Genomic DNA, 446,531 nt, shown 5'->3' with positions numbered 1-446,531 from the left:
GGCCTAACAGCCATGCTGCTCGACCGGCGCACGCTCCAGGGCATCGCCGAGGGCAGCATTACCAGCGTCCTGCGGCGCTGGCGCCGGCCGAGCGTCAAAAGCGGCGGCACGCTGCTGACGGCGATCGGCCAGCTCGCCATCGAGGCGGTCGAGCCCATATCCGAGGCCGAAATCGACACTGACACCGCGAAAGCAGCGGGTTTCAGGTCGCGGGAAGATGCACTCGCTGCTTTGGCCGGACGCGAAGGCGAGCTCTACCGCATCCGCATTCGCTTGATCGGCCCCGATCCGCGCGCGGCCTTGCGCGAATCCGACGAACTGACAGACGCCGAAGCTCGGGAGCTGGTCGGGCGCCTTGACCGGCTCGACGCGCGCCGGCCCTGGACACGCACCACGCTCGAGCTGATCGCGGCGCACCCCGGGCAACGCGCTGCCGAACTCGCTGAGTTGCTCGGGCGCGAGATGCTGCCGTTCAAGCAGGATGTCCGCAAGCTCAAGGCGCTGGGGCTGACCGAAAGCCTTGATGTCGGCTACCGGCTCTCTCCACGTGGAGAGGCTCTGCTGTCGCGTTTTGGGCCGGAAGCCTGACCCATGCTCAACCCCGCCTCGCCGCTCGCACGCCTGACCGAAGCTCCCATGCGGCCGGGCCGCATCGTTTGGATCGGCCTCAGACCGGCACGACGCGCCGTCGTGACAGCCGTCGAGTTGGCGACGCTCGACGAGCGGCAAGGCCTGGTCGGCGATCACTACAGCAGCCGCACCGGCGGAACGCGCCATGTAACGCTGATCCAGCAGGAGCATCTTGCCGCCATCGCCAGCCATCTCGGCATTGCCACTGTCGAGCCGGGTCTGCTCCGGCGCAACATCGTGGTGGCAGGCATCAATCTGCTCGCCCTGAAGAACCACCGCTTCTCGCTTGGCGAGGCCGTGCTGGAATGGACCGGCGAATGCCATCCCTGCTCACGGATGGAGGAGGTTCTCGGCCAGGGTGGTTACAACGCCGTGCGCGGCCATGGCGGCATCACGGCGCGGGTCATCGCAAGCGGGACCGTCGCAATCGACGACAGGCTGGAGCGGCTCCCTGCAACCAGCCTGTAGCCGGCGACGTCAGGCCGTCTGAGCGCCGGCGTCGATCGCCTCGATGTCACCGGCGCGGTCATACTGCGCCTGGTCGAGCATGCCCTGGCGCTTGGCGACGATCGTCGGCACCAGCGCCTGGCCGGCGACGTTCACCGCGGTGCGGCCCATATCGAGGATCGGGTCGATGGCGAGCAGCAGCCCCACGCCGGCGAGCGGCAGGCCGAGCGTCGACAGGGTCAGCGTCAGCATCACGGTCGCACCGGTGAGCCCGGCGGTCGCGGCCGAGCCGATCACCGAGACGAAGGCGATCAGCACATATTCCTGGATGCCGAGCGGGACGCCATAGAACTGCGCGACGAAGATCGCCGAGATCGCCGGGTAGATCGCAGCGCAGCCATCCATCTTGGTGGTGGCGCCGAGCGGCACGGCGAAGGCGGCATATTCGCGAGGCACGCCGAGGCTCTTCTCGGTCACGGCCTCGGTCACCGGCAAGGTGCCGACCGAGGAGCGCGAGACGAAGGCGAGCTGGATTGCCGGCCAGGCTCCGGCGAAGAAGCGCAGCGGCGAGAGCCCGTGCAGGATGAGCAGGGCCGGGTAGACGATCAGCAGCACGATGGCGAGGCCGAGATAGATCGCAAAGGCGTACCAGGAGAGCTGCTGCAGGGTCTGCCAGCCATATTGCGCGACGGCATTGCCGAGCAGGCCGATGGTGCCGATCGGCGTCAGCCGGATCACCCACCACAGGATCTTGCGCGTGATCGCCAGCAGCGACTCGTTGAAGGCGAGGAAGCTGTTGGCGCGCTCGCCGACCTTCAGCGCGGCGACGCCGACGACGATCGAGATCACCAGCAGCTGCAGCACGTTGAAGCCGAGCCGGGTCGTCGCCGCACCGCCATCGACCCTCGTCGTGGCCTGCAGGCCGAAGACGTTGGCGGGGACCAAGCCCTTGAGGAAGTCGAGCCAGGAGCCGACCGTGCCGGGCGCCTTGGCGCTGGCGGCGATCGCGCCGGAATTGATGCCGGGCTGGATGATCAGGCCGAGCGCGATGCCGATCAGCACCGCGATGAAGGCGGTGAGAGCGAACCAGAGCAGCGTCTGCCAGACCAGCGCCGCCGCATTGGAAAGCTGCCTGAGATTGCTGATCGAGGCGACGATCGCGGTGAAGATCAGCGGTGGCACCAGGGCCTGCAATAGCTGCACGAAGATCGAGCCGGTCGTCGCCAGCGTCGTCGTCAGCCCGTTCGGCTGGCCAGCCGCATCCGGGCCGATATTGCGCGCGATCCAGCCGAGCACGAGCCCGACCACCATGGCCGCCAGAACCTGGAAGCCGAAGTTTGCGTAAAATGGCTTTGCGCCGGCGGTCGCCGCGCCGGCTCGGGACGTCACAGTGGTCATGGCAGGAACTCGTCAATCGCCGCAGTGCGGCTGAACATATCTGCCGCTTATATAGGCGTCGCGGCAACTTGCGGGAAGCCAAGCGCGTCCATTTTGCGCCATTCCGACAGCGGTAATCTTCTCCACGGAAACGCTTCGTGGAGAATTATTTTCTCCGGTTGGACATCCGCAGGCGCCTTGAGCTCAGCGCAGCGGCCAGACGAAGAGGATCAACGGCACGGCGAGCAGGATGACCAGCAGCGACAATGGTGCCCCGAGCCGGGCATAGTCGCCGAAGCGATAGCCGCCCGGGCCCATCACCAGCGTGTTGCACTGGTGGCCGATCGGGGTGAGGAAGTCGCAGGCCGCGCCGATCGCCACAGCCATGAGGAAGGCGTCGGGATTGTAGCCGAGCGTCTTGGCGAAGCCGGCGCCGATCGGCGCCATCACCAGCACGGTCGCGGCATTGTTGAGGAAAGGCGTCACCGCCATGGCGGCTACAAGCATCAGCCCGACCGCGCCCCAGCCCGGCAGGCCGGCGCCGACCTGCGCCAGGAGCCCGGCGAAGACATCGGTCGCGCCGGTGACGCGCAGGCTGTCGCTGACCGGGATCAGCGCCGCCAGCATCACCAGGATCGGAGCCTCGACCGACTCATAGGCATCGCGCAGGGTCAGCGCCCGCGTCGCCAGCAGCGCCACGGCGGCGGCGAAGAAGGCGATCGCCACCGGCAGCAGGCCGAGCGCGACGACAATGACAGTCGCGGCGACGATCGAGCCGGTGACGAAGCGGCGGCGCGTGCTGCCCAAAGCGAGGCTGCGCGCCGCCAGCGGCAGCAGGCCGAGCTCGCGCAGGCGCTCTGGCAGCAGGTCCTCGTCGCCCTGCAGCAGGACGACGTCGCCGGCGCGCAGGTGGATGTCGCGCAGCCGCTCGGTGAAGCGCTCGCCGGCGCGGCTGATGCCGAGCAGGTTGATGTGGAAGCGCGCATGCAGGTCGATCTCGGCAGCGCTGAGACCTTCAAGCAGCGAGCCCTGCGTGACGATCGCCTCGCCGGTGCGGGCCGGATCGAGCGAGCCCTCGCGTTGTGTCGATCGGTGCTGGCCAACGAGTTCGAGCCCGCCCTCGGCGACGACGCGTTCGAGCGCTTTCGGTTCGCCGCGCAGGAGCAGGATATCACCAGCGCGCAGGCTGGCATCGGGCAATGGTGCGCGGCGGCGTTCGCCATCGCGCAGGATCGCGACCACCTCGACCTCGCCATCGCCGGGCTTCCTGAGATCGGCCACGGTCCTGCCCGTGAGCGGCCCCTTCTCGGGGATGCGCGCCTCGGTGACGTAGTCCTTGATGTCGAGTGCCTGGTCGAGCGAGCGCGAGCCTTGCCGATCCTTTGGCAGCAGCCGGTAGGCGACGCTGAGGAAGGCACAGCCGGCGAGCGCGATACCGATGCCGACCGGGGTGAAGTCGAACATGGCGAAGGGCTCGCCACCGAGCTCCTGCCTGACGCGCGCGACGATGACGTTGGGCGAGGTACCGACCAGGGTGACGATGCCGCCGAGCAGCGAGGCGAAGGCCATCGGCATCAGGAAGACCGAAGGCGATTTCCCGTCCTTGCGGGCGAGCTGATAGGCTATCGGCAACATCATCGCGAGCGCGCCGATGTTCTTGATGATCGCCGACATGCCGGCAACGACGAAGACGAGGACGGCGACCTGCGCCTGCGTCGAGCGCAGCGCCGGGGAGATGCGGGCGAGCGCGGTCTCGACCAGTCCCGAGCGCGCGACCGCGGCGCTGACGATCAGCGCGCTGGCGACGATGATGACGATATCGTCGGAGAAGCCCTTGAAGGCCTCCTTCGTCGGCACGACGCCGAGCGCGACGCCCGCAAGCAGGGCCAGGAGCGCAATCACGTCATAGCGCAGCTTGCCCCAGACAAAGGCCGCCATCATCGCGGCGACCAGGGAACAGGAGAGAATCTGCGGCAGCGTCATCCGGTCAGGCTAGCGGAAGGCAGGCCGCCTCGGCACGGTCAAAGCCACTTTTTCCAGCGGAAGAAGAGGTACGGCAGGATCGCCGCGACCACCATGATGGCGAGCGACATCGGATAGCCGAGCTCCCATTTCAACTCGGGCATCTTCTCGAAATTCATGCCGTAGATCGAGGCGACCAGCGTCGGCGGCATGAACACCACCGCGACGACCGAGAACAGCTTGATGATCTTGTTCTGCTCGATGCTGACCAGGCCGAGCGTCGCGTTCAGCATGAACTGGAGCTTGTTCGACAGGAAGGTGGCGTGTTCCTCGATCGCCTGGACGTCGCGGATCGCGGCGCGCCATTCCGGAGTGAAGCCGCTCGCCGCCTTCTTGGTGCGCTTGAAATTGGCCGAGAGGTAAAGCAGCACCCGCTCGACCGAGACCATGCTCTCGCGCACATTCGAGATGATGTGCTCGTATTGGCCGATCTTGCGGACGACCGCCTGATAGACGCGCCCCTGCTCGACGCTGGCGCTGTTGCCATCGAAGATCTGCCGCGAGCGCAGGTCGATGCGGTCGCCGACGCCACGCAGCACCTCGGCGGCACGATCGACGATCGCCTCGATCAGCCCCTCGATCACGCCGGCGGGCTCGAGTTCGCAACCACCGGGCTTGGTGACGCGGTTAAGGAAGATGTTGAAAGCGCCCGGCTCGTCATAGCGCACCGTGACCAGCGCCTTCTCGGTCAGGATGAAGGTGACGTCGGCGAGGCGCGGAACATTGGTCTCGGACTGGCAGATGACGCGCAGCGTCATGTAATGCGCGCCATCCTCGGCATAGATCGTCTCGGACGGCTCGAGATCATGCATCTCCTCCCGCGTCGGGATGGAGATGCCGAGATGCTGCTCGACTTTGGAATCTTCCGGTGCCGTCGGGTTGAACAGGTCGATCCAGATCGAGCCTGGCGGGATCTCCTCCTCGACGGCCAGGGTTCGATGCGCGAGCTTGTCGCCGTGCGTCTGGCAGATGCCGTGGATCAGGAGCATGGCTGGTCATCCGAAGGCGGGCGCCACGAGGCGCGGATTTGCACTGCACCAACTCCAAACGTTCGGCAGTGTCAAACCGATGACGCGACCACGGCGATGGTGGCCTCCGGCGCAATATTGGCTCGCCGCCGGCAGGCGCTCCCCGGGGCGAAGCGCGTGGTTAGCATAAAATAAATCGCCGGATGAGACACTTAACGGATCAATTGCTCCTCCGGGTTTGCCATGCTCAACGCCGCGAAAAACCTCAGCATCAAGACCATGCTCCTGACCGTCCTCGGTCTGGCCAGCGCGGCGATCGTAACGCTCTCGACGCAATCGCTCTGGCAGGCCTGGACGCGCTACAACACGGCTGTCGAGGTGTCTGTTCTCGCCGATCTGAACAAGGCCTATTTCGCGGCGCTGCAGAATCTCCGTTACGAACGCGGCAACGGCGCGAGCGCGCTGGCGATGCCCACCGACAAGAACGGCGGGATGATCGAAGACGTGCTGACGCGGCGCAAGCGGCTGGACGATGCGATCGCCACGGCGCAGGCGATCGTCCAGAAGAACGGCTACGGCACCGCAACGACCGTCTCGAACGAGATCGACGGCCATGTCGCGGCCCTCAAGCCCTTGCGGGCGAAGATCGACGCCAACTGGAAACTCCCGGTGGACTCGCGCGAGAGAGAACTGGTCGGAGCCAGCATGGCCCAGACCGGCAAGTTCCTGACCGCGCTGGAAAATGCGTCGGCGACACTCGAAGAACGCATCCTCGTCCTCGACGCCAACTTCGCCAACCTCACCTCCATCCGCTCGATGGCCTGGGCAGCGCGCTCGCTCAGCGGCTCATCGACGATCGTTCTCAACAACGCCGTCGCCCAGGACCGGCCGCTGGACGCCAAGGAGAGCAATGCGGTCCTCGTCAACGATGCGCGCATGGACTTCGCCTGGGGCGTGGTGAAGCAGCTCATCGGCCAGGCCAACACCCCGCAAGCGCTGAAGGAGGCGCTCACCACCGCCGAGAGCACCTATTTCGGCGGTACCTTCAAGGCGACGCGCGCCGATCTGGTCGCCAATGCGACCGGCGGACGCAAGCCCTCGATCAACCCTGACCAGTGGCGCGACCAGATCGTCGCGGCGTCCGAGACCGTCGGCGCCGTGGCAAGCCGCGCCATCGATGTCGTGTCGGATGTCGCCGACGCGAAGGCTGACGCCGCGATGCGCTCGCTCGTCCTGTATGGCCTCGTCCTCGTGGCCGCGCTGGCGCTCGCGCTCGTCGGGCTCTGGCTGGTGCAGCGCCGCGTGACGCGTCCGATCACCACGCTGACCGCCTCGATGAAGCAGCTGGCGCAGGGCGACTTCACTGCAGAGGTCATGGACAGCGGCCGGAACGACGAGATCGGCGGCATGGCGGCCGCCGTCCGGGTGTTCAAGGAGAATGGGCTGCGCGTGCAGGCGCTGGAAGCGCAGGAGCGCGCCGCTGCCGCCGAGCGGGCCGCGCGGACGGAATCGATGATCGCCGTGGTCAGCGATGTCGGCACTGTCGTAGCGGCCGCGGCTGCTGGCGACTTCAGTGCACGCCTGCGCCTGGAGAGCGCCGACGCGCAGATGCAGCAGCTGGTCGACGGCATCAACCAGATCAACGCCGTGGTCGATGGCGCGACGACCGAGTTCGCAGACATCCTAGCATCGGTCTCGCAGGGCGACCTGACCCGCCGGATCGCGACCAGCTATCAGGGCCGCTTCGCCGAGCTGAAGCACTCGGTCAACGAGACGGTCGAGCGCCTCTCGGAGACGATCGGCGGCATTCAGGCGACGACCTCCCAGGTCTCCGCCTCGGCCCGCGAGATCAAGGCCGGCGCCGACGATCTCGCCAAGCGGACCGAGGAGCAGGCCGCCTCGCTGGAGGAGACCGCGGCCACGACCGAGGAGCTCGCGGCCTCGGTCAAGGCGAGTGCGGGTTCTTCGAAGGCGGCGGCATCGGCCTCCGACGAGGCCACGAACGTGGCGCAGCAGGGCGGCGCCATCGTGCAGGACGCGGTCGCGGCGATGGAGCGGATCGAGGCGGCCTCGCGCAAGATCACCGACATCACCTCGGTGATCGACGGCATCGCCTTCCAGACCAACCTGCTGGCGCTGAACGCCGCGGTGGAAGCCGCCCGCGCCGGCGATGCCGGCAAGGGCTTCGCCGTGGTCGCCTCGGAAGTGCGGACACTGGCCCAGCGCTCGGGCGAGGCCTCGAAGGACATCACCACCCTGATCCAGTCCTCGACCAGCGAGATCGAAGAGGGCGTCAAGCTGGTCCGCTCGGCCGGCGCCGTTCTCGACCAAATCGTCTCGGCCTCCCGTCAGGTGGCTGCGACCGTCGTCGAGATCTCGGCAGCGGCGGGCGAGCAGGCCAACGGTATCGACGAGATGAGCCAGACCGTCGCCCATATGGACGAGATGACCCAGGCGAACGCGGCACTGGCGGAGGAGAGCGCCGCTTCGGCAGCCTCGCTGGCCGACCAGATCCACAGCCTGGATCAGCTCGTCGCAGCGTTCCGCATCGCTGGCGGCGCGCGATCAGTCAGCGAGCCAGAGCGCCTGCGCAATCTCGCCGCAGCAGCCATGTCGGAAACCCGTTCGGCACCGCGTGCCCCGGCGCGGAAGACGCATGCGCCGACATCCCACGCCGCCCCGATGCCCGCCCGCAAGGTCGCGGGCGGCGGAGCGCGCGAGCGCGAATGGGAGGAGTTCTGAGCCTGCCAGGGTTCAGACGCCGCCCTTCACGCCCTCAGGCGGCTTGATCTCCTCGGGCACGAAGAAATCAGGCATCAGCGGCACCGACGGATCGACGCGATAGGGCGTAAAGTCGGTGACGCCCTCGCCGGCCATGAAGTTGTCGTCGATCAGGAAATTGCCCGAGAAGCTGCGCGAGGGCTTGTTGAAGACCATGTAGGCGGCGTCGGCCAGCATCTCGGGCGTGCGGCTAGCCTGCACCATCTTGTCGCCGCCGAGCAGGTTCTTGACCGCCGCCGTCGCAACCGTGGTGCGCGGCCAGAGCGCGTTGACGGCGATGCCCTTCGGCGCAAGCTCGCCGGCAAGGCCGAGCACGCACATGCTCATGCCGTATTTCGCCATGGTGTAGGCGAGGTGCGGGGCGAACCAGCGCATCTTCATGTCGAGCGGCGGCGACAGCATCAAGATGTGCGGGTTCTCCGCCTTCTCCAGATGCGGAATGGCGTATTTCGAGACCATGAAGGTGCCGCGCGTGTTGATCTGGTGCATCAGATCGTAGCGCTTCATGTCGGTCATCTGGGTGTTGGTCAGCGAGATCGCGCTGGCATTGTTCACGACGATGTCGATGCCGCCGAAAGTCCCGGCCGTCTTCGCGATCGCCTCGGCGACGCTCTGCTCGTCGCGGACGTCGACCATCAGCGGCAGGCACTTGCCGCCGGCCGCCTCGATCTCGGCGGCAGCGGTGTAAATCGTGCCCTCGAGCTTGGGATGCGGCTCTGCCGTCTTGGCGGCGATGGTGACATTGGCACCGTCGCGCGCAGCCTTGATGGCGATGGCGAGCCCGATGCCGCGCGATCCGCCGGTGATGAAGAGCGTCTTGCCCTTGAGCGACATGGTGTCCTCCCTCGTTAAGTCTGCAAGTTGAACCGGTCCGGCTGGCTGCCGTCCGCATCGGTGAAGCCATAGCTGCGCGCCAGATCGGCGACATGCATCACCTGCCCGGCGTGGCGGCCGACATCCGGATCGGCCGCCAATGCAGCAACCGCGCGCCCGGCATAGAGCGGCGTCTCGGTGGTCTCGGCAGCCATGCCGGCGTCGCGCACGCGCTCGGTCAGGACGTGGCCGGGCGACAGGCCGAGCGCGGTGACGCCGAAAGGCTTCAGCTCCTGCGCCATTGCCAGCGTCAGCCGGTTCATCACCGCCTTGGACAGGTCGTAGAAGACATCGCCGAGATAGCCGCCAGCGGTGTCGAAGCTGACCGTTACGATCAGACCCTGGCGCATCTGGACCATGGCGGGCGCGACGGCGCGCCCCAGCAGCAGCTGAGCGTAGACGCCACTCTCGAAGCTCTCACCGAGCCTCGCCACCGGGCGGCGCCAGAACGGCGCGCCGAAAGCCGAGCCATCCGGATAGCGCTCGCCGTCATAGCCCTCATTGCCGCCCCAGACCGCGTCGACGACGCAATCGAGCCGGCCGAAGCGGCGAAGCGACCAGGCGACGAGCTGGTCGACCTCGCGCTCATTGGTGTGATCGCAGCGATAGGGCTCGCCGCGCCCGCCGGCAGCCTCGACCTCGCGGGCCGTGTCCTCGAAGGTCTCCGAGCGCTGATCGGTGCGCGGGCCGGCCTCGCTGGACCGGCCGGTGACGATCACGGTAGCCCCCGCCTGCCCGAGTGCCCGGGCGATGCCGCGCCCGAGCCCGCGCGAGGCGCCAGCGACGAGGCAGACCTTGCTGGTGAGCGAAGCTGCGTTCATCGGAGCCACCCCGTCTTTCCGGGGCAGGCCGCAGGCCTGAGCCCGGAACCCAGAACCGATGTCAGTTGGCATGAAGGCGCGGTTGCCGATCGATAGAGCCTGATGCCACATCGGTTCTGGGTTCCAGGCTCGCCGCTTCGCGGCGCCCCGGAATGACGGCGCAGTTCCATGCGAGCGCGAGCTGAGCTAGAAGCCCCCTCCCCCGAACGGCGAGGACGATCATGGAAGCGAGCGAGGTCGCGGCCTGCTGGGAGGCCAATGCCGAAACCTGGACCCGGCATGCGCGCGCCGGCTACGATCTCTACCGGGACGCCCAAAACACCCCGGCTTTCCTGGCGAACCTGCCTACCATCGCCGGTCTCACCGGCCTCGACATCGGCTGTGGCGAGGGCTCGAACACGCGCAAGCTCGCCGAGGCCGGCGGGCGCATCACCGCGATCGACATCGCCCCGACCTTCATCCGACACGCGCAGGAGGCTGAGGCTGCCAGCCCGCTCGGGATCACCTATCGCGTCGCCGACGGCATGGCCCTGCCCTTCGCCGATGCCTCCTTCGATTTCGCCACCGCCTTCATGTCGCTGATGGACATGCCGCATCAGGATCGCGTGCTCGCCGAGGCCAAGCGCGTGCTGAAGCCCAGCGGCTTCCTGCAGTTCTCGATCCTGCACCCCTGCTTCGCGACGCCCGGCCGCAAGGTGATGCGGGACGAGGCCGGAAACGTGCTCGGCATCGAGGTGCGCGAGTATTTCCGCGTCAGCGACGGCGAGATCGAGAGCTGGCGCTTCGGCGCCGCGCCGGCCGAGGAGAAGGCCAAGGTCGAACCGTTCCGGGTGCCGCGCTTCCATCGCACGCTCAGCGACTGGATCAACCTCCTGATCGCGACCGGCTTCCAGCTCGAGCATATGCACGAGCCGGGCGTCGATGAAGAGATGGCCAAGGCCGTGCCCTATCTCGCCGACACCTACATCGCGCCGCTGTTCCTGCACATGCGCGTGCGCAAGCCAGCCTGACGTGACTGGTGCGGCGAGCACATTCACGCCGCGAAGACCGCAGCCGAATCTTCGACGGCGCCGGCGCCCTCGGTCACCGCGAGCTCAAGCGCCGTCGCCTCGCCGACATGATGCTCGGCATAGAAGCGGGCGGTAGCGAGCGCCGCGGCGCCCTGATCCTCGCCTTGCAGCGCCAGCGCCTTCTTCGCCAGGCCCGTGCCGCCCTGGGCGAGCGCGAACAGCTTGAGATAGGGCGTCGCTCCCGCGAGCGCGCTCGCCTGGTCGATGCCCATCGTCGCCAGCATCCATTCGGTGGCGCGCTCGAGCGAGTCGACGGCGGCCCCAAGCCGCGCCGCGCTGTGACCGAAGCCCGGCGTATTGGCCTCGCGCACCTGCGCGACGACGCCGCGCATCTCGCCGATCAGCGCCTTGACGGCATCGCCATTCGAGAGCGGCAGCTTGCGCAGCACGAGGTCGATCGCCTGGATGCCGTTGGTGCCTTCGTAGATCGTGGCGATGCGGGCATCGCGCAGATGCTGGGCAGCGCCGGTCTCCTCGACATAGCCCATGCCGCCATGGACCTGGACGCCGGTGGAAGCGACCTCGACACCGATATCGGTGGCGTAGGCCTTGGCGACGGGTGTGATGATCGCCGCCCGCTCGGCCGCGGCCTTGCGCTTCGCTTCGTCGGGCTCGCGATGCGAGCGGTCGAGCAAGGCTGCCAGGAGCAGCGAGAGCGTGCGCGCGGCCTGCGTCTTGGCGCGCATTTCCATCAGCATGCGGCGGATATCGGGATGGACGATGATCGGGCTCATCGGGGCGCCCTTGGGCGCATCGAGCGCCGTGCCCTGCTTGCGCTCCTGCGCGAAGGCAAGCGCCTGCTGATAGGCGCGCTCGGCGATGGCGACGCCCTGCACCGCGACATTGAGGCGGGCATTGTTCATCATCGTGAACATGCAGGCGAGGCCGCGATTTTCCTCGCCGATCAGCCAGCCGATCGCACCGCCTTCGTCGCCATAGCTCATCGCGCAGGTCGGTGAGGCATGGATGCCGAGCTTGTGCTCGACGCCGGTGCAGCGGACATCGTTGCGCTGACCAAGCGAGCCGTCGGCGTTGACCAGGAATTTCGGCACGAGGAAGAGCGAGATGCCGCGCGTGCCGGGAGGTGCGTCGGGCAGGCGGGCGAGGACGAGGTGGACGATGTTCTCCGTCATCTCGTGATCGCCATAGGTGATGAAGATCTTCTGGCCGCTGATGCGGTAGGTGCCGTCGCCGGCGCGCTCGGCCTTGGAGCGCAGCGCGTTGAGGTCCGAGCCGGCCTGCGGCTCGGTCAGGTTCATCGTGCCCATCCACTCGCCGGAGACGAGCTTGGCGAGATAGGTCTCCTTCAGATAGTCGGAGCCATGGGCGTGCAGCGCCTCGATCGCGCCGACCGTCAGCAGCGGGCCGAGTGCGAAGGCGAAGGCGGCCGAATTCCACATCTCGGTGCAGGCCGACTGCACCAAAGTCGGCAAGGCCTGGCCGCCATAGGCCTCCGGCCCTGGCAGCGCGTTCCAGCCACCCTGCGCCCAGGCGTGATAGGCTTCCTTCCAGCCCGGCGGGGTGACGACCGTGCCGTCCTTGAGCTTGGAGCCGATGCGGTCGCCGACGACATTCAGGGGTGCGAGGACATCGCCGGCGAACTTCGCGGCTTCCTCGAGCACCGCCTCGGTGACGCCATCCGCGAGTTCCGGTGCCAGCCCCTCGCTGATCAGGGCGTCGAGCCCGGCGACATGGCGCATCGTCGCCAGGATATCCTCGACCGGAGCACGGTACGACATCGCTTACCTCCCTCGGCGCCCGCGCAGCATGGCTGGGCATTCGTCTCATTGCGTTGACGGCGATGCTAGCCGCGAACTATGCGCTTGCCCACGCGCCAGATGGCGCGGTCTCGCACATGCCATCCCGGCATTGTTATAGTTTACATATGAACTTTCAAGAGCGGCCGTGACAGCATCTCGCCAGACCCAGCGTCTTTCCGCCGACGAGGCCGGCATCGCCGCCGCGGCGGAGCTGCTGCACGCCGGCAAGCTGGTCGCGCTGCCGACCGAGACGGTCTACGGCCTCGCCGCCGACGCCAGCGACGATCGCGCCGTCGCGTCGATCTATGCCGCCAAGGAACGCCCGAGCTTCAATCCGCTGATCTCGCATCTGCCGGATGTCGATGCTGCCAGGCGCCAGGGCCTGTTCGACGCGCCGGCGCTGGCGCTGGCGAAGGCGTTCTGGCCGGGGCCGCTGACGCTGGTCGTGCCGGCTTCGAGCTCGTGCACAGTCTGCAGCCTTGCCCGCGCCGGGCTCGACAGCGTCGCGCTGCGGGTGCCGTCGCATCCGGTGGCACGCGCCGTGCTGCAAGCGGCGGGCCGGCCGATCGCCGCGCCCTCGGCCAATCGTTCGGGGCGAGTCAGCCCGACGCAGGCCGACCACGTCCTCGCCGATCTCGACGGCCGCATCGACGCCGTGCTCGATGCCGGGCCGACGGCGGTCGGGGTCGAATCCAGCATCGTCGCCTGCCTCGGCGGCACCCCGCGCCTGCTGCGGCCCGGCGGCGTGCCACGCGCGGCCCTAGAAGCCGCGATCGGGCAAGCGCTCGTCATCGTCGAAGAAGGTGGCACGGCGCCGATCGCCCCCGGGCTGCTCGCCTCGCACTACGCGCCGAGAGCCGCCGTCAGGCTCGACGCAGAGGCGCCGCGCCCCGGCGAGGCCTGGCTCGGCTTCGGGCCGGAAGCGAATGGAGCCGCCCTACCCGCGCTCGCCTTCAACCTGAGCCCGACCGGCGACCTGACCGAGGCCGCCGCCAATCTCTTCGCGGCGATGCGTTGGCTCGACGATCAGAGCCCAGCGACAATCGCGGTCGCGCCGATCCCGATGCACGGCCTCGGCGAAGCGATCAACGACCGGCTGCGCCGCGCCGCCGCCCCGCGCTGATACCCGGCCGCATCGCCTATACCCGCTTGCAATTCCGCAAGATCCGGCAATGCTGCGCGCGGGTTTGCCGGAGAGTGGCCGTTGTCGACGTCGAAGCTCGCCTGGGATGATTTCCGCCTGATCAAGGCGATCGCCGATGCCGGCGGGCTGACCGGCGCGGCCGCCGCGCTCAACGTCAACCATTCCACCGTATTCCGCCGCCTCGGGCAGATCGAGGAGCAGCTCGGCCACGCCCTCTTCGAACGGCGCAAGACCGGCTATGTCGCAACCTCGGCCGGCGAGGAGATGACGACGCTGGCCTCGCGCATCGATGACGACGTCACCGCTTTCGGGCGAAGACTCGCGGGGCGCGACCTCGCCCCTTCCGGCGATTTGCGGGTCACCACTACCGATACGCTCTATCTGCATGTGCTGCTGCCGATCTTCGCGGCGTTCCGGGCAGCGCATCCGCTGATCCGGCTCGACGTCGTCATGGCCAGCCAGACGCTCAACCTGTCGCGCCGCGATGCCGACGTCGCCATCCGCGCCAGCGATTCACCGGGGGAGACGCTGGTCGGCCGCCGACTCGCCAATCTGAACTGGGCGGTCTATGCCCGTTCTGATGCGCCGACCACGGAGGCCGAGGCACACGAGCCGAAGCTGCTGTTCCGGCGCGACTGGGTCGCGCTCGGCGACCCGCTCGGCTACGTCAAGGCCGCCCGCTATGTCCGCGACCATGTCCCGGCCGAGCGGATCGCGCTGCGCTCCTCGGCCGTGCTCGGGCTGACGGAAGCCGTCGAGCAGGGCATCGGCATCGGGCCCCTGCCCTGCTTCATCGCCGACCAGCGGCCGGGACTCGTCCGCCTGCTGCCGCCAGACCCGGATTTCTCCACCGGCCTGTGGATCCTGACCCATCCCGATATCAGGCACGCGCCGCGGGTGCGCGCCTTCATGGATTTCGTCGGCGGCGAACTGGCGAAGCGCAAGGCGCAGCTCGAAGGGGCGGGGTAGAAACATGCGTCATGCTCGGCCTTGAGCCGAGCATCTCTTGCAGGAGATTCTCGGGTCTCCGCTGCGCTCCGCCCGAGAATGACGACCCGGTCTCTCAGCCGATCTCGACGACGACCCGGCCGCGCACCTTGCCGTCGAGCAGAGCGCGACCAGTCTCGACGACATCCTCCAGCGGGATCGTCGTGGTGATCACTGCGAGCTTGTCGCGGTCGAGATCGCGCGCGAGACGGGCCCACGCTTCAAGCCGGCGCTGCTTCGGGCACATCACCGAATCGATGCCGAGCAGCGCGACGCCGCGCAGGATGAAGGGCGCGACCGAGGCCGGCAGGTCCATGCCCTGCGCCAGCCCACAGGCGGCGACGGCACCGCCGTACTTCGTCATCGAGAGCACGTTGGCGAGCGTGTGCGAGCCGACGGCATCGACGCCGGCGATCCAGCGCTCTTTGCCGAGCGGGCGGCCAGGGCCGGAGAGTTCGTTCCGATCGATGATCTCGGCAGCACCGAGGCCCTTCAGGTAATCCGCCTCCTCCGGCCGACCGGTCGAGGCGATCACATGCCAGCCGGCCTTGGCGAGCAGCGCGGTCGCGACCGAGCCGACGCCGCCGGCCGCGCCAGTGACGACGACCGGCCCATCAGCGGGCTTCACGCCATGGCGCTCCAGCGCGAGCAGGCTGAGCATGGCGGTGTAGCCGGCGGTGCCGATCGCCATCGCTTCGGCCGGCGTCATGCCTTCCGGCAGCGGCACCAGCCAGTCGCCCTTGACCCGGCTCTTCTGGGCATAGGCGCCGAGATGCGTCTCGCCCGTCCCCCAGCCATTGAGGATGACGAGGTCGCCGGGCTTGAACTCGGGATGATCGGACGTCTCGACCCGGCCGGCGAAGTCGATGCCGGGAATCATCGGCCAGCGCCGCACCACCGGGGCGCGGCCGGTGATGGCGAGGCCGTCCTTGTAGTTCAGCGTCGAATGGGTGACGCGGACGGTGACGTCGCCTTCCATCAGGTCCGCTTCGGCGAACTCGCCGAAGGCGACATTGGTGCTAGCTTCGCCCTTGCTGGCGATCAGGGCCTTGAAGGTCGACATGAACTCACTCCCGGGAAGCGATCGAACCTCCCCTAGGAGTGACCCGCCCGGCCGCCGCCCGCAAGCGGCAAGCTGGTGCGGGTTTGGTCAGGCCGGCTGCGGCACGGCGCGCGCCACCGGCTTCTCGACGATCGGCAGGTTGATCAGCGCCGAGGCGACGCCGAGCGCAACCGAGAGCCACCAGACGATGTTGTAGGAGCCGAACTGCTCGTAGAGGATGCCGCCGAGCAGCACGCCGAGGAAGCCGCCGACCTGGTGCGAGAAGAAGGCGAAGCCGTAGAGCATCGCCATGTATTTGGTGCCGAACATCAGCATGACCAGCGCCGAGGTCGGCGGCACGGTCGAGAGCCAGAACACGCCGATGACGATGCCGAAGGCGATCGCGGTCATCGGGCTCGGTGGCAGCAGGATGAAGGCAGCGATGGCGACGGCTCGGCCGAGATAGATCCAAGCGAGCAGATGGCGCTTGGGCATGCGCGCCGTCAGCCAGCCGGAGCCGAGCGAGCCGACCGCGTTGGCGAGACCGATCGCCGCCAGCGTCCAGCCACCGACCCAGGCCGGCATTCCAGTGTCCTTGAGATAGGCCGGCATGTGCACGGTGATGAAGGCGAGCTGGAAGCCGCAAGTGAAGAACCCCAGCACGAGCAGGACATATGACCGATGCTTGAAGGCCTCGGCCAGTGCCTGCGCAATGCTCTGATTGGGGGCAGCGACAGCGCCAGGCGCCGTAGCGGACTGCTTAGTGCCCCGCATCGCCAGCATCACCGAAAGCGGCAGCACCGGCAGCAAGGTGAAGGCGAAGACGATCAGCGCCTGCTGCCAGCCCAATGTCTCGATCAGGATGTTGCCGATCGGCGGGAACAGGAACTGGCCGAAGGAGCCGGCCGCAGTGCCGGCGCCGAAGGCGAGCGGGCGCCATTGCTCGGGCAGGAGTTTGCCGAAGGCGGCGAGGATCAGGTTGAACGAGCAGGCTGAGAGGCCGAAGCCGATCAGCACGCCGGCGCCGAGATGCAACTGCAGCGGCGTTCCGGCATAGGCCATCGTCACCAGACCAGCAGCATAGAGCAGCGCGCCGGCGCAGAGCACCCGCACCATGCCGAAGCGGTCAGCGATCGCGCCGGCGAAAGGTGCACCAAGACCCCAGAGCAGGTTCTGGATCGCGAGCGCCAGGCTGAACGTGTCGCGGCCCCAGCCGAACTCGGATGTCATCGGGATCTGGAACAGGCCGGCACTAGCACGCGGACCGAAGCTGATCAGCGCGATCAGGCAGCCGGCGGCGACGATGATCTCCGGCGCGTAGCCGCGCTTGGTGGTGGCGGTCATGACGGGCTCCGGAGCAGGAAACGTGTGTCTGCACGATAGGGCGTGCAGCCTGAGCATGCCAACGCGATTTCGTTACGTTGCGCATCACAGGATTGCATGCCCCCCTCCACTGCGGTCACAGGCTGACCACGCCCCTGCGCCATAAAGAACCGAGCAGACCGATCACAAGGAGCAAAGCTATGCCCGCAGCGAGCAATGATCGCCGCATCGATTATGTCGAGTTCGTCGTCGCCGACATCCTGCGTGCCCGCAGCTTCTATGAGAAGGCCTTCGGCTGGACGATGACGGATTACGGCCCGGAGTACTGCGCCTTCGCCGACGGCAGGCTGGAGGGCGGCTTCACCACGATCGGCACGATGAGGCCCGGCGGCCCGCTGGTGATCCTCTATGCTGATGATCTCGCGGCCGTACAGGAGAGCATCGAGGCGGCCGGCGGCCGGATCGTCAAACCGGCCTTCGATTTCCCCGGCGGCCGGCGCTTCCATTTCGCCGACCCGGACGGCTACGAGCTGGCGGTCTGGACGAAGGCCTGACCCAAAGAATTCGCCGGCAAACGGCAGGTTTTCATGCTAGGATCGTCTCCGCAATCGTGGAGGCGTCTTATGCGTGCCGTCATCGAGTTGCTGTCCGCCTACTCTTCCTGGCTGTCCCGGATGCTTCTGGTGACGCCGGAGTTCATCACCAAAGATCGACGCGGCAACATGCCGCCGCCATCCGGCGGCATCGGCGCCTATTGATCCGACGCTGCCCGCCTTAGCGACGGGCAGCGCGAAACCGCTGGGTCATTTGTCCCAGCGCAGCGCCAGCGGATCGAGTTCGCGTGCGAGCTCGAGCAGGCCTTCGCGCGTCTTGGGATGCAGCGGCGTCAGCGGATGGCGGACGGCGTCCGACTTGATCACTCCGCCTGCCTTCATCACTGCCTTGGCCGAGCGCAGGCCGCATTGCCGGTTCTCGTAGTTGATGATCGGCAGCACGCGGGCATAGAGCGCCGCTGCCTCTCTGCGGTCGCCGGCCGCATGGGCGGCGAGGATCGGCTTGATCAGGTCGGGAATCATCGCCGAGGTCATCGTGCCGGTCGCGCCGGCGTCGAGATCGGCCATCAGCGTGATCGCTTCTTCACCATCGAACGGGCCGACGATGGCGTCGCCACCCGCCTCGATCAGAGAGCGCAGCTTGCCCGCCGTGCCGGGCACCTCGATCTTGAAGTAGCGGACGAGCGGCACCTCCTTGTTGAGCCTGACCATGAAGGGCACGGTCATGGTCACGCCCGAGAGCGGCGCATCCTGCAGGATGATGGGCAAGCCGCAGGCGTCGGCGACGATCTTGAAATGCTCGATCATGCCCTGCTCGTCGGCCTTGAGCAGCGCGCCGTGATAGGGCGGCATCATCATCAGCATCTTGGCACCGGCATCGGCCGCGGCCTTGGCGCGCTGGGCTGCGATGCGGGTCGAGAAATGCGAGGTGGTGACGCAGACCGGCACCCGGCCGCCGACCTGCTCGATCGAGAGCCGCATGACCTCGTCGCGCTCGGCGTCGGTCAAGAGGAACTGCTCGGAGAAATTGGCGAGGATGCAGATGCCGTCGACGCCCTGGTCGACCATCAAGTCCATGACCCGGCGATTGCCGTCATGGTCGAGGTCGCCGTTCTCGTGGAAGATCGTCGGCGCGATCGGGATGATGCCCTTATAGGGTTCGCTCATGGCAAGGCCTCGGCTGTTCGTTGATGGAGCGGGTGAAATTCATTGCGCCTGCCCGTCACCGGTTTCGGCGAGCTCGCGCTGGTAGATGGCGAGGTCCTCGGGCGAGAAGCAGCAGAAGGTGACCTCGTTGAAGGCCGTATTGGCCTTCAGGGCGGCGGCGACCGTCGTCACGGCGATCTTCGCCGCGGGCGCGATCGGATAACCGTAGACGCCGGTGCTGATGCTCGGGAAGGCGATGGCTCGCGCGCCTGCACCGGCCGCCACCGCGAGGGAGCGGCGATAGCAGGACGCCAGTAGTTCCGCCTCGCTCTGGCCGCCGCCTTGCCAGACCGGCCCGACCGTGTGGATGACGAAACGCGCCGGCAGGCGATAGCCCTGGGTTAGCTTGGCGTCGCCTGTCTGGCAGCCGCCGAGCTTGCGGCACTCCTGCAGCAGCTCCGGCCCCGCCGCGCGATGGATCGCACCGTCGACGCCGCCCCCGCCCAGCAGCGAGTTGTTCGCCGCATTGACGATGGCGTCGACGGCAAGCGTCGTGATATCTGCCTGGATGGCGCGCAGCCTTGCATCCGTCATCGGCGCTCCGCCTTCGGCTCAGTTCTGGATGGGTCACCATAGCGTCAGCATCCAGCCTCCGGCAGTGCGTCTGGATCAGGCCTTGGCTGCGCGGGCCGTCACCAATTTGCGGATCCCGCGCCGCGTCGAGCCGATCAGCGGGAAGAGCAGGAGCGCAAGGCCGATCGCCATCAAGCTCGCCACCAGCGGGTTCGACCAGAAAATTGAAAGCGAGCCCTGGCTGAAGATCATCGACTGGCGGAAAGCGTCCTCCGCCTTGTCGCCGATGACCATGGCGAGCACCAAAGGTGCGATCGGATAGTCGAGCTTCTTGAAGAGATAGCCGACGATGCCGAAGGCCAGCGCCAGCCAGATGTCGAACTGCTTGTTGCCGACGGTATAGGCGCCGATGAAGCAGACCACGACGATCACCGGGCCGATGATCGAAAACGGGATGCGCAAGATCGAGGCGAAGAGCGGCACCGTCGCCAGCACGACGATGACGGCGACGACGTTGCCGAGATACATCGAGGCGATCAGGCCCCAGACGAAATCGGGCCGCTCGACGAAGAGCATCGGGCCGGGGTTGAGGCCCCAGATCATCAGGCCGCCCATCATCACGGCGGCGGTCGCGGAACCGGGAATGCCGAGCGCCAGCATCGGCAGCATGGCCGAGGAGCCGGCAGCGTGGTCGGCCGTCTCGGGCGAAATCACGCCTTCGGGCTCGCCCTTGCCGAACTTCTCCGGATTGCGCGAGGAGCGCTTGGCCATGGCGTAGCTCATGAAGGACGCCGCAGTCGGGCCGCCCGGCGTAATGCCCATCCAGATGCCGATAATGCTGGAGCGCAGCAGCGCCAGCCAATAGCGCGGCAGCTTCAGCGCCGTGGCGAGCACGTCGCGCGGGCTGACCTTGGCCTTTACCCCCTCGAAGCGCAGGCCCTCCTCCATCGTCTGCAGCAGCTCGCCGATGCCGAACAGGCCGATCACTGCGATCAGGAAGCTGACGCCGGCGAGCAGCACGTCGAACTCGTAGGTCAGGCGGACATTGCCCGAGACCGAATCCATGCCGATCGAGGCGAAGGCGAAGCCCATCGCCATCGAGACGATCGTCTTGAACGGCGAGGCGCCGCCAAGGCCGACGAAGCTGGCGAAAGTCATGAAATAGACCGCGAAATACTCCGGCGAGGAGAACTTCAGTGCAAAGCGCGCGACCCAGCCCGAGAGCAGCGTGATCAGGATGACGCCGGCCATGGCGCCGATGCCGGCCGACAGGAAAGCGAAAGAGAGCGCCTCCGTCGCCCTGCCCTGCTTGGCCATCGGATGGCCGTCGAAGGTCGTCGCGACCGAGGACGGCTCGCCCGGGATGTTGAACAGGATCGAGGTGGTCGAACCACCGAAGAGCGCGCCCCAGTAGAGCGAGGTCAACAGGATGATCGCCGAGACCGGGTCCATCGAGAAGGTCAGCGGCAGCATCAACGAGACGCCGTTGGGCGCTCCCAGCCCCGGCAGCACGCCGACCAGGATGCCGAGCAGCACGCCGGCCATCATCAGCGCGACGTGGTGGGTCGTCAGCGCGATCTGGAAGCCGTGAAGGAGCGAGGCGAAGTTTTCCATGGAAACTGTCCGGCTCGCTGTTCAGAGGCCGAGCATCGCCTCGACCGGCCCCTTGAGCAGGCCGACCTGGGCGAATTTCTCGAGGCCGAGATAGAAGAAGGCGGCGGTGCCGAAGGCCGTCGCGAGCGAGGGCAGCCAGCCATAGCGGCCCTGGAAGCGCATCGCGAAGACGAGATAGAGCAGCATCGCGACATACATGCCGAGCGTGACGGTCAGCACAACGAAGGCGAGCATCGGCAGGAAGAAGGCGAGGACGCGCTTGCCCTGCTCCTTGTCGAGGACAATCCCGGCGAGTGCCGCCGAGCCGCTCATGCGCCGACCGATCGTCGTCGCGATCGTGCCCGCGCTGGCGAGCGCGATCAAAAGGCCGCAATAGAACGGGAAGGCGCCGGGCTGCGGGCCGGAGGAATCCCAGCCGATGCCGAACTCGCGGGCGCCGTTGACGATGACGAGGCCGAAGGCGAGCGTCGCCAAAGCTGTCGCGATCTCGGCCTGGAAACGGCTGATCATCGGCGCTCCTCCCGAATGCTGATGGTGTTCCGAACAATCATCCCGGACCGGGCTGTGCCCGTCCGGGATGATCCAAGCGTGATGCGGCGAGGTCAGTTGATGACCCAGCCCTCGTTCTTGAAGACCTTGGCATTGGCGGCTTCGTCCTTGGCGACGAAGTCGGTGAACTCCTTGCCTTTCATGAAGCGGGCCGTCTGGGCGGTCCGGGCGATGAACTCGGCCCATTCCGGCGTCTTGGAGACCTTCTCCATCACGTCGGCGTAGAAGGCGACGGCATCGGCCGGAACCTCGGCCGGCAGCCAGACGGTGCGCGGCATCTGGAAGGCCTCGAGCGGCAGGCCGGCTTCCTTGCAGGTCGGGATGTCGCCCCAGCCCTTGCCGTCATGGATCGGATCACTCTTGGCAAGACGCACCGGCGAGAAGACGCAAAGCGGCTTCACCTGACCGGCCTTCCACTGGCCGATATTCTCGTTCGGATTATTGGTGTTGGAATCGACATGGCCGCCGGCGAGCTGCGTCGCAGCCGCGCCGCCGCCCTGGAACGGTACGTAGATCCACTTGGCGCCGGTCGCCTCCTGGATCATCGCGGTCAGCGTCTGGTCGGTATCCTTGGACTGGCTGCCGGCCATCTTCAGGCTGCCGGGCTTGGCCTTGGCCGCTTCGACATAGGCCTTGGCGTCGGCATAGGGCGCATCACCCTTCACCCAGATCAGGAACTCGTCGAGCGCCAGCGCCGAGACCGGCGTCAGGTCGGAGAGCTTGTAGCCGAGCTTGGCGACGTAGGGCAGCAGATAGGCGTTGTTGGTGCCGAAGACGACCTTGTGGGCATCACCCTTGGCGCCCTTGCCGTAGATGTAACCCTCGGCGCCGCTGCCGCCGCCCTTGTTGAGCACGACGACCGGCTGCTCGACCAGCTTGTGCTTGGTGATGATCGACTGGACGATGCGGGCGAAATTATCGGTGCCGCCGCCCGGGCCCGAGGTCACGACGAACTCGATCGGCTTGGTCGGCTGCCAGGCCGCAGCCGGAACCACCGCGGCAATGACGGAAGCGACGGCAAAGCCGGCCGCAATGCAGAAACGTTTCATGCTGTTTCTCCCTGGATGATTGTTGAAATGGGGCGCGGCTCTTTGCGGCCGCTTCGCCGGGACGTAATTTTCAGGCGGCCTTGCGCGCCGCCTTGCCTTCGCTCGCCATCTTGATCGCGAGCGAGAGCGCCGCGCGGGTCGCGCCGAGATTGGCGATGCCCTTGCCGGCGATCTCATAGGCCGTGCCATGGGCCGGCGTGCAGATCGGAAACGGGAAGCCGCCGATCAGGGTGACGCCGCGGTCGAAGCCCATCAGCTTCATCGCGATCTGGCCCTGGTCGTGATACATCGTCAGAACAGCGTCGAAATCGCCGTTCTTGGCGCGCAGGAACACGGTGTCGGAGGGGAACGGCCCCTCGACCACATAGCCCCTGGCCTTGGCCGCCTTCACCGCCGGCTCGATCGTCTCGATCTCGTCGCGGCCGAAATTGCCGCCATCGCCGGCGTGAGGATTGATGCCGGCGACCGCGATGCGCGGCGGATTGAAGCCGGCGGCGCGCAGGTTCCGGTCTGCGAGATCGAGGGCGCGCAGGATGCGCTCCTGGGTGATGTTCTGCGCCACTTCAGACAGCGGGATATGCGACGTGACGCGGGCGTTCCAGAGCTTCTCCAGCACGTTGAACTCGCTGGCCGGCCCCTCGAACGCGATCGCGTCGCGCACGAAGCGGATCTCGTCGTCATAGCCGGGATAGGCGAAGCGCATCGCCGCCTTGTTGAAGGGGGTGAAGAACACCGCATCGGCCTTGCCGGAGGCGGCGAGGCGCAGCGCGCGGCGGAAATTGTCGGTCGCGGCCTTGCCGCCGGCGAGCGTCGCCGTGCCGCGCTGGAGGTCGGCCGGATCGTGGTTCTTGAGATCGACAAAGATCGGTTTGCCGGCATCGGCCGGCAGGGCATCGCCCTCGCCGACGACATTGAGATCGGGGGTCAGGCCGGCATCGTCGGCGCCAAGCTGGAAAAGGCGATAGTCGCCGAAGACGATGTAGCGGGCGGCCTTGCTGAAGTCAGGCTCGGCCAGGATGCGGGCGGTGAGTTCGGGGCTGATGCCGGAAGGGTCGCCCATCGCGACCGCGATCACCGGCAAGGAAGCCTGCGCCTTGATGTCCATCTCGTCCTCCCGAGGCCGGCCGCAGCCGGTTGCTTGGCTTTCGGCCTATCATGGGCAGCGACGAGAAGGCAAGTATGCTGTATGCAGCATAACATTCCTGCACTACTCTGCCGCGAGTCCGGCAGCGGCTTCACCTGTCCACAGGCGAGGCCGCGTTCGATCAGGAGGGGCGCGTCACAGCAACCCCGGCCGCGTTGACAGCGCGAAAGCACCATGCCGTACAGATACAAAGGAGAGCCGCGATGACGAACGAGGCCGGCATGTCCAGCGAGGCGCAGGACGTCTATCCGCGCATCACGCGGCGCACCCTGCACGAAGAGGTGCTCGAACGACTGCGCGACATGATCATCGAGGGCAGGCTCGCGCCCGGTCAGCGCATCAATGAAGGCGCTGTCGGCGCGCAGCTCGGAGTCTCGCGCACCCCGTTGCGCGAGGCGATCAAGACGCTGGCGAGCGAGGGCCTGGTCGAGATCCAGCCGGCCAAGGGCGCGATCGTCCGCAAGTTCTCGGCACAGGACCTGCTGCAGATCCTCGAAGTGCTGAAGACGCTGGAACAGCTCGGCGGCCGGATGACCTGCGCGCAGGCGAGCGACGAGACCATCGCCGGGATCAAGGCGATGCATGACGAGATGATGGAGCTCTACCGGGTCCGCAACCGGCTCGACTACTTCAAGCTCAACCAGGCGATCCACAGCGCGATCGTCGCCGCCTCCGGCAACAACGTGCTGGTCGAGATGCACGGCACCTTGCAGGCCAGGATCAAGCGGCTGCGCTTCGTCGGCAATGAAGGCCCGGAAAAATGGGCCGGTGCCGTGGCCGAGCACGAGGAGATGATCGAGGCGCTGCTGAAGCGCGACGGCGACGCGCTCGCCGTGATCATCGGCAAGCACATGGACTCGACGCTGGTACGCGTCCGCGACGTGCTCTGAGTCCAGTGCGCCTTCAAAACTCAAGGCATATCCACGGGCGCAGCCGCTGCGCCTGACATAATGGCGCGTTCAGTTAGAGGATGAACGCGCTGGACACCGCCCGCGATAGTTGCTTACCATGTATATATTCAATCAGAACGGTTATAATTTAAGTCAATAACAGCACAGCAGACGACCTTGGTTCCCGCAGACTTCGATGTCGATGGAGCGCTTATGTCCTGGCTGCACGCCCTGTTCGCCCAGTCGCCCGAAATCGCATTATTTCTGTCTCTCGCCATCGGCTACTGGGTCGGCAAATTCCAGTTCGGCAAGTTCCAGCTCGGCGGCGTCGCCGGTTCGCTTCTTGCTGCCGTGATCATCAGCCAGGTCGGTGTCTCCATCGACAACGGCATCAAATCCGTCCTGTTCGCCCTGTTCATCTACGCGGTCGGCTATGAGAGCGGCCCACAATTCTTCCGCTCGCTCGGGCGCCAGTCGCTGCGTGAGATCGCGATGGCGACCGTGCTGGCGGTGAGCGGCCTGATCACCGTCGTCGTGCTGGCGCGCATGTTCGGGCTCGACAAGGGGCTGGCGGCCGGGATCGCGGCCGGCGGCCTGACCCAGTCGGCGATCATCGGCACGGCCGGCGCCGCGATCGGCAAGCTCGGCCTCGCCGCCGACGAGACCCAGCGCCTGCAGGCCAATGTCGCGATCGGCTATGCCGTCACCTATATCTTCGGCTCGTTCGGCGCGATCATCGTCTGCGTCAACATCCTGCCCTGGTTCATGCGGCGAAGCATTCGCGACGACGCGATCAAGGCCGAGGCGGAGATGCTGGCCGGAGCACGCAGCTACGGTGTCGGCGAGCATGCGGCGGCGCCCGATCTGGTCGGGCGGATCTATCGCATCGAGACCGCGGCCGGCCGCAGCGTCGCCGAAGTCGAGGGCGCCAGCCCCCAGCCGATCAGCATCGAGCGCATCAAGCGCGGCGGCGCGCTGATCGGCGCGGAACCGTCGCTCAAGCTCGAAGCGGGTGACATCGTCCTGCTGGTCGGGCGCCGCTCGGGCGTGGTCGGCCTCTCACAGCAGCTCGGCCCGGAGCTCGAATCCTCGGAGGGCATGGATGTGGTCGTCGTCACCCGCGACGTCGCAATCACCGCGCCTGCCTTCGTCAAGCGCACCGTCGCCGAGATCCGCAGCTCGACCGCCGCGGATCTGCGCCATGGTGTCTATGTGATCGCGGTCAAGCGGGCCGGCACCGCGTTGCCGCTCGAAGGCGCGACGGTGATCGAGCCTGGCGACGTCGCCACGCTCTACGGCACGGCCGAGGATGTGCAGCGCGTGGCGCGCCAGGTCGGCAGCGTCATCATCCCGAGCGACAAGACCGATTTCGTCTTCCACGGCTTCGGCCTCGTGGTCGGCCTGCTGATCGGCCTCGCGGTGGTCCGGATCGGCGACATCCCGCTGACCCTGGGCAGCGGCGGCGGCGCCCTGCTCTCGGGCCTGGCCTTCGGCTGGTATCGCAGCCGCAACATGACGCTCGGCAACATGCCGACCGCGGCCTCGACGCTGCTGCGCGATCTCGGCCTCGCAGGTTTCGTCGCGGTGGTGGGCCTGCAATCCGGGCTGCAGGCCGTCAGCACGATCGCCGACAAGGGCCTGTCGATCTTCCTGATCGGCGTCGTGGTGACGCTGCTGCCGCTGCTGATCACCATGGTCTTCGGCCGCTATGTCCTGCGCTACGACAACACCGCCGTCTTCGCCGGCGCCCTGTCGGGCTCGCGCAGCGCCAACCCGGCCTTCGGCGAGATCCTCGACAAGGCCGGGAACTCGATCCCGACCACGCCCTTCGCCATCACCTACGCCCTCGCCAACGTCTTCCTGACCTTGCTCGGACCGCTCGTCGTCGCCTTTGCCTGAACCGATCGGAGTTTGCCATGGCCACCGACTACTCGAAATACGCCAAGCTCAGCCCGTTCGAGCTCAAGGACGAGCTGATCAAGCTGGCCTCCGGCAAGGCGAACCGGCTGATGCTCAATGCCGGCCGCGGCAATCCCAATTTCCTGGCCACCCTGCCCCGCCGCGCCTTCTTCCGCCTCGGCCTCTTCGCCGTGGCCGAGGCCGAGCTCTCCTATTCCTACATGGAGAACGGCGTTGGCGGCCTGCCGAAGATCGAGGGCATCGAAGGACGGTTCGAGCGCTTCACCGCCGAGCACCGCGACCAACCGGGCGTCGTCTTCCTCGGCCGGGCGCTGAGCTATGTCCGCGACCAGCTCGGCTTGCCGCCTTCCGACTTCCTGCACGAGATGGTCGAGGGCATCCTCGGCAGCAACTACCCCGTGCCGCCGCGGATGCTCAGGATCAGCGAGGAGATCGTCAAGCAGTACATCGTCAAGGAGATGATCGGCGGCTTCCTGCCGGCGGGCAGCATCGACCTCTTCGCCACCGAGGGCGGCACGGCGGCGATGGCCTATATCTTCAACACGCTGAAGCAGAACGGCCTGTTGAAGCGCGGCGACAAGGTCGCGATCGGCCTGCCGGTGTTCACGCCCTATATCGAGATCCCCGAGCTCGAAGAATACGGGCTCGTCGAGGTCGCGATCAACGCCGACCCCGCCAAGGGCTGGCAATTCCCGGACGAGGAACTCGACAAGCTCAAGGACCCGGCGGTCAAGATCTTCTTCTGCGTCAACCCGAGCAACCCGCCCTCGGTCAAGATGGACGATCGCAGCCTCGACCGCGTCGCCGCGATCGTGCGCGATCATCGGCCGGACCTGTTCATCCTGACCGACGACGTTTACGGCACCTTCGCCGACGAGTTCCGCTCGCTGTTCGCGACCTGCCCGCAGAACACCATGCTGGTCTACTCGTTCTCGAAATATTTCGGCGCGACCGGCTGGCGCCTCGGCGTGATCGCCACGCACAAGCAGAACGTCTTCGACAGCGCGCTCAACGCCCTGCCCGAAAAGGCCAAGAAGAGCCTCGACCACCGCTATGGCTCGCTTTTGCCGGATGTGCGCTCGCTGCGCTTCATCGACCGCATCGTCGCCGATAGCCGGGCGGTGGCGCTCAACCACACCGCCGGCCTGTCGACGCCGCAGCAGATCCAGATGGTGCTGTTCTCGCTGTTCGCGCTGATGGACGAGAGCGACAGCTACAAGGCCGAGCTGAAGAAGCTGATCCGCCGGCGCGAGACTGCGCTCTATCGCGAGCTCGGCATCGAACAGGACAGCGATCCGAACGCCGTCGACTACTACACCCTGCTCGACCTCGAGGAAATCGCGCGCAAGCTCTATGGCGAGGAGTTCGCCGCCTGGGTGCTCAAGCGCTCGGCCGCCGGCGATTTCCTGTTCCGCATCGCCGACGAGACCGGGATCGTGCTGCTGCCCGGGCGCGGCTTCGGCACGAAGCAGCCGGCCGGGCGCGCCTCGCTCGCCAATCTCAACGAGTACGAATACGCCAATATCGGCAGGGCCCTGCGCAGCATGGCCGACCAGTTCTACGCTCAATACAAGAAGGGCAAGAAGTAAGGCGCTCCGACGCACCTCGCACACGCCCCGCCCAACGACCATGGAGAACGCCGATGATCCCACGGATCACCGCCGGCGCGCTCGCCGCGTCGGCCGTCATCGCCCTGTCCGCAAGCTTGCTGGCCAGCCCCGCGGCCGCCTGCAACCGGATGGACGGCTGCATCCACGATGCCCAGCTCGAGAATTACGGCATGATGCATGACGGCCGCATGGACACGGCCATGCGCAGCGGCGCGGCGAATGTCGAAGCGTTCAGGGAGATGGGTACAGCGGCCACCCGGCAGGAGCAGCCCCGACCCCAGCCAAGGAAGCGGTCGGCCAACCTCAGTGGCCGCTGAAGACCAGCGTCTTGATCGGCAACACCAGCGCCTGGATGCGCAGCAGCATGGCGTGCACAATTCCGGTCGCATCAACCGCGTGCAGCGCGATACGGCGGAGCGTGCCGGTCTCCTTGGCCGCGATCACGTCATGATTGTTGCTGTAGGCATTGGCGATGCAGCTCGAGCCCGGCGTCACCCCGTCGAGCCCATTCGGGTAAAGCGGCTCGAGATAGGTCAGGATCGTCCCCGGCCGCACGACCTGCTGGGCGTCGATCAGTTGCTCGCCGCTGCGGAGCTGGCCAGCGGCGATGAAATCCTGCACGCCGGTCACGACCATCGGAATGATTGTCCAGGGCTTCGAGATGCAGGTGACCTCGGCGACCATGCCGACCTTCATCACTTGCGCCTCGATCTGGCCGAAGCCGGCCTGAAGCCGCCCGCGGCCGGCCTCCTCCGGGATGATCGCGCCGGCCGGACGCATGAACGGGTTGACGATGTCGCCGGGCCGCAGCGTGAACTGCTCGACATGCCCGTTGAAGCCGGCCCGCACCACGGTCTTGCTCAGCTCGACCTCGGCCTGCGCCAGCGCGGCCTCGGCACTGGCCCGCTCGGCCGGAAGCAAGGTCGAGATCTTGGTCTGGGCGGCGGCCTGCGACGCTGTGGTCGAGGCGACCGCGGCCTCGCGTCCTGCGGTGATGTTCTCCAGCCGCTCGATCTCGCGGGTCGCGACGATGTCGTCGTTGCGCCGCTTCAGTTCGCGCTTGGTCTGCAATTCGTCGAGCGCCTGCTGCAGCGCGCTCTTCGCTTCCTGGATCTTGCCGTCGAAGGTGAGGATGTCGGCCCTCGCGACCACCAGCGCGGCATCGACCTCGGCGAGCTTGCGCCGCGCGGTCTCGACCGCCGCCTGCTGGCTGGTGCTGTCGAGCGTGAAAATCGGTGCGCCCTGCGCGACCTTGCCGCTAACGCCGACATGGACCTGCGCGACCCTGCCGTTGATCTCCGGCACGATCGGAACGCTGCGGAAGAACACCGTGGCTGATGTCGTCGAGGGGTGATTGTAGAAGATCACCGTGATCAGCCCGACCGTCAGCATCACGCAAGTGACGATGCCCCAGCGCAGTTCGAACCAGGCCGAGTAGAGCGTGATCTCCTTGCCCAGCCGCTTGCCCTGGCCATAGCGGCGGTAGAGGTAGTCCGGGACGAGGGTGAAGAGTGCGCAGATGAGAAGTTCGAGCATCGCCGCCCCCTCAGTGCTGGCCGGCAGGCGCGGCAGCTACGACCGACGCAGGTGACTGCTCGCCTTCCGGCGGGACGATGCCATGCTCGACGTCTGAAGCGGCTTCGCCGCCGCGCCCGGGCGCGATGCCTGCGATCTTTTCGAGCGCGCCGGCCATGCGGCTGAACATGCCCGAGAAATCGGGGACGTCGATCAGGGCAAGCAGCAGGCCGATCACCCAGAACAGATGCACATGCGTGAACAGGGCGAGCAGCCCGAGCACGGCGACGATCTCGAACTGCAGCTTGTGCGATTTATGCGCGATGCGCTCGGGCAAGGTGTGCAGGCGCAGAAAGAGCAGGCCGACGCCGAGCACGGCAGCGATCAGAAGGATCGCCGCGGCGACCATCAGATAATCCGTGCCGCCCGGATCGGTGATGAAGGCGGGCAGGTGATGCGGCGCCGCCGGGTGAGCCTGGTTCGCCATATCCATCCCCCCGGATCCATAGACGACGTAGGGGCAGGTGACGAATAAACCGCGCCAGAGTCAATCAGCCTCGACCGGACTACGCCCTCCCGCCTTGACAGGCAGCCAGCCCTCGCCTCCGCTGTCGTCAAGAAGCCGGCGAGGACACGCCACCCATGCTCACGCTGCGCCAGATCGAGGTGATCCGGGCGATCATGATCACCGGCACGATCGCCGGCGCAGCGAAGCTGCTCAACGTCTCCGCTCCCGGCATCAGCCGGCTGATGAAGCACACCGAGCGGACGCTCCGGCTCAAGCTGTTCGAGCGCAAGCATGGCCGCTACGTGCCGACGCCGGAAGCCAAGGACATCTTCGAGCAGATCAACGGCGTCTATCGCAAGGTCGACGACCTGCACTCGATGCTGGCCCGGATCGAGCGCGGCGGCGATGTCGAGTTCAAGCTCGGCTCGGTGCCGAGCATCTGCCATGTCATGGTGCCGCGCGCGATCGAACGCCTCAGGCGCAAGCACCCCGACCTGCGCATCGACATCAACATCCTGAAGATCGAGGAGGCGCTCGACTACCTCCTGCTCGGCAAGGGCGAGATCGTGGCGATGAGCTACAAGCTCGACCACCCCGGCCTGGATTTCATGCCGCTCGCCATGGGCGAACTGCTCTGCATCGTTCCGCAGGGCCACGCACTCGCCGGCCGCAGCAGCATCTCGGCCCGCGAGATCGTGCAGCATCAGCTGATCGGCATCGATCCGAACGACCCTTACGGGCGGATCATGAGCGAGATCTTCGAGCACCAGCGACTGCGCTACGACATGGCGATCAAGGCGCGCTTCGGCACCACGGTCTGCTCGCTGGTCAGGGCCGGGCTCGGCATCGCCATCATCGATCAGTTCACCGTCGCCCATGGCTCGATGCAGGGCATCGTCACCATCCCGATCGAGGAACCGACCAGCTTCCAGACCTATGTCGCGATGAAGAACGACAAGGCCCCCTCGCTCTATGCCGAGACCTTCGTGAAACTGCTGCGCGAAGAGATGAACGCGGTGGTTGGGCCACGGCTTGCAGGTTCACCCTGAAAGATAACATCAGGTTAGGCGCTAGCGACAAATTGGTTATCGCGTTAGCGGTTCAAATCGGTTTATGTCGGAGCGATTGAGGAAGCCTGCCAAGACGGGCGCCCGAAGGGAATGGAATGTCGACCATCGTCACCGCCAGGAAGAGCAAGCGGGTGCTGCTCGGGCTGATCGGCTCGCCGATCGCGCATTCGGCGACGCCGGCGGCGCAGGAGGCGGCGGCGCGGGCGGCCGGCATCGAGGCGCACTACCATCTGATCGAGGTCGCCGGTGCCGGGCAAGATGATCTCGTCGCAATGCTCGACGGCATCCGCCGGCTCGGCTTCTCCGGCATCAACGTCACCTTCCCCTACAAGGAAGCGGTCGTGCCGCTGCTCGACGGGCTGTCGGAGCAGGCCGCGGCGATGGGCGCGGTCAACACTGTCGTCGTCGACGATGGCAGGCTGATCGGCCACAACACCGACGCCTCGGGCTTCGCCACCGCCTATCGCCGGCTCGGCCGCCAGGATGGCGACAGGCCGGTCGCGATCATCGGCGCGGGCGGCGTCGGCAGGGCGATCGCCTTCGCGCTCGCCGGCAGCGGCGTCAGCCGGCTCAGGCTCTACGACACTGACCGCAGCAAGGCCGAGGCGCTCGCAGCCGCCCTGGACGGGCGGGCCGAGACCATGATCGCCAGCAGCGCCGAAACCGCCGCCGACGGTGCCGCCGGCATCGTCAACGGCACGCCGATCGGCATGTTGCCGAACCGCGGAATCCCGATCGACGCTGGCGCGATCCAGGCGTCGCAATGGATCGCGGACGCGGTCTATCACCCGCTCTGGACACCGTTGCTGAAAGCGGCGCAGAAGGCCGGCGCAACGGTGATGACCGGGCGAGAGCTCGCCATCCACCAGGGCGTCGACGCCTTCCGGCTGTTCACCGGGCTGGACGCTTCGGAAGCAGTGATCGGCGCGGCCTTCGACGCGGTGATCGCGGCGCGCGAGAAAGCCGATCGCGCCGCCTGAGCAAGACGACCCGGACAGCACCGGGCGGGGATCAAGAAACGTGAAGGACGAGTGGAGGAAACGAGCATGAAGAAGCACTGGATCATCGCCACCGCGCTCGGCATGGCCGTCAGCCTGCCGGCTCTGGCGCAGGACAAGGTCAAGCTGGTCGACGTCGTCGAGCTCTCGGGCGCGGGCGCGACCGCCGGCACTAACTGGAAGAACGGCATCGACCTCGCCGTCGCCGACATCAACGCCAAGGGCGGCATCCTCGGCAAGCAGATCGAGATCGTCCACTACGACACGCAGACCAATCCGGGTAACACCCGCGCCGCGGTGCAGCGCGCCATCGACGAGGGCACCTATGCCGTGCTCGGCCCGGTCTTCTCCGGCCCGATCGGCGCCTCCATGCAGATCGCCCAGCGCGCCGAGATCGCCCAGCTCGTCGGCGGCGAGGCGGCCGGCCTGACCAAGCAGGGCAACCAGTACCTGTTCCGCACCTCGCTCAGCCAGAGCGCGGCGATGCCGAAGATCGCCAAATATCTGAAGGACACGGTCAAGGCCGGTTCGGTTGCCGTAGTCTGGGTCAACAACGACTTCGGCAAGGGCGGCCGCGACGCGATCATCCCCGAGCTCGAGAAGGCCGGCATCAAGCTCGCGGTCGACGTCGCCACCGAGCAGGGCCAGGCCGACTTCGCCGCCGATGCGATCAAGGTCAAGAATTCCAACGCCGACGCGATCTTCGTCTATCTGAACGAGGAAGAGAGCGCCCGCTTCCTGCGCGCCGCCAAGCAGCAGGGCATCACCAAGCCGATGGTCGGCGAGACGACGCTGCTCGGCGCCAAGGTGATCGAGCTCGCGGGCGATGCCGCCAATGGCGTCAAGGGCCATGTCGGCCTGTCGATCGACGCGCCGATCCCGGCCTTCCAGGAATTCGGCAAGAAGTTCCAGGCCAAGTACAACTACGCCTCCGATCATAACGGCCTGAAGGGCTACATGGCCGTCTACATGGTCAAATGGGCGACCGAGAAGCAGAAGAAGTTCGACAAGAAGGGCGTCGCCGACACGCTGCGCGGCGCGACGATCAAGACCGCAGAAGAGCCGGGCATCCTGATCGAGACCACGATCGAGAAGAACGGCGACCTCGACCGCGAGAGCTTCCTCGCCGAGGTCAAGGACGGCAAGCAGGTGATCACGGCGACGCTGCCGAAGATCAACCCGTAACAGGCGCGTCATTCTCGGGTGGCGCGGCGCGCCGCCCGAGAATCTCACTATCCAGAGATGGTCGGGTCGGGCCCGACCATGACGCTCAAGGCATCGAGCGAGAGCAAAGCCATGGCCGAATTCCTCGCCTATCTCATCGCCGGCATCGCCACGGGCGCGATCTATGCCCTGGCCGCGATCGGCTTCACTCTGGTCTGGCAGACCTCGCAGACGATCAACTTCGCCCAGGGCGAGTTCGTGATGCTGCCGGCGGTGCTGGTGCTGCTGGCGATCAAGCTGTTCGGCGCGCCGATCTGGCTGGGAGCCCTGATCGGGATCGCCGCCTTCATCCTGATCTTCGGGGTCGGCTTCAAGCTGACGATCGTCGATCCGATGATCCGGCACGGCGTCCTGCCGCTCGCCATCGCGACCATGGCGCTGTCGATCATCATGAAGGAAGGCGCCAAGGACGGCTTCTCGGCCGAGGCGCAGAAATTCCCCTCCTTCGTGCCGACCGAGACGATCTCGGTGTTCGGCGCGGCGATCTCGCTGCAGCATGTCGCGATCATCGCTGTCGCCTTCGCCGTCATCGGCCTGCTGCAATGGTTCGTCGGCGGCACCCGGCTCGGGCGCCAGATGCAGGCGACCGCGCAGAACCCGACGGTTGCGCGCATCCTCGGCATCCCGGTCGAGCGCATGGTGCTGCTGACCTTCGTGATCAATGCGGCGCTCGCCGTCGTCGCCTCCGTGCTGATCTCGCCGATCTATCTGGCGAAATTTTCGAATGGCGAGGTCATCGGCCTGTTCGCCTTCATCGCGGCGATCGTCGGCGGCTTCAACCAGGTTCGCGGCGCCCTCGTCGGCGGGCTGATCGTCGGCATCGTCGACAGCATGGCGGCAGCCTACATCTCGACCTCCTACCGGCTCGCCGTGCCGCTGGTGCTCCTGGTCGTCGTCATCCTCGTCAAGCCGGAAGGCCTGATGGGCCGCAAAGAGGAGCGCCGGGTATGACCGCGCCCGCAACCCACAGCGCCGCTCCGGCGGCGCGCCGCCTGCCCCTGCCCGCCTTCGTCGACGGCACGCTGCTGACGCTGGTCGCCGCCGCGGTGATCCTCTGGTTCGCTCCCTCCGGCATGGGCCGCTACGGCACCTATGTGCTCTCGCTCTGGCTGGTGATGAGCGTCGCCGTGATGGGGCTCAACCTGACGCTTGGCTACGCCGGCCTGAAATCGCTGGCGCAGGCCGCCTTCATGGGCATCGGCGCCTATGCGACAGCGCTCCTGACCAGCAAGGTCGGGCTGAACTGGTACGCTTCCTTCGCGATCTCGGGCGTGCTCACCTTCGCGGTCGGGCTCGTGCTCGGCTTCCCGGCGCTGCGGGTGAAAGCGCATTATCTCGCCTTCGTGACGCTCGCCTTCTCGACGCTGATCTGGCTTGTGCTGCGTAACGAGCAATGGCTCACCGGCGGCGTCTTCGGCCTCTCCAACATCCCGCGCCCGAGCTTCTTCGGGCTGAAGCTCGACGGAGCGCTCGCCTTCCATCGCTTCGTCGTCGTCGTCACCTTCCTGCTCGCGGTCGTGCTCTGGTGGATGATCCGCTCGCCCTGGGGCCGCGCCTTCACGGCGCTGCGCGAGAACCCGATCCGCGCCGCGAGCCTCGGCATCGACACCCGCATGTACACGCTGCTCGCCTTCGCGATCGGCTCTGCCTATGCGGGCTTCGCCGGGGCGCTCTATGCACCGCTGGTCGAGTTCATCGACCCCTCGCCCTTCTCGCTGTCGCAGAGCTTCTTCCTGCTGCTGATGGTGGTCGCGGGCGGCGCCGGCTATCTGCTCGGGCCGTTCATCGGGGCGCTGCTCGGCGTCGTGCTGCCGGAATGGCTGCGCTTTGCCGGTTCGCTCTACCTGATCATCTTCGCGGCGATCGTCATGCTGCTGCTGATCGCCTGCCCGCAAGGCATGAGCGGCCTCTTGGAACGAGGCTGGGCGAAGCTTACCGGCAAGAAGGAGGGCGCGCGATGACTGAGGTCCTCGAAGTCTCGAACCTGCACAAGGCCTTCGGCGGCATCAAGGCGGTGAACGGCGTCTCCTTCAAGGTCAATGAAGGCGAGATCCTCGGCATCATCGGCCCCAATGGCTGCGGCAAGTCGACCCTGTTCAACTGCATCCTCGGCCAGCTGGAGCCGACCGAGGGCGCGGTGAAGCTCGACGGGCGCGACGTCACCAATATGCGCCCATCCGAGCTCAACCGGCTCGGCGTCAGCCGTACCTTCCAGCTGCTGCAGGTCTTCCCCGAGCTCTCGGTGCGCGAGAACCTGATCCTTGCCGGGCAGGAGCACGAAGGCACGATGCTCTCGCGCTTCTTCGGGCCGCGCGATGCCGGCCTTTCGGCCAAGGCCGAGCAGATGATCGGCTTCTTCAAGCTCGGCCATCTCGCCGAGGCCAAGGCGGGCGGGCTCTCCTATGGCCAGCAGAAGCTGCTCGACGCCGCGATGGCCTTCATGGCGGGCCCTCGCCTCGTCCTGCTCGACGAGCCGGCCGGCGGCGTCAACCTGACCATGCTGGGCGACCTCAAGGAACGCCTGCGCGCCATCAATGCAGAGCAGGGCGCGACCTTCGTGGTGATCGAGCACAACATGGATTTCGTGATGTCGCTGTGCTCGCGCGTCATCGTGCTGGCCGAGGGCAAGGTCCTGGCCGAGGGCACTCCGGCCGAGGTCCGCGCCAATCCGGCGGTCATCGAAGCTTATCTCGGGCATTGAGGAGCGATCCCATGACCACCCCCATCCTCGAACTCGACGGCGTGGTCGGCGGCTACGGCGCCATGACCATCCTCAACGGCACCACGTTCAAGGTGCCGCGCGCCGCGATCACCACCGTGATCGGTCCCAACGGCGCCGGCAAGTCTACCGTGTTCAAGGCGATCTTCGGCCTGATCAAGGTGCGCGAGGGCCATATCCGGCTGGAAGGCCAGGAGATCACCAACTGGAACCAGCGCAAGCTGCTCGAAGCCGGCATCTGCTATGTGCCGCAGGGCCGCAACATCTTCCCCGAGCTCTCGGTGCGCCACAATATCGAGCTCGGCGCGGTCGCGGCCGGCAGCCAGATCACCGATATGCCCAAGCGCATCGAGGCAGCCCTCGACCGCTTCCCGTCGCTGCGCGCCAAGGCCGACGTCCAGGCCTCGACCCTCTCCGGCGGCCAGCAGAAGCAGCTCGAGATCGTCCGCGGACTTCTGCTCGATCCCAAGCTGGTGCTGATCGACGAACCCTCGATCGGCCTCTCGCCGATGCTGGTGCAGGAGACCTTCGACATCCTGAAGGAGCTGCGCACCAGAGGCGTCACCATCCTGATGGTCGAGCAGAACGCCCGCTCGGCGCTGGAGATTTCCGACGAGGGCCTGGTGCTGGAGCTCGGCCGAACCCGCATGCAGGGTCCGGCCGCCGACATCCTCGCCGATCCGCGCGTCGGCCAGCTCTTCCTCGGCGGGGCGATGACGGAAGCGGCCTGAGCCCATGAACCCGACCTCGATCGCCACCGTCTCGCTCTCCGGCGATCTCGCCGACAAGCTCCGCGCCATTGCCGCAGCCGGCTTCGACGGGGTCGAAGTCTTCGAGAACGATTTCCTGACCTTCGACGGCAATCCGCGCGATGTCGGCAGGATGATCACTGATCTCGGCCTGGCCATCGTCGCCTTCCAGCCGTTCCGGGATTTCGAAGGCATGCCGGAGCCGCTGCGCGGGCGCACCTTCGAACGGGCGCGGCGCAAGTTCGAATTGATGAACGAGCTCGGCGCCAAGCTGATGCTGATCTGCTCGAACGTCTCGCCGCAATCGCTGGGGGGTATCGACCGCGCGGCCCACGATCTCAGCGAGCTCGGCGACCTCGCCAGCAAGTATGACGTGCGCGTCGGCTTCGAGGCTCTCGCCTGGGGCAAGCACGTCAATGATTATCGTGACGCCTGGGAGATAGTGCGCCGGGCAAACCATGAGCGCATCGGCCTGATCCTCGATTCCTTCCACACGCTGGCGCGGCGCTCGCCACTGGAGCCGATCGCCTCGATCCCCGGCGACCGGATCGAGCTGGTCCAACTCGCCGACGCCCCCCAGCTCGACATGGACGTGCTGAGCTGGAGCCGGCATTTCCGCAACTTCCCGGGCCAGGGCGACCTGCCCGTCGCCGATTTCCTCCGGGCAGTCGAGGCGACCGGCTATTCCGGCCCGCTCTCGCTCGAGATCTTCAACGACCAGTTCCGCGCCGGCTCGGCCAAGCGCGTCGCGGTCGACGGCTTGCGCTCGCTGATCCAGCTTGCCGACCAGACCACCCGTCTGAGCGATCCCGCCAAGGCCGAGATGCCGGACCGTGCGCCGCTGCTCGGCGTCGAATTCATCGAGTTCGCGCTCGACGAGGAGCCGGCGCAGGCACTGACCAGCCTGTTCGCGGCGCTCGGCTTCCACAGAAACGGCGAGCATCGCAGCAAGTCGGTGACACGCTGGAGCCAGGGCGGCATCAACCTGATCGTCAACACCGAGAAGGACGGCTTCGCCCAGTCGCATGCGATCATGCACGGGCCCGGCGTCTGCGCGCTGGCGCTGCGCGTCGCCGATGTCGCGGCGACGATGGCCCGCGCCCGGGCGCTGAAGGATACGACCTTCGAGCAATCGGTCGGACCGGGCGAGATGGAGATCCCGGCGATCCGCGGCGTCGGCGGCAGCCTGATCTATTTCACCGAGCCGCGCCCGGACGGCGCCCAAAGCTGGCATGACGACTTCATCGCCACCGGTGAAGGCGAGAACGCCCCCACCCTGCTCACCGCGGTCGACCACATCTCGCAGTCGATGGACTATGACGAGATGCTATCCTGGCTGCTGTTCTACACCTCGCTCTTCGCGCTCGACCGCGTGCCACAGCTCGCCATCGCCGACCCCGCCGGGCTGGTGCAGAGCCGACCGCTCGTCAACGCGGACGGCTCGGTCCGCCTCATTCTCAACGGCTCGCAGGCGACCCGCACCTTGTCTTCGCGCTTCGTCTCCGAGCATTTCGGCTCGGGCGTTCAGCACATCGCCTTCACCTCGCCGGACATCTTTGCGGCCGTGGCGGCGATGCGGGCCGCCGGGCTCGATTTCCTCGATATTCCCGAGAACTATTACGACGATCTCGAAGCCCGCTACGGGCTGGAGCCGGCCTTCCTCGACCGGCTGCGCGAGCACCACATCCTCTACGATCGCGACGGCGAGGCCGAGTTCCTGCAGGTCTATACTCACGTCTTCGCCCAGCGCTTCTTCTTCGAGATCGTCGAGCGGCGTGGCGGCTATCGCGGTTTCGGCGCGGTCAACGCGCCGGTCAGGCTGGCGGCGCAGGCGCGTGAGGCGCGGCCCGTGACGGTGCCGCGCCCGCTGCACGAGGATTAGCGCCCCCGCACGCTGGCGGAACACCGCTATCCGACAATAATTGTGGCCATGGGTGCCCGGGGCCGCGCCCAGGCACCCATGGCCGCCGCACAAGCCGAGCCTGGGGGAGGACCGGCTCAGCCGCGCAGCATCTGCATTGGCGCTGGATAGTATCGGAAACCATCGCCGGCCTTGGCAAGGTTGCCGAAGCCCGGCCAAGCGAAGTGATAGGACATCACCGGCGTCTTCTGCTCGGCCAGCATGGTCAGCAGCTTCACCCGCGACTGCACCGACATCTTCGGATCCCAGTCATAGGCGAACTCGACGCGCGGATTCTCGGTGAGCAATACCGGATGATGGGTGAGATCGCCGAGGAAGGTGAAGGACTTCCCGCCCGAGGAGACGTTGAAGATGGTATGGCCGGGGCTGTGGCCCGGCGCCGAGATCGCGGTGATGCCCGGCAGGAACTCCTGGCCGTCCTTGAAGAAGACGATGCGGTCGCGCACCGGGCGTAAGTTTGCGCGGGCATGCTCGCCGAAGGCCTTGAACGGCGTGCCGAGCCGGGCGTCGTCGAGCCAGTAATCATGGTCGACCTGGTTGATATAGATCTGCGCATTGGGGAAATTCGGCTTACCCTCGGCCGAGCAGATGCCGCCGGTGTGGTCGATATGGGCATGGCTGCAGACGATCGCGTCGATCGAGGCCGGATCGATGCCGGCTTCCTGCATGCTTTTCAGCAGCCGGCCCGTGGTCGGGCCGAAGGCCTTGGAGAAGCCCATGCCGGTGTCGAACATCACCAGCCGGTCGCCGAAATTGACGATCGGGATGTTCTGCTCGAGCACGACGTTGTCCTTGGCCAGGAAATTCGTCTCGAGCAGGCCGTAGACCTGCTCCTTGGGCAGGCCGAGGAAGCTGGAGCCGGGATCGCCGAGCGGCAGCGGCCCGTCCGACACGACCGTGACCTCGGCTTGCCCGAGCGCGAAGCGGTAATAATAGGGCACCTGGCTGTTCGCGAGCGGGGCTTTGGCGAAGGTGCCGCCAGGCAAGGAAACACCGGCGGCGAGCGCGGCAGCGCCGGACAGGAACCCGCGGCGATCGAGGGAGGGAATGAGCAGCTTCGACATGGCGTTCCTCCAGGTGAAAGGGGAGCGGCGTCGGGCGCCGTCTTCTTCGCCGGGCGGCCGTAGTGTCGCGACAGGCCTTGCCGGAAGGGAAAGATGCACGCCCGCGGAGTGGACGGCCAATAAGGCTTCGCTCTAGTCTGCATAAGCGAAAGCTGCCGCTCGATATGGCGGCATCGGACCATGACCGAGGGGGATCGGGCGGCGATGGATCTGCGCCAGTTGCGCTATTTTACGGCCATCGTCGAACAGGGCTCGTTCTCCAAGGCGGCAGGCAAGCTTCGAGTGGCGCAGCCGGCGCTGAGCCAGCATCTGCGCCATATGGAGGACGAGCTCGGCGTCGCCCTGCTGCATCGCGGCACGCGCGGCGTGCAGCCGACCGAGGCCGGCGAGCGTCTGCTCGCCAAGGCCCGCACCATCCTCGCCGAGTTCGCTGAACTGCGCGACAGCGTCCGCGGCGAGCAGGCGGCGCCGGCCGGCGAGGTCCGCATCGGCCTGCCGGGCACGGTCAGCGAGCAGTTCAGCGTGCCGCTGATCGAGGCGACGCAGGAGCGCTTTCCGGATGTGCGCATCCGCATCGCCGAGGCGATGAGCGGTTTCGTGCTCGACTGGCTGCGCAAGGGCGAGGTCGACCTCGCGGTGATCTACTCGACCTCGGACCCGAAGGGGCTCGGCATCCACCATATCCTGACGGAGGAACTCTGCCTGTTCGGCGTGCCGGCCCTTACGGCGCTCAAGACGGCTCCCGGCAAGGCGGTGACCCTGACCGAGGCGGCCGGGCTCGACCTGATCCTGCCCGGGCCAGGCCATGGCCTGCGCGACCAGATCGACGAGGCGGCAGCGGGCATCAACGCTACCGTCCACGCCGCGGTCGAGATTGAATCCTACAGCCAGATCAAGCGCCTGGCCGAACGCGGCCTCGGCTATGGCATCCTGCCGCGCATGGCGGTCAGGGCGCAAGAGAAGGCCGGCATCTTCCACACCTGGTCACTCGAGGAGCCCTCGCTCTATCGCAAGGTCTATCTCGCCTATTCGACCGAGCGGCCGATGACGGCCGCCGCGCGCGCCATCGGCCAGCTTTCCTGGGAGATCCTGCGAGGCCTCGTTGCCGACGAGCGCTGGACCGCGACGCTCGGCGACGAGACCGATCCGCCCGCCTTATACGGCTGATCGGGATTTCGTCTTTGACAGGCGGCGCCGCGGGCCGAACACTCGCCCGCAAATCAGCTCACGAGGACACGCCTTGAAGACCCGCGCCGCCGTGCTGCACGCCAGCCCCGTCACCGCGCCCTATGCGCAGTCGAAGCCGCTCCGGATCGAGGAGGTCGAACTCTCCCCGCCAGCGATGGGCGAGGTGCTGGTCAGGGTGCGCGCCGCGGGCCTCTGCCATTCCGACCTCTCGGTCATCGACGGCAACCGGCCGCGCCCGGTGCCGATGGTGCTCGGCCATGAGGCTGCCGGCGAGGTCGAGGAGGTCGGCCCCGGCGTCACCGACCTCAGGAAGGGCGATCGCGTCGTCATGGTCTTCGTGCCCTCCTGCGGCCATTGCGCGCCGTGCAGCGAGGGGCGCCCTGCCTTGTGCGAGCCCGGCAATGCCGCCAATGGCGTCGGCGAACTGATGGCCGGTGGCCGCCGGCTCTCGCAGAATGGCAAGCCGGTCAACCACCATGTCGGCGTCTCCGCCTTCGCCGAGCACACGGTGATGTCGCGCCATTCGCTGGTGAAGATCGAGGCCGACATCCCGCACGAGATCGCGGCCTTGTTCGGCTGCGCCGTGCTGACCGGCGTCGGCGCTGCGGTGAATACCGCCAAGGTCCGCGCGGGCGAGATGGCTGCGGTCGTCGGGCTCGGCGGCGTCGGCCTCTCGGCCCTGCTCGGTGCCGTCGCCTGCGGCGCCTCGCGCGTCATTGCCGTCGACCTCTCGGACGACAAGCTCAGGATCGCCCGCGAGCTCGGCGCGACCGACACTTTCAATGCCGGCGCGCCCGATGTCGTCGAGGCGATCCGCGCCGCCACGAAGGGAGGTGTCGACCACGGACTCGAAATGGCCGGCTCGGTGAAGGCGCTGGAACTCGCCTACCAGATCACGCGGCGCGGCGGCACGACGACGACGGCCGGCCTCGCCAATCCCGCCCATACGATGTCGCTGGCACCGGTCCGGCTCGTCGGCGAGGAGCGGACGCTGAAGGGCTCCTATGTCGGCTCCTGCATACCGGTGCGCGACATTCCCCGCTTCATCGATCTCTACCAGCGCGGCCGCATGCCGGTCGACAAGCTCTGGACCAGTTCGAGCCCGCTCGAGGGGATCAATGAAGGCTTCGACGCGCTGAACGAAGGCCGCACGATCCGACACGTCATCCAGATGTGAGACTTGGCTCCAGCAACCGCTCGCGCTGGCACTCGACTGGCAGCGCAACGAGATTTCGTGCCTGCTCAAGGGCGGCGTCGAGCGAGAGGGTTGAACGTCGCCGCGCCGCGCGAGCATGCGGGAAATCCGTGCGGTAGTGCGCCCCGACACTGTCCTCGCGCCGCAGCGCCGCGACCGCCATCATCAGGCCGACCAGAGCCGGATCGGCCGCGGCCGTCGAGCCGGTCGCGAGCGGCAGCAGTTGGCGCACCCCGGCTTCGAGTCCGGCCCGATCGCGCAGGACACCGAGCGCCTCGCCCAGAATGGCGCGCGCCGGCGCGGCATCCGCCAGCGGCATCGGAGCCATCGCCGGCTCGTTCACGCGGCGCGCCGGCCCCGCCGGCATCCCACCGAGACTCTGCGCAACCCAGGCGGCGCAAACGACGGCTTCGGTCAGGGAATTGCTGGCGAGCCGGTTGGCGCCGTGCAGCCCGGTGCAGGCTGCCTCGCCGCAGGCCCAGAGCCCGGGAACGGTAGACCGCCCCTCGCCGTCCACGGCGATGCCGCCCATGTGATAATGCGCCGCCGGCCGGACCGGGATCGGTTGCGTCGCCGGATCGATGCCTGCCGCCCAGCAGGCTGCGGCGATCGTTGGGAAACGCTGCGGGAAGCTCGCTCCCAGCGCCGAACGCGCGTCGAGAAAGACATTATGGCCGGCCTGCAGATGCGCCCAGACCCGGCGCGCTACGACGTCGCGCGGAGCGAGCTCCGCACCGGGCGCGCCTGCCATGAAGCGCTCACCGCTTTCGTCGATCAGTGTCGCGCCCTCGCCGCGCACCGCCTCGCTGACCAGCGGCATCGGCCGCGCCGGGCCGTCGAGCACGGTCGGATGAAACTGGACGAACTCCATGTCGGCCAGCACCGCCCCTGCCCGCGCCGCCAGCGCCAGACCCTGCCCGCAGGATGTCAGCGGGTTGGAACTATGCGGAAAGAGGCCGCCGACACCGCCGGTGGCAATGACCGCACGGCGCGTGTCGAACACGACCAGGCGACCGGCGTCATCGCGGGCCAGCACGCCCGCCACCTCGCCATCGGCGAGCAGCAATGACTGCGCCGTGACGCCTTCGAGGATCGTGATCGACGGCGTCCGCCGCGCCGCCTCGACCAGCGCCCGCATCAGCTCGCGGCCGGTGCCGTCACCGGCAGCGTGCACGATACGGCGGCGGCAATGCGCCGCCTCCAGCCCCAACCGCAACGCGCCGTCTGGCGCATGATCGAACATGGCGCCATGGCGCATCAGCGCCTCGATCGCGACCGGAGCGGCCCTCGTCACCTGCTCGGCGATGCCGGGGTCGCAGAGCCCGTCGCCGGCGGCGAGCGTATCGGCGAGGTGCAGCTCTGGACTGTCGTCCGCACCGAGGCTTGCCGCCAGACCGCCTTGCGCCCAGCCGCTCGACGACTGCGTTCCAAGACTGGCCGAGGACAGGAGCAGGACCGGCTCGGGCGCCAGATGCAGCGCGGTCATCAGCCCGGCGAGGCCGGCGCCGATGATCACCGGCCTGCCGTTCAGGCGCTGGATCTCGGGCATCATACCGCCAGCATGCGCTCGACCGCGCGGCGCGCGCCTTCCGCCGTCGCCGGATCGAGCGTCACCGCATGGCGCATCTCCTCCAGCGCCCGGCGGATGTTCGGCAGCGTGATCCGCTTCATGTGCGGGCAGAGATTGCAGGGGCGGATGAAGTCGACATCGGGATGCAGGACCGCGACATTGTCGCTCATCGAGCATTCCGTCATCAGCACGACGCGCGCCGGCTTGTTGGCCGTAACATAGTCCGCCATCGCCGCAGTCGAGCCGGCGAAATCGGAGACGGCGACCACATCCGGCGGGCATTCCGGATGCGCCAGGACGACCACCCCCGGATTGGCCTCGCGTAGCTCGGCGATGTCACCCGGCGTGAAGCGCTCATGCACCTCGCAATGGCCTTTCCAGGCGATGATCTCGACGCTGGTCTCGGCCGCGATGTTGCGGGCGAGATACTCGTCCGGCAGCATGATCACGCGCTCGCTACCGAGGGATTCGACCACCGCCTTGGCGTTGCCCGAGGTGCAGCAGATGTCAGACTCCGCCTTCACCGCCGCCGAGGTGTTGACATAGGTGACGATCGGCACGCCCGGATAGCGCGCCCGCATCAGCCGCACATCCGCCGCCGTGATCGAATCCGCCAGGGAGCAGCCAGCATCGAGATCCGGGATCAACACGGTCTTGTCCGGATTGAGCAGCTTGGCGGTCTCGGCCATGAAGTGGACGCCGGCCAGTACGATCACGTCGGCATCGACCGTCATCGCCTTGCGCGCCAGAGCGAGGCTGTCGCCGACGATATCCGCGACGCAGTGGAAGATCTCCGGCGTCTGGTAATTGTGCGCCAGAATGACCGCGTTGCGCTTACGCTTGAGTTCGAGGATCGCCTCGACATCCCCAGCGAAGACCGGCCATTCAGCGGCCGGGATCACCCGGCGCACGCGTTCGTAAAGGTCCTCGGTTCGTGCCCGAGCAGCAGCAAATGGGGCCATCTTTCTTATACTCCATGTGAGCATAAATCTGGCATATGCTTACTCTGAGTATAAGACCTGTCAAGCCCTGGTCAGCGGTAACTTTGTCCCGGCAGCGGCCCGTTCGGCCAGGACGGCGTGGCGGAAACGGAAGAGCTTCGCCGGCCGCCCGCCGGTGTCGGAGGTGGTGACGCCGGTCTCTTCGACCAGTTCCTGCTGTTCGATCAGCCTGCGGAAATTCTGCTTGTGGACGAGCCGGCCGGCCAAGGCTTCGACGGCGCGCTGGAGCTGGAGCAGCGTGAAGGCGGGCTGCATCAGCTCGAAGACGACCGGACGGTATTTGATCTTGGCCCGCAGCCGGGCGATGCCCGTAGCCAGGATGCGGCGGTGATCGCCGGTCATCGCTTTGCCCGGCACGTATTCGGCGCCGGACTGCACAGCAGTGTCTCTCACCCGCTCCGGAACCAGGGCCGCCTCATAGAGAAGCTCGTAGCGCTGCAGGACGAGCTCTTCGTTCCAACCCTCCCCATCGAGACCGAACACGGATGCGCATCGACGCCAGCGCGCCTCGGACAGGGCCGCGGTGCCGCCGGCCTTTGCCCAATCGCGCAAACGCGGCGCGAGATGCTCTGCGATGATGGCCGGCGGGCCGTCGCGATGGTCCTCCCAGGGGAAATAGTCGTACCAGCTGCGCCAGCCGACCTCGCCCCGCGTCTCGCGCGTCAGGCCGAGATAGCTGATCGAGATCACACGCTGCGACGAGCCCGCCGCACTCCGATCCCGGTCCGCGAAGGTATAGAGCTGCTCGACATAGCCGAGGGGGTGATGCGTCTGCTCCTCGACCCAGGTGCGCAAACCGGTCTGCAGGGAGCGATGCGCATCCTCGAACGGCCCGGATGGCAGGGCATCGCCGTTCTGGACGGTGAGCACCGATGGCGAGCCGTTCACGACCGCGACGAGAACGGCGATCAGATCGACCGCGATGGCGCCAGCGAGGCTGGCCGTCGTCGTTTCAGGCACCCGATTCCCCTGTCTCGGGAGCCCTTATGCCATTGTCATGGCGTGCGCGCACGCCTGCTCCTGCGGGGGCGAGTTGGTGCTATCGATGACCTTGCGGCGCCGGGCTCGCCTCCGATCCGCGGCGAGAAGCGAGGATCGTCGCAAGGGCCGCCACGAGCATCAGCGCCACCGCGAGCCCGGCCAGCGCCGGAAAGCCGGCATGGGCATAGACCGGCCCGAAGCCCGTCGTCCCGACGAAGAGCGCGAGATAGGTCACGCCACTGTTGAGCCCCATGATCGCGCCGCGGCGGCCGGGATCGAGCGCCGCCAGCCGGAGGATCAACACGTTCAGCGCGGCGTGATTGGCCATGCCCCAGCAGAAGACGACGGCGAGCATCGCTGGGTAGGACGCAGCGGCTGCCGTCATCACCAGATAGACGCCGCCGACCACCGCGAAGAACAGCGGCAGCAGGCGGGCCGGGCCGAGGCGGTCGATCCAGCGGTCGAGGAAGGTCGTCGCGCCGAAGCCGAGGCCGTAGCACAGGGCAAGCAGACCACCGGCGCTGACCGGCAGACCGAGCCCGCGATGCAGATGATCGCCGACATAGGCGTAGACGCCATAGAACGAGGCCATGAAGGCGGCGCAGGCAAGCAGCAGCGGCGCGATGCCAGGCACGCGCAGGGCCGAGAGCGGCGACGGCGCAGCGCGTCCGGTCGCGGCGCCGCCTGCGGTCAGCTTCGTGGTCCCGGCCATGGCGGCGAGCCCGGCGACGACGACGATGGCGTAGACCATGCGCCAGCCGAAGAGATCGGCGATCACCGCTGAAAGCGAAACGCCCGCGACCATGCTGAGCGTCCAGCCGAACAGGACGACGCCGAGCGTGTCGCTCTCCCGGCCGGGAGGCGCCGCCAGCGCCGCCAGCGTATAGATCGACGGCAGCGCGAGGCCGGCGGCGAGCCCAGCCAGCAACTGCGCGCCGACGAAGGCCGGCAGGACGGGAGCCGCCCCGCTCGCAGCAAGCGCAGCGAGGAAAGCCAGCAGGGCATAGCGCAAGACCCGTCCGGCACCGACGCGGTCGATCAACCCGGCGAGCAGCAAGGCGCTCGCCGCCGTGCCGATGCCGAAGGCGGCCGAGGCCGTCATCACCGCTGGCACGCTGCTGGTGAAGCTCTCCGCCACGCTGGGCGCGATCGGCCCCAGCGCCAAAGAGTTGGCGCCGACGAGCCCGATGCACAGGCAGAGCGCATAGGCTGCGGCCGGTATCCGGGACACTTCGGAAGCTGTTTGATTTTTATTCGTCATTTTAGCAGAATGACCGAATGAAATTCTGGTTCAATCGGAGATTAGCGAATGCTTGAAAAAACAGATGGCGTTCGGCGCAGCCGCGGGTCCGAGCGCGAACTCGATGCGATGGACCGAAAGCTGTTAGGCGTCCTGGTCGAGGATGCGACGATCAGCTACGCCGATCTCGGCGAGCGGGTCGGCTTGTCGCCGCCGGCGGCGCATGAGCGGGTGAAGCGGCTGCGACGCTCCGGAGCGATCAGGCGGATCGCGGCGCTGATCGAGCCGGAAGCGACCGGCAAGACGCTGCTCGCCTTCGTCCATGTCGACACCACCGGCTGGGGCAAGACGACGACGCTCTTGGCGATCGAAACCCATCCCGAGGTCGAGGAGATCCATTCGGTCGCCGGCGACACCTGCATGATGCTGAAGGTGCGCACGCAGAGCACCCACGCGCTCGAAGGCCTGCTGGCGAAGCTCTACGACGTGCCCGGCGTCACCGCGACGCGCAGCTATGTCGTGCTCTCGACCTATCTGGAGCGGCCGGTCCAGCCGGGCATCACCAGCGAATGGCCGGGACGGGTGAAGGATCCTCGGCTGCCGGCCCCAGCCGGGGCGGGCTGAGCCTCAGCCGAACATCGCGGACGTGCCGGCCGGCTTCGCGGCGAACGGCACCTTGAGGTGGTGCAGCCGCAGCGGCTGGTGCAGGACATAGCCGCCCTTGTCGTGATCCGACAGCGCCTCGAAGCGGGCGAGCAGCTTGCCGCGCGCCGCTTGCGCCCGCTCCTCACGCGACGGATCGATCACGACGGCACGCGCCAGGAAGGCCTCGGCATCGCGAAACGTTTCGATGCGGTCGTATTCGATCTGCCTGATCTCGCTGACGATGCCGAGGCGCCTCGCCCTGACGATCGCATCCTGTGCTGCCTGCCGAACCTCGGTTTCGTCCTCGATCAGCCGCAGCGCATCGAAGAACGATCCTTCCGACAGGGATTCGACGACGATCACGCTGCCACCCTTGCCAACGACGCGGGCGGCCTCCTCCAGTGCCAGCAGCATGTCGGGGATAGGGATATGGTGCAGGCTGTTGAGGAAGATCGCGGCGTGCATGCTGGTATCGCCGAAGGGCAGGAGCTGGGCGCAGCCCTGCTTCAGCACAGCCTTCGGCACGAGCGTCTGCGCCACCTCCAGCATCGCCTCGTCCGGATCGAGCCCGGCGACGCTCGCGCCTCGCTCGGCCAGCGCCTGCAGCAGATTGCCCCGGCCGCAGCCGATGTCGAGGATGCGCCGGCCCTGCAGGGGCGCAAGTAATCCTCCCAAGATATCGACGGTATCGCCTGCCGGCAGCATGCCCATGACAAATCAATGCTTGCGCCCGCTTCCGGGCGCAAGACCTGTTCCCGTACGATCCCAAGCTACTCCTTACGGATGAACAACCTGGCCGCGATCTACTCGTTCCACCTCACCCGTGCTTGTGCACGATCGTCTTGGCGACGGCGAACTCCTCCAGCGCCATGAAGCCCTTCTCGCGGCCATGGCCGCTCTTGCCGGTGCCGCCGAAGGGCAGTTCGATGCCGCCGCCGGCGCCATAGCCGTTGATGAAGACCTGGCCGGCGCGGACGCGCTTGGCGACGCGCTGCTGGCGCCCGCCATTACTGGTCCAGACGCCGGCGACGAGGCCGTAGGGCGTGGAGTTCGCGAGCTTCACCGCATCCTCCTCGTCGTCGAAGGAGAAGGCAGCGAGCACGGGACCGAAGACCTCCTCCTGCTCCAGCCGGTTGCCGCGCGGCACCTGGCCGAACAGGGTCGGCGTCACGTAGAAACCGCCATTCGGCACGCCCTGCGCGATCGCGCCCTCGGCCAGAACCGGGATGCCCTGCTCACGGGCCTGGTCGACGAAGCTCTGGACCCGGCCGCGCTGCTTGGCGTTGATCACCGGGCCGCAATCGAGGTCCATCTCGGGCGTGCCGGCGCGCAGCTTGGCGAATTGCTTGGCGACCGCGCCGACGAAGTCGTCATAGACGCTCTTCTGCACCAGCACGCGGCTGCCGGCCGAGCAGGTCTGTCCGGTGTTCTGCACGATCGCTTTGCAGACGATCGGCACGGCGGCGTCGAAATCAGCATCGTCGAAGACGATCTGGGGCGACTTGCCGCCGAGCTCCAGCGTGCAGGTGATGAAATTGTCGGCGCAGGCCTTCTGGATGATCTGGCCGACCTGCGGCGAGCCGGTGAAGGAGATGAAGCCGACGCCGGGATTGCGGCAGAGCGCCTCGCCCGCCTCATGGCCGCGACCGGTGACGATGTTGATCGCGCCATCCGGGAAACCGACCTCGCTGGCGAGCTCGGCGAGGCGCAGCGCCGTCTGGCAGGCGTCCTCGGCCGGCTTCAGCACCACCGCATTGCCCATCGCGAGCGAGGCGGTCAGCGAGCGGCCGAACATCTGCGCCGGATAGTTCCAGGGCAGGATATGGCCGGTGACGCCGTAGGGTTCGTGCACGACGCTGACATTGTAGCCGTTCAGGAACGGGATGATGTGGCCGTGCACCTTGTCGGCGGCGCCGCCATAGAACTCGAAATAGCGCACGGTCGCCTCGATATCGGCACGCGCCTGCGCCATCGGCTTGCCGGTGTCCTGCGCCTCGATCCGCGCCAGCTCGTCGAAATGATCCTGGACCTTGAGCGCCAGCTTCGAGATCAGCCGGCCGCGCTCGGCCGCGGTCAGCTTGCCCCAGGCGCCCTCATAGGCGGCGCGCGCCGCACGCACCGCATCGTCGATATCCTCGGCAGTGCCGCAGGCGATGCGGGTGAATTCCTCGCCGGTCGCCGGCGCGAGCACCGCCATGGTCTCGCCGGTGCGGCCGGCGACGTGCCGGCCGTTGATGAAGTGCTGGGTCATGATGGTCTCCGTCTACGGCGATGCCGTCTCGTTCAGTCTCAATGCAGCCCGGCTGCGGCGAGCGAGCTTTCGGCCAATTGCGTTTCGCTGACCTCGCCGCGCTCGATCGCATAAGCCCGGCCCGCGAAGTTACGCAGCAGACTGGGGTTGGATTCGGTGATCAGCAAGGCGATGTCGGGATGGCTGTCGCGCAGAGCGCGCAGGGCAGCGGCATAGCGATTGGCCAGCACCGGAGCGAGGCCCTGGAAGGGCTCGTCAAGCAGGATGACGCGGCTGCCGACCATCAGCGCCCGGGCGAGCGCCGCCATCTTGCCCTGCCCGCCGGAGAGCCCCGCTGCCGGGCGCTGGCGCAGGTCCGCGAGCTCGGGCAGCACGGCATAGATGCGCTCCAGCCTTCGCGCGATCTCCGTCTCGCCGAGCTTCATCACCTCGGCCGGCAGGCGGATGTTCTCCTCGATGGTGAAGGTCGAGAACAGCCGGCGATCCTCCGGCGCATAACCGATGCCGAGGCGCGGCCGCTCATGTGCCTTCACCGTATCGAGCGGCTTGCCATCGAAACTGATCGCGCCGCCGGTCACTGTCATGAAGCCCATGATGGCGCGCAGCAGGCTGGTCTTGCCGGCGCCGTTGCGGCCGATCAGGGCGACGGTCGCCCCCTCCTCCAGCGACAGCGAGGCCCGGCGCAGCACCTGCACGCCTTCGATCTGCGCCGAGAGCTCCCTGATCTCCAGCATCTCAGACCCCCACCCCGATCACGGTCTCGCGCACCTCCGGATGACTCAATATCTCCTCCGGCGTGCCCTGATGGGCGATGCGTCCGCCGGTCCAGACCGCGACGCGATTGGCGTAGCGGGCGACGACGTCCATGTCGTGCTCGACGAAGACCGCCGTGGTGGCGCGGGCGTCGAGCACGCGGGTCAGCGTATCCATCACCTGGAATTTCTCGGTCGAGGATACCCCGCTGGTCGGCTCGTCCATGAAGATCAGCTTCGGTTCGAGCGCGAGCGCGACCGCGATGTCGATCAGCTTGCGCATGCCCTCCGGCAGTTCGCGGACGATGCGGTTGCCGGTCGCCTTCAGCCCGACCAGATCGAGCAGCGCCCACATCTCCTCGGCTTTGGGATGGCGCTGCATGGCGAGGAAGGGCGACCAGGAGCCTTCGCGGGCCGACAGCGCCAGCAGCAGGTTCTCGATCACGCTGTTGTCGAGGAAGAGCTGCGGGATCTGGAAGGAGCGGCCGATGCCAAGGCGGGTGATCGCCTGCGGCGAGAGGCGCGTCACATCCTGTCCATTGAAGACGACGCGGCCCGATTGCGGCTTGAGATAGCCGGTGCAGAGATTGATGAAGGTGGTCTTGCCGGCGCCGTTCGGGCCGATGATGGCGATGCGCTCATTCGCCACGACCTTGAGCGAGGCGCCATTCGCCGCCTGCACGCCGCCGAAGCGCAGGTGCAGGTCGTCCGCCTCGAGGATGACGCCGCTCATCGCCCGCCCTCCTCGCGCTGCGGCTTGCCGCCCTTGCCGGCGACGATGCCGTAGAGGCCGGCGGGGGCGAAGAAGATGATGACCAGCAGCATGACGCCGAGCACGGCATGCCAGGTCTCGGGCGCGTAGACCGCCGCATAGCCACGGATGATCTGGAACATCAGCGCGCCGAGGAAAGGACCGGCGACGCCGCCGATGCCGCCCAGGATCGCGATGAAGACGAACTCGCCGGAGCGCACCCAATAGGCCAGCTCCGGTGTGACATGGCCGGAGACCAGCGCGATGATGGCGCCGCCCAAGCCCGCCAGCAAGCCGGAGAGCAGATAGGCGCCGTAGAGCACTTTTCGCGGGGAGACGCCGAGATATTCGAGCCGCGTCTCGTTCGACTTGATCGCCTCCAGCGCCTTGCCACCAGGCGAGAGCAGGTAGCGGGCAACGAAGAGCGCGGCGACGATGCAGAGCACCAGCGTGACATAGAAGGTCGCGAGCTCGAACTGTTCGCGGCCGAACTCGATGCCGGCGAAGGTCGGGCGCGGCACGCGCTTGCCGTCGGCGCCGCCGGTGATCGGGAAGAGCTTCTCCAGCAGCGAAAAGAACACCATGGAGATGGCGAGGTTGAGCATGCCGAAGAAGATCGCCCGGTAGCGCACGACGAAGAGCCCGACGATCGCCGCGAGCAGGCCCGACGCCGCCATGCCGACCGGGATCAGGATCAGCGCCTCGTGGCCAACCTTGGCCGCCGCCAGGAAGGCGACCGCATAGGCGCTGAAGGCGAAGAACAGGCCGTGGCCGAAGGAGACCTGGCCGGCGCGCAGCAGCACCATGATACCGAGCGCCGCCAGCCCCTCGCAGAGCGCGACGGTCAGGATCACCGTCGACCAGGGCGAGAACAGCGGGAAGACAGCGAGCGCCGCGATCAGCGCCAGGCCGAAGATGAGCTGGCGCGCCATCACACCTTCCTCGTCTGCACGGTCGAGAACAGGCCCTGCGGACGGACCAGCAGCACGAGCATCATGATCAGATAAGGGATCAGCACGTCGAATTCCGGCGCGAAATAGACCGCGGCCGAGCGCCCGAGCCCGATCAGCAGCGCCGCCACCGCCGCGCCCTCGATGCGGCCGAGCCCGGCCGTCGCGGCGACCGCGAAGGAGAGGACGAGCGTGCCGGCGCCGATGCCGGGGGTCAGCGAGGTCGTGGCCGATGCAAGCGCCCCGCCCAGTGCCGCCAGGAAGGCGCCGATGATGAAGGTTATCAGGTAGACCCGCGCCGCATCGATGCCCATGGCGGTCGCGGCCTCGCGGTCCTGTGTCACCGCGACGATGGCGCGGCCGAAGCTGGTCCGGCGCAGGAAGAAGCGCAGGCCGAGCAGCACCGCGAGCGCCACCAGCGGCATCAGGATGAGCTGGTAGGTGGTGTAGAAGATGCCGAAGACCTCGACCGTGCCGAGCCAGTTCATCGGGGCGTTGGCGAAATAGGGCTGCACGCCGAAGACGACCTTCTGCGCGTCCTCCAGGATCATGAAGACGGCGAAGGTGACGATCAGCTGCAGCACCTCCTCCTTGCCATAGACCCGGCGCAGCAGCGCGATCTCGACGAGGCCACCGACGAGGATGCCGACCAGCGCCGCCGCGAGCAGCAGCGCCGGAAAGGCGAGCCAGGTCGGCAGGCCGGCGGCGCCGAGCGCGAGCACGGCAGCCGCAGCGACATAGGCGCCGAGCGCATAGAACGAGCCATGAGCGACGTTGACGATGCCGAGCACGCCGAAGATCAGCGACAGCCCGACCGCGACCAGGAAGATCAGCGAGCCATAGGCCAGGCCGTCTAGCGCGGCGAGGAGGAGCATTTCAGGAGGCATGCGGTCCGTTCTTCAGATTCTTGGACGGCTGCTCTCAGCACGAGTCGTCCCGGGCGATCGGAGGGAGGTCCGGGACCCATGCCTGAACCGTTCCGGCATGGGTCCCGGATCGGCGCCGCTAACGCGGCTTGTCCGGGACGACAACCGCGACGGCAGCAGCATCACTTCGCGTAGTCGAAGGTCTCGATCGACTTGTCGGTGACGAGGTCGGGTTTCACCTTGGCGAACCAGTCGAGCGACTTCTCGCCGAGCGGCGTGGTCACCAGCTTGCCGGGATAGAGCGCCATCTTGTCATAGACCGCGAAGGGGAATTCCGGCACGCGCTTGGTGGTGCCGAGCAGCTGGTCCTCCAGCCCCTGATGATCCGCGCGGATGGTGATCGTGCCGGTCAGCGACTTGAACTCCAGGCCCTCGAAGGCGGCGATCACCTCCTCCTTGCTCGGCCACTTTCCGCCGGCGCCCGCTTTCTCATAGGCCTTGGTCAACCCGGTCAGGGCCTGCTGCATGTGGAAGGTCGGGTAGATCGGATAGACGCCGGTCTTGTCCTTGTACTTCTTCACGAAGGCCTGCATCTCCGGCGTGTCCTTGTGCGTCGGGTGACGCCAGTAATGGTCGCCGCGGCTGCCTACGATCACGCCCTCCGGCAGGACATTGCCGAGCCGCTCCAGCGAGCTTTCGGCCAAAGGCAGCACGAAGGTCGATTGCTTCAGGAGGCCGCGTGCCGCCGCCTGCTGGACGAAGGTGTCGAGATCGCCGCCCCAGGAGGTCGAGATCACGACGTCCGGCCGCAGCGCCGAGAGCCGGGTGATCTCGGTCGAGAAATCAGGGGCGCCGAATTTCGGGAAGAGCTCGGCGACGACCTTGACGTCGGGCTTCAGCGCCTTGAGGCCGGCCTGCAGCAGCGCCCAGGATTCACGGCCCCAGGCATAGTCCTGGTTGACCACCGCGACGCTCTTGAAGTCGGGTTTGACCTTCATCAGGTAGAGCAGAGTCGCCATCATCTCGGCGCCGGCATGGGCCTGCGTCCGGACGGAATATTTCCATTTGCCGTCCTCGAAGATGGTCTGCGTGCCGCAATCCCACATCACGTTGACGACCTTGAGGTCCTCCGCGACCGGGGCGAGCGCGTTGCAGGAGCCGGACGAGATCGCGCCCAGCATCACTTGCGCACCCTGCTCCTGCACGACGCGGCGATATTCGGAGAGCAGCTGATTGGTGCCGGCGCCCTCGTCGACATAGACCGGCTTCAGGGGCACACCGAGCACGCCACCCTTGGCGTTGATCTCCTCGATCAGGAGGTCCGCCGCGTTGCGGCCGGGCACGCCGAAGACCGAGGCCGGGCCCGACAGGAAGGTGGCGATGCCGACCACCAGTTCCTTCGGCTTGTCCTGTGCGAGCGCCGAGCCTGCGAGCAGCGTGCCGGCCAGCGCGGCAAGCGCCAGTTTCATCGTTTTCATGAGCGTCCTCCCTGAACCTCGCATGACAGCGGGCGCTCTTGAGCGGCGCCTCGTCCGGCAAAAAGGGGCGCATAGAGCCAGCAGTCGGACAAGAAGGATAAAGCGATGAAGGCCATAGGGTTTTTCTATGGAGCCGGGCGCTATGGCCGATATCGCGAAACGCTATTTGACTTCACCGGGCCGACAACGATCTCTCGCGCGGAACGGAAGGCGCGCGACTGACTGATGACGAATGCTCTCGATGGAATCCTGGTGGTGGCCCTGGAGCAGGCCGTGGCCGCTCCGATGGCGAGCTGCCGGCTCGCCGACGCCGGCGCCCGCGTCATCAAGCTGGAGCGCGAGGAAGGCGATTTCTCGCGCGGCTATGACGATTATGCCGGTGGCCTGTCCTCCTATTTCGTCTGGATCAATCGCGGCAAGGAATCCTGCCGGGTCGACCTCAAGGACAAGACGGACCTCGCTCTGGTCGAGGCAATGCTCGCCGAGGCCGATGTCTTCATCCAGAACTTCGCGCCCGGCGCCACCGACCGGCTCGGCATCGGCAGCGAGGCGCTGCGCCAGCGCCACCCCAGGCTGATCACCTGCGATATCTCCGGCTATGCGCCGGGCACGCCGCACTACACCAAGAAGGCCTATGACCTCCTGATCCAGGCGGAGGCCGGCCTTGCCGCCGTCACCGGAAGTCCGGACTCCGGACCGACGCGGATCGGCATCTCGATCGCCGACATCGCTACCGGCAACGCCGCCTATGCCGCGATCCTGGAAGCGCTCATCAGGCGCGGTCGCACCGGCGAGGGCTCGCGCATCCAGCTCTCACTGTTCGACACCATCGCCGACCTGATGAACGTGCCCTATCTCACCCGGCGCTATGGCGGCATCGAGCCGCCGCGGCTCGGCCTCGCCCACCCCTCGATCGCGCCCTATGGCGTCTTCCGCCTTGCCGATGCCGAGGTGCTGATCTCGATCCAGAGCGAGCGCGAATGGCAGATCCTGGCTCGCGACGTGCTCGGCGACGCCGGCCTCCTCGAAGACCCGCGCTTCTTCAGCAACGTGCTGCGCGTGCGCAACCGCCCGGCGCTCGATGCCGCGATCCAGGCGACGCTCGCCACACGCTCTTACGCCGAGACGGCGGCCGGGCTCGATGCGGCCCGCATCGCCTATGGCACGGTCTCGACGATGGCCGATCTGATCGACCATCCGGCCGCGACGGCCCTGCCCGTCCCGACCCCGAACGGCCCGATCGAAGTGCTGGCGCCGCCGGTGCTGGTCGACGGCAAGCGCGTGCCGATGCGGGCGCCGCCCGGCCTTGGCGAGCATGATGAAGCACTGCGCCGCGAATTCGCGGCGAAGGCAACGCGATCAGCCTGAGATGAGCATGACGACATCCAACGACCATTCCGACATCCGCGAGGCGGTGGCGAAGCTGTGCGCGGATTATCCGGGCGAGTACTGGCGCAAGCTCGACCGCGAGATGGCCTATCCCAGCGAATTCGTGACGGCGCTGACCGAGAGCGGCTTCCTCTCGGCGCTGATCCCGGAGGAGTATGGCGGGGCGGGACTCACCCTGTCAGCCGCGGCGGTGATCATGGAGGAGATCCAGCGCCAGGGCTGCAATGGCGGCGCCTGCCACGCCCAGATGTATGTGATGGGCACGGTGCTGCGCCATGGCAACGCCGATCAGAAGCAGCGCTATCTGCCCAAGATCGCTTCCGGGGACCTGCGTCTGCAGGCCTTTGGCGTCACCGAGCCGACCAGCGGCACCGACACCACTGCCTTGCGCACCACCGCTAGGCGCGAGGGCGACTACTACATCATCAACGGTCAGAAGATCTGGACCAGCCGCGCAGCGCAATCGGACCTGATGCTGCTGCTCGCCCGCACCACGCCGCGCGATCAGGTAGCGAAACGTACCGACGGGCTTTCGGTCTTCATCCTCGACATGCGCGAGGCGTTGCAGGACGGCCTGACGATCCGGCCGATCCGCACGATGATGAACCACGCCACCACCGAGGTCTTCTTCGACAACGTCAAGGTGCCGGCCGCCAACCTCGTCGGCGAGGAGGGCAAGGGCTTCCGCTACATCCTCTCGGGGATGAATGCCGAGCGCATCCTGATCGCGGCCGAATGCGTCGGCGACGCCAAATGGTTCATCGACAAGGCTTCGAATTACGCGAAAGAGCGCCAGGTCTTCGGTCGGCCGATCGGCCAGAACCAGGGCATCCAGTTCCCGATCGCCAGGGCCTACGCCAATATGCGCGCCGCCGAACTGATGGTGCGCGAGGCGATCCGGCTCTACGAGGCCGGCGCCAATCCGGGCGCCGAGGCGAACATGGCCAAGCTGCTGGCGGCGGACGCCTCCTTCGAGGCAGCAAACGCCTGTATCCAGACCCATGGCGGCTTCGGCTTCGCCGAGGAATACGACATCGAGCGCAAGTTCAGGGAGACGCGGCTCTATCAGGTCGCGCCGATCTCGACGAACCTGATCCTGTCCTATCTCGCCGAGCATGTGCTTGGCATGCCGAGAAGCTACTGAGCCCGATGAATATCGACCATCTGAAGTCCTGGATCGGCAAGACTGAGCAGGCCTCCGACCTGATCACGCCGCGGCTCGTCGCCAGCTATGAGGCGACCTTCGCGCCGCATATTGCTCCCTATGCCGAAGGCGAGGCCCCACTCGCTCTGCACTGGTGCTTGGCACCGCCGATCTCGCCGATGGCGGCACTCGGCCGGGACGGGCACGCCGCCAAGGGTGAGTTCCTGCCGCCGGTCGCGCTGCCGCGGCGGATGTGGGCCGGCGGGCGGATCGAGACGATCGCGCCCTTACGGACCGGCGACGAGGTCACCCGCCGCTCGACCATCGGCGATGTCTCCTACAAGGACGGACGCAGCGGCCCGCTCTGCTTCGTCGCGGTCGATCATGAGCTGGTAACAGCACGCGGCGTCGCGCTGCGCGAGCGCCACAACATCGTCTATCGCGAGGCGGCCAAACCCGGTTCCGAGCCGGCGCCGGCACCGACCCCGGCAGAGCCGCGCGCCGCCGACCTGACCTGGACGATCGAGGCCGATCCGGTGTTGCTGTTCCGCTATTCGGCGATCACCTTCAACAGCCACCGCATCCACTACGACCAGCCCTATGTCACCGGCGTCGAAGGCTATGCCGGGCTCGTGGTGCACGGGCCGATCCAGGCGACGCTGATCATGAACATCATCGCGACGCTGTCCGGCGGCGAGCCGATCCGGCTCGACTATCGCGGGCTTGCGCCGCTGATCGCCGGCGAGGCGTTCCAAGTGAAGGCGAAGCGGCTGGACGATGGTGGCATCGCCGCGTGGACGGAAGGAGCCGACGGGCGGGTGCGGATGGAGGGCGTGAGCCGCTGAACAGCGTCATTCTCGGACGGAGCGAAGCGCAGATCCGAGAATCTCATAACGAGAAGGCGCCAACACAGCCTCCTGCGGCCTGAGATGCTCGGGTCAAGCCCGAGCATGACGGCTGCGCCGTCATCTTCCCCCGTGTCACGGTCCTGCCATGGTGCTAGCGTCTGTCGCTGCACCTTGCTTCAGGAGCCGATGATGGACCGCGCCCCCCGTTTCAGCCGCCGCGACACGCTCAAGGCCGGGGCCGCCATCGCTGCGGCCGGCGCGCTGACGAGCCCCCTCGCCGCGCAGGCGCCGGCCAAGCTGAAGCTCCGGCTGCTGGAGACCAGCGACCTCCATGTCAACGTCGTTCCCTACGACTATTTCCGCGACGCGCCCGACGACACGGTCGGCCTCGCCAAGACGGCGAACCTGATCAAGGCCGCCCAGGCCGAGGCGAAGAACAGCCTGCTCTTCGACAATGGCGACTTCCTGCAGGGCTCCTCGCTCGGCGATTTCGTCGCCTATAAGAAGGGCCTGAAGGCCGGCGAAACCCACCCAATGATCGCCGCGATGAACGCCCTGCCCTATCAATGCGGCACGCTCGGCAATCACGAATTCAACTATGGACTGGAATTCCTCGAGCACGGCCTCGCCCGCGCCGAGTTCCCGATCGTCTGCGCCAATGTCGATCGCGTCGGCGGCGGCACGCTGATCGAGCCCTGGCGCATCTTCGAACAGAGCTTCGAGGACGAGGCCGGCACAAAGCATGTCCTCAACATCGCGGTGATCGGCTTCGTGCCGCCGCAGATCATGCAGTGGGACAAGGGCAATCTCGATCGCAAGGTGACCGCGACGGATATCGTCGAGGCCGCGCAAAAATACCTGCCGGAGATCGCGCAGGCCCATCCCGACCTCACCATCGCGCTGTGCCATTCCGGCATCGCCGGCGGCGAGCGCAAGGGTGGCGAGGAGAACGCGGCGCTGCACCTCGCCAAGCTCGACGGCATCGATGTCGTGCTGACCGGGCACCAGCATCTCGTCTTCCCCGGCGGCAAGGCCTTCGATGGCATTCCCGGCGTCGACAACAAGAAGGGCTCGCTGCACGGCAAGCCGGCCTGCCAGCCCGGCTTCTGGGGCTCGCATGTCGGCATCGTCGACCTCGAGCTGGAGAGGCGCGACGGGCGCTGGCGCATCGCCGATTTCAAGGTCGATCCCAAGCCGATCTATGAGCGCACGCCCGACCGCAAGATCGTGCCGAAGGCGGAGGTCGAAGCGGCCGTACTCGCCACGGTGAAGGCCGACCACGAAGCGACGCTGACCTACATGCGCGAGCCGGTCGGCACCACGGCGGCGCCGATCAACAGCTATTTCGCGCTGGTCGCCGACGACCCGTCCGTGCAGATCGTGGCGGAGGCGCAGATCGCCTATGCCAAGCCGCTGATGGCGCAGACACCGCACAAGGATCTGCCGATCCTCTCGGCCGCCGCCCCGTTCAAGTCCGGCGGGCGCGCAGGCCCCGCCTTCTTCACCGACATCCCGGCCGGGCCGATCGCGATCAAGAACGTCGCCGACATCTATCTCTACCCGAACACGGTGCAGATCGTGAAAGTCAGCGGCGCGCAGCTGCGCGAATGGCTGGAGCGCTCGGCCGGCATCTTCAACAAGATCGACATCGCCAAGAGCGAAGAGCAGCCACTGATCAATCCGGGCTTTCCGGCCTTCAATTTCGACGTGATCGACGGCGTCACCTACCAGATCGATGTGACGCAAGCCTCGCGCTATGACGGCGACGGCAAGCTGGTCGCGCCCGACGCACGCCGCATCGTCGACCTCGCTTTTCAGGGCAAGCCGATCAATGAGGCAGCCGAGTTCATCGTCGTCACCAACAACTACCGCGCCTCCGGCGGCGGCAATTTCCCGGGCACCAAGACGACGGTGGTGCTGGAGGCGCCCGACCTCAACCGCGACGTGATCGTGCGCTTCCTCATCGAGAAGAAGACGATCAACCCCACCGCCGATGGCAACTGGTCGCTGAAGCCGCTGCCGGCGAATGTCAACGTCACCTTCCCGACCGCGCCGGCTGCCGTGAGCAAGAAGCCGGAGGCGCTGAAGGCGCAGCCGGTCGGCGATGCCGGCGAAGGTTTCGTGAAGTACCGGCTGGGCGGATAGCCTCCGGCTCGGGGCGGAGGCTTCGGCGACTCAGGACCTGTTCTTCGTCGCCCAGCAGGCCGAGCCGCTCTGGACGCTGCGCCAGACGCCGTTCGCCTTGCAGCCTTCGAGCGGCTGGCTGCAGACGCGGGCGACGCAGGCCGACGGATTGCGGCCGGCCGTGTTGCACTTCTGCTCGCAGTCCCTGAACAGAGCCGAGCAGGAACTGGTGACCTGCCTGCAGCCATCCTGCGCGGAGGCCGAACCGCTGAAAGACATGGCGAGCGACGCCGCCACGCCTGCGATGAGCGCTAATCGGACCATGCCCGCCCCTCTGCAAAGAAGGAGCGATCGTGACGCTCACGACAGGCGCGTCAACGACGTAAGATTGGTACCTCCGACGCGCTCGAACCCGGCGTCCTTCAGAACCGCATCTCGACCCTGCCCTTGAGGGCGTGGTCTCTGGAGCGCTCGCCTATTGCCGCGGAGTAGGTCAAGCCGAGCGCCGTGGCCTGCGAGATGCGCCAGTCGAGCCCGGCCTCGGCGGTGAGGGCGTTGCGGTCGATCGGGGCGGCGAACACCACGGCCGGGTTGGTGCCGAGGGCAAAGGCGGTGCGGGCCTGCGGGGTCAGCTCGCCAAAACCATGGCGCCAGCCGAGCATGGCGCGGGCGAACAGCGGCATCGTCCCGATCTGCGCCTCGGCGCGCAGGCCGAGCGTGGTGAAGCCGAGGGTCTGGTCGGAGGAGAGGACCCGCAAGGCCGCGGCCCCGCCCTGCTCGGTGCCGGCATCGGTGCTGACGCGGAGCAAGGCCAGCTGGGCGAAGGGCTCGAGTGCAAAGCCGCTGAAGGCGAAGCCATAGCCGAGCTCGGCAAAACCCTGCAGGACCTGCCCCGGACGCTGCAGGCGCAAGAGGTCGCCGAAGCCGCGGATCGCGACCTGGCGGCGGATGTCGCTCTCCGACCAGGAATAGGCCGCGCCAGCGTCGAGCCTGAGCTGGCCGACACGCGCCCCGGCATAGAGCGCGGCATGGCCGCTTTCGAGCTTGCCGGAGGACAGGCGCGCATCGAGATCGAAGCGCGACTGGCTGTAGCCACCGGCGACGCCGACCTTCAGCGACGAGCCAGGCGCGTCGTAGAGCATGATGTCCGCCCCGAGCAGGGCGCCGCCGCTGCGGCGGCTCATGCTCGCGGCATTGCCGTCGGCATCCGTGTTGCCGGTGCTGCCGAACGCCTCGCCCCAGAAGGCATAGCGCGGCTGCGGGATCGGCGCGGGCATCGTGATCGCGCCCTTCCTGCCCGGAAGATCGGCGCTGAAGGCGCCTGCGACCTGACCGGGAGCCTGCGTGAGCAGCGGACCGCGCAGATGGCCGAGAATGGTGTCGCGCACCAGCCGGCTCTCGTCGATCATCACGCTGACGGCCTGGGCATGCGCCTCGCCCGAGAGCAGGTCGAAGCCGGCCCGCGCCTCGGCCGCCGTGGCCGAGATCAGCGCGTCGTAGACCGGATTGCCAGCGCCCAGCGCCTCGGCCGCATTGGCGATGAAGCCCTGATTGCGCGTCGCGGCGATGTAGTTGCTCGTGCTGCCGCCGCCACCGGTTCCACCAGACGTGCCACCACCCGGGGTCGTGCCGCCGCCGGTGTCCCCACCGCCCGGGCCGAAGCCGGTGTCGTTGCGCGTCATGGTCAGCGTGACGTTGTTCGCGTCATAGCCGAGCGACGGCGTCAGGAAGGCCAGGTTCGAGCTGACGCTGGTGAAGGTTCCGGTGACCCCGCTCGACGCGGTCAGGATGGTGTAGCTGGTCGCGGCCGCGTAGTTGCCGGTCTCGGCCAGCACCTGCACCGTGCCGCCGGTGATCGTCGCCGAGCCCGACGCCACGATCTTGTCGCCCTGGCCGGCGGCGTTGACCTCGACCTGATAGGTCGAGCCCGCAGCGAAGGCGACATTGCCGGAGACATTCAGGGTCCCGATCGAGTTGCCCGGCGCCACCGTCGCGCCGCTGGCGACGCTGACGCCGCCGATGGTGCCCGAGCCGCCGAGCGTGCCGCCGTCGAGCGTCACTGTGCTCGCCAGCGAGCCGTTCACGACGAGCTTGCCGCCCGAGACCTTGGTCGAGCCGGCGTAGGTGTTGGCTCCCGTCAGCGTCAGCGTGCCGCTGCCGGTCTTGTCGAGCCCGCCATTGCCGCTGATTGACCCGGAGAAGGTCGTCGAGGCATTGCTGCTGCCGGCCTTCAGTGTCGTGCCGGTGCCGATCTGGATCGAGCCCGCGCCAGCGATCGATGCGGCGGTCACGGCGCCCAGACCGTCGCTGATCTGCAATTGCGCGCCTGTTGCGATGCTGTAGTCCGAAGCCGCCGACATGGCCCGAGCAGCGTCGATGAAGAGCGCGCCGGCCTCGATCGAGGTCGCGCCGGAATAGCTGTTGGTGCCGGTCAGGGTCAGCGTGCCGGCGCCCTGCTTGGTCAGGCCGCCAGTGCCGCTGATCGCGCCATTGAAACCGATCGCATTGCTGCGATTGAAGACGAGCTGGCCATTATTGACGACGTCGCCGAGGATCGAGCCGGTGGCACCACCATCGCCGATCTGGAGCGTGCCGCCCGAGATCGTCGTGCCGCCGGTATAGGTGTTAGTGCCCGTCAGGATCAGCGTGCCCGCGCCGGCCTTGGTGAGCGAGATGCCGTTCCAGCCGGCCGCAGGGTTCGCCGCCTGATCGGCCAGCACCGCCCCGACCGTGAAGCTGTCGGTGGCGTTGGTCAGCGTGAAGGTGCCGTGAGCGAGATTGTTGTGGGCGTTCCAGGTCAGGCTATAGCTGGCGAGATATTGCCGGCCGTCGGCCGATTTGCGGGTGGAGACGGTGAGGTAGTCCACCGTGCCGCTGAAGCCACCGACGCTGATGCCGGCGAAGTCGCCGCTGATGCCTGATGCGGTATCGATCAGCACCAGGTCGAGCTGGCTCGCATCGCTGATGCCGCTGATATTGAAGGTGACGGCGTTGCCGATCGTGATGCTGTTGGCGGAGAGCGCGGGGCTGCTCGTGCCGGCGGCGATCGACAGCGTGGTGCTGTTGCCGAAGGTCACGGCCTGGGCGACGGTCAGGGTCGTCGGCGCCTGGATCGCCAGCGTGCCGCCGGTGACATTGATGTTGCCGGCCAGATTGATGCTGCCGGCCGATATGCCGTTGCCGAACTGGAGCGTGCCGGCCGAGATCGTCGTACCGCCGGTATAGCTCTTGGCGCCGGTCAGGGTCAGCGTGCCCGTGCCGGTCTTGACCAGCGAGCCGGTGCCGGAGATGTCGCCGCTCACCTCGGTCGAGAGGTTGTTCGAGCCGACCGTCAGCTCATTGGCACCGAGGACGTAATTGCCGGCCCCGGCGATCGAGCCCGCGCTCAGCTTGCCGTCGCCGTTCGGGCCGGCGCTGCCCGAGAAATCGACCGTTCCACCGGCATTATTGACGAGGGTGGCATTGCCCGCCGTGCTGGTGTTGTTGAATCGCAGCATGCCGTCGTTGGTGATGGTGGCGTTGCCCGCCGTGCTGGCCGCGTTGAAGTCCACCTGGCCGGTGTTGAAGATGGTGGCGTTGCCGGCCGTGCTGGTATCGTAGAAGTACAGATTATTGTTGTTGGTGATGGTGGCGCTGCCCGCCGTGCTGGCGTTGTTGAAGCTCAGGTAGCCACTGTTGGTGATGGCTGCATTGCCCGCTGTGCTGGTGCCGTAGAAGTACACATTGTGGTTGTTGGTGATGGTGGCGCTGCCCGCCGTGCTGGCGCCGAAGAAAGCAAGGGCGTCGTTGTTGGTGATGGCGGCGCTGCTCGCGGTGCTGCTGTCGTTGAAGCGCAGGTTGCCGCTGTTGGTGATGGCGGCATCGCCTGCCGTACTGGCGTTGTTGAAATTCAGATCTTTGCCGCTGTTGTTGGTGACGGTGGCGCTGCCGGCCGTGCTGCTCCCGTTGAACGACATATTCCCGTTGTTGGCGATGACAGCACTGCCAGCCGTACCGTTGCCGGAGAAATAGAGAATTCCACCGGGATTGTTTGTGATGGTCGCGCTGCCGGCCGTGCTGTTGTAATTAAAAGACAGCGCATAACTATTGGAGATAGTGGCGCTGCCCGCCGAGCTGCTGTGGGCGAAAATCATGCTGTAGGTGTTCGTGATGGTGGCGCTGCCGGCGGTGCTGGTGTCGTTGAACCCCCAGGAGCCGTGATTGATGATGGTGGCGCTGCCCGCCGTGCTGCTGTCGTAGAACTGCGTCAGGCCGTAGCCGGTGTTGGTGAAGCTGCTCGTGCCGGCGCTGCTGGCGCCACGGAAATTCATGCGCCCATCATTCGAGATCGTCGTGATGCCGCTCGTGTCGGCGTTGACGATATCGAATGTCGCGCCATTGCCGACGGTGACTGTCCCCAGAATGGAGCCGACCGCACCGGCAGTGCCAAGCTGCAATGTGCCGCCGTTGATCGTCGTGCCGCCGCTATAGGTATTGATCCCCGATAATGTCAGCGTGCCCGTGCCCGTCTTGACCAGCGAGCCGTCAGTACCGGAGATGACGCCGCTCACCTCGGTCGAGAGATTGTTCGAGCCGACCGTGAACTGCTTGGCGCCGATGACGTAGTTGCCGGCCCCCTCGATCGAGCCGGCCGTCATCGCGGCCAATCCGATGGGATCCGAGATATCCACCGTGCCGCCGGCCTGGGTGATGAGGCGCGCCCCGGCGCTGCTGCTGCCGACGGTGAACTGGGTCATCGCCCCGGCCGCCGTCGTGATCGTCGCCGTGCCAGCCGTGCTGAGACTGCGAAAGAGCAGGCTGCTCTCGTTGACGATCGTCGCGCTTGCGGCCGAGCTGCTGCCAGAGAAGATCAGGCTGTTCTTGTTGGTGATGGTGGCGCTGCCGGCCGTACTGTCTCCTTGGAACGCTAGGGCCGCCGTGTTGGTGTTGGTGATGGTGGCGTTGCCTGCCGAGCTGGTGCCGTAGAACCCCGTAAAGAGGTGGTTCGTGATCGAGGCGCTGCCCGCAGAGCTGGCATTCCCGAAATAGAGGTCGCCGCTGTTGCTGATGGTCGCACTGCCGGCCGTACTGTCGTCATTGAACGTCAGGTAAGCCGTGCTGGTGTTGGAGATGGTGGCGTTGCCTGCCGAGCTGGTGCCGTGGAACGCCGTGAGGGAGTTGTTCGTGATCGAGGCGCTGCCCGCAGAGCTGGCATTCCGGAAATAGAGGTCGCCGCTGTTGCTGATGGTCGCGCTGCCGCCGTTGATGACGATCCCCGCTCCGGTGAACTCGAGCACTTGGTTGTTGTTGAAGGTGTAGTTCAAGGCATTGGCGTTGAACGTCCACCCGCCGATGGTCACATTGTTCGCGAACGACAGGTTCGTAATCGTCGACGTGCCGAAGAAGGCGGTGCCGGTCGGCCGCACTAGTGTGTCCCAGTTCAGGCCGGTACTGAAATTGGTCGAGACCGGCGCCGTGTGCCAGGTCGCATTCTGAGCGTGGGCAGGCGCGACGAGCGCCGTGCCGGCGAGCAGCGCCAGCCGCAGGGCAAAGCCGCCCCATTTTCCATCGAAAATCGGTAGAGCCACGTCTCGTTCCCCGGCCGCTGCGGAAGGCTTACGCCAGGGCACCGGCAAGGCAATGAACAGCCATTCACAACCCGCTAAATCGCATCTCTGTGGCAAATCTGCCGCCGGCGCAGCCCCTGCCCCGCCTCCAGCTCATGGCCCGGCGCGCCGCCGCGTGCTAAAGCCCCGCCCGCCATGCTGCGTCGCTTCTTCGCCTATTACCGCCCGCATCGCGGGCTCTTCATGCTCGACTTCGGCTGCGCCGTGGTGTCGGGGCTGCTCGAGCTCGGCTTTCCGGTCGCGGTGAAGCTGTTCGTCGACCAGTTGCTGCCGAGTGGCAACTGGAGCCTGATCGTGCTGGCCTCGCTCGGCCTGCTGGCGATCTATCTGGTCAATGCCGGCCTGATGGTGGTGGTGACCTATTGGGGCCACATGCTCGGCATCAACATCGAGACCGAGATGCGTCGCAAGGCGTTCGACCATCTGCAAAAACTCTCCTTCGGCTGGTTCGACAACCAGAAGACCGGCCATCTCGTCGGGCGCCTGACCAAGGACCTGGAAGAGATCGGCGAGGTCGCCCATCACGGGCCGGAGGATCTGTTCATCGCGGTGATGACCTTCATCGGCGCCTTCGCGCTGATGCTGATGGTGCATCCGCAGCTGGCGCTGATCACCGCGATCATCGTGCCGCTGATCGCCTGGCTGGTCAGCCGCTATGGCCGGCGGATGACGGCGAACTGGCAAAAACTGTTCGGCAGCGTCGGCTCGTTCAACGCCCGTATCGAGGAGAATGTCGGCGGCATCCGCGTCGTCCAGGCCTTCGCCAACGAGGAGCACGAGCGCAGCCTGTTCGCGGTCGACAACCAGCGCTATCGCCGCACCAAGCTCGATGCCTACCGGCTGATGGCGGCCTCGACCTCGCTCTCCTATTTCGGCATGCGCCTGACCCAGATGGCGGTAATGATCGCCGGCGCCTATTACGTGCTGATCGGCGACCTCAGCGCCGGCGGCTTCGTCGGCTTCCTGCTGCTGGTCACGGTGTTCTTCCGGCCGATCGAGAAGATCAACTCGGTGATCGAGACCTACCCGAAGGGGATCGCCGGCTTCCGGCGCTACACCGATTTCCTGGATACGCGGCCTGACATCGCCGACCTGCCCGGCGCCATCGCCGTCTCCGGCCTGAAGGGCGACATCACCTATGAGAACGTCAGCTTCGGCTATACGCCGGACCGCAAAATCCTGAAGGGCATCAACCTCAATATCCGTGCCGGCGAGACCATCGCCTTCGTCGGGCCCTCAGGGGCCGGCAAGACGACGATCTGCTCGCTGCTGCCGCGCTTCTACGATGTCGAGGGCGGGCAGATCGCGATCGACGGCATCGACATCAGGCAGATGACGCTGGCCTCGCTGCGCGGCCAGATCGGTATCGTCCAGCAGGACGTCTTCCTCTTCGCCGGCACGCTGCGCGAGAACATCGCCTACGGCAAGCTGACGGCGAGCGAGGACGAGATCGTCGAGGCTGCCCGGCGCGCCCGGCTCGACGAGATGATCGCGCGTTTGCCCGACGGGCTCGATACGGTGATCGGCGAGCGCGGCGTCAAGCTCTCGGGCGGGCAGAAGCAGCGCCTCGCCATCGCCCGGATGTTCCTGAAGAACCCGCCGATCCTGATCCTGGACGAGGCGACCTCGGCGCTCGACACCGAGACCGAGCGCGCCATCCAGGCCTCGCTCGCCGAATTGTCGAAAGGCCGGACCACGCTGGTGATCGCGCATCGCCTCGCGACGATCCAGGACGCCGACCGCATCATCGTCATCGACGAGAGCGGCGTCGCCGAGCAGGGCCGGCATCAGGAACTGGTACAGCGGCCGGGCATCTACCGGCGCCTGCACGAGGCGCAATATGGCGGAGGCCGGCGGTAGGCGGCTGCTTCAGAAGCGCTGCCGCGTCATGATCCCGCCGGCCGGTGGATCCGGCTCGTCGAAGAGGTCGCCGGCGCGGAAGAAGATCACGACCTTGCGCATCTCTGCGCTCTCGCCATCCGGCCAGCCGCGCCGCCAGGGCACCGGCCTGAAGCCCCATTGGCCCAGCATGATGACGTCGACGAGACCGAGATACCAGGCGAAGCGATAGGCCTTCTGTGCCCGTCGCCGCGCCAGCTCGAGATTGAAGGCCGGCTCACCGGTATTGCTGTGGAAGCCGTAGACGCGGATCATCCGGAACGTCTTGCCGAAGGCGCGCAGATTGGCCGTGAAGATCGCGTCCGTGTGCTCCTGCTTGAGCTCGTCCTCGCCGATGTCGTAATGGCTCAACTCGGCCAGGATCGACCCCGGGCTGGTGACGGCAGCCAGATCAGGGTAGGCGGCGCGTATCTCCTCCGAGCTGGTCAGGACGCGCCCTTTGCCCCGCGCACCGTCCGCCAGCTCATTCAGCCGTTTCAGCGTGTTGCCGCCGGGATCGACCACGCCGTCAATCTGGCGGAAGGCACCCTTGCCACGCCAGAAGGATTGGAACTCCCAGATCGCCTCGGCGAGCGCCTTAGGCACGGCGCCGTCCGCTCCCGGCCGGGGCGGCGGCTGCCAGAGCTCGCGCTTGCCGCCCTGCTTGCCCGGAATCTTCACGAGCAGATCGATGATCGCCGCCTGATCCTTCGCGAGGTTGGCGACATTCTGGGTACGATTGCGCAGCCCGACCGGGCCGCTGATGCTGACCGCCATGTCTTCGACAGCCAAGGCTGCCCCCTGCTGACCGATGCACGTCAGGATAGCAGCCGCGATGCGATTTCGCGTAGGCAAAGCGCGCGGCCTCATCCGCGAGCGCTTTGCGGTCTTCAGCGAGCAAATCGCCGGTCGTGACGTAACCTGCCCCAAGGCATCTCGCCTGCGAGTATCCCCGGGGACAGGTTTGATGAGCGATCGGCTTCAGCCGCGCGTTTCGAGCGCCTTGACGATCGCGTCGCCCATCTCGGTCGTCGAGACGGCGTTGGCACCGGGCGCGGCGATGTCCGAGGTCAGAGGCTGGATATGCGGGGCTCGAAACGCGAGCTTCATGCCCATCGACCATGGCAAGCTCGACGGCAGGGCGGACACCGGCTGTGCCCTTGCGGCCTCGACCACCTCGCTCGCAAGCGTGCGCAGCCGCGACAGTTCGGCATCGAAGCGAGCAAGCTGCCGCAGCCCTTTCTTGAAGGTGCCGCGGAGCTCGGGTCTCAGGAACTCCAGAACCAGAGCGCGATCCATCTCGCTTTCTTTCATGGCGACGAACAAGGCCGTCGCCATGATCCGGTCGTTCACAGGCAAGTAGCCGCCGCCGCGCCACCAGCTCCACGCTCCGTCCGTCAGTCGCTGCGCGCAGGTGTTCGACAGAAAGACCCCGAAGCCAAGGAACGCGACACACAGGTCGATCAGGAATTCATACTCGTCCTCGGCGACGGGCAGATCGCTCCCCGGAGGGACGAGCACATGAGAAAGCTCGTGTGCGAAGGTCGAGATCAGGTTCTCGTGATCCTTGAGCAGTTCGGGATCGTAGCTGATCTCGAACTGCCCCGGCCCCAGCGTGCGGCAGGTCCCGAGGGGTTCGGGTTTCTCATGGTGGAGTGCGATCCGCTCGCTCACGATCGATGCGCGACGCGGCGGCTGAGCGACTAGCGCAACCGAGACATCGTCACCGAGGCGGACATAGTGCCGGACCTGCTCAAAGATGCGCAACGCCAGCGCGTGGCCGCGCTCCTGATCGGCGATGAAATGCCCGTTGCCCGGCACGAGGCTCGGTACGTCCGAGAGCGGCACGTCACCGGAGAGGTTCCGGATGAACCATTCGAATACGCCGAGCTGCCACCTGACAGTGTCGTCGTCGACGATCCGAGTCGGAAAAGGCCACATCACGCACCGCAGCAGCAAGCTTGAGAAGGATCGCTGCTATCGGCCGTTACGTCAACCATTCCGGGTTTCCACCTTAGGTGCACCCGGAATGGTAGTTCCAGAGAAGCCCGCTTCAGCCGCGGGCTTCGAGCGCCTTGACGATGGCATCGCCCATCTCAGTGGTCGAGACGGCGTTGGCGCCGGGCGCGGCGATGTCCTTGGTGCGGGTGCCGGCGCCGAGCACGTCGGCGATCGCGCCTTCGAGCCGGTCGGCCGCCTCGCCGGCGCCGAAGGAATAGCGCAGCGCCATGGCGAAGGAGCCAATCATCGCGATCGGATTGGCGAGGCCCTTGCCGGCGATGTCGGGCGCCGAGCCGTGCACGGGCTCATAGAGCGCCTTGCGCTTGCCGGTGCCCTTGTCCTCGGCGCCGAGCGAGGCGGAGGGCAGCATGCCGAGCGAGCCCGTCAGCATCGCCGCGACGTCGGAGAGGATGTCGCCGAAGAGGTTGTCGCAGACGATGACGTCGTATTGCTTGGGCCAGCGCACCAGCTGCATGGCGCAATTGTCGGCCAGCACATGCTCGAGCTCGACGTCCTTGTAGCTCTTGGCATGCAGCGCGGTGACCGTCTGCTTCCAGAGCACGCCGGTCTTCATGACGTTGTGCTTCTCGGCCGAGGAGACCTTGTTGCGGCGGGTGCGGGCCAGCTCGAAGGCGACGGCGCAGATGCGCTCGATCTCGCCGGTCGTATAGAGCTGGGTATCGACGCCGCGCTTGGAGCCGTCCTCCAGGGTGACGATCTCCTTCGGCTCGCCGAAATAGACGCCGCCGGTGAGCTCGCGCACGATCAGGATGTCGAGGCCTTCGACGACCTCGGGCTTCAGCGACGAGGCCGAGGCCAGCGCCGGATAGCAGATCGCCGGGCGCAGATTGGCGAACAGGCCGAGATCCTTGCGCAGGCGCAGCAGGCCGGCCTCGGGACGGTGCTGATAGGGCACATCGGCCCATTTCGGGCCGCCGACCGCGCCGAAGAGCACGGCGTCGGCGTCCTGGGCGAGCTTCATGTCGCCTTCGGAGATTGCTGCCTTGTGCGCGTCATAGGCGGCGCCGCCGACGAGGCCGCGCTCGAGCGAGAACGAGCCGAGGCCCTGCTTCTCGAACCAGGAGACGATCTTCTCGACCTGCCCCATCACCTCGGGGCCGATGCCGTCGCCGGGGAGCAGCAGGAGCTTGTGGTTCGCCATCGATTGAGCCTCGCGCAACAGAAATGCGCTGGCTGCTTAGGGGCGCGCCGCGATGGGCGCAAGGCCGGGATTGCAGCCCTGCCCCGCTGCAGCGGGCGCTCAGGCCGATGCGAGCCGCGCCGTCACCTCGATCTCGACCTTCATCTCGGGCTTGAGCAGGCCGGCGACGATGTACATGCCGCCCGCCGGGCGGATCTCGCGGAAGGCTTCGCCGCAGACAGCCAGCACCGGCTCGCAATAGCTGCGATCGGTGACGAAATACTGCGCCCGCACCACCTGCGCGAGCGAGGAACCAGCCTCCGCCATCACCGTCTCCAGTGTGCGGAAGATGTTGCGCGCCTGCTCGGCCGGATCCTCCGGCAACGTCATCGTGGCATAGTCGTAGCCGGTCGTGCCGGAGATGAAGACGAGATCGCCGTCGACGACGGCACGGGAATAGCCGAAGGCGCACTCGAAGGGCGAGCCGGTGGAGATGAGACGGCGGGTCATGACAGGGCTCCGAGGATGCGCCCTGCCCTCTGCCAGGTTAATAGGCCGTGGCCCACCCGTTTCCTGCGTCAGACCCGTCCGCCCTTCAGCGCGCGCAGGACCTTCTCGCCGGGGCGGCCGGTCTGCGGCATGCCGACCTTGGCCTCGATCTCTTTGATCGCGGCCCGCGTCAGCGCGCCGACGGCGCCATCGGGCTCGCCGACATTGTAGCCGCGCTGGATCAGCAGGCGCTGCAATTCGCGGCGCTGCTCACGCGACAACGGCAAATCGTCGGTCGGCCAGTCACCCTGTACGCCCGGCCGGCCGCGCAGGCGGTCGGAGAGGAGCGAGATCGCGAGGGCGTAGGAATCCGCGCCATTGTAGCTGTAGGCGGCGTCGTAGTTCTTGAAGACGAGGAAGGCCGGGCCGTTGCTGCCCGCCGGCATCAGCAGGCCGGCATTGCCCGAGCCGGAGAGCGCCGAGCCGTCGAACTTGACGATGCCGCGCGCCGCCCAGGACGAGACCGGCTGCTTCGGGTTGCGCCCGGTCGGGCCGGAATAACCACCGGGGACGCGGACCTCATAGCCCCAGGTCGCGCCGGTGACCCAACCAGCCTTGGCCATGAAGTTGGCGGTCGAGTGCAGCGCATCGGGGATCGAATCGACGAGATCGCGCCGACCGTCGCCATCGCCGTCGACGGCGAGCCGCAGATAGGTCGAGGGTATGAACTGGGTGTGGCCGAAGGCGCCGGCCCAGGAGCCGAACAGCCGCTCGGGACGGAGGTCGCCGCGCTCGATGATCTGCAGGGTGGCGATCAATTCGCCCTTGAAGAAGGCGTTGCGGCGCGGCGCCAGGCAGGCGCCGGTCGAGAGCGCCTGGACCAGCGGCATCTTGCCTCGCGCCTTGCCGAAATCGCTCTCGACGCCCCAGACGGCCGCGATCGTGTGGCGGTCGACGCCGAAGCGGCTCTCGGCGGCGGCGAGCGTCGAGGCGTGCTGGCGCATCATCGAGCGCCCTTCCGCCACCTTCTCGTCGTCGACCAGCGTGCCGAGATAGTCCCAGATCGGCGTCTTGAATTCCGGCTGGTTGTTCATCGCCTCGATCACCTTCATGTCGGGCGTGACACCCGCCATGGCGCGATCGAAGGTGGCGCCGGAGACGCCCTTGGCGGCAGCGGCCGAGCGCAGGCCGGCGACGCAGGAGTCGAAATCGGCGCGCGCACCGGTCGCGGCGAGGAGCAGGAAAGGCAGGGCCAGGATCGAAGCGCGCATGGGTCCACCGAATCGCAGGATTGACGCAAAACTAGGGCGCTGCGGTTAACGGAGGTTAACCATGCGCGTCCGGGGAGCGCGCGGCGCGCCGAAACCGGCTATGTCTGCCGACCTCTCTTTACCGCGCGAATCGCTGCAGGTCCGCATGTCCACCGCCGCCATCGAAGCGCTCGGCTTCTGTGCCGCCCTGCTCACCACCTTCTGCTGGCTGCCGCAGGCCTGGCAGACGATCCGCACCCGCGACACCAGCGGCATCTCGCTGTGGACGCAGGCGCTGTTTGCGACCGGTATCGTGCTCTGGCTGATCTATGGCGTGCTGATCGCCTCCTGGCCGCTGATCGGCGCCAATACGGTGACGCTCGCGCTGGTTCTCGTCATCCTGACGATGAAATTGCGCTACGGCTGAGCCACGAACCCCGCCCCACCGCACGATCCGGAACCTGCCATGCCAGCTCTCAGCGCCGCCCATCTCTCACCGATCGGCATGCTGATCGCCTCGAACGTGTTCATGACCTTCGCCTGGTACGGCCACCTCTCCTACAAGAGCACGGCGATCTGGCTGGCGATCCTGGCGAGCTGGATGATCGCCCTGCCGGAATACATGCTCGCCGTGCCGGCCAACCGCATCGGTCACGGCGTCTATTCGGCGGCCGAGCTGAAGACGATCCAGGAGGTGGTGACGCTTTGCGTCTTCGCCTTGTTCTCGGTGTTCTGGCTCAAGGAACAGCTGACCTGGAACCACGCCATTGGCTTTGCCCTGATCGCGGCCGGCGCCTTCTTTATCTTCAACGCCAGGGCCTGAACGAGATGGCGCCGATCCCGCATTCCGGCCACCCCGCGGTCGAAACCTATCTCACTGAGGGCTATGAGCGCGTCGTTGGCATGTCCTCGCGTTTCGCCGCCGCGGTCTGCGCGCGGCTGCTGCGTTTGCAGACGGAAGAGGGCGTCGGCGGGCCGATCGCCGAGATCGGCGCCTTCGAAGGCCGCTTCTTCATCGCGCTCGCCCATGCGCTCGAACCCGGCGAGATCGCACTCGGCCTCGACATCTTCGAATGGCCGAACCCCGAGGTGAAGGATCGCTTCGAGGCCAACTGCCTGAAGCACGGTATTGCGCCCGAGCGCCGCGTCACCATCAAAGGCGATGCCGGCGCGATGTCTCCGGCCGAGCTGATCGGCCATGCAAGCGGCGAGAAACTGCGCTTCATCCATATCGATGGCGAGCATTCGCGCGCGGCCTTGAGCAAGGACCTCGCGCTCGCCACCGCCTGCCTTTCCGGGGGCGGGCTGATCGTGCTCGACGACATGCTGCACCCCGGCTATCCGACGCTGATGGTCGCGGTCCAGGAGTATCTTTCCGCCAATCCCGGCATCGTTCCGCTGTGCATCATCGACCGGGAGACCATTGTCGGCGCGACCAAGTTCGTGCTTTGCCAGCGCGACTGGTTCGAGCGTTATCAGGCGGTCATGCTGACGATCTTCAAGGAGCAGATCTGGCCGCTGGGAGCCGACTTCGAGCCACATTGGTGCCTCGTTCTGTCGCTCGATACGCGGCTCGCCGAGATCACCTGATTCTGCCCGGTTTCTCCCGAAGGATGCCTGCCTTGCTCAAGCCGATGACGCTCGCCCTGTGCCTTGCCGCCCTGTCCGGCGCCGCCCTTGCCGGGCCGACCTGTTCGCCGAGCGACGAGCGCGCCCGCATCCTCGCCTCGGCCTCTCAGGGCAATCTCCACCGCGACTGGAAGGGCGGAAACCAGGTCGGCTATGGCTGGTCGCTGCAGGTCGACCGCAGCGTGCGCGACGCCGCCGGCACCGAATACTATGTCGGCGACCTCTACGACACGCGCGGGCAGCTTGCGACCCGCAAGGTCTTCGTCGTCGAGCGCGAATGGGATTGTGGGCCGTGAGCTTCCCGTCTTTCCGGGGCAGGCCGCAGGCCTGAGCCCGGAATCCAGAGCCGATGCCCTATCCGAAAGGGCCTGTCGGCCCTCGCACCTCTATCACAACTGGCATCGGTTCTGGGTTCCGGGCTCTTTGCTGCGCAAAGCCCCGGAATGACAGCGGCAATTATCGCACCGGCCGAACCCGCAGGACCTTGCCGTTCGAGTCGTCACTGAGCAGGTAGAGATAGCCGTCCGGCCCCTGCCGGACATCGCGGATGCGCTCGCCGAGATTGCTTAGCAGCCGCTCCTCGCCGGTGACCTTCTCGCCATCCGTCGAGAGCCGCGAGAGCAGCTGGCCGGCGAGCGCGCCGACGAAGAGCGAGTTCTTCCAGGCCGGCCAGCGATCGCCGGTGTAGAAGGCGGCGCCCGAGGGCGCGATCGACGGATCCCAGTAGAACAGCGGCTGCTCCATGCCGGGCTTGCTCGTGCCGTCACCGATCTTCACGCCGGAGTAGTCGATGCCGTAGGTGATGACCGGCCAGCCATAGTTCAGGCCGGCCTTGGGCGTGTTGACCTCGTCGCCGCCGCGCGCGCCGTGCTCGGCCGTCCAGAGCTGGCCGGTCTGCGGGTGGAGAGCAGCACCCTGCACATTCCGGTGGCCGATCGACCAGATCTCCGGCTGCCAGCCCGACTTCTTCGGATTGCCATCCGCCGCGCCGCCCTCGGGGCGGATGCGCAGCACCTTGCCGATATGGTTCTCCGGGTTCTGCGCCTGATCGCGCTGGCTGTAGCGGTCCCCAACGGTGACGAAGAGCGCCCCCGTCCGGTCGAAGACCAGCCGCGAGCCGAAATGCATGTTGCTGGCGATCGTCGGCAGCTGCCGGAAGATCACGCTGAGCCCCTCCAGCGCAGTGCCGTTGGCGCTCAACCGGGCGCGGGCGACGCTGGTGCCGTTGCCGTTGGCGCGGGGCTCAGCGAAGGAGAGGTAGAGATAGCGGTTCTGCGCGAAGTTCGGATCGAGCACGACGTCGAGCAGGCCGCCCTGCCCGCGCGCCACCACATTCGGCACGCCCGCGATCGGCGCCGAGAGCTTGCCGTCGTTGCCGACCAGTCGCAGGCGCCCCGGCCGCTCGGTCACCAGCATGCGCCCGTCAGGCAGGAAAGCGAGGCCCCAGGGGTTCTCCAGCCCGCTCGCCACCGTCTCGACCGCAAGCTCACCGGCGCTCGACGGATAGCGCTGCTGGGCTGTCGCCGGGATGGTGAGAGCCAGCGCGAGGGCTGCGGCGAGAACGAAACGCATCGACATCTCCTGATCGCTACCGGCCCCTTGCGACACCGGCTCAAGGAGAATGCACGATTCAGCCACCGGTTGCTTCGAGCTCACGCCGAAGTGAGACGATCTGCGAGGCTTCGTCCAGCGCGACATCGGCGCTGGTGACCACCGCACCGGCGGCGACGTCGCGCTTCAACGTCACGCCATGCGCGAGCCCGATCGGCAGCGCTTTCGCCGCGCGGCTGGCGGCAGCCGGCATCAGCTTGCCGTAGACGGTGTAGCCGCCCTCACCGTCCAGCATCTGCCCGGCCTTGAGGTCGCGCTTGGCGGTCGCGACCGCATCGCCGCGCCAGCTCTTGGTCGTGCCGGTCGGTTCGCCGCGCAGCGCCGCGTTGAGCACCGAGAGCGAGAGCTCGAGCCCGATCAGGTGGAAGGGCTTGTACATCGCCGCATAGAGGCCGGTGGAATCGGTCGGCAGCCCGTATTGCTTGAAGCAGGCGGCGGCATAGGGGTTCGGCGCCTTCAGCACGACATAGACGCCCCAGCGCAGGTCACGGAAGACCGGCCGCCCGTCACGTTCCAGCGAGGAGACGACCTCGACCATGCCGTCATGATCGAGCTGGCCGCCGACCGCCTTCGGCCGCAGGACATGAGCGAGATCATCGACGCCGCAAGGCGGGAAGGCGAGCCCATCGGCCGGCACGTCGAGCCCGCTGGCATTGGCGATCGCCGCCATCTCGATCGCCGACTTGGTGCCGTCGAGGAAGGAGTTGAACATTTGCGGGTTCATGCCGGCGGCCTTCGCCGCCTCCGGCGTCAGCCCGTAATGGCTCCAGACCTCGTCCGGCGTGACGCGGTGATAAGCCGGCAGGTACTTCGTGCCCTTGCCGGCGGCCGCGACGGTGAAGCCGGTGGCGCGCGCCCAGTCGACCATCTCGGCGACGAGCGCCGGCTGGTCGCCATAGGCCATGGAATAGACCACGCCGGCCGCCTTGGCCTTGGCCGCCAGGACGGGGCCGACCAGCACATCGGCCTCGACATTGACCATGATGACATGGCGGCCGGCCGCGATTGCAGCGAGCGCGTGGCGGGCACCGGCGGCCGGGTGTCCCGTCGCCTCAATCACCACCTCGACGCCGTCCAGCTCCGCTGCGATGACGCCGCTGTCGACGAAGCGTGTGGCGGCGATGCGAGCCTCGTCCCAGCCGACGGTGCGGCAAGCCTGGCGCGCCCGTTCGGGGTCGAGATCGGCGATCGCCGCGACCTCCAAGCCCGCGATATGCGGCACCTGCGCCAGGAACATCGAGCCGAACTTGCCGGCACCGACCAAGGCGCAGCGGACGGGGCGGCCAGCCTCGGCACGCGCGGCGAGCTTGGGCATCAGGTTCATGGGCGGTGCTCCGTTAGCATCGATCCTGTCGGGCACGCCCTACCCGTCATGCTCGCCATCGTGGCGAGCATCCACGTCTTGAACACCGCGTGCGATCAAAGAAGCGAAGACGTGAATGGTCGGGACAAGCCCGACCATGACGAAAGAGGCCGACATGCGATGGCGCGCTAGGCTCACTCCGGCTTGACGCCGGCGTCCTTGATGATCTTCTCCCAGGTTGCGATTTCCTGCTGATGATAGGGCCGGAAGGCGGCGGGGTCGCGGACCTTGAGAGTGAAGCCGAGCTTGAGGATCTGCTCGGCGATCGCCGGCTTGGCCAGCGAGGCCAGCACGGCCTTCGACAGCGTGTCCAGCACCGGCGCCGGCGTCGCGGCCGGGGCGAAGAAGGCGGCCCAGCTGTCGGCGTCGGCGTCGGTCACGCCCTGCTCGCGCAGGGTCGGGATGTCCTTGGCGCGCGGATTGCGCTCCGGGCTCGCCAGCGCGATCGCCCTGAGCGTGCCGGCATTGATCTGCTCCAGCACCGAAGGCAGCGTCGAATTGGCGATGTCGATGCGCCCGCCGATGATCTCCTGGACCAGCGGCGCGGCGCCCCTGAACGGCACATGCGTCATCTTGATGCCGGTGCGCTGCATGAACAGCTCCATGGCGAGGTGCGAGCCGGAGCCGACACCCGTCGAGCCATAGTTGAGCTTGCCCGGATCGGCCTTGGCGAGCGCGATCAGCTCCTTGATGTTTTTGGCCGGCAGATCGTTGCGGACGACGAAGGCGTGCTCGAAGGCGCCGACGCCGGCGACCGGCGCGAAATCCTTGACCGCGTCATAGCCCGGCTCCTTCAGCAGGAACATGTTGTTCCCGTGCGTCTGGTTGTTGCCGAAGATGAAGGTGTGGCCGTCGGCCTCGCCCTTGGCGACGGCGCGGGTGCCGACCGCCCCCGAGGCGCCGGCGCGGTTGTCGACCAGGACGTTCTGGCCGATCGAGGTCGAGAGGTCCTGCGCGACGAAGCGCGCGATCGCATCGGTCGGCCCGCCGGCCGGATAGGGCACGACCAGGGTGATCGGCTTCGACGGATAGCTCTGCGCCCGGACGATGGCCGGAGCGAAGACGGCGCCGGCAACGAGGCCGAGCGTGGAACGGCGGGTCAGCGACATGGATTTCCTCCCGGGAGCCCGATTGGAAGACGGGCTTTCGCGGCAGGATTAGGGGCAACGTCCCAGTTCGTCCAGCCGCCCGCGGCTCACCACACGCACAGCGTGGCGCTGTCGTGCCACTGCTGCTACGCTGACTGGGATAGCCGTGCCTTGAGCGAGACTTTGTCCGCTCCAATCTGCTCGCAAAGCGCAGGTGACCAAATGGCGATCCGGCCCTTCATCCTCGAGCCCAACTACGACTCGTTCTTCGACCGTGCGGGAACGGGACAACCCGCGCAGCTTCGCATCAGGTTGAAAGTGACGCTTGTTCCCCTCGACCCCTCGACGGCGTGGGCGAGAAGCCGCCATGCCTCCAACCTTCCGGGATCGCCTGCGGGACCGCTTCCCCCGTCCCATCTGGCTGCGAGCGAGTCCGACTCCAAACGCGGCAACGTCGTCGACGCCGGCGGCCAACCCGTGCCCTGCCGCAGCTGGCTCGCCAGTGAGTGGCAGGATTTCACCAAGCGCTTCAAACACATCGTCGAGACCGTCTGGAACAACCAGATGGTGTTCCTCCCGACCGAGAATGGCGACAGCCTGAGCGACGCCGATTTCTGGCAACTGATCGGCAATCCCAAGGTGCCGGCGCATGTCGCCGGTGTGCTCGAGATCGATCTGCAGCCGACCGGTGCGGGCAGCCATGCCATCATCGAGGTCGCGCATCTGGCCAATCCAGGCGCGAGTTTCCGGGACCGGATGACCCGCATCACGGACGAAAGCGTCCAGTTCGGGGAGCATAATTTTAGGGCGGGCCGGGCACGCGGGATCGGTGGGAAGACCGGGCAGTTCGCTGCGGCGCACGAGGTCGGCCACTGGCTCCGCAACCCCGGATCGACAGTGTTCGACCACATCGATCGGTCCTATGCGCTCACCCTTCCCAGAGCCCAGCAGGACACTGCGCAATACGGCCGGACGCTCGGGCGATACTATTCGATCATGGGGGGCGGAACCGTCGTGACGGATCATGACGCCACACCGTGGATTTCACGCCTGCGCCGGCAGACACCGATGAAACTCGGCTGGATGTATGTGCACAGGATCGACTTCCGCCGCAGCCTGAGCGAGGTGTCTGCGCGTCAGAAGCGGCTGCTGCTGGCTGCCGGGTTCCTGCCCAAGATTCTTCAAGGGCAAATTCCCTAGCTGAGCTAGGCCACAAACCCCGCCCGCTTCAGCCGCTGCACCGCGACGTCCAGCGCTTGCAGGAAGGCCGAGCGATCCTTCTGCGAGAACGGCTTCGGGCCGCCGCTGACGCTACCCATGGCGCGCAGGTCTTCCATCATGTCGCGCGTCGCCAGCGCCATGCCGATCGAGGCTTCGGTGAAGGGCTTGCCGGTCGGGCCGATCACGTCGGCGCCGGCCTTGATGCAGCGATCGGCGAGCGGGATGTCGGCGGTGATCACGATCGCGCCGCGGCGGGCGCGCTCGGCGATCCAGTCATCGGCCGCATCGAAATTGCCGGGCACGACGACGCGCTCGATCCAGGGCTCGCGCGGCACCTGCATGAAGCTGTTGGCGACGACGAAGACCTTGAGCCGATGCCGCTCGGCGACACGATAGACCTCCGGCTTCACCGGGCAGGCGTCGGCGTCGACATAAATGGCGATGCTGTTGGAAACGGTATCCATACAGCCGGAATCGCAGGCTGTATGGCGGGACGCAAGCGGCTTGTCGTCGAAACTCTGCTAGCGCCTCGAACCGCCGGGAGGCGGCTCGGGGCAAAAAGACGATCAGTCACAAACCTGAACCCGCCGCACCACGCCACTGACGCGCGCCCGGGTCCAATAGCAGGGACCTTGCTGTTCCGCGGCGGGTACCGCCGTCACCGTGCCCCGGCGCGGCGCCGCGTAGTATTCCTGCTGCGCGGGCACGACCACGGTCTCCGCAGGGCGGGGTGCAGAAGCGGCGAGCGCACCGATGCCCAGGCCGCCGATGCCGGCCGCGACCAGCGCGGGAATGAGCACGGGGTCAGCCGCGGCAGGGGTGGACATGCCCATGCTGCCGACCGTCAGGGCGAGCCCCGAGACCGCAGCGATCATGATCTTTCTCATATCAGCCTCCGATGCAAAGCCCGTGAAGCGAAAGGTCTCGCGATACGGGACATTGAACAAAGCCACCGACCTCGCACGGATCGGCAGAGGTCCGGAAATGATGGGCGGCGAAGGGTGATGATCCCGTGACGACAATCGGAAGCACTGTGATGATTTCGTGATGATTTCGTGCCGGCGACTGAGCCAATTTATGCATTTATACATCGCGTTCGAAGCTCGAATTCACCGCCAGTTCAGGCATTTTGTGCCTTCCAACCGTCTTTATGCGGCCCTTATGCGCCGCAACGCCTTCCACATGGCGGTCTTATCGGGACCAGACCTACATCATCGGCATCGATGGAGGTCGATATGTCGATGAACAACGCCTTGTTCCGCACCAGCCAGCAGCGCCGCGCCCGCGCCGTCTATGACAGCGTCGCCAGCCGCCGCCCGGTCGTCGGAATCCTCTGCGCCGAGATGGTCGCGCTCGCCGTGTTCGCACTGGCCGCCGCCGCCTTCATCGGCCTGCGCGCCTGGTTCGCCCTGCCGAACTGAGGACGCCACCATGGGACAATTCAAGCCGCTGCAGCCGCTCAACGGCGAGAGCCATCTCTTCCTGGTCGGCCAGTCGAGCCACGGCTTCTGGGTCGCGCGCGACCTCGAAGGCCGCAGCGAAGGCATTTTCCGCAACCAGAAGGACGCGGTCCGCTTCGCCCTCTCCGAGGGTGGCCACCCCAATGCCGTGCTGATCTCCCCGAACGAGGTCGAGCCGAGCTATGGCCTGGGCATCCATTGAAGGCATGCCTGCAGCCGACAAGGCGAGCCGCGACCTCGACAGGGCGCTGCTCGCCATCTTCCTAGAAGCCGCCGGCGCACTGATCGATCAGCTCGTCGAGGCCGGCATCGTCGATCCCGCCGACATCGCCCGCCGGCTCAACCGGCGCGGCTTTCCCTGTTTCGGGCGGCCGCGCTGGAATGCCGTCGCGGTCGCGACGGTACTGCGTCGCCGGGAACGCCTGCGCGAAGCAGCCTGACATGGGGGCCGGCGTGTGACACGCCTGCCCGCATCAGCCTCGAAGCCCGGTCAGCATGCTCGGCCGTCGGGCAGCGGCAACGACGACTCCCATCGTTGCATGGCCGGTTTTCCGCTGCGCGATCAGCCTGTGCAAGGCAACCGTCATCACCGCGCCGACGATGACGTCGATGAGATGGTGACCACCGATCGGAATGGTCGATATGATGATCACGCCCGCCACCGCCCAGGCCAGCGCGGTCACCGCGCCGAGCCCGCGCAAGGCCAGCGGCACGCACAGCGCGGCGGCCGTATGGAAGGACGGGAAGGTGATCAGGCCTTCCGTGGCAGGCAGGCTGAAACGGGTGAAGGTCCCCGCCCGAAGCGCCTCGAATTGAGCGAGATGCCAAACCCCGGCATCCGACGAGATGGCACTGCGCACGGTTTCGTCGGGACGGAAATGCACATAGGCGCCGACGGCCGGGACGATGCCGGACAGAACGGCGGCCAGCAGGCAGGTCCCGACAAGCAGCAGCATGAATTCCACGATGCGATGGTGCCATTGCAGCACGTTGAGCAGGACGAGCACATAGATCAGCGGCACGATGGTGCCGTGATAGGCGTAACCGAGCAGCCAGATCAGAGTGGGGCTCTCGTTGAACCAGGCGACGACCGCGAGCCAATCGAAGCCGAGCCAGCTATCGACCCGCGCCAGAACGGGGTCCATCAGCGGCATGCCCGCGCCAAGCCCGGCCGTGGCGTAGGTGAAGATCGCGAGTGGCGCCGGCATCAGCAGGAACCAGGCCACACTCAGCGCAGACGACGTCGCCACAGCATTGCCGAGCCAGGCGGCAGCCAGGACGAATCCCGACGCGATCGCGAGGACGAGCCCCATGGTGCGCCAACTGGCCGGCTCGATGGTGATGCCGAGCCAGGCGAAGCTGAGGAGGCCAGCCACCAGCGCGCCGGCCAACAGCCCGAAGGGCAAGGCGAAGGCACGGATCAGCATCAGGTTGGCGGCGGGAAGGGCGCGGATCATCATGCCGCAACCTCTCGCAACCGCGTTTCCATGCCGTTACCGCAGGTGACGTCTGCGCACCGCGTCGCATCGCATCATGAACGAATGCTTGCGAGGCCGGTCATGCGGGCCTAGGAAGCACCCCGCGCCCGCGATGGGCGCCTTTGCCCTCCCGGAGACCTGGACCATGGCTTTCCTTGCCGACGCCCTGAAGCGCGTGAAGCCGTCTGCGACCATCACCATCACGCAGAAGGCGCGCGATCTGAAAGCGCAGGGCAAGGACGTGATTTCGCTCTCGGTCGGCGAGCCTGATTTCGACACGCCCGATAATATCAAGCAGGCGGCGATCGCGGCGATCAATCGCGGCGAGACGAAGTACACGCCGGTCTCCGGCATCCCGCAGCTGCGCGAGGCCATCACCCGCAAGCTGAAGCGCGAGAACGGCCTCGACTACAAGCCGAGCCAGACCATCGTCTCGACCGGCGGCAAGCACGTCATCTACAACGCCCTGCTCGCGACGCTGAACCCGGGCGACGAGGTGATCTGCGTTTCGCCCTATTGGGTCAGCTATCCCGAGATGGTGGCTTTGTGCGGGGGAACGCCGACCTACGCCGAGACGAAGATCGAGAACGAATTCAAGCTGCAGCCGCAGGAGTTGGAGCGCGCGATCACGCCCCGGACCAAGTGGGTCATCCTGAACTCGCCGTCGAACCCGTCCGGCGCGGCCTACAGCCATGCCGAGATGAAGGCGCTGACCGATGTGCTGATGCGCCACCCGCATGTCTGGGTGCTGACCGACGACATGTACGAGCATCTCGTCTATGGCGACTTCCAGTTCGTGACGCCGGCCCAGGTCGAGCCCGGCCTCTACGATCGTACCCTGACGATGAACGGCGTCTCGAAATCCTACGCCATGACCGGCTGGCGCATCGGCTACGCGGCGGGTCCGCAGCACCTGATGAACGCCATGGACCTTGTCCAGGGCCAGCAGACCTCGGGAACCTCGGCGATCTCGCAATGGGCCGCGGTCGAGGCGCTCGACGGCACGCAGGAGCACATCCCGGTGTTCCGCAAGGCGTTCGAGCGCCGGCGCGATCTCGTCGTCTCGATGCTGAACCAGACGCGCGGGCTGGTTTGCCCCAAGCCCGAAGGCGCCTTCTACGTCTATCCCGACTGCTCGGCCCTGATCGGCAAGACCATGCCCAACGGCAAAAAGATCGAGACCGACGAGGACCTCGTGATGGGGCTGCTCGAGGGTGAAGCGGTCGCCGCGGTGCACGGCTCGTCCTTCGGCCTCGGCCCGAACTTCCGCATCTCCTACGCCACTTCGGACGAGAAGCTGGAAGAGGCCTGCCGCCGCATCCAGCGCTTCTGCGCCGAGCTGCGCTGAGATTGGACAGAGGCCGGCAGCTCGCCTGCCGGCCTCGTTCTGACCCGCGATGACACTGGAAGACCAGCGCGCCCTGATGCTCTCGGGGCGCATGTATGACGATCTCACGCCCGAGCTGATCGCAGCACGGGCGCGGGCCGTCACCCTGACCGACGCCTATAATCGCAGCCTCGGCCAGCCGCAGGCGGAGCGCGAGGCGCTGCTGCGCGCCTTCCTGCGCGAGGTCGGTCCCGGTGCCCATTTCGAGCCGAGCTTCCGCTGCGAGTTCGGCTTCAACATCAGCATCGGCCGCAGCTTCTACGCCAATTTCGACTGCGTCATGCTGGATGGCGGCGAGATCACCATCGGCGACCACGTCCTGCTCGGCCCGCGCGTCGGCATCTACACCTCCAACCACGCCATCGATCCGGCCGAGCGGGTGGCCGGCGGCTGCTACGCCAGACCAGTGACGATCGGCAACCGGGTCTGGGTCGGCGGCGGCGTCCAGATCAACCAGGGCGTCACGATCGGCGACGACGCCATCATCGGCGCCGGCAGTGTCGTGACGCGCGACGTTCCGGCCGGCGTGATCGCGGCCGGCGTCCCCTGCAAGGTGCTGCGCACGATCACCGAGGCGGACAGGACCGGGTTTCGCTCGACGCGCGCTTAAGTGGACTCGGTCGTATCCGGGCTTCGTGAATTGCGGCAGCCCATGCCTTGGGAGTATCGCTCAGGCATGAACCGCCGTGCACTCCTGCTGCTCGCCGCCCTGTGCTTGCCCCCAGCCAGCGCCGGGGCGCAGACGCCCCTGCCCTCGCTCTCCGTCCGCGAGGCGCATGAGGCAGCCAAGGCCGGCAAGCTCGTCCTTGTCGACATCCGCACACCCGAGGAATGGACCGATACCGGCGTGCCGGAGGGAGCGATCAGGCTCGACATGACCGGCAGCGCCTTCGAGGTCAGACTGGCGGCGCTGAAGCTCGACCATCCCGGCAAGCCGATCGCGCTGATCTGCCGGACCGGCAATCGAACCTCGACCTTGCAGAAAAAGCTCGTCGGGCGCGGCTGGAAGGAGCTGGTCGATGTCCGCGGCGGCCTGCTCGGCAATCCCACGGACAAGGGCTGGCTGGCGGAAGGCCTGCCGGTGACGACGTATCCGTGACAAGCCTCCTTCTCCCCTCGGGGGAGAAGGTCCGGCAGGGGATGAGGGCGGTACGACCGGGTGAGACGAAAAAGGGCCGCTTACGCGACCCTTCCCTCATCCGTCAGCGCTTCGCGCTGCCACCTTCTCCCCCGAGGGGAGAAGGAGAGAGCAAATCGGGCCTTCTCTCCCGCGTGATCTGCTCCGCCTGCTCGCGCCGCCAGCGGGCGATGCGGGCATGGTCGCCGGAGAGCAGCGCCTCGGGCAGGCCCCTACCCTCCCATTCGCGCGGGCGGGTGTAGTGCGGGTATTCGAGCAGGCCGTTCTCGAAGCTCTCCTCAGTGCCGGAGGCTTGCTTGCCCATCACGCCGGGGATCAGGCGCACGCAGGCGTCGAGCAGCACCATGGCGGCCATCTCGCCGCCTGAGAGGATGTAGTCGCCGACCGAGACCTCGATCAGCCCCCGCCCCTCGATCACCCGCTCATCGACCCCCTCGAAGCGGCCGCAGACGATAACGACGCCTTCGCCTGCAACATAGTCTCTTACCATGCGCTGGCTGAGCGGCCGGCCACGTGGTGACATGAGGAGGCGCGGCCGGGTGTCGTCAGCTGGAACCGCCGCGTCGATCGCCGCCGCCAGCACGTCGCAGCGCAACACCATGCCGGCGCCGCCGCCAGCCGGGCTGTCGTCGACATTGCGGTGGCGGCCGATGCCGTGCTCGCGGATCTGGTGCGTCTCCAGCGACCAGAGGCTGGTGCGCAGGCCCTCGCCCGCCAGCGAAGCGCCGAGTGGGCCGGGAAACATCTCGGGATAGAGGGTCAGGACCGAGGCGCGGAATGCCATCGCTCAAGCAAAGCGCAGTGCCGGATTGCCGTCCAGCGCCGCATAGTCGTCGACGCTGGCGATGACGTTGTCGAAGGCGGCGAAGGCCGCAGCCGGCAGCATGGTCAGCACCGCGACGGCACGCATGCCGGCGCGGCGGGCCGCCTCGACGCCGTTCGGCGCATCCTCGAAGACGATGCAGTCGGCGGGGGCGACGCCCATGCGCTTGGCCGCCGCGAGGAACATGTCGGGATGCGGCTTGCCGGGATAACCCTGGCTCGGCGAGACGATGGTGGCGAAGCGCTCGCGCAGCGACAGCGTATCGAGGATCAGCGCGATGTTCGGGGGCGCCGCAGCAGTCCCGACGGCCATCGGCACGGCGTGGCTGCGGGCACGGTCGAGCAGATCGACCAGGCCACCGAGCGGCGTGACCAGCGGGCCATAGGTCTCGCGATAGAGCCCTTCCTTCTCCTCGGCGAGCCGATCGAGCTCGGCCGCGTCGGCGCCGGGGAAATGCGGGCCGATGATGTCGGAGATCGCCATGCCGGCGGTACGCGCCGAAAAGGTCGCGCGCTCGAAGGGCAGGCCGTATTTGCGGTACCAACTCTCCCAAGCGTCGTCATGGAAGCGCATATTGTCGACGATGGTGCCGTCCATATCGAAGATCAGCGCCTTGGCCGGGGTCTCAGGCAGCATCGTCATCCTCGAACAGGCCGGCGGGAGGCAAGGCTTCGATGCGTTTGGCCGCGATGTCGATGCGTGGCGCATAGGCCTTGGTGAAAGGCATCAGCACCGAGCGGCCATCCGGCGTCTCGATGTCGATGAGGTCGCCGGCGCCGTAATTGGCGACGGAAGTGACGGTGCCGAGCGTTGCTCCATCAGGACCGATGACACTACAGCCGACGAGATCGGCCTGCAGGAACTCGTCCTCGTCCTCGGGCGCCGGCAGGCGCGAGCGCTCGATATGGAGCTTCACCCCATTCAGCAGCTCGGCCGCCTCGCGGCTGGTCACGCCCTTGAGCCGGGCGACGACCACTTCCTTGGCGGGCCGGATATCGGCGATCTCGAAGCGACGGCCCTTCTCGTCGACGAGCAGGCCGTATTCGGCGAGCGCCAGCGGATCGGCCGTGAAGGTCTTGATCCGGACCTCGCCGCGCACGCCATGCGGCGCGCCGACGATGCCAAGCAGGACGAGATCGTCGCTCATGTCAGCGCGTCATGCTCGGGCTTGACCCGAGCATCTCCAGCTGGAGATTCCCGGGTCTCCGCTGCGCTTCGCCCGGGAATGACGCCCTGAACATCGAAGGCTCACTCAGCCGCGGCTTCGGCCGGGGCGGCGGCCTTCTCGGCCTTCTTCTCGGCGCGCTCCTTGGCCTTGTCGCCGGGAACAGCCTTGTTCGGGTTGTTGCGGGCGGGGCGCTTCAGCACGCCGGCGGCATCGAGGAAGCGCAGGACGCGGTCGGTCGGCTGGGCGCCCTTGGCGAGCCAGGCCTGGGCCTTCTCGAGATCGAGCACGACGCGCTCCGGCGAATCCTTCGCCTTCATCGGGTCATAGGCGCCGATCTTCTCGATGAAGCGGCCATCGCGCGGCGAGCGGGCGTCGGCGACGACGATGCGGTAGTACGGGCGCTTCTTGGCGCCGCCACGGGTCAGGCGGATCTTCAGGGACATTGCTCTTCTTCCTTTGGTTCGAGCGGTAGAATTACTTCTTCTTGAACGGGTTGTTGCCGAGGCCAGGCAGGCCGCCCAGTCCGGGGAGCTTAGGCATCATGCCGGCGGGCGGGGTGACGCCCTTGGGCAGACCGGGGAAGCCGCCCGGAGGCAGCGAAGGCATGCCGCCGCCGGCACCGAGCTGCTTCTGCAGTTCAGCGAGCTGAGCGGGATCCATCTTGGAGGGGTCGGGCATGCCGGCCGGCAATCCAGCACCCATTCCGCCGCCGAGGCCGAACATGCTGCCGAGCTTGCCGAGCATGCCGCCCTTCTGGCGGGCCATCTGCTTCATCATGTCCGCCATCTGGCGGTGCATCTTGAGCAGCTTGTTGATCGCCTCGGGCGAGGTGCCGGAACCGGCGGCGATGCGCTTCTTGCGGCTGTTCTTGAGCAGGTCGGGATTCTTGCGTTCGGCCGATGTCATCGAGTTGATGATGGCGATCTGCCGGGCGATGACCTTGTCGTCCATCTTCGAGCTGGCGATCTGGTTCTTCATCTGCGCCATGCCGGGCAGCATGCCCATCAGCCCGCCGAGGCCGCCCATCTTCTCCATCTGCTGGAGCTGGGTGCGCAGGTCGCCGAGATCGAAATTGCCCTTGGCGAGGCGCTGCGCCAGTTCCTGCGCCTTGTCGGCGTCGACGGTGGCGGCGGCCTTCTCGACCAGGCCGACGATGTCGCCCATGCCGAGGATGCGGTTGGCGACGCGGGAGGGGTGGAAATCCTCGAGCGCGTCGGTCTTCTCGCCGGTGCCGACGAGCTTGATCGGCTTGCCGGTGACGGCGCGCATCGAAAGCGCGGCGCCGCCGCGGCCATCGCCGTCCATGCGGGTCAGCACGATGCCGGTCAGGCCGACGCGGCCGTCGAAGGCCCGCGCCGTGTTGACTGCGTCCTGGCCGGTCAGTGCGTCGGCGACGAGCAGGACTTCATGGGGATTGGTTGCCGACTTGACCTCGGCGACCTCGGCCATCAGCGCCTCGTCGAGCGTGACGCGGCCGGCGGTGTCGAGCATGACGACATCATAGCCGCCGAGCTTGCCAGCCTCGACCGCGCGGCGCGCGATCTGCACCGCGCTCTGGCCGGCGACGATCGGCAGCGTCTCGACGCCGACCTGCTTGCCGAGGATGGCGAGCTGCTCCATCGCGGCCGGGCGGCGCGTATCGAGCGAGGCCATCAGGACCTTCTTCTTGTCCCGATCGGTCAGCCGTTTGGCGATCTTGGCCGTGGAGGTGGTTTTACCCGACCCTTGCAGACCCACCATCAGGATCGGCACCGGCGGCACGGCGTCGAAGGTGATGCCCTCGCCCTCGCCGCCGAGCGTGTCGATCAGCACGTCGTTGACGATCTTGATGACCTGCTGGCCGGGCGTGACCGACTTCAGCACCTCGGCGCCAACGGCGCGCTCTCTGACCTTGTCGGTAAAGCTGCGCACGACCTCGAGCGCGACGTCGGCCTCGAGCAGCGCCCGGCGCACCTCGCGCAGCGCGGCGTTGACGTCGTCCTCGGTCAGCGCGCCCCTGCGGGTCAGGCCCGAGAGGATGCCGGAAAGTCTGTCGCTCAGCGTGCCGAACATGCGGCGAGTGCCCTATCCTTGTTTGCTGACGTCGGCCGCAAAATCCTACATAGACGCCAAACGGTTTCGCGCCCGAGGGCGCAGACGCGCTGTCGGGCGTTGACCTCCGGGCTCATGAAAGCCGCTGGGCGGCCCGGTCGGCGGATGAGGTTTCGGCGATGTCGGCGAAACGAATGCGCGCGTTAAAGCGGACAAATGCGGCGAAAGTCAAGCTCGCGTGCTGAAAGGAGCGTCCTTACGCCTGTGTCGTCAGCAGATTGGCGTCACGAGAAAGCCGCCAGCGCCCATCGGTCCCTTTGCGCAGGATCGTCAGCGTCCAGCCGGAGCGGCGGGTGGCGTTGCCGTCCGGCGCGGTCGCGGTCATGTCGATCTGGTTGCGCAGATAGGCGATGTCGCCGAGCACCGCGAGCTCATGGATGTCGCTGCGGCCCTCGATCGTCATCACTCCCAGCCCCTTCAACGCGGCGGCAAAAGCCTCCTTGCCGAAGGGCTCGGCGCCCGGAACCATGAAGATCACGTCGTCGTTCATCAGGTCGAGCACGGTCGCCGCGTCGCCCGCTTTCGTCGCGCTCATCCAGGTCTCGACCAGATCCCGGATCGCCTGTTCGTCATCGCTCATGGGGTTTTCTCCCAGCTGGGGCTGCGCTAAGCGCGCCCGACTCCCCAGCCCAGGCTCATCGGGCGACAGCAAATGCCGAGACGATCCGCATGACAAGACATTCGGGCGCAGCCCTCCTGATCGCCCTGCTCCTGGCCGGCTGCGCCGGAGCGCAGCGCGGAACCACCGCGCCGAGCCCACGCAGGCAGGAGCGCCTCGCGGCGGTGAAGGCCGATCCGGCCGAGGCCGTGCGCATCCTCAACGCCTATCGCGCCGGCAAAGGCCTCGGCCCGGTCCGGCTCGACCCGATGCTGTCCGCGATGGCGCAGCGGCAGTCCGATGCGATGGCGGCCAGCGACGACCTCTCCCACAGCGCCGCCGGCAGCTTCAATTCCCGCGTGAATGCCACCGGCCTCGATACGGTGCGCGCCGCGGAGAATCTCGGCGCCGGCTATTACTCGACGCAGGAAGCCTTCGATGGCTGGAAGAAGTCGTCCGGCCACGAGGCCAATCTCTCCATGCCGCAGGCGACGCGCATCGGCCTCGCCCTGGCGAAGAATCCGCAGACCCGCTACGGCGCCTGGTGGACGCTGGTATTGGCAGGCGAGCCGGAAAAGCGGCGGGAGATGTCGGCCGGCCCGCTTGTGCCCGTGCGCGGCGGCGGGACGACAACCTTCCGCTGGGGCGCGCCGCTCTAAACCGGTACAGACATCGACAAATGCGCCGCGGTCGGCGCCGCCGATTCGAGATGGGATTGCGAACGATGAAGACGAATATTGCCTGCGCCGGAATCGCGCTTTTTCTGCTCTCCGGCGCGACCGGAGCCCTCGCCCAGAGCTGCGAGAAGACCTTCGCCGCCGGCGGCGAGCCCTTCCTGACCGGGATCAACTATCGCGCCTCCGGCATCGTCAAGGCCGCCCCGGCCAAGGCTCTGAACGGCCTCAAGCGTGGCATGGCCGCGGAAGGCTTTTCGAATGTCACGGTCGATCAGGAGGAAGGGACCGTGACAGGCTTCAAGGACGGCGCTGGCACCGGCCGGCTGCAGCGCCTGGAAGGAAACGCGCGCAAGGCCGGCAATGGCACGGTGGTCGAGATCTTCTACCAGCTCCAGAGCGGCCAGGTCTCGGACGAGGCCTTCATCCGCACCGCCTTCTGCCGCATCATCAACGGCGCCGGCCGCTGAAGCGGCCCGACAATGGCGGCGTCGCGAGCGCCGCCAAATTTTCCGCTTTACAAGCGCCCCGCTCTGGTGATGGCTCTGGTTTTTAGCGGAGCCTTCACATCATGACCTTCGAAGCTTGGGCCGCCTTCGCCGCCGCCACCGCCGTTCTCCTCGTCATCCCCGGCCCGACCATCCTGCTGGTGATCTCCTATGCCCTCGGCCAGGGCTGGCGCACCGCCCTGCCGATGGCGGTCGGCGTCGCCCTCGGCGACTTCACCGCGATGACCTTGTCCATGCTCGGCGTCGGCGCGCTGCTCGCGACCTCGGCGACGATCTTCACCGCGCTGAAATGGGCCGGTGCGGCCTATCTCATCTATCTCGGCGTCAAGCTCTTCCGCGCCGGTGGCAGCCTGAATGCGGAGCCACGCCAGGACGCGGCCTCCGCGCTGAAGATGCTCGGCCATGCCTGGCTGGTGACGGCGCTGAACCCGAAGAGCATCACCTTCTTCGTCGCGTTCCTGCCGCAGTTCCTCGATCCGAAGGCCGATTTCTGGATGCAGATGCTGATCTTCGAGGCGACCTTCATCACCCTCGCCTTCGCCAACGCCTTCGGCTACGCGCTGATCGCCTCGCGCGCCCGCGCCGTCGTCAGCAATCCGCGCGCCATCGGCCTGTTCAACAAGGCCGGCGGCACATTGCTGATCGGCGCCGGCATCGCCACCGTCGCGGTGCGCTCGGGCAGCAACTGAAGCTGACCTCAGTTCGCTGCCGGCCGGGCTTTCAGGCGCGCCTCGAACCAGTGGCGCGCCAGTTCGGCCCATTCCTTCGGCGGATTCTCATGGCCGCCGGCATGAAGCATCAGCGAGACCTGACGGCCGCTCTCGCAATTCGTCCAGGAGCGCTGCCAGACCGGGCCGCGTACCTCGATCGCATCAGGGCGCGTAGTCTTGCAGCCATTGGTCGCGCGCCAGAGCTGCAGGCCCTCGAAGACATCGCCCTGGGCATGGTTGGGGCCGAGCTGGCGGCCTTCGAGCGGGAAGACCTCGTCGCGCCAGCCATGGGTCTGCAGGAGATCGACCGGCCCGGCGCACTTCTCCGGATGCGGCCGCCAGAAATTGCCGGCGAGCGGTGCATAGGCCGCGCCGAGATCCGGCTGCCGGCAGGCGAGATACCAGGTCAGCGAGGCGCCGATCGAGAAGCCGCCGATGAGAACGCGCTTGCGGTCGATATCGAAGCGGGCGACGGCGTCGTCGAGCACCTGCTGCGCGAAGGCGAGCTCGTCGCGTTGCTGCGGCGCATCGGGCAGGAAGGACCAGCCGCGGCCATAGCGGCTGCCCTGCATGACCAGTCCGTTCGGGCCGAGCACGACATAGCCCGCCTCGACGAAGGGCCGCAGGACGGAATCGGTCGCCAGCACGGCGTCGCCACCGCCACCCGCGCCATGGAAGAACAGGACGGCCGGGCGCTTTTCACCAGGCGGCGGCGCGGCAGCGGGGACGGCGGCATGATAGTCGCCGAGCGCGACCTTGCACGGCTCGGCTTGCGGGCCGCAGGCCTGCGCCGCCGTACTGGCGAAGCTGAAGAGAAGCGCGGACAAAATGGAAAGTCGTGCCATGGCAGCCTCGCGAGACGAGGCCGGACTATGCCCGCCTGCCCAGCGCGATCAAGGCTTGACGCTGACGGTGTGTGTCAGCGACCTGCAATTGCGACCGAAGATCCTGTCCGGGGAGACCACAATGTCCGGCGATGACCGTGCGACGCTCGATTTCTATACTGACGAGGCGGAAACCTATGCCGGGCGGGACCGGGAGCTCGGCGCGGCGCGACTGCGGCGCTTCGCCGAGTCGATCCCCACCGGCGGCCAGGTGCTCGAACTCGGCTGCGGCGGGGGACAGGACAGCGAGGCCCTGCTTGCGCTCGGTCTCGACGTCACGCCGACCGATGGCTCCCCTGAGCTCGCCGCCCAGGCACAGAAGCGCCTCGGCAGGCCTGTCCCGGTCCTGCTTTTCGAGAATATCGCGGCCGATGCCGCGTTCGACGGCGTCTGGGCTAATGCCTGCCTGCTGCATGTCCCGCGTCCGGCGTTACCCGGCATCCTGGCCAAAGTGCAGCGGACGCTGCGGCCAGGCGGGGCCTTCTACGCCAGCTTCAAGGCCGGCGAGGCGGAAGGACGCGACCGCTTCGGCCGCTACTTCAACTATCCGGACGCCGCATGGCTGCGCTCGGCCTATGGCGACGCAGGCTGGCGCAGCCTCGACATCGCCGAGGACATCGGCGGCGGCTACGACAACGAGCCGACACGATGGCTGCACATGACGGCGATCAAATTACCTTGAGTTTCCCGCAGGAACGACGATGGCGCAGGTAATCAGCTCGGTCGCAGCTTGATAATCGTGCCGTCCGGCCCACATCCATCAGCCATGACACGCCGCAAACTCCTGCGCCTCCTCGGCATCCCCGCTCTGCTCGGCTCGACCGGGCTCGCCTGGGCTTCCTATGCGCGCTCGCGCAATCCCTATTACCAAGGTCCGGTCAGCGACCATTTCGACGGGGTGATCTTCAGCGACGGCCGGCCGGTGACCAAGGGGCTGGCCGACGTGCTGCGCTGGCAGTTCTCGAAGCGCGAGCGCGAGGTTTTCCCGGCGCAATACGAGGCGCCGCCGCAGGACAAGCCGCCGGCGCGCGTCGAGGGCCTGCGGGTCGTCCATCTCGGCCACGCCTCGTTCCTCTACCAGGTCGCGGGCCTCAACATCCTGATCGACCCGGTCTTTTCCGAGCGGGCGAGCCCGTTCTCCTTCTTCGGGCCGAAGCGGGTGAATGCGCCCGGCGTCGCCTTCAACGACCTGCCGAAGATCGACATCGTGCTGGTCACGCACAACCATTACGACCATCTCGACGTCGAGACGCTGGCATCGGTTCATGCCCGCGACAATCCGCGCATGATCATGCCGCTCGGCAACGACGTGATCGTCAAGGCGCGCGACGCTGCCATTCGGGCCGAGGCGCATGACTGGGGGGTGCGGCTGGAGCTCTCGGACAAGGTCACCACCACGCTGGTGCCGAGCTATCACTGGTCGGCCCGTGGCGCCTTCGACCGGCGCATGGCGCTGTGGTGCTCCTTCGTGATCGAGACGCCGGCCGGCAAGCTCTTCCACATCGGCGACACCGGCTATCATGACGGCTCGCTCTATGAGCGGCTCGGCCAGGAGCATGGCCCGTTCCGGCTGGCAGCGCTGCCGATCGGTGCCTATGAGCCGCGCTGGTTCATGAGCGACAACCACATGAACCCGGAAGAGGCGGTCGCGGTGATGCGCTCGCTGCGGGCCGAGCAGGCGCTCGGCCACCATTGGGGCACCTTCCAGCTCACGGACGAAGGCGTCGGCCGCCCGCCCGAAGCGCTCACGATCGCGCTGGAGAAGGCGGGACTGTCTCAGGAGCGCTTTCGGCCGATGCGGCCGGGGCTGGTCTGGGAGGCTTAGACGGTCACCCCGACATGCTCGCCCTTGCGGCGAGCATCCGCGTCTTGAACACCGCACACTCGAAGGAAGACGTGGATGGTCGGGACAAGCCCGACCATGACCGCAGAGGGCCTCACCCTATTTCGGCTGGACGTAGACGTTGATCTCGAGGTTCGGATCGCCGGGGTCCTTGAGATCGCTGACATACTCCTCGAGGAAAGCGTCCTTCACGACGATGTTCTTGGCCTCGAGATAGGCCGTGATCGTCTCATAGGTCGAATCGATGTCGTCATAGGGCGCCGTGTGGACGAAGCGCAGCGAGCGTCCCGCAGGCGACTGGCCGTTGCGCACACCTGATGCCAGCGGCTTTGCGGCATCCGCCGCCCTGTCGACCGGCAGCATCGCCTCGAATTTGAAACCGTTGTCGTCGGTCTCGACGAACAGCGTCAGCGGCCGACCGGCGACCTTGAGCCCGACCTTGTCGGCCTCGCCGCGAAGCAGCGCGATCGCCTCCGACAGTTTCTGGAAGCCCTGATCCCAGCTCGACTGGCCGGCGAGCAGCAGCACAGGCTTGGCGGTCAGCGGGACCTCGTCGACATCAGAGGGGTCGCCCGGCTTGCCGGCGAGCGTCGCGTTCGGATTGGGCGTGCCGGTCTGCTGTTGCTGGACAGGCGGCGCCTGCTGGGGATCGGGCAGGGTCGGCGGCGGCTGGACAGGCTGCGGCTCGATCGGCGTCTGCGGCGTCGGGGCAGGCTGGACCGGCTGCGGCACCACCTGCCCCTGCGGAGCCGGCGGCGGCTGCACGGGCTGCGGCTCGGCCGGAGCCGGCGGATTGGCCTGGGTCTGGGTCGGAGCCTGCTGGGCAGGCTGCGCATTCTGCGCCGGCGTCGCGGTACCGGGCGGCGCGGCGAGCGGCGCGCTCTCCACGGGGGTGGGCGGCGCGACACGCGTCTGCGCGGCGGCCGGATAGGCAAAGGCGAGCGCAAGGAAGAGCGCGCTGAATCTCGACTGCCGCATACCCGAATATCCCGAGCTGACACGATCGATTCGCGCCGTGCCGCACGCTACGACGATCCCGTTACGGCAGGAAGATCGCGAAGGGTGGCATTTTTTCGACGTCAGGCTCATATACCCGCATCATCAACGACGTGTGACCATATGAACGCCCTCGCCAACCGCCGGTTCCTCAAGATGAACGGACTCGGCAACGAGATCACCGTGCTCGATCTGCGCGGGACGAAGCATGTCGTCAGCGAAGCCGAGGCACGCGCCATCGCGAGCCAGGACCGCACCCGCTTCGACCAGCTGATGGTCCTGCACGACGCGAAGGCGCCCGGCATCGACGCCTATGTCCGCATCTACAACACCGACGGCTCCGAGGCCGGCGCCTGCGGCAACGGCACGCGCTGCGTCGCCTGGGCGATGACCGCCGATGCCGAGATGGGGCACGGCGGCCGCGACGATCTCCTGCTGCAGACCAAGGCCGGCCTCCTGCCGGTGGCGCGCCTGTCAGAGGCCGTCTTCACCGTCGACATGGGGGCGCCGCGCCTCGCCTGGGACGAGATCCCGCTGGCCGAGCCATTCGAGGACACCAGCCGCTTCGAACTGCAGATCGGGCCGATCGACGATCCGATCCTGCACACGCCCTGCGCCGTCAGCATGGGCAATCCGCACGCCGTCTTCTTCGTCGACGATCCCTACCGCTTCAATCTCGAGCAGATCGGCCCGCTGCTGGAGAACCACCCGATCTTCCCGGACCGGGCCAATATCGGCCTCGCTGCCGTCAAGGCGCCGGACCATATCGTGCTGCGGGTCTGGGAGCGCGGCGCCGGCATCACCCGTGCCTGCGGCTCGGGCGCCTGTGCGGCGCTGGTCGCCGCCGTGCGCCGCGAGCTTTCCGACCGGAAGGCGACCGTCAGCCTGCCTGGCGGCGACCTCGTCATCGAATGGCGCGAGAGCGACGGCCATGTGCTGATGACCGGGCCGGCAGCGCTGGACTGGGAGGGCGTGCTGGAGCCCAGCCTCTTCGCCGCCGTCGCCTGATGGGCGTCGAGCTCGTCACCTTCGGCTGCCGGCTGAACCTCGTCGAGAGCGAGACGATCGAACGGCAGGCGCTGGCCGCCGGCCTCTCTGATGTCGCGGTGATCAACACCTGCGCTGTGACGGCGGAGGCCGTACGCCAGGCCGGCCAGGCGATCCGCCGGCTCTCACGCGAGCAGCCGGAGCGCCCGATCGTCGTCACCGGCTGCGCGGCGCAGATCGAACCCGCGCGCTTCGCCGCCATGCCGGAGGTGGCGCGGGTGCTCGGCAATGCCGAGAAACTCGACCCGTCCAGCTGGCGGGCACTTGCAAGCTCGAACAGCCTGCGCGCCGCCGCCTCGCAGGATGAGCCAACCGGCAAGATCGCCGTCGGCGACATCATGCAGGCGCGCGACGCCTCCCCTCACCGCACCCGGGCGCTCGGCCAACACACGCGCGGCTTCTTGCAGGTGCAGAACGGCTGCGACCATCGCTGCACCTTCTGCGTCATCCCACTCGGGCGCGGCAATGCCCGCTCTGCCGAGATCGACGAGGTCGTGGCGCAGGCGCGCCGTCTCGTTGCGGACGGCGCCAGCGAGATCGTGCTGACCGGAGTCGATCTGACGAGCTACGGCCGGGAGCGGCCGGATGCGCCAACGCTCGGCGCACTCGTCGGCGCGATCCTCATCGCGCTGCCCGAGCTGCAGCGTTTGCGCCTGTCCTCACTCGACGCCGTCGAGGTCGATAACGACCTGCGCGCCCTGATCGCCGCGGAGCCGCGGCTGATGCCGCATCTGCACCTGTCGCTGCAAGCCGGCGACGACCTCGTGCTGAAGCGGATGAAGCGCCGCCACAGCCGCGCCGACGCAGTCCGCTTCTGCGCCGAGATGCGGAGCCTGCGGCCCGATATCGTCTTCGGCGCCGACCTGATCGCCGGCTTCCCGACCGAGGACGAGGCGATGTTCGCCCGCACGCTCGCCCTGATCGAGGAGTGCGGACTGTCCTATGTCCACGGCTTCCCGTTCTCAGCCCGGCCGGGCACACCGGCAGCGCGCATGCCGCAGGTCGCCGGCAGCCTGATCAAGGAGCGCGCAAGCCGCTTGCGCGAAGCGGCGGAAGCCGCCCATGCCCGGCATCTTGCCGCCCGAATCGGCCGGCCGCTTTCAGTGCTGACCGAGCGCGGCGACAGCGGGCGGGCCGAGGATTTCACGCTTGTGCGCTTCGGCCGCAGCGTTGCGCCCGGCCAGATCCTGCCGGTGACAGCGCACACACAGGCCGGCAAATCCTTGCTGGCGGCTTGACCGGTCGTTTCTTGCCGCTCATAGCCCGCAGAACTTCGCTCGTCTCGCCGCTGTCGCAATCAGGAACTAGCCCGTGGCCATGATCAGACCGCTTCGCCTGCCCGTCGCCCTCGCCGCCACCCTGCTCGCCGGCGTCGCCGCCGCACAATCCTATGGCGATGCGGCGACCGGCCTGTCCGTTACGCCGCCGGCGGGCTTCAAGGCGGAAGCCGGCAAGCCGCACCCGCAATTCGAAGTGACGATCGACATCAACTCGAAGACCGGCGCGCCGAAGGTCGTGAACAGCACCGGCCAGCTCTGCACGCTCGGTTTCAAAAGGGCGGCACAGAACGCCCAGCTGACGCGCGAGACCATCAATGAGCAGATGGCCAAGCCGGAATGGCAGCAGCTCTATCGCGAAATGTTCGAGACGATCGGCACCGTGTCCGATCTCAAGCTGTTCGAGCACCAGGGCTTCACCGGCATCGAGCTGATCGTCGCGCCCAAGGCCGGCCCGAATGCGCAGAACGTGCGCATGTTCACCTCGACCGTGGAGACGGCCAAGGGCCGCACCGCCCTGATCTGTGCCACCGATCAGGCCGGCCTCGCTGCTGCGCTGCCGCAGCTCAAGGCCCTGCGCGCGACGATCCACGCACCGGAATAGGCCGCGCTCAGCCCTTCTGCGCAGCGACCTCCTCGCGCAGCGCCCGGCGCAGCACCTTGCCGACATTGGTCTTGGGCAGCGTCTCGCGGAAGATGATCTGCTTGGGCACCTTGTAGCCGGTGAGGTTCTCCTTGCAGAAGGCACGCAGCTCTTCCGCAGTGACGGCCTGGTCGCGCTTGACCACGAAGGCGGTCACCGCTTCGCCGGAATGCTCGTCCGGAAGGCCGATCACGGCCGATTCCAGCACGCCGGGATGCTTGGCGAGCACGTCCTCGACCTCGTTCGGATAGACATTGAAGCCGGAGACAATGACCATGTCCTTCATCCGGTCGACGACCTTGACCTGCCCGTCCGGCAGGAGGACGCCGACATCGCCGGTTCGGAAGAAGCCATCCGCTGTCATCACCTTGGCGGTCTCGTCCGGCCGGTTCCAGTAGCCGGCCATCACCTGCGGCCCGCGAATGCAGATCTCGCCGGCCTCGCCAGCCGGCATGTCATTGCCCTCGGCGTCGCGAATGGCGAAGTCGGTCGAAGACAGCGGATATCCGATCGTGCCGGTGAACTCGGTGATGTCGGTGCGGTTGACCGAGGCGACCGGTGACGTCTCCGACAGGCCGTAGCCTTCGATGATCGGCCGGCCGGTGGCGTCTTTCCAGCGCTTGGCGACGGCGGCCTGTGTCGCCATGCCACCAGCGATGGCGAAGCGCAGTTCCGAGAAATCCACATCCTTGATTTCGGGATGGCTGGCGAGCGCATTGTAGAGCGTGTTGACGCCGGAGAAGAGCGTGAACCGACTCCCTTTCAGAATCTTCACGAAACCGGCGATGTCACGCGGATTGGCGATCAGCAGGCTCTTGGCGCCGATACGCAACATAAACATGCAACAGCAGGTCAAGGCGAAGATGTGATAGAGCGGCAGCGCCGTCACCATGACGTGCTGGTAGTCGCCGCGGCCATGCGGCGCCTCGAGCTCCCAGCCGAGCCAGAGCGCGCATTGCGCGACATTGGAGGCGACGTTGTGATGGGTCAGCGTCGCGCCCTTGGCGATGCCGGTGGTGCCGCCGGTGTATTGCAGGAAGGCGACATCCTCGGGCGCGATCGTGACCGGGCTCATCGTTCCGGGATGCGCCAGGATGGTCTTCAGCGGCACCGCGCCTGGAAGGTTGTAGGGCTTGACCACCTTCTTGATCTTGCGGGCGACGAAATTGACGATCGCGCCCTTGAAGCCCATCAGGTCGCCCGCTGTGGCGATGACGATCGACTCCAGCTTGAGATTGGGCCGCGCCTCTTCGACGACATGGGCGAAGTTCTCGATCACCACCAGAGCGCGCGCGCCGGAATCGTTGAGCTGATGAGTCAGCTCACGGGCGGTGTAGAGCGGGTTGACGTTGACGACGGTGAAGCCGCCGAGCAGCGTGCCGAAGATCGTCACCGGATTGGCGAGGATGTTCGGCATCATCAGCGCGATGCGGTCGCCCTTCTTGAAGCCCTGCGCCTGCAGCCAGGCGGTGAAGGTCCGCGCCGCGCGCCCGACCTCGGCAAAGGTGATCGATTTGCCGAAGCTCTCGAAGGCCTGGCGATCAGGGTAGGTCTCGTAGGCCCCACGGATCAGGTCGGCGAGCGTGCCGACCTTGGCCTCGTCGATGGTCGGCGGCACGGCCGGCGGATAATGCGCCAGCCAGGGACGCGCATCCGATGTCGCCTGAACCGCGGAAAGAACCGTCATCTTCACCCTCCCCTCAGCGGCCCGCCCTGTTGCCGGGCGTGGGTACCGCGTGGCGGACACTCGACCGTCGGCCGGTCACGGTCCGCACCTTCTGATTGTCCTACGCTACACTGCGCAAGCCTTGCGGCGGGCGCAAGCACTCGCCGCAAGAAAGTTTACATATAAACTTTTGCGCTGCAACAGGCCAAAGGCAGCGCTCTACCGGATCTCCAGCACCGCGCGGGGGCGGGGCCAGCGCCAGATCCGGTCGGGTGGGAACAGCCTGACCAGCGAACCCACCCCCTTCTCTTTTAGTCTGTAGACTTTAGTCTACACCCCCAGATCAGCCCGCTGCACAAGCGGGCTGAAAGCGGGCGCTAGCGCGCCTGCGCCATCGCCTGTGCCGCGACGACCGCATCGGCCGGCTTGCCGGCGAGCTCGGCGAGATGGTCGAATCGGGCGCTGAACGAGCCGACGCCGGCGGTCGCCGAGCGCAACTCGACGATCAATCCGCCCATCTCCGCCTCCGGCATCAGCGCGTTGATCTGGTCCCAGCCGCGCCAGCCCGGCCGCGCGTCATAGCCGAGGATCTGGCCGCGCCTCGCCGAGACGATCGCCGAAGCGCGCGACATCGCGTCCGAGGGAATCACGATCTCTACCGCCAGGATCGGCTCCAGCAGCACGGGCTTGGCTTGCGGGCAGGCTTCGCCCATCGCGATCCGCGCCGCCTGGCGGAACGCCATGTCGGAGGAATCGACCGTGTGATAGGAGCCGTCCGTCAGCGTCACCTCGATATCGACCAGCGGAAAGCCGAGCGGCCCGCGCTGGCAATAGTCACGCACGCCCGCTTCGACCGACGAGATGTACTGCTTCGGCACGACGCCGCCGGTGATGCGGTCGACGAAACGGATGCCCTCGCCGCGCGGCAACGGCGCGATCTCCAATACGACATCGCCAAACTGGCCATGGCCGCCGCTCTGCTTGCGGTGCCGGCCGCGCGCACCGGCCTTACCGCGCAAGGTCTCGCGATAGCCGATCTGGGTCGCGCCGCTGTCGACATTGACGCCATAGCGCCCGGCGAGCCGTTCAAGCGCAACGCGCAGATGCATCTCGCCCTGGCCGGAGAGCCGCATCTCGCTGAACTCCGGACGATGTTCGAGGGCGAGCGCCGAATCCTCCTCGATCAGCTTGGCGAGGCCGGTGGTGAGCCTGACATCGTCCTTTCGGTCCTTGACGCTGACCGAGAGCGCATGAACCGGCTCGGGCGGCGCCACGGCGCTGACGACATCGGGTCTCACCTTGCCGACAGCGACCGCCTCGCCGGTGCGCACGCCTTCGAGCCGGGCGAAGGCGACGGTCTCGCCCTCCTCCGCCGCCGGGCGGCGCTGCTGCTCAGAGCCCTTGAGTTCGAGCACCCCGGCGATACGAGCCTCGACGCCGCTGGAGGAGGTGATCACATCGCCTTCCGCCATGCGGCCGCGCAGCGCGCGCACCAGCGAGAGCTTGCCGCCTTGGCCGGACTGCCAGGTCTTCAGCACCAGCGCCAGTGGCGCGCCGCTGTCGACCACGCCGATCCGCCCACGCGTCACCTCCAGTGACGGCGCCTCGTGCCTCAGCGCCTTGAGCAGCCGGGTCACGCCGTTGCCGCGCTCGGCCGCGCCGATCAGCACGGGCACGACGTGGCGTTCCTTCAGTTCGCGGGCGAGGTCGTCGAAGACGAGGTCCCGCGGCGGCTCGATGTCGCCAAGCAGGCCTTCCATCAGCTCGTCGTCATAGTCGGCGAGCTTTTCCAGCATCGAGAAACGGGCGTCGCGCTCACGCTCGATCTCTTCGGGCGCCAGCGGCACGACTTCGCTCGGCGCATGCTCGCGATAGATGAAAGCCCGCTCCAAGGCGAGGTCGATGAAGCCGACGGCGATGCCGCCCTGCCAGATCGGGATCTGTCGCAGCAGCAGCGGGGTGCGCGAGGCGCGCTGCAGCAATCCGAGCGTCTCGCGCACGCGCCGCGAGGCGGAATCGATCTTGTTCAGGAAGAGGAAGCGCGGGATGTCGGCCTCCTCGAGCTCGCGCAGCACGAGCTCGAGCGCTGGGGCCTTGCGATCGTCGGCCTCGCAGACCACGACCGCGGCGTCGACCGCCGGCAGGACATGGCGCATCTCGTGCAGGAATTCGACGGAGCCGGGGCAGTCGATGAAGGTGTAGCGCTCGCCCATGAACTCGACGGTCGCGACATTGGGCTCGGTGCTCATCTGATGGGAACGCGCCTCGGGGGAGGCGTCGCCGACGCTATTCTTCGTCTTGACGGAGCCGGCTCGCGAAACCGCGCCGCAACGCTCCAATATGCTCTCGAACAGGCTGGTCTTGCCGCTCTGGAAGGGACCGACGAGGGCGATGCATCGCGGCCCCCTGCCTCTGTCTCCGAGTGAGCGTCCTCCATTGCCGGGCGTCGCAGCCATGTCGTCCTCCTTCGGTTCTGGCCGCATGCGGACGATGGCCCTGAAGGCTTGCTTCCGGAGCGGCGATTGACCGGCGGGAACGCGAATGGAGTGCCCACGCCGGAAAGGCGGCGGTCGCTCGGGCCCGACAGGGTCGGGCGGCCGTCGAAGAGGGATGTCGAGGGACAGGTTCGCGCCGTTCCGGAGCCGGTGCAAGCGGAATATTGCCCGCCCTCTCAGGCCGGCTCCGACCGGCGCGGACCATGCGCCTGCCCCCAGAGCGCCATCGCATCGAAGATCGGCGCGAGCGCCCAGCCTTGCTCAGTCAGCGCATATTCGACCTTGGGCGGCACCGTCTCCTGCACGCTGCGCGAGATGATGCCGTCCTCCTCCAGCGCCCGCAGTTGCAGGGTCATCATCCGCTGCGTCACATGCGGCAGGAGCCGGCGCAGCGCGTTGAAGCGGCACGGACCGCGCGTCAGCTGGAACAGGATCAGCGCCTTCCACTTGCCGCCGATCACGTCGATCGTCGCCTCCACCGGGCACCAGACGAAAGGGATGTCCTTCAGCGAGGGGCGCATCGGCAGCTCCAATCTGGTATAAAAATTGTGCGTACTTATCCTTCTGATACTGCCCTGTTATCTCATTCGCATCAACCGATGGAGGACTTGGATGTTTGCGATCATGGGAGCGACGGGACAGACGGGCGGGATGGCTTTGGCGGCCGCGCTCGCAGCTGGTCACGCAGTCAAGGCGATCGTCCGCGAACCGAGCCGCGCCACGGCGCTTGCCGAGAAGGGCGCCGTTCTGGCCAAGGCCGATCTCGACGATGTCGAGGCGCTGACGGCAGCCTTCATCGACGTCGAGGCGGTCTATGTCCTCAATCCGGTGCCGCACGCCGCCGAGGACGTCTTTGCCGCTGCGGCAAAGACCGGGGCGGCAATCGCCGAGGCGATCCGCGGCGCCGGCGTGCCGCATGTGGTGGCGCTGTCGTCGAGCGGCGCTCATCGCACGGAAGGCACAGGCATTGTGCGGGCGCTGCACGATTTCGAGCAGGCGCTGCGCGGCGCTGCGCCGTCGCTGACCTTCATCCGCGCCACCGAATTCATGGAGAATTGGGGCAGCGTCCTTGGCGTCGCGGCCGAGCATGGCATCCTTCCGAGCATGCGCCAGCCGCTCGACGCCGCCGGCGAGACAGTCTCCGCGGTCGATGTCGGCCGACAGGTGGCTACCGAGCTCGCCCGTCCGCATGCCGGCGAGCGCATCGTCAACCTGAAAGGGCCGGCGGAGTATTCGCCTGAGGATGCCGCACAGGCGCTCGGCGAGCTGCTCGGCAAGCCGGTCGCGGCGGTGCCGACGCCACGCGAGGAGTGGGAGCCGGGTCTCGTCGCCGTCGGGCTCAGCGCGAGCCATGCGCGCGAGCTAGCCGGGCTTTATGACGCCATGAACGCCGGCCGGGTCGTGTTCGAGGAGATCGGCGAGACGCGCCGCGGCAGCGTCACGCTGAAGGAGGCGCTGGCCGGGCTGCTGCGCTAGCGGTTACGCCTTTGCCCGCGCAGGGTCGGCAGGCCGATCCCGACCGCGTCGAAACCGCCATCGACGGCGAGCACCTGGCCGGTGATGTAGCTCGCACGGTCGCTGCACAGGAAGAAGATCGCCTCGGCGAGTTCCTCTTCCGCGCCGTAACGGGCGAGCGGGATGGCGTCGTGATAGTCGGCACGGATCTCGGGGCTGTGCACCGCCTTGGCCATCGCCGTCTCGACCGGGCCGGGCGCGACGGCGTTGACGCGGATGCCGAGCCCGGCAAGCTCGGCCGCCTGCTGCTTGGTGAGATGGGCCAATGCCGCCTTGCTGGTGCCGTAGGCGACACGTAGCGTCGAGGCGCGCAGGCCCGAGATCGAGGTGATGTTGACGATGGCGCCGCCGCCATTGTCGGCCATCACCGGCGCGGCGGCCTGCGTCGTCAGGAACGGCCCATCGAGATTGACCGCGAGCACACGCTGCCATTCGGCATAGGTTGTCTCCAGCAACGGCTTGAACACGGCGGTGCCGGCATTGTTGACGAGCGCATCGAGCCGACCGAAGCGCTCGACCGTCGCGTCGACCGCCTCCGCGACCTGCGCGGGCATGGCGACGTCGCAGCCGATCGACATCGTCACCGTCGGCGCGTCGAGCTCGGCCATCGCCCTGGCGAGCTCCGGCTCGTCGATGTCGAGCAAGGCGACGCGCCAGTTGTCCGCGAGGAAGCGCTTGGCGGTCGCCAGCCCGATTCCGCGCGCGGCCCCGGTGACGAGGGCGACTTTGGCGATGTCCTGCGGCATGATGCGATCCGGAAAGCTCAAGCGAGGCGGCGACCATAGGCAGGGCGACCGGCCAAGGCAAAACCCTTCCGCCGGCTCATCGGCGCTCGACAAGAGCCCCGCTCTCCTGTATGGCCACGCCCTCAACTGAAAACAGCGAGCCGAAAGCCCGCGCTACCCGCGCGAACACGGCCATGGAGAGACCCATGAACATCATCGAGCAGCTCGACAAGGAGCAGATCGCCAAGCTCGCCGAGAGCAAGGAGATCCCGCATTTCCAGCCCGGCGACACCGTGCAGGTCAACGTCAAGGTCAAGGAAGGCGAGCGCAGCCGCGTCCAGGCCTATGAAGGCGTCGTGATCGCCCGCAATGGCGGCGGCCTCAACGAGAGCTTCACCGTCCGCAAGATTTCCTATGGCGAGGGCGTCGAGCGCGTCTTCCCGCTGTATTCGCCGAACCTCGACTCGATCAAGGTCGTCCGCAAGGGCAAGGTTCGCCGCGCCAAGCTGTATTACCTGCGCGATCGCCGCGGCAAGTCGGCCCGCATCGCCGAGCGCGTCGAGGCCAAGGGCGGCAAGGACGGCAAGTAAGCCTCCCTGCCCGCTTCGGGATTTCAGGAACGCGGCCTTCGGGCCGCGTTTTTTGTTTGTCGGCGCTCGACGAAGGCGCAGGACGAAACATTCCCACCATGCATATCAAAGTCGACGAATAGCGATTGAAATGCACTCATTGCATTGATATGTAGGCATATCATTAGCAAGCTATCTATATGAACGCTATGGACTCCCCAGAGCTTCAGGCCGCCTTCACCGCTGAGCTGGCTTCAGCCAACCGCAAGCTCAGGGCGCTGGTCGACGAGCGCGCTCGCGACATGGGGCTGACGCTCTCACGGGCTCGCCTCTTGATGCAGCTCGCCAAGGCCGACGGGCCGATCCAGTCCGACCTTGCGGGGTTGCTCGACATCGAGCAGCCGACGCTGGTGCGCCTGCTCGACGGGCTCGAACGCACCGGCATGATCGAGCGCCGCGCCGCCGAAGGCGACCGCCGCGCCCGGCGGGTCTTCCTGACGCCGATCGCGCGCGCCCAGGCCGAGGATATCCTCGCCTTCCTGGCCGAACTGCGTGCCGATGTGCTCGACGGGATCGATCCGCACGATCTGGAGATCGCCTTGCGTGTCCTCGCCCGGATGTCGGAGAACATCGTCGCCAGCCGGGGCACCCCGCGATGAGCCTACCCTCGCCTGCTCCGCAGACCGTGCCGCAGCCAGCGGCACCCGCCGCGGCCGGCATGAGCCGCGCCCGTGCGCTGGGCTATATGCTGGCTTCGACGGTGCTGGCGATGACGCAACAGGTCGGCGCCAATCTCGTGGCGACGAATGTCTACCAGATCCAGGGCGATCTCGGAGCCACCGTCGCCGAAACCAACTGGCTGATCGCCGCCTATATGGCGCCGAACGTCTCGCTCTCGATCGCCCTGATCAAGATCCGGATGCAGTACGGCCTGCGCAACTTCGCCGAGATCAGCATCGCCGGTTTCGTCGTCGCCGCCTTGCTGAACTTCTTCGTGCACGACCTGCAATCTGCCGTGGTCGTGCGCTTCATGAGTGGCATCGCGGCCGCGCCGCTGTCCTCGCTCGCCTTCCTCTACATGATCGAGCCGCTGCAGCCGCGCCAGAAGCTCACGGTCGGCCTGTCGCTGGCCCTGACCAACACCACGCTCGGCATTCCCGTAACGCGGCTGCTCTCGCCGAGCCTGATCGAGATCGGCGGCTTCCATGGTCTGACCCTGTTCGAGATGGGGCTGGCGCTGGTCGCCTTCGGCCTAGTCTACGCCCTGCCGCTGACCACGCCGCCGCGGGTCAAGGTGATCGGCCCGCTCGACGGCTTAAGCTATCTCCTGATCGCGCTCGGTTTCGGCGCCACCGCCGTCGCGCTCTCGCTCGGCCGCATCTATTGGTGGCTGGAAGCGCCCTGGCTCGGCTGGCTCTTCGCCGGCGCGATCCTCTGCCTGACGCTGGCGGCGATCATCGAACTGCACCGGCAAAGCCCGCTCATCGACATACGCTGGCTGACCAGCCCGGCGACGCTGCACTACGCCACGGTATTGCTGCTCTTCCGCGTCGTGCTGGCGGAACAGACAGTCGGCGCCTCCAATTTCTTCCAGGCCCTCGGCTTCCAGAACGAGCAGACCCTGCCGCTCTATGGCGTGATCCTGGCGGCGATCCTCGCCGGCGGCTTCACCTGCGCGGCGCTGCTGCGGCCCGGGCGGGAGAGCGCCTTCTACGCCGTGGCTCTGATCTGCATCATGACCGGCGCGCTGCTCGACAGCAGCGCCACCAGCCTGACCCGCCCGCACGACATCCATCTCAGCCAGGCGCTGGTGGCCTATGGCTCGGCCCTGTTCCTGCCCGCAGCCATGGGACAAGGCCTTGCCCCGGCGCTGGCGCGCGGGCCGGTCTATATCCTCAGCTTCTTCGTGATCTTCCTGTTCACCCAGAGCATTGGCGGCCTGCTCGGCTCGGCGCTGTTCGGCAGCTTCATCACGCTCCGGATCAGCTTCCACTACAGCCAGCTCGCCGAGCATTTCTCGCTGGCCGATCCGCTCGTCGCCCAGCGCATCCAGGAGCTCGCCGGCACCTATGGCCATATGCTGACCGACGCCGGGCTGACGCGAGCCGAGGGCATCACCCTGCTCGCCCAGCAGGCGATCCGGGAAGCGACCGTGCTCGCCTACAACGATGCCTTCCTGCTGATCGCCGTGATCGCCGGCAGCGCGCTCGCTGGCCTGACCGCCCATCTCGCCGCCATCAACCTGCGGGAGCGCTTCGCCGCTCCGGCCGCCACGTCTGAACCCGCGCCCCAGCCATGACCCGCATCTTCCGCTCCGTCTCGACCTATATCGCGCTCACCGTCGGCCTCGCCGGGCTCGCCGTCATCCTCTACGCATGGCGATTGCCGCCCTTCGCCAGCGCGATCGAGACCACCGAGAACGCCTATGTCCGCGGCCAGGTCACGGTGATCGCACCGCAGCTCGCCGGCTATGTCGCCGAGGTGGCCGTGCAGGATTTCGCCGCGGTGAAGCACGGCCAGCTCCTCGTCCGCATCGACGAGCGCATCTTCCAGCAGCGGCTGGAGCAGGCCCGCGCCAGCCTCGCCGCCCAGCGCGCGGCGCTCGCCAATTCCGAGCAGTCCCGCCACGCCGCGGAGGCGCGTTTGCGTGCCAGCGAGGCCAATGTCGCCAGCGCCGAGGCTGCCCTGCGCACGGCGGAGGCCAATTGGGGCCGTATCGAGCCGCTGCGCGAGCGTGGCGTCGTCAACCAGACCAATGCCGATCAGAGCCTGCAGGCGCTCGACCAGGCCCGGGCCGGGCTGACGGCGAGCAACGCCGCCGTCGACGTCTCGCGTCAGGATGTGCAGAGCGCGATCGTCAACAAGGGTTCGCTCGAAGCGGCGGTCCAGGGAGCCGAAGCCACCGTCCACCTCGCCGAGATCGACTTGCAGAACACCCGCATCACCGCCCCGCAGGATGGGCGCCTCGGCGAGGTCTCGGCCCGGCTCGGGCAATACGTCTCGGCCGGCACGCAATTGATGGCGCTAGTGCCGAGCCAGGTCTGGGTGATCGCCAATTTCAAGGAGACGCAGCTGCCAGGCATGCGGATCGGCCAATCGGTCAGTTTCACGGTCGATGCGCTGCGTCACGCGCGGCTGACCGGCAAGATCGAGCGCTTCTCGCCGGCGGCCGGCTCGGAGTTCAGCGTGATCCGGCCGGAAAACGCCACCGGCAATTTCGTCAAGATCGCCCAGCGCGTGCCGGTGCGCATCGCGATCGATCCCGGTCAGGAGCTGGCCACGCGGCTTTCGCCCGGCATGTCGGTGGTGGTCAGCGTCGACACCGCTCAGCGCTGACGAGCCGCATGACCTGATCAATCAGCGATATCGACGTCGGTGAGCTGGAAGCCGCTCGGCGTCTTCGTGAAGGTGAAGATGCTGCCTCCGCAGGCGATGGCGTAGACCTCGTTCCTGGCGCCGTCGCGATCGTAGACGGGCTTGGCGCGCTGAAGGCAGGTGCGGTTCTTCGCAGTGAAGTCGCGCGGCCAGGCCTTGGCACGGAACTGCGCGGCATCGCTGATCGAGGCATCAGCCATATAGGGCAACCGTGTCATGGCGGCGACGGCCGCCGGATCGTTCGCCTTCAGCGCCGCCCGAAACTTTCCGATGAAGCCGTCGAACTCCTTCTGCACGGCCGGAGAGGCAGTGGCCGGTCTGGGAGCCTGAGCGGAGGCGGGAGCGAAGGAGGCGAGAGCGGCGGCGATCACAAGGCCCGGCAGCGTCTTCATGCGTCAGCTCCGTCCGCTCAATCAGCGCGGGGTCGCTGACCGGGCGGGATGCTACCGCAACGTCACCATTCTCTCCAGCGGCGTGCGTCCATTCCCGATGCGGATCACGGATTGACGCATCGGCTTCGATCCCACCATGTTAGGTTGACCGGCCCGTGAAATTCGCCCTTGCGATGTAGGCTGGCGATTGATCGCCTCGCCATGGCGAGACCAGCAGGAACGTCGAAACCAAGCGGGGTGAAGCGGACCGGCGACGATATGATTTCCCTACCGACGGGCGGGTGAGCTCGCCCCTGCATCGAAATGGCAGCGATCGGCGAAGAGCCGACGCGAGAACCAGCAAATTCTTCCAGGGAGTGGACAACGATGACGATCCGGAAGCTCACATTCGTTCTGGCCGCTGGCCTGCTCGGCCTCGCCCCCGCCAAGGCACAGGAGCAGGTCGAGGTCCTGCATTGGTGGACCGCCGGCGGCGAGGCTGCGGCGCTCAGCGTGCTCAAGGACAATCTCGGCAAGCAAGGTGTCGGCTGGAAGGACATGCCGGTCGCCGGCGGCTCCGGCGTGCAGGCGATGACCGCGCTGCGCGCCCGGGTCACCGCCGGCACCCCGCCGACCGCGGCGCAATTGCTCGGCTTCAACCTGCGCGATTGGGGCTCGCAGGGTTTCGCCGCCAATCTCGACGATGTCGCCAAGGCCAATGACTGGGAAAAGCTGGTTCCCGAACCGCTCAAGGCATTCGCCAAGGATGGCGGCCACTGGGTCGCCGCGCCCGTCAACATCCATTCGACCAACTGGCTCTGGATCAACAAGGCGGCGCTCGACAAGGCCGGCCTGCAGCCGCCCAAGACCCTCGACGAGTTCTTCGCCATGCTCGACGCCTTCAAGGCGCAAGGCATCACGGCTCTCGCCCATGGCGGCTCGCCCTGGCAGGACACCACCTTGTGGGAGGCGGTGGTGCTCTCGCTCGGCGGTATGGATTTCTACAAGAAGGCCGTGCTCGAGCTCGATCCGGCAGCGCTGAAATCGGACACGATGCGCAAGACCTTCGACACGATGACCAGGCTGCGCGGTTATTTCGACAAGGGCTTCTCCGGCCGTGACTGGAACCTCTCCACCGCCATGGTGATCAAGGGCGAGGCCGGCGCGCAGGAGATGGGTGACTGGGCCAAGGGCGAGTTCATCGGCGCCAAGAAGGTGCCGGAGCAGGACTTCGTCTGCATCCGCTTCCCGGGCACACAGGGCAACGTGCTGTTCAATTCCGATCAGTTCATGATGTTCAAGCTCGGCACAAAGGACATCCCGGCGCAGCACAAGATGGCGGCGGCCGTGCTGGATACGAGCTTCCAGATCGCCTTCAACAAGGTGAAGGGCTCGGCCCCGGCGCGCCTGGGCGTCTCTGACGCCGAGTTCGACGCCTGCGGCAAGAAGGGCATCAAGGATGTCGCCGAGGCGATGGCCGCCGGCACCATGGTCGGCTCGCTCGCCCATGGCTATGCCCAGCCCGACTCGATCAAGAACGCCTTCTTCGACGTCGTGACGCAGCACCTCAACGGCCAGCTCACCACCGACCAGGCGCTGACCCGTCTGCCGGCGGCGATCGCCGCCGCCAAGTAGTCGCCTCTCCTGCCCTCCCGGATGCCGGCGCCCTGCGCTCCGGCATCCGCCGGACTCCATCCGCATGACTGCAGCGCCCTTGACCGACGCGGCCGGGAGATCGTCAGGCCACCTGGCCGAGAAGCTGCGCCTTGCATTGCCGAAGCTGGTGCTGGCGCCGAGCTTCGCCGTGGTGCTCGTCTTCGTCTACGGCTTCATCCTCTGGACGATCTACCTCTCGTGCACGCCCTCGCGCATGCTGCCGATCTACCAGCTGATCGGCTTCGACGCCTACCAGCGGCTCTGGTCGCAGCCGAACTGGTATGTCGCGCTGCAGAATCTCGCGATCTTCGGCTCGCTCTACCTGGTGCTGTGCACGGCGATCGGGCTGACGCTGGCGATCCTGCTCGACCAACGCATCCGCTTCGAAGGCGTGCTGCGGCCGATCTTCCTCTACCCGATGGCGCTGTCCTTCATCGTCACGGGCACGGCCTGGCAATGGTTCCTCAATCCCACGCTCGGCCTGGGGCGCACCCTGCACGCGCTGGGCTGGCAGACATGGGCGCCGGTGCGCTGGCTCGGCTGGGAGAACGCGCAGTTCGATTGGCTGGTCAGCACGGAGACCGCGATCTACACGATCGTCGTCGCCGGCGTCTGGCAGGCCTCCGGTTTCGTCATGGCGATGTTCCTCGCCGGCCTGCGCGGCATCGACGGCGAGATCGTCAAGGCGGCGGAGATCGACGGCGCCTCTGCCTTCACCATCTACCGCCGCATCATCATCCCAATGCTGCGGCCGGTGTTCCTCTCCGTCTTCATCGTGCTCGCGCACATGGCGATCAAGTCCTACGACCTGGTCAAGGCGCTCACCGGCGGCGGCCCCGGCAACGCCACCGAGCTGCCGTCGACCTTCATGTATTCCTTCACCTATGAGCGCAGCCAGATGGCGGTCGGCGCCGCCAGTGCCGTGGTCATGCTGATGACGATCACCGCGATCATCGTGCCCTATCTCTATTCCGAGCTCAGGGAGCGGCACGGATGAGCGGCAGCATCGGCTCGGTGCGCCCCGGCACCAACCTGACCTCGCGGATCGTGATCTACGGGCTCCTGGCGATCTTTGCGGTGCTGTTCCTGCTGCCGCTGTTCGTCATGGTGGTCACCTCGCTTAAATCGCTCGACGAATTGCGCGGCGGCACCATGCTGTCGCTGCCGCAGGAGGTGACCTTCGAGCCCTGGCAGAAGGCTTGGAGCGAAGCGCGTATCGGCGTCGGCAGCGTCAATGGCGACGGCATTCGCGGCTTCTTCTGGAACTCCTTCCGCATGGTCGTGCCGGCGGTGATCATCTCGACGATGCTGGGGGCACTCAATGGCTACGTCCTGACCAAGTGGCGCTTCACCGGCCACCAGTTGATCTTCGGCCTGATGCTGTTCGCCTGCTTCATCCCGTTCCAGATCGTGCTGATCCCGATGGCGCGGCTGCTCGGCATCATGGGTCTGGCCAATTCCACCGCCGGGCTGGTGCTGGTCCATGTCGTCTACGGGCTCGGCTTCACCACCCTGTTCTTTCGCAATTTCTACGAGGCCTTCCCGGACGAGCTGGTCAAGGCGGCGCAGATCGACGGGGCCGGGTTCTTCCAGATCTTCTGGCGGATCCTGCTGCCCTCCTCGGGGCCGATCATCGTGGTGACGGTGATCTACCAGTTCACCAATATCTGGAACGACTTCCTGTTCGGCGTCTCGTTCTCCTCGGGGGACCAGGCGCCGATCACGGTGGCGTTGAACAATCTGGTCAACTCCTCCACGGGCGTGAAGGAATACAATGTCCACATGGCGGCGGCGATGATCGCCGCCCTGCCGACATTGCTCGTCTATGTCGTCGCCGGCCGCTATTTCGTGCGCGGGCTGATGGCCGGAGCGGTCAAGGGGTGAGCATGAGCGCAGCGTTCCTCGACATCCGCGACGTTCACGAGCGCATCGGCGCGACGCCGGTGCTCAAGGGCATCAACCTCACCTTGGAAAAGGGCGGCTTCCTCGTGCTGGTCGGCCCGTCCGGCTGCGGCAAGTCGACCTTGCTCAACACCATTGCCGGGCTGCTGCCGGTGACCAGCGGCGACATCCTGATCGACGGCCAGACGGTGACGCACCTGGCCCCGTCGAAGCGCGACATCGCCATGGTGTTCCAATCCTACGCGCTCTACCCGAACATGACGGTGGCGCAGAACATCGCCTTCGCCCTGGAAATGCGCAAAGTCCCCAAGCCGGAGCGAGAGGCGGCCGTACGCGCCGTGGCTCAGACGCTGCAGATCGAGCATCTGCTCGGCCGGCGCCCGGCCCAGCTCTCCGGCGGCCAGCGCCAGCGCGTCGCGATGGGCCGCGCTCTGGTGCGCAAGCCGCGGGTGTTCCTGTTCGACGAGCCGCTGTCCAATCTCGACGCCAAGCTGCGCGTCGAGATGCGGCACGAGATCAAGCGCCTGCATCAGCGCACCGGCAACACCATCGTCTATGTCACGCATGACCAGATCGAGGCGATGACGCTCGCCACCAAGATCGCGGTGATGCGCGACGGCGAACTGCAGCAGGTCGGCACGCCGGACGAGATCTACAACCGGCCAGCCAATCTCTTCGTCGCCGACTTCATGGGCTCGCCGGCGATGAACCTGCTCACCTTGCGCCATGTCGCCGGCAAGGGCCTGGTCAGCAAGAACGGCGCGGACATCGAGATCGCCCTGCCGCCCAGCGCCCATGGTGCCGCTTTGAGCGACGGCCAGGAGGTCATCCTCGGCATCCGGCCGGAAGCGGTGACCGACACCGCCATCACAGACCCCTCCGCCGGCAGGCTCGCGCCGCTCGACATGCAGATCGAGGTGGTCGAGCCGACCGGCTCGGACCTCTACGCCATCGCCCGCCGCGGCGAGATCACACTGACCGCGCGCCTGCGTGCCGACGCTCCCGTCAAGGCCGGGGAGATGTGCAGGCTCGCCCTCAACCTGGACAAGGCGGTGCTGTTCGACCCCGTCAGCAAGGTGCGGATCTAGGCTCGCTCAGACGAGTTCGCTCAAGCGCTTCAACAGCGTCTGCACATCGTCGGCGTTCTGGTAGAGCCCGAAGCCGACACGCAGGCGATCGCCACGCAGGTCGACGGTGATGCCGGACTGCTTCAGCTTCTCGTGCCACAACTCCGCATCGGCATGGCGGAAGGTCAGGAAATTGCCGCGTGCCAGCTCGCTCAAGGGCACGACCAGGTTCTCCAGGGCGAGCACACCAACCGGCTTCCGCGCCAGCCCGTCGGCGAAGATCGCCTGCAAGGCATGGGCGTGGGCATGGATCGCCGCGACGTCGAGGCCCTTGGCCTCGAGCCAGTCGAACATCGCACCCATGCGGTAGAGGCCAGAAGGGTCGAAGGTCGCGCCCATGAAACGCCAACCGTTCTGCGCATAGCCGATCTCGCCCTGCGCGCCCGAAAGCGCGCCGAAGGAGGCATACCAGCCAGTGTCACGCGGCCGCATGGCGAAACCGGGCGGGCAGTGCATGAAGCAGGCGCCCTCGCCCGACATGGCGTATTTATAGCCGCCGGCGATGTAGAAGGCCTTGTTGGCAATGGCAGAGAGATCGGTCGGCCGCGCCAGGAAGCCGTGATAGCCGTCGATGACGACGAGCCGGCCGGGCGCCGAGACGCCGTCGACCAGCGCCTCCAGGTCGGTCAGCGCATAGCCAGAGTTGAAGTGGACCTGGCTGACGAAGACCATGTCGGGACCGAGGCCGGTTTGCGCCGCCGCAATCAGCCGCTCGGTCAGGCCCTCGAAAGGCTCGGCCGGCACGACGGTGAGCTCGATCAGCCCGTCCTCGGCGAGCCGCTCGATCTGGCGCCGGAAGGAATGGAATTCGGCATCGCTGGTCAGGATGCGCGGCTTGCGCTCGCGCGGCAGGCAGGAGAGCAAACGGTTGACGAATTCATGGGTGTTGTTGGCCGGAACGAGCCCGTCGATGCCGGGCAGATTCAGGTGCCGCGCCACGCCCTGCGCCAGCTTCTGCCAGACCGGACCCAGTACTTCCTGCCATTTGCCGTCGACGAGGCGGGCGGCATCGTCCCAGGCGCGCAAATGGGCCTCGCGCGTCACGTCCGGCCAGAAATGATGGCTGTGGGCAGCGAAATGCAGCTTGGCCGGCCAGTTCTGGCGGAAGCGCGAGAACTCGGCGGCAAGGTCGAAGGGCGGGCGACCGAGCGTTGCCGGAACCTTCGTCATCTGGTCCATCATCATGCTCCGCAGCCTTGCCGAACCGGCAAAATACTTTAAGCTTAAAATATCTTGCGCCGCTCCCCAGTCAAGGCGCGAGGCGAGCGAGGGCGGCATCATGACCAGCGGGACGGGCGACCACCAGAGCCGGATCGAGCCGGGCATGCAGACCGATTTCAAGGAGCGGATGGATTACGGCTCCTATCTCGGCCTCGATCTCCTGCTCGCAGCGCAGAAGCCGCTGAGCGACGCGCCCGACGAATTGCTGTTCATCACCATCCACCAGGTGCAGGAGCTCTGGCTGAAGCTCGCGACCCACGAGCTCGACGGCGCCATCGCCGCGATCAGGGCGAACGAATTGCAGCCCGCCTTCAAGTCGCTGGCGCGGGTCTCGCGCATCCAGGCGCAGCTCGTCACCGCCTGGGACGTGCTCTCGACCATGACCCCGGCCGATTATCTCGCCTTCCGCGACGCGCTCGGCCAGTCCTCGGGCTTCCAGTCCTACCAGTATCGCGCGCTTGAATTCCGACTCGGCGCCAAGGATCCGCGCATGCTGGCGATGCACAAGCATCACGCCGAGCACCACGCCCATCTGAAGGAGCTACTGGAAGCGCCGAGCCTCTATGACGAGGCGCTGCGCCTATTGGCGCGACGCGGCCTACCGGTCCCACCCGAGTGCGTCGAACGCGACTGGAGCCAGCCGCATGTCGCGAACGAGGCGGTGAAGGCGGTGTGGCTTTCGATCTACCGCGACACGCACCAGCATTTCGATCTCTACGAGCTCGCCGAGGAACTGGTCGACCTCGAGGACCAGTTCCAGCAATGGCGCTTCCGCCACATGAAGACGGTCGAGCGCATCATCGGCTTCAAGCAAGGCACCGGCGGCTCAAGCGGGGTGAAGTTCCTGAAGACGGCGCTGGAGCGCTCGTTCTTCCCGGAGCTGTGGCAGCTGCGGAGCGAGCTCTAATTCTCCTGATCATTCCGGGCGAGCGCGCGTTTCCAGTTCGTCATGCTCGCCCTTGTGGCGAGCATCCACGTCTTGAACGCCGCACTTGCCACAAAAAGACGTGGATGGTCGGGACAAGCCCGACCATGACGGGAGAGGTTACTCGTTGTTCCCGAAGGTCATGTCGCGTCGCGCCGTCAGGATGCTGATCGAATAGCCGGCGATCACGTCGACCAGCGCCATCAGCGTGATGATCACGAAGGTGCCGGTGCCGAAACCGGGGACGAACAGGAAAATCAGCCCGCAGGCGATGAACACCACCATGGACAGGCCATGGTTGAGGATCGAGCTCGACTTGGCGCTGGTCGCATTCATGATCTCGAAGAAGAGCACGACGGTCGAGATCGCCAGCAGGAGCTCGCTGACCGTCAGCACGAAGGCACCGCCTGACGGCAGGCCGATGCTCAGGAGTTCGCGCGAAAGCGGCACGCCCATCGCCGCGACGGTGACGCCATAGGCGATGACCGCCAGCAGCATGAAGGGGAAGAAGCGCGCCATCGCATCACCAATCCGTTTGCCGGCACAGCCACTCTTTCGCAGCGCACCCGGAGCCGCTAGATATCAGCCCTGCGCGGAACGCGCTACGCGGTTGCCGCAGCGACAGCTGCACCGCGTTGCCCGTGCAGTTTGGAACTGGTAGAAGCGGGTCATGACACCGAAGCGGCAGAACAGGGGCGAAGTCCGGCGCGTGATGCGCCGCACGCTGAACCTGCGCCGTTTTCCGACCACCCAGGGCTTCGCCGCGCTGCATGACCATGCCCGCCTGCCCTGGCGCTTCTTCGGCCGCTTCACGGCCTCGCTCGCAGCAGGCCTTACGCTCGCCTGAGACCGGCCGTCCGGCCGGCGACAGGCCGTTGCGATGCGTGCTGGCCCCAAAGCGGGCCGCTACCCGATTTCCATACCGAAGGCGATTGAAGCCATGACTGCGACCAAGGCCCCCACCACCCTCTACGACAAGATCTTCGAGGACCATGTCGTCGACCGCCAGGACGACGGCACCTGCCTGCTCTATATCGACCGCCACCTGGTGCACGAGGTCACCAGCCCACAGGCCTTCGAGGGCCTGCGCATGACCGGCCGCAAGGTCCATGCCCCCGGCAAGACGCTCGCAGTCGTCGACCACAACATCCCGACGACCGACCGTTCCAAGGGCATCGCCGAGGAAGAGAGCCGGATCCAGGTCGAGGCGCTGGCCAAGAACGCCAAGGAATTCGGCGTCGAGTACTTCAACGAGCTCGATATCCGCCAAGGCATCGTCCACATCGTCGGCCCCGAGCAGGGCTTCACCTTGCCAGGCACCACCATCGTCTGCGGCGACAGCCACACCTCGACCCATGGCGCCTTCGGCGCGCTGGCCCACGGTATCGGCACCTCGGAGGTCGAGCACGTGCTCGCCACCCAGACGCTGATCCAGAAGAAGGCCAAGAACATGCTGGTCCAGGTCGACGGCAAGCCCGCTCCGGGCGTCGGCGCCAAGGACATCACGCTCGCCATCATCGGCGAGATCGGCACCGCCGGCGGCACCGGCTCGGTGATCGAGTATGCCGGCGAAGCCATTCGTGGCCTCTCAATGGAAGGCCGCATGACCGTCTGCAACATGTCGATCGAGGGCGGCGCCCGCGCTGGCATGGTCGCGCCGGACGAGAAGGCCTATGCCTATCTCAAGGGCCGCCCGAAGGCGCCGCAGGGTTCCGCCTGGGACGAGGCGCTGCGCTACTGGGAAACGCTGCGCACCGATGAGGGCGCGCATTTCGACCGGATCGTCCGGCTCGACGCCGCCAACCTGCCGCCGATCGTCTCCTGGGGCACCAGCCCCGAGGACGTGATCTCGGTGACCGGCGCAGTGCCCGATCCGGCGCTGATCGAGGACGAGACCAAGCGCAGCTCGAAGCAGCGGGCGCTCGACTATATGGGCCTGACCGCCGGCACCAAGATGACCGATATCCCGCTTGACGTGATCTGGATCGGCTCCTGCACCAATGGCCGCATCGAGGATCTGCGCACGGTCGCCAAGATCGTCGAGGGCAAGAAGATCCATGAGAGCCTGGACTACGCCATGATCGTCCCGGGCTCTGGCCTGGTGAAGCAGCAGGCGGAAGCCGAGGGGCTCGACAAGATCTTCCTCGCCGCCGGCTTCGAATGGCGCGAGCCGGGCTGCTCGATGTGCCTCGGCATGAACCCGGACCAGCTCAAGCCGGGCCAGCGCGCCGCCTCGACCTCGAACCGCAATTTCGAGGGTCGCCAGGGCTATCGCGGCCGCACCCACCTCGTCTCGCCGGCGATGGCGGCCGCGGCGGCTCTGATCGGCCACTTCGTCGACGTGCGCACGCTGGGCTGAAGCGGATCGTTTCGCGGGAGGATGTCATGAGCACCGATCCCCGCGAAGCCGCTCGCGCCAAGGAAGCCAAGGAAGCGCTCGATCGCGTCAGGCGCGACGATGAGAGCTTCCTCGGCTCATCCATGGGGCGCGCGGCCGACCACTTCTCCGGCAAGGACGCGCCGGAAGGCGACAACATCGAGCTCTGGGGCCGGCGCATCGGCCGCTTCCTCTCGCTGATCGCCTTCATCGGTCTGTCCTGGTGGCTCGGGCATCAATTGAAGATCTGGTGATGGGCTCAGTTCCCTCGATCAAGACAGGCGCTTCGGCGCCGGCCTCGCAGGGTCTCGACTGGGACGGCGTGCGCGCGCCCTCGGGCGCCGAGTTCGAGATCCTGGCGCAGGCGGCCTATGACCGCCTGCCCGAGGATTTCCGCAAGCTCTGCGCCGACCTCGTCATCAATGTCACCGAATTCCCCGAGGACGACGTGCTGAAGGAGCTCGAGGCCGAGAGCCCCTTCGACCTGCTCGGCCTGTTCTCCGGGATCGGCCTGCCGCAGCAGGGCTACGCCCCGCAGACCGGGCAGATGCCCAACACCATCCACCTCTACCGCCGGCCGATCCTCGACTACTGGGCCGAGCATGACGAAACGCTCGGCGCCATCGTCACCCATGTGCTCGTCCACGAGATCGGCCACCATTTCGGCTTCGACGACGACGACATGGACGCAATCGAGAAGGCGGCGGGATAAAGACAATGATCGACGAACTGATCCGCCATCTGCCCGACCTGGCCCTGGTCTTCTCGGCTTTCGTCATCGCCGTGGCCAGCCCTGGACCGAGCAATCTCCAGGTCATGGCGACCTCGATGGAGCATGGTCGGAAAGCCGGGATGACGCTCGCGCTCGGCGTCACCACGGGATCGCTGACCTGGGGCATCCTCGCCGCCATCGGCGTCACGGCGCTGATCGTCGCCCATCCCGGAGCGCTCTACGCCATCAAGATCGTCGGCGGGCTTTATCTCCTGTTCCTGGCCTGGCGCTCGGCCCGCTCGGCGATGCAGGCGGAGATGCCGCCGCCGAAAGCCAGTGGCTCGGGCCGCCGCCTCTATCTGCGCGGCTACCTGATGCACCTCACCAACCCGAAGGCGATCCTGAGCTGGACGGCGATCATCGCGCTCGGCCTCAGGCCCGAGACGCCGGCGGTGGTGCTCTACGCCATCATCCTCGGCTGCCTGACGATCTCGCTCGCGATCAACCAGACCTATGCCTACCTGTTCTCGACCGCCTCGATGGTGGCGGGCTACCGCAGGATCCGCCGCCGGGCGGAAGCCTGCCTCGCCGCCTTCTTCACCTTCGCCAGCTTCAAGCTCCTGACGGCGCAGCTCTGACTTAGCCGTCGCCCCAACCTGACCAGACAAGACCTGCCGGAGTATCCGCCATGCAGCCCTTCACCACCCTGACCTCGACCCCCGCCCCGCTGAAGGTGATCAATGTCGACACCGACATGATCATCCCCAAGCAGTATCTGAAGACGATCAAGCGCACCGGGCTGGGCACCGCGCTGTTCTCGGAGATGCGCTACAAGGAGGACGGCTCGGAGAACCCGGACTTCGTCCTCAACCAGCCCGCCTATCGCAAGTCGGAGATCCTGGTCGCCGGCGACAATTTCGGCTGCGGCTCGTCGCGCGAGCACGCGCCCTGGGCCCTGCTCGACTTCGGCATCCGCTGCGTGATCTCCACCAGCTTCGCCGACATCTTCTACAACAACTGCTTCAAGAACGGCATCCTGCCGATCGTGGTCAGCCAGGAGGACCTGGAGAAGCTGTTCGACGACGCCGATCGCGGCTCGAACGCGACACTGACCGTCGACCTGGTGAACCAGAGTATCAAGGGGCCGGATGGCGGCGAGATCCGCTTCGAGATCGACCCGTTCCGCAAGCACTGCCTGCTCAACGGCCTCGACGACATCGGCCTCACCATGGAGAAGTCGAGCAAGATCGACGCCTTCGAGGAGAAGCTGGCAAAGCGCGCCTGGGCGTGATGACCCCTTCTCCCCTCGGGGGAGAAGGTGGCAGCGCGAAGCGCTGACGGATGAGGGAAGGGCCGCGTAAGCGGCCCTTTTCTGTCTCACCCAGTCGAAGCGCCCTCATCCGCCTGCCGGCACCTTCTCCCCCGAGGGGAGAAGGAAGCTAGACGATCAGCCCCTGCATCGGCGCGAGCCCGCCGGTGCCGGGGAACACCTTCTCGGCCAGCACAGGCCCGGATAGCCCGAACAGATCGGCGACCACCCCCTTCGCGACCGCGCGGATGTCAGTGGTCGGCTTCAGATCGCGCTGCTCGTGCAGTTGCTCCGGCCTCAACCCCGGCCAGTCGACGATCATCCGCTTGCCCTTGACCGCGCCGCCGACCAGGAAGGCGACCGTGCCGGTGCCGTGATCGGTGCCGACCGTGCCGTTGACACGGGCGGTGCGGCCGAATTCGGTGACGACCATCACCACCGTGTCCTTCCAGACCGGCTTTAGCCCGCTCTCGAAGGCCGCGAGCGCGCCGTCGAGCCCGCCGAGCAGCGTGGCGAGCCTTCCCTTGGCGCCGCCCTCGTTGGCATGGGTATCCCAGCCCTCGAACGCCAATGCAGCGATGCGCGGGCCGTCCTCGGCACGGACCAGTCGCGCTGCGCCCTCGGCAATGCGCTTCATGCCCTCGGCGCTGTCCGGCCCGCCGCCGCCGCGCGGTTGCTCGGCGCCCTGCTTGCTCGCGATCAGCTCGGTCTCGATCGCTCGCTTCAGCACCAGCGCCAGGGCCGGATCGCGCTCGCCATAGAGATCGCCGAGGCGCTGGACGAGATCGGCCCCGGCCCGCGCCATGCGCGGCGGCGCCCAGCCGAGCACCGGCGCCGCGCCACGCACCACCAATGGAGGCACCACGCCGACGCCGAGTGCGCCATGACGCGAGACCGCCTCGCCCGGCGGCAGGCTGGCGATCAAACGATTGAGCCAGCCGCTATCGGTCTTGCCCGGCCCGCCCTGCCCGCTTTCCAACACGTCCTGCCCGTCGAAATGCGAGCGCTCGCGATAGCCGGTGGCGCTGGCATGGACGATCGCGGCCTGCCCGCCGGCATAGAGCCGCGCAAGGTTCGGCATCGCCGGGTGCAAATAGAAGAAGCCGTCGAGCGGCAGTGCCGCCTCCGGCCCGTCCTTGGCCAGCACGATGCCTTCGCGCAGATCGGCATAAGCGGGATCGCCGAGCGGCGGCACGGCCGAGAGCCCGTCGAGCGCGCCGCGCAGCACCACCAGCAGGAAGCGGGCATCGCGCGAGCCTGCCGCCGCATGCGCGAATTTCGGCATGTAGGACCAGGCGAAGAGCGCGCTGGCCGCCCCGAGCACGGCGCGGCGCGAAGGCGTCATCCGTTCGCAATCATCGTCGTCGGCGGCCATGCTCACCTCCGCTGGAATTCGGGCGACATCAACAGCAGCGCGAGCGCCTGAGGCTTGCTCTCGGCACGCGCCACAGCCTGCCGGGTCTGCGGCGAGGCAATCGGGCCGAGCACCTCCTCGACCAGCGCGCGTGGGTCGGCGACCGAACCGGCCGCCTGCCGACCGAGTTGCGCCGCGACATCGATGCGGGTCTTGATACCTTCCGGCGTCGCCCAGGCCGCATTGGTATCGGGATAGCCGTCCGGGCCGGAGGGCTGCCAGAGCGGCTGGCCCATGACGCCGAGCGGCCCGGCGACCTGGCCGAAATCAGGCTTGCGGCCGAGCGCCCGGAACGAGGCGATGAGGAATTCCTGCGGGGTCCGCAGCTTGGTCGCGGGCGCCGCCACGGCGAGTTCCGAGGTCACCAACGTACGCGACAGCGCAGCGAGATCGCCGCCCGTCTCGCGGAAGCTGCGGGAAAGCTCGGCGACCAGCGCCTGCGGCGGCTCGTCGGCGACGAAATGGCGGGCGAGCTTGCGGGCGATGAAACTGGCCGTGCTCGGATGGCGGGCGAGATCGGCGAGCGCCGCCATGCCCTTCTCCTTGCCGTCCTGTCGATAGACCTTGCCGAGCAGTCTCTGGCCGCCGGGATCATGCAGGCCGGGATTGAAGGCGAAGGAACCGGGAAAGCCGAGCCGCGCATCGCGCCCCACGACGGTCCAGCCGGTGATGATCCGCGCCAGCGAGGTGACGTCTCCTTGCGTATAGCCGCCGGAGACGCCGAGCGTATGCAGCTCCATGATCTCGCGGGCGAGGTTCTCGTTGAGGCCGCGGCCGCGGCGCTTGCCGGCGCGCGAATCCGGGCCGATCGAGAGCTGGTTGTCGAGGAAGTTGAGCATCGCCGGGTGGCTCTCGACCGCGATCAGCAAGTCCTCGAAGTGGCCGAAGATGTTGGGGCGGATCGCCTCACGCTCGAAGGCGCCAGCCATGGCGCGGACGAAATTGCCCTTGGCGACCGAGACGCAGAAATGGTTCGACCAGAACTGCACCATTCGCTCGGCGAAGCCGGTCTCGGCCTCGAGCGCGCTTTGGAAGCGCGCGACCGCTTCCTCGCGATAGATCGCCTGCGGAAACTGGGGAACCGGCTGCGCGGGAGCGGGCATCTGTCCCTGCGGCTGTCCGGACATAGGCGGCGCGGCTGCGACCTGCACGCCCTGCCCCATGCCCTGCTGGCCGGCGACGCGCTTTGCCTCACGCGCCGCGCGCTCCTCATCCTCGAAGGCATAGAGCGCCCGGCCGATCGGCGCGGCGCCGGAGAAGCTGGCGCGCGGCTGGGCAGCGCCGTCGCTGCGAATCTCCGCGAGCAGGCGCTCGCGTGCATCTCCCAGCGCTGCGCTCTGCCCCGGCCTCAGGCCGAGGCCAAAACGTTGCAGGGCCAGCATCTTCAAGCGCGGGTCTGACCAATCTGCCATGCCCTCGCCTCCGCCATCTGCGTCGCCGCCCGCAAAGTCCACTGCAACTATGGCGAAAGCCCGACCATCTCCGCAACGCGAAAGGCCGCCGCTCCCGAGGGAACGACGGCCTCCCGCTGGTCGAAAGATGCTTTCGGGTCACATCGCCGGCAGCGCCGCGACATCACGCACCGGCGCGGTGAGCCCGCCGATCTTGCCGACCATCGCGGCCTTGCCGGTGGCGATGTCGAGCTTGTAGAGGCCGCCATCGGCGACGAGCCAGCCCGTGTTGCTGCCATCGGCAGCCGTCTCGATGTCAAAGGCGATCGCCTTCGGGGTGATGCCGAGCTTGCCGATTGCGCCGAGCACGCCGTCATTCGGCGGCGCCTGCTTCAGGAGCCCGCCGATCTTGCCGTCGATGTCGTAGAGCGCCGTTTCCTTGGTGCCCTTGACCGAATTGCTGTAGGCGCCGGCGACGACCATCGGCGTCTCGCCCTTGTGCATGTCGGTCTCGGCGAATTTCAGCTTGCCGTCGACCATGGTCTTGCCGTCGTCGACATTGACGCGAAGGTTGGTGCCGTCGGCGCCGATCACACGCAAACGGTCGGCCGCCGGGTTGAAGTCGACCGTCGCCATCGTGCTGGCGGGCAGCACCGTGTCCATCTTCGACTTCATCGTCGCCTTGCCCGCCTTGTCGACCGTGTAGATCGTGCCGTCGGTGGCGAGCGCATAGAGCATGCCGTCGGCCGGGCGGACATCGATGCCGGCGATCTTGCCGTTGATGCCGCTGACCTTCATCGACTTGCCGGCCTTCTGGGTCGCGGTATCGACCATGGTCAGCGTGTCATCGCCGGTCAGCACGGCGAGCGTACCAGCCTGGGCTGCATTGGCCGCGACGGCCGCAGCGAGAATGGTGGATGCGAGAAGCAGGTTGCGAGCCTTGGTCATGAGATGTCCTCCGGTTGGTGTCGCGATCTCAAAGGGGCTGGCCGACGCCTCCTGCGACGCGGCACCCATGGCGGATAGCGACGAGCTTCCGGGGCGGATGCGGGTGCAAAAATAAAAGCCTCAGCCTGCATCCAAGGCGGCGGGCATCGCGTAACAATGGGCCGCCGCTCTCGCGAGGACGGCCGGAGACCGGGGAGACGGATGGCGACCGACGTGAAGCAGCCAGGAGAGCTCGGCGAGATCGAAACCGCGCTGCTCGCCTGCGCCGCCGGCGATAAATCAGCGCTCCGCCGCATCTACGAGGCCGAGTCGCCGCGTATGCTCGGTGTGGCGCAACGTCTCCTGAAGCGCCGCGCCTTGGCGGAGGAAGCGGTGCAGGATGCGTTCGTGCTGATCTTCAGGCATGCCGGCCGCTTCGACCCGGAGCGCGGCGCCGGCCTGACCTGGATCTACGCCATCCTGCGCAACCGTTCGCTCTCGATCCTGCGCGACGAGAAACGGACCGAGACCAGCGACACGCCGATCGCCGAGGAGACGGCGAGCGAGGAGGACGACCCCGAGACGGTGATGGCGAAACTATCGGACGCCACGGCGCTGCGCGCCTGCCTGGAGATGCTGCCGCCGCAACGGCGCGGCCTCGTGCTGCTCGCCTTCGTGCAAGGGCTGACGCATGGCGAGATCGCTGGGCGCCTCAAGCTGCCGCTTGGGACCGTCAAATCCTGGATCAGGCGGTCCCTGCTCTCGCTGAAGGAGTGCCTCGGATGAGCCCCTCCCGCGACGATCAACTCAGCCCGCCAGAGCGCGACGCGCTCGCCGGCGAATATGTGCTCGGCCTGCTCGACGACGCTGAGTTCGCAGTGGCAGAGCGCCGCCTCGACACGGATCGCGATTTCGCCGCCTCGGTCGAGCGCTGGCGGCAGCACTTCTTTGCACTCGATGCGACTGCCACGCCGCTCGCGCCATCCGTTGATCTCTGGCCCCGGATCGAGGCCGGGCTGGCGGGCCTGATCCAGCCGGCGGCTTCGGCGGCGACGGCCCGCCCGGCGATGGCTGGCTCCAGCCGCTTTGCCGAATGGTGGAACAGCCTGTTCGTCTGGCGCGGCGCTGCCTTCGCCGGCGCATTCGCGACCTTGCTGCTGGCAGTCGGTCTCGTCGGCGCACTCGATCGCGCCAGGCGCCAGCCATTGATGGTCGCGGTGCTTCTGACCGAGGGCAACGCCGCCGCCGCCGTGGTCAACACCTTCGCGGACGGACGTGTCGAGATGCTGCCTTTGCAGAGCATCGACGTGCCGGCCGGCAAGGCGCTGGAGATCTGGACCCTGTGGGACCGGGCCGTCGGACCGCGCTCGGTCGGCCTGATCGACCGGGCGCGCTCGACGCCGCTGCGGCTCGACAACCTGCCGCTCGGCAAGGACCAGCTCTTCGAGATCACGCTGGAGCCGGCGACCGGCTCGCCGACCGGGCGCCCGACCGGCCCGATCATCGCCAAGGGCACGACCTCGCAGCGGCTGTGATGGAGCCGACCAGTGCTGACGCGACAGGACGCCGCCGGGCGACAAGCTCGGCGGATCTGCAAGGCTGACGGCGAGACGTAATGACTGATCTGAACGGACGAACGGCTCTGGTCACCGGGGCCAGCAAGGGCCTCGGCCTTGCAATCGCCAAAGGGCTCGCGGCGCGCGGCGCGCATGTGGTGTTCCACGGCCGCAGCCAGGACATGCTCGACAGCGCTACCGCTGAGCTAATCGCCGAAGGCCTCGCCGTCTCGACCTTCGCCGCCGATCTCGCCGACGAGGAGGAGACCGCGCGGGCACTCGAGGCGCTGGTCGTACGCCATCCCCGCATCGACATCCTCGTCAACAATGCCGGTCTGCGCGACCGCCGGCCGCTCGATGCGCTCGACCGTGCCGCCTTCCGCGCGCTGCTCGAGGTCAACCTCGTTGCGCCCTTCGACCTGGTGCGGCGGCTCGCCCCGCACATCCCGGATGGCGGGCGCATCGTCAACATCACCTCGATCGCCGGCTCGATCGCGCGGGCCGGTGACCCCGGCTACATCGCGACCAAGGGCGGGCTGGAGGCGCTAACCCGCGCGCTCGCGGCCGAGCTCGGCCAGCGCGGCATCACGGTCAATGCCGTCGCGCCCGGCTTCTTCGCGACCGAGGCCAATGCCGGCCTCGTCGCCGATCCCGGCATCGCTGGCATGCTGGCGCAGCGGACCTCGATCGGGCGCTGGGGCGCGCCGACCGAGCTGGTCGGCGCCGTCGCCTTCCTGTGCTCACCGGAAGCGGCCTATGTCACCGGCGTCACGCTACCGGTCGACGGCGGCTATCTCGCGCATTTCTGAAGGCCGCGGCGACGGACTTTCGCCCGCAGCCAGCCTCACTGAAGGTCGGCGAAGGCCCGCTTCAGGCGCTCGGCTGCCTCGACCACGACGGAACGCTGGGTCGCGAGATTGAAGCGCAGGAAGCTGTCTCCGCCGGCGCCGAAGCTCACGCCGTGATTCACCGCGATCTTCGCCTGCTTCTCGACGCGAGCGATGAAGTCCTTCGCGTCCATGCCGGTACCGGCGAAGTCGACCCAGGCGAGATAGGTCGCCTCCAACGGCATCGAGCGCAGGCCGGGAATGGCGTGGATCGCCTCGTCGAAGAGCCGGCGATTGCCGTCGATATAGGTCGCGAGCGCATCGACCCAAGCCGCGCCTTCCTTGCTGTAGGCCGCCGTCGACATCTCCATGCCGAAGGAGTTCGGGGAGATGCCGAGCGCGTTCATGCGGGCGCGGAACGGCGCACGCAGCGCCTCATTGGGAATGATGACGTTGCCGACATGGGCGCCGGCGATGTTGAAGGTCTTGGTCGTCGCCGTCATCATCACCAGGCGATCGATGATCTCCGGCGCCGCGAGGGGCATGACCATGTGCTTGTAGCCGGGCATGACCAGGTCGTGGTGGATCTCGTCAGAGACCAGGATCAGGTCGTGGCGGAGGCAGAAATCGGCGATCTGGCGGAGCTCGTCACCGCTCCAGACGCGCCCGCCCGGGTTATGCGGCGAGCACAGGATCAGCATCTTCTCCTTGCCGGTCATCTGCGCATCCCAGGCAGGGATGTCGAGGACATAGCGGCCATCCTCCTGCGCGAGCCGGCATTCGACGACCTCGCGGCCAGCGGCTTTGATGACGCGGGCGAAGGCATGGTACACCGGCGTCATCAGCACGACGCCGTCGCCGGGCCTGGTATAGGCGTCGACGCAGAGCGCGGTGCCGTTCACCAGCCCATGCGTGGTGAAGATCGCCTGCGGCTCGACGGCCCAGCCATGGCGCTCCTGCATCCACCAGCGGATCGCGTCGCTGTTCGTCTTCTCGTCGCCGAAATAGCCGTAGACGCCGTGGGCGGCCATCGCCTCGACCGCGGCCTGCACGCAGGCCGGCGGGCGGAAATCCATGTCGGCGACCCACATGGCGATGCCCTCGGATGCCGGCACGCCGTAGATGGCTTCCATCTTGTCCCATTTGGCGCAATTGCTGCCACGGCGATCGATGTGCAAGTCAAAGGTCGAAGCTGCGATCATCTCGGGTTCCGATGCATTGCCGGGCCAGCACGAGACCATCGCATACCAAGAAAATTCTTCTCCGCCAGCAGCATTTCGCGCAATTCCAATCTACCGTGACGGTCTGACTGGGTTCGCCGCAGCGATTCCGGAGCTGCTATAAGCTGCCCATGAGCCTGCCAGCGCCCCTGATCGAAACCCTCGGTTCCGTCGCTGCGATCATGGAGACGGCACGCGATCCCTGGTGGATCATCGCGAGCGCTGCGGCCGCCCTGCACGGCGCCAGACCGATCAGCGTCGCCGATGTCGACGTCCTGCTCAGCGTCGAGGATATCAGCCGCATCCTGCCTGCTCTCGGCGTCGAACCCTATCGAGGGTCGCCGAACCCTCTGTTCCGCTCGACGATCCTCGCCAAATGGCCGACGCCCCCCGTCCCGGTGGATCTCATGGCCGGCTTCGAGCATCGCGTCGGCGATGCCTGGCATCCGGTTCAGCCAGTGACGCGGCTGGCCATCCCGATCGGCTCGGCAACCGTCTACGTACCCGAGCGGGACGAGCTCCGGCGCATCATCGCAGGCTTCGGCCGCCCGAAGGATCTCGAACGCGCTCGCCTGCTGGCAGCGCTTACATCACCACCGTGATCGTCTCGGCAGCGCGGGTCAGGCCGGTATAGAGCCAGCGCGCCCGGTGCTCGCGGAAGGCGAAGGCCTCGTCGAAGAGCACGACATTGTCCCATTGCGAGCCCTGCGCCTTGTGCACCGTCAGCGCATAGCCGAAGGTGAACTCGTCGGTGTGGCGGCGCAGCTCCCAGGGAACCTCATCCTCGGTGCCGTCGAAGAAGTTCGGCATGACCGAGACCTTGACCGGCTTGCCGCCAGTATCGTCCTCCGGCGTCACCCGCATGGTGACGAGGCCCTTCTTCGAGGTCTTCAGCTCCTGCACGATCCAGGCGCCGCCATTGAGCAGGCCCTTGCTCTTGTCATTGCGCAGGCAGACCAGCTTCTCGCCGACCGCCGGGACATTGGCGACATGGCCCATGAGCTGGCGCATGCGGGCGTTATATTGCCGGCGCGTCTTGTTCATGCCGACCAGCACCTGATCGGCCGAGAGCACGATCTCGGGCGTGATCTCGGCGCGCCGGATGATCCGGCTCGCGCCATAATCGCCGACCTCGAGCCGGCCGCCCTCGCGCACGATCATCGACATGCGCACGATCGGGTTGTCGGCCGCCTGGCGGTGGACCTCGGTCAGCATCACGTCGGGCTCGGCCTCGGTGAAGAAGCCGCCACCCTTGACCGGCGGCAACTGCGCGGGATCACCGAGCACCAGCACCGGCGTGCCGAAGGAGAGCAGGTCGCGCCCCAACTCCTCGTCGACCATCGAGCATTCGTCGATGATGATCAGCTTGGCCTTGGCGGCGGTGCTTTCGCGGTTGAGCACGAAGGTCGGGCTCTCCTCGTCGACGCCGCGCGAGCGGTAGATCAGCGAATGGATGGTCTGCGCGCCCTCGCAGCCCTTGTTGCGCAGGACGAGCGCGGCCTTGCCGGTGAAGGCGGCGAAGACGACGGTGCCGTCGACGCCCTCGGCGATGTGCCGGGCGAGCGTGGTCTTGCCGGTGCCGGCATAGCCGAACAGGCGGAAGAGCTGCGGCGAGCCGACCTTGAGCCAATCGGCCACGGCGGCAAGCGCCGCGTCCTGCTGCGGCGACCAGCTCATGGGTGAATGCGGATGCTTTTGGGCATGGCGCACAAGGCCGCGAGTCGGGCGGTCAAGGCAAGCCGGTTCAGGCGGCGCGCAGCCGCCGGGCGAATTCGTCGGCCTCGGCCTGCAGCGCCGAGATGCGCTCATCGAGCTGGCGGGCACCGCTCGCGCCCTGCTCGGCATGGGCCGTGGTCTGGACGCCGGCGCCGGCGATCGTCGTGACAGCGCTGGCCGCCTGCCCCGTGACCACCGAGATGCGCGCTATGGTCTCGCCGAGCCCCTGCAGCAGGCCGGTATGCGAGGCGACCATGGTCGAGATCTCGGTGCTCGCCTGCTCGACCGCACCGGCCCGGCCGGCGATACCGATGATCGCCTGGGCGGCCTGCGACAGGGCCGTGTCCACGGTCGCGATCCGTGTCGAGATCTGCGCCGTCGCGTCGGCGGTCTGGGTCGCCAGGGCCTTCACCTCGCTGGCGACGATGGCGAAGCCGCGGCCATGCGCGCCCGCCCGCGCCGCCTCGATGGTGGCGTTGAGGGCAAGCAGATTGGTCTGCCGGGCAATCGCCTCGATCAGCTGGACGACGTCGCGGATCTTGCCGGCATTCTCCGTCAATCGACCGACGAGGCCGACCGTGCCGGCGGCGTCGCGGGTCGCGAGGCTCGCGGTCTCGGAGACCCGCCTGACCTCGCGATTGATCTGCTCGACGACCTCCTCCAGCCGCAAGGCGGCATCGGCGATGCGCTCCGCTTCATCGCCGGCTCCTGCGACGGCCTGTGCAGCAGCGTTGCCGCTGTGCGAGATCTGCGCTGAACGGGCGGCGGAGGCGGCGAGCGCCGCGCGCAATCCCTCGCTCAACCGGCCGATATCGGCGAGCAGGCGGCCGATGCGCGTCTCGAATTCCTGGGCGATGCGGTGCAGTTCCTCGGTCCGGCGCTGCTGATGCTGCTGCGAGAGATCGGCTTCGGCATCGCGGGTGACGAGCGTGGCGCGGACCTCGCTCAGCGTGCGCACCGTGCGGGCAAGCTCGCCGATTTCGTCGCGGCGCCTGTGATGCGGCACGTCGATGACCCGGTCAGACGATGTCGCCAGCTTGATCGCGTCCATCAGCTCGCGCAGCGGCCGGGTCAGATGCGTCCGCAACATCAGGATCGCCAGCATCCCGCCGGCGAGCGGCAGGCCGGCGGCAATCACGATGACACGCAACCTCACCTGCGAAGCAAGATCCTGCGCCCGGGACGCTGCGATCCCGGCCTGCCGATCAAGGTCGTCACGCATGGCCGAGGTCACCAGCATGATCTGGCGGACATTCTCCTTTGCGGCTTCGGCCGAGGCTTCGATCAGCGCGGCCTTCGGCGAGACCTTGCGGCCGATCTCGACGATGTCGCGCTGGAAATCGATGAAGGTCCGGATACGCGCATCCAGTGTCGCGTTGGACTGCTGGACATTTGCCGGCAAGGAAGAGGCCAGATTGGCCCGTGCCGCATCGACGAGCTCGACGGCGGCATCGAGCTGATCGAGCGCCTGTTCGACGGCCCGCGGCTCGGTCGCGTCCTCGAAACGGCTGAGGAGCGAGGCCTGCGCCACCCGGCTGGAGAGCAGTGCCGCCTTGTTGGCGAGTTGCTGTCCGCCAAAGGCCTGGCGATCGATGTCGTGGACGGAATCGAGGCCGCTCACGGCGCTGGCGAGACCGAGCGCCGCCGCGATGCCGAAGATCGCGAAAAGCGCCGTGATCTTCGCCGTCAACCCGAACCGCCGCATCACATCCACCGCCAAAGTCGAGCGGCCGACTTCTCGCAGCTGCGAAGCAAACAGATGCTTAACGGAGCCAGCTAACTATCTCAAATATCTTAAATTTTAAACTTGACATCGACCCGGACGCGAAGCCGCAATCGCCGGCTCTCAGAACGCGAACCGCATCAGCGGCCGACCGGGCTTTTGCCTCGCGACCTCGGCGAAGCCGGCGCGCTGGAACACGCTCTCCGGCCCGACATAGAGCCCATCGGCACTGCGCTTCCCCTCGTTGTCCATCGGCGCAGCCTCGACCAGACGCGCGCCGCTTTGCCGCGCGAAATCAAGCCCGCCAGCCAGCAGTGCCGCCGTGACGCCCTTCCCGCGAAAACCCTTGCGCACGAAGAAGCAGGAGGCCGCCCAGTTGCGCTCGTCCTCGGCTGCTGCGTCCGGCAGCGGCGTCGAGGCGCGGCGCGGATTGTTCCACTCGGGCACATGCGCCCGCGGCCCGACCTGCAGCCAGCCGACGGCGACATCGCCGGCGAAGGCGAGCACGCCGGGCGGCGGGCCTGCCCTCACCCGCTCCTCGAAGAGCTGCCGTGCGCCCTCGCCAAGCAGCGGCTTGCGCAGCTTCGGCGACATGCGGAAATGGTTACACCAGCAGCCATAGCAGGGCCCCTGCGGGCCGAAGAGATCCTCCAGCGCCGGCCAGTGCTCCGGTGTCAGCGGGACAACCTGGAAATCAGTCTTCGGCACGTCCGCTCCTCCTCTCTCGACAGGCCTCCGCGAACAGGAGAGGAATGACGCGCCGTCTGCGAGGCGGCCGCCAAGCCGTCGGAGGCTATTCCATGTCACTCGAACTCTTCGCCGCCTACCTCGTCGCCTGCCTGGTCATCATCATCGTACCCGGCCCGACCGTGACGCTGATCATCGCCAACAGCCTGAAGCATGGTAGCCGCGCCGGGCTTCTCAACATGGCAGGAACGCAGGCGGGGCTCGCGATCATGATCGCGATCGTCGGCATCGGCCTGAGCTCGGTGATCGCGGCCATGGGCCATTGGTTCGACTGGGTCCGGCTCGCCGGCGCCGCCTATCTGATCTGGCTGGGCTGGAAGATGTACCGTAGTGCCGGCGCGTCCGCCGAGGGCGCAGGCGAAGCACGTCCGCCGCGCGGCGGCTTCTTCCTGCAGGGGCTGCTGGTGGCGCTGAGCAATCCGAAAACGCTGGTCTTCTTCGGCGCCTTCTTCCCGCAGTTCCTCGACCCGGCGCGGGACTACGCCACGCAGATCGTCATCATGGGCGCGACCACGATGCTGTTCGCCGCGCTCAGCGACGGCGCCTATGCGATCCTCTCCGGGCGTGCCGGCCGCTTCCTCTCGCAGAAGCGCGTCCGGCTGATGTCGAAGTTCAGCGGCGGCTTCCTGATCGGCGGCGGGCTCTGGCTCGCCTCGACCCGCGGCAACTGAGCGCTAGCGCGAGGCAGTCACCACGGGATCGCCTCGCCCTTCCAGTTGCGGAAGCTGTTGGTCTCGCGCATGCCGGAGGCGTCGATCGTGCCGATCAACCCGGCGGCGCTCTCGGCCGGCGGGATGTCGGCGCCGCCGCCGCCCATGTCGGTGCGGACCCAGCCGGGATGGAAGAGCAGCACCGCGACCTCGCTGTCGCGCACAGCGTTGCCGAAGCCGACCATCACCATGTTCACCGCCGCCTTCGAGGAACGATAGGCGATGGCGCCCGATGGATTGCTGCCGATCGAGCCCATGCGGCTGCTGATCGTCACGATCTTGCGGCCGGAGCCGGCCTCGACATTCGGCAGGAAGGCCTGCGCCACCCGTAAGGGGGCGTAGACATTGACCTCGAAGACCTCGCGCCAGGCCCTGAAGTCCATGTCGAGCGCAGTCTGCCGGTCGCGCGGGCCGTAGACGCCGGCATTGTTGACGAGCACGTCGATCGGTTTGCCCTCGAGTGCCTGCTTGGCCGCAGCAATGCTGCGATCGGAGGTAACGTCGAGTTCGAGCGGCGTCAGCGTGCCGGCTTGCCCGCCGGCGACCTCCGCCAGCGCCCCGCCCCAGGGATCGCGCGCCGCGGCGACGACATGGTCGCCCCGCCGCAGCAATTCCATCGTCAAGGCCAGACCGATACCGCGATTGGCACCGGTGATCATCCAGGTCTGGGGCATGGTCGGTCTCCGTCTTAGAGACCAGACCTAAGCCTCAGTCCTTGCGCTTTCCATAGCCCCCGGCAGTCGGCGTGATCACGGTGACCGCTTCGCCGGCCTGCAGCAGCGTCTGGTCGCTCGGCTTGAGCTCCTCGACCGCGCCCGAAAGCCGCCGGACCAGCGTCCTGCCGAGCTCGCCGGGCTCGCCGCCCTTCATGCCGAAGGGGCGGACCTTGCGGTGCGAGGCCAGGATGGCGCAGTCCATCGTCTTGAGGAAACGGATGGTGCGGCTGGTGCCGTCGCCGGCATTCCACTCGCCCTTGCCGCCTGAGCCGGCGCGGATGTGGAAATCCTCGAGCACGACCGGGAAGCGCGTCTCCAGGATCTCCGGATCGGTCAAGCGCGAATTGGTCATGTGGACATGGACGCCCGAGGTGCCGTTGAAGCCCGGTCCGGCCGGCGAACCGGAGCAGATCGTCTCGTAATACTGGTACTGGTCGTTGCCGAAGGTCAGGTTGTTCATCGTGCCCTGCGAGGACGACATCGCCTCCAGCGCACCGAACAGCGTGTTCGTCACGGCCTGGCTGACTTCGACATTGCCGGCGACGACGGCGGCCGGATAACGCGGCGCCAGCATCGAGCCCTCCGGCACGATCACCTTGATCGGGCGCAGGCAACCGGCATTCATCGGGATGGCATCGTCGACCATGACGCGGAAGACATAGAGTACCGCAGCGCGGGTGACGGGCGCCGGGGCGTTGAAATTGTCCGGCCGCTGCGGCGAGGTACCGGTGAAATCGACCGTCGCCTCGCGCTTCTCGCGGTCGATGGTGATCTTCACCTTGATCGCGCAGCCCTGGTCCATCGGGTAGGTGAACTCTGAGTCGTGCAGACGAGTCAGCAGGCGCGCGACGCTCTCGGCAGCATTGTCCTGGACGTGGCCCATATAGGCCTGGACCACGTCGAGGCCGAAGGAGCGGATCATCTTGCGCAGCTCCGCCACGCCCTTCTCGTTGGCGGCGATCTGCGCCTTCAGGTCGTTGACGTTCTGGACGACGTTGCGGACGGGATAGCGCGCGCCGGTCAGGAGCTTGACCAGCTCCTCCTCGCAGAAGCGGCCCTGATCGACGATCCTGAAATTGTCGATATAGACGCCCTCTTCCTCGATATTGGTCGCGAGCGGCGACATCGAGCCCGGCGCGGTGCCGCCGACATCGGCATGATGGCCGCGGCTCGCCACCCAGAACAGGATGTTCTTGTCTTCGTTATCGAAGACCGGGGTGCAGACCGTGATGTCGGGCAGATGCGTGCCGCCATTATAGGGCGCGTTGAGGCAGTAGACGTCGCCCGGACGGATCACCGGGTTGTTCGAGATCACCGTCTCGACCGAGCGATCCATCGAACCGAGATGCACCGGCATGTGCGGCGCGTTGGCGACGAGCGCGCCGGTCTGGTCGAAGACGGCGCAGGAGAAATCGAGCCGCTCCTTGATGTTCACGGAATAGGCAGTGTTCTGCAGCGTCACGCCCATCTGCTCGGCGATCGACATGAACAGATTGTTGAAGATCTCGAGCATGACCGGGTCGGCCTTGGTGCCGATCGCGGCGTTCTGGACCAGCGCCTTGCTGCGGGTGAGGACGAGATGATCCTTGGCGGTCAGCTTCGCGGTCCAGCCATCCTCGACCACGACGGTCTGGTTCGGCTCGATCACGATCGCCGGGCCGGCGATGCCCTGGCCCCGCGCCATCGCCTCGCGGCGGACGATCGCGGCCTCGTGCCATTGCCCCTTCGAGAAGAAGCGGGTGCGCTCGGCAACCTCTGGCTCGCCAGCGTCCTCGGTGGCGGCGGCCTCCTCGAAGCGAGCGCCACCGCCGACGGCCTCGACCTCGACCGCCTCGACGACCAGCGCCTTGGTCTCGTCCATGAAGCCGAAGCGGGCCTTGTGCGCCGCCTGGAAGGCCTCCTGCATCTCGGCGCGGCTGCCGAAGGGCGTGGCGATCGCGGTATCGGTGCCGGCATAGCGGATATGGGCGCGGACATGGATGGCGATGTCGCCCTCAACCACGCCTTGCCCGGCGACTTCGCCCTTCGCCTCGGCGCCCAGCCGGTCGGCGACAACGCCGATCGCGGCCTTGGCCTCGGCATCGAGCGGAACGTCGAGCGCCGCGGTGCGGGTGGCGCGGATCTCGGCGAGGCCCATGCCATAGGCCGAGAGCAGGCCGGAGAACGGATGCAGCAGCACGGTCTTGATGCCGAGCGCATCGGCGACGAGGCAGGCATGCTGGCCGCCGGCGCCGCCGAAGGAGTTCAGCGCGTAGCGGGTGATGTCGTAGCCGCGCTGGACCGAGATCTTCTTGATCGCCTCGGCCATGTTGGCGACGGCGATCTGGACAAAGCCGTCGGCGACCTCCTCGGGCGAGCGGCCGTCACCGACCTCACTCGCGAGCGCGGCGAACTTCTCCCGCACCGTCCCGACATCGAGCGGCTGGTCCTGGCCGGGGCCGAAGATCGCCGGGAAATAGGACGGGATCAGCTTGCCGACCATGACGTTTGCGTCGGTCACGGCGAGCGGGCCGCCGCGGCGATAAGCGGCAGGGCCCGGATTGGCGCCGGCTGAATCGGGGCCGACGCGGAAGCGCGAACCGTCGAAGTGGAGGATCGAGCCGCCGCCGGCCGCAACCGTGTGGATCAGCATCATCGGCGCGCGCATGCGCACGCCGGCGACCTCGGTCTCGAAGGCGCGCTCATATTCGCCGTCGAAATGGGCGACGTCGGTCGAGGTGCCGCCCATGTCGAAGCCGATGACCTTGTCGAAGCCGGCCGAGCGGCCGGTCTCGGCGAGGCCGACGACGCCGCCGGCCGGGCCGGACAGGATCGCGTCCTTGCCCTGGAAGAGCTCGGCGGCGGTGAGGCCACCCGAGGACATCATGAACATCAGCCGCGCGCCGGTGCGGGCGATGTCGAGCTCTTCCGAGACCTGCGCGACATAGCGGGCGAGGATCGGCGAGAGATAAGCGTCGACCACGGCGGTGTCGCCGCGCCCGACCAACTTGATCAGCGGCGAGACCTCATGGCTGACCGAAACCTGCGGGAAGCCGATCTCACGAGCCACCTTCGCGGCAAGTTGCTCATGCGCCGGGTAGCGGTAGCCGTGCATGAAGGCGATTGCGACGGCACGGAAGCCGGCATCGAACTGAGCCTGCAAGGCGGCGCGGATCGCGGCCTCGTCGGCAGCCTTCTCGACCGAGCCGTCGGCGAGCACGCGCTCCTCGACCTCGACCACAGCATCGTAGAGCTGCTCCGGTTTGATGATCTCCTTGGCGAAGATATCAGGCCGGGCCTGGTAGCCGATGCGCAGCGCGTCGCGGAAACCCTTGGTGGTGACGAGCAAGGTGCGGTCGCCCTTGCGCTCGAGCAGCGCATTGGTCGCGACCGTCGTGCCCATGCGGACCTCCCCGACTGTATCGGCCGGAATCTGTTCGCCGGCTTTCAGGCGCAGATGGTCGCGGATGCCCTGGACGGCGGCGTCGCGATAGGCGCCGGGATTCTCGGAGAGCAGCTTGCGGGCATATAATTTGCCTGCGGGATCGCGGCCGATCACGTCGGTGAAGGTGCCGCCACGGTCGATCCAGAAGTCCCAACGGCCGCTCGTCATCTGATCCCCCGATTATTGGCCATAGTGGCTCTTTGACATTTCATCGATAAATCGTCGATGAAACGTTGACAAGCCCGTTTCGCCGATTAGGATCGGCTTTACGATCGGGACATGGCAGAGGGGCCGGACCGATCCAGGGGAGGCTTTCATGACGGGACCAGTCCTGGCAACCGCCGCTTTGCGCATGGCCGAGCAGCCGGGCGCGATGACGCATGGCCATGAGGCGCGCGCATGATCCGCCGCTTCCTCGACGCGCTCTATCTCTTCGCCGGCTACGCCGCCGGCCTCTTCCTGATCGCGATCCTCGTCCTGATGATGGGGCTGTCGATCGGCCGCGAGGTCGGCTTCAACATTCCTGCCGGCGACGATTTCGCCTCCTGGTGCATGGCGGCGATGGCCTTCCTCGGTCTCGCCCACACCTTCAAGTCCGGCGAGATGATCCGGGTCGGCCTCCTGATCGACCGCTTCCAGGGCCGCAAGCGCTGGTTCTTCGAGGTCTTCTCGCTGGTGCTCGGCCTCGGCTTCGCGGGCTTCTTCGCCTGGCACGCCGTGGTGATGACCTGGCAATCTTACGAATTCAACGACATCGCCGGCGGCGTCGTCGCCATGCCGATGTGGATTCCGCAGCTCGGCTATTCCGGCGGCCTCGTCATCCTGTTCATCGCCATGCTCGACGAGTTCGTCCATGTCGTGCTGCGTGGCCAGCCGCCGCGCTACGAAAAGCCGCCGCCGCAATCCGATGAGGAGATCGTCGAGCGCGCCATGGCGAGCGGAGTCTGACCGATGGCGATGATCGAGATTTCCGCACTGCTGCTCGTCCTGCTCGCCGCCCTGCTCGCGGGCGGTGTCTGGATCGCCATCTCGCTGATGGCGTGCGGCTGGGTCGCGATGCAGTTCGTCGCCGGAGGGATTCCAGCCGGTTCGGTGCTTGCCACGACCATCTGGGGCAACAGCGCCTCCTGGACGCTCGCCGCCCTGCCGCTCTTCATCTGGATGGGCGAGATTCTTTATCGAACGAAGCTGTCGGAGGAGATGTTCCGCGGCCTCGCGCCCTGGCTGAACTGGCTGCCGGGCCGGCTGATGCACGTCAACGTGCTGGCCTGCGGCATCTTCGGCTCGGTCTCCGGCTCCTCGGCCGCCACCTGCGCCACCGTCGCCAAGATCGCCCTGCCCGAGCTGAAGCGCCGCGGCTATGACGAGAAGCTCGCGCTCGGCTCCCTCGCCGGCGCCGGCACGCTCGGCATCCTGATCCCGCCCTCGATCACCATGGTGGTCTATGCGGTGGCGGCCAACGTCTCGATCATCCAGGTCTTCCTCGCCGGCTTCCTGCCTGGCCTGCTCGTGATGGCGCTCTACTCCGGCTACATCATCGTCTGGCACATGCTGCACCCCGACAAGGCGCCGCCGGCTGAGCCGAAGATGAGCCTGCGCGACAAGCTCAGGGAATCGGCCAATCTCATCCCCTGCATGCTGCTGATCGCCCTGGTCTTCCTGTCGCTGCTGCTCGGCTGGGCGACGGCGACGGAATGCGCCGCCTGGGGCGTGCTCGGCTCCTTCGGCATCGCCTGGTGGTCGGGTTCGCTGACCAAGGAAGCCTTCTGGCTGAGCGTGATGGGCACGACGCGGATCACCTGCATGATCATGCTGATCCTTGCCGGCGCCTCGTTCATGTCGACCTCGATGGCCTATACCGGCATCCCGGCCGCACTCGCCGCCTGGGTCGACAGCCTGCACCTCTCGCCCTATGCGCTGATCGCGGCGCTGACCGTGATGTACATCATCCTCGGCGCGGCGCTCGACGGCATCTCGATGATCGTGCTGACCACCGCGATCGTGCTGCCGATGATCAAGGCCGCCGGCTTCGATCTCGTCTGGTTCGGCATCTTCCTGGTGCTGATCGTCGAGATGGCCGAGGTCTCGCCGCCGGTCGGCTTCAACCTGTTCGTGCTGCAGACCATGTCGGGCAAGGATTCGAACACGGTGGCGCTCGCCGCCCTGCCCTTCTTTTTTCTGCTGGTCGCCGCGGTGGCGATCATTACGATCTTCCCGCAGATCGTGATGGTCCTGCCCGAACTCGCTTTTCCGAAATGATGCGCAATCACCACCAAGAGGGAACGGAGAACACCATGAAGCGCAGCGATTTCATCAAGGGCCTACTGGTTGCCGGCGTCGCCGCCGGAACGCTGGTCTTCGCCGCCCCGGCGGCATTCGCGCAGGCGAAGTGGAACCTGCCGGCGGCCTACCCGTCAGACAACCCGCACAGCGAGAACCTCGCCACCTTCGCCAAGGACGTCGAGACGGCAACCGGCGGCAAGCTCTCGATCACGGTCCACGCCAATGCCGCTTTGTTCAAGGCGCCCGAGATCAAGCGCGCCGTCCAGACCGGCCAGGCCCAGATGGGCGAAGTGCTGATGTCGCTGCACGAGAACGAGGACCCGGTCTTCGGCATCGATGTGGTGCCGTTCCTCGCCACCTCTTTCGTCGAGTCGAAGAAGCTCTATGCGGCCTCGAAGGCGGCGGTCGAGAAGAAGCTCGACAGCCAGGGCATCAAGCTGCTGTTCATGGTTCCCTGGGCGCCGCAGGGCGTCTACGCCAAGAAGGAGATCAACACGATCGAGGACATGAAGGGCCTGAAATGGCGGGCCTATAATGTCGGCACGACCCGCCTCGGCGAGTTGCTCGGCATGCAGGCGGTGACCATCCAGGCGGCGGAACTGCCGCAGGCGCTGGCGACCGGCGTGGTCAACTCCTTCATGTCGTCGGGCGGCACCGGCTATGACTCGAAGGCCTGGGAGACGCTGACGCATTTCTACGACGTCCAGGCCTGGATCCCGAAGAACGCCACCTTCGTCAACAAGGCGGCCTTCGCCGCGCTCGACAAGCCGACGCAGGACGCGATCCTCAAGGCCTCGGCCGATGCGGAGGCTCGCGGCTGGAAGCTCTGGGAAGAGAAGACCAACTGGTATCTCGACCAGCTCAAGAGCAAGGGCATGAAGGTCAACGCGCCCTCACCCGCTCTCGCCTCCGGCTTCAAGAAGGCCGGCGAGACGCTGACTGCCGACTGGCTGAAGAAGGCCGGAGCCGACGGCCAGGCCATCGTCGACGCCTATAAGAAGATGTGAGACGTCACGCTCACCTTCTCCCCTCGGGGGAGAAGGTGGCAGCGTGTAGCGCTGACGGATGAGGGAAGGACAGGCTCGACCTATCTTCCTCTCACCCAGTCGCACCGCCGTCATCCGTCTGCTCCGCAGACACCTTCTCCCCCAAGGGGAGAAGGAAGATACCCTCCGGAAGAGGGTTCCCCGCGCCCCTCGGTGAACGGACCATGCATCCTTCCGACGACCTCGGCCCGATCGTCTCCTCTGGTCATCTCGCTTCCGGCGCGATGCCGGCGCTGTCGGAGTTCGAGTTCGCGCTGACGATGACCGTCAACGCCTTCCATCGCTGGATGCTGCGCGCCATGACGGCAGCGGGCGTGCCCGAACTGACGCCGATGGACGTGCTCGTCCTGCACAACGTCAACCATCGCGGCAAGGCCAAGCGCCTCGCCGATATCTGCCTCGTCCTCAACATCGAGGACACGCATCTGGTGAACTATTCGCTGAAGAAGCTCGAGCGCCTAAAGCTTCTGAAGAGCGGCCGCAAGGGCAAGGAGAAGACCGTCGCAGTAACCCCGGCCGGCGAGGAAGCCTGCAAGCGCTACGCCCAGATCCGCGAGCAGCTCCTGGTGAAATCCGTGCTGGCGACCGGCGTCGACCCGGCCCGGCTATCGGAGATCGCCGCCGCGATGCGCTCGCTGTCAGGCCAGTACGATCAGGCGGCGCGAGCGGCGGCGAGTCTCTAGAAACGCGGATTTTACTCGGAACCACGCCGTCATCCTGGACAAGCGGCGAAGCCGCGCAGCTCCGGGATCCATCGTAAGACGCCAGAGCTCTATGATGGATCCCGGGCCGAGCTTCGCTCGCCCAGGATGACGATCGTGGTTCCGCGTGCAATCAGCACGGCCTAGGCCAGATGTCTTCCCCTCACCCCTCGACCAGCCTCCGCGCGATCACCTGCGCCTGGATCTCGGCGGCGCCCTCGAAAATGTTGAGGATGCGGGCGTCGCAGAGCACGCGGCTGACCGGGTATTCCAGCGCGAAGCCATTGCCGCCATGGATCTGCAGCGCGTTGTCGGCCGCCGCCCAGGCGACGCGGGCGCCCAGCAGCTTGGCCATGCCGGCCTCGAGGTCGCAGCGTCGGTCGGCATCCTTCTCGCGGGCGGCGAAATAGGTGAGCTGGCGGGCGATGACGAGCTCGGCCGCCATCATGGCGAGCTTGTCGGCGACGCGCGGGAAGGCGATCAGCGGCTTGCCGAACTGGATGCGCTCCTGGGCATAGCGCAAGCCGAGGTCGAAGGCCGATTGCGCGACGCCGAGCGCACGCGCCGCGGTCTGGATGCGGGCCGCCTCGAAGGTCTGCATCAACTGCTTGAAACCCTGGCCCTCGACGCCGCCGAGCAGGTTGTCGCCCTTGACCTCGAAACCGTCGAAGGCGAGCTCGTATTCCTTCATGCCGCGATAGCCGAGCACCTCGATCTCGCCGCCGGTCAGGCCTTCGACCGGGAACGGCTCGGCGTCGGTGCCGCGCGGCTTCTGCGCGATCAGCATGGAGAGGCCGCGATAGCCCGGCGCATCCGGATCGGTGCGGACCAGCAGCGTCATGATGTCGGCGCGGACGGGATGGGTGATCCAGGTCTTGTTGCCGTAGACCTTCCAGACATCACCATCCCTCACCGCCTTGGTGCGCAGCGAAGCGAGGTCCGAGCCGGTATTGGGCTCGGTGAAGACGGCCGTCGGCAGGATCTCGCCGGAGGCGATCTTCGGCAGCCAGTAGGCCTTCTGCTCGTCGGTGCCGCCGTTCAGTATCAATTCGGCGGCGATCTCGGAGCGGGTGCCGAGCGAGCCGACGCCGATATAGCCGCGCGAGAGCTCCTCGGAGACGACGCACATCGAGACTTTCGACAGGCCCATGCCACCGAATTCCTCGGGGATGGTCAGGCCGAAGACGCCGAGATCGGCCATCTGCTCGACCACCGGCATCGGGATGTATTCGTTTGCCAAGTGCCATTCATGCGCATGCGGCGTCACCTGCTGCTCGCAGAAGCGGCGCATCTCCGAGCGGATCGCTTCCAGCGTCTCGTCGAGGCCGGGATCGCCGACGCTGGCGAGGCCCTGGCTCTGGCTGAACAGCGACACGAAGCGGGCGCGGTTCTCCGGCGTGTTGCCCTCGGCGATCAGTTGCTCGGCCGCATCCGAGCAGGCAGCGGCGACGGCTTTGGCCGAAAGCCCGAGCGTCGGCAGGCGAACGATCTCGCCCTGGCTCATCGGGATGCCGCCGAAGATCTGGGCGGCGTATTCGCCGGCGCCAATCCTGATGGCGTAGTCCTCGATCGCGCCGTAGCGATCCTCTTCCTGCAGGCGCTCGCCATAGGCCTTGAGCTCGCGCAGCGCCATCACATAGGTGGCGAGCCAGGACAGGCCGTGGGCGGCGTGCTGCTCCTGCTCCAGTTTCGCGGAAGAAATCCGGCCGTCGACCAGCACCTTCTGCCTGACGGCGGCGACCGCCTCCTCCAGCAAGCTCTCGAAGCCCGGCAGCGCCGCAGCGATCAGCGCGACGGCATTGGCTTCGGAATCGGCCTTGAGGGCGGTGGCATTCATGTCTCTCTCCCTTTGTTGCGGCGCAGCATAAGGGAAGAATCGCCGATCGCGAAAGCCGTCTTTTGGCGGATGTCCGCCACGGCGGGCGCTGCCGCGTTAACCCCCCTTCAACCCTGACAAGGGATTATCCAACTGTCGCGAATTTGCATCATCGCGGTTCGCGGCCGCTCGTCTTTCGTCTTTTTGGCTATGAGGGCTCTGGTCAGTTGCGTCTGCGTCGGCGATCGAAGCGAGTGGGCTGGCAGCGTCTGCGCTGGGCGCTGGCGACGGTCGCGCCCTGGGCGCTCTCGGCCGGCATGCTGGTCTCCTTCACCGCCTCGGCTGGGCAGAACCCGGCGCCCCTTGGCCCGCCGGGCTCGCTGATTGCGCGTACCGCGCCCGGCCCGCTCTCCGATCTGGCAGAGGGCCCTTCTCTCCTCGTCGCCGCCAGCGCCTTCCATCTGCCCGAGCGCGCCTATGCCCGCCTGATCCAGCCGGCGCGCCTTTCCTTCGAGCAGCCCGAGACCATCTTCGCGATCGATCCGCGCCAACCGCGCGAGGACATGAAGCGCTCCGCCAGCGCCTTCCCGCAGGTCGACCGCAGCAGCAAGGGCGACCCGCTTATCGGCCTGCGCCCGACCATCACCCGCAACGGCCCGCCCGGCGAGCTCGAACGCGTCGTCTTCGGCGACACCCAGCCCGGGCTGATCTCGGGCGGTTTCTCGCTCGAGGCGCAGGAAAGCCCGGAGGAGCCGCCGCTCGGCTTCGAGCCCTTCCTGCGCGACGAGGGCGTCACCGACCCGGCCCTGTCGGATTCCTCACCGACAGCGGTTCCGAAGAGCATCGGCTCTCCGCGCCATGGCGAACTGAACCCAGAAAACCTCGACGGCGCGACACCGACCGTCCCCACGGCACTCGGCCAGTCCTCGAGCACGCCGACAGCCACCGGCATCGCCGGCAGCGCCTCGGCGACGCCGATGCAGATGGCGCCCGTCGCCGCCGAGCCGAAGTCGCGCAGCCGTGTCGCCAAATCGGAGCGCGGACCGACCACGGATCTGCGCACTGTCGATCCTGCCGAGAAGCAGATCTACACCAGCCTGATCGCGCCCGAGAACATGGCCAAGGAGCAGCGCTGCCTGGCCGAGGCCGTCTATTTCGAGGCGCGCTCGGAGGGCGAGCAGGGCCGCGCCGCGGTGGCGCAGGTGGTGCTCAACCGGGTCAAGAGCGGGCTCTACCCGAACACGGTCTGCGGCGCGGTCTACCAGAACGCCAGCCGCCACCTCGCCTGCCAGTTCACCTTCGCCTGCGAGGGCAAGTCGCTGCGCATCACCGAGCCCGGCCCCTGGCGCGACGCCACCCGCATCGCCCGCGAGGTCTATGAGGGCACGACCTATCTGGCGGAAGTCGGCGCCTCCACCCACTACCACGCCGACTATGTCCGGCCTTACTGGGCGCGCAAGCTGAAGAAGATGGACACGATCGGCCGGCACGTTTTTTACAAGCTCAGGCCGGGGCAGACGTAGCTAACGCTCCGTCTAGCCATCCGACACAGCAATAATTGTTCGACCCTCGCTCTATCAACATTATTGAGCAACTTGCGCTCGGCGACAGCTACATCCACCTCTCAGCTTTATTCAATTCATCAGTTGATTTCGATTCTCCTATAATCGATTGACATTGCTATTGAGACAACGGAACGCCCCGCCAAGCAGTATGCTTAATGTTCATGACGCCGCACTACCAGATTTTTGCTATTAACGTTGCCGACAACATGCAGTAGCGCCGCGCTGAGCGAGTCGTAAGCTGAGATCAAAGACGATATGCAGCCGCGCCAGGGCAGCTCGGCGCTTTTGATTTCGGCCTGTGCATCCAGAAGCTTGCTTGGACAGTAGACGAGTCCGAGTTGTTCAAGCTCGCGTGATCACTCCCGCGACGGAAGCGTTTTCGGTCCTGACCGCCACAAGTCGGCTAGCGATCTGCTGTGCTGGAGCGCCCTCATGGACCATGACAGAATTCGACAGGCCCAGGCCCTGCGTGTGAAAGCGTTGAAGTGCCGCCGTTGGGCCGCTACGGCCTGTGACGATGAGACCGCGGCCCGCCTGAAGGTGATGGCGAGCGAATACGAGCGGCAAGCGGACGCCCTCGGACAAGACATTGCTGCGCCCCAGTTCCAGCAGGGACGATAAGCGCCGTCTTCAAGATGTCTTGTCGCGTTCGTAGGCAGGGCTGCGGAGCGTCTTCCGGCCCGGCCCAAGGGGCGGCATGCTTGTGCTGGCAGGCCTTCGCCGGCTCGCCATGGCAGCACACACAGTGCTCCCCGGATCTCAAACCCGGCTTTGACGAACCGCATGCGCGCAGCGCCGGGTGGGTACCCGAAAGTTGCAATCAACTCTTCTAGACAGCCGTCGGTTGCCGTGCCAGATACCGCGCCCCTGACTACGCGGTAGGCACGATGACCGTTGCGCTCGCTATCATCTCCGGTCTGGCCTTGTTCGCCTTCGGCCTGATTCCGATCCTGGAACATGGCAGTCCGACCAGGGCCATCATCGTCAACCTGTTCGTGATTGCAATGCTGAAAGGCTTCGGCATCGGAACAGCCGTCGCCGTTGTCAGGGGTTTCCTGCGCGGGACATTGAGGGCGGGCCGCAAGACGCCGGTCGCGCTGCTCGCACCGCCTCGGACGGCCGTGGCAGTCGACGGAGTCGGCGTGGGTACCGGCGAACAGGCCTTTGAGAAGAGCGCTCCCTGCTCCTCACGCTAGGCCACGGGAGCCATTCGTTCGGTCGAGACAGCCGATGAGCGGCCGCAGCCAGCTGCCGGCTCCCAACGCTACCCGCTGTAAAGCGCCGAATGCCGCGCCGCAGCCAGGCTGTCGACCTGGTCTTTCCCGATCGCGTCGGGATTGTAGAGCCAGCAGATGTCCTCGCCCTCATTCACCATCCGGCCCTGGGCGAGCTCGGCGCCGGCATAGCCAGCCTCGCGCAGATCGCGCCTGAGCCTGCGCAGGTCCCATCGGATCGCGGCATAGCCGAAAGCGTCGTTGTCGAGGACGAACCCGTCTTCCTTGATTCGCAGAAGCGCGTTCGAGATGTCTTGCGATGAATATGTCATGGCCTGTTCTGGGCTTTGCTGGCGCTCCTCTAGTCCACTGGCCGTTGGCCAACCGCTACGGATTTGGCCTGCATTTTAGCGGGTTGCCGATTTTGCGCACGCGGCGGGCCTGCGTCGAAGCTGGGGGCGGCAACCGCCGAGCGCCCTGACGCACGGTCCTTCCCAGGGCTTCCCTTGGGAGGCGCTCTAGATCCTGGTGAGATAGTGGCCCAAGAGCAGCAGGCCGATCACGCCGAAGAAGCCTATGCCGAAGATCTGCTCTGCTGGGTGAGCCGCCTTCGGGGCCGAGGTCGTTTCGGCGCCGCGGTCCTCGCTGCGGCAGGCCAGAAAATAAAGCGGCGCGGCGAATGCCAGATAAATCACGCCCCAGCCCGCGATCAGCCGAAGCGCCGCCTGTCCCTGCCAGGAGAAATAGGCGTCGAGCAGGCGCAGCAGCAGCAGGCAACCAACGACAACGATCACGGTTTGCAGCAATAGGCGATTCACCGCGGGCCTCCAGACCCGCGCGATGTGGCATCGGCCGAGACGCCACGTCAACATGCCGGGTTGCATGGAACCCGGCCGCGCAGCCGATGCGAGCATCGCCGCGATGCAGCGCAAGGCCGGGATCGCTCCCGGCCTCGCCCAGAACTTTCGGATGACGCCCGCCGAGCCGCCTAGTCCTGGAAAGCCCAGGCGGCCGGCAGCCAGCGATATTGCCCCTGATCGGCGACAACCCGGCCCAATCCTGGGAAGGGCATATGGGTCGCGGCGACCAGGGCCCCCTCCGCGGCCGCACGATGGAAGAAGCGGGTGCGCATCGCCTGCGCAGCCGGGCGGTCCTGCTCGAACAGGAAGTTCACATCGAGCCCCGCCGGATGGACGACCGGGAACAGCATGTCGCCGGCCATGATCAGGCTCTGGCCGGCATCGGCGATGCGCACGCCGACATGGCCGGGGGTGTGGCCGGCAAGATCGACGATCGAGACGCCGGGAATGATCTCGCGCTCGCCATCGAGGGCCTGCAGCTTCGGATAGAGCCGTGCCACCTCGCCGGCGAGCTTGATGCCGTTCTGCAGATAGGCCGGCGAGGCCGAGCGGGTCGCCGGATTGGTCCAGTGCGCCAGCTCGCGCCGGTCGACATAGATCTCGGCCTTGGCAAAACTGGCCTGCTCGCCGGCGACGAGGCCGCCGATATGGTCCTGATGCATGTGGGTGACGATCACGGCGTCGATCCTGCCGCGATCGAGGCCGAGCGCGCTTAAGCCCGCCGGCAGCTTCCCCGACTGGCCGATGGTCCCGCCCGGCCCGGCATCGATCAGGATGCGACTGCTGCCGTCCTCGATCAGATACTGGTTGAACATCATCCTGACGCCGCCGGCGCGCGCCGCAAACTGCGCCTTCGCCAGCGCCTCGACTTCGGCGGCGGAGCGGCCGGGGAAATACTCGTAGGGCATGTCGACATAGCCGTCGCTCAACGCCGTCACCTTGAAGCGGCCGATCCTGAGCTGCGCCAGGGGCAGCTGATCCGCGGAACGCTCCGCCGCTGCCGGCGCCTGCGCCAAGCCGGCCGACGGCAGAGCGGCGCCTGCCGCCAGGGCCGGGAGGCCGAGCGAAAATCCCCTGCGCGAAAGACCGGTCATCGTGAACTCCTGGGCTCGTCCGAGCGCGAGGCGCCAAGAGCAGCGCCTTCATGGAGAGTGACGTAGTCCTCTCGATGAACGGGTGCTATGGACAGATCATGGAGATACCCTCCCGAATTATGGAAGGCTGATGGATCGTCTGGACGCCATGGCGGTGCTGCTCGCAGTGGTGGAGGCCGGGAGCCTGTCGGCGGCCGCGCGCAAGCTGCGCATGCCGCTCGCGACCGTCAGCCGCAAGATCGCCGAGCTCGAAAGCCATCTGCGGGCGAAGCTGATGCTGCGCACGCGGCGCGGAACGGAGCTGACCGAAGCGGGCCTCGCCTATCTCGAAGCCAGCCGGCGGATCCTCGAACAGGTCGAGGAGGCCGAGCGCATGGCCGCCGGGGAGTACAGCGCGCCCCGCGGCGAGCTGCGCGTCACTGCTCCCACATTGTTCGGCCAGCGCCATGTCCTGCCGATCGCCCTCGCCTTCCTGGAGCAGAACCCGGAAATCGCGCTCAAGCTTCATCTCGAGGACAGGCAGATCAACCTCGCCGACGAGCATATCGACGTCGCGGTGCGGATCGGCCATCTCGACGCCGGCGGGCTGATCGCGGCCAAGGTCGGAGAGGTCCGCCGCGTGATCTGCGCCAGCCCGGCCTATCTCGCCCGCCGCGGCAGGCCGCGAACACCGGAGGACCTCAGGGATCATGACGGCGTCTCGTTCCGCGGCTTTGTCGTCACGCCGGAATGGCGCTATCGCGGCGACAATCCAGCCCTCGGCGAAGAGCCGAGAGCGCGGCTGTCGGTGAACTCGACCGTCGCCGCCATCGATGCGGCGCTGGCCGGTTTCGGCCTCGTGCGCGTGCTGTCCTATCAGGTCGAGGAGCAGCTCCGGCGAGGCGCGCTCGAAGCGGTGCTGGAGGCGTTTGCTCCGGCGCCACTGCCGGTCAGTCTTGCCTATGCGGAGGGCGGACTCCGCAGCCTGAAAGTCCGCGCCTTCCTCGATTGGATGACCCCGCGCCTGCGTGCACGGTTAGCGCCTCGCAATCTGGAGCGCCGGTAGGCGACGGCGAGGCCGGCATTCGGCCGTACCGCGACTTTCCGTCGAACAATTCTCCCGCCCACGCGTTGCTTCAGTACACCGTTCACGAACAGGAGGAGCGTCCAATGGACTGGAACCGCGTCGAAGGGAACTGGAAGCAGCTCAAGGGCAAGGTCAAGGAGCAGTGGGGCAAGCTGACCGATGACGATCTCGACGTCATCGACGGCAAGCGCGACCAGCTCGAGGGCAAGATCCAGGAGCGCTATGGCATTGAGAAGGACAAGGTCCGGACCGATGTCGACGCTTGGTACGGCCGCCAGACCTGGCACTGACGACACGAGGTCAAGGTTGGTTGCAAAACGGACCTGACCGCTGAAGGAAGGCCCCGCCGGCTGGCACCGGCGGGGCCTTTCGTTTGCCGGAGCACAGACGTCATCGCAACGTCACCGCGCCGCCCTAGCGTCACCTTGTTGATCTTGGCCCCATGGGCCCCGACAGGGTGGGTGGACGCATGAAGCTCCTGGTCAAGCTGGCTGTCGCCGGCGCTCTTCTCGCTTCCTCCGTGGCCTCCGGCCAGGCCGAGCCGATCACCGGCGCCGGGTCGAGCTTCGCCTTCCCGGTCATCGGCAAATGGGCTCAGAACTATCGCGTCGCCAAGTCGGACGGCGCCGAGATGACCCCGCTCGACATCGGCGTCGACTACGAGCCGATCGGCTCGCTCGGCGGCGAGGTCCGCGTCACCCAGCGCGCCGCCGAGTTCGGCGCCTCCGACCGGCCGCTCTCCTCCGAGGAATTGCAGCGCTCGGCGCTGATCCAGTTCCCGATCGTGATGGGCGGCATCGTGCCGGTGGTGAACCTCGACGGCGTCGGCCCCGGGCAGATCCGCTTCACCGGCCCCCTCCTCGCCGACATCTATCTCGGCAAGATCAAGCTCTGGTCCGACCCGGCGATCAAGGCGGCCAATCCCGAGCTGAAGCTGCCCGACGCTCCGATCAGCGTGATCTATCGCTCGGACGGCTCGGGCACGACCTTCAACTGGACCGATTATCTAGCCAAGGCGAGCCCGGAATGGCGCGAGAAGGTCGGCGTCAACACGCAGGTTCCCTGGCCGGTCGGCGCCGGCGCCGAGCGCACGCAAGGCGTCACCGATGCGGTGAAGCGGACGAAGAACGCGATCGGCTATGTCGAGTTCGGCCAGGTCGTGCGTGCCGGCCTCGCCTATGCCCAGGTGCAGAACAAAGCCGGCAATTTCGTCAAGCCGGATCCGGCGAGCTTCTCCGCTGCTGCGGCCAGCGCCGAATGGGCCAAAGCCAAGGATTTCTCGCTGATGCTGACCGATGCGCCGGGCGCCGAGGCCTATCCGATCGTCGCCACGACCTTCGCCCTGGTGCCGAAACCACGCACGCGCCGCACCCAGGAGGTGCTCGACTTCTTCCGGCTCTCTTTCGAGACCGGCGCGGCCGACGCCACCACGCTCGGCTATGTGCCGCTGCCGGAAACGCTGGTGAAGCAGGTCAAGGACTACTGGGCCAACAGTATGAAGGCCGGCAGCTGAGCTGACCCAGGCCTTCCGGCTGATCCCGCATCCACACTCACGCTCACGCATCCACACTCACGCGCCGTTCATAGACCGGCTCTTATTCTGACCTCCGATGGATTCACGCCCGGCCCCGGCCGGGCGACCAGGAGGACAGGCATGATCAGGACCCTCGCCATTGCGACGCTCGTCGGCGCGTCCATCTCGTCCGCGACCAGCGCAAACGCCCAGTATTATGACCCGTATTACCGGCCGGCGCCGCGCTACGATTACGACCGGCCGCCGCCACCGCGCTATGACTATGACCGCCCGCGCTATCGCGATGACGGCCCGCGCTACGGCTATGATCGGCCCTCTCGCCGGCGCTTCGGCGACGTCTGCCTGACCTCGCGCGGCTCCTGCGCGGCGGAACCTGCGCCGCGGAACTCGTCCTGCGGCTGCTATATCGAAGGCTTCGGCATGAAGCGCGGCGCGATCGAGTGAAGTACGCCGAGCAACGCTCCCCCGCCGAAAGCGACCGCCTGCTGCCCTTAACGGCAGCGGGCGAGCAAGGAAAACTCACTCGAATGCCGGCGACCGGCTTGACGCTTCGACAAGGGTAACGGCAGCTTCCGCGCCGCTGAAACTGGTTAATTTTACCTTGTTTTGCAGTTAACCTTGTCTTCATAGATCGCTTCGGGCTTTCTACCCTCAACGACGCAGCGGCAGCGGTGCGCAACGCAGGGTTGGGGTCGACTATGACGTTCAGGCTTCTTTCGCTTTCGGGTCTCGCCGCGGCGACCCTGCTCGGCCTCGCCGCTCCGGCGTTCGCCGGCGGCTGCTATTCCTCCTCCTGCTACCGGGCGCCGGTCAGCAATTGCGGCAGCGGTTCCTGCTACAAGCTGGTCGCGACGCCGCCGGTCTACGACACCGTCAACGAGAGCTATGTCGTGCGCCCCGAGCGCACCTTCTCCAAGGTCATCCCGGCACAGTACGACACCGTCACCGAGCAGGTGGTGCTCCAGCCGGAGCGCCGCGTCGCCCGCCAGATCCCGGCCCAGTACAAGACCGTCTCCGAGAAGGTCCTGATCTCGCCGGCGACCAAGCGCTGGGAAGTCAGCCGCGACGCCTATGGCCAGACCACCGGCTGCTGGGTGCATGTTCCCGCGCAGTACGGCTATCAGCAGCGCACCGTCGAAGTCTCGCCGGCCTCGGTCGATTACGACGTCATTCCGGCCGTATATGGCCAGCGCAGCCGCCGCGTCATGGTCAGCGCCTCGCGGGTCGAGCACCAGACCGTACCGGCCGAATATGCCACGCGCCAACGCCAGGTTCTGGTCAGCCCCGGTTCGCAATACTGGGCCCGGGGCGGCTACTGAGCTTTTCTGAGTTTTCTTCGTAGTACCTGTCACCACGTAACAAGCACCTTATGCCCCGGCTTCGGCCGGGGCTTTTTTTGTCTGGGGGAGTCGTGCGTCATGCTCCGGCTCGACCCGAGCATCTCAGGCCGGATGAGGCTTTGATCCACGCTCGATGGTCAGGAGATTCTCGGCTCTTCGCTTCGCTGCGGCCGAGAATGACGGCGCAGGCTCAGGCCAAGCCGCCGGTCAGCAGGATCAGCACGCCGACGCCGAGCGCGAAGGCGAGGATGCGGGCGGGCATCGAGAACAGGGTGCCGGGTGGCTGCTTCGTCGCGAAGCCGGCGACGACCTCGACCAGAGCAAGCGCCAGCAGCACATAGACGAAGGGCGGGAAAGTGCCGCCTCTGGCGATCCAGCCGGAGTGGACCGCGAGCGAGGCGAGCGCGCCGAGCCCGGCACCGGCCGCGATGAAGAACTGTTCGGGCCGGCTGAAGCGCACGGGCGTCAGCGCCGGCGGAAGTTCTGCGGGCGAGGCGGCATCGGGCCGGGGCTCGCGGTCTTCTGGCGGAAATTGATCCGGCCGCGATCGAGATCGTAGGGCGACATCTCCACGACCACACGGTCGCCGGCGATGGTGCGGATGCGGTTCTTCTTCATCTTGCCGGCCGCATAGGCCAGGATGACGTGATCATTGTCGAGCTTGACCCGGTAGTTGCCGTCCGGGAGCACCTCGACCACGGTGCCGTCGAATTCGAGCAGTTCTTCTTTCGCCATTCGCTGATCCTTCGTCTTGTCCTCGGCGCGGGGCCAGGCCGGATGGGCCTAGCCCCAGCGGTTGCGGTGCCTGTCAGTTCGGGCGCCGCCCGCCGCCGCCGGTGCGTCGTTGTCCCGTTCTTTGCTGCAAGAACGCGACGCCGCCAAGCCCTTCCTTGCCGGAAGCCGCGTCTTTTCGTGCACCGCCCCCATCCTGGCGCTGGGCCGGACGCTCATGACGCTGCTGCTCCGGACGAGCCTGATGCGGGCGCGACTGGTTCGGACGGGACTGCTCGCGATGCGGCTGGCCCTGACGCTCGCCCTGCTCCGGGCGCTGGCCATTGCGGCCCTGCGCGCCCCGGCCGTCGCGGCGCTGACCCTGACCCGGCTGCTGTCCGTTCTGCGGACGCCCCTGACCGCGGCCGCCACGATTCTGCGGCGGCTTCTTCGGGGTGCGGCCGTCCCAATGCGGCACGTCACCGACCGGGGTGAGTGCGATCTTGGTCAGCTTCTCGATCGCGGCGAGATCGCCGCGCTCTTCCGGCGTGCAGAAGGCGATGGCGAGGCCCGACGCCCCGGCGCGCGCGGTGCGGCCGATGCGGTGGACATAGGTCTCTGGCACGTTCGGCAGGTCGAAATTGACGACATGGCTGATGCCGTCGACATCGATGCCGCGCGCGGCGATGTCGGTCGCGACCAGGATGCGCAGCTCGCCGTCACGGAAGGCTCCGAGGGCGCGCTCGCGCTGGCCCTGGCTCTTGTTGCCGTGGATCGCAGCCGACTTGATGCCGGACTGCTCGAGCTGGCGCACGACCTTGTCGGCGCCGTGCTTGGTACGGGTGAAGACGATGGCACGCTCCATCTCGGGAACGCTCAAGGTCTTCGCAAGCAGTGCCGGCTTCTGACCAGCTTCCGTGAAGATGACGCGCTGGTCGACCTTCTCCGCCGTGGTGGCGACAGGCGCGACCGCGACCTCGACCGGGTCGGTCAGATAGGCCTGGGCGATCTCGCGGATCGCCTTCGGCATGGTCGCCGAGAACAGCAGCGTCTGGCGCTGCTTCGGAATCAGCGTCGCGATCTTGCGCAGCGCGTGGATGAAGCCGAGGTCCAGCATCTGGTCGGCTTCGTCCAGCACCAGGAACTCGATCTCGCGCAGCGAGACGGCACGCTGGTCGACGAGGTCGAGCAGGCGGCCGGGCGTGGCGACGAGGATGTCGACATGCTGGCCGAGCGCGCGGATCTGCTTGCCGACCGGCACGCCGCCGAAGATCACCGTCGACTTCAGCGAGGTGAACTGGGCGTAGTTGCGGATGCTCGCCTCGATCTGCGCCGAGAGCTCGCGCGTCGGCGACAGGATCAGGGCGCGCACCGAGCGCGGCTGCATGCGCCGCGGCTGGTTCAGCAGCCGGTGCAGCATGGGCAGGGAGAAGGCGGCGGTCTTGCCGGTGCCGGTCTGGGCGGCTCCGAGCAGGTCACGGCCATCGCGAATGGAAGGGATCGCCTGCGCCTGGATCGGCGTGGGCGTCTCATAACCTTCGGCGGCGAGCGCTTTGAGGAGCGGCTCGGCCAGGCCGAGGTCGGTAAATTTGGTCAAATCAGGTCTTTCTGAACCGGACGACATGGGGCGCACGTGGTGAACGGAAGCGCCTCGGCATGTGAACGCGGTCTACGCATGGTCTCTTTCCGCCCGGCGAACCGCTAGCCACTGCGCCGGGGGATGTCGTGTGTCGCAGGCCCGAAGGCCCGCGTCTGAAACGGGCGGACACGGATGGTCCGCCCGAAAGGCGTCTTCAGCCGGCGACGAGGTTGCCAGCCGAGGACTTGCCGGTCTTGCGATCGGCGATCAGCTCGTAGGAGACGACCTGACCTTCGCGCAGCTCGCGCAGGCCGGCGCGCTCGACGGCGCTGATGTGGACGAAAACGTCCGGGCCGCCAGCTTCAGGGGTGATGAAGCCGTAGCCCTTGGTGGCGTTGAACCACTTGACGGTGCCCTTGTTCATAACGGGACTAATCCTTGCACTTCAGATCCGCGTATTCGTGGAACCCATGACCGGACGCGCGGACGCCTTGCCATGGCCTTGTATCGACGTGTGGTGGATCTGAAGTGGCCCGCCGGTCGGAATACCCGCGCGGAGGATTGGCCAGAACCGGCCGCATCTCGTCTTACATCGGTGGAGCTAGCATAAATTGCAAGCTCGGTCCAGCAGAGCGGGTTTTCGCCTCCTTTGCGACAGGTTGAACAACCACGCCTCCGGCTGGTTGTCGTCAGACGATTGTCGGGAGGCGAACGATGCCGATCACGCTAAAAGGGTCCTGTCGCTGCGGCAAGGTGAGCTTCACAGCCGAGAGTCACACGCCGGTACCCTACCAGCTCTGCTACTGTTCGATCTGCCGCAAGACCGCCGGTGGCGGCGGCTTCGCCATCAACATCATGGCGGATGCGGCCACGCTCAAGGTCAAAGGCGAAGATTCGATCGGCGTCTTCCATGCCGAGATTTGCGACGATTCCGGCACCTGCGAGACGTCGCGCGGCGAACGGCGCTTCTGCAAGGGTTGCGGCACGGCGCTATGGGTGTTCGATCCGGCCTGGCCAGAACTCATCCATCCCTTTGCCTCGGTGATCGATAGCGAGTTGCCGAAAGCAGACGAGAAGACCCATCTGCTGCTCCGCTTCAAGGCGGGCTGGGTCGAACCCGATATCGGCCCTCGCGACCAGCACTTCGACGACTACCCGCAGGAATCGATCGAGGAATGGCATCGCAAGCGCGGGCTATGGATCGACTGAGGCGGGCACGCGCTGCGCACGAGCCGTCAATCGAGCGCGATATCGAAGGTCAGCGGATAATGATCCGAGCCATAGCTACCGGTGCCATGGTGCACATTGACCGCTTTGACCTCAGGGCTGGCCAGCAGATTGTCGAGCAAGACGACAGGCACGAAACGGTCAGCGGGCCACGACGCACCGAGGGTCGCATGGCGGCGCAAACCCGTCCGCAGCGCCAGACTGTTGAGCTTGAGTGAGAAAGGGGTGAGGTTGAAATCGCCGACCAGTACCTGTGTGTCTTGCGCCTTGCGCAGGCGCTCGGCGAGCCAATCGATGTGATCGACCTGCATCTCCGGCTGAAACGGGTAGGCCAGATGCAGGCCTGTGATCACATAGGGCTTGTTCGCTCCAGCAAAGCGCGCCCAGACAATGGGTGGACTCGAGCGGGTACGATCTGAGAACCCCGCGTCGAGCCAAGGCGCCTTCGACAGCAGGACCAGCCCGCAATTGCGCCGGGCACAAGACATGACATGGGGGTACTTGTCCCTGAGCGGCGGGACGATCGCCTGTTCGAGCTTGCTGCCGACCTCCTGCAGCACGACAACGTCGGCATCCTCCTCGCGCAGGAAGCCGACGACGGCGTGCGGCTCACGATTGCCGATCCAGACATTGAACGTGGTCACGCGCAGCGTCGGCCGCGCCGACGACGATGCCCGGGACATGAGCGGCAAGGCCGCCAACATCACATTGGCGACCAGCACCGCCACGCCGAGGCGGAAAAGCACTCGGCCACCTGTCCAGAATGCCGCCAAAGCCACGAGGGCTGAGCCGGCGAGCAGCAGCCACCTGAAGTGATTGATCAGCTCCAGATAGGGGAAGAGCCACGCCATTGCGCCAAGCGCGGTGGCAAGCAGGGCCGCCGCGACGGCCAGGGCAGCGACAAATCCAGTGAAGCGACGAAGCCTCATCGCATCAAGCGTCGATGTCGCGGAGCACGGCCGCCAGCCCTGCGAGATCGGGCAGTGCCCGATAGCGCGCGTGCCCGGTCGGCTCCTCGGCATGCTCAAGCGCCCAGGTCAGCTCATGCGGCACATGCACGGCCCAGGCGCCGGCAGCGAGCGCCGGGACGATGTCGGATTTCAGCGAATTGCCGACCATCATCGCCCGCCCCGGCCCGTCGCCGTGGCGGGCGAACAGGCGTCGATAGGTCTCCGCGCTCTTGTCGCTGACGATCTCGACCGCGTCGAAGAAGTCGCCGAGGCCGGACTGCGCCAGCTTGCGCTCCTGGTCGAAGAGGTCGCCCTTGGTGATCAGCACCAGCCGGTAGCGGCCGGCGAGCGCGGCGAGCGTGTCCTGCGCATGCGGCAGCGTCTCGACCGGGTGGGTCAGCATCTCGCGGCCGGCTGCGAGAATTTCGCCGATCACCGCCGGCGGGACCTGGCCGCGGGTGATCTCGAGCGCCGTCTCGATCATCGAGAGCGTGAAGCCCTTGATGCCGAAACCGTAGAAGGAAAGGTTGCGCTTCTCGGCCTCCAGCAGCTTGCCGGAGATCTCGGCCGCCTCGCCATGCTCGCCGAGCAGCGCGACGAACCGGTCTTCCGTCAGCCGGAAGAATTGCTCGTTCTGCCAGAGCGTGTCGTCGGCATCGAAGCCGATGGTGGTGAGGTTTACGGGCACGGCCACCTCGTCATGGTCGGGCTTATCCCGACCATCCACGCCTTCCTTGATCGAGCGCGGTGTTCAAGACGTGGATGCTCGCCACAAGGGCGAGCATGACGGCTTGTTTCCCGCGTGCAGCCTCACGCGTCCTTGGCCTTGATCGCCCCCAGCGCCGCCTGCGCAGCGGCGAGGCGCGCGATCGGCACACGGAAGGGCGAGCAGGAGACGTAGTCCAGCCCGACGCTCTCGCAGAAGCCGATCGAGGCCGGGTCGCCGCCATGCTCGCCGCAGATGCCGAGCTTGATATTGGGACGCGCCTTGCGGCCACGCTCGACGGCGATCCTGACCAGCTCGCCGACGCCGTCCTGGTCGATCGTCACGAACGGATCGGATTCGAGCAGGCCGCGGGCCGTGTAGGACCCGAGGAAGGAGCCGGCATCGTCGCGGCTGATGCCGAGCGCGGTCTGGGTCAGGTCGTTGGTGCCGAAGGAGAAGAATTCGGCGCTTTGCGCGATCTCCTCCGCCCGCAGCGCGGCGCGCGGCAGTTCGATCATGGTGCCGACCTGATAGGTCAGTTCGCTGCCGCTCTCCTTGCGGACCGCCTCGGCCATCGCATCGATCCGGGCCTTGACCAGGTCGAGCTCGGGCGCGCCCATGACGAGCGGCACCATCACCTCCGGGATGACCGGATGGCCGGTCTCCTTGGCTGCGATCACGGCCGCCTCGAAGATGGCCCTCGCCTGCATTTCGGCGATCTCGGGATAGGCGACGGCGAGACGCACGCCGCGGAAGCCGAGCATCGGGTTGACCTCGTGCAGCTCGGCAGCGCGGCGCTTCAGCTTGTCCGAGGTCGTGCCCATCGCCGAAGCGACCTCGGCGATCTCGTCATCGGTCTGTGGCAGGAACTCATGCAGCGGCGGATCGAGCAGGCGGATCGTCACCGGCAGGCCCTGCATGATGGTGAAGAGCTCGACGAAGTCCTGGCGCTGCATCGGCAGGAGCTTGGCGAGCGCAGCGCGCCTGCCCTTCTCGTCCTCGGCCAGGATCATCTCGCGCACGGAGAGGATGCGGCCGGCATCAAAGAACATGTGCTCGGTACGGCTGAGGCCGATGCCCTCGGCACCGAACTCGCGCGCCGTCTTGGCGTCGCGCGGGGTCTCAGCATTGGCGCGAATCTTCAGGCGGCGGACCTTGTCGGCCCAGCCCATCAGCGTGCGGAAATCGCCGGAGAGTTCGGGCTGCTGCATCTTGACCTCGCCGAGCAGCACCTGGCCGTTGCTGCCGTCGATGGTGACGAAGTCGCCGGCCTTCAGCGTGGTCGGCCCGACGGTCATCGTGCCCTTGGCGTAGTCGACGCGGATCTGGCCGGCGCCGGAGACGCAGGGCTTGCCCATGCCGCGCGCCACGACCGCGGCATGCGAGGTCATGCCGCCGCGCGTGGTCAGGATGCCCTCGGCAGCGTGCATGCCGTGAATGTCCTCAGGCGAGGTCTCGACGCGGACGAGGATGACCTTCTTGCCGGCCTTCTTGCCGGCCTCGGCAGCCTCCGAGGTGAAGACGATCTCGCCGGCGGCGGCGCCGGGCGAGGCCGGCAGGCCGGCGGTCAGCACGCGGCGCTCGGCCTTGGTGTCGATCGTCGGATGCAGCAGCTGGTCGAGCGCGCCTGGCTCGACGCGGCCGACCGCCTCCTGCTCGCTGATCAGGCCCTCGCGCGCGAGCTCGACCGCGATCCTGAGCGCCGCCTTGGCGGTGCGCTTGCCGGAGCGGGTCTGCAGCATCCAGAGCTTGCCCTCCTGGATGGTGAACTCCATGTCCTGCATGTCGCGATAGTGCTTCTCGAGGATGCCGTAGATGCGGCAGAGCTCGGCATAGGCCTCCGGCATCGCCTTCTCCATCGAAGGCTTGTCGGAGCCGGCAGCGGCCTTGGCCACCTCGGTGATGTCCTGCGGGGTGCGGATGCCGGCGACCACGTCCTCGCCCTGGGCGTTGATCAGGAACTCGCCATAGAGCGCGTTCTCGCCGGTCGAGGGATTGCGGGTGAAGGCGACGCCGGTCGCGGAGGTCTCGCCCATATTGCCGAAGACCATCGACTGGACGTTGACCGCCGTGCCCCAGGAGGCCGGGATGCTGTTGAGCTCGCGATACTTGATGGCGCGGGCGTTCATCCAGGAGGAAAAGACGGCGCCGACCGCGCCCCAGAGCTGCTCCTGCGGATCTTGCGGGAAGTCGGAGCCGAGCTCCTTCTTCACGATCTCCTTGTACTTGCCGACCAGCACCTTCCAGTCGTCGGCCGAGAGGTCGGTGTCGAGATTGAGACCCTTGCGCTCCTTGTAGTCCTCGAGCGCCTCCTCGAAATGGCCGTGATCGACGTCGAGCACGACGTTCGAGTACATGGTGATGAAGCGGCGATAGCTGTCATAGGCAAAACGGGCATCGCCCGAGGCCTTAGCGACCGCCTCGACGGTGATGTCGTTGAGACCAAGATTAAGGACGGTGTCCATCATGCCCGGCATCGAGGCGCGGGCGCCGGAGCGGACCGAGACGAGCAGCGGATTGGCCGGGTCGCCGAAGGTCTTAGCCGTGAGCTTGGCCATGCCGGCGAGCGCCGCCTTGACCTCAGCCTCGAGTGCGGCCGGAAAGCTCTTGCCGTTGTCGTAATACCAGGTGCAGACCTCGGTGGTGATGGTAAAGCCTGGAGGCACCGGAAGTCCCAGATTGCTCATCTCGGCCAGGTTCGCGCCCTTGCCGCCGAGCAGGTTCTTCATGCCCGCCTCGCCTTCGGCCTTGCCATCGCCGAAGGTGTAGACCCACTTCTCGCCTGCCATAGCCTGCCTTTCCCAACGTTGGTGACCGGCACTGAACGCCGGCGCGCCCGTATGGTTTCGCATCTGCGATGCCGCTTGCTGCTGCGCACCCGTGCGGCGTGGTCATGCCGAAAACCGGATGAACAATCAATGATCATGCGGCAGCGCCAACGCGCCGCCCGGCAATCCCAGGCCGCGCAGAGACCGGCGGCGCAATATGGCCAAGGTCGGCGCGCGGCGATAGGGTGCCGTTCCCGCCTTTCAGCGGCGGCGCCGACCCAATGGTTGCCAGCGCCGTCCCTTTCCAGAACGACGCCGAAGCGACCGATGCGCCTGAACGACTGCCACAACTTCCATGACTTCCGCACTTTGGCGAGACGGAAGCTGCCGGGCCCGATCTTCAACTATATCGACGGCGCAGCGGATGACGAAGTCACCCATCGGCGGAACTCCGAGAGCTTCGAGCTCTGCGACCTCGTTCCCAACGTGCTGCGCGGGGTCAGCAGCGTCGATACCTCCGTCACCGTGATGGGCCAGACGCTCGCCGTGCCGTTCTACTGCTCCCCGACAGCCCTGCAGCGCCTTTTCCACCATCAGGGCGAGCGTGCGGTCGCTGCGGCAGCGGCGCGCTATGGCACCATGTTCGGCGTCTCCTCGCTCGGCACCGTCAGCCTGGAGGAGCTGCGCAAGACCCATAGTGGCCCGCAGGTCTACCAGTTCTACTTCCACAAGGATCGCGGCCTGAACCGGGCGATGATGGAGCGCGCCAAGGGCGCCGGCGTCAACGTGATGATGCTGACCGTCGACAGCATCACCGGCGGCAACCGCGAGCGCGACCTGCGCACCGGCTTCTCGATCCCGTTCCGGCTCAACCTCTCCGGCGTGACGCAGTTCGCGATCAAGCCGCGATGGGCGCTGAACTACCTCACCCATGAGAAATTCAGCCTGCCGCAGCTCGACCAGCACGTGGACATGGGTGGCGGCGCGATCTCGATCAGCCGCTATTTCACCGAGATGCTCGACCCGGCGATGACCTGGGACGACGTCGCCGAGATGGTCAGGCTCTGGTCCGGGCAGTTCTGCCTGAAAGGCATCATGTCGGTCGCCGACGCCAGGCGCGCCGTCGAGATCGGCTGCACCGGTATCATCCTCTCCAACCATGGCGGCCGGCAGCTCGACGGCTCGCGCGCAGCCTTCGACCAGCTCGCCGAGATCGTCGATGCGGTCGGCGATCGTATCGACGTGATCATGGATGGCGGCATCCAGCGCGGCACGCATGTGCTGAAGGCCCTGTCGCTCGGCGCCAAGGCTGTCGGCGTCGGGCGTTATTATCTCTACCCGCTCGCGGCGGCCGGGCAGCCGGGCGTGGAACGTGCCCTCGGCCAGCTCAAGACAGAGGTCGAGCGCGGCATGAAGCTGATGGGCGTCACCAGTCTCGACCAGCTGTCACGCGAGAATTTGCGGTTCCGATAGCGGTGCCTCGCCCCTTATTGTTCGTCATCTTCTTCGAGAGGGCTGTAGCGCCAGTCGAACGCACCAAGCACGTCGCGCGCCTGCTGGTCCAACTCGGCTCGATAGTGATGCTCGTGCGGAAATGGAATGATGGGCTCGCCCGGCGTGAAGCCCAAACGACGTAGTGCGCCTTCATAAGCGGCGACAGGCCCGTAAGCGAATATCATATCGTGCCTATCCCAGACGACGGTCGCGTGATCCGCTGGCGAATGCAGCCAGAGGTCGAAGCGTCCATCGCCACGCAAAAGATCGCTGAAGCGTTCAAGGAATGCCGCAACCTGGGAGGGGGAAATGGCGGGACTTTGGTACCGCCCACCATCTCCCTCGCCGCGCGGCGTATGCAAGACATACAGCAGATGGAACGGGGGCTTCAGGCAGGCTATCAGATGTTTGAATACGAGCGGATCGCTCGCTGGCGCAGCCGATACCAGCCGCTCTTTCTGCACTTCATATAGAGGTGAGTGAGAATAGATCTGCCAGACGTCATCGACGAGGTGGCCTAGCCGGTACTGCATGGTGACAGGCTCTCCTAACCGGCCTTCTTGCTGCGCGCTGCCTTCGGCCAGCGCAGCGGCCAATTGACGATGCGCTCGACGATCTCCTCCTCGGCGACCTCATCCTCATTGGCGTAGACGCGGTTTCTGACAGACACCCCTGCGGCAACGACCGTCTGCGGATCGCCCGAGACGAGCGGGTGCCACCAGGGCAGGTCCCTGCCCTCACCGAGCAAACGATAGGCGCAGGTCGGCGGCAGCCAGGACAATGTCCGCACCGCATCAGGCGTCAGCGTGACGCAATCCGGGACCGTCTTCGAGCGATTGGCATAGTCATGGCAGCGGCAGGTCCCGGCATCGAACAGGCGGCAGCCGATATCGGTCGCGTGGATCCTGCCGGTATCCTCGTCCTCGAGCTTGACCAGACAGCAGCGGCCGCAGCCGTCGCAGAGCGATTCCCACTCCGCCTCGGTCATGTCCTCAAGCGTCTTGCTGCGCCAGAAGGGCGTGCTGTCGATCATCGCGTCGGCCATGGCCGCTTATGCCCCGGCGCGGCCGTGGAGGGAAGCGCGCGAGCGTCGCAGCGAGGGCAGCTGCGGCCAACAACCTTATATTCATTCTAAGCTTTGTTTAGAGGTGTTATAATCTATGAAAATTGACCGAATACTCGGATCGGCCTAACGGGAGGAAGAATTCCCTCGTTCCCGAGCTATCCGATGCTGACCCGCCGACAACTGCTGCGCGCCTTTACCGTCACCGCGGGCCTTGCGATCGCCTCCCTCCCCGCGCTGGCCGACAAGGTCACGGTCACCGACATCGTCGGGCGCAAGGTCGAGGTCGAGGCCCCGGTCAAGCGGATCATCCTCGGCGAGGGCCGGCAGATGTACTTCGTCGGCGCGCTCGACAAGGACGAGCCGTTCAGGCGCGTCGTCGGCTGGCGCGACGATCTCGGCAAGGCCGATCCCGAGACCTATCGCGCCTATGAGAAGCGCTATCCGCAGATCGCCAAGCTGCCGACCTTCGGCGGCATGAAGGAAGGCGCCTTCGACATCGAGCAGGCGATCGCACTCAAGCCCGATGTGCTCTTCCTCAACATCGAGGCCAAGATCGCCAGCGACGAGGCGAAGCTGGTCGAGAAGCTCGCCGCGGTCGGCATTCCCGTCGTCTATGTCGACTTCCGCGAAAAGCCGTTCGAGAACACCGAGCCGTCGATGCGGCTGATCGGCAAGCTCTTCGACAAGGAGCAGGTCGCCGAGGACTTCATCAAGTTCCGGGCCGAGCAGATCAAGGTCATCACGGACCGGCTCGCCAGCGCCAGGGACCTGAAGCGGCCGCTCGTCATGGTCGAGCGCGCTGGTGGCTTCTCCGACGATTGCTGCATGTCCTTCGGCAACGAGAACTTCGGCAAGATGGTCGATTTCGCCGGCGGCCGGAATCTGGCGACGCCGCTGATCCCCGGCACCTTCGGCACGGTCAACGCCGAGCAGATCGTCGCCTCCAATCCCGATGTCGTGATCGTCACCGGCAGCAACTGGGACGGCTATGTCCCCGGCGGCAACTGGGTCGGGCTCGGCTATGGCGCCAACATGACCGAGGCGCGCCGCAAGCTCACCAACCTGATGAAGCGCCCGGCCTTCACGCAGACCACGGCCGTCAAGACCGGCCAGGTCCACGGCATCTGGCACCAGTTCTACAACAGCCCCTACCAGTTCGTGGCGATCCAGGAGATCGCGAAGTGGCTGCATCCCGAGCTGTTCAAGGACGTCGACCCGAACGCGACCATGAAGACGCTGCATGAGCGCTTCCTGCCTCTACCTTACGAGCCCGGCCTGTGGGTCTCCCTCGAGACTGCCAAGTGAGCCTTGCTCCGGCCAGCGCTGACGAGATCGTGCCCCAGCAAGCCGAGGCGCCGCGAGCCGCAGCCCAGGGACGCGATGCCTATCGGGCGCTGGCGCTGCGCCGCAAGCTGATCCTCGCCGGCTTCGCCGCCGTGCTGCTGGCCTGCCTGATCGTCGACCTGATGCTCGGCCCCGCGCGCTACAGCGTCGCTGAGGTCGTCAACGCACTGATCTCGCCCTCGACCGCTCCTGCTGCGGTCAGGGTGGTGATCTGGGATATCCGCCTGCCGGTCGCGCTGATGGCCGTCGTCACCGGCGCCGCGCTCGCCATCGCCGGTGCACAAATGCAGACCGTGCTGAACAACCCGCTCGCCAGCCCGTTCACGCTCGGCATCTCGGCGGCGGCGAGCTTCGGGGCCGCGCTGGCGCTGGTCTTCGGTGTCTCCATCGTCCCGCTCGCCATCGACTATGTCGTGCCGCTCAATGCTTTCATCATGGCGATGGGCGCTTCGCTGCTGATCCATCTGCTCAGCCAGCGCCGCGGCGTCACCACCGAGACGGTGGTGCTGCTCGGCATCGCCCTGGTCTTCACCTTCAACGCCTTGCTGTCGTTGCTGCAGTTCTTCGCCTCCGAGCAGGCGCTCGGCGCGGTCGTCTTCTGGATGATGGGCTCGCTGACCAAGGCGAACTGGCACAAGCTCGCCATCACCACGGCCGTGCTCGTCGCCTGCATCCCGCTGTTCGCACGCCGCGCCTGGGCGCTGACGACATTGCGCCTCGGCGACGAGAAGGCGGCGAGCTTCGGCATCAACGTCAAGCGCCTGCGGCTCGAGACCATGCTGCTCGTCGCGCTGCTCGCGGCGGTGCCGGTCTCCTTCGTCGGTACGATCGGCTTCATCGGCCTGGTCGGCCCACATATCGCCCGCATGGTGATCGGCGAGGACCAGCGCTTCTTCCTGCCGGCCTCGGCGCTGGCCGGAGCTGCGATCCTGTCGGCCTCCTCGGTGGTCAGCAAGTCGCTGATCCCCGGCCTGATCTTCCCGATCAGCATCGTCACCGCGCTGGTCGGCGTGCCCTTCTTCTTCAGCCTGATCCTGACCAGCCGGAAACGCTCATGGTGAAGCGCCTGACGCTCAGCGATGTCGGCGTCGCCTATGGCAAGCGCCAGATCCTCTCGGGGATCACGACGCCGACGATGACGGGTGGCGAGGTCGTCGCCGTGATCGGCCCCAACGCCGCCGGCAAATCGAGCCTGTTCCGCCGCATCGCCGGACTGCTCGGTGGCGCCGGCTCGGTCCAGGTCGAAAGCTCGGCCCGCAAGTCACCCTGCTACCTGCCGCAGGACACGGCGGTGAACGCGGTCCTGACCGTCTATGAATCGATCCTGCTTGCCCGCAAACAGGGCGGCGCCTGGGGTGTCGGCGACGACGAACTCCTGGCGATCGATGAGGCCCTGCACGCGCTCGACATCGCCGATCTCGCCTTCCGTGGCCTCGGCGAGCTCTCGGGCGGCCAGCGCCAGCTCGTCTCGATCGCCCAGACGCTGGTGCGCCGGCCCGAGATCATGCTGCTCGACGAGCCGACCAGCGCGCTCGACCTGCACCGCCAGTTTGAGGTGCTCAGCCTCGTCGGCCGGCTGGCGCGCGAACGGCAGATCTGCGTGCTGATCGCGATCCACGATCTCAATCAGGCGCTGCGCATCGCCGACAAGGTGATGGTGCTGTCGCAGGGGCGGCTCGCTGCCTTCGGCGATCCGCGCGAGATCATCACGCCGGCCCTGCTGGAAGAGGTCTACGGCGTCGTCGCCCGCGTCGAGGCAAACGACGGCGAGACGCCCTTCGTCGTCGTGCATGGCTCGGCCCGCAGGCGCAGCCACGGCGAGGCGCAGCTTGCGCCCGCCCGAGCCGCGGAATAAGTCCCTTCAGCCTCCGTTTGGCGAAATGCCGATGTCCGACAGCAGCCTTCCCACTTCCGGTGCAAACTTCTCCTTGAAGGAGGAGATTCGCTCCTATTGGTCCGGGCGGGCCGCCAGCTTCGACGAGCAGGTCGGCCACGCCATCAAATCGGACGCCGAGCTCGCCGCCTTCCAGTCGTTGCTGCGCCAGTCCTTCGGCGCCGAGCCGCGCGAGGTGCTCGACCTCGCCTGCGGCACCGGCGAGATCACCCGCGCGCTGCTCTCGCTCGGCCACAAGGTCACGGGAATCGACTTCTCCGACGAGATGCTGACGCGCGCCCGCGCCAAGCATGGCGACAAGGCCCGCATCCTGGCCGGCGATGCCGAGCGCCTGCTCGACGATGACGGGACTTACGACGCTCTGGTGACGCGCCATCTGGTCTGGACGTTGACCGATCCGGAAGCCGCCTTCACCGAATGGTTCCGGGTGCTGAAGCCCGGCGGCAAGCTGCTCGTCATCGACGGCGACTGGATCAACCGCTCCTGGCTGCAGGGCCTCCTCAATCGGGCAGCAACCTTCCTTCGTGAGCGCGCCGGCGCCGCCCCGCACGGCTCCGACCGTGAGGCCTTCGACTCGATCACCAAGCGCTTCTTTTTCCGCGAGGGCCTGAGCTTCGAGCGCCTCGGCACGATGCTGCGCCAAGCCGGCTTTGCCCGTATCGAAGCGGCCGACTACGCACAGGTGGTCAAAGCGCAGCAGCGCCATGCCGCCCTGCACGATGCCCTTCGGCTGGCATCCTCGACCCGGTTCGCCCTGCTCGCGACCAAGGGCTGACCGGTTCGCAACACCGCCTTTTTTGTCGGGCACCACACCTTCGCACACTTCCGTTGCGAGCCCCGAGCCCTTACCTTCTGAGATCGGGCCAGGTCTTCGCCGGCCGGTCCGGGATACCGCGGACCTGCGTCCGCGGCAGGCTCAGGATGCCCGACCGCCGTGATGGAGTTCAGGAAAGCGAGCTGGACGACCCGTCTCAAGCGCCTCGCGCTGAGCGTCGACTCGTGGATCGACGCCTCGCTCTATTCGGCCGGGCACCGCGCCGGCGATATCTATGAGCGCATCCGCAGCATCACCGACCGGCTAACCGTCAGCGGCCCGAAGCGGCTCGCCGCCGAATTCGCCAGCGAGGGGCTGAATGTCGGCATCGCCGGCGCGATCGTGATGCTGATGCTGGCGATCCCGGCCTTTCGCGAAGGGCGCGAGGAGGCGCTGAAGAACCAGGTCTTCGCCGTCACCTTCCTCGACCGCTACGGTTCGGAGATCGGCCATCGCGGCGCCCGCCATGACGATTCGCTGAAGCTCGAGGAATTCCCGGATCACCTGCTCAAGGCCGTGCTGGCGACCGAGGACCGGCGCTTCTACGACCATTTCGGCATCGACGTGATCGGCACCTTCCGGGCGCTCACCGTCAACGCCCGCGCCTCGGGCGTGGTCCAGGGCGGTTCCTCGATCACCCAGCAATTGGCGAAGAACCTCTTCCTCAACAATGAGCGCTCGCTCGACCGCAAGATCAAGGAAGCCTTCCTGTCGCTCTGGCTGGAATACCGGCTGAGCAAGAACGAGATCCTCAAGCTCTACCTCGACCGCGCCTATATGGGCGGCGGCAGCTTCGGCGTCGCGGCGGCGGCCGACTACTATTTCGGCAAGTCGGTGAAGGATGTGAGCCTGGCGGAGGCGGCGATGCTCGCCGGCCTGTTCAAGGCTCCGAGCAAGTTCGCCCCGCACGTCAATCTGCCAGCGGCGCGGGCGCGGGCCAATGACGTGCTCAACGCCATGGTCGATGCCGGTTTCATGACGGCCGGCCAGATCGACTCCGCCAAGCGCAACCCGGCGACGCCGATCGACCGCAGGCGCGATTCCAGCCCCGACTACTATCTCGACTGGGCCTTCGACGAGATCCGCAAGCTCGCCGAGGACGGCAAGCTCGGCCCGGAGCGCGTGCTGACCGTGAAGACGCCGCACGACCCGGCGATCCAGAAGCGCGCCGACGAGGCGGTCGAATCGATCCTGCGCCAGCATGGGCCCGCCTATCGCGCCAAGCAGGCGGCAGCGGTGATCATGGATCCGGACGGGGCGGTGCGCGCCATCGTCGGTGGACGTGACTATGGCGCGAGCCAGTTCAACCGGGCGACGGCGAGCCTGCGCCAGCCGGGCTCCTCCTTCAAACCCTATGTCTACGCCGCGGCAATGAGCGCCGGGCTCTACAAGCCCACGACGGTCGTCACCGACCGCCCGGTCTGCATCGGCAACTGGTGCCCCAACAATTACGGGCGCTCCTATGCCGGCTCGATGCCGCTGACCGTGGCGCTGGCCAAATCGATCAACACGATCCCGGTGCAGATGTCGATCGCGATCGGCCGCGCCACCGGCGAGACGCACGAGGCCCGCGCCGCGCGTATCGGCCGAATGAAGATCGTCGAGACCTGCCGGGCCATGGGCCTGACCACGCCGCTGACCGATACCGTCTCGCTGCCGATCGGCGCCGGCGAGGTCACGGTCATCGAGCAAGCCGCCGGCTACGCCGTCTTCGCCAGCGGCGGCAAGCGGGCCAAGCCCTACGCCGCCTTCGATATCCGCAATTCGGCCGGCGAGGAGATCTATCGCCACGACCGCGACGAGCCGGCGCCCGCCCAGGTGCTGAGCACGCAGGTCGCCTTCGAGATGAACCAGATGCTCTCGACCGTGCCGACCGCCGGCACCGGCCGCCGCGCCGCGCTCGATGGCGTCGTCAGCGCCGGCAAGACCGGCACGACCAATGGCTACAAGGATGCCTGGTATGTCGGCTACACCGGCAATCTCGTCGGCGCGATCTGGTTCGGCAACGACGATTCCTCCGAGACCAACAACATGACGGGCGGCTCTCTGCCAGCGATGACCTGGAAGGAGATCATGGCTTTCGCCCATCAAGGTATCGAGCTGAAGCCGATCCCGGGCGTGACGCCGCAGCCGGGCGACGCCAAGGTGGCGATAGCGAAGCCGGCCGACCCGGCGGCCGGCGCCGGTGCCGGTCATATGCCGCGCAAATCCTTCGAGGTGCTCTCTTCCGTCGGCGCGATGTTCAAGGCGGTCGAGGCGCCGCGGGCCGCCCGCGCCTCCGTCCAGGCCGGGATCCGGGACGTTCCCGCCTACCGCTCCGTCATTCGCTAGGCTCTGCGCCGATGCGATCCGGGATCATTCCATGCGCGTCCTTCCGCTGGCTTATGTGATCGCACTCGGCGCTGGCCTTGGCCTCGTCTCGGCGCGCTATGCGGTAGCCGAGCGGCCCTGGTTCGGCCGGGTCCAGATCGGCGCCTGGACAAGCTGGCCGAACAGCGGCGCACGAGACATCGATCCTTATATGCGGGCCCATCTGGCCCGCGGCGTGCACCTGCCGCTCGGCGCCGGCGAAGGCCTTGAGCTGATCGCCAAGGCAGACGATGCCGGACAGGCACTCGATGCCCGTTGCCGCTATCTGGTCACCGGGGTGACACCGCCTGCACGCGGCTGGTCACTTGGCACTGCAAGTCCCGCGGGCAGTTCGCTGCAACTCGCCGCGGCGCGTGAGAGCTTCACCGACGCCGAGATCGTCCGTGGCGAGCGCGGCGGCATGCGCATCGTGCTGGCGACAACGCCCGAGGCCGGCAACTGGCTGCCCCTGCCGGCAGGCGGTCGCTTCGAGCTCCACTTGCGGCTCTACGACACGCCGATCTCGAGCCATGCCGGCGAGCTCAGGCCCGACGCCCTGCCCCGCATCATCAGGATCGACTGCCGATGAGCGCGGCGGACGAGGCGGCGATGCGCCCGGTGAACGAGCCCGCCCCAGGTGCCGGCGCCTCGCTGCGTCGCGGGCTGTCGCGGCTGGGAAGCGGCCTGCTGCGGTTGACATTGTTGACGCTGGCCGGACTGGTGCTGGCCGGCATCGTCCACATCGTCACCGTGTTGCGGGTACCCGCCCTCGCCATGCGCGATGCGGCCACCGTCTACGCGGCTCTGGGCATGAACGGCAAGGCGGAGCTGGTGACACCGCCACCGGCCGGGCTGCCGGCCATGCTCGATGCCGATCCGAACAGCGTCGCCGCTGTGTGCAGCTACGACCTCGCGACCGGGCCGCTGCGCGTGGTGGCCCGTACCGGCTCCCTGCCGGTCGGATTGACGGTGCATCGCCGCGGCGGCGGCGTCGCCTATGCGATCACCGACCGGGCGGCGATCCGCGGCGTCCTCGAATTCGTGGTGATGACGCAGGAACAGCTCGACGAGCGGCTGGCGAATGACGAGGAAGGCGAGACCTCGCGGGAGCTGCGCGTAGTCTCGCCGTCTCTGCAAGGACTCGTCGTCGTGCGGGTGGCGGTCCGGCGCGCCTTCGACCGCGGCGAGGCGGAGGCACTGGCGACCGGCGTGGCCTGCGGGTTGGCGGACTAGCGACCTGCGGATAGCCCGGGCCGCCGATCAGAGCCAGCCATTGCGCTTGAAGCGCCAGAACAGCGTCAAGCAGGCGGTGATGATGAACGCGAGGACGACGTAATAGCCGTAGTGCATCTCGAGTTCCGGCATGTTCTTGAAGTTCATGCCGTAGATGCCGGCGACCGCCGTCGGCACTGCGAGAATGGCGGCCCAGGAGGCGAGCCGCTTGGTGATCGCGTTCTCCTGGCTCTGGCCGACGAGCAGGCTCGCCTCGAAGGCGAAGGCCAGCACCTCGCGCAGGCTATCGATCTTCTCCTGCACGGTGCGGACATGGTCGGTCACGTCGCGGAACATCGCGGCGAGCGTCGGGCGCACCTGCGGCACGCTGCCATTGGTCAGGCGCTGGCAGACCTCGACGAGCGGGCCAGCCGCATTGCGCAGGCGCAGGAGGTCGCGCCTGAGCATGTAGAGCCGCTCGATGTCGGCGCGCGTCATCGGCCTGGCGAGGACCTTGTCTTCGATCTCCTCGACCTCGTCATGGATCGCCTCGAGCACCGGCATGTAGTTGTCGACGATGAAATCGAGGATCGCGTAGAGGATGAAGTCCTCGCCCTTGGCCAGCGAGGTCGGGCAGGTCTCCCAGTGCTGCCTGACCGACTTGTACGAGGTCGAGGCACCGTGGCGGACGCTGACGATGTAGCCGTGGCCGACGAAGATATGCGTCTCGCCGAAGGCGATGCGCTTGTCGACCATCTGCGCGGTGCGGGCGACGACGAAGAGCGCGTCGCCATATTGCTCGAGCTTGGGCCGCTGATGAGCGTTGGTCGCATCCTCGACCGCGAGGGGATGCAGATTGAACTGTTCCTGCACGCATTTGAGCAATGCCGGCTCAGGCTCCAGCAGTCCGATCCAGACGACATGGCCATCCTTGCGGGACCACTCGCCGGCTTCCTCGATCGGGATGTCGGCGATGCGCACGCCATGGGCATAGACGCTCGAGGCGACGATACCGGCTTCGTGACGCTGCCCCTGATCAATGGGCGGATCGCCGGAGGGCTCCACCGCTGTCGAGGCCGTGAACCTGAGATGTGCGACTGACATGAGGTCACTCCACCGATCGCCAGCTCATGATCGGCAGGCTAGACCCAACGCTGGGGCGATGGGAACCTTTTTCTCAGCAGGCGCAGGGGCTTGAACGCAGGCTCGCTAGCCCTTGTAGACCACCGGGCCACGCTCCGCCGGCGCACCGCCGCCTTTGCCGGAGAAGACGCCGATCAGCGGCAGGTTGCAGGCTGGACCCAGCTCGCTCTCCAGCGCCATGATGGCGCGCTCGGCCTTCACGCCTTCGCGTGAGGGCATCTCGACGACGAGGTTGTCGAGCGAATAGCGATAGCTCTTCAGCCGGAAGCGGGCGCGCTCGCAGACCCAGAGCATCAGCCCTTCGTTCTCGACGACGCGTTGCCAGGCCGGGTCGCGCTGCTCGGGCGGCACCTGCGGCGAAGCGTCGAGGGTCCGCAGGCGGGCGCGATCGGCATTGATGACCCGCAAGGCGTTGGCGCGGAACTGCCCAAGCAGCAACCGGTCGCCATTGGCGTCGTCGCTCAGCCGGTTGTAGCGCGAGGCCTGCGAGGCGAAGGAGCCGGAGGTCAGGGCGCGATGGTAGGAGGCGATATCGTTCGACTGCGCCTCGACAGGCAGGATGCGGGCATGGGCGAGCTTGGAGACCTCGCGATCGAAATCGCTGCGCTCATGCGCAGGCAGGACCAGCCGCCAGGCACGAGCCCGCAACTGCTCCTCATCGTCGGTCAAGTGGAACCAGGACGAGGCCTCACCGCGAAAGCGGGCGCTCCAGTCGCCGATCGCCGGTGCGATCTGGTCGGCGAAGATATTGGGGCGGGGCCGGCCGAGATCGCCGGTGGTCGAACAGCCGGCGAGCAGAAGGCAGGACAGGGCCGCTATCGCGACCGAGTGGGATACGAAAAAGTGGGAACCGGTTTTTCGCATGAATCCCACTCGAACTCTCAAACAGGGATCGCGATGATTCCAGGTCGATCCAAAATCATCCTGAACCGTCGGCTCTCAGCCCGGGCGCCTGCGCCCTGTCTCGCGTTCGCCGCGGCCGGCTGGACGCGGCCGCCGTGGCGGCTTGCTCGCAACCGGCTCGTGCTGGCGCTCGTAGCGCACGCCGGTGAAGAACAGAATCTGTCCGAACGGCCCCGCTACCGCGAGGTTCTGGCTGGAGGAGCGCCTGCGCGGCGCGAAAGGAATGACGTCTGCCATGATGCGCCTCCCTTGCTGGCGCCTGCGCCCAATTCGCAAACAACGCGGAAGCCCGGACGGCTGGTTGCACAAATCGCGCCAGCCATCCTCAAGACCATCAAGAGGCCATCATGGTTAACGCCGTGCTAACGCATCGCGGATAAGTTTCGCAAAAGTGAAATTCGCCCGACGAGAATCGCCCATGCCGTCCCGCATCGCCACAGACCTCGCCGAGCTCGCCAGGCTCGCCAGCGATGGCGGGCTCGACCTGCGCCAGGTCGCGCTGCGGGTGAAGACCGATCTCCTGCTGGCGACACCTAGCCCGTCGCCCGAGGACATGGACGCCTTCCGCGCCATGGCCGAGGCCCTGGTCCCCGTGATCGACGAGGCGACGGCGACGATCCTCGCCCGCAAGCTCGCGAGCTGGCCGCATGCGCCGCAGGAGGTGCTCGCCGCCTTGCGCGCCCGCGGAGGCGACGTGCTGGCCGCGCTGATCAGCCACGACATGCCGCTCGCCGTGGCCGAGATCGAGGAGATCGCAGCGGAGGGAGGGAACGAGGCGAGGATCGCCCTCGCCAACCGTCGTGATCTCTCCAGCAATGCCAGCATCACCCTCGCCGGGTGCAACAACGCGCAGATCGACGCCGCCTTGGCCGCCAACGCGGCGGCGCCGCTGCCGCATGCCGCGCTCGACCTGTTGCTGCCGCGCGCAATCCAGACGCCCGCCCTTGGCGCCAGCCTGCTGACGCGGACCGACCTGCCGATGTCGGAACTGACGCCGCTCTTCCTGCAGGCGAGCCTGGAAAAGCGCCTCGCCATGATCGAGGCCGCCACGGCCCACGAAGCGCTGGCGCCCTCGCCGCGACCGGCAGCGCTTCCCGGCGAACAGATCGCCGGCCTGATCGCGACGGTGCTCTCCGATCGGCCCGTCGCTTTCGCGGCGCTGGCGGATGCCTTTGGCGGCGATGCGCGCTTCGCGACGACCATGGCGAACGATCAATCGCGCCAGCTCGCAGCGCTGGCACTGATCGGCTGCGGGGCCAGCCCGGAAGATGCGACACGCTTCCTGATCGGGCTCGGCGACGATGCGGCGCGCTCGGTCGAGCGCATCTTCGCCCTGGTCGAGCTGATGCGGTCGCTGCAGCCGACGGTGGCGCGCCGGCTGGCTCAGCAGATCGGTGGGATCGCGCCGCGCAGCACCCGTTCAGGTGCTTTGCAGCCCGCCATGGCTCCGAGCGGCACGCCGGTCCGGCCAGGTGCCGAGCGGGCGCCGTCGCGCAGCATCGTTCAGGAAGTCAGGCGCAGGCTCGGCGGCAACGGCGACTGAGGACTAGCCTTCGACGATATCGAGGCGCGCATCGCCGGCACGGTTCTCGATCTCGACCAGCCAGAGATCGCTGTCGAAGCGCACTTCGCGCGCGACCCTGTCCTCGACGGCGAGCGGATCGGCGTCGAGCACGAGCTGGAAGCGCCGCTCGCCGGCCTCGTCGGCCAGCGCCTGCGGCGCCGGGCCGTAGAGCGCCGCCGTGCCATCGAGCCGGTCGAGCTTGACGAAGATCGCGCCGGCTTCGCGCGCGCCGCGCCGCCGCAGCACCGCGACGAGTCCGTCAGATGCGGCCTGGCGCAAATAGGCCGAAACCCAGAAGTCGCTGGTCAGGCGCGGCAAGGCGCGCGCTCCCGCAGTCCGCGCGACATGGCCGTCAGCGCCGCTGCCCCCGGATATCGGCCGGCGGGCGGATGTCGGCGCCGTTGATCAGGTCGGCGATCGGATCGCGCGCCGGCGGGGCGGCCGGGACCGGGCGAGCCGGAGCCTGCGCCGACTGCGTCTGCCGCGGCTGCGCGGGCGCGACCGGCGCCGGCGGGCGCGGTGCCGCTTCGCGGGCAGCCGGCGCAAGGGTGCCGGGGCGCGACGGCGGCATCACCGTCTGCTGAGCCGGGGCTGCGCTGGTCGATTCGGCGGCGGCCGGAGCTTCGACCCGGCGCTGCTCGGTCGGCCGGGCCGCCGATTGCGGCGGCGACAGCATCGGCGCGGGATGGCGACCCTTCTGGAACAGCACTGCATTCAGGACGATCAGCACCGATACGGCGGCGAAGAGCAGCACGATGAGGCCACGGCCCGGGCGGCGGACGAGCCAGCGCAGCAGCCGCGCCGGCAGCGACGGCGCCGCACGCCGGCCGGCGGGGCGTCGGACGGGCATGGACAGCGTCGCATCTGAGCGGGCACGGGCGGCGAGCGTGGCTGACATGGGTCTTGAACTCTCGGTCAGGCGGTCAGGCGAACGGGTTGCTTGGTTTCGAAGCCACGGCGCGGGGCGCGGGCGAAGGTCGCGATACGGGCAGGCTCGCTCGCAGCGGCGACGCCTCCGATCGGCAGGCGGACGCCGACACGGGTACCGACCCCCGGCGCACTCTCGATGGTGAGCGTGCCGCCATGCAGGCCGACCAGGCCACGCACCACCGACAGGCCGAGCCCGGTGCCGTCATGGGCGCGATCATACGAGGACTTGGCCTGGAAGAAGGGATCGCCCAGCCGCGGCAGGTCGGCGGCTGCGATGCCGATGCCGGTATCGGAGACCGACAGGTCGATCATCCCGCCATCGCGTACCAGCGCAAGGGTGACGCGTCCGCCCGGCGGCGTGAACTTGATCGCGTTCGACAGGAGATTGAGCATCACCTGCTTGAGGGCGCGCCGGTCGCCGAGCAGCTGCGGCAACTCCGGGCCGACGATGCGTTCGAGCGCGACCGTGCCGGTCCTGGCCTTGAGCGCGACGACATTGCAGCAATCCTCGGCGAGTTCGGCCATGTCGAGCGGATCCTGCTCGATCGCCATCGCCCCGCTCTCGATCTTCGAGACGTCGAGCAGCGTATTGACGACATCGAGCAGATGCTGGCCGGAATCGTGGATGATCCTGGCATATTCCTGGCGCTGCGCCGGGCTGAAGGACGGGCCGAGCTCGCCGCTCAGCATCTCCGAGAAGCCGATGATGGCGTTGAGCGGCGTGCGCAGCTCATGGCTGACCGTCGCCAGGAACTGTCCCTTGACGTCGCTCGACTTGACCGCCTCGGCGCGATTGCGCTCGCGCTCCTCGTCGATCGCATGCCGGTCGGTGACATCGCGGCTGACACAGACCACGGCAGCAGCACCTTGCGCGCCCCGCTGCTCGATGCGCCGGGCGCTCAGATCGAGCCAACGCACGACCGGACCGGCCGCGACATGCTCGCCGGAGGCCGCCGGGATGAACAGGACACGGAAGCAGGCGCTGGCCCGACCGCTGCCATGCGCAGCATCGTTCAACGCCTTCAAGAAGAGCGGCCTGTCGGCGATGTGGACGCGCTCGAACAGGCCGCGGCCGAAAAGCTCTGCCGGTTCGGCCCCGGTCAGGCCGCGGGCGGCCTCGTTGGAGAAGACGACAGCGCCGGCCGCGTCATGCCAGGTGACGAGGTCTCCGACATGCTCGAGCATCAGTTGCGCCCGCGCGTCGGAGGCACGGTGCTCGCGCAGCTCGTCGTCGCGGCGATAGAGGAAACCGACGGTGATCAGCGCTGCGTGCAGGATCGCGATGGCGGCGAAGACGGGCATCGCCTGCCAGGTCCAGGCCGCCGGCTCGGCGATCGCGCCGGCTCCCTGCAGGGCGACGACGGTCCCCAGACCGATCACCGCCAGCGCGCTGGCGCGCGCCACATAGGGCCGGGACCCAAAGAACATCGCTTCGGCCGGAACCGCGGCGAGCCAGAGCAACAGTGGCGAGGCTGCCCCGCCGGTCAGGCAGGCCAGCGTGGTGATCAACAGGGTGAGTGCGGCGCCGGACAGGCAATGCGCGAGATCGAGCCGCCCGGTCCGAGAGAGCAGGAAGACCGCGACCAACGGCAGCGCCATCGCGACGAGCACAAGCAGTTCAAGGGCTCCGATACGGCCGCGCCAGGCAATATAGGCCGGCATCAGGCTGAGCGCCGCGATCGAAGCGACGAGCCTGCTCAGCATGAAGCGCTCATGACGCATGCGCTCGAGCGAATCGGCCAGCGCCGATGGATGGACCATCGCCGCGACCTGCGCCCTCACCGCCGTCATCAAACTGGAAAACCGCAAACGCGCACCTCTGCCGGCAATCGGCGCCTTCGCCTCGCCTTGTTGCCACGATCCTCGCGGCTGCCGTTTAAGCGGGGCTTAAAGCGATGGCGTCCGGAATCGGGCTACCTTCTCGCCAAGCGTCGAAATAGCTTTGGTTTTTCAACAAATTGCGCGGACCGACACGTGCTATGACGGGCCGAGTGGTTGTTGCCGGCAAGGTGAACGGAAGCTGAAGACGGCACACTGCCTTTGATTCAACAACAACACGCGATCTTTCGAACCCTGCACTAAGGTTCGATCATTCGCGGGCTGCAGAGCCCGGAGCCGATGGGGACCGAGATGGCCTATCTTCTGCGCAGCCTGGCGATCGTCGGCGTGATCGCGCTGAATTCGCCCGTGCACGGCACGAAGAGCGAGTCCGACACGCTCGCAGTCGACGCCAAGGCGGCAATCGCGATCCTCGCCAAGATCGACCCCAAGGCGGCCTTGCAGGGCGCGACCAGCCTGCGCGAAGCGGCGGAGGTGCTGGCCGGATTGGAGCCCGAAACCCGTGCCCGGGTTCTTGCCCTGGCAGCAAACGCTGCGACCCGCGCCACCGAGACGCAGCCGCGACACCGCTGAGGCTTGACCTCGCCGCGCGACAGGCCGAAGAGCTTCGCCAGCGCCGCCCCCAACCGCGGGGCGAGCCGGAGGCCGTTAGCGGAATTCATGAGCGAGAGCCTCGACGAGATCGTCGCCAATTTCGAGCTGCTCGACGAGTGGGACGATCGCTATCGCTATCTGATCGAGCTCGGGCGGACGCTTGCGCCTCTGCCCGAGGACGCGCATAACGACGCCAACAAGGTGCGCGGCTGCGCCAGCCAGGTCTGGCTCGAAACCCGCACCGAGGGCGGGCCCGGCGAAACGACGCGCCTCTTCTTCCTTGGCGACAGCGACGCACATATCGTGCGCGGCCTGGTCGCGCTCGCCATCGCCATCCATTCCGGCCACACCGCGCAGGACATCCTGACGACCGACGCCTTCGCGATCTATGAGCGGCTCGGCCTCGCCGCCCATCTGACACCGCAGCGCTCCAACGGCGTGCGCGCCATGATGGAGCGGATCAAGAACGACGCGCGGTCGGCCTTGGCCTAGTCTCCGCTGCTCGTCAGAGGCGGGATCGAGGGGCGCGCATCAGGCGCGTGCCAGGCGGCGCGGCTTGCCGACATGCCTTGTCTTCCGCCCAAGCCGTAGTGCTCGACCAGCGCCGACAGCGCCAGTCGGAGCACGACCTTGGCCGAGCGCGCCGGCCATTTGCGCTCGCGCTCGACCTGGTCGAGCCCCTTCAGGAAGCCACAGACATCGATCGCCAGCCCTGACAGCTCCGGGCCAAGACGCTTGCAGGCGAGCCGCGTGCGCTGGCGCGCCGCCAGGCTGGAATCGGACGCCTCGGCCGGCCCGTGCGTCGGCGAATGGGTGCCGGCGGCGAGGCCTGCATCCCAGTTGACCGTCGTTCGCGGCAGCATCTGCGCGAGCGTCAGATCGGCGCGAAAGCGCTCGCCAGCGGCAAACTCGACCGCCGATATCTGCGGTGCTCCATCCTTGCCGGGGCGGCGGTGGAGCCAAAGCAGCGGGCTTTCGCGCTCGTCCAGCACGACCTGCTGCGCCTGCCCGTCGACCATCACGGTCGTCATCGCCCGCGGCCTGTCGGCCTCGGCATCGAGGAGGCGCAGCCGCCGTCTCTCCGCTTCCGTGACCCAGCCGGCGAAACCAGCAGCGACGAGAGCATCGGCCTCGGCGGCAGGGACATAGCCGGCCCCGAGCGTGGCGCCGCCCGCGCCCCGACGGTAGAGCGCGATCCGCCCGCAATCCAGCGGCGAGTCGATCGCGTAGGCGCCGGCCTCGCTCAAATGACGCAGCAGGCGGGACGGCGGTCGATTGCGATCATCTGCGGCGCTCATCGCGCACCCTCGAAGCCAAAGCCCAACTGCAATCCGAAAGCGAGATGCGCGAGACCGGCCTCGAGCGCCGAGACAGCGAGATCGAAGCTCGGCTGGTCGCGCCGGTCCTCGACCAGGGCGCAGGCGTGCCGCACGGTGGTGCGATCGCGTTCGAAGCAGGCGCCGACCTCGGTCAAGGTCAAGCCGAAGCCGACATGCGTCAGATACATCGCAAGCTGGCGAGCGGAGGCGATCCGGCGGGTTCCGCGTCCGGCCTGCAGCGCCCCGGCGGGCAGGCGCATCGCGCCGCAGACGGCGGCTTCGGCAAGTCGCGCCGGAGCGCGCCACTGCTGGGGATCCCGCCGCTGTTTGGCAGCTGTCTTGTTCATGATATGTTCCATTGCGAGCATCACCCTCCCGGCGCAACTGTGACGTCTCTAGGTATATATTCCTATGTCATTTCACTGCAAGTGGATGATCGGATATCCCGACAGACTGCTGACAAGTTTGGGCTTGCAGTCTCCCGCGACGACGAATGGCGGCCCGATGCTCGCTCAATCGGTCGCCGCGGCGATTTCCGGCCTGCGTGGCGCCTCTGCTTCGGACAAGGCCGACGAACGCAAAAAGCCGCCGGCTTTGCCGACGGCTTCCTGGCACCAGCTCACAAGCTGGCTCGGTCAGAGAGAAATCAGCGGCGCTTGCGACGCTGTTGCCCGAGACCCATTTTCTTGGCGAGCTGCGAACGAGCCTCGGCATAGTTCGGCGCGACCATCGGATAGTCGGGCGGCAAACCCCACTTCTCGCGATACTGCTCGGGCGACATGTTGTACTGCGTGCGCAGATGGCGCTTCAGCGACTTGAACTTCTTCCCGTCCTCCAGGCAGATCAGATAATCGGCCGTGATCGACTTCTTCACCGCGATGGCAGGCTTGGGCGCCTCGACCGGAACAACCGGCGCGACACCGCCGACGACGCGATTGAGCGCAGCGTGAACATCGCTGATCAACGCCGGCAGTTCGGAGGCAGGAACAGAATTGTTCGACACGTAGGCGGAAACGATATCTGCCGTGAGTTCGATGAAATCGGAACCGTCTTGGTCAGCCATGATGGCGTTGCTCCATTGTTTTCTTGACCAGTCGTAGCGGTGACTGCGCCCAGCTCTGTTTCCAGGCGCAAGCGCCTTCCCTGATCTCCGCCGACGAACGGTCGAATTTCCGCCGGAATAGAATCATGCAAAACGGACCAGCAGGCAATCGTCTAAGCCATGCGGATCAATGTCGCAAGTGGCCTAACAAGGATTCGAATACATTCAGCGAGACATATTATTGCTGATTTGAGGAGCACAAATCGTAACCTGAGCGCTTTGCGCTGCAGCATTTGCGCCAAAAGGTTGTCCTTGTCAGTGTCTGCATCGACCTCTACCTGTCGTCGCAGGCAATGACGAGGCGATCCCGACAGCGATCGTGGCGTTCGAGGCGGTCAAATCGTATCTGGAGACCAAACATGACTAGCCAGCGCAGGTTCACTGGCCCGCCGACTCCTGCCGCCCGCCCGCAGAGCCGCACTGTCCATGGCGTCGCACTGACCGACGATTACGCCTGGCTGCGCGCCGAGAACTGGCGCGAGGTCCTGCGCGACCCGGACGCCCTGCCCGGCGAGATCAAAGCGCATATCGAGGCGGAGAATGCCTGGTGCGACACGCTGATGGCGCCGACGAAGGCGCTCCAGCGCACGCTGATCAAGGAAATGCGCGGGCGCATCAAGGAAGACGACAGCGAGCCGCCGCAGCCGGACGGGCCGTTCCTCTACTACAGCCGCTATCGGCGCGGCGGCGAGCACCCGCTGATCTGCCGCAAGCCGCGTGCGGTTAGAGGGGACAAGGCCGGCCGCGAGCAAGTCATGCTCGACGCCGACGCCCTGTCCGAAGGGAAAGAGTTCTTCGATCTCGGCGACGCCGAGCACAGCCCCGATCATCGGCTGCTTGCCTGGAGCGCCGACGAGGCCGGCTCGGAGCTTTACCTCATCAGGATCCGCGACCTTGCCAGCGGCAAGGACCTGCCGGACAGGATTTCCGACACCTCGGGCGAGATGATCTGGGCCGCCGATTCCAGCGCCTTCGCCTATGTCGCGCTCGACGACGACCATCGCCCGACGCGCGTGCTGCGCCACCGGCTCGGCACGCCGCAGAGCGAGGACGAGCTGCTCTTCGAAGAGACCGATCCCGGCCTGTTCGTCGATATCGACCAGACCCAGTCGCGCCGCTTCCTGCTGATCTCCAGCAGCGACCACGAGACCTCGGAGGTCAGTCTGGTCGACCTTAGCGACAAGGCCGGCAAGCCCAGGCTGATCGCGCCCAGGCTGGCCGGTCGGCAGTATAGTGTCGAGCATCATGGCGACGAATTGCTGATCCTGACCAATGCCGACGGCGCCGAAGACTTCAAGGTCGTTGGCGCGCCGCTCAGCGATCCTTCGCCTTCGAACTGGACCGACCTTGTGCCGCACAAGCGCGGCCGGCTCATCCTCAGCCATATCTGCCTCGCCGACAGGCTGATCCGCCTGGAGCGCGAGGAGGGCCTGCCGCGCATCGTCATCCGCAACCTCACGAGCGGGGCCGAGAGCAGCATCGCCTTCGACGAGGAAGCCTACGGGCTCGGCATCGATGCCGGCTACGAGTTCGACACCGACCGGTTGCGCTTCATCTACGCCTCGATGGCGCGGCCGGCCGAAACCTATGACTACGATCTCGCGACCGGCGAGCGCACGCTCGTGAAGCGCCAGGAGGTGCCCTCCGGCCACGATCCGGACGCCTATGTCGTGCGCCGCATCTTCGCGACGGCAAAGGACGGCGCCAAGGTGCCGGTCTCATTGCTGCATCGGCGCGATCTGAAGCTCGATGGCTCGGCGCCCTGCCTCCTCTATGGCTACGGCTCCTATGGCGCGGCGATGTCGGCCTCGTTCCGGACGCGACCGCTCAGCCTGGTCGACCGCGGCTTCGTCTATGCGATCGCCCATATCCGCGGCGGCACCGACAAGGGCTGGGGCTGGTATCTCGACGGCAAGCGCCAGAACAAGCAAAACAGCTTCACCGACTTCATCGCCGCCGGTGAGATGCTAGCGGCGGAGGGCTTCACCAGCCGTGGTCGCATCGTCGCCGAAGGCGGCAGCGCCGGTGGCATGCTGATGGGCGCGGTCGCCAATCTCGCGCCGGAGCTGTTCGCCGGCATCATCGCCGAAGTGCCCTTCGTCGACGTGCTCAACACCATCCTCGATGAGAGCCTGCCGCTGACCCCGATGGAATGGCCGGAATGGGGCGACCCGATCCGGGACGAGGCCGCCTTCCGGACGATCCTGAGCTATTCGCCTTATGACAACGTCAAGCCGCAAGCCTATCCGCCGATCCTGGCGACGGGTGGCCTCGCCGATCCGCGCGTGACCTATTGGGAGCCGGCGAAATGGGTTGCGCGCCTGCGCGCGACCATGACCGGCGGCGGTCCGATCATGCTGCACACCAACATGGACGCCGGCCATGCCGGCGCCGCCGGGCGCTTCGACTCGCTGAAGGAGACCGCCCTCGCCTACGCCTTCGCCATCACGGCGGCAGGCGGCGGCTGGGTCGAGGCCAGCGAGCCGGTCAGTTCGAGCTAGACTCCAGCTTGTCCTTCTCGCTGGCGAGATAGGCCTTCAACTCTTCCATCGAGGCGAAGGTGTAATCGCCATCCGGCGTGCGGGCGTGGATCGAGCCGTCGGCGAACATGGTGAACTGCGTCTCGCCGACCTGATAGGCGCCGATCACGCCCTCATCCGACGCCGCAGGCTCCTCGTCGGGCTTGCTCTCGATGACTGAGGGCTCGACCTTCTCCTCAGGGGGCGCCTCCGCCTCGGCAGAAACCGGCTCCGGGGCTTCCTTCTCCTGAGGCTCGGCCTCGGTCTCCGACTCCGCCACCGCAGGCTCGTCCTCCGCAGGAACCGGTTCGGTCTTCACGTCGTCCGGCGGGGCCTTGGCGGCAGCCTCGGTCTCGGCATCGCCCAAAATACCGAGATCGCGCGGCTGCGTCACCGGCGGCCAGGGCCGTGGCGCGATCCAACTCTCGGAAGAAGCAAGCACATCACTATCGCGCCGCGGCGGCTCGACCTCGGGCGCATTGACGACGCCGGCAAGCTGATTGCGCAGCGCGTTGAACTCGTCGTCGATCGAAGCGACCTCCGCGCGGGCGGGGCGCTCGATCTTCGGCCACCAGAGCTGATCCTCGGAGCTCGGCGCAGGCGCGGTTTCCTGCTTTGCCGCGCCGCTCTCGCCCTCCGGCTGCGCATCTTCAGGCTCGTCCGCAGAGACGGCCGACGATTCGGCTTCCTCGTCCTTCGCGTCGTCGCCCTTTGTGTCATCGACCTTTGTGTCGTCCGGCTGTGAAATCTCGTCGTCGCCCGCCGAAGCGGGGCGCTCCTGCTTCTCCAGTGGACCTTCGACCGTCTCGTCGGCTTCGTCGCTCTCGCTCCGCTGGTCCGGCTCAGTATCCGAAGGCGCGGCATCGAGTGCCAGGGAGGCTGAGGGAAGCAGCCAGCTGTCGGGTTCCTCGGCCACGGCCGGCGGCGACTGCGATGGCTCGGCGGCGGTGATCTCGGCGGGCTCGGCGCGATCGCCGTCGCCCCCCTCCGCTTTGTCGGCCACATCCGCCTTGTCCGGATTTTCTTCCTTCGGCCGCTCTTCGCTCTGCGCCAGGCTGGTGAGCGCACCGGCTACCACGGCAGCTCCAGCGCCCGCGGCCAGCGTGGTCGCGATGCCGACATGCCCAGCCTCGCGCACAGGCTCCTTTGCTAGCGCGGGCTCCAAGCGGGCGGGCGCCGCGTTCGGCAGCGGCCCTTCGTCGGCGCGCGATTCGGACAGCGCCACCACCGCCATGGCACCGCTGACCAGCCCCTTGAGCCGGCGGACTTCGGCGAGCACGGCTGCGAGCGCGAGCAGGATCAGGCCGGCGATCGTTGCCAAAGCCCCCAGGATGACTTCGGTGAAGCCACGTTCCAGAACGAGATATGGCCAGCCATCGACGATGGCATAGGCGCCGCCCGCCAGCAGAGCGAGCCCGAGAACCACGAAAAGCTTGACCAACGCTTGCTCCTTTGAGGCTGGGCGAGCTGCGACAGCTTGCCGCCTCGGCGGTTAAACTATCGATACCATTCCGGATTGCCAACCAAATGGCCCCCCGACGCTCTCCCGCCGACGACGCAGTCCAGCCGTGCCGGATTTCTCGGGCCTCGGCGGTTGCCGCTGCGAACCGAGGGGCTTAACTAACAGGCGAATGGCGGGGTGTTCCGCCGGGCAATCATTGCCCAAGCGTTGCGTCATCGCAGCCATTCTCACGTCGCGATTTCGACAGCCCAAGGAGAGGCCCTATGTCCTTTACCCTGCCCGATCTTCCCTATGCGCATGACGCCCTCCAGCCCTTCATGTCGAAGGAAACGCTGGAGTACCACCACGACAAGCACCATCTCGCCTACGTCAACAACGGCAACAACGCGATCAAGGGCACGGAATTCGAGGGCAAATCGCTCGAGGAGATCGTCAAGGGCTCCTACGGCAAGAACCCGGCCGTGTTCAACAATGCCGGCCAGCACTACAACCACCTCCACTTCTGGAAGTGGATGAAGCCCAATGGCGGCGGCAAGCTGCCGGGCGCGCTGGAGAAGGCGATCACCGATTCCTTCGGCTCGGTCGACAAGTTCAAGGAAGACTTCGTCGCCGCCGGCGTCGGCCAGTTCGGTTCCGGCTGGGCCTGGCTCGAGGTCAAGGGCGGCAAGCTCGCCGTCAGCAAGACCCCGAACGGCGAGAGCCCGCTGGTCCATGGCGGCACGCCGATCCTCGGCGTCGACGTCTGGGAGCACTCCTACTACATCGACTACCGCAATCGTCGCCCGGACTATCTCAAGGCCTTCCTCGAGAGCCTGGTGAACTGGGACTATGTCGCCGAGCTCTATGACGGCGCCAAGGCCTGATCAGAATCGCCGGATCGACGGACATGAACGGGGCCCTTCGGGGCCCCGTTTCAGTTTGATGATGCTCAAGCGGCAACGCGCTTGAGGAACTGGTCCACGGTCGAATCGAGCCGCATCGCCTGGGCCGAGACCTCACCGGCGGCATGGCGGACCTGCTCGGCCGAACGGCCCGTCTCCTCGACGCTGTCGGCCAGCACGCTGAGGTCGCTGGAGACGGAGAGCGCCGAGGTGCTTGCCATGGCGACGCCGCTGGCGATCTCGCCGGTCGCGATCGCCTGCTGCTCGATCGAGGTGGCGACCGAATTGGCGAAGCTCTCGATCGCGCCCATGCGGGTGGCGATGTTCTGGATCGCGTCGACGACCTCGGTCGTCGCACCCTGGATGGCACCGACCTGGCTGACGATACGATCGGTCGCATCGGCTGTCTGGGAGGCCAGGCTCTTCACCTCGGCCGCGACGACGGCAAAGCCGCGCCCGGCCTCGCCGGCACGCGCCGCCTCGATCGTCGCGTTGAGCGCCAGGAGATTGGTCTGCGCGGCAATGTCGCGAATGAGGTTGACCACCTCGCCGATCGCGCGGGCCGTCCCATCCAGCGCCTGGACCGAGCCGGCGGTGTCGCGGGAGGCGGACGCCGCCTCGACGATCTCGGTGCGGACACGGCGCACCTGGAACTCGACCTCGCGGATCGCCGCGCCCATCTCCTCGGCGGCCTGGGCGGCGTTCTCGACATTGACCGAGGCGCCTTGTGAGTTCTCGGCAGCGCGGGCGGCACGCTCGGACGATTCCGCCGCGACCTGTGCCAGGCCGTCCGACGCTTCGCCCATGCGGTCGGCATTGCTCTTGAAGGCCTCGAGCGCGACGCCGACTTCGCCGCGGAACAGCGCGATCGCTTCTTCGACGCGCTTCTGGTTGCGATGGCGATCCGCCTCCGTCACCAATTGCTGCTCCTGCAGGCTCGCCCGCTCGGCAAGGCGCAGCTTCAGCACGCCGAGCGCCCTGGCGATGGCGCCGATCTCGTCCTGACGGCCGACCGCGTCGATCGGCGTGTCGAGCTTGCCATCTGAAATATTGACGATGGCGCGGGTCATGCTCTTCAGCGGCCGCATCGTCCGCGACAGCGAGATCCAGAGCAGCGGCCCGAGGACCACGAGCAGGGCGATGCCGAGCCCGATCGTCAGGAACTGCTCCCAGGCCGAGCGCGCAATGAGCCGGGTCTTGTCGAAGCGCAGGGCGACATAGCCGATCTGTTTCTTGAAGCCGCCGACCTTCACCGTAAGCAGTTGCGTCACATAGGTCTTGTCCTCGAGCCGGAGTGTGTCCTGCTCGCCGAGCGTATCCCAGGCCTCGCGCCCGAGCTGCCGACTGAGCCTGTTCGGGGTGAAGGACAGCCGCGCCTCATCATTGCGGCCGGCCGAGGCGAGTGCGACGAGATCATCGGCGACGAAACCAGCGTCGAAATCGGGATCGCGCTTCAGCGATTCGAGAATATAGCTCAGCGTGATCGTATCGCGCGCCAGGATCAGGGGCGGCGAGGCATGGGCGATCATCGCGGTCAGCGACATCATCTTCTGCTCGAGATCGCCGCGCGTCTTGGTTTCGTTGTATCGGGCAGCAGCCACCACGACGAAGACGATGGCGACGGCGACGATGGCGACGGCAGCGCCCGCGATCTGGCTGCTGAGCGAGCGCGTCACAGTCTCGGCGTGGCTGGCCTGAGGCAGGCCCGCCTGCGGTCGCCGCGCCCGTGACTGTAACCAGGCCATCACGCTCATCGTCCGCGGACTCCAGACACCGACGTCCCACGGAGATGTCGGGACTGCTGTCCCATAGAGTGAACGAGCGGGGTAAATTTTCGATTGCGCGCAGACGGGGCCTGCACGCTGGGCGACAGCGGAGCGTGAGCCTAGGCTGCGGCGCCGAAACGGCCGATCCGCAGGCCCGGCGGCGGCTCGAAAGCAGCCAGCACCGCATGTTCAAGCGGACGCGTCGCAACGACCGGGTCGAGCGCGACGAGCTCGTCATCGACATGGCCGGGGTGGCACATCACCAGATGCACCGGGCCCGGCTGGACGAGGAAAGCCGCGAGATCGACCGCGAAATCGCGCCCGGGATCGAAGGGCGAGAAGCCCGAGAAGCCGCGATTGGTCGGGATGCCGCGCCGGGCCGCGGCGCTGCGCAGACCGGTCGCGAGCCCGGCCACGGTCAGAGCCTTGCCGACGGCGACGCCGCGCGCACGGATCGCCGCGATGGAATCCGACGGATCACGCACGTAGACCGAGCCGGCCGGGTAGCGGGCGGCCACCGCATCGAGCACCGCTCGTCGAATGCCAGGCAAGACATGCACATGCTGGTGGCCGTCGACGAAGTCGGGCGCACGCACGAAATGCTGCTCGAAGGCATCGAGCTGCCGCGCGATCTCACCCGCGATCTCGTCGCGCGCGGCGCCAGAGCGCAGCGCCAGCTGTGCGAGCTCGCCGAGCTTCGGCAAGCTGCCGGACGGCGCCACGGTCGGCATCGCCGAGAGCGGCGCAGCGCAGGTCAGGTTGAGGTGAAGCCCGAGATCTGCCCCCCCTGAAAAGGCTGCGAGCTCCTGCGCGAGCCGTGGCCAATGCGGCCGGTTGGTCATCGCTCCCGTGGCCGAGAGCCTGCCGGCCGCGAGCAGCTCCAGGATCGAGCGGCTGACGCCCTCGGTCATGGCAAAATCATCGGCGCAGAGCACGAAGCTGCGGGTCATGCCGGCTGTTACCCCCTATTCATCAGCGCTGGTGTATGCAGCCTGCGGCTGCGCGTTTCACCGCACCAGCCCTAGCCGAGCCGAAGAGGTCCTGAAAGTCTTGTCCGCGATCGCGCCCAGCTCCGCTTCCACCACGACGCCGGCGCCCGCTCCGCGGCCGGAACTCTCGATCGTCGTGCCGGTCTACAACGAGGCGGACAATCTCGCGCCGCTGGTCGCCCGGCTCGAACCGATCCTCGATGCCCATGTCGCCTCGTGGGAGATCATCTGCGTCGACGACGGTAGCCGCGACGGGACGCTGGCTGCGCTGCGCGCCCTCAATGCGCAGGACAGCCGGATCAACGCCATCTCCTTCAGCCGCAATTTCGGCAAGGAGGTCGCGATCGCCGCCGGGCTCGACCATGCCGGCGGCGATGCCGTGGTGATCATGGATGCCGATCTGCAGCATCCGCCGGAGGTGATCCCCACCTTCCTGGCGAAGTGGCGCGAAGGCTTCCTCAACGTCTATGGCCAGCGCACCGACAGGGCCGGCGAAGGTCGGCTGAAGCGCAACTTTGCCAAGGCGTTCTACAAGCTCTTCGCCAGCTTCGGCGAGACCGAGCTGCCCGAAGGGGCCGGCGACTTCCGTCTGCTCGACCGGCGCGTTGTCGAGGCTCTGCGGGCCCTGCCCGAGCGCGCTCGCTTCTCCAAGGGCCTTTATGCCTGGGTCGGTTTCCCCGCCACCGGCGTACCCTTCGAGGTCGCCGACCGCGCGCATGGCGAGAGCAAGTTCCGCTTCCGCAAGCTGTTCAGCTTCGCCTTCGACGGACTCTCCTCCTTCTCGACCGTGCCGCTGAAGATCGCGACCTGGCTCGGCGTCGTGATCGCCATCATCGCCACGCTGACCGGCCTCTACTTCCTGGTCCGCACGCTGCTCTTCGGCACCGACCTGCCCGGCTTCCCGTCGCTGATCGTCTCGATCATGTTCTTTTCCGGCATTCAGCTGATCTCGCTCGGGATGATCGGCGAATATGTCGGGCGCATCTTCGCCGAGGTGAAACGCCGGCCGCTCTACCTGGTCGGCGAACGCATCGGCTTCGACAAGCACGACAGCGCTCCGCCGCGCGGCGATGTACTGCCGCCAGGAGTCGGGTAGGTGTCATAGCGAGCCCGGTGCTGGACCATCTCCCGCGACGCAGCTATGCGGCTAAGCTCAATCCGGCCTGCCGACCTCGGCGGCCCCGAGTGGCGCGATGCTGAGAAAGATCCTCTCCGTCAGTGGCTTTACGCTGCTCTCGCGGCTGTCCGGCTTCCTCCGCGACATTGTGCTCGCGGCCGCGCTCGGTGCCAGCGGGCTGATGGACGCCTTCTCGGTGGCGCTGCGCCTGCCCAATCATTTCCGCGCCGTCTTCGGCGAAGGCGCCTTCAACCAGGCCTATATCCCGGCCTATAGCCGCATCCGCGAGCAGTCGGGCGAGGCGGCTGCGGCGCAGTTCTCGAACCGCGTCTTCTCGCTCAACCTGATCGTCCAGCTCGTCTTGCTGGGACTCGCCATCCCCTTCATGCCGGAACTGGTGCGGCTGCTGGCGCCCGGCTTCGTCAACGACCCCGCCCGCTTCGATCTCGCGGTCACACTGACCCGGATCACCTTCCCCTATCTGCTCTTCGTCACCCTGGTGACGCTGCTCTCGGCCAATCTCAACGCGGTAGACCGCTTCGCCGCCGCTGCGGCAGCGCCCATTCTCCTGAATGTCTGCCTGATCGGGGCGCTCTTCATCGCCTTCCTGTTCCCAAGCGCGGCCCATGCCGCCGCCTGGGGCGTCGCCGTCGCCGGCGTGCTGGAGTGGCTGCTGCTCTGGATCGCGGCGCGGCAGGCGGGTGTCTCGGCTGCGCTCACGCGGCCGCGTCTCGACGGCGAGGTGAAGAGCTTCCTCAAGGCGTTCGGCCCGGCGGTGATCGGCTCGGCCGGGGTGCAGATCGCCCTCTTCGCCGACACCATCATCGCCTCGCTTCTGCCGGCCGGCGCTTACTCGGCACTCTACTATGCCGAGAGGCTCTATCAGCTGCCGCTCGGCGTGATCGCGATCGGCGTCGGCACGGTGCTGCTGCCGACGATGAGCCGCGCCGTCGCCGCCGGCAATGACAGCAAGGCGGAGGCTGCGCAGAACCGCGCGACTGCGCTGACGCTGGTCGCAGCCGCGCCCTTCGCCGCTGCCTTCCTCGCCATTCCCGAGCTGATCGTCGCGGCGCTGTTCGAACGCGGCCGCTTCGACGATGCGGCGACGCAGGCCGCGGGCGCGGTGTTGTTCGCCTATTCGATAGGCCTGCCGGCGATCGTGCTGATCCGTGCCCAGGTCTCGAGCTTCCAGGCGCGTGGTGACACAACGACGCCGATGCTGGTCTCGCTCGCCGCCATCGCCGCCAATGTCGGCCTGAAGCTGCTGCTCTGGAAGAGCCATGGCGCGCCTGGCCTCGCCTTCGCCACCGCCTGCGGCGCCTGGATCAATCTCGGCGCGCTCTATGGCCTCGCGCTGAAGCGCGGCTGGACGAACCCGGATCGCGGCCTGCCGCTACTGATCCTGATCGTCGGCGTCGCCGCCGGTTTCGCCGCGCTGGTCGCACGCCTGCTGGCCGAGCCGCTCTATGGGCTGCTGATCCGGTTCCCCTACGAGCCGCGATTGATCGCGCTCGCCATCCTCAGCCTCGTCGCCGCCGGCATTTATGGCGCTATCGCGCTCGGCGGGCTGAGGGCGGCCGGGCTCTGGCGGTTGCTGCGATAGTTCAGCCGCCAACCAGCCTGGCACCAGCCCGCAGGCGATCAGCCGCCTCATCGACCATGCGCGCGACGATCTCGCCTGCCGACGGGATATCCGAGATCAAGCCCGCCGCCTCGCCGAAGACCACCGCCGCCCTGTCGGGATCGCCGGCCATGAAGGCCTCGCGATAGGCCGGCGCCTCATCCTCGATCGCGCCCCGCAATTCGGCCTCGCGGCCGCGCCACTTCGCGATGAAGGCATTGTCGCTGACGCGGATGTCGAAGGGCCGCGGCCAGTCGAGCCGGCGGGCGATGTCGGGCAGTGCCGAGCGCACCGTCTGGTCGCCGGTCGCCGCGACGGCTGCGGCATGATGGTTCGGATGCACCAGCGCCTCGCGGCTCGCCCAGAAGCGGGTGCCGACCAGGACGCCGTCGGCGCCCAGCATCAGCGCCGCGGCAAGGCCGCGCCCGTCGGCGACGCCACCGGCGGCGAGCAGCAAGGTGTCCGGACTTTCGCGCGCCAGCAGGTCGGCGACTTCCGGCACGAAGGGCAAGGTGCCGCGTGCATGACCATGCCCACCGGCCTCGGCGCCCTGTGCCACGATGATCGCGGCGCCCGCCTCCAGCGCCGTCCGAACATGACCGAGATTCTGGCACTGGCAGATCAACGGCACGCCGGCCGCAGCGATCTCGCCTGCAAAGGGCATGGGATCGCCGAAGGACAGCATCAGCGCCGCCGGCCGATGCGCCAGCACCTCGCCAAGCAGATGCGGCTGCTTCGCCAGCGACCAGGTGATGAAGCCACAGCCGGTGCGGGTGTTGCCGGCGGCGGCATATTGCGTGGCGAGCCAACCAGCATCGCCATAGCCGCCACCGATCAGGCCGAGGCCACCGGCACAGGTCACGGCGGCGGCGAGCGCCCCGCCGCCCGCCAGAGCCATCGGCGCCGACAGGATCGGATGCTCGATCCCGAGGCGCTCGGTCAGGCGGGTGGCGAGCTGCGCCATCTGGTCTCAGGCGCCCTTGCTGTGGGCGAAGTCCATGTAGAGCTCGCGGGCCTTGCGGAACATCGGGCCGGGCTGCAGTTCGCGATCGTCGATCCGGTAGATCGGGATCACCTTCGAGTAATTGCCGGTCGAGAAGATCTCGTCGGACTGCTCGAAATCCTCATAGCGCAGCGTCGTCTCCTCGACCGTCACGCCGGCCTGGCGCAAGAGGCCGATGGTGCGCTGGCGGGTGATGCCGTTCAGGAAGGTGCCGTTCGGAGCCGGCGTCTTCACCACGCCGTCCTTGGCGAGGAAGATGTTGGAGGTGCCGGTCTCGGCGACATTGCCGAGCATGTCGAGCACGAGCGCGTTGTCGAAGCCCCTGCCCTTGGCCTCGCGCAGGACGCGGGCATTGTTGGGGTAAAGGCAGCCGGCCTTGGCGTCGGTCGGCGCGTTCTCCAGGGTCGGGCGGCGATAGGCGCCCTTGGTCACCGAGAAGCCCTTGCCGGGATCGCCCATCGCCGCCTCGAACAGACAGAGCGCGAACTGGGTCGACTCGGGATCGCCGATGATGGTCGACGGGCCGTCGGCCTCGGCCCAGTACATCGGCTTGATGTAGAGCGCGGCGCCGCTGCTGAACTTCTTCACGCCTTCGGCGGTCTTGGCGACGATCTCCTCGGCCGACATGATCGGCTTCAGGCCGAGCGCCACGGCGGAGCGGTTCACACGCGCGGCATGGCGGTCGAGATCGGGCGAGACGCCGTCGAAATGGCGGGCACCGTCGAAGACTTGGGAGGCCTGCCAGGCCGCGTGGGTGCGCGGGCCCATGATGCCGGGATTGCCCTCGCGCCACTCACCGTCGAACCAGGTCCATGTCTGCGAATACCAAGCCATCATGCGCTCCGATCAGTCAGGGTTGCTGCCCGGCACCGTCTGCCGCAGGCAAGGCGGCGTCAACATGCCGGCCGCATGCCGGCGAACGATTGCTGTGATGGGTGCGATCGTAGCCGGTGATGGATCGCGGCATCAGCTTGTAAATCCGCGACGGAGCCGGCGCGATCCCGCCCTGCCCTCAGAAGCCGGCGGCGCGCATCAGCGCGACCACTGCCATGCCGACCAGCAAGGCGAGCAATTCGCTGCGCCGGATCACCATGCTGGCGACGGCCGCCAGCAGCGCGAACCCGGCGGCGAAGCCGAGCCGCTCGATCAGCGGCAAGACGGTCGCGACCACGATCGAGCCCGGCAGGGCGGCAAGGCCGCGCCGGACCCGTGGCGTCAGTGGAATGAAGCCCATCAGCACGACGCCGGAGATGCGACAGAGATAGGTCGCCAGCGCCATGGCGGCGATGGCGAGATAGGCCCCCCAGCTTCCAGGATCAGGCAGCATCATCGAGGAAGGCCCCTGCAAGGGCGCCGGAGAGCGCACCGACGATGATGAAAGCGTAGCCGTCGACAAGGCGCGCGGTGACCAGCGCGACGATGCCGGCGACGATCCAGGGCAGCGCCGCCCGCCTGCCGCGCCAGAGCGGCACGATCATCGCCGCGAAGAAGATCGGCATGACGAGATCGATGCCGTATTGGCGCGGATCGGACACAAGCGCCCCGAGCAGATAGCCCGGCACGGTCGCCGCCACCCAGACCAGCCAGAGCGCAAGTCCTGCACCGACCAGCACGCCAAGATCGCGCCCGCCTTCACCATGGTAGCGCGTGCCGATCAGCCAGTTCGCATCCGTGAAGAAGAACAGATGCGCCGCGTTGACCAGCTTGGGATAGCGCGCGAACCAGGGTTGCAGCGAAGCGCCCTGCAGCACCATGCGGGCATTCACCGTCGCCGTGACGACGGCGAGGCCGGCGATCGCACCCCAGCTCCACTCCGGCCGCCAGAGCTCCATCGCCACGAGCTGCGAGACGCCGGCATAGACCAGCGCGCTCATCAGCACGGCCTCGAGCAGGCTGAGGCCCTTGGCCGAGGCAGCGGCACCGAAGGCGACGGCGAAGACGATGACCCCCGGCATCAGCACGGAGACACGGCGCAGGCCGAGGATCATGCCGGCGAGGGTAAGTCGGGCCGCAGCTTGCGGTTCGGATTTCGCTTCGAAAGGCATGTCTCCTCGAACCGGTTTCCCCGCGATGCGTCAACGCCTTGCAAACTCCGGGCCTCCATGAGCGTGGCGCAGGGCGGGCGAGGCTGTCTCCTTCCGCGCTGGCGCACGCTGCACTAGAACCGCGAGATGCTCTGGCTTTCTTCCATCGATCAGACCGCGCCTGCCCTGCCCGCGGCGTGGCTGATCGCGACACAGGCACGACCGGCAAACCTGCCGGAGCGCTCCGAGTTGCGGCGATCGCTGGCACGCAAGCTGCTGGCGCGCCAGTTCAGCCTAGACGAGGATGCTGTCGAGATCGGGCATGAGCCGGCAGGCCGGCCGTTGATCGTTCGTCCGCGCGGCTCCGGCCTGCACCTGACGCTGGCGACGCGAGCTGGCCTCGTCGCGATCGCCCTCGCGCATCGGCCGGTCGGCATCGATGTCGAACAGATTGCGCTCGCAAGCGAGCCGCCCCTTGCCATTCTGCACCCCGACGAGCGCCGCTGGTTCGAGGGCCTGCCTGCCCCTGCCCGGCCTCTCGCCTTCGCCCAGCTCTGGAGCGCCAAGGAGGCCTATGTGAAAGCGCTCGGCACCGGCTTCACCCGCGCGCCCGAGAGCTTCTCGGTGCAACTCGACGGCGCCGAGCATTTCGCCGTCAGCGATGAGGAGAATGGCCGCCGCGCCGACGGCGTCATCCGGCTCACGAAAAACGGCGGCCATGAAACCATGGCCGCCGCATTCATCACACTCGATTGAGCGGGCTTCAGCCCGGCTGGTCGACCGGCTTCTTCTTCAGGAGGTAGCCGGCGACGACGACGACCAGCGCACCGAGAGTCGCCGCCGTATAGAACGGCACCTTGGCGGGCAGGAGACCGATCGGGTTGGTGTCGGAGACAGGCACGCTGACGACCCAGTTCGGCATGTTCGCCTGCAGCCACTGCAGCACCGCCAGGTCACCAAGCAACATCTCGCCAGCGATCCAGCCGAGCAGCGCCGCGCCGAGCCAGATCAGGATCGGGAAGCGCTCGAGAACCGTAGAGAGCAGGCGGGCGCCGTAGACGATCAGCGGGATGGTCAGCAGCAGGCCGAAGATGAAGAGCTCGAAATGACCGCGCGCTGCGGCGGCGATGGCGAGGACGTTGTCGAGGCTCATCACGGCGTCGGCGATGGCGATGGTGCGCACCGCCTTCCAGAGATTGTCTGATGCCTCGATGTCGCTGTGCGCTTCTTCCTCGCCCTTGGCGAGCTTGATCGCGATCCAGAACAGCAGCAGCGCGCCGACGACCTTCAGGAAGGGGACGGCGAGCAGATAGGTGACGACCACCGCGAAGAGGATGCGCAGGCCGACGGCAGCGCCGGCGCCGAGCAGGATGCCGACCTTGCGCTGCTTCTCCGGCAGCGAGCGCACCGCGAGCGCGATGACGACCGCATTGTCGCCCGAGAGCAGAAGGTCGATCCAGATGATCTGGAGCAATGACGTCCAGAAAGCAGAAGATGCGAAATCCATAGGTCGGTCAGTCCCTGTCTTAGAGGGCCGGATCTGGCCGGCGTTGCTTGAGGAAATAGCCGAGGCCGAGCACGAGCACGGCCCCCAGAATGGCAGCGGGGTATTCCAATTGGTGGGCAAGCGTCTCGCCGAGCTTGCCGATCAGCCAGGGATCGCTTTCGAACATCTCGCCCGCGACCCAGCCGAGCAGGCCGGCGCCGGCCCAGACCAGCACCGGGAAGCGGGTCAGGAGCGAGGTGATCAGCGAGGCGCCGAGCACGATCAGCGGGATCGAGATGATCAGGCCGCCGACCAGCAGCGGGATCGAATCCTTGGCGACGGCGGCGATGGCGAGGACATTGTCGAGGCTCATGACGATGTCGGCGATGGCGACGGTCTGCACCGCCTTCCAGAGCTTGCTGCTGGCAGCGACAGCGTTCTCGTCGCTCTCGCCGTCCTCGATGATCAGCTTGACCGCGATCCAGACCAGCAGCAGCGCGCCGACAATGTGCAGGAACGGCATGTTGAGAAGGGAGGCGATCAGCACGGTGAAGACGACGCGCAGCAGCACGGCGACGCCAGCGCCAAGCGCGATGCCCTTGGCGCGCTGCTCAGGCGCAAGCGCCCGGCAGGCGAGCGCGATCACCACCGCATTGTCGCCCGACAGGACGATATTGAGCGCAATGATCTCGAAGAGCTTGCCCCAGAGAGCGGCGTCGAGCAGCGAAAACGTCAGATCAGGCACCTTGGTCTCCCCTCCTTAAGTCTTACGTCTTTTTCGGCGCCGACCACTGCTTGTGGTCAGCGCCAGCGTCGTCGTCAACCCAGCGCCTGCTCGATCGCCTTGCCGGCGGCCTCGGTATTCAGGCTGCCGCCGAGATCGCGGGTGCGGGTGCGGGCATCGCCGAGCGCGCGCTCGATCGCAGCCTCGATACCCTTCGCCGCTTCGTGCTCACCGAGATGGTCGAGCATCATCGCCCCCGACCAGATCTGGCCGACCGGATTGGCGATGCCTTGGCCGAAGATATCCGGCGCCGAACCGTGCACCGGCTCGAACAATGACGGGAACTCGCCGGTCGGGTTGATGTTGCCCGACGGCGCGATACCGATCGTGCCGGTGCAGGCCGGGCCGAGATCGGAGAGGATGTCGCCGAAGAGATTGGAGGCGACGACGACGTCGAAGCGGTCGGGATTGAGCACGAAATGCGCGGTCAGGATGTCGATATGGTACTGGTCGACCGCGACATCGGGATAGTTCTTCGCCATCTCCTTCACCCGCTCGTCCCAATACGGCATGGTGATCGAGATGCCGTTCGACTTGGTCGCCGAGGTCAGCTTCTTGCGCGGCCGGCGCTGGGCCAGCTCGAAGGCGTATTTGAGCACGCGGTCGACGCCGACGCGGCTCATCACCGTCTCCTGGATGACGATCTCGCGCTCGGTGCCGCCATACATGCGCCCACCGACCGAGGAGTACTCGCCCTCGGTGTTCTCGCGCACCACGAAGAAGTCGATATCGCCGGGCTTGCGGCCGACGAGCGGGCCGGGCACGCCCGGCATCAGCCGCACCGGGCGCAGGTTGACGTACTGGTCGAACTCGCGCCGGAACAGCAGCAGCGAGCCCCAGAGCGAGATGTGGTCCGGCACCTGGGCGGGCATGCCGACGGCGCCGAAATAGATCGCGTCATGGCCGCCGATCCTCTCCTTCCAGTCGTCCGGCAGCATCTTGCCATGCTTGGCATAGTAGTCGCAGGAGGAGAAGTCGAACTCGTCGAGCTGAAGCTCGAAGCCGTATTTCTTCGAGGCCGCCTCGAGCACGCGCAGGCCCTCGGGCATGACCTCCTTGCCGATGCCGTCGCCGGCGATGGCAGCGATGCGATAGACGCGGTTGGTGCGGCTCATGTGTCTTCTCCGAAAAAGGCCGAGAACTCGGCGGTGACGAGATCGGGGATCTCCTCCGCCAGATAATGCCCACCCGGCAGGGCCCGGCCTTGGACGTTTTCCGCACGCTCGCGCCAGAGCCCGAGCACATCGAAACATTTTCCGACCGCGCCGCGCTCGCCCCAGAGCGCCAGCAGCGGGCATGCGACCTTCCTGCCGCCATCGGCATCGTCATGGGCGATGTCGAGCGTCGCCGCGGCGCGATAATCCTCGCAGCTGGCATGGATCATCGCGGGATCGCGGAAACAGCGGAGATATTCGCTGAGCACCGCGGGCTCGAACAGCTTCATGTCCGAGGCGCGCCGGCTGGTCCAATAGAACTCCGGATCGGCGCCGATCATGCGCTCCGGCATAGGCGCCGGCTGGATCAGGAAGAACCAGTGCCAATAGGCGCGGGCAAAGGCATCGCTGGTGTCGCGATACATTTCGCGCGTCGGCGCGATGTCAAGCGTCGCCAGCTTCAGCACCCGCTCGCCATGGTCGAGCGTCAGCCGATGCGCGACACGGGCACCGCGATCATGCGAGCCGACGAAAAAGCGATCATAGCCGAGCGCGCTCATGACCTCGGCCATGTCCTGCGCCATGGCGCGCTTGGCATAGGGCGCGTGATCGGCCGCACTCGGCGGCTTCTCGGAATCACCGTAGCCGCGCAGGTCCGGGCAAATCAGGGTGAAGCGCTGCGCCAGCTGCGGAGCGATACGCCGCCACATGATGTGGGTCTGGGGATAGCCGTGTAGCAACAGGAGCGGAGGCCCCTCCCCGCCGGTGCGAACGCGAATGCGCGCACCCATCGTCGCGACGTCGAGCAGCCGGAAGCCGGGAAACAGATCGTCCGCGACAGGGAGCTCGATCAGCGACATCAGGCCTCTCAGATTGCAACAATCAGAGCCGATACCCGGATTTTCAAACGATTTCTTGCGTCGATTATTTCATAATTCTGGTCAATAACGGGGTAGACGCCAACGAAGGCAAAGCTGCAGCGAATGACGGTGCCTCCCACTGGATTGGACGAAAGCGACCCGGTCAAGCGCGCCTTTGCTCCCCTCATCGGCCTACCGGCCTGGGGCGTTAAGAAGGGGCATGGCTCGATGCTGACTTTCGAGTTTGGAGAGCCTTCGCTCCAGATCAGGGAGCCGATCGACGCCAGCGCGGGGGCAAGCCCCCGGACAAAAGCGTCATTGGCCCGGCGAAATGTCACGCCGCGTGGCGAGTGGCATCTCTGGATCTATTGCTGCAACTGGCGATGCCTTGCGACCGGCGTGGAAATCGCTCGTTCCGATTCTGCCGACGCCGACATCGCAGCAGCGGCCGCCGAACTGGACGGCCAGCGCCTTCTTGCAGTGACAGTCGCGCCGCACCGGGGCAGATCGACCTTCACTTTCGATCTCGGCGGATTGCTGGAAACTTCGCCCTATGACGATGGCGAAGACGAGCAATGGCTCGTCTATCGCAAGTCCGGTGATATCTTCGCCTACCGGGCCGATGGTCACTACAGCTGGGGACCATCGGACGCACGCCCGAAAGACGAAGTCTGGCTGCCGCTGACGGCAGCCCCGGTCTGAGCGTTAGCCGCGCAGCACCGCGCCGTAGCGCTTGGCCATCTCGGCGACGATCTTGCCGGCGACGGCCTCGATCTCGGCGTCGGTCAGCGTCTTCTGCGTCGGCTGCAGCGTCACCGCCAGCGCCACCGACTTCTTGCCCGGCTCGACGCCCGTGCCTTCATAGAGATCGAAGACGCCAACATCGGAGACCAGAGCGCGGTCGGCGTTCTGGGCGCTCTTGGCCATCTCGCCGGCCGCCACCGCTTGGTCGACGATGAAGGCGAAGTCGCGCGTCACCGGCTGAAAGTCGGAGAGCGCCAGCTTCGGCTTGACCTTGGTCGGCTTGTATTTCGGCAGAGGCAGCGCATCGAGATGGATCTCGAAGGCGACCAGCGGGCCCTTGACGTCGAGCGCCTTGAGCACGCGGGGATGCACTTCGCCGAAGGCGCCGATCACGCCCTTGGGGCCGAACTGGAGCGTGGCCGAGCGGCCAGGATGGGCCCAGGCCGGACCGCCAGCGATGATCTGCAGGCCGCCGACCGGTACGCCAAGCCCGGAGAGCAGGCCGAGCACATCGGCCTTGGCGTCGAAAGCGTCGACGGACTTCAACGCACCGTCCCAATGGCGGCCGGCGCCTTCCAGCTTCGCCGTGCCGCGGCGCAGGCCGGCGGCGGCGATGAGCTGGCCGTCCGGCTCGTCGCTCTGGAAGATCTGGCCGACCTCGAACAGGGCGACGTCGCCGAAGCCGCGATCGGCATTGGCCTGGCCTGCGCGGATCAGCCCCGGCAGCAGCGAAGGCCGCATGTCGGAGAGATCGGCCGCGATCGGGTTGGCGAGCACGAGCTTGCGCGAGCCACCGCCGAAGAGCTTGGCGGCGCTGTGCGAGATGAACGACCAGGTCACCGCCTCGACCAGGCCGCGGCTGGCGAGCAAACGCTTGGCCGCGCGCGTGCGCTTCTGCAGCACGGTCAGCACCGGCTTGATCACCTCGCCCTTGATGCGCGGCAGCGGCGCCGGGTCGACGCGGTCGATCCCGGCGATGCGCAGGATCTCCTCGACCAGATCGGCCTTGCCCTCGACATCGGCACGCCACGACGGCGGCGCGACCTTGACGCGATCACCGGCGCCGGAGACGTGGAAGCCGAGCGAGGTCAGGGCCAGCTTCATCTCGACCTGCGGCAGGTCGAGCCCGGTCAGGCGCTTGACCTCGGACCAGGGGAAGTCGATCGCGCCCGGACTCTCCGGCAGATCGCCGGCGAAGACGACCTCGGAGGGCTCGCCACCGCAGAGCGCCATGATCATCTGCGTCGCCATGTCGAGGCCCGGCCGGGTGAAGTCCGGATCGATGCCGCGCTCGTTGCGGTAGCGCGCATCGGAATTGATGCCGAGCGCACGGCCGGTGCGAGCGATGTTGAGCGTGTTCCAGAGCGCGCTCTCGACCAGCACGTCGGTGGTGCTCTCGTCGCAGCCGGAATGCTCGCCGCCCATCACGCCGGCGATCGATTCGACGCCGTTGTCATCTGTGATCACGACCATCTCGGAGGTCAGCGCATAGGTCCGCCCGTCGAGCGCCAGCACCTCCTCGCCGTCCCTGGCGCGGCGCACGACGAGATCGCCCTTGACCTTGGCCGCGTCGAAGACGTGCAATGGCCGGTTGCGGTCGAAGGTCATGAAGTTGGTAATGTCGACCAGGGCGTTGATCGGCCGCAGGCCGATGGCGCGCAGCCGCGCCTGCAGCCATTCCGGCGACGGGCCGTTCTTGACGCCACGCACCAGCCGCAGCGCGAAGGCCTGGCAGAGATTGCGGTCTTGCTCGGCGAAGTCGAGCTTGAGATCGACCGGGCATGGGAAAGCGCCGCGCACCGGCTGGACCGGCGGCGTCTTGACCGTGCCGAGGCCGGCGGCGGCGAGGTCGCGGGCGATGCCGGACACGCCGAGCGCATCGGCGCGGTTCGGCGTCACGGCGATCTCGATCACGGCGTCGTCGAGCCCGGCATAGGTCGCATAGGGCTGGCCGAGCGGGGCATCTTCCGGCAGGTCGATGATGCCGTCATGATCCTCGGAGATCTGCAATTCAGCGGCCGAGCAGAGCATGCCGTTCGACTCGACGCCGCGGATCACGCCCTTGCCGAGGGTGATGTCCTTGCCGGGGATATAGGTGCCGGGCGGCGAGAAGACGCTCTTCATGCCGGTGCGGGCATTGGGCGCGCCGCAGACGACCTGGACCGGCTCGCCTGAGCCGGTGTCGACCATGCAGACGCGCAGGCGGTCGGCGTTCGGATGCTGCTTCGCCTCGATGACATAAGCGATGGTGAAGGCCGAGAGCGCCTTGGCCTTGTCCTCGACGCCTTCGACCTCGAGGCCGATACGGGTCAGCGTCTCGGTGATGGTGTCGAGCGTGTCGGTGGTGTCGAGATGCTCTTTGAGCCAGGAGAGAGTGAACTTCATGGTGTTCCGTCGCTACGCATGTTCGCCGTCGAGAGTGCGGGAACGGCCTGGTTCAGCTCGTCCTCGCCATCGGCCTTGATCTTCATGGCATTGCCGCGCCAGCTGACTTCGCGGGCGACGAAGGCATAGGCCCAGATGCCGGGGAAAGCGATATCGCGCGCCAGATAGGCCAGCGGCGTGCGCCAGTTGACGAACCAACCGACGCCCTTGGCCAGCACGATCTCGCCGGCATACCAGAGCGCGAGCACGGCGAGCACCGCCTGCCAGATCGCGAGCCCGAAAGCCGGCGCGGCATATGCTGCCAGCAGCGCCGGCACCAGCGGCCCGACCAGGATTTCCGGCGCGAAGAAGGGCAGGAAGGTGACGCGGCGCAGCCGGGCCCAGCGGAACTGGCGCTGCACGACCTCGCCGAGCTTGCGCGGCCCGAGCGGCTGCTCGAAGGGCTGGCCGACGAGATGAACGTGCTTGCCGGCCTTGCGCACCAGCTTGGTCGCCGCGGCGTCCTCGGCGATCTCGGCGGCGAGCGCGGCGATGCCGCCATTGGCGTCGAGGAAGGGCTTGTTCCAGAGCATCGACTTGCCCTGGGCGAAGCCGAAGCCGAGCGCCTCGCCGGCATATTGCCAGCGCGCCTGGAAGGTGTTGAGGAAGGCGCACTCGACCTCGGCGCCGAAGCAACCCGGCCGCGAGCCGGCGGGCGTCGAGCAGACCAGCCCGGTGTCGTCGCGCCAGGAGCCCATCAGCCGCTGGATATAGTCCTTCGGCATCAGCACGTTGGAATCGGCGAGCACCACCCAGTCGTGGCGCGCCGCTTCCCAGCCCTTGACGCAGTTGTTGAGCTTGGGATTGGCGCTGACAGCGACGTCGCCGACGATCAGGCGGACGCGGTCGGCGCCATGGGTCGCGATCAGCTCCTCGATCAGCGGCACGATCGGGTCATGGCCGTCGGCGACACAGAAGATCGTCTCGTATTGGGGATAGTCGAGCTCGAGGCCAGAGGTCAGCGTCTCCCGGCTGAAGGTCTCGATGCCGCGAACGGGGCGGACGATCGTCACCGGCGGCGCGAGCCTCTGCAGGCGCGACGGCGCCTGCTTCCGGCGCAGGCGCACGAAGGCGACGGCCAAGCACAGCAGATTGGCGGCGACCATCAGCGCCGCGATCAGCCCAGCCCATTGCGCGCCGTTCATGCGTCTCCCCTTGCGGTGAGGTTTAAGAGGTCAGCCCACCGGTCAGGGTCGGCAGGTCGAGCGGACGGAAACCGTAATGCGAGAGCCAGCGGATATCGGCCTCGAAGAAGGGCCGCAGGTCCGGCATGCCGTATTTCAGCATGGCGATGCGATCGATGCCCATGCCCCAGGCGAAGCCCTGATAGACGTCCGGATCGAGCCCGCAATTCCTGAGCACGTTCGGGTGGACCATGCCGCAGCCGAGGATCTCGAGCCAATCTTCGCCCTCGCCGAAGCGGATCTCACCGTCCTTGCGCGAGCACTGGATATCGACCTCGGCCGAAGGCTCGGTGAAGGGGAAGAAGGACGGCCGGAAGCGCATCTTGACGCCCTCGACCTCGAAGAACGCCTTGCAGAACTCTTCCAGCACCCATTTCATGTGGCCGAAATGGGTCTTCTTGTCGATGACGAGCCCCTCGACCTGATGGAACATCGGCGTGTGGGTCTGATCGGAATCCATGCGGTAGGTCCGGCCCGGGCAGATCACCCGGATCGGCGGCTCCTGCGACATCATCGTGCGCACCTGGACCGGCGAGGTATGGGTGCGCAGCAGCTTGCGCTCGCCATTGGCATCCGGCGCGAAGAAGAAGGTGTCGTGCATCTCGCGGGCGGGATGGCCGACCGGGAAGTTCAGCTTGGTGAAGTTGAGATCGTCGGTCTCGACATCCGGGCCTTCGGCGACCGCGAAGCCCATATCGCCGAAGATCGCGGTGATCTCGTCGATGACCTGGCTGATCGGGTGGATGCGCCCGCGCGCCTCCGGCCCCTCGCGCACCGGCAGCGAGATGTCGAGCCGCTCGCTCGCCAGCCGCGCTTCCAGCGCCGCCTCGCCGAGCGCGTCCTTGCGGGCGGAGAGCGCCTGCTGGACGACATCGCGCAGGCCGTTGATGCGCGGCCCCTGCTCCTTGCGCTCATCCGGTGTCATCGTGCCGAGCGTCTTCAGCAGCGCCGAGACCGAGCCTGACTTGCCCAGCGCCGCGATGCGCAGCTGCTCGAGCGCCGTCTCGTCGCCGGCCGCCTCGATCTCCCCGACCAGGGAATCGCGAAGGGTGTTGATGTCGTTCATGCCAATTCAGCCTGTTTGCGAGGCACCTTCTAGGGGCTCCGGCAGGCGGATGCCAGTCCCAATCACGCTGGCAAAGCATCCTGCTCATGCGGTTTTCGGCGACGGCGCCACTCTACCATCCGCTTCATGACAATCCCGTCGCAATCATGCTTGCACTCCAGGCGAGGGGCGACAGGAGCTGCCCGGCACGGCTATGCAGGGCCAACGACGGAGACGACGAGCATGCCCGACAATACCGCCCAGAAGAATTCGCCCTCCTACCGGGTCGCCGCGCTCGACCGGGACTTCCTCCTCGGCGACTCGACGCGCGGGGCGCGCTTCATGCTCGAATACCAGAAGGCCGAGGACGCCCTGCGGGCCCGCGGCATCGTCTCGACCATCGTCGTCTTCGGCTCGGCGCGGGTGCGCGAGGGCAATCCCTGGTACGAGGCGGCGCGGGCGTTCGGCAAGATCGCCTCGGAGCGCGGCGGCGCGCTCGACGGCAAGGAGAGCGGCCGGCACCATGTCATCGCCACCGGCGGCGGGCCCGGCATCATGGAGGCCGCCAACCGCGGAGCGACGGAGGCAGGCGCGGTCTCGATCGGCTTCAACATCACCCTGCCGCACGAGCAGGAGCCGAATGCCTGGTCGACGCCGGACCTGACCTTCCGCTTCCATTATTTCGCGATGCGCAAGATGCACCTCGCCATGCGGGCGGCGGCGCTGGTGGTCTTTCCCGGCGGCTTCGGCACACTCGACGAGCTCTTCGAGATCATGACGCTGGTGCAGACCGGGAAGATGCCGCCGGTGCCGATCGTGCTCTACGACAGCGCCTACTGGCAGGGACTGATCAACCTCGAACGCATGCGGGAGGCCGGCTTCATCCGGCCCGAGGACCTCAAGCTGTTCTGCTATGCCGACAGCCCCGAGGAAGCCTACCAGCGCATCGTCGACGGCGCCGGCGAGAGCTGGACGCCGAAGGCGGTCGAGAAGGTGCAGACTTAGGCGGTCCCGCACCTCGACGTCATGGTCGGGCTTGTCCCGACCATCCACGACTTTGCTTCAGTGATAGAACACGGCGTTCAAGACGTAGATACTCGGCACAAGGCCGAGCATGACGGCGAGCCTAAACAAAAAGGCCGGCGTTTCCGCCGGCCTTTTGTATTCCGATCAGGCAAGTCCGCTCAGGCGGCCTTGGCTTCCGCGCCGAGCGCGCCCTTGACCGTCTCGACCACCGCGGCGAAGGCAGCAGCGTCGTCGATGGCGAGGGCCGACAGGGTCTTGCGATCGAGCTCGAGGCCCGCCTTGGCGAGACCGCCGATGAACAGCGAGTAGGTCAGGCCATGCTCGCGCACCGCAGCGTTCAGACGCTGGATCCAGAGCGCGCGGAAGGTGCGCTTCTTGTTCTTGCGGTCGCGATAGGCGTACTGCATCGAGCGATCGACAGCCGCCTTGGCGGCGCGGATCGTATTCTTGCGGCGGCCATAGAAGCCCTTGGCGGCCTTGAATGTCTTCTTGTGCTTGGCGTGGGACGTAACGCCCCGTTTCACGCGAGCCATGATTGATCTCCGGAAAAGTTAGGGGCGTCAGCCGTTGGGGAGGAAGTACTTCTTCACGTTGGCGGCATCGCCTTCGAAAAGAACGTTCGTCCCACGGTGATTGCGGAGCTGCTTGTTGGTCCGCTTGATCATCCCGTGACGCTTGCCGGCCTGGGCGTAGAGCACCTTGCCGGTTCCGGTGACCTTGAACCGCTTCTTGGCGGCCGATTTAGTCTTCATCTTGGGCATTTCAGCTCCTCATAGGTCGCGAGCGCGAACAATGCGCCGCTTCAATTTTGCTTTGGGAAGCAAAGTACGATCGCCACGGCAGCCCTTATCAGCCGGGCGATCGAAGGTGGCGCCTATGACAGAAAAGCCGCGCCCTTGCAAGCGCGGCCTTCCTTTCGGCTCAGGCGAGGGCCGGTTCGGGCTCGCGCCGCGGCTCCGCGATCAGGCAGAAGCCGACCGCGACGATCGCCAGCGCCGAGAACCCACCGGCCACCGAGACATAGAAGCCGGTGCTCGCGCCATAGAGGTCGATCAGCCAGCCCGAGGCGGCCGAGCCCGCCGCCATGCCGATGCCCATGCCGGTCATCACCCAGGTGATGCCCTCGGTCAGCTTCGCGGCCGGCACATGCCGCTCGACCAGCGCCATCGCGACGATGACGGTCGGCGAGATCGAGGCGCCGGCGATGAACAGCACGATGCCCAGCATCCAGAGCGACGACACGATCAGCAGTGGCAATGTCGTTGCCGCGGCAAGCCCGATCGCGAGCAGCAATTGCGTGGCGAGCGGCATGCGCAGGCGAAGTGCTCCGAACACAAGTCCGGTGATGAACGAGCCGGCGGCATAGGCCGCGAGCGCGAGACTCGCCGCAGCCTTGTTGCCCTGCGCCTCGGCGAAGGCGACCGCGGTGACCTCGGCCGTGCCGAAGACCACACCGAGCGCGACCATCAGCAGGGCGATGATCTGCACCGGCACCAGGCGGATGGCGGAACTGCTGGCGCCGACGCCCTGTGCGTGTACCGGCGGCTCGGTCGCGCGCTGCGCCACGAACAGGGCCATGCCGACGGCGAGCATGATCGTCGCCGCGAGCGGCCCGGCCTCCGGGAACCAGATGACGCTGAGGCCGATCGAGATCACCGGGCCGAGCATGAAGATGACTTCGTCGATGACCGATTCGAAGGCGAAGGCGGTGCGCAGATGCGGCGTATCGCGATAGATCTCGGTCCAGCGGGCGCGCACCATCGCCATCATGCTCGGCTCGAGCCCGGCGAGAGCGGCAAAGAGGAAGAGCACCCAGATCGGTGCCTCCAGGCGCGTCGCCAGCATCAGCCCGATCAGCGCGACAATGGTCGCGAGCGTCGCGGGAATCAGTACCTTGCTCTGGCCGTGCCGGTCGACCAGCCGCGAGATCTGCGGCGCGATCAACGCATTGGAGAACGCGAAGGTCGCGGCGACGCCACCGGCAAGCCAGTACTGGCCCCGCGCCTGGGAGAGCATCGTGACGATGCCGATCGTCAGCATCGAGAATGGCATGCGGGCGAGGAAGCCGGCGGCTGAAAAGCCGATCGTGCCGGGAGCCCGGAAAATCTCGCGATAGGGGTTAGGCATGGACGTCTCCGTCACATCGAAGCGCAATCTGGAAGCGCAATTGACATACGTTGCGTATGTGACATGAGTAGTTACATACGGAACGTATGTCAATTCACATACGGAGCGTATGCGAAAGGGACATGGATGATGCGCAAGCCGCGCAGCCAGATGATCGCCGAGACGCGGGCGAAGCTGATCGCAGCGGCGCGCGCCGCCTTCGGCACGGTCGGCTATGCCGAGACTTCAATGGATGATCTCACCGCCTCGGCCGGGCTGACGCGCGGGGCGCTCTACCATCATTTCGGCGACAAGAAGGGTCTGCTGGTCGCGGTTATCACCGAGATTGACGGCGAGATGAACGCACATATGCGGGAGGTCACCGCGAAGGCGTCCGATCCCTGGATCGGCTTTCGCGACGAATGCACCGCCTATATCGAGCTGGCACTCGACCCGGAGATCCAGCGCATCATGCTGCGCGACGGCCCGGCCGTACTCGGCGATCCCTGGGACTGGCCGACGCTGAGCGAGTGCATCCGCTCGATGACCGAGAGCATGGCAAAGCTGGCCGAAAGCGGCATCGTTGGTCCGATCGATCCCGAAGCCGCCGCCCGGCTGATCGCCGGGGCGACGCAATATGCGGCACAATGGATCGCGAACGCGCCCGATCCGAAAGCGACCTCGCGCAAGGCGATCGACGCCTTCAACCTGATGCTCGACGGGCTGCTCGTGCGGCGCTGAACGAAGCTCCGAGTGATGCAGCAACTGGCGCTCAGGCCAGAAACAAATGTTTCATATTACCTGAATTAGAGATTCTGTTTCACATTCCAATTTGCCCTGCTAAGGTCCAGCGCATGGACAAGCCCGGCCTGACGGCGAGCCTCAGCGAGAGCTTCGAGCAATTGCCGCAGCAATTGCAGACGGCGGCGCGCTGGGTGCTCGACCATCCGGCCGATGTCGCGCTGCTGACCACGCGCGAGCAGGCCAAGCGCGCCGGCCTGTCGCCAGCCACCCTCACCCGGCTGGCGCAGCGCTTCGGCCTCAAGGGCTATGACGAGTTGCGCGCCGTCCATGCGGCGGCGCTGCGGCGGCGGCCGGAGGGCTTTGCCGGCCGCGCCGGTGAGCTGATGCAGCGCCATGGCGAAGAGGGCCCGGGTGCGATCGCGCAGGACATGTTTGCGGCGCTGGCCGAGCATCTGAAAGCGCTGCGCGAGCCGCAGGCGCTCATCCGCTTCGAACAAGCTGCCGATCTGCTCAGCGAAGCACAGACCGTGTTCTGCTTTGGCCTGCGCTCTGCCTTCCCGGCCGCCTTCATGCTCGACTATATCCGCGACCTGATCGGCGCCGGCTCCGTGCTCGCCGACGGCGCCGGCGGGCGCGGCATCGATGCGCTGCGCCGGATCGGGCCGGGCGATGCGCTCTTTGCCGTCTCGGTCGCGCCCTATACGCGCCTGACCGTGCAGGCCGCCGAGATCGCCAGAGAGCGCGGCGCAAAGGTCGTGGCGCTGACCGACAGCATGCTCTCGCCTCTGGCTACGCTCGCCGATATAGCGCTGCTGGTCAGGACCGAGACGCCCTCCTTCTTCCATACGATGACGCCGGCCTTCGCCGCAGTCGAATGCCTGGCGGCGCTGATGACGGCACGCAAGGGCGAGGCCGCGCTCGACGCAATCGCCCGTCATGAGGCCACACTCGACGCGGCCGGCACCTTCCTCACTCCCCGATCCACCAGGCGAGGCCATCGATGAGCCACATCCTGCATCGCATGCTGAGCAAGACCTATCCGACCGCGGCCGGCGGTGAGGGCATGATGCTGCGCGACCGTGATGGGCGCGAGCATATCGACGCCTCGGGCGGCGCCGCCGTTTCCTGCCTCGGTCACGGCCATCCCGACGTACTGGCGGCGATGCATGCGCAGATCGACAAGCTCGCCTATGCCCATACCAGCTTCTTCACCACCGACGCCGCCGAGGAGCTCGCCGACCATCTGATCGCGCGGGCGCCGGCCGGCATGGAGAGCGTCTACTTCTGCAGCTCGGGCTCGGAGGCGATCGAGGCCTGCCTGAAGCTGGCCCGGCATTATTTTGTCGAGAAGGGCGAGGCGCGCCGCGTCAACTTCATCTCGCGGCGGCAGAGCTATCACGGCATCACGCTGGGGGCGCTTTCGGTCGGCGGGCGGATGAAGGACCGTGCGCCCTTCGCTGAGATGCTGATGCAGGGTCATCACATCGCGCCCTGCTACGAGTATCGCGGCCGGCAGGCCGACGAGACCAGCGAGGAATACGCGCTGCGCGTCGCCGACGAGCTCGAGGCGAAGATCCTGGAGCTCGGCCCGGAGACGGTCTGCGCCTTCGTCGCCGAGACGGTGGTCGGCGCGACGCTCGGCGCCGTTCCGGCCGCGCCCGGCTATTTCAAGCGCATCCGCGAGATCTGCGACCGGCATGGCGTGCTGCTGATCCTCGACGAGGTGATGAGCGGCATGGGCCGCACCGGTACGCTGCACGCCTGCGAGCAGGAGGGCATCGCGCCCGACCTGATGGCGATCGCCAAGGGGCTGGGCGGCGGCTATGCGCCGATCGGCGCCATGCTGGCGTCGAAGCGAGTCGTCGAGGCGGTCCGGCAGGGCTCGGGCGTCTTCCCGCACAGCCAAACTTACGTGGGCCATCCCCTCGCCTGCGCCGCCGCGCTCGCGGTGCAGCAGGTGATCGAGCGCGACGATCTCCTCGCCAATGTCCGCAAGCAGGGTGCGCGGCTGGAGCAGCGCCTGCGCGAGCGCTTCGGCAACCACCACCATGTCGGCGACATCCGCGGACGCGGCCATTTCTGGGGCGTCGAGATCGTCGCCGACCGCTCGACCAGGACGCCCTTCGATCCCGCCCTGAAGCTCAACGCCAGGATCAAGCAGGCGGCGCAGGAGCGCGGCCTGCTGATCTATCCGATGGGTGGAACGGCCGACGGCACCGCCGGCGACCATGTCCTGCTGGCACCGCCCTTCATCATCGACGCCGCAACCGTCGACACCATCGTCGAACGCCTGGGCGACGCGCTCGATGCAAGCTTGGCCTCGGCCCGACCGGCCTGAGGTCTAACCACAATCCGGGCCGGCAGAGCCCGGTGCTTCCACAACAGGGGAACCACCATGAAGCACTTGAAACACGTACTCTTTGCGGGGCTCGCCACGCTCGGCTTCGTCGGGGCGGCCGGCGCCCAGACCGGCACGCTCGAGCGCGTCAAGGCACGCGGCGAGCTGATCTGCGGCAACCATATCGCCCTGCCCGGCTTCGGCATCCAGGGGCCGGACGGGCGCTGGGACGGGCTCGACATCGACCTCTGCCGCGCCGTCGCGACGGCGATCTTCAACGACCCGAACAAGGTCAAGTTCATCCCGACGACGCCGCAGATGCGCTTCGTCGTGGTGCAGTCGGGCGAGGTCGACATGCTCGCCCGCAACGCGACCTATACGATGTCGCGCGACACCACGGCCGGCATGTCCTGGCCGATCATCAACTATTTCGACGGCCAGGGCTTCATGGTGCGCAAGTCGCTGGGGGTCGCCGAGGCGAAAGGCTTGAACGGCGCCTCGATCTGCGTGACCCAGGGGACGACGACCGAGCTCAACCTCGCCGACTTCTTCCGTGCCAACAAACTAAAATACGAGATCATCGGCTTCGCCACCAACGAAGAAGGCGTGAAGGCGCTGGAGGCCGGGCGTTGCGACGCCTTCACCACCGACACGTCGGGCCTTGCCGCCGAGCGGCTGAAATTCTCCAAGCCGGACGATTTCGTCATCCTGCCGACGCTGATTTCGCGCGAGCCGCTCGGCCCGGCGGTGAAGCGCGGCGACGAGAGCTGGGTCGCGCTGGTGAAATGGGTGCACTACGCCATGCTCAACGCCGAGGAGCTCGGCGTGACCAAGGCCAATGTCGACGAGCAGCTGAAGTCGGGGAATCCCGAGATCAAGCGCCTGCTCGGCGTCGAGGGCAAGTTCGGCGAGGGCCTCGGCCTGAGCAATGACTGGGCCTATCGCGTCATCAAGCACATCGGCAATTACGGCGAGAGCTTCGAGCGCAATGTCGGCACGGGCTCCAAGCTGCAGTTGAAGCGCGGGCTGAACGACCTCGCCTCCAAGGGCGGGCTGCAATACCCGCACCCCATCCGCTGATGCGGATCGCGCTGATCCACGCGCTGCGCCATTCGCCGCCTCCGATCGAGGCGGCGTTCGCGCGGTTGTGGCCTGAGGCCACGCTGATGAACCTGCTCGACGACAGCCTCTCGGCCGATCTCTCCAAGGACGGGCGGATCACCGAGGCCATGACCGGGCGCTTCCTCAGCCTCGCCAGCTATGCGCGGGCGACCGGAGCCGACGGCATCCTCTTCACCTGCTCGGCCTTCGGCCCCTGCATCGAGGCGGTGCAGCGCGCGCTTGCCCCCCTGCCCGTGCTGAAGCCGAACGAGGCGATGATCGAGGAAGCCGAGGCGATCGGCGGCCGGATCGGCCTGCTCGCCAGCTTCGGACCGACGCTGCAATCGATGCCGCCGGAATTTCCGGGGTCGCTCACGGTCAAGCCGAAACTCGCCGAGGGCGCGCTCGCCGCGCTCGATCGCGGTGACGCGGCCGAGCACGACCGGCTGGCCGCGCTGGCGGCCACTGATCTGGCGGAGTGCGATGCGATCGCGCTGGCGCAGTTCAGCCTGGCACGGGCGGCGACCACGGTCGCAGCCGCGACGGGCAAGCCGGTGCTGACGACGCCGGACAGCGCAGTCAGGAAGCTGAAGCGCCTGCTCGGCCAATAGGCCCTGCCTGACACTGGCCCGTCATGCTAGATTGGCGGGACAGGCCCGGCGGATGGTTCAACGGCCATCCGGAACCGATGCGGCGACAAGCCGGCCGCCGTAGGCAGCTTCCGACGAAAGGCCGGGCCTTTCGGGGAGAGCGCGATGACGACCTACATCATGCTGCTCAATTGGACCGACCAGGGCGCACGCAACCTCAAGGACTCGCCCACCCGTCTCGACGCGGCCAAGCAGGCGCTGAAAGACATGGGCGGCGACTTCAAGGCCTTCTTCATGACCATGGGCAAATACGACATGGTCGTGATCGGCGAGGCGCCGGACGATGCCGTGCAGGCGCGTTTCTGCCTGCAGCTCGCCATGCTCGGCAATGTTCGCACGGAAACGCTCAAGGCCTTCCCCGAAGCAGCCTATCGCGAGATCATCCGCTCGGTCAGCTAGACGTCACCGACATGACAAAGCCCGGCCGAAACGGCCGGGCTTTGTGAAAGTCAGGTTCGGGCGCAGTGCCTTCGGCAAGGCGCGCAAGCCTCGCCTTATTTCGGCGCGAGCACCATCACCATCTGGCGGCCTTCGAGCTGCCAGTCGCTCTCGACCTTGGCGACCTCGAGCGTATCGGCCTTGACGCGCTCCAGCACCTTCACGCCGAGGTCCTGGTGCGCCATCTCGCGGCCGCGGAAGCGCAGGGTGACCTTCACCTTGTCGCCTTCTTCGAAGAAGCCGTGCATCGCCTTCATCTTCACGTCGTAGTCGTGCTTGTCGATGCCGGGGCGAAGCTTGATTTCCTTGATCTCGATGGTGCGCTGCTTCTTGCGCGCCTCGGACGCCTTCTTCTGCTCGAGAAAGCGGAAGCGACCGTAATCGAGGATCTTGCAGACGGGCGGCACAGAATTGGGGGCGATCTCGACCAGATCGAGACCGGCATCCTCGGCAATCTTGAGCGCCTCGAAGAACGAGACCACGCCACGGTTGGCGCCGGTATCGTCGATGAGCTGGACGTCGCGGACGCCACGGATGTCGCGGTTGGCGCGAGGACCGTCCTTGACGGGGGCTGGTGCGGCACGGAAGGGACGACGAATGGCTGTATTCTCCTGTGAATGGCGCATCGCGCCGTTGGTGAGACACATTGCACAACGCGAAGCGTTGTCAATGGATCAGACAGTTTCAGCGCCCGAGCAGGGCGCAATAGACATCAAGTGTGTCATTGACCATCGAGGCCAATGAGAAGTGGCGCTCGACATGCAGCCTGGCGCGCCGCGCCAGCGCATCGCGAGCGGACGGCCTGAGCGCCAGCGCCTCGCGCAGGGCCTCGGCGAGTGCCGCCGCATCGTCGGGCGGGACATGCCAGCCGCTGCGCTCCTGCGGCGCAACCTGCGGCGGCGCCAGCACCGTCTCGGGCACGGCGCCGAGATTGGAGACGACGACCGGCGTGCCCATCGCCTGTGCCTCGACCGCGACACGGCCGAAAGCCTCGGGCTCGGTCGAGGGCACGGCGACGACGGCCGCGGCGAGGAAGGCGGCCGGCATGTCAGAGCAATGGCCGACACGGCGGACCCGGCCTTCGAGCTTGGCCTTGGCAATGGCGTCGTCGAGCTCGCGCACATAGCCGTCACGGCCCTGCGCATCGCCGGCGAGGATGAAGGCGGTGTCCTCGTCGCCGGCATCGCGGAGCTGGCGTGCCGCCTCGATCAGCACCTTCTGGCCCTTCCAGCCGGTGAGCCTGCCGGGCAGCAGCACGATGCGCTGATGCGGCTCGACGCCCCAGGCGCTGCGCAGCGCGCTGATCCGCTCCGGGTTCACGGCCGCCGGCGCGAAGGCGGAAAAGTCCGTGCCGCGATGGACGACGCGGATGCGGTCACGGGCGAAGCCGTGCCGGGCCCGGATCAGGTCGGCGGTGTAGCCGGAGTTGGCGATGACGACGTCGCTGCGCGCCATCACCGAATTGTACAGGTTCTTCACCGCCGAACGGGCATTGTAGGAGCCGTGATAGGTCGTGACGAAGGGCAGTTTCAACGCCCGCGTCGCCGCCAGCGCGACCCAGGCCGGCGCCCGCGAGCGGGCATGGACGAGGTCGACCCGCTCACGCTTGCAGAGCAGCGCGAAAGTCCGCACGTTGAGCAGCATCGAGACCGGGTTCTTGGCCGCCGCCGGAAACGGCAGCCAGATGCCGCCCTTGGCCTGCAGTTCGGCGACGAGCCGCCCGCCCTCCGTCGCGACCAGCGCCCGCGCGCCGACCTCGGTCAGCCCAGCAGCGATGTCGACCGCGGTCCGCTCGGCCCCGCCGGCTTCCAGCTCCGGGATGATCTGCAGCACGGTGCGCCCGGCCAGCGGATGCGTCTCGGTCGAAGGCAGGGACAATTGCGCGCCGGAACGCAGGGAAATGCTCACCGTTCGAAAGGGCCTTCTGCTAGACGACTCGCGGGTGTTATCGGAGCCGGAATGATCACTAAATCGGGCGGCATTACAGCAGGGACATGCCTGCTTTCGCCCGGTTCACCACAGGAGAGATTAGAGTGACGAGGCCGCAGCCGCAATTTCTGAGCGTCGGCGCAGGCAGCGAGCGCCGCGAAATCGCGGTGCTGGCGCAGGCCGGCAAGGGCCCGCCGGTGGTCTGGCTCGGCGGCCTGCGCTCGGACATGCGCGCCACCAAAGCCGAAGCGCTGGCGGCCTGGGCCGAGCGCTCAGGGCGTGCCTTCATCCGCTTCGACTATGCCGGTCACGGCGAATCGAGCGGCGACTTCGCGCAGTGGACGATGTCGCACTGGATCGAGGACGCGCAGGCGGTTCTGTCTGCGCATGCGCAAGGTCCAGCGGTCCTGGTCGGCTCGTCCATGGGCGGCTGGGTCGCGCTGCTGACGACGCTGAAGCTGCGCAAGACTGCGCCGCAACTCCAGCCCGCCGGCCTCGTGCTGATCGCGCCGGCCGTCGACTTCACCGAGGAGCTGATGTGGGCACAGATGCCGGAAGCGATCCGTGCAGCAATCATGACGGAGGGCGTCTGGCAGCGGCCGTCGGAATATTCGCCCGAACCGATGCCGATCACGAGGGCGCTGATCGAGGACGGCAGGCGCCATCTCCTGTTCGGGCAGCCGCTGGAGACCGGCTGCCCCGTCCATATCCTGCAAGGAATGAAGGATCCCGACGTGCCCTATGGCCAGGCGCTGAAGCTGGTCGAACATCTGCCGCACGATCCGGTCGTGCTGACCCTGATCAAGGACGGCGACCATCGCCTGTCGACACCGGACGACATCGAGCGTCTGGTGACAGCCGTCGCGGGGGTCGTACCCGCGACGGCCTGAAACAGGTTAGTGCAGGCTGACCATCCTGAGATCGTGCTCCCAAGCGTTGGCCGTTGCGGCCTCGAGGGAATCGGTCACCAGGATCGGTACGCCATCGGCCGCGAGCAGCGCGAAGAGCTGCAGGCCGGGCTCGATCTCCGGCGCCTGCGGAAAAATACGGGCCAGCTCATCCGACATAATCGGCTTGAGATAGGCGACCTGGCCGTTGCCGAGCGCGGCGAATTCAGCCGTGGTCAGGGGAGAGGTTCTGGTCTCAGTCATCGCGCCCTCCTTCAGAGCAGTGCGAGGCGGTTTGATTGTTGACTCCTGATCATGAACGGAAAGCAAACCGCATGCCCTCACGTACCGACCTTCTGTAGCCCTCAGGGGCCTAGTCGCGGCTCATGATATCGATACGCCGGACGAGCCGTTCCGGTTCCGGACGGGCCAGATCGATTGCGAGCAGCCCGTTCGAGAGATCAGCCCCCAGGACCTGCATGCCGTCGGCGAGCAGGAAGGAGCGCTGGAACTGCCGCGCGGCGATGCCGCGATGCAGGAAATGGCGCGTCTTGTCGTCGACCTGACGGCCGCGGATGGTCAGCTGGTTTTCCTCCAGCGTGATCTCGAGCTGGTCGCGCGAGAACCCGGCCACCGCGAGCGTGATCCTGAGCTTGTCGGGCTCATCCTCGGTGCGCGGCATGCGCTCGATATTGTAGGGCGGATAGCCATCGCCGGCGCCTTTGGCGACCCGGTCGAGAGCCCGCTCGATATCGTCGAAGCCGAGCAGGAAGGGATGCGACAGACTAGGCGGACGCGTCATCACGAAGCCCTTTGAAAGGCGCCTCTGGAACTACCGGAGCCCGCTTGCGCAGCGCCCCGTACGCGAAAGGCGAACCCAACCGCGTAAGCAGGATATGGCGAGCAGCGCGGCGCGCCGCAAGTCCTGTGGACCGCCGCCTCAGTCCAGCGCGGCGATCGCCTCGATCTCGATCAGAAGGCGCGGGTCGACCAGGGCGGTGACCCCGACCATGGTGCTCGCCGGAAAGGGGCCGTCGCCGAGATATTTCATCCGCACCTTGCGCACGGCGACCGCTTTCTCGGTCGAGAGGTCGACGACATAGGTCACCAGCTTGAACACCTTGGTGAAGTCTGTCCCGGCCGCGGCCAGGGCGGCAGCGAGATTGGCGTAAACCTGCTCGGCCTGGGCGGCGATATCGCCCTCCCCGACCACCTTGCCCATCGGGTCGTAAGCGACCTGGCCGGAGACATGCACCTGCTTGCCTGCCTCGACAATCGCGAGGTGCGAGTAGCCGGTCGGCGGCGAGAGCGAGGCGGGGCTGACGAGATCGATCTTGCTAGGCATGGGCGAGCTCCCGAAGCTGGCGGCTCCCGGCCGCCGGGCCGGCAAGCTAGGCCAGCGCAGGGCGCTCGCGCAATCGGCTGCAGTACAGCCGCGCCTTGGCAGTGCCCGGCGCTCTCTCCGGGAGCGCTACCGGTCTTCCGACATCGTCACGCGAAGAGGGCTCCCGCGTCGGGCGTATACTTGGAGAGCTTATCGCGATCGATGGTGACGCCGAGGCCCGGCAGATCGGGGATGGTCAACCAGCCTTCCGCATCGAGATCGAAGGGCTTGGCGAGGATACCGTCGACATAAGGGCTGCCGCCGATGAACTCGACCAGATCGGCGTCGGGGAAGGCCGTGGCCATCTGCAGGTCGGCGGCGAGGCCGAGCGCGGTGTTCCAGCCATGGCCGACATATTTGATGCCGAGATCATAGGCCATCCAGGCGATGCGGCGCTGCTCGGAAATGCCGCCGACCTTGGTGACATCGGGCTGGACGATATCGACCGCGCCGGTGGTCAGCCAGGGAATGAAATTCTGACGCCGGGTCAGCACTTCGCAGCCGGCGATCGGCACCGGCGAGGAGCGGCGCAGCTCCCGGTAGTCGTCGATCGCATCCGGCCGCACCGGCTCCTCGAACCAGCCGACCTCGTAGTCGGCCAGCATCTCGGCGGTGCGCTTGGCCCATTTCAATCCATGCGGCCAGAGCGCGTCACTGGCGCCGGCATCGACGAAGAGTTTTGAGCGCTCGCCGGCGGCCTCGCGCGCGGCGCGCACGATCGCCTCGTCGAGCCTGGTGTCGAGCGCCCGGCCGAACGGCCCCCAGCCGATCTTGAAGGCGGAGAAGCCCTTGTCACGATAACTCGCGACCACATCCCGCATCGCGTCCGGCTCCTCCATCAGCAGCGAGCAATAGGGCTGGACGCGCTCGCGATAGCGGCCGCCGAGCAGCCGTCCGACGCTGAGGCCGGTCGCCTGACCGAGGATGTCCCAGAGCGCGATGTCGATGCCGCTGATCGTGTGCGTCAGCGTGCCACCGCGGCCCATCCAGAAGGTGTTCTGGTGCAGCTTCTCGCTGACGAAGTCGGGCGAGAGCGCATCCGCGCCGAGGAAGAGCGGCTCCAGCACCTTGAGCCCGGCCTGGACCAAGCGCCCGTCGGTGAAGACGCTGCCATAGCCGGTGATGCCCTGGTCGGTATGGACCGCGATCAGGGCATGGATCGAATCCTCCGGCCGGATCTCGGCCGACCAGCCGCCCTTCGGGCTCTCACCGAAGAGCGGGGCGGCTTCGATGCGGGTGATCCTGAAGGGCGGCAACCCTGCCGGCCGGCTGCCCGTGCGCGTCTGCGGAAGAGCCTGGTCGTTCACTGTGCGTCCCTTTCCCTGCGGCGCCTGGCGACGATGGCCTCGTAATCCATCGCGTGGTTCATCACGGTGATGTGCTCGTCGAGCGTGCGTCCGATCGCCTCGATATCCCCGGCCTCGAACACGGCGAGCAGGTCGACATGCTCCTCGACCACGCCGGCCATCGGCTTGCCGAAGGTGGCGAGGCCGAAAATGATCGTGCATTGCGGCGCCAGCGTCTCCCAGAGGTCGAGCGTGACACTGTTGCCGCCGAGCCGGCAGAGCGCGCGGTGGAAGCGCGTATCGGCGACGGCGACGCCATAGGCGCTGCCGCGCGCCGCCATCAGCTCCATCTCGGCGACGGCGCTGCGCAATTCATCGAGATGGCTGCCGCGATTGCGGCCGGCGGCGACGGCACGGGCCGTGGCGCTGGCCTCGAGCGCGATGCGGGCCTCGATCAGGTCAGAGACGCGCTCATTGGTGACCGGGCGCAGCCTGATGCCCTTATAGGGCTCGCTGACCACGACGCCCTGGCTTTCCAGCAGGCGCAGCGCTTCGCGGACGGGTACGCGGCTGACCCCCAGCTTGCGGGCAAGGTCGACCTCGACGATGCGATCGCCCGGCAGGATCAATCCGGCGGCGGCGCCGGCGATGATCGCCTCGATCGCGTGGTCGACGAGAGTCTGCGGCTGGAGCGGCTGCCAGTCCGGAGCCGGCGCCCCTGCCCGTTCCACTGCTGCCACCTCGCTCGCTGCCTCGCGTCCACCAGTCTCCGGCATTCGAATCTCTCTCGCTTGACACTTCGTATGATCGTATACAATCATACGATAACGAGAGCAAGAAGGGGCTTGCCGATGACATCCACCAGCCGGGTTCGCTGCGAGATCGACTTCGAAGCGAGCGGCCGTCAGGCCGGTTATCTGCGCGCGCCGCTCTCCCGCAACACCTCCGGCTGGGGCGTCGTCGAGATCCCGATCATCAGCGTGAAGAACGGCCTTGGCCCGACGATCCTGTTCACCGGCGGCGTGCATGGCGACGAGTACGAGGGCCCGATCGCGATCTCGCGGCTCGCCCGCAGCCTCGACCCCGCTGCGATCCAGGGCCGCGTCATCATGATCCCGGCGCTCAACATCCCGGCGGTGATGAACGACACCCGGCTTTCGCCGGTCGACAACCGCGACATGAACCGCTGCTTTCCCGGTAATCCGAAGGGCACCTTCTCGGAAATGCTGGCGCATTTCGTCGATGCGGTGCTGCTGCCGCTGGTCGACGTCTCCGTCGATCTGCACACGGCGGGCCATTCCGGCGATTCCGCACTCTCAACCAATATGCACTATGTCACCGATCCCGACTTGCGCGAGCGCACCATGGCGGCGGCAGCCGCCTTCGGCGCGCCCTACAATGTCGTGTTCTGGGGCGTCGACGAAGGCGCCACGCTGACCTCCTCAGTGGAGCGGCGCGGCATCCTCTCGCTCGGTACCGAGCTCGGCGGCTGGGGCCGCGTCAATGTCGAGGGCGTGCGCATCGCCGACCGGGCGCTGACCAATATCCTCAAGCATTTCGGGCTGATGGAGGGCACGCCGGAGACGCGCCAGCGCGACGGTTCTCCCGGCACGCGCCACATGATGGTGCGCGATTCAGCCGGCTACTCCTTTGCGCCCGCCGGCGGGCTGTTCGAGCCGCGCAACGTCGTCGGCGACGCCTGCCGGGCGGGAGATCTCGCCGGCTACCTGCACTTCGTCGAGGACATCGACCGCGCCCCGCTGGAGGTGCGCTACCGCCGCGACGGCGTGCTGTGGATGTCGGCGGGGCCAGGCCGCGTTCAGCGCGGCGACGCCGTGGCCGTGCTGATGGAGGATTACGACGCGCTGCGCGCCGCCGCCTGACCGACTTCGTGCCTGACCATCAATCCGGAGGGGAGAAGAACATGGCAAAGCACAGCTTTCTGGCCGCAACCATCGCCGCGGCTTTTGCCCTGGGAGGGGCTCAAGCCGCACTGGCCCAACGCAAGGGCGGCGAGGTCGCGATCGGCATCAGTCAGGCGCCGCCCTCGCTCGATGCCCAGATCACCTCGGCGCAGGCCGCGCGCAACGTCACCCTGCACATCTTCGAGACGCTCTACGCGCGCGACGAGAACGCCAAGCCGGTGCCGGAGCTGGCCGAAGGCGTCACGATCTCGCCGGACGGCAAGAGCTATGTCTTCCCGATCCGCAAGGATGTGACCTTCCACAACGGCAAGAAGCTCGATGCCGGCGACGTCGTCGCCTCGCTCGAACGCTACCGCAAGATCGGCGCCTCGCCCGCGCTCGTCGCCGCGATCGACACGGTCAAGGCGAGCGGCGAGCACGAGGTCACGGTCACGCTGAAGCAGGCGCAGTCGACCTTCCTCGACAACCTGTCGTCGCCGCGCGCACCGATCGCGATTTATCCGGCGAGCGAGGCCGCCAAGGAGGCCGGCAAGATCGAGATCATCGGCACCGGCCCCTACAAGTTCGTCGAGTACAGGCCGGACAGCCATGTGAAGCTCATCCGCTATGACGGCTATGCGCCCAATCCGAAGGGCACCGGCCGCGACGGCTTCGCCGGCAAGAAGGAAGCCTTCCTCGACGCCGTGACCTTCCGTTTCATGCCCGAGGGCGGCGCCCGCACCGCCGCGCTCGAAGCCGGGCAGATCCAGTTCAACGAGACCGTCGACGGGCCGACGGCGAAGCGGCTGACCAGCGACACGCGCTTCACCATCCACAAGGTGATGCCGTTCGGCCTGCAGGTGATCAAGTTCAACCAGGCGCAGCCGCCGGCCAACGACGTCAACTTCCGCCTCGCGGTGCAGGCGGCGCTCGACATGGAGGAGATCATGGCGATCTCCTATGCCGACATCTACCAGATGGACCCGAGCTGGCTCTATCCCGGCGCCGCCTTCCACTCGGCGGTCGGCAGCGACAAGTACAACAAGGCCGACCTGAAGCTCGCCAAGGAGCTGCTCGGCAAGTCTTCCTACAAGGGCGGCAAGGTCACCTTCATCGTCGACAACCTGCGCGCCAATGTCGACACTGCTACCGTGGTGCAGCAGAAGCTGAAGGAGATCGGCATCGAGGTCGACATCGCCGTCTCCGACTGGCCGACCGTCTCGAAGATCGGCTTCACCCCGACGAACTGGACCTTCTGGACCCATGGCTTCGGCATCGAGCCCTATGAGGGACCGGGCTCGGTGATGGCGCCCTGGGTGAACGGCCTGTCCCAGCAGGCCAAGGACCCGGAGATCGACCGCATCGCCGCCGCCTTCAATGCCGAGCAGGACGAGGGCAAGCGCAAGGCGCTCTACGACGCCTTCCAGAAGCACATGTACGACGCGGCCGTCGCAATGAAGGCCGGCAATTACGGGGTCTTCCAGGCCTCGACGGCCAAGCTCAAGAACTTCAAGCCCTATCGCATCCCGCGGATGTGGGGCGTCTGGCTCGAGCCGTGAGCACGAGCGCCTGAACCCAAGCTTGCGGGATAGCCCGCAGGCAGCGCCGGTGGCGATGGCTGCCGCCACTTCGATCCCTGAGGAGCGGCATGGGAAGTTTCCTGATCCGCCGGCTCGCGGGCGCCTTCCTCGTGCTCGCGCTGGTTTCGCTGATGTCCTTCGCGCTGATCTGGCTGGTGCCAGGCGATCCGGCGGCGGCCTTTCTCGACGCCTCGGCGACGCCGGAGCAGATCGCCACGCTGCGCAGCGCGCTCGGGCTCGATCTGTCGCTGCCGCAGCAGATGCTGGGCTGGTACGGGCGGATCCTGAGCGGCGATCTCGGCCAGTCGATCCTGCTCAACCGTTCGGTCAGCGCCGCGCTGATCGAGCGCCTGCCGGTGACGCTGGCGCTGGCGGCACTGGCGCTCGCCTTCGCGGTCGTGGTCGGCGTCACCGCCGGCCTCGTCGCGGCGGTCAACCATAATCGCTGGCCCGACCAGGCGGTGATGACCGCGGCGCTGCTCGGCCTGTCGGTTCCGGATTTCTGGCTCGGCCTGGTGATGGTGCTCGTCTTCGCGGTCTCGCTCGGCTGGTTGCCGAGCGGCGGCTTCACGTCCTTCACGCAATCGCCGGGCGAGTGGCTGCGTTGCATGATCCTGCCGGCGCTGACGCTGGGGCTGGTCCAGGTCGGCTTCATCGCCCGGATGGCGCGCGCCTCGATGCTCGATACGCTCGGCCAGGACTATGTCCGGACCGCCGATGCCAAGGGCCTGGCCAAGCTGCGCGTCGTGCTCGGCCATGCCTTGCCCAACGCCCTGATCCCGATCCTCACGGTGATCGGCATCGTCTCCGGTGCACTGCTCGGCGGGGCCGTCATCGTCGAGCAGGTCTTCTCGATCCCGGGGATCGGCCGGCTGATCGTCGGCGCCATCGCCGCGCGCGATTTTCCGGTGCTGCAGGGTGGGCTCCTGTTCCTCGCCGTCGTCTATCTCTCGATCAACCTCGTGGTCGATATCCTCTATGCCGTCGTCGATCCGCGGGTGAGACTGGCATGAGCGCGGCTGAACCGCTCGTCGGCCGCGCTGCCCTGCGGCGCCTGCTGCGCCATCGCTCCTTTATGATCGGGGGCGTGCTGGTGCTCGCCATGGTGCTGGTCGCGCTCGCCGCCGACCTGCTCACGCCCTTCGATCCGCTGCGCAGCAATATCCGTGCGCGGCTGGTCGCGCCGGACGCCGCCCACTGGTTCGGCACCGACCATTTTGGCCGCGACATCCTCTCGCGCGTGATGATCGGGGCGCGCATCTCGCTCGCCATCGGAGCGCTGACGGCGATCCTTGCCGGCATTGCCGGGACGCTGAGCGGCGCGGTCGCCGGCTTCTTCCCGCGCCTCGACCAGCCGATCATGCGGGTGATGGACGCGCTGATGGCCTTCCCCTCGATCGTGCTCGCCATGGTCGTCTCGGCCGTGCTCGGCGCATCGCTGACCAATGTCGTGATCGCGCTCGCCATCGCGACGACGCCGCACACCGCCCGGATCGTGCGCGCCTCGGTGCTGCTGGAGCGGGAGCTGGACTATGTCTCGGCGGCGCGCGCGATCGGCGCCGGCGAAATGACGATCCTGTTCAAGCATGTGCTGCGCAACGCGGCCGGGCCGCTGATCGTGCGATTGACCTATGTCTTCGCCATCGCGGTGCTGGCCGAGGCGGCCTTGTCGTTCGTCGGTGCCGGGCCGCCGCCGCCGGCCGCCTCCTTCGGCTCGATCATCGCCCAGGGCCGCGACTTCATGCGCGAGGCGCCGTGGATCACGGTGTTCCCCGGCCTCGCCATCATCGTCTGCGTGCTCGGCCTCAACCTGCTCGGCGATGGCCTGCGCGACGTGCTCGACCCCCGTCTGAAATTCTGACCCGCCGGAGCCTGCGATGAAACGCATCCTGATCGCCGACTGCAAGCAGGAGATCTCGTCCTTCAACCCGCTACCGTCGGGATATGACGACTTCCTGATCCGCCATGGCGAGGGGCTCTACGAGCAGCGCGGCAAGAACCAGGAACTCGGCGGCGCGCTCGCAGTGTTCGAGGCGCGGCCGGACATCGAGATCGTGCCGACGATCTGCGCGCGCGCCGGCAGTGCCGGGCTGCTCTCGGCCGAAGGCTGGAAGAAGCTCTCCGATGAGATTCTGACGGCGATCTTCGCAGGGCTCGATGGCATCGACGGGATCTATGTCTCGCTGCACGGCGCGATGGGCGCCGATGGCGAGCTCGATCCGGAAGGTTACCTGCTGGAGAAGCTGCGCGAGCGCGTCGGGCCGGAGATGCCGATCGTCATCTCGCTCGACCTGCACGGCATCCTGACCGACCGGATGCTGCGCCAGGTCGACGGCTTTGCGCTCTACTGGACCTATCCGCATGTCGACTTCGCCGATACCGGGCGGCGCGCCGCCGAATTGCTGCTGAAGCTGATGGAAGGCGGGGTGAAGCCGGTCGCGGCCCGTGTCGTCATCCCCGCGCTGGTCCGCGGCGACGAGCTAATCACCAAGACCGGCTGCTATGGCGAACTGCTCGCCGAATGTCGCCGGCTCGAGGAAGAGGGCAGCGTGCTTGCAGCCGGCATCATGATCGGCAACCCCTTCACCGACGTGCCGGAACTGTGCTCGCAGGTGCTGGTCCTCACGGATGGTGACCGCGCCATCGCCGAGCGCGAGGCAACGAGACTGGCGCAGGAGTTCTGGCCCTTGCGCTTCCGCATGCAGGGCAAGCTCGTGCCGCTGGAGCGCGCCATCGCACAGGCGCGCAGCATAGACGGGCCGGTGATCTTCACCGATGCGGCCGACGCGACCTCCTCGGGTGCCTCTGGCGACAGCAATGCGATCCTCGCCGGGCTGCGCGCGGCCGGCTACGGCAAGCGCGTGCTGGCCCAGATCGTCGATGCGGCGGCTGCGGCTGCGGCGCATGCGGCTGGTGTCGGGGCGAGCCTCTCGCTGACGCTCGGCGGCTCGATCGATCCGGCCCGCTTTCCGCCGATGCCGGTGACCGCGACGGTCAAGCTGCTCTCGGACGGCGAGGCCTCGCTCGAGACGATGAAGGCGCCGCTCCGGGCCGGCCCGACAGCGGTGCTGACCTATGACAACGTCACCGTCGTGGTGATGAGCCGTTCGGTCAGCCTGTTCGACCGGGCGATGTACTACGCCAACGGGCTCGACCCCGAGGATTTCGACCTGATCGTGGTGAAGTCGCCGCACACCGAATTCCACATGTACGACCAATGGTGCGCCCGCAATTTCAACGTCGATGCACCCGGCGCGACCTCGGCGAACCTCCGGAGTCTCGGCCACCGCATCTGCGCCCGTCCGGTCTATCCGCTCGACGACGACGTCAGCTTCGCGCCGCGCGCGACGATCTACGAACTGTGAGGACCATGCCTATGCCAAGGATCGAGGCCGTCGACTTCTTTTATCTCGCCATGCCCGTCGTCACCGACGAGGCCGATGGCAGCCAGGATGCGCTGCTGGTCAGGGTCGCCGCCGGCGGCCAGGTCGGATGGGGCGAATGCGAGGCGGCGCCGCTGCCCTCCATCGCTGCCTTCATCTGCCCGATGTCGCACGGCGTCTGCCGCCCCGTCGCCGATTCCGTCATCGGCCAGAGGCTGGACGGACCGGAAGACATCGCCCGCATCGCCGCCGCGGTCGCCTACAACTCGATGGACCTGCTGCAGGCGCCGCATACCTTCTCCGGCGTCGAGATGGCCTTGTGGGACATCCTCGGCAAACTGCGCTCCGAGCCGGTCTGGCGCCTGCTCGGTTATCGCCAGAGCCATGCCAAGACGCCCTATGCCTCGGTGCTGTTCGGCGACACGCCGCAGGAGACGCTGGAGCGCGCCCGCGATGCCAGGGGGCGGAACTTCCGCGCTGCCAAGTTCGGCTGGGGACCGATCGGCCGCGGCAGCGTCGAAGCCGACGCCGAACATTTCGTCGCGGCGCGGGAGGGACTGGGGGCGGACGGGATTCTGCTGGTCGATACCGGCCAGATCTTCATCGAGGATGTCGAGCGCGCGGCGGCCCGGCTGCCGGCGATGGAGAAGGCCGATGTCCTCTGGTTCGAGGAGCCCTTTCACGCCAGCGCTCTCGAAGCCTATGGCGCGCTCGGCAGGCGCAGCGCCAAGGTGCGCCTCGCCGGCGGCGAAGGCGCCCACAACGAATCGATGGCGCGGCACCTGATCGACTATGGCGGCATCGGCTATGTCCAGATCGATTGCGGCCGGATCGGCGGTATCGGCCCGTCCAAGGCGGTGGCCGATTACGCGGTGGCGAGGGGCGTCACCTTCGTCAACCACACCTTCACCTCGCACCTGGCGCTGTCGGCCTCGCTGCAGCCCTATGCCGGGCTCGCCGAACACGAGATCTGCGAATATCCGGCGATGCCGAAGCCGCTCGCGACGGCGATCTCCGCCAATCATCTGGAGCGCGATGCACAGGGGCAGGTCGCCGCTCCGGATGCGCCGGGCCTCGGCATCGAGGTCGCGACCACCGCACTGCAAAGCTACCTTCAGGACGTCGAAATCTCGGTCCAGGGCAAGCGTCTCTACAGTACGCCGAGGCTTTGAAGAGAAACGCCGCGAGCCTGTGCCATGCGCGAGCTCGGCGAAGCGGATGACGCAGCACCGCCCGCATAAGGCTGAATTTCAGGGGGAAAGGTGGTACAGCCACCCCGGCTTGAACGGGGGACCTCTAGATCCACAATCTAGCGCTCTAACCAACTGAGCTATGGCTGCACGGCTTGCGCCTTGTGTCGCGGCGCTCGGAAGCGGTCCGGCGACGGCGCGGAACCTAGTGCCACGCCTCGCCGAATGCAACGGTGAAATGCATGCCGGCGCGCGGAAAACCGCGCCGGCTTTGAAATCAGCGGCGCGGCAGCTCCTGGCGGGCCGTGGCGGCGAGATCGCCGAGATGGGCCGCGAAGGATTCGTAGCTGCGGCGGAAGGCCTTGGCCTGGAGCGCGACCGCGTCGGCGGCGCTCTGCGTCCGCGCCAGAGTCTCGACCTCGACCAGGGTCGCCTTCAGCTCGGCGCAGGCGTGGTCGAGCACCTTGGCCTGAACCGCGCCGAAAGCACGCGTCAGCGCCAATGTCGGCTCGAGCCAGGCGGCCGCAGAGACAGCGACGGCGGCAGCCGGCTTCGGTGTTTCGACGGGCGTAGCGGCAGCAGGCACGATAGCGGCTGGGGCAGCCGCCGGCTTGGCGGCCTCGACGACCTTGACCGGAGCGGGAGCGGGCGTTGCCGCAACGGGAACCGCCGGCTTAGCTGCAACCGGCTCGACCTTGGCGAGAGCCGGCTGCGCCTTGACCGGCTCGGCGACGGCCTTGACCGGTGCAGGCGATGTGGCGGGAGCCGGCTTCGCAGCCGCAACCTTGGTTTCAGACTTCGCAGCAGGCGCGGCGACCTTGGCGGCCGACTTCGCGACCTTCGTCTTCTGCGGGGCGACGCGCTTGGCAGGCTCCGGCGCAAGCTTCGCAGTGGGCTTCGCGACGGCAACAGCGGCCGGCACGGCCTTCACGACAGGCTGGGAGGCAGGCTCGGGCTTGGCCTCGACCTTGGGCGCAGGCGCAGCCACGACCGGGGCGGCGGCGGGCTTCGCGTCGACAACCGGCTTGACCTCGGGGGCCTTGGCCGGAGCTGCCGGCGCGACCGGCTTCGGCTCGCTCAGCGCCTTGACCGGCGCGAGGCTGACCGGCGCCTTGCCGGGGGTAGTCTGCTTAGCCATCGGATCTCTCCTTCACGGTTGCGGCAGGGCCAACCTGCGCTATCGACGAAACCGGGCCTGGGCATGGCCCCGAGAGGCGGCTTCACCGCCTGGGGTCATGCATCTGGGCCCGGCCGCCACGTCGTGAAAGCCCGCTCCGCGCCCGCGGCGCGCCGGCTTCACTTCAGCTTGGTCGCCTTGGCGGCGGTCTCGGCGGTCTTCTTGGCGACATCCTGCACCGTCGCGCCGACTTCCTTGAGCTGCTCCTGCAGCGCGGCAACTTGCGCCTTCAGGAACTCGGACTGGTGCTGGAGCACCTCGTTCATGTCCTTGGACTTGACCAGCTTGTCGGCGAGGTCGAAAGCGGCCGCGATGTTGTTCTCGGCGTAGGACATCGCCTTCTTGGTCATGTCCTGGACGTTGACGCGGGCCGACTCGGCCGAGCCATGGGCGCTGTCGACGGCCTTCTGGGCAGCACCGATGAAACCGTCGAAGGCCTTGCGAGCCTGGTCGACGCTCTTCTCGGCGAACTCGCGCATCTCGGTGGGAACTTCGTAGGGAAGCTTGCCGTCCATCGTGGGTCCTCCTGCGACCGGGCCAGGCGTTCTCGCCGTCTCCGACGTCACGCCGCTATTGTGCACTGCAATATCATTATTGCAGTGCAATGACAACGCCGCCCCGGACCAGGCGGCCGAAGGCATATTAACGCTGTTTCGAAACGTCAGGGGAGAGGCAGGGTTCCCGCATGGATTCACCCTGCTCGCGCGGTTATTAAAGATTTGTTAGGCATATTCGCGCGGGCTGGAGTCGCCAGCAGGTTGAGCGGAGCGGTATGAGCGAATCCGGACGGGACTGGGACGGCATTGCCGGCGCGTTGGTGCAGGATCCCGCCTTTGCGGGCTTCGCTCGCGACGGCGCGCTTCTGCTCTGGCCGGCCGGCGGCGATGCGCCGGCCTTCGCCAATGCCGGCGGCCGCGCGTTGCTCGATGCCTTCGGCGGCGCGGCGAAGCTACCGGCGGCGACGCGCGAGCGCCTGCACCTCCTCGCCAGCGGGCTCGCCTCGCTGACTGCGCTACGGCTCGAACGATTGCGGCTCGGCGCGTCCCTGACCGGACTGGTGACTTGCGGCTGCAAGCGCGTCGAGACCGGTTCGGGCCCGGCGCTGGCCGTCGGCGTCACGGCCTCCGAGCTCCGGCGCCTCGGCATCACCGTGCCGAAGGAAGCGCCGGCGGCAGCGGCAGCGCCCTCCTCCCCTGCCGCGCCCGCGACGATCTCCGCCGACGCGGACGAACCGACCGAATCACCCGGGCAGCCGCGCCGCGCCAATCTGCGCTTCCTCTGGGAAAGCGACCTCAGTGGCACGCTGATCAGCCTGTCGCAGGACTTCGCCGGGCTGGTCGGCCAGCAAGCCGCGAACGCAACGCAAGGCCGGGACTGGCGCGCCTTGCTGGCGAGCGATGTCGTCGACCTCGAAGGTGACCTGGCCGAACGCCTCGCGACCTCCTCGACCTGGAGCGGCCGGACCGTGCTTTGGCGCGTTTCCGCTGGCGAAGGCGCCCGTGTCGAGCTTTCGGGCTTTCCCCTGTTCGACGGGGAGCGCAACCCCGCCGGCTTCCGCGGTTTCGGCCTGGCCCGTTCGCCTGCGAACGAGGCTTTTCCGGAGCGGGAGGTTCCGGAAGAGGACGCCATCGCGATAGCTCCACAGGCCGATGGCCCGGACACGGAGCCGGAAGCAGCCACGACCGAGCAGCCCCTGCCGGAGAGCGCTTCGGACGACGAATCCGACTCTGTCTCTGCTGAACCTGCCGAAGCCGTTTCCGCGGACGACAGCGCTGAAGCGGGGAGCTCGGCCGAGACGCCTGCACAGCTTGAAGCCCAGGACATTGCAGCCGAGCTCGGAGCTTCGGCCGACGATACCCCGGCAGAGCAGGTTGACGACAGCGGCGATACCCCGGAGGCCAGCGAGCCGCCGCAGCCGGCCCCTGCGGTTCCGCACGCCAATGTCGTGCCGCTGCGCAACGGCCATCTCGCCTCCGTCCGCCCGGTGCTCGAACCGTCCAAGACCCTGCTCTCCTCGGCCGAGCGCAGTGCCTTCCGCGAGATCGCCAAGGCACTCGGCGCCCGCATCGCCGGGGAGGAGAACGAGCCCGGCGAACCGCGCTTGCCGGTCGCCGCACCGCTGCGCGTCCGCGACAAGGAAGCGACGGCGACGGAGAATGCGTCCGCTCCGTCTCCAGCGACAGCGCCCTCGCCGGCAGCCGCGACAGTCGAAGCGCGGCCGCGCGTCGCCAACGCCCATGCCGAGATTCTCGACCGGCTGCCGATCGCGGTACTGGTCAATCGCGACGAGGCGGCGCTCTACGCCAACCGCACCCTGCTCGATCTGCTCGACTATGCCGATCTCGACGATCTCACCGCGGCTGGCGGCGTCAGCAAGCTGATCAAGGGCGCGAGCCGCAGCGCCGGCGGGGCGATGATCCTGGTCGACCGCAAGGGCGGGCTGATCAGCGTCGACGGCCGGCTCTCCAGCGTGAGCTGGCAGGGCGAGCCCGCGACCCTGATGGCCTTCCGCAACAGCGTGCCGGGCGGCGACCTCAAGATGCTGACGCCCGAGGAGGCGGAGGAGCAGGAGCTCGCGGCCGAGTTCGAGGCGGAAGAAGAAGAGGCGTCCGCCCGCGTCGAGCTGCTCAGGATGGAGGGGCAGGCGAACGAAGCCCGCGTCTCCGAGCTCGCGGCCATGCTCGACACCGCGACCGACGGCGTCGTCACCGTTGACGGGCGCGGGCGGATCCTCGCGCTCAACAAGAGCGCCGAGGCACTGTTCGGCTACGACCAGCGCGAGGTCGCCGGCGAGCTCTTCACCCTGCTGTTCGCGCCGGAGAGCCATTCGCCGGCGCTCGACTACCTCGACGGGCTGATCGGCGGCGGCGTCGCCTCGCTGATGAATGATGGCCGCGAGGTCATCGGGCGCGTGCGCCAGGGCGGGCGCATCCCGCTATTCATGACCATGGGCCGTATCGCCGAGGGACCGGACAGCAAGTTCTGCGCGGTGCTGCGCGACATCACCGCCTGGAAGAAGACCGAGGGCGAACTGGTCGAGGCGCGCAAGGCGGCCGAGAAGGCGAGCGCGCAGAAATCCGACGTGCTCGCCAAGATCAGTCATGAGATCCGGACGCCGCTCAACGCCATCATCGGCTTCGCCGAGGTAATGGCCGAGGAGCGCTTCGGCCCGATCGAGAATGAGCGCTACAAGGAGTATCTGCGCGACATCCACCTGTCGGGCGGCTATGTCATCAGCCTGGTCAACGACCTGCTCGACCTCGCCAAGATCGAGGCCGGCAAGCTCGATCTCGACTTCGGCAGCGTCAACCTGAACGAGATCGCGCTCTCGGCGGTCAACCTGCTGCAGCCGGAAGCGCAGCGCGGCCGCGTCGTGCTGCGCTCCGGCCTCGCGCCGAAGCTGCCGCCGGTCGTCGCCGACGAGCGCTCGCTACGCCAGATCGTGATCAACCTGCTCTCGAACGCGGTGAAGTTCACCGATGCCGGCGGGCAGGTGATCGTCTCGACCGCACTCGGCGACCAGGGCGAGGCGATCCTGCGGGTACGCGACACCGGCATCGGCATGGACGATGACGAGATCAAGCTGGCGCTGGAGCCGTTCCGGCAGGTGCCGACGACCCGCAGATCCGGCGGCACCGGCCTCGGCCTGCCGCTCACCAAGGCGCTGGTCGAGGCAAACCGGGCGGCGCTGACCATCACCAGCGTCAAGAAGGAAGGCACGCTGGTCGAGGTCACCTTCCCGCCGCAGCGGGTGCTGGCGAGCTGACGGCGCAGGGCGGCTGAGCACGCCGCTCGAAGCCGACAGAAGCGGAATCTTAAGGAAAAACACCGCACATCTTCCCAGGATGCCGTGGGCAGATGTCCGGGAGATGCGGCCGCTGTCCGCACGGCTCTGCGGCGCCGGCGCATTCCCAGGCAACCAGCGAGCATCGAACTCGTGCGGTTACCCGATGTCGAAGCATCACAGCCTCAGCTACCGGTTCTGGGCGGCTCTCGCGGTGATCCTCGGCTGCTCCGTGGTTCTCGGCGCGATCCTGATCTCGACCTATTATCGCGAATTGCAGGCGACCCGGCTCAGCGAGGCGCGGCTCGAACGCTTCCAGCTGGTCATGCGCGCCGTGAACCGGCTCTCGGCGGAACGTGGCCCGGTCAACAGCGTGCTCGGCGAGGAGCCGAGCGCCGACAGTCCGTCGCGCAAGCGGCTGATTACCTTCCGGGCGAACACCGACACGGCCTTGGACCGGTTAGCCCCGATCGCCGGGTTCTCGCAGCCGCTGGCGCAGGCGCGCCGATCGCTCGCGCATGCCCGGCAGCTGGCCGACACCCTCGACCGTCAGCCCTTGCGAACCCGCAGCCCGCAGGAGTTCCACAACGTCGTCCTGGCCATGTTCGCGGCCGTCGACACCGCGCAATCGTTGGTGGACGCTGCAATCGGCGACTTCAACGCCACGGAATCAGCTCATCTGATCGGAACCGCGCTGGTCGCCCGGATGCTGAGCGACGTCCGCGAGCAGGTCGGGCGCATGGGCTCCAATTTCGTCGCCTCGATCGCAGCACGCACGCCGATCAGCCCCGAGCAGCGCACGGCGCACGATATCGCCTATGGCCGGGTGCTCGGCTTCTGGCAGCTGGTCGAACAGCAGATCGCCACCGGCTCCGATCCGCAGATCCAGGCGATGTGCCGGGCAGTCGCCGAGGACTTCTTCGGCAAGGGCATGGCGATCTATCGCGAGCTGCTCGCCACCGGCCAGGATGGCCGCTACGCCTTCGACACGATCACCTTCACCAACCAGATCGTGCCGACCTTCGCCTCGATGGAGCGGCTGCGCGACATGTATCTCGATGCCGCCATGGCGAAGGTGAAGGCCGATGGCGCGCAGGCCCGGCGGCTCCTGATCATCATCAGCGCGGTCACTCTGGTCGCCCTGCTCCTCGAGCTCGCTCTCGTGGTCGCCAGCCAGACATTGCTGTTCCGCCCATTGCTCTCGGCGCGCGACGCGATCATGGCGCTCGCCGCCGGCAAAACCGGGCAATCCTATGACGCTCCGCGGGCACGAGGAGAAATCCGCAGCCTCTTCAAGGCCCTCGACACATTGCGGGTCAAGCTGATCGAACGCGACGCCCTCGACCGGGAAAAGCTGAAGCTGACCGCCCAATTGCGGCAACTGGCGGAAACCGACGGGCTGACGGGCATCCTCAACCGCGGCGCCCTGGAACAACGCGCCGCGAGCATGCTGGCTGCACTCCCGCCGCAGCAGTCCTTGCCGTTGATCCTGCTCGACATCGACCATTTCAAGAGCATCAACGATCGCTACGGCCACGTCGCCGGCGACGAGGTGCTGAAGGAAACGGCGCGCCGACTGCAGGCCGCCTTGCGGCCGGCGGACATCATCGCCCGTTTCGGCGGCGAAGAGTTCGCGATCCTGCTGCCGGATCCAGGGCTGCCGCCAAGCCAGATCGCGGAGCGCCTGCGCAGCACGTTCCTCGCCTCGCCCTTCACGCTCGATACGGGGGCAACCCTGTCGGTGACCGCGAGCTTCGGCGTCGCTGCGATGGCCTCGGCCGCAGGCAGCTGGTCAGACCTGGTCGAGGCCGCCGACCAGGCGCTCTACGAGGCCAAGGCGGCCGGTCGCAACCGGGTGGTCGCGCGGACGGCCGCCTGAATGATGCGCGGATGCCCCGACAGCGGCGCGCTATAGCAGCGTGCCGCTCAGGATCAGCAGGGCGATGCTGAAGTAGATCGCCAGACCAGAGACGTCGACCAGCGTCGCGACGAAGGGTGCCGAGGCGCTGGCCGGGTCGAAACCGAGGCGCGTCATGATGAAGGGCAGCATCGAGCCGGTCAGCGAGCCGAAGGTGACGATGCCGAGCAGCGCCGCGCCGACCGTCGCAGCCACAAGCAGCCAGTGCTCGCCGTAGTCGTAGAAGCCGAGCTTCTGCCAGGCCACGACACGGACAACCCCGATCGCACCGAGAATGGCGCCGAGCGTCAGCCCGGTCGGCAGCTCGCGCAACGCCACCCGCCACCAGTCGCGGACCGCCAGCTCGCGCAAGGCGAGCGCGCGGATGATCAGCGAGGTCGCCTGCGAGCCGGAATTGCCGCCCGAGCTCATGATCAGCGGGATGAACAGGGTAAGCACGATCGCCTTCTCGAGCGCCCCCTCATAATGCTGCAGCACGGACGCGGTCAGCATCTCGCCGATCAGCAGCACGCTGAGCCAGCCGGCGCGCTTGCGGATCATGGTGAGGAAGCCGATCTGGTTATAGGGCTCGCCGAGCGCCTCCATGCCGCCGAGCTTGTGGACGTCCTCGGTGGTCTCGTCGACCATCGCGTCGATGACGTCGTCGACGGTGACGATGCCAAGGATATGCCGGCCTTCATCGACCACCGGCACGGCGAGCAGATTGTACTTGGCGATCAGCCGCGCCACGTCCTCGCGATCGGTCGTGGGCGAAACGCTGATCGGCTCGCGCCGGCCGGCCGCCGAGCCGACGAGCGCCTCGGGATCACCCGAGATCAGCCGGCGCAGCGCCACGGCCTGCTGCAGGGTCTGCGTCGACGGGTCGAGCACGTAGATCGCATAGACGGTCTCGCGGGTGCGCTCGACGGTGCGCACATGCTCGAGCGTCTGCGCCACGCTCCAGTCGGCCGGGACGCTGACGAACTCGGTGGTCATGATCGCGCCGGCGCTGTGCTCGGGATAGGCGAGCAGCGAGGCGAGCGCGGCCTTGGTCTCGCGGTCGAGCCGCGCGACGAAGCGATGCCGCTCCGGCTCGGAGAGGTCATTGCGGAAGATGTCGGCGATCCGGTCGGACGACATCCCCTGGATGAAGCCGACGGCGCGATCGAGCGGCAGCGCCTTCAGGATGGCCCCGGGCTCATGCAGCTCGGGCTGGTCGAGGACATCGATCGCCCGCCCCTTGGGCAGGTTCAGCAGGATGTCCGCGGCATAAGCAGGCTCATGCTCGTTGAGCCGCTCGACGATGTCGGCGACGTGCGTACGCGCCAGCGTTGCGGCAAGAGCCCCGGCCGGGAGCTCGACGGCAGGCAGGATTTCGGTGACAGCGGCGTTCATGGCTCGCTTCCTTCTGGGTTGGCCGTCGAGCGGCCAAACCAGGGCGAGCCTGCCGGTTAAGGATCAGGCGCCCGGGCGAGCCGAGGACGGCAAGGACTGTCGACTGGGACTGTCGCTTGGCATGGGGATCGTGGGTTCCTGTGGAGTCGCCGGCCGGGCCGCAGCGCGGATCGGCGAACGAGGGCGCACATGCGCCCCCGCACCGCATTCGTCAACCCCTTCGAGCATCGCGGCTTCCTTGTGCACGACGCGGCGGGCGAAGCCGCGCATTGGCGGCCGGCAGCACAGGCTCTAGAGTTTCGGCATCTGTCCCGACGAGTGAGCCAGCCGCCATGGATTTTGCCCTGACCGAGGAGGAAGAGCTCATCCGCGAAAGCGCGCGCAAGCTCGCCACCGAGCGGCTGGCGCCGCTGGCGGAGCGGCTCGACCGCGGCGAAGGCCGGCCGGAGTTCCTCGCCAACCTGAAGCTGCTGGCCGAGAACGGCTTCATGGCGCTCAACGTCAAGGGACTGTTCGGCGGAACCGAAGCCGGCACCGTCGCCTTCGCCCTGACGCTGGAAGAACTCGCCGCCGCCTGCGCCTCGACGGCGGTCACGACCTCGGTGACCAACATGGTCGGCGAAGTGATCCAGGCCGTCGGCAACGAAGATCAGAAAGAGACCTATCTGCCGAAACTGGCTGACGGCACCTATCCGGCCGGCGCCTTCTGCCTGACCGAGGCCGGAGCGGGCTCCGACCCGGCAGGCATGAAGCTGCGCGCCCGGCGCGACGGCGATGCTTACATTCTCGACGGCCAGAAGATCTTCATCACCTCCGGCGAATATGCCGGGCTCTTCGTGGTCTGGGGCGTGACCAACCCAGATGCGCCGAAGGGCAAGGGCATCTCGGTCTTCCTGGTGCCGGCCGATACACCCGGGGTCAGCATCGGCAAGGCCGAAAAGAAGATGGGCCAGACCGGCTCGGCGACGAACACGATCCATTTCGACGGGGCGCGCATCCCTGCCGCCAATCTGATGGGCAAGGAGAATGACGGCTTTCGCGTCGCGGTCGGCGAACTCGCCGGCGGGCGCATCGGCGTCGCCGCAGTCTCGCTCGGCATCGCCCGCGCCGCGATGGACGCGGCCAAATCCTATGCCCGCGAGCGCAAGCAGTTCGGCCAGGCGATCTCCGAGTTCCAGGGCCTGCAGTGGATGATCGCCGACCGCGAGCTCGACCTGCACGCGGCGCGCCTGCTGATCCTCGACGCGGCAGCGAAGAAGGATCGCGGCGAGCCCTTCGCCAAGGAAGCCTCGATGGCAAAGCTCTTCGCCTCGGAAGCGGCGCATCGCTGCACCGACACGGCGATCCAGATCCATGGCGGCGCCGGCTATTGCCGCGACTTCCCGGTCGAGCGCTATGCGCGTGATGCCCGCATCACCCGGATCTACGAAGGCACCTCCGAGATTCAGCGCCTGATCATCGCGCGCGAGACCTTGCGTCAACTCGGCTGAGCTTCCTAGATCATCGCGCGTCTGAACAGACGCGGTCACGATGATCTAGCACATTGTTATCGCATCGGATTTATCCGAAAAGTGGATTCCACTTTTCGGTCCGATGCTATAGAATTTCCTTCTCCGCATCCGCCGGATTCGGAGCCCCTTCCCGTTCGCCGGAATCCCGCTGATGTCCCTGACCATCTATGGCTGCTATCGCTCGCGCGCGACCCGCAATGTCTGGCTCGCCAACGAGCTCGGCATCACCTTCAAGCATGTGCCGGTGATCCAGGTCTATCGCCTGCCCGATCCCAATGCCCCGGGCGCGCCGATCCACACGCGCAGCGCCGAGTTCATGGCGGTCAACCCGAACGGCCATGTTCCTTCGATCGACGATGATGGGTTCGTCATGCACGAGTCGCTGGCGATCAACCTCTATCTCGCCCGCAAGCATGGCGGGCCGGTCGCGCCGAAGGACGTCCAGGAGGAAGGGCTCGCCGCGATGTGGGCGCTCTGGGCCGCGACCGAGTGCGAGACCAACGCGCTCAACCTGACCTACCATCTCGCCGCCTATCCGCCGGAGAAGCGCGACCCCGCCATCGTCAGCAAGGCGCTCGAGGCACTGGCGGCCCCGTTCGCCGTGCTTGACAAGGCGCTGGCCGAGGGCGGCGGCTATGTCATGGGCGGGCGCTTCACGGTCGCCGACATCAACACCGCCGAGGTCATCCGCTACGCCAAGCCGGCGACGCAGCTCTTCAACGCCGCGCCGAACGTCAAGGCCTGGCTCGACAAGCTGCACCAGCGCCAGGGCTTCAAGGCGATGTGGGCGGCGCGCGAATCCGAGCCGGCCTGAAGCCCATTCGCGGAAATCGGGTGGCCGGGAACGTCCCGGCTGCCTACTGACGCAGGATGACCCGCCCTGCGAGGACAGATTGCGCCATGACACAGCCGACCTCCGCCGCCTCGCTGCGCATGGGCCCGACCGAGTGGCTCCTGCTCGTCGTCCTGTCGGTCCTGTGGGGCGGGTCGTTCTTCTTCAACAAGCTCACCGTGGCGGAGTGGCCGCCCTTCGCGGTGGTGCAGGTGCGCGTCGGGCTGGCGGCGCTCTCGCTTCTCCTTGTGGTGCGGATCACCGGACAGTCCATGGCGGTCGGGCGCAGCATCTGGCTCGCCTTCTTCGGGATGGGCATCCTCAACAACCTGATCCCGTTCAGCCTGTTTCTCTGGGGCCAGCAGCAGATCGCCAGCGGCCTCGCCTCGATCCTGAATGCGACGACGCCGATCTTCGCCGTTCTGGTGATGCATTGCTTCGACAATGAGAAGGCGACCGGTCTGAAGCTCGGCGGTGTGCTGGCCGGTCTCGTCGGCGTCGGCATCCTGATGGGCCCTGATGCGCTCGGCGGTCTCGGCTCCAATCTGGCGGCGCAGCTCGCCTGCGTCCTCGCCGCAGTGTCCTATGCCTTCTCCGGCTTGTTCGGACGCCGCTTCCGCGGCCTGCCGCCGCTCGTCGCCGCGACCGGCCAGCTCAGCGCCTCGACGGTGATGATCATCCCGATCGTCTTCGTCCTGCACCCGCCCTGGACGCTGCCGATGCCCTCGCAGCAGGCGATCCTGGCGGCGATCGGCCTGGCGCTGATCTCGACCGCGCTCGCCTACATCATCTTCTTCCGGATCATGCGCACCGCGGGTCCGAGCAATGTCATGCTCGTGACCTTCCTGATCCCGGTCAGCGCCATCCTGCTCGGCTCCGGCCTGCTGGGCGAAGAACTGCTGCCGCGCCATTTCGCCGGGATGGCGGCGATCTTCGTCGGGCTTGCCCTGATCGATGGCCGCGTCGCCGGGCTGTGGAGCGCCAAGCGCGCGGACGCCCCGACGGCTTGACCGGGCGCGGACGGGCGCGCACAAACCCTGAAAGATCAATTCATTGCGGCATCGCCCAATGCGGCGGCGGCGTTCCCTCTGTGGACGCCGCCGTCATGTTTGCGAGCTTTGTTGCCAAAAAATTATGAATTGCTCTAGGGTCGCAAAACTGGCGATAGGCGCTAAAGGGCATAACTGAAACAGCTGGCAGATATCACAAAAAGCGATACGCCAGAGGGGAGCGCGACAACCATGGATTTGCGGCAACTGCGATGTTTCATCGCGGTGGCGGAAGAGCTGCACTTCGGCCGGGCGGCCGAGCGGCTCGGCCTCGCACCACCGGCCCTTTCACGCCAGATCAGCGCGCTCGAGGACGAGCTCGGCGTCAGCCTCCTGACCCGTACCACAAGGCAGGTCGCGCTCACCCGCGCCGGCTTGATCATGCTCGAAGAGGCAAAGGCCATTCTGGTCAGGATGGAGCGCGCCTCCCGCTCGGTGCGCGAAGCGTCGCTGGCCTCCAGCAAGGTGCTGCGGGTCGGCGCGATCGACGCGGCCTCGTCGAGTTTCGTGCCGGAGGCGCTCGTCACGTTCCGCTCCCGCCATCCCGGCATCGAGATCAAGTTCGTCGAGGCGATGACCGCGCCGCTGGTGCAGATGCTGGAGGCCGGCAAGCTCGACCTTGCTCTGCTGCGCCCGCCGCGCAAGCCGACCGACTGCGCCTTCGAGATCCTGCGTGTCGAGCGGCCAATCGTGGTGCTGAGCGAGAGCCACCCGCTCGCGGCGCGCGAGCACCTGACCATGCAGGACCTCGTCGGCGAGCCTTTCGTGGTGCCCTCGAAGCGCATCCGCCCCTTCGCCTACGACCTCGTCATGGCCTATTTCGAGAGCGTCGGCGCGGTCCCCAACGTCACCATCGAGGCGACCGAGAAACCGGCGATGATGTCGGCGGTCGCAGCCGGGCTCGGCATGGCGCTGGCGCCGGACTGGGTCTCGCGACTGAGCTTTCCCGGCGTCACCATGCGGCGCCTGCGCGGCGCGCTGCTCGATCCGCCGCCGCCCGGCGCCCTCGTCGGCGTCGCCTGGCGGCCGCACCAGAAGCTCGCGGCCCGTGATGACTTCCTCGCCATCCTGCGCGAGAGCGTGACCCTGATCGACGATGGCAACGTCCTGCCGTTCAGCGTAACCGGGCGCGGCAGGAAATCTGCCGCGCGCACAGCAACCATCCGAGCCGGAGGACATTGATGAGTCTGAACAAGATCGAGGCTGCGCGAGGTTGGCGCATCCGCTCGACACAGGACCTAGCCGCCGGCCTATTCATGATCGCGCTGGCCGGGCTGGCGCTGTTCCTGTCCCGCGACCTGCCGACCGGGACATTGCGCCAGATCGGCCCGGGGATGCTGCCGAAGAGCTTTGCGGTGATCTGCGCCGGGCTCGGCGCTCTGCTCGCCTTCAACTCGCTGCGCTACAATGGCGAGAAACTCTCCGGCTGGTCCTGGCGCGGGGTGTTCTTCGTGCTCGGCGCGGCGGTGGTCTTCGGCCTGACGATCCGCGGCTTCGAGGTCGGCCCGCTCAAGGTGCCGCAGCTCGGCATGCTGGTCTCCGGCCCGCTCGTCGTGATCATCTCCGGCCTCGCCGCCGAGGATGTGAAGCTCAAGGAACTCCTGATCTTCGCCACCGCCATGACAATCGGCTGCGCCCTCCTGTTCAAATACGCGCTGGGTCTGCCGATCCCGCTGGCGCCCTGGCTGCTGGGAATCTGATCCATGAGTGAAATGTTCGCCCATCTCTCGCTGGGCTTCGGCGTCGCGCTGACGCTGAAGAACATCGCGCTCTGCTTCACCGGCTGTCTGGTGGGAACGCTGATCGGCGTGCTGCCCGGCGTCGGCCCGATCGCCACCATCGCCATGCTGCTGCCGATCACCTTCGGGCTCGATCCGGTCGGCGCGCTGATCATGCTCGCCGGCATCTATTACGGCGCGCAGTATGGCGGCTCGACCACGGCGATCCTGGTCAACATCCCCGGCGAGGCGACCTCGGTCGTGACCACGCTCGACGGCCACCAGATGGCCAAGCAGGGCCGCGCCGGCGTCGCGCTCGGCACGGCAGCGCTCGGCTCCTTCTTCGCCGGCACGATCGCGACCATGGTCATCGCCGCGCTCGGCGCGCCGCTGACCCGGCTCGCCTTGTTGTTCGGCCCGGCCGAATACTTCTCGCTGATGGTGATGGGCCTGTGCTTCGCCGTCGTGCTGGCGCGCGGCTCGATCCTCAAGGCCTTCTGCATGATCATGCTGGGCCTGCTGCTCTCGACCGTCGGCACCGACCTCGAGACCGGCCAGGAGCGCATGACCTTCGGCTTCCCGCCACTCTCGGACGGCATCGACTTCGCCGTGCTGGCGATGGGCGTGTTCGGCTTCGCCGAGGTGCTGCGCAATCTGGAGAACCCGGAGACACGCGACGTCGTGCGCACCAAGATCGGCCGGCTTCTGCCGAATTGGGACGACATCAAGCAGTCGATCGCACCTGTGCTGCGCGGCACCACAGTCGGCGCCATTCTCGGCATCCTGCCCGGCAACGGCGCGGTGCTCGGCCCGTTCGCCAGCTATACGATCGAGAAGAAGATCGCCAAGGATCCCTCGCGCTTCGGCAAGGGCGCGATCGAGGGCGTTGCCGGCCCCGAGGCCGCCAACAACGCCGGCGCGCAGACAGCCTTCATCCCGCTGCTCACCCTCGGCATCCCGCCGAATGCGGTGATGGCGCTGATGGTCGGCGCGATGACCATCCACGGCATCATCCCCGGTCCGCAGGTCATGACCAAGAACCCCGATTTGTTCTGGGGCATGATCGCCTCGATGTGGATCGGCAACCTGATGCTGCTGATCATCAACCTGCCGCTGGTCGGCGTCTGGGTGAAGCTGCTGCAGGTGCCCTACCGCCTGATGTTCCCGGCGATCCTGATCTTCTGCTCGATCGGCATCTACTCGGTGAACAACCAGCCCGTCGACGTCGCCTTCACCGCGCTGTTCGGCCTGTTCGGCTACCTGCTGATCAAGCTCGGCTTCGAGCCGGCTCCGATGCTGCTCGGCTTCGTGCTCGGCAAGCTGATGGAGGAGAAGCTGCGTCAGGCGCTGATCATTTCGCGCGGCTCGTTCATGACCTTCATCGAGCGGCCGATCTCGGCCGGCCTGCTGCTGGTCGCCGTCGCGATCCTCGTCATCGCGCTGCTACCGTCGATGTCGAAGAAACGCGAAGAGGTCTTCACCGAATGACGGGGTTGTCACTCGACCCCGTTTCCCCATCTTCAGATTATTGCGTCAGGGAGGATTACCGATGAAGAAGCTTGTCCTCGGTCTCGCCGCGGCGGTCGCGCTCGCGCTGCCGGCTCAGGCCCAGTCCAAATATCCGGAGCGGCCGATCACCATGATCGTGCCCTTCGCTGCCGGCGGCCCGACCGACATCATCGCCCGCATCGTCAGCGAGAACATGTCGAAGACGCTCGGCCAGCAGATCGTGGTCGAGAACGTCGCCGGCGCCGGCGGCACCACCGGCATCGCGCGCGCGGTCTCGGCTGCGCCGGACGGCTACACCATCGCGATGGGGCATCTGGGCACCTTCTCGGCGGCGCCGGCCACCTATCCCGGCCTGAAATACGACCCGATCAACGGCATGACGACGATCGGCCTCGCCGGCGGCACGCCGATCCTGATCGTCGCCAAGAAGGCCTTCGCGCCGAAGGACCTCAAGGAGTTCGTCACCTATGTGAAGGCGAACGCCGACAAGGTGAACGAGGCCCATGCCGGCGTCGGCTCGGTGTCGTGGACGACCTGCACCCTGCTGAAGGGTCAGCTCGGGGTGCCGAAGCTGAACTCGGTCGCCTATCGCGGCACCGGCCCGGCGCTGAACGACCTCGTCTCCGGACAGGTCGACTTCATGTGCGACCAGATCGTCAGCGTCGCCGAGCAGATCAAGGCCGGCACGATCAAGGCTTATGCGGTCGCCTCGGCGGAGCGTTCGCCCGCTTTGCCGGATGTGCCCACCACCAAGGAAGCCGGGCTGCCCGAATACCAGATCGAGGCCTGGAACGGCATCGCCGCGCCGAAGGGCCTGCCGAAGGAGGCCGTCGACAAGCTGGTCGATGCGCTCGACAAGGCGCTGAACGACGAGACCGTCAAGAAGCGCCTGCTCGACCTCGGCACCGTGCTGCCGACCAAGGAAGAGCGCACCCCGGCCGGCTTCGCTGCCCTGATCAAGCGTGACGCGGACAAGCTTTCGCCGGTGCTCGCCGCTGCGCCGAAGCAGTAAGCGCCAATCGCATGCACCTATGGACGGCGGGCCTCGTGCCCGCCGTTTTCTTTTGCGCAGCTCGCTCTACGATGCGGCATGCATCGCATCGCCCTGCCCCTCTCCCCGCTCACCGTCGAGGCATTTGCTCCCTATGGCCGCGTCCTGTCTCCCTCGGGAGCACGCGACACCGGCCGCGAGGGTTACGACATCTGGATCCAGCCCTTTGCCGCCGAAAGCCGGCCGCGGCTGCAGATCGTGCGCTACCATGCTCGTCCGTTCGTCGTCGCCCTGATCGAGCGCCATCTCCACGTCACCGAGGCACGCCAGCCGCTCGGCGGCCCGCCCGCCATCATCGTGGTCGCCGAGCCGTCGGAGCTGCCGCCGGCGCCCGAGGCTCTGCGGGCTTTCCGGCTCGACGGCCAAGGCGTGCTGTTCCACCGCGGCACCTGGCACGCGATCGACGCCTATCCCGAGCGCGGAAGCCATGCCGACTTCCTCTTCCTGTCGGAGGAGGCGACGGTGAACGAGCTGTTCGACAACCCCGGGCGGGCGCCCGAGCGCACGCAGGTCCACGATTTTCGCAGCGCTGGGATCGAGCTCGTGATCGATGTCAACAGCTTGATTGAAAAGACAGTTTTGTAGCAGCCGTTCACAACCGTTCACAGCTCGTGACCGCCCTTACGGAACCCTGACCGGCAGGTATCCGTTCCTTCTGCCGAGGTTTCCCCTCTGGAAGGAGAACGGACATGTTCAAGAAGCTTGCTCTCGTTACCGCCCTCGCCGTGGTTCCGGCCGCTGCGTTCGCTCAGAATCCCGAAGGCGCCCAGGGTGGCGCGGCCAGTGGCATCGTCGGCGGTGCGACCGCGGGTGCCGTTGGCGGCGCCGTAGTGGGTGGCCCGGTCGGCGCAGTCGTCGGCGGCGTCGGCGGCGCAGTGGTCGGTGGCTTCACCGGAGCTGTGATCGGCGACAACACCCCGCGCTTCCGCCAGTATGTCGTCGAGCAGCGCGTCCCCTCCTACGCTTATGCCGAGCCTGTCGCCGTCGGCACCGTGCTGCCGCAGCAGGGCGTGGTCTATCGGGAGGTGCCGGCCGAGTTCGGCGAGCGCGCCAGCGGCTATCGCTACACGGTGGTGAACAACCGGGCCGTGCTGGTCGAGCCGCAGACCCGCCGCGTGGTCCAGATCATCGAGTGACGCGCAAGTCGCTCGATCGGAGCAGGCCCGCCCCGGCAACGGGGCGGGCCTTTTTCTCGCCCTCATGAGCGCCGGAGCGCCAGTCCGACACCGCTCAGCGTCAGGGCGAATGCAATGAGCTGCCGCATCCCCACGGCGTCTCCCAGCAGCGGGACGGCCGACAATGTTCCGACGATCGGAACGATCAGCATGCCGGTCGCGGCGACGGAAGCGGGCAGACGCCTGAGTGCGGCGAACCAGGTCAGATAGCACAGGGCCATCGGGCCAATTGCCATATAGGCCAGGCCGCAGAGCCCCTGACTCGACAGCGCGAGGACATCCGGCTGCTCCAGCAACAGGCCGAGCACCGCCATGGGCAGGCAGCCGAGAGCGACCTGCCATGCCGTCGACACGGCAAAAGGCATCGGGATGGGCCTGCGGGCCGTGACCGTGCCGAGGGCGAACAGGATCGCGGCCGCGAGCGCGAACAGGATGCCCGGCACCTTGTCGGCGGCGAGATCCGGACCACCCATCAGCACGCAGACGCCCGTGATGCCCAGCGCCAGTGCCAGCAGGCTGCGGCGGTCGGGCCGCTCGCCGAGCCAAGGCCAGGCGATCAGCATCGCCCAGATCGGCATGGAATAGGCGATCAGCGCCCCTTCCGAGACCTTGAGCCAGTTCAGCGACAGCGCCGTGAAACCCATCCAGGCAAAGACGTTGATCCCGGCGGCGAGGGCGAGGCGCGGCCAGGCCTCGCGCGGCACGGAGAAGCGTTCGCCCCGGAGCAAGGCTATCGCGACCAGGCCCATGGCGCCGAGCAGCCCGGCTACGCCCCGCGCGAAAAGGGGCGGCCAATCCTGGAGAACGAATTTGAGGACGGACCAGTTCAGCCCCCAGCCAACCGCCGTGACCAGAAGAAGGAGGTGGCCGAACTGCTGATCGGCGACCTCGGGTGCCACTGCCGGGCTGCTCACGGCCCGCCGCTCAGCGATGCCCGGCCTTGAGGGCCTGGTCGAGATCGGCGTAGAGGTCGTCGACATCCTCGATGCCGGTCGAGAGGCGCAGCAGGTCGGGCGGGCAAGGCGAGCCGGCGCCCTCGATCGAGGCGCGGTGCTCGATCAGGCTCTCGACCCCGCCGAGCGAGGTGGCGCGCTTGTAGAGCTCGACATGAGCCGCTGTGGCAACCGCCGCCGCCTCGCCGCCGATCACCTGGACCGAGAGCATGAAGCCGAAGCCGCCGTCCATCTGGCGGGCGGCGATGTCGTGGCCAGGATGCTGCGGCAGGCCGGGATAGAGCACGCGCGAGACCAGCGGATGGGCTGAGAGCTTTTGCGCCAGCGCCATGGCCGAGGCCGACTGGCGCTCCTGCCGGAGATGGAGCGTGCGCATGCCGCGCATCAGGAGATAGGCCTCGAACGGGCCGAGGATGCCGCCCTGGCCCTTGCGCACGGTCTTGATCCGAGCCCAGAACGCGTCGTCCTCGCGGGCGCAGAGCGCGCCGGCGACGACGTCGGAATGGCCGTTCAGCACCTTGGTCGCGGCATGCATGACGATGTCGGCGCCGAGCGTCAGCGGCCTTGTGTGCACCGGCGAGGCGCAGGTCGAATCGACCGCGAGCTTCGCGCCGGCGGCGTGGGCGATCTCAGCGACCGCAGCGATGTCGGTGATGGTCCAGAGCGGATTGGACGGCGTCTCGGCCCAGACCAGCTTGGTGACGCCGGGCTTCACCGCGTCCTTGAGCCTGGCGAGGTCGTCGGTCTCGACGAAGTCGATCTTCAGGCCCCAGCGCGTCGCCTCGGTCAAAAGCCAGGCGCGCAGGGCCCAGTACATCACCTTGGAGGCGACGACGTGGTCGCCGGGCGAGAGCGCCTGGAACACCGCGGTCGCCGCGGCCATGCCGGAGCCGAACAGCAGGGCGCCGGCCCTGGCCTCCTCGAGCATGGCGAGCACGGCTTGCGCTTCATGCACCGTCTCATTGTCGGGCCGGCCATAGATGAAGCCCGAGGAATAGGCGTTGTCCTCGTCGCGGATATAGGTGGTCGAGACATGGATCGGCGGCACAACCGCCTTGGTCAGCGGATCGATCTTGCCCAGCGCCTGCGCGGCGAGTGAGCGTTTGGTCCAATTGTTCGGGCGCATGATCGCTTTCCGATGCCCGCCAGACCCAGCCCATCCCGGTCCTCGCATTGCGGCTCGCAATCATCCTCATCGAAAACGCGTGGCGAGTTTCGCGCAATTTCGCTATGAGGTGACGAATTCAGGCGCAATTCGAGGCATGCATGATGAAAACAGTCGAGCTCGACAGTTTCGATCATGCGCTGCTGAGGGAAGTGCAGGTCGACAACCAGACGCCCGCGCGCATCCTGGCGGAGCGGGTCGGGCTGTCTCAGAGCGCAGTGCTACGGCGGCTGCGCCGTCTGCGCGCCGAACGGATCATCACCGCCGATGTGTCGATCGTCAGCCCCGAAATCCTCGGCGTGCCCGTCACGGTGCACGTGCTCGTCTCAATCGATCGAGGCTCGCGGACCTTCGGGGATTTCTCTCAGAAGCTTCAGGCCCGTCCGGAGGTCAAACAGGCCTCCTATGTGACGGGAGGAGCCGATTTCGTTCTGCATCTGCAGGTCGAGAGCATGGCAGCCTACGCCGCCTTTGCACGCGAAGTCTTCCACGACGATCCGAACGTGTCGGAGTACCACACCTATATCGCGATGCGTGAAGTGGTCGGTCCGACGTCGAAACGATAGCAAATCTGCAAGGAGCCCCGGATCGCCGCGCGTCCTTTCGGACGCACGCTGGCAACCCACCAGGGCCCTTTCCTGCGACCTAGCGCGTGCCGAACATCCGGTCGCCGGCGTCGCCGAGGCCCGGCACGATATAGCCGTGATCGTTGAGGCGCTCATCGATCGCCGCGGTCCAGATCCGGACGTCCGGATGGGAATCGCGCATGCGGGCGATGCCTTCCGGCGCCGCCAGCAGGCAGACGAAGCGCAGATCCTTGGCGCCGCGCTCCTTCAGCCGATCGACCGCCGCCACCGCCGAGTTCGCCGTCGCCAGCATCGGGTCCATCACCACGATCATGCGGTCGGCGATGTCGGAGGGCGCCTTGAAGTAGTATTCGACCGCCTGCAGCGTCTGCGGATCGCGATACAGGCCGATATGGGCGACACGGGCGGCGGGCACGAGCTCGAGCATGCCGTCGAGGAAGCCGACGCCGGCGCGCAGGATCGGCGCGAAGACCAGCTTCTTGCCGGAGATCACCGGCTGCATCGACTTCTGCAGCGGCGTCTCGATCTCGATCATCTCGGTCGGCAGGTCGCGCGTGACCTCGTAGCAGAGCAGCATGCCGATCTCGTTGAGGAGCTGGCGGAAGCTCTTGGTCGAGCGGTCCTTCTCGCGCATCAGCGTCAGCTTGTGCTGCACCAGCGGATGGTCGACGACGGTGACGCCGTTCACGCTCGTGGTCATGTAGCCCTGATCCCCTTCGTCTTCTTGTCTTTGCCTAGAATACCGTGCCGTCGCTGACGATGGTCAAGGGCGGGCCGCCGCCCCCGCGCTTCTCGCGGGCGATGCGGCGGCCAGCAGCCCAGGTGCCACCCTCCAGCACCTTGGCGAGCGGCAACTGCTCCGCCGTCATTCCGAGCTCGGCCCGGACCAGTTCGCCGATCCTGTCGAGCAGCGCAACCGTCAGCGCCCGCCACTCCACGACGAGCTGCGAGCCGACCTCGTGGCCACGCAGGGCATCATCGGGGTCTTTCAGCTCGAGCACGCCGAGATCGAGCAGGAGCCCGCCATTGCGATATTCCGGCAGGCCGGTGAGGTCGTCGATGCCGACCACCTGGATGCCGGCCCATTGCAACGGCTCGATCAGCGAATAGCTCAGCCATTGCGAGAGCTTGTGGAAGGGCACGATGCCCGCCGTCACCTCGCCCGCTGCGATCAGCGGGTGCTTCCAGCTGTCGCCGAGGGCGATCCCGGCATAGCTCAGGCGCGATGGCCAGATGCCACCCAGCACCTCCAGCACCTGCGAGAGGATATAGCCGGCGCGGATCGAACGACCCTCGGCCGCCTCGACCAAACGGTCGAACAGGTCGCCCGGCCGGGTCAGCCCATGCTTCTCCAGCTCCTCGCCGAGGCGGTTGAGCAGCGCGGCGCGGCCTTCGACAGCAATGAGCGGATTGGTATCGGAGACCTGGAAGCCTGCCGCCAATGCCTCAGCGTCGAGATGTTCGAGCGCAGCGACATCGACCCGCAGCGGCTCGGCCGGATTGCTGGAAAAAGCTCCGGCGGCGAACATGTCGAGCGAGGCCAGTGCCAACCCTTCCGAGCGACCGATGCTCTGGCCGGTGACCGTGTCGCGGTAGCGCCAGTCGGCGCCGGCGCCGGCATCGAGCAGGACGCTGACGACGGCGAGATCATAGGCGGCGCGGCCCCTCGCCCGGGCATCGGCGAACTGGGCACCAGCGTCCAGCACCTTCCAGCGATCCATGCCGGCGATGACGAAATGGCGCCAGCGGGCATGGAAGGGAATGTCGAGCGCCGGATAATTCTGGCGGATCGTCTCCAGCACATAGGCCGCACAGGCCGGCAGCCGCTCGGGATGGACGCTGAAATGGGCGAGCCGGCCCTCGAGGCCGAGCCGCAGCATCTCATGCGCACGCTCGCGGACGGCTGCCGGCTTGAGCAGCAGGCGGACGGCTTCGGGATTGGAGTCAGGCATAAGCGCGTCAGAACTTCTCGAGGTCGCGGCCGACGGTGGCCTTCAGCGCGTTGTCGCCGGGCGTGCCGTCCGGCGAGTAATAGCCTGCCGCCTTCTTGGCCTCGATCTCTACCGACGCATCCGGCGGGACCAGTTCGGGTGGGATCGCGACGCGCTCGCCGATCTCGATGCCGCTTTCGACCATTGCATCGTATTTCATGTTCGACATCGACATCAGCCGGTCGATCTTCTTCACCCCCAGCCAGTGCAGCACATCCGGCATCAATTGCTGGAAGCGGGCGTCCTGCACGCCGGCGACGCATTCGGTGCGCTCGAAATAGGTCGCGGCGGAATCGCCGCCCTCCTGGCGCTTGCGGGCGTTGTAGACGAGGAATTTGGTGACCTCGCCGAGCGCCCTGCCCTCCTTGCGGTTGTAGACGATCAGGCCGACGCCGCCATTCTGCGCCTCCTTCACGGCCTCCTCGATGCCATGCACGAGATAGGGCCGGCAGGTGCAGATGTCGGAGCCGAACACGTCCGAGCCGTTGCACTCGTCATGGACGCGGCAGGCGAGCGTCTTCCTGGGATCGCAAATCGCCGAGACCTCGCCGATGACGTAGGCGGTGATCGAGCCGATCGGCGGCAGGAAGACCTTGAGGTCGGGCCGCGTCACCAGCTCCGGATACATGCCGCCAGTCTGCTCGAACAAAGTGCGGCGCAGCTCGTTCTCGGTCGTGCCGAAGCGGTCAGCGATCCCCGGCAGGTGCCAGACCGGGTCGACCGCGATCTTGGTGACGCTGATGTCGCCCGAGCCGTGCAGGATGGCGCCATCGGCCGCCAACCGATGACCGGCCATGGCGGCGAGGATCTCGGGCAGGTTGAGGCGCGCCTTGGTGACCGCGATGGTCGGGCGAATGTCGATGCCCTCGCCGATCCACTTGCCGAAATCCTGCGCGACGCGATGGCCGAACGGATCGAGCGAGACGATCCGGCCCGGATCGAACCATTGCGGCTGCGGCAGGATGTCGGAAGTCGGGTGGGTGTTGGTCAGGTCCGGGCGCTGCGCCGGGTTCATCGCCCGGGCCGAAATGGCGAGGGCGCGATAGACCGAATAGGAGCCGCCATGGGCGCCGATGACATTGCGGTCGGCCGGGTTCGTCGTCGAGGCGATGACCGGCCCTCGCTCCTCAGGCGTCGCTGCGCCCCATTGGATCGGGAAGCGGGCGGCGGCGCTGCCGGGCTCGGGATGCGAGGTCAGGCGGATATGGCTGGTGCGGTTCTGCGAAGTCATCGCGATGATCGCTCGATCTCGAACGGGAAAGGGCCCCGGGACGGGTCACGTCCGGGGCCCTCTGGACCAATGAGAGTCTGGATCAGCGCGGGATTTTCGTCAATTGCCGGTTGAAAGCGTCACCACCGCCATGGCCGGGCCTTGTCCCGACCATCCACGTGCTCGCCAGTCACGGGCGATGTTCGCATGGACGCCCGCCACGGGGCGGGCATGACGGCGGCCCCTTTGGCTAGAAGACCGCGAGATAGCGCAGCAGCGAGAGAATACCGATGAGAATGACGATGATCTGGATGATGTTCTTGATGTTGCCGTCCACCGGCAGCATCCGCACCAGATAAAGCACGAGAGCGATCACCAAGATGGTGATCAACAGCGAAATCAGAAGGCTCATAGCTCAAATCCTCTTATCGCGGCCGAAAGCCGGCCCCCCGAGGCGCTAGCTGCGACGCATTCGCAGAGAGCGATCTCGGGCAAGAGAACGTGGAGCGATGGGGAAAGGTTCCGGAAGGGTAGCTGGCTAGAGGGGTGAGCGGTGCCTGCTACGGCGAAAGGCGCGGGATCCCCTCTCCTGGAAGGAGAGGGGTAGGGGTGAGGTGTTCGGAGCGGGAACGCTAGCCTGAACCCGACCGCACGATGAGCGCTCGCGGCATTGGTCCAGGGGCCTACACCTCACCCTGCCCTCTCCTTACAGGAGAGGGTTCCCCGCGGATGTCAGCCCGCGATTCGCGAGAAATCCGCCACGGCGCGGGTCGCCTCGCGCAGCTGGTTCAGCAGCTTGAGGCGGTTGGCGCGCAAGGCCGGATCGGGATCGTTGACCGTCACCTTGTCGAAGAAGGCGTCGACCGCCGGCCTGAGCTCGGCGAGCGCCGCCATGGCGCCCTCATAGTCCTCGGCAGCGATGGCAGCTTCCGCCTTCGGCGTCGCCTGGGCGAGCGCGACCGCGAGCGCCTTCTCCTCGATCAAACCGGCATCGGCGATGAGCTGGAGATCGGCCTTGCCGGCGAAAGCGCCCTCGCCGTCCTTCTTCTCCTCGGCTTTCAGGATATTGGCAGCGCGGCGATAGCCGGCGAGCAGGTTCCTGCCGTCCTCGGTGTCGAGGAAGCGGCCGAGCGCGGCGACGCGGCGGGTGATGAGCAGGAGATCGTCATTGGCCGACGCGCCCTCGCCCAGCACCGCATCGACCAGATCATGCCGCGCGCCCTGGTCGCGCAGCATCACCTTCAGGCGGTCGTGGAAGAAGGAGAGAAGTTCGGCCACAATAGAGTCTGTAGCCGCAAAAAGAGCCTCATTTGTCGCGCTGCGATCGGCATCAACGAGTCGATATGAAAGCTCTTTCGCTTCCTGCGGCGTCAGCACCGCGGCCAACGGCGAAAGAGCCTCGGCACCGGCACGACGGAACTCCTCCCCCTTGAGCAGGATTAACAGCGCCAGCGAGTGCAATCGGAGAATGCGCCCTAGCCGGCATTTCACCCCATTCTCGACCACCAGCCGGATCACGCCCAGCGCCGCGCGGCGCAGCGCATAGGGATCCTTGCTCCCCGTCGGCTTCTCGTCGATCGCCCAGAAGCCGACCAGCGTGTCGAGCTTGTCGGCGAGCGCTACCGCCACCGAGACCGGATCGGTCGGGACGCGGTCAGAGGGGCCGAGCGGCTTGTAGTGCTCTTCGATCGCGGCGGCGACCGAGGCGTTCTCGCCCTGCAGCTCCGCGTATTTGCGGCCCATCAGCCCCTGCAGTTCGGGGAATTCGCCGACCATCTCGGTCGGCAGGTCGGCCTTGGCGAGCCTGGCGCCGCGCTCGGCCAGCGCCGGATCGGCGCCGACGATCGGCGCCAGCTCCTTCGCCAGCGCGGCGATGCGCTGGACGCGCTCGCCTTGCGTGCCGAGCTTGGCGTGGAAGACGACCCCGAGCCTGTCGAGCTTGGCCATGCGCTGGTCGAGCGGCTTGGCGAGGTCGAGCCCGAGCTTCTCGGCACTTTCCTCAAACGTATCGAGGTCGGGCAGCGGGCCGCGATCGGTCTGCCAGAAATAGGCGGCGTCGGAGAGGCGGGCACGCACCACGCGGCCATTACCGGCGGTGATCGCCAGGCCACCATCGCTCGCCATCAGGTTCGAGACCGGGATGAAGCGGTTGGCGAGTTCGCCCGTCGCGGGATCGCGCAGCACGAAGCATTTCTGGTTGGCGCGGATGGTGGCGCGGATCGCCTCGCCGGGGATGTCGAGGAAGCGCTCCTCGAAATCGCCCATCAACACGACCGGCCATTCGACCAGGCCGGCGACCTCCTCCAGCAAACCCTCGTCCTCGACCAGTTCCAGCCCCGCGGCGAAGGCGAGATTCTTGGCGTCGGCTGCGATGATCTCCTTGCGGCGGTCGGCGTCGAGCACGACCTTGGCCCGCTCCAGGCTCGGGACGTAATCGTCGAAGCGCTTGACCGTGATCGGGCCGGGCGCATGGAAGCGATGGCCATAGGTGACGTTGCCCGACTTGATGCCGTCGACCTCGAAGGGCACGACCTCCGGGTCCTCGGTCTCGGCGCCGAAGGTGCAGAGGATCGAGTGCAGCGGACGGACCCAGCGCAGCGAGCCGCTCTCGGCCGAAGCCTTGCCCCAGCGCATCGATTTCGGCCAGGGGAAGGCGCGAATGACCGCCGGCACGATCTCGGCGATCGCTGCGACCGTCTCCTGGCCGGGCTTCTCGATCACGGCGACGTAGGAGTCGCCCTTCTTGGGATCGCTGACGATCGTCGCCTGGTCGAGCGAGGTGAGACCCGCCGCCTTGAGGAAGCCCTGCACGGCGGCATCGGGCGCGCCGACGCGCGGGCCCTTGCGCTCCTCGCGGACATCGCGGCCGCGCACCGGCAGGCCGGCGATGGTCAGCGCCAGCCGGCGCGGCGTCGCGAAGGCCTTGGCGCCCTCATAGGTCAGGCCGCGCTCGACCAGCGCATCGGTGACGAGCTTCTTCAGATCCTCCGCCGCCTTGCGCTGCATGCGGGCGGGGATTTCCTCGGAGAAGAGTTCGAGCAGGAGATCGGGCATCAGTTCGCTCCCCCGCCGGCGGTCTTCAGCCAGGCGGCGCCGCAGGCCTTGGCGAGCTCACGCACCCGCAGGATGTAGCTCTGGCGCTCGGTGACCGAGATCACGCCGCGCGCATCGAGCAGGTTGAAGACATGGCTCGCCTTGATGCACTGGTCATAGGCCGGCAAGGCAAGCTTGTGGCTGGGATCGTTGCTGGCGGCATCGGCCTCGCCGGCGGCGAGCAGCGCCTTGCACTCGGCCTCGGCATCGCTGAAGTGCCGGAACAAGGTCTCGGTATTGGCGTGCTCGAAGTTATGCCGCGAGAACTCCTGCTCGGCCTGCAGGAAGACGTCGCCATAGGAGATGCGGTCCTCGCCTTCGAGGCCGTTGAAGTTGAGGTCGTAGACGTTCTCGACGCCCTGGACATACATGGCGAGGCGCTCGAGCCCGTAGGTGAGCTCGCCTGCCACGGGTGCGCATTCGACGCCGGCGACCTGCTGGAAATAAGTGAATTGGCTGACCTCCATGCCGTCGCACCAGCATTCCCAGCCGAGGCCCCAGGCGCCGAGCGTCGGGCTCTCCCAATCGTCCTCGACGAAGCGGACATCGTGCAAAGCGAGATCGACGCCGATCGCCTTGAGCGAGTCGAGATAGAGCTGCTGCAGATCTGCCGGCGACGGCTTCAGGATGACCTGGAACTGGTAGTAGTGCTGCAGCCGATTGGGGTTCTCGCCATAGCGGCCGTCCTTGGGCCGACGCGAGGGCTGGACATAGGCCGCCTTCCAGGGCTTCGGGCCCAGAGCGCGCAGCGTCGTCGCCGGGTGGAAGGTGCCGGCGCCGACCTCCATGTCGTAGGGCTGGAGGATGACGCAGCCGCGCTCGGCCCAGAAGCGCTGCAAGGTCAGCAGCAGTCCCTGAAAGGAGCGGGTCGGGTTCAGCGGGTCGGAGGACGCGGCCAAGGGCATCAGCCTTTTAAAAACTGTCGAAAAACGTGCGGCGTGATTAGGGGCTGGCGGCGCTCATGGTCAAGCGCTTGGCCATGAATGAGGCATGAACCCTTCGGCAAGGATCGCGTTCATAGAGAGGCGGCTATTGTCGCCCCATCGAACGGTCCGCGGCGCTCGGGGCGAGCGCTTGAGCCGGGCCGACGCGACAAGCAGGAGTTCAAAATGCTGTCGAACCGTATCGCCGCCGCCCTGTTGGGTGCCGGCGCCCTTCTTTTCACCGGCCTCGCCGTCGCCCCGGCCAATGCCGCGCCGATCGCGGCAGGCAGCGTCCCGGCCACCACCGGCCAGATCGAGCAGGCCCAATATTACGGCCGGCCCTATTACGGCCCGCGCCGCTATTACGGTCGCCCGGTCTACCGTCCGCGCTGCTACTTCGTCGACCGGCGTGTCTGGAACGGCTGGCGCTGGGTGATCCGTCCGGTTCGCGTCTGCCGCTGACCGCAATAGCCCCTCGAAGGGCCTGGCGGCACGCTCCGTCAGGCCCCGAGGCTAACCGGCGGCCATAATGACGCCCGATCGCCACGGCACAGGCCAGCGCGGTTCATGAAGAAGGATACGACATGCTTCGCAAGCTTTTCCTCGGCCTCTCGGCCGCCGCGGCCCTCGGCGTCGCCTCGCTCGGCATGAGCGCCATCACGGCGGCTCCGGCCGAGGCCCAGGCCTTGAGCGGCGGCTATGGCTATCCCGGCGGCGGCAGCCGGCATCCGTCGGCACCGCGCTACAGCAATCCCGGCTGGGGCAACGGCGGATATTATGGCCGCCCGCGACCGGGCTATGGCCGCCCGCATTACGGACAACGCTGCCGCATCGTCGACCAGCGCGTCTGGAACGGCCGGCGCTGGGTGGTCCGTTCGACACGCGTCTGCCGCTGACGGCCACCTGAGCTCATGAAGAGAGGCTGAACGGTGCGGCCACGCCCCGTTCAGCCCCGCGACCAGAAGCTGGCCGCCACGATGACACCCGATTGCCCCGGCATTGGCCGGGGGCATCAGCGAAGGAGGTAATCATGCTTCGCAAACTCGTTCTTGGACTTTCGGCGGCCGCTGCGCTCGGCGTGGCAGGCCTCGGCATGGGTGCGGTCACCGCAACCCCGGCCGATGCACAGGCGCTGAGCGGCGGCTATGGCTATCCCGGCAGCGGCAGCCGCCACCCCTACGCGCCGCGCTACGGCAATCCCGGCTGGGGCGGCGGCTACTATGGCCGACCCGGCTGGGGTGGCCGCGGCTATTACGGCCGCCCCTATTACGGCTATGGCGGCGGCTACTACGGCCCGCGCTGCTATGTCCGTCCCGTGCGCTATTGGGATGGCTGGGGCTGGGTGGTGCGCGAGCGCCGCATCTGCCGCTGAGGCGCCTGGCCTAGGCGAGCAAGGCCTCGCCGCGGTGGAGCGCCTCGCTGAAGGCGGTGAAGCGCCCGTCCGCACTGTTGAGAATCAGAGCCGGCAGCACAGCTGCCGGCTTTTTGCTGCCGAGGCGGCCCGAGACGATCACCCGGATCGCCGCCCGGTCCGCCTGACTGTGAACCGGGCGAATCTCGACTGCGCCGAACCCGGTCTCCAATCCTGAGAGAATTGCGCCCAGCGCCTCGGCACGATGGATGATGCTGATGCCGCCGCCCGGCTTCAGCACGTGACGGGCAGCCTTCAGCCAATCGCCGAGAGACTGTCCGGCGACATGGGCCACGCGCCGATTGGCGACCGGCGAGGCGCGCACCTCGCCCGCTTCGAAGAAGGGCGGGTTCATCGCGACCCAGGCCATGGAGGCCGGCGCCAGGCCGCACTCGGCCAGCCCCCCGCTTTTCTCGCCGATGGTCCCGGCCGCGGCACGCACCCGCCCGGCCAGATCGTTGAGCCCGGCATTGCGGGCCGCGAGCGCCGCGAGCTCCGGGTCGCGCTCGACCAGAACCACGTCGAGCACAGGCTGCCGCAAGGCGACGGCGAGCCCGACCGTGCCGACGCCGGCGCCGAAATCGGCGAGAGGCCCCTCGCCGAGCTCGGGAATCGCCGCCGCGAGCAGAACGGCATCGGAGCCGGCGCGGTGGCCCTTCACCGGTTGGAGCAGGCGCAGGCGCCCGCCGAGCAGCCGGTCCTCGCCGATCTCGCCAAGGCCTGCTGCTTCAGCGCTCATGGCGCAGTTCATCGCCGTAGCCAGCCTCGATCAACAAAGCGCGAGCGCGCCTGCTGTCCTGCTCGCGCACCAGGAGGCGGCGCGGAAAGGCACCGATCATGCCTTCGAGCGCGCTGATGTGCTGGTCGGCGATCAGGCAGTCGAGATTGGCTGACGTCAGCAGCGCCTCGATGGCGCCAAGCAAGACGAGGTCATTGGAGCGTACCAGTTCGTGCATGCCATCATGGAGCCTGCGGAGCCAACCCGACGCAACAGGAAAGATCGCATCGCCCGGTCCAGTATGGCGGCGCAGCGTCAATCTGTTGCGCCGCGAAAGGATTGCCGGGGCTGGCGCCGCATGCGAGCTTTGTGGCAAGGGCATAGCATGCGCGTTTGCGCGATAAACGGCCGGAGTTTGCGCGTGGGCGTCGTCGTAGCTTTCGAAGACAAGGACACCGGCCAGGCTGGCATCGAGGCACTGGTCGGATTGACGCGCGCCGACATGGAACGCGTCAACGCGATGATCCTGTCGCGCACCGGTTCCGAGGTCACGATGATCCCGGAGGTCGCGAACCACCTGATCTCGTCGGGCGGCAAGCGGCTGCGGCCGATGTTGACGCTGGCGACGGCGGCGCTCTGCGGCTATCGCGGCGAGGGCCATGTCAAGCTCGCGGCCAGCGTCGAGTTCATGCACACGGCGACGCTTCTGCATGACGATGTCGTCGACGAGAGCGACATGCGCCGCGGCAAGGCCGCCGCCCGCATGCTCTGGGGCAACGAGGCGAGCGTGCTGGTCGGCGATTTCCTGCTCGGCCAGGCCTTCAAGATGATGGTCGAGGTCGGCTCGCTGCGCGCGCTCGACATCCTCTCGACCGCCGCGGCCGTCATCGCCGAGGGCGAGGTGATGCAGCTCGCCGCCGCCAAGAACACTGAGACGACCGAGGACGAGTACCTCGCCGTGATCCGCGGCAAGACGGCTGAGCTCTTCGCCGCCGCCTGCGAGGTCGGGCCGGTGATCGCCAGCTCGTCGAAGGGCGAGGCGGCCGCATGCCGCAGCTATGGGCTCAATCTCGGAATCGCCTTCCAGCTCGTCGATGATGCGCTCGACTATGGCGGCTCCTCGGGCCAGCTCGGCAAGAATGTCGGCGACGACTTCCGCGAGGGCAAGATCACGCTGCCAGTGGTGCTCTCCTTCCGCCGTGGCAACGAGGAAGAGCGTGCCTTCTGGCGCCGCACCCTGCAGGAAGGCGAGGTCCGCGACGGCGATCTCGATCAGGCACAGGCGCTGATGCGCAGCCATGGTGCGCTCGCCGACACGATCGAGCGCGCCCGCCATTACGCCAAGATGGCGAAGGATGCGCTCGGCCTCTACCCGTCATCGCCGATGAAGCAGGCGCTCAACGACGCCGTCGACTTCTGCGTGGCGCGGGCGCACTGAGCGCCCGTCAGCGCTGCTCGGCCGCGATCCTCAAGCCCAGCGCCAGCAGGAGCCCGCCCGTCACCGCCTCGATGACGCGCCTCACCTGCGAGCGCCGCAGCACGTCGCCGGCCTTGGCGACCACGAGCGCATAGGCGGAAAGCCAGAGCAGCGTCATCGCGGCGAAGACCAGCCCGAGCAGGAAGAGCGTGCTGAAGCTGCCGCTGCCAGCCGCGAATTGCGGCAAGAGGCTTGCGAAGAACACCGCGATCTTGGGATTGCCGAGATTGCTGATCAGCCCTTGCCGATAGGCGGTCGCAGGCGCGAGCCGGCGCAGCGGCGGCAACTCGGCGGTCGCGGACACTGCCTGTCCCTGACGGCGGAAAGCCTCCCGCAGCGCCATGATGCCGAGATAGATCAGATAGACCGCGCCGGCATACTGGATCGCGCGGAAGACCGGCTCGCTCGCCACCAGCAGCGCGACCAGGCCGAGACTGGTCGCCAGCGCCCAGATCGAGAGGCCGGTCGCGACGCCGAGCGCGGTCAGCACGCCGCCGGCACGGCCGCCGAACAAGGTGTTGCGGATGGTCAGAGCCGTGTCCGGCCCCGGCGTGCAGATCACCAGTGCCGCGACACCGACATAGGCGAGGAAAGAGGCCAGCGTCATGATGCGCCCTCCGGCGTTAAGTCATGACGTCTATCTCAGCACAGTCGGCTTCGCCCACCAATCCGGCTGGCTATGCGCCAGACGCTCGGCGGGCTCGCCTATCTCGACCTGCGCCGCCGCGGCTCGCCGATGCAATCTGCTCCGCTTGAAGCAAAAAGCTCATTGACGATTACGACAGACGCCTTTGCGTGAATATCGCCTCGGGTTGCGACGGCGAAGTGCTCGCCGAGCGTACTCCCGTTGTCTCCGAGTGTGCTAACGGCCGCAGGCCTGCCTGGCAGATTCCCGATGAAGGTCAAGGACCAGACACCGTCCTTCTGCCGTGCCCGCATCGCATAGCCACGATTTGTACGCATGTGCGTGAGGCCGAAAAAGACGATCGCGCCATCCTTGGCCGGCATCAGACCTACGACGTTGTCGTGAGAAAGAGTGCTCTCCTGCCCTGCGAGCGAGCGAAAGCGCAACTCGCCGCCCCATTCCCCGCGATCGATACCGATCAGGCGTCCTCCGGGCACATCCAGCTCTTTCGCGGCTAGGGTCACCGGAGTTGCAAACTCATTTTCTCTCCAACGCCAGCGACCGCTAGGACAGGCGCGCAACTGTTCGGCTTCGGCCTTCTGCTCCGCATTGACAACCACGTCCGTCGCCGGCTGCTTGGCTTGTGCGAACGCCGGCCCCACCGCGAACATCGAGGCAATCAACGGCAAGGCGACGGCATAGAGCATTGCGAGTTCCCAAAAGCGGACTCAACCTATCATCGTAGGCTTCACCCACCAATCCCGCCGCTGTTTCGCCAGACGCTTCCCCGCCGCGGCACTGGCGCGGCAATCGTCGAACAGAGCGAAGCAGGTCGCACCCGAGCCGGACATGCGCGCCAGCCGGCAACCGGGTAGCGCCGACAGCACCGACAAGACCTCGCCGATCGCCGGGGCGACGGACCGGGCGGGCGCTTCGAGATCGTTGCCGGAGGCCGCCAAGGCGGCGATCAGGGACGCCGAGGTGACCGGCGATGGATCTCCGGCCCTGAATGCCTCGACGCCGCCGGCATGCCCCTGCCCCGGCTGGAGCCCCAGCGCCCGGAACACCGGGGCTGTCTCGACCGCGATGCCGGGATTGACCAGCAGCGCGAACAGCCGCGGCAGGCGCAAGGGCTGGCCGAGCCGCTCGCCGATGCCGCGCATCACCCGGGCGCGCGCCTCCAGGCAGACCGGGACATCGGCGCCGATCCTGCCCGCCGCGGCGAGCAATGCCGGGTGCGACAACGGCAGATCGTTGAGCCGCGCCAGCAACCGTAAGGCGGCAGCCGCATCGGCCGAGCCGCCGCCAATGCCCGAGGCGACCGGCAGGCGCTTGACGAGGTGGAAGCAGCCGGAGCGCAGGCCAGCGATCTCCTCGCGAAGCATGCGCTCGGCCTTGAGGACGAGATTGTCCGCTCCGGTCGACAGACCAGCGCCGAACGGGCCGGATATCTGCACTCCGGACGGCTCGCCTGGCGACAGGCTCAGCGCATCACCGACACCGGCGAAGGCGACGAGGCTGTCGAGCTCATGATAGCCGTCGGCCCGGCGGCCGATCACACGCAGGGAGAGATTGACCTTGGCCGGGGCGCGGGTCGCCAGCGGGAGTGACATGGAACCCTGTTGTCATTCCGGGGCTTCGCGGAGCGAAGAGCCCGGAACCCAGAACCGATACCCGTTCAGGATAGGGCTGCTGGCTTCGGATTCTTCGTGTTCCGCCGGATCGGTTCTGGGTTCCGGGCTCAGGCCTTCGGCCTGCCCCGGAATGACGGTGATGGTTCCACGCGAACCCTCAGCCGCCATCCTTCTTCGGCTCGGCCGCATTGGCCGAGGGCGCCGGGTCCTCGAGACCCTTCTCGATCTTGCGCTGGATGCGGGTGAGGTCCTCCGGCTCCGGCCCGAGATCGCGGGCATAGTTCCACTGATAGCGCGCCTCGAGATAGCGCCCGGTCTTCCAGTAGACGTCGCCGAGATGGTCGTTGATCACCGGATCGGACGGACGCAGCTCCATCGCTTTCTCCAACTCGGTCGCCGCTTCGTCATAGCGGCCCAGCCGGTAATGCGCCCAGCCGAGCGAATCGATGATGTAGCCGTCGCGCGGCCGAAGCTCGACGGCGCGGCGCAGCATGCCGAGCGCTTCCTCGAGCTTGAGATGCTGGTCGACCAGCGAATAGCCGAGATAGTTGAGCACGAGGGCGCGCTCGCGGCCGAGCGCCTCCGGCATCAGCTCCAGCGCCTTGCGCAGATCGGCCTCGGCCTGCGGCCACTTCTTGATGCGCTCATAGGCGATGCCGCGCGAATAGAAGAGGTCCCAGTTGGAGCGGCCCGGCGTGCCGAGCTTGGCGACCGCCTTGTCATAGGTCGTCGCCGCCTCCTCGAAGCGCTTGCGCGAGCGATAGATGTTGCCGAGCGCCGAGATCGCGTCGATGTCGTCGGGGCGCGCGACGATGATCCCCTCGAGATGCTTGACGGCCTCCTCGGTCTTGCCGAGCTGTTCGAGGCCGAGCCCGATCTGGATGTCGGCGACCGGACGCAGCGGCGAGTTCTCAGGCATGCGCCGGTAGACCTGGACGGCGTCCTCGGTCTGCTTGGCGCGCTCGAGGATGTCGGCCAGCGTCAGCACGGCGAGATCGTGGCCGGGATCGAGATAGACCGCAAAGCGCAGATAGAGCAGCGCGGTCGCCTCGTCGCCTTGCAGGATCCCGGCACTGGCGAGGCCGTAGAGCACCTCGGCCGCGCCCTGCTGGGTGTTGCCGACGATGCGCTGCAGCGGCTCCTTGCTGCCGATTTTGGCGATGGCGTCGCGCACCACCGGATGGTTCGGGCGCACACGCTGCTCGAAATCGTTGAGCGTCGCCAGGGCCGCCTCACTGTCGCCGGCGCGCGCCTGCTGGCGGGCCCAGAGATCGACGAGGCGCAGATTGGTCTTCTCGGCGTCATAGGCCGCCTTGAGCCGGCGGTTCGCGTCGTTGCGGCGGCCGGCGATGTCGAGGATCAGCCCGGCGTGGAAATCGCGGAAGCGGTCGAAGGTCGATTCGCCCTTGAGACGTTCCAGGGTGTCGAGCGCGCGATTGGTCTCGCCGGAACCGGAATAGGCCCAGGCGGCGAGCAGGGTCGCGGTGATGTCGGCCGAACGGCCACGCCCGCCGCGCTGCAACTGGCTGCGGGCCGCGGCATAGTTCTTCTGCTTCAGCGCACGCACGCCGAGCGCGAGCTGGGCAAGGCCGTTGGTGGCATCGCGCTGGATCAGCCTCTCGGCGGCCCGGAAGGTCTCGTTCATCGCGCCGTCGGCGAGGAAGGCGACGAAGCCGCGCTCGAGCAACTCGCTGTTCTGCGGATCGTTCTTGATCGCCTCGCGCAGATAGATCGAGGCCGCACCGAGGTCGCGGGCGGAACCGGCGACCACAGCCGCCAGATAATTGCCTTCGAGACTCTCGGCCGGCTCGAACTTGTCGACCGGGCGCGCCTGCGCGAGCGCCGGCATGCCAACATGCATGCCGGCAACAAACGCCAGCACGAGAGCGGCGCTACGGCCGTCGATTTGAAACGTCACGTTCGACTTTCTCCCTCGGTCCGCCCCCGGCGCCGGGGACTGGTCCGTGGACGGGACCGTGACCTGAACGATTAGGCCGCCAACATGGCCGTTTCCGGGCCTGCCGACAAGTGCAGCATCGCCTCTACGCCGGCGGCGTCACGCTGACGTGAAAAGCGTAATCGACCGCTTGAAGCGGCAGTTGAAACATTAGCTTTCCGCAAAGCAAATCGGCATAGAATTCCGCTGTCGCGGATATTCGCGACGATTCGTTTAGGACACTTCAAATGAAGAAGGTCTCGCTCGCGCTCGCTGCGGTCCTGACGCTCGCCGGCATTGCCGGTGGCTGCGCCACCAAGGAGCCGGAGAAGCCCGCTCCTGTCGTCCGCAAGGGCTGATTCGCCGTCTCTTCCGGCTTGAAAGACCAAGGCCGCGCCGGGTGCATCCAGCGCGGCCTTAATCTTGGATAATCGGCTCGAAGACTATCACATGTTCGAGTAGTTCGGCCCGCCCGCCCCTTCCGGCACCGTCCAGGTGATGTTCTGGGCCGGGTCCTTGATGTCGCAGGTCTTGCAGTGCACGCAGTTCTGCGCGTTGATCACGAAGCGCGGCAGGCTCTGCTTCTCAGGATCGGCATAGACGACCTCGTAGACCCCTGCCGGGCAGTAGAGCCGCGCCGGCTCGCCATAGATCGGCAGGTTCTGCAGCACCGGCACATTGGGGTCGGTCAGCTTCAGATGCGCCGGCTGGTCCTCCTCGTGATTGGTCGCCGAGAGGAAGACCGAGGAGAGCTTGTCGAAGGAAATCTTGCCGTCGGGCTTGGGGTAGACGATCGGCGTGACCATGCCGATCGGCTTCAGCGTGGCATGGTCGGGCTTGCCATGCTTCAGCGTGCCGAAGGGCGACCAGCCGAAGAGCTGGTTCAGCCACATGTCGATGCCGCCGAGCATGACGCCGCCGATCGTGCCGAGCTTCGACCAGAGCGGCTTGACGTTGCGCACCAGCTTGAGGTCGCGGCCGATCTCGGAGGCGCGCCAGCTCTCCTCGATGCCGTCGACCATGTCATGGGAGCGGCCCGCCGCCAGCGCCGGGACGAGATGCTCGGCCGCCAGCATGCCCGACAGGATGGCGTTGTGACTGCCCTTGATGCGCGGCACGTTGACGAAGCCGGCGGCGCAGCCGATCAGCGCCCCACCCGGGAAGGTCAGCTTCGGCACCGACTGCCAACCGCCCTCGGTGATGGCGCGCGAGCCATAGGAGAGGCGCTTGGCGCCCTCGAAGACGTCGCGGATCATCGGGTGGGTCTTGAAGCGCTGGAACTCGTCGAAGGGCGAGAGCGTCGGGTTCGTGTAGTTGAGGTGGACGACGAAGCCGACCGAAACCAGATTGTCGTCGAAATGGTAGAGGAAGGAGCCACCGCCGGTCGACATGTCGAGCGGCCAGCCGAAGGAGTGCTGCACCAGCCCCTTCCTGAACTTCTCCGGCTTGACCTGCCAGATCTCCTTGAGGCCGATGCCGTATTTCTGCGGCTCGCGACCCTCGTCGAGGGCAAAGCGCCTGATCGCGATCTTGGAGAGCGAGCCGCGCGCGCCCTCGCCGAGCAGGGTATAGCGGCCGCGCAGCTCCATGCCGCGAGTAAAGCGGTCGGAGACGGTGCCGTCCTTGGCGATGCCCATGTCGCCGGTGGCGATACCGGCGACCGAGCCGTCCTCGTTGTAGAGCAGCTCGGCAGCGGCGAAGCCAGGATAGATCTCGACGCCGAGCGCCTCGGCCCGCGCCGCGAGATACTTTGCCACCAGACCCAGCGAGCCGACGAAGTTGCCGTGATTGTTCATCAGCTTCGGCATGGCGAAGTTGGGCAGGCGCGCTCCGCCGGCCGGGCCGAGGACATAGAAGACGTCCTCGCTGACCTGCGTGTGCAGCGGACGGGCATCGTCCTCGCGCCAGTCGGGCAGGAGCTTGTCGAGGCCGATCGGATCGATGACCGCACCGGAGAGGATGTGCGCGCCGACCTCGGAGCCCTTCTCGACGACGACGACCGAAATGGCCTCGTCGAGCTGCTTCAGCCGGATCGCGGCAGCGAGCCCGGCGGGACCGGCGCCGACGATGACGACGTCATAGTCCATGCTCTCGCGCGGCGTGCTCTGCGCTTCCTTCAGATCCATGCTGCCCTCCACCCCGCGCCGGCTATGTCTCGTTAGATAGTTTATATATGAACTATCTTGATCAACCCGCCAAGCGCTGCCGCAAGGCTGATTGGAATTCCTCTATCCGGGGCTCCCGTTCATTTTGCAACAGCGAAGGGCTCGCTTCGTTCCGAGCGCCGCTCTATTCTCCCGCCATGTCGCTCGACGCCGTCTCCGCAGCCGAACTGATCGCCTGGTACGCCGAAATGGGCGTAACAGAAGCGCTCGACGAGACACCGCACGACCATTTCGCTGCTGCAGCAGAGCCGGCGCGACAGCCTGTCGCACGCCCCCTCACGGCGCCTCAGCAGGCGGCGCGGCGTCCTGTCGCTGTGGCTGCGGCAACCCCGCCCGACGAAGCGGCGCTGTCCGCCCGGGCGCTGGCACGCGAGGCGGCGACGCTGGATGAGCTCAAGACGGCACTCGCGAGCTTCGAGGGTTGCCCGCTCAAGACGACCGCCAAGAACCTGGTCTTCTCCGACGGCAATCCGGCGGGAAAGGTGATGTTCGTCGGCGAGGCGCCGGGCGCCGACGAGGACCGGATCGGCCTGCCCTTCGTCGGCCGCTCGGGACAACTGCTCGACCGGATGCTGGCCGCGATCGGCCTCAACCGGCAGGAGCATGTCTACATCGCCAATCTCCTGCCCTGGCGCCCGCCCGGCAACCGCACGCCGACGCCGCAGGAGGTCGCGATCTGCCTGCCCTTCATCCAGCGCCAGATCGAGCTCGCCGACCCCGACATCCTGGTCTGCATCGGCGGCCCCTCGGCCCAGGGGCTGCTCGGGGTCTCCGGCATCCTGGCCTCGCGGGGGCGCTGGATGGAATATGACACGGGCAGGCGCATGATCCGGGCGATCGCGACGCTGCACCCGGCCTATCTCTTGCGCCAGCCGCTGCAGAAGCGCCTGGCCTGGCGCGACCTGCGCGCGCTCAAGGCTGCTCTCGACGCGCTTTGACGCAGCGGCGCGATGCCACTGCGTCACCACCGACGGCTGCCCTGCCAGGTTGGCTTGATTATTCCGAGTGCAAAGTAGACCCTGCAACCAGCAGGGTCATTCGGCCATGACATTCGTGGCCGGCACGCCGGAGCGATGCGATGGAAATCGACGCCTTTCTGCTGTCACGCATCCAGTTCGCCTTCACGGTTTCCTTCCACATCGTCTTCCCGGCCTTCACGATCGGCCTCTCGGCCTATATCGCGACACTGCTCGGCCTGTGGCTGAAGACCGGCGACCAGAAGTTCCATCTGCTCGCCCGGTTCTGGACCAAGATCTTCGCGGTGTCCTTCGCCATGGGCGTGGTCTCGGGCATCGTCCTCTCCTACCAGTTCGGCACCAACTGGAGCCGATTCTCGGTCGCGGTCGGCAACGTCATCGGCCCGCTGATCGGCTACGAGGTGCTGACCGCCTTCTTCCTCGAAGCCTCCTTCCTCGGCGTGATGCTGTTCGGCTGGAAACGGGTGCCACCCTGGCTGCATTTCCTCTCGGCCGTGATCGTCGCCGGCGGCACCGCCCTTTCCGGCTTCTGGATCCTCTCCGCCAATAGCTGGATGCAGTATCCGGCCGGGCACGAGGTCCGCGACGGCATCGCCTATCCGGTCGACTGGCTGAAGATCGTCTTCAACCCGACCTTCCCCTTGCGCTTCGCGCATATGATGACGGCGGCCTATCTCACCACCGCCTTCGTCGTGCTGGCGACCGGCGCGCGGCACCTGCTCGCCGGGCACCGCACCGAATCGGCCAGGACGATGGTGCGCATGGCGATCCTGATGATCGCACTGACCGCGCCGCTCCAGGCCGTGATCGGCGACTTCCACGGCAAGCAGACCGCGATCTACCAGCCGGCCAAGCTCGCCGCGATCGAGGCGCACTGGGATTCGTCCAAGCCCGGCGCGCTCGTGCTCTTCGCCTGGCCGGACGAGAAGGCCGAGCTCAACCGCTTCGAGATCGCGATCCCCGGCATCGCCAGCCTGCTCACCCATGGCAGCATGGATGCGCTCTTCCCGAGCCTCAGGGATTTCAAGGTCGAGGACCGGCCGCCGGTGCTCATCCCGTTCTTCGCCTTCCGCATCATGGTCGGTATCGGCACGCTGATGATCATCTTCGGCTGGGTCGGCGCCTGGCTCTGGAAGCGCGGCACCGTGTTCGAAGCGCGCGGCTGGCTCTGGCTCGCGCAGTACAGCTGGCCGGCCGGCTTCATCGCCATCCTCTCCGGCTGGTTCGTCACCGAGGTCGGCCGCCAGCCCTGGCTCGCCACCGGCGTGCTGCGCTCGAAGGATGCGGTCTCGCCGGTGACGACGCTGGAGGTCGCGATCTCGCTGGCGCTGTTCGTCTTCGTCTACTGCGTCGTCTTCGCCGCCGGCATCGCGCTGATCAACCGCCTGATCGACAAGGGGCCGGACGAGATCAGCCATGAGGACCCGCCCGAGCAGCCCTCGAAGCGGCCGCTCAAGGCGGCGCAGGCGCCGGCCTCCGCCATCTTCGGCGACGGCCATCCCGGCGACGACAAGATCCAGCCGGCGAGCTGAGGAGAACCTAAGATGGAATGGTATCTCCCCGTGATCTGGGCCGGGCTGATCGGCACCGCCGTGATGCTCTATGTCGTGCTCGACGGTTTCGACCTCGGCATCGCCATCCTGTTCCCGACGACCAGGGACGAAAGCGAGCGCGACCAGATGATGAACTCGGTCGCGCCGTTCTGGGACGGCAACGAGACCTGGCTGGTGCTCGGCGGCGGCGGCCTCTGGGTCGCCTTCCCCTATGCCTATGCCATCATCATGCCGGCCTTCTACATCCCGGTGATCCTGATGCTGCTGGCGCTGATCTTCCGCGGCGTCGCCTTCGAATTCCGCTGGGTGGCAAAGCCCCATCACAGGATCTGGGACTTTGCCTTCTGGGCTGGCTCGACGGTAGCCGCCTTCGCGCAGGGGCTGATCCTCGGCGGCCTGCTCCAAGGCGTGAAGGTCGTCGACAAGCAGTTCGCCGGCGGGCCCTTCGACTGGCTGACCCCGTTCACACTGATGTGCGGCGTCGGCGTCGTCATCGGCTACGCCACGCTCGGCGCCACCTGGCTGGTCTACAAGACCGAAGGACCGGTGGCCGAGCGGGCCCGCCGGCAGGCCAAGACGCTGCTCCTCGGCCTGCTCGCCTTCGCGGTGCTGGTCTCGCTATGGACGCCCTATGCGCATCCGCGCATCGCCGAGCGCTGGTTCACCCCCGCGAACCTGATGCTGCTCTGGCCCTTCCCGGTGCTGACCGCCTTCTGCGGCTACATGGCCTGGAAGCGGCTGCATGGGGCGCACGAGTTCACGCCCTTCGCCTTCACCATCGCGATCTTCCTGCTCTGCTTCCTTGGCCTCGCGATCTCGAACTATCCCTATCTCGTGCCGCCGGGGCTGACGATCTGGGACACGGCAGCGGCGCCGTCCTCGCATGTCTTCGTGCTGATCGGCGTGACCTTCCTCTTGCCGATGATCCTGTTCTACACGGCCTTCGTGTACTGGACCTTCCGCGGCAAGGTGAAAGCCGATGCTGGCTACCATTGAGGCACCTTGTCCCCGCCGCATAGGATGAGGCGGAGGAAGCCGAAGCGGGAGGAAGCTATGAGCAGGATCGGGATGTTGCGTCGCGCGGCGGCGGGAATTTTGATGCTGGGCGCGATCCCAGCCTTTGCGGCGCCACAGAAGCCGGTGCTCGACGCGGCTGAGGCCGAGAAACCCGCCTATCTCGACACGCTCAAGGCCCTGGTCTCAATCGAATCCGGATCACGCGATGCCGAAGGGCTCGCGACGATCGCTGCCCTCATCGCCGAACGCCTGAAGGCGCAGGGCGGCGAGGTCGAGGTCGTGGAATCGGCGGACGCGTCGAAATCTCCCGGCAAGACCGTGCTCGCCCGCTTCAAGGGCACTGGCAGCAAGAAGGTGCTGCTCCTGGCGCATATGGACACGGTCTACACCAAGGGCATGCTCGCCCAGCAGCCTTTCCGGATCGACGGCGACAAGGCCTATGGCCTCGGCATCGCAGACGACAAGCACGGCGTCGCCCTGATCCTCCACACCGTTGCGCTGCTCAACAAGATCGCGGCCAGGGATTACGGCACGCTCACCGTGCTCATCAATGGCGACGAGGAGATCGGCTCGCCCGGCTCCAAGGCGCTGATCACCAGGATCGCCGCCGACCAGGACGCGGTATTCTCCTGCGAGGGCTCTCCGATCGGTCAGGACGCGCTGCGCCTAGCCACCAGCGGCATCGCCTCGGTCCAGCTCAAGGTCACCGGCCGGGCCTCGCATGCCGGCAGCTCCCCGGAGCTGGGCCGCAACGCGCTCTATGAGCTCTCCCATCAGATCCTGCAGATGCGCGACCTGTCCAAGCCCGAGATGGGCCTCAAGCTGAACTGGACGATCGCCTCCGCCGGCTCGGTCAGCAACGCAATCCCGGCCGATGCGAAGGCGCAGGCGGATGTCAGGGCGCTGCGCATGGCCGATTTCGACCTGATCGAGTCGGCCGTGAAGGAGCGCATCCAGAACAAGCTCATCCCCGACACCGTCGTCGAGGCGACGCTGACGCGTGGCCGCCCGCCGCTGGCGCCGACGGAATCCGCCAAGGTGCTCGGCGCCCATGCCAAGCGGGTTTTCAGCGAGCTCGACCGGCCCTTGGCCGTGATCGAGACGGCGACCGGAGGTGGGACCGACGCCGCCTATGCCGCGCTCGAGACCAAGGCACCGGTGATCGAGGGCTTCGGCCTCAGGGGATTCGGCGCCCATTCGAACCAGAACGAATACGTCGCGCTCGATTCGATCACGCCCCGGCTCTATTTGCTGGCCCGCATGATCACCGACGTATCGCGCGGCCAGGGCAAATAGCGCATCCCTCTCGCAGCGAGCGATGCTTGGCTGCTCGGTCACTCACCGGGCAAACAGCACGGCTTGAGTTCCGCCGCGTCCTCGCCGACATTGGCGGCGCTGCAACAAGGGCTCGCGCATGCGTTGGGAAGATTATCGCCAGTCCGAGAATCTCGAGGACCGGCGCGGCGGGGGCGGTGGTGAATTCGCCGGGCTTCCGGGCGGGCGCGGCGGCATCGGCATCGGCACCATGGTCGTGCTCGGCCTGCTCGGCTGGGCGCTCGGCATCGACCCGCGCCTCCTGATCGGCGGCGCCGAATTGATCGGCGGCATCGGCGGCCGCAGCCCGCCGACGCAGGAGCAGCGCAAATCGGCAGGTCCGCCGCAGGACGAGATGGGCAAGTTCGTTTCGGCCGTGCTGGCGCAGAACGAGGACATCTGGGGCAAGGTGCTGCCGCAGCAGGCCAACCGCAAATACGTGCCGCCGAAGCTGGTGCTGTTCAGCGGCGTCGACCGCTCGGGCTGCGGCACGGCGCAGGCGGCGATGGGGCCGTTCTATTGCCCCAACGACCAGCGGGTCTATCTCGACCTCTCCTTCTTCAACGAGATGCAGCGCAAGCTCGGCGGCGGTGGCGATTTCGCCTATGCCTATGTCGTCGGCCACGAGGTCGGCCACCACATCCAGAATCTGCTCGGCATCCTGCCGAAGGTGAACGAATTGCGTCAGCGGGTTTCCGAGCGCGAATCGAACCAGCTTTCTGTGCGCGTCGAATTGCAGGCCGACTGCTTCGCCGGTGTCTGGGCCCACAACATCCAGGCAATGGATCGGATCGAGCCCGGCGACATCGACGAGGCGCTGCGCTCCGCCTCGGCGATCGGCGACGACAAATTGCAGCAGCAGGGCCGCGGCGTCGTCGTGCCGGATTCCTTCACCCACGGCTCGTCGGCGCAGCGCACGCGCTGGTTCAACACCGGCTTCAAATCCGGCTCGATGCAGAGCTGCGACACCTTCCGCACCAACCAGCTCTGAGTTTCAGAGCACGGCGCGCTCGCGGCGGACCGTGAGCCGGCGCGGCGCGCGTGCCAGCCGGCCGGAGAGGATCTGCTTCTTCGGCGCGAGCAGCCCCGCCCTGACGCCGCGGGAGCGCAGCGAAACCGCGCCCCATTCGCGCAAGGCCGCGGCCATGCCGCGCAGCGGCATCAGAGCCGGCCTTGCCGCTGCCGTCAGCAGATGCCGCTCGATGCTCGGCGTCCACGCTGGCTCCGGCAGATCGCCGGCCTCGAGCAGGATCACCCAGTCGCCGCGCGCCTCTGCGACCCCGGACGACCAGGCCTCGCCGTTCTTCACCCTGACATAGCTGGCGCCAGTCTCGTCGGCGAGGCGGGCGATCGCGGCATCGTCGCCATCGTCGATCACCACGGCATGGCCGATCACGCCCTTGGCGACAGCCGGAATCAGCACGGACAAGGTCGCGGCAAGCGCCTCGGCGTCACGATTGGCCCGGATGACGGCGGTGATCATGGGCACCCAGCTTATGACGCAGTGCAACATGTCGCAATCCTGTCACTTGCCTTTTGTTCCCTTTATGTTCACATTCCTTGGTCTCGGAACCACCGATTCCGCCGGGAGACGAAACCATGCTGCAGGCCAGGCCCTCAGCCAGGACGCAACCGCTCAAGCGCCGCGACAGCGAGCCGGGCACGGTGTCCGCTCCGGTGCGGCTCGCGCCGGTCGATCCGCTCGCCCATGTCGGCAGCCAGATCGACCCGGAGCGACGGCGCGGACGCGGCGCGACGATCAATCCCGGCGGCCGCTATGAAGCCGAGCAGCGCATCAGCGAGGATGACGGCTGGGGCTCGCTCGGCGAATTGCCGCCGTTCAAGACCGAGGTCTCGGTCGAAAAGCCGCGGACGATCATTACACGCAATGACTCCCCGGATATTTCGTTCGATCGCTCGATCAACCCCTATCGCGGCTGCGAGCACGGCTGCGTCTATTGCTTCGCGCGGCCGAGCCATGCCTATCTCGGCCTCTCGCCCGGGCTCGACTTCGAGAGCAAGCTGACCGCCAAGCCCGATGCGGCGCTGCTGCTGGAGAAGGAGCTCTCGTCCCCGAGCTACCAGCCGCGCACCATCGCGATCGGCACCAATACCGACGCCTACCAGCCGATCGAGAAGAAGCTCCGGATCATGCGCGGGATTCTCGAGGTGCTGGCGAAGTTCAACCACCCGGTCGGCATCGTCACCAAATCGGCGCTGGTGCAGCGCGACATCGACATCCTCGCGCCGATGGCGGCGAAGGGGCTGGTCAAGGTCGCGCTCTCGGTGACGACGCTCGATCCCAAGCTTTCCCGCAACATGGAGCCCCGCGCCGCCGCGCCCGCCAAGCGCATCGAGACGATCCGCAAGCTCTCGGAGGCCGGCATCCCGGTGACGGTACTGGTCGCGCCGATCGTGCCGGCGATCAACGAGCACGAGATCGAGCGCATCCTGGATGCCGCCAAGGCCGCGGGTGCGCGCGAGGCCGGTTACGTGCTGCTGCGCCTGCCGCTCGAGGTGAAGGATATCGTCCAGGACTGGCTGGTGACGCATCATCCCGACAAGATGCGCCATGTCGTCTCGCTGATCCGCTCGACCCGCGGCGGCAAGGATTACGACGCCGCCTGGGGCCAGCGCCAGGTCGGCTCCGGCCCCTATGCCTGGATGATCGGCCGGCGCTTCGAGATGGCGGCCGAGCGGCTCGGCTTCAACAGTGCGCGGCTGCGCCTGCGCACCGATCTCTTCGTCAAGCCGGAGAAAGAGAAGGCGCAGCTCAGCCTGTTTTGAGCGCTCCAGCCCGGCGCCTCGCGGCACCGATCGGATCGCCATGCGTTTCCGCCTATGGAGCGGAGGCCGTTATGGACGATGTCAGCAGCGAGGTGATCGAAACGGGCGAGGCAGCAATCTTCCTGCGCAGAGCGGGCTCCGGCCCGCCACTCTTGCTGCTGCACGGTTTCCCGCAGACGCATCTGATGTGGCGGGACATCGCGCCACTGCTGGCGGAGGAGTTCACCGTCATCTGCGCCGATCTGCGCGGCTATGGCGCGAGCTCCTGCCCGCCCTCGACCGCCGACCACACCCCCTACAGCAAGCGTACCCTCGCCGCCGACATGGTCGCAGTCATGGAGAAATTGGGCTTTCGCCGCTTCTGCGTGGCTGGGCACGATCGCGGTGGTCGCGTCGCCTATCGCATGGCGCTCGACCATCCCGAGCGGATCGCGAAACTCGCCGTGCTCGATATCGTGCCGACGGCCGAGGCCTGGGATCGTGCCGATGCCCGCTTCGCGCTCGGCTTCTGGCCATGGGCGCTGCTCGCCCAACCCGCGCCATTGCCGGAGCGGCTGCTCACGGCGGCACCGGATGCGATCATCGATAATGCGCTCGCGGGCTGGGGCACGCCGGCCTCGACCTTCTCATCCGCCGCGCGCGAGGCCTATATCGCGGCTCTCAGCGATCCGGACCATGTCCATGCGATCTGCGAGGAGTATCGGGCGGCCGCCGGGATCGACCGCGAGCACGAGGCCGAGGACCAGCGGAACGGGCGGCGCATCGCCTGCCCCGTGCTCGCTTTGTGGAGTGCGGAGGGCGCTCTGGCAAAATGGTATGAAGACGCTGGCGGACCGCTCGCGATCTGGCGCCGCTGGGCCGATCGCGTCGAGGGCGGCGCCGTTGCCGGCGGGCATTTCTTCCCGGAGGAGCACCCGATGGCGACAGCGGAAGCCTTGCGCGCATTCTTCCGGCATCGAGGCTGAACTGTGGATGTGATGCAGGCGACGGCAGACCTTCGCGCCATCATCTGGCATAGCGGGGCCATGACCGCCGATTTCAGCCGCGAACAGGCCGCGATGATTGCCGGGCGCGCCCGCGTCGCCGGCGTGGACGAGGTCGGGCGCGGGCCGCTCGCCGGCCCGGTCGTCGCGGCCGCGGTCATCCTCGATCCCCTGGCGATCCCGGACGGGCTCGCCGACTCGAAGGAGCTCACCGCCCAGCGCCGCGAAGAGCTCTGCGTCCTGATCCTCGCCAGCGCATTGGCGGTCGGCGTCGGCAGCGCCTCTGCCACCGAGATCGACACGATCAACATCCGGCAGGCGACCCTGCTGTCCATGCGGCGAGCGGTGGGAGCGCTGCCGCTCTCGCCCGATCTCGTATTGGTCGACGGCAATGATCCGCCGGCGCTGGCCTGCGGTTGCGAGTCGATCATCGGCGGCGACGGGTTGATCGCCTCGATCGCCGCGGCCTCGATCGTCGCCAAGGTGATGCGTGACCGGATGATGGCGCGGCTTTCGCTGACCTATCCGGCCTATGGCTTCGCCAGCCATGCTGGCTACGGAACACCCGCGCACCGTGCCGCGCTGAAGACGCATGGCCCCTGCCCCGCGCACCGCTATTCCTTCGCGCCGATCAAGGGCGTCTGGGCGCGGGTGGGCTGACGAACAGGCTCGTCATTCTCGGGCGGAGCGAAGCGCAGACCCGAGAATATCAGGACGAGAAGGCATTCATCAGAGGCTCTTTCGGCCTGAGGTGCTCGGGTCGAGCCCGAGCATGACGCCTCTCCCAACGGCAGGGTTACGCCGCTTACGCTTCCTTAACTTCCGTTACGAATTTCCAAACATATTCAATAGGCTAGGCAAAAACTGCAGCCCCAGAATGGGACGCATTTTTTTCAACCCGGAAACCCGACCTTTACCCTGACCGGCCAGGATCGCGACTGTTGAAGTTGCGTAACGGTCTTGGCGTCATGAGTACCTCGCGTACCGGGACCGCCAGCGCTCCCGTCCGGATTCAGGTTTCGCGTACCGGACGGCCCGCGCTGGGGGCCCGGATGAAGGCCAAGAGCCTTCTCCACTCTGAGATCCTGCCTCGCGAGCTGCCGCTCGACCAGGTGATCGTCGGCGATTGCGTAGCCGCGATCGAGGCTCTGCCCCCGGGGAGCGTCGACCTCGTCTTCGCCGATCCGCCCTATAATCTCCAGCTCGGCGGCGATCTGCGCCGGCCGGACGACAGTCTCGTCGATGCCGTCGACGACGACTGGGACAAGTTCGCCTCCTTCGCCGACTACGACGCCTTCACCCGCGCCTGGCTCTCGGCCTGTCGCCGGGCGCTGAAGCCGGACGGCGCCCTCTGGGTGATCGGCTCCTATCACAACATCTTCCGCGTCGGCTCGATCCTGCAGGATCTCGGCTTCTGGATGTTGAACGACATCGTCTGGCGCAAAGCCAATCCGATGCCGAATTTCCGCGGCCGACGGTTCACCAATGCGCATGAGACGCTGATCTGGGCGGCCCGCGGCGAAGCGTCCAAATACACCTTCCACTATGAGGCCCTGAAGGGCGGCAATGACGACCTGCAGATGCGCTCGGACTGGTATCTGCCGCTGTGCACCGGCGATGAGCGCCTGAAGGACGAGAAGGGCGCCAAGGTCCACCCGACCCAGAAGCCCGAATCGCTGCTGGCCCGCGTGCTGCTCTCGGCCAGCAATCCCGGCGACGTCGTGCTCGATCCCTTCTTCGGCACCGGCACGACCGGCGCCGTCGCCAAGGCGCTCGGCCGCCATTTCATCGGCATCGAACGTGAGCAGGTCTATGCCAAGGCGGCGCGCGAGCGCATCGCCGCGGTGCAGCCGCTGCCGCCGGAAGCTTTCTCCACCGCCCCATCGAAGCGCAGCGAGCCGCGTGTGCCCTTCCTCAGCCTGGTCGAGGCCGGGCTGGTCAAGGCGGGGGAGCGCGTCTTCGACGAGAAGCGCCGCCACAGCGCCACCATCCGTGCCGACGGCACGCTGGTGCTTGGCCCGGCTGTCGGCTCGATCCACAAGGTCGGCGCGCTGGCGCAAGGATTGCCGGCCTGCAATGGCTGGACCTTCTGGCATGTCGAGCGCGAGGGCAAAGCCATGCTGCTCGATGTCCTGCGCGGCGAAATCCGGGCGCAGCTCGCGGCGGCCTAGGCCGCCGTTTCAGAGATCAGCCAGTGCGGCAGCAGCTACTCCCACTGCCGGTCCGGCGCTCGAGCTGGATCGGCGGGCACGGCACCGAGCCGTAAGAGCAGAACACGCAGCAATCGCCGGCCTTCGGCCGCAGCACGCTGTCGCAGCCCTCGCATTGGTAGAAGAACTGGCAGGCGTCGACCGGCATCGTCTCGACCTTGCGGTGGCCGCACTCCGGGCAGCTGATCTCGCTGCGAAGCTCCGGCTGCGTCATTGACATCGTGGTCATAGCTGCCTCCGCAAGACAGGATGTCGCCTTGTCAGCGACGCTGCAACTCTTCCAGCCCTGCTTCCAGCGCCTTCAGGAAGACGTTCGGAAACGCCTCCTCCTTCAACCGGTTGAACGGCGTGAAGCGCATGCCCTCCGGCGCCGCCGTCTCCAGCGGGACGCGGCCGGCGAAGACCGTCAGTTCCAGCGGGAAATGCGTGAAGACATGCCGGACCGGCAGCATCAGCCGGCGCCAGCGCGCTGAGACCGGCTGATCGCGCAGGGCATCGTCCAGCTCGTAATCCGCCCGCCAGTCGCTGCCGGGCACCTCGACCATGCCGCCGAGCAGCCCCTTGGCCGGCCGGGTGCGGACCAGCACGGCGCCATCCTCGCGCATCGCCACGAAAGCCGCGCCGTAGCGGGTCTTGCCGGTCTTCTTCGCCGCCTTGCGCGGAAAGCTCTCCTGCGTGCCTTGGATGCGCGCCTGGCAGGGCTCGCGCCAGGGGCAGAGCCCGCAGGCCGGCGAGCGCGGCGTGCAGATCGTCGCGCCGAGGTCCATCAGCGCCTGCGCGAAATCGCCGGGCCGGCCATGCGGCAGCAGCGCCAGCACCCGCTCGCGGATCAGCGGCTTGGCGCCGGGCATCTCGTCCTCGATGGCGAAGAGCCGAGTGATCACCCGCTCGACATTGCCGTCGACCGCGACCGCCGGCCGGTCGAAGGCGATCGCCGCGATGGCTCCCGACGTGTAGACGCCGATACCGGGCAGTGCCCGCAGGCCCTCCTCCGTGTCGGGAAAGCGGCCGTCATGCTGATCCGCGACCGCCTTGGCGCAGGCATGGAGATTGCGGGCACGGGAGTAATAGCCAAGGCCGGCCCAGGCCTGCATGACGCTTTCGGACGGCGCTGCGGCGAGCGCCTCGACGCTCGGGAAGCGCGCCATGAAGCGCTCGAAATAGGGCTTCACCGCCGCGATCGTGGTCTGCTGCAGCATGATCTCGGAGACCCATACGCGGTAAGGATCAGTGCGCTCGCCCGGCAGCGCCCGCCAGGGCAGGACGCGGCGGTGGCGGTCATACCAGGCGAGGAGATCGGCAGCGCGGGGCTGGGGAGCAGAAGCGTCCATGATATCCGGTGTAATGCGTCGGGCAGGACAGGCAAAGGCACCAGAGGTCACTGCGATGCATGCAGGGACACTATGACCACAAAGCCGTTGCCTGGCGCGGGAGCCGTCACACAAATGTTCGCAATCGGCAGGAGTTTTTGCAAAGCAGGGTGAGGCGGTGCTGTCGTGACGGCTGTGCTGGAAGAGTTCGGTCCCGAAATCTGGATCGCGAGCGGACCGCAGGTGACGGCGGCGCTCGGGTTCAACTACCCGACGCGCATGGCCGTGATCCGCCTTGCTGATGGAGAGCTGTTCGTCTGGTCGCCGGTCGCGCTGAACGAGGAGCTCAAGACGGAGCTCGCATCGCTCGGCCCCGTCCGCCATCTCGTCGCGCCCAACTCCCTGCACGACCTCTTCATTGCGAGCTGGAAGGAAGCCTATCCCGAAGCCCGCCTCTATGCCGCGCCCGGATTGCAGCAGAAGCGACGGGATCTCGTTTTCGATGTCGAGGTCACCGATGAGGCGATCCTGCCCTGGACGAGCGAGATCGCCCATGTCGTCATGGCGGGAAATGCAATCACGACCGAAGTTGTGTTCTTCCATGCGAAGAGCGGCACGGTCCTGTTCACCGACCTGTTGCAGCAGTTCCCGCCGCGCTGGTTCAGCGGCTGGCGCGCGCTCATCGCCAAATGGGATCTGATGCTCGCCGCGGAACCCTCGGTGCCCCGGAAGTTCCGTCTCGCCTTCACCGACAGGAAGGCCGCGCGAGCCGCGGCCGAACGGCTGCTGTCATGGCCGGCCGAGAAAGTGCTGATGGCGCACGGAACTCCGGTCCGGACAGATGGCCACGCGTTCCTGAAGCGGGCTTTTCGCTGGCTGACAGGCTGATCGCCGAAGGCGCAGCTTGCGCCCCTGCTACCTGCCGTCGCAAAATAGCCCATGCCCGCAAAACCCCTCGCCGAACTGATCGACGACTGCCTCGCACCCGCGCTCGCGGCGCAGGGATTTGCGGGGCGCTCGGTCGTCGCCTTCTGGCCGGAGATCGTCGGCGAGCGGCTGGCGCAGCGCACGCGGCCGCTCAAGATCGACTGGCCGCGGCGACGCGGCGCACCGGGCGAACTCTCCGATCCCGCGACGCTGGTGGTGCGCGTCGAGGGCGCCTTTGCCCTGGAGATGCAGCAGCTCGGCCCGCTGGTGCTGGAGCGGGTCAACAGCCATCTCGGCTGGCGCGCCGTCGGCAAGCTGGTGCTGAAGCAGGGGCCAGTCGCGCCGCCGCCCGCGCCGAAGCCGGCTCCGCCGCCAGATCCGGCCGTATTGGCGCGGATCGAGGCGCAGGTCGCAGGCGTCGAGAGTATCGAGTTGCGCGAGGCGCTGGCGCGGCTCGGGCGCGGCATCGCGCAGCGGCGCCAGGCCGCAGCCGACGACACGGCTTCGTGAGCGGGAAGCGGCGAACCGATCTTGCCACAATCCTGATGGCGACTATGGTCCGCAGCGACTAACACACCATCAGGGATTGTCTCATGACCAGCCGCCGCCAGGTGTTGATCGGCTCCGCCGCCTTGGCCCTCTCGCCGCTTCTCGCCAGCCAGGGCGCCTCGGCCCAGACCCTTCCCGGCGTCGCCAACCCGCTCGGCGACGTCTGGCTCGGCAGCCCCGATGCCAAGGTCTCGATCATCGAATACGCCTCGCTGACCTGCAGCCACTGCGCCACGTTCCACAAGGACACCTGGCCGGCGCTGAAGGCCAAGTACATCGACACCGGCAAGGTGCGCTTCGTGCTGCGCGAGTTCCCGCTCGATCCGCTCGCCACGGCCGGCTTCATGCTGGCGCGCTGCAACGGCACCGACAAATACTACCCGCTGACCGACCTGCTGTTCGCGCAGCAGCGCAACTGGGCCTTCACCGAAAAGCCGGTCGATGCGCTCTCGAACCTGGTCAAGCAGGCCGGTTTCACACAGGAATCTTTCGAGGCCTGCCTGAAACGTCAGGACATTTACGACGCTGTCACGCAGGTTAAGGAAGGTGGGGCCAAGGCTGGCGTGGACTCCACCCCGACCTTCTTCATCAACGGGCAGAAGCGCTCCGGTGCACTCAGCCTCGCCGAATTCGACAAGATCCTCGAGCCGCTGCTCGGCAGCTGACGCGCGCGTGTCCTTCTCCCCTCGGGGGAGAAGGTGTCTGCAAAGCAGACGGATGAGGGCGGTGCGACCGGGTGAGAGCGAGGTAGGCTCCGGCTATCCTTCCCTCATCCGTCAGCGCTTCGCGCTGCCACCTTCTCCCCCGAGGGGAGAAGGAGTGAGGCGTCGATGCAGCTGACGCGCCTCAAGCTTGCCGGCTTCAAGACCTTCGTCGAACCGACCGAGTTCCAGATCGAGCCGGGACTGACCGGCGTCGTCGGGCCGAACGGCTGCGGCAAGTCCAATCTCGTCGAAGCCCTGCGCTGGGTGATGGGCGAAAGCTCGTTCAAGAACATGCGCGGCTCGGGCATGGACGACGTCATCTTCGGCGGCTCGTCCGAGCGCCCGGCCCGCAACATGGCCGAAGTCGCGCTCACCCTCGACAACAGCGACCGCAAGGCGCCCGCCGCCTTCAACGACGCCGAGGTGCTGGAGGTCACGCGCCGGATCGAACGTGAAGAAGGCTCGACCTACCGGATCAACGGCAAGGAAGTGCGCGCCCGCGACGTGCAGCTCCTGTTCGCCGACGCCGCGACCGGTGCCCGCTCGCCGGCGCTGGTGCGCCAGGGCCAGATCAGCGAGATCATCTCGGCCAAGCCGCAATCGCGCCGGCGCATCCTCGAAGACGCCGCCGGCATCGCCGGGCTGCACAGCCGCCGGCACGAGGCGGAGCTGCGCCTCAAGGGCGCCGAGGACAATCTCAACCGGCTGGAAGACGTGCTCGCCGAGATCGACGGGCAGGTCGAGGCCTTGCAACGCCAGGCGCGCCAGGCGACACGCTATCGCAACCTCGCCTCCGATATCCGCAGGGCCGAGGCGGTGCTGGCGCTGATCGCCCATCGCGAGGCGCGGACCCAGGAGGCGGTGGCCGAGCGCGCCCTCGAAGCGGCGGTTCGCGAGGTCGCCGACAGGACCGGCGTGCAGGCCGAGGCGGCACGGCTGCAGGCGATCGCGGCACATGCTTTGCCGGAGCTGCGCGAGAGCGAAGCGGCCGCAGCCGCTGCCCTCGTCAGGTTGAAGCGCGGCCTCGACGAGATCGAGGCCGAGAACCGGCGCACCAAGCAGCGCACCGAGGAACTGGCCAAGCGGCTCACCGAACTGCAGGGCGACCTCGCCCGGCAGGACAGCCTCGGCAAGGATGCGAGCGAGAACCTGTCGCGATTGACAGCCGAGGATGAGAGCCTGCGGCTGGAGGCCGAAGCTGCGGCTGGCGGCAGCAAGGCCGCGGCAACCGAGCTCGCCGAGGCCGAGAAGGCGCTGGGGGCAGCGGAAGCCGAGCACGCCGCGGTGCAGGCAAGGCTATCCGAGCTGGCCGCGCGACGCGGTGCGCTCGAACGGGCTCTACGCGAGGCCAAGGAGCGCGAGGCTCGCCACGCGGCAGAGCGCGAGCGGCTGCAGCGCGACCAGGCAGCGCTCGATGCCGACGGCACCGCCGCCTCGCTCGACGGACTGCGCAGCACGGTCGCGACGGCTGAAGCGGCGATGCAAGGCGCGGATGCCGCCACTGGCGCAGCACGCAGCGCCCTCGCCGCCGCCCGCGAGGACGAAGCGCGATTGCGCGGGCCGGTCGCGGAAGCCGATCGCAAGGCGCAGCGTCTCGAAACCGAAGTCCGCACCTTGCAGAAGCTGCTCGCTCCCGCATCGGGTGGGCGCTGGCCGGCGATCCTCGACTCGATCGCTGCCGCCAAGGGCTACGAGACCGCGCTGGGCGCGGCGCTCGGCGACGATCTCGACGCCTCCGCCGATCCGGCCGCACCGGCGCATTGGTCCGAGAGCGGCAGCGGCGAGAGCGACCCTGCCCTTCCGGACGGTGTCGAGCCGCTTGCCAGGCATGTACGCGGGCCGGCGGCGCTCGGGCGGCGCCTGCGCCAGATCGGCGTCGTTGCGCGAGGGGATGGCCCAGCTTTGCGGCCAAAGCTGCTGCCGGGCCAGCGGCTGGTTTCCCGCGAGGGCGATATCTGGCGCTGGGACGGCTTTACCAGTGCGGCCGAGGCGCCCTCGCCCGCCGCCCGCCGGCTCGCCGAGAAGAACCGGCTCGGCGATCTCGAACGGGAAGCGCAAGGAGCGCGCGAGGCGTCCGAAGCGGCGCGCGACGAGCTCGACCAGGCGAGCGAGCGCACAAAAACCGCCGCACAGGCTGAGACGAAGGCGCTGGAGACGGCCCGCGAAGCCAGGCGCAATCTCGACCAGGCGCGCGAGCGATTGGCCCAGGCCGAGCGCAAGGCCGGCGAGACCGCCGCCCGCCGCTCGGCCCTGACCGAAGCGATCGGCCGGCTCGGCCAGAACATCGCCGATGCGCAGGCGCAGGCCGAAACCGCGAATCAGGATGTCGCCGGTCTCGCGCCGGCGCCCGAGCTGGAGAGCGCCCTGCTCGCCGCCCGGGCCGAGCTGGGCGAGCAGCGTGCGGCGGCCTCCGAAGCGCGGGCGCGAGTGCAGACGCAAGGGCGTGAGGCCGAATTGCGCAGCCGCAGGCGCGAGGCGATCGCCCAGGAGCTGCGCGCCTGGCGCGAGCGGGCCGCGGCGAGCGAGCAGAGTGCCGCCGATACGCGCCGGCGAATCGAAACGACGGCGGGCGAGCACAAGGCGCTGCTGGAGGCGCCCGACACTTTCCTGGTCGAGCGTCGCCGGCTCCTGGCCGAGATCGAAACCGCCGAGGGCAACCGGCGCGCCGCCGCCGACAGGCTCGCCGCCGGCGAGGTGGCGCAGGCGGAGGCCGACCGGCAGGCGCGCGCCGCGCTCGAAGGGCTGTCGGCTGCACGTGAAGGCCGGGCCAGCGCCGAAGCCAGGCTGGAAGCGGCACGCCAGCGCCTCGCCGACGTCGTGCGCCAGATCGTCGACGGGCTGGAGACCGAGGTCGCAGGCCTGCACCAGCTCGCCGGACTCAAGGTGGGGGATACGCCGCCGGATGCGGAGGATGTCGAGCGCCGGCTCGGCGGGCTCAAGGCCGAGCGTGAGCGGCTGGGAGCGGTCAACCTGCGCGCCGACGACGAATTGACCGAAGTCCAGGGCAAGCGCAGCGGCCTCGCGACCGAGCGCGACGACCTGACCGAGGCGATCCGGCGCCTGCGCCAGGCGATCGGAGCGCTCAATCGCGAAGGCAGGGAGCGGCTTCTTGCCGCATTCGAGATCGTCAACGGCCATTTCCAGCATCTGTTCGGAGTGCTGTTCGGCGGCGGCACGGCCGAGCTCACGCTGGTCGATTCGGAAGATCCGCTCGAAGCCGGGCTCGAAATCATCGCCCGCCCCCCGGGCAAAAAGCCGCAGGTGATGACCTTGCTCTCGGGCGGCGAGCAGGCGCTGACCGCGACCGCGCTGATCTTCGCGGTGTTCCTGACCAACCCTTCGCCGATCTGCGTGCTCGACGAGGTCGATGCGCCGCTCGATGACGCCAATGTCGAGCGTTACTGCGATCTGCTCGAGGAGATGGCGCGCAACACCTCGACGCGTTTCATCCTGATCACCCACAACCCGATCACCATGGCGCGCATGGACCGGCTGTTCGGCGTCACCATGGCCGAGCGCGGGGTCAGCCAGATGGTCTCGGTCGACCTCGCCACCGCCGAGCGCATCCGCGAAGCGGTCTGACATTATTGCCGCGAGGCACAAGAATCGTCTCGAGCCATTCTAAAATCATTTTATTTTTCAAGGCATTAATCGCCCCAAGCGTGGCTTGACACCATATGACCCCGTCAATATGGTGCGCCCGATTTTTCCGGGCGGCGGGGGCTTTTTCATCGCACGGAGCGATCGGCAATCCGATGAGCGCCCGCCAAGGTGATCCGGCAACGGATCAGCCGGCTCAGGCAGCGCAAATCAGCGACAATTCCGGTATTGTCCGGTTCTTTCGGGGCCGAGCACGGAAGGGTCGTGTCATGACGACGGTCAAGCGGCGATGACGGGCCAGGACGACAAAGGTTCGGGTCCGCAACGGCCTGCAGACAAGGATGTGAGCCTGGAAAGCCGGCTCAAATCCCTCGATGCGGGCCTGAAGCGTGCGACCAATCAGACGGAAGCCGAAATCCGGCGCGACAGCGCCCCAGCCAATTCCGGCGGAATTGGCCAGGCGATGCGGCTGTCCACCGAATTCGTTGCCGGCATCATCGTCGGTGGTGCGCTCGGCTGGGCCGTCGACAAGTGGTTCGGGACGGCGCCCTTCGGGATGATCGTCCTGCTGATGCTCGGCTTCGGCGCTGGCGTGATGAACGTCGTGCGCGCAGCGGGCTTGATGAAATCGCGCACTGGCGATAAGTCGGGCGCGCAGAACTGAGGCACGGCTCCGAAAGGGGCCGTCTTATGGCAGGAACAAGGGCGAGAGATGGCTAGTCCGATCGAACAATTCGAGATCAAGCCGATCGTGTCGCTCGGCAAGATCGGCGCGAGCGAGATCGCTTTCACCAATTCCGCTCTGTTCATGGTCGCCGCCGTCGCCGTCATCGCGCTGCTCTTCGTCTATGGCACGCGCAACCGCTCGCTGGTTCCCGGCCGGCTGCAGGCGCTGGCGGAGATGGGCTACGAGTTCGTCGCCAGTACGGTAAAGGACTCCGCCGGTCATGACGGCATGAAGTTCGTGCCGCTGGTGTTCTCGCTCTTCATGTTCGTGCTGGTCTGCAACCTGCTCGGCATGATTCCCGGCTCCTTCACCGTGACCAGCCATCTGGTCGTCACCGCCGCGCTCGCCGCGATCGTGATCCTCACCGTCATCATCTACGGCATCGCCAAGCATGGCGCGCATTTCTTCGGCCTGTTCGTGCCGAGCGGCGTGCATCCGCTGATGCTGATCATCCTGGTGCCGATCGAGGTGATCTCGTTCGTCTCGCGCCCGATCAGCCTGTCGGTCCGCCTCTTCGCCAACCTGCTCGCCGGCCACATCGCGCTGAAGATCTTCGCCGGCTTCGTGGCGACGCTGGTCTTCGCCGGCGGCTGGATCATCCTGTCGCCGCTGCCGCTCCTGCTCACCATCGCGATCATCGCGCTCGAGTTCCTGGTCGCGGTGCTGCAGGCCTATGTCTTCGCCGTGCTGACCTGCATCTATCTGCACGACGCCCTGCATCCGGGTCACTGAGCGGCCCTGATCTTAAAGTTCACCCCTCGACTGTCACAACTATCCCCCTAAGGAGCATTTCCATGGATCCCGTCGCAGCCAAGTACATCGGCGCTGGTCTCGCTTGCCTCGGCATGGCCGGCGCGGGCATCGGCCTCGGCAACCTCTTCGGCCAGTTCCTCTCGGGCGCCCTGCGCAACCCGTCGGCCGCCGATGGCCAGCGCGGCACGCTGCTGCTCGGCTTCGCGCTGACCGAAGCGCTCGGCATCTTCTCGCTGCTGATCGCGCTGCTGCTGCTCTTCGCGGTCTGATCGCGAACGCTACCCGAGCCTGCCGCAGGCGACGCTCCTAGAGGTGTCATGCGGCGGGCTCCCGCCTCCCTTCCCTATCGCCGTGCGAACCGTCTGGGCTCGTGCGGCCGGATGAGGTTCAGTGATGGCAGCGCCAGCCACGACCACCGGAACGACCGCCCATGGCGGCGCGGCTCCCGCCCATGGCGGCAGCTTCCCGCCGTTCCAGGGCGATACCTTCGCCTCGCAGCTGCTCTGGCTCGCGATCACCTTCGGTTTCCTCTATTGGCTCTCCGCCAAGGTGATCGTGCCGCGTCTCGGCAGCATTCTCGAGGACCGCGCCAACAAGATCGGCAACGATCTCGACGAGGCGGCCGCGATGAAGGCCAAGGCCGAAGAGGCCGGCCAGGCCTATGAGAAGTCCCTTGCCGAGGCCCGCGCCAAGTCGCAGGCGATCGCGCAGGAGACACGCGAGAAGGTCAGCGCCGACAGCGCCGCGCGGCGCAAGACGGTCGAGGCCGATCTTGCCGCCAAGCTCGCCGACGCCGAGGCCAAGATCGTCGCCACCAAGACCGAAGCGATGAGCCATGTCGACGCGATCGCCGCCGACGCGGCCGGCGCCATCGTCAGCCATCTGACCGGCACCGCTCCGGCCCCGGCCGACGCTGCCAAGGCGGTCAAGACCGCGCTGGGAGGCTGATGACATGACGCTGTTGGCCAACCCAACCTTCTGGGTCCTCGTCGGGACCGTCATCTTCGTCGCCCTGGCGGTGAAGATGGGCGCTCTCAAGGGCCTTATCGGCGCGCTCGACGCCCGTGGCGAGCTTGTCGCTCGCGAGCTGGCAGAGGCGCGGCGCCTGCGTCACGAGGCCGAGCTGCTGCTCGCCGAGTACGAGAGCAAGCGCAAGGCTGCCGAGGCCGAGGCGGAGGCGATCGTCGCCAACGCCAAGGACGAGGCCCAGCGCCTCGCCAAGGACGCCGAGGAGAAGCTGGCTGAGTTCGTCACCCGGCGGACCAAGTCGGCCGAGGACAAGATCGCCCAGGCCGAGACGCAAGCCACCGCCGAAGTCCGCGCCGCCGCCGCCGAGGCTGCGACGCGCGCCGCCGAGGTCATCCTGCGTGGCCAGGTCGCCGGCAAGGCCGGTGCCGACCTGATCACTGCCGGTCTCAAAGACGTGCGCGCCAAGCTCAACTGAGCCGCGCGAGCCTCACCAAAGAAAAACAGGAACGCCGCGGTCTTCGGACCGCGGCGTTTTTGTTTGATCGATCGAAGCGGCGAAAGCCCGACCCTACTGGATGGCCACCGCCGTTCCGGGCGGCGGGAGCGGCTTGGCCACGGGAGCAGCCGCAGCCTTCGGCACAACCGGACGGACAACGGGTTGAGGCAACTTTGCCGTCGCTGGCGCCGTCGCCGGGTCGACGACCGGCTTCGGCTTCGGCCGGCGCGGCTGGATCGTCGAGGTGACGATGCCATGGGGGGTGTCGAGCCCGTAGATGTCGTCGCGGAACTGCACCAGCCCCTCGGCGTCCTGCCAGCCGGTCATGTAGACCCAAGCGACCGGCACCGCCTTCTTCAGCGTGATGTTCTTGCGCTCGCCCTTGGCGATCTCGGCCTCGATCGCGGGCTGGGTCCATTCGGTGCCTTCCAGCAGCCAGGCGGCCAAATCGCGCACGCCCTCGATGCGGGCGCAACCGGAGGAGTTGAAACGGACATCGTTGCGGAACAGCGACTTCTTCGGCGTGTCGTGCATATAGACCGCCTCGCCGTTCGGCATGTCGATCTTGAGCTGGCCGAGCGAGTTGGTCGGGCCCGGCTCCTGCCGGACATAGAAGTACGGGTTGCTCAGGCTCGCCCAGTTGACGCTGGCCGGGTCGATCTCGCGGTTCTCGGCACCGAGCAGCTTCATGTTGGACTTGGCGATGAAGTCCGGCTCCTTGCGCATCTTCGGGATGATGTCGGCCTTCACGATCGACATCGGCACGGTCCAGTAGGGATTGAGGTTGACCGAGGTGATGCTGGCCTGCAGCACCGGCGAAGGCCGGTCGGGCCTGCCGACCACGGCGAGATGGCGGCGCTGGACGACGCCACGCTCCACCGCCTCGGCACTGGCGCCAGGAATGTTCACCACGACATAGCGATCGGTGAAGCTGAAGCCGTTGCCCTTGAGCCGCTCCAGCGTCGCGGTCAGCTGGTTGAGGCGGACCTCGACCGGCACGTTCAGCGCCTTCAGGGTCAGGCGACCGACCGTGCCGAGATCCGACAGGCCGTGGCGGCGCTGGAAGCGCTTCACCGCGGCAACGACGGTCGCGTCATAGACGTCGCCCTGCAGCGAATCGGGAGGCAGGTCGCCGCTCAGCATCAGGCGCTGCTTCAGCAGGGCGACGTCCGGCCCTTGCGAATCGGGCTTCAGCGCGGTTGCGGCATTGGCGATCTTCGGCCAGCCGCCGCGGCCGGCGATGTCCTCATGCGTGATCAGCGCCTCGAGCGTGCGATCATAGGTCTTGGGGCCATAGCCCGGCTCCTCGGCGCGGGAGGCCGAGAGCATCGCCGCGAAGGAGACCGCGGCGGTGAGCACATGGCGAAAGCGAACGCGATACATGGCCGAGCTTCCAAGGCGCGAGGATACACGCCGTCGGAAGCTTCTCTCGCACATGGTCAAGGAAGCCTTAAGGCAGCCGGCTCAGGTGACGAAAGGGCAGCGGCCGCCTTGCTGGATCCCAGATATGACCTATATGGTCATAATAGTCATTTTATGCGGAGACCATCATGACCGCGCTGCCCAAGGAAACATGGACCGTGGCCAACGCCAAGGCGCGCTTCTCGGAGCTGATCGACAAGGCGAAATCCGAGGGACCGCAGACAGTAACGCGCAACGGCAAGCCGGCGGCGGTGCTGGTGTCGGTGGAGGAGTGGGAGAAGAAGACGGCGCCGAAGGGAACGCTCGTCGAGTTCTTCCAGGACTCGCCGCTCTATGACAGCGGCATCGAGATCGAACGCTTCAAGGGCGGGTTTCGAAAGATCGACCTTTGAGCTTCCTGCTCGACACCAATGTTGTGTCCGAGCTCGCCAAGCGGGATTTGTCACCGAACGTAGCTCAATTCATTCGGGCGAGGTCCCAGGACGATTTCTTCATCAGCGTGATCACCCTTGCGGAGATACGCTGCGGCGTCGCGTTGCTGCCAACCGGGAAGCGGCGCGACGCTCTGGAAACCTGGCTAGGCACCGACCTGCCACAGCGTTTCGACGGTCGCATCATCGAGGTCGCTCACGACATCGCGTTGGCCTGGGGCGACCTGATGGCGTGGTCGCGTCAAAACGGCGCGAATCTCGAACCGATGGACGGTCTGATCGCAGCGACGAGCCGGATGCGCGACTTGACGCTGGTCACGCGCAACGTCAGCGACTTCGACCGCCTCAGCTTACGGCTGCTCGACCCCTGGACCGAGCAGCCGTAAGCGCACTTACTCCGCCGCTTCCTTCACCGGCGCAGGCTTTTCCCATTTCAGCACCGGCTGGCGCGCGGCCCTCGTCTCGTCGAGGCGGCGGATCGGGGCGTGGTGCGGAGCGGCGGTGAAGCGGCTTTTGTCGTTGCCCTTGGCCGCGATGGCGAGGTCGCGCAGCGTCGCGATGAACAGGTCGAGCGAGGCCTTCGATTCGGACTCGGTCGGCTCGATCAGCATGGCGCCATGGACGACGAGCGGGAAATACACCGTCATCGGGTGGTAGCCCTCGTCGATCATCGCCTTGGCGAAGTCGAGCGTCGAAACGCCGGTGCCCTTGAGCCACTCGTCGTCGAACAGCGCCTCGTGCATGGAAGGATGATCCGGGAAGGGCAGCGACATCAGGTCGGCGAGGCCGGCGCGGATGTAGTTGGCGTTCAGCACCGCGTCTTCCGAGGCCTGCTTCATGCCATCGGCGCCATGGCTGAGCATGTAGGCGAGCGCGCGGACATACATGCCCATCTGGCCGTGGAAAGCGGTCATGCGGCCGAACGGATCGTTACCCTCGGGCGCATCGGCCTTGTGCTCGACGAGACACGACTTACCGCCATCGACATGGATGAACGGCACCGGCGCGAAAGGCGCCAGCCGCTCCGACAGCACGACCGGGCCGGCACCCGGGCCGCCGCCGCCATGCGGAGTCGAGAAGGTCTTGTGCAGGTTGATGTGCATGGCATCGACGCCGAGATCGCCCGGGCGCGCCTTGCCGACGATGGCGTTGAAGTTGGCACCGTCGCAGTAGAAATAGGCGCCGGCCTCGTGCATCGCCGCGGCGATCTCGACGATCTCAGGCTCGAAGATGCCGCAGGTGTTCGGGTTGGTCAGCATGATCGCGGCGACGTCTGGGCCGAGCAGCGCCCTGACGTCCTCGACGGCGACGGTGCCGTCCGGACGCGCCGGGACCGCCTTCACCGAGAAGCCGATCAACGCGGCGGTCGCCGGGTTGGTGCCATGTGCCGACTCGGGAACCAGCACGACGTTGCGGGTCGCGCCCTCGCCCTTGGCAGCGATCGCCGCCTTGATCGCCATCATGCCGCAGGCTTCGCCATGGGCGCCGGCCTTCGGCGACAGCGCCACCGCCGGCATGCCGGTCAGCGTCATCAGGTAGCGGGCGAGCTCGAGCATGACGTCGAGCGCGCCCGGCACGGTCGAGACCGGCTGCAGCGGGTGCACGTCGGAGAAGCCCGGCAGGCGCGCGACCTTCTCGTTGAGGCGGGCATTGTGCTTCATCGTGCAGGAACCGAGCGGGAAGAGCCCGGTGTCGATGCCGTAATTCTTCTGGCTGAGGCGCACATAATGGCGCATCGCCTCCGGCTCGGAGAGCCCGGGCAGACCGATCTCGCCCTGGCGGGCATGCTTGCCGAGACGGCTCTTGAACGGCGCCGGCTTGTCGATATCGACACCGGTCGTCTCGTGATGGCCGATCTCGAAGATCAGCGGCTCGATCTGCTGGAGAGCGCGGTTGCCGGTGAAGGTCTCGTGGACCTCGGCGGCGGCCTCACCGGCCTGGGTGGGACGTCCCTGACGGTTCAGCATCACAGCACCTCCGCGAGCGCCGCCACGAAGGCCGCCCGATCTTCATCCGTGTTCACTTCGGTATTGGCGACGATCAGGAGATCGTCGAGGCCGGAGCCCGGGAGCAGCCGCGAGGCCGGCACCCCGGCCAGAATGCCCTTGGCGGCGAGCGCCTCGACCACCTCGGCAGCCGGCTTCGACAGCTTCAGCGTGAACTCGTTGAAGAAGCTCTCGTTCAGCACCTCGGCACCCTTCATGCTCGCGAGGGCGTCGGCGAGTTTCACCGCATTGGCGTGGTTGACCTCGGCGAGCCGGGTCAGGCCGGCCTGGCCGAGCAGCGTCATATGGATGGTGAAGGCCAGCACGCAGAGGCCGGAATTGGTGCAGATGTTCGAGGTCGCCTTGTCGCGGCGGATGTGCTGCTCGCGGGTCGAGAGCGTCAGCACGAAGCCGCGGCGACCGTCGGCGTCGACCGTCTCGCCGCAGAGCCGGCCCGGCATCTGGCGGACATATTTCGACTTGGCGGCGAAGAGGCCGACATAGGGACCGCCGAAATTCAGGGCATTGCCGATCGACTGGCCCTCGCCGACGACGATGTCGGCGTCCTGAGCGCCCGGAGGTGTCACCGCGCCGAGCGAGACGACCTCGGTGAAGACCGCGATCAGCAACGCGCCATGGGCATGCGCCTTCTCGGCGATCGGCCTGAGGTCACGTAAGTTTCCGAAGACGTCGGGCGACTGCACGACGACGCAGGAGACGCTGTCATCGATCGCAGCAAGGATGTCCTCGGTGGCGCGGACGTCGGGCTTCAACGCCACGACCTCGTCGTTGGCCATCTCGGAAAGCGTCTCGACGACCTGGGTGTAATGCGGGTGCAGGCCGCCGGAGAGCACCGCCTTGCGCCGGCGGGTGACGCGGTGCGCCATCAGCACCGCCTCAGCCGTGCCGGTCGAGCCGTCATACATCGAGGCGTTGGCGACCTCCATGCCGGTCAGCGCCGCGACCTGGGTCTGGAACTCGAAGAGATACTGCAGCGTGCCCTGGGCGATCTCGGGCTGGTACGGGGTGTAGCTGGTCAGGAACTCCGAGCGCTGGATCAGATGATCGACGGTCGCCGGAACATGGTGCTTGTAGGCCCCCGCCCCGACGAAGAACGGCACCGCGCCGGCCGCGGTGTTCTTCGCCGACATCCTGCCGAGGATACGCTCGACCTCGAGCTCGCCCTTGGCGCGCGGCAGGTCGAGCGGCTCTTTCAGCAGCTTGCCGTTGGGCACATCGGAGAAGAGTGCATCGACATCGGCGACGCCGATGCGCGCGAGCATGTCCTCGCGGTCGGTCTCGGTCAGGGGGAGATAGCGCATGGAGTTTCCTTGAATGGCGTCATGCCCGGGCCTGACCCGAGCATCTCTTCAACCAGTGCCCTCTGGTCCGGAGATTTGGGTCTCCGGACCAGAGCGATGGCGTCAGAGCGTCTTGACGTAGTCCTGGTACTCGGCCTCGCTCAGCAGGCCGTCGAGCTCGCCGGCGTTCGCCAGCTTGATCTTGACGAACCAGCCCTTGCCGGCCGGATCCTCGTTGACCGTGCCGGGCGCGGCTTCGAGCTCGCTGTTGACGGCGACGACCTCGCCGGAGACCGGCGCATAGACCTCGGAGGCCGCCTTGACGCTCTCGACGACGGCGGCTTCGCCGCCCTTGCTCAGCGCCTTGCCGATCGTCGGCAGCTCGACGAAGACGACGTCGCCGAGCTGGCCCTGGGCGTAGTCGGTGATGCCGACCGTGCCGGTGTCGCCCTCGATGCGGATGTATTCGTGGTCCTTGGTGTAGCGGGTCTCGGCCATGGTTTCCTCCGACGAAACAGGTGGGTTCAGCGCTTGTAGCGGTTGGGGACGAAAGGCATCGCGGCGATGGTCGCCGGCAGCGGCTTGCCGCGAACGATCAGGTCGAGCTTGGTGCCGGGAGCCGAATGCTCCCTGGCGACATAGCCCATGGCGCAGGGGCCGTTCAGGGTCGGGCCGAAGCCGCCCGAGGTGACCTTGCCGACGATGGTGCCGTCGGCGGTGGCGATCTCCGCGCCCTCCCGGGCTGGAGCGCGGCCTTCCGGCAGCAGGCCGACGCGGATGCGAGCCGGCTTCTCGGCGAATTCGCGCTGGATGCGGGCTGCGCCCGGGAAGCCGCCCTCCTCGCGCCGGCGCTTCTGGATCGACCAGTTGAGCGCCGCCTCGACGGGGGAGGTCGTGGTGTCGATGTCATGGCCATAAAGGCAGAGGCCCGCCTCGAGACGCAGCGAATCGCGGGCGCCGAGGCCGATCGGCTTGACGCGTGCGTCGAGCAGGAGCGCATCCCAGATCTCGCCGATCCGGTCGGCCGCGGCGGAGATCTCGTAGCCGTCCTCGCCGGTATAGCCGGAGCGGCTGACATTGGCCTTGACGCCACCGAGCTTCAGCGTGCGCAAGGTCATGAAACCCATCTCGGCCGCTTCGGGATTGAGCGCCGCCAGCGCCTCCTCCGCCTTCGGCCCCTGCAGGGCGATCAGGCCGCGATGCTCGGCCTTGACCAGTTTCACATTGGCCGGCAGCCGCGCCTCGATATGGGCATAGTCCTCGGTCTTGCAGGCGGCGTTGACGACGAGCAGCAGCGCGCCGTCCTCGTCCGGATCGGCCGAGCGCGTCACCATCAGGTCGTCGAGGATGCCGCCCTCCTCGTTCAGCAGCTGCGAATAGCGCTGCTTGCCCGGCGGCAGGTTGACGATGTCGGCCGGGATCAGCGCTTCGAGCGCGCGCGCCGTGGTCTCGTGGTCGGGGCCGACGAGGAAGGCCTGGCCCATATGCGAGACGTCGAACAGGCCGGCGCTTTCGCGCGTCCAGTTGTGTTCGGCCATGATGCCGGCCGGGTACTGCACTGGCATGTCATAGCCGGCGAACGGCACCATGCGCGCGCCCAGCGTGACATGGCGGGCGTGCAGCGGCGTCTTGAGCAGCGGCTCGGTGCTTGCAGTTTCGGCTTCGGCAGCCATGGCATCCCTTCCAGAGTCGAGCGCGAGCCCCGGACGGATTCGTCCGGAGCGCGCCCCCTCTGTCTCGGGACCTGAGAGATTTCCCCGCCCGGCCGAAGCCTGAGGCAGGTTACCCCCGTCGGTGGGCGAGCTTCAAAAGCCCGCCGCTTTCCAGAGCGCCAATTCCCACGCGGTCCGTTTGCCTGAGCGTTTCCGGGGCGGTTGCGCCTTCGGCGCCGGCTCCGGACAGGTCCGGCTCCGGTCTCTCCCGCGGGGATGATGCGGCTGAGCCAGCAATAGACGAGCGGGAGGCCGAGTCAATCGGCCCCCTGCCTCAGTTCACGGCAGCGTGCCGCTTATCTGCGCCGGCGCCGCGCCGGCTCCGCGCCGCCGGGACTCAGGCCGACGATGATCTCGATTTCGCCGGAGCCCGCCGGAACGCTGATATTGCTCTCGACATGCGAGAAATCGGCGCCGGTCTGGCCGCCGGGGATGGCGCCACCGACGCGGGAGCTGCGGCGCGCGATGACCTGGTTGTTGCGCGTCACCTGGGTGAACAGCGTCGCGCCATAGCTCCCCGGGCCGCCGGCCGGGCCGATCAGGATACGGCCTTCGACGCCGACCTTGAGGGTGAAGGCACCGTCTTTCCCCACAGGCGTGCATTCGCGCGCGACCGTGGTGATCGAGACCTGGCTGCGCAGGCTGCCGCTGTCCGGCCCCGACTGGGCGCGGATCGCGGCACCGCCATCGGAGATGATCACCTGCGGGCAGATGAAGTTGGTGTCATCATCGGTCGGCAGTTGGTCGACTGGCGGCGGCGTGGTCGACTGGAACATCAGGATATTGCCGAGCTTCTGCGCGGAGCTCGGCTCGCCGGTGCTGGATGAACCGGAAGAACCGCAGCCGGCGAGCGCGAGCGCCAGAGCAGCAGGCAGAGCGAACCGGCCGACGCGGCCAGCGAAGCGATCAATCACGGCAAAGCCTCCACACCGGGACCGAATCCGTTGAGCGAAACCGGGATTCCGACCCCTTCCTCGGGCGTCTGAAACACGATGAATGTGGCGCTCTTACCGCCCTTGAGCTGGCCGAGCAGGGTATCGTCCATCACCACCTCGGCGACGCAGCCGGTGGTCAGGCAGCGCACGAAGCCAGCGCGGCCGATATCCTTGTCGTCGATCTTGAGGCCGAGGCCGGAGGGCAGCAACACGCCGAGCGGGGCGACGACGCGCAGCAGGCGGCTCTTCTGGTCGGCCGTCTTCAGCACGATGACGAGCAACGTCAGATTCGGGCGATCCTCGGCCGCGACGTTCTGCACGAGCGCGCATTGCTCGGCCTTGGCGCCCGGCGGTGTCTCGCAGCGCATCTGCCAATCACCATGGGTGGAGCGCACCGCGCCCTGGGCCTGAGCCGGTGCGACGGAAAGCCAGCCGCAGCCGAGGACGACGAGCGCCGCGGCCACGGGACCGATGATTGAGCGCATCCCTGTCCTCCTCTTCCAGACGTAGGGATGCGCGCATACCCACGCCGAACGGCGCCCCCGCCATACGAGATTGCGTTCCGACCATGCGTCCCGATTCCTGTCAAGGCGAAGGATCACATGCGCTTGCGCGGTGAACTCACCGCAGACTCGCGGAGGACAGCGTCGATCGGCTGCCCGGCACCCATGCACTTGTCGCGTACTTATGCCGCACGGGCTGCGTCACAGCCTGTCATTGCCCCACTGGCGCAAGCGTGATCTTTGATTTATCGCAATGCCGAAGAACCGGGGTGGCCAGACGTGGCCGTCCCGGCGCGCGCCTGTCTTGAGCTGACGAAGGCAGATCGTGCGGCATCAAAGGAGCTATGTCGGACCGATGCGATTTGTGACCACTCCTCTCAGGAACGCGCTGGCAGCCTTCGCTGCGGCTCTGGTAGCGTTTTCGCCGGCCGTCGCATCGGCCCAGAACGGCATGCCGCTGCCGTGGGAGATCAATCTCCAGCCGGCCAATTCCGAAGTGATGACCTTCATCCACTGGTTCCACGACTGGGTGAACGTCCTCATCTTCATCATCACGCTCTTCGTGCTGGGGCTGCTGGTCTATGTCGCCTGGCGCTTCAACGAGAAGGCGAACCCGGTTCCCTCGAAGACGACGCACCACGCGCTGCTCGAAGTGGCCTGGACGATCATCCCGGTCCTGATCCTGGTCGTGATCGCGATCCCCTCCTTCCGCCTGCTCAAGCTGCAGCTGGAGATTCCGCAAGCCGACATGACCGTGAAGGTCACCGGCAAGCAGTGGTACTGGTCCTATGAGTACCCGCAGGACGGCGGCAGCTTCGGCTTCGATTCGCTGATGCTCGACGAGAAGCAGCGGGCCGAGGCGATCCAGTCCAAGAAGATCGCCGAATCCGAGGCCCCGCGCCTGCTCGCCGTCGACAACGAGGCGGTCGTGCCGGTCGGCAAGATCGTGCGCGTGCAGGTCACCGGCGCCGACGTCATCCACAAGTTCGCGCTGCCGGCCTTCGGCCTGAAGATCGACGCCATCCCCGGCCGCCTGAACGAGACCTGGTTCAAGGCCGACCGCGAAGGCATCTTCTACGGCCAGTGCTCGTTCATCTGCGGCCAGAACCACGCCTTCATGCCGATCGCCATCCGCGTCGTCAGCCAGGAGCGCTACACGGCCTGGCTCGCGGAAGCGAAGCAGAAATTCGCCAATGCGGCCGACGCCGCCAGCAAGGTCGCCGACGCGACCCGCTGAACCCGACATCTTGAAAGAACTCACGCGAACGGCATTCGCAGGAGGAGACGAATTCAATGGCTACCGCGGCTCCCCACGCCCACGGGCATGATGACGCCCACGCCCACGAGCACCACACCCCGACGGGTTGGCGCCGCTGGCTGCTGTCGACCAACCACAAGGACATCGGCACGCTCTATCTGATCTTCTCGATCGTCGCGGGCCTGATCGGCGGCTTCCTGTCGATCATGATGCGCATCGAGCTGCAGCAGCCGGGCCTGCAGATCTTCGCCAACGGCCAGAGCTACAACGTCTTCGTCACCGGTCACGGCCTGATCATGATCTTCTTCATGGTCATGCCCGCCGTCATCGGCGGCTTCGGCAACTGGTTCGTGCCGCTGATGATCGGCGCGCCGGACATGGCCTTCCCGCGCATGAACAACATCTCGTTCTGGCTGACGGTGGCGGCGCTGATCCTGCTGCTGATCTCGATGTTCGTCGAGGGCGCTCCTGGCGCCAAGGGCGTCGGCACAGGCTGGACGGTCTATCCGCCATTCTCGTCGACAGGCCACCCCGGCCCGTCGGTCGACTTCGGCATCCTGTCGCTGCACCTTGCCGGCGCGGCCTCGATCCTGGGCGCGATCAACTTCATCACCACCATCCTGAACATGCGCGCGCCTGGCATGACCATGCATAAGATGCCGCTGTTCGCCTGGGGCGTGCTGGTCACCGCCTTCCTGCTGCTGCTGGCGCTCCCGGTCCTCGCGGGCGCGATCACCATGCTGCTGACCGACCGCAATTTCGGCACGACCTTCTATGATCCGGCCGGCGGCGGCGACCCGGTGCTCTACCAGCACCTGTTCTGGTTCTTCGGCCACCCCGAAGTCTACATCATGATCCTGCCGGCCTTCGGCATCGTCAGCCACATCATCTCGACCTTCTCGAAGAAGCCGATCTTCGGCTATCTCGGCATGGCCTACGCCATGGTCGCGATCGGCGTGGTCGGCTTCATCGTCTGGGCCCACCACATGTACACGGTCGGCCTGTCGCTCAACACGCAGCGCTACTTCGTCTTCGCGACGATGGTGATCGCGGTGCCGACGGGCGTGAAGATCTTTTCCTGGATCGCGACGATGTGGGGCGGCTCGCTCCGCTTCACCGCGCCGATGGTCTGGGCGATCGGCTTCATCTTCCTGTTCACCGTCGGCGGCGTCACCGGCGTCGTGCTGGCCAATGCCGGCCTCGACCGCTCGCTGCACGCGACCTACTACGTCGTGGCGCACTTCCACTACGTGCTCTCGCTCGGCGCGGTGTTCGGCATCTTCGCTGGCTTCTACTACTGGTTCCCGAAGATGAGCGGCTACATCATCCCGGACTGGATCGGCCGCCTGCACTTCTGGGTCGCCTTCATCGGTGCGAACCTGCTGTTCTTCCCGCAGCACTTCCTCGGGCTGTCCGGCATGCCGCGGCACTATGTCGACTATCCCGACGCGTTCGCCGGCTGGCATTTCTGGTCGTCGATCGGCTCCTACATCTTCGCGGCGGGCCTCCTGATCTGGCTCTACGGCATCGTCGTCGCCTTCACCAAGAAGGAGCTCGCCGGCAACAACCCCTGGGGCGAAGGCGCGACCACGCTGGAGTGGACCCTGCCCTCGCCGCCGCCCTTCCACCAGTTCGAGACGCTGCCGCGCATCACCGGCTCGGACCACTGATCAAACCGGCGGCGGGCCCAAGGGCCCGCCGCCGCCCCTCCCCCGAGCGCCTGATCCGAGGCGCTCCGGAGACGGGCGGATCCCGCAAACGATGCCCTCGGGCATCATGAAAGTTGAAGCGAACGAATTTCGATGTCTGCTGCCTTCGATCAGATCCCCCAGGCTGACGACGGAGTCTCGCTGAGTTCCACCGGCGAGGCGCGCGACTTCTTCGCGCTGCTCAAGCCGCGGGTGATGTTCCTCGTCGTGGTGACGGCGCTCGGCGGCATGGTCGCGGCGCCGGGCACAGTCAATCCGGTGATCGGCCTTGCCGCCCTGCTGGCGATCGCGGTCGGCGCCGGCGCCTCGGGCTGCCTTAACATGTGGTGGGATGCCGACATCGACGCGGTGATGGCGCGCACCGCCGGCCGGCCGATTCCAGCCGGCCGCATCCTGCCCTCAGAGGCGCTCGCCTTCGGGTTGACGCTCTCGGTCGGCTCGGTGCTGGTGCTCGGCCTCGTCGCCAACCTGCTCTCGGCGGCGATGCTGGCCTTCACGATCTTCTTCTACGCCGTCATCTATTCGATGTGGCTGAAGCGGGCGACGCCGCAGAACATCGTCATCGGCGGCGCCGCCGGCGCCTTCCCCCCGATGATCGGCGAGGCGGTGGTCACCGGCGATTTCGGCCTGACCTCGATCGTGCTGTTCGCCATCATCTTCCTGTGGACGCCGCCGCATTTCTGGGCGCTCGCTCTGGTGAAGTCGGATGACTACGCCCGCGCCGGCATCCCGATGCTGCCCAACGTCGCCGGCCCGGCCGCGACGCGCCGCCAGATCGTCGCCTATACGCTGGTGCTCGCCCCGGTCGCGGTGCTGCCGGCGCTGATGGGCTTCGGCGGCCTGATCTACCTGATTGTCTCGGTGGTCACCGGGCTCGCCATGATCGGGCTGTCGCTGCGCGTGCTGCGCGTCACTCAAGGCGAGGCGGCCAACAAGGCGGCCTATGCCCTGTTCGGCTTCTCGATCCTCTATCTCTTCCTGCTCTTCGCGGTGCTGCTGGCCGAGAACGGCCTCGGCCTGATGTGGGCCCTGCCCAAGGTGCTGGGATGAGCCAGGACCCGCAGGACAAGAAGCAGCCGCCGGCGCCGTTCTCGCCAGAGGACATGGCGCGGCGCAATCGCCGCTCGATCGCGCTCGCGCTCGTGCTCGGCGGCCTGGTGCTGTTCTTCTTCATCGTGACGCTGGCCAAGACCGGGCCGGCGATCCTCAACCGGCCGCTGTGACGCGATGACCGCCGCTTCGAGAAACCGCCGCACCGTCCTCGCCTGCAGCGCCGCCGTGCTCGCCATGACCGGGCTCTCCTTCGCCGCGGTGCCGCTCTACAACCTGTTCTGCAAGGTCACCGGCTTCGCCGGCACGCCGATGGTCGGCACCGCCGCGACCGGCAAGACCAGCGACCGGATCGTCCAGGTGGCGTTCGACGCCAATGTCGCGCCGGCGCTGGGCTGGCGCTTCGAGGCGGAGAAGACGGAGATCAGAGCGCAGGTCGGCGTGACGCAGACGGTGTTCTACAAGATCACCAACACGTCCTCGCGGCCGATGACCGGGATCGCGACCTACAATGTCCAGCCGAACCAGTCGGGCGCCTATTTCGTCAAGATCCAGTGCTTCTGCTTCACCGAGACAACGCTGCAGCCGGGCGAGACCCTGGAAGCGCCGGTGGTGTTCTACATCGATCCCGAGATCGAGTTGAACCGCGAGCTCGCCAGCCTGAAATCGATCACCCTGTCCTACACCTATTTCCCGTCGAAGAACGGGCAGCCGGTGGCGGAAACCAAGGGTGACGGCAACCAACCGAAACTATAAAGCTGCGCTGGAAGCGCTGCACTTCTACGGACGCGGAGAGTTAAGCACGATGGCCGGGGCTCACACCAAGAACCACGACTACCACCTCGTCGATCCGAGCCCGTGGCCGATCGTCGGCGCGGGCAGCGCGACCATCATGGCGATCGGCGCCGTGATGTGGATGAAATCGCTGCCGCTGCTCGGCATGAGCATCGGCCCGCTGGTCTTCGGCGTCGGCCTGCTCGGCGTGCTCTACACCATGCTCGCCTGGTGGATGGACGTGACCCGCGAGGCGGAGCAGGAAGGCCACCACACCCGCGTGGTCCAGCTGCACCACCGCTACGGCATGATGATGTTCATCGCCTCCGAGGTGATGTTCTTCGTCGCCTGGTTCTGGGCCTATTTCGACGCCAGCCTGTTCACCGGCGAGCACATCCAGTACGCCCGCGCCGAATTCACCGGCGGTCACTGGCCGCCGAAGGGCATCGAGACCTTCGATCCCTGGCACCTGCCGCTGCTCAACACGCTGATCCTTTTGACCTCCGGCACGACCGTGACCTGGGCGCACTACGCCCTGATCCAGGGCGACCGGAAGGGCCTGAAGCAGGCCCTGTGGCTGACCGTGATCCTCGGCGTCCTGTTCACGATGTGCCAGGCCTACGAGTACTCGCACGCCGCCTTCGCCTTCAAAGGCAACATCTACGGCGCAACCTTCTTCATGGCGACCGGCTTCCACGGTTTCCACGTCATCATCGGCACGATCTTCCTGGCGATCTGCCTGTGGCGCGTCTATCTCGGCCACTTCAAGCCCGACCAGCATCTCGGCTTCGAGTTCGCCGCCTGGTACTGGCACTTCGTCGACGTGGTCTGGCTGTTCCTGTTCGCCTCGATCTATGTTTGGGGCGCCGGCGGCGTGCCGGCAGCGGCACACTAGGTCCTGGGCCGGAAGCGGCCGCGAACCTTCAAAAGGGGCGGCCGCAAGGCCGCCCTTTCCGTTTGCAGGAGGCCGCCATGACGCAGCCGCAGATCACTCCGCCTTCACCCTTCTCGACGGGCCTCTCCGGCCGCTGCCCGCGCTGCGGCGAAGGCAAGCTGTTCGACGGCTATCTCAAGCTGAAGCCGCGCTGCGCCGCCTGCGGACTCGATTTCGCCTTCGCCGATTCGGCAGATGGGCCGGCGGTGTTCATCATGCTGATCGCCGGCTTCTTCGTGCTCGGCCTCGCGCTCTATGTCGAGATCGCCTACACGCCGCCGATCTGGCTGCATCTCCTGCTCTGGCTGCCGCTGGCGCTCGTTACCTGCCTCGGATTGCTGCGGCCGATGAAGGGACTCGCAGTCGCCTTGCAGTACGCCAACAAGGCCGAAGAGGGCAGGCTGAAGAAGTGAGCGAACAGATTGCTTCCGCGAGCCGGCCAAAGCTGATGCTGCCGGCCCTGCTGACCGTCATCGGCGTCAGCGTGCTCTTCTACCTCGGCGCCTGGCAATGGCAGCGCATGGACGAGAAGCGCGCCTTCATCACGCGGCTGGAGACACAGGCCGCAGGCTCCGCTGCCCCACTGCCGCCGGCGAGCGACTGGCCGCGGCTCGACCTCGCGGCTGTCGACCTCACCAGGGCCGTCGCCAAGGGCAGCTATCTCGATGGCATCGCCGGCGTGCGCACCACCATCGCCGCCGGCCCGCCGGGCTCGCGCCAGCTCTCCGGCTTCGGCCGCTGGGTCTTCCAGGGTTTTCGGCTCGAAGACGGCGCGACGATTCTGGTCAACCGCGGCTTCGTCCCGGAAAGCCGCTTTGCGACGATCGCGCCCGCCTCTGGCCAAGCCACGGTCACGGGCTTCCTGCGCGCGCCCGAGGCCCGCAACAGCTTCACCCCGGCCGACCTGCCGCAGCAGCGCGAGTTCTACACGCGCGACCCAGCGGGCATAGCGGCAGCACTGGGCATCGGGAGGGCCGCGCCGTTCTATCTGGAGGCCGAGCGCCAGGGCGACGGGCTCACTCCTCCGGCCGGCGTCGACGCCAAAGAACTGATCGCCCGCATCCCGGACAACCATCTGCAATACGCGCTGACCTGGTGGGGGCTGGCGTTGACACTGATCGGCGTGTTCGCTGCCTATGCCTGGCAGGCGCGCAGGAAGCCGGCCGAGGCTGAGTAGAAGCCCGAAACCAACCATGCCGTCGTCGGTGATTGGCCGCGTTGCGCAGCCGGACTTTGCCCTCTTTTGCCAACAGGCCTATAGGATCAGCACGACATCCGAGATCATGAACCGTGCTGCATATTTCGACCCGTGGCGAAGCGCCGTCGCTCTCCTTCGCCGACGCGCTGCTCGCCGGACTCGCCCGTGACGGTGGGCTCTATCTGCCGCAAGCCCTGCCGCGGCTCAGTCCGCAGGAGATCGCCGGTTTTGCCGGCAAGCCCTATGCTGACGTAGCCGAGCGCGTCGTCGGGGCGCTCGCCGATGGCGACATCGCGACCGACGCGCTGAAAGCCATGATCGGCGAAGCCTATCGCAGCTTCCGCCATCCGGCGGTCTGTCCGCTCGTCCAACTCGGCGACAACCTGTTCTCGCTCGAGCTCTTCCACGGCCCGACGCTCGCCTTCAAGGACGTGGCGATGCAGCTGCTCGGGCGGCTGATGGACCATGTGCTGGCGCAGCGCGGCGAGCGCGCCACCATTGTCGGCGCGACCTCGGGCGACACCGGCGGCGCCGCGATCGACGCCTTCAAGGGGCTGGAGCGCGTCGACGTCTTCATCCTCTACCCGCATGGCCGCGTCTCCGACGTGCAGCGCCGGCAGATGACCACGGTCGAAGCCGACAATGTCCATGCCATCGCGATCGAAGGCACCTTCGATGACTGCCAGAACCTGGTGAAGGCGCTGTTCAACCACCACGCCTTCCGCGACGAGCTCCGGCTCTCCGGCGTCAACTCGATCAACTGGGCAAGGATCGCGGCGCAGGTCGTCTACTACTTCACCGCCGCGGTCGCGCTCGGCTCGCCGCACCGGCCGGTGTCCTTCGCAGTGCCGACCGGCAATTTCGGCGACATCCTCGCCGGCTGGATCGCCAAGCAGATGGGGCTGCCGATCGGCCGCCTGATGGTCGGCACCAACAGCAACGACATTCTCGCCCGCACGCTGGAGACCGGCGTCTACGAGATGCGCGGCGTCGCGGCGACGACCTCGCCCTCGATGGACATCCAGATCTCCTCGAATTTCGAGCGGCTGCTGTTCGAGGCGCATGGTCGCGACGGCGCCGCCGTGCGCCGGCTGATGCAGTCGCTGGCGCAGTCCGGCCGCTTCGAGATCGCCGCGGAGCCGCTCGCCCGCATCCGCGCCGATTTCGACGCGGTTTCGCAGGACGAGGCTTCGATCGCCAGCGAGATCGGCACGGTCTGGCGCGAGGCCGGCTATCTGCTCGATCCGCATAGTGCGATCGGCGTCGCTGCTGCCCGCAAGCTGCTCGCGACCGACCCTTCGACGCCGGTGGTCGCGCTCGGCACCGCCCACCCCGCCAAGTTCCCGGCTGCGGTCGCGGCTGCGAGCGGCGTCACGCCCGCACTGCCCGCGCACCTCGCCGACCTGATGGAGCGCAAGGAACGCTCGTCGCTGTTGCCGAACGACCAAAGCAAGCTGGAGCGCTTCGTCGCCGAGCGAGCCCGGGCAGTCCGGAGTGCCGCGGCATGACGGTGGCGAAGACGCTCAAGGCCAAGACGGAGAAGCCCCAAGCCGTGAAACCAGGCGATGCAGCCGGTCACGATCCCGCCGTCAGCCTGACGACGCTGCCGTCCGGCCTGCGCATCGTCTCCGAGCGCATGGCCCATGCCTCGACCGTCTCGCTCGGCATCTGGATCGGCGCCGGCGCCCGCGACGAGCTACCGCACGAACACGGGCTCGCCCATCTGCTCGAGCACATGGCGTTCAAGGGCACGGCCCGGCGCACGGCACTTGAGATCGCCGAGGAGATCGAAAGCGTCGGCGGCGACCTCAACGCCGCGACATCGGTCGAATACACCTGCTACACCGCCCGCGTGCTCGGCCAGGACCTGCCGCTGGCGGTCGACATCCTCTCCGACATCCTGACCGCGCCCGCCCTCAGCGAGGAGGAGCTGGCGCGCGAGAAGGGCGTGATCCTGCAGGAGATCGGCGCCGTCCAGGATACGCCGGACGATCTGGTCTATGACCGCTTCCTGCAGGCTGCCTTCCCGGAGCAGCCGCTCGGCCGGCCGATCCTCGGCACGGCCGAGACGGTCAACAGCTTCACACCCGACGCCATCCGCGCCTATCTCGACAGGCACTACCACGCCGGCAACATGGTGCTGGCGGCCGCGGGCGCCGTCGACCATGACGAGCTTGTCGCACTGGCGGAGAAGGCGCTCGCCGGCCTGCCGTCACGGCCCGCGAACACGCCCGAGGCGCGCACGCAAGCGACCTACCAGGGCGGCGAAGCCCGCATCGACGGCGACGAGGAGCAGGTGCACATCGTGCTCGGCTTCCCCGGCAAGCCGTTCACCAATGGCGCGCACTATCCGCTGCAGATCTTCTCGGCCGTGCTCGGCGGTGGCCTGTCGTCGCGCCTGTTCCAGGAGGTGCGCGAGCGCCGCGGCCTCGCCTATGCGATCGATGCCTTCCACTGGCCCTTCTCCGATTGCGGCGTCTTCGGCATCAGCGCCGGCACCGCGCCGGAGGATGTCGGCGAGCTGGTCGAGGTCGCGCTCGATTGCCTCGCCCAAGCGACCTGCGACGTCAGCGAGGCCGAGGTCGCCCGGGCCCGGGCCCAGATGAAGGTCGGGCTCCTGGCCTCGCTGGAAAGCCCCGGCGGCAAGCTCGAGCAGATGGCGCGGCAGGTATTGGTCTTCGGTCGGGCAATCCCGCGCGAGGAGCTGGCGCGCCGGCTCGATGCCGTCAGCCTCGCCGATGTGCGCGCGGCCGGCCAGGGCCTGCTCGACGGCGTGGTCACGGTCGCCGCGGTCGGCCCGCTGGCCGGCCTCGCTCCCGTGGCGGCCCTGCGCGCCATGCTGGCGCGGGCAGCCTGACGGCCATGGCCCTCTTCCGCTTCGCCACCGACCCGCCGACGCGGCCGCTGATCAGGACGCAGAACCTGATCCTGCGCGCCCCGCTCGCCGGCGACTACTCGGCCTGGGCGAGCCTGCGGATGGAGAGCCGCGACTTCCTGACCCCATGGGAGCCTGTCTGGACCGAAGACGACCTGACCCGCGCCTCCTTCCGCCTGCGGGTGAAACGCGCCGCCCGCGAGATCGCGACCGACGAGGCCTATTCGCTGTTCATCCTCGATTCCCGCTCGGAAACCTTGCTCGGCGGGCTTACCCTCGGCCTCGTCCGGCGCGGCGTCGCCCAGGCCTGCACGCTCGGCTACTGGATGGGCCAGCGCCATGCCGGCAAGGGTCACATGACGGAAGCGGTGCACGGCGCGCTCGACTTCGCCTTCTCCGAGCTCGCCTTGCACAGGGTCGAGGCCGCCTGCCTGCCGCACAACGAGCCATCGCGCCGACTGCTGGAGCGCGTCGGCTTCAAGCGCGAGGGTGAGGCACGCGGCTATCTGCGCATCAACGGCGCCTGGGCCGATCACCTGCTCTATGGCATGCTCGCCTCCGAGCTGCGCCGTCGCTCCGAAACTGATCGCAAGCTGTGAACAGCTTGCCTTGCCCTCGCCACGTCCCGCCGATACCACTGGCCATCACGCCTGAAGAGCCCCCCGCAGAGTCCATCTTGTCATCGACGCCCCGCTTCCTCCGGTCCGGCATCGCCGTTTTCGGCCTCCTGATGCTGGTGCTGTTCTCGCTGTTGCGGCCGGCGCTGGCGGTCGAGGCGCAGCGCGTGCCGCTCGACGTGCCGGTGCTCGACCTGACGGATGTGGTCGAGCGCAACAAGGCGGATGGCGACGTCATCCAGATCTCGACCGCGCCGGGTGCCGACGGCATCGTCCGGCGCATCGCCGTCAGGGCGCGCGAGTCCGGGGCGCGTCCGGACTGGATCGTCTTCGCGCTGACCAATGATTCCGACGAGCAGATCGACCGTTTGCTGGTCGCACCCTTCCATCGCCTGATCGGCTCTGGCGTGGTCTGGCCCGATCTCGGCGACCGCCGCATCGAGGCGATCACCGCGAGCCAGGGCCTGCGGCCCGAGCGCGAGGAAGCGCCCGACGCCGACATCTTCCAGATCACGCTCGACCCCGGCACCACCGTCACCTTCGTGGCCGAGCTGAAATCGCCGAACCTGCCGCAGCTCTATCTGTTCGAGCCGGAGGCCTACCGCCAGAAGACCAACGGGCTGACGCTCTACAAGGGCATCATCATCGGCATCGCCGGCCTGCTCGCGCTGTTCCTGACCATCATCTTCGTGGTCAAGGGCGCGGTGATCTTCCCGGCCGCGGCGGCCTTGGCCTGGGCGGTGCTGGCCTATGCCGGTCTCGATTTCGGCTTCTTCCAGCGCATCTTCCCGCTGACTCCGGCGATCGAGCGCATATACCGGGCCGGCGCCGAGGTGGTGCTGGCGGCGACACTGCTCGTCTTCCTGTTCGCCTATCTCAACCTGTCGCGCTGGCATGTGCGCTACAGCCACATCACCATCGTCTGGATCCTCGGTCTCGCCGGCCTGGTCGGCCTTGCCGTGTTCGATGCGCCGATGGCAGCCGGCATCGCCCGCATCTCGATCGCCGCCGTCGCGGCCATCGGCTTCGTGCTGATCCTGCACCTCGCCACCCATGGCTATGAGCGGGCGGTGATGCTGATCCCGACTTGGTTCCTGCTGCTGGTCTGGGTGACGGCCGCCGGCTTCACCGTGGTCGGCCAGGTGACGCGCGACCTCGTGCCGCCGGCGCTGATCGGCGGCCTCGTCCTGATCGTGCTGCTGATCGGCTTCACCGTCGTGCAGCACGCCTTCGCCGGCGGTGCACTGGCGCAGGGACTGGTCTCGGACACCGAGCGGCGGGCGCTGGCGCTCTCCGGCGCCGGCGACCTCGTCTTCGACTGGGACGTCTCCGCCGACAAGATCTTCGTCTCGCCCCAGGCCGAGACGCTGCTCGGCCTGTCGAAGGGCGCGCTCGAAGGCTCGGCCGCACGCTGGCTCGAGCACATGCATGTCGCCGATCGCGACCGCTACCGCGTCTCGCTCGACGCCGTGATCGAGCAGCGCCGCGGCAAGCTGCAGCTCGACTTCCGCCTGCGCGCCGCCAATGGCGCCTATCACTGGTTCAGCCTGAAGGCCCGGCCAGTGATCGGCTCGGATGGCGAGGTGATCCGCGTCATCGGCACGCTCGCCGATGTCACCGAGCAGCGCACGGCGCAGGAGCGCATGCTGCACGACGCCGTGCACGACAACCTGACCGGCCTGCCCAATCGCGAATTGTTCCAGGACCGTCTCTCGGCAGTGTTCGGCTTCAGCCGCGCCGACGACAACATCCGCCCGACCGTGATCGTGATCGACATCGATCGCTTCAAGCAGGTCAACGAATCGGTCGGCTTCTCGGCCGGCGATTCGATCCTGCTGACGCTGGCGCGCCGCCTCGGCCGGCTGCTCAGGACCCAGGACACGCTGGCACGGATCGGCGGCGACATCTTCGCGATGATCCTGGTCTCGGAGAGCGATCCCGAGCGCGTGCTCGCCCTCGCCGAGCTGATCCGCCGCGCCGTCTCGACGCCGATCACCTTCGCCGAGCGCGAGATCGTGCTGACGCCGTCGATCGGGCTCGCGCTCTTCGACGGCACGCCGACGGCGCGCAAGGACGATGCGCTGAAGAATGCCGAGCTCGCCATGGCGCATGCCAAGAACCAGGGCGGCAACCTGGTCGAGGTCTTCGTCCCGGCGATGCGCAGCGACCGCAACGACCGGCTCGCGCTCGAAAGCGATCTGCGCCGGGCGATCGAGCGCGGCGAGATCCAGGTGATGTACCAGCCGATCGTCAGGCTGGAAGACCGGACCATCGCCGGCTTCGAGGCGCTGATGCGCTGGGACCATCCGCGCGAGGGCCGGCTGCTGCCGCAGGACTTCCTCGCCATCGCCGAGGAGAGCGGGCTGATCGTCGATCTCGGCGTCTATGTGATGGACCGGACCGCGCGCGAGCTCGCCGCCTGGCAGGCGGCGCTCGAGGTCGAGCCGCCGATCTTCGCCAGCGTCAACGTTTCCAGCCGCCAGCTGCTGCGCCACGACCTGCTGAAGGACGTCAAGGCGGTGCTGGCGCGCCGGCGCGTGCTGCCGGGCACGCTCAAGCTCGAGATCACCGAGAGCCTGGTGATGGAGAACCCGGAATATGCGGCGCAGATGCTCAGCCGCATCCGCGACCTCGGCGCCGGCCTGTCGCTCGACGATTTCGGCACCGGCTATTCCTCGCTGTCCTATCTGCAGCGCTTCCCCTTCGACACCATCAAGATCGACCAGAGCTTCGTGCGCCAGATGGGCAACGGCAAGCCGCCGGTGATCCTGCGCTCGATCGTCCAGCTCGCTGCCGACCTGCAGATGGACGTGGTCGCCGAAGGCGCCGAGACCGAATCGGATGCGATCGAGCTCTACCAGCTCGGCTGCCAGTACGCGCAGGGCTACACCTTCGGCCAGCCGATGACGGCGGCGGAGGCAAGGCGGCTGGTGGGAGCGTCGAGCTCGTCCTTCGAGGCGGCTTAAAAGAGCCCGTCATTCTCGGGCGAAGCGCAGCGCAGACCCGAGAACCTCGCGACGAGAAGGCGCCAAAAGGAGCCTCTTCCGGCCAGAGATGCTCGGGTCAAGCCCGAGCATGACGCACGTCAAGCGTGCCCGGCATCCTTCGACAGAAAAGCCTGGTCGATGCCGAGCTTGCTGAGCGCGCGGGCATATTTTGTGTCGAGCGCGTCGTCGAAGAGCAGTGCCTCGTCGGCAGCGCAATGCAGCCAGCCATTCGACTGGATCTCGGATTCGAGCTGCCCCGCGCCCCAGCCGGCATAGCCGAGCGCCAGCACCGCGTTCTCCGGCCCAGTGCCGACGGCGATAGCGCGCAGGATGTCGAGCGTCGCGGTCAGGCAGATGCCGTCGTCGATCGGCAGCGTCGCCGATTCCAGGAAGAAATCGGCGCTGTGCAGGACGAAGCCGCGCTTGGTCTCGACCGGCCCGCCGCGCAGCACCTTCATCCTCTCGGCCTGGCTCGGCAGGCGGATCGCCTGATCGGGCGGGATCACGTCGAGCTGGACCAGCAGTTCCGGAAAGCGCGTGTCCGAAGCCGGCTTGTTGACGATGATGCCCATCGCGCCATCCTCGGAATGGGCACAGAGATAGACGACGCTGCGGGCGAAGCGGGGATCACTCATGCCTGGCATGGCGATCAGGCACTGCCCATCCAGATAGCTGCGGCCGCTGATGCGCTGGTTCGACCCTAGATTCATGCTGCCATGCTAGAGCATGTTCGGCAGATGTGGGAGCCATTTTGGCTCGCAGGCGATCCGGGGTATTCAGGTGTAGGCCGACGGCGATCCGGGCTACCGGCCGGGCTTCGCCGCAATGCTGGCGCAAAGCCCGCGATGCTCAGCTGCATGCCGCGACCGGATCACAGCTCCGGTATACGTCTCGCAAATCCCGGCTGGATCGCCTAAATCAGACCACGTGAAAACGGTCACGACCCTTTCCCTGTTCGCGGCGCTGGCAATCGGCGCACCGGCTTCCGCCCAGGAGGCCGCGGTTTCGCCGTGGTCGAAGGCCGCCTATTCGTCCATGCGCCTGATTGCCGGCGCGACCGCCCCGTCAGGCAAGCAGCGCATCGGCGTCGAGATCACGATGTCGCCAGGGTTCAAGACCTATTGGCGCAGCCCCGGCGATGCCGGCGTGCCGCCCGTCTTCGACTGGAGCGGCTCGGAGAATGTCGGCGGGCTCGACGTGCGCTGGCCGATACCCGAGCGCTTCGAGGACGGCGCCGGCTCCGGCATCGGCTATGTCGGCGAGGTGGTGGTGCCGGTCTCGGTCCAGCCCGTCGACCCGACACGGCCAGTGACCGTGGTGCTGAAACTCGACTACGCGGTCTGCGACAAGATCTGCGTTCCGGCCAAGGGCGAAGCGCGCCTCTGGCTCGAACCGGGCGTCACCTCGGTGACCTCGCCGCGGCTGGAGCAGTTCGAGGCGCGGATCCCGCACGCGATCAAGCTGGGGGCGGCCAATGATCGCCTGTCGATCCTCGAGGTCACCCATAGCGACGCCGCGGTGAAGCTCTCACTGAAGGCGCCCGAGGGCGGCTCGATCGACGACGTCTTCGTCGAGGGCGCCGGGATGTGGTCGTTCGGCCGGCCGATGCTGCTGCCGCAGCCGGACGGGACCGTCGCCGCGAAGCTCAAGATCGTCGAGCGTCCCAAGGGCGCGACCGGGCCGACGCCCCTGATCATCACCGTGCGCGGCAAACCGCAGGCGGTGGAGACGCGGCTCGACCTCGACATCGGCAACGCGAAGCCGTAACCCTGCGCTCGAAGCGGCACGCTGCCGCGTGCAGGAGATACGGACATGGCGATCAAGGTCGGTGACAAGCTTCCGCAGGCGACGTTTCGCGTGATGACGGCCGACGGGCCGGCGGCCAAGACCACGGACGACCTGTTCAAGGGCCGCAAGATCGTGCTCTTCGCCGTGCCGGGCGCCTTCACGCCGACCTGCCACAAGAACCATCTGCCGGGCTATGTGAACAAGGCGGCCGAGATCAAGGCCAAAGGCGTCGAGGAGATCTTCGTCACCGGCGTCAACGACGTCTTCGTCATGGATGCCTGGTCGAAGGCGACCGGCGGCGTCGGCGTGATCACCTTCCTCTCCGACGGCAATGCCGACTTTGCCAAGGAGATCGGCCTGTCGATGGACGGCTCGGGCTTTGGCCTCGGCACCCGCTCGCAGCGCTATTCGATGGTGGTCGAGGACGGCGTCGTCACCGCGCTCAATATCGAGGACGCGCCGGGCAAGGCCGACGTCTCCGGCGCCGAGGCGCTGCTGAACCAGCTCTGAGCCCGGCCTCAGTTCCTCTTGCCTGCCAGCCCGCGCCATCTCGGCGCGGGCTTTCGCTTTTCAGCACGAAATCCGATCGATCCGATCTGCGCTTGTCATGAGACAGCGTCTGCGGCCACCGCTAGCCTCCCGACAAAATCGAGGAGACGCTAGGCCCATGTCAGAGATCAGCATCCGCCCGCTCACGGCCAGCGATCGCGCCGCTTGGGAGCCGCTCTGGCAGGGCTACCTCACCTTCTACAAATCGTCGCTGACGCCGGAGACGACCGACACCACCTTCGCGCGATTGACCGGTGGCCAGGAGCCGATGGGCGGCTTCATCGCCGAGCGCGACGGCCGGGCGATCGGCATCGTCAACTACGTGCTGCACCGCACGACCTGGAGCCAGAAAGAGATCTGCTATCTGCAGGATCTCTTCACCAGCCAGGAAGCACGCGGAAGCGGCGTCGGCCGCAAGCTGATCGAGGCCGTCCGCCAGATGGCAGAAAAGCAAGGTCTCTTCCGCGTCTACTGGCAGACGCATGAGAGCAACCTGCAAGCGCAGGAGCTCTACGACAAGGTCGCGCAGAAATCCGGCTTCATCGTCTACCGCCAGCCGCTGGGCTGACCGGCAGGCCGCCCCGCTCACATCGGGATTGCATCGGGACATTGGCGTTCGTGCATGAATGCCAAAGCAAGGCGGCGGATCGCGCCTATATGACGCTCAAGCACGCCCGACGGCACCGGCCGCTCGGGCGTTCTGCTTTGGCGGACAAGCTCCGCACTCTCGGTCGTTCACAGGCGTCACGCGATGAAAAAGATCGGCTTCCTGTCCTTCGGGCACTGGACTCCCTCGCCGCAATCTCAGACCCGCTCGGCAGGCGATACGCTGCTGCAGTCGATCGAGCTTGCCGTCGCGGCCGAGGAACTGGGTGCGGACGGCGCCTATTTCCGGGTGCATCATTTCGCGCGCCAGCTCGCCTCGCCCTTCCCGCTGCTCGCCGCCGTCGGCGCCAGGACCAAGCGCATCGAGATCGGCACCGCCGTCATCGACATGCGCTATGAGAACCCGCTCTACATGGCCGAGGATGCGGGATCGGCCGATCTCATCGCCGGCGGGCGGCTGCAGCTGGGCATCAGCCGCGGCTCGCCGGAGCAGGTGATCGATGGCTGGCGCCATTTCGGCTACCAGCCGGCGGAGGGGCAGAGCGATGCCGACATGGCGCGCCGCCATGCCGAGGTCTTCCTCGACGTGCTGCGCGGCGAGGGCTTCGCGCAACCCAATCCGCGCCCGATGTTCCCCAACCCGCCCGGCCTGCTACGCGTGGAGCCCTATTCCGAGGGCCTGCGCGAGCGCATCTGGTGGGGCGCCTCCTCCGACGCCACCGCCATCTGGGCGGCGAAAGCTGGCATGAACCTGCAGAGCTCGACGCTGAAGACCGACGAAAGCGGCGAGCCCTTCCACATCCAGCAGGCCAGGCAGATCCGCGGCTACAAGCAGGCATGGAAAGAGGCCGGCCACCAGCGCGAGCCGCGCGTCTCGGTCAGCCGCAGCATCTTCGCCTTGATCGACGACCGCGACCGCGCCTATTTCGGCCGCGGCAATGAGAGCGACGATTCGATCGGCTATATCGACGACAGCACGCGCGCCATTTTCGGGCGCAGCTATGCGGCCGAGCCCGACAGGCTGATCGACGAGCTGAAGCGGGACGAGGCCATCGCCGAGGCGGACACGCTGCTATTGACGGTGCCGAACCAGCTCGGCGTCGACTACAACGCCCATGTCATCGAGGCGATCCTGAAGCATGTCGCGCCGGGACTCGGCTGGCGCTGAGGGTACGGGGCTACGGTGCTAGCAACAAGCTGATTGAGGCGGCCCGGCAAATAGAGTCGGCATAGGTGTCCGCGCCTGCCGAACCAAGCAACCCGCGGACGCAGGAACTCTACGAGAAGGTTGTACGAAAATCGCGGTCCATCGCTCTTGATAGCCGCCGGGATGAAACCGGGTGAACTGTCGCGCATGCTTCAACGTGAAGCTATGCGCCCAACCCCCGTATAGACTAACCATCCCGCCGCGAGCTGGCCGATTACGACCAGCCAGGCCGGCGCGTCGAAGTAATTCTCAACATACAGAACGGCGATAATGCCCTGAATTATCAACATGCATACGACTGCAATGAACTTGGCCATCGTGCCGCTCTTTCCTCACCGCCCCGGCTTGAACGGCGCCATCCCTGCCCGCGCCAGCGCGTCGGCGCGCTCGTTCATCTCGTCGCCGGCATGGCCCTTGACCCATTTCCACTCGATCTTGTGCTGCTTCAGCGCGGCGTCGAGGCGCTTCCAGAGCTCCTCGTTCTTGACCGGCTTGCGATCGGCGGTCTTCCAGCCGTTCTTCTTCCAGCCATGGATCCAGCTGGTGATGCCCTGGCGCAGATACTGGCTGTCGGTGTGGAGCGCGACGGTGCACGGCCGGGTCAGCGTCTCCAGCGCCGAGATCGCCCCCATCAGCTCCATGCGGTTGTTGGTGGTCAGCGCCTCGCCGCCCGAGAGCTCGCGCTCCTTGCCCTTATAGGACAGGATCGCGCCCCAGCCGCCAGGCCCGGGATTGCCCGAGCAGGCGCCGTCGGTCCAGACTTCAACCGGTTCGCTCATCGCCTCAGCCCGTATTCGCGTGCGTCGCTGATCCGCTGGTGGAAGACGAGCTTGCGGTCGTATTCGAGCGGATCATGTGGCTTGACCAGCGCGCCCGGCGGCACGTTCAGCCAGTCGACCAGCCGGGTCAGCAGGAAACGCAGCGCCGAGCCGCGGCACAGCGTCGGCAGGGCTGCGACCTCGGCCTCGCCGAGCGGGCGCACGCTCTCATAGCCGGCCAGCATCGCCTGGCCCTTGGTCAGGTTGAACGAGGCATCGGCCTCGAAGCACCAGGAGTTCAGGCAGATGGCGAGGTCGTAGGCATAGGCGTCGGTGCAGGCGAAATAGAAGTCGATCAGCCCCGACAGCTTGTCGCCGATGAAGAAAACATTGTTCGGGAAGAGATCGGCATGGATGACGCCGCCAGGCAGGTCCTTCGGCCACCCCGCCTCGTGCACGGCGATCTCGGCCGCGACGCGACGCGCCAGCCCGGGCGAGACCTTGTCGGCATCGGCGCCGGCCTGCTCGGCGAGCGGGCGCCAGCCCGGCACAGAGAGCGCGTTGACGCGCGTCATCGAAAAGTCCGCGCCGGCCCGATGCAGCAGAGCGAGCGCCCGCCCGACCTCGCCGCAATGGCCGGCGCCGGGGCGACGGACCGAGAGGCCATCGAGGAAGCTGACGATCGCCGCCGGGCGGCCGCAGAGCGTGCCGAGCGCCTGGCCCGACTGGTCGAGCAACGGCACCGGGCAATTCAGCCCGCGCCCGGCGAGATGCTGCATCAGCCCGATGAAGAACGGCAGATCGGCCGGGTTCACCCGCTTCTCGTAGAGGGTGAGGATGTAGAAGCCCTGCCTGGTGTGAACGAGATAGTTCGAGTTCTCGACGCCCTCGGCGATGCCCTTGGCGGAGAGCAGGTCGCCGATGCCGTAGCCGGCCACGAAGGCAGCCATCTCGTCATCGGGCACTTCGGTATAGACGGCCACGCGGAATTCTCAGCTCACTCGGCTGCGGTCGGGGTCGGCTCGCGCAGCTCGCGCGGCAGCGGGAAGAAGACGCTCTCATCGGCGGTCGAAACCGTCTCGACCGTGACCTCGTAGCGCTCGGCGAAGGCGTCGATGATCTCCTCGACCAGCACCTCAGGTGCGCTGGCGCCGGCGGTGATGCCGAGACGGCGGATATCGCCGAAGAGCGACCAGTCGATCTCGTCGGTGCGCAGGACCAGGCGCGAGACCGGGCAGCCGGCGCGCTCGGCAACCTCGCGCAGGCGCTGCGAGTTCGAGGAATTGGGCGAGCCGACCACGATCAGCCCGTCGACCAGCGGCGCGACGCGCTTGACCGCCTCCTGGCGGTTGGTGGTGGCGTAGCAGATGTCTTCCTTGTGCGGGGCGATCAGCGCGGGAAAGCGCGCCTGCAGGGCCTGCACGATCTCGCGGGTATCGTCGACCGAGAGCGTGGTCTGCGTGACAAAAGCGAGCTCCTTGCCCTCGGGCGGAGCGAGCTTTGCGACATCCTCGAGCGTCTCGATCAGCGTGATCGCGCCGTCCGGCAACTGCCCCATCGTGCCGATCACCTCGGGATGGCCGGCATGGCCGACCAGCAGGATGTGCCGGCCGCGCTTGTGATGGACCTCCGCCTCGCGGTGCACCTTGGTGACCAGCGGGCAGGTCGCATCGATGTGGAAGAGATTGCGGGCCTGCGCCTGCGCCGGCACTGATTTCGGCACGCCATGGGCCGAGAAGATCACCGGCCGGGTCGCGTCCGGCACCTCGGAGAGTTCGGCGACGAAGACCGCGCCCTTCCGCTTCAGCGACTCGACCACGTATTTGTTGTGCACGATCTCATGGCGCACGAAGACCGGCGCGCCATGCAGAGCCAGCGCCTTCTCGACGGCGTCGATCGCCCTGACCACACCGGCGCAGAAGCCGCGCGGGGCGCAGAGCAGGATGTCGAGCGGCGGCTTGGCGGTCACTGGGCGCTGGTTCCGAGACGATCGCGCCTTCTTTTCGGTCTGGCGGCGGCGATGTCAAGGAAGCCCGGCGCCGCAGCGCATCGCCGCCCATGCAACAGCCCTCTCGCAGGATACGGCGGCAGGCCTTACATTGCACGCGACCGGCCATCGCCCCCGCGCGGCCCAACTTCGCTTCAGCACGAGTTCCCGCATGGCCGATGCCGTTTCGCATGCCAGCTATCTGCCGCCGATCCTGACCTTCTGCGCGGGGGCGGTGGTGGCGGTGCCGCTGTTCCGCCGCTTCGGCCTGTCGGCCGTTCTCGGCTATCTCGCCGCCGGCGTCGTGATCGGCCCCTCGGCGCTTGCCGTAATCAAGGATCCCGACACGATCCGCAGCACCGCCGAGATCGGCGTCGTGCTGCTGCTCTTCCTGGTCGGGCTCGAATTGCAGCCGGCGCGGCTCTATTCGATGCGCAAGGACATCCTCGGCGCGGGTCTCTCGCAGATGGTGCTGAGCGCGCTGGCGATTGGTGCGGCCGCCTGGCAGTTCGGCGTCGCGGTTGGCGGTGCCATCGCCATTGGGCTCGCACTCGCCTTGTCGGCGACCTCGATCGCCCTGCAGCTCTTGGAGGAACGCGGCGACGGCGCCGAGCCCTATGGCAGGCGCACCTTCTCGATCCTGCTGTTCCAGGACATCTCGATCGCACCGGCACTGGCCTTTCTGCCGCTGCTGGCGACGACCGGCGCTGCCCATGGCGGCGGCTCGACCAAGGCGCTGACGGGCCTGGGGCTGGCCTTGCTCGCCATCGCCGTCGTCGTGCTCGCCGGGCGCTATGCGCTCAATCCCTTCTTCCGCCTGCTGGCCAAGGCCGGCGCCAAGGAGGTGATGACGGCCGCCGCCCTGCTGGTCGTGCTCGGTGCCGCGCTGCTGATGGAGCAGGTCGGACTCTCCATGGCTATGGGCGCTTTCCTCGCCGGCGTGCTGCTGGCGGATTCGCATTTCCGGCACGAGCTCGAGGCCGATATCGAGCCGTTCCGCGGCGTGCTGCTCGGCCTGTTCTTCATGGCGGTCGGCATGTCGATCGACCTGAAGCTCGTCGCCGAGAACGCCTTGCTGCTGGCGCTGGCGGCGCCGCTGCTGGTGCTGTTCAAGATCGCGGCGGCGGCGGCGATCCTGCGCGCCTCCTGTTCCTCGACGAGCGAGGCGATCCGGGCCGGCGCCCTGCTCTCGCCCGCCGGCGAATTCGCCTTTGTGCTGCTGCCGCTCGCCGCCTCGCTCGGCCTGCTCGACGAGAAGCAGGGCGCGCTGGCGACCGCGATCGCCGCGCTCAGCATGCTGATCGGCCCGATCGCCGCCAAGCTGATCGATATCTGGCTCGCTGCCAATGCGCCGCCGCCCGAGGAGATCGAGGAGACCTTCGACGGCGTCGCGCCCTCGGTCCTGGTGATCGGCTTCGGCCGCTTCGGCCAGGTGGTGACGCAGGCGCTGCTGCTGCAGCATCTCGACGTCACCATCATCGATTCCGACATCGAGCGGATCCGCTCGGCCGCCAAGTTCGGCTTCAAGATCTATTATGGCGACGGCACGCGGCTCGACGTGCTGCGCGCCGCCGGCGCCGGCAAGGCCAAGGTGATCTGCCTGTGCCTCGACGACCGGCAGGCGGCGCTGCGCATCGTCGAGATGGCCAAGGTCGAATTCCCGGCCGCGCGCATCCACGCCCGCGCCTATGACCGCGTCCACGCCATGGACCTGATGCGGGCCGATGTCGACTACCAGATGCGCGAGACCTTCGAATCGGCGCTCGGCTTCGGCCGGGTGACGCTGGAGGCGCTCGGCCTGAGCTATGAGGAAGCGAGCTTCGTGATCGAGCATGTGCGCGACCGCGACGCGCAGCGCATGGAGATCCAGTTCAGCGAAGGCATCGCCGCCGGCCTCGACAAGGTGCCGCGCGTCACACCCGAGCCGCTGGTCGCGCCCAAGGGCAAGTCGAAGGCGCTTACCAAGGAGACGCAGGACGTCATCGAGGATGGCGGCGCCGAAGTCGCGGTCGGCGGCGTCGGGGAGCCGGCCGAGTGAACGCACCGCAAAAGCCACAGCAGGCCGTCTTCGTCAGCGGCTCGACGCTGCGCCATGTCGCGGTGATGACGGCGACCGCCTCGGTCGGCCTGATCGCGATCTTCGTCGTCGACTTCCTGTCGCTGCTCTACGTCTCGCGCCTCGGCCGGCCCGAGGCGACGGCCGGCGTCGGCTACGCGACGATCGTGCTCTACCTGATGATCTCCTTCAATGTCGGGCTGATGATCGCGGTGACCGCGCTGACGGCGCGGGCGCTCGGTGCCGGCGACCGCGAGGGCGCACGCCGCATGGCGGGCTCGACACTCATCGTGATGGCCGTCGCCGGGCTGGCGCTCAGCTTCGTCATGCTGCCGCTCCTGCCCTGGCTGCTGCCCAAGCTCGGCGCGCACGGCGAATCGCTTTCCGTCGCGACCTCGTTCCTGTGGATCACCCTGCCCTCGAACGTGCTGATGGCGCTCGGCATGGGCCTGTCCGGCGTCCTGCGCGCGGTCGGAGACGCCAAGCGGGCGATGTATGTCACTTTGGCCGGCGGCATCGTCACGGCGGCGCTTGATCCACTCCTGATCTTCGGCCTCGGCCTCGGCGCCGACGGCGCCGCCTGGGCGACCGTGTTCTCGCGCATCGTCTTCCTGGGGGTCGGCCTCCAGGGCGCTCTTCGCGTGCACCGGATGATCGCGCGCCCGAGCTTCGCCGCGCTGCGCCGTGACATCCGGCCGACCTTCGCGATCGCGGCCCCAGCGATCCTGACCAATCTCGCCAATCCGATCGCCAATGCCTGCTTCTTCGGCATCATCGCCCGCTTCGGCGACCAGGTCATCGCGGCGAGTGCGATCATCGACCGGCTGGTCCCGGTCGCCTTCGGCGTGCTGTTCGCGCTGTCCGGCGCTGTCGGACCGATCCTGGCGCAGAACTGGGGCGCGCAGCGCTATGACCGGATGCGCCGGGCATTGACCGATTCCGTCGCCTTCGCCGCCGCCTATGTCGCTGTCGCCGGCCTGCTGCTGGCGCTGCTGCGCCACCAGATCAGCGCCCTGTTCGGCGCGAGCGGCGAGACCGCCGAGCTCGTCGCCTTCTTCGGGCTGATCGCCGGGCCGATGTGGCTCTTCGTCGGCGCCCTCTTCGTCGCCAATGCCGCGTTCAACAATCTCGGCATGCCGTTCTACTCGACCCTGTTCAGCTGGGGCCGCGCCACGCTCGGCACGGTGCCGCTCGCCTGGCTCGGGGCGCAATATGCCGGCCCAAAAGGCGCGCTCGCCGGTGCGGCGCTGGGGGCGGTGCTGTTCGGGATCGCGGCCCTCGTCACCGCCTATCGCGGCATCAGCCGGCTCGAAGGTGCGGCGCAGGTTGCCGCCAGGCCGTCGCTTGCCTGACGGCGGGCGGCTGCTATCGTCAATCTCCTGAGATGGCGGGCTTGTCCCGCAAAGGGGAGACCGCGCCATGATGAACCTGTTCGAGATGATGCAGTCGGCCCAGAACGGCCAGGCCATGCAGAACCTGGCGCGGCAATACGGGCTCTCGATGCAGCAGACGCAGGCTGCGCTTGACGCGCTGCTGCCGGCCTTCTCGATGGGTCTGCAGCGCCAGACCCAGAACCCCTACGCCTTCGGCAACCTCGCCCAGATGATGACGGCGACGCCCTTCGGCCAGATGTACGACAGCGACGGCGACGGCATCCCCGACCGGGCGATGCCGCTCGGCCAGGACGTGATGAGCCAGCTCTTCGGCTCGAAGGAGGTCGCCAACGCCGTTGCGGCGCAGGCGGCCGCGACCAGCGGCGTCGGCCAGGCGATCCTGAAGCAGATGCTGCCGGTGATCGCCTCGATCGTGATGGGCGGGCTGTTCAAGTCGGTGAACAATCAGGGCCTCGGCGGCATTCTCGGGCAGTTCGCCGAGATGATGCGCGGCCAGATGCCGGGCATGCAGCCCCAGGCCCCGCAGGCGAATGCTCCCGCCAATCCCTGGGAGCAGATCCTCGGCGGCATGTTCGGCGGGCAGAGGCCGCAGGCCGGCCAGGCGCAAGGCGGCGGCCCCTTCGGCGGCGCCATGCCCGGCATGCCCGCCGACATGGGCAACATCTTCGGCCAGATCCTCGGCGGCATGTTCGGCGGCGCGCAGGGGCAAGCCGCTGAGAACAGCCCCAAGCCCGCGCCGCAATCGCGCCGTCCTGCGCCCGAGCCCGAGCCGGACGAGACGCCGCCATCCAGCGAGACCGGGCCGGGCTCGATCGGGCTCGACGCCCTCAACCAGATGTTCGAGCATGGTCGCCAGATGCAGGCGGGCCAGCAGGACGCGCTACGCTCGATCTTCGAGACGATGCTCGGTGGCGGACAGCGCAAGGCCTGAGCGATAAACGAACGGCGGCCATCAGGCCGCCATTCATCAATCCTGGTGATGTGATCCAATTCAGGCGCGCAGGCGCTCATCCCACTCATACTGGTCCGCGACCTCGGCATGAGCGTGCGGCGCGACCGCCTGCTCTTCCGTGCGGAAGCTCGCGACCAATTCGTTGAGGCGCCTGATCTGACCGCTGAGCGAGCCGGCCGACGCCGCGCTCTGTTCGGCGAGCGCCGCGTTCTGCTGGGTCATCTCGTCCATATGGGCGACGGTCTGGCTCATCTCGTCGATGCCGTTGGCCTGCTCGGCGGCCGCGGCCGAGATATCGGAGACTGTGGCCGAGACCTTCTTCGAGGCCTCGACGATCCGGCTCAGCGCCTCGCCGGCGGCCCGGACCAGCCCGACGCCCTGCTCGACCTCGACGCCCGACTCACCGATCAGCCCCTTGATGTCCTTGGCGGCGTCGGCCGAGCGTTGCGCCAAGGTCCGAACCTCGCTGGCGACCACCGCAAAGCCCTTGCCGGCATCGCCGGCCCGGGCCGCTTCGACGGCGGCGTTCAGCGCAAGCAGGTTGGTCTGGAAAGCGATCTCGTCGATCACTGAGGTGATGTCCGAGATCTTGCGGGAGGTCTGCTCGATCCGCGCCATGGCGTCGACCGCCTGGCTGGCGACGGCCCCGCCATTGACGGCCACCTCGGTCGCCTCGTTGGCGAGCTGGACGGCCTGGCGCGAAGCCTGGGCGGAAGCCTTGACCGAGGCAGCGAGCTGCTCGGTGGTGGCGGCGGTCTCCTCGAGCGAGGACGCCTGTTCCTCGGTGCGCTTCGACAGGTCGTCGGCGCCGGAATTGATCTCGCGCGCGGCATTGCCGACATCGACCGACGTCGCCTGGATGGTCGCGATCGTCTCCGCCAGATGGCCGACGGCGCTGTTGAAATCCTGCTTCAGCGCGGCGTAGTCGGCGGCGACTTCGTCCTCGACGCGGGCGCTGAGATCGCCCTGTGAGAGCCGGGTCAGGCCCTCGGCCAGGGCCCTGACCACGACAGCCTGCTCGGCCGCAAGGCGCTGCTGCACAGCTGCGGCGCTGGTGCGCTCGGCCTCCGCTGCAAGGCGCTGGCGCTCGGCTGCAGTTCGATTGACCTCGGTCTCGCTTTCGAGGCGCTGGACGGCGAGCCCGTTCTCCCTGAACACCTGGACGGCGCGGGCCATCTCGCCGATCTCGTCCTTGCGATCCTGGCCTTCGGCCTCGGCGGAATAATCGCCCTTGGCGATCTGACCCATGCGGAGCTTCAGCCGCTCCAGCGGACGCGTGATGGCCGCGCCGGTCAGAAGCGCGCCGCCGATCAGGCCGAGCAAGGCGCCGGCGATGCTGAGGCCGATCGCCACCATGGTGACGCGGCGTGCATCGGCCGCCAGTACATCCGAGGTCGCTTCCGTATCCTTCCTGATCTCGTCGTTGACCTTGGCTGCGGCGCCGGCGATCTCGCTGATCGTCTTGTCGAGCTGCGACATGATCGAGAGCGCCGGCAGGTCCTCGTCGCGAGCGGCCTGGGCGATGATCTGGTCGATATCGGACTTGGTCGCCTGCAGGCGGCGGCTCAGTTCATCGAAGCTCTCGGCCCGCTGCGGGAAGCTGATCTTCGCCTCGACCAGCGCCTGGAGCGAGGCCGCATAGGCGGTCTTCACTTTCTCGATGCTGGTCGTGTTCTGCTTCATGAACTCGGGATAGGCGATCGCCTGGTAGAGATTGCCGACGATCTCGGTCATGCCGCTGGCGGCGCGGGCCGAATCGAGGATGGCGGCGGCACGCTGCGAAACCAGATCGCCATAAGTCTTCTCGATCTTGCCGAACTCTAACGCGCCATAGACGGCCGAGCCGATGCCGATCGCTCCCATGACGAGCATCGGAATGGCGATCTTGGTCCTGATCCTCAGGTCGTGAAGGCGAAAGCGACGCATGGAAAACCCCGGGACGGCGGATCGGGGCGCCGGAATCGGCGCAATGCGGCGCAAATGTGTCCGAATTTGCTGAATGAAGCGTTACGTCGCGCGCGCGCCGATTAACCATCGCGGGGCGGTTGCATTCCCGGCACGAAAAAGGGCGGCAGCCGAAGCCACCGCCCGCAGAGACGCGTCACGCCAAGGGGTCAGGCGTTGCACGCGATCTTGATCTCCTTCGCGCCGGGGCGCGTTCCGGCCTGGATCACCACGGGACGTCGAACCCCGGCCTCTCGCCGGTGCGCGGCGGCGGACTGCTGTTGGTCGGAGCGGGCCTGCAGCACGCTCGACGGGTCACTCAGCCAGGAGACGGCGAGCGCGCCGTCGATATCGGAGCGGACGAGGCCGATATCCTTCAGCCCGCGCTCGTCGAGCTCGCTGAGACGCATCACCTCGCGGCGGTGCAGGAAAGCGCGCACCAGATTTTTCGAGCCCGTGACCGAATGGGCGGCAGCACGCGCCGCGCCGCCGGAAACGGCAGACAAGGTCTTCGTGACGAAGGTCATGACCAGCATGACAGCCTCCTCGGGTTGGACGATCGATACTCCTCCCAGGCCGCGACATCGGCCGGCAGGAGCGGGAGAATGTCCAAAGGATAACTCTGCGCTGGTCATCAGCCAAACGAATGGTTATGATGTTTAACACAACCGATCTTGATGAACCTCTGGGAGGAGGCTGGCATGGCCCATGTGCTCGACGCCGATCAGCTCAAGACCTTCGTCGCCATCGCCGACACCGGCTCCTTCACCCGCGCCGCCGAGATCGTCTTCAAGACGCAATCGGCCGTTTCGATGCAGATGAAGCGGCTGGAGGAGCGGATCGGCCGGCCGCTGTTCGGCCGCGACGGGCGCCACGCCAAGCTGACTGAGGACGGCGAACGCCTGCTCGACTATGCCCGCCGCATCGTCCGGCTCAACCTCGAATGCGTCGCGAGCTTCACCGAGGCCGATCTCAAGGGCCGCATCCGCCTCGGCGTTCCCGATGACTATGCCGATCGTTACCTGCCGGAGATCCTGGCGCGCTTCGCCCATTCGAATCCGCGCACGGAGGTCACCGTGGTTTGCGAGCCGACGCCGATGCTGGCCGAGCGGATCGGCAGCGGCGACATCGACCTTGCGATCATCACCCATGTCGAGGGCCGCGGTCAGGGCGAGATCATCCGGATCGAGCCGCTGCTCTGGGTGACCTCGGCGCGCCATTGCGTGCATGACGAGGACCCGCTGCCGCTGGCGCTCGGCCGGCCGACCTGCAACTGGCGCCAGGCAGCGGTCGAGGCGCTGGAGAGCAAGGGCCGGCGCTTCCGCGTGCTTTATGCCAGCTGGAACTCGACCGCGGTCGGCGCGGCGGTGGTCGCGGGCCTCGCCATCTCGGTGCTGCCGGAGAGCGCGGTCCGGCCGGGCATGCGCATTCTCGGGCCGGCGGAAGGCTTCTCGACCCTGCCCTCCTGCAAGATCGGCCTGCTGCGGACGCGGCACGACCCGTCGATTCTGTCCAACGCACTCGCCGAGCACATCATCCAGAGCCTGGACAACCTGCAGAGCTTCAAGGTGGCGGCGGAATAGGCCGATCCGACCTCAAGCCCCCGGGCGGCTGCTCAGGTTGATGCTGTAGGCGCGGAAGCTCTTGGTGCTGAAGCCCCAGTCGTCGGCAAGGCCGAGGATGATCGGCCGGTGGGTGTAGGTGGCGAGAACCGCGACGCCCTTGTCGCCGTTGGCCAGCATGGCCAGCGCCTTCGTGTTCATATCGGCGGGCAGCTCGGTCATCGTGCCCTCCATCCGGTCGATCTTGTCGCTTATCCTCTCGAAAGCCGCGACGCTGATCTGCATCGTCGGGAATTGCGGCGCGATGTTCGCGCGCCGATCGTTGACCGACCGGATCACCAGTTCGCGACAGGTCAGGTCGGGGCACGCTGCCAGGACCTGCGCGACCTCGGCAGTCAACCGGTTGAGGTCGCGATGGATGGTGATCGCCTGCGTGACGTCGACGGCTCCGGAGAGCATGGCGAACATGCCGGTCGCGATCAGGGCGAACTCGATGGCGGCCACGCCGCTCTCGTCGCGGGCGAAGCTACGCCGCTGCTTGGCGCCGACATGCTTCGATGTGCAGCTCATTGCAGCCTCGCATAGAGCGCCGAAGCGCGGACCTGCAATGCCGGGAGACCAGGCACGAAGGTCACGACCGGTGCCCGCGCCCGGATCAGCATCGGCGTCCGGACCGCAGCGGCGGCGAAGACCGTGCCGGAGATCGGCTGCGCCGTCGTCGGATAACTCGCCAGCGGTTGGGTTTCGACCAGCAGATTGGTTGCGCAATTGTCGAGCGCGATCATGCGCGCACAGATCTGCGTGACCACCTGGGTGCGGTTCCCAGCATAGGCCGCGGCCGTCCTTCCGGTAGCCGCGTCCGAGACGGCGTCGTGGAGATACATCTGCGCCAAGAAGACCAGTGCGAACTGAATCAGGCCCAGGAAGAGCGTGATGAACGCAAGACCGATGAAGGCGAACTCGACGGCGGTCGAGCCCGCCACGTCGCGGCGGAACCTGCCCAGTCTCGCGGCGAACCGCTTCAGAACCAGTCGTGGCGCCCGGTATCGCAACACGTCAGCGCTCCGTCACGGACACTTGCCGCTGCAGAAGCGGATATAGTCGATCAGGCCGCCATAGGTGTCCTCGCGTCCCGCAGCCCGGAAGTAGATGCGATAGGTGCCGCTGGCGGTGACCTTGAGGGGAATGATGCGCTGCGTCCATTTGTCGGCGTGAACACAGACATCGACCATCGCCGTCGTCGGCGGAGTGTTGGTGTTGCCATAGGGCTTTTTCTCGAAGAAGGCTTCGATCCGATTGGTCTGGCCTTCCCAGGTCGCCCAGTCGACGACCTTGTACCAGTTGGTCGCCCAGGCGCCGAAGCTGGTCGTCCAGTTCGGATTGGTGTTGTTCTCGGGATATCTCCCGACGCAGATCGCCTTGCCGGCATAATTCGCAGCCGTGTTGCGAACGCGTGAGATGTACCAGTAGTTCAGCTCGTAATCGCCTGCTGTGAGGGTGAATTCCCGCCACATGTTCGAGTTGGTGCTGCAGCCCGACGTATAGCAGTGCGAATCGAGCTCGGCGAAGAAGTTGCCGAAGCGCATGTCGTTGGCGGCAAGCTCGGGGATGCCGTTGATCTCGATACCGCCCTTACCGGTCTGGGTCACCCACCCGTTCCAGTTGTTGAGCACGGTCCAGCTGTTCGAGGCGACGTTGTGGCCGGTCTCGAAGGATTCGGTGAACAGAACCTTGCCGGCGGGCGCCGCAGTCGCGGTGCAGTTGCGCGTCACGTTCAGCGAAACCGTGTTGTAGCCCAGGATGCCACCGAAGACATTGGCGCTCGTGCCAGAGGCCTGGATGGTGATGACATCGTTGGCGATCGTGCTCGAGACCGAGACGCCGGCCACACCACGCAGCTGGAGATCGGTGATCTTCTTGTTGGCGATGGTGTTGACGACCGAGCTGTAGTTCTTGTTCGGGTCGGCGCCGGACTGGCGCTTCTGATAGCCGACTTCCTGGGCCGCGTGCTGGCAACCGAGTTCAACCGCGCTGGCGATGCTCTGCCGTCGCGATGCCGCCTGGCTGAGATCGATGCCGCCGCCGACCGCCAGCGCGACCGCCGGCACGGCGAGGCCGAACATCAAGGCGCTGACGCCGCGGGTATCCTTCAGGAAGGCACGGAACAGGCCGAACATCGGAAAGCCTCGTGAAGGGTGCAGGCGAGCAGCGGGACGATTGCGCGGACGCTAGGCGCGAGGCGATTGAGAAAACCTTTCCAAAACCTGTGAATGTCTCTGGTATCGCTAGGAAAACCCGCGATCGGCGCGGTCTTCGGGCGATATGGTAAAATGCTGTTAAAACTGAAAGGAGAACTGAAGCACAGGTACAGATCGCTTCGCTTCGACGAAGCTGGATGCGAACGGGTGCTACTGCAGCCCCGGCAGGATGCTGGCGTATTTCGAATCCAGCAGCGGTCCGATCTGCCGGATCGTCGCAATGGCGGCGATCGAGACGAAGAACGCGATCATGCCGTATTCGAGCGCGGTCGCGCCGCGCCGGTCGCGCAGGAAGTCCATGGCAAGGGCAAAAAAGCGCTCCATGCCCACCGATTAGCGCAAAACTCCGGACAATTGGTTAATCCGAAGCGCGAAACGCGCAGTGGTCGCGCGGTGTGCTGGGCCGTCCTGACGGCTACAGAACAAGTTCCGGAAAGACCGGCTCGACCTTGCCGCCCCAAGCCCCTTGTTCGCGCACGGCCAGGCGTTCGGCGAGCGAGCGGCCGCTCTGGGCGATCGCCATGATCGGCTCGAGATAGAGCGTCTCGTCGCGGCCCTGGTCGTCGAGCCTAGCCCGGCGGGCGAGGCCGGTGCGCGACAGTTCGATCACCTCCCGCGCCAGCTCCCGCAGCGGACGGTTCGCAATCCGGGCGTTGAGCCCGGCCTTCGGCACGGTATCGCGCAATTGCTGGCGCTCCTCCGTGCTCCAGCCCTTGACCAGATCCCAGGCGGCCGAAAGCACGGCATCATCGTAGAGCAGGCCAACCCAGAAGGCCGGCAGCGCGTTCAGCATCTCGACCGGGCCGGCATCGGCGCCGCGCATCTCGATATAGCGCTTCAGCCGCACCTCCGGGAACAGGGTTCCGAGGTGATTGACCCAGTCCGACATGGTGGCGCGCTCGCCCGGCAATTGCGGGAGCTTGCCGGCGAGCAGGTCGCGGAACGAGGCGCCGGCGACGTCGTGATAGGTGTCGCCGCGCTTGACGAAATACAGGGGAACGTCGAGCGCCCAGTCGACATAGGCCTCGTAGGACATGCCCTCGTCGAAAGCGAAGGGCAGCATGCCGGAGCGGGCATTGTCGGTATCGCGCCAGATCTCGGAGCGCATCGACTGGAAGCCGTTGAGCCTGCCTTCGCTGAAAGGCGAGGCGGCGAAGAGCGCCGCGGCCAGCGGCTGCAAGGCGAGCGAGACCCGCAGCTTGCGGACCATGTCGGCCTCGTCGGCGAAATCGAGATTCACCTGGACCGTGCAGGTGCGGAACATCATGTCGAGGCCGCGCGTGCCGACCTTCGGCATGTAGTTCTTCATGATCTGATAGCGCCGCTTCGGCATCATCGGCGTCTGTTCGCGCGTCCAGAGCGGCGAGTGCCCGAGCGGAAGGAAGCCGATGCCGTGCGGTTCGGCCACCGCCTTCAGATCGGCGAGATGCTGGTCGAGCTCGCGCGCCGTCTCATGCACATTTGCAAGCGGTGCGCCCGACAGTTCGAACTGGCCGCCGGGCTCCAGCGAGATCGCACCACCGCCATCGGGGCCAGCGAGGCCGATGACGTGGCCGGCATCGAGGATCGGCTCCCAGCCGAGACGCGCCTGCATGCCCTCGAGCAGCTGCCGGATGCCGCCGCTGCGACCGGCCGCGGCGCCCTCATAGGGAACCGGGCTGAGATCGTCGCGATAAAACGGAAACTTCTCATGCTCGGTGCCGAGCCTGAATTCGGAAGCCGGCTTTTCACCCTGCGCGATCCAGCCGACCAGTTCGGCCTTCGAGCTGATCGGAGTCGAATCGGATACGTCGCGGGCCATGGGCGCTCCGGCATGCGTGCTTCGGCGCGCCGCCTGCCGATCTGGGCAGCCGGACAACGCGCCGGATCGGGTACCGCACAGGCAGCGGGAGTGGACGCTCCGCCGCACCATGCGTTGAGGAGCGCCAGCAATAGGCGAGCCGCGCCCATCCGACAACGAGCGCAAACGCGTGCGAACGCGCACCGACCTTGCATCAATGCATGATCACGACAGCGTCAGGCAGCGCCTCGCAGCAGATTTGCACCCTTCGGCGCGAACCGGTCGTCATCCGCATCGTCGGCGCGCGTCTGAGCGGCGATCCAGTCGGTGACGGCGACGAGCCCTGCCGCCTGACCGCCGGCCTTGGCGCGGGCCTCCTCGAAGATCGCGAGCTGCATGTCGGCGCTGGTGCCGCCGGCGACGATGTTGCGGCAATGCGCGAGATCGAGACCACAGCCGAGTGCAGCCGCATCCTCGTTCAGCAACTCCAGGAGCTCGTCGAGTACCTGCCCGACCGGAAGCATGGCGCGGCGCTTCTCGCAAACGAAGCCACCATGCAGGCCATAGCGCTGGGCGCGCCAGATGTTCTCGCCGGCGAGAGCGCGCGAGGCAGCCGTCAGATCGGCGTTGACACCGGGCTTGCGGGCAAGATGGCGCACGAGGCAGCGATAGAGCGCGGTGATGGCGAGCGTGTCGTCGAGCCGCGTGCAGCTGTCGGCGACGCGCAGCTCCAGCGTCGGATGCTGGTGCGACGAGCGGATCGCCCACCAGATGAAGCTGGAATCGCGCATGGCGCCAGACGCAACCATGGTATCGACATAGGTGCGATAGTCGGCAGCGTTGGCGAAAAGTTCCGGCAACCCCGTGCGCGGCAGCTCCGCATAGGCGCAGAGCCGATAGCCCATCAGCCCAGTGCGCCGCCCCTGCCAGAAGGGTGAAGAGGTCGAGAGCGCCAGCAGCAGCGGCAGGAAAGGCAGCATCCTGACCATGATCGAGATGCGCTGCTCCTCGTCCGGCACCTCGACATGGACATGCAGGCCGCAAAGCTGGTTGCGGCTGCCGAGCATCTGCAGGTCGCGCATGATGCCGTCATAGCGCTTGGCCTCGGTGGCGCGCTGGCGCACCCAGACGGCGCTCGGATGGGTGCCACAAGCGAGCAGCAGCATGTCGTGCTCGCGCGCAATCGCGGCCAGACCAGCGCGCAGCCGCCGCAGCGAATGGCGGGCCTGGGTCATGTTCTCGCAAACCGGCGTCGCCACCTCGATCTGCGATTGCAGCATCTCGCGCTGCAATTCCTCCGGAAAAGCAGCCTGTGCAGCCTCGATGAAACGCGGTGCGATCTTGCGCACGGCGCCGCGGCTTTCGGCATCGGACAGGAAATACTCCTCCTCGATACCGAAGCGGTAGGCGCTGCTCACCATGATGTCTCTCCCCCGTGGCGGGCCGCTCCGGAGCGAAGCAGCGGCGCCAGACTGCCAGTCAATTAGTCGGAACTGCGACCGGCGGCGCAGTTTCCACGCCTAAACGCGGAAGCCGCCATCGCGTTCCAGCCGGCGGAGAGGAAGCCGGCAGCATGCAAGTTACGGAGTTATTTGACGGACCAATCGCCCAATGTCGCCTGGACGACGGCGAGCGCCGCGACCGCCGCGGTGTCGGCCCGTAGGATGCGCGGGCCGAGTGACAGGCGCAGTGTCCGCTCGCGCTGCAGAATCGCGGTACGCTCCGATTCGTCGAAGCCGCCCTCGGGGCCGATCAGCACGGCGAGCGGCCCGCGCGGCGCTCGTTGCAGAGCGGCAATCGGGCTCTCGGCGTCGAGCGCCTCATCGCAGAAAATCAACAGCCGTTCCGGTTCGAGTGCGGCAAGCGCCGCCGCAAGCGGCTGCTCGGGCCGGATCTCCGGCAGGGCAAGGATGCCGCATTGCTCGGCCGCCTCGACCGCATTGGCGGTGAGCCGATCGAGATTGAGCCGCGAGACCTGGGTGAAGCGCGTCAGCACCGGCTGCAGCACGCCCGCCCCCATCTCGACTGCCTTCTGCGCCATATAGTCGAGCCGCGCATGCTTCAGCGGCGCGAACAGATAGATCAAATCGGGCGCGGGCGGCTGCGGGCGGGTCTGCTCCAACGCCTCCAGACTCGCCTGCTTGCGTCCCTCCGCCCGGATCGCACAAAGCCATTCGCCGTCGCGGCCGTTGAAGACGAGAATGCTGTCGCCGCTGCGCAGTCGCAGCACGTTGAGCAGGTAATTGGCCTGGTCGCGCGCGAGCTCCAGCACGGCGCCCGCCGCCAACGGCGCCTCGCTGTACAGCCGATGCTTGGTGAAATCCCGCATGCTCTTCGAATCCGATCCCGTCAGAATGGCGCGAAAGTCGCCACAATCCCACGCTATCGGCAAGCAATCTCGGTGAAATGCGAGCTGACGCTTGTTGGCGCAGGGCTCTGGCTGTTATGGAAAGGCCCGCGACGCCGGGACGGGCGTGGGTGATGGGACAAGAGCGGAGCGGATGATGCGGCGATACGCGACCCTGAAGCTGGCTGCAGCGCTGGTTGGCTTGGGCCTGGCCGAGCCGGCATTGGCGCAGGTGCCTTCGGGCTGCGAAAATATCCAGAAGCTCATGCAGGAGCGCCAGTCGATCGTCGGGCAGCTCAATGCCAATGCGAAGGCCAAGCGCAAGCTGACGCCGCAGCAGGCCTGCGGCATCCTGGGCCGGCTGGTCGGCAACGGCAATACATTGATCAAGTTCGCCAGCGCCAACCAGGACTGGTGCCAGATTCCGGCATCATTCGTCGACGGCATGAAGGCGGACAATGAAAAGGCCGGCGCCATCCGCGGCCAGGCCTGCAATGCGGTGAAACAGCAAGCGCAGATGCAGCGCCGGGCACAGCAGCAGGCGCAGCAACAGCAGGGCGCCAACCCGTTTGGCGGCACCGATTCCATCACCGGCGGCCCGATGCGCGTGCCGCAGGGCGCGCTCTAAGACGGCCGGCGCCACGATGGCGCCCTCGCCTCCCCTCACTGACGCACCACTTCCCGACGCGCTCAAGGGCCATTGGGTCGATACGCGCGCGCCCAAGCGCCTGCGGCCCTATCTCAAGCTCGCCCGGATCGAACGCCCGATCGGCTGGCAGTTGCTGCTGCTGCCGTGCTGGTGGGCGGCAGGGCTGGCGGCGATCGCGGCCGGCCAACCCCTCCCCAATCCCTGGCACTGCCTGCTCTTCCTGATCGGCGCCATCGTGATGCGCGGCGCCGGCTCGACCTTCAACGACATCGTCGACCGCAAGCTCGATGCGCAGGTGGCGCGCACCCGCGGCCGGCCCCTGCCCTCCGGCCAGGTCAGCGCGAAGGCAGCCGCCCTTTTCATGGTGGGATTGTCGCTGGTCGGCCTCGTCGTCTTGCTGCAGTTCAACCGCTTCACGGTGATCGCCGGCGTCGCCTCCCTGGCGATCGTCGCGATCTATCCGTTCATGAAGCGGATCACCAACATGCCGCAATTCGTGCTCGGCCTCGCCTTCTCCTGGGGCGGGCTCGTCGGCTGGAGCGCCGTGTTCGGCCAACTGGATGCCCCGGCCTATCTGATCTACGCCGCCGCAGTGTTCTGGACCATCGGCTACGACACGATCTACGCGATGCAGGACATCGAGGACGATGTGATCGCCGGGATCAAGTCGAGCGCGCGCTATTTCGGCGCCTTCACCCAGCAGGCCGTGGGCCTCTGCTATGGCGCGACGATCGCGCTCGCCGGCGTCGCCGCCTGGTTCGCCGGTGCCGGCCTCGTCGCCTTCATCGGACTCGGCCTGTTCGCCTTGCACCTGGGCTGGCAGGTCCACAGCATCGCCGGCGCCGACGGAGCCACGGCGCTGAAACTGTTCCGGTCCAATTGGCGCGCCGGCCTGATCCTGGCGGCCGGCTTGGCGCTCGATGCGCTGGTGAAGTTCGCCTTTTAGGACAGGATCTCGCCCCGGATCACGACTGGGCGTTCCGGCAGGCGGCCGGTCTTGCGCCGGGTCAGGAAGCGCGGGCGGCGGCCGGCGAGCAAGGCATGCCGGCGGCGGATGCGGATCGCGCCGAGCGCGACCCGGCCGATCTGCGGATAGGGTTCGGTGATCGCGCCATCGCTGGTCTCGAGGAGCAGCGGCAGGCCGCTGGTCCGGCCGGCATCGCGCCAGACGGCGATGGCATCGTCCTGATCGAGCACGGCGACGACGACGGAACGACCGTCGCCGGCGGTCAAAGCGAGCTGGAAACGATCGTCATCGGCGATCGCGCCGCCGGCCAGGCGCAGGGCGATCCCCCGCCAGCCGGCACCACCACGCAGGATGCGCACCGGCCCGACACGTTCGATGCGGGGCCCATCGGACTGCTGCGGCGCACGCGCCGGCTGCGAGGGCTGTCCGCTCTGGTTATCTGCGCTGCCGGGGAAAACGGGCGCACGCCCGACCTCCCCGGCAGCCGGCGTGACGCTGGCCATCGGTTTTAACGCCTCTCTTTTAATCCCTGCTGCCCGGAACCCTCTGTCGATGCGGGGTTCTCGTGCTTTGCAGGGAGGAGAGTGGCCGGAAGGATTGTCCGAGCGCTTAAGCTTGAGGGTTAAACAAAGGTGATGAAGCGGTTTTCGGCCTTCTTCCGGTTGGTTTCCCAGCTGATGCTTGACGGAATCTTTCTCGCGATGGTGGCTTTTTCCTTGTTCTGCCGCCCTGCAAGGCCGTAACGAAGCCCGATGACATCGACACCATTGCCAATCGCCCCGGACCTCTTGGCCGCGGTCGAAGCCGCCTGCCGTGAGGCCGGCCAACTCGCGCTCGACCTCTTCCGCCCTGGGGCGCAGACGGCCGCGAAGACCTGGGCGAAGGCTGGCGGCTCGCCGGTGACCGAGGCCGATATCGGCGTCGATACCTTCCTGCATGTGCGGCTGTCGGCGCTGCTGCCGGAGGCCGCCTGGCTCTCGGAGGAAACAGCGGACGACACGCTGCGCCTGTCCCGCCGCTTCGTCTGGGTGGTCGACCCGATCGACGGCACCCGCGCCTTCATGGCCGGCTCGCCCGATTGGGCTGTCTGCGTCGCTCTGCTCGACGAAGGACGTCCTGTTCTCGGCGTGGTGCACGCACCGGCAGCAGGCGCCACCTACACGGCGGTCAGGGGCGCCGGCGCCATGCGCAACGGCAAGCCGATCCGGACAACCGGCCTGGCCACACTCACCGATGCGCGGATCGCCGGGCCCAAGCCGATGCTCGACGCACTGGCGCGCCAGGACAGCTTCATCGCCGCCGACAAGATCCCCTCGCTGGCGCTGCGGCTGACCCGCATCGCCGACGGCACGATCGATGCCGGGTTGGTCTCGCCCGATGCCCGCGACTGGGACCTCGCCGCCGCCGATCTCGTGCTCAGCGAGGCGGGCGGGCAGGTCACGACGGCCGAGGGCGAGGCTCTCGGCTATAATCGCGAAGTGCCGGTCCATGGCATGCTGATGGCGTCGGGAAGCAGCCTCGCCGCTGCGCTTGCACTGGCGCTGCGCCGCCTGCGTGAGAGCCAGCCGCAGCGCAGCTGAACGTGTGGTGCAACGCCATTGCCGTCGCGTCAGGGCGAAAACTGCCGGAAATAAGCGCAAATTGTTGATGATCGGGCCTCGCGCGCGAGCGGCGGATGGCTTATCTGATCGCACGGCAAAAACGCAGGCGAGGCAGGTCGGAGCGGATCCGGCAGCGCTTCGTCCTGCTTTCGACGGACATTTCAGGACAGAAGGCCGGAGACGGACGATGAGCGCGAGCCAGGACACCAAGCAGCTGCTTCACCTCGTGATCGGCGGCGAGCTGAGCTCGCTCGACGGCGTCGAGTTCAAGGATCTTTCCAAGCTCGACATCGTCGGCGTCTACCCGAACTATGCCGCCGCTCATGCTGCCTGGAAGGCGAAGGCACAGGCGACCGTCGACCAGGCGCAGACCCGCTATTTCGTCGTCCATCTGCACCGTCTGCTTGACCCGTCGACGGCGCAGAGCTGATCCCAAGGCGATACTAGTCCGGTTCGATGGGATTTTCCCTGCTCAAGACGAAGTTCGCGCAGGAGGCGCTCGGCCGCAGCCTCGCCTATTATCTGCGCCTGGTCAGGCGCACGAACCGCTTCGTCGTCGAGCCAGCCGACGTCTATGAGCGCGTGCGCGGCGAACTGCCGCTGATCATCGCGATGTGGCACGGCCAGCACATCATGATCCCGTTCGCCCGGCCGGAGTGGATGCCGTCCTGCTCGCTGGTCTCGCGTCATGGCGATGGCGGCTTCAATGCGGTCGCCCTGCGCGAGCTCGGCATCGGCGCGATCCGCGGCTCGGGTGCCTCGGGCAAGAAGGTCCGCGAAAAGGGCGGCGCGCCGGCCTTTCTCGCCATGGTCCGGCGCCTCGCCGCCGGCGACACCATGGTGTTGACCGCCGACATCCCCAAGCGCGCGCGTATCTGCGGCCCGGGCATCGTCCAGCTGGCGCGCGCCTCGGGTCGGCCGATCCATCCGATCGCGGTGGTGACCAGCCGGCGGATCGATTTCAACAGCTGGGATCGCGCCTCGATCGGCTTGCCATTCGGGCGCGGTGCCATCGTCGTCGGCGATCCCGTATGGGTTGCGCGTGAGGCCGATGAAGCGACCTGCGAGGCGGCGCGACTGGCCGTCCAGGCCGGGCTCGACGCCGTGCATGAGCGCGCCTATGCGCTGATCGGCGCGCGCGACCCCGGCGCGGATCTGCGCGAGGCCCAGGCCGCCAAGGCTGCTGCCAAGGCCAACGCCGCATGATCGGCCGCAGCTTCATCATCAGCGCCTACCGGACGCTCACCGCCCTGCTCGAGCCGGCCGCAGCCGGCCTTCTGCTCTGGCGGCGCCGGCGTGGCAAGGAGGACCCGGCGCGCCTGTTCGAGCGACGCGGTCACCCCAGCGTCGAGCGGCCGGCGAAAACCCTGGTCTGGCTGCACGGGGCCAGCGTCGGCGAAACGGTGACGCTGCTGCCCCTGATCGAACGCCTGCAGCGGCGCGGGCTTGCCGTGCTGGTGACTTCGGGCACGGTGACCTCGGCGCGGCTCTTGGCGCAGCGCCTGCCGGCCGGGGCGATCCACCAATTCCTGCCGCTCGATGTGCCGCGCTATATGCGCCGCTTCCTCGACCATTGGCGCCCCGATCTCGGCCTGATCTGCGAATCCGAGATCTGGCCGAACCTGATGATCGAGGCCGGCAAGCGCGGCGTGCCGCTCGTCCTGATCAATGCGCGCATGTCGCAGCGCTCCTTCCAGCGCTGGTACAAGTTCCCGCAGACCTCGCGCTATCTGCTTTCCGGTTTCGACCGCTGCCTGGCGCAGTCGCAGGAGGATGGGCAGCGCCTCGCCCAGCTCGGTGCGCCGCGCGTCAGCATCGCCGGCAACCTGAAATTCGACGTCCCCGCTCCGCCGGCCGATCCCAACACGCTCGCCCTGCTCGATGGGCTGGCGGCCGGCAGGCCGGTCTGGGTCGCCGCCTCGACCCATCCGGGCGAGGAGGAGGACGTGCTCGCCGCCCATCTTGGCGTCCAGGCCCACCTGCCCAAGCTGCTCACCATCGTCGTGCCGCGCCATCCCGATCGCGGCGGCGAAGTGGAGGCGCTGGCCCGGGCCAATGGCGTCGCCAGCGCCCGCCGCTCGCTCGGCCACCTGCCCGAGCGCGATATCGACTTCTACATCGCCGACACGCTCGGCGACCTCGGCCTGTTCTACCGTTTGGCACCGGTCGCCTTCATCGGCGGTTCGCTCGCACCGATCGGCGGCCATAATCCGATCGAGCCAGCCAAGCTCGGCTGCGCCCTGCTGCACGGCCCGCTCGTTCATAAATCGGCCGATCTCTTCGCCGCCTTCGACGCCGGCGGCGGCGCCATCCAGGTCGCCGACCGGCAGGAGCTCGCCCAGGGCGTGCACCGCTGGCTCAGCGACCCCGCCGCTGCGCGCCAGGCCGCCCGCGCCGCGGCCCGCACCAGCACCGAGCTCAGCGGCGCGCTCGACCGCACGGTCCAGGCGATCGAACCGCTCCTGCTGCGCGCCGCCATCGGCCAGCGCGAGACCATCGACTGATGCGCGCCCCGGGCTTCTGGTGGCGCCCGGCGCCATCCGTCCTCGCCCGGCTGCTGCAACCGCTCGGGGCGCTCTATGGCGCGATCACGCTGAGGCGCATGCGCAAACCGGGCGCGCGGGTCGGGATCCCAGTGATCTGTGTCGGCAACTTCGTCGCGGGCGGCGCCGGCAAGACGCCGACGACGCTGGCCCTCCTAGCCAGGCTCGCCGCGATGGGCGAGACGCCCTTTGCCCTGACACGCGGCTATGGCGGCCGGCTGCCTGGCCCGGTGCGCGTCGACCTCGATCAGCACGATGCCGGGGATGTCGGCGACGAACCGCTGCTGCTCGCCGCGCGCCTGCCGACGGTCGTGGCCCGTGAGCGGCCGCTGGGCGCTGCGCTTGCGCGTGATGCCGGCGCCAGCCTCGTTCTGATGGATGACGGGCTGCAGAACCCCTCGCTGCACAAGGACCTGCGGCTCGCCGTCGTCGACGGCGGCGTCGGCGTCGGCAACAGCCTGTGCCTGCCGGCAGGGCCGCTGCGCGCGCCGCTCGCGGGACAATTCGGGCGGGTCGATGCGCTCGTCATCATCGGAGCGGGAGCGGCGGGCGACGATGTCGCCGCTCAAGCGCTGACCCTCGGCAAGCACGTGCTGCGGGCGAGTCTGACGCCGCCGGCCGATATCCAGGCCGCGCTCGCCGGCCTGCCGGTGCTGGTGGTCTCGGGGATCGGCCGGCCAGAGAAATTCGCGGCGACATTGCGCGCCGCCGGAGCGCGGCTGATCGGCGAGCACGCCTATGGCGACCACCACGCCTATACGGCGGGCGAGGTCGCGGCGCTGATCGCCGAGGCGAAGGCGAAGGCCTGCTGTGTCGCCGTCACCGAGAAGGACATGGTCAAGCTCGCGCCGCTTTGGCCCGCCGCCGAGCGCTCGCTGCTGCTTTGCGTGCCGGTCACACTCGCCTTCGAGGATGAGGCCGCTCTCGACGCGCTGCTGCGCGGATGTCTGGCAAAAAGCCGCTCAGGTGCGGCCGGCGCGCCGCACGCGCAATAAGACGGCCTCCGGCGAGGCATAGGCTTCCTGCCATTCCACCGACCAGTAGCGCAGGTCCTCGAGCCGGATCGGCGCGCCGGTGACGGCGCAGCGGACGAAGGCGCCAGGACGCACGACCCGGAACTCGCCATGGCCGTAATCGACCAGCGCTTCGGATCCGGAGGGAGGCAGGCGTTCGTTGATGTTCATCACGGGTCAGGACGATAAAGCGGCGACGGGCTAGCGTACAGGTTGCAGTTTGACGCAACCATCTCTGAAACCACGCATTGTTCCAACATGGTCTTTCTGTGATAGCGTCAGTTGCGATGATGTCCAGCCTGACCCGCGCCGTGACCCTGGCGATTGGTCTTGTCTCCCTGCTCGCGGTCCCCGCGATCGCAGGCGGCTATGAACGCGTCCGTATTCCGCACGACGATCACCAGCTCGATGCGGTGATGTTTCGTCCGACCGGGCCCGGGCCCTTTCCGGCGATCGTCGCGCTGCATGGCTGCGGCGGCCTCTGGCGCGAACCGGACAAGCTCTCGACACGGCATAGCGACTGGGGCGAGCGCCTTGCCGCTACCGGCTTCGTCGTGCTGATGCCCGACAGCTACGGCTCGCGCGGGCTCGGCTCGCAATGCGGCGTCAAGGACGTGACCATCCGCGCCAGCCGCGAACGCGTCGGCGACGCGATGGCGGCCCGGCGCTGGCTGCAGGAGCGCCCCGATGTACGGCGCGACGCGATCGCGCTGCTCGGCTGGTCCGGCGGCGGTTCCACCATCCTCGCCGCGATCCGCAAGGACCGCAGGCCGGCCGACCGCCAGCCCGACTTCGCCCGCGCCGTGGCGTTCTATCCCGGCTGCCGCACGCAATCGGAATCGGGCAGCTTCGAAGCCCGCCTGCCGACCCTGATCCTGATGGGCGATGCCGATGACTGGACGCCGCCCGCCCCGTGCGACTTCCTGACCAAAGCCGCCCGCGCCCGCGGCGAGCCGGTCGAACTCGTGCTCTATCCCGGCGCAGTGCATGATTTCGATCATCCCCGCCTCGACCGGCGCGAGAAGGAAGGCGTCGCCTTTTCCGCCTCGGGAACCGGCAAGGTCACCATCGGCACCGACCCTGCGGCGCGAGACGACGCGATCAGGCGGGTCAAGGCGTTCCTGCTGGGCAAGTGACCCCGCTCACGGCGGAGCGTCGGTTTTGGAACCGTTGTGCCGTCAGCGTACCGAGGCTGCGAGCGTCACCGCGGGCTTGTCGCCGAGCAGCGAGCGGGCGATGTCCTGAGCCAGGCAGCCATAGCCGGCATCGCTCATGTGGAAGCGGTCGCCGGCGAGCGCAGCCATGAAGCCCTCGGCGTCGCGCTGGTACCAGCCCAGCATCGCCTGATAGCGCGACAGCACCGGGACGGCCTGCGCCTTGGCGACCTCGGCGATGGCATCGACATAGGCGCGATAACGCGCCGTCTCCTTGATGCCGGGATAGAATTGCGGATCGAGGATGACGAGCCGGGTGCGGACCTGTTTGGCGGCCGCAATCCCATCGGCGACGAGTTGGCGGAAGGTGCCGAGATCGCCGCCCGTCACCGCATCGTTGGTGCCGACCTGCCAGATCACCAGATCAAAGCGGCCTTCGACCAGCGCGGCCTTGAGGCGCGAGAGTGTCTGCGGCGCGGTCTCACCGCCAATGCCGGCATTGACCATCTCGATGGCGCGGCCCGAGAGGCCCGTGCGCAGCAGCGTACCCAATTGGGCCGGGTAGGTCTTGTCCTTGCCGCTGGCGCCGATGCCTTCGGTCGAGGACGAGCCGATGGCGAGGATGCGCAGGGGCGCGCTGCCCTTGTTCCAGGTCGAAGCGAGATCGGCGGCATCGCGGGAGAGCGCCGACGGCCTGCAAACGAACTCGGTCGCGTTCGCCTGCTGCACTTGCAGGCCCAGAGGCGCAAGCATGGCAAAGGCACAAGCAAGGCGTATCCGGAAACCGGCGAGCATCAAGGAGCATTCCCCCAACCGCTATCAGGCAGCGATTAGCCAGCGCTAGCTGAACGCTATCTGAACGGAAGCTGGCTCATCCAAATTGGTGGTGAATGACCGGTTTTCGAAATGTCAGAACAGATCGCCCTGCCCGCTCCCCCCGGCCGGCTTGCGAGAGACTGGCCGTGGCGCTTGCGGCGAAGCCGTTCCGCCGGCCACGACGGCGCCAAAGCTGCCATCGGCGAGCGTGACCTGAAGGGATAGTCCCGGCCGCGCCGCCGTGGCGCTGCGCAGCAGATTGCCGTCCTCGTCGCGCACCAGCGCGTAGCCGCGCGCCAGCACGGCTTGAGGGCCAAGCGAGGCGGCAAGCGCCCAGACGCTGTCGAGCCGGTCACGACGACGCTGGATTTGACGCGCGAAAGCCGCCACCGCGCGCGCGGCGACGGAATCGAGCCGGTCGCCGGCGCGGGCGATACGATCACGCTCGGCTCGGAAGATCGCGCCACGCGCTGCGGCGAGCCGCTTGCCGAACCCGTCGAGGCGGGCGGCATGGGTCGCAAGCCGAGCAGCCGGCGATTGCGTATGCAAGCGGCGGTCGAGCTGAGCGAGGCGCTGTTCGTAAGCACGGGCATTGCGCGCCAGTGCCGGGCCGAGCCGTGTGGCTGCGAGATCGAGCCGTTGCCGCGGCGGCGCCAGCAGGTTCTCGGGCGTCGGCAAGGCGCGTGCGAGCGCGCGCAGATCGTTGCGTCGGCGTTCGGACAGGCGCAACGTCGCGCCGGAGAGCCGACGCGACAGATCCGTGACCTGCCCCAGGAGCTCGGCCCGCACCGGCACGACCTTCTCGGCCGCGCCGGTCGGCGTGGGGCTACGCAGATCGGCGGCATGGTCGATTAAGGTGACGTCGGTCTCGTGGCCGACCGCCGAGACCAGCGGGATCAGCGAGGCGGCGGCGGCGCGCACCACCACCTCCTCGTTGAAGCCCATCAGGTCTTCGAGCGAGCCGCCGCCGCGCGCGACGATGATCACATCGGGACGCGGGATGCGGCCGCCTTCGGGCAGCGCGTTGAAGCCGGCGATCGCATTGGCGACCTCGGCCGCGCTGCTCTCGCCCTGGACGCGCACCGGCCAGACCAGGACATGGCGGGGAAAACGTTCCTCCAGCCGGTGCAGGATGTCGCGGATGACCGCGCCGGTCGGCGAGGTGACGACGCCGACGACGCGCGGCAGGAAGGGGATGAGCTGCTTGCGGCCGGCGTCGAACAGGCCTTCGGCGGCGAGTTTCTTCCGGCGCTCCTCCAGCAGCGCCATCAGCGCGCCGATGCCGGCCGGCTCCAGCGAATCGATGATGATCTGGTAGCTCGACTTGCCGGCGAAGGTGGTGATCTTGCCGGTGGCGATGACCTCCAGCCCCTCCTGGGGCTTGGTCTTCAGCCGGCCGAAGACGCCCTTCCAGATCACCGCGTCGATCTTGGCGTTGGCGTCCTTCAGCGAGAAATAGACATGGCCGGAGCCAACCGGGCCACGATAGCCGGAGATTTCGCCACGCACGCGCACAAAGCCGAAGGCATCCTCCAGCGTGCGCTTGAGCGCACCGGAGAGATCGGAGACCGACCATTCGGGGGCATTGCCGGCAGGCTGGGGCGATTCGTTGTCCATGGCGCGAACTTAGCGGCGCAAGGACGCAAGCAGAAGCGTTGCTCCGTCAGCCTGCGGCAGCTATTGCGCCTTTGAGCAAGCGGAGAGAGGCGATGAACATTCTTCTGATCGGGTCCGGCGGGCGCGAGCATGCCCTGGCCTGGGCGATCTGCGCCTCCCCTCTCTGCGACAAGCTCTTCATCGCCCCCGGCAATCCCGGCACCGCCCAATGCGGCGAGAATATCGTGCTCGATATCGCCGACCACCGCGCCGTCGCCGATTTCTGCAAGCTGATGAGCGTCGGCCTCGTCGTCGTCGGGCCTGAGGGGCCGCTGGTCGAGGGCATCACCGACGATCTCGAAGCCGCCGGGATCAAGACCTTCGGTCCGTCCAGGGCCGCGGCGCAGCTCGAAGGCTCGAAGGCCTTCACCAAGGAACTCTGCGCCGAGTTCGGCATCCCGACCGCTGGCTTTGCCCGCTTCACCGACGAGGCCGCGGCCAGGGCCTATGTCGCCAAGGCCGGCGCGCCCTTGGTGATCAAGGCTGACGGGCTCGCCGCCGGCAAGGGCGTGGTCATGGCCGAGACGGTCGAAGAGGCCAATGACGCGCTGGCGATGATGTTCTCGGGCGGGCTCGGCGCGGCCGGCGCCGAGGTCGTGATCGAGGAGTGGATGATCGGCGAGGAAGCGAGTTTCTTTGCGCTCTGCGACGGCACCCATGCGCTCGCCCTCGCCTCGGCCCAGGACCACAAGCGCGTCGGCGATGGCGACACCGGTCCCAACACCGGCGGCATGGGCGCCTATTCGCCGGCTCCGGTCATGACGAAGGCCCTGGAAGCGCAGGTCATGGCCGAGATCATCCAGCCCACGCTGGCGGGCATGAACCAGCGCGGCGCGCCGTTCAAAGGCATTCTCTATGCCGGGCTGATGATCACCACCGACGGCCCGAAGCTGATCGAATACAACACCCGCTTCGGCGATCCCGAATGCGAGGTGCTGATGCCGCGCCTGAAGAGCGATATCGTCCCGGCCCTGCTCGCCGCGCGCGACGGCGTGCTCAACGCCGTCGACCTGCGCTGGTCCGACGATGTCGCGCTGACGGTGGTGATGGCTGCGAACGGTTATCCGGGCACGCCCGAGAAGGGCAGCGTCATCAAGGGTATCGACAAGGCCGCCGCCGAGAAGGACGTGCTGGTCTTCCACGCCGGCACGCAGGCGAAGGATGGCGACATCGTCGCCAATGGCGGGCGCGTGCTCAACGTGGTGGCGCTGGGCAAGACCGTCAGCGAGGCGCAGGCCAAGGCCTACGCAGCCGTCGATCTGATCGACTGGCCCGGCGGCTTCTGCCGCCGCGACATCGGCTGGCAGGCCGTGAAGCGCGAGCGTGAAGGCTGACAAGGCGATCGCGGCATCGTATATATCGAGTAGCAATCGATATATACACGAGGATGCCATGGCCATCCTGATCAAGGACCCCGAAACGGACCGCATCGTCCGCGAACTTGCCGCACGCACTGGCAGGACGATCACCGATGCGGTCAAGACAGCGGCGGAGCGCGAGCTCGCCGAGCTGCCGCCTCGCAAGGGACGGGTCGACAGAGCGAAGATCGAGAAGCTGCTCGCCGAGATCGACGCCATGCCTAAGATCAACGGTGATCTCAGCGATGACGAGATCATCGGCTATGACGAGAACGGCGTCCCGTCGTGACCACCTCGCCGATTGTCGTCGACAGCTCGGCGATCATCGCGATCCTGCTCAAGGAGCCGGAGCGCGCGTTGTTCGTCTCCGTCCTCGACGACAGCCACGATGCCTGCTGTTCGGCAGTCACCTTCGTGGAAACCTTTATGGTGGCGATGAGCCGCGTGCCGGACTTCACGTTCGAGCGCTACATCGCATTGATGGACGGCTTCGGCATCCGGCGCATTCCCGTCGACGACGAGCAGAGCGTGATGTCGGCCCAAGCCTTCCTGCGCTTCGGCAAGGGCCGCCACCCGGCCAAGCTCAATCTCGGCGACTGCTTCTCCTATGCTCTTGCCAAATCCTTGAACGCGCCTCTGCTCTACAAGGGCGAGGATTTCGGCCTGACGGACATCGCCGCGGCCGTACCGTCACAGGAGTAGCGGCCATGACCAATATCGACAGCCTCTTCCCCGGTTTCGAAGCGCGCTGGATCGACGGGCCGGTCGGCAAGATCTTCGCCCGCGTCGGCGGCGAGGGACCGCCGGTGGTGCTGATCCACGGCTTCCCGCAAACCCATGCCGAATGGCACGAGATGGCGGGCGAGCTGGCGAAGACGCACACCGTCGTCTGCCCTGATCTGCGCGGCTATGGCTGGTCGGCAGCGCCGCATGGCGATGGCGGCAAGGCGCTCTACACGAAGCGCAGCATGGGCGAGGACATCGTCGCCCTGATGAGCGCACTCGGCTTCAACCGCTTTGCAGTGATCGGCCATGATCGCGGCGCCCGCGTCGCCTATCGCCTCGCGCTCGACCATCCCGGCCGCGTCGAGCGGCTCGTCCTGCTCGACATCCTGCCGACCGTGTCGATGTGGGAAGGCATGAATGCGGCACGCGCCATGCAGGTCTATCACTGGACCTTCCTGGCCCAGCCCGAGCCGGTGCCGGAGAAGCTGATCCAGGCCGACCCGGCCGGCTGGCTCGACCACACGATCGCAAGCTGGACGCGGGCCAAGACAATCGAGGCCTTCCACCCGCTGGCCATGGCCGCCTACACCGACTCCTTCAGCGACCCTTCGCGCATCCATGCTGCCTGCGAGGACTACCGCGCCGGCGCGACCACCGATCTCGACCACGACAAGGCCGATCTCGGCGCGGGGAAAAAGATCCTCTGCCCGATGCTGGTGCTCTGGGGCGAGGCCGGTATCCCGGCCAAGGGCGCAAGCCCGCTCGCAATCTGGCGCGAGACCTTCGCGCCGCAGGCGGAGGGGCAGGCGATCGTCAGCGGCCATTTCCTGCCGGAGGAAAATCCGCAGGACACGCTCGCGGCAGTGAAACCTTTCCTCGCAAGGGAGGTTGCCTGAGCGGCTCCCGCACCGCAACATCAGGCTATGACCAGCGTCTCCAGCCCCCTCGCCCGCCTGCCCGATCCGTCCGGCCCCGAGCTCGTCCTCGTGCTCGGCTCGGGCGGCGCGCGCGGGCTCAGCCATATCCCGGTGCTGGAGGCGCTCGACGAGCTCGGCCTGAAGCCGGCGCTGATCGCCGGCTCGTCGATGGGCGCGATCGTCGGCGCCGCCTATGCCGCCGGCCTCTCCGGCCGCGACCTGCGCGCCCATGTCGAGGCGAGCTTCCGCGACCGGGCAAGGGTGATCGCCAGGCTACTCGAAGCGCGCATCGGCAAGATCGCCGATCTCTGGCGCGGCGGGCTCGGCAACCCCGTGCTGATCGACGGCGAGCGCCTGCTCGACCTGTTCTGGCCGCAAGCGGTGCCGGATCGCTTCGAGGAGCTCGGCATCCCCTTCCTCTGCGTCGCGACCGACTACCATCTGCATGACGAGGTCGTCCTCGGCAGCGGCCCGCTGACGCCGGCCGTCGCCGCCTCGCTGGCGATCCCCGGCCTGGTCAAGCCGGTGACGATCGGCGGGCGGGTGCTGATCGATGGCGGCGCGATCAATCCCCTGCCCTATGACCGGCTGCTCGGACCGGGACGTCTCGTCCTCGCGGTCGACACCAGCGCGCCGGCGACCGTCAGCGACAGCCGTGTGCCCGAACCATTGGAAGCAATGGTCGGGGTCTCGCAGATCCTGACGCGGGCGCTGGTCCAGCGCATGATCGAGCGCCAGCCGCCGGACATCCTGATCCGCGCCGGCGGCGAGGGCTTCGGCGGGCTCGACTTCTTCCGCTGGCAGGCGATCCTCGAGGCAGCCCAGCCGGCGAAGGAAGAGGTCAAGCGGAGGCTGTCAGAGGCGCTCGAACGGGCGGCGTGACCGCTTCCGGCTCGTCGCAGCGGAAGCCCGGCAAGCCGGCCTCCAGCGCCACACGTCCCTCCTCGGTGAGGATGACGGCGCGGCTGTCCCTGATCCGCGTCACCCAGCCCATCTCGAAGCAGCGGCAGGCCAAGGCCGCCGCGAGCGAACCGGCGAGATGCGGCCGGCGCTCGCTCCAGTCGAGGCAGGGCCGCAGCGCAGCGCGTTTGCCCTTGCTCGCAGCAGCGGGGTCGATCCCGAGCCCGGCGAAAAGCGCGACACCGGAGCGGGTCAGCCCATAGCCGCCATCGGCGACGGTGAGATGGCCGCCGGCAACGAGCGCATCATGGATCGCGATGCCGAGGCGGCCGGCGAAATGGTCGTAGCAGGTGCGGGCGCGGGCGAGATCGGCGCCGACGCGCGACGGCAGGCGCCGCCCGTTCGCCTGGCCGCCGGAGAGCACCATCAGCCCTTCGAGAGCGGCGGCAACCTCCGGCCCGGCGAGCCGATAGTAGCGATGGCGACCCTGCACGGCGACGCCGAGCAGACCGCCCTGCATCAGCTTGGCAAGATGGCCGCTCGCCGTCTGCGGCGCTACGCCGGCGAGAAAAGCGAGCTCCTTCGCCGTCAGCGCGCGCCCGTCCATCAGCGCATGCAGCATGTTGGCGCGGGCGGGGTCGCCCATCAGATGGGCGATCTCGGCGAGATAGGGTCCGTTCGCGGCCATCAGCCGGCCTCCTGTTAACTGGCCCATCATCGCGCGCCGGCGCTCACGGGCAAGCAGGAACGCTACGGCGAGAACCGTAGTATCGACGAGCGACAGCGCGGGTCAGGACTGCAAGAAGTCACAGCATCGCAATCGACCGGATCGGCAGGGCCATGGACCAGACGACGCTCCTCACCTTCATCGCCGCGACCTTCGTGCTCGCCGGCTTCGTCAAGGGCGTGATCGGGCTCGGCCTGCCGACGATCGCCGTCGGCGTGCTCGGCGTGGTGATGGCGCCGGCGCAGGCCGCGGCGCTGCTGGTCATCCCCAACCTCGTCACCAATAGCTGGCAGCTGACCGGTCCGAAGCTGAAGGCCATCGCGATCCGGCTCTGGCCGATGCTGGCCGGGACCTGTGTCGGCACCTGGGCCGGCGCCGGGCTATTGGAGAAGGCCAAGGACGGCTCGGCGACGCTCTGGCTCGGCATCGCGCTGGTGCTCTATGCGCTGGTCGGCCTGAAGGCCGCCAAGCTGCGCGTGCCCGAGAAGACCGAGATCTGGCTCGGCCCGCTGGTCGGGGTCATCACCGGCGCCGCCACCGCCGCGACCGGCGTCTTCGTGCTGCCGGCCGTGCCCTATCTGCAGGCGCTCGGCTTCGACAAGGACGAGCTGGTGCAGGCGCTCGGCCTCTCCTTCATCGTCTCGACGATCGCCCTGTCCTTCGGGCTGGTCGGTGCCGGCGCGCTCGATCTCAAGGTCGCCGGCGCTTCGTTGCTGGCGCTGCTGCCGGCGCTGGCCGGGATGTGGTTCGGCCAGGCGATCCGGCAGCGCATCTCGGCCGCGACCTTCAAGATCTGCTTCTTTGCCGGGCTGCTGGCGCTGGGCGGCTATCTGGTCGCCCGGACGATGCTGTGAGCGAAAGCCTGCGGATTTTTGCTCGGACCCACGCCGTCATCCTGGACAAGCGGCGCAGCCGCGCAGCTCCGGGATCCATCGTAGGGCTCCGAAGCTCTACGATGGATCCCGGGACGAGCTTCGCTCGCCCAGGATGACGATGATGGTTCTGTGGAAATTCGCCCGCTCAGCGCCCGCGCCCCGCATAGGCCAGCCGGCGGCTGCGCTTGTGCCCATACCAGGCGATCTCGCGGTCACCGACATCGACATGGACGAGGCCGTTCGAATAGGAGCCGACGCCGCCGACGCTCTCGATCGCCTTGGCGACGGCAGCGGCGTTGCGCGGCGAAGTGGCGAGCGGGCGGAAATCGATGGCGTTGCCGCGATAGTGCTGGGAGTTGCGGGCGTGGCGGCCGCCGCAGGTCGAGGTGATCTGGATCGGGCCGATCTTCGCGGTGAGTTCCTTGATCATGCCGAGGGTTTCCGGCTTCAGGCAGCCCAGCCCCTTCACCTGCGGCTGGAACGAGATCTTCGCGAGATGGGTATCGGCGGCGAAGGATGGGGACACAGACCAACAGGCCGCGGACAGCGCAGCCAACGCAACTTTACGCATAGTGGAGATTTACCGACTTAGGGGAATGGAAGGCTCAAGCCACCATTCCTTGGTCTGGCCGAGCAGTGCAGCGGCGACCTACGGACGATACAAGGCAAAAACATGGCAGTTTAAGACAGATATTCGAAATCCGATCAGCTCGTGACTTTCCTTACACCACCAGGACTAATCCTATCGAACTAACCAATCGGCTAAATACTAAATTACACAACTATCTATCGAATCACAATATACGACAAAAGTCCGCATGATTACATCTGAATACAGTTTTGACAGGAACCGCTCAAGCATTCGCGCAGCCGCTCGGGAATCTGCCGCGACCGCGCAGTCCTGAGACCGTTTCGGCCGGCTAGAGTCCGAACGCGGAGGGGTAGCTGACCGAGCCGCGCTGTCCCGCCAGCGCTCCCGGCACGAGTTCCAGCGCCATGAAGGCTTCGCCGGAGAAAGGCGAGGCGAGATTTTGCGCCAGCGCTGCCGAGAAGCCGAAGCGCGGATAATAGCCGGGATGGCCGAGCACGATCACGGCCTCGGCCCCTACAGCCCTCGCCTCATCGAGCGCCGCCGCGATCAGCCGGCCGCCGATGCCCTGCTTCTGCAATCCCGGCCGCACCGCCATCGGCGCCAGCGCCAGGGCCTTCACGGCGCGGCCGTCCATCATCGTCGGCAGCCAGCTGAGCAGGACATGGCCGATGATCACACCACCCTGCTCCGCGACCAGCTCGACCGCGACGAGGCCATCGCTGCGCAGGCGCTCGACGATGCCGACCTCCTCCTCGCCGCCGAAGGCGGCGCGGTTGAGCCCGGCAATGGCTTCCACATCGGCCGGAGCTGCTGCCCGTATGACCTCCGCCATCAGCGCTTCCCCCGGAAGAAATCGCGCAGCAATTCGGCCGCCTCGCGCTCGCTCAGGCCGCCATAGACCTCAGGCGCATGATGGCAGGTGGGGCTGGAATAGAGCCTGACGCCGTTCTCGACCGCGCCGCCCTTCGGATCGGAAGCGGCGAAATAGAGGCGCCTGACCCGGGCGAAGGAGATCGCCGCGGCGCACATCGGGCAGGGTTCGAGCGTGACATAGAGATCGCAGTCGATCAGCCGCTCGGACTGGATCGCCTCGCAGGCCAGCCGGATCGCCAATGTTTCGGCATGCGCCGTCGGGTCCTTCAGTTCGAGCGTGCAGTTGCCGGCACTCGCCAGCACCTCACCGCCCCGGACGATCACCGCCCCGACCGGCACCTCGCCGCGCTTCGCCGCGGCGCGCGCTTCAGCCAGCGCCAGCGCCATCGGCGCGGCCTCGACCTGCTTTGCGTCGATCGATCCCATCGAACCTTCATCTTTGCCGCTCGCAGCAGGCGAAAACGCCTGCTACAAGCGCCGGCTAATACCAGATTCAAGAGCCGCTGCCGTCCCGGATCGCTTCGCAACCCGGTCCGCGATGATCCGGCTTCAGGAGCAACCATGAGCGACGACAACAACCAGAAAAGCCGAGGCCCGCGCAAGGGCGGCGGAACCGGCGGCCGTGGCGGCGGGCGCGATGGCGGCCCGGGACGTGGAGGCCCCGGCGGCCGGCCGCCCGGGCGCAGTGGCAAGCCGCCCTTCCGCTCGCGCGACGGTGAGGACCGGCCCCGGCGCGCACCGGCCGAGGGTGCCGAACGCCGCAGCGAGGGCGAGCGCCCGGCGCGCCGCTTCGAGAAGAAGCCATTTGGCGAGCGCCCGTCACGCGAGGGTGGTGAGCGGCCATTCCGCGACCGTGGCAGCGACGAGCGCCGCGCCAGCCGGCCGCCGCGCGATGGCGACCGGCCGCGTGGTGATAGGACTGGCGGCGACAGGCCCGGCGGGTTCGGGCGCCCGTCCCGCGACGGCGCATCGTCGCGCCCACCGCGCGAGGGAGGCGAGCGGCCATTCCGCGACCGCGGCGGTGACGAACGGCGCGCCAGCCGACCGCCCCGCGACGGTGAACGGCCAAGCCGCGACAGGACTGCTGGCGACAGGCCCGGCGGGTTCGGGCGGCCTTCCCGCGATGGCGCGCCATCCCGCCCCCCGCGCGAAGGCGGCGAGCGGTCGTTCCGCCCGCGCGATGGCGAGGAGCGCCGGCCGCCGCGGGGCCGCGGCGAGGAGCATGGCCGTAGCGAGCGTCCCTTCCGCGAGCGCAGCGGCAGCGGTGAGCGCTCCGCTCGCCCGCCGCGCCGCGAAGAACGCGGCGAGGGCCGCAGCTTCGGCGCCAAGCGCTTCGACGCGCCGCGCGGCAGCAACCCGACCCGCACTCGCCCCGACCGGGCGCATCGCAACGCCGCCGAGATCGCCGAAGCGGTCTCGGTTCCGGCGGCGCCACAGGAGCCCGAGCGCATCGCCAAGGTGATGGCCCGCGCCGGCGTCGCCTCGCGCCGCGACAGCGAGGCGCTGATCGCGGAAGGCCGCGTCAGCGTGAACGGCAAGGTGATCGAGAGCCCGGCGCTCGATGTCGGCCCGAACGATGTCGTGCTGGTCGATGGCGAGCCCTTGCCGGCGCGCGAACGCACCAGGCTGTGGTTCTACCACAAGCCACGCGGCCTGGTGACGACCAACCATGATCCGGAGGGGCGCCCGACCGTGTTCGACGCGCTGCCGGAGGACCTGCCGCGCGTGCTCTCGGTCGGCCGGCTCGACATCAATACCGAAGGCCTGCTGCTGCTGACCAATGATGGCGGGCTGGCGCGCATGCTCGAGCTGCCGGAGACCGGCTGGCTCAGGCGCTATCGCGTCCGCGCCTTCGGCCAGGTCAACCAGGGCCAGCTCGATACGCTCCGGGGCGGCGTCACCATCGACGGCGTCCAGTACGGACCGGTCATCGCCCAGTTCGAGCGCGAGCAGGGTTCGAACACCTGGCTCACCGTCGACCTGCGCGAGGGCAAGAACCGCGAGGTCAAGACGGTGCTGGAGCATCTCGGCCTGCAGGTGAACCGGCTGATCCGGGTCTCTTTCGGCCCGTTCCAGCTCGGCGACCTGCCCGAGGGCGAGGCCGAGGAGGTTCGCTCCAAGGTGCTCAAGGACCAGCTCGGCACCGAGCTGATGGCCAAGGCGGGCGTCGATTTCGAGTCGCCGCGGCGCGACGAGATTCGTTCAGACGAAAGGCCCGCGCGCGGCAGGCCAGCGCCCGCCGGCGACGACCGGCCGCGCCGCCGTCCGCGCGAGGAGCAGGCCGAGGAGGCCCGCCCGCTGCGCGGCGACAAGCCATGGACGCGCGGCGTCTGGCGTGATGCCGAGGCCGAGCCGCAGCGCGAGCGCAAGGCGGCGCCGCGGCGTGGCGCCGATCCGAAGGAAGAGCGTCAGGCGCGCGAGGCCACCGGCACCGTCAAGCGCGTGCGCGACAAGGCGATCGCCGATCCGAAGGGGCGGCGCGTCAAGGTCGAGCGCATCAGCGCCAAGCTCAGCGACGAGCCGCGCGAGGACCGGCCGGCGCGCGCGCCGCGCAGCGAGCGACCGAGCCGCGCCCCTCGCGAGGAGAGCTTCGGCCGCGATCGTGGCGGCGAGTCGCCCTGGCGCGGCAGCGGCGACTGGGCCGACAAGCCGCCGCGCGGCAAGCGCCCGCCGAGCGGCGCTGGCGAGGCGCGGTCCGAGCGTCCGTTCCGCGACAGGCCTGCCGGTGATCGTCCCGGTGGACGCGGTCCACGGCCCGGCGGCGGCGGCAAGCCGCCCCGTTCCGGTCCGCCGCGTTCGGGCGGCGGGCGCGACCGTCGCGGCTGAGGCCTCCCTATGCGCATCGTCGGGGGGCGCTTCGGCGGCCGGTCTCTCGCCAGCCCGAAACCGGGCATCGGCGCGATCCGGCCGACCTCGGATCGCCTGCGGGAATCGCTGTTCAACGTGCTGGCGCATGGCCATGGCGATGCGGCGGACGGCGCGCGCGTACTCGACCTCTTCGCCGGCACTGGCGCGATGGCGTTCGAGGCGCTGTCGCGCGGCGCCGCCTTCGCGCTGCTGGTCGATGACGGGGCCGAAGCGCGCGGGCTGATCCGCGAGAACCAGATGGCGCTTGGGCTCGCCGGCCACAGCCGCGTCTTCCGCCGCGACGCGACCAAGCTCGGCCCGATCACCGGCATGGCCCCGTTCGACCTCGTCTTCTGCGACCCGCCCTATCGCAAGGGCCTTGGCGAGAAAGCGCTTGCCTCGGCGCGCGAGGGCGGCTGGTTGGCATCGGACGCGCTGATCGTGCTGGAGGAAGCCGCCGACACCGAGATCGCGCTGCCGGAGGGGTTCGAGGAACTCGACCGGCGCGATTATGGCGAGACGCAGGTGCGGTTTCTGAAGCTGACCTAAGCTTCCTTTTATTGCGAGAAGCATAGGCGCGAAGCAAATTAGGGCAGGCTCCTCGTGGCTGCCCATGCGCGAATGCGCCACCCTACGTGAGGGTTGATCGCCAAGAGGGGCACGACAAACCCCAATATCCACAGTTCACGATCCATTCCGCTTCAAGGGGGTTGCGCATCACCCCCAAACTGCTACAACGGCGACGGAATGGGGGAATGGCACATGAAGGCCATCGATTCGCTGATCGCCCAATTGAGGGCTGAGATGGCTTCGGAGATCGAGGCCGCATATAATCGGGGCTTCGCTGCCGGCGCTGATGACATGCGCACGCGCATCCTCAGTGCTGCCCAAAGTCCGTTAGCCCCGCCCCCGCCCCCCGAGGACACTCCTGTCGCGCCATCGTCAACGGTGACCGCAAGCGGGTTTCCCACCTATCCTAGGCCGGTCCGGCGCCCTATTGACCGCGCGCCGCGCGGCGCAGTTACGCATATGCTCGACCGCCTGCTGCGCGACCATCCGGGGTTGACGATCGTTGAAGTAGAGGGGCTTGCGGGCCAGTACGACCCTACCATCGCACTCAAGAGCATCGGCAATACGCTTCGACGTTATGAGGGCGACAAATACAAGCGAGACGAGCGCTCGCGATGGTTCCTGATCGGCGACGCCGAAAAGGAAACGGCGGCCGGGTCATCCCCGGCCGCCGACGTATTCTCTTGATTGGAAGGAGGTGATCACCATGGACCCGCCTTAACCCCCTCCGGGCAGCGGAGCGTCGTTACCGCCACGCTGTTCGCAGTCGCCACGTAGGGCGGCAGCGTATCGCACGCAGAGGCGAGGCCGGGAAACCGGCCTCGCTTTCGTCTGACATAGCACATCGCGACCAGAAAGGAATCCTTTCGTTGCCGCCATGGTTGACGCAGCCAACGCCGGCCTCTCGTCGGGCCGAAGCGGTTTTACCCCATATCACCCTAGATGACTTCGGCACTGCGCTCTCCGCAATAACCGACGACCCTCACCTTCTCCCGAACAGCTTCTCGATATCGCTGAGCTTCAGCTCGACATAAGTCGGCCGGCCGTGATTGCACTGGCCGGAATTCGGCGTCGCTTCCATCTCGCGCAGGAGAGCGTCCATCTCCTCGGGGCGCAGGCGCCGGCCGGCACGGACCGAGTTGTGGCAGGCCATGGTCGCCAGGACATGGTCGAGCCGGCGCTCCAGCGAGCCGGCGTCGCCGTGCTCGGCGAGGGCATCGGCGACGTCGCGGACGATGCCCTGGAGATCGCCGCCTGCGACCGCGGCCGGCGCCTCGCGCACCAGCACGGCGCCGGGGCCGAAGCTCTCGATGACGAGGCCGAGCGAGGCGAGATCGGCAGCGGCGGCGTTGAGCCGGTCGGCATCGACGGGATCGAGTTCGACCACCTCGGGCAGGAGCATGGGCTGGCGGGCGATGCCGCTCTTCGCCCGCTCGGCCTTGAGCCGCTCATAGACCAGGCGCTCATGCGCGGCGTGCTGGTCGACGATGACCATGCCGTCGCGGGTCTGGGCGACGATATAGGTGCCGTGGACCTGGGCGCGGGCCGCCCCGAGCGGCCGGTCGAGCGCATCCTGCGGCGGTTCGGCGAGGTGCGCGCGCGCATCGGCCGAGGGCGTGGCGAGATCAGCGAAGCCAGCCTGCATCGGCTGGGCAGGAGTGGCCGGCTCAGGGCTACGCCAGTCGGCGACGCTGCCGAAGTTCGGGCGCTGGATCGTCGCTGGCCCGCCGCCGAAGCCGCCGCTCGAAAAGACCGCGCGGAAGGCGTCGAGCGTGCGGGCGCCGCCGGTGGTGGTGGCGCGGTGGCCGGCGCCGGCGAGTGCGGCCTTGAGGCTCGACACGACGAGGCCGCGCACCAGCGCCGGATCGCGGAAGCGGACCTCGCTCTTGGCCGGGTGGACGTTGACGTCGACGACGGCGGGATCGCAGAGCACGTCGAGATAGAGCACCGGGTGCCGGTCGGAGGGCACGACGTCGGCATAGGCGCCGCGCACCGCCGAGAGCAGCAGCTTGTCGCGCACCGGGCGGCCATTCACCGCCATGTGGACGCCGGCCGAGGTGCCGCGATGGAAGGTCGGCAGGCCGGCGAAGCCCGACAGTCGGACGCCCTCGCGCTCGGTCTCGACCGGCAGAGCGTTCTCGGGGAAGTCGCGTCCGAGCGCACGCCCGAGGCGGCGCAGATGGCCGTCGGCGCCGATCGGCTCGGCCGGCCAGTCGAAGGCGCCGGCATGCTCGCCTTCGAGCGAGAAGCGCACCTCGGGATGGGCGATGGCGAGGCGCCGCAGCATGTCCGAGACGGCCTGCGCCTCGGCCCGGTCGCTCTTCAGGAATTTCAGGCGGGCAGGCGTGAAGATGAAAAGGTCGCTGACCTCGATGCGGGTGCCCGGCGCAGCCGCCGCCGGCCTCACTGCGCCCTTGGCGCCGGCCTCGACCACCAGCGCGCAGCCCTGCGCCGCATCGCGCTGGCGCGTGGTGATCGAAAGGCGCGCCACCGAGCCAATCGAGGGCAAGGCCTCGCCGCGGAAGCCGAGCGAGCGGATGGCGAAGAGGTCGCCGTCCGGGAGCTTGGAGGTGGCGTGGCGCTCGACGCAGAGGGCAAGATCCTCCGCGCTCATGCCGATGCCGTCGTCGACGACGCGGATCAATTCGCGCCCGCCGGCCCGGATGGTGACGGCGATGCTGGTGGCGCCGGCATCGATCGCGTTCTCGACCAGCTCCTTCACCGCCGCAGCCGGCCGCTCGATCACCTCGCCGGCGGCGATGCGATCGACCAGGACGGGATCGAGGCGGCGAATGCTCATGCTCATCCTTGCTGTGCGGACGATTCAGGCCGCCGCGGCCTTCCCTCGCGCCAGCAGGCTCTCGGCGCAGTCGACGATGGTCGTCCCGGCCGGGCGCGGCGCGAAGCCGAGGACACGCCGCGCCTTGTCCGAGGTAAGGGCGAATCTGCGCCCGATCAACGGGGCGAGCCCGCGCAATTCACCCATGAACGGCAGGAGCAGCTTCACCACGAAGCCGGGCAGGCGCCGGCTCGGCACGCGCGCCGCTCGCGGGCCAAGGCCGGAGCGCAAAGCCGCGGCGATCTCTTCCATCCACAGGAATTCGCCGGCGGCGATGAAGCGCTCGCCGGCGGCCTCGGGCGCGAGCATGGCGCGAATGTGCAGATCGACGAGATCGCGGACATCGACGACCCAGAAGCCGAGGCGCGGCATCGCCGCCGGCCGGCCGGCGAGGAGCCCGTCGACGATGCCGACCGAACCCGGCAAATCCTGCGTCAGCAGCGGCCCGAACACGGCTCCGGGCAGGATCGTCGTCAACCGGGCCGCGCCGCCATATTGGCGCACGAAGGTCCAGGCCGCCTGCTCGGCGCGGATCTTCGAGACGCGATAGGCGTCGAACTGCGCATCCTCCGGATCGGCCCAGATCGTCTCGTCGCTGACCCGCTCGGACTTCAAGGGCGGGCGGGCAGTGGCGGCAGCCGAGGTCATCACCACCCGGCGCACGCCCGCCTTCACCGCCGCATGCAGCACGCGCAAGGTGCCGTCGCGCGCCGGCACCACCAGCGACTCGCGGTCACCAGCCTGGCCGCCGGAAAGCGGCGAGGCGACATGCAGAACACAGTCGCAGCCGGCCATGGCCGCGTCCCAGCCATCGTCGGCGAGCAGATCGGCGGTGAAGACCGTCAGCCTCTCGACCGGGAGCCCCTTCGCCGCAAGCGCCGTGCGCAGGCCTTCTTCGCGCGATCGGCTGCGCAAGGTGGTGCGCACCGCATAGCCACGCCGCAGCAGTTCGGCGATGCACCAGCTGCCGACGAAGCCGGTGCCGCCGGTGACGAGAACCGTCTCGGTCACGCGCCTTCTCCTTGCGGCGGCAGGCTTTGGCTCCGGCGTGGCACGACGAAGGGCCTGCGCCGCGAGATCCGGTAGACGGCAGCCGGCGGCAGGTTACGCAGGGTCGAGCCGATGCGCGTCGCCTTGAGGCCGAGCCGGTCGAGGATCGGGCGCGGCACCGGGCAGCGCGGGCCATAGGTAAACTGATAGAAGCCGCCGGACGGCCGCAGATAGGAAAATGAGCCGGCGAGGACCGCCATGACCTTGCGTGGCGGCATGGAGAGCAGCGGCAAGCCGCTGACGACGGAGGCAAGCGGCGCGTCCTCGAACAGCGGATGATTGGCGAGCTGGGCCGCGTCCAGCCAGAGCACCCGCGCCTGCGGGAAGCGGAACTCCAGCATCCGGGCGAACTCCGAGCCGTACTCGACCAAGGTGAGGTCGCTCTCCCTGACGCCGCGGGCGAGCAGCGCCCGGGTGAAGGCACCGGTGCCGGGCCCGAGCTCGAGCACGGGGCTGGCTGACGGGTCGATCTCGCTGGTGATGAGACGTGCCAGCGCATCGCCGGACGGCGCCACGGCAGCGACCCGCAGCGGATCACCGGCCCAGGCGCGAAGGAAACGCAGCTGATCGGTATAGGCGCAGATGGCGGTCATGCCGGCTCTCCCCCGCCACGATTGCCGCGGCCATGTCTGCAGCTGTATACTTTAGCGAAACGAATAAGTCTACAGGTGTAGATTATGATCTGGAATCTGTGCGAATCGCCGCGCCGCCGCGATGCCGCGGCAACGCGCGAAGCGATCCTGCGCTCGGCCCGGCAGGCCTTCGCGCGGGCCGGCTATGACGGTGCCGGCGTGCGCGAGATCGCGGCCGGCGCCGGCGTCACCGCCATGCTGGTCAATCGCTATTTCGGCTCGAAGGAACAGCTCTTCGCCGAGGTCATCGCAGCAGCAGCCGCGGAGCCGGTCATCCTGACGCCGGAGAATCTCGCATCGGCCGATCTCGGCGAGACGATCGCCAGGATGCTGGTCGAGATCACGCGCTCGGGCGAGACGCCGCTCGACGGCTTCCTGATCATGCTGCATTCGGCCTCGAGCCAGCGCGCGGCCGAGATCGGCCGCGACCAGATCGAAAAGGGGCATCATCGCACGATGACGGCCGCGCTCGGCGGCCCGCATGCGCAAGAGCGCGCCGCGCTGGTGCTGGCGCTGGTCGCCGGCTTCCAGGTGATGCGGCAGATGATGGGGCTCACCGCCCTGGCCAAGGCGGAACCCGAGGTGCTGGTCGGGCTGCTGGCGCCGCTGTTCCGCCAGCTCATCGATGGAACAGCGAAGCCGACTCCGCCGGAGCGCTGAACTTCAGACCAGCGCGACCGGCCGGCCGACGGCCTGGACCAGCAACTTGCCCTCGCCGAACAGGCGCTGGGCGACGCGGCGGACATCGGCCAGGGTCACCGCGGCAAAGCGTTGGTTGCGCGTCTCGACGAAGTCCGGCTGCTCGCCGCGGATGGCGAGGCCGAGCAGTTCGCCGGCGATCTTGGGCGAGGTGTCGAAGCGCAGCGAATAGGAGCCGATCAAATAGCGCTTGGCCTCCTCGACCTCATGCTCGCTCGGCCCCTCGCTGACGAGCTTGGCGATCTCCTCGCGGATCACCGCCATCGATTCGGCGACGCGGTCATTGCGGGTCGAGGTGCCGCCGACGAGGAAGCCGCTTTGGCGCAAGGGGACCAGGCTGGAGGAGACGCCATAGGCGAGGCCGCGCTTCTCGCGCACCTCCATGAACAGGCGCGAGGTGAAGGCCGAGCCACCGAGGATGTGGTTGAGCACGGTCGCGGCGATGAAGTCGGGGTCGTCCCACATCAGCCCGGGGCCGATGAAGCGCAGCACGGTCTGCGGCACGTCGAGATCGACGATATGGGTCTGGCCGAGGTCGGCGATCGGCAGCGGGGCTGCCGGCTCGATACGCGGCGCCCCGGCCGGCAGGGCGCCGAACAGGGCGTCGAGCCGCGCGGACAACTCGCTCGCAGTGATGTCGCCGACCGCGACGACCTTCAACCCGCCGCGGGTGAGGAGATCGCGTGTCAGCGCCTTCAGCGCACCGGGCTGCAGGCCACCAACGCTGGCGACATCGCCGCGCTCCGGGCGGCCATAGGCGTGGCCGGGGAAGGCTGCGGCGAAGAGCGCGTTGCGGCAGATGAAATCCGGATTCTGCGCCTGGCGCTGCAGGCCGGCGATCACCTGCGCCTTGACGCGCGCGACCGCGTCGGCGTCGAAGCGCGGCGCGTTGAGGGCGAGGCCGAGCAGTTCGAAGGCGACCTCGCGATGCTGCGACAGGGTCTGGAGCTGGCCGTGGAAATCGTCGCGGCGGGCGTCGAAGGAGAGGTTGATGGCGTGGTCGGCGAGGCGGCCCTGGAAGGCCTCGGCGTCGAGCTCGCCGGCGCCTTCGTCGAGCAGGCCGGAGATGAGGTTGGCGCTACCGGCAGCATTGGCCGGATCGCGGTTGGCGCCGCCGTCGAAGGCGAATTCGAGGGCGAGCAGCGGCAGGCTGTGCTCCTCGACCAGCCAGGCCTCGACGCCGCAGGCTGCGGTGACGCGTTGGACCGCGAGCGAAGGGCCGGGAGCCGCGATGGCGGGAGCGAGAGAATGGGTCATCGGCAATCCTCGATGGCGAACCGGAGCCCGCCTGTAACGACTTCAGCGCAGTGTCAGGCGGCCGCCGGCAGGAGCAGCCCGGTGACCGAGCGGTCGGGCCTGAGATAGCGCCGGACCGCCTCGGTGACCTGCTCGCGCGTCACCGCCTCGATGCGCTGCGGCCAGAGCAGCACGTCCTCGACGCTCTCGCCGACGGCAAGCGCCGAGCCGAAGATGCGAGCGAGCGAGGACTGGCTGTCGCGGGCGAAGACGGTCTCGGCGACGAGGCGGGTGCGGGCGCGGGTGAGCTCCAGCTCGGTCGGCCCCTCGGCGATGAAGGCGGCGAGCGCGATGTCGAGCCCGGTCTCGAGCGCCGCCATCTCGACGCCCGGGCGCGGGCTGACCGAAAGCTGGAAGGCCGAGCGGTCGACCATCGAGCCCATGAAATAGGCGCCGGCGCCGGCGGCGAGCTCCTGCTCGACGCAGAGCTTGCGATAGAGCCGCGAGGTCGTGCCGCCGCCGAGGATCTCGGCGGCGAGTTCGAGCGCGAAGGCCTCGTCACGCTGCGGCGAGACATATGTCGGCGCCAGCCAGGCGCGGCGCAGCGAAGGCTGCTGCACGCGTGGGTCGGAGAGCGCGACGCGGCGCGCGGCGCGCGGCTCGGGCTCGGCCGGGCGCTTGCGGGTCGGGGCCTCGCCACGCGCCGGGATCACGCCATAGGTCTCCTGGGCGAGGTGCAGCACCTCGGCCGGCTCGACATCGCCGGCGACGACCAGGATGGCGTTCTCGGGCGTATAGAAGCGCTGGTAATAGGCGAAGGCGTCGTCGCGCGAGAGCTCCTCGATCTCGTGCTCCCAGCCGATGATCGGCGTGCCATAGGGGTGGTGGACATAGAGCGCGCTGGAGAATTCCTCGGCGAGCTGGGCGGCCGGGTCGGCGTCGACGCGCATACGCCGCTCCTCCAGCACGACGTCGCGCTCGGGGGCGACGACGCTCTCGTCGAAGGCGAGGCCGGTCATCCGGTCGGCCTCGTAATCCATCATCGCGCGCAGGTGCTCCTTCGGCACGCGCTGGAAATAGGCGGTGTAGTCATAGGAGGTGAAGGCGTTCTCCTGGCCGCCATAGCTGGCGACGATCTTCGAGAACTCGCCGGCCGGCCATTTCGCCGTGCCCTTGAACATCAGGTGCTCGAGGAAGTGGGCGATGCCCGACTTGGCAGCCGGATCGTCGCCGGAGCCGTTGCGGTACCAGACCATATGCGTGACCACCGGCGCGCGATGGTCGGGCGCGACCACGATCTGCAAACCGTTGGCGAGCCGATAGGACTCGATCTGGCTGGCTGCATTGGCGGGAGCGGTGTGAACCGTCATGACCTTGGAAAGCTCCTGCAGATCGCAAAGACTAGAAACGAACCGGCCCGGGCCCGCATGGGCCCGAGCCGGAAAAAGGGCTCGTACTCTAGATAGTCCGGCCGTAGCGGAAAACCAACGCGGCGCCGGACGATGGCTGACAGCCTACTGGTTCTCGTAGACCTTCTTGCCGACGAGGAACTCGCGCTGGCCGACCGCCTGCTTGTCCTCGCGCGGACCGGTTGCGCCCGGACCGAGCGCGGCCGTGGCTGCCGGGCGGCGATAACCGGACGGCGGCTCGTGCAGGTAACGGCGTGCCGGCTCGGTGCCGTATTGGAGATTGGAGGTATCGGTCTGGGCTTGGCGAGCCGCCAACTCGCGGCCGACGCGGATCGGTGCGATCTGGTTGTTGTAGTTGCCGTTATCGGGAACGATGTTCTCCGGACCGTTGGCGGTCCCGGCCACGCGGCCGCGGCGCAGTTCCTCCTGCGACAGCAGCGGCTTGGTGTTGGCGCGATAGGACTCGGTGTTCTGGAACAGGATGTTGGAGCTGTCGCGCTCGGCCTTGCGGCGGGCGACGTCCGGATCATCCGGCCAGGCGGCGCTGCGGCTGGCGCCGGCTTCCTGCGGCCTCGGCAGGCTCGAAGACGGCGGCACGACCAGCGGGGCGCGCTGCTTGTACTCGATGTCGGCGCGATCGGTGCCGAACAGACCCATGCCCTTCACCAGATTCTGGAAGAGCACGCCTTCCTGGGCGAAAGCGGGGGTCGTCGCCAGCAGCAGGCCGCCTGCGAGCAGCATGTGCGAAGCACGGATCCGATAAGCCATCTCACCTCTCCATACGGACATCTGCCGGCGTCATGCGCGATCGACGCGGCAAAAGCATGGCGGGCCTTTTAACCCATATCCGGCAAAACGGGGAGCCCTTTTGCCGGATCGCCGTAAATGAGCTGTGGCCGGCCGCCTTGCCGGAGCCTCCAGCGCGCCTCAAGCGCGCCTCAAGCGGCCTTTGAACGGTCCGCTCCCGGGCGCAACGACTCGTAGAGCAGCCCGAGCACTCCGAAAACGATCGCCGCGTCGGCGATGTTGAAGATGTACCAGCTGAAGCTGCCGACGTGGAAATGCACGAAATCGACGACAGCGCCGTAGACGATGCGGTCGAGCCCGTTGCCGAGCGCGCCGCCGATGATGAGCGCGAGGCTCACCACGGTGAGCCTGTCGTCGCTGCGCCACATCCAGCGCCAGAGCCAGACCGCCGCGACGATGGAGAGCACGACCAGCGCCCAGCGACCGATATCGGTCGACTGCTGGAACAGGCCGTAGGAGATGCCGCGATTCCAGGCGAGCACGATCTCCAGGAAGGAGGCGAGCTGGAACGGCCCCTCTTCGGCGAGCTTCAGGCCGAAGAGCAGCCAGAGCTTCAACGCCTGATCGAGCACGAAGGTCAGCGCGACGATCAGGGCGCCGAGGCGGCGCGGCGAGGTCATGCCGCGCGCCCGAGCTCGCGCAGCGCCCTGGCGTCGCGCGGGGTCACCTCGGGGAAGCCGGGCTCGGCCGTCGCCGGATCGAAATACTTCCAGGAGCGGGCGCATTTGATGCCCGAGGCACGTGCCGGCACCACCGCGACGCCGGGCACGTCCGGCAGACGGAAGGCGTCGGCCGGCCCCTCCCCGTCCGCGATCCTGGCACCGGAGGTGATGCAGATCTCGGCGAGGTCGAGCCCGCTCAGCGCCGCGCGCAGATCGGGATCGGCGATGTGGACGATCGGCGCCGCTTCCAGCGAGGAACCGATCCGCTTGGCAGCACGCTCCAGTTCGAGCGCACCGGTGACGACGCGGCGCACGCGGCGGACCTTGGCCCAGCGCTCGGCCAACTCCGGATCGAGCCAGGCCCCGTCAGCCTCGGCGAAGAGCTCGAGATGCACCGAGCCGTCGCCGGCCTTCACCTGCGGATAGCGCTCGAGCCAGGCCTCCTCGGCCGTGAAGACCAGGATCGGCGCGAGCCAGGTCGTCAGGCAGCGGAAGAGCTGGTCGACGACGGTGAGCGCGCTCTTGCGGACATGGCTGGAGCGCGGGTCGCAATAGAGCGCGTCCTTGCGCACGTCGAAATAGAAGGCCGAGAGCTCGGTGTTCATGAACTGCGAAAGCAGGGTCACGACCTTCTTGTAATCATAGGTCCGATAGGCCTCCTCGACCTGCGGGCCGAGCTCGGCGAGGCGGTGCAGCATCAGCCGCTCCAGCTCCGGCATCGAGGCCGGATCGGAAACGCGGATCGCCTCGTCGAAATGGGCGAGCGTGCCGAGCATCCAGCGCATGGTGTTGCGCAGCTTGCGATAGGTCTCGACGAAGGTCTTGAGGATCTCCTTGCCGATGCGCAGATCGTCGGAATAGTCGGCCGCCGCCACCCAGAGGCGCAGGATGTCGGCGCCACTGTCCTTGATCACGTCCTGCGGCGCGGTGACGTTGCCCTTCGACTTCGACATCTTCTCGCCCTTCTCGTCGAGACAGAAGCCGTGGGTCAGGACCACGTCATAGGGCGCCCGGCCGCGCGTGCCGCAGCTTTCGAGCAGGCTCGAATGGAACCAGCCGCGATGCTGGTCGGAGCCTTCGAGATACATCACCTTGTCGCGGCCACCATCGACGATGCGATGGGTCTTGAGGTCGTCGCGCTTCTCCAACGTGAAGGCGTGGGTCGAGCCGGAATCGAACCAGACGTCGAGCACGTCGGTGACACGCTCGTAACTGGCCGGGTCGTAGCCATAGGGCTTGAGGAAGCGGGCGCCGTCGGTGTCGGTGAACCAGGCGTCGGCGCCCTCCTGCTCGAAGGCTTCGGCGATTGCGGCGTTGACCTTCTCGTCGACCAGGATCTGCTTGCTCTCCTTGTCGACGAAGACGGTGATCGGCACGCCCCAGGCGCGCTGGCGCGAGACCACCCAATCCGGCCGATTGGCGATCATGCCGTTGATGCGGTTCTCACCGGCAGCGGGAACCCATTCGGTTTCCTTGATCGCCTTGAGCGCGCGGTTGCGCAGCGTGTCGGCATTGCCGCCGGCCGTCGGTGCGGGAGCCTCGATATCAGGTGCGCCGGCATCGCCATAGGGCTTGTCCATGGCGATGAACCATTGCGGCGTGTTGCGGAAGATCACCGGCTTCTTCGAGCGCCACGAATGCGGATACTGGTGCTTGAGGCGGCCGCGCGAGACGAGATTGCCGGCCGCGGCGAGCGCCTTGATCACGACCTCGTTGGCATTGCCCTTCTCGCCCTTGTCGGTGATGACCTGCGCACCCTCGAAGCCCGGGGCCTCCTTGGTGAAGCGGCCATCGGCGTCGACGGTGTAGGGGATCCGGGTTTCGATACCGCGTTCGGCGAGCACGCGGCCATTGCCGGTCCAGACGTCGAAGTCCTCGCGGCCATGGCCCGGCGCGGTGTGGACGAAGCCGGTACCGGCATCGTCGGTGACATGGTCGCCGTCGAGCAGCGGCACGTCGAACTCGTAGCCCTGGCCGCGGAGGGGGTGAGCCGCAGTTGCGCGCTCAAGAACAGAGCCATCGACCCCCATCAAGCGCGAATAGCCGGTAACCTTGGCAGCCTTGAAAACGGATTCAGCCAAGGTATCCGCAAGAACATAGAGATCGCCAACCGCGGCCCAGTTTCCTTCCGGCGCCTCGGTCACTCGATAGAGACCATACGGCACCTTGCGGGAATAGGAGATCGCCCGGTTGCCAGGGATCGTCCAAGGTGTCGTGGTCCAGATAACGACCGAAGCTTTGCGAAGATCGTCGGCGTACTCCACCGTGTCCTGGAACGTCGTTTCCATCGGACCGGGGCCCGGAACCGGAAATGGGCCCGGCACATTCACCAGTGGGAACGCCGCGAAGATCGTATCGCTGGTGTGCTCTTCGTACTCGATCTCGGCCTCGGCCAAAGCGGTCTTCTCGACCACCGACCAGAGCACCGGCTTGGAGCCGCGGTAGAGCATGCCGTTCTCGGCGAACTTCATGATCTCGCGAGCGATCTGCGCCTCGGCGCCGAACGCCATGGTCAAATAGGGGTCGTCCCAGTCGCCCTCGACGCCGAGACGCTTGAACTCGGTACGCTGGATGTCGACCCACTTTTCGGCGAAGACGCGGCATTCCTTGCGGAACTCGACGACATCAACGTCGTCCTTGTTCAGGCCCTTGGCGCGGTACTGCTCCTCGATCTTCCACTCGATCGGCAGGCCGTGGCAGTCCCAGCCCGGCACGTAATTGGAATCGTGGCCGAGCATCTGCTGCGAGCGCGTCACCAGGTCCTTCAGGATCTTGTTGAGCGCATGGCCGATATGGATGTTGCCGTTGGCGTAGGGCGGGCCGTCATGCAGCACGAAGCGGTCGCGGCCCTGCCCGGCCTCGCGCAGCTTGCGGTAGAGGTCCATCTTCGCCCAGCGGGCAAGCAGCTCGGGTTCGCGCTGCGGCAGGCCGGCGCGCATCGGGAACTCCGTCTGCGGCAGGAACAGCGTCTGCGAATAGTCTGTGGTCTCGGTCTTTTCGGCGGTCTTGTCGGTCATGATCCGGCTCGGCGGTGGGGATGGCGGCTCAGCAGTCAGTGCGGCGCCCATCCTTGAGATGTCACGGGGAAGCGATCGTCGTCCCGGCCTGCGCAAGCGCCCGCGCAGTCAGCGCAGGGCGGCAGCCGGGCCGGTAATTCGCTGGAGCGAAACGAGGTGCGGAGCGGACATGGCCGGCTTCTAGCAAAGCGCGGTCACGGAAGAAAGGCCGGCGTCGTCGCCAGGATGCCGCGCGCCCTCGCGCTGTCGGCATCCATCTGCGTGATCAGCGCGTCGAGCGTATCGAATTTCGCCTCGCCGCGCAGGAAGGCGACGAAGGCGACGTCGACGGTCCTGCCATAGAGATCGCCGGAGAAATCGAAGACGAAGGTCTCGAGCTTGGGCGCGCCGTCATCGAAGGTCGGGCGGCTGCCGAAGCTGGCAACGCCGTCGCGCCAGAGACCATCGATCCTGATCCGGACCGCATAGATGCCGAAGCGCAGCCGGCAATCGCGGGCCAAATGCATGTTCGCCGTGGGATAGCCGAGATCGCGGCCGCGCTTGTCGCCATGGGCGATCTCGCCACGGACGAACCAGGGCCGGCCGAGCAGCGCCTCTGCGTGGCCGACATCGCCGGCTTCGAGGGCGCTGCGCACCAGCGTCGAGGAGACCGGCTCGCCCCCGAAGGTGAAGGGCGGGACCACAGTGACAGGAATGCCGGCATGGCCGGCGCGGGCCTGCAGCATCTCGGGCGAGCCAGTGCGGCCTTTGCCGAAATGGAAATCATAGCCACAGACGAGGCCGGCGGCGCCGAGCTGATCGAGCAGGAGCTCGTCGACGAAGGCTTCGGCGGGGATGCCGGCGATGGCGCGGTCGAACGGTATGACGAAGCTGGGGCTGAGCCCGAGCTCGGCCAGCAGCGCGACCTTGATCGGTTCCGGCGTCAGCCGGAACACGGGCTGCTCGGGCCGAAAAACAGTGCGCGGATGCGGTTCGAAGGTCAGCGCTGCGGCGCTCGTCCCCTGCGCCGCCGCCATCTCGCCGGCGACGCGCGCGAGCTCGGCATGGCCGCGATGCACGCCGTCGAAATTGCCGAGGGCCAGCACCCGGCCGCGCAGATCGGCCGGCACCGGCTTGCCGGGCTGAAGGACGAAAACGGGCAGCGCATCAGATCGCGCCGCCTCGGGAGATGAGGTCATGGAACGCTGGGTCGGCGCCGGGACGCCCCGGCTAGTGCCGTGTTTGGCCCCAAGCGGCAGGGAGCGTCAAGCTCGGTTCAGCCTTGCGCCGCGCGCGGCAGCGCGACCCAGGCCTCGCCCTCCAGCACCGCCTTGCCGTCGACCAGGCATTCGCAGAAGAGCCGGGCACGGCGGCGTTCCGGAACGAGCTCGACCACTTCGACGCGGGCGGTGACGACGTCGCCGATCTTCACCGGCGCCAGGAAATTCAGCGTCTGCGAGAGATAGACCGCCCCCGGCCCCGGCAGGCGCGTGCCGAGCAGGGCCGAGACCAGGCTCGCCGTCAGCATGCCGTGGGCGATGCGCTGGCCGAACCTGGTCGAGGCGGCATAGCGGTCACAGAGATGGATCGGATTGGCGTCGCCCGACAGGTCGGCGAAGAGCGAGATGTCGCGCTCCATCACCGTGCGCATCAGGCTCTCGCGCTGGCCGATGGCCAGATCCTCGAAGGCATGAACTTGATAGAGCGCGCTGGTCATCATGTCGGTCTTCGCTCCTGCAGCACGATCGGCGGCCGCCTGCATCGGGAATCGAGGAGCAAGCGTCTCACAGTTCGCTGCACCGCACCATTGAACTTTGGTGCCTGTTGCGAGGTTCTAGCCTCCCCCAAAGGTCGTATGCCGCAAGGTCACTCGCCGACCGGGTTAACGGCTTTGAAACGTCGCCCGCTTATCACAGTTGACCCAAGGTCGCCGCTCTGCGAGAGCGACGCGCGTCGGTGCCGCAAGCGCCGCGGACTACTGGCTTGGAGCGCCGTCATGGCTGTCGACCCGTCAATGCCGATCCTGGTGGTGGACGACTATCAGACGATGGTGCGGATCATCCGTAACCTCTTGAAGCAGCTCGGCTTCGAGAATGTCGACGATGCGTCCGACGGCAATGCCGCGATCGCCAAGATGCGCGACAAGAAGTACGGGCTGGTGATCTCCGACTGGAACATGGAGCCGATGACTGGCTACGAGCTGCTGCGCCAGGTCCGCAACGAGGACGCCATCTCCGAGACGCCCTTCATCATGGTGACGGCGGAATCGAAGACCGAGAACGTCATCGCCGCCAAGAAGGCCGGCGTGAACAACTACATCGTCAAGCCGTTCAACGCGCAGACGCTGAAGTCGAAGATCGAGGCGGCCTGCGCCGCCTAGCACCTCACCAGGCCAGATGCGGCATGGCGTAATTCGGCCGATGACTCTGCCGGCCGAACCAGCCCTGCAGCGCTTCCTCCGACAAGCCCGCCATCTCCTCGGCATGAATGCCGGCCACGCACATCAGCGACGCCAGGCCATATTGGGCAGCGCCGGCGATATCGGTGCGGATCGCGTCGCCGATCGCCAGGATGCGGGCTTTCTCGACCGTCTCGCCGCGCAACTCCTGGCCAATGCGGATGGCGAGATCGTAGATCGGCGCATGCGGCTTGCCGGCATAGATCGCCTCGCCGCCGAGCTTCTCATAGGCAACGGCGAGCGAGCCGGCGCAGGGCACGATGCGCCCGCCGCGATCAACGACCAGATCGGGATTTGCGCAGATCAGCGTCAGGCCGCGGCGGGCGAAATCCGCGAGCTGCCCGGTATAGCTCTCGGCCGTCTCGGTCTCGTCGTCGAACAGGCCGGTGCAGAGGACGTAATGGGCCTCCGCCGCTCCGACGCGCGGTGCATCGAGTCCAGCCATCAGCGGCAGATCGCGCGGCGGACCGAGATGGAAGAGCGGCTCGCCGGCGCGATGGGCGATCAGGTCGCGCGCGACATCGCCCGAGGTGACGATCGCGTCGAAGGCATCACCGGGGACGCCAAGCTTGCCGAGCTGGACGGCGATCTCCGAGCGCGGGCGCGGCGCATTCGAGACCAGGACGACGGTGACGCCGCCGGCGCGCATCCTGGCCAGGGCATCGCAGGCCGCCGCGAAGGGCCTGACGCCGTTATGGACCACGCCCCAGATGTCGCAGAGGCAGAGCTCGTACTGGCCGATCACGGCGGAAACGCCGGGCAGAAGGCGGGTCGATGACGGCACGGACTTAACTCCAGCGAACAGGCGCGGCCTGTTTACGCGGCTTCGCCGGCGCGGGCCAGCGCTTCAATCCCCGAGGATCGGATCAGGCTGTGGCGCGGCGCAGGATGTCGCGGAACGGGACGCGCTTGACGGCCGCCGGCGCCATGGCGGGATGCTCCACCACTTCGGCGGACATGGCTGGCGCTGCGGCGGCGGCCGGGATCGGAGCCGGCACGGTCTCCGGCTGCGGCTCGACGAAGACCTCGGGCCGGACCGGACGCGGTGGCGAGAAGACGACGCCCTGGCCGAAAGCGATGCCGAGATCGAGCATGTCGGCGACCATCGGGTCGTCCTCGACTTCCTCGGCGACGAGCTGGATCGAGCCGCGGGCGAGCTGCGTTGCAAGATCTCCGACCGCGATATCGGCGAGCTTGCCGCCGCGCGCTTCAGCCAGCAGCAGCGCTGCGGACGCCTTGACGAAGCGCACGCCGCGATCATGCAGCGACACCGGATCGAAGCGTAGATCGGAGACATGATCGAGCGCAAAACGCACGCCATTGGCCGACATTGCGCCGAGCAGGCCCAGGCTCGCCGGCTCGAGCGTCCGGAAAACGCGCTGCGGCACCTCGATGACGAGATTGCCGATATGCTCGTGATATTTTTCCAGGATGCGCGACAGCGCCGCCAGGGCACGCGACGAGCCCCAGGTCGCCGCGCTGAAATTGCAGGAGACGAAGAGCTCGCCGGGCTTGCTGCCGAGATGGCGCGCAATGGCGAGCGCACGCGTCAGGACGAGCGCATCGAGCGTCGGGCCGAAGCCGCGTTCCTCGACCGTCGTCAGGAATTCGGAGGGGAGCAGCAAGGTCTTCTCGTCGAGCCTGAGCCTGACGAGGGCTTCATAGCCCCGCGTCCGGCGCTGCGGCAGGCTGACGATCGGCTGAAGATGGACCTCGACCTGGCCCTTGGCCAGAGCCTCGCTGATCAGGGCGGCGCGCTCATCGGCGGCGCGCCGTTGCGCCGCCTCGACAGGGTCCTGCCGGGTCGCGGTCAATGGCTCTGGCAGGCGCGGGGTGACGCGCTCCGGCGGGAAGGCCGCGAGGCGTGCCGGTTGCGGCGGCGGAGCGGCGAGCCGCCCCTCGATCCGGCTGAGCTGGTCGTCATGCTCGCCGAGCGTCGTCGCGACCTGTTGCAGCAGATCGCCGAGCAGACCGACCTCGGCCGTCAGTTCGTGGAGCATCGCCTTGGCGGGAGCGGCGTCGGCCTCGCCCATCGGCAACTGGTCGAGGCGCTTCGCCATCGAGTCGACGCGGATGGCATTGGTGGCGAGACGGACCTTGACCTCGCCGAGCGCCGCAAGCAGCTGCTCGCGCTCCCGCGTCGCATTGCGACGCGCCAGGGCAGCGGCCCCGGCGAGGCCGAGCCCGGCGCTCAGCAGCCCCAGCGCATTGGCGAGATTGCCCGGCAGCAGCAGGATGGCGGCAGCGCCCAGTGAAAAGCCGGCGACGCCGCTGGCGGCTGGAGAGAGAGCGCTGAGGCGGATGCGAGCCAAGGGCTGAAATCGCGCAAGGGGTTGAGGGGTAACGCTACGCTACGAATCAGCTGCGACGAGCGCAGAATAGCGGCCTGATTCAGCGACTGCGAGGCCTATCGGCGAATCTCGCGCTCATGCCCGGCGGCATGCACAGGATCTGCACTAATGCGGTTGCAGTCCGACCTGCCCGATCGCCGTCAGGATGCGATCGCTGGCGGCCTGGGAGAAGCCTTTGCGCGCCAGATAAAGGCGCGCATCGAGGGCAAACAGCGGCTCGGTCCGCCCAAGCTGCCGCACGACCTCCTCCAGCTCGACGCGGTCCCCGGCGGTAGCGCTCGCGACGGCGCGCGCGACCAGAGCGAGCGGCGTCTCCTCTGCCTTGATCAGAGCCGCCTGATTTTCGGCAAGCTTGCTTGCATCGGTCAGATAAGCGGCAAAATACAGAAAGACATCGTACCAGGACGGCCGGCCACTGCTCAGCGCGACGGCGCGCTCAAGCAGAGGCAGTCCCTCCGCGGCCCGATCGAGTTGGACATAGCGCGCCCCGAGATCGGCCATGATGTCGGGGTCGTAGGGGTTGCGCGCCAGGGCCTCGCGCCCTGATTTGAGCGCTTCTTCGGTCATGCCGCGCAGGAACTGCGCCTCCATCATTGCCTGATGCGCGCGCGCGCTCGACGGCGCCAGCCTGATCGCCGTGACGGCAGCGGCGAGAGCACGGTCGAGCGGCGAACCCGGACGGGAATTCAAGCCGGAGGCATATTCGTCGACGGTCAGCAACGCCAGGTGCGACCAGGCGGGGTGGAATTCGGGATCCTGCACGACAAGGGCATCGAGGCAGTTGCGGGCAGTGAGATGCTCCTCGACCTTCATGTGCCGGCGGAAGTTGAGCGCCTGATAGACGCAGCTGACCGCCGGCGGCAGGGACGCGAGGCGAAGATCGCCGTGCAGAACGCCATAGGGCTGGGCAAGCCGGATCGCCAATCGCTGCGCGGTCTCGCGCAATTCCGCGCCGTCGCCGAGCCCGGCGAGGCTGCGCTCACCGGAGGTGGTCCAGACGACACGGCCATCCTTCGCGGCGCTGAGCCGCACGAAGCCCTCGACCTTGTCACCGGCCCGCGCCGTGGTGAGCGTCAGGACATAGTCCGCTCCCTCTTCCGGCCGCAGCGCCGTGCCCGGCGTCTTGACCACCAGCAGGTCGTCGAAGCGAGCCATGGTGTCGACGAGATGGCGCATGAACAGGCGCGTGACGTCCTCGACCACGGGATCGACGATATCGCCGGCGACGACGACGGCAACCACCGGCAGGCTCGCCGCCGCCGTGACCGGGTCTGCGGCAGGCACCGAAGCGACCTGATCCGGCGCGACGGGCACGGCAGGCCGCGGCGCCGGCATGTCGCTCCGCGACATGACCGCACCGTGCTCGGGCTCGATCCCGGAGACATGCCAGGTCACCAGCCCGACCAGGGCCGCGAGCAGGGCTACCGTGGCGGCTGCATAGAGCCGGAAACGCGTCGCACCGGCGGTCGGCGTGACGGCTTGCACCGGCCCCGGCATCGTCGCGACGGCTTCCGGCTCCGGCACGGTGCGCCACGTAAAAATCGGCACATAGGCGCCAACCGGAATGGTGATCCGCACGGGATCGCGAACACCCTCGGCCGCGAAGTAGAGATTGAGCGCCTTGCGCAGGCGACCGCCCTCGACCCGAACGATCGGGTCGGATTGCGGGTCGAATTCGACCGGACGCCCGAATGCCTCGACCGCGATGGTATAGCCCTTGAGCTCGCCGGCGCGGCCGGCCAGGGCCTGCTCGACGACATAGCTCAGAAAGGCTGTCAGCTGCGGGGCGCTGCGAAAAATGTCGGAGGCAAGGACACGATCCAGTTCCGCGCGGATCTCCTCCGGCGCGACTGGCTCGCTCCCATCCCGACCGGCAACGCCTTCAGTCATTGGGGCGTAGTCCAGTGTTACCCCCATGCCAAAAAGTACGCCAGAAACGACGTTACGTCACCTGCCCAGAAAGACGGGCTGTCGCCCGCCGGACGCAGGCATGCCCCGAGCCGACGCGGATTTACAGCCCCGACCGCGCTGCTAGGTTGAGGAAGCTTTAAAAAACCAAATGGGACCGGATCATGACCTCTGCGCCGAGCGCCATCAGCTCCCCGAACGATCTCGAAGCCTACTGGATGCCGTTCACGGCGAACCGGTCGTTCAAGCAGAATCCGCGCATGGTCGCCCGGGCCGAGGGCATGTTCTACTACACACCCGAGGGCAAGCCGGTGATGGACGGCACCGCCGGCCTCTGGTGCTGCAATGCCGGCCATGCCCGCGAGCCGATCATCCAGGCGATCCAGGCGCAGGCGCGCGAGCTCGACTACGCCCCCTCCTTCCAGTACGGCCACCCCAAGGTCTTCGCCGCAGCCGCCCGGATCGCGGCGCTGGCGCCGGGCGATCTCGACCATGTCTTCTTCGCCGGCTCGGGCTCAGAAGCGGCCGACTCGGCGCTGAAGATCGCCCTCGCCTATTGGAACGTCTCGGGCAAGGGTTCGAAGACCCGGCTGATCGGCCGCGAGCGCGGCTATCACGGCGTCGGCTTCGGCGGCATCTCGGTCGGCGGCATGGTCAACAACCGCAAATTCTTCGGCGGGCTGCTCACCGGCACCGACCACATCGCCCACACCTATGACCGCGAGAAGCAGGCCTTCAGCAAGGGCGAGCCGGACTATGGCGCGCATTTCGCCGACGACCTCGAGCGCGTCGTCGCGCTGCACGACGCCTCGACCATCGCCGCCGTGATCGTCGAGCCGATGGCCGGCTCGACCGGGGCGCTGCCGCCGCCGAAGGGCTATCTCAAGCGGCTGCGCGAGCTCTGCGACAAGCACGGCATCCTGCTGATCTTCGACGAGGTCATCACCGGCTTCGGCCGCCTCGGCTTCGCCTTCGCGGCCGAGCGCTACGGCGTCATCCCGGACATGATCACCTTCGCCAAGGGCGTCACCTCCGGCACGGTGCCGATGGGCGGCGTGATCGTGCGCAAGCACATCTACGACACCTTCATGAAGGGGCCGGACAACGTCATCGAGCTGTTCCACGGCTATACCTATTCCGGCCACCCGCTGGCCGCCGCCGCCGCGCTCGCCTCGCTCGACATCTATCGCGAAGAGGGCCTGTTCGAGCGCGCCCGGGCGATGGAGGATAGCTGGGCCGATGCGGTGATGAGCTTGAAGGGCGAGCCAAACGTCGTCGATATCCGCACGCTCGGCCTGGTCGGCGCCGTCGATCTCGCGCCACGGGCAGAGGGTGTCGGCAAACGCGCCTTCGAGGCGATGGACCGCCTGTTCCGCGAGGAGGGCCTGATGGTCCGCACCGCCGCCGACACGATCGCCTTCTCGCCGCCGCTGATCATCACGGAGGCGCAGGTCGAGGAGCTGATCGGCAAGCTGCGCCGGGCGATCCGGGCGGTGGCGAACTGAAGCCGCACCAGCCATGGATCGGCGTGCTTTCCTTGCAGGTGCCGGCGCGGCATTGACGGCAATTCCGTCGGCCGCGCAGGCACCGGCGCGCCCCTGGCAGACATCGCCGCTCGCAGAGGCCGGCTTCCGCCCCGATGCGAGCGAGCGCATCGAGAAGGCCTTCGCGGCCGGCGAGCTCGGCGGATTGCATGGGCTCGTCGTGCTGCGGCACGGCAGGATCGCACTGGAGCATTATTTCGCCGGCGCCGATGAAATCTGGGGCGACAGCCGCGGCGTCGTCGCCTTCAACGCCGACGAGCTTCATGATCTGCGCTCGGTGTCGAAGAGCATCGTCGGCCTCCTCTATGGCATCGCCGTCGCCGACGGGTCGGCCCCGAAGCCCGACGCGCCGCTCCTGGCGAGCTTTTCGGACTATCCCGACCTCGCTGGCGACGCTGAACGGCAACGGCTCAAGGTCGAGCATGTCCTGACCATGACCATGGGCCTCGCCTGGGACGAGTCGCTGCCCTATAGCGATCCGCGCAACAGCGAGATCGCGATGGAGTACGCTCCCGATCGCTATCGCTTCGTGCTCGACCGGCCGATCGCGCGCCCGCCGGGCGAGGCCTGGACCTACAGCGGCGGCGCGACGGCCCTGCTCGGCCATCTCGTCGCCAAGGGCAGCGGCAAGCGGCTCGGCGAGTTCGCCAGGGAGCGCCTGTTTGCGCCGCTCGGCATCGATCGCTTCACCTGGACCAATGGTCTCGACGGCCGGGAGGCTGCGGCATCGGGCCTGCGCCTGCGCCCGCGGGATCTCGCCGCGATCGGGCAATTGCTGCTCGACAAGGGCAGCTATGCCGGCCGCCAGATCGTGCCGGCGAGCTGGCTGGAGCAAAGCCTGACGCCGCGGACGCGGACCAGGGACGAGACTGGTTACGGCTATCAGTGGTATCTCGGCCGCGACAGCTCCGGCGAAACCTGGTTCGGCGCCTTCGGCAATGGCGGCCAGCGCCTCGTCGTCGCGCCCAAGCAGCAGCTCGTCATCGCCATCACCGCGGGCAACTACAACAAGCCGGGCAATTGGCAATTGCCGGTCAAGCTGACGAACGAATTCGTCTTCGGCGCGCTGGCGCAGTGACCGCCGATCCGCTCAGCCCCGCCGCAGCTTGCTGTAGCGGGCGATCAGTCGGTCGCGCTTGAGGCGCGACAGGCGATCGATCCAGAAGATGCCATCGAGCTGGTCGATCTCGTGCTGGTGGCAGACGGACAGCAGGCCGTCCGCATCCTCGCTTTGCTCCCTGCCGTCGAGATCCTCATAGCGCACGCGGATGCGGGCATGGCGCTCGAGCTCGTCCGTGACGCCCGGCATCGAGACGCTGCCTTCGGTGTGGCGGATGGTTTCGCGCGAGACCTGGTCCAGTTCCGGATTGACATAGGTGCGGACCTCGCCGGGCGAGAGCTCCAGTACGACGAGCCGCGAGAGCACGCCAATATGCGGCGCGGTGATGCCGATGCCTGGCGCCGCCCGCATCGTGTCGAGAAGGTCTTCGGCAAGCGCACGCAGATCCGCATCGAAACGCGTGACCGGTGGAGCGGGCAGCCGCAGGCGCGGATCGGGGAAGCTCAGGATCGGTCGAACAGGCATCGCAATATCGTCGTGGGTTTCCCCGGCTACGGCGTCGCTGTAAGGGCAGCGTAGCAACCCAGACAACGACGCTCCACACTCTCTGGATTGCAATGCGTCGTTTCCCACAAGGCCGATATCGCGATCTGGTCGGACACCAGCCTAATTCTCCGCGCTCACTTCGTGGTGTAGCCGCCATTGACCAGGATGGTCTGGCCGGTCATCCACCAACCATCCGAGACCAGAAAGCGGATGAAGGGGACGATGTCCTCGATGTCGGTGAGGCCGGTCTTCGAGAACGTCGACAGCGCCGCCGCCGTCTTGTGATAGGCGACCGCATCCGCCCCCTCCGCCGGATAGAAGAAGGGCGTGTCCATCGGGCCGGGACCGATCGCGGTGACGGAGATGCCGCGCTCGCCGAACTCCTTGGAGGCGGCGCGGGTGAAGTGCTCGACCGGGGCCTTCATCCCGGCATAGGCGGCATAGAACGGCGTGAAGGCGCCGAGCAGCGAGGTCACCACCGTGGTGATCTTGCCGTTGTCGTTCAGCGCCTTGCCGGCCTCCTTGAGGAAGAAGAAGGCCGATTTCGAATTCACCGCGGCCATCTCGTCATACTCGGCCTCGCTGATCTCGGCCATCGGCTTCTTCAGCACCTTGCCGACGGTGTTGATCGCGATATCGGGCCGGCCGAGCGTGGCGACCGCATCGGCGAAGAGCTTCCCGACGGCGCCGGCCGTGGTGAGGTCGGCCTGGAAGGCGGCGGCCTCAGCACCTGCAGCCTTCACCGCGGCGACGGTCGCATCGGCCTCCGCTTTGGTCGCGGCACTGTTGTAGTGCACAGCCACCGCCTTGGCGCCATGGGCGGCGAGATCGCGGGCCAGCAAACCGCCGAGATTCTTGGCGCCGCCGGCGATGATGACGGTCTTGCCCTTGATGCTGTGGTCGGCCATGGCCCTGTCTCCTGCTGTCGTTGCGAACTCGCTTCGCCCTGTCAGCAAGGTAGTTGGCCGATTATCCCGATAAAGCTGGATAAGCTGACATGACTTGTCAGCAAGGACGAACAATCACATCGTGCCGGCCATGGACCGGATTGAGCTCTTCGCCACCTTCGCCCGCGTCGTCGAATGCGCCAGCTTCACCCGGGCCGCGGCGACGCTCGGCCAGCCGCGCTCCTCGGTCTCGGCCGCGATCCGGCTGCTGGAGGACCGGCTTGGGACACGGCTGCTGCATCGCACGACCCGCCATGTCGCACCGACGCAGGACGGTCTCGCCTTCTACGAGCGCTGTCTCAGATTGATCGCCGAGGTCGAGGAAGCCGAGACTTTGTTCCGCAGCGCCGGCGACGGGCCATCTGGTAAGCTGAGGATCGACGTACCCGGCCGAATCGGCCGGCTGATCATCGCCCCGGCCCTGCCCGATTTCCTGGCGCGCTATCCCGATATCTCCGTCCAACTCGGCGTCACCGACCGTGCGGTCAATCTGGTCGAGGACAGCGTCGACTGCGTGCTGCGGGTCGGACCGCTCAGCGATTCAAGTCTGATCGCGCGCAATCTCGGGGAGCTCAGGCTGATCAATGTCGCGAGCCCGGCCTATCTGGCGCGGTTTGGAGTGCCGGAAGGCCCGGAGAATCTCTCAAGCCACGAAGCGGTGCACTATGCCTCGCCCTCGACCGGTGCGGTCGAAGACTGGCAATGGCTGGAGGGCGAGCGGCAGCACAGCCGGACGATGGCCGGCCGCGTCACCGTCAACAGCGCGGAGGCCTATATCGCCTGCTGCCTTTCCGGGCTCGGGCTGATCCAGATCCCGGCCTATGACGTCGCCGCGCATATGGCAGCGGGCGAGCTCATCGAGGTGATGCCGGAGCACAGGGCCGAACCGATGCCGGTCGCCCTGCTCTATCCGCACCGGCAGCATCTGTCGCGCCGGCTCAAGGTCTTCGCCGACTGGCTGGAGCCGCTCCTCAGGGAGCGGCTCTTCGCCTGATCAGGCCGCGGCCTTCTTCTCGGCCGCGCCGTAGAAGCTCTCGCCGGTCTTGGCCATGCGCTTCAGCAAACGGTTCGGCTTGAAGCGCTCGCCATGTTTCTTCGCCAACCCCTCGCAGAGCTTCACGAAGGCCGCCGCGCCCATATTGTCGATATAGGACAGCGTGCCACCCGAATAGGGCGCGAAGCCGAAGCCGATGATCGAGCCGACATCGGCCTCGCGTGGATCGGTGACGACGCCTTCCTCATAGGTCTTGGCCGCTTCGAGCGCCTGGGTGACCAGCAGGCGGTGCTTCAGCTCTTCCATGTCGATGAGCTCAGGCTCGAGCTTGTTCTTGGTGAGCTCGGCGAGGCCGGGCCAGAGCCGCTTGGGACCGGCTTCCGGATAGTCGTAGAAGCCCTTCCTGTTCTTGCGGCCGAGGCGGCCATGCTTCTCGACCATCTCGTTGAGCAGCTTCTCCTGCGCCGGATCGACGGAGGCTTCGCCGAGCTGGGCCTTGGTCGCCTTCAGCACCTTGTAGGCGAGATCGACCGCGACTTCGTCATTGAGCGAGAGCGGGCCGACCGGCATGCCGGCCTGCTTGCCGGCAGCCTCGATCATCGCCGGCGGCACGCCTTCCATCAGCATGAGGTGGCCCTCGCGGATGTAGTTGCCGACGCAGCGATTGGCGTAGAAGCCTCTGGCGTCGTTGACGACGATCGGCGTCTTCTTGATGGCGCGGACGAAGTCGAGCGCCATGGCGAGCGCCTTCTTGCCGGTCTTCTTGGCCATGATGATCTCGACCAGCAGCATCTTCTCGACCGGCGAGAAGAAGTGGATGCCGATGAAATTCTTCGGGCGCTCGCTATGCTCGGCGAGGCCGGTGATCGGCAGCGTCGAGGTGTTGGAGCCGAAGATGGTCTTGGGGCCGACCACGGCCTCGACCTTGGCGATAACCTCGGCCTTGACCTTGGGATCCTCGAACACCGCTTCGACGATCAGATCGCAGCCCTTGAGGTCGGCATAATCGGCCGAGGCCTTGATCCGGCCGAGCAGCGCGTCGCGATCGGCGGTCTTGGCGCGGCCCTTGGTGATCTGGTCGGTCACCAGCTTGTGCGAATAGGCCTTGCCCTTCTCGGCCGCCTCGATGTCGCGATCGACGAGCACGACCTCGATACCGGCATTGGCGGTGACATAGGCGATGCCGGCGCCCATGAAGCCGGCGCCGACGACGCCGACCTTTTTCAGCTTCGAAGCGGGAACATCGGCCGGGCGGCGGGCGCCCTTGTTCAGCTCCTGCATCGAGACGAAGAGCGAGCGGATCATCGAGGCCGCCTCCTTCGTCCGCAGGATCTTGGCGAAATAGCGGCTCTCGACCTTCAGTGCGAGGTCCATCGGCAGCTGCAGGCCCTCATAGACCGCGCTCAGGATGGCGCGGGCGGCCGGGTAATTGTCGTTGGTCTCGCGGCGATAGATCGCATTGGCCGGCGGCCAGATCTGCATGCCGGCCGGCGAGTGGACCTTGTTGGAGGGCAGCTTGAACTTCGGGTCTTCCCAGGGCTGCTTCGCCTGCGGATTGGCCTTGAGCCACTCCTTGGCGGCGGCGACGATCTGGTCGCGCGGCAGCACGGCATGGACGAGGCCGGAATTGCGGGCCGGCAGCGCCTTGATCTGGTCGCCCTTGAACATCATCTGCAGCGCGTCGCCGGTCTGCATCAGGCGCGAGACGCGCTGGGTGCCGCCGGCGCCGGGGAACAGGCCGACCTTGATCTCGGGCAGGCCGACGCGGGTCGAGGCATCGTCGGAGACGACGCGGAGCTGGCAGGACAGCGCGAGCTCGAAGGCGCCGCCGAGGCAGACGCCATGGATCGCCGCCGCGAACGGCTTCCCGCAGGTCTCGAGCTTGCGATAAAGCAGCGAGAGCTTGCGGCTCTCGTCGAAGAAGCGCTGCATCGCGATCTGCTCGCCCTGCTCCTTGGCGAGCTTGACATAGAGGTCGCGCAGGCCCTGCAGCATGGTGAGGTCGGCGCCGCCGGAGAAGGCCTCCTTGCCGGAGACGATGACGCAGCCCTTGATCGCCTCGTCGGAGGCGACCTTGTCGACGACCTGGTTAAGCTCTTCCATCACCTGCGGGGTGATGACGTTCATCGAGCGCTCGGGCATGTCCCAGGTCAGGGTGGCGATGCCGTCGGCGTCGGTCTCGAAGCGGAAATTGACGAGGTTCATCGGCTCTCTCCTCAAACCCGTTCGATGATGGTGGCGACGCCCATGCCGACTGCGACGCAGAGCGTGACCAGAGCGGTCTGCTTGTTGGTGCGCTCGAGCTCGTCGAGCACGGTGCCCAAAATCATCGCGCCGGTGGCGCCGAGCGGGTGGCCCATGGCGATGGCGCCGCCATTGACGTTGAGCACGGCGTCGTCGATGTCGAAGGCCTGCTGATAGCGCAGCACGACCGAGGAGAAGGCCTCGTTCAATTCGAACAGGTCGATGTCCTTGACGCTCATGCCGGCCTTTTTCAGGACGAGCTCGGTGACGTCGACCGGGCCGGTCAGCATCAGTGCGAGGTCGGAGCCGGTGGTGGCGAAGGCCTTGATGCGGGCGCGGGGTTTCAGGCCCGCGGCCTTGCCGGCCTTCTTCGAGCCGACCAGCACGGCGGCCGCGCCATCGACGATGCCGGAGGAATTGCCGGCATGGTGGACGTGGTTGACGAACTCGACATCCGGATGCGCCGCGGTTGCGACCGCATCGAAGCCGCCCATCTCGCCCATCTGGACGAAGGAAGCCTTGAGCGCGGCGAGCGCCTGCATGTCGGTCGCCGGGCGAATGGTCTCGTCGCGGTCGAGGATGATCAGGCCGTTGACGTCGGTGACGGGGATCACCGAGTTCTTGAAGTGTCCGGCCTGCCAGGCGGCAGCGGCGCGCTTGTGCGAGCGCACGGCATAGGCGTCGACATCATCGCGCGAGAAACCATACTTCGTCGCGATCAGGTCGGCCGAGACGCCCTGCGGCATGAAATAGGTGTCGATCGCGACTGAGGGGTCGACCGCGATGCCGAAGCCCGAGGCGCCCATGCCGATGCGGGACATGCTCTCGACGCCGCCGCCGATCGTCATCTCCTTCTGGCCGGACATGACCTGCGCCGCGGCGAGGTTCACCGCATCGAGGCCCGAGGCGCAGAAGCGGTTGATCTGCACGCCCGGCACTTCCTTGCCGTAGCCGGCTTTCAGCGCGACCGTGCGGGCGATGTCGGCGCCGGCCTCGCCAACCGGATCGACGCAGCCATAGACCACGTCCTCGACCAGCTTGGGATCGAGATTGTTCCGGTCCTTGATGGCGCGCAGGGTCTGCGTGCCCAATTCGATCGCGGTGACCTCGTGGAGTGAACCGTCGGCCTTGCCCTTGCCGCGCGGCGTCCGGACGTGATCGTAGATGAAGGCTTCAGCCATCAAGGCCTCCCGGGCTGGCCGCAATTGCGGCTCGTTTCGGTCCCCGCCGTCATGGTCGGGCTCGGCCCGACCATCTCATGACGAGGCAATTCTGCAAGAGATGCCCGGGTATAGGCCCGGGCATGAGGTTCGCGTTCAGAACTGCTCGGCGCTCAGCGCCATCGTGGCGTCGGAGCCGGAAGTGATGCGGGCGAGATGCGCCGCGGTCTCAGGGAGCGAGCGCTCCATGAAGAAGCGGGCGGTGACGAGCTTGGCGTTCATGCGCTCGGCCTGGCCATTGGCGCCGGCCTTGAGCTTGTCCTGCGCGACCTTGGCCATCTTCGCCCACATATAGCCGAGCGAGACCAGGCCGAGCAGGTGCATGTAGTCATGCGCGCCGGCGCCGGCATTGTCGGGCTTGGCGAGGGCGTTCTGCATGAACCACATCGTCGCCTGCTGGAGATGGCCGAGCGAGGCGGCGAGCGAAACCAGCAGCGGCTTCAGCGCCTCGTCCGCCTCGTTCTCCTTCACGAAGGCGCCGACCTCGTTGAAGAAGGCCATGATGGCGCGGCCACCGTCGCGGCCGAGCTTGCGGCCGACCAGGTCCATCGCCTGAACGCCGTTGGCGCCCTCGTAGATCATGGCGATGCGGGCATCGCGGACGAACTGCTCCATGCCGTGCTCGGCGATGTAGCCATGGCCGCCATACATCTGCTGGGCCTTCACCGCATTGTCGAAGCCGACATCGGTGAGCACGCCCTTCAGCACTGGGGTCATCAGGCCGAGCTGGTCGTCCGCAGCCTGACGCTCGGCCGCATCGTCGGAGCGGTGGGCGACGTCGGACTTGATCGCGTTCCAGAGCACGAAGGCGCGGGCCGCCTCGTTGAAGGCCTTGATCGACATCAGCGTGCGGCGCACGTCCGGATGGACGAAGAGCGGATCGGCCGGCTTGTCGGGGCTCTTGGCGCCGGTCAGCGCCCGGCCCTGCAGGCGGTCCTTGGCGTAGACGACGGCGTTCTGATAGGCGACCTCGGACTGGGCCAGGCCCTGGATCGCGACGCCGAGGCGAGCCTCGTTCATCATCACGAACATGGCGTTGAGGCCCTTGTTCTCGGTCCCGATCAGCCAGCCCTTGGCCCCGTCATAGTTCATGACGCAGGTCGAATTGCCGTGGATGCCCATCTTGTGCTCGATCGAGCCGCAGGACACCTTGTTGTTCGCGCCGACCGAGCCGTCGGCGCCGACCTCGTTGCGCGGCACGACGAAGAGCGAGATGCCCTTGACGCCCTGCGGCGCGCCCTCGATGCGGGCGAGCACGAGGTGGATGATGTTCTCGGTGATGTCCTGCTCGCCGGCCGAGATGAAGATCTTGGTGCCGGTGATCACATAGGAGCCGTCGCCGTTCGGCACGGCCTTGGTCTTGATCAGGCCGAGATCGGTACCGCAATGCGGCTCGGTCAGGTTCATCGTGCCCGACCAGGTGCCCTCGGCCATCTTCGGCAGATAGGTGCGCTTCTGCTCCTCGGAGCCGTGGACATAGAGCGCGGCCATCGCGCCCATGGTCAGGCCGGGATACATGGCGAAGGCCATGTTCGCCGAGGAGGAGAACTCGTTCATGATCGCGCCAAGCGTATAGGGCAGGCCCTGGCCGCCATATTCGGGATCCATGGCGAGCCCGACCCAGCCGCCGGCGGCGTAGGCTTCATAGGCCTGCTTGAATCCCTTCGGCGTCGTCACCGAGCCGTCGGCATTGCGCTTGCAACCTTCCTGGTCGCCGGAATGGTTGAGCGGCTGCAGCACCTCCTCGCAGAGCTTGGCGCCCTCACCCAGCACGGCCTCGACCAGGTCCGGCGTCGCCTCGGCGAAGCCCGGGAGGTTGTTGTAGCGCTCGAGCTGGAAGACATCGTTGAGCAGGAACAGCGTGTCCTCGACAGGCGCCTTGTAGACCGGCATCGCATCCTCCCTGGCGTTTCGTGCAGCCTTCGTGGCGAAGCTTGCCGGCTCGACATGACAGCGGCGCTTCGAGATAGTTCACATATAAACTATCTGCTCACGCCTTGCCAAGGGGCCGCATCAACTTTTTCGTCCGGACAGCGCTTTCCGCAAGATTGACGCGAGCGGCGATGCGCTTGCAAACGAAAAATGCCCCGAACCGGTCAGGGCTCGGGGCATCGTGATCGTGGTGGAAGGCCGCCGATGCGGCCGATGCTCAGGCGTCGAGGCGCGCCAGGGTCGCTTCGAGTTCGGCGATGGCGGCTTCGATCTCGCTGCGCTGATTGCGCAGCAATTCAAGCTGCTCGGCGATCTGACCGCGACTGAGCTGCAGGCCGCCGACCGAGGCGGACGGCTCCTTGCCCTTGATCTCCTTGCCTTCCTCGTTGGCGAGCATGGCGCGGATCTCGACCAGGGTGAAGCCGAGCTGCTTGCCCTTGAGGATGAGCGCGAGCCGGGACCGGTCGCGACCGGAGTAGATCCGGGTCAGGCCAGAGCGAGCCGGCGCCAGCAGGCCGCGCGATTCATAGAAGCGCAAAGTGCGCAGGGTGACGCCGAATTCGCGGGCGAGATCGCTGATGGTGAAGCCACCGGTTGCGGCGTCGTTCGTTGTCTGGGCAGAGGCAGTGCGGCCGTCGTAATTGGGCGTGGCCGCCAGAGCCGAGCTTTGGCGCGACATGTTTAGGTCCTTGCAGGTTGCGGAGCGGGGCATCTGTCCCTTCGGAATGCGCCCCAGCGTTGCCGGCAATGTAGGCTTAGCGGCTCCCTTACGTCACCTCCCTCGCCCTGAGGTGGGGGTAAGTTACCGTTATACCCGGCCCTCCCAGCCTGCTCCGCATGCGTTGCCGAAAAATTAACGGCCGCCCCGCTGATCTTAACGCTCTGTTTACCGTGAGAGCGAAAAGTCGGTGCCGCGATCTCCAGCCTCGTTCGCATCAACCCGATGTTCATGATTGCCAGGATCGCAGGACGCCGCCGCATGAGGGGGCAGCGGATGTCCTTGGCCAAGACCTGCCCCTCGAGGCGAACGTAACATGGCGACCAGCCTGCCCTGGAGCGTCAAAGGCGTCGACCCGCGCACACGCGACGCGGCGAAGGCTGCGGCTCGCCGGGCCGGCATGACGCTTGGCGAATGGCTCGACAGCAAGATTCGCGAAGAAGCCGGTGAGCCCGTCGCCGCGGCGAACGATGCCGAAGAGCAGGACATCATTGCGCTGTCGGAGCGCCTTGCCCGTCTCTCCCAGGGCGGGATGCAGACCGCCGCTGCGCCCCGAACGGCAGCTCCCGCACCCGACATGGCGCGCGAGCGCATGGACGCATTCATCACCCAGGCGGCGATGGCCGAGCGCCTGACCCGGGACAGCAACGCCAGGACGGCGAGCGCGCTCGATTCGATCGCCAAATGGATGGAGCGCACCGAGAGCCGCCTGTCACAGGGCGAGCGGGTCACGGCGGAACGGCAGGAGCGTGCCACCTCGGTGATCGCCGATTCCATCAAGGCGATGGGCGAGCGCCTCCACAGCATCGAGCGCCGCGCCACAGAAGCCGACCACCGGCCCGTGGCGCAGCCGGCGCGCCCGGCGCTCAGCCGCGACGGCCTCGCCGCCGCCATTTCCGACATCCGTTCGCGCCAGCGCACCCTCGACGGCGCCGCGAGGGCCACTGCCTTCGAGCGGCCGGCCCCTGCCTCGTCGCTCGCCAGCCTGCGCGATGATCTGCGCCAGCTCGGCGAGCGGATCGCGCCCGCGGCGCAGCCTGCGCTGCACGCCGAGGATCAGCGCAGCGCCTACCGGCCGCTGGAGCGGGCGATCGGCGAGCTCGGCTCCCGGCTCGACCGCTTCGACGGGCGCGACCGGCTCGACCCCGTCCTCAAGCCGCTGGCCCGCATCGAGGCCGAGATCGGCCGCCTTGCCGAGACGCGTCCGAACGAAAGCTACAACCGCTTCGAGCTGGAGATCGCGCATCTCGCCGCCAAGGTCGACGCACTCGCCACACGCGGCAGCGACCGCCAGGTGCTCGCGCCGGTCCTGCGCGAGATCGCCGAGCTGCGCGACGTGGTCTCGACCACCGATGGCCGCCGGTTCGACGATCTCTCGCTGCAGCTCAATGCGCTGACCTCGGATGTCGGGCGCCTGCGCGACGACACGCGCGATCTGCATGGCCTGTCGCTGGCGATCGAGGATGTCCGCGAGACCTTGCACGCCGACCGGCTGCACGAGCGCGCCGGCGACAGCGGGCCGCTGCTGGCCCTGTCGCGCCAGGTCGAATCGCTCGCCCAGAAGATCGATTCCCTGCCGGCGATGAAGTCCTCGGTCATCGACGGACAGGTCGACCAGCTGATCGCCCGCCTCGGCGAGATCGACGCCAGCGGGCGCCCGGTCTCCAACGAGCTGGCGGACCGCATCGAAGCCCTGGTGATCAAGCTCGAGCAGGTCGGGGAGAGGCCGCCGAGCCGGCTCGAGGAGCGGATCGAGACGCTGGCCAGCCGCGTCGAGCAGCTGACCGCGTCCAGCACGCTCGCCCAGATGGTCGACGATGGCGGAACGCCGCTCGCCCGCGTCGATATGCGGCCGGTCGAGGACATGCTGCGCGGCCTCGCGGCCAAGATCGACGAAGCCGGTAGGCCGGGCGCCGGCTCGGATTCGTTCGATGCGCTGGAGCAGCAGATCGCCGGCCTGACGCAGCGGCTCGACCAGCAGGCCGCGACGCGCACCGCCGAGCATGGCATCGAGCGGACGCTGCAGGATCTCGTCGTCCATCTGCAGGGCATGCGCGAGGACACCAGCGCAGTGGCCGAACGTGCGGCGCGCGCCGCCATGGCTGATCTGGCGCCGCGCGGCGCGAGCCTCTCCGAGCTCAGCGACCTGATGACCGGCCTGCGCGAGACCCATGTCTCGTCCGGGCGCGAAACCCAGGATGCGATCGGTGCCGTGCACCGGACGCTGGAGACCATCATCGGCCGCCTCGGCGATCTCGAAGCCGAGCTCGGTGTCGACCGCGGCCGGCGCAGCAGCACGCCGGCGCCGCGGCCTCAGGCGCACGCTCCGGCCGAGGATGCCAGGGCACCCGCCTTGGCCGCCCCGATGATGGCCGAGCGCTTCGCCGCCGAGCCGCGGCTGCCCCGCACCAGCGGGCTCGACTTGCCGCTGGAGCCAGGCTCCGGCCGCCCGCGTCCCGATGCGCCGGCCCCGCAAGGCAACGATCCCCAGGCAGTGCGCCAGAGCCTGATCGCCGCGGCACGGCGCTCGGCCAAGGCTGCCAGCGAGGCCGCAGCGGCCGGACCGGCCGGCGCGGCGGAACCGACCAAGGCCGGCAAGGCCGGCAAGGCGGCCTCCGGCGGCGGGCGCCTCAAGGAGATCCTCGAGAAGCGTCGTCGGCCGCTGCTGCTCGGCCTGGCTGCATTGGTGCTTGCGATCGGCGCCGCTCAGGTCTTCTCCGGTGGCCAGCAGGGCGCCAAGAAGCAAGTGGCGAACGAGAGCACGCAGTCGGCCCCCGTCAAGGCCGCTCCGGCCGAGGCGCCTGCCGCCCAGCCGGCGCCGCAGAGCGCTCCGGCGGAGCCCGCGACACCACCGGCGAAGGACCAGAACTCCGCCCTGCCGCCGCTGCAGATCGGCACGACGCCGGCACGGGCCGCGGCGATAGCTCCCGCACCAGAGGGACCTGCGGCCGTTGCCGAAACGCCGGCGACGACCGTGCCTTCCATGGTCGCTGCACTGCCGCTGCAGAGCCCGACTGAGGCGGTCGAGACCGTCACCGGCATCGGCGACCTGCCGTCGAGCGTCGGCAGCGCAGGCCTGCGCAAGGCAGCGCTCTCCGGCGATGCGCGCGCCGTCTATCAGCTCGCCGCCCAGGCGGCCGACGCACCGGCCAACCGCGATCCCAAGCTGGCGCTGCGCCTGTTCGAGCGTGCGGCCGTCGCCGGTCTGACGCCCGCGCAGTTCCGGCTCGGCAATATGTTCGAGAAAGGCATCGGCACCAATCGCGACCCGTCCCTTGCCAAGGTCTGGTACGGGCGCGCCGCCGAGCGTGGCAACGCGAAGGCAATGCACAATCTCGCGGTGCTCTACGCCGAGGGCGCCGGCGGCAAGCCGGACTACGCCACGGCGACCGACTGGTTCCGCCGCGCCGCCGAGCATGGCGTGCGCGACAGCCAGTACAACCTCGCCATCCTGCTCGGCCGCGGCCTCGGCGCCCCCGCCGATCTCGGCCAGTCCTATCGCTGGTTCGCCATCGCCGCCGCGCAGGGCGACGAGGATGCCGGCCGCAAGCGCGACGAAGTGGCGGGTCGGCTCTCCGCCAGCGACCTCGCAGCCGCCAAGGCGGCCGCCGAGAGCTGGAAGCCGAAGCCGCTCGAGGCGAGCGCCAACGAGGTCACGCCGCCGGCAAAGGGCTGGGACGAACAGCCGGTCGCGGCGAAGAAACCGGCAAAGCCCGGCCGCGGCTGAGCCTCTGGGCGCGCCTCTCGCGCAAGGCAGGCCCCCGAGAACGCCCCAGAACTGCACAAATTGAAAAGGTTTCCGCCGTAGTGTCGCCGCTACGGCGCGTTTCTCGTTCGGCCAGAATCGGGCGACGGCAAGAATTTCGCGCCGGCCCGCCATGCCGGGCATGTTCTCGTCGCAAAAGTGGTATCCACTTCTGCGGCACATGCCGGGCATGGGGAAGGCGACGGCGGCCGACAGGGTTTGGAAGAGTGCAGATCTATCTCCCGATCGCGGAACTGCCGATCAGCATTTTCCTCGTCCTTGGTCTCAGCGGCGCGGTCGGCTTCATCTCGGGCCTGTTCGGCGTCGGTGGCGGATTCCTGCTGACGCCACTGCTGATCTTCCTCGACATCCCGCCTGCCGTCGCGGTCGCGACTGTCGCAGCCCAGGTCGCCGGCTCGTCGATGACCGGCGTGCTGAGCTATTGGCGGCGCAACGCGCTCGACTTCAAGCTCGGCGGCATTCTGGTTTCGGGCGGCATATTCGGCACGATCATGGGCGTGCTGTTCTTCAACTCGATGCGGCGCCTGGGCCAGCTCGAGCTGGTCATCACCCTGTCCTATGTCACGCTCTTCACCTGCATCGGCGGGCTGATGCTGTTCGACGCGGTGCGCGCCGCGATGCGCGACCGCGCCGGCAAGCCGGCGCGCCTGCGGCGGGAGGCCGGCTCGCACCCGCCCTGGATGGGCCTGCCGCTGCGCATGCGTTTCCCGCGCTCGCAGCTCTATGCCAGCGTGATCCCGATTGCGGGCCTGGCCGTCATCATCGGCTTCATCGGGGCGGTGCTCGGCGTCGGCGGCGGCTTCATGCTCGTGCCGGCGCTGATCTATTTCTTCCGGATTCCGCCAGCGGTGGTGGTCGGCACCTCGCTGTTCCAGATCCTGGTCACCATGACCGGCGCGACGGTGCTGCATGCCGTCACCAACCAGTCGGTCGACATCATACTCGCCATGCTGCTGCTGGTCGGCGGCGTTATCGGCGCGCAGTTCGGCGGCCGGGCCGCCCGCAACCTCAACGTCTCGTCGTTCCGCCTGCTGCTGGCCCTGCTGATCCTGTCGGTCGGCCTGCGCTTCGCAGTCGAGCTCTTCCTGCCGCCGAACGAGCCCTATTCGGTGGTCGTGCCGGAAGGAGCGCAGCGATGAGACGGACGGCGCTCGCCCTGGCGACGGCCTGCCTCACGGCGCTCGCCAGCCTGCCGGCGACGGCCGAGACGTTGATCGCGGCGCTGTCGACGCATCGGATCGCGATCGCCTCCAACTTCACCGGCGACCAGCTCGCGGTGTTCGGCCTGGTCGAGCGCGACGGGCGCTCGGTGGCACGCGCCGACCCCTTCGACATCGTCGTCACGGTTCGCGGGCCGCAGCGCATGCTGATCGTGCGCGAAAAGGAGCGCATCGGCCCGATCTGGATCAATCGCACCCAGCGCCGCTTCCCGGACCGCTCGATCTATCTCTCGGTCGCGACCAACCGGCCGATCAAGGAGATCCTCTCCGAGGAGGCGGCGCGGCGCGACCGGATCGGCCTCGCCAATGCGCAGCGCTCGCAGGCCGGCTTCGACTTCGACTTCGATGTCGGCCGCTTCCGCGAGGCCCTGATCCGGACGCTCCAGGGCAAGCAGCTCTATACGCTCGACGAGCGCGGGGTCACCTTCCTGTCGCCGGCCCTGTTCAGCTCGCAGATCAAGATCCCGGCGACCGCACCGACGGGCCCTTACGAGGTCGAGGTGCTGCTCTATGCCGGCGGCTCGGTGCTGGCGCGCCAGACCACCAATTTCGAGGTGGTGAAGACCGGCGCGGAACAGAGCATGGCCTCGGCCGCGCATGACCGACCGCTCCTCTACGGCCTGGCGACGGTCGCTGTCGCGCTGCTGTTCGGCTGGCTGGCGACGGTGATCTTCCGACGCGACTGAGCCTCGGATTGCGCATCAGATTGCTCCGAAAAGTGGATTCCACTTTTCGGTCCGATGCTTCAGCCCGTCAGCATCTGGTAGCCGAGGAACGGCGCGATCGTGCCCTCGGCGACAACAGTCAGTTCGTCGGCGAGTTCGACCAGCCCATCGGTCTCGGTCAGCGAGGTCAGCATGCCGACGCCGTCCCGTGGGTGCTTTCGCGCCACGGCGATGCCGTCCGGGCCCGGGGTCAGCGCGACACGGACATATTCGCGCCGGCCGGCTTTCTTCTTGTAGGAAAAGCCGAGCCTGACCGGCAGGCCACGCAGCGGTTCTGGCGTCGTGCCCGAGAGCAATGCGATCACCGTGCGGGCGACGAAGGCGAAGGTGACGAAGACCGCGACCGGGTTGCCAGGCAGGCCGATGAAGGGCGTGCCGGCCACGAGGCCCATCGCCACCGGCCGGCCCGGCTTGATCGCGACGCGCCAGAAGGCGAGCTCGCCGGCACGCGCCACGGCCGTCTTGACGTGATCTTCCTCGCCGATCGAGACGCCGCCGGAGGTCAGGATCAGGTCGCAGCTCGCCGCGGCCTCGCGCAGGCGCACCGCGAGGCTCTCCGGCTCGTCGCGCAGGATGCCGAGATCGATGACCTCCGCGCCGGCTCGGCTTGCCAGCGCGCGCAGCAGGCTGCGATTGGCGTCATAGATGCCGGCCGGCGACAGGGCCGCGCCCGGCTCGCTGAGTTCATCGCCCGTCGAGAAGATCGCGACCCGCACGCGGCGACGCACCACCACATCGGCCAGGCCGAGTGAGGCGAGCAGCGCCAGCTCCTGCGGGCGCAGCCTGCGGCCCGCCGCGAGCGCGATGCGGCCGCGCGGCACGTCCTCGCCCGCCGACCGCGCATTGGCACCGCGCTTCAGCCCGGTCGGCAGCACGACGGTGCCGCCCTCCAGCGCAACGTCCTCCTGCATGAAGACCGTGTCGGCGCCGGCCGGCAGCGGCGCACCGGTGAAGACGCGCACGGCCCTCCCCTCCGTCGCAACACCAGTCGCGTCGGTGCCGGCCGCGATACGGCCGAAGAGCGGCAGGCGCGTCTCCGCCGCAGCCGCCAGGTCGGCGAAGCGGACCGCGTAGCCGTCGACGGCGGAGTTGGCGAAGGGCGGCAGGTCGACCGCCGAGATCACATCCTTGGCGAGCACGCGTCCGTCAGCCTGCGCGAGCGAGACGAGCTCGGTACCGGCCACGGCGGCGATGCGCTCGGCGGCGCGCTCGGCCGCCTGCTCGATCGTCAGCATCGGCCCGAAGGTGTCGGTATCCGCGCTGAGTTGCGCCATCGTCAGAGCCTCCCTTCCGCCCGCGCCAGGACCGCGTCGAGCGGCTGCGCGTTGGCGAAGAGACAATCGGCGATGGCCGGCACGTCGTCGAGCCCAATCACCGGACGACGGGTATCCGGAAAGCCGGTGTCGCTGGCGATCGCGACGATGCTGGGGTCCTCCGGATGCAAGGGTGGCTTGCCGTTGGCAGCGCGATAGACCTCGAGCTTGGCGTGCGGGTCGCGCTTGAAGCCCTCGACGATGACGAGATCGACCGGCGACAGCCGCACCAGCAGCTCGGGCAGCTGAAGCTCCGGCTCATCGCGGAGCTCGTGCAGCAGCGCCCAGCGCCTGGCCGAAGAGATCAGCACCTCGGAGGCGCCGGCCTGGCGGTGTGCCCACGAATCCTTGCCCGGCGTGTCGAGATCGAAGGCGTGATGGGCATGCTTGATCGTCGAGACTCTGACGCCGCGGCGGTTGAGCTCGGGGATCAGCCTGGTCAGCAGGGTCGTCTTGCCAGCTCCGCTCCAGCCCGCCAGTCCGATCACGCGCATCGCCAAGGATATCCTGAAGAGACAAAGCCGGGCGCAAGCTGCGCCCGGCTGTCATCAGGCAAATCGGCTCGGGCGGTCAAGCTCGCCGACCATGCCATGCCTTGCAGAGGCTCGGATCGCAATCTCCGGCGCAACGGCTGTTGCCGCTGCACGAAAAGCCATCATATGACACGCGAGATGATTTCGATCCCGCTCGACTTGCGCGGCCTCAAATGCCCGCACCCGGCGCTTCGCGTGCGCAAGGCGCTTCTCGGCGCCGCGCCGGGTGCGCTCCTCGTCGTCGAGTGCACCGATCCGCTGGCCGCCATCGACATCCCCAATCTCGTGCGGGAGAGCAGCGCTCTGCTCGAGCACAGCAGCGCCGATGGCCGGCTCCTGACCTTCCACATCCGCAAGGCCGCGGCCTAGCGTCGCGCAAACACTGGAAACCAGATCGTGGCCCTTTCGCAAAATGACATCCTGCGCGCGCTCGAACTGGTGAAGCTGCCGGCGAGCGGGCAATCGCTGGCGGCCTCCGGCCGCATCGGCGACATCCTGATCGACGGCGGCAAGGTGATCTTCGCGATCGGCATCGACGCGACGGAGGCCGGCGCGATGGAGCCGGTGCGCAAGGCCGCGGAAAGCGCGGTCGGCGGCATTCCCGGTGTGACGCAGGTGCTGGTCGGCCTCACCGCCGACAAGGCACCGGGTCGTCCGGCACCGTCGCAGGCGGCCGAGGCGCGCCGGCAGGCGCATGGCCAGCCCGGCCCCGGCGGGCCGGTGCCGAAGGCGGCCGGCATTCCCGGCGTCAAGCAGATCATCGCGGTGGCGAGCGGCAAGGGCGGCGTCGGCAAGTCGACCACCACGGCAAATCTCGCCGTCGGCCTGGCCACGCTCGGCCTCAAGGTCGGCGTGCTCGACGCCGATATCTACGGCCCGTCCGTGCCGAAGATCTTCGGCATCACCGGCAAGCCGCGGCTGGTCTCGGGCCGCACGCTCGCGCCGATGGAGGCCTATGGCCTCAAGATCATGTCGATCGGCTTCCTGATCGACGAGGAAACGCCGATGATCTGGCGCGGGCCGATGGTGATCTCGGCGATCACTCAGATGCTGCGCGAAGTCGCCTGGGGCGAGCTCGACGTCCTCGTCGTCGACATGCCGCCCGGCACCGGCGATGCCCAGCTCACGATGGCCCAGCAGACGCCGCTCGCCGGCGCCGTCATCGTCTCGACGCCGCAGGACCTCGCTTTGCTCGACGCAAGGCGCGGCGTCGCCATGTTCAAGAAGGTCGAGGTGCCGATCCTCGGCATCGTCGAGAACATGAGCTATTTCATCTGCCCGGAATGCGGCCACCGCTCCGACATCTTCGCCCATGGCGGCGCCCGGCACGAGGCGGAGCGCCTCCATGTGCCCTTCCTCGGCGAGATCCCGCTCGCCATGCCGATCCGCGAGACCTCCGATGGCGGCCGCCCGATCGTTGCGAGCGACCCGGACAGCGCCCATGCCAAGGCCTATGTCGCCCTGGCGCGGCAGGTGAAGGCCGGCCTTTCCGGGCCGGCCCGGGCGGCGCCGCGGATCGTGATCGAATAGGGCTGGGCAGCCCGCCCTATCGCTGGAGATGGATGCCGTTTGAGCGATCGGCCTGCGCCGCGAGCTGGTCGGTAGACACTTTCTCCGTTTCCGCCTGCCGCTCGGCCAGCATCCAGATATGCCCGAACGGATCGAACAGCGAGGCGACCCGCCTGCCCTCGACATCGGTCTGGACGCGGTCGCGCAGGGCGGCGCCCGCCACGATCGCCTGCGCGAAGCAAGTCTCGAGATCGGGGACCGTCAGCAGGATCGTCATGCTGACCGCGCCGGCCGCCTTGGGGAAGAACGGGCCGCCATAGGACGGCTCTTCCTCGCGGCGCGGATTGGAACCGGCGACGGAGACACGCGTTCCGCCGATGAGCATCTCGACCCCGGCGAGTTCGCCGTCGACCCTGTGTGTCTTGAGCTGCCGTGCCTCGAAGGCCTCGCTGTAGAAGTCCGCGGCCTCCTGCTCACGCCCGTGCTGCACGAAAATCGCCAGGCCCAAGCCGATGGTCTGCTTCATGTCGAATCTCCTGATCCGTCGCCGCTGGGAAAGAGCCTCGCGAAGCCGGCGGATTCTTGATCGTTCCGCGGCGAGCCCGCGCACGACCCATCACCGATGCGCGATGACATCAGATTTTGTTCATGTTATGTTCCATCAGAAAGATCACGGAGAGCGATCATGCCCATCCTGCCAGCGCGCCATATCAGCATCGCGATCAACCGGCCGATCGAGGAGGTCTACGGCTTTCTCGCCGAACCCACGAACTTCCAGAAATGGGCGGAAGGGCTGGGCGGCGAGTTCAGCCATGTCGAGGGCATGACTTATCGCGTGAAGACGCCGATGGGGCCGATGCGCGTACTGTTCAGCGAACCCAATCGCTACGGCGTCCTCGATCACGCCGTCGTGCCCGACAGCGGCGCACCGATGCACAATCCGATGCGGGCGCTCGCGAACGGCAGCGGCAGCGAGGTGGTGTTCACGCTGTTCAGGCGCCCGGAGATGACGGATGACGACTTCGCCCGCGACGCCGAATGGGTCGCGGCCGATCTTTCCCGCCTGAAAGCCGTGCTGGAGGCCTGAGGCGGAGGGGCGAGCCGGTTCGACCTCAGCGATCGCCGAGACGCGCGTGCAGCCGCTCGGCCTCGGCGAGATCTTCCGGCCGGTTGGCGTTGAAGAAGGGATCGACCGGCGCGGTCGACCATTCGGCCGTGGCAATGCCGTGGCGGGCTGTCCAGCGCTGGACCTTGCGCTCATCCTCGACCGCGAGCGCATGACGCAGGTCATCGCGCAGGAAGACCGGCCAGAGCCCGATGACCGGATGGGTCCAGCCGCCCGACGCCGCGCAGGCGAGCGGAACATCGGCCGTAGCGCGTGCCGCATGCAGCCGTGCCACCAGATCGCGCGGTATGAACGGCGTATCAGCGGCAACGCTGACCAGCCATTCGGCACCCGGCCGGTTCACCGCCAGCCAGTCGAGCCCGGCAAGGATGCCGGCGAGCGGCCCGGCGAAACCCGGCACGCTATCGACGACGACCGGCAAGCTGTAGTCGGCAAAGCGGGTCGGATCGTCATTGGCGCTGAGCAAAAGGCCGTCGCATTGCGGGCCGAGCCGCTCGATCACATGGGCGAGGATGGTGCGGCCGGCAATCGTCCGCAGCGGCTTGTCGCCACCGCCCATGCGGCGGGCGAGGCCACCGGCAAGGAGTAAGCCAAGGGTTACGGGACCGGTAGCCATCACGTTCTGGCACACCTGCGGGGACGCCTTTGACGGAGCATCAGCAATTCGACATCAGGCCGGCAGGCGCAACGCCGCCATCGCCCAATCCATCACAGCGTCGCGCTCGGGTGGCAAACGCTGCCACTCCTCGCCGGCAAAGCCCGCCCAGGCGGCGAGCATGTCGTCGCGCACGGCGGTCAGCAGCGGCAATCCGGCGACGACGCCGGCGGCGATCTCGGCGCGCAGGCCCTGGCCGAGCACTTCCTGCTTGCCGAACTTGTTGACGATGACGAGGTCGACCGGCCCGGAGAGCGCGCCCGAGATGGCTGCGCCGGCGGCGGCGAGCCCGGCCGGATCGAGCCGGCAGCCCGCCGAGTCGGCCCCGCGATCCTCGCTGATCGGGAAGAGCTGGCCGGAGGCGAGATCCTCGAGCGCCATGCTGGCACAGCCGTTCGCGCAGTCGCCCTTGTTGTGCTGGACGACGCCGCAAAGCCGGAAGGCTTCACGCTTCAGGCCGCCCGCGACTTCCGCCATCAGGTCGTCGATGGGGAAGCCCGAGGAATAGACGATCGCGGCAAGCGGAGCAGTCATCATTCCCTCATCTCACGGAACCGTTGCGGCGGCCAGTGAACTCTAAGTGTTCCAAACTGCATGAGATGCTTCGCCAGTGTTGCAACGCACCTACAGTCGAAGCCGGCAACGGGCGCTAGGGTGAACTGGGCTGTTCCCGGCATCCCGGCCGGATGCAGCCCACCGAGTATCCGCTTGCCGATGATCCGCCCGAACGCCCAGACGCCCCTCGATCCCGCAACCGACGCCGCGCTGCTGCTGCGCCGCATCGGCTTTGCGACGCTGGCGCTCGCCTTGCCGCTGGCCTCGTTGGTCTCGCGCCGCGCCGCCGTGGTGCTGGTGCCGATCGGAGTCATCCTGCTGGCCATCGCCGCGCTGATCGAAGCGCCGCGCTGGTTTGCCGGCAATATCAGGGCGTCGCTGTTCAGCCGCGCCGGGCTGACGCTCTGGGCGCTGGTCGGCTGGGCCGTGCTCTCGCTGGTCTGGAGCCCCTATACCGGCTCGGCCACCGAGAAGGCGGCCAATCTCTTCCTTGCCGTGGCACTGGGCTTTGCCGGCGCGGCGGCGCTGCCGGAACGGATGCGCGCCTCGAACCTCAATCTCGCGGCGCTGGGCGCCGGCACGGCCGCGATCTTCGCGCTCGGCCTGCTGCTGACCGAAGCGCTGGGCCCGATCGACTCGCGGGCGGCCAATGCCGCCGGCAGCGTCGAGCGCGGCGTCAGCGTCGTGCTGATCATGGCCTGGCCGGCGCTCGCCTGGCTCCTGTCGCGCGAGCGCGGGCTGACGGCGCTCGGCCTGGCGCTGGTCGTCGGCCTGCTTGCCCTCTCGCGGATCGAGGATGGCGAGGCGATGGCGATGCTGTGCGGGGCGATCGCCTTCGGCGCGGTCAGCGCCAACCGCATCGTCGGTGCCAGATTGATGGGCGGGATCATGGCCGGGCTGATGCTGCTCGCCCCGCTGCTGCCCTTCCTGCTGCTGCCGTTCTTCCGGCTCTCGCCGGCGGTTTTCAGCACGGTCGGCACCGGGCTCGACATCTGGGCCGACATCATCTCGAGCCGCCCGGTGCAGCTGATCACCGGCCACGGGCTCGACACCGTCCTGCGCGGGCGCACCACCGGGGCGCTGCCGCTGGAGGTGCCGACCACCATCCTGTTCGAGACCTGGTACGAGCTTGGCCTGGTCGGCGCGGCGACGGCGGCGCTCTGCCTCTATTTCGCGGTCAGCGCCGCCGGCCGGATGCCGGGCGCGCTCGCGGCCGGCGGCGTTGCAGCCTATGTCACCGCCTTCGCGCTGGCCGCGCTCGGCTTCGCCTCGTTCCAGACCTGGTGGCTGATGACGCTGACCGCCGTCGCCCTGCTGTTCACCGCGATCGCCCGTGGCCAGTACCGCACCGAACGACCGGTCGCCCCACTCGGCCGGCGGCCGAAGGCACCGAGCGTGCCGGCTGGGAAGTGACCTGACGCGGCTTTTCCCGCCCATTGCGGAGGGCTATCATCACGCTTCGTCCTGATCGAAAGGCGAGGCCGCGATGCTTGCCGCAGATGATCCGCTCATCCTCGATCTCGTCGAATGGGTCGCTCGCGAAGAACGCAGCCATGCCGAGCTGATGGAGAACTGGCGCACCTCCTGCCCGCGCCTGACGGTCTGGGAGGACGCGGTCGACCGTGGCTATCTCGCCCGCCAGGGCAGCCTGATCGCCGTAACGGCGAAGGGCTGGGACCTGCTCAGTGCGAACGGCCGGCACGCCGCCTGAGCCAGACCCTTAGGCCGCTGCCCGCCCGGCATTCACCGCATGGCAGGCGACGCCGTCGATCGCCGGCGGGTTCTCGATGCGGCAGCGGTCGAAGACCAGCGGGCAGCGCGGATGGAAGGTGCAGCCCGAGGGCGGGTTGATCGGGTTCGGGATCTCACCCTTCACGCCCTCGCGTGGCTTGCCGATCATGGCGAGGTCCGGCACCGCGTCGAGCAGCATCCTCGTATAGGGGTGGCGCGGCGCGGCGAAGAGCTGCTTGCCGTCGGAGACCTCGACGAGGCGGCCGAGATACATCACGCCGATCCGCGTCGCCATGTGCCGGACGACCGCGAGGTTGTGCGAAATGAACAGATAGGTCAGCCCGAACTTCTGCTGCAGATCGCGCATCAGGTTGAGGATCTGTGCCTGCACGGAGACGTCGAGCGCCGAGGTCGGCTCGTCGCAGACGATGAACTCGGCATTGGAGGCGAGCGCGCGGGCGATGGCGATGCGCTGGCGCTGGCCGCCGGAGAACTCGTGCGGGAACTTCTTGCCGTCGTCCGGGTGCAGGCCGACCAGCGACAGCAGTTCGCCGACGCGCGCATCGATCGCGGCGGCGCCCTGGATGAGGCCGAAGGCGCGGATCGGCTCGGCGATGATCCGCCCGACGCGCCAGCGCGGATTGAGCGAGGCGTAGGGGTCCTGGAAGATCATCTGCATGCGCCGGCGCAGGCGCTGGCGCTCCTGGGCCGCCTTGGCGTCGAACATCGAGACGCCGTCGATCGCGACCGTGCCGCCCGACGGATTCAGCAGGCCGACGACCATGCGCGCCACCGTCGACTTGCCCGAGCCGGATTCGCCGACCAGTGCGAAGGTCTCGCCCTTGCGGATGTCGAACGAAACGCCGTCGACCGCCTTGAGATACTGTTTCGGAGCACTCTCCAGCACCCGGTTGAGCCAGGGCTTGGAAACGTCGAAGACGCGCTTGAGGTCCCGGACCTGGACGAAGGCTTTGTCGCTCACGCCGCGATCTCCGTCTTGCCAGCCGGCGCCTTGGCCTTGTCGTAGAGGTGGCAGGCGACCTGATGGCCGCCGACATCGATGAGCTCCGGCCGCTCGACATGGCAGCGGGCAAACACCTTGGCGCAGCGCGGATTGAAAGCGCAGCCCTTGGGGATATTCGAGAGCCGCGGCATCGAACCCGGAATCTGCACGAGGCGCTCGGCATCGCCCTCGATCGAGGGGATCGCCCCCATCAGCCCTTGCGTATAGGGGTGGAGCGGCTGCTTGATCACCTCGCGCACTGGGCCGATCTCGGCGACGCGCCCGGCATACATCACGGCGACCCGGTCGGCCGTCTCGGCGATCACGCCCATATCGTGGGTGACCAGCATCACCGACGTCCCGCGTTCCTTGCAGAGCCGCTTGATCAGGGCGATGATCTGCGCCTGCACGGAAACGTCGAGCGCGGTCGTCGGCTCATCGGCGATGATGAACTCCGGCTCGGCGCAGAGCGCGAGCGCGATGACGACGCGCTGGCGCATGCCGCCGGAGAATTCGTGCGGATAGCCGTCGATGCGCCGCTCGGGTGCAGGAATGCCGACCTCGTCGAGCAAGGCGATGGCGCGCTTGCGGGCGTCCGTCGCGTTGAGCGCGGTATGGGTCTGGATCGTCTCGATCAATTGCTCGCCGACCCGGTAGAGCGGGTTCAGGCTGGTCAGCGGATCCTGGAAGATCATGCCGATGCGCTTGCCGCGGACGCGGCGCATCTGCTCGGGCGGGAGATGGTCGACGCGCTCGCCGGAGAGCACGACCTTGCCATCGGCGATGCGGCCGGGCGGGTCGATCAGGCCGATGATCGCCGAACCGGTGACCGACTTGCCGGCGCCGGATTCGCCGACGACACCGAGCACCTCGCCGCGGGCGATGTCGAAGGAGATCTTGTCGAGCGCGCGCAGCGTGCCGCGCCGGGTGACGAACTCGACGGTGAGGTCCTGGACGGAGAGGACGGTCTCGGTCATCGGCTCACCTCAACCGCGGGTTCAAGGCGTCGCGCAGCCAGTCACCCAGCAGGTTCACCGCCAGCACGAGGATCGCCAGCGTCACGCCCGGGAAAGTGACGATCCACCAGTCGCCGGAGAACAGGTAGCGGTTGCCGATCGAGATCAGCGTCCCGAGCGAAGGCTGCGTCGGCGGCAGGCCGACGCCGAGGAAGGAGAGCGTCGCCTCGGTGATGACGGCGAGCGCAAGGTTGATGGTCAGGATAACCAGCACCGGGCCGATCACGTTGGGCAGGACATGGCGCAGCATGATCAGCGGCGCCGGCAGGCCGACGAGGCGGGCGGCCTGGACATAGTCCTTGTTGCGCTCGACCAGGGTCGAGCCGCGGATGGTGCGGGCGTACTGGACCCAGAAGGAGAGCCCGATCGAGATCACCAGCACATAGAGCGCAGTGTCCTCGCGGTTGGCATGCTTGAAGATGCCGCGCACGACGCCATCGATCAGCAGGGCGATCAGGATCGCCGGAAAGGTCAGCTGCACGTCGGCGATGCGCATGATCAGCGAGTCGACGCGGCCGCCGAGATAGCCCGCGAGCAGGCCGAGCGTGATGCCGATCGTCGCCGCCAGCGCGACGCCGAGCAGGCCGACGATCAGCGAGACGCGCAGGCCGTAGAGGATCGCCGAATAGAGATCACGGCCCTGGTCGTCGGTGCCGAGGATGAACTTCGGGTCGCCGCCATCCTGCCAGGCCGGCGGGATGTTGGCGTCGGAGAGGAAGACGGTCGCCGGGTCGAACGGGTTGGTCGGCGCGATCCAGGGCGAGAAGAAGGCGCCGACGAACAGCACCAGCACGATCACCGCGGCGACCATCGTCACCTTGGAGTGCAGGAAACTCGCCAGGATGTCGCTGTCGAGGATGCGGGCCCAGAGCGAGGGCGGCTGTTTCGGAGTGGAAGCGGGTTGCACGCTCATGACCGGCCTCAATGCGCCCCGATCGTCGCGCGCAGGCGCGGATCGACCAGCGCGTAGAGCAGGTCGACGATCAGGTTGATGCTGACGAACAGGAAGGAGATCAACATGAGGTAGGCAGCCATGATCGGGATATCGACCTGCTGCACCGCCTTGAGGAAGAGCAGGCCCATGCCCGGCCACTGGAACACCGTCTCGGTGATGATGGCGAAGGCGATGATCGAGCCGAGCTGCAGGCCGGCAATGGTGATGACCGGCACCAGCGTGTTCTTCAGCGCATGGCCGAAATGGATGGCGCGCGTCTTGAGGCCGCGGGCACGGGCGAACTTGATGTAGTCGGTGCGCAGCACCTCGAGCATCTCGGCCCGGACGAGGCGCATGATCAGCGTCATCTGGAACAGGCCGAGCGTGATCGAGGGCAGGATCAGCGCCTTCCAGCCCGAGGCGGTCAGGAGACCGGTCGTCCACCAGTTGCCGAGCTTGACCACCTCGCCGCGCCCGAAGGAGGGCAGCCAGCCGAGCGTCACCGAGAACAGGTAGATCAGCAGGATGCCGATCAGGAAGGTCGGCAGGCTGATGCCGACCAGCGAGACCGTCTGGAAGATCTTGGCCAGCCAGCTGTCACGGCGCAACGCCGTGTAGACGCCCATGGGTATGCCGACCAAGAGCGAGAACAGCGCCGACATGAAGGCGAGCTCCAGCGTCGCCGGGGCGCGCTCGCCGAGCAGCGAGATCACCGGCAGGCGGAACTGGTAGGAGACGCCGAATTCAAGCCGTGCGGCGTTGTAGATGTAGCGCGCGAACTGGACGACGACCGGCTCGTCGAGGCCGAGCGTCTGGCGCAGCTGGGCGACCTGCTCCTGCGGCGTGTCGACGCCGACCATCTGGTTCACCGGATCGCCGACGAAACGGAACATGGCGAAGGCGATGAGCGCGACCGCGAGCATCACGATCAGCGACTGGAACAGCCGGCGCAGGACAAATGCGAGCATGGTCGCCCTTACAAGGAATCCGAGGCCGCCCCATGCGGGACAGCGTCCAGGCAGCGGATAGAGAAAGGGCGCGTGGGCTCCTCGCCTACGCGCCCTTCAGGCCCTCACTGCTCCTTGGTGGCGTAGTAGAGCAGCACCGAATTGTCGGCGCGCTGGGCGAGCTTCACCTTCTTCGACACACCCCAGGCCAGGGCCTGCTGGTGCAGCGGGATGTAGGAGAACTCGTCGACGGTCATCTTGTAGGCCTCGCCGATCATGGCGTTGCGCTTGGCGGTGTCCGACTCGACCAGGATCTTGTCGGTCAGCTCGTCGACCTTCTTGTTGCAGTAATTGCCGAGGTTCGACTCGCCGCGCGAGGAGCCGGCGACATCGCGGCAGCCGAGGATGTCATAGAGGACATTGTGGCTGTCGAAGGTGCCGGGGGTCCAGCCGAGCAGGTAGAACGAGGTCTTGTAGCCGCCCGGCTTCAGCACCTTGGCGAAATACTGCGCCTTGGGCTGGGCATTGAGGTTCACCTTGACGCCGATACGGGCGAGCATGCCGACCACGGCCTGGCAGATCTGGCCGTCATTGACGTAGCGGTCGTTCGGGCAATCCATGCCGAGCTCGAAGCCCTGCGGATAGCCGGCTTCGGCGAGCAGCTTCTTGGCGGCCTCGGTGTCGAACTTGGGGCGGGTAAAGCCGGCATGCGGATAGAGCTCCGGCGCGATCATCAGCGGCGACGGGGTCGAGAGTCCGCGCATGACGCGGCTCTTGATCGTCTCGATGTCGATCGCCTGGTAGAAGGCCTGGCGGACCTTCGGATCCTTGAACGGGTTCTTGCCCTTGACGCTCGATTCGAGCAGTTCGTCGCGGGTCTGGTCGAAGCCGAGGAAGATGGTGCGCAGCTCGGGTCCGGTCAGGACCTGGGCGTTGCCGGAGGCGTTGACGCGCTGGATGTCCTGGATCGGAACCGGCTCGATCACGTCGACCTCGCCCGAGAGCAGCGCGGCGACGCGGGTCGCGTCCGAGGAGATCGGCGTGAAGACGATCTCCTTGATGTTGCCCTCGATCTTCTTCCAGTAGTTCTCGTTGAGCTTGAAGACGGTCTTCACGCCCGGCTGATGGCTCTCGATCTTGTAGGGGCCGGTGCCGTTGGCGTTGAGCGAGGCGTGGCTCGGCGTGGTCGCAGCCGCGGGCGTCGGGGCGACGGCGTTGTTCGCCTCCGCCCACTTCTTCGACATGATGTACCAGGTGTCCCACTGCGCGTTCAGGATCGGGTTCGGCGCGGTCAGGACGACGTCGACCGTGTGGTCGTCGACCTTGACGAACTTGGCGCTGGTCGGGATGCGGGTGGTGAAGTTCGAGCCCGTGGCGCGGACGCGCTCGGCCGAGAAGATCACGTCATCGGCGGTGAAATCCGAGCCGTCGTGGAACTTGACGCCCTTGCGCAGATAGAAGCGCCATTTCAGGCCGTCATCCGAGACTTCCCACTTTTCGGCGAGGGCCGGCTCGATCTTGAGGTCCTTGCCGCGCGCCGTCAGCCCCTCATAGGGATGGCCGAGATGGGCGTTGGTGGTGGTCTCGTTGACGGTGTAGGGGTCGAGGGACTTCAGCTCGCCCTGGTTGGCGTATCGCAAGGTCTGGGCTTGTCCAGCCCCGCACATCAAGGCCAGCGCTGCCACGGCTGCCAGGCAATGGGTCTTGAACGACATCTGAGACTGCTCCCGGTTGGTTGAAAACCACTCCTCCCCAGGAGCGGTGCCGGCTGCCTGCTTATTTTGGCGGCACGCCGACGAAGGCGGCAGATTAATGACGGTTCGAAGCCCGCGTCCAGTGCGTCCGATCGACTTCGTTCCAGATCGAACTTTGTTGCGAATCTAACTAATGTAACGCACGAAGCTGCGAAGGGCGGGGCAAACGCTCGCAATGAAGCGCCCCGCCCTGCGCGGGTCAGCGGGCCAGCTCCGCGATCAGTGCGCGGACGAAGGCCGTCCCGGCATCGAGCTGGGCCACCGTGAGGAACTCGTCCGGCTGGTGCGCCTGGGCGATGTCGCCGGGTCCGCAGACCACGGTCGACCAGCCCGCCGCCTGGAACAGGCCGCCTTCTGTGCCGTAAGCGACGACATGGCTGGCATTGTCGCCGGTGATGCGGCGCGACAGCGTCTCGGCGGCGCCCTCCTTCTCCGGCGCCAGCGGCGGCGTCTGGGAGGTGATCTCCATGGTGATGCCGGTCTCGGGCGCGATCGCCTTCATCGGCCCCTCCAGCTCGGCGATCTTGGCGCGGTAGCGCGCGACATAGTCGGTATCGTCACCGGGCATGACCCGGACCTCATGGCTGAAGCTGGCGTGCTCGGCGGTGATGTTGACCGCCGTGCCGCCGGCGACGACGCCGACATGCAGCGTCGAATAGGGCGGCTCGAACGCGATGCCGGGCTGCGCATTCGCTTTGTTCTGCGCCATGACGTCGTCATGCCAGGCGATCAGCTTGCCGGCGACCATCACCGCGGGCACGCCGATGTCGACGCGGCTCGAATGCACGGCGTGTCCGCGCACCGTCGTCTTCATGCGGGTGCCGCCCTTGTGGCCGGTGACGACCTGCATCATCGAGGGCTCGCCGACGATCACCGCCGAGGGCTTCAGGCCCGCCTCGGACATCGCATCGATCATGATCGCGGCGCCGATGCAGCCGACCTCCTCATCATAGGAGAGTGCGATGTGGAAGGGCCGCTTCAAGCCGGCCGCCAGCATCTCCGGCACCAGCGCCAGCGCGATCGCATCGAAGCCCTTCATGTCGCAGGAGCCGCGGCCATAGAGCTTGCCGTCGCGCTCGGTCAGCGTCCACGGATCGGAGCTCCAGTCCTGGCCCTCGACCGGGACGACGTCGGTATGGCCGGAGAGGACGATGCCGCCTTCGACCTTGGGGCCGACGGTCGCGTAGAGATTGGCCTTCTCGCCGTCCGGGCTCGGCACGATCGTGCTCTCGACGCCGTGCGCAGCGAGGTAGTCGCGGCAGAAATGGATCAGCTCGAGATTGCTGCGCCAGGACTCGGTGTTGAACGACACCAGCTTGGCCAGCATCTCCTTGGGTGAATAACGCACGGGTGAAAATCTCCGATGACCGCCGACAGGCATGAACCGTGCCGGCAGGCTACGCTGGCATTGCCTGTCGTCAATCGGTTCTGCGCGCTTGACCGGGCTGCGCCCGGCGCGCTCATGTGCCGGCCAAGCAAAGCTTTCCCGTGAGTCCGCCATGCCCTTCGACGTCACCCTCGCCGATATCCAGGCCGCCGCCACCCGCATCGCCGGCAAGGTCCGGCGCACGCCGACCTTCCTCAGCGCCGGCCTCTCGGCCCGGCTCGGCGTCGAGACGGTGGTCAAGGTCGAAAGCCTGCAGCTCGCCGGCTCGTTCAAGGTGCGCGGCTGCTACAACAAGCTGCTCGGGCTCTCCGAGGCCGAGCGGGCGCGCGGTGTCGTCACGGTCTCCGGCGGCAACCACGCCATCGCCGTCTCGCTGGTCGCCAGCATGCTCGGCATCAGGGCGCTGGTGCTGATGCCGAAGAACGTCGCTCCCCTCAACATCCGCCTGACCCAGGAAGCCGGCGGCGAGGTCGAGCTCTGCGAGGATGCGCTCGCCGCCTTCTCCAGGGCCGAGGAGTACGAGGGCAAGGGCATGACCCATGTCCACTCCTATGACGATCCGGCCATCATCGCCGGCCATGGCACGGTCGGCCTCGAGCTCGCGGCCGATGCCGGCGGGCGGATCGACCATGTCTTCATCTCGATCGGCGGCGGCGGTTTCTCGGCCGGCGTCGGCGCGGCGCTGAAGGGGCTCGACCCGGCCGTGCGCATCCACGGCGTCGAGACCGAGGGCGCGACGACGATGACGCAGGCGCTGGAAGCCGGAAAGCCGGTACCGATCCGCCCGACCTCGATCGCGCGCACGCTCGGCGCGCCCTTCGCGACCGAGCGGACCATAGCGGCGGCGCGCCAGTTCCTCGAGGAGATCGTGGTCGTGCCGGATGCCGAAGCCGTGCGCGAACTGGTCTGGGTGCTGCAGAACGGACGCGTCCTGCTCGAACCGGCCGCCTCCTGCACGGTCGCGGCCGCCATGGCGCGCAAGGATCAGTTCAAGCCGGGCGAGCGCATCGCGCTGGTGCTGTGCGGCTCGAACGTCGCGCTCGACGACATCGAGCGCTGGCGGCAGGAATTCGGAGTCTAGGGGCCGACCGCGGCAGGGAGCGCCGATAGCCGGCGCCTCCTTCTGCCGCGCATGTCGGCTACGGGATAACCGTGCCGCGAGCCCGTCCGCCGGCGACGCGGCAGGAGCAACCGGCGCCAACCTCGGACGGATTGATCAGCTGGCAGGTTCGCACGGGCGTCTGGCAGTAGTCGCCGACGCCGGAGGAGACCGGCGCGGCGTAATAGCGCTCGGCATAGTACGGCCGGCGATAATAATAGGGCGAGCCGTAATAGTAGGAGTCGCCGTAGTAATACGGGTAGGCTGCCGCGGCGCCCAGGATCGTGCCGGCTGCCAGAGCTCCAGCCCCCCAGCCGCCGCCATAATAGCCGCGCCGCCAGTAGGCCGGGCGCCCGTAATAGCCACCATAGCCGCCGCCATACCAGCGATTGGGTCGATAGCCCCAGCCAGCGCCGCCACGGTAGCCATAGCCGCCTCGGTAGCCATAGCCGCCCGCTCCGATGCCCCCGCGATAGCCACCGCCGAAACCGCCACCGGCGATAGCCCGGCCTCCGCCGCTGAGACCGCCGATCGCGCGGACGCCGCCAGGGCCAGTGCCACCACTCAGGGCCTGGGCCGAGACATCATTGGCGGTGAAGGCCAGCAGGGGAGCGAGAGATGCGGCAAGAACGATCAGGCGGCGCATGGCGGCCTCCCATTCGAGATAGGGATAGTCGAACATCAACGCGCGCGCACTTTGGCTGTTCCAAGGCGGCCCCGGCGGCCCCTCGGCTGCAGAGGTCACGACGCCGCGAGCACGCGTTCCAGCTCGGCCAGGAAGCGCTCGCTCGCCAGCGGCAAGGTCCGCCCGCGCCGCTTCACCACCGCGATCGGGCGCGCGAAGCGCTCGCCCTCGATCGGCTGCGAGCGCAGGCTGGGCTCGGCCCTGACCTCCATCGCCGAACCCGGCAGGATGGCGACGCCGAGGCCGGCGCGCACCATGCCGACCGCGCTCGACATATAGGTCACCTCCGCGCCGACGCGTGCCGTGACGCCCACCTCGGCGAAGGCGGCGTCGACCACCTGCCGGACGCTGGTCGCCGCATCCATCAGGACCAATGGATGCGCGGCGAGGTCCGCGATCCCGATCCTGGCCCGGCGCGCGAGCGGGTGATCCTGCGGATAGACCGCGTGCATCCGGTCGGCCCCGTGCAGCAGGGTTTCGAGGTCAGGGTTCGAGACGGCCCCGCCGGTCAGGCCGAGATCGGCCTCACCGCCGGCAACCAGCGCGACGACGCCGCTGGCGATCACGTCGCGGATGCTGAAGTCGATGCTGGGGTGCCGCGTCCTGAAGGCGGCGATCACTTCGGGCAGCACGCCCGAGGCGAATGAGGGCAGCACGGCGAGCCGCACGATCCCGCGCTGCATGGTCGCAAGCTGGCGCGTCTCGGCGAGCACGCCGTCGAGATCGCGCAGGATGCGGCCGAGCGTCGGCAGGAGCTCGGCGCCGTTGCGGGTCAGCGCCACGACGCGGGTGTTGCGGTCGAACAGGCGCACGCCCAGCGCCTCCTCGAGCTTGCGGATCTGAACGGTGAGCGCCGGCTGCGACAGGTTCAGGCTGGCCGCAGCGCGGGTGAAGCTGCCGCTGCTGGCGATGGTCACGAAGGCGCGCAACTGCCTGACATCGAGATTCATAGCATTATGCTATTACTGATATCCAATAATTTCAATTGCTTAATCAATCTAGGCCTGTTCCTGATACCCGCATGGGAGAGCGCATGAAAACGCTGCGGATCGGTGCAGGAGCAGGTTACGCTGGCGACAGGATCGAGCCGGCGGTCGAGCTCGCAGAGAAGGGCGCGCTCGACTACCTGGTCTTCGAGTGCCTGGCCGAGCGCACCATCGCCCTGGCGCAGCAGGCCCGGCGCAAAAACCCGGCCTCCGGCTTCGACCCGCTGCTCGGCGAGCGGCTCCGGGCCGTGCTCGCGCCCTGCCGGCGCGCCGGCACGCGGATCGTCACCAATATGGGCGCGGCCAATCCGCTGGCTGCGGCCGAGACAACCGCCGGCATCGCCCGCGTACTCGGCTTTCCCGGTCTCAAGATCGCCGCCGTGACCGGCGACGATGTGCTCGCGGCGATCGTCGGCAGTGAGCTGGTGATCGAAGAGGGCGGCGCGCCGGTGTCCGCGCTCGGCGAGAGCCTGATCTCCGCCAATGCCTATATCGGCGCAGAGCCGATCGCCGCGGCGCTGGCCGAGGGCGCCGACATCGTCATCACCGGCCGCGCCGCCGATCCCTCCCTCTTCGTCGGGCCCCTCGTCCACGCCTTCGGCTGGTCCTTCGACGACTGGCACCGGCTCGGGCAGGCGACGCTGATCGGCCATCTGCTCGAATGCGCCGGACAGGTGACCGGCGGCTATTTCGCAGATCCCGGTGTCAAGGATGTCGCGGGTCTGGCCCGGCTCGGCTTCCCGATCGGGGAGATCTCGGAAGATGGCAGCGTCGTCATCACCAAGGTCGCAGGCTCGGGTGGGCAGGTCACGCCGGCGACCTGCAAGGAGCAGGTCCTCTACGAGCTGCACGACCCGGCCCGCTATCTCACGCCCGACGTCACCGCCGACTTCTCGCAGGTCCGCGTCGCGCAGATCGGCCCGGACCGCGTGCTGGTCGAGGGCGCGAGCGGCCGGATGCGGCCGGAACGGCTGAAGGTCTCGCTCGGCGTGGCCGAGGGCTTCACCGGCGAGGGCCAGATCTCCTATGCCGGACCGGGCGCGAAGGCTCGCGGCGAGCTCGCGCTCGCGATCGTGCGCGAGCGGCTGGCGCTGACCGGCGTCGAGACGAGCGAGCTGCGCTTCGACCTGATCGGCCTCAATTCGCTGCACGGCGCAACGCTCTCCGCCAATGGCAGCCACGAACCCTATGAAGTGCGCGCCCGCGTCGCCGGACGCACGGCGAACCGCGGCGAGGCCGAGCGGATCGGGCGCGAGGTCGAGACGCTCTATACCAACGGCCCGGCCGGCGGCGGCGGCGTCACCACCTCTGTCCGCGAGGTACTCGGCGTGCTCTCGACCTATCTGCCGCGTGCCCAGGTCGCGCCGACAGTGCACATGCTGGAGAGCTGAGATGAAGCTGCGCCAGATCGCCCATGCCCGCACCGGCGACAAGGGCGACACCTCCAGCATTTCACTGATCGCCTTCGACCCGGCCGACTACGAGCGGCTGGCGAGGGAGGTCACAGCGGCGCGCGTCAAGGCCCATTTCGGCGCGCTCGTCGCCGGCGAGGTCGTCCGCTACGAGATCCCGAGCCTGGGTGCCCTGAACTTCGTGATGCGTCAGGCACTCGGCGGCGGCGTCACCCGCTCGCTCATCCTCGACACGCACGGCAAGAGCCTGAGCTCGGCCCTGCTCGATCTCGACATTCCGGGTGCCTGACGCAAGGCGCCGACGCTTTCAGACAACGATCCGAAAACAAGGGAGGAGGAGATGATGAAGACGAGGCGTTGGCTGCTGTCGAGCGCAGCCGTGATCGCAGCCGGTTTGGCGCTACCGGCGGCGGCGCAGGACTTCCCAGCCAAGAACCTGAAATTCGTCGTGCCCTTCGCCGCTGGCAGCGCCACCGACGCGCTGGCGCGCATCCTCGGCGAACACCTGTCGAGGAGCCTCGGCAAGCCGGTCGTGATCGAGAACCTGCCCGGCGCCAGCGGCATCCTCGCCGCCCAGAACGTGGCCCGGGCCGATGCCGACGGCCACACGCTGCTGATCACCACCAACACCACGCACGGCGCCAATCAGAGCCTGCTCAAGAATGTGCCCTATGACGCGGTCAAGGATTACGAGCCGGTCGGCAAGCTCGGCACGATCACGCTGGCGCTGGCGACACACCGGTCGGTACCGGCCAAGACGGTGGGTGAACTCGTCGCCTACGCCAAGGCCAATCCCGGCAAGCTCACCTTCGGCGCCGGCTCGAGCTCGTCGCGCATCGCCGGCGAGATGCTGAAATCGCTCGCCGGGCTCGACCTCACCTATGTGCCCTATCGCAGCAATCCGCAGGCGATCACCGACCTGCTCGGCGGCCAGATTTCCCTCGTCTTCGCCGACATCTCGACCACGCTGCCGCAGATCAAGGCCGGCAAGGTGAACGGGCTCGCCGTCTCGACCGCCAGGCGCAGCCCGCTCGCGCCCGAGCTTCCGACCATGGCCGAGGCCGGCGTTGCCGGTTACGATCTCGCCGCCTGGTTCGCCGCCTTCACGCCGGCGAAGACGCCACGGCCGGTGATCGACAAGCTCAACCAGGCCTTCGCCGCCGCGCTCAACGACAAGGCGACGCAGGAGCGCCTGCTCGCCGCCGGCATCGAGCCCGAAGGCAGCACGCCGGACGAGCTCAAGGCCTTCGTGCCGATCGAGATCAGGAAATGGGCCGAGATCGTCAAGGCCGCCGGCATCCAGCCGGAGTGAGGCGCTTCGGGCGCGCGCCGGCTTCGCCTGTGCGAAGTCGGCAGACGCCCGTCACTGCAGCCTGAACTCGCCGGAAACCGTCCGCAGGTCCGCCGGGCCGATCAGGCCGCGATGACTGACGATGACGCGGAAGAGCTTGCCGTCGAGCGATCGCTGCCAGAAGGCGAGGAAGCGGTTGAGCTCGGGGAAGGACGGCGCCAGATCGTAGTCCTGCCAGATATACTCCTGCAGGATCGAAGGATGGTCCGGCAGGCGGTAGAGAATGTCGGCGGTGGTCAGGCCATAGCCGGCGAGCTGGCGCGCGAAGTCGGAAGAGGCCATTATCTGCTCCGTGGCAACTGGCGAAAGGTCGGGCGCCAAGTCGACGGGGCGGCAACGTGCGTCGTTGCCGTTTCGTAGTATTTCCAGTATCTTAGCACTCTACTGAGACGAGCACCATCACTCTTCCGGGCCTGAGCGGCGGCAAGCTGCATACTCCCCCGGGAGCAGCTCCTCGGGGCGCTTGTGCGCCTGCCCGGAACCATGTGTTCGGGCGCGCAGGCGCACTGACGGCAGGGAGACCAGGAACGCTGACACCGCCCCGACGACGCAAGACGACTGGTTCCGGGGCTCAACCCTGAACGAACGCTGCGCCATCCAAGGACGACCAGGAGGATTGGATCATGGCTGCCAAGGAATTGCGATTTTCGTCGGAAGCCCGCGAGAAAATGCTGCGCGGCGTCGAGATCCTCGCCAATGCCGTCAAGGTCACGCTCGGCCCCAAGGGCCGCAATGTCGTGATCGAGAAGTCGTTCGGCGCTCCGCGCATCACCAAGGACGGCGTCGCCGTCGCCAGGGAGATCGAGCTCGCCGACAGGTTCGAAAACATGGGCGCCCAGATGGTGCGCGAAGTCGCCTCGAAGCAGCATGACGCCGCCGGTGACGGCACCACCACCGCCACGGTCCTCGCCCATGCGATCGTGCGCGAGGGCGCCAAGGCGGTCGCCGCCGGCATGAACCCGATGGATTTGAAGCGCGGCATCGATCTGGCGGTCGAGGCCGCGGTGGCGGACCTCAAGAAGAACGCGAAGGAGGTCACCTCGAACGCGGAAGTCGCGCAGGTCGGCACGATCTCGGCCAATGGCGACAGCGAGATCGGGAAAATGATCGCCGCTGCGATGAAGAAGGTCGGCAACGAGGGCGTCATCACCGTCGAGGAGGCGAAGTCGCTGTCGATCGAGCTCGACGTCGTCAAGGGCATGCAGTTCGACCGTGGCTATCTCTCGCCCTACTTCATCACCAATGCCGAGAAAATGATCGCCGAGCTCGAGGACCCCTATATCCTCGTCTTCGAGAAGAAGCTGTCGTCGCTGCAGGCGATGCTGCCGATCCTCGAGGCCGTCGTGCAGACCGGCAAGCCGCTCCTGATCATCGCCGAGGATGTCGAGGGCGAGGCTCTGGCCACGCTCGTCGTCAACAAGCTCCGTGGCGGCCTGAAGGTCGCGGCCGTCAAGGCCCCGGGCTTCGGCGATCGCCGTAAGTCCATGCTCGAGGACATCGCGATCCTGACCGCTGGCCAGATGATCTCGGAAGACCTCGGCATCAAGCTCGATACCGTGACGCTCGCCATGCTCGGCCGCGCCAAGACCGTGACGATCGAGAAGGAGGTGACCACCATCGTCGACGGCGCCGGCGGGAAGGACGAGATCCAGGCCCGTGTCGCGCAGCTCAAGGCGCAGATCGAGGAGACCACCTCGGACTACGACCGCGAGAAGCTGCAGGAGCGTCTGGCCAAGCTCGCCGGTGGCGTCGCGGTCATCCGCGTCGGCGGCGCGACCGAGATCGAGGTCAAGGAGAAGAAGGACCGCGTCGACGATGCGATGCACGCGACCCGCGCGGCCGTCGAAGAGGGCATTCTGCCGGGCGGCGGCATCGCCCTGCTCAGGGCGCTGAAGGCGCTGGCCACGGTCACGCCGGCCAATCCCGACCAGAAGACCGGCGTCGAGATCGTGCGGCGCGCGCTTCTGGCCCCGGCCAAGCAGATCATCGAGAATGCCGGCGAGGACGGCGCGGTCGTGGTCGGCAAGCTGCTGGAGTCGAAGGAGTACGCCTTCGGCTACAATGCCCAGACCGGCAAATATCAGGATCTCGTCGCAGGCGGCGTGATCGACCCGGCCAAGGTGGTGCGCACCGCCCTCCAGGACGCAGCCTCGATCGCCGGCCTGCTGATCACCACCGAGGCCCTGATCGTCGAGGCACCGAAGAAGGACGCCGCGCCGGCAATGCCGGGCGGCGGCATGGATTTCTGACGCTGACGCGCACCGAACCCGGCCCGGGTCCTCCGCGGATCAGAAATAGCGCGCGAGATTGCGTCTGATCCGCTCCAGCGGCGCCACATCGGCTGCCGGCGGCACGAAGGTCTGGCCGGTGATCGTCTCGAAGGCGCGGATATAGACCTGCGAGGTCTGCTCGATCAGCTCGTCCGGGATCGCGGGGATCGGCTCGTTATAGGGGTCGCAGCGGGCCGCCACCCAATTGCGTACGAAATCCTTGTCGAAGCTCTCAGGCTTTTCGCCCTTGGCGAAGCGTTCGGGATAGCTGCCGGCGAACCAGTAGCGGCTCGAATCGGGGGTGTGGATCTCGTCGGCAAGGATGATCCTGCCCTCGGCATCGGTGCCGAACTCGTATTTGGTGTCGGCGAGGATGAGGCCACGCTCGGCGGCGAGCTTCTGGCCGCGGGCGAAGAGCTTCAGCGCATAAGTTGAGAGCGTGTCCCACTGAGCTTGGGTCAGCAGGCCCTGCTCGAGAATCTGCGCCGGCGAGAGCGGCTCGTCATGGCCGCCGTCGAAGGCCTTACTGGTCGGGGTGATGATCGCCTGGGGCAGCGCCTCGTTGTCCCTGAGACCGTCGGGGAAGCGGGCGCCATACATCTCACGCTGGCCCTGCTTGTACATGGTCAGGATCGAGGTGCCGGTGGTGCCGGCAAGATAGCCGCGCACCACGATCTCGACAGGCAGGATGTCGAGCCGCCGGCCGACGACGACATTCGGGTCGGGGTAATCGAGGACATGGTTGGGGCAGATGTCGGCGGTCTGCTCGAAGCAGAAGCGCGCCGTCTGGGTCAGCACCTGGCCCTTGAACGGAATGCAGGCGATGGCGCGGTCGAAGGCTGACAGGCGATCGGTCGCGATGATGATCCGGCGTCCGTCCGGCAGGTCGTAATTCTCGCGGACCTTGCCGCGATAGTGGTTCGGCAGCTCCGGGATCGTGACATCGCGGATGGTGTTCGCCTCGGACATCGCAGCACTCGTCAGCTCGGAATCGCCCGGAGCGACATCCTCCGGCTCCGCCGCTCTTAACGCTTTCACCACGATGTGGACAGCCGGCCACGACGCATTCGCCAGTCTCCCACCCCTCATGCCGCAATCGGCTTGGACAGGATGCACGGCTCCGGGCTAGCTTGCGCGCTTGGCAACCCGTTTCCTGTAAAGCCGCGACCTGTCGAGGACACTATGCCCAAATCCGATCTCATCGCCGCGATCGAACCCGAGATCAGCGCGATCCGCCGCGACTTCCACAAGCATCCCGAGCTGCTCTTCGACGTGCAGCGCACCGCCGGCATCGTCGCCGACAAGCTGAAGGAATGGGGCGTCGACGAGGTCGTCACCGGGATCGGGCGCACCGGCGTCGTCGGCGTGATCAAGGGCAAGGGCCAGGATTCCGGCAAGGTCATCGGCCTGCGCGCCGACATGGACGCGCTGCCGATCCATGAGGAGACCAATCTCGAGCATCGTTCGACCGTGGCGGGCAAGATGCACGCCTGCGGCCATGACGGGCATACCGCCATGCTGCTCGGCGCCGCCAAGTACCTGGCGCAGACCCGCGACTTCGACGGCACCGCGATCGTGATCTTCCAGCCGGCCGAAGAAGGCGGCGGCGGTGGCCGCGAGATGTGCGCCGATGGCATGATGGAGCGCTTCGGCGTGCAGGAGGTCTATGGCCTGCACAACATGCCGGGCTTGGCCGTAGGCCAGTTCGCCATCCGCAAGGGGCCGATGATGGCGGCGGCCGACCGCTTCCTGCTCAAGCTCGAAGGCCGCGGCGGCCACGCCGCCAAGCCGAACGAGACGATCGACCCGCTGGTCGCCGCCTGCCAGATCGTCACTTCGCTGCAGACCATCGCCTCGCGCAATGCCGATCCGCTCGATTCCGTCGTCGTCTCGGTGACGGCGCTGCAGGCGGGCGAGGCCTTCAACGTCATCCCGCAGCACGCCGTGATCAAGGGCACGGTGCGCTCGCTCTCGCCGGAGATGCGCGATCTCGCCGAGAAGCGCTTCCGCGAGATCGTCGCCGGCACCTGCCAGGCTTTCGGCCTCAGCGTCGCCATCGAGTACGAGCGCGGCTATCCGGTCACCTTCAACCATGCCGGCCAGACCGACTTCGTCACCAGCGCGACGAAGAGCGCCTTCGGCAAGGAGGCGATCGACACCACAGTGCCGCCGACCATGGGCTCGGAGGACTTCTCCTTCATGCTCGAGGAGCGCCCTGGCGCCTACATCTTCATGGGCAATGGCGACTCCGCCGGGCTACACCACCCCGCCTATGAGTTCAACGACAAGGCGATTCCCGTGGGCATGACCTACTGGGCGAGCTTGGTCGAGATGGCGATGCCGCAGCGCGCGGCATGAGCGACATCGACTGCCTGGTAATCGGGGCCGGCGTCGTCGGCCTCGCGACGGCGCGCGCGCTTGCGCTCGCCGGCCGCGAGGTCGTGATCGCCGAGGCTGCGGACGGCATCGGCACGCAGACCTCGGCGCGCAACAGCGAGGTCATCCATGCCGGCATCTACTATCCGCCGGGCTCGCTGAAGGCGCGGGTCTGCGTCGAGGGGCGCCAGCGCCTCTACGCCTATCTGCGCGAGCGCGGCCTGCCGCACAGGGCCTGCGGCAAGCTGATCGTCGGCACCCATGCCGGCCAGCGCCCGGCGCTGGAAACGATCGCGGCCCGCGCCGAAGCCTCGGGCGTGACCTCGGTGCGCTGGCTCGACGGCGCTGACGCCAGGGCACTGGAGCCGGAGGTGACCTGCGAGATCGCCCTGTTCTCGCCCGACACAGGAACGGTCGACAGTCATGCGCTGATGCTGTCACTGCTCGGCGAGTGCGAGGTTGCCGGCGGCTCGCTGGCGCTGAACACGCCGATCCTGGCCTGGCGTCGCGAGGCGGATGGCTTCAGCGTCGATTTCGGTGGCGAGGATCCGGCGACCTATACCGCGAACACTGTGGTGAACGCGGCCGGGCATAATGCGCCGCGCCTGCTCGGCAAGCTCGACGGCTTTCCGGCCGAGCTTGTGCCGAAGCAGTATTTCGCCAAGGGCAATTACTTCTCGCTGCTCGGCAAGCAGCCCTTCAGCCATCTGGTTTATCCCGTGCCGGAAGCGGCCGGCCTCGGCATCCACGCGACGATCGACATGGCAGGCCGGGTCAAGTTCGGCCCCGATGTCGAATGGGTCGAGGACGATCAGGACCTCGTCGTCGATCCCGCCCGCGCCGAGAAGTTCTATGCGGCGATCCGGACTTATTGGCCGGGCCTGCCCGACGGCGCGCTCGTCGCCGACTATGCCGGCATCCGGCCGAAGCTGCATGGACCGACCGAGCCGATCGTGGATTTCCGCATCGACGGGCCGGTGGTGCATGGCGTCCCGGAGTTGGTCAACCTGCTCGGCATCGAGAGCCCGGGCCTGACGAGCTCGCTGGCGATCGCGGATCTGGTGGTGGAGCGACTGGCGCACTGACACCCTCCCCGTCATGGTCGGGCCTGTCCCGACCATCCACGTCTTCCTTCGCGAAGTGCGGTGTTCAAGACGTGGATGCTCGCCCCAAGGGCGAGCATGACGGTGCAAAACTGCTCACAGACCTTCCGCCCCCAATTCCGCGCACCAATGCGCCAGCCGCGCCTTCATGACGCGCTCGCGGCCGGCCTCCAGCGCCTTCTCGTCGAGCCGCTCGATCTCCTCGAAGGCGAAGGCATCCTCGCCATGCGTGGTCCAGGCCGCCTGCAGGCTGCGCTGGCGATGGCTGCCATGGCGCAGCGTGAACCAGATGCGGTTCTGGATCGTCGATAGGTCCGGCGCCTGCCCGGCCCAGCGCTCGCCGGTCGCAAGGCAGCGCAGCAGATAGATGCCGGCCACGACCTTGCGCTCCTTATAGGCCGCGACGGCGACCTTCCTGTCCTCGTGACGCATCGCGCCCTCCTTACATGAGGCGCCGCAAATATCACCCGGGCAATATTGACTCAAGTATTTTTATCCGGGTATTTTACCGCATCACCAGGAACCGACCATGTCCGACGCCGACCGCCTTTCCACCGCCTTCGACGGCAACACCATCCTGGCCCGCGGCCGCCTGGCCGAGGTCGCCCTTGCCGTGCGGCAGCGCCTGTCCGAGCGCCCGGAAGCGCAGCTCCTGACCTTCGACGATACGAGCGGCCGGGTGATCGATCTCGATCTGCGCGGCACGCCGGCCGAGATCGTGGCCCGTCTCAGCGGCGAGGCCCGTGGGCGCGGCCGGCCGAAGCTCGGCGTGGTCGCCCGCGAGGTGACGCTGCTGCCACGGCATTGGGAGTGGCTGTCGGCGCAACCCGGCGGAGCGTCACAAGCGCTCAGGCGCCTGATCGACGAAGCTCGGCGCGGCGATCGCGGCGAGACGCAAGGGCGCATTGCGCGCGAGACGGCCTACCGCGTCATGAGCGCGCTCGCTGGCAACCTGCCGGGCTTCGAGGAGGCGACGCGCGCGCTCTTCGCCAATGACGAGATCGGCTTCTTTCGCCAGGCGGCGGGCTGGCCAGCCGACATCCGCACCTATGCGCAGGAACTGGCCTGGAGCGCGGTGCGAAGCGAGGACTAGCCGCGCAGCTCGGCGACCTTCTCGCGCGCTTCCTTCGACAACTTCGTAACCTGCGCCCAGTCGCGGTTCTTCACCGCATCGGCCGGGACGAGCCAGGAGCCGCCGACGCAGATCACCTGCGGTAGCGCGAGATAGTTGCCGAGATTGGCGAGCGAGACGCCGCCGGTCGGGCAGAACTGCATCTGCGGGAACGGACCTGAGAGCGCCTTGAGACCGGCGACACCGCCGGCCTGCTCGGCCGGGAAGAACTTGCAGGTCAGGCGCCCGGCGCCCACTGCGCGCATGCAGTCCGACGCGGTGGCAACGCCGGGCAGCCAGGGCAGGCCGGTCTTCTTCATCGCCTCGTCGACGCTTTCAGTGAAGCCCGGGCTGACCACGGCGAGCGCGCCGGCATTATGGACCTCGGCCGCCTGGGCCGGCGTCACCACCGTGCCGGCGACGGGCAGGATGCCGGGCACCTTCTTTGCCACGACCTCGAGCGCCGCCATCGCGGCCGGACGGCGCAAGGTGATCTCGATCACGTCGATGCCGCCGGCGAGCAGGGCTTCCGCCAATGGCACGGCGATCTCGGCGTCGTCGATGACGACGACAGGAACGACGCCGCATGCCTTGAGGCGGGCGATCTCGGGAGCAATCGACATTGGCAGAACTTCCTTTCGCGCCTCGCTTACGCCTTGGCCCAGTAGACGTCGAGCCCCTGCGGGCGCGAGAGCAGCAAGCCGACCGGGAAGGCCGCCGGCAGTTCGACGGCCGAGGCCAGGACCCGGTCCTTCTCCTGGCCGGAGATCAGCAGGGCGACATGACCGGCGCCCTGCAGCCTTGCCGGCGAGAGCGAGAGCCGCGGCGGCAGGTCGGGCGGGCTCGCCGCAAGCGCATGGACGGAGGCCGGCGCGGTCAGCGCGGCGGCCTCGCCCGGAAAGAGCGAGGCGATGTGCCCGTCCGCTCCCATGCCGCTGACGACAATGTCGAGCGGCGGCAGCGTCCTCAATACACGATCGAGGCTGGCGGCGGCTGCAGCGAGGTCGTCGCCGGCATTGTGGAAGGAGACGAACGGGGTGCGTCCATTGCGCAGCGGCGCGAAGGCCGCCCGGATCATGCGCTCGTTCGAGGCCTGATCGTCGGGGGCAACGAAGCGTTCGTCGGTCGGCATCAGCGTGATGCTTTCCCAGGGCAGCTCATGCGCGCCGAGCGCCGCGAGGAAGCGTGCCGGCGTCGTCCCACCGGGCACAGCGATGAGCGCCCTGCCCTGCGTCACGACGAGCGCGCGCAGCCGGATCGCGACCGCCTCGGCCAGCGCCTCGGAAGCGTCGGCCAGCGTCTCGAAGCGGTGGCGGATCAGCGGGCCGGCCGCGCTCACTCGCTGAACTCCGGATCAGCCCAGGAGCGGCCCTCGCGCTCGATCAACCCGATCGCCTGCGACGGCCCCCAGGAGCCGGCGGCATAGCGATGCGGCAGCGGATAGTAGTCCTGCCAGCCGGCGAGGATCGGATCGATCCAGCCCCAGGCCTGCTCGACCTCGTCGCGACGCATGAACAAGGTCTGGTCGCCGCGGATCACGTCGGTCAGCAGGCGCTCATAGGCGTCGGGCGTGCGCACGTCGAAGGCGGTCTCGTAGCGCAGATCGAGCTGACGCGGCACGACCTTGAGCTTGCCGGAGCCCGGCACCTTCATCATCAGCTGGAGCTGGACGCCGTCATTCGGCTGGAGCCGGATGACCAGGCGGTTGGCGTAGAGCTCCTCGCAGCCCGGCGCGCGGCCGAAGATCGAATGCGGCACCGGCTTGAAGGTGACAGCGATCTCGGAATAGCGCTGCGCCATGCGCTTGCCGGTGCGCAGATAGATCGGCACGCCGGCCCAGCGCCAGGTGTCGAGCTCGCAGCGGATCGCGACGAAGGTCTCGGTGCCGCTGCCATGGCCGAGCTCCTCGGAGTAGCCCTTGACCCGCTGGCCGTCGATCGCGCCCGGTCCGTACTGGCCGCGCACCGTGTGACGTTGCACGTCGGGGCCGACGATCGGCCGCAGCGCCTTGAGCACCCGGACCTTCTCGTCGCGGACCGCGTCGGCCTCGAGCTGGTTCGGCGGCTCGATCGCAAACAGGCAGAGCAATTGCAGCACATGGTTCTGCACCATGTCGCGCAGATGCCCGGCCTTGTCGTAATAGCCGGCGCGGGATTCGAGCCCGACTGTCTCGGCTACCGTGATCTGGACATTGTCGATGTCGCGGCTCGACCAGGAGCGCTCGAACAGCGTGTTGGCGAAGCGCAGGACCAAGAGGTTCTGCACCGTCTCCTTGCCGAGATAATGGTCGATCCGGTAGGTCCGGCTCTCCGGCAGGATGCGGGCGACGGCGTCGTTGATCTCACGGGCCGAGGCGAGATCGCGGCCGAGCGGCTTCTCCAGGATGACGCGCGAAGTCGGCGTCAGGATGCCAGAGCTCGCCAGATTCTCGCAGATCGGGATGAACAGGTCGGGCGGCGTCGAAAGATAGAAGGAGCGCACGCGCTGGGAGTCGCCGAGCGCCTGCTTCAACGCCCCATAGGTCTCGGGCTTGACCGCATCGAGCAGCACCATGGTCAGGCGGCGGCGGAAGCCGGCGATGCGATCCTGCGACAGGCCGGCGGCGGCGAGCTTGCTGGCGATCTCGTTGGGGATGCCCTCGACATCCTCCTGCTTGCGGACGATGCCGATGATGCGGCTCTCCTCCGGCAGCACGCCCTCCTCGTTGCGCTGGGCCAGCGCCGGGAAGAGCTTGCGCAAAGCGAGATCGCCGCCGGCGCCGAAGATCACCAGATCGAAGGGCGGGACCGGCGTGCGCTCCGGCGCAGCCTCCGGCTTCAGCAGGCGTTCGGCGATGGCATCCATGGCGGCATACTCCTGATCGGCCCAGTCGAACCGAATCCTGCGACGACAATGCGACCAAGCCTGCAGCTTGCCAAACGCTTTGGGCACAGGGATGGCGTGCCGTGCGCCGTCATTCTCGGGCGGAGCGAAGCGCAGACCCGAGAATCTCAGGACGGGAAGGCGTTGACCGGAGCCCCCTCCGGCCTGAGATGCTCGGGTCGAGCCCGAGCATGACGACCTGTCTCAGCCCGCCCGCCGAAAACCCTCGCTCGCCGTCAGCAATTGCTGAGCGTAGGTCGTCTGCGGCGCGCGGGCGGCGAGTGTCGCCGCCGTCATCTCCTCGACGCCGCGGCCGAACTGCATGACGAGGAGCCGCTCGCACATGTGGCCGACCACGGCGAGGTCGTGGCTGACCAGGATATAGGTCAGCTTGCGCTCATGACGCAGCGCCTGCAGCAGGTTCAGCACCTCGGCCTGGATCGAGACGTCGAGCGCCGAGGTCGGCTCGTCGAGCAGCAGGATCGTCGGCTCCAGCACGAGCGCGCGGGCGATGGCGACGCGCTGGCGCTGGCCGCCGGAGAGCTGGTGCGGATAGCGGAAGCGGAAGGAGGTCGGCAGGCCGACATCCTGCATGGCGCGGCTGATCTTGGCCTCGGCATCGCGGATGCCGTGGATGGCGAGCGGCTCGGCCAGTGTGTCGTCGACGGTCTTCTTCGGGTGCAGCGAGCCGTAAGGGTCCTGGAAGACCATCTGGGCGGCGCGATAGAAGGCCTTGTCGCGCACCTTGGGTTGGCGCTTGCCGAGGATGTCGACCTCGCCGCTCCAGTCGCGATTGAGGCCGGCGAGCACGCGCAGCACGGTCGACTTGCCCGAGCCGGATTCGCCGACGATGCCATAGCTCTCGCCCGGCTCGACCGCGAAGGAGAGGTCCTTCACGACATGCGAGTCGCCGAAGGAGACGTTGAGCTTGTCGACGTTGATCGCGAAGTTCGTACTCATGCCAGCCATGCCGGGTCGCGGTTGAGGGTGGCGAGCTTCTCGCGCGGATGGTCGAGATCGGGCAGGCAGCCGAGCAGGCCGCGGGTATAGGGATGCTGGGCCCGGTCGAGCTCGCCGGCCGGCAGCGTCTCCATCGCCTTGCCGCCATACATGACGATGACGCGGTCGCAGAACGACTTCACCAGATGCAGGTCGTGGCTGATGAAGATCAGCCCCATGCCGCGGCTGGTGACGAGATCGTCGAGGATCTTCAGCACCTGCAACTGCACTGTGACGTCGAGCGCCGAGGTCGGCTCGTCGGCGATCAATATCTCCGGTTCGGCGATCAGCATCATCGCGATCATCACGCGCTGGCCCATGCCGCCCGAGACTTCGTGCGGGTAGAGATCGTAGACGCGGCCGGGCTCGCGGATCTGCACGGCCTCGAGCATCGAGAGGCTGCGCTCCTTGGCTTCGCGCGCGCTCGCCTTGTGGTGGACGCGATAGGCCTCGGCGATCTGATCGCCGACGGTCTGGACCGGGTTCAGCGAGAACTTCGGGTCCTGCATCACCATGGAGATGTGGCGGCCGCGCAGTTTGCGGCGGCTCGCCTTGTCCATCGTCGTGAGGTCCTTGCCCCGGAACTCCATCCGCTTGGCCGTAACCACGCCGGGGTGCGGGATCAGGTCGAGGATGGCGCGGCCGGTCATCGACTTGCCCGAGCCGGATTCGCCGACGATGCCTAGCCGCTCTCGGCCGAGCGTGAAAGAGAGCCCGCGCACCGCATTGACGATGCCGGTCGGGGTGTGGAAGTCGACGCGCAGATCGTCGAGCGTCAGCAGAGCTTGATCAGAGGTTGCGTTCATCTTGCCGCTCACCTCGCATCCAGCACGTCGCGGAGCCCGTCGCCGAGCAGGTTGAAGCCGAGTGCGACGACGCAGATGGCGATGCCCGGGAAGGTCGCGACCCACCACTGGTCGAAGATCTGCTCGCGGCCGGTCGAGATCATCGCGCCCCATTCCGGGATCGGCGGCTGGGCGCCGAGGCCGAGGAAACCGAGGCCGGCGGCGATGATGATGATCCCTGCCATGTCGTAGGTGGTGCGCACGATCAGCGAAGGCACGCACATCGGCACGACATGCTTCAGCACGATCCGCATCTGGCTGGCGCCCTGCAGGCGCATCGCCGAGATGTAGTCGGCATTGCGGATGATCATCGTCTCGGCACGGGCGACGCGGGCATAGGGCGGCCAGGCCGTGAAGGCGATGGCGATGACGGCGTTCTCCAGTCCGGGACCGAGTGCCGCGACGAAGGCAAGTGCCAGCACCAGGCGCGGAAAGGCGAGGAAGACGTCCGTAACGCGCATCAGCACGGTGTCGACCCAGCCGCCGAAATAGCCGGCGGCACAGCCGATCAGCAGGCCGAGCGGCCCAACCGTAATGACCACCAGCATCACGATCACCAGCGTGACGCGGGTGCCGTAGACGATGCGGCTGAAGATATCGCGGCCGAGCGCGTCGGTGCCGAACCAGTGCTTGGCCGAAGGCGCCAGCAGGCGCTGGTCGAGTGCCTGGGCGAGCGGGTCGTACTGCGCGATCAGCGGCGCGAAGGCCGCGAGCAGCAGCAAGGCGAGCACGATCACGAGCCCGACCACGGCGGCCGGGTTCTTCCTGAAGGCGAGCCATTGCCGGTAGAGCTGGCCGAGCTTGGCCTGCCGGCGCGATTCCGGCGAGGTCGTGGTCAGCCAGGAATGCCAGCTGATGGGTGAGGAGGCGTGGTCGGTCATGGCCATCTCCCTCAGCGCGCCCGCGGGTCGGCCAGCCGGCCGAGAATGTCGGAGAACAGGTTGATGGCGATGAAGACGGTGCCGACCACCAGCGTGGCGCCGAGCACCGCGTTCATGTCGGCATTGAGCAGCGCATTGGTGAGGTAACGACCGAGGCCGGGCCAGGCGAAGATCGTCTCGGTCAGCACCGCGCCCTCGAGCAGATGCATGTAGGACAACGCGATCACGGTGACGAGCGGCACGAGGGCGTTGCCCAGCGCATGGCCGCAGACCACGCGCCATTCCGACAGCCCCTTCACCCGCGCGGCAACGACATATTGCTGCTGCAGCTCGGTGATCATGAAACTGCGGGTCATGCGGCTGATATAAGCGACCGAGAGCAGGCCGAGCACGGAGGCCGGCAGGATCAGATGCCAGAAAGCGTCCACGACCGCCTCCCATTCGCCCTGCATCGCAGCATCGAGCATGACGATGCCGGTCATCGGGGTGACGAAATCCTCGAAGGCGACCGAGAGCCGCCCGGGGCCTGCGACCCAGCCGAGCTTGGCATAGAACAGCAGCAGCCCCATCAGGCCGAGCCAGAAGACGGGGATCGAATAGCCGATCAGGCCGATGACGCGGGCGATCTGGTCGATCCAGCGGCCCTGATTGACGGCGGCGAGGATGCCGAGCGGGACGCCGAGCGCGACGCCGATCAGGGTGCCGAGCGTCGCCAGCTCCAGCGTCGCCGGGAACACCGTCTTGATGTCGTCGGTGACCTTCTGGGCGGTCAGCACCGAGGTGCCGAGGTCGCCGGTGAAGACCTTGCCGATATAGGTGGCGAATTGCTGCCAGTACGGTTTGTCAAGACCGAGCGCGAGCCGCGCCTTGTCATAGACATCGGCGGGCGCGCGATCGCCGACCACGGCGAGAACCGGATCGATCGGCATGACGCGCGCGATCAGGAAGGTGACCAGCAGCAGGCCGAAGATGGTGATCGCGACCGTGGTCAGCTCACGGCCGAGGATCTTGGCCCAGCGGGCGGCGCGGCTCTTGGCGCGCGGCGGGGCTGGTGGGGTCGGTGCGCTGATGGCGACCATCGTCGGCTCCGTCCTTTCTTGTTCTTGGGGGCATCGCCCGCCCATGCGGGGCGGTAAAGCAAGAACCCGCCGCAGCCTGGTGAGGGGCTACGGCGGGTCCGGCTGGCGGGTGCCTCAGTTCTTGGTGATCGGAGCGTAGAAATTGGTGTCGGAGGTCGGTCCGATCACCCAGTTGCCGACGTTCTTGCGCTGGGCCGAGACCTCGACCTGCTGGAACATGATGACGAAGGGCGAGACCTTCTGGTGGTCGCGCTGCAGCTCGCCATAGACGTTGGCGCGCTTGGTCGCATCGCTCTCCAGGACGTTGGCCTGCGTGACCTTGGTCATGTCCGGGATATCCCAGGCATTACGCCAGGCCAGCGTCTTCGACTTGGCATCCTCGCCATTGTCCTCGTTGATGGCGAAGGTCTCGGCATTGGTGTGCGGGTCGAGATAATCCGGGCCCCACTGGCCGATATAGATGTCGTGGGTGCGGGCGCGGTACTTGGTCAGCGTCTGCTTGCCGTCGCCCGGAAGAATCTCGAGCTTGATGCCGGCCTGGGCCCAGGTCGACTGGACCGCCTGGGCGATATCAGTGATCGGATTGACCGAGCGGGTGTCCATGGTGACCGTGAAGCCGTTCGGCAGGCCGGCCTTGGCGAGCAGTTCCTTGGCCTTGGCAACGTCGAGCTTGTAAGGCCGGTCGGCGATCGCGCCGAGGAAGCCCTTGGGCAGGAAGCTCTCATGGCCCTTATAGGTGCCTTCGACGATGTTGCGCTCGATCGAATCGTAGTCGACCAGCCACTTCAAGGCTTCGCGAACCTCGGGCTTGGCAAGGTTCGGGTTCTTCTGGTTCAGGCCGAGATAGAGGATGTAGCCCTTGTCGCCCTGGACGATCTCGACATTGGCGTTGCTCTTGACCGCGGCCAGCTGGTCCTTGGAGAGGTTGCGGGCGATGTCGATATCGCCCTTCTCCAGCAGCAGGCGCTGCGAGGCCGGCTCTGCGACATGGCGTACGATGACGCGCTTGGTCTTCGGCGCACCCTTGTACCAGCCCTCATTGGCGTCGAGCGCATACTGCTCGTTCGGGCGGTAGGTGCGGACCTTGTAGGCGCCCGAGCCGGCCGAGGCCAGCTTGAGCCAGCCATTGCCCCAGTCGCCGTCCTTCTCATTGGCCTTGACCAGCTTGGAATCGACGATCGAGGCGACGCCCGAGGTCAGGCAGTTCAGGAAGAAGGTCGGCGCGAACGGCTTGGAGACTGTGACGGTGACGGTCTGGTCGTCGGTCGCCTTGACCTTCTCCAGCACCGTGTCCTTGGTCAGGCCGAACTGCGTCAGGATGAAGCCCGGCGACTTGTTCAGCGTGACCGCGCGCTGGAAGGAATAGACCACGTCGGCTGCGGTGAGCGGATTGCCGGAGTGGAACTTGACCCCCGGGCGGAGCTTGAAGGTGTAGGTCAGGTTGTCGGGGCTGACCGTCCAGCTCTGGGCAAGCTCGCCGACGAGCGCGTTGTTGTTCTTGAGATCGACGCCGATCAGCTTGTCATAGAGATTGGCGCCGACCTCGACACCGGAGAATTCGAAGGCCTCGGCCGGATCGAGCGTGATGATGTCGTCGATCTGCTTGGCCATGACGATGGTGTCTTTGGGCGTCTGGGCCTGGGCGGTCGTCGCCATCAGAGCGGCGAACGCGGAAGCCGCCATCAGTTTCGCAACATGACGCATGGAAATCCCCATTGTGCTGTCTGCGGGCACTCCCGGGCGCCCGTTGGCGCGCACTCTGTGGCCAGATCGTGGCCGATGTCCAGCGGGGGCCGAACAGCTTCTGCGCAAACCGCGATTGCTTGCACGCTTGTTGCGCAACAGCCTGAATTGCCGGCGCATTTCTGCGCAAGAACCGGCTTGCCCCGCCTGTCCCTGCCGCTATCGTGACGGAAGCGGCCAGCCCGGCCGGTCCATGGCACAGCAGGGTCCCCGCTCTTGGCCATCATCGCCGCACTGCACCACGTCACCCATTATCGCTACGACCGCCCGGTCACGCTCGGCCCGCAGATCATCCGCCTGCGGCCGGCGCCGCATTGCCGCTCGGCGGTGAAGAGCTACTCGCTCAAGGTCTCGCCGGCACAGCATTTCGTGAACTGGCAGCAGGACCCCAACGGCAACTGGCTGGCGCGCTATGTCTTCCCGGAGCCGGTCAACGAGTTCCGCATCGAGGTCGATCTCGTCACCGAGCTCTCGATCATCAACCCGTTCGACTTCTTCGTCGCGGCTGAGGCCGAGGAATTTCCCTTCGCCTATCCCGAGGAGCTGCATGACGAGCTCGCGCCCTATCTGGTCAAGGAGGAGGCCGGGCCGCTGCTGAGCGAGTTCATGGCGACGGTCCCGCGCGAGAAAACCAACACCGTCAACTTCATCGTCGACCTCAATGCGCGGCTCCAGCGCCTGATCGCCTATGGCATCCGCATGGAACCAGGCGTGCAGGAGCCCGAGCAGACGCTGCAGCTACAGTCCGGCTCGTGCCGCGACACGAGCTGGCTGCTGGTCCAGATCCTGCGCCATCTCGGTCTCGCCGCCCGCTTCGTCTCCGGCTACCTGATCCAGATGAAGGCGGACATCGATCCGCTGGAGGGGCCGCGCGGCACCGACAAGGACTTCACCGACCTGCACGCCTGGGCCGAGGTCTATCTTCCCGGCGCCGGCTGGATCGGGATGGACCCGACCTCCGGCCTGCTCACCGGCGAGGGCCATCTGCCGCTGGCAGCGACGCCGCATTACCGCTCGGCCGCGCCGGTCAGTGGCCTCGCGAGCTATGCCGAGACGCAGTTCGCCTTCGACATGAGCGTGACGCGCGTGCACGAAGTGCCGCGCATCACCCTGCCCTTCTCGGACGCGTCCTGGACCGAGCTCGATGCGCTCGGCGAGCAGGTCGAGGCCGATCTCACGGCGCAGGATGTCCGCCTGACCATGGGCGGCGAGCCGACCTTCGTCTCGATCGACGATCAGACCGGCGAGGAATGGAACACCGCCGCAGTCGGGCCGACCAAGCGCGAGCGCGCCGACGTGCTGATCCGGCGCCTGCGCGAGCGCTTCGCGCCGGGCGGCATGCTGCATTACGGCCAAGGCAAATGGTATCCGGGCGAGAGCCTGCCGCGCTGGGCCTTCGCGCTCTACTGGCGCGAGGACGGGGAGCCGATCTGGCGCAATGCCGCACTGATCGCACGCGAGCCGGGCGCCAGGACGGGCGGCGACCGCGAGCACGAGGTCGTGCCGACTTCGGCTGCGGTCGAGACGCTCGCGGCCGGCCTGTCGGAGCGGCTCGGCCTCGGTGCCGACTATGTGCTGCCGGCCTATGAGGACACCGGGCACTGGCTGGTGAAGGAAGGCCAGCTGCCGGAGAATGTCGACCCGCTCGATCCGAAGCTGTCGGACCCGGAGGAGCGCGCCCGGATGGTGCGCGTCTTCGAGCGCGGGCTCGGCAAGCCGAGCGGCTATGTCATCCCGGTGCAGCGCTGGCAGGCGGCGGCGGAGGACCGGCGCTGGCGCTCGGAGAAGTGGAAACTCCGGCGCGGCAAGCTCTTCCTGGTGCCGGGCGATTCACCCGTTGGCTTCCGGCTGCCGCTCGGATCGCTGCCGCATGTCCCGGCGAAGGCCTATCCGCATGTCCACCCGCAGGACCCGCTGGAGCCGCGCGGCCCGCTGCCGCCGGCTACGGCCGGCTCTCCCGGCGCGCCGCGTGCCGCCGATCCCCCGCCAGGCTTCGACGGCCCAGTCCAGATGGCGCGACCGGCCGGCAGTGGCGAGCCGCAGATCCCGCGCCAGGACATCGTCGAGCAGGAGCTCGGCGCCGAGTCGGTGCGCACCGCGCTCAGTATCGAGGTGCGCGACGGCGTCCTCTGCGTCTTCCTGCCGCCGGTCGAGCGGCTGGAGGACTATCTCGACCTGATCGCCAGCATCGAGGCGACCGCGGAAGAGAGCGGCCAGCCGGTCCATATCGAGGGTTATTCGCCGCCGCATGATCCGCGCCTCAACGTCATCAAGGTCACGCCGGATCCCGGCGTAATCGAGGTCAACATCCACCCGGCGAAGAGCTGGGCGGAAGCTGTCGCGATCACCCGCGGCGTCTATGAGGAGGCGCGGCAGACCCGGCTCTGCGCCGAGAAGTTCATGGTCGACGGCCGTCATACCGGCACCGGCGGCGGCAACCATGTCGTGCTCGGTGGCGTGACGCCGGCCGACAGCCCGTTCCTGCGCCGGCCCGATCTGCTCAAGAGCATCGTGCTCTACTGGCAGCGCCATCCGTCGCTGTCCTATCTGTTCTCCGGCCTGTTCATCGGCCCGACCAGCCAGGCGCCGCGCATCGACGAGGCCCGGCACGACCAGCTCTACGAGCTCGAGATCGCGCTGGCGCAGACGCCCGGCCCGCACGACCCGGCGATCCCGCTCTGGCTGGTCGACCGGCTCTACCGCAATCTCCTGATCGACGTCTCCGGCAACACGCACCGCACCGAGATCTGCATCGACAAGCTCTATTCGCCGGACGGACCGACCGGCCGGCTCGGGCTGATCGAGTTCCGATCCTTCGAGATGCCGCCGGATGCGCGGATGTCGCTGGCGCAGCAGCTCCTGATCCGGGCGCTGATCGCCTGGTTCTGGCGCGAGCCGCAGGCCGGCAAGCTGGTGCGCTGGGGCACCAGCCTGCACGATCGCTTCATGCTGCCGGAGCTCGTCTGGCAGGATTTCCGCGACGTGCTCGCCGATCTCGAGCGCGCCGGCTATCGCTTCGATCCGGCCTGGTTCGCGGCGCAGCACGAGTTCCGCTTCCCCTTCTTCGGCAGGGTCAACCAGGGCGGCGTCGAGCTGGAACTGCGCCAGGCGCTCGAGCCCTGGCACGTGATGGGGGAAGAAGGCGCGATCGGCGGCACGGTGCGCTATGTCGACTCTTCGGTCGAGCGTCTGCAGGTCAAGGCAGCGGGCCTAACCCCCGGCAGGCATGTCATCACCTGCAATGGCCGGGCGCTGCCGCTGACCGAGATCGCCGCCGGCATCAGCATCGCCGGCCTGCGCTTCAAGGCCTGGCAGCCGGCCTCGGGCCTGCATCCGACGATTCCGGTGCATGCGCCGCTCACCTTCGACATCGTCGACACATGGGCCGGCCGCTCGCTCGGCGGTTGCGTCTACCATGTCGCTCATCCCGGCGGTCGCAATTACGAGACACCGCCTGTGAATTCCTACGAGGCGGAGGCCAGGAGGCTGGCCCGCTTCGAGGCGATCGGCCATAGTCCGGGGCCGCTGGCGATTCCCGTGGAAGAGCGGACTCCGGAGTTCCCGATGACCCTCGACCTGCGCCGCCCGCCCGGGGTTTGAGGTCAAGCATGGCTCTGCAGCGCCGATCGAGTTCGACGCGGACCCGCAACGAGCGCCGCAACGCCCTGCTCGCAGGCTATCGGCCGCTGCCCGGCGCCTATGACGAGCTGATGGCGCCCGATGGCTCGATCCGGCCGCATTGGGAGCCGTTCCTCGCCGAATGGTCGGCGCTTTCTGGCGACGAGTTACAGCGCCGCTTCGGCCTCGCCGACCGGCATGTGCGCGACACCGGCGTCTCCTATCGCGTCCATGGCGATCTCGACGAGAACGATCCGCTCGCCAGCGAGCGCTCCTGGCCGCTCAACCACGCGCCGCTGGTGCTGACCGGGCAGGAATGGCAGGCGATCGCCGCCGGCGTCGCCCAGCGCGCGCAACTGCTCGATGCCGTGCTCGGCGACATCTACGGCCCCGGCAAGCTCGTGGCCGGCGGGGCATTGCCGGCCGCCGCCATCACCGGCAGCCCCGATTATCTCAGGCCTGTTCAGGGCACGGCCGGCGCCGGGCAGCTGCAGATCTACGCCGCCGATCTCGGCCGCGGGCCGGACGGGCGCTGGTGGGTGCTGAACGACCGCACCCAGGCCCCCTCCGGCGCGGGCTATGCGCTGGAGAACCGGCTCGCCATCGGCCGCGCCTTCCCGGACCTGTTCCGGACGATGAATGTCGAGCGGCTCGCCGCCTTCTTCCAGGGGTTCCGCGCCGGGCTCGTCTCGCGCGCCAAGCGGATCGAGCCGCGCATCTGCCTGCTGACGCCGGGCCAGATGCACGAGAGCTATTTCGAGCAGGCCTATCTCGCCCGCTATCTCGGCTTCCTGCTGGTCGAGGGTGGCGACCTCGTCATGCGCGACGGGCTGGTGCATGTGCGAACCATCGCCGGCTTCAAGCGCGCCGATGTGATCTGGCGGCGGATCGACGGCGATTTTGCCGACCCGATCGAACTCAATGCCGCTTCGGCGCTGGGGGTGCCCGGTCTGGTCGAGGCGGTGCGGGCCGAGAACGTCGTCGTCGCCAACGGGCTTGGCTCTGGCGTGGTCGAGGCGCGGGCGCTGATGGGCTTCATGCCGCGTCTCGCGCGCGCGCTGCTCGGCGAAGAGCTGATCCTGCCGAACATCGCGACCTGGTGGTGCGGCCAGCCACGCGAGCGCGGGATCGTCCTGGATCGCCTCGACCAGATGAGTATCGCGCCGGCCTTCCGTGCCGCCGGCGACGGGGTGGACGGCGGCACCGTGCTGGTCGCCGATCTCGACAGAAGCGAGCGCGAGGCGCTGCGCATCCGCATCAGCGAACGTGGACTCGATCATGTCGGGCAGGAGGTGGTCAGCCTCTCGACCATGCCGGTGATGCAGGGCGGCCGGCTCGAGCCCCGGCCGATGACGCTGCGTGTCTTCGCCGCCGCGACGCCCGATGGCTGGCAGGTGATGCCAGGCGGCTTCTGCCGCATCTCCGAGGAATGCGATGCACGCGCCGTGACGATGCGCTCGGGCGTGCGCTCCAGCGATGTCTGGGTCACCTCCGACCAGCCGGTCGATCAGGTGACGCTGCTGCCGAGCCCGGACCGGATTCCGATCCGCCGCATCGTCGGCATCCTGCCGAGCCGCGCCGCCGACAACCTGTTCTGGCTCGGGCGCTATCTGGAACGCAGCGAGGCGACGCTGCGCCTGGTGCGCGCTTTGCTCGGGCGCCTGATCAATGCCGACGACCAGGCGCCGGGCCATGCCGAGACGATCAAGCGGCTCGCCAATCTGCTCGTCGCCTGGGGTGCGGCACCGACGGCGGCCAAGGCCCGGTCAGTTGCCACGCAGGCGCGCTCCGCTTTGCACGATTTCGACCAATACGGCTCGGCCGCCGCCTCCGTCCGCGAAGCGCGGCGCACCGCCTCAGTCATCCGCGAGCGGCTCTCGGTCGATGCCTGGCGCCTGTTCGGCGACCTGCAGCGTCAGCTCGCCGATCCCGGCAAGCCCTCCAGCGAAGGTGAAGCCTTCGAGATCGCCGACAGCGGGCTGAAATCGCTCGCCGCCTTCTCCGGCCTCTCGCAGGAGAACATGGTGCGCGGCGCCGGCTGGCGCTTCCTCGATATCGGCCGAAGGATCGAGCGCGGCGTCACCACCTGCCGCTTCGCCCGCCATTTCGTCGAGAACGACGCGCCCGGCAATTGCCTCGACGCCCTGCTCGACCTCACTGACTCGCAGATCACCTATCGCTCGCGCTACATGCTCGGCGCCGCGCTTCAGCCCGTTCTCGATCTCGTCATGCTCGACCCCTATAACCCGCGCTCAGTCGCCTTCCAGATCGAGCAGCTCGATGCCGAGATCGCCGCTTTGCCCGCGCTCAACGACGACGGCATGCTGGAGGAGCCGCGCCGGCTCGCGCTCAAGCTCGCCGCCGAAAGCCGCACCGCCGAGGCCGGCCGGCTCGACCGCACCGGCATCCTGTTCTTCGAGCAATTGCTGATGGGGCTCTCCAACGCAGTGGCCGAGCGCTATTTCCTGCAGAACTCCAGGCCGGAAGGTTCGCGGATGACGCGACTCGCGTAAGGGAGTCCGCGTGATCTACGCCATTCGCCATCTCACGGCTTACGCCTATAGCCGCCCGGTGCCGTTCGCACGCTGCATCCTGCGCGTGCTGCCGCGCGACGGGGTGGGGCAGCGCGTGCTGACGAGCGCGCTTTCCGTGACGCCGCGCGGCGCGGAGCGGCGGGACGGGATCTGCTTTTTCGGCAACCGCACGACCGCGCTGACCATCGCCAGGCCGCACCGCGAACTGCGGATCGAGATGACCTCGCGGGTCGAGGTGGCGCGGGCTGCCGCCCCTTTTCCTGCGATCACCCGAAACTGGGAGCAGGTCGCCGAGCTCGCGCTCGCGGCGCAGAGCCTGTCTGCGGACTCCCCGGCACAATATCTCTATCCCAGCCGGCTAGCGCCGACCGTGGCGGAGATCACCGACTATGCCCGCAGGAGCTTTCCGGCGAAACGGCCGGTCTTCGAGGCCGCCTGCGAGCTGATGGGCCGCATCCGCAAGGAGTTCCGCTACGACCCGGAAGCGACCGAGGTCGCGACCCCGATCCGCGAGGCTTTCGCCGCCCGACACGGCGTCTGCCAGGACTTCGCTCACATCATGATCGCCGGCCTCAGGGGCCTTGGCCTACCTGCCGCCTATGTCAGCGGCTATCTGCGCACCATCCCGCCGCCGGGCCAGCCGAGGCTCGAGGGCGCCGACGCCACCCATGCCTGGGTGATGCTCTGGTGCGGGCCGGAGACCGGCTGGATCGGCCTCGACCCGACCAACGACCTGATCGTCGCCGACGACCACATCATCACCGCCAGGGGGCGCGATTATGCCGACGTCTCGCCGCTCGACGGCGTGCTGGTCGGACCGGGCAGCCAGAAGCTCGACGTCAAGGTCGACGTCATCCCCGTCACATGATTGCCGGCGACCGCATGAGCCGGCCAGCCATTCGCGGCATCCTGTTCGACAAGGACGGCACGCTGATCGACTATCAGGCGAGCTGGGCTCCGACCAATCTCAGGGCCGGCCGGCTCGCGGCCAGGGGCGATACCGATCTGGCGGCGCGGCTCTTGACCGTGGCCGGCGTCGACCCTGCAACCGGCTATGCGACCTCAGACGGACTGCTCGCCTCCGGCAATACCGAGGATGTGGCGCAGGCCTGGACCGAAGCCGGCAGCCCGTTCGGCATGGCCGAATTGACCGACCGGCTGGATACTCTCTTTCGGTCCGCGGTCGTCGCGGCCGTGCCGGTCTGTGATCTTTCCGGCCTGTTCGCCAGCCTTACCGGCCGCGGGCTCGTCCTCGGCATTGCCTCCAGCGACAGCGAAGCGGCGGTGGCAGCGACGGCCGAGCGCTTCGGCCTCGAACCGCATCTGGCTTTCCAGTGCGGCTATGATTCCGGCCATGGCGCCAAGCCCGGGCGCGGCATGGTCGACGGCTTCTGCGCCGCGACCGACCTGCCGACGGACGCCGTCGCCGTCGTCGGCGATTCCACCCACGACATGCACATGGCCGCGGCGGCCGGCGCAGGCTATCGCATCGCCGTGCTGACCGGCGCCGGCAGCGCCGAAACGCTGCGCCCGCTCAGCCACTTGCTGCTGCCGAGCATCGCCACGCTCGAACAGGCGCTGTTCGCCTGAGCGGGATAGCCAAGCAGATGTGAAAAGGGCCGCGCTGGCGGCGCGGCCCTCGCTGTCTGCCTGAAGGCTCGCCTCAGGCGAGCGTGTAGGCGGTCTTCACCGTGGTGTAGAACTCGCGGGCATAGGCTCCCTGCTCGCGCGGGCCGTAGCTCGAGCCCTTCCGGCCGCCGAAAGGCACATGGTAGTCGACGCCCGCCGTGGCGAGGTTGACCATCACCATGCCGGCCTCGGCATTGCGCTTGAAATGCGTCGCATGCTTCAGCGAGGTCGTGCAGATGCCGGAGGACAGGCCGAACTCGGTGTCGTTGGCAACGGCGAGCGCCTCCTCGTAATCCTTGACGCGGACGACGTTGGCGACCGGGCCGAAGACCTCCTCGCGCGAGATGCGCATGGCGTTGGTCGTCTCGGTGAACAGCGCCGGCTGCAGATAGAAGCCGGGCGTCTCGCGGTTGAGCAGTTCGCCGCCCCAGGCGAGCTTGCCGCCCTCGTCACGGGCGATCTGGATGTATTTCAGGTTCTGGTCGAGCTGGCTCTGGTCGACGACCGGGCCGATCGTGGTGCCGGCCTTCAGCGCATCATCGACGGTGACGCCCTTCAGCCGCTCGATCGCCGCCTCGACGAAGCGGTCATGGATGCCGGCCTGGACGATCAGGCGCGAGGAGGCCGTGCAGCGCTGACCGGTGGAGAAGAAGGCGCCCTGCACCGCAGCCTCGACGGCGACCTTGAGGTCAGCATCGTCGAGCACGACGAGCGGGTTCTTGCCGCCCATCTCGAGCTGGACCTTCTTCATCGGATTGCCGGCGATGCAGGCCGCCGCGACCTTGCGGCCGGTCGAGACCGAGCCGGTGAAGCTGATCGCGTGCACGTCCTTGTGCTCGAGCAAGGCCTGGCCGACGACCGAGCCGCGGCCCATCACCAAGTTGAGCACGCCCTTGGGCAGGCCGGCGCGCTGGATGATGTCGACCAGCGCCCAGGCCGAGCCAGGCACGAGGTCGGCCGGCTTGATCACGACGCAATTGCCGTAGGCCAAAGCCGGAGCGATCTTCCAGGCCGGGATCGCGATCGGGAAGTTCCAGGGCGTGATCATGCCGATGATGCCGACCGGCTCACGCGTGACCTCGACGCCGACGCCGGGACGCACGGAGGGGATGCTCTCGCCGTTCAAACGCAGGCACTCACCGGCGAAGAAGGCGAAGATCTGGCCGGCGCGGGTCGCCTCGCCGATGCCCTCCGGCAGGGTCTTGCCTTCCTCACGCGAGAGCAGCTTTCCGAGCTCCTCCCTGCGGGCGAGGATCTCGTCCGACGCCTTCTTCAGGATCTCGTAGCGCTCCTGCGGGGTGGCGCGGCTCCAGGCCGGGAAGGCGGCCTTGGCGGCGGCAACGGCGTTGTTCAGGTCCTCGACCGAGCCCTGCGCATACTCGCCGACGACATCGTTGGTGTTGGAGGGGTTGATGTTGCGCGAAGCGTTCTGCGAGCCGGCCCATTCGCCGGCGATCAGGTTCTTGAAGGGAGCATTCATCGCAAAGCCTCTTGCTTGACCAAACTTGCCTAACCGAAAGAGGAGCCGGTCTTAACCGGTTTAGGTCGCCAAGGCCATGCAGGCAGGACCGATCAACGGCGATGCGCGCCCCGCCTTGGGCGCATGCGCCGCGCTGGAAGGCCACCTGCCGATCCGCTGCAGCAGCGCGGAATGATCGCCGAGAGCGGGTTTTGAACCGAGTGCTTTTGCCGAATTGTAAGCTTTGCGTGGCGAGATGCCCTCGTGCAGACACCGCCGCCCTATCGCTCTCCGGGCTTCGATACGATACGCGAACAGGCGCGTCTCGATGCGCTCGCGCGCTATGACGTGCTCGACACGCCGCCCGAGGAAACCTTCGACCGCCTGACCCGCCTGGCCAAGCGCATCTTCGGCGTGTCGATGTCGACCATCAGCTTCATCGACGGCCATCGCCAATGGTTCAAATCGCAGCAGGGCATGGCGACCTGCGAGACCGACCGAGGGCCGGCATTCTGCAATATCGCAATCCAGCAGCCGACCTCGCTGATCGTGACCGATGCCGTCAGCGATGAGCGCTTTCGAGACAACCCGTTCGTGATCGGCGAGCCGCATGTCCGCTTCTACGCTGGCATCCCGCTCCGCTGCCCCGAAGGACATGCGATCGGGACCTTGTGTGCCATCGATCCGCAGCCTCGAAACTTCAGCCCGCGAGACCAGGAGATACTGGCCGACCTCGGTGCTCTCGCGATGGAGGTCCTGGAACTCAGACGCCTGTCGCCGGCCACGAAGATGGGATCCGCAGCGGGCGAAGCCAGCCGGCCGGCATTGGCCCGGGAATTCGCCCATGGCCGGAGCGTTCTGAGGGCTGGGCGCATCGTCTTCAACAACGGCCGCGCAGTCGTCAAATGCACGGTGCGGCAACTCTCGCCGGACACGGCGGTGGTCCATGTCATCAGCACCGCGAAGATCCCGGACAGGATTGCGCTGATGATCGATGCCGACGCGACCTCCAGGCTCTGCTCGGTGAACTCCCGGGCAGAGCAGCATCTCGCGCTCGCCTTCGAGAGCTGACGCCAGCCTGCGACCGAGAGCACCCCGCGGCAGCAAGCCGGCGACAGGCCTTGGAGAGGCGGTTCGGCGCAGTTTTGCACCCGCCATTTCAGCTTGCTTTCACCTTTGTCTGGTTTGCTCCGACGGCAATGAAGCTTGCCCGCATCGTCTTCTCCCAGCATGGCAACGACCAGGAGCAGGCGACTTCGTCGCCCCTGGCGCTCTGGCGTGCAGCGGCGCTGATCGCGGGCATCGTCTTCGCCGCTGCCCTATTCGGCCACCTCACCCGGCCGCTCGGCTTTCTCTCCACTTTCTGGCCGGCCAATGCCCTTTTGATGGGCGTGATGGTGCGCAATCCCGGCTGGGCCGGACCGCTCGGCTGGGCAGGCGCGGCGATAGGGTATCTCGCCGCCGACTTCGCCATGGGCGGCAGCCTTGGCATGACCTTCTGGCTGACGGCGGGCAATCTGACCAACGCCTTTGTCGGCTATCTACTCTTCCAGCGCGTCGCCGGCACGGATCGCCGGCTCGAACGGCCGCAATCCCTGCTGTTCCTGCTGCTGGTCGCCTGCGCTGCCGCAGCTTCAGCCGCCATCGTCGGCAGCGGCTGCCTGGTCGTCTATTTCGGCCAGCCGCCGATGCAGGCCTTCGAGTTCTTCCTGACCAGCGAGTTCTCCAGCAATCTCGTCGTCCTGCCGATGGTCCTGACGGCACCGCCGCTCGCCGAACTGGCACGACGGCTGAGTGCGCACGCCGTACCGACCAAATCGCGGCTGAACGAGGCTCTTCCAGGGATCGCCTTGCTGGCCTCGATGCTCGTCGCCACCACGATCGGCGGCTCCAGTGCGATCGCGATCCCGGTCCCTGCGATCCTCTGGTGCGCGCTGAGCTACGGCGTCTTCCCGACCGCGCTGCTGACCTTCGGGCTCGGGCTCTGGCAATGCACGGTGCTGCTCGCCAAATTGGCCCCGGGCACCGCCGAATATGCGGCCGCCCTCACCTCGCATCGCTTCGGCGTCGCCCTGTTCTCGCTCGGGCCGATCATGGTGGCGACGATCAACGCCGCCCGCTCACGCCTGCTGAGTGAACTCGACCTTGCCGCCAACCAGGACGTCCTGACCCGGACCCTGTCGCGCCGCGCCTTCCTGGCGCGCAGCGAGGCCGTGCTGGCGGCGAGCTTCGCGACGAACCAGCCGGTGGCCTTGCTGATGCTCGATGTCGACCGGTTCAAGCTGATCAACGACAGATACGGCCACGCGGTCGGAGACGAGGTGCTCATCGCCCTGGCGGAGAACGTGACGAACATGCTGCGGCGAACCGATCTGTTCGGGCGGATCGGCGGCGAGGAGTTCGCGATCCTCCTGCCGGGATTGACGCAGCCCGAGGTGGTCACGCTGGCCGAACGGATGCGCGATGGCTGCGCCCGGCTGCGCATCCCGGTCGACGGCGGCACTCCACTCGCGCTCACGGTCAGCATCGGGCTCGTCTGGGGGACGACGGGGCCGGACTGCTCGCTGCAGAAGCTGCTGAAGCAGGCAGACGATGCCCTCTACCGGGCCAAGCGGACGGGCCGCGATCGTGTCATCGAGATGACGCTGCGAGCGGCCTGAGCCGGCGGCCAGGTTCAGCCAGGCGTTGCCGAGCCGGCGATCTGCTCCTGCCGCACCTCCGTCCTGGCCGCAAGCCGGCCGATCAGGAAGGTGGCGAAGCTCGACCAGGCGACGCCGAGGCACCAGCCGCCGAGCACGTCGCTCGGCCAGTGCACGCCAAGATAGATGCGGCTGAGGCCGATCGCGATCATCAGGATCCAGGCGACCCACAGGCAGAGCCGGGCGATGTCGGCGCGGCGCGAGGCGATGCCGACGAAGCTGGCGATGCTGAGCAGCACCACCGCCGCCAGGAAGGCGTGACCGCTCGGGAAGCTCGCGGTGAAGGTCAGCGCGGCATGCTCGACGATGTCGGGCCGCTCACGGCCGAAGGCGAGCTTCAGCAGCGTACTCGCCACCGTCGCGGCCAGGACGCTGGCCAGCAAGCCGATCGCCAGCGGACGATGGCCGCAGAGCCGCAATGTCAGGGCCGCGATCACGGTCGCGATCCCCAATCCGATGAAGCTGCCGAGCGCGGTCAGGTCGCGCATCATCTCGCGGAACCAGGCCGGGCCGAGCGGCACGGAGGGATTTGCCGGGTCGCGAAACAGCATCACCAAGGCGCTGTCGACCGCGGAACTGCCGTCGGAGACGACATAGAAGGCCAGGCCCAGAAACGCGAAGATCGCCGCGACAGGCAGGAGAAAGCGCGGCTGGAGGAGGAACATCGAACGCCTCACGAAGGAAACTGGTACTCGGCTGGATAAGGCAGGGCTTCAGTCTGAAGCGCAGCTGGCCGGGCTGCAATCACACGCAGCGCGCCCGGGAGCAGACGGTAGGTGAACGGGCTGGCGCGGCGCTCGACCTCGCCATCAAAGGTGACATGGCCGCGGCGCTTGTCGCGGCGGATGATCGTCACGGCCGTGCCGGTCAGCGAAACGAGGTTGTGCGAGTTGCGCCAGCCGCCGGTCAGCATCGAGAAGGCCGCCTTGCAGCGCGACAGCAGGCCACCGGTGTCGAGGATGTGGACCTCGAACTCGCCACCGTCGAGACGGCTGCGGCGCCATTCGGCCCCGTCGAACTGGTTGACGGTGACGAGGACCGCGTCGGCCTCGACCTGGCGGCGCTCGCCGGCGATCTCCATCTCGATCCTGATCGAGCGGGTGAACAGGATCGCGCGGGTCGCGGCGAAGAGAAAGGCGACCAGACGGCTGAAGGGAAAGCGCCGGCGCGCATATTCGCGCTGGCGTGCCATCAGGCTGAAGAAGCCCATGCCCGAGATCGAATGGAACAGCCGGCCATTGACGCTGCCGATATCCATCGCCACCGGCTCGCCCTGGCAGATCGCCGCGATCTGCTGCTCCGGTGTGCCGATGAGACCGAGATCACGGCCGAGCACGTTGACCGTGCCGAGCGGCAGCACGGCGACAGTGCGCTTGCAGTCCATCAGGATCGGCAGGGCTCCGTTGATGCTGCCGTCGCCGCCGGCGATGACCGGAATCGTCGCTTCGTCGGCAACCGCGATTCGCAGACGTTCCTGCAATCGGCGCGGCGGCACGAGTTCGACCTCGGCCCGGCAACCGGCTGCCTCGAATGCCGCTGCGATGCGCCGCGAGAAGGCGCCGGCTCCCGCTTCCAGCACCGCGCCGGCCCGCGCATTGGCGATGACGCGGAAGCAGCGCGGCTGCGTGTCCGCCTTGAGCTCGGGCAACGGGTCCGACAAATTCGCCATGTCAGGCGGCGATATGGGCGTCCCTCTTGTCGGGAACAAGGCGGGTCGTGGCCGGCGCGAATTGAGCCTGCTTGTCCTCGACCTCTTCGGTGATGACCTCGAAACGCTGCAGCCAGTGCGGTCCGAAGGAGGTCAGCATCGGCACATCGGCGGCGTCCCGCCCACGGGCGATGACGATGCGGCCGATGCGGCGCCGGTTGTGGCGAGCGTCGAATGCGTGCCAGCGCCCACCGAGCCAGACCTCGAACCAGGCATTAAAATCCATCGGCGCCGGATCGGGCGGAACGCCAATGTCGCCGAGATAGCCGTTGCAGTACCGCGCCGGAATGTTGAGGCAGCGGCAGAGCGCGATCGCAAGATGGGCGAAGTCCCGGCAGACGCCGATGCGCTCGTTGAAGGTTTCGGCAGCGGTGCGCGTGTTGCGCGCGAAGGCGTAGCCGAAACTGACATGATTGTGGACGAACTGGGTCACGGCCTGAACACGAGCCCAGCCCGGCCTGACCTGGCCGAACAGGCTCCAGGCGCTGTCCGCCAGCCGATCGGTCTCGCAATAGCGGCTGCCGAGCAGATAGGGCAGCACCGCGTCCGGCAACTCCGCCGGCATGTCCTCGCTGGCGGAGAAATCGGCGCCGTCGGGCTCGCCATCGTCAAGGATGAGCCCCTCGCACGCGAGTGTGACGCCGCCCGCGGGCGCAGTGAAGCGGCGACAGATGTTGCCGAACGCATCGAGATGCTGGCTCAGCGCGATCGACCTGCCCGCGCCGCGCAACGGAGCCACACGCATCTCGTCCGGGCGGATCAGATCGTGCCGGCGCGACGGGTGGACGTCGAGCAGCGTGAGCAAGGCGGTCGGCTGCTCGCAAACGAGCTCGATCCGGTAGCCATAGCGGATATGCATGATGACCTCGACGCTGCACGATGAGAGCCGCCCGCCCCGCCGCGGCGGAGGCCCCCCGGCCGGCATTCAACGACGCACGGCATCGGCCGAAGTTCCCTGCCCGCCGCGTGCTTTCGCACATAAAAAAGGTGCGGGCCTTTCGGCCCGCACCACGCAATCACGACGATCCGGCTGGGGGGATAGCGACCGCCGCGAGTTGCGCCTTGGTGTGGAACGCCGGCCCTGCGGCGCGCTCTCACATCATCCAGTACGGCATCGTGCCGTAGTAATCGTGGACGCGCTTGCCGTACTCCTTGTCGTGCCAGTCCGGCTCGCCGTCGGCGCCGTACATCGGGGCAGCCTCCAGCTTCTCGCGGGTCAGGGGCACCACATAGCCGCCCTTCTCAACATCGTAGTCGAGCATGCTCCACGGGATCGGATGATATTTCTCGCCCAAACCGAGGAAGCCGCCGAAGGACATGATCGCGTAGGCGACCTTGCCGGTCGCCTTGTCGAGCATCACGTCGTAGATCGAGCCAAGATGCTCGCCAGCGGTGTTGTAGACCTCGGTACCGGCGACGCGCGCTCCGGCGATCAACGGATTGGCGGCGTGAGAGGCTGCGGTCATCGTAGCGCTCATCGGTCCCTCCATGAATAGTCATCGGGCCGACATGCGAGCCGGCTCGTCCCATCAACCCGACGGAAGCACCCGGGTTCCCTGCGCGACAGACAAAAATTGCATCGCCAGGAAAGGTCCGCGGAAGGCTTGCGTGAGCGTCCGGAAAGGCGTGGCGGGAAGGCCCAGCAGGCGGGCTGCGGAACAAATGCCGGCCAGTATGGTTTGAGGGTGGATCGAGCGTGCGGCTTCAGCCGGCGCAATCCGGGCGGCGAGCGAGCGTCAATCAGGCGCTGCCGGGCATCGTACCCACGGCACACCAGGACATCGCGCTTTGTATGTCTCGTCGTACAGCCGTCGGCCCTCAAGGGAAGGAAACGTCCGATGTTCAGGAAGCTTCTATTGGTAACCGCCGCGGTGGCCGCGCTCGGCGCCTGTACCCCCCGCGAGGAACGGACCGCGACCGGCGCGCTGATCGGAGCCGGTGCGGGCGCCCTGATCGGCGGCGCCGCGACCGGCCGCGCCGGCGGCGCACTGGCAGGCGCCGCAATCGGCGGAGCCGGCGGCGCGATCATCGGCAATGCGACTTCGCCGGATCAGATCTGCTACGGCCGTGACGAATGGGGCCGCCGCGTTCGCTACGCCTGCTGAGAGCTCGGCATCGAGACGAAGCAAGCCAGGGAATTCCCTGGCTTGCTTTGCTGCGCTCGCAATGACGGTCGCAGCGCTCAAACCGCTCCGTAGGGCCCGAACCTGCCGACGAAACGGTGGCGCCCTCCTGGGTAAAGCAGCCGCACCGCAGTGATAGGTTCGGCCTGATTCCAGGTCCGGCGCTCGACCAGCAGGCAGGGCTCGCCGGCATCGATCTTCAAAAGTTCTGCCTCCTGCGGCTCGGCCGCCACGGCGCTGATCGCGTGCTCGGCCTGCGTCCAAAGGCTGTTCTGCAGCAGCCAGTCGCCCGGCGGCGTCCCGGCGAAGCTTTCGTCGGCGACCTGTGGGATGGTCGCGATATGGATCACCCGGTCTTCCAGCACATGCGGCGCGCCATCGGCGAAATGCAGCAAGGTGAGATGCGCGACATTGGCCGAGCGGCCGAGCTCGAAGCGGGCGGCGAGCTCACGCGGCGCCTTGCCATCGTTCCGCTGCAGGATGCGATAGCTGTAGGCCTGCCCGAGCTCGCGCACCTCCTGCGGAATCGAGAGGATGTCGAGCATGGCATGGCTCGCCGGCGGGCTCGCGACGATCGTGCCCGAGCGACGCCGGCGCGTGATCAGCCCCTCGCGGGCGAGCTGTGCCAGCGCCCGGTGGACGGTCATGCGCGAGGCGCCGAGCCGCTCCATCAAGGCATGCTCGGCCGGCACGGCCGTCCCCGGCGGCCAGGTGCCGGCCAGGATCAGATCGCGGATGGCGCGACGGATCTGGTCATAGAGCGGCCCGGCTCCGTCCAGCGTCACGGCGTCGATCTGAGTGGCTGACATGGCTCCCTGTCTTCAGGCGAGGAGGTTGCGGATCACCTGGCCATAGCGGGCAGCGATGCGGGCGCGGTCAATGTGCCGGCCACCGCTGACCACAGGCTTTCCACCGACGATGGCCTCCGCGACCGGCAGCGCCGGGGCGGCGAAGATCGCGCTGTCGAGCGCGAAGTCGCCGCCCTTGCCGACAATCGCGGGATGCTCGGCATCGAGCGTGACGAGGTCGGCGCGATGGCCCGGCGCGATTGCGCCGATGTCGCGACCACAGGCCTGCGCTCCGCCGGCGCAGGCATCCTGCCAGAGCCGGAGGCCCGCGGAGATGCCGGGCTCAGCCCAGAGCGCGCGGCGCCGGTCGCGCAGGCGCTGCGAATATTCGAGCAGGCGCAATTCGCCGCCAGCGCCGATCTCGACATTGGAATCGCTGCCGACGCCGATGCGCCCTCCCTTCGCGCGGTAGCGCACGCCGTCGAAGATGCCGTCGCCGAGATTGGCTTCGGTGATCGGGCAAAGGCCCGCGACCGCGCCTGAGAGCGCCATGGCATCACGCTCGGCATCGCTGAGATGGGTGGCGTGGATCAGGCACCAGCGCTCGTTCACCGCGGTGTGCTGCATTAGGAGTTCGACCGGGCGGCGGCCGGTGATGGCGAGACTGTCCTCGACCTCGCGGGTCTGCTCGGCGACATGGATGTGCAAAGGCACGCCCGAACGCAACTCGGAGATCCAGTTCAGGTCTTCGAGCGCCACCGCCCGCAGCGAATGCGGCGCCATGCCGACGCGGGCATCGGGCAGGCCGGCGACCGCCTTCTCGCTGCCCTCGATCAGCCGCGCATAGGCATCCCGGTCATTGAGGAAGCGGCGCTGGCCGGCGGCCGCCGGCGCCTTGCCGAAATTGCCGTAGCGATAGAGCACCGGCAGCAGGGTCAGGCCGATGCCGGTCTCCTCGGCCGCAGCCGCGATCGCCCCGCCCATGGTGGCGATGTCGGCATAGGCGGCACCGTCCGTGTCGTGATGGAGATAGTGGAACTCGGCGAGCGCAGTGAAGCCGCCTTCCAGCATCTCGACCATTGCCTGGGCCGCGATCGCCTGGACGTCGTCGGGACTCAGGCGGTCGAGGAAGCGATACATCACCTCGCGCCAGGTCCAGAACGAATCCTCCGAGGCGCCGCGCCGCTCGGCCAGGCCCGCCATGCCGCGCTGGAAAGTGTGGCTGTGCAGATTGGGCAGACCCGGCAGCGCAAGACCCGCAAGCTTCGTCGCGCCGGCAGGCGCCGCCTGCCCCACCGCGACCGACATGATCGTTCCATGATCGAGCGTCAGCGTGACGTTCTCGGCGAAGCCCTCGGGCAGCAGCGCCTGGGCGAGATGCAGTGTCGTATGTCCGGTCACGCTGGTGCCCCTTTGGCCATTTGCCTTTTTATTTGCATATGCAAATCGAGCTTGCTATTTGCATATGCAATTGTCTAGCATAATCGTAACGAGACCGAAGTCGAGAGGAGGCGACGTGGCGGCGACCCCTTCCCCCAGCCACCGAGTGTGGACCAATGCCCGGCTCGCGACCATGGTCGCCGATACCGGCACAGCCTATGGCGCGATCGAGGACGGCATCGTCATCTCCCGCAACGGCCGCATCGTCTTCGCCGGCCAGAGCAGCGACGTCTCGAGCGTCGGCCAGGCCGAGGTGATCGATTGCGAAGGCCGCTGGATCACGCCGGGACTGATCGATTGCCACACCCATCTGGTCTATGGCGGCGATCGCGCCCATGAGTTCGAACTGCGCCTGAAGGGCGCGAGCTATGAGGAGATCGCCCGCGCCGGCGGCGGCATCGTCTCATCAGTCAAGGCGACGCGAGCCGCGAGCGAGGACGAGCTCTTCGCCAGCGCCGACAAGCGCCTCGCCGCCCTGATCGCCGAGGGCGTCACCACGGTCGAGATCAAGTCGGGCTACGGGCTCGACATCGACAGCGAGACCAAGGTGCTCGCCGTCGCCCGCCGGCTCGGCCGCGAGCGTCCGGTCGGGGTGCAGACCAGCTTTCTCGGCGCCCACGCGGTTCCAGCCGAATTCAAGGGCCGGCAAAGCGACTATGTCGACCTCGTCTGCGGCCCGATGCTCGATGCGATCGCCGAGCAAAACCTCGCCGACGCCGTCGACGTGTTCTGCGAGGGCATCGCCTTCTCGCCCGAGGAGACGGCCCGGGTCTTCACCGCGGCCAAGGCCAAGGGCCTGGCCGTCAAGATCCATGCTGAGCAGCTCTCCAATCTCGGCGGCGCGGCGCTGGCGGCCGGCTTCGGCGCGCTCTCGGCCGACCATCTCGAACATCTCGACGAGGCCGGCGTGATCGCAATGGCCAAGGCCGGCACGGTCGCCGTCGTGCTGCCCGGCGCCTTCTACTTCCTGCGCGAGACGGTGCAGCCGCCGATCGAGCTGCTGCGCCGGCACGGCGTGCCGATCGCGCTCGCCACCGACGCCAATCCCGGCACCTCGCCGCTGACTTCGCCGCTGCTGACCATGAACATGGGCTGCACCCTGTTCCGGCTGACGCCGGAGGAGGCGCTGGCCGGCATGACCCGCAATGCGGCGCTCGCCCTCGGGCTTCAGGACGAAATCGGCACGCTGGAGGCCGGCAAGGCCTGCGATCTCGCGATCTGGGAGATCGAGCGCCCGGCCGAACTCGCCTACCGCATCGGCTTCAACCCGCTTCACACCCGCATCCGGAACGGACAATGACCACGCTCTCGCTCACCCCCGGCAAGGCCGGCCTCGCCGATTGGCGCCATGTCATCGACGGCGCCACCGTCGCTCTTTCCGACACCGGCGCGATCGCCGCCGCCCAGGCGATCGTCGACGACATCGTCGTCGCCGGCACCGTGACCTATGGCGTCAATACCGGCTTCGGCAAGCTCGCCAGCGTCCGCATCGCCGACAATGATCTCGCGACGCTGCAGCGCAACCTCATCCTCTCGCATGCGGTCGGCACCGGCCCGGCCTTGCCGGACGAGGTCGTCGCACTGATCCTCGCCATGAAGGCGGCCAGCCTGGCGCGCGGCGCCTCGGGCGTGCGCCCCGTGGTGGTCGAGTCGCTGGTCGGCGCGCTGAAAGCGGGCGCGCTGCCGGTGGTGCCGGCCAAGGGCTCGGTCGGCGCCTCCGGCGACCTCGCCCCGCTCGCGCATCTCACCGCTGCGCTGATGGGCGTCGGCGAGATCAGGCTGAAGGGCGAGGTGCTGCCGGCCGCCGAGGCGCTGAAGCGCATCGGCCAGGCGCCGCTGGCGCTCGGCGCCAAGGAAGGCCTGGCGCTGATCAACGGCACGCAGGTCTCGGCCTCGCTGGCGCTGACCGGGCTCGCCAGCGTCGCCCGCGTTTTCGATGCCGCGCTGATCGCCGGCGCGCTCTCTGTCGATGCGCTGAAAGGCTCGGATACCCCGTTCGACCCGCGCATCCAGCAGCTGCGCGGCCAGCCCGGTCAGATCAAGGTCGCGGCATTACTGCTCGACCTGATCGCCAAGAGCGAGATCCGCGAGAGCCACCGCTTCGGCGACAGCAAGGTGCAGGACCCCTATTCGCTGCGCTGCCAGCCGCAGGTGATGGGCGCCGTGCGCGACCTTCTCGGCAATGCCGCCGCGACGCTCGCGATCGAGGCCAATGCCGTCACCGACAACCCGCTGGTGCTCGGCCCGGGCGAGATCGTCTCGGGCGGCAATTTCCACGCCGAGCCGGTCGCCTTCGCCGCCGACATGCTGGCGATGGCCACCTGCGAGATCGGCAACCTCGCCGAGCGCCGCATCGCGCTGCTGGTCGATCCGGTGATGAGCGGCCTGCCGCCCTTCCTCGCCCGCGATGCCGGCCTCAACTCCGGCTTCATGATTGCGCAGGTGACCGCCGCGGCGCTGGCCTCCGAGAACAAGCAGCGCGCCTATCCGGCCTCGGTCGACACCATCCCGACCTCGGCCAACCAGGAAGACCACGTCTCGATGGCGACGCATGGTGCCTTCCGCCTGATCGAGATGGCGAAGAATGCGGCGAGCATCATCGCGGTCGAATTGATGGCCGCGGCCGAGGCGATCGAGCACCACCGCCCGCTCAAGACCTCGCCGCGGCTGGAGCCGGTGCTGGCGCTGATCCGCGCCAAGATCGCGCCCCTGACTGAGGACCGCTACCTCGCGCCCGACCTCGCGGCTGCGACGGAGCTCGTGCTCTCGGGAGCACTCGGCAAGGCCGCCGGCGTCGACAGCTATGGGGAGCTTTCGGCATGAAGAACTCCCCCTTTCCGTCATGGTCGGGCTTGTCCCGACCATCCACGTCTTCGCTGGTCGAACGTGGTGTTCAAGACGTGGATGCTCGGCACAAGGCCGAGCATGACGAAGGAGTCAGCGCATGAGCACGGGAATCGTCTCCGTCACACGCGGCTCCTCGCCGCTCGTCCTGTCGATGCCGCATCCCGGCACCGGCCTGCCGGCCGAGGTCGCGGTGCAGCTCAATGCGCGCGGCAAACTGGTCGAGGACACCGACTGGCATATGCGCCAGCTCTATGGCTTCGCCGAGCGCTTCCAGCCGACCATTGTCGAGGCCGGGCTCTCGCGCTTCGTAATCGACCTCAACCGCGATCCGGCCGGCGTCTCGCTCTATCCTGGTCAGGCGACCACCGAGCTGGTGCCGACCACCACCTTCGACGGCGAGCCGATCTGGAACACGGCACCCGACGAAGCCGAGATCGCCCGCCGCCGCGCGGCCTATTTCCAGCCCTATCACGACGCCCTCGCCGCCGAGATCGAACACGCCAAAGCCCAGTACGGCTTCTGCCTGCTCTGGGACTGCCACTCGATCAAGTCGGTGATCCCGCGCCTGTTCCCGGGCACGCTGCCGACGCTGAACCTCGGCACCAATTCCGGCGCCAGCGCAGCGCCTTCGATCGAAGCCGCAGCGACCGCTGCGATGGCCAACGGCACGTTCACCCAGGTCGTCAACGGCCGCTTCAAGGGCGGCTGGATCACCCGGCATTACGGCCAACCGGCCGAACACGTGCACGCGCTCCAGATGGAGATCGCGCTTTCCGCCTATCTCAACGACGAAGCCGCGCCCTGGACCTTCGCTCCGGGCAAGGCCGCCAGCCTGCAAGCCACCCTTTCCGCGATGATCGAGGCCGCGCTCGCCGCCGCCACCCAGCTCGAACGGAGCAAGCCATGACCCGCCTGGACAATACCCGCGTCATCCGCCCCGCCACCGGCACCGAGCTCAGCGCCAAGAGCTGGCTGACCGAAGCGCCGCTGCGCATGCTGATGAACAACCTGCATCCGGATGTCGCCGAGAACCCGCAGGAGCTCGTGGTCTATGGCGGCATCGGCCGCGCCGCCCGTACCTGGGAGGATTTCGACCGCATCGTCGCAGCCCTGCGCCAGCTCGAGGCCGACGAGACGCTGCTGGTCCAGTCCGGCAAGCCGGTCGGCGTGTTCCGCACGCACAAGGATGCGCCGCGCGTGCTGATCGCCAATTCCAACCTCGTGCCGCACTGGGCGAACTGGGACCATTTCAACGAGCTCGATAAGAAGGGGCTCGCCATGTACGGCCAGATGACGGCCGGTTCCTGGATCTATATCGGCACGCAAGGCATCGTGCAGGGCACCTACGAGACCTTCGTCGAGGCCGGGCGCCAGCACTATGGCGGCAATCTCAAGGGCAAATGGGTGCTGACCGGCGGCCTTGGCGGCATGGGCGGCGCCCAGCCTCTCGCCGCGGTGATGGCCGGCGCCTCGTGCCTCGCGGTCGAATGCAACCCGGACTCGATCGATTTCCGCCTGCGCACGCGCTATCTCGACGAGAAGGCCGAGACGCTCGACGAGGCGCTGGCGATGATCGAGCGCTGGACCAGGAATGGCGAGGCCAAGTCGGTCGGCCTGCTCGGCAACTGCGCCGAGATCCTGCCCGAGATGGTCCGCCGCGGCATCCGGCCGGACATGGTCACCGACCAGACCTCGGCCCACGACCCGGTCAATGGCTACCTGCCGAAGGGCTGGACCATGGGCCAGTGGCGGCAAGCGCGCGAGGGCAATCCGAAGGCCGTGGAGAAGGCGGCCCGCGCCTCGATGCGCGAGCATGTCGAGGCGATGATCGCCTTCCAGGACATGGGCATCCCGACCTTCGACTACGGCAACAACATCCGCCAGATCGCCAAGGAAGAGGGGCTGGAGAACGCCTTCGCCTTCCCGGGCTTCGTGCCGGCCTATATCCGCCCGCTGTTCTGCCGCGGCATCGGCCCCTTCCGCTGGGCCGCCCTCTCCGGCGACCCGGAGGACATCTACAAGACCGACGCCAAGGTGAAGGAGCTGCTGCCCGACAACAAGCATCTGCACAACTGGCTCGACATGGCGCGCGAGCGCATCTCGTTCCAGGGCGTGCCGGCGCGGATCTGCTGGGTCGGCCTCGGCGATCGCCACCGGCTCGGCCTCGCCTTCAACGAGATGGTCAGGAACGGCGAGCTCAAGGCGCCGGTCGTGATCGGCCGCGACCATCTCGATTCCGGCTCGGTCGCCTCGCCGAACCGCGAGACGGAAGCGATGAAGGACGGCTCGGACGCGGTCTCCGACTGGCCGCTGCTCAACGCCCTGCTCAACACGGCGTCAGGCGCGACCTGGGTCTCGCTGCATCATGGCGGCGGCGTCGGCATGGGCTTCTCGCAGCATTCGGGCGTGGTGATCTGCGCCGACGGCACGGATGACGCAGCCGCCCGCCTGTCGCGCGTGCTCTGGAACGACCCGGCCACCGGCGTGATGCGCCATGCCGATGCCGGCTATGACATCGCGCTCGACTGCGCCCGGGAGAAGGGGCTGAACCTGCCGGGGATTTTGGGCTGACGAACCTCTCGTCTTTCCGGAGCGGCGCGTCAGCGCCGAGCCCGGAACCCAGAACCGATATCGCCCAATGTGAAGCTCACACGTCGGCAGTCTCATTCGGCTATGGCATTGGTTCTGGGTTCCGGGCTCAGGCCTATCGGCCTGCCCCGGAATGACGGCGTCGATGAACTTCAAGGTCGAGGACACCTCATGCGCATCATCCGCGCCGCCGACTGCCTGGTCATGCCGTGGAAGAACGGCGGCGGGACGACCACCGAGATCGCGGTGGCGCCCGAGGGCGCCTCGCTCAACGATTTCGACTGGCGCATCAGCATGGCCCATGTCGGACAAGACGGGCCGTTCTCGTCCTTCCCCGGCATCGATCGGACTTTGTCGGTACTGACCGGGGCCGGCATCACGCTGGCCTTCGTCGATGGCGAGCGTGTCAGGCTCAATCATGGCAGCGCGCCCTACCCTTTCGCCGCCGACCGGGCCGTCGACGGGGTGTTGGTGGATGGGCCGATCGACGACCTCAACGTGATGAGCCGGCGCGGCCGCTGGCAGCACCGGGTTGAGCGTCTCTCCGGAACAGGCTCGCTCACTGCGAGCGAAGGCCTGTTGGTGCTGGTCGCCCGCAAGGGTGGTTGGCTGGTGAACGGCGCGGCGCTTCCCGCCGGCGACAGCGCGATCCTCGACGCGCCGGGGCGCGTCGAGCTCACCATTAGCGGCGGCGAGGCGGAGCTTTATGCGGTTTGGTTGACGACTGAGGCCTGACCCAGGGCGTCATTCTCGGGCGAAGCGAAGCGCAGACCCGAGAATCTCGTGACGACAAGACGCCTGCTGGCGCTCTTTCCGGCCTGAGATGCTCGGGTCAAGCCCGAGCATGACGCTGCCTTCAAGCCGCCTGCCTCGGTTGCGGGCCGATATAGACCGATTGCGGCCGGATCAGGCGGCCGGTCTCGATCTGCTCGCGGGCATGGGCGAGCCAGCCTGTCGTGCGGCCGAGCGCAAAGACGCAGGTGAAGGCTTCCGGCGGGAAGCCGAGCGCCTCCAGCAGCAGCGCCGTGTAGAACTCGACATTGGTCTCGAGGGAGCGCCCAGGCTTGCGCTCGCGCAGGATGGCGAGTGCCGCCTGCTCGACCGCCTCGGCATGACGCAGGCGCCCGGCATCGGCCCCGAGCTTGGCGATCGCCTGCTTCAGTGCGTCGGCACGCGGATCGCGGACGCGATAGATGCGGTGGCCGAAGCCCATCAGCCGCTCGCCGCGACCCAGCGCATCCTCCAGCCAGGCGCGGGCATTGGCCGGCTCGCCGATCGCATCGAGCATCTCGATCACCGGCCCGGGCGCGCCGCCATGCAGCGGGCCCTTGAGCGCGCTGATCCCGGCCAACACGGCCGAGACCAGCCCGGCACGGGTCGAGGCAACGACGCGCGCGGCGAAGGTCGAGGCGTTGAGGCCGTGATCCGCGACGGTGACGAGATAGGTGTCGAGCGCCGCGGCCTGTGCCGCGGTCGGCGCCTCGCCGCGCAGCATGCGCAGGGTATCGGCTGCCTGTGACAGCGCCGGATCGGGAGCGATGGCGGCAAGGCCGCGCTGCTTGCGCACGGCGGCAGCGGTGAAGACAGCCGGCGCGGCGAGCAGCTGCAGCGCGGTGTCGGCGCCCTCGCCGTCGGCGATCTGCGCCGTCCAGGCGCGAATGGCCTCGACCGGCCCGAGATCGTTCGAAAGCGCCGTGCGCTCGACGATACCGAAGAGATCGGCGCGAGCCTTGCCGAGCGCTGCCGAGAGCTCGCGGCCCTGCGGCAAACCGGGCAGCAAGCCGTCGAGCATCAGCGCCGCCATCTCTTCGAAGCTGGTTCGGCCGGCGAGCTCGGCGAGGCTGTGGCCGCGGATCACCAGGCGACCGGCAGCGCCGTCGACCTCGGAGAGCACGGTATGGGCGGCGACGACGTCATCGAGACCATCGGACATGTCATGAACTCCTCAAAAGCGTTCGTCTCGAAAATCGGCTCCCGCATTGCAACAATCAATCTTGAACAATATAATCAATATATCCGGCGGAGGGGCGATGCAGGACTGGTTGACGGCACAGGAGGCGATGGCCCGGCTCGGGCTCAAGCCGCAGACGCTCTACGCCTATGTCAGCCGCGGGCTGATCGAGGCGCGCGGCGACGAAGGGGACTCCCGTCGCAGCCTCTACCGAGCCGAGGACGTCGCCCGGCTGGAGCACCGCAAGGCGCGCGGCCGGCGGCCGGCTGCAATCGCGGAGGACGCGATCGCCTATGGCGAGCCGGTACTGTCCTCCAGCATCACCACGATCGAGCGCGGCGGGCTCTGGTATCGCGGGCAGGATGCGGCGCGCCTCGCCGAGAGCGCCAAGCTGGAAGATGTCGCCCGCCTGCTCTGGGATTGCGGCACGCAGCGCTTCCCGCCTTTGGCGACGATCGTCCCGCCAGGCGAGCCGCTGGCGCGCATCTTCGCGGTGATCGCGGCGCGGACCGCGAGCGACCGGCCAATGGTCGGACGAACCAAGAAGGCGCTCTATCTCGAAGCCGCCGCCGTGCTCGACACGCTGGTCGACGCCATCGCCGGTGGGCCGGGCGAAGGGCCGATCCATGTCCGGCTGGCGCGCGCCTGGGGTTGTGAAACAGAAGGCGCCGAGCCGATCCGGCGGGCGCTCGTCCTGCTTGCAGACCACGAACTCAATGCCTCGACTTTCGCCGCGCGCGTCACCGCCTCGACCGGAGCCTCGCTCGCCGCCTGCGCGCTGGCCGGGCTCTCCGCGCTGTCCGGCCCCTTGCATGGCGGCGTCGCGCCGCGCGTGCTCGCGCTGATGCGGGAGATCGCGCGCGATGGGCTGGAGACGGCTCTCGCGGCACGGCTGGAGGCCGGCGCCAAATTGCCCGGCTTCGGCCATCCGCTCTATCCCGATGGCGACCCACGGGCGCGCGCCCTGTTCGCGGCGTTCGAGCCGCCTTCCGCTTACACCGAGGCGCAGGCCGCCATCGGCGCGCTGACCGGCGAGGAGCCGAACATCGACTTCGCCCTGTCGGCGCTGGCGGCCAGGCTCGCCTTGCCGGAGACTGCGCCGTTCCAGATTTTCGCGGCGGCGCGTTGCACAGGCTGGCTCGCTCATGCGCTGGAGCAGAACCAGACCGGCCGGTTGATCCGCCCGCGTGCCCGCTATGTCGGGCAGCCTCCCGCCTGAAAGCGGAGCATCGGTGGAGCAAGCGCGCTACTGCGCCTTCGCCTGCAGCGCCTCGAAATCCTTGTCGAGCCGGGCGAGCGAGGCCGTGATCCGCTCGCGCCGTTCCCTGATCCAGGCGCCCTGCTCCGCGATTCGGGATTTGGCGCCCGCGAGCATCCGCTCCATCTCGGCCGGCTGCGGGCCGCCTGCAGTCGCGCGGCTGCGCACGATCGCGACGGGATCGAGCGCGGCGCGGAACTCGGCCTCGCTGATCGGGAGCTCGGTCGGATAATCGGTGCCCTTCACCGCCGCGGCATAGATCCGCTTCGCCTCTGCATAGGGAAAGTCGAGCGGCCTGATGTCGTGATCCTTGGCGTGTGTCACGACGTCGGAGGCGAAGTGGTGGCCGACGCGGAAGGGCAGCCTGTATTTGCGCATCAAGAGGTCGGCGAGCTCCTGCGAAGCGGTCCAGTCGCTGTTCAATTCTTCCAACGCTCGCTCGGGGCTGATCACCAGCCCCTTGAGGATGCGATCCCAATTGGCGAGCACGGTGACCGCGCTCTTCACCATCGCGCTGTTGGGCCTGACGTCCTTGGGATCGCTCATCCCCGGCGTGATGTTGTGAGCCTGGATCGCGGCTCCCATCGCGAGCGAGAGCGCGGTCGAAGCTTGCTGGCGCGTGCTGTTGAGCAGGCCGGGATTGCGCTTCTGCGGCATGGCGCTGGAGACATAGGTGTTGCCGTCGCCTTCCTGCAGCAGCATCCAGGGCCGCGCGAAGGCGTATTGGGTCATGACATCCTCGACAAAGGCGCCGGCATGGAGAGCGATGCTGGCGACGATCGCGCCGGCCTCGACCGGGTGCTCGGCCGAAGAGATCTGGCCGGCGTCATAGGCGTTGTCGACGATCGCCGCGAAGCCGAGATAATCGGCCATGCGTTTGCGGTTGAGCGGCCAGCTCGTGCCGTTGAGCACGGTCGTGCCCATCGCCGAGCGGTCGATCCGGGCATAGGCCTCGCGGATGCGCTGGGCGTCGCGCTCGAGGCCGGCGGCATGGCCGAGCAAGGTGTGGCCGAGGCTGTTCGGCTGGGCGGCGACGCCATTGGTATAGTTCGGCACGATCGTCGCCGCGTGCTTCTCCGCCAGCCCGACCAGCGTCGCCGTGGTGCGGTTGAGCTGGTCGGCGAGTGCCAGCATGTCGTCGCGCAGAATCGCGGCACGGTAGGTCGCATGCATGTCCTGGCTGGAGCGGCCGGCGTGCAGCAGCGTGACCTCCTGCCCGCCCGCCGCAATCAGCAGCGGCTCGAAGCTGATCACGGTCGAAGGTCGCTTGCCGCCCGGCTTGGCGCCATCGCTCAGGACCTTGGACAGGCCGGCGGCGATGCGCGGCGCCAGCGCCTTGTCGAGCAGGCCCTCCTCCGTGTTGATCACGGCCGTGGCCTTGTTGATCTCGCCGAGCCAGAAGAACTCGTCGCGGAGGGGTTTTTCCTGGGCCAGGGCTGGGAAAGCTGACATCTGCGCCGCAATTGCCAGCGCAATCACCGATGATCGCACGATCGACCTCCGCTAATGCTCCCCGCCGGGCCGGAGCCTAGCGGGGGCATTGCGGTAGCTCAATCGCGTGCGTTTCAGGCCGCCCGGTCGACCGTCTCGGCAACCCTGCCCTTCTCGCTCATGTAATCCCGCGTCATCGGCAGGGTGCCGAGCCGCTTGGCGAGCTGGAGCTGGAAGACGACGAGGCCGTCATGGCGGAAGCTCGCCTCGGATGCGGCGAGATAGAACTCCCACATCCGCGCGAAGCGCTCGTCATACATCGCGACCGCCTCCTGGCGATGAGCGAGGAAGCGCTCGCGCCAGGCCTTCAGCGTCTCGGCGTAATGCAGGCGCAGCACCTCGACATCGGTGACGATCAGCCCCTCCTGCTCCACCGCCGCCGTGATCTCCGACAGCGCCGGGATATAGCCGCCGGGGAAGATGTATTTGGCGATGAAGGGATTGGTCGCGCCGGGCGGGGTGCTGCGGCCGATCGTGTGGATCAGCGCAACGCCGTCATCCTCGAGCAGGTCGCGGACTTTGCGGAAGTAGTCGCGATAGTAGCCGACGCCGACATGCTCGAACATGCCGACCGAGACGACGCGATCGAAACGCTCGGGCACGGCCCGGTAGTCCTGCAGGCGGAACTCGACCGGCAGTCCCGATTCCTCGGCCCGCTTGCTCGAAGCCGCCAGCTGCTCCTCCGAGAGGGTGATACCGGTGACCTTCGCCCCGGTATCGCGGGCGATCGAGAGGCCGAGCCCGCCCCAGCCCGAGCCGATGTCGAGCACGCGCTGGCCCGGCTTCAGCGAAAGCTTCGCCGCGATGCGACGCTTCTTGGCGGCCTGCGCCTCCTCCAGCGTCGCGTCCGGACGCTCGAAGAAAGCACAGGAATACTGCTGGTCGGCATCGAGGAAGAGCCGGAAGAACTCGCTCTTCAGGTCATAGTGATGACTGACATTGCGCTTCGCCCAGCCTGGGGTGTTGTGCTGCTTCAGTCGCCGCACTGCCGTGCGCAACCGACTCAGCCCTCCCGCCCAGGCCGAAGGCGGCTGTCGCGACAGGCCGCGCACCAAGGTGTCGAGCAACTGGTAGATCGTGCCGCGTTCGACGATGACGCGGCCGTCCATCACCGCCTCGCCCAAGGCGAGCTCGGGATCGAGCGCCAATCTGAATTCTGTTTCGCGGTCGGCGATACGCAACTTGATCGCGGGCGCCGATCCTCGCCCGGCCGAATGGAGTGTTCCATCGGCGAACACAACATCAACCCGCGGCTCGCAAATGAGCCGGGACAACATATTCATCAGCAAACTGCGCATGGCGCCACCTCACGGCAGTGCCCCTTCGCCATCAAAGATGGCGATCACCCGCGGCAGCGTAACAGTGGGTTCGGTGCAAGGCCGATCCTCGTCAGCCGCATGCCGCAGCTGCCAGCCTCCTGACAGGAAAAATGGGGGCGGCGACCCGCTTTTGCCAGCCCGCCCCCCGTCCGGGCCCTATCTGATCATGCCCATGGTGCGCGGCAGCCAGAGCGTCAGCTCGGGGATGAAGGTGATCGCGATCAGGGCCGCGAAGAGCGGGATCAGCCAGGGCAGGATCGCCATGGTGGTGCGCTCGACCGAAAGCTTGGCGACACGCGAGAGCACGAACAGCACCATGCCGAGCGGCGGGTGCAGCAAGCCGATCATCAGGTTGAGCGTCAGGATCAGCCCGAAATGGATCGGGTCGATGCCGAGCTTGAGCGCGATCGGCAGGAGGATCGGCACGACGATGGTGATCGCCGCGATGGTGTCGAGGAAGCAGCCGATGAACAGCAGCAGCAGGTTGACCAGGATCAGGAACACCCATTTGTTCTGGGTGAAGCCGAGGATCAGG

General features: G+C 67.3%; 434 protein-coding genes, 1 tRNA gene and 2 riboswitches (2 of these 437 running past the window's edge). Of the genes, 219 read left to right on the top strand and 216 right to left on the bottom strand.

What is annotated here, in order from left to right:
* The 3 genes in view from AC07O0_RS03790 to AC07O0_RS03780 are tightly spaced (at most 5 nt apart) and all read left to right on the top strand, a layout consistent with a single transcriptional unit that may run on beyond the window.
* Nucleotides 1–7: the end of a cysteine synthase A gene (locus tag AC07O0_RS03790; protein WP_494620159.1), read on the top strand. 1,037 nt of this gene lie to the left of the window's left edge; only the last 7 of its 1,044 coding nucleotides appear in the window; its start codon lies beyond the left edge, outside the window; its stop codon occupies nt 5–7.
* A gap of 5 nt (nt 8–12) precedes the next feature.
* Nucleotides 13–588 carry an ASCH domain-containing protein gene (locus tag AC07O0_RS03785; RefSeq protein ID WP_494620157.1) on the top strand — a complete coding sequence of 192 codons (576 nt, stop codon included), beginning with the start codon at nt 13–15 and terminating at the stop codon, nt 586–588.
* Nucleotides 589–591: 3 nt separating this feature from the next.
* On the top strand, nt 592–1,098 hold the full coding sequence (locus AC07O0_RS03780) for an MOSC domain-containing protein (RefSeq protein WP_494620156.1): 507 nt from the start codon (nt 592–594) through the stop codon (nt 1,096–1,098).
* A gap of 9 nt (nt 1,099–1,107) precedes the next feature.
* On the opposite strand, the gene AC07O0_RS03775 is transcribed toward AC07O0_RS03780, so the two are convergent.
* From AC07O0_RS03775 to AC07O0_RS03765, 3 genes are all read right to left on the bottom strand, one after another.
* Nucleotides 1,108–2,475: a dicarboxylate/amino acid:cation symporter gene (locus tag AC07O0_RS03775; RefSeq protein ID WP_494620154.1), complete on the bottom strand. Its 1,368-nt coding sequence runs from the start codon at nt 2,473–2,475 to the stop codon at nt 1,108–1,110.
* 183 nt (nt 2,476–2,658) lie between these two features.
* The gene (locus AC07O0_RS03770; protein WP_494620153.1) at nt 2,659–4,437 is read right to left on the bottom strand and encodes an SLC13 family permease; all 1,779 of its coding nucleotides are present in this window, start codon (nt 4,435–4,437) and stop codon (nt 2,659–2,661) included.
* A gap of 38 nt (nt 4,438–4,475) precedes the next feature.
* On the bottom strand, nt 4,476–5,465 hold the full coding sequence (locus tag AC07O0_RS03765; protein ID WP_494620151.1) for a magnesium transporter CorA family protein: 990 nt from the start codon (nt 5,463–5,465) through the stop codon (nt 4,476–4,478).
* Nucleotides 5,466–5,723: 258 nt separating this feature from the next.
* Here AC07O0_RS03765 and AC07O0_RS03760 point away from each other — a divergent pair, with 258 nt between their 5' ends.
* Nucleotides 5,724–8,186 carry a methyl-accepting chemotaxis protein gene (locus AC07O0_RS03760; RefSeq protein ID WP_494620150.1) on the top strand — a complete coding sequence of 821 codons (2,463 nt, stop codon included), beginning with the start codon at nt 5,724–5,726 and terminating at the stop codon, nt 8,184–8,186.
* 12 nt (nt 8,187–8,198) lie between these two features.
* Here AC07O0_RS03760 and AC07O0_RS03755 read toward each other — a convergent pair whose 3' ends face one another.
* Nucleotides 8,199–9,059: an SDR family oxidoreductase gene (locus AC07O0_RS03755; RefSeq protein WP_494620149.1), complete on the bottom strand. Its 861-nt coding sequence runs from the start codon at nt 9,057–9,059 to the stop codon at nt 8,199–8,201.
* Between the two features lie 14 nt (nt 9,060–9,073).
* Entirely contained in the window at nt 9,074–9,919 is an 846-nt protein-coding gene (locus AC07O0_RS03750) for an SDR family NAD(P)-dependent oxidoreductase (protein WP_494620147.1), read from the bottom strand.
* 221 nt (nt 9,920–10,140) lie between these two features.
* Here AC07O0_RS03750 and AC07O0_RS03745 point away from each other — a divergent pair, with 221 nt between their 5' ends.
* Nucleotides 10,141–10,929: a class I SAM-dependent methyltransferase gene (locus AC07O0_RS03745; RefSeq protein WP_494620146.1), complete on the top strand. Its 789-nt coding sequence runs from the start codon at nt 10,141–10,143 to the stop codon at nt 10,927–10,929.
* 23 nt (nt 10,930–10,952) lie between these two features.
* Here the strand turns inward: AC07O0_RS03745 and AC07O0_RS03740 are convergent, their stop codons facing one another.
* Entirely contained in the window at nt 10,953–12,728 is a 1,776-nt protein-coding gene (locus AC07O0_RS03740; protein ID WP_494620145.1) for an acyl-CoA dehydrogenase family protein, read from the bottom strand.
* A 166-nt stretch (nt 12,729–12,894) separates the two neighbouring features.
* On the opposite strand from AC07O0_RS03740, the gene AC07O0_RS03735 reads away from it, so the two are divergent.
* Nucleotides 12,895–13,872 carry an L-threonylcarbamoyladenylate synthase gene (locus tag AC07O0_RS03735; RefSeq protein ID WP_494620143.1) on the top strand — a complete coding sequence of 326 codons (978 nt, stop codon included), beginning with the start codon at nt 12,895–12,897 and terminating at the stop codon, nt 13,870–13,872.
* An 81-nt stretch (nt 13,873–13,953) separates the two neighbouring features.
* Nucleotides 13,954–14,862, top strand: a complete 909-nt coding sequence (locus AC07O0_RS03730; RefSeq protein WP_494620142.1) for a LysR family transcriptional regulator — start codon at nt 13,954–13,956, stop codon at nt 14,860–14,862.
* Between the two features lie 94 nt (nt 14,863–14,956).
* On the opposite strand, the gene acuI is transcribed toward AC07O0_RS03730, so the two are convergent.
* A complete protein-coding gene (gene acuI / locus AC07O0_RS03725; protein ID WP_494620141.1) occupies nt 14,957–15,943 on the bottom strand; it encodes an acrylyl-CoA reductase (NADPH) in 987 nt (328 codons plus the stop codon).
* Between the two features lie 87 nt (nt 15,944–16,030).
* A complete protein-coding gene (locus AC07O0_RS03720; RefSeq protein ID WP_494620139.1) occupies nt 16,031–17,266 on the bottom strand; it encodes an MFS transporter in 1,236 nt (411 codons plus the stop codon).
* Nucleotides 17,267–17,445: 179 nt separating this feature from the next.
* Between AC07O0_RS03720 and AC07O0_RS03715 the strand changes: the two genes are divergently transcribed.
* Nucleotides 17,446–17,799, top strand: a complete 354-nt coding sequence (locus AC07O0_RS03715) for a VOC family protein (protein ID WP_494620137.1) — start codon at nt 17,446–17,448, stop codon at nt 17,797–17,799.
* 69 nt (nt 17,800–17,868) lie between these two features.
* Nucleotides 17,869–18,003: a hypothetical protein gene (locus AC07O0_RS03710; protein ID WP_436096089.1), complete on the top strand. Its 135-nt coding sequence runs from the start codon at nt 17,869–17,871 to the stop codon at nt 18,001–18,003.
* 45 nt (nt 18,004–18,048) lie between these two features.
* Here AC07O0_RS03710 and AC07O0_RS03705 read toward each other — a convergent pair whose 3' ends face one another.
* From AC07O0_RS03705 to AC07O0_RS03680, 6 genes are all read right to left on the bottom strand, one after another.
* Nucleotides 18,049–18,966, bottom strand: coding sequence for a dihydrodipicolinate synthase family protein (locus AC07O0_RS03705; protein WP_494620135.1), 918 nt, complete (start codon nt 18,964–18,966; stop codon nt 18,049–18,051).
* A gap of 39 nt (nt 18,967–19,005) precedes the next feature.
* Nucleotides 19,006–19,539, bottom strand: a complete 534-nt coding sequence (locus tag AC07O0_RS03700; RefSeq protein ID WP_494620134.1) for an O-acetyl-ADP-ribose deacetylase — start codon at nt 19,537–19,539, stop codon at nt 19,006–19,008.
* Nucleotides 19,540–19,614: 75 nt separating this feature from the next.
* On the bottom strand, nt 19,615–21,132 hold the full coding sequence (locus tag AC07O0_RS03695; protein ID WP_494620132.1) for a tripartite tricarboxylate transporter permease: 1,518 nt from the start codon (nt 21,130–21,132) through the stop codon (nt 19,615–19,617).
* A 21-nt stretch (nt 21,133–21,153) separates the two neighbouring features.
* Nucleotides 21,154–21,642: a tripartite tricarboxylate transporter TctB family protein gene (locus AC07O0_RS03690; RefSeq protein ID WP_494620131.1), complete on the bottom strand. Its 489-nt coding sequence runs from the start codon at nt 21,640–21,642 to the stop codon at nt 21,154–21,156.
* Nucleotides 21,643–21,734: 92 nt separating this feature from the next.
* The gene (locus AC07O0_RS03685) at nt 21,735–22,730 is read right to left on the bottom strand and encodes a tripartite tricarboxylate transporter substrate binding protein (RefSeq protein ID WP_494620129.1); all 996 of its coding nucleotides are present in this window, start codon (nt 22,728–22,730) and stop codon (nt 21,735–21,737) included.
* Between the two features lie 70 nt (nt 22,731–22,800).
* Complete coding sequence (locus tag AC07O0_RS03680; protein ID WP_494620127.1) at nt 22,801–23,835, bottom strand: 4-hydroxythreonine-4-phosphate dehydrogenase PdxA; 1,035 nt, start codon at nt 23,833–23,835, stop codon at nt 22,801–22,803.
* A gap of 242 nt (nt 23,836–24,077) precedes the next feature.
* On the opposite strand from AC07O0_RS03680, the gene AC07O0_RS03675 reads away from it, so the two are divergent.
* The 4 genes from AC07O0_RS03675 (at nt 24,078) to AC07O0_RS03660 (ending at nt 28,611) form a co-directional block, all read left to right on the top strand.
* Nucleotides 24,078–24,764: a GntR family transcriptional regulator gene (locus tag AC07O0_RS03675; RefSeq protein WP_494620125.1), complete on the top strand. Its 687-nt coding sequence runs from the start codon at nt 24,078–24,080 to the stop codon at nt 24,762–24,764.
* Nucleotides 24,765–24,977: 213 nt separating this feature from the next.
* The gene (aspT, locus tag AC07O0_RS03670) at nt 24,978–26,663 is read left to right on the top strand and encodes an aspartate-alanine antiporter (RefSeq protein WP_494620123.1); all 1,686 of its coding nucleotides are present in this window, start codon (nt 24,978–24,980) and stop codon (nt 26,661–26,663) included.
* A gap of 17 nt (nt 26,664–26,680) precedes the next feature.
* Complete coding sequence (locus AC07O0_RS03665) at nt 26,681–28,273, top strand: bifunctional aspartate transaminase/aspartate 4-decarboxylase (protein ID WP_494620121.1); 1,593 nt, start codon at nt 26,681–26,683, stop codon at nt 28,271–28,273.
* Between the two features lie 53 nt (nt 28,274–28,326).
* A complete protein-coding gene (locus AC07O0_RS03660) occupies nt 28,327–28,611 on the top strand; it encodes a hypothetical protein (RefSeq protein WP_494620119.1) in 285 nt (94 codons plus the stop codon).
* Here AC07O0_RS03660 and AC07O0_RS03655 read toward each other — a convergent pair.
* A complete protein-coding gene (locus AC07O0_RS03655) occupies nt 28,598–29,830 on the bottom strand; it encodes an HlyD family secretion protein (protein ID WP_494620117.1) in 1,233 nt (410 codons plus the stop codon). The genes AC07O0_RS03660 and AC07O0_RS03655 overlap by 14 nt on opposite strands.
* 10 nt (nt 29,831–29,840) lie before the next feature.
* Entirely contained in the window at nt 29,841–30,296 is a 456-nt protein-coding gene (locus AC07O0_RS03650) for a hypothetical protein (protein ID WP_494620115.1), read from the bottom strand.
* A 155-nt stretch (nt 30,297–30,451) separates the two neighbouring features.
* Here AC07O0_RS03650 and AC07O0_RS03645 point away from each other — a divergent pair, with 155 nt between their 5' ends.
* From AC07O0_RS03645 to AC07O0_RS03610, 8 genes are all read left to right on the top strand, one after another.
* Nucleotides 30,452–31,366: a LysR family transcriptional regulator gene (locus AC07O0_RS03645; RefSeq protein WP_494620113.1), complete on the top strand. Its 915-nt coding sequence runs from the start codon at nt 30,452–30,454 to the stop codon at nt 31,364–31,366.
* 116 nt (nt 31,367–31,482) lie between these two features.
* Nucleotides 31,483–32,367, top strand: coding sequence for a shikimate dehydrogenase (locus tag AC07O0_RS03640; protein ID WP_494620111.1), 885 nt, complete (start codon nt 31,483–31,485; stop codon nt 32,365–32,367).
* 66 nt (nt 32,368–32,433) lie between these two features.
* Entirely contained in the window at nt 32,434–33,570 is a 1,137-nt protein-coding gene (locus tag AC07O0_RS03635) for an ABC transporter substrate-binding protein (RefSeq protein WP_494620109.1), read from the top strand.
* A 111-nt stretch (nt 33,571–33,681) separates the two neighbouring features.
* Nucleotides 33,682–34,560 (top strand): branched-chain amino acid ABC transporter permease, encoded by an 879-nt coding sequence (locus AC07O0_RS03630; protein ID WP_091831401.1) that lies wholly within the window; start codon nt 33,682–33,684, stop codon nt 34,558–34,560.
* Nucleotides 34,557–35,570 carry a branched-chain amino acid ABC transporter permease gene (locus AC07O0_RS03625; protein ID WP_494620107.1) on the top strand — a complete coding sequence of 338 codons (1,014 nt, stop codon included), beginning with the start codon at nt 34,557–34,559 and terminating at the stop codon, nt 35,568–35,570. Before AC07O0_RS03630 ends, AC07O0_RS03625 begins: the two co-directional genes overlap by 4 nt.
* Nucleotides 35,567–36,310 (top strand): ABC transporter ATP-binding protein, encoded by a 744-nt coding sequence (locus AC07O0_RS03620; protein WP_494620105.1) that lies wholly within the window; start codon nt 35,567–35,569, stop codon nt 36,308–36,310. The genes AC07O0_RS03625 and AC07O0_RS03620 overlap by 4 nt, the downstream gene beginning before the upstream one ends.
* An 11-nt stretch (nt 36,311–36,321) precedes the next feature.
* Entirely contained in the window at nt 36,322–37,059 is a 738-nt protein-coding gene (locus tag AC07O0_RS03615) for an ABC transporter ATP-binding protein (protein ID WP_494620103.1), read from the top strand.
* 4 nt (nt 37,060–37,063) lie between these two features.
* On the top strand, nt 37,064–38,959 hold the full coding sequence (locus AC07O0_RS03610; RefSeq protein WP_494620102.1) for a bifunctional sugar phosphate isomerase/epimerase/4-hydroxyphenylpyruvate dioxygenase family protein: 1,896 nt from the start codon (nt 37,064–37,066) through the stop codon (nt 38,957–38,959).
* 116 nt (nt 38,960–39,075) lie between these two features.
* On the opposite strand, the gene AC07O0_RS03605 is transcribed toward AC07O0_RS03610, so the two are convergent.
* Nucleotides 39,076–40,062, bottom strand: coding sequence for an MBL fold metallo-hydrolase (locus tag AC07O0_RS03605; protein WP_494620100.1), 987 nt, complete (start codon nt 40,060–40,062; stop codon nt 39,076–39,078).
* Nucleotides 40,063–40,242: 180 nt separating this feature from the next.
* Between AC07O0_RS03605 and AC07O0_RS03600 the strand changes: the two genes are divergently transcribed.
* Complete coding sequence (locus tag AC07O0_RS03600) at nt 40,243–41,229, top strand: LysR family transcriptional regulator (protein ID WP_494620098.1); 987 nt, start codon at nt 40,243–40,245, stop codon at nt 41,227–41,229.
* 73 nt (nt 41,230–41,302) lie between these two features.
* Nucleotides 41,303–42,427 carry a zinc-dependent alcohol dehydrogenase family protein gene (locus AC07O0_RS03595; RefSeq protein WP_494620096.1) on the top strand — a complete coding sequence of 375 codons (1,125 nt, stop codon included), beginning with the start codon at nt 41,303–41,305 and terminating at the stop codon, nt 42,425–42,427.
* On the opposite strand, the gene AC07O0_RS03590 is transcribed toward AC07O0_RS03595, so the two are convergent.
* From AC07O0_RS03590 to AC07O0_RS03575, 4 genes are all read right to left on the bottom strand, one after another.
* The gene (locus tag AC07O0_RS03590) at nt 42,414–43,997 is read right to left on the bottom strand and encodes an L-aspartate oxidase (RefSeq protein ID WP_494620094.1); all 1,584 of its coding nucleotides are present in this window, start codon (nt 43,995–43,997) and stop codon (nt 42,414–42,416) included. The two genes, AC07O0_RS03595 and AC07O0_RS03590, sit on opposite strands and share 14 nt — an antisense overlap.
* Nucleotides 43,994–44,977: a quinolinate synthase NadA gene (gene nadA, locus AC07O0_RS03585; protein ID WP_494620092.1), complete on the bottom strand. Its 984-nt coding sequence runs from the start codon at nt 44,975–44,977 to the stop codon at nt 43,994–43,996. The genes AC07O0_RS03590 and nadA overlap by 4 nt, the downstream gene beginning before the upstream one ends.
* Before the next feature lie 60 nt (nt 44,978–45,037).
* Nucleotides 45,038–45,976 carry an NUDIX hydrolase gene (locus AC07O0_RS03580; protein WP_494620090.1) on the bottom strand — a complete coding sequence of 313 codons (939 nt, stop codon included), beginning with the start codon at nt 45,974–45,976 and terminating at the stop codon, nt 45,038–45,040.
* Between the two features lie 79 nt (nt 45,977–46,055).
* Nucleotides 46,056–47,258, bottom strand: a complete 1,203-nt coding sequence (locus AC07O0_RS03575) for an MFS transporter (protein WP_494620088.1) — start codon at nt 47,256–47,258, stop codon at nt 46,056–46,058.
* 48 nt (nt 47,259–47,306) lie between these two features.
* Between AC07O0_RS03575 and AC07O0_RS03570 the strand changes: the two genes are divergently transcribed.
* Nucleotides 47,307–47,861 (top strand): Lrp/AsnC family transcriptional regulator, encoded by a 555-nt coding sequence (locus tag AC07O0_RS03570; protein ID WP_494620086.1) that lies wholly within the window; start codon nt 47,307–47,309, stop codon nt 47,859–47,861.
* 3 nt (nt 47,862–47,864) lie between these two features.
* Here the strand turns inward: AC07O0_RS03570 and AC07O0_RS03565 are convergent, their stop codons facing one another.
* From AC07O0_RS03565 to AC07O0_RS03535, 7 genes are all read right to left on the bottom strand, one after another.
* Complete coding sequence (locus tag AC07O0_RS03565; protein WP_494620084.1) at nt 47,865–48,593, bottom strand: class I SAM-dependent methyltransferase; 729 nt, start codon at nt 48,591–48,593, stop codon at nt 47,865–47,867.
* Nucleotides 48,594–48,699: 106 nt separating this feature from the next.
* Entirely contained in the window at nt 48,700–50,133 is a 1,434-nt protein-coding gene (locus AC07O0_RS03560) for an aldehyde dehydrogenase family protein (RefSeq protein WP_494620082.1), read from the bottom strand.
* Between the two features lie 38 nt (nt 50,134–50,171).
* Nucleotides 50,172–50,867: an ABC transporter ATP-binding protein gene (locus AC07O0_RS03555; protein WP_494620080.1), complete on the bottom strand. Its 696-nt coding sequence runs from the start codon at nt 50,865–50,867 to the stop codon at nt 50,172–50,174.
* 1 nt (nt 50,868) lies between these two features.
* Nucleotides 50,869–51,618, bottom strand: a complete 750-nt coding sequence (locus AC07O0_RS03550) for an ABC transporter ATP-binding protein (protein WP_494620078.1) — start codon at nt 51,616–51,618, stop codon at nt 50,869–50,871.
* Entirely contained in the window at nt 51,615–52,568 is a 954-nt protein-coding gene (locus tag AC07O0_RS03545; RefSeq protein ID WP_494620077.1) for a branched-chain amino acid ABC transporter permease, read from the bottom strand. Before AC07O0_RS03545 ends, AC07O0_RS03550 begins: the two co-directional genes overlap by 4 nt.
* On the bottom strand, nt 52,568–53,473 hold the full coding sequence (locus AC07O0_RS03540; protein ID WP_494620075.1) for a branched-chain amino acid ABC transporter permease: 906 nt from the start codon (nt 53,471–53,473) through the stop codon (nt 52,568–52,570). Before AC07O0_RS03540 ends, AC07O0_RS03545 begins: the two co-directional genes overlap by 1 nt.
* 161 nt (nt 53,474–53,634) lie before the next feature.
* Nucleotides 53,635–54,930, bottom strand: a complete 1,296-nt coding sequence (locus AC07O0_RS03535; RefSeq protein WP_494620073.1) for an ABC transporter substrate-binding protein — start codon at nt 54,928–54,930, stop codon at nt 53,635–53,637.
* A gap of 225 nt (nt 54,931–55,155) precedes the next feature.
* Here AC07O0_RS03535 and AC07O0_RS03530 point away from each other — a divergent pair, with 225 nt between their 5' ends.
* The 4 genes from AC07O0_RS03530 (at nt 55,156) to AC07O0_RS03515 (ending at nt 60,456) form a co-directional block, all read left to right on the top strand.
* Entirely contained in the window at nt 55,156–56,298 is a 1,143-nt protein-coding gene (locus AC07O0_RS03530; RefSeq protein WP_494620071.1) for a CaiB/BaiF CoA transferase family protein, read from the top strand.
* Nucleotides 56,299–56,305: 7 nt separating this feature from the next.
* Nucleotides 56,306–57,463 carry an acyl-CoA dehydrogenase family protein gene (locus tag AC07O0_RS03525; RefSeq protein WP_494620070.1) on the top strand — a complete coding sequence of 386 codons (1,158 nt, stop codon included), beginning with the start codon at nt 56,306–56,308 and terminating at the stop codon, nt 57,461–57,463.
* A gap of 5 nt (nt 57,464–57,468) precedes the next feature.
* A complete protein-coding gene (locus AC07O0_RS03520) occupies nt 57,469–58,308 on the top strand; it encodes an HTD2 family dehydratase (RefSeq protein WP_494620068.1) in 840 nt (279 codons plus the stop codon).
* A 189-nt stretch (nt 58,309–58,497) separates the two neighbouring features.
* The gene (locus AC07O0_RS03515; protein WP_494620066.1) at nt 58,498–60,456 is read left to right on the top strand and encodes a bifunctional 2',3'-cyclic-nucleotide 2'-phosphodiesterase/3'-nucleotidase; all 1,959 of its coding nucleotides are present in this window, start codon (nt 58,498–58,500) and stop codon (nt 60,454–60,456) included.
* A gap of 30 nt (nt 60,457–60,486) precedes the next feature.
* On the opposite strand, the gene AC07O0_RS03510 is transcribed toward AC07O0_RS03515, so the two are convergent.
* Together AC07O0_RS03510 and AC07O0_RS03505 are read right to left on the bottom strand one after the other, a co-directional pair.
* On the bottom strand, nt 60,487–60,714 hold the full coding sequence (locus AC07O0_RS03510; protein ID WP_494620064.1) for a hypothetical protein: 228 nt from the start codon (nt 60,712–60,714) through the stop codon (nt 60,487–60,489).
* Between the two features lie 143 nt (nt 60,715–60,857).
* Nucleotides 60,858–66,002: an autotransporter domain-containing protein gene (locus AC07O0_RS03505; protein ID WP_494620062.1), complete on the bottom strand. Its 5,145-nt coding sequence runs from the start codon at nt 66,000–66,002 to the stop codon at nt 60,858–60,860.
* Nucleotides 66,003–66,176: 174 nt separating this feature from the next.
* Here AC07O0_RS03505 and AC07O0_RS03500 point away from each other — a divergent pair, with 174 nt between their 5' ends.
* Nucleotides 66,177–67,901 carry an ABC transporter ATP-binding protein gene (locus tag AC07O0_RS03500; RefSeq protein ID WP_494620060.1) on the top strand — a complete coding sequence of 575 codons (1,725 nt, stop codon included), beginning with the start codon at nt 66,177–66,179 and terminating at the stop codon, nt 67,899–67,901.
* Nucleotides 67,902–67,910: 9 nt separating this feature from the next.
* Here AC07O0_RS03500 and AC07O0_RS03495 read toward each other — a convergent pair whose 3' ends face one another.
* From AC07O0_RS03495 to AC07O0_RS03475, 5 genes are all read right to left on the bottom strand, one after another.
* Nucleotides 67,911–68,711 (bottom strand): OmpA family protein, encoded by an 801-nt coding sequence (locus AC07O0_RS03495; RefSeq protein ID WP_494620058.1) that lies wholly within the window; start codon nt 68,709–68,711, stop codon nt 67,911–67,913.
* A gap of 189 nt (nt 68,712–68,900) precedes the next feature.
* Entirely contained in the window at nt 68,901–69,878 is a 978-nt protein-coding gene (locus AC07O0_RS03490; RefSeq protein ID WP_494620057.1) for a hypothetical protein, read from the bottom strand.
* Between the two features lie 94 nt (nt 69,879–69,972).
* On the bottom strand, nt 69,973–71,082 hold the full coding sequence (gene leuB / locus AC07O0_RS03485; protein WP_494620056.1) for a 3-isopropylmalate dehydrogenase: 1,110 nt from the start codon (nt 71,080–71,082) through the stop codon (nt 69,973–69,975).
* Nucleotides 71,083–71,181: 99 nt separating this feature from the next.
* On the bottom strand, nt 71,182–71,571 hold the full coding sequence (locus tag AC07O0_RS03480) for a RidA family protein (protein ID WP_494620054.1): 390 nt from the start codon (nt 71,569–71,571) through the stop codon (nt 71,182–71,184).
* A gap of 68 nt (nt 71,572–71,639) precedes the next feature.
* On the bottom strand, nt 71,640–72,821 hold the full coding sequence (locus AC07O0_RS03475) for a lytic murein transglycosylase (RefSeq protein WP_494620053.1): 1,182 nt from the start codon (nt 72,819–72,821) through the stop codon (nt 71,640–71,642).
* 145 nt (nt 72,822–72,966) lie between these two features.
* Here AC07O0_RS03475 and AC07O0_RS03470 point away from each other — a divergent pair, with 145 nt between their 5' ends.
* From AC07O0_RS03470 to AC07O0_RS03455, 4 genes are read left to right on the top strand one after another with little or no spacing between them, the layout of a single operon-like run.
* Nucleotides 72,967–73,227, top strand: a complete 261-nt coding sequence (locus tag AC07O0_RS03470) for a SemiSWEET family sugar transporter (protein WP_137884256.1) — start codon at nt 72,967–72,969, stop codon at nt 73,225–73,227.
* Between the two features lie 39 nt (nt 73,228–73,266).
* A complete protein-coding gene (locus AC07O0_RS03465; RefSeq protein WP_494620051.1) occupies nt 73,267–73,623 on the top strand; it encodes a DMT family protein in 357 nt (118 codons plus the stop codon).
* A gap of 5 nt (nt 73,624–73,628) precedes the next feature.
* Nucleotides 73,629–74,390 carry a class I SAM-dependent methyltransferase gene (locus tag AC07O0_RS03460; protein WP_494620050.1) on the top strand — a complete coding sequence of 254 codons (762 nt, stop codon included), beginning with the start codon at nt 73,629–73,631 and terminating at the stop codon, nt 74,388–74,390.
* A gap of 32 nt (nt 74,391–74,422) precedes the next feature.
* Nucleotides 74,423–74,725 (top strand): hypothetical protein, encoded by a 303-nt coding sequence (locus tag AC07O0_RS03455; RefSeq protein ID WP_494620048.1) that lies wholly within the window; start codon nt 74,423–74,425, stop codon nt 74,723–74,725.
* Nucleotides 74,726–74,885: 160 nt separating this feature from the next.
* Here AC07O0_RS03455 and AC07O0_RS03450 read toward each other — a convergent pair whose 3' ends face one another.
* The 3 genes from AC07O0_RS03450 to AC07O0_RS03440 form a co-directional block, all read right to left on the bottom strand.
* Entirely contained in the window at nt 74,886–76,001 is a 1,116-nt protein-coding gene (locus AC07O0_RS03450; protein ID WP_494620046.1) for a PQQ-dependent sugar dehydrogenase, read from the bottom strand.
* A 58-nt stretch (nt 76,002–76,059) separates the two neighbouring features.
* Nucleotides 76,060–77,364 carry an NAD(P)H-dependent oxidoreductase gene (locus AC07O0_RS03445; protein WP_494620045.1) on the bottom strand — a complete coding sequence of 435 codons (1,305 nt, stop codon included), beginning with the start codon at nt 77,362–77,364 and terminating at the stop codon, nt 76,060–76,062.
* A gap of 173 nt (nt 77,365–77,537) precedes the next feature.
* Nucleotides 77,538–78,512: a Bug family tripartite tricarboxylate transporter substrate binding protein gene (locus tag AC07O0_RS03440; protein ID WP_494620043.1), complete on the bottom strand. Its 975-nt coding sequence runs from the start codon at nt 78,510–78,512 to the stop codon at nt 77,538–77,540.
* A 201-nt stretch (nt 78,513–78,713) separates the two neighbouring features.
* Between AC07O0_RS03440 and AC07O0_RS03435 the strand changes: the two genes are divergently transcribed.
* A complete protein-coding gene (locus AC07O0_RS03435; RefSeq protein WP_494620041.1) occupies nt 78,714–79,691 on the top strand; it encodes a hypothetical protein in 978 nt (325 codons plus the stop codon).
* A gap of 5 nt (nt 79,692–79,696) precedes the next feature.
* On the opposite strand, the gene AC07O0_RS03430 is transcribed toward AC07O0_RS03435, so the two are convergent.
* A complete protein-coding gene (locus tag AC07O0_RS03430) occupies nt 79,697–80,176 on the bottom strand; it encodes a YaiI/YqxD family protein (RefSeq protein ID WP_494620039.1) in 480 nt (159 codons plus the stop codon).
* A 102-nt stretch (nt 80,177–80,278) separates the two neighbouring features.
* A complete protein-coding gene (locus tag AC07O0_RS03425) occupies nt 80,279–80,599 on the bottom strand; it encodes a hypothetical protein (RefSeq protein ID WP_494620037.1) in 321 nt (106 codons plus the stop codon).
* 348 nt (nt 80,600–80,947) lie between these two features.
* On the opposite strand from AC07O0_RS03425, the gene AC07O0_RS03420 reads away from it, so the two are divergent.
* From AC07O0_RS03420 to AC07O0_RS03410, 3 genes are read left to right on the top strand one after another with little or no spacing between them, the layout of a single operon-like run.
* Complete coding sequence (locus AC07O0_RS03420) at nt 80,948–81,133, top strand: hypothetical protein (protein ID WP_152017057.1); 186 nt, start codon at nt 80,948–80,950, stop codon at nt 81,131–81,133.
* Nucleotides 81,134–81,143: 10 nt separating this feature from the next.
* A complete protein-coding gene (locus AC07O0_RS03415) occupies nt 81,144–81,374 on the top strand; it encodes a hypothetical protein (RefSeq protein WP_494620035.1) in 231 nt (76 codons plus the stop codon).
* Nucleotides 81,375–81,378: 4 nt separating this feature from the next.
* The gene (locus tag AC07O0_RS03410; RefSeq protein WP_494620033.1) at nt 81,379–81,612 is read left to right on the top strand and encodes a hypothetical protein; all 234 of its coding nucleotides are present in this window, start codon (nt 81,379–81,381) and stop codon (nt 81,610–81,612) included.
* 33 nt (nt 81,613–81,645) lie between these two features.
* Here the strand turns inward: AC07O0_RS03410 and AC07O0_RS03405 are convergent, their stop codons facing one another.
* Complete coding sequence (locus AC07O0_RS03405) at nt 81,646–82,632, bottom strand: phosphatase PAP2 family protein (protein WP_494620031.1); 987 nt, start codon at nt 82,630–82,632, stop codon at nt 81,646–81,648.
* Between the two features lie 163 nt (nt 82,633–82,795).
* Here AC07O0_RS03405 and AC07O0_RS03400 point away from each other — a divergent pair, with 163 nt between their 5' ends.
* The 3 genes from AC07O0_RS03400 (at nt 82,796) to AC07O0_RS03390 (ending at nt 85,136) form a co-directional block, all read left to right on the top strand.
* Entirely contained in the window at nt 82,796–83,998 is a 1,203-nt protein-coding gene (locus tag AC07O0_RS03400; protein WP_110487959.1) for a pyridoxal phosphate-dependent aminotransferase, read from the top strand.
* Nucleotides 83,999–84,047: 49 nt separating this feature from the next.
* Nucleotides 84,048–84,647, top strand: a complete 600-nt coding sequence (locus tag AC07O0_RS03395; protein ID WP_494620029.1) for a sugar O-acetyltransferase — start codon at nt 84,048–84,050, stop codon at nt 84,645–84,647.
* Nucleotides 84,648–84,713: 66 nt separating this feature from the next.
* Nucleotides 84,714–85,136 (top strand): rhodanese-like domain-containing protein, encoded by a 423-nt coding sequence (locus AC07O0_RS03390; RefSeq protein ID WP_494620027.1) that lies wholly within the window; start codon nt 84,714–84,716, stop codon nt 85,134–85,136.
* 103 nt (nt 85,137–85,239) lie between these two features.
* Here AC07O0_RS03390 and trmD read toward each other — a convergent pair whose 3' ends face one another.
* The 6 genes from trmD to AC07O0_RS03360 all read right to left on the bottom strand — a co-directional run bounded on the left by trmD (nt 85,240) and on the right by AC07O0_RS03360 (nt 89,837).
* Entirely contained in the window at nt 85,240–85,959 is a 720-nt protein-coding gene (gene trmD, locus AC07O0_RS03385) for a tRNA (guanosine(37)-N1)-methyltransferase TrmD (protein WP_494620025.1), read from the bottom strand.
* Between the two features lie 3 nt (nt 85,960–85,962).
* Nucleotides 85,963–86,634: an HAD family hydrolase gene (locus AC07O0_RS03380; RefSeq protein WP_494620023.1), complete on the bottom strand. Its 672-nt coding sequence runs from the start codon at nt 86,632–86,634 to the stop codon at nt 85,963–85,965.
* Complete coding sequence (gene rimM / locus AC07O0_RS03375) at nt 86,624–87,145, bottom strand: ribosome maturation factor RimM (RefSeq protein WP_494620021.1); 522 nt, start codon at nt 87,143–87,145, stop codon at nt 86,624–86,626. Before rimM ends, AC07O0_RS03380 begins: the two co-directional genes overlap by 11 nt.
* A 101-nt stretch (nt 87,146–87,246) precedes the next feature.
* Nucleotides 87,247–87,609, bottom strand: coding sequence for a 30S ribosomal protein S16 (gene rpsP / locus AC07O0_RS03370; protein WP_494620019.1), 363 nt, complete (start codon nt 87,607–87,609; stop codon nt 87,247–87,249).
* Nucleotides 87,610–87,640: 31 nt separating this feature from the next.
* Nucleotides 87,641–89,218 (bottom strand): signal recognition particle protein, encoded by a 1,578-nt coding sequence (ffh, locus tag AC07O0_RS03365; protein ID WP_494620017.1) that lies wholly within the window; start codon nt 89,216–89,218, stop codon nt 87,641–87,643.
* 235 nt (nt 89,219–89,453) lie between these two features.
* Entirely contained in the window at nt 89,454–89,837 is a 384-nt protein-coding gene (locus tag AC07O0_RS03360) for a YybH family protein (protein WP_494620015.1), read from the bottom strand.
* A gap of 89 nt (nt 89,838–89,926) precedes the next feature.
* Here AC07O0_RS03360 and AC07O0_RS03355 point away from each other — a divergent pair, with 89 nt between their 5' ends.
* The 3 genes from AC07O0_RS03355 to AC07O0_RS03345 all read left to right on the top strand — a co-directional run bounded on the left by AC07O0_RS03355 (nt 89,927) and on the right by AC07O0_RS03345 (nt 91,727).
* A complete protein-coding gene (locus tag AC07O0_RS03355; protein WP_494620013.1) occupies nt 89,927–90,514 on the top strand; it encodes a CAP domain-containing protein in 588 nt (195 codons plus the stop codon).
* 65 nt (nt 90,515–90,579) lie between these two features.
* Nucleotides 90,580–90,999, top strand: coding sequence for a hypothetical protein (locus AC07O0_RS03350; RefSeq protein WP_494620011.1), 420 nt, complete (start codon nt 90,580–90,582; stop codon nt 90,997–90,999).
* 101 nt (nt 91,000–91,100) lie between these two features.
* Nucleotides 91,101–91,727 carry a LysE family translocator gene (locus tag AC07O0_RS03345; RefSeq protein ID WP_494620009.1) on the top strand — a complete coding sequence of 209 codons (627 nt, stop codon included), beginning with the start codon at nt 91,101–91,103 and terminating at the stop codon, nt 91,725–91,727.
* 8 nt (nt 91,728–91,735) lie between these two features.
* Here the strand turns inward: AC07O0_RS03345 and AC07O0_RS03340 are convergent, their stop codons facing one another.
* Nucleotides 91,736–92,593, bottom strand: a complete 858-nt coding sequence (locus tag AC07O0_RS03340) for a CE1 family esterase (protein WP_494620007.1) — start codon at nt 92,591–92,593, stop codon at nt 91,736–91,738.
* Between the two features lie 121 nt (nt 92,594–92,714).
* Here AC07O0_RS03340 and AC07O0_RS03335 point away from each other — a divergent pair, with 121 nt between their 5' ends.
* Both AC07O0_RS03335 and AC07O0_RS03330 read left to right on the top strand, forming a co-directional pair.
* The gene (locus AC07O0_RS03335; RefSeq protein WP_494620005.1) at nt 92,715–93,314 is read left to right on the top strand and encodes a class I SAM-dependent methyltransferase; all 600 of its coding nucleotides are present in this window, start codon (nt 92,715–92,717) and stop codon (nt 93,312–93,314) included.
* 84 nt (nt 93,315–93,398) lie between these two features.
* Complete coding sequence (locus AC07O0_RS03330) at nt 93,399–94,457, top strand: MBL fold metallo-hydrolase (RefSeq protein WP_494620003.1); 1,059 nt, start codon at nt 93,399–93,401, stop codon at nt 94,455–94,457.
* A 117-nt stretch (nt 94,458–94,574) separates the two neighbouring features.
* Here the strand turns inward: AC07O0_RS03330 and AC07O0_RS03325 are convergent, their stop codons facing one another.
* Nucleotides 94,575–95,453: a GyrI-like domain-containing protein gene (locus tag AC07O0_RS03325; protein ID WP_494620001.1), complete on the bottom strand. Its 879-nt coding sequence runs from the start codon at nt 95,451–95,453 to the stop codon at nt 94,575–94,577.
* Between the two features lie 141 nt (nt 95,454–95,594).
* On the opposite strand from AC07O0_RS03325, the gene dapF reads away from it, so the two are divergent.
* The 3 genes from dapF to AC07O0_RS03310 all read left to right on the top strand — a co-directional run bounded on the left by dapF (nt 95,595) and on the right by AC07O0_RS03310 (nt 98,399).
* On the top strand, nt 95,595–96,479 hold the full coding sequence (gene dapF, locus AC07O0_RS03320) for a diaminopimelate epimerase (RefSeq protein WP_494619999.1): 885 nt from the start codon (nt 95,595–95,597) through the stop codon (nt 96,477–96,479).
* A complete protein-coding gene (gene mtaB, locus AC07O0_RS03315) occupies nt 96,479–97,756 on the top strand; it encodes a tRNA (N(6)-L-threonylcarbamoyladenosine(37)-C(2))-methylthiotransferase MtaB (RefSeq protein ID WP_494619997.1) in 1,278 nt (425 codons plus the stop codon). Before dapF ends, mtaB begins: the two co-directional genes overlap by 1 nt.
* A gap of 73 nt (nt 97,757–97,829) precedes the next feature.
* Nucleotides 97,830–98,399 carry a hypothetical protein gene (locus AC07O0_RS03310; protein WP_494619995.1) on the top strand — a complete coding sequence of 190 codons (570 nt, stop codon included), beginning with the start codon at nt 97,830–97,832 and terminating at the stop codon, nt 98,397–98,399.
* Between the two features lie 7 nt (nt 98,400–98,406).
* Here AC07O0_RS03310 and AC07O0_RS03305 read toward each other — a convergent pair whose 3' ends face one another.
* The 3 genes from AC07O0_RS03305 to AC07O0_RS03295 form a co-directional block, all read right to left on the bottom strand.
* The gene (locus AC07O0_RS03305; RefSeq protein ID WP_494619993.1) at nt 98,407–100,125 is read right to left on the bottom strand and encodes an AMP-binding protein; all 1,719 of its coding nucleotides are present in this window, start codon (nt 100,123–100,125) and stop codon (nt 98,407–98,409) included.
* A gap of 356 nt (nt 100,126–100,481) precedes the next feature.
* Nucleotides 100,482–102,560, bottom strand: a complete 2,079-nt coding sequence (locus AC07O0_RS03300; RefSeq protein ID WP_494619991.1) for an elongation factor G — start codon at nt 102,558–102,560, stop codon at nt 100,482–100,484.
* Between the two features lie 215 nt (nt 102,561–102,775).
* On the bottom strand, nt 102,776–103,120 hold the full coding sequence (locus AC07O0_RS03295) for a winged helix-turn-helix transcriptional regulator (protein WP_494619989.1): 345 nt from the start codon (nt 103,118–103,120) through the stop codon (nt 102,776–102,778).
* Nucleotides 103,121–103,211: 91 nt separating this feature from the next.
* Between AC07O0_RS03295 and AC07O0_RS03290 the strand changes: the two genes are divergently transcribed.
* Nucleotides 103,212–104,075 carry an NmrA family NAD(P)-binding protein gene (locus AC07O0_RS03290; protein ID WP_494619987.1) on the top strand — a complete coding sequence of 288 codons (864 nt, stop codon included), beginning with the start codon at nt 103,212–103,214 and terminating at the stop codon, nt 104,073–104,075.
* Here the strand turns inward: AC07O0_RS03290 and AC07O0_RS03285 are convergent.
* On the bottom strand, nt 104,072–104,860 hold the full coding sequence (locus AC07O0_RS03285; RefSeq protein WP_494619985.1) for an SDR family NAD(P)-dependent oxidoreductase: 789 nt from the start codon (nt 104,858–104,860) through the stop codon (nt 104,072–104,074). The genes AC07O0_RS03290 and AC07O0_RS03285 overlap by 4 nt on opposite strands.
* A 185-nt stretch (nt 104,861–105,045) precedes the next feature.
* Here AC07O0_RS03285 and rplS point away from each other — a divergent pair, with 185 nt between their 5' ends.
* The 4 genes from rplS to AC07O0_RS03265 all read left to right on the top strand — a co-directional run bounded on the left by rplS (nt 105,046) and on the right by AC07O0_RS03265 (nt 108,744).
* A complete protein-coding gene (gene rplS, locus AC07O0_RS03280) occupies nt 105,046–105,429 on the top strand; it encodes a 50S ribosomal protein L19 (protein WP_494619983.1) in 384 nt (127 codons plus the stop codon).
* Nucleotides 105,430–105,608: 179 nt separating this feature from the next.
* Nucleotides 105,609–106,067, top strand: a complete 459-nt coding sequence (locus AC07O0_RS03275) for a MarR family winged helix-turn-helix transcriptional regulator (RefSeq protein WP_494619981.1) — start codon at nt 105,609–105,611, stop codon at nt 106,065–106,067.
* Nucleotides 106,064–107,707 carry an efflux MFS transporter permease gene (locus AC07O0_RS03270; RefSeq protein WP_494619979.1) on the top strand — a complete coding sequence of 548 codons (1,644 nt, stop codon included), beginning with the start codon at nt 106,064–106,066 and terminating at the stop codon, nt 107,705–107,707. Before AC07O0_RS03275 ends, AC07O0_RS03270 begins: the two co-directional genes overlap by 4 nt.
* The gene (locus AC07O0_RS03265) at nt 107,704–108,744 is read left to right on the top strand and encodes an HlyD family secretion protein (RefSeq protein WP_494619978.1); all 1,041 of its coding nucleotides are present in this window, start codon (nt 107,704–107,706) and stop codon (nt 108,742–108,744) included. Before AC07O0_RS03270 ends, AC07O0_RS03265 begins: the two co-directional genes overlap by 4 nt.
* A gap of 17 nt (nt 108,745–108,761) precedes the next feature.
* On the opposite strand, the gene AC07O0_RS03260 is transcribed toward AC07O0_RS03265, so the two are convergent.
* A complete protein-coding gene (locus AC07O0_RS03260) occupies nt 108,762–109,175 on the bottom strand; it encodes a hypothetical protein (protein WP_494619976.1) in 414 nt (137 codons plus the stop codon).
* A gap of 366 nt (nt 109,176–109,541) precedes the next feature.
* Between AC07O0_RS03260 and AC07O0_RS03255 the strand changes: the two genes are divergently transcribed.
* The 4 genes from AC07O0_RS03255 (at nt 109,542) to AC07O0_RS03240 (ending at nt 113,800) form a co-directional block, all read left to right on the top strand.
* The gene (locus AC07O0_RS03255) at nt 109,542–110,789 is read left to right on the top strand and encodes an ABC transporter substrate-binding protein (protein WP_494619974.1); all 1,248 of its coding nucleotides are present in this window, start codon (nt 109,542–109,544) and stop codon (nt 110,787–110,789) included.
* A 64-nt stretch (nt 110,790–110,853) separates the two neighbouring features.
* Nucleotides 110,854–111,807 carry a carbohydrate ABC transporter permease gene (locus AC07O0_RS03250; RefSeq protein WP_494619972.1) on the top strand — a complete coding sequence of 318 codons (954 nt, stop codon included), beginning with the start codon at nt 110,854–110,856 and terminating at the stop codon, nt 111,805–111,807.
* A complete protein-coding gene (locus AC07O0_RS03245; protein WP_494619970.1) occupies nt 111,804–112,694 on the top strand; it encodes a carbohydrate ABC transporter permease in 891 nt (296 codons plus the stop codon). The genes AC07O0_RS03250 and AC07O0_RS03245 overlap by 4 nt, the downstream gene beginning before the upstream one ends.
* Nucleotides 112,695–112,696: 2 nt before the next feature.
* Nucleotides 112,697–113,800, top strand: a complete 1,104-nt coding sequence (locus AC07O0_RS03240) for an ABC transporter ATP-binding protein (RefSeq protein ID WP_494619968.1) — start codon at nt 112,697–112,699, stop codon at nt 113,798–113,800.
* Between the two features lie 6 nt (nt 113,801–113,806).
* Here AC07O0_RS03240 and AC07O0_RS03235 read toward each other — a convergent pair whose 3' ends face one another.
* Entirely contained in the window at nt 113,807–115,018 is a 1,212-nt protein-coding gene (locus AC07O0_RS03235; protein ID WP_494619966.1) for an aminotransferase class V-fold PLP-dependent enzyme, read from the bottom strand.
* Between the two features lie 100 nt (nt 115,019–115,118).
* Between AC07O0_RS03235 and kynA the strand changes: the two genes are divergently transcribed.
* On the top strand, nt 115,119–115,967 hold the full coding sequence (gene kynA / locus AC07O0_RS03230; protein ID WP_494619964.1) for a tryptophan 2,3-dioxygenase: 849 nt from the start codon (nt 115,119–115,121) through the stop codon (nt 115,965–115,967).
* 138 nt (nt 115,968–116,105) lie between these two features.
* Here the strand turns inward: kynA and AC07O0_RS03225 are convergent, their stop codons facing one another.
* On the bottom strand, nt 116,106–116,504 hold the full coding sequence (locus tag AC07O0_RS03225) for a hypothetical protein (RefSeq protein ID WP_494619963.1): 399 nt from the start codon (nt 116,502–116,504) through the stop codon (nt 116,106–116,108).
* A gap of 151 nt (nt 116,505–116,655) precedes the next feature.
* Here AC07O0_RS03225 and AC07O0_RS03220 point away from each other — a divergent pair, with 151 nt between their 5' ends.
* From AC07O0_RS03220 to leuD, 6 genes are all read left to right on the top strand, one after another.
* Nucleotides 116,656–116,832: a hypothetical protein gene (locus AC07O0_RS03220; protein WP_494619962.1), complete on the top strand. Its 177-nt coding sequence runs from the start codon at nt 116,656–116,658 to the stop codon at nt 116,830–116,832.
* A gap of 93 nt (nt 116,833–116,925) precedes the next feature.
* On the top strand, nt 116,926–118,344 hold the full coding sequence (gene leuC / locus AC07O0_RS03215) for a 3-isopropylmalate dehydratase large subunit (protein ID WP_494619961.1): 1,419 nt from the start codon (nt 116,926–116,928) through the stop codon (nt 118,342–118,344).
* Nucleotides 118,345–118,370: 26 nt separating this feature from the next.
* Nucleotides 118,371–118,616, top strand: a complete 246-nt coding sequence (locus tag AC07O0_RS03210; RefSeq protein ID WP_110487988.1) for a hypothetical protein — start codon at nt 118,371–118,373, stop codon at nt 118,614–118,616.
* Complete coding sequence (locus AC07O0_RS03205; RefSeq protein ID WP_494619958.1) at nt 118,616–119,074, top strand: metallopeptidase family protein; 459 nt, start codon at nt 118,616–118,618, stop codon at nt 119,072–119,074. Before AC07O0_RS03210 ends, AC07O0_RS03205 begins: the two co-directional genes overlap by 1 nt.
* A gap of 5 nt (nt 119,075–119,079) precedes the next feature.
* The gene (locus AC07O0_RS03200; RefSeq protein WP_494619957.1) at nt 119,080–119,712 is read left to right on the top strand and encodes a LysE family translocator; all 633 of its coding nucleotides are present in this window, start codon (nt 119,080–119,082) and stop codon (nt 119,710–119,712) included.
* Between the two features lie 50 nt (nt 119,713–119,762).
* On the top strand, nt 119,763–120,365 hold the full coding sequence (gene leuD / locus AC07O0_RS03195) for a 3-isopropylmalate dehydratase small subunit (RefSeq protein ID WP_494619956.1): 603 nt from the start codon (nt 119,763–119,765) through the stop codon (nt 120,363–120,365).
* Nucleotides 120,366–120,513: 148 nt separating this feature from the next.
* Here leuD and AC07O0_RS03190 read toward each other — a convergent pair whose 3' ends face one another.
* The 3 genes from AC07O0_RS03190 to AC07O0_RS03180 form a co-directional block, all read right to left on the bottom strand.
* The gene (locus tag AC07O0_RS03190; protein ID WP_494619955.1) at nt 120,514–121,758 is read right to left on the bottom strand and encodes a DUF1501 domain-containing protein; all 1,245 of its coding nucleotides are present in this window, start codon (nt 121,756–121,758) and stop codon (nt 120,514–120,516) included.
* Nucleotides 121,759–121,760: 2 nt separating this feature from the next.
* Nucleotides 121,761–123,209 (bottom strand): DUF1800 domain-containing protein, encoded by a 1,449-nt coding sequence (locus tag AC07O0_RS03185; protein WP_494619953.1) that lies wholly within the window; start codon nt 123,207–123,209, stop codon nt 121,761–121,763.
* 138 nt (nt 123,210–123,347) lie between these two features.
* Nucleotides 123,348–124,136: a DUF4394 domain-containing protein gene (locus tag AC07O0_RS03180; protein WP_494619952.1), complete on the bottom strand. Its 789-nt coding sequence runs from the start codon at nt 124,134–124,136 to the stop codon at nt 123,348–123,350.
* Nucleotides 124,137–124,337: 201 nt separating this feature from the next.
* On the opposite strand from AC07O0_RS03180, the gene AC07O0_RS03175 reads away from it, so the two are divergent.
* The 3 genes from AC07O0_RS03175 (at nt 124,338) to AC07O0_RS03165 (ending at nt 126,480) form a co-directional block, all read left to right on the top strand.
* Nucleotides 124,338–124,901, top strand: a complete 564-nt coding sequence (locus AC07O0_RS03175; RefSeq protein ID WP_494619950.1) for a sigma-70 family RNA polymerase sigma factor — start codon at nt 124,338–124,340, stop codon at nt 124,899–124,901.
* A complete protein-coding gene (locus tag AC07O0_RS03170) occupies nt 124,898–125,650 on the top strand; it encodes an anti-sigma factor (RefSeq protein WP_494619949.1) in 753 nt (250 codons plus the stop codon). The genes AC07O0_RS03175 and AC07O0_RS03170 overlap by 4 nt, the downstream gene beginning before the upstream one ends.
* Nucleotides 125,651–125,730: 80 nt before the next feature.
* Nucleotides 125,731–126,480 (top strand): SDR family oxidoreductase, encoded by a 750-nt coding sequence (locus tag AC07O0_RS03165; RefSeq protein WP_494619948.1) that lies wholly within the window; start codon nt 125,731–125,733, stop codon nt 126,478–126,480.
* A gap of 35 nt (nt 126,481–126,515) precedes the next feature.
* Here the strand turns inward: AC07O0_RS03165 and AC07O0_RS03160 are convergent, their stop codons facing one another.
* Nucleotides 126,516–127,700: a MalY/PatB family protein gene (locus AC07O0_RS03160; RefSeq protein WP_494619946.1), complete on the bottom strand. Its 1,185-nt coding sequence runs from the start codon at nt 127,698–127,700 to the stop codon at nt 126,516–126,518.
* Nucleotides 127,701–127,849: 149 nt separating this feature from the next.
* Between AC07O0_RS03160 and AC07O0_RS03155 the strand changes: the two genes are divergently transcribed.
* Nucleotides 127,850–128,320, top strand: coding sequence for a hypothetical protein (locus AC07O0_RS03155; RefSeq protein ID WP_494619944.1), 471 nt, complete (start codon nt 127,850–127,852; stop codon nt 128,318–128,320).
* Here AC07O0_RS03155 and AC07O0_RS03150 read toward each other — a convergent pair.
* The 3 genes from AC07O0_RS03150 to AC07O0_RS03140 form a co-directional block, all read right to left on the bottom strand.
* Nucleotides 128,304–129,395 (bottom strand): ATP-dependent DNA helicase, encoded by a 1,092-nt coding sequence (locus tag AC07O0_RS03150; protein WP_494619943.1) that lies wholly within the window; start codon nt 129,393–129,395, stop codon nt 128,304–128,306. The genes AC07O0_RS03155 and AC07O0_RS03150 overlap by 17 nt on opposite strands.
* A gap of 67 nt (nt 129,396–129,462) precedes the next feature.
* Complete coding sequence (locus AC07O0_RS03145; protein ID WP_494619942.1) at nt 129,463–131,124, bottom strand: methyl-accepting chemotaxis protein; 1,662 nt, start codon at nt 131,122–131,124, stop codon at nt 129,463–129,465.
* A gap of 156 nt (nt 131,125–131,280) precedes the next feature.
* The gene (locus tag AC07O0_RS03140; protein WP_494619940.1) at nt 131,281–131,865 is read right to left on the bottom strand and encodes a GNAT family N-acetyltransferase; all 585 of its coding nucleotides are present in this window, start codon (nt 131,863–131,865) and stop codon (nt 131,281–131,283) included.
* 92 nt (nt 131,866–131,957) lie between these two features.
* On the opposite strand from AC07O0_RS03140, the gene AC07O0_RS03135 reads away from it, so the two are divergent.
* Entirely contained in the window at nt 131,958–132,575 is a 618-nt protein-coding gene (locus AC07O0_RS03135; protein WP_494619938.1) for a LysE family translocator, read from the top strand.
* A 17-nt stretch (nt 132,576–132,592) separates the two neighbouring features.
* Here the strand turns inward: AC07O0_RS03135 and AC07O0_RS03130 are convergent, their stop codons facing one another.
* On the bottom strand, nt 132,593–133,288 hold the full coding sequence (locus AC07O0_RS03130) for an SDR family oxidoreductase (RefSeq protein ID WP_494619936.1): 696 nt from the start codon (nt 133,286–133,288) through the stop codon (nt 132,593–132,595).
* A gap of 34 nt (nt 133,289–133,322) precedes the next feature.
* Nucleotides 133,323–136,922 (bottom strand): hydantoinase B/oxoprolinase family protein, encoded by a 3,600-nt coding sequence (locus tag AC07O0_RS03125; RefSeq protein WP_494619934.1) that lies wholly within the window; start codon nt 136,920–136,922, stop codon nt 133,323–133,325.
* Between the two features lie 231 nt (nt 136,923–137,153).
* Here AC07O0_RS03125 and AC07O0_RS03120 point away from each other — a divergent pair, with 231 nt between their 5' ends.
* The 4 genes from AC07O0_RS03120 to AC07O0_RS03105 all read left to right on the top strand — a co-directional run bounded on the left by AC07O0_RS03120 (nt 137,154) and on the right by AC07O0_RS03105 (nt 140,766).
* Nucleotides 137,154–137,702 carry a TRAP transporter small permease gene (locus AC07O0_RS03120; RefSeq protein WP_494619932.1) on the top strand — a complete coding sequence of 183 codons (549 nt, stop codon included), beginning with the start codon at nt 137,154–137,156 and terminating at the stop codon, nt 137,700–137,702.
* Between the two features lie 3 nt (nt 137,703–137,705).
* Nucleotides 137,706–139,013 (top strand): TRAP transporter large permease, encoded by a 1,308-nt coding sequence (locus AC07O0_RS03115; protein ID WP_494619931.1) that lies wholly within the window; start codon nt 137,706–137,708, stop codon nt 139,011–139,013.
* Nucleotides 139,014–139,048: 35 nt separating this feature from the next.
* Nucleotides 139,049–140,044, top strand: coding sequence for a TRAP transporter substrate-binding protein (locus AC07O0_RS03110; RefSeq protein ID WP_494619929.1), 996 nt, complete (start codon nt 139,049–139,051; stop codon nt 140,042–140,044).
* Nucleotides 140,045–140,247: 203 nt separating this feature from the next.
* Nucleotides 140,248–140,766 (top strand): winged helix DNA-binding protein, encoded by a 519-nt coding sequence (locus tag AC07O0_RS03105; protein ID WP_494619928.1) that lies wholly within the window; start codon nt 140,248–140,250, stop codon nt 140,764–140,766.
* 181 nt (nt 140,767–140,947) lie between these two features.
* Here the strand turns inward: AC07O0_RS03105 and AC07O0_RS03100 are convergent, their stop codons facing one another.
* Nucleotides 140,948–142,621: an acyl-CoA dehydrogenase family protein gene (locus AC07O0_RS03100; protein ID WP_494619927.1), complete on the bottom strand. Its 1,674-nt coding sequence runs from the start codon at nt 142,619–142,621 to the stop codon at nt 140,948–140,950.
* A gap of 233 nt (nt 142,622–142,854) precedes the next feature.
* Between AC07O0_RS03100 and AC07O0_RS03095 the strand changes: the two genes are divergently transcribed.
* Nucleotides 142,855–144,123 carry a cell wall hydrolase gene (locus tag AC07O0_RS03095; RefSeq protein ID WP_494619926.1) on the top strand — a complete coding sequence of 423 codons (1,269 nt, stop codon included), beginning with the start codon at nt 142,855–142,857 and terminating at the stop codon, nt 144,121–144,123.
* Nucleotides 144,124–145,052: 929 nt separating this feature from the next.
* The gene (locus AC07O0_RS03090) at nt 145,053–145,361 is read left to right on the top strand and encodes a hypothetical protein (protein ID WP_494619925.1); all 309 of its coding nucleotides are present in this window, start codon (nt 145,053–145,055) and stop codon (nt 145,359–145,361) included.
* Between the two features lie 68 nt (nt 145,362–145,429).
* Here AC07O0_RS03090 and AC07O0_RS03085 read toward each other — a convergent pair whose 3' ends face one another.
* The 3 genes from AC07O0_RS03085 to AC07O0_RS03075 all read right to left on the bottom strand — a co-directional run bounded on the left by AC07O0_RS03085 (nt 145,430) and on the right by AC07O0_RS03075 (nt 147,333).
* On the bottom strand, nt 145,430–145,711 hold the full coding sequence (locus AC07O0_RS03085) for a hypothetical protein (RefSeq protein WP_454026263.1): 282 nt from the start codon (nt 145,709–145,711) through the stop codon (nt 145,430–145,432).
* Nucleotides 145,712–145,897: 186 nt separating this feature from the next.
* Nucleotides 145,898–146,311, bottom strand: coding sequence for a hypothetical protein (locus tag AC07O0_RS03080; RefSeq protein ID WP_494619923.1), 414 nt, complete (start codon nt 146,309–146,311; stop codon nt 145,898–145,900).
* 56 nt (nt 146,312–146,367) lie between these two features.
* Nucleotides 146,368–147,333 carry an MBL fold metallo-hydrolase gene (locus AC07O0_RS03075; RefSeq protein ID WP_494619921.1) on the bottom strand — a complete coding sequence of 322 codons (966 nt, stop codon included), beginning with the start codon at nt 147,331–147,333 and terminating at the stop codon, nt 146,368–146,370.
* Nucleotides 147,334–147,463: 130 nt separating this feature from the next.
* On the opposite strand from AC07O0_RS03075, the gene AC07O0_RS03070 reads away from it, so the two are divergent.
* The 5 genes from AC07O0_RS03070 (at nt 147,464) to AC07O0_RS03050 (ending at nt 151,252) form a co-directional block, all read left to right on the top strand.
* A complete protein-coding gene (locus AC07O0_RS03070) occupies nt 147,464–148,378 on the top strand; it encodes a LysR family transcriptional regulator (RefSeq protein WP_494619919.1) in 915 nt (304 codons plus the stop codon).
* 104 nt (nt 148,379–148,482) lie between these two features.
* On the top strand, nt 148,483–148,689 hold the full coding sequence (locus AC07O0_RS03065; RefSeq protein ID WP_494619917.1) for a CsbD family protein: 207 nt from the start codon (nt 148,483–148,485) through the stop codon (nt 148,687–148,689).
* Between the two features lie 179 nt (nt 148,690–148,868).
* The gene (pstS, locus tag AC07O0_RS03060; protein WP_494619915.1) at nt 148,869–149,912 is read left to right on the top strand and encodes a phosphate ABC transporter substrate-binding protein PstS; all 1,044 of its coding nucleotides are present in this window, start codon (nt 148,869–148,871) and stop codon (nt 149,910–149,912) included.
* A 141-nt stretch (nt 149,913–150,053) separates the two neighbouring features.
* Entirely contained in the window at nt 150,054–150,377 is a 324-nt protein-coding gene (locus AC07O0_RS03055) for a hypothetical protein (protein WP_494619914.1), read from the top strand.
* A gap of 254 nt (nt 150,378–150,631) precedes the next feature.
* Complete coding sequence (locus AC07O0_RS03050; protein WP_494619913.1) at nt 150,632–151,252, top strand: hypothetical protein; 621 nt, start codon at nt 150,632–150,634, stop codon at nt 151,250–151,252.
* A gap of 211 nt (nt 151,253–151,463) precedes the next feature.
* Here AC07O0_RS03050 and AC07O0_RS03045 read toward each other — a convergent pair whose 3' ends face one another.
* The 4 genes from AC07O0_RS03045 to AC07O0_RS03030 form a co-directional block, all read right to left on the bottom strand.
* On the bottom strand, nt 151,464–151,733 hold the full coding sequence (locus tag AC07O0_RS03045; RefSeq protein ID WP_454026270.1) for a hypothetical protein: 270 nt from the start codon (nt 151,731–151,733) through the stop codon (nt 151,464–151,466).
* 5 nt (nt 151,734–151,738) lie between these two features.
* Complete coding sequence (gene infA / locus AC07O0_RS03040) at nt 151,739–152,008, bottom strand: translation initiation factor IF-1 (RefSeq protein WP_057187732.1); 270 nt, start codon at nt 152,006–152,008, stop codon at nt 151,739–151,741.
* Nucleotides 152,009–152,081: 73 nt separating this feature from the next.
* Complete coding sequence (locus AC07O0_RS03035; RefSeq protein WP_494619911.1) at nt 152,082–153,581, bottom strand: DEAD/DEAH box helicase; 1,500 nt, start codon at nt 153,579–153,581, stop codon at nt 152,082–152,084.
* A 196-nt stretch (nt 153,582–153,777) separates the two neighbouring features.
* Nucleotides 153,778–153,987: a cold-shock protein gene (locus tag AC07O0_RS03030; RefSeq protein WP_092155501.1), complete on the bottom strand. Its 210-nt coding sequence runs from the start codon at nt 153,985–153,987 to the stop codon at nt 153,778–153,780.
* Between the two features lie 290 nt (nt 153,988–154,277).
* On the opposite strand from AC07O0_RS03030, the gene AC07O0_RS03025 reads away from it, so the two are divergent.
* Nucleotides 154,278–154,772, top strand: coding sequence for a GFA family protein (locus AC07O0_RS03025; protein WP_494619909.1), 495 nt, complete (start codon nt 154,278–154,280; stop codon nt 154,770–154,772).
* Nucleotides 154,773–154,798: 26 nt separating this feature from the next.
* Here the strand turns inward: AC07O0_RS03025 and AC07O0_RS03020 are convergent, their stop codons facing one another.
* The 3 genes from AC07O0_RS03020 to ppdK form a co-directional block, all read right to left on the bottom strand.
* The gene (locus AC07O0_RS03020; RefSeq protein ID WP_494619908.1) at nt 154,799–155,719 is read right to left on the bottom strand and encodes an endonuclease/exonuclease/phosphatase family protein; all 921 of its coding nucleotides are present in this window, start codon (nt 155,717–155,719) and stop codon (nt 154,799–154,801) included.
* 4 nt (nt 155,720–155,723) lie between these two features.
* Nucleotides 155,724–156,467 carry an HAD family hydrolase gene (locus AC07O0_RS03015; protein ID WP_494619906.1) on the bottom strand — a complete coding sequence of 248 codons (744 nt, stop codon included), beginning with the start codon at nt 156,465–156,467 and terminating at the stop codon, nt 155,724–155,726.
* A gap of 83 nt (nt 156,468–156,550) precedes the next feature.
* Nucleotides 156,551–159,235: a pyruvate, phosphate dikinase gene (gene ppdK / locus AC07O0_RS03010; RefSeq protein WP_494619904.1), complete on the bottom strand. Its 2,685-nt coding sequence runs from the start codon at nt 159,233–159,235 to the stop codon at nt 156,551–156,553.
* Nucleotides 159,236–159,541: 306 nt separating this feature from the next.
* Here ppdK and AC07O0_RS03005 point away from each other — a divergent pair, with 306 nt between their 5' ends.
* Nucleotides 159,542–160,687, top strand: coding sequence for an alpha-hydroxy acid oxidase (locus tag AC07O0_RS03005; protein ID WP_494619902.1), 1,146 nt, complete (start codon nt 159,542–159,544; stop codon nt 160,685–160,687).
* Nucleotides 160,688–160,701: 14 nt separating this feature from the next.
* Here AC07O0_RS03005 and AC07O0_RS03000 read toward each other — a convergent pair whose 3' ends face one another.
* On the bottom strand, nt 160,702–161,304 hold the full coding sequence (locus tag AC07O0_RS03000) for a hypothetical protein (protein ID WP_494619900.1): 603 nt from the start codon (nt 161,302–161,304) through the stop codon (nt 160,702–160,704).
* The gene (locus AC07O0_RS02995; protein ID WP_494619898.1) at nt 161,256–161,753 is read right to left on the bottom strand and encodes a YcgN family cysteine cluster protein; all 498 of its coding nucleotides are present in this window, start codon (nt 161,751–161,753) and stop codon (nt 161,256–161,258) included. The genes AC07O0_RS03000 and AC07O0_RS02995 overlap by 49 nt, the downstream gene beginning before the upstream one ends.
* A gap of 183 nt (nt 161,754–161,936) precedes the next feature.
* On the opposite strand from AC07O0_RS02995, the gene AC07O0_RS02990 reads away from it, so the two are divergent.
* The 7 genes from AC07O0_RS02990 (at nt 161,937) to AC07O0_RS02960 (ending at nt 169,408) form a co-directional block, all read left to right on the top strand.
* Nucleotides 161,937–163,079: an ABC transporter substrate-binding protein gene (locus AC07O0_RS02990; RefSeq protein ID WP_494619896.1), complete on the top strand. Its 1,143-nt coding sequence runs from the start codon at nt 161,937–161,939 to the stop codon at nt 163,077–163,079.
* 29 nt (nt 163,080–163,108) lie between these two features.
* Nucleotides 163,109–164,179, top strand: coding sequence for a FecCD family ABC transporter permease (locus AC07O0_RS02985; protein ID WP_494620654.1), 1,071 nt, complete (start codon nt 163,109–163,111; stop codon nt 164,177–164,179).
* Complete coding sequence (locus AC07O0_RS02980; RefSeq protein ID WP_494620652.1) at nt 164,176–164,973, top strand: ABC transporter ATP-binding protein; 798 nt, start codon at nt 164,176–164,178, stop codon at nt 164,971–164,973. The genes AC07O0_RS02985 and AC07O0_RS02980 overlap by 4 nt, the downstream gene beginning before the upstream one ends.
* Before the next feature lie 31 nt (nt 164,974–165,004).
* Complete coding sequence (locus AC07O0_RS02975) at nt 165,005–165,787, top strand: class I SAM-dependent methyltransferase (protein ID WP_494619894.1); 783 nt, start codon at nt 165,005–165,007, stop codon at nt 165,785–165,787.
* 162 nt (nt 165,788–165,949) lie between these two features.
* The gene (locus AC07O0_RS02970) at nt 165,950–168,157 is read left to right on the top strand and encodes a transglycosylase domain-containing protein (RefSeq protein ID WP_494619892.1); all 2,208 of its coding nucleotides are present in this window, start codon (nt 165,950–165,952) and stop codon (nt 168,155–168,157) included.
* 31 nt (nt 168,158–168,188) lie between these two features.
* A complete protein-coding gene (locus tag AC07O0_RS02965; protein ID WP_494619890.1) occupies nt 168,189–168,764 on the top strand; it encodes a DUF1214 domain-containing protein in 576 nt (191 codons plus the stop codon).
* Nucleotides 168,761–169,408: a hypothetical protein gene (locus AC07O0_RS02960; protein ID WP_494619888.1), complete on the top strand. Its 648-nt coding sequence runs from the start codon at nt 168,761–168,763 to the stop codon at nt 169,406–169,408. The genes AC07O0_RS02965 and AC07O0_RS02960 overlap by 4 nt, the downstream gene beginning before the upstream one ends.
* A gap of 27 nt (nt 169,409–169,435) precedes the next feature.
* Here the strand turns inward: AC07O0_RS02960 and corA are convergent, their stop codons facing one another.
* The 3 genes from corA to AC07O0_RS02945 form a co-directional block, all read right to left on the bottom strand.
* A complete protein-coding gene (corA, locus tag AC07O0_RS02955) occupies nt 169,436–170,491 on the bottom strand; it encodes a magnesium/cobalt transporter CorA (protein ID WP_494619886.1) in 1,056 nt (351 codons plus the stop codon).
* 105 nt (nt 170,492–170,596) lie between these two features.
* Nucleotides 170,597–171,394, bottom strand: a complete 798-nt coding sequence (locus AC07O0_RS02950) for a hypothetical protein (RefSeq protein WP_494619884.1) — start codon at nt 171,392–171,394, stop codon at nt 170,597–170,599.
* Between the two features lie 75 nt (nt 171,395–171,469).
* Nucleotides 171,470–171,670, bottom strand: coding sequence for a hypothetical protein (locus tag AC07O0_RS02945; RefSeq protein ID WP_494619882.1), 201 nt, complete (start codon nt 171,668–171,670; stop codon nt 171,470–171,472).
* A gap of 181 nt (nt 171,671–171,851) precedes the next feature.
* On the opposite strand from AC07O0_RS02945, the gene AC07O0_RS02940 reads away from it, so the two are divergent.
* Nucleotides 171,852–172,976, top strand: coding sequence for a DUF2336 domain-containing protein (locus AC07O0_RS02940; protein ID WP_494619880.1), 1,125 nt, complete (start codon nt 171,852–171,854; stop codon nt 172,974–172,976).
* A 3-nt stretch (nt 172,977–172,979) separates the two neighbouring features.
* Here AC07O0_RS02940 and AC07O0_RS02935 read toward each other — a convergent pair whose 3' ends face one another.
* From AC07O0_RS02935 to AC07O0_RS02925, 3 genes are read right to left on the bottom strand one after another with little or no spacing between them, the layout of a single operon-like run.
* Nucleotides 172,980–173,315, bottom strand: coding sequence for a DUF1491 family protein (locus AC07O0_RS02935; RefSeq protein ID WP_494619878.1), 336 nt, complete (start codon nt 173,313–173,315; stop codon nt 172,980–172,982).
* A 34-nt stretch (nt 173,316–173,349) separates the two neighbouring features.
* On the bottom strand, nt 173,350–173,895 hold the full coding sequence (locus tag AC07O0_RS02930) for a hypothetical protein (RefSeq protein ID WP_494619876.1): 546 nt from the start codon (nt 173,893–173,895) through the stop codon (nt 173,350–173,352).
* Nucleotides 173,896–173,912: 17 nt separating this feature from the next.
* Nucleotides 173,913–175,709 carry a sensor histidine kinase gene (locus AC07O0_RS02925; protein ID WP_494619874.1) on the bottom strand — a complete coding sequence of 599 codons (1,797 nt, stop codon included), beginning with the start codon at nt 175,707–175,709 and terminating at the stop codon, nt 173,913–173,915.
* 348 nt (nt 175,710–176,057) lie between these two features.
* Between AC07O0_RS02925 and AC07O0_RS02920 the strand changes: the two genes are divergently transcribed.
* Complete coding sequence (locus AC07O0_RS02920) at nt 176,058–176,339, top strand: hypothetical protein (RefSeq protein WP_494619872.1); 282 nt, start codon at nt 176,058–176,060, stop codon at nt 176,337–176,339.
* Nucleotides 176,340–176,426: 87 nt separating this feature from the next.
* Entirely contained in the window at nt 176,427–176,852 is a 426-nt protein-coding gene (locus AC07O0_RS02915; RefSeq protein ID WP_494619870.1) for a SufE family protein, read from the top strand.
* Here AC07O0_RS02915 and AC07O0_RS02910 read toward each other — a convergent pair.
* The 3 genes from AC07O0_RS02910 to AC07O0_RS02900 all read right to left on the bottom strand — a co-directional run bounded on the left by AC07O0_RS02910 (nt 176,849) and on the right by AC07O0_RS02900 (nt 178,742).
* Nucleotides 176,849–177,658: a DUF6456 domain-containing protein gene (locus AC07O0_RS02910; protein WP_494619868.1), complete on the bottom strand. Its 810-nt coding sequence runs from the start codon at nt 177,656–177,658 to the stop codon at nt 176,849–176,851. The genes AC07O0_RS02915 and AC07O0_RS02910 overlap by 4 nt on opposite strands.
* Nucleotides 177,655–178,026, bottom strand: coding sequence for a helix-turn-helix domain-containing protein (locus AC07O0_RS02905; protein WP_494619866.1), 372 nt, complete (start codon nt 178,024–178,026; stop codon nt 177,655–177,657). Before AC07O0_RS02905 ends, AC07O0_RS02910 begins: the two co-directional genes overlap by 4 nt.
* Before the next feature lie 299 nt (nt 178,027–178,325).
* Complete coding sequence (locus AC07O0_RS02900; RefSeq protein WP_454026293.1) at nt 178,326–178,742, bottom strand: Ros/MucR family transcriptional regulator; 417 nt, start codon at nt 178,740–178,742, stop codon at nt 178,326–178,328.
* 398 nt (nt 178,743–179,140) lie between these two features.
* Between AC07O0_RS02900 and AC07O0_RS02895 the strand changes: the two genes are divergently transcribed.
* Nucleotides 179,141–181,282: a S9 family peptidase gene (locus AC07O0_RS02895; protein ID WP_494619863.1), complete on the top strand. Its 2,142-nt coding sequence runs from the start codon at nt 179,141–179,143 to the stop codon at nt 181,280–181,282.
* On the opposite strand, the gene AC07O0_RS02890 is transcribed toward AC07O0_RS02895, so the two are convergent.
* Nucleotides 181,269–182,741, bottom strand: coding sequence for a hypothetical protein (locus AC07O0_RS02890; RefSeq protein WP_494619861.1), 1,473 nt, complete (start codon nt 182,739–182,741; stop codon nt 181,269–181,271). The two genes, AC07O0_RS02895 and AC07O0_RS02890, sit on opposite strands and share 14 nt — an antisense overlap.
* Nucleotides 182,742–183,025: 284 nt before the next feature.
* Here AC07O0_RS02890 and AC07O0_RS02885 point away from each other — a divergent pair, with 284 nt between their 5' ends.
* Complete coding sequence (locus AC07O0_RS02885) at nt 183,026–183,625, top strand: superoxide dismutase (RefSeq protein ID WP_091831660.1); 600 nt, start codon at nt 183,026–183,028, stop codon at nt 183,623–183,625.
* A gap of 65 nt (nt 183,626–183,690) precedes the next feature.
* Here the strand turns inward: AC07O0_RS02885 and AC07O0_RS02880 are convergent, their stop codons facing one another.
* Both AC07O0_RS02880 and AC07O0_RS02875 read right to left on the bottom strand, forming a co-directional pair.
* On the bottom strand, nt 183,691–185,397 hold the full coding sequence (locus AC07O0_RS02880; protein ID WP_494619859.1) for a methyl-accepting chemotaxis protein: 1,707 nt from the start codon (nt 185,395–185,397) through the stop codon (nt 183,691–183,693).
* A 131-nt stretch (nt 185,398–185,528) separates the two neighbouring features.
* Nucleotides 185,529–186,359 (bottom strand): ChbG/HpnK family deacetylase, encoded by an 831-nt coding sequence (locus tag AC07O0_RS02875; RefSeq protein ID WP_494619857.1) that lies wholly within the window; start codon nt 186,357–186,359, stop codon nt 185,529–185,531.
* 100 nt (nt 186,360–186,459) lie between these two features.
* On the opposite strand from AC07O0_RS02875, the gene AC07O0_RS02870 reads away from it, so the two are divergent.
* Nucleotides 186,460–187,494 carry a glycosyltransferase family 2 protein gene (locus AC07O0_RS02870; RefSeq protein WP_494619855.1) on the top strand — a complete coding sequence of 345 codons (1,035 nt, stop codon included), beginning with the start codon at nt 186,460–186,462 and terminating at the stop codon, nt 187,492–187,494.
* A gap of 97 nt (nt 187,495–187,591) precedes the next feature.
* Entirely contained in the window at nt 187,592–189,118 is a 1,527-nt protein-coding gene (gene murJ, locus AC07O0_RS02865) for a murein biosynthesis integral membrane protein MurJ (protein ID WP_494619853.1), read from the top strand.
* 1 nt (nt 189,119) lies between these two features.
* Here the strand turns inward: murJ and AC07O0_RS02860 are convergent, their stop codons facing one another.
* The 4 genes from AC07O0_RS02860 to AC07O0_RS02845 form a co-directional block, all read right to left on the bottom strand.
* A complete protein-coding gene (locus AC07O0_RS02860) occupies nt 189,120–190,100 on the bottom strand; it encodes an NAD(P)H-dependent flavin oxidoreductase (RefSeq protein ID WP_494619851.1) in 981 nt (326 codons plus the stop codon).
* Nucleotides 190,101–190,106: 6 nt separating this feature from the next.
* Nucleotides 190,107–190,973 (bottom strand): branched-chain amino acid aminotransferase, encoded by an 867-nt coding sequence (locus tag AC07O0_RS02855; RefSeq protein WP_494619849.1) that lies wholly within the window; start codon nt 190,971–190,973, stop codon nt 190,107–190,109.
* Between the two features lie 178 nt (nt 190,974–191,151).
* The gene (locus AC07O0_RS02850) at nt 191,152–191,469 is read right to left on the bottom strand and encodes an AzlD family protein (protein ID WP_494619847.1); all 318 of its coding nucleotides are present in this window, start codon (nt 191,467–191,469) and stop codon (nt 191,152–191,154) included.
* A complete protein-coding gene (locus AC07O0_RS02845) occupies nt 191,456–192,184 on the bottom strand; it encodes an AzlC family ABC transporter permease (RefSeq protein ID WP_494619845.1) in 729 nt (242 codons plus the stop codon). Before AC07O0_RS02845 ends, AC07O0_RS02850 begins: the two co-directional genes overlap by 14 nt.
* Nucleotides 192,185–192,310: 126 nt before the next feature.
* Here AC07O0_RS02845 and AC07O0_RS02840 point away from each other — a divergent pair, with 126 nt between their 5' ends.
* The gene (locus AC07O0_RS02840; RefSeq protein ID WP_494619843.1) at nt 192,311–192,919 is read left to right on the top strand and encodes a 4'-phosphopantetheinyl transferase family protein; all 609 of its coding nucleotides are present in this window, start codon (nt 192,311–192,313) and stop codon (nt 192,917–192,919) included.
* 7 nt (nt 192,920–192,926) lie between these two features.
* Here AC07O0_RS02840 and AC07O0_RS02835 read toward each other — a convergent pair whose 3' ends face one another.
* The 4 genes from AC07O0_RS02835 to AC07O0_RS02820 all read right to left on the bottom strand — a co-directional run bounded on the left by AC07O0_RS02835 (nt 192,927) and on the right by AC07O0_RS02820 (nt 196,447).
* Entirely contained in the window at nt 192,927–193,670 is a 744-nt protein-coding gene (locus tag AC07O0_RS02835; protein WP_494619841.1) for a TerC family protein, read from the bottom strand.
* 19 nt (nt 193,671–193,689) lie between these two features.
* Nucleotides 193,690–194,394, bottom strand: a complete 705-nt coding sequence (locus tag AC07O0_RS02830) for a TerC family protein (RefSeq protein WP_494619839.1) — start codon at nt 194,392–194,394, stop codon at nt 193,690–193,692.
* A 74-nt stretch (nt 194,395–194,468) separates the two neighbouring features.
* Nucleotides 194,469–195,548 carry a tartrate dehydrogenase gene (locus AC07O0_RS02825; RefSeq protein ID WP_494619837.1) on the bottom strand — a complete coding sequence of 360 codons (1,080 nt, stop codon included), beginning with the start codon at nt 195,546–195,548 and terminating at the stop codon, nt 194,469–194,471.
* Nucleotides 195,545–196,447: an alpha/beta fold hydrolase gene (locus AC07O0_RS02820; protein WP_494619835.1), complete on the bottom strand. Its 903-nt coding sequence runs from the start codon at nt 196,445–196,447 to the stop codon at nt 195,545–195,547. Before AC07O0_RS02820 ends, AC07O0_RS02825 begins: the two co-directional genes overlap by 4 nt.
* Nucleotides 196,448–196,570: 123 nt before the next feature.
* On the opposite strand from AC07O0_RS02820, the gene AC07O0_RS02815 reads away from it, so the two are divergent.
* Nucleotides 196,571–197,149 carry a hypothetical protein gene (locus AC07O0_RS02815; RefSeq protein WP_494619833.1) on the top strand — a complete coding sequence of 193 codons (579 nt, stop codon included), beginning with the start codon at nt 196,571–196,573 and terminating at the stop codon, nt 197,147–197,149.
* Nucleotides 197,150–197,152: 3 nt separating this feature from the next.
* Here AC07O0_RS02815 and pheT read toward each other — a convergent pair whose 3' ends face one another.
* Genes pheT through pheS form a run of 3 tightly spaced genes read right to left on the bottom strand, consistent with a single transcriptional unit; the run spans nt 197,153 to nt 201,865 of the window.
* The gene (pheT, locus tag AC07O0_RS02810; protein WP_494619831.1) at nt 197,153–199,576 is read right to left on the bottom strand and encodes a phenylalanine--tRNA ligase subunit beta; all 2,424 of its coding nucleotides are present in this window, start codon (nt 199,574–199,576) and stop codon (nt 197,153–197,155) included.
* Nucleotides 199,573–200,760, bottom strand: a complete 1,188-nt coding sequence (locus tag AC07O0_RS02805; protein ID WP_494619829.1) for a glycosyltransferase — start codon at nt 200,758–200,760, stop codon at nt 199,573–199,575. The genes pheT and AC07O0_RS02805 overlap by 4 nt, the downstream gene beginning before the upstream one ends.
* A gap of 22 nt (nt 200,761–200,782) precedes the next feature.
* Entirely contained in the window at nt 200,783–201,865 is a 1,083-nt protein-coding gene (gene pheS / locus AC07O0_RS02800) for a phenylalanine--tRNA ligase subunit alpha (RefSeq protein WP_494619827.1), read from the bottom strand.
* 222 nt (nt 201,866–202,087) lie between these two features.
* On the opposite strand from pheS, the gene AC07O0_RS02795 reads away from it, so the two are divergent.
* Complete coding sequence (locus tag AC07O0_RS02795; RefSeq protein ID WP_494619825.1) at nt 202,088–202,849, top strand: LOG family protein; 762 nt, start codon at nt 202,088–202,090, stop codon at nt 202,847–202,849.
* Between the two features lie 179 nt (nt 202,850–203,028).
* Here the strand turns inward: AC07O0_RS02795 and rplT are convergent, their stop codons facing one another.
* From rplT to AC07O0_RS02780, 3 genes are all read right to left on the bottom strand, one after another.
* Complete coding sequence (gene rplT, locus AC07O0_RS02790; protein ID WP_057187775.1) at nt 203,029–203,403, bottom strand: 50S ribosomal protein L20; 375 nt, start codon at nt 203,401–203,403, stop codon at nt 203,029–203,031.
* A 27-nt stretch (nt 203,404–203,430) separates the two neighbouring features.
* Entirely contained in the window at nt 203,431–203,631 is a 201-nt protein-coding gene (gene rpmI, locus AC07O0_RS02785; protein WP_091831700.1) for a 50S ribosomal protein L35, read from the bottom strand.
* 160 nt (nt 203,632–203,791) lie between these two features.
* Complete coding sequence (locus AC07O0_RS02780) at nt 203,792–204,997, bottom strand: MFS transporter (RefSeq protein ID WP_494619822.1); 1,206 nt, start codon at nt 204,995–204,997, stop codon at nt 203,792–203,794.
* A gap of 129 nt (nt 204,998–205,126) precedes the next feature.
* Between AC07O0_RS02780 and AC07O0_RS02775 the strand changes: the two genes are divergently transcribed.
* The 6 genes from AC07O0_RS02775 (at nt 205,127) to AC07O0_RS02750 (ending at nt 210,208) form a co-directional block, all read left to right on the top strand.
* The gene (locus tag AC07O0_RS02775) at nt 205,127–205,717 is read left to right on the top strand and encodes a TetR/AcrR family transcriptional regulator (protein WP_494619820.1); all 591 of its coding nucleotides are present in this window, start codon (nt 205,127–205,129) and stop codon (nt 205,715–205,717) included.
* 113 nt (nt 205,718–205,830) lie between these two features.
* Entirely contained in the window at nt 205,831–206,724 is an 894-nt protein-coding gene (locus tag AC07O0_RS02770; protein WP_494619818.1) for a MurR/RpiR family transcriptional regulator, read from the top strand.
* Complete coding sequence (locus tag AC07O0_RS02765; protein WP_494619816.1) at nt 206,721–208,058, top strand: aspartate aminotransferase family protein; 1,338 nt, start codon at nt 206,721–206,723, stop codon at nt 208,056–208,058. The genes AC07O0_RS02770 and AC07O0_RS02765 overlap by 4 nt, the downstream gene beginning before the upstream one ends.
* A 66-nt stretch (nt 208,059–208,124) precedes the next feature.
* Entirely contained in the window at nt 208,125–209,138 is a 1,014-nt protein-coding gene (locus AC07O0_RS02760) for an amino acid ABC transporter substrate-binding protein (RefSeq protein ID WP_494620650.1), read from the top strand.
* Entirely contained in the window at nt 209,138–209,770 is a 633-nt protein-coding gene (locus AC07O0_RS02755) for an aspartate/glutamate racemase family protein (RefSeq protein WP_494619815.1), read from the top strand. Before AC07O0_RS02760 ends, AC07O0_RS02755 begins: the two co-directional genes overlap by 1 nt.
* Nucleotides 209,771–209,914: 144 nt before the next feature.
* Nucleotides 209,915–210,208: a GYD domain-containing protein gene (locus tag AC07O0_RS02750; protein ID WP_494619813.1), complete on the top strand. Its 294-nt coding sequence runs from the start codon at nt 209,915–209,917 to the stop codon at nt 210,206–210,208.
* 95 nt (nt 210,209–210,303) lie between these two features.
* On the opposite strand, the gene infC is transcribed toward AC07O0_RS02750, so the two are convergent.
* Together infC and AC07O0_RS02740 are read right to left on the bottom strand one after the other, a co-directional pair.
* Entirely contained in the window at nt 210,304–210,873 is a 570-nt protein-coding gene (gene infC, locus AC07O0_RS02745) for a translation initiation factor IF-3 (protein WP_454026325.1), read from the bottom strand.
* Between the two features lie 58 nt (nt 210,874–210,931).
* Nucleotides 210,932–212,155 (bottom strand): glycosyltransferase, encoded by a 1,224-nt coding sequence (locus AC07O0_RS02740; protein WP_494619811.1) that lies wholly within the window; start codon nt 212,153–212,155, stop codon nt 210,932–210,934.
* Between the two features lie 125 nt (nt 212,156–212,280).
* Here AC07O0_RS02740 and AC07O0_RS02735 point away from each other — a divergent pair, with 125 nt between their 5' ends.
* Nucleotides 212,281–213,066, top strand: a complete 786-nt coding sequence (locus tag AC07O0_RS02735) for an alpha/beta hydrolase (RefSeq protein ID WP_494619810.1) — start codon at nt 212,281–212,283, stop codon at nt 213,064–213,066.
* A 6-nt stretch (nt 213,067–213,072) separates the two neighbouring features.
* Here the strand turns inward: AC07O0_RS02735 and AC07O0_RS02730 are convergent, their stop codons facing one another.
* The 5 genes from AC07O0_RS02730 to AC07O0_RS02710 all read right to left on the bottom strand — a co-directional run bounded on the left by AC07O0_RS02730 (nt 213,073) and on the right by AC07O0_RS02710 (nt 216,509).
* The gene (locus tag AC07O0_RS02730; RefSeq protein ID WP_454026327.1) at nt 213,073–213,327 is read right to left on the bottom strand and encodes a BQ00720 family protein; all 255 of its coding nucleotides are present in this window, start codon (nt 213,325–213,327) and stop codon (nt 213,073–213,075) included.
* Between the two features lie 109 nt (nt 213,328–213,436).
* Complete coding sequence (locus AC07O0_RS02725) at nt 213,437–213,865, bottom strand: Hsp20 family protein (protein WP_091831716.1); 429 nt, start codon at nt 213,863–213,865, stop codon at nt 213,437–213,439.
* A gap of 138 nt (nt 213,866–214,003) precedes the next feature.
* On the bottom strand, nt 214,004–214,408 hold the full coding sequence (locus AC07O0_RS02720; protein WP_494619809.1) for a RidA family protein: 405 nt from the start codon (nt 214,406–214,408) through the stop codon (nt 214,004–214,006).
* 146 nt (nt 214,409–214,554) lie between these two features.
* The gene (locus AC07O0_RS02715; protein ID WP_494619807.1) at nt 214,555–215,754 is read right to left on the bottom strand and encodes a mandelate racemase/muconate lactonizing enzyme family protein; all 1,200 of its coding nucleotides are present in this window, start codon (nt 215,752–215,754) and stop codon (nt 214,555–214,557) included.
* On the bottom strand, nt 215,751–216,509 hold the full coding sequence (locus tag AC07O0_RS02710) for a GntR family transcriptional regulator (RefSeq protein WP_494619806.1): 759 nt from the start codon (nt 216,507–216,509) through the stop codon (nt 215,751–215,753). The genes AC07O0_RS02715 and AC07O0_RS02710 overlap by 4 nt, the downstream gene beginning before the upstream one ends.
* A 75-nt stretch (nt 216,510–216,584) precedes the next feature.
* On the opposite strand from AC07O0_RS02710, the gene AC07O0_RS02705 reads away from it, so the two are divergent.
* From AC07O0_RS02705 to AC07O0_RS02680, 6 genes are all read left to right on the top strand, one after another.
* The gene (locus tag AC07O0_RS02705) at nt 216,585–217,616 is read left to right on the top strand and encodes a succinylglutamate desuccinylase/aspartoacylase family protein (protein WP_494619805.1); all 1,032 of its coding nucleotides are present in this window, start codon (nt 216,585–216,587) and stop codon (nt 217,614–217,616) included.
* 41 nt (nt 217,617–217,657) lie between these two features.
* The gene (locus AC07O0_RS02700; protein WP_494619804.1) at nt 217,658–219,196 is read left to right on the top strand and encodes an ABC transporter substrate-binding protein; all 1,539 of its coding nucleotides are present in this window, start codon (nt 217,658–217,660) and stop codon (nt 219,194–219,196) included.
* 89 nt (nt 219,197–219,285) lie between these two features.
* Entirely contained in the window at nt 219,286–220,230 is a 945-nt protein-coding gene (locus tag AC07O0_RS02695; RefSeq protein WP_494619802.1) for an ABC transporter permease, read from the top strand.
* On the top strand, nt 220,227–221,078 hold the full coding sequence (locus AC07O0_RS02690; protein ID WP_494619801.1) for an ABC transporter permease: 852 nt from the start codon (nt 220,227–220,229) through the stop codon (nt 221,076–221,078). The genes AC07O0_RS02695 and AC07O0_RS02690 overlap by 4 nt, the downstream gene beginning before the upstream one ends.
* Nucleotides 221,079–221,094: 16 nt before the next feature.
* Nucleotides 221,095–222,582 carry a M81 family metallopeptidase gene (locus AC07O0_RS02685; RefSeq protein ID WP_494619799.1) on the top strand — a complete coding sequence of 496 codons (1,488 nt, stop codon included), beginning with the start codon at nt 221,095–221,097 and terminating at the stop codon, nt 222,580–222,582.
* 11 nt (nt 222,583–222,593) lie between these two features.
* A complete protein-coding gene (locus AC07O0_RS02680) occupies nt 222,594–223,772 on the top strand; it encodes a mandelate racemase/muconate lactonizing enzyme family protein (RefSeq protein ID WP_494619798.1) in 1,179 nt (392 codons plus the stop codon).
* Between the two features lie 91 nt (nt 223,773–223,863).
* Here AC07O0_RS02680 and AC07O0_RS02675 read toward each other — a convergent pair.
* From AC07O0_RS02675 to AC07O0_RS02665, 3 genes are all read right to left on the bottom strand, one after another.
* A tRNA-His gene (locus tag AC07O0_RS02675) sits at nt 223,864–223,940 on the bottom strand.
* Nucleotides 223,941–224,067: 127 nt separating this feature from the next.
* The gene (locus AC07O0_RS02670) at nt 224,068–224,928 is read right to left on the bottom strand and encodes a hypothetical protein (RefSeq protein WP_494619797.1); all 861 of its coding nucleotides are present in this window, start codon (nt 224,926–224,928) and stop codon (nt 224,068–224,070) included.
* Nucleotides 224,929–225,086: 158 nt separating this feature from the next.
* Nucleotides 225,087–225,482 (bottom strand): phasin, encoded by a 396-nt coding sequence (locus tag AC07O0_RS02665; RefSeq protein ID WP_454026338.1) that lies wholly within the window; start codon nt 225,480–225,482, stop codon nt 225,087–225,089.
* Nucleotides 225,483–225,739: 257 nt separating this feature from the next.
* On the opposite strand from AC07O0_RS02665, the gene AC07O0_RS02660 reads away from it, so the two are divergent.
* Together AC07O0_RS02660 and AC07O0_RS02655 are read left to right on the top strand one after the other, a co-directional pair.
* Nucleotides 225,740–228,733 carry an ATP-binding protein gene (locus AC07O0_RS02660; RefSeq protein WP_494619795.1) on the top strand — a complete coding sequence of 998 codons (2,994 nt, stop codon included), beginning with the start codon at nt 225,740–225,742 and terminating at the stop codon, nt 228,731–228,733.
* Nucleotides 228,734–228,917: 184 nt separating this feature from the next.
* Nucleotides 228,918–230,630 carry a GGDEF domain-containing protein gene (locus AC07O0_RS02655; RefSeq protein WP_494619793.1) on the top strand — a complete coding sequence of 571 codons (1,713 nt, stop codon included), beginning with the start codon at nt 228,918–228,920 and terminating at the stop codon, nt 230,628–230,630.
* Nucleotides 230,631–230,660: 30 nt separating this feature from the next.
* Here AC07O0_RS02655 and mgtE read toward each other — a convergent pair whose 3' ends face one another.
* Nucleotides 230,661–232,043 carry a magnesium transporter gene (gene mgtE, locus AC07O0_RS02650; RefSeq protein WP_494619791.1) on the bottom strand — a complete coding sequence of 461 codons (1,383 nt, stop codon included), beginning with the start codon at nt 232,041–232,043 and terminating at the stop codon, nt 230,661–230,663.
* Nucleotides 232,044–232,375: 332 nt separating this feature from the next.
* On the opposite strand from mgtE, the gene AC07O0_RS02645 reads away from it, so the two are divergent.
* The 9 genes from AC07O0_RS02645 to AC07O0_RS02605 all read left to right on the top strand — a co-directional run bounded on the left by AC07O0_RS02645 (nt 232,376) and on the right by AC07O0_RS02605 (nt 240,849).
* Nucleotides 232,376–233,533, top strand: coding sequence for an acyl-CoA dehydrogenase family protein (locus tag AC07O0_RS02645; RefSeq protein ID WP_494619790.1), 1,158 nt, complete (start codon nt 232,376–232,378; stop codon nt 233,531–233,533).
* Nucleotides 233,534–233,705: 172 nt separating this feature from the next.
* Nucleotides 233,706–234,368 carry a glutathione S-transferase family protein gene (locus AC07O0_RS02640; RefSeq protein ID WP_494619788.1) on the top strand — a complete coding sequence of 221 codons (663 nt, stop codon included), beginning with the start codon at nt 233,706–233,708 and terminating at the stop codon, nt 234,366–234,368.
* Between the two features lie 86 nt (nt 234,369–234,454).
* Entirely contained in the window at nt 234,455–235,396 is a 942-nt protein-coding gene (locus AC07O0_RS02635; protein WP_494619787.1) for a DMT family transporter, read from the top strand.
* A gap of 231 nt (nt 235,397–235,627) precedes the next feature.
* Nucleotides 235,628–236,617 carry a LysR family transcriptional regulator gene (locus AC07O0_RS02630; RefSeq protein WP_494619785.1) on the top strand — a complete coding sequence of 330 codons (990 nt, stop codon included), beginning with the start codon at nt 235,628–235,630 and terminating at the stop codon, nt 236,615–236,617.
* The gene (locus AC07O0_RS02625) at nt 236,617–237,135 is read left to right on the top strand and encodes a tripartite tricarboxylate transporter TctB family protein (RefSeq protein ID WP_494619784.1); all 519 of its coding nucleotides are present in this window, start codon (nt 236,617–236,619) and stop codon (nt 237,133–237,135) included. Before AC07O0_RS02630 ends, AC07O0_RS02625 begins: the two co-directional genes overlap by 1 nt.
* A 3-nt stretch (nt 237,136–237,138) precedes the next feature.
* Nucleotides 237,139–238,641 (top strand): tripartite tricarboxylate transporter permease, encoded by a 1,503-nt coding sequence (locus tag AC07O0_RS02620; protein ID WP_494619782.1) that lies wholly within the window; start codon nt 237,139–237,141, stop codon nt 238,639–238,641.
* A 61-nt stretch (nt 238,642–238,702) separates the two neighbouring features.
* A complete protein-coding gene (locus AC07O0_RS02615) occupies nt 238,703–239,674 on the top strand; it encodes a tripartite tricarboxylate transporter substrate-binding protein (protein WP_494619781.1) in 972 nt (323 codons plus the stop codon).
* A 78-nt stretch (nt 239,675–239,752) separates the two neighbouring features.
* Complete coding sequence (locus tag AC07O0_RS02610; RefSeq protein WP_494619780.1) at nt 239,753–240,298, top strand: ureidoglycolate lyase; 546 nt, start codon at nt 239,753–239,755, stop codon at nt 240,296–240,298.
* Nucleotides 240,299–240,402: 104 nt separating this feature from the next.
* A complete protein-coding gene (locus AC07O0_RS02605; RefSeq protein WP_494619778.1) occupies nt 240,403–240,849 on the top strand; it encodes a DUF1236 domain-containing protein in 447 nt (148 codons plus the stop codon).
* 62 nt (nt 240,850–240,911) lie between these two features.
* Here the strand turns inward: AC07O0_RS02605 and AC07O0_RS02600 are convergent, their stop codons facing one another.
* Both AC07O0_RS02600 and AC07O0_RS02595 read right to left on the bottom strand, forming a co-directional pair.
* Nucleotides 240,912–241,802: a DMT family transporter gene (locus AC07O0_RS02600; protein WP_494619776.1), complete on the bottom strand. Its 891-nt coding sequence runs from the start codon at nt 241,800–241,802 to the stop codon at nt 240,912–240,914.
* 10 nt (nt 241,803–241,812) lie between these two features.
* Nucleotides 241,813–242,967 carry a trans-sulfuration enzyme family protein gene (locus AC07O0_RS02595; RefSeq protein WP_494619775.1) on the bottom strand — a complete coding sequence of 385 codons (1,155 nt, stop codon included), beginning with the start codon at nt 242,965–242,967 and terminating at the stop codon, nt 241,813–241,815.
* A gap of 140 nt (nt 242,968–243,107) precedes the next feature.
* Between AC07O0_RS02595 and AC07O0_RS02590 the strand changes: the two genes are divergently transcribed.
* Complete coding sequence (locus AC07O0_RS02590; RefSeq protein WP_494619773.1) at nt 243,108–243,572, top strand: Lrp/AsnC family transcriptional regulator; 465 nt, start codon at nt 243,108–243,110, stop codon at nt 243,570–243,572.
* Between the two features lie 79 nt (nt 243,573–243,651).
* Here AC07O0_RS02590 and upp read toward each other — a convergent pair whose 3' ends face one another.
* From upp to AC07O0_RS02560, 6 genes are all read right to left on the bottom strand, one after another.
* Nucleotides 243,652–244,293 (bottom strand): uracil phosphoribosyltransferase, encoded by a 642-nt coding sequence (upp, locus tag AC07O0_RS02585; protein ID WP_454026354.1) that lies wholly within the window; start codon nt 244,291–244,293, stop codon nt 243,652–243,654.
* 34 nt (nt 244,294–244,327) lie between these two features.
* Nucleotides 244,328–245,545 carry a DUF1688 family protein gene (locus AC07O0_RS02580; RefSeq protein WP_494619771.1) on the bottom strand — a complete coding sequence of 406 codons (1,218 nt, stop codon included), beginning with the start codon at nt 245,543–245,545 and terminating at the stop codon, nt 244,328–244,330.
* Nucleotides 245,546–245,552: 7 nt separating this feature from the next.
* The gene (locus AC07O0_RS02575; RefSeq protein ID WP_494619769.1) at nt 245,553–246,815 is read right to left on the bottom strand and encodes a GTP cyclohydrolase II; all 1,263 of its coding nucleotides are present in this window, start codon (nt 246,813–246,815) and stop codon (nt 245,553–245,555) included.
* A 229-nt stretch (nt 246,816–247,044) separates the two neighbouring features.
* Nucleotides 247,045–247,206: a Thivi_2564 family membrane protein gene (locus AC07O0_RS02570; protein WP_171019561.1), complete on the bottom strand. Its 162-nt coding sequence runs from the start codon at nt 247,204–247,206 to the stop codon at nt 247,045–247,047.
* Between the two features lie 320 nt (nt 247,207–247,526).
* Nucleotides 247,527–249,848, bottom strand: coding sequence for a glycine--tRNA ligase subunit beta (glyS, locus tag AC07O0_RS02565; RefSeq protein ID WP_494619766.1), 2,322 nt, complete (start codon nt 249,846–249,848; stop codon nt 247,527–247,529).
* Nucleotides 249,848–250,786: a glycine--tRNA ligase subunit alpha gene (locus tag AC07O0_RS02560; protein WP_494619765.1), complete on the bottom strand. Its 939-nt coding sequence runs from the start codon at nt 250,784–250,786 to the stop codon at nt 249,848–249,850. Before AC07O0_RS02560 ends, glyS begins: the two co-directional genes overlap by 1 nt.
* Nucleotides 250,787–250,996: 210 nt before the next feature.
* Between AC07O0_RS02560 and AC07O0_RS02555 the strand changes: the two genes are divergently transcribed.
* From AC07O0_RS02555 to AC07O0_RS02545, 3 genes are all read left to right on the top strand, one after another.
* Nucleotides 250,997–251,272 carry a hypothetical protein gene (locus AC07O0_RS02555; RefSeq protein WP_494619763.1) on the top strand — a complete coding sequence of 92 codons (276 nt, stop codon included), beginning with the start codon at nt 250,997–250,999 and terminating at the stop codon, nt 251,270–251,272.
* Between the two features lie 122 nt (nt 251,273–251,394).
* Nucleotides 251,395–251,706, top strand: coding sequence for a hypothetical protein (locus tag AC07O0_RS02550; RefSeq protein ID WP_494619761.1), 312 nt, complete (start codon nt 251,395–251,397; stop codon nt 251,704–251,706).
* 134 nt (nt 251,707–251,840) lie between these two features.
* Complete coding sequence (locus tag AC07O0_RS02545; protein WP_494619759.1) at nt 251,841–252,182, top strand: hypothetical protein; 342 nt, start codon at nt 251,841–251,843, stop codon at nt 252,180–252,182.
* Nucleotides 252,183–252,192: 10 nt separating this feature from the next.
* Here the strand turns inward: AC07O0_RS02545 and AC07O0_RS02540 are convergent, their stop codons facing one another.
* Together AC07O0_RS02540 and AC07O0_RS02535 are read right to left on the bottom strand one after the other, a co-directional pair.
* Nucleotides 252,193–252,960 carry a tRNA1(Val) (adenine(37)-N6)-methyltransferase gene (locus tag AC07O0_RS02540; RefSeq protein ID WP_494619757.1) on the bottom strand — a complete coding sequence of 256 codons (768 nt, stop codon included), beginning with the start codon at nt 252,958–252,960 and terminating at the stop codon, nt 252,193–252,195.
* Nucleotides 252,950–253,258: a putative signal transducing protein gene (locus AC07O0_RS02535; RefSeq protein ID WP_494619755.1), complete on the bottom strand. Its 309-nt coding sequence runs from the start codon at nt 253,256–253,258 to the stop codon at nt 252,950–252,952. Before AC07O0_RS02535 ends, AC07O0_RS02540 begins: the two co-directional genes overlap by 11 nt.
* 102 nt (nt 253,259–253,360) lie before the next feature.
* Here AC07O0_RS02535 and AC07O0_RS02530 point away from each other — a divergent pair, with 102 nt between their 5' ends.
* Nucleotides 253,361–254,377: a polyprenyl synthetase family protein gene (locus AC07O0_RS02530; protein WP_494619753.1), complete on the top strand. Its 1,017-nt coding sequence runs from the start codon at nt 253,361–253,363 to the stop codon at nt 254,375–254,377.
* A 7-nt stretch (nt 254,378–254,384) separates the two neighbouring features.
* Here AC07O0_RS02530 and AC07O0_RS02525 read toward each other — a convergent pair whose 3' ends face one another.
* The 5 genes from AC07O0_RS02525 to AC07O0_RS02505 form a co-directional block, all read right to left on the bottom strand.
* Nucleotides 254,385–255,023, bottom strand: a complete 639-nt coding sequence (locus tag AC07O0_RS02525; protein WP_494619751.1) for a LysE family translocator — start codon at nt 255,021–255,023, stop codon at nt 254,385–254,387.
* A gap of 98 nt (nt 255,024–255,121) precedes the next feature.
* A complete protein-coding gene (locus AC07O0_RS02520; RefSeq protein ID WP_494619749.1) occupies nt 255,122–255,748 on the bottom strand; it encodes a hypothetical protein in 627 nt (208 codons plus the stop codon).
* Between the two features lie 21 nt (nt 255,749–255,769).
* Nucleotides 255,770–256,654 carry a 4-(cytidine 5'-diphospho)-2-C-methyl-D-erythritol kinase gene (locus tag AC07O0_RS02515; RefSeq protein ID WP_494619747.1) on the bottom strand — a complete coding sequence of 295 codons (885 nt, stop codon included), beginning with the start codon at nt 256,652–256,654 and terminating at the stop codon, nt 255,770–255,772.
* A gap of 178 nt (nt 256,655–256,832) precedes the next feature.
* Complete coding sequence (locus AC07O0_RS02510) at nt 256,833–258,593, bottom strand: tetratricopeptide repeat protein (RefSeq protein WP_494619745.1); 1,761 nt, start codon at nt 258,591–258,593, stop codon at nt 256,833–256,835.
* Nucleotides 258,594–259,057: 464 nt separating this feature from the next.
* A complete protein-coding gene (locus tag AC07O0_RS02505; RefSeq protein ID WP_494619743.1) occupies nt 259,058–260,737 on the bottom strand; it encodes an electron transfer flavoprotein-ubiquinone oxidoreductase in 1,680 nt (559 codons plus the stop codon).
* Between the two features lie 176 nt (nt 260,738–260,913).
* Here AC07O0_RS02505 and AC07O0_RS02500 point away from each other — a divergent pair, with 176 nt between their 5' ends.
* The 5 genes from AC07O0_RS02500 (at nt 260,914) to ypfJ (ending at nt 266,628) form a co-directional block, all read left to right on the top strand.
* Entirely contained in the window at nt 260,914–261,714 is an 801-nt protein-coding gene (locus tag AC07O0_RS02500) for a uracil-DNA glycosylase (RefSeq protein ID WP_494619741.1), read from the top strand.
* A 140-nt stretch (nt 261,715–261,854) separates the two neighbouring features.
* Nucleotides 261,855–263,285 carry a cytochrome ubiquinol oxidase subunit I gene (locus tag AC07O0_RS02495; protein WP_494619739.1) on the top strand — a complete coding sequence of 477 codons (1,431 nt, stop codon included), beginning with the start codon at nt 261,855–261,857 and terminating at the stop codon, nt 263,283–263,285.
* A gap of 12 nt (nt 263,286–263,297) precedes the next feature.
* Nucleotides 263,298–264,302, top strand: a complete 1,005-nt coding sequence (gene cydB / locus AC07O0_RS02490; protein ID WP_494619738.1) for a cytochrome d ubiquinol oxidase subunit II — start codon at nt 263,298–263,300, stop codon at nt 264,300–264,302.
* Between the two features lie 57 nt (nt 264,303–264,359).
* The gene (locus AC07O0_RS02485) at nt 264,360–265,619 is read left to right on the top strand and encodes a M20/M25/M40 family metallo-hydrolase (RefSeq protein ID WP_494619736.1); all 1,260 of its coding nucleotides are present in this window, start codon (nt 264,360–264,362) and stop codon (nt 265,617–265,619) included.
* A 118-nt stretch (nt 265,620–265,737) separates the two neighbouring features.
* Nucleotides 265,738–266,628 carry a KPN_02809 family neutral zinc metallopeptidase gene (ypfJ, locus tag AC07O0_RS02480; RefSeq protein ID WP_494619734.1) on the top strand — a complete coding sequence of 297 codons (891 nt, stop codon included), beginning with the start codon at nt 265,738–265,740 and terminating at the stop codon, nt 266,626–266,628.
* Nucleotides 266,629–266,631: 3 nt separating this feature from the next.
* On the opposite strand, the gene AC07O0_RS02475 is transcribed toward ypfJ, so the two are convergent.
* Nucleotides 266,632–267,120, bottom strand: coding sequence for a hypothetical protein (locus tag AC07O0_RS02475; RefSeq protein WP_494619732.1), 489 nt, complete (start codon nt 267,118–267,120; stop codon nt 266,632–266,634).
* A gap of 116 nt (nt 267,121–267,236) precedes the next feature.
* Here AC07O0_RS02475 and AC07O0_RS02470 point away from each other — a divergent pair, with 116 nt between their 5' ends.
* From AC07O0_RS02470 to AC07O0_RS02455, 4 genes are all read left to right on the top strand, one after another.
* Nucleotides 267,237–268,424, top strand: a complete 1,188-nt coding sequence (locus AC07O0_RS02470; protein WP_494619730.1) for a PA0069 family radical SAM protein — start codon at nt 267,237–267,239, stop codon at nt 268,422–268,424.
* Between the two features lie 71 nt (nt 268,425–268,495).
* Nucleotides 268,496–269,389 carry an alpha/beta fold hydrolase gene (locus AC07O0_RS02465; protein WP_494619728.1) on the top strand — a complete coding sequence of 298 codons (894 nt, stop codon included), beginning with the start codon at nt 268,496–268,498 and terminating at the stop codon, nt 269,387–269,389.
* 60 nt (nt 269,390–269,449) lie between these two features.
* Complete coding sequence (gene rnhB, locus AC07O0_RS02460; protein WP_494619726.1) at nt 269,450–270,067, top strand: ribonuclease HII; 618 nt, start codon at nt 269,450–269,452, stop codon at nt 270,065–270,067.
* 308 nt (nt 270,068–270,375) lie between these two features.
* A complete protein-coding gene (locus tag AC07O0_RS02455; protein WP_494620648.1) occupies nt 270,376–271,578 on the top strand; it encodes a site-specific DNA-methyltransferase in 1,203 nt (400 codons plus the stop codon).
* Nucleotides 271,579–271,594: 16 nt separating this feature from the next.
* Here AC07O0_RS02455 and AC07O0_RS02450 read toward each other — a convergent pair whose 3' ends face one another.
* Nucleotides 271,595–271,846: a GDCCVxC domain-containing (seleno)protein gene (locus tag AC07O0_RS02450; RefSeq protein ID WP_494619724.1), complete on the bottom strand. Its 252-nt coding sequence runs from the start codon at nt 271,844–271,846 to the stop codon at nt 271,595–271,597.
* Nucleotides 271,847–271,877: 31 nt separating this feature from the next.
* The gene (mutY, locus tag AC07O0_RS02445; protein ID WP_494619722.1) at nt 271,878–272,948 is read right to left on the bottom strand and encodes an A/G-specific adenine glycosylase; all 1,071 of its coding nucleotides are present in this window, start codon (nt 272,946–272,948) and stop codon (nt 271,878–271,880) included.
* A 174-nt stretch (nt 272,949–273,122) separates the two neighbouring features.
* Here mutY and AC07O0_RS02440 point away from each other — a divergent pair, with 174 nt between their 5' ends.
* The 9 genes from AC07O0_RS02440 (at nt 273,123) to AC07O0_RS02400 (ending at nt 281,631) form a co-directional block, all read left to right on the top strand.
* Nucleotides 273,123–273,815 (top strand): DUF4336 domain-containing protein, encoded by a 693-nt coding sequence (locus AC07O0_RS02440; RefSeq protein ID WP_494620646.1) that lies wholly within the window; start codon nt 273,123–273,125, stop codon nt 273,813–273,815.
* Between the two features lie 51 nt (nt 273,816–273,866).
* Nucleotides 273,867–274,364 (top strand): DUF721 domain-containing protein, encoded by a 498-nt coding sequence (locus tag AC07O0_RS02435; RefSeq protein WP_494619720.1) that lies wholly within the window; start codon nt 273,867–273,869, stop codon nt 274,362–274,364.
* Between the two features lie 83 nt (nt 274,365–274,447).
* Nucleotides 274,448–275,068: a DsbA family protein gene (locus tag AC07O0_RS02430; RefSeq protein ID WP_110488443.1), complete on the top strand. Its 621-nt coding sequence runs from the start codon at nt 274,448–274,450 to the stop codon at nt 275,066–275,068.
* 165 nt (nt 275,069–275,233) lie between these two features.
* On the top strand, nt 275,234–278,689 hold the full coding sequence (locus tag AC07O0_RS02425) for a chromosome segregation SMC family protein (protein WP_494619718.1): 3,456 nt from the start codon (nt 275,234–275,236) through the stop codon (nt 278,687–278,689).
* 307 nt (nt 278,690–278,996) lie between these two features.
* Nucleotides 278,997–279,371 carry an AtpZ/AtpI family protein gene (locus AC07O0_RS02420; protein WP_494619716.1) on the top strand — a complete coding sequence of 125 codons (375 nt, stop codon included), beginning with the start codon at nt 278,997–278,999 and terminating at the stop codon, nt 279,369–279,371.
* 48 nt (nt 279,372–279,419) lie between these two features.
* Nucleotides 279,420–280,166, top strand: coding sequence for a F0F1 ATP synthase subunit A (locus tag AC07O0_RS02415; RefSeq protein WP_494619715.1), 747 nt, complete (start codon nt 279,420–279,422; stop codon nt 280,164–280,166).
* A gap of 62 nt (nt 280,167–280,228) precedes the next feature.
* Nucleotides 280,229–280,456 carry a F0F1 ATP synthase subunit C gene (locus tag AC07O0_RS02410; protein ID WP_091831801.1) on the top strand — a complete coding sequence of 76 codons (228 nt, stop codon included), beginning with the start codon at nt 280,229–280,231 and terminating at the stop codon, nt 280,454–280,456.
* 124 nt (nt 280,457–280,580) lie between these two features.
* On the top strand, nt 280,581–281,135 hold the full coding sequence (locus AC07O0_RS02405) for a F0F1 ATP synthase subunit B (protein WP_494619712.1): 555 nt from the start codon (nt 280,581–280,583) through the stop codon (nt 281,133–281,135).
* A gap of 13 nt (nt 281,136–281,148) precedes the next feature.
* A complete protein-coding gene (locus AC07O0_RS02400; protein ID WP_494620644.1) occupies nt 281,149–281,631 on the top strand; it encodes a F0F1 ATP synthase subunit B family protein in 483 nt (160 codons plus the stop codon).
* A gap of 93 nt (nt 281,632–281,724) precedes the next feature.
* Here the strand turns inward: AC07O0_RS02400 and AC07O0_RS02395 are convergent, their stop codons facing one another.
* Nucleotides 281,725–283,035: a L,D-transpeptidase family protein gene (locus AC07O0_RS02395; protein ID WP_494619710.1), complete on the bottom strand. Its 1,311-nt coding sequence runs from the start codon at nt 283,033–283,035 to the stop codon at nt 281,725–281,727.
* Between the two features lie 167 nt (nt 283,036–283,202).
* Between AC07O0_RS02395 and AC07O0_RS02390 the strand changes: the two genes are divergently transcribed.
* On the top strand, nt 283,203–283,466 hold the full coding sequence (locus AC07O0_RS02390; RefSeq protein WP_494619708.1) for a type II toxin-antitoxin system Phd/YefM family antitoxin: 264 nt from the start codon (nt 283,203–283,205) through the stop codon (nt 283,464–283,466).
* Complete coding sequence (locus tag AC07O0_RS02385; RefSeq protein WP_494619706.1) at nt 283,463–283,891, top strand: type II toxin-antitoxin system VapC family toxin; 429 nt, start codon at nt 283,463–283,465, stop codon at nt 283,889–283,891. Before AC07O0_RS02390 ends, AC07O0_RS02385 begins: the two co-directional genes overlap by 4 nt.
* A 6-nt stretch (nt 283,892–283,897) precedes the next feature.
* On the opposite strand, the gene gcvPB is transcribed toward AC07O0_RS02385, so the two are convergent.
* The 6 genes from gcvPB to AC07O0_RS02355 all read right to left on the bottom strand — a co-directional run bounded on the left by gcvPB (nt 283,898) and on the right by AC07O0_RS02355 (nt 289,923).
* Nucleotides 283,898–285,472: an aminomethyl-transferring glycine dehydrogenase subunit GcvPB gene (gcvPB, locus tag AC07O0_RS02380; RefSeq protein ID WP_494619704.1), complete on the bottom strand. Its 1,575-nt coding sequence runs from the start codon at nt 285,470–285,472 to the stop codon at nt 283,898–283,900.
* The gene (gene gcvPA, locus AC07O0_RS02375) at nt 285,472–286,812 is read right to left on the bottom strand and encodes an aminomethyl-transferring glycine dehydrogenase subunit GcvPA (RefSeq protein ID WP_494619702.1); all 1,341 of its coding nucleotides are present in this window, start codon (nt 286,810–286,812) and stop codon (nt 285,472–285,474) included. Before gcvPA ends, gcvPB begins: the two co-directional genes overlap by 1 nt.
* A 102-nt stretch (nt 286,813–286,914) precedes the next feature.
* On the bottom strand, nt 286,915–287,289 hold the full coding sequence (gcvH, locus tag AC07O0_RS02370) for a glycine cleavage system protein GcvH (RefSeq protein ID WP_494619700.1): 375 nt from the start codon (nt 287,287–287,289) through the stop codon (nt 286,915–286,917).
* A gap of 26 nt (nt 287,290–287,315) precedes the next feature.
* Nucleotides 287,316–288,464, bottom strand: coding sequence for a glycine cleavage system aminomethyltransferase GcvT (gcvT, locus tag AC07O0_RS02365; protein WP_494619699.1), 1,149 nt, complete (start codon nt 288,462–288,464; stop codon nt 287,316–287,318).
* A gap of 57 nt (nt 288,465–288,521) precedes the next feature.
* Nucleotides 288,522–288,620, bottom strand: a riboswitch (glycine riboswitch).
* Between the two features lie 4 nt (nt 288,621–288,624).
* Nucleotides 288,625–288,724, bottom strand: a riboswitch (glycine riboswitch).
* A gap of 75 nt (nt 288,725–288,799) precedes the next feature.
* Nucleotides 288,800–289,417, bottom strand: a complete 618-nt coding sequence (locus AC07O0_RS02360) for a hypothetical protein (protein WP_494619698.1) — start codon at nt 289,415–289,417, stop codon at nt 288,800–288,802.
* Nucleotides 289,414–289,923: an invasion associated locus B family protein gene (locus tag AC07O0_RS02355; protein ID WP_454026393.1), complete on the bottom strand. Its 510-nt coding sequence runs from the start codon at nt 289,921–289,923 to the stop codon at nt 289,414–289,416. The genes AC07O0_RS02360 and AC07O0_RS02355 overlap by 4 nt, the downstream gene beginning before the upstream one ends.
* Nucleotides 289,924–290,296: 373 nt before the next feature.
* Here AC07O0_RS02355 and coxB point away from each other — a divergent pair, with 373 nt between their 5' ends.
* From coxB to AC07O0_RS02295, 12 genes are all read left to right on the top strand, one after another.
* A complete protein-coding gene (gene coxB, locus AC07O0_RS02350; protein ID WP_494619696.1) occupies nt 290,297–291,178 on the top strand; it encodes a cytochrome c oxidase subunit II in 882 nt (293 codons plus the stop codon).
* 56 nt (nt 291,179–291,234) lie between these two features.
* Nucleotides 291,235–292,869 (top strand): cytochrome c oxidase subunit I, encoded by a 1,635-nt coding sequence (gene ctaD, locus AC07O0_RS02345; protein WP_494619695.1) that lies wholly within the window; start codon nt 291,235–291,237, stop codon nt 292,867–292,869.
* A gap of 132 nt (nt 292,870–293,001) precedes the next feature.
* Entirely contained in the window at nt 293,002–293,958 is a 957-nt protein-coding gene (locus AC07O0_RS02340; RefSeq protein ID WP_494619693.1) for a heme o synthase, read from the top strand.
* Entirely contained in the window at nt 293,955–294,131 is a 177-nt protein-coding gene (locus AC07O0_RS02335) for a cytochrome c oxidase system small membrane protein (RefSeq protein WP_494619692.1), read from the top strand. The genes AC07O0_RS02340 and AC07O0_RS02335 overlap by 4 nt, the downstream gene beginning before the upstream one ends.
* Before the next feature lie 4 nt (nt 294,132–294,135).
* On the top strand, nt 294,136–294,714 hold the full coding sequence (locus AC07O0_RS02330; protein ID WP_494619690.1) for a cytochrome c oxidase assembly protein: 579 nt from the start codon (nt 294,136–294,138) through the stop codon (nt 294,712–294,714).
* Between the two features lie 49 nt (nt 294,715–294,763).
* Nucleotides 294,764–295,627 carry a cytochrome c oxidase subunit 3 gene (locus AC07O0_RS02325; RefSeq protein WP_494619688.1) on the top strand — a complete coding sequence of 288 codons (864 nt, stop codon included), beginning with the start codon at nt 294,764–294,766 and terminating at the stop codon, nt 295,625–295,627.
* Between the two features lie 77 nt (nt 295,628–295,704).
* Nucleotides 295,705–296,079: a DUF983 domain-containing protein gene (locus tag AC07O0_RS02320; RefSeq protein ID WP_494619686.1), complete on the top strand. Its 375-nt coding sequence runs from the start codon at nt 295,705–295,707 to the stop codon at nt 296,077–296,079.
* Nucleotides 296,076–296,843 (top strand): SURF1 family protein, encoded by a 768-nt coding sequence (locus AC07O0_RS02315; protein WP_494619685.1) that lies wholly within the window; start codon nt 296,076–296,078, stop codon nt 296,841–296,843. The genes AC07O0_RS02320 and AC07O0_RS02315 overlap by 4 nt, the downstream gene beginning before the upstream one ends.
* Before the next feature lie 113 nt (nt 296,844–296,956).
* Entirely contained in the window at nt 296,957–298,372 is a 1,416-nt protein-coding gene (gene thrC, locus AC07O0_RS02310) for a threonine synthase (RefSeq protein WP_494619684.1), read from the top strand.
* Nucleotides 298,369–299,721 (top strand): M16 family metallopeptidase, encoded by a 1,353-nt coding sequence (locus AC07O0_RS02305; protein ID WP_494619682.1) that lies wholly within the window; start codon nt 298,369–298,371, stop codon nt 299,719–299,721. The genes thrC and AC07O0_RS02305 overlap by 4 nt, the downstream gene beginning before the upstream one ends.
* Nucleotides 299,722–299,726: 5 nt before the next feature.
* Nucleotides 299,727–300,338 carry a GNAT family N-acetyltransferase gene (locus tag AC07O0_RS02300; protein WP_494619681.1) on the top strand — a complete coding sequence of 204 codons (612 nt, stop codon included), beginning with the start codon at nt 299,727–299,729 and terminating at the stop codon, nt 300,336–300,338.
* 131 nt (nt 300,339–300,469) lie between these two features.
* On the top strand, nt 300,470–303,322 hold the full coding sequence (locus AC07O0_RS02295) for an EAL domain-containing protein (RefSeq protein WP_494620642.1): 2,853 nt from the start codon (nt 300,470–300,472) through the stop codon (nt 303,320–303,322).
* Nucleotides 303,323–303,441: 119 nt separating this feature from the next.
* Here AC07O0_RS02295 and AC07O0_RS02290 read toward each other — a convergent pair whose 3' ends face one another.
* On the bottom strand, nt 303,442–304,053 hold the full coding sequence (locus AC07O0_RS02290; RefSeq protein ID WP_494619680.1) for a YqgE/AlgH family protein: 612 nt from the start codon (nt 304,051–304,053) through the stop codon (nt 303,442–303,444).
* Between the two features lie 217 nt (nt 304,054–304,270).
* On the opposite strand from AC07O0_RS02290, the gene AC07O0_RS02285 reads away from it, so the two are divergent.
* The 4 genes from AC07O0_RS02285 to AC07O0_RS02270 all read left to right on the top strand — a co-directional run bounded on the left by AC07O0_RS02285 (nt 304,271) and on the right by AC07O0_RS02270 (nt 307,454).
* On the top strand, nt 304,271–305,110 hold the full coding sequence (locus tag AC07O0_RS02285) for a protein-disulfide reductase DsbD domain-containing protein (RefSeq protein WP_494619679.1): 840 nt from the start codon (nt 304,271–304,273) through the stop codon (nt 305,108–305,110).
* Nucleotides 305,111–305,155: 45 nt separating this feature from the next.
* On the top strand, nt 305,156–305,641 hold the full coding sequence (locus AC07O0_RS02280) for a peroxiredoxin (protein ID WP_454026407.1): 486 nt from the start codon (nt 305,156–305,158) through the stop codon (nt 305,639–305,641).
* Nucleotides 305,642–305,798: 157 nt separating this feature from the next.
* Nucleotides 305,799–306,248 carry a GNAT family N-acetyltransferase gene (locus AC07O0_RS02275; RefSeq protein WP_494619677.1) on the top strand — a complete coding sequence of 150 codons (450 nt, stop codon included), beginning with the start codon at nt 305,799–305,801 and terminating at the stop codon, nt 306,246–306,248.
* Between the two features lie 183 nt (nt 306,249–306,431).
* Nucleotides 306,432–307,454: an LLM class flavin-dependent oxidoreductase gene (locus tag AC07O0_RS02270; protein ID WP_494619676.1), complete on the top strand. Its 1,023-nt coding sequence runs from the start codon at nt 306,432–306,434 to the stop codon at nt 307,452–307,454.
* A gap of 191 nt (nt 307,455–307,645) precedes the next feature.
* Here the strand turns inward: AC07O0_RS02270 and AC07O0_RS02265 are convergent, their stop codons facing one another.
* The 4 genes from AC07O0_RS02265 to ispH are packed head-to-tail and all read right to left on the bottom strand — an operon-like array spanning nt 307,646 to nt 310,220.
* Nucleotides 307,646–307,810 (bottom strand): hypothetical protein, encoded by a 165-nt coding sequence (locus AC07O0_RS02265; protein WP_494619675.1) that lies wholly within the window; start codon nt 307,808–307,810, stop codon nt 307,646–307,648.
* A 15-nt stretch (nt 307,811–307,825) separates the two neighbouring features.
* The gene (gene rnhA / locus AC07O0_RS02260) at nt 307,826–308,272 is read right to left on the bottom strand and encodes a ribonuclease HI (RefSeq protein ID WP_454026411.1); all 447 of its coding nucleotides are present in this window, start codon (nt 308,270–308,272) and stop codon (nt 307,826–307,828) included.
* Nucleotides 308,269–309,234 carry a homoserine kinase gene (locus AC07O0_RS02255; protein WP_494619673.1) on the bottom strand — a complete coding sequence of 322 codons (966 nt, stop codon included), beginning with the start codon at nt 309,232–309,234 and terminating at the stop codon, nt 308,269–308,271. The genes rnhA and AC07O0_RS02255 overlap by 4 nt, the downstream gene beginning before the upstream one ends.
* Before the next feature lie 14 nt (nt 309,235–309,248).
* The gene (gene ispH / locus AC07O0_RS02250) at nt 309,249–310,220 is read right to left on the bottom strand and encodes a 4-hydroxy-3-methylbut-2-enyl diphosphate reductase (RefSeq protein WP_494619672.1); all 972 of its coding nucleotides are present in this window, start codon (nt 310,218–310,220) and stop codon (nt 309,249–309,251) included.
* A 190-nt stretch (nt 310,221–310,410) separates the two neighbouring features.
* On the opposite strand from ispH, the gene AC07O0_RS02245 reads away from it, so the two are divergent.
* From AC07O0_RS02245 to AC07O0_RS02235, 3 genes are all read left to right on the top strand, one after another.
* Nucleotides 310,411–312,276, top strand: a complete 1,866-nt coding sequence (locus AC07O0_RS02245; RefSeq protein ID WP_494619671.1) for a monovalent cation:proton antiporter-2 (CPA2) family protein — start codon at nt 310,411–310,413, stop codon at nt 312,274–312,276.
* On the top strand, nt 312,273–313,646 hold the full coding sequence (locus AC07O0_RS02240) for an MATE family efflux transporter (protein ID WP_494619670.1): 1,374 nt from the start codon (nt 312,273–312,275) through the stop codon (nt 313,644–313,646). The genes AC07O0_RS02245 and AC07O0_RS02240 overlap by 4 nt, the downstream gene beginning before the upstream one ends.
* Before the next feature lie 67 nt (nt 313,647–313,713).
* Nucleotides 313,714–314,619, top strand: coding sequence for a DUF937 domain-containing protein (locus AC07O0_RS02235; protein WP_494619668.1), 906 nt, complete (start codon nt 313,714–313,716; stop codon nt 314,617–314,619).
* 60 nt (nt 314,620–314,679) lie between these two features.
* On the opposite strand, the gene AC07O0_RS02230 is transcribed toward AC07O0_RS02235, so the two are convergent.
* Together AC07O0_RS02230 and AC07O0_RS02225 are read right to left on the bottom strand one after the other, a co-directional pair.
* Nucleotides 314,680–316,566 (bottom strand): methyl-accepting chemotaxis protein, encoded by a 1,887-nt coding sequence (locus AC07O0_RS02230; RefSeq protein ID WP_494619666.1) that lies wholly within the window; start codon nt 316,564–316,566, stop codon nt 314,680–314,682.
* A gap of 188 nt (nt 316,567–316,754) precedes the next feature.
* Nucleotides 316,755–317,120, bottom strand: a complete 366-nt coding sequence (locus AC07O0_RS02225) for a DUF1127 domain-containing protein (RefSeq protein WP_494619664.1) — start codon at nt 317,118–317,120, stop codon at nt 316,755–316,757.
* Between the two features lie 165 nt (nt 317,121–317,285).
* Between AC07O0_RS02225 and AC07O0_RS02220 the strand changes: the two genes are divergently transcribed.
* A complete protein-coding gene (locus AC07O0_RS02220; protein ID WP_454026419.1) occupies nt 317,286–318,167 on the top strand; it encodes a LysR substrate-binding domain-containing protein in 882 nt (293 codons plus the stop codon).
* A gap of 12 nt (nt 318,168–318,179) precedes the next feature.
* Here AC07O0_RS02220 and AC07O0_RS02215 read toward each other — a convergent pair whose 3' ends face one another.
* The 7 genes from AC07O0_RS02215 to AC07O0_RS02185 all read right to left on the bottom strand — a co-directional run bounded on the left by AC07O0_RS02215 (nt 318,180) and on the right by AC07O0_RS02185 (nt 324,513).
* Nucleotides 318,180–318,716 carry a TadE/TadG family type IV pilus assembly protein gene (locus AC07O0_RS02215; protein WP_494619662.1) on the bottom strand — a complete coding sequence of 179 codons (537 nt, stop codon included), beginning with the start codon at nt 318,714–318,716 and terminating at the stop codon, nt 318,180–318,182.
* Nucleotides 318,713–319,129: a TadE family protein gene (locus tag AC07O0_RS02210; RefSeq protein WP_494619661.1), complete on the bottom strand. Its 417-nt coding sequence runs from the start codon at nt 319,127–319,129 to the stop codon at nt 318,713–318,715. Before AC07O0_RS02210 ends, AC07O0_RS02215 begins: the two co-directional genes overlap by 4 nt.
* Nucleotides 319,130–319,213: 84 nt before the next feature.
* Nucleotides 319,214–320,323 (bottom strand): TadE/TadG family type IV pilus assembly protein, encoded by a 1,110-nt coding sequence (locus AC07O0_RS02205; protein WP_494619659.1) that lies wholly within the window; start codon nt 320,321–320,323, stop codon nt 319,214–319,216.
* 231 nt (nt 320,324–320,554) lie between these two features.
* Complete coding sequence (locus tag AC07O0_RS02200) at nt 320,555–320,728, bottom strand: Flp family type IVb pilin (RefSeq protein WP_494619657.1); 174 nt, start codon at nt 320,726–320,728, stop codon at nt 320,555–320,557.
* A gap of 91 nt (nt 320,729–320,819) precedes the next feature.
* Nucleotides 320,820–322,205, bottom strand: a complete 1,386-nt coding sequence (locus AC07O0_RS02195; RefSeq protein WP_494619655.1) for a glutamate--cysteine ligase — start codon at nt 322,203–322,205, stop codon at nt 320,820–320,822.
* 215 nt (nt 322,206–322,420) lie between these two features.
* Entirely contained in the window at nt 322,421–323,605 is a 1,185-nt protein-coding gene (locus AC07O0_RS02190) for a carboxylate-amine ligase (protein WP_494619654.1), read from the bottom strand.
* A 167-nt stretch (nt 323,606–323,772) separates the two neighbouring features.
* Nucleotides 323,773–324,513, bottom strand: coding sequence for a 16S rRNA (uracil(1498)-N(3))-methyltransferase (locus AC07O0_RS02185; protein WP_494619652.1), 741 nt, complete (start codon nt 324,511–324,513; stop codon nt 323,773–323,775).
* 91 nt (nt 324,514–324,604) lie between these two features.
* Between AC07O0_RS02185 and AC07O0_RS02180 the strand changes: the two genes are divergently transcribed.
* Together AC07O0_RS02180 and ubiA are read left to right on the top strand one after the other, a co-directional pair.
* Entirely contained in the window at nt 324,605–325,159 is a 555-nt protein-coding gene (locus tag AC07O0_RS02180) for a hypothetical protein (RefSeq protein WP_494619650.1), read from the top strand.
* A gap of 16 nt (nt 325,160–325,175) precedes the next feature.
* Nucleotides 325,176–326,126, top strand: a complete 951-nt coding sequence (gene ubiA, locus AC07O0_RS02175) for a 4-hydroxybenzoate octaprenyltransferase (RefSeq protein ID WP_494619649.1) — start codon at nt 325,176–325,178, stop codon at nt 326,124–326,126.
* Here ubiA and AC07O0_RS02170 read toward each other — a convergent pair.
* The gene (locus AC07O0_RS02170; RefSeq protein ID WP_494619647.1) at nt 326,123–326,650 is read right to left on the bottom strand and encodes a DUF6101 family protein; all 528 of its coding nucleotides are present in this window, start codon (nt 326,648–326,650) and stop codon (nt 326,123–326,125) included. The genes ubiA and AC07O0_RS02170 overlap by 4 nt on opposite strands.
* A gap of 249 nt (nt 326,651–326,899) precedes the next feature.
* Here AC07O0_RS02170 and AC07O0_RS02165 point away from each other — a divergent pair, with 249 nt between their 5' ends.
* The 5 genes from AC07O0_RS02165 to lpxK all read left to right on the top strand — a co-directional run bounded on the left by AC07O0_RS02165 (nt 326,900) and on the right by lpxK (nt 331,286).
* Nucleotides 326,900–327,727: a 3'(2'),5'-bisphosphate nucleotidase CysQ gene (locus AC07O0_RS02165; protein WP_494619646.1), complete on the top strand. Its 828-nt coding sequence runs from the start codon at nt 326,900–326,902 to the stop codon at nt 327,725–327,727.
* A 208-nt stretch (nt 327,728–327,935) separates the two neighbouring features.
* Nucleotides 327,936–328,178 (top strand): DUF4170 domain-containing protein, encoded by a 243-nt coding sequence (locus tag AC07O0_RS02160; protein ID WP_494619645.1) that lies wholly within the window; start codon nt 327,936–327,938, stop codon nt 328,176–328,178.
* A gap of 26 nt (nt 328,179–328,204) precedes the next feature.
* Entirely contained in the window at nt 328,205–328,954 is a 750-nt protein-coding gene (locus AC07O0_RS02155) for a lysophospholipid acyltransferase family protein (RefSeq protein ID WP_454026432.1), read from the top strand.
* On the top strand, nt 328,951–330,252 hold the full coding sequence (locus AC07O0_RS02150; protein ID WP_494619644.1) for a 3-deoxy-D-manno-octulosonic acid transferase: 1,302 nt from the start codon (nt 328,951–328,953) through the stop codon (nt 330,250–330,252). Before AC07O0_RS02155 ends, AC07O0_RS02150 begins: the two co-directional genes overlap by 4 nt.
* The gene (lpxK, locus tag AC07O0_RS02145; RefSeq protein WP_494619642.1) at nt 330,252–331,286 is read left to right on the top strand and encodes a tetraacyldisaccharide 4'-kinase; all 1,035 of its coding nucleotides are present in this window, start codon (nt 330,252–330,254) and stop codon (nt 331,284–331,286) included. Before AC07O0_RS02150 ends, lpxK begins: the two co-directional genes overlap by 1 nt.
* On the opposite strand, the gene AC07O0_RS02140 is transcribed toward lpxK, so the two are convergent.
* Nucleotides 331,254–331,475 carry a DUF2093 domain-containing protein gene (locus AC07O0_RS02140; protein ID WP_494619640.1) on the bottom strand — a complete coding sequence of 74 codons (222 nt, stop codon included), beginning with the start codon at nt 331,473–331,475 and terminating at the stop codon, nt 331,254–331,256. The genes lpxK and AC07O0_RS02140 overlap by 33 nt on opposite strands.
* 119 nt (nt 331,476–331,594) lie before the next feature.
* Here AC07O0_RS02140 and AC07O0_RS02135 point away from each other — a divergent pair, with 119 nt between their 5' ends.
* Nucleotides 331,595–332,440 carry a dienelactone hydrolase family protein gene (locus tag AC07O0_RS02135; RefSeq protein ID WP_494619639.1) on the top strand — a complete coding sequence of 282 codons (846 nt, stop codon included), beginning with the start codon at nt 331,595–331,597 and terminating at the stop codon, nt 332,438–332,440.
* A gap of 42 nt (nt 332,441–332,482) precedes the next feature.
* On the opposite strand, the gene AC07O0_RS02130 is transcribed toward AC07O0_RS02135, so the two are convergent.
* Both AC07O0_RS02130 and xseA read right to left on the bottom strand, forming a co-directional pair.
* Nucleotides 332,483–333,211 (bottom strand): SGNH/GDSL hydrolase family protein, encoded by a 729-nt coding sequence (locus tag AC07O0_RS02130; protein WP_494619638.1) that lies wholly within the window; start codon nt 333,209–333,211, stop codon nt 332,483–332,485.
* Between the two features lie 156 nt (nt 333,212–333,367).
* Nucleotides 333,368–334,891, bottom strand: coding sequence for an exodeoxyribonuclease VII large subunit (xseA, locus tag AC07O0_RS02125; protein ID WP_494619637.1), 1,524 nt, complete (start codon nt 334,889–334,891; stop codon nt 333,368–333,370).
* A 92-nt stretch (nt 334,892–334,983) separates the two neighbouring features.
* On the opposite strand from xseA, the gene purD reads away from it, so the two are divergent.
* From purD to AC07O0_RS02100, 5 genes are read left to right on the top strand one after another with little or no spacing between them, the layout of a single operon-like run.
* On the top strand, nt 334,984–336,264 hold the full coding sequence (purD, locus tag AC07O0_RS02120) for a phosphoribosylamine--glycine ligase (protein WP_494619635.1): 1,281 nt from the start codon (nt 334,984–334,986) through the stop codon (nt 336,262–336,264).
* Nucleotides 336,265–336,322: 58 nt separating this feature from the next.
* Nucleotides 336,323–336,577: a type II toxin-antitoxin system VapB family antitoxin gene (locus AC07O0_RS02115; RefSeq protein WP_494619633.1), complete on the top strand. Its 255-nt coding sequence runs from the start codon at nt 336,323–336,325 to the stop codon at nt 336,575–336,577.
* Entirely contained in the window at nt 336,574–336,990 is a 417-nt protein-coding gene (locus AC07O0_RS02110; RefSeq protein WP_494619632.1) for a type II toxin-antitoxin system VapC family toxin, read from the top strand. Before AC07O0_RS02115 ends, AC07O0_RS02110 begins: the two co-directional genes overlap by 4 nt.
* Before the next feature lie 5 nt (nt 336,991–336,995).
* Nucleotides 336,996–337,910 (top strand): alpha/beta fold hydrolase, encoded by a 915-nt coding sequence (locus AC07O0_RS02105; protein ID WP_494619630.1) that lies wholly within the window; start codon nt 336,996–336,998, stop codon nt 337,908–337,910.
* A gap of 27 nt (nt 337,911–337,937) precedes the next feature.
* Nucleotides 337,938–338,813: a patatin-like phospholipase family protein gene (locus AC07O0_RS02100; protein WP_494619628.1), complete on the top strand. Its 876-nt coding sequence runs from the start codon at nt 337,938–337,940 to the stop codon at nt 338,811–338,813.
* Here the strand turns inward: AC07O0_RS02100 and AC07O0_RS02095 are convergent.
* Entirely contained in the window at nt 338,773–339,519 is a 747-nt protein-coding gene (locus tag AC07O0_RS02095; RefSeq protein ID WP_494619626.1) for an ArsR/SmtB family transcription factor, read from the bottom strand. The two genes, AC07O0_RS02100 and AC07O0_RS02095, sit on opposite strands and share 41 nt — an antisense overlap.
* 152 nt (nt 339,520–339,671) lie before the next feature.
* Here AC07O0_RS02095 and AC07O0_RS02090 point away from each other — a divergent pair, with 152 nt between their 5' ends.
* The gene (locus AC07O0_RS02090; protein ID WP_494619624.1) at nt 339,672–340,412 is read left to right on the top strand and encodes a sulfite exporter TauE/SafE family protein; all 741 of its coding nucleotides are present in this window, start codon (nt 339,672–339,674) and stop codon (nt 340,410–340,412) included.
* A gap of 166 nt (nt 340,413–340,578) precedes the next feature.
* Here the strand turns inward: AC07O0_RS02090 and AC07O0_RS02085 are convergent, their stop codons facing one another.
* The 3 genes from AC07O0_RS02085 to AC07O0_RS02075 all read right to left on the bottom strand — a co-directional run bounded on the left by AC07O0_RS02085 (nt 340,579) and on the right by AC07O0_RS02075 (nt 342,285).
* The gene (locus AC07O0_RS02085) at nt 340,579–340,959 is read right to left on the bottom strand and encodes a hypothetical protein (RefSeq protein ID WP_494619622.1); all 381 of its coding nucleotides are present in this window, start codon (nt 340,957–340,959) and stop codon (nt 340,579–340,581) included.
* Nucleotides 340,960–341,353: 394 nt separating this feature from the next.
* Nucleotides 341,354–341,857 carry a GNAT family N-acetyltransferase gene (locus AC07O0_RS02080; protein WP_494619620.1) on the bottom strand — a complete coding sequence of 168 codons (504 nt, stop codon included), beginning with the start codon at nt 341,855–341,857 and terminating at the stop codon, nt 341,354–341,356.
* Entirely contained in the window at nt 341,857–342,285 is a 429-nt protein-coding gene (locus tag AC07O0_RS02075) for a nucleoside deaminase (protein ID WP_494620640.1), read from the bottom strand. Before AC07O0_RS02075 ends, AC07O0_RS02080 begins: the two co-directional genes overlap by 1 nt.
* Before the next feature lie 174 nt (nt 342,286–342,459).
* Here AC07O0_RS02075 and AC07O0_RS02070 point away from each other — a divergent pair, with 174 nt between their 5' ends.
* The 3 genes from AC07O0_RS02070 (at nt 342,460) to AC07O0_RS02060 (ending at nt 346,002) form a co-directional block, all read left to right on the top strand.
* Nucleotides 342,460–344,724: a pseudouridine synthase gene (locus AC07O0_RS02070; protein WP_494619618.1), complete on the top strand. Its 2,265-nt coding sequence runs from the start codon at nt 342,460–342,462 to the stop codon at nt 344,722–344,724.
* A gap of 9 nt (nt 344,725–344,733) precedes the next feature.
* Nucleotides 344,734–345,294: a 16S rRNA (guanine(966)-N(2))-methyltransferase RsmD gene (gene rsmD, locus AC07O0_RS02065; protein ID WP_494619616.1), complete on the top strand. Its 561-nt coding sequence runs from the start codon at nt 344,734–344,736 to the stop codon at nt 345,292–345,294.
* Between the two features lie 213 nt (nt 345,295–345,507).
* Nucleotides 345,508–346,002: a hypothetical protein gene (locus AC07O0_RS02060; RefSeq protein ID WP_494619614.1), complete on the top strand. Its 495-nt coding sequence runs from the start codon at nt 345,508–345,510 to the stop codon at nt 346,000–346,002.
* A 295-nt stretch (nt 346,003–346,297) separates the two neighbouring features.
* Here AC07O0_RS02060 and mutL read toward each other — a convergent pair whose 3' ends face one another.
* From mutL to AC07O0_RS02045, 3 genes are read right to left on the bottom strand one after another with little or no spacing between them, the layout of a single operon-like run.
* Nucleotides 346,298–348,115: a DNA mismatch repair endonuclease MutL gene (gene mutL, locus AC07O0_RS02055; protein WP_494619612.1), complete on the bottom strand. Its 1,818-nt coding sequence runs from the start codon at nt 348,113–348,115 to the stop codon at nt 346,298–346,300.
* Nucleotides 348,116–348,139: 24 nt separating this feature from the next.
* Nucleotides 348,140–349,165, bottom strand: coding sequence for an NAD-dependent epimerase/dehydratase family protein (locus AC07O0_RS02050; protein WP_494619610.1), 1,026 nt, complete (start codon nt 349,163–349,165; stop codon nt 348,140–348,142).
* The gene (locus AC07O0_RS02045) at nt 349,162–349,797 is read right to left on the bottom strand and encodes a class I SAM-dependent methyltransferase (RefSeq protein ID WP_494619608.1); all 636 of its coding nucleotides are present in this window, start codon (nt 349,795–349,797) and stop codon (nt 349,162–349,164) included. Before AC07O0_RS02045 ends, AC07O0_RS02050 begins: the two co-directional genes overlap by 4 nt.
* An 84-nt stretch (nt 349,798–349,881) precedes the next feature.
* On the opposite strand from AC07O0_RS02045, the gene AC07O0_RS02040 reads away from it, so the two are divergent.
* Nucleotides 349,882–350,496 carry a TetR/AcrR family transcriptional regulator gene (locus AC07O0_RS02040; RefSeq protein WP_494619606.1) on the top strand — a complete coding sequence of 205 codons (615 nt, stop codon included), beginning with the start codon at nt 349,882–349,884 and terminating at the stop codon, nt 350,494–350,496.
* A gap of 3 nt (nt 350,497–350,499) precedes the next feature.
* On the opposite strand, the gene AC07O0_RS02035 is transcribed toward AC07O0_RS02040, so the two are convergent.
* From AC07O0_RS02035 to AC07O0_RS02005, 7 genes are all read right to left on the bottom strand, one after another.
* Complete coding sequence (locus AC07O0_RS02035) at nt 350,500–351,792, bottom strand: M16 family metallopeptidase (RefSeq protein WP_494619604.1); 1,293 nt, start codon at nt 351,790–351,792, stop codon at nt 350,500–350,502.
* A 53-nt stretch (nt 351,793–351,845) separates the two neighbouring features.
* A complete protein-coding gene (locus tag AC07O0_RS02030) occupies nt 351,846–353,141 on the bottom strand; it encodes a M16 family metallopeptidase (protein ID WP_494619602.1) in 1,296 nt (431 codons plus the stop codon).
* Between the two features lie 144 nt (nt 353,142–353,285).
* Nucleotides 353,286–353,948: a hypothetical protein gene (locus tag AC07O0_RS02025; protein WP_494619600.1), complete on the bottom strand. Its 663-nt coding sequence runs from the start codon at nt 353,946–353,948 to the stop codon at nt 353,286–353,288.
* Nucleotides 353,949–354,118: 170 nt separating this feature from the next.
* Entirely contained in the window at nt 354,119–354,607 is a 489-nt protein-coding gene (lspA, locus tag AC07O0_RS02020) for a signal peptidase II (protein ID WP_494619598.1), read from the bottom strand.
* The gene (gene ileS / locus AC07O0_RS02015) at nt 354,604–357,666 is read right to left on the bottom strand and encodes an isoleucine--tRNA ligase (protein WP_494619596.1); all 3,063 of its coding nucleotides are present in this window, start codon (nt 357,664–357,666) and stop codon (nt 354,604–354,606) included. The genes lspA and ileS overlap by 4 nt, the downstream gene beginning before the upstream one ends.
* 194 nt (nt 357,667–357,860) lie before the next feature.
* A complete protein-coding gene (locus AC07O0_RS02010; RefSeq protein WP_494619594.1) occupies nt 357,861–358,844 on the bottom strand; it encodes a bifunctional riboflavin kinase/FAD synthetase in 984 nt (327 codons plus the stop codon).
* Nucleotides 358,845–358,921: 77 nt separating this feature from the next.
* Nucleotides 358,922–359,365, bottom strand: coding sequence for a MaoC family dehydratase (locus AC07O0_RS02005; RefSeq protein ID WP_494619593.1), 444 nt, complete (start codon nt 359,363–359,365; stop codon nt 358,922–358,924).
* Nucleotides 359,366–359,641: 276 nt separating this feature from the next.
* Here AC07O0_RS02005 and AC07O0_RS02000 point away from each other — a divergent pair, with 276 nt between their 5' ends.
* On the top strand, nt 359,642–360,025 hold the full coding sequence (locus AC07O0_RS02000; RefSeq protein WP_152016830.1) for a response regulator: 384 nt from the start codon (nt 359,642–359,644) through the stop codon (nt 360,023–360,025).
* A gap of 4 nt (nt 360,026–360,029) precedes the next feature.
* On the opposite strand, the gene AC07O0_RS01995 is transcribed toward AC07O0_RS02000, so the two are convergent.
* The 3 genes from AC07O0_RS01995 to AC07O0_RS01985 form a co-directional block, all read right to left on the bottom strand.
* On the bottom strand, nt 360,030–360,887 hold the full coding sequence (locus AC07O0_RS01995; RefSeq protein WP_494619591.1) for a TIGR01459 family HAD-type hydrolase: 858 nt from the start codon (nt 360,885–360,887) through the stop codon (nt 360,030–360,032).
* 82 nt (nt 360,888–360,969) lie between these two features.
* Nucleotides 360,970–362,415, bottom strand: coding sequence for an EAL domain-containing protein (locus tag AC07O0_RS01990; protein ID WP_494619589.1), 1,446 nt, complete (start codon nt 362,413–362,415; stop codon nt 360,970–360,972).
* Nucleotides 362,416–362,559: 144 nt separating this feature from the next.
* Nucleotides 362,560–364,344, bottom strand: a complete 1,785-nt coding sequence (locus AC07O0_RS01985) for a hypothetical protein (RefSeq protein WP_494619587.1) — start codon at nt 364,342–364,344, stop codon at nt 362,560–362,562.
* Nucleotides 364,345–364,526: 182 nt separating this feature from the next.
* On the opposite strand from AC07O0_RS01985, the gene aptA reads away from it, so the two are divergent.
* Together aptA and AC07O0_RS01975 are read left to right on the top strand one after the other, a co-directional pair.
* Nucleotides 364,527–365,867 carry an omega-aminotransferase AptA gene (gene aptA, locus AC07O0_RS01980; RefSeq protein WP_494619585.1) on the top strand — a complete coding sequence of 447 codons (1,341 nt, stop codon included), beginning with the start codon at nt 364,527–364,529 and terminating at the stop codon, nt 365,865–365,867.
* A gap of 13 nt (nt 365,868–365,880) precedes the next feature.
* Nucleotides 365,881–366,984, top strand: coding sequence for a serine hydrolase domain-containing protein (locus tag AC07O0_RS01975; RefSeq protein WP_494619583.1), 1,104 nt, complete (start codon nt 365,881–365,883; stop codon nt 366,982–366,984).
* 12 nt (nt 366,985–366,996) lie between these two features.
* On the opposite strand, the gene AC07O0_RS01970 is transcribed toward AC07O0_RS01975, so the two are convergent.
* Nucleotides 366,997–367,491, bottom strand: a complete 495-nt coding sequence (locus AC07O0_RS01970; protein WP_494619581.1) for a peptide deformylase — start codon at nt 367,489–367,491, stop codon at nt 366,997–366,999.
* A 155-nt stretch (nt 367,492–367,646) separates the two neighbouring features.
* Nucleotides 367,647–368,420 (bottom strand): SDR family oxidoreductase, encoded by a 774-nt coding sequence (locus tag AC07O0_RS01965; protein WP_494619579.1) that lies wholly within the window; start codon nt 368,418–368,420, stop codon nt 367,647–367,649.
* A 130-nt stretch (nt 368,421–368,550) separates the two neighbouring features.
* Here AC07O0_RS01965 and AC07O0_RS01960 point away from each other — a divergent pair, with 130 nt between their 5' ends.
* Nucleotides 368,551–369,453 (top strand): LysR family transcriptional regulator, encoded by a 903-nt coding sequence (locus tag AC07O0_RS01960; protein ID WP_494619578.1) that lies wholly within the window; start codon nt 368,551–368,553, stop codon nt 369,451–369,453.
* Here AC07O0_RS01960 and AC07O0_RS01955 read toward each other — a convergent pair whose 3' ends face one another.
* From AC07O0_RS01955 to AC07O0_RS01940, 4 genes are all read right to left on the bottom strand, one after another.
* Nucleotides 369,454–371,658, bottom strand: coding sequence for a 3-hydroxyacyl-CoA dehydrogenase NAD-binding domain-containing protein (locus AC07O0_RS01955; RefSeq protein WP_494619576.1), 2,205 nt, complete (start codon nt 371,656–371,658; stop codon nt 369,454–369,456). It lies immediately after the preceding gene.
* An 11-nt stretch (nt 371,659–371,669) separates the two neighbouring features.
* Nucleotides 371,670–372,878 (bottom strand): acetyl-CoA C-acetyltransferase, encoded by a 1,209-nt coding sequence (locus AC07O0_RS01950; protein WP_454026470.1) that lies wholly within the window; start codon nt 372,876–372,878, stop codon nt 371,670–371,672.
* Nucleotides 372,879–373,013: 135 nt separating this feature from the next.
* Complete coding sequence (locus AC07O0_RS01945) at nt 373,014–374,810, bottom strand: acyl-CoA dehydrogenase C-terminal domain-containing protein (protein ID WP_494619575.1); 1,797 nt, start codon at nt 374,808–374,810, stop codon at nt 373,014–373,016.
* 256 nt (nt 374,811–375,066) lie between these two features.
* Nucleotides 375,067–375,528, bottom strand: coding sequence for a MerR family transcriptional regulator (locus AC07O0_RS01940; protein ID WP_494619574.1), 462 nt, complete (start codon nt 375,526–375,528; stop codon nt 375,067–375,069).
* Nucleotides 375,529–375,883: 355 nt separating this feature from the next.
* On the opposite strand from AC07O0_RS01940, the gene AC07O0_RS01935 reads away from it, so the two are divergent.
* From AC07O0_RS01935 to AC07O0_RS01925, 3 genes are all read left to right on the top strand, one after another.
* Nucleotides 375,884–379,294, top strand: coding sequence for an SEL1-like repeat protein (locus AC07O0_RS01935; RefSeq protein WP_494619572.1), 3,411 nt, complete (start codon nt 375,884–375,886; stop codon nt 379,292–379,294).
* Between the two features lie 245 nt (nt 379,295–379,539).
* A complete protein-coding gene (locus AC07O0_RS01930; RefSeq protein WP_494619570.1) occupies nt 379,540–380,472 on the top strand; it encodes a sulfite exporter TauE/SafE family protein in 933 nt (310 codons plus the stop codon).
* Nucleotides 380,469–381,239 (top strand): TIGR02186 family protein, encoded by a 771-nt coding sequence (locus AC07O0_RS01925; RefSeq protein WP_494619569.1) that lies wholly within the window; start codon nt 380,469–380,471, stop codon nt 381,237–381,239. The genes AC07O0_RS01930 and AC07O0_RS01925 overlap by 4 nt, the downstream gene beginning before the upstream one ends.
* 59 nt (nt 381,240–381,298) lie before the next feature.
* Here AC07O0_RS01925 and AC07O0_RS01920 read toward each other — a convergent pair whose 3' ends face one another.
* Together AC07O0_RS01920 and mobB are read right to left on the bottom strand one after the other, a co-directional pair.
* Complete coding sequence (locus tag AC07O0_RS01920) at nt 381,299–382,552, bottom strand: molybdopterin molybdotransferase MoeA (protein WP_494619568.1); 1,254 nt, start codon at nt 382,550–382,552, stop codon at nt 381,299–381,301.
* 2 nt (nt 382,553–382,554) lie between these two features.
* Entirely contained in the window at nt 382,555–383,085 is a 531-nt protein-coding gene (gene mobB, locus AC07O0_RS01915; protein WP_494619567.1) for a molybdopterin-guanine dinucleotide biosynthesis protein B, read from the bottom strand.
* A gap of 165 nt (nt 383,086–383,250) precedes the next feature.
* Here mobB and AC07O0_RS01910 point away from each other — a divergent pair, with 165 nt between their 5' ends.
* Complete coding sequence (locus AC07O0_RS01910) at nt 383,251–383,493, top strand: sulfurtransferase TusA family protein (protein ID WP_494619565.1); 243 nt, start codon at nt 383,251–383,253, stop codon at nt 383,491–383,493.
* 27 nt (nt 383,494–383,520) lie between these two features.
* Complete coding sequence (locus AC07O0_RS01905; protein ID WP_494619563.1) at nt 383,521–384,654, top strand: Mrp/NBP35 family ATP-binding protein; 1,134 nt, start codon at nt 383,521–383,523, stop codon at nt 384,652–384,654.
* Nucleotides 384,655–384,670: 16 nt separating this feature from the next.
* Here AC07O0_RS01905 and AC07O0_RS01900 read toward each other — a convergent pair whose 3' ends face one another.
* Entirely contained in the window at nt 384,671–385,159 is a 489-nt protein-coding gene (locus AC07O0_RS01900; protein WP_494619562.1) for a VOC family protein, read from the bottom strand.
* 159 nt (nt 385,160–385,318) lie between these two features.
* Between AC07O0_RS01900 and AC07O0_RS01895 the strand changes: the two genes are divergently transcribed.
* Nucleotides 385,319–385,720, top strand: coding sequence for an SRPBCC family protein (locus tag AC07O0_RS01895; protein WP_494619561.1), 402 nt, complete (start codon nt 385,319–385,321; stop codon nt 385,718–385,720).
* A 25-nt stretch (nt 385,721–385,745) separates the two neighbouring features.
* On the opposite strand, the gene mobA is transcribed toward AC07O0_RS01895, so the two are convergent.
* Both mobA and AC07O0_RS01885 read right to left on the bottom strand, forming a co-directional pair.
* Nucleotides 385,746–386,375, bottom strand: coding sequence for a molybdenum cofactor guanylyltransferase MobA (mobA, locus tag AC07O0_RS01890; protein WP_494619559.1), 630 nt, complete (start codon nt 386,373–386,375; stop codon nt 385,746–385,748).
* A gap of 54 nt (nt 386,376–386,429) precedes the next feature.
* Nucleotides 386,430–386,948 (bottom strand): DUF2478 domain-containing protein, encoded by a 519-nt coding sequence (locus AC07O0_RS01885; RefSeq protein WP_494619558.1) that lies wholly within the window; start codon nt 386,946–386,948, stop codon nt 386,430–386,432.
* Nucleotides 386,949–387,122: 174 nt separating this feature from the next.
* On the opposite strand from AC07O0_RS01885, the gene AC07O0_RS01880 reads away from it, so the two are divergent.
* Complete coding sequence (locus tag AC07O0_RS01880) at nt 387,123–388,382, top strand: peptide ABC transporter permease (protein ID WP_494619556.1); 1,260 nt, start codon at nt 387,123–387,125, stop codon at nt 388,380–388,382.
* A 73-nt stretch (nt 388,383–388,455) separates the two neighbouring features.
* The gene (locus AC07O0_RS01875; protein WP_494619555.1) at nt 388,456–388,680 is read left to right on the top strand and encodes a hypothetical protein; all 225 of its coding nucleotides are present in this window, start codon (nt 388,456–388,458) and stop codon (nt 388,678–388,680) included.
* 9 nt (nt 388,681–388,689) lie between these two features.
* Here the strand turns inward: AC07O0_RS01875 and AC07O0_RS01870 are convergent, their stop codons facing one another.
* The 6 genes from AC07O0_RS01870 to argE all read right to left on the bottom strand — a co-directional run bounded on the left by AC07O0_RS01870 (nt 388,690) and on the right by argE (nt 395,702).
* Complete coding sequence (locus AC07O0_RS01870) at nt 388,690–389,682, bottom strand: ABC transporter ATP-binding protein (RefSeq protein WP_494619553.1); 993 nt, start codon at nt 389,680–389,682, stop codon at nt 388,690–388,692.
* Nucleotides 389,679–390,680 (bottom strand): ABC transporter ATP-binding protein, encoded by a 1,002-nt coding sequence (locus tag AC07O0_RS01865; protein ID WP_494619552.1) that lies wholly within the window; start codon nt 390,678–390,680, stop codon nt 389,679–389,681. Before AC07O0_RS01865 ends, AC07O0_RS01870 begins: the two co-directional genes overlap by 4 nt.
* Nucleotides 390,681–390,684: 4 nt before the next feature.
* The gene (locus tag AC07O0_RS01860) at nt 390,685–391,632 is read right to left on the bottom strand and encodes an ABC transporter permease (protein ID WP_494619551.1); all 948 of its coding nucleotides are present in this window, start codon (nt 391,630–391,632) and stop codon (nt 390,685–390,687) included.
* Between the two features lie 8 nt (nt 391,633–391,640).
* The gene (locus AC07O0_RS01855; RefSeq protein ID WP_091832035.1) at nt 391,641–392,621 is read right to left on the bottom strand and encodes an ABC transporter permease; all 981 of its coding nucleotides are present in this window, start codon (nt 392,619–392,621) and stop codon (nt 391,641–391,643) included.
* Nucleotides 392,622–392,725: 104 nt separating this feature from the next.
* Nucleotides 392,726–394,315 (bottom strand): ABC transporter substrate-binding protein, encoded by a 1,590-nt coding sequence (locus tag AC07O0_RS01850; protein WP_494619549.1) that lies wholly within the window; start codon nt 394,313–394,315, stop codon nt 392,726–392,728.
* A gap of 238 nt (nt 394,316–394,553) precedes the next feature.
* Entirely contained in the window at nt 394,554–395,702 is a 1,149-nt protein-coding gene (gene argE, locus AC07O0_RS01845) for an acetylornithine deacetylase (protein ID WP_494619548.1), read from the bottom strand.
* A 151-nt stretch (nt 395,703–395,853) separates the two neighbouring features.
* Between argE and AC07O0_RS01840 the strand changes: the two genes are divergently transcribed.
* Nucleotides 395,854–396,822, top strand: a complete 969-nt coding sequence (locus tag AC07O0_RS01840; protein ID WP_494619546.1) for a threonine ammonia-lyase — start codon at nt 395,854–395,856, stop codon at nt 396,820–396,822.
* Nucleotides 396,823–396,880: 58 nt separating this feature from the next.
* Here the strand turns inward: AC07O0_RS01840 and AC07O0_RS01835 are convergent, their stop codons facing one another.
* Both AC07O0_RS01835 and AC07O0_RS01830 read right to left on the bottom strand, forming a co-directional pair.
* Nucleotides 396,881–397,522 carry a hypothetical protein gene (locus tag AC07O0_RS01835; protein WP_494619545.1) on the bottom strand — a complete coding sequence of 214 codons (642 nt, stop codon included), beginning with the start codon at nt 397,520–397,522 and terminating at the stop codon, nt 396,881–396,883.
* Nucleotides 397,523–397,581: 59 nt separating this feature from the next.
* A complete protein-coding gene (locus tag AC07O0_RS01830; protein WP_494619543.1) occupies nt 397,582–398,475 on the bottom strand; it encodes a LysR family transcriptional regulator in 894 nt (297 codons plus the stop codon).
* Between the two features lie 83 nt (nt 398,476–398,558).
* On the opposite strand from AC07O0_RS01830, the gene AC07O0_RS01825 reads away from it, so the two are divergent.
* Genes AC07O0_RS01825 through AC07O0_RS01815 form a run of 3 tightly spaced genes read left to right on the top strand, consistent with a single transcriptional unit; the run spans nt 398,559 to nt 401,235 of the window.
* On the top strand, nt 398,559–399,902 hold the full coding sequence (locus tag AC07O0_RS01825; RefSeq protein ID WP_494619542.1) for an acyclic terpene utilization AtuA family protein: 1,344 nt from the start codon (nt 398,559–398,561) through the stop codon (nt 399,900–399,902).
* A gap of 1 nt (nt 399,903) precedes the next feature.
* The gene (locus tag AC07O0_RS01820) at nt 399,904–400,212 is read left to right on the top strand and encodes an AtuA-related protein (RefSeq protein WP_494619540.1); all 309 of its coding nucleotides are present in this window, start codon (nt 399,904–399,906) and stop codon (nt 400,210–400,212) included.
* 54 nt (nt 400,213–400,266) lie between these two features.
* Nucleotides 400,267–401,235 (top strand): Bug family tripartite tricarboxylate transporter substrate binding protein, encoded by a 969-nt coding sequence (locus AC07O0_RS01815; protein ID WP_494619538.1) that lies wholly within the window; start codon nt 400,267–400,269, stop codon nt 401,233–401,235.
* A 51-nt stretch (nt 401,236–401,286) separates the two neighbouring features.
* Here the strand turns inward: AC07O0_RS01815 and AC07O0_RS01810 are convergent, their stop codons facing one another.
* Nucleotides 401,287–401,556: an usg protein gene (locus tag AC07O0_RS01810; RefSeq protein ID WP_494619537.1), complete on the bottom strand. Its 270-nt coding sequence runs from the start codon at nt 401,554–401,556 to the stop codon at nt 401,287–401,289.
* 341 nt (nt 401,557–401,897) lie between these two features.
* On the opposite strand from AC07O0_RS01810, the gene groL reads away from it, so the two are divergent.
* Nucleotides 401,898–403,523: a chaperonin GroEL gene (gene groL, locus AC07O0_RS01805; RefSeq protein ID WP_494619536.1), complete on the top strand. Its 1,626-nt coding sequence runs from the start codon at nt 401,898–401,900 to the stop codon at nt 403,521–403,523.
* Between the two features lie 39 nt (nt 403,524–403,562).
* Here the strand turns inward: groL and AC07O0_RS01800 are convergent, their stop codons facing one another.
* Entirely contained in the window at nt 403,563–404,513 is a 951-nt protein-coding gene (locus AC07O0_RS01800; RefSeq protein WP_494619534.1) for a phosphoribosylaminoimidazolesuccinocarboxamide synthase, read from the bottom strand.
* Nucleotides 404,514–404,726: 213 nt separating this feature from the next.
* Between AC07O0_RS01800 and AC07O0_RS01795 the strand changes: the two genes are divergently transcribed.
* A complete protein-coding gene (locus AC07O0_RS01795) occupies nt 404,727–405,902 on the top strand; it encodes a M20 aminoacylase family protein (RefSeq protein WP_494619533.1) in 1,176 nt (391 codons plus the stop codon).
* On the top strand, nt 405,899–407,005 hold the full coding sequence (locus AC07O0_RS01790) for an NAD(P)/FAD-dependent oxidoreductase (protein WP_494619532.1): 1,107 nt from the start codon (nt 405,899–405,901) through the stop codon (nt 407,003–407,005). The genes AC07O0_RS01795 and AC07O0_RS01790 overlap by 4 nt, the downstream gene beginning before the upstream one ends.
* A gap of 114 nt (nt 407,006–407,119) precedes the next feature.
* Here AC07O0_RS01790 and AC07O0_RS01785 read toward each other — a convergent pair whose 3' ends face one another.
* Nucleotides 407,120–407,455: a GIY-YIG nuclease family protein gene (locus AC07O0_RS01785; RefSeq protein ID WP_494619531.1), complete on the bottom strand. Its 336-nt coding sequence runs from the start codon at nt 407,453–407,455 to the stop codon at nt 407,120–407,122.
* Between the two features lie 97 nt (nt 407,456–407,552).
* Here AC07O0_RS01785 and AC07O0_RS01780 point away from each other — a divergent pair, with 97 nt between their 5' ends.
* Nucleotides 407,553–408,116: a DUF2239 family protein gene (locus tag AC07O0_RS01780; protein ID WP_494619529.1), complete on the top strand. Its 564-nt coding sequence runs from the start codon at nt 407,553–407,555 to the stop codon at nt 408,114–408,116.
* Here AC07O0_RS01780 and eda read toward each other — a convergent pair.
* The 8 genes from eda to AC07O0_RS01740 all read right to left on the bottom strand — a co-directional run bounded on the left by eda (nt 408,113) and on the right by AC07O0_RS01740 (nt 416,483).
* A complete protein-coding gene (eda, locus tag AC07O0_RS01775) occupies nt 408,113–408,757 on the bottom strand; it encodes a bifunctional 4-hydroxy-2-oxoglutarate aldolase/2-dehydro-3-deoxy-phosphogluconate aldolase (protein ID WP_494619527.1) in 645 nt (214 codons plus the stop codon). The two genes, AC07O0_RS01780 and eda, sit on opposite strands and share 4 nt — an antisense overlap.
* A gap of 26 nt (nt 408,758–408,783) precedes the next feature.
* Nucleotides 408,784–409,473, bottom strand: coding sequence for a 6-phosphogluconolactonase (pgl, locus tag AC07O0_RS01770; RefSeq protein ID WP_494619525.1), 690 nt, complete (start codon nt 409,471–409,473; stop codon nt 408,784–408,786).
* Nucleotides 409,470–410,978 carry a glucose-6-phosphate dehydrogenase gene (zwf, locus tag AC07O0_RS01765; RefSeq protein WP_494619523.1) on the bottom strand — a complete coding sequence of 503 codons (1,509 nt, stop codon included), beginning with the start codon at nt 410,976–410,978 and terminating at the stop codon, nt 409,470–409,472. The genes pgl and zwf overlap by 4 nt, the downstream gene beginning before the upstream one ends.
* A gap of 222 nt (nt 410,979–411,200) precedes the next feature.
* On the bottom strand, nt 411,201–411,956 hold the full coding sequence (locus AC07O0_RS01760) for an ABC transporter ATP-binding protein (protein WP_494619521.1): 756 nt from the start codon (nt 411,954–411,956) through the stop codon (nt 411,201–411,203).
* Entirely contained in the window at nt 411,953–412,801 is an 849-nt protein-coding gene (locus AC07O0_RS01755; RefSeq protein ID WP_494619519.1) for an ABC transporter ATP-binding protein, read from the bottom strand. The genes AC07O0_RS01760 and AC07O0_RS01755 overlap by 4 nt, the downstream gene beginning before the upstream one ends.
* A gap of 8 nt (nt 412,802–412,809) precedes the next feature.
* Nucleotides 412,810–413,721, bottom strand: coding sequence for a nickel transporter permease (nikC, locus tag AC07O0_RS01750; RefSeq protein ID WP_494619518.1), 912 nt, complete (start codon nt 413,719–413,721; stop codon nt 412,810–412,812).
* 11 nt (nt 413,722–413,732) lie between these two features.
* Nucleotides 413,733–414,800: an ABC transporter permease gene (locus tag AC07O0_RS01745; protein ID WP_494619516.1), complete on the bottom strand. Its 1,068-nt coding sequence runs from the start codon at nt 414,798–414,800 to the stop codon at nt 413,733–413,735.
* Between the two features lie 114 nt (nt 414,801–414,914).
* The gene (locus AC07O0_RS01740; RefSeq protein ID WP_494619515.1) at nt 414,915–416,483 is read right to left on the bottom strand and encodes an ABC transporter substrate-binding protein; all 1,569 of its coding nucleotides are present in this window, start codon (nt 416,481–416,483) and stop codon (nt 414,915–414,917) included.
* Between the two features lie 276 nt (nt 416,484–416,759).
* On the opposite strand from AC07O0_RS01740, the gene AC07O0_RS01735 reads away from it, so the two are divergent.
* Genes AC07O0_RS01735 through AC07O0_RS01720 form a run of 4 tightly spaced genes read left to right on the top strand, consistent with a single transcriptional unit; the run spans nt 416,760 to nt 424,285 of the window.
* The gene (locus AC07O0_RS01735; RefSeq protein WP_494619513.1) at nt 416,760–420,143 is read left to right on the top strand and encodes a transglutaminase family protein; all 3,384 of its coding nucleotides are present in this window, start codon (nt 416,760–416,762) and stop codon (nt 420,141–420,143) included.
* 8 nt (nt 420,144–420,151) lie between these two features.
* Entirely contained in the window at nt 420,152–422,674 is a 2,523-nt protein-coding gene (locus AC07O0_RS01730; protein ID WP_494619511.1) for a circularly permuted type 2 ATP-grasp protein, read from the top strand.
* A 10-nt stretch (nt 422,675–422,684) separates the two neighbouring features.
* Complete coding sequence (locus AC07O0_RS01725; protein ID WP_494619509.1) at nt 422,685–423,563, top strand: transglutaminase family protein; 879 nt, start codon at nt 422,685–422,687, stop codon at nt 423,561–423,563.
* A 14-nt stretch (nt 423,564–423,577) separates the two neighbouring features.
* A complete protein-coding gene (locus AC07O0_RS01720) occupies nt 423,578–424,285 on the top strand; it encodes an HAD family hydrolase (RefSeq protein WP_494619507.1) in 708 nt (235 codons plus the stop codon).
* A 73-nt stretch (nt 424,286–424,358) separates the two neighbouring features.
* On the opposite strand, the gene AC07O0_RS01715 is transcribed toward AC07O0_RS01720, so the two are convergent.
* On the bottom strand, nt 424,359–425,804 hold the full coding sequence (locus AC07O0_RS01715) for an aldehyde dehydrogenase family protein (RefSeq protein WP_494619505.1): 1,446 nt from the start codon (nt 425,802–425,804) through the stop codon (nt 424,359–424,361).
* Between the two features lie 243 nt (nt 425,805–426,047).
* Between AC07O0_RS01715 and AC07O0_RS01710 the strand changes: the two genes are divergently transcribed.
* Together AC07O0_RS01710 and AC07O0_RS01705 are read left to right on the top strand one after the other, a co-directional pair.
* Nucleotides 426,048–426,854 (top strand): GAF domain-containing protein, encoded by an 807-nt coding sequence (locus AC07O0_RS01710; RefSeq protein ID WP_494619503.1) that lies wholly within the window; start codon nt 426,048–426,050, stop codon nt 426,852–426,854.
* Nucleotides 426,855–426,982: 128 nt separating this feature from the next.
* On the top strand, nt 426,983–428,443 hold the full coding sequence (locus AC07O0_RS01705; RefSeq protein WP_494619501.1) for a GGDEF domain-containing protein: 1,461 nt from the start codon (nt 426,983–426,985) through the stop codon (nt 428,441–428,443).
* 14 nt (nt 428,444–428,457) lie between these two features.
* On the opposite strand, the gene AC07O0_RS01700 is transcribed toward AC07O0_RS01705, so the two are convergent.
* From AC07O0_RS01700 to AC07O0_RS01685, 4 genes are all read right to left on the bottom strand, one after another.
* Nucleotides 428,458–429,147 (bottom strand): phosphatase PAP2 family protein, encoded by a 690-nt coding sequence (locus tag AC07O0_RS01700; protein WP_494619499.1) that lies wholly within the window; start codon nt 429,145–429,147, stop codon nt 428,458–428,460.
* A gap of 8 nt (nt 429,148–429,155) precedes the next feature.
* Nucleotides 429,156–430,151 carry a diacylglycerol/lipid kinase family protein gene (locus tag AC07O0_RS01695; RefSeq protein ID WP_494619497.1) on the bottom strand — a complete coding sequence of 332 codons (996 nt, stop codon included), beginning with the start codon at nt 430,149–430,151 and terminating at the stop codon, nt 429,156–429,158.
* 1 nt (nt 430,152) lies between these two features.
* Nucleotides 430,153–431,049, bottom strand: a complete 897-nt coding sequence (locus tag AC07O0_RS01690; RefSeq protein WP_494619495.1) for a transglutaminase-like domain-containing protein — start codon at nt 431,047–431,049, stop codon at nt 430,153–430,155.
* A gap of 235 nt (nt 431,050–431,284) precedes the next feature.
* On the bottom strand, nt 431,285–431,656 hold the full coding sequence (locus AC07O0_RS01685; RefSeq protein WP_210187997.1) for a PRC-barrel domain-containing protein: 372 nt from the start codon (nt 431,654–431,656) through the stop codon (nt 431,285–431,287).
* Nucleotides 431,657–432,028: 372 nt separating this feature from the next.
* Between AC07O0_RS01685 and AC07O0_RS01680 the strand changes: the two genes are divergently transcribed.
* Complete coding sequence (locus tag AC07O0_RS01680; RefSeq protein WP_494619493.1) at nt 432,029–432,295, top strand: YMGG-like glycine zipper-containing protein; 267 nt, start codon at nt 432,029–432,031, stop codon at nt 432,293–432,295.
* Between the two features lie 77 nt (nt 432,296–432,372).
* Here AC07O0_RS01680 and hutC read toward each other — a convergent pair whose 3' ends face one another.
* Both hutC and AC07O0_RS01670 read right to left on the bottom strand, forming a co-directional pair.
* Nucleotides 432,373–433,122, bottom strand: a complete 750-nt coding sequence (hutC, locus tag AC07O0_RS01675) for a histidine utilization transcriptional repressor HutC (protein WP_494619491.1) — start codon at nt 433,120–433,122, stop codon at nt 432,373–432,375.
* Nucleotides 433,123–433,134: 12 nt separating this feature from the next.
* Complete coding sequence (locus AC07O0_RS01670) at nt 433,135–434,502, bottom strand: formimidoylglutamate deiminase (protein WP_494619489.1); 1,368 nt, start codon at nt 434,500–434,502, stop codon at nt 433,135–433,137.
* 172 nt (nt 434,503–434,674) lie between these two features.
* Here AC07O0_RS01670 and hutI point away from each other — a divergent pair, with 172 nt between their 5' ends.
* From hutI to AC07O0_RS01645, 5 genes are all read left to right on the top strand, one after another.
* The gene (gene hutI, locus AC07O0_RS01665; protein WP_494620638.1) at nt 434,675–435,841 is read left to right on the top strand and encodes an imidazolonepropionase; all 1,167 of its coding nucleotides are present in this window, start codon (nt 434,675–434,677) and stop codon (nt 435,839–435,841) included.
* A complete protein-coding gene (gene hutH / locus AC07O0_RS01660) occupies nt 435,838–437,364 on the top strand; it encodes a histidine ammonia-lyase (protein WP_494619487.1) in 1,527 nt (508 codons plus the stop codon). Before hutI ends, hutH begins: the two co-directional genes overlap by 4 nt.
* Nucleotides 437,365–437,485: 121 nt before the next feature.
* The gene (gene hutG / locus AC07O0_RS01655; RefSeq protein ID WP_494619485.1) at nt 437,486–438,295 is read left to right on the top strand and encodes an N-formylglutamate deformylase; all 810 of its coding nucleotides are present in this window, start codon (nt 437,486–437,488) and stop codon (nt 438,293–438,295) included.
* A complete protein-coding gene (hutU, locus tag AC07O0_RS01650) occupies nt 438,292–439,959 on the top strand; it encodes a urocanate hydratase (protein ID WP_494619483.1) in 1,668 nt (555 codons plus the stop codon). Before hutG ends, hutU begins: the two co-directional genes overlap by 4 nt.
* A 189-nt stretch (nt 439,960–440,148) precedes the next feature.
* Entirely contained in the window at nt 440,149–440,712 is a 564-nt protein-coding gene (locus AC07O0_RS01645) for a HutD/Ves family protein (RefSeq protein ID WP_494619482.1), read from the top strand.
* A 121-nt stretch (nt 440,713–440,833) separates the two neighbouring features.
* On the opposite strand, the gene AC07O0_RS01640 is transcribed toward AC07O0_RS01645, so the two are convergent.
* The gene (locus AC07O0_RS01640) at nt 440,834–441,910 is read right to left on the bottom strand and encodes a citrate synthase/methylcitrate synthase (RefSeq protein WP_494619480.1); all 1,077 of its coding nucleotides are present in this window, start codon (nt 441,908–441,910) and stop codon (nt 440,834–440,836) included.
* 97 nt (nt 441,911–442,007) lie between these two features.
* On the opposite strand from AC07O0_RS01640, the gene AC07O0_RS01635 reads away from it, so the two are divergent.
* Nucleotides 442,008–443,147, top strand: coding sequence for a citrate/2-methylcitrate synthase (locus AC07O0_RS01635; protein ID WP_494619478.1), 1,140 nt, complete (start codon nt 442,008–442,010; stop codon nt 443,145–443,147).
* 27 nt (nt 443,148–443,174) lie between these two features.
* Here the strand turns inward: AC07O0_RS01635 and AC07O0_RS01630 are convergent, their stop codons facing one another.
* The 3 genes from AC07O0_RS01630 to AC07O0_RS01620 all read right to left on the bottom strand — a co-directional run.
* On the bottom strand, nt 443,175–444,638 hold the full coding sequence (locus tag AC07O0_RS01630) for a lyase family protein (RefSeq protein WP_494619477.1): 1,464 nt from the start codon (nt 444,636–444,638) through the stop codon (nt 443,175–443,177).
* A gap of 113 nt (nt 444,639–444,751) precedes the next feature.
* A complete protein-coding gene (locus AC07O0_RS01625) occupies nt 444,752–445,954 on the bottom strand; it encodes a class I SAM-dependent methyltransferase (RefSeq protein ID WP_494620636.1) in 1,203 nt (400 codons plus the stop codon).
* Between the two features lie 198 nt (nt 445,955–446,152).
* Nucleotides 446,153–446,531, bottom strand: partial view of a TRAP transporter large permease gene (locus AC07O0_RS01620; RefSeq protein ID WP_494619476.1) — the 3' portion only. It continues 1,028 nt past the right edge of the window; the window shows 379 of its 1,407 coding nt (coding positions 1,029–1,407); its start codon lies off the right edge, out of view; the stop codon is at nt 446,153–446,155.

It is taken from the genome of Allobosea sp. GW821-FHT10B12 (assembly GCF_059415545.1).
The sequence above is the reverse complement of the archived record's forward strand: the minus strand, read 5'-3'. Positions and strand labels throughout refer to the sequence as shown.

Bases quoted from the DNA above. Each gene is read 5' to 3' on its own strand.
- AC07O0_RS03785 (WP_494620157.1), top strand. From the start codon at position 13: ATGCTGCTCGACCGGCGCACGCTCCAGGGCATCGCCGAGGGCAGCATT.
- AC07O0_RS03780 (WP_494620156.1), top strand. From the start codon at position 592: ATGCTCAACCCCGCCTCGCCGCTCGCACGCCTGACCGAAGCTCCCATG.
- AC07O0_RS03775 (WP_494620154.1), bottom strand. From the start codon at position 2,475: ATGACCACTGTGACGTCCCGAGCCGGCGCGGCGACCGCCGGCGCAAAG.
- AC07O0_RS03770 (WP_494620153.1), bottom strand. From the start codon at position 4,437: ATGACGCTGCCGCAGATTCTCTCCTGTTCCCTGGTCGCCGCGATGATG.
- AC07O0_RS03765 (WP_494620151.1), bottom strand. From the start codon at position 5,465: ATGCTCCTGATCCACGGCATCTGCCAGACGCACGGCGACAAGCTCGCG.
- AC07O0_RS03760 (WP_494620150.1), top strand. From the start codon at position 5,724: ATGCTCCTGACCGTCCTCGGTCTGGCCAGCGCGGCGATCGTAACGCTC.
- AC07O0_RS03755 (WP_494620149.1), bottom strand. From the start codon at position 9,059: ATGTCGCTCAAGGGCAAGACGCTCTTCATCACCGGCGGATCGCGCGGC.
- AC07O0_RS03750 (WP_494620147.1), bottom strand. From the start codon at position 9,919: ATGAACGCAGCTTCGCTCACCAGCAAGGTCTGCCTCGTCGCTGGCGCC.
- AC07O0_RS03745 (WP_494620146.1), top strand. From the start codon at position 10,141: ATGGAAGCGAGCGAGGTCGCGGCCTGCTGGGAGGCCAATGCCGAAACC.
- AC07O0_RS03740 (WP_494620145.1), bottom strand. From the start codon at position 12,728: ATGTCGTACCGTGCTCCGGTCGAGGATATCCTGGCGACGATGCGCCAT.
- acuI (WP_494620141.1), bottom strand. From the start codon at position 15,943: ATGTCGACCTTCAAGGCCCTGATCGCCAGCAAGGGCGAAGCTAGCACC.
- AC07O0_RS03720 (WP_494620139.1), bottom strand. From the start codon at position 17,266: ATGACCGCCACCACCAAGCGCGGCTACGCGCCGGAGATCATCGTCGCC.
- AC07O0_RS03715 (WP_494620137.1), top strand. From the start codon at position 17,446: ATGCCCGCAGCGAGCAATGATCGCCGCATCGATTATGTCGAGTTCGTC.
- AC07O0_RS03710 (WP_436096089.1), top strand. From the start codon at position 17,869: ATGCGTGCCGTCATCGAGTTGCTGTCCGCCTACTCTTCCTGGCTGTCC.
- AC07O0_RS03705 (WP_494620135.1), bottom strand. From the start codon at position 18,966: ATGAGCGAACCCTATAAGGGCATCATCCCGATCGCGCCGACGATCTTC.
- AC07O0_RS03700 (WP_494620134.1), bottom strand. From the start codon at position 19,539: ATGACGGATGCAAGGCTGCGCGCCATCCAGGCAGATATCACGACGCTT.
- AC07O0_RS03695 (WP_494620132.1), bottom strand. From the start codon at position 21,132: ATGGAAAACTTCGCCTCGCTCCTTCACGGCTTCCAGATCGCGCTGACG.
- AC07O0_RS03690 (WP_494620131.1), bottom strand. From the start codon at position 21,642: ATGATCAGCCGTTTCCAGGCCGAGATCGCGACAGCTTTGGCGACGCTC.
- AC07O0_RS03685 (WP_494620129.1), bottom strand. From the start codon at position 22,730: ATGAAACGTTTCTGCATTGCGGCCGGCTTTGCCGTCGCTTCCGTCATT.
- AC07O0_RS03680 (WP_494620127.1), bottom strand. From the start codon at position 23,835: ATGGACATCAAGGCGCAGGCTTCCTTGCCGGTGATCGCGGTCGCGATG.
- AC07O0_RS03675 (WP_494620125.1), top strand. From the start codon at position 24,078: ATGACGAACGAGGCCGGCATGTCCAGCGAGGCGCAGGACGTCTATCCG.
- aspT (WP_494620123.1), top strand. From the start codon at position 24,978: ATGTCCTGGCTGCACGCCCTGTTCGCCCAGTCGCCCGAAATCGCATTA.
- AC07O0_RS03665 (WP_494620121.1), top strand. From the start codon at position 26,681: ATGGCCACCGACTACTCGAAATACGCCAAGCTCAGCCCGTTCGAGCTC.
- AC07O0_RS03660 (WP_494620119.1), top strand. From the start codon at position 28,327: ATGATCCCACGGATCACCGCCGGCGCGCTCGCCGCGTCGGCCGTCATC.
- AC07O0_RS03655 (WP_494620117.1), bottom strand. From the start codon at position 29,830: ATGCTCGAACTTCTCATCTGCGCACTCTTCACCCTCGTCCCGGACTAC.
- AC07O0_RS03650 (WP_494620115.1), bottom strand. From the start codon at position 30,296: ATGGCGAACCAGGCTCACCCGGCGGCGCCGCATCACCTGCCCGCCTTC.
- AC07O0_RS03645 (WP_494620113.1), top strand. From the start codon at position 30,452: ATGCTCACGCTGCGCCAGATCGAGGTGATCCGGGCGATCATGATCACC.
- AC07O0_RS03640 (WP_494620111.1), top strand. From the start codon at position 31,483: ATGTCGACCATCGTCACCGCCAGGAAGAGCAAGCGGGTGCTGCTCGGG.
- AC07O0_RS03635 (WP_494620109.1), top strand. From the start codon at position 32,434: ATGAAGAAGCACTGGATCATCGCCACCGCGCTCGGCATGGCCGTCAGC.
- AC07O0_RS03630 (WP_091831401.1), top strand. From the start codon at position 33,682: ATGGCCGAATTCCTCGCCTATCTCATCGCCGGCATCGCCACGGGCGCG.
- AC07O0_RS03625 (WP_494620107.1), top strand. From the start codon at position 34,557: ATGACCGCGCCCGCAACCCACAGCGCCGCTCCGGCGGCGCGCCGCCTG.
- AC07O0_RS03620 (WP_494620105.1), top strand. From the start codon at position 35,567: ATGACTGAGGTCCTCGAAGTCTCGAACCTGCACAAGGCCTTCGGCGGC.
- AC07O0_RS03615 (WP_494620103.1), top strand. From the start codon at position 36,322: ATGACCACCCCCATCCTCGAACTCGACGGCGTGGTCGGCGGCTACGGC.
- AC07O0_RS03610 (WP_494620102.1), top strand. From the start codon at position 37,064: ATGAACCCGACCTCGATCGCCACCGTCTCGCTCTCCGGCGATCTCGCC.
- AC07O0_RS03605 (WP_494620100.1), bottom strand. From the start codon at position 40,062: ATGTCGAAGCTGCTCATTCCCTCCCTCGATCGCCGCGGGTTCCTGTCC.
- AC07O0_RS03600 (WP_494620098.1), top strand. From the start codon at position 40,243: ATGACCGAGGGGGATCGGGCGGCGATGGATCTGCGCCAGTTGCGCTAT.
- AC07O0_RS03590 (WP_494620094.1), bottom strand. From the start codon at position 43,997: ATGATGCCCGAGATCCAGCGCCTGAACGGCAGGCCGGTGATCATCGGC.
- nadA (WP_494620092.1), bottom strand. From the start codon at position 44,977: ATGGCCCCATTTGCTGCTGCTCGGGCACGAACCGAGGACCTTTACGAA.
- AC07O0_RS03575 (WP_494620088.1), bottom strand. From the start codon at position 47,258: ATGACGAATAAAAATCAAACAGCTTCCGAAGTGTCCCGGATACCGGCC.
- AC07O0_RS03570 (WP_494620086.1), top strand. From the start codon at position 47,307: ATGCTTGAAAAAACAGATGGCGTTCGGCGCAGCCGCGGGTCCGAGCGC.
- AC07O0_RS03565 (WP_494620084.1), bottom strand. From the start codon at position 48,593: ATGGGCATGCTGCCGGCAGGCGATACCGTCGATATCTTGGGAGGATTA.
- AC07O0_RS03560 (WP_494620082.1), bottom strand. From the start codon at position 50,133: ATGACCCAGCACTTCATCAACGGCCGGCACGTCGCCGGCCGCACCGGC.
- AC07O0_RS03555 (WP_494620080.1), bottom strand. From the start codon at position 50,867: ATGCTGGAGATCAGGGAGCTCTCGGCGCAGATCGAAGGCGTGCAGGTG.
- AC07O0_RS03550 (WP_494620078.1), bottom strand. From the start codon at position 51,618: ATGAGCGGCGTCATCCTCGAGGCGGACGACCTGCACCTGCGCTTCGGC.
- AC07O0_RS03545 (WP_494620077.1), bottom strand. From the start codon at position 52,568: ATGGCGCGCCAGCTCATCTTCGGCCTGGCGCTGATCGCGGCGCTCGCT.
- AC07O0_RS03540 (WP_494620075.1), bottom strand. From the start codon at position 53,473: ATGCCTCCTGAAATGCTCCTCCTCGCCGCGCTAGACGGCCTGGCCTAT.
- AC07O0_RS03535 (WP_494620073.1), bottom strand. From the start codon at position 54,930: ATGAAAACGATGAAACTGGCGCTTGCCGCGCTGGCCGGCACGCTGCTC.
- AC07O0_RS03530 (WP_494620071.1), top strand. From the start codon at position 55,156: ATGACGAATGCTCTCGATGGAATCCTGGTGGTGGCCCTGGAGCAGGCC.
- AC07O0_RS03525 (WP_494620070.1), top strand. From the start codon at position 56,306: ATGACGACATCCAACGACCATTCCGACATCCGCGAGGCGGTGGCGAAG.
- AC07O0_RS03520 (WP_494620068.1), top strand. From the start codon at position 57,469: ATGAATATCGACCATCTGAAGTCCTGGATCGGCAAGACTGAGCAGGCC.
- AC07O0_RS03515 (WP_494620066.1), top strand. From the start codon at position 58,498: ATGATGGACCGCGCCCCCCGTTTCAGCCGCCGCGACACGCTCAAGGCC.
- AC07O0_RS03510 (WP_494620064.1), bottom strand. From the start codon at position 60,714: ATGTCTTTCAGCGGTTCGGCCTCCGCGCAGGATGGCTGCAGGCAGGTC.
- AC07O0_RS03500 (WP_494620060.1), top strand. From the start codon at position 66,177: ATGCTGCGTCGCTTCTTCGCCTATTACCGCCCGCATCGCGGGCTCTTC.
- leuB (WP_494620056.1), bottom strand. From the start codon at position 71,082: ATGGCGAACCACAAGCTCCTGCTGCTCCCCGGCGACGGCATCGGCCCC.
- AC07O0_RS03480 (WP_494620054.1), bottom strand. From the start codon at position 71,571: ATGACCCGCCGTCTCATCTCCACCGGCTCGCCCTTCGAGTGCGCCTTC.
- AC07O0_RS03475 (WP_494620053.1), bottom strand. From the start codon at position 72,821: ATGCGCGCTTCGATCCTGGCCCTGCCTTTCCTGCTCCTCGCCGCGACC.
- AC07O0_RS03470 (WP_137884256.1), top strand. From the start codon at position 72,967: ATGTCCACCGCCGCCATCGAAGCGCTCGGCTTCTGTGCCGCCCTGCTC.
- AC07O0_RS03465 (WP_494620051.1), top strand. From the start codon at position 73,267: ATGCCAGCTCTCAGCGCCGCCCATCTCTCACCGATCGGCATGCTGATC.
- AC07O0_RS03460 (WP_494620050.1), top strand. From the start codon at position 73,629: ATGGCGCCGATCCCGCATTCCGGCCACCCCGCGGTCGAAACCTATCTC.
- AC07O0_RS03450 (WP_494620046.1), bottom strand. From the start codon at position 76,001: ATGCGTTTCGTTCTCGCCGCAGCCCTCGCGCTGGCTCTCACCATCCCG.
- AC07O0_RS03445 (WP_494620045.1), bottom strand. From the start codon at position 77,364: ATGAACCTGATGCCCAAGCTCGCCGCGCGTGCCGAGGCTGGCCGCCCC.
- AC07O0_RS03440 (WP_494620043.1), bottom strand. From the start codon at position 78,512: ATGTCGCTGACCCGCCGTTCCACGCTCGGCCTCGTTGCCGGCGCCGTC.
- AC07O0_RS03435 (WP_494620041.1), top strand. From the start codon at position 78,714: ATGGCGATCCGGCCCTTCATCCTCGAGCCCAACTACGACTCGTTCTTC.
- AC07O0_RS03430 (WP_494620039.1), bottom strand. From the start codon at position 80,176: ATGGATACCGTTTCCAACAGCATCGCCATTTATGTCGACGCCGACGCC.
- AC07O0_RS03425 (WP_494620037.1), bottom strand. From the start codon at position 80,599: ATGAGAAAGATCATGATCGCTGCGGTCTCGGGGCTCGCCCTGACGGTC.
- AC07O0_RS03420 (WP_152017057.1), top strand. From the start codon at position 80,948: ATGTCGATGAACAACGCCTTGTTCCGCACCAGCCAGCAGCGCCGCGCC.
- AC07O0_RS03415 (WP_494620035.1), top strand. From the start codon at position 81,144: ATGGGACAATTCAAGCCGCTGCAGCCGCTCAACGGCGAGAGCCATCTC.
- AC07O0_RS03410 (WP_494620033.1), top strand. From the start codon at position 81,379: ATGCCTGCAGCCGACAAGGCGAGCCGCGACCTCGACAGGGCGCTGCTC.
- AC07O0_RS03405 (WP_494620031.1), bottom strand. From the start codon at position 82,632: ATGATGATCCGCGCCCTTCCCGCCGCCAACCTGATGCTGATCCGTGCC.
- AC07O0_RS03400 (WP_110487959.1), top strand. From the start codon at position 82,796: ATGGCTTTCCTTGCCGACGCCCTGAAGCGCGTGAAGCCGTCTGCGACC.
- AC07O0_RS03395 (WP_494620029.1), top strand. From the start codon at position 84,048: ATGACACTGGAAGACCAGCGCGCCCTGATGCTCTCGGGGCGCATGTAT.
- AC07O0_RS03390 (WP_494620027.1), top strand. From the start codon at position 84,714: ATGAACCGCCGTGCACTCCTGCTGCTCGCCGCCCTGTGCTTGCCCCCA.
- trmD (WP_494620025.1), bottom strand. From the start codon at position 85,959: ATGGCATTCCGCGCCTCGGTCCTGACCCTCTATCCCGAGATGTTTCCC.
- AC07O0_RS03380 (WP_494620023.1), bottom strand. From the start codon at position 86,634: ATGCTGCCTGAGACCCCGGCCAAGGCGCTGATCTTCGATATGGACGGC.
- rimM (WP_494620021.1), bottom strand. From the start codon at position 87,145: ATGAGCGACGATCTCGTCCTGCTTGGCATCGTCGGCGCGCCGCATGGC.
- rpsP (WP_494620019.1), bottom strand. From the start codon at position 87,609: ATGTCCCTGAAGATCCGCCTGACCCGTGGCGGCGCCAAGAAGCGCCCG.
- ffh (WP_494620017.1), bottom strand. From the start codon at position 89,218: ATGTTCGGCACGCTGAGCGACAGACTTTCCGGCATCCTCTCGGGCCTG.
- AC07O0_RS03360 (WP_494620015.1), bottom strand. From the start codon at position 89,837: ATGAGCGATGACGAACAGGCGATCCGGGATCTGGTCGAGACCTGGATG.
- AC07O0_RS03355 (WP_494620013.1), top strand. From the start codon at position 89,927: ATGACAAGACATTCGGGCGCAGCCCTCCTGATCGCCCTGCTCCTGGCC.
- AC07O0_RS03350 (WP_494620011.1), top strand. From the start codon at position 90,580: ATGAAGACGAATATTGCCTGCGCCGGAATCGCGCTTTTTCTGCTCTCC.
- AC07O0_RS03345 (WP_494620009.1), top strand. From the start codon at position 91,101: ATGACCTTCGAAGCTTGGGCCGCCTTCGCCGCCGCCACCGCCGTTCTC.
- AC07O0_RS03340 (WP_494620007.1), bottom strand. From the start codon at position 92,593: ATGGCACGACTTTCCATTTTGTCCGCGCTTCTCTTCAGCTTCGCCAGT.
- AC07O0_RS03335 (WP_494620005.1), top strand. From the start codon at position 92,715: ATGTCCGGCGATGACCGTGCGACGCTCGATTTCTATACTGACGAGGCG.
- AC07O0_RS03330 (WP_494620003.1), top strand. From the start codon at position 93,399: ATGACACGCCGCAAACTCCTGCGCCTCCTCGGCATCCCCGCTCTGCTC.
- AC07O0_RS03325 (WP_494620001.1), bottom strand. From the start codon at position 95,453: ATGCGGCAGTCGAGATTCAGCGCGCTCTTCCTTGCGCTCGCCTTTGCC.
- dapF (WP_494619999.1), top strand. From the start codon at position 95,595: ATGAACGCCCTCGCCAACCGCCGGTTCCTCAAGATGAACGGACTCGGC.
- mtaB (WP_494619997.1), top strand. From the start codon at position 96,479: ATGGGCGTCGAGCTCGTCACCTTCGGCTGCCGGCTGAACCTCGTCGAG.
- AC07O0_RS03305 (WP_494619993.1), bottom strand. From the start codon at position 100,125: ATGACGGTTCTTTCCGCGGTTCAGGCGACATCGGATGCGCGTCCCTGG.
- AC07O0_RS03300 (WP_494619991.1), bottom strand. From the start codon at position 102,560: ATGGCTGCGACGCCCGGCAATGGAGGACGCTCACTCGGAGACAGAGGC.
- AC07O0_RS03295 (WP_494619989.1), bottom strand. From the start codon at position 103,120: ATGCGCCCCTCGCTGAAGGACATCCCTTTCGTCTGGTGCCCGGTGGAG.
- AC07O0_RS03290 (WP_494619987.1), top strand. From the start codon at position 103,212: ATGTTTGCGATCATGGGAGCGACGGGACAGACGGGCGGGATGGCTTTG.
- AC07O0_RS03285 (WP_494619985.1), bottom strand. From the start codon at position 104,860: ATGCCGCAGGACATCGCCAAAGTCGCCCTCGTCACCGGGGCCGCGCGC.
- rplS (WP_494619983.1), top strand. From the start codon at position 105,046: ATGAACATCATCGAGCAGCTCGACAAGGAGCAGATCGCCAAGCTCGCC.
- AC07O0_RS03275 (WP_494619981.1), top strand. From the start codon at position 105,609: ATGAACGCTATGGACTCCCCAGAGCTTCAGGCCGCCTTCACCGCTGAG.
- AC07O0_RS03270 (WP_494619979.1), top strand. From the start codon at position 106,064: ATGAGCCTACCCTCGCCTGCTCCGCAGACCGTGCCGCAGCCAGCGGCA.
- AC07O0_RS03265 (WP_494619978.1), top strand. From the start codon at position 107,704: ATGACCCGCATCTTCCGCTCCGTCTCGACCTATATCGCGCTCACCGTC.
- AC07O0_RS03260 (WP_494619976.1), bottom strand. From the start codon at position 109,175: ATGAAGACGCTGCCGGGCCTTGTGATCGCCGCCGCTCTCGCCTCCTTC.
- AC07O0_RS03255 (WP_494619974.1), top strand. From the start codon at position 109,542: ATGACGATCCGGAAGCTCACATTCGTTCTGGCCGCTGGCCTGCTCGGC.
- AC07O0_RS03250 (WP_494619972.1), top strand. From the start codon at position 110,854: ATGACTGCAGCGCCCTTGACCGACGCGGCCGGGAGATCGTCAGGCCAC.
- AC07O0_RS03245 (WP_494619970.1), top strand. From the start codon at position 111,804: ATGAGCGGCAGCATCGGCTCGGTGCGCCCCGGCACCAACCTGACCTCG.
- AC07O0_RS03240 (WP_494619968.1), top strand. From the start codon at position 112,697: ATGAGCGCAGCGTTCCTCGACATCCGCGACGTTCACGAGCGCATCGGC.
- AC07O0_RS03235 (WP_494619966.1), bottom strand. From the start codon at position 115,018: ATGGACCAGATGACGAAGGTTCCGGCAACGCTCGGTCGCCCGCCCTTC.
- kynA (WP_494619964.1), top strand. From the start codon at position 115,119: ATGACCAGCGGGACGGGCGACCACCAGAGCCGGATCGAGCCGGGCATG.
- AC07O0_RS03225 (WP_494619963.1), bottom strand. From the start codon at position 116,504: ATGGCGCGCTTCTTCCCCTTCATGCTGCTGGCGGTCATCGCCTATGGC.
- AC07O0_RS03220 (WP_494619962.1), top strand. From the start codon at position 116,656: ATGACACCGAAGCGGCAGAACAGGGGCGAAGTCCGGCGCGTGATGCGC.
- leuC (WP_494619961.1), top strand. From the start codon at position 116,926: ATGACTGCGACCAAGGCCCCCACCACCCTCTACGACAAGATCTTCGAG.
- AC07O0_RS03210 (WP_110487988.1), top strand. From the start codon at position 118,371: ATGAGCACCGATCCCCGCGAAGCCGCTCGCGCCAAGGAAGCCAAGGAA.
- AC07O0_RS03205 (WP_494619958.1), top strand. From the start codon at position 118,616: ATGGGCTCAGTTCCCTCGATCAAGACAGGCGCTTCGGCGCCGGCCTCG.
- AC07O0_RS03200 (WP_494619957.1), top strand. From the start codon at position 119,080: ATGATCGACGAACTGATCCGCCATCTGCCCGACCTGGCCCTGGTCTTC.
- leuD (WP_494619956.1), top strand. From the start codon at position 119,763: ATGCAGCCCTTCACCACCCTGACCTCGACCCCCGCCCCGCTGAAGGTG.
- AC07O0_RS03190 (WP_494619955.1), bottom strand. From the start codon at position 121,758: ATGGCCGCCGACGACGATGATTGCGAACGGATGACGCCTTCGCGCCGC.
- AC07O0_RS03185 (WP_494619953.1), bottom strand. From the start codon at position 123,209: ATGGCAGATTGGTCAGACCCGCGCTTGAAGATGCTGGCCCTGCAACGT.
- AC07O0_RS03180 (WP_494619952.1), bottom strand. From the start codon at position 124,136: ATGACCAAGGCTCGCAACCTGCTTCTCGCATCCACCATTCTCGCTGCG.
- AC07O0_RS03175 (WP_494619950.1), top strand. From the start codon at position 124,338: ATGGCGACCGACGTGAAGCAGCCAGGAGAGCTCGGCGAGATCGAAACC.
- AC07O0_RS03170 (WP_494619949.1), top strand. From the start codon at position 124,898: ATGAGCCCCTCCCGCGACGATCAACTCAGCCCGCCAGAGCGCGACGCG.
- AC07O0_RS03165 (WP_494619948.1), top strand. From the start codon at position 125,731: ATGACTGATCTGAACGGACGAACGGCTCTGGTCACCGGGGCCAGCAAG.
- AC07O0_RS03160 (WP_494619946.1), bottom strand. From the start codon at position 127,700: ATGATCGCAGCTTCGACCTTTGACTTGCACATCGATCGCCGTGGCAGC.
- AC07O0_RS03155 (WP_494619944.1), top strand. From the start codon at position 127,850: ATGAGCCTGCCAGCGCCCCTGATCGAAACCCTCGGTTCCGTCGCTGCG.
- AC07O0_RS03150 (WP_494619943.1), bottom strand. From the start codon at position 129,395: ATGAGCTGGTCGCCGCAGCAGGACGCGGCGCTTGCCGCCGTGGCCGAT.
- AC07O0_RS03135 (WP_494619938.1), top strand. From the start codon at position 131,958: ATGTCACTCGAACTCTTCGCCGCCTACCTCGTCGCCTGCCTGGTCATC.
- AC07O0_RS03130 (WP_494619936.1), bottom strand. From the start codon at position 133,288: ATGCCCCAGACCTGGATGATCACCGGTGCCAATCGCGGTATCGGTCTG.
- AC07O0_RS03125 (WP_494619934.1), bottom strand. From the start codon at position 136,922: ATGACGAGCGGCCGTTGGGACTTCTGGATCGACCGTGGCGGCACCTTC.
- AC07O0_RS03120 (WP_494619932.1), top strand. From the start codon at position 137,154: ATGATCCGCCGCTTCCTCGACGCGCTCTATCTCTTCGCCGGCTACGCC.
- AC07O0_RS03115 (WP_494619931.1), top strand. From the start codon at position 137,706: ATGGCGATGATCGAGATTTCCGCACTGCTGCTCGTCCTGCTCGCCGCC.
- AC07O0_RS03110 (WP_494619929.1), top strand. From the start codon at position 139,049: ATGAAGCGCAGCGATTTCATCAAGGGCCTACTGGTTGCCGGCGTCGCC.
- AC07O0_RS03105 (WP_494619928.1), top strand. From the start codon at position 140,248: ATGCATCCTTCCGACGACCTCGGCCCGATCGTCTCCTCTGGTCATCTC.
- AC07O0_RS03100 (WP_494619927.1), bottom strand. From the start codon at position 142,621: ATGAATGCCACCGCCCTCAAGGCCGATTCCGAAGCCAATGCCGTCGCG.
- AC07O0_RS03090 (WP_494619925.1), top strand. From the start codon at position 145,053: ATGACCGTTGCGCTCGCTATCATCTCCGGTCTGGCCTTGTTCGCCTTC.
- AC07O0_RS03085 (WP_454026263.1), bottom strand. From the start codon at position 145,711: ATGACATATTCATCGCAAGACATCTCGAACGCGCTTCTGCGAATCAAG.
- AC07O0_RS03075 (WP_494619921.1), bottom strand. From the start codon at position 147,333: ATGACCGGTCTTTCGCGCAGGGGATTTTCGCTCGGCCTCCCGGCCCTG.
- AC07O0_RS03070 (WP_494619919.1), top strand. From the start codon at position 147,464: ATGGATCGTCTGGACGCCATGGCGGTGCTGCTCGCAGTGGTGGAGGCC.
- AC07O0_RS03065 (WP_494619917.1), top strand. From the start codon at position 148,483: ATGGACTGGAACCGCGTCGAAGGGAACTGGAAGCAGCTCAAGGGCAAG.
- pstS (WP_494619915.1), top strand. From the start codon at position 148,869: ATGAAGCTCCTGGTCAAGCTGGCTGTCGCCGGCGCTCTTCTCGCTTCC.
- AC07O0_RS03055 (WP_494619914.1), top strand. From the start codon at position 150,054: ATGATCAGGACCCTCGCCATTGCGACGCTCGTCGGCGCGTCCATCTCG.
- AC07O0_RS03050 (WP_494619913.1), top strand. From the start codon at position 150,632: ATGACGTTCAGGCTTCTTTCGCTTTCGGGTCTCGCCGCGGCGACCCTG.
- infA (WP_057187732.1), bottom strand. From the start codon at position 152,008: ATGGCGAAAGAAGAACTGCTCGAATTCGACGGCACCGTGGTCGAGGTG.
- AC07O0_RS03030 (WP_092155501.1), bottom strand. From the start codon at position 153,987: ATGAACAAGGGCACCGTCAAGTGGTTCAACGCCACCAAGGGCTACGGC.
- AC07O0_RS03025 (WP_494619909.1), top strand. From the start codon at position 154,278: ATGCCGATCACGCTAAAAGGGTCCTGTCGCTGCGGCAAGGTGAGCTTC.
- AC07O0_RS03020 (WP_494619908.1), bottom strand. From the start codon at position 155,719: ATGAGGCTTCGTCGCTTCACTGGATTTGTCGCTGCCCTGGCCGTCGCG.
- ppdK (WP_494619904.1), bottom strand. From the start codon at position 159,235: ATGGCAGGCGAGAAGTGGGTCTACACCTTCGGCGATGGCAAGGCCGAA.
- AC07O0_RS03005 (WP_494619902.1), top strand. From the start codon at position 159,542: ATGCGCCTGAACGACTGCCACAACTTCCATGACTTCCGCACTTTGGCG.
- AC07O0_RS02995 (WP_494619898.1), bottom strand. From the start codon at position 161,753: ATGGCCGACGCGATGATCGACAGCACGCCCTTCTGGCGCAGCAAGACG.
- AC07O0_RS02990 (WP_494619896.1), top strand. From the start codon at position 161,937: ATGCTGACCCGCCGACAACTGCTGCGCGCCTTTACCGTCACCGCGGGC.
- AC07O0_RS02975 (WP_494619894.1), top strand. From the start codon at position 165,005: ATGTCCGACAGCAGCCTTCCCACTTCCGGTGCAAACTTCTCCTTGAAG.
- AC07O0_RS02970 (WP_494619892.1), top strand. From the start codon at position 165,950: ATGGAGTTCAGGAAAGCGAGCTGGACGACCCGTCTCAAGCGCCTCGCG.
- AC07O0_RS02965 (WP_494619890.1), top strand. From the start codon at position 168,189: ATGCGCGTCCTTCCGCTGGCTTATGTGATCGCACTCGGCGCTGGCCTT.
- AC07O0_RS02960 (WP_494619888.1), top strand. From the start codon at position 168,761: ATGAGCGCGGCGGACGAGGCGGCGATGCGCCCGGTGAACGAGCCCGCC.
- corA (WP_494619886.1), bottom strand. From the start codon at position 170,491: ATGTCAGTCGCACATCTCAGGTTCACGGCCTCGACAGCGGTGGAGCCC.
- AC07O0_RS02950 (WP_494619884.1), bottom strand. From the start codon at position 171,394: ATGCGAAAAACCGGTTCCCACTTTTTCGTATCCCACTCGGTCGCGATA.
- AC07O0_RS02945 (WP_494619882.1), bottom strand. From the start codon at position 171,670: ATGGCAGACGTCATTCCTTTCGCGCCGCGCAGGCGCTCCTCCAGCCAG.
- AC07O0_RS02940 (WP_494619880.1), top strand. From the start codon at position 171,852: ATGCCGTCCCGCATCGCCACAGACCTCGCCGAGCTCGCCAGGCTCGCC.
- AC07O0_RS02930 (WP_494619876.1), bottom strand. From the start codon at position 173,895: ATGTCAGCCACGCTCGCCGCCCGTGCCCGCTCAGATGCGACGCTGTCC.
- AC07O0_RS02920 (WP_494619872.1), top strand. From the start codon at position 176,058: ATGGCCTATCTTCTGCGCAGCCTGGCGATCGTCGGCGTGATCGCGCTG.
- AC07O0_RS02915 (WP_494619870.1), top strand. From the start codon at position 176,427: ATGAGCGAGAGCCTCGACGAGATCGTCGCCAATTTCGAGCTGCTCGAC.
- AC07O0_RS02910 (WP_494619868.1), bottom strand. From the start codon at position 177,658: ATGAGCGCCGCAGATGATCGCAATCGACCGCCGTCCCGCCTGCTGCGT.
- AC07O0_RS02905 (WP_494619866.1), bottom strand. From the start codon at position 178,026: ATGAACAAGACAGCTGCCAAACAGCGGCGGGATCCCCAGCAGTGGCGC.
- AC07O0_RS02900 (WP_454026293.1), bottom strand. From the start codon at position 178,742: ATGGCTGACCAAGACGGTTCCGATTTCATCGAACTCACGGCAGATATC.
- AC07O0_RS02895 (WP_494619863.1), top strand. From the start codon at position 179,141: ATGACTAGCCAGCGCAGGTTCACTGGCCCGCCGACTCCTGCCGCCCGC.
- AC07O0_RS02885 (WP_091831660.1), top strand. From the start codon at position 183,026: ATGTCCTTTACCCTGCCCGATCTTCCCTATGCGCATGACGCCCTCCAG.
- AC07O0_RS02880 (WP_494619859.1), bottom strand. From the start codon at position 185,397: ATGAGCGTGATGGCCTGGTTACAGTCACGGGCGCGGCGACCGCAGGCG.
- AC07O0_RS02875 (WP_494619857.1), bottom strand. From the start codon at position 186,359: ATGACCCGCAGCTTCGTGCTCTGCGCCGATGATTTTGCCATGACCGAG.
- murJ (WP_494619853.1), top strand. From the start codon at position 187,592: ATGCTGAGAAAGATCCTCTCCGTCAGTGGCTTTACGCTGCTCTCGCGG.
- AC07O0_RS02860 (WP_494619851.1), bottom strand. From the start codon at position 190,100: ATGGCGCAGCTCGCCACCCGCCTGACCGAGCGCCTCGGGATCGAGCAT.
- AC07O0_RS02855 (WP_494619849.1), bottom strand. From the start codon at position 190,973: ATGGCTTGGTATTCGCAGACATGGACCTGGTTCGACGGTGAGTGGCGC.
- AC07O0_RS02850 (WP_494619847.1), bottom strand. From the start codon at position 191,469: ATGATGCTGCCTGATCCTGGAAGCTGGGGGGCCTATCTCGCCATCGCC.
- AC07O0_RS02845 (WP_494619845.1), bottom strand. From the start codon at position 192,184: ATGCCTTTCGAAGCGAAATCCGAACCGCAAGCTGCGGCCCGACTTACC.
- AC07O0_RS02840 (WP_494619843.1), top strand. From the start codon at position 192,311: ATGCTCTGGCTTTCTTCCATCGATCAGACCGCGCCTGCCCTGCCCGCG.
- AC07O0_RS02835 (WP_494619841.1), bottom strand. From the start codon at position 193,670: ATGGATTTCGCATCTTCTGCTTTCTGGACGTCATTGCTCCAGATCATC.
- AC07O0_RS02825 (WP_494619837.1), bottom strand. From the start codon at position 195,548: ATGAGCCGCACCAACCGCGTCTATCGCATCGCTGCCATCGCCGGCGAC.
- AC07O0_RS02820 (WP_494619835.1), bottom strand. From the start codon at position 196,447: ATGTCGCTGATCGAGCTCCCTGTCGCGGACGATCTGTTTCCCGGCTTC.
- AC07O0_RS02815 (WP_494619833.1), top strand. From the start codon at position 196,571: ATGACGGTGCCTCCCACTGGATTGGACGAAAGCGACCCGGTCAAGCGC.
- pheT (WP_494619831.1), bottom strand. From the start codon at position 199,576: ATGAAGTTCACTCTCTCCTGGCTCAAAGAGCATCTCGACACCACCGAC.
- AC07O0_RS02805 (WP_494619829.1), bottom strand. From the start codon at position 200,760: ATGAACGGCGCGCAATGGGCTGGGCTGATCGCGGCGCTGATGGTCGCC.
- pheS (WP_494619827.1), bottom strand. From the start codon at position 201,865: ATGAACGACATCAACACCCTTCGCGATTCCCTGGTCGGGGAGATCGAG.
- AC07O0_RS02795 (WP_494619825.1), top strand. From the start codon at position 202,088: ATGCCCGACAATACCGCCCAGAAGAATTCGCCCTCCTACCGGGTCGCC.
- rplT (WP_057187775.1), bottom strand. From the start codon at position 203,403: ATGGCTCGCGTGAAACGGGGCGTTACGTCCCACGCCAAGCACAAGAAG.
- rpmI (WP_091831700.1), bottom strand. From the start codon at position 203,631: ATGCCCAAGATGAAGACTAAATCGGCCGCCAAGAAGCGGTTCAAGGTC.
- AC07O0_RS02780 (WP_494619822.1), bottom strand. From the start codon at position 204,997: ATGCCTAACCCCTATCGCGAGATTTTCCGGGCTCCCGGCACGATCGGC.
- AC07O0_RS02775 (WP_494619820.1), top strand. From the start codon at position 205,127: ATGCGCAAGCCGCGCAGCCAGATGATCGCCGAGACGCGGGCGAAGCTG.
- AC07O0_RS02770 (WP_494619818.1), top strand. From the start codon at position 205,831: ATGGACAAGCCCGGCCTGACGGCGAGCCTCAGCGAGAGCTTCGAGCAA.
- AC07O0_RS02765 (WP_494619816.1), top strand. From the start codon at position 206,721: ATGAGCCACATCCTGCATCGCATGCTGAGCAAGACCTATCCGACCGCG.
- AC07O0_RS02755 (WP_494619815.1), top strand. From the start codon at position 209,138: ATGCGGATCGCGCTGATCCACGCGCTGCGCCATTCGCCGCCTCCGATC.
- AC07O0_RS02750 (WP_494619813.1), top strand. From the start codon at position 209,915: ATGACGACCTACATCATGCTGCTCAATTGGACCGACCAGGGCGCACGC.
- infC (WP_454026325.1), bottom strand. From the start codon at position 210,873: ATGCGCCATTCACAGGAGAATACAGCCATTCGTCGTCCCTTCCGTGCC.
- AC07O0_RS02730 (WP_454026327.1), bottom strand. From the start codon at position 213,327: ATGACTGAGACCAGAACCTCTCCCCTGACCACGGCTGAATTCGCCGCG.
- AC07O0_RS02725 (WP_091831716.1), bottom strand. From the start codon at position 213,865: ATGACGCGTCCGCCTAGTCTGTCGCATCCCTTCCTGCTCGGCTTCGAC.
- AC07O0_RS02720 (WP_494619809.1), bottom strand. From the start codon at position 214,408: ATGCCTAGCAAGATCGATCTCGTCAGCCCCGCCTCGCTCTCGCCGCCG.
- AC07O0_RS02710 (WP_494619806.1), bottom strand. From the start codon at position 216,509: ATGCCGGAGACTGGTGGACGCGAGGCAGCGAGCGAGGTGGCAGCAGTG.
- AC07O0_RS02705 (WP_494619805.1), top strand. From the start codon at position 216,585: ATGACATCCACCAGCCGGGTTCGCTGCGAGATCGACTTCGAAGCGAGC.
- AC07O0_RS02700 (WP_494619804.1), top strand. From the start codon at position 217,658: ATGGCAAAGCACAGCTTTCTGGCCGCAACCATCGCCGCGGCTTTTGCC.
- AC07O0_RS02695 (WP_494619802.1), top strand. From the start codon at position 219,286: ATGGGAAGTTTCCTGATCCGCCGGCTCGCGGGCGCCTTCCTCGTGCTC.
- AC07O0_RS02690 (WP_494619801.1), top strand. From the start codon at position 220,227: ATGAGCGCGGCTGAACCGCTCGTCGGCCGCGCTGCCCTGCGGCGCCTG.
- AC07O0_RS02685 (WP_494619799.1), top strand. From the start codon at position 221,095: ATGAAACGCATCCTGATCGCCGACTGCAAGCAGGAGATCTCGTCCTTC.
- AC07O0_RS02680 (WP_494619798.1), top strand. From the start codon at position 222,594: ATGCCAAGGATCGAGGCCGTCGACTTCTTTTATCTCGCCATGCCCGTC.
- AC07O0_RS02670 (WP_494619797.1), bottom strand. From the start codon at position 224,928: ATGGCTAAGCAGACTACCCCCGGCAAGGCGCCGGTCAGCCTCGCGCCG.
- AC07O0_RS02665 (WP_454026338.1), bottom strand. From the start codon at position 225,482: ATGGACGGCAAGCTTCCCTACGAAGTTCCCACCGAGATGCGCGAGTTC.
- AC07O0_RS02660 (WP_494619795.1), top strand. From the start codon at position 225,740: ATGAGCGAATCCGGACGGGACTGGGACGGCATTGCCGGCGCGTTGGTG.
- AC07O0_RS02655 (WP_494619793.1), top strand. From the start codon at position 228,918: ATGTCGAAGCATCACAGCCTCAGCTACCGGTTCTGGGCGGCTCTCGCG.
- mgtE (WP_494619791.1), bottom strand. From the start codon at position 232,043: ATGAACGCCGCTGTCACCGAAATCCTGCCTGCCGTCGAGCTCCCGGCC.
- AC07O0_RS02645 (WP_494619790.1), top strand. From the start codon at position 232,376: ATGGATTTTGCCCTGACCGAGGAGGAAGAGCTCATCCGCGAAAGCGCG.
- AC07O0_RS02640 (WP_494619788.1), top strand. From the start codon at position 233,706: ATGTCCCTGACCATCTATGGCTGCTATCGCTCGCGCGCGACCCGCAAT.
- AC07O0_RS02635 (WP_494619787.1), top strand. From the start codon at position 234,455: ATGACACAGCCGACCTCCGCCGCCTCGCTGCGCATGGGCCCGACCGAG.
- AC07O0_RS02630 (WP_494619785.1), top strand. From the start codon at position 235,628: ATGGATTTGCGGCAACTGCGATGTTTCATCGCGGTGGCGGAAGAGCTG.
- AC07O0_RS02625 (WP_494619784.1), top strand. From the start codon at position 236,617: ATGAGTCTGAACAAGATCGAGGCTGCGCGAGGTTGGCGCATCCGCTCG.
- AC07O0_RS02620 (WP_494619782.1), top strand. From the start codon at position 237,139: ATGAGTGAAATGTTCGCCCATCTCTCGCTGGGCTTCGGCGTCGCGCTG.
- AC07O0_RS02615 (WP_494619781.1), top strand. From the start codon at position 238,703: ATGAAGAAGCTTGTCCTCGGTCTCGCCGCGGCGGTCGCGCTCGCGCTG.
- AC07O0_RS02610 (WP_494619780.1), top strand. From the start codon at position 239,753: ATGCATCGCATCGCCCTGCCCCTCTCCCCGCTCACCGTCGAGGCATTT.
- AC07O0_RS02605 (WP_494619778.1), top strand. From the start codon at position 240,403: ATGTTCAAGAAGCTTGCTCTCGTTACCGCCCTCGCCGTGGTTCCGGCC.
- AC07O0_RS02595 (WP_494619775.1), bottom strand. From the start codon at position 242,967: ATGCGCCCGAACAATTGGACCAAACGCTCACTCGCCGCGCAGGCGCTG.
- AC07O0_RS02590 (WP_494619773.1), top strand. From the start codon at position 243,108: ATGATGAAAACAGTCGAGCTCGACAGTTTCGATCATGCGCTGCTGAGG.
- upp (WP_454026354.1), bottom strand. From the start codon at position 244,293: ATGACCACGAGCGTGAACGGCGTCACCGTCGTCGACCATCCGCTGGTG.
- AC07O0_RS02580 (WP_494619771.1), bottom strand. From the start codon at position 245,545: ATGCCTGACTCCAATCCCGAAGCCGTCCGCCTGCTGCTCAAGCCGGCA.
- AC07O0_RS02575 (WP_494619769.1), bottom strand. From the start codon at position 246,815: ATGACTTCGCAGAACCGCACCAGCCATATCCGCCTGACCTCGCATCCC.
- AC07O0_RS02570 (WP_171019561.1), bottom strand. From the start codon at position 247,206: ATGAGCCTTCTGATTTCGCTGTTGATCACCATCTTGGTGATCGCTCTC.
- glyS (WP_494619766.1), bottom strand. From the start codon at position 249,848: ATGCCCGATCTCCTGCTCGAACTCTTCTCCGAGGAAATCCCCGCCCGC.
- AC07O0_RS02555 (WP_494619763.1), top strand. From the start codon at position 250,997: ATGCTGTCGAACCGTATCGCCGCCGCCCTGTTGGGTGCCGGCGCCCTT.
- AC07O0_RS02550 (WP_494619761.1), top strand. From the start codon at position 251,395: ATGCTTCGCAAGCTTTTCCTCGGCCTCTCGGCCGCCGCGGCCCTCGGC.
- AC07O0_RS02545 (WP_494619759.1), top strand. From the start codon at position 251,841: ATGCTTCGCAAACTCGTTCTTGGACTTTCGGCGGCCGCTGCGCTCGGC.
- AC07O0_RS02540 (WP_494619757.1), bottom strand. From the start codon at position 252,960: ATGAGCGCTGAAGCAGCAGGCCTTGGCGAGATCGGCGAGGACCGGCTG.
- AC07O0_RS02525 (WP_494619751.1), bottom strand. From the start codon at position 255,023: ATGACGCTGGCCTCTTTCCTCGCCTATGTCGGTGTCGCGGCACTGGTG.
- AC07O0_RS02520 (WP_494619749.1), bottom strand. From the start codon at position 255,748: ATGCTCTATGCCGTCGCCTTGCCGTTGATTGCCTCGATGTTCGCGGTG.
- AC07O0_RS02515 (WP_494619747.1), bottom strand. From the start codon at position 256,654: ATGTCACTCCCGCTGGCGACCCGCGCCCCGGCCAAGGTCAATCTCTCC.
- AC07O0_RS02505 (WP_494619743.1), bottom strand. From the start codon at position 260,737: ATGGATCTGAAGGAAGCGCAGAGCACGCCGCGCGAGAGCATGGACTAT.
- AC07O0_RS02500 (WP_494619741.1), top strand. From the start codon at position 260,914: ATGTCGCTCGACGCCGTCTCCGCAGCCGAACTGATCGCCTGGTACGCC.
- AC07O0_RS02495 (WP_494619739.1), top strand. From the start codon at position 261,855: ATGGAAATCGACGCCTTTCTGCTGTCACGCATCCAGTTCGCCTTCACG.
- cydB (WP_494619738.1), top strand. From the start codon at position 263,298: ATGGAATGGTATCTCCCCGTGATCTGGGCCGGGCTGATCGGCACCGCC.
- AC07O0_RS02485 (WP_494619736.1), top strand. From the start codon at position 264,360: ATGAGCAGGATCGGGATGTTGCGTCGCGCGGCGGCGGGAATTTTGATG.
- ypfJ (WP_494619734.1), top strand. From the start codon at position 265,738: ATGCGTTGGGAAGATTATCGCCAGTCCGAGAATCTCGAGGACCGGCGC.
- AC07O0_RS02475 (WP_494619732.1), bottom strand. From the start codon at position 267,120: ATGATCACCGCCGTCATCCGGGCCAATCGTGACGCCGAGGCGCTTGCC.
- AC07O0_RS02470 (WP_494619730.1), top strand. From the start codon at position 267,237: ATGCTGCAGGCCAGGCCCTCAGCCAGGACGCAACCGCTCAAGCGCCGC.
- AC07O0_RS02465 (WP_494619728.1), top strand. From the start codon at position 268,496: ATGGACGATGTCAGCAGCGAGGTGATCGAAACGGGCGAGGCAGCAATC.
- rnhB (WP_494619726.1), top strand. From the start codon at position 269,450: ATGACCGCCGATTTCAGCCGCGAACAGGCCGCGATGATTGCCGGGCGC.
- AC07O0_RS02455 (WP_494620648.1), top strand. From the start codon at position 270,376: ATGAGTACCTCGCGTACCGGGACCGCCAGCGCTCCCGTCCGGATTCAG.
- AC07O0_RS02450 (WP_494619724.1), bottom strand. From the start codon at position 271,846: ATGACCACGATGTCAATGACGCAGCCGGAGCTTCGCAGCGAGATCAGC.
- mutY (WP_494619722.1), bottom strand. From the start codon at position 272,948: ATGGACGCTTCTGCTCCCCAGCCCCGCGCTGCCGATCTCCTCGCCTGG.
- AC07O0_RS02435 (WP_494619720.1), top strand. From the start codon at position 273,867: ATGCCCGCAAAACCCCTCGCCGAACTGATCGACGACTGCCTCGCACCC.
- AC07O0_RS02430 (WP_110488443.1), top strand. From the start codon at position 274,448: ATGACCAGCCGCCGCCAGGTGTTGATCGGCTCCGCCGCCTTGGCCCTC.
- AC07O0_RS02425 (WP_494619718.1), top strand. From the start codon at position 275,234: ATGCAGCTGACGCGCCTCAAGCTTGCCGGCTTCAAGACCTTCGTCGAA.
- AC07O0_RS02420 (WP_494619716.1), top strand. From the start codon at position 278,997: ATGACGGGCCAGGACGACAAAGGTTCGGGTCCGCAACGGCCTGCAGAC.
- AC07O0_RS02415 (WP_494619715.1), top strand. From the start codon at position 279,420: ATGGCTAGTCCGATCGAACAATTCGAGATCAAGCCGATCGTGTCGCTC.
- AC07O0_RS02410 (WP_091831801.1), top strand. From the start codon at position 280,229: ATGGATCCCGTCGCAGCCAAGTACATCGGCGCTGGTCTCGCTTGCCTC.
- AC07O0_RS02405 (WP_494619712.1), top strand. From the start codon at position 280,581: ATGGCAGCGCCAGCCACGACCACCGGAACGACCGCCCATGGCGGCGCG.
- AC07O0_RS02395 (WP_494619710.1), bottom strand. From the start codon at position 283,035: ATGTATCGCGTTCGCTTTCGCCATGTGCTCACCGCCGCGGTCTCCTTC.
- AC07O0_RS02390 (WP_494619708.1), top strand. From the start codon at position 283,203: ATGACCGCGCTGCCCAAGGAAACATGGACCGTGGCCAACGCCAAGGCG.
- gcvPB (WP_494619704.1), bottom strand. From the start codon at position 285,472: ATGCTGAACCGTCAGGGACGTCCCACCCAGGCCGGTGAGGCCGCCGCC.
- gcvPA (WP_494619702.1), bottom strand. From the start codon at position 286,812: ATGCGCTATCTCCCCCTGACCGAGACCGACCGCGAGGACATGCTCGCG.
- gcvH (WP_494619700.1), bottom strand. From the start codon at position 287,289: ATGGCCGAGACCCGCTACACCAAGGACCACGAATACATCCGCATCGAG.
- gcvT (WP_494619699.1), bottom strand. From the start codon at position 288,464: ATGGCTGCCGAAGCCGAAACTGCAAGCACCGAGCCGCTGCTCAAGACG.
- AC07O0_RS02355 (WP_454026393.1), bottom strand. From the start codon at position 289,923: ATGCGCTCAATCATCGGTCCCGTGGCCGCGGCGCTCGTCGTCCTCGGC.
- coxB (WP_494619696.1), top strand. From the start codon at position 290,297: ATGCGATTTGTGACCACTCCTCTCAGGAACGCGCTGGCAGCCTTCGCT.
- ctaD (WP_494619695.1), top strand. From the start codon at position 291,235: ATGGCTACCGCGGCTCCCCACGCCCACGGGCATGATGACGCCCACGCC.
- AC07O0_RS02340 (WP_494619693.1), top strand. From the start codon at position 293,002: ATGTCTGCTGCCTTCGATCAGATCCCCCAGGCTGACGACGGAGTCTCG.
- AC07O0_RS02335 (WP_494619692.1), top strand. From the start codon at position 293,955: ATGAGCCAGGACCCGCAGGACAAGAAGCAGCCGCCGGCGCCGTTCTCG.
- AC07O0_RS02330 (WP_494619690.1), top strand. From the start codon at position 294,136: ATGACCGCCGCTTCGAGAAACCGCCGCACCGTCCTCGCCTGCAGCGCC.
- AC07O0_RS02325 (WP_494619688.1), top strand. From the start codon at position 294,764: ATGGCCGGGGCTCACACCAAGAACCACGACTACCACCTCGTCGATCCG.
- AC07O0_RS02320 (WP_494619686.1), top strand. From the start codon at position 295,705: ATGACGCAGCCGCAGATCACTCCGCCTTCACCCTTCTCGACGGGCCTC.
- AC07O0_RS02305 (WP_494619682.1), top strand. From the start codon at position 298,369: ATGACGGTGGCGAAGACGCTCAAGGCCAAGACGGAGAAGCCCCAAGCC.
- AC07O0_RS02300 (WP_494619681.1), top strand. From the start codon at position 299,727: ATGGCCCTCTTCCGCTTCGCCACCGACCCGCCGACGCGGCCGCTGATC.
- AC07O0_RS02295 (WP_494620642.1), top strand. From the start codon at position 300,470: ATGCTGGTGCTGTTCTCGCTGTTGCGGCCGGCGCTGGCGGTCGAGGCG.
- AC07O0_RS02290 (WP_494619680.1), bottom strand. From the start codon at position 304,053: ATGAATCTAGGGTCGAACCAGCGCATCAGCGGCCGCAGCTATCTGGAT.
- AC07O0_RS02280 (WP_454026407.1), top strand. From the start codon at position 305,156: ATGGCGATCAAGGTCGGTGACAAGCTTCCGCAGGCGACGTTTCGCGTG.
- AC07O0_RS02275 (WP_494619677.1), top strand. From the start codon at position 305,799: ATGTCAGAGATCAGCATCCGCCCGCTCACGGCCAGCGATCGCGCCGCT.
- AC07O0_RS02270 (WP_494619676.1), top strand. From the start codon at position 306,432: ATGAAAAAGATCGGCTTCCTGTCCTTCGGGCACTGGACTCCCTCGCCG.
- AC07O0_RS02265 (WP_494619675.1), bottom strand. From the start codon at position 307,810: ATGGCCAAGTTCATTGCAGTCGTATGCATGTTGATAATTCAGGGCATT.
- rnhA (WP_454026411.1), bottom strand. From the start codon at position 308,272: ATGAGCGAACCGGTTGAAGTCTGGACCGACGGCGCCTGCTCGGGCAAT.
- AC07O0_RS02245 (WP_494619671.1), top strand. From the start codon at position 310,411: ATGGCCGATGCCGTTTCGCATGCCAGCTATCTGCCGCCGATCCTGACC.
- AC07O0_RS02235 (WP_494619668.1), top strand. From the start codon at position 313,714: ATGATGAACCTGTTCGAGATGATGCAGTCGGCCCAGAACGGCCAGGCC.
- AC07O0_RS02230 (WP_494619666.1), bottom strand. From the start codon at position 316,566: ATGCGTCGCTTTCGCCTTCACGACCTGAGGATCAGGACCAAGATCGCC.
- AC07O0_RS02225 (WP_494619664.1), bottom strand. From the start codon at position 317,120: ATGCTGGTCATGACCTTCGTCACGAAGACCTTGTCTGCCGTTTCCGGC.
- AC07O0_RS02220 (WP_454026419.1), top strand. From the start codon at position 317,286: ATGGCCCATGTGCTCGACGCCGATCAGCTCAAGACCTTCGTCGCCATC.
- AC07O0_RS02215 (WP_494619662.1), bottom strand. From the start codon at position 318,716: ATGAGCTGCACATCGAAGCATGTCGGCGCCAAGCAGCGGCGTAGCTTC.
- AC07O0_RS02205 (WP_494619659.1), bottom strand. From the start codon at position 320,323: ATGTTCGGCCTGTTCCGTGCCTTCCTGAAGGATACCCGCGGCGTCAGC.
- AC07O0_RS02200 (WP_494619657.1), bottom strand. From the start codon at position 320,728: ATGGAGCGCTTTTTTGCCCTTGCCATGGACTTCCTGCGCGACCGGCGC.
- AC07O0_RS02195 (WP_494619655.1), bottom strand. From the start codon at position 322,205: ATGGCCCGCGACGTATCCGATTCGACTCCGATCAGCTCGAAGGCCGAA.
- AC07O0_RS02190 (WP_494619654.1), bottom strand. From the start codon at position 323,605: ATGGTGAGCAGCGCCTACCGCTTCGGTATCGAGGAGGAGTATTTCCTG.
- AC07O0_RS02185 (WP_494619652.1), bottom strand. From the start codon at position 324,513: ATGCGGGATTTCACCAAGCATCGGCTGTACAGCGAGGCGCCGTTGGCG.
- ubiA (WP_494619649.1), top strand. From the start codon at position 325,176: ATGGCGCCCTCGCCTCCCCTCACTGACGCACCACTTCCCGACGCGCTC.
- AC07O0_RS02170 (WP_494619647.1), bottom strand. From the start codon at position 326,650: ATGGCCAGCGTCACGCCGGCTGCCGGGGAGGTCGGGCGTGCGCCCGTT.
- AC07O0_RS02165 (WP_494619646.1), top strand. From the start codon at position 326,900: ATGACATCGACACCATTGCCAATCGCCCCGGACCTCTTGGCCGCGGTC.
- AC07O0_RS02160 (WP_494619645.1), top strand. From the start codon at position 327,936: ATGAGCGCGAGCCAGGACACCAAGCAGCTGCTTCACCTCGTGATCGGC.
- AC07O0_RS02155 (WP_454026432.1), top strand. From the start codon at position 328,205: ATGGGATTTTCCCTGCTCAAGACGAAGTTCGCGCAGGAGGCGCTCGGC.
- AC07O0_RS02150 (WP_494619644.1), top strand. From the start codon at position 328,951: ATGATCGGCCGCAGCTTCATCATCAGCGCCTACCGGACGCTCACCGCC.
- lpxK (WP_494619642.1), top strand. From the start codon at position 330,252: ATGCGCGCCCCGGGCTTCTGGTGGCGCCCGGCGCCATCCGTCCTCGCC.
- AC07O0_RS02140 (WP_494619640.1), bottom strand. From the start codon at position 331,475: ATGAACATCAACGAACGCCTGCCTCCCTCCGGATCCGAAGCGCTGGTC.
- AC07O0_RS02135 (WP_494619639.1), top strand. From the start codon at position 331,595: ATGTCCAGCCTGACCCGCGCCGTGACCCTGGCGATTGGTCTTGTCTCC.
- AC07O0_RS02130 (WP_494619638.1), bottom strand. From the start codon at position 333,211: ATGCTTGCGCCTCTGGGCCTGCAAGTGCAGCAGGCGAACGCGACCGAG.
- xseA (WP_494619637.1), bottom strand. From the start codon at position 334,891: ATGGACAACGAATCGCCCCAGCCTGCCGGCAATGCCCCCGAATGGTCG.
- purD (WP_494619635.1), top strand. From the start codon at position 334,984: ATGAACATTCTTCTGATCGGGTCCGGCGGGCGCGAGCATGCCCTGGCC.
- AC07O0_RS02115 (WP_494619633.1), top strand. From the start codon at position 336,323: ATGGCCATCCTGATCAAGGACCCCGAAACGGACCGCATCGTCCGCGAA.
- AC07O0_RS02105 (WP_494619630.1), top strand. From the start codon at position 336,996: ATGACCAATATCGACAGCCTCTTCCCCGGTTTCGAAGCGCGCTGGATC.
- AC07O0_RS02100 (WP_494619628.1), top strand. From the start codon at position 337,938: ATGACCAGCGTCTCCAGCCCCCTCGCCCGCCTGCCCGATCCGTCCGGC.
- AC07O0_RS02095 (WP_494619626.1), bottom strand. From the start codon at position 339,519: ATGGCCGCGAACGGACCCTATCTCGCCGAGATCGCCCATCTGATGGGC.
- AC07O0_RS02090 (WP_494619624.1), top strand. From the start codon at position 339,672: ATGGACCAGACGACGCTCCTCACCTTCATCGCCGCGACCTTCGTGCTC.
- AC07O0_RS02080 (WP_494619620.1), bottom strand. From the start codon at position 341,857: ATGGCGGAGGTCATACGGGCAGCAGCTCCGGCCGATGTGGAAGCCATT.
- AC07O0_RS02075 (WP_494620640.1), bottom strand. From the start codon at position 342,285: ATGGCGCTGGCGCTGGCTGAAGCGCGCGCCGCGGCGAAGCGCGGCGAG.
- AC07O0_RS02070 (WP_494619618.1), top strand. From the start codon at position 342,460: ATGAGCGACGACAACAACCAGAAAAGCCGAGGCCCGCGCAAGGGCGGC.
- rsmD (WP_494619616.1), top strand. From the start codon at position 344,734: ATGCGCATCGTCGGGGGGCGCTTCGGCGGCCGGTCTCTCGCCAGCCCG.
- AC07O0_RS02060 (WP_494619614.1), top strand. From the start codon at position 345,508: ATGAAGGCCATCGATTCGCTGATCGCCCAATTGAGGGCTGAGATGGCT.
- mutL (WP_494619612.1), bottom strand. From the start codon at position 348,115: ATGAGCATTCGCCGCCTCGATCCCGTCCTGGTCGATCGCATCGCCGCC.
- AC07O0_RS02045 (WP_494619608.1), bottom strand. From the start codon at position 349,797: ATGACCGCCATCTGCGCCTATACCGATCAGCTGCGTTTCCTTCGCGCC.
- AC07O0_RS02040 (WP_494619606.1), top strand. From the start codon at position 349,882: ATGATCTGGAATCTGTGCGAATCGCCGCGCCGCCGCGATGCCGCGGCA.
- AC07O0_RS02035 (WP_494619604.1), bottom strand. From the start codon at position 351,792: ATGACCCATTCTCTCGCTCCCGCCATCGCGGCTCCCGGCCCTTCGCTC.
- AC07O0_RS02030 (WP_494619602.1), bottom strand. From the start codon at position 353,141: ATGACGGTTCACACCGCTCCCGCCAATGCAGCCAGCCAGATCGAGTCC.
- AC07O0_RS02025 (WP_494619600.1), bottom strand. From the start codon at position 353,948: ATGGCTTATCGGATCCGTGCTTCGCACATGCTGCTCGCAGGCGGCCTG.
- lspA (WP_494619598.1), bottom strand. From the start codon at position 354,607: ATGACCTCGCCGCGCCGCCTCGGCGCCCTGATCGTCGCGCTGACCTTC.
- ileS (WP_494619596.1), bottom strand. From the start codon at position 357,666: ATGACCGACAAGACCGCCGAAAAGACCGAGACCACAGACTATTCGCAG.
- AC07O0_RS02010 (WP_494619594.1), bottom strand. From the start codon at position 358,844: ATGACCTCATCTCCCGAGGCGGCGCGATCTGATGCGCTGCCCGTTTTC.
- AC07O0_RS02005 (WP_494619593.1), bottom strand. From the start codon at position 359,365: ATGATGACCAGCGCGCTCTATCAAGTTCATGCCTTCGAGGATCTGGCC.
- AC07O0_RS02000 (WP_152016830.1), top strand. From the start codon at position 359,642: ATGGCTGTCGACCCGTCAATGCCGATCCTGGTGGTGGACGACTATCAG.
- AC07O0_RS01985 (WP_494619587.1), bottom strand. From the start codon at position 364,344: ATGACTGAAGGCGTTGCCGGTCGGGATGGGAGCGAGCCAGTCGCGCCG.
- aptA (WP_494619585.1), top strand. From the start codon at position 364,527: ATGACCTCTGCGCCGAGCGCCATCAGCTCCCCGAACGATCTCGAAGCC.
- AC07O0_RS01975 (WP_494619583.1), top strand. From the start codon at position 365,881: ATGGATCGGCGTGCTTTCCTTGCAGGTGCCGGCGCGGCATTGACGGCA.
- AC07O0_RS01970 (WP_494619581.1), bottom strand. From the start codon at position 367,491: ATGCCTGTTCGACCGATCCTGAGCTTCCCCGATCCGCGCCTGCGGCTG.
- AC07O0_RS01965 (WP_494619579.1), bottom strand. From the start codon at position 368,420: ATGGCCGACCACAGCATCAAGGGCAAGACCGTCATCATCGCCGGCGGC.
- AC07O0_RS01960 (WP_494619578.1), top strand. From the start codon at position 368,551: ATGGACCGGATTGAGCTCTTCGCCACCTTCGCCCGCGTCGTCGAATGC.
- AC07O0_RS01955 (WP_494619576.1), bottom strand. From the start codon at position 371,658: ATGAACCTCGTCAATTTCCGCTTCGAGACCGACGCCGACGGCATCGCC.
- AC07O0_RS01950 (WP_454026470.1), bottom strand. From the start codon at position 372,878: ATGGCTGAAGCCTTCATCTACGATCACGTCCGGACGCCGCGCGGCAAG.
- AC07O0_RS01945 (WP_494619575.1), bottom strand. From the start codon at position 374,810: ATGCCGGTCTACAAGGCGCCTGTCGAGGACACGCTGTTCCTGCTCAAC.
- AC07O0_RS01940 (WP_494619574.1), bottom strand. From the start codon at position 375,528: ATGTCGCGCCAAAGCTCGGCTCTGGCGGCCACGCCCAATTACGACGGC.
- AC07O0_RS01935 (WP_494619572.1), top strand. From the start codon at position 375,884: ATGGCGACCAGCCTGCCCTGGAGCGTCAAAGGCGTCGACCCGCGCACA.
- AC07O0_RS01925 (WP_494619569.1), top strand. From the start codon at position 380,469: ATGAGACGGACGGCGCTCGCCCTGGCGACGGCCTGCCTCACGGCGCTC.
- AC07O0_RS01920 (WP_494619568.1), bottom strand. From the start codon at position 382,552: ATGGCGCAACTCAGCGCGGATACCGACACCTTCGGGCCGATGCTGACG.
- mobB (WP_494619567.1), bottom strand. From the start codon at position 383,085: ATGCGCGTGATCGGACTGGCGGGCTGGAGCGGAGCTGGCAAGACGACC.
- AC07O0_RS01910 (WP_494619565.1), top strand. From the start codon at position 383,251: ATGACACGCGAGATGATTTCGATCCCGCTCGACTTGCGCGGCCTCAAA.
- AC07O0_RS01900 (WP_494619562.1), bottom strand. From the start codon at position 385,159: ATGAAGCAGACCATCGGCTTGGGCCTGGCGATTTTCGTGCAGCACGGG.
- AC07O0_RS01895 (WP_494619561.1), top strand. From the start codon at position 385,319: ATGCCCATCCTGCCAGCGCGCCATATCAGCATCGCGATCAACCGGCCG.
- mobA (WP_494619559.1), bottom strand. From the start codon at position 386,375: ATGGCTACCGGTCCCGTAACCCTTGGCTTACTCCTTGCCGGTGGCCTC.
- AC07O0_RS01885 (WP_494619558.1), bottom strand. From the start codon at position 386,948: ATGACTGCTCCGCTTGCCGCGATCGTCTATTCCTCGGGCTTCCCCATC.
- AC07O0_RS01875 (WP_494619555.1), top strand. From the start codon at position 388,456: ATGCTTGCCGCAGATGATCCGCTCATCCTCGATCTCGTCGAATGGGTC.
- AC07O0_RS01865 (WP_494619552.1), bottom strand. From the start codon at position 390,680: ATGACCGAGACCGTCCTCTCCGTCCAGGACCTCACCGTCGAGTTCGTC.
- AC07O0_RS01860 (WP_494619551.1), bottom strand. From the start codon at position 391,632: ATGAGCGTGCAACCCGCTTCCACTCCGAAACAGCCGCCCTCGCTCTGG.
- AC07O0_RS01855 (WP_091832035.1), bottom strand. From the start codon at position 392,621: ATGCTCGCATTTGTCCTGCGCCGGCTGTTCCAGTCGCTGATCGTGATG.
- AC07O0_RS01850 (WP_494619549.1), bottom strand. From the start codon at position 394,315: ATGTCGTTCAAGACCCATTGCCTGGCAGCCGTGGCAGCGCTGGCCTTG.
- AC07O0_RS01840 (WP_494619546.1), top strand. From the start codon at position 395,854: ATGCCCTTCGACGTCACCCTCGCCGATATCCAGGCCGCCGCCACCCGC.
- AC07O0_RS01835 (WP_494619545.1), bottom strand. From the start codon at position 397,522: ATGTTCGACTATCCCTATCTCGAATGGGAGGCCGCCATGCGCCGCCTG.
- AC07O0_RS01830 (WP_494619543.1), bottom strand. From the start codon at position 398,475: ATGAATCTCGATGTCAGGCAGTTGCGCGCCTTCGTGACCATCGCCAGC.
- AC07O0_RS01825 (WP_494619542.1), top strand. From the start codon at position 398,559: ATGAAAACGCTGCGGATCGGTGCAGGAGCAGGTTACGCTGGCGACAGG.
- AC07O0_RS01820 (WP_494619540.1), top strand. From the start codon at position 399,904: ATGAAGCTGCGCCAGATCGCCCATGCCCGCACCGGCGACAAGGGCGAC.
- AC07O0_RS01815 (WP_494619538.1), top strand. From the start codon at position 400,267: ATGAAGACGAGGCGTTGGCTGCTGTCGAGCGCAGCCGTGATCGCAGCC.
- AC07O0_RS01810 (WP_494619537.1), bottom strand. From the start codon at position 401,556: ATGGCCTCTTCCGACTTCGCGCGCCAGCTCGCCGGCTATGGCCTGACC.
- groL (WP_494619536.1), top strand. From the start codon at position 401,898: ATGGCTGCCAAGGAATTGCGATTTTCGTCGGAAGCCCGCGAGAAAATG.
- AC07O0_RS01800 (WP_494619534.1), bottom strand. From the start codon at position 404,513: ATGTCCGAGGCGAACACCATCCGCGATGTCACGATCCCGGAGCTGCCG.
- AC07O0_RS01795 (WP_494619533.1), top strand. From the start codon at position 404,727: ATGCCCAAATCCGATCTCATCGCCGCGATCGAACCCGAGATCAGCGCG.
- AC07O0_RS01790 (WP_494619532.1), top strand. From the start codon at position 405,899: ATGAGCGACATCGACTGCCTGGTAATCGGGGCCGGCGTCGTCGGCCTC.
- AC07O0_RS01785 (WP_494619531.1), bottom strand. From the start codon at position 407,455: ATGCGTCACGAGGACAGGAAGGTCGCCGTCGCGGCCTATAAGGAGCGC.
- AC07O0_RS01780 (WP_494619529.1), top strand. From the start codon at position 407,553: ATGTCCGACGCCGACCGCCTTTCCACCGCCTTCGACGGCAACACCATC.
- eda (WP_494619527.1), bottom strand. From the start codon at position 408,757: ATGTCGATTGCTCCCGAGATCGCCCGCCTCAAGGCATGCGGCGTCGTT.
- zwf (WP_494619523.1), bottom strand. From the start codon at position 410,978: ATGGATGCCATCGCCGAACGCCTGCTGAAGCCGGAGGCTGCGCCGGAG.
- AC07O0_RS01760 (WP_494619521.1), bottom strand. From the start codon at position 411,956: ATGAGTACGAACTTCGCGATCAACGTCGACAAGCTCAACGTCTCCTTC.
- AC07O0_RS01755 (WP_494619519.1), bottom strand. From the start codon at position 412,801: ATGAACGCAACCTCTGATCAAGCTCTGCTGACGCTCGACGATCTGCGC.
- nikC (WP_494619518.1), bottom strand. From the start codon at position 413,721: ATGACCGACCACGCCTCCTCACCCATCAGCTGGCATTCCTGGCTGACC.
- AC07O0_RS01745 (WP_494619516.1), bottom strand. From the start codon at position 414,800: ATGGTCGCCATCAGCGCACCGACCCCACCAGCCCCGCCGCGCGCCAAG.
- AC07O0_RS01740 (WP_494619515.1), bottom strand. From the start codon at position 416,483: ATGGCGGCTTCCGCGTTCGCCGCTCTGATGGCGACGACCGCCCAGGCC.
- AC07O0_RS01730 (WP_494619511.1), top strand. From the start codon at position 420,152: ATGGCTCTGCAGCGCCGATCGAGTTCGACGCGGACCCGCAACGAGCGC.
- AC07O0_RS01720 (WP_494619507.1), top strand. From the start codon at position 423,578: ATGAGCCGGCCAGCCATTCGCGGCATCCTGTTCGACAAGGACGGCACG.
- AC07O0_RS01715 (WP_494619505.1), bottom strand. From the start codon at position 425,804: ATGAATGCTCCCTTCAAGAACCTGATCGCCGGCGAATGGGCCGGCTCG.
- AC07O0_RS01705 (WP_494619501.1), top strand. From the start codon at position 426,983: ATGAAGCTTGCCCGCATCGTCTTCTCCCAGCATGGCAACGACCAGGAG.
- AC07O0_RS01700 (WP_494619499.1), bottom strand. From the start codon at position 429,147: ATGTTCCTCCTCCAGCCGCGCTTTCTCCTGCCTGTCGCGGCGATCTTC.
- AC07O0_RS01695 (WP_494619497.1), bottom strand. From the start codon at position 430,151: ATGGCGAATTTGTCGGACCCGTTGCCCGAGCTCAAGGCGGACACGCAG.
- AC07O0_RS01690 (WP_494619495.1), bottom strand. From the start codon at position 431,049: ATGCATATCCGCTATGGCTACCGGATCGAGCTCGTTTGCGAGCAGCCG.
- AC07O0_RS01685 (WP_210187997.1), bottom strand. From the start codon at position 431,656: ATGACCGCAGCCTCTCACGCCGCCAATCCGTTGATCGCCGGAGCGCGC.
- AC07O0_RS01680 (WP_494619493.1), top strand. From the start codon at position 432,029: ATGTTCAGGAAGCTTCTATTGGTAACCGCCGCGGTGGCCGCGCTCGGC.
- hutC (WP_494619491.1), bottom strand. From the start codon at position 433,122: ATGTCAGCCACTCAGATCGACGCCGTGACGCTGGACGGAGCCGGGCCG.
- hutI (WP_494620638.1), top strand. From the start codon at position 434,675: ATGGTCGCCGATACCGGCACAGCCTATGGCGCGATCGAGGACGGCATC.
- hutH (WP_494619487.1), top strand. From the start codon at position 435,838: ATGACCACGCTCTCGCTCACCCCCGGCAAGGCCGGCCTCGCCGATTGG.
- hutG (WP_494619485.1), top strand. From the start codon at position 437,486: ATGAGCACGGGAATCGTCTCCGTCACACGCGGCTCCTCGCCGCTCGTC.
- hutU (WP_494619483.1), top strand. From the start codon at position 438,292: ATGACCCGCCTGGACAATACCCGCGTCATCCGCCCCGCCACCGGCACC.
- AC07O0_RS01645 (WP_494619482.1), top strand. From the start codon at position 440,149: ATGCGCATCATCCGCGCCGCCGACTGCCTGGTCATGCCGTGGAAGAAC.
- AC07O0_RS01640 (WP_494619480.1), bottom strand. From the start codon at position 441,910: ATGTCCGATGGTCTCGATGACGTCGTCGCCGCCCATACCGTGCTCTCC.
- AC07O0_RS01635 (WP_494619478.1), top strand. From the start codon at position 442,008: ATGCAGGACTGGTTGACGGCACAGGAGGCGATGGCCCGGCTCGGGCTC.
- AC07O0_RS01630 (WP_494619477.1), bottom strand. From the start codon at position 444,638: ATGTCAGCTTTCCCAGCCCTGGCCCAGGAAAAACCCCTCCGCGACGAG.
- AC07O0_RS01625 (WP_494620636.1), bottom strand. From the start codon at position 445,954: ATGTTGTCCCGGCTCATTTGCGAGCCGCGGGTTGATGTTGTGTTCGCC.